This window comes from Micromonospora profundi (assembly GCF_011927785.1).
Lineage (GTDB): Bacteria > Actinomycetota > Actinomycetes > Mycobacteriales > Micromonosporaceae > Micromonospora > Micromonospora profundi.
This window is the reverse complement of record NZ_JAATJK010000001.1, coordinates 1,724,643-2,184,371: the sequence shown is the minus strand read 5'-3', so window position 1 is coordinate 2,184,371 and position 459,729 is coordinate 1,724,643. Positions and strand designations below refer to the sequence as shown.

The following is a 459,729-nucleotide window of genomic DNA, read 5'->3' as shown; positions in this document are numbered from 1 at the left end:
TCGTCAGCGGCCGTGACCGAAAGTGATCATTACGCTGAGGTGTGGTACGCCAGTACGCCTCGGTTGATGGCCGCTATTGCCTGCCGGGCGGTGGAACGCAGCTCCGGCGCCGCGCCACCAGAGTCAGCAAGTTGACCAAGTAGGTCGACGACCTGCCGCGCCCACCGGACGAAGTCACCGGCCGGCATCTCACCGTCGATCTCGTGGCCGCTGCCGAGCACCTTCGCCAACGCCTCGCCCCGCGCCCACCGGTACACCGGCCAGGCGAAGCCCAGATCCGGCTCCCTGGTGGCGGTCAACCCGCGCGCCGCCTCGTCGGCCTCGATCTCCCCCCACAGCTTCAGCGTCTCGTCCACGGCGTCGGCCACCGGCCCGCGCGGCAGCGACGCCCGTTCGTCGACGTCGCGGCGCGCCTCGAAGACCACCACCGACACCGCGGCGGCCAGTTCGGCCGGCGACAACCCGTTCCACACGCCCCGCCGCAGGCACTCGGCCACCAGCAGGTCCGCCTCGGTCCAGATTCGGCCGAGCATCCTGCCCGCGTCGGTGACAGCGCCGTCGCGGGCGAGGTAACCGCGCTCGGTCAACAGCGCCACGATCCGGTCGAAGGTCCGCGCGAGCGACCCGGTACGCCCGGACACCCGTTCGCGCAGCTCCTCGGTGTCCCGTTCCAGACGGCGGCGGCGCTCCGCCCAGCGGGCGTGCTCCTCCCGCTCCGGGCAGGCGTGGCAGGGGTGCCGGCGCAGCTCGGTCCGCAGTTGGGCGACCTGGTGGTCCTCGCCCGGCGTCTGCCGGGACCGGCCACCACGCCGACCGCCGTGCCGGTCCAGGCCGGTGCCACTGACCTCGGCGGCGAGATCACGCCGGGCCGCCGGCGAGCGGTGGTTGAAATGCTTGGGCACCCGGATCCGGGCCAGCACCTCGGCCGGGGTGGTGAAGTCGCCAGGGCTGACCCGCCCCGCCCAGCGGTCCTGGGTGAGCACCAGCGGACGCGGTTCGCCGAACCCGCCGGTCGCCGGGTCCAGCACCACGGCCAGGCCGGCCCGCCGGCCCGACGGCACCCGGATCACGTCGCCGATCCGCAGCCGCTCCAGCGACGCCACCGCCGCGGCCTTCCGCTGCGTCTGCCCCTGCCGGGCGATGGCCTTCTCCCGGTCGGCGATCGCCACGCGCAGCGCGAAGTACTCGTCGAAGTCGCCGTGGTGGCAGGCGGCCTCCGCGCCGTACGCCTCGATGGTCTCGGTGTTGCGCTGCACCTGCCGGGCCAGGCCGACCACCGACCGGTCGGCCTGGAACTGGGCGAACGACGACTCCAGCAGGGCGCGGGCCGGCTCCGCGCCGACAGTGCCGACCAGGTTCACCGCCATGTTGTACGAGGGCCGGAAGCTCGACCGCAGCGGATAGGTGCGGGTGGACGCGAGCCCGGCGACATGCCGCGGGTCGGTCTCCGGGGACCACACCACCACGGCGTGCCCCTCCACGTCGATGCCCCGTCTGCCGGCCCGCCCGGTGAGCTGCGTGTACTCCCCCGGGGTCAGGTCGACGTGCGCCTCACCGTTGTACTTGACGAGCCGCTCCAGGACGACGCAGCGGGCCGGCATGTTGATGCCCAGGGCGAGGGTCTCGGTGGCGAAGACCGCCTTGACCAGGCCCCTGACGAACAACTCCTCGACGATCTCCTTGAACACCGGCAGCATGCCGGCGTGGTGGGCCGCGAGGCCGCGCTCCAGGCCGTCGAGCCACTCCCAGTAGCCAAGCACCGTCAGGTCCTCGCCGGGAATGGCGGTGACGCGGGACTCGACCACCCGGCGGATCTCGGCCCGCTCGTCGGGCGAGGTGAGCCGCAGCCCGGCGGCGAGGCACTGCTGCACCGCGGCGGCGCACCCGGCGCGGCTGAAGATGAACAGGATCGCCGGCAGCAGGCCCTCACGGTCCAGCCTGTCGACGATGTCCGGGCGCATCGGGCCGCGCCACCGTGGCCCACGCCGACCGGCGCCCGGCCCGGCGCTGCGCCCCTCCCCCAACTCCAGGCGGCGCATCTGGTCGCGGGTGTAGCGCAGCAGCTCCGGGTGCACGTCGTGCTTGCGGGCGGCGTCGGCGTCGTGGAACAGGTCGAACATCCGCTTGCCGACAAGCATGTGCTGCCACAGCGGCACCGGCCGGTGCTCGCTGACCACCACCGCCGTCTCGCCGCGCACGGTGACCAGCCAGTCGGCGAACTCCTCGGCGTTGGACACCGTCGCCGACAGCGAGACCAGTGTCACCGAGGCGGGCAGGTGGATGATCACCTCTTCCCACACGCCACCGCGGAACCGGTCGGCGAGGTAGTGCACCTCGTCCATCACCACGTAGGCGAGTCCTTGAAGGGTGCTGGAGCCCGCGTAGAGCATGTTGCGCAGCACCTCGGTGGTCATCACCACCACCGGAGCGTCACCGTTGATGGCGTTGTCGCCGGTGAGCAGGCCAACCTGCTCGGCGCCGTAGCGGGCGACCAGGTCGTGGTACTTCTGGTTGGACAGCGCCTTGATGGGCGTCGTGTAGAAGCACTTGCGCCGCGCCGGTGGCGTCGTCGCGCCGTCGGCCGGCGCCGGGTCGTCGGGCCGCCCCCGCAACGCCAGGTGTACGGCGAACTCGCCGACCACCGTCTTGCCGGCGCCGGTGGGGGCGCACACCAGCACCCCGCTGCCCCGTTCGAGGGACTGACACGCCTCCCGCTGGAAGTCGTCGAGGTCGAACCCCAGGTCAAGGGCGAACTCGTCCAGCGCCGGGAACTGTGAGGCCTGCGCGGCCCGGCGGCGCGCCGCTGCGTACCGCTCGGCGGGGCTCGACATGGCACCAAGATTAGTGCGTGCCGGGACACGACACCCGACAAGGCCGTCCGGAGGGGCCGTCAGCGGGGGTCGGTAGGGTGCACGGCGTGCCGGACCATGCCGAACCGCCCCAGACCAGTCCGCAGGGCAGTGTCGACGACGCCGCCGCCCCCCGGGCCTCCCGACGGCCCGTCAAGGCGGTGCTCTTCGACTTCCACGGCACCCTGGCCCAGGTGGAGGAGCCCCGGCGGTGGGTACTGGAGGCCGCCGCCGCGTGCGGGGTCACCCTGGACCCGGTCCGGGCCACGTCCCTTGCCGATCGGCTCCTGACAGCCGGGCGCGCCGGCGGCCCGCTGCCGGCCCGGGTGCCGCCCCGGCTGGCCGAGTTGTGGGCCGACCGGGATCTCTACGAGCACGCGCACCGGGCGGCGTACACGGGGCTGGCCGAGACCGTCGACGCCGGCATCGAGGGCTTCGCCGAGGCGCTCTACGAGCGGCTGCTCGTCGCCGACGGCTGGCTGCCGTACCCGGACACCACGCCCACGCTGACCGCGCTGCGCGACGCCGGTGTGAAGGTGGCGGTGGTCAGCAACATCGGCTTCGACCTGCGACCGCACTTCGACACCTGGGGCCTGACCGACCTCGTCGACGCGTTCGTGCTGTCCTACGAGGTGGGGCGCTGCAAGCCCGACCCGGCGATCTTCTGGCGGGCCTGCGGGATGCTCGGCGTCGACCCGGAGCAGACGCTGATGGTCGGCGACACCCCGGCGGACGCGGGCGCGGTGGCCGCCGGCTGCGCGGTGCTGGTGCTCCCGGCCGCCGACCCGGGCCGGGAGAACGGGCTCGGCGCGGTGCTGGACCTGACCCTGCCGGCCTGACCCGCGCAGGGCCAGCCGCCGTGCGGTCAGCCCGGAACGCGGATCACCGGTAGCTCGCCGTCGCCGTAGCGGTCCTCGCCGGTCAGGATCGAGGCGTCGTGTTCGAGGACGGCCAGCGCGGTGGTCGCCAGGTCGGCGCGGCCCGTCAGCGTGCGCCAGTAGCTGAGTTCGTGCCAGGAGTGCCCGTCGGTGGCGAGCACCGCGCAGGCGTCCAGGGCCAGCAGCCGGTGCAGGGTCGCCCGGTCTTTCGGGTCGCTGACGACCGCCAGGGTCTCCGCTACGGTCACGGCGGTGACGCCGAACCTGTTGCGGTCCTGGATGACCTCGTGCAAGGGTTCGCCGACATGCACCGACCCCGCCAGGTACGCCAGCAGCGCCGACCGGTCCAGCACGAGCCGGACCGGCCGGTCATCCTCGCGGGTCACGCGGCCGGCTGCTCGACACCGCCCGCGGCGGTGTCGAGCAGATGCTGGCGTGCCCGCTCACGGAGTGCCTTGCGTCGCTCCGGCGACCACTCAGCCTCCACGGCGGCACGCCGGGCGCGTGCCTCGGCCACGCCCTGCTCGGTGATCTCGATGCCCTGATGGGCCAGCTCCGCGTCCAGGGCGTCCAGACGCATCCGGTCCCGCACGGCCTGCGTGATGTAGGCGCTGGCGTTGGACTCCTGTTCCAGGCGCTCCGCCACGTCGGGTGGCACGGAGATCGACAGTTTCCGCATCGCGCTGGTCATACCCGCGACGGTACGCCGGTAGTACCGCGTTGGCGAACGCTTGCGGCCGTGTCGGCGCGAGCGGCGGCCTCGGGAGCCGCCCGAGAACGGCCGATGCCGATCGCCTAGCGTCGTGCCGTGACGGACACCCTGCTGCCCACCCCGCGCGCGGCCGACGCGCCGCCCGAGCGCCGTGGCGGCGTCGTCGCCGTGGGCCTGGTGCTCGGCGGGGCGCTGTCGGTGCAGTTCGGCTCGGCCCTGGCCGCGCTGATCTTCCCGCGTACCGGGGTGGCCGGAGCGGTGACCCTGCGACTGACGATCTCGGCGGTGCTGCTGCTCGTCGTGTGCCGGCCGCGCCTGCGCGGACACGACCGCTCGGCCTGGCTCGCGGTAGGCGCGTTCGGGCTGGCGCTGGCCGGCATGAACTCGCTGTTCTACCAGGCCATCGAACGCATCCCGCTCGGCCCGACGGTGACCCTGGAGGTGCTCGGCCCGCTGGCGCTGTCGGTGTTCACCGCCCGACGGCTGGCCAGCTGGTGCTGGGCAGGGCTGGCGCTGGCCGGGGTGACGCTGCTCGGGCAGAGCGGCTTCGACAGGCTCAACCCGGCGGGTGTCGCCTTCGCGTTCGGCGCGGGCGCCATGTGGGCCGCGTACATCGTGCTCAGCGCGCGGGTCGGCGGTCGGTTCCCGGGCGCGGACGGGCTGGCGCTCGCACTGGCCCTCGCCGCGCTTGTCACACTGCCCCTCGGGATCGTCGACGGCGGCGCTGTCCTGCTCGACCCGACAGTGCTGGCGCTCGGCACGGCCCTCGCGGTGCTCGCCTCCGGGCTGCCGTACACCCTTGAGCTGCTGGCGCTGCGCCGGATGCCCACCGCCACGTTCGCGGTGCTCATGAGCCTCGGCCCGGCCATCGCCACACTCGCCGGCTGGCTGGTCCTGCGCCAGCAGTTGACCCTGCTGGAGTGCGCCGCCATCCTGCTGGTCATCGTGGCGAGCATCGGCGCGGTACGGGTCAGCGCAGCAGCCGCACCGCGCCCGGCACCGCACTGATCGTCACCGGCAGGGCCAGCGACCGCTCCCCGTCGGCGTACCCGACGATGCCCTCGGCCGCCACCTCCACCGTGCGGGCACGGTAGGTGGTCACCAGCGGATGGCTGACGTGGGTGCCCTGGTAGATGCGCGGCTTCACCCGGATCAGGGTCCGGCGGTCGGCCCGGCCGGCCACCACCACGTCGAGCAGCCCGTCGGTCGGGTCGGCGTCCGGGCAGATCCGCATCCCACCGCCGTACGTCGGGCAGTTGCCCACCGCCATGAGGACCGCGTCCAGCTCGTGCGGCACCCCGTCCAGGCGCAGCGTGTACCGGCGTGGTCGCAGCCGGGCCAGCTCGACCAGGATCGCCAGGTCGTACCGACGGGGGCCGCGCGGCCACCGCATCCGGTTTGCCCGCTCGTTGACGATCGCGTCGAACCCCGCCGCGAGGACCGCCCCGTACCAGCGTTCGACGCCCTCCGCGTTGACCATCCGGGCCAGGTCGACGGCGTGGGTCCGGCCGGCGCGCAGCGCCTCGACCATCACCGCCACCGCCGCGAGGGGGTCGGCCGGGAACCCGGTGTCGACCGCGAAGTCGTTACCGGTGCCCGCCGGCACCGGCCCGAACGGCACGTCGGTGCCGGCGACCGCCTGCAACGCCTGGTGGACCGTGCCGTCCCCGCCGATCGCCACGAGCGCGCCGACGCCGTCGGCGACCGCAGCACGGCAGGCCGCCTCCGCCTCGCCCGGACCGGACGCCGACAACAGTCGTACCGGCCGGTCGGCGGCAGCCAGCCCTTCCACAAGCTGGGGCAGCAACGCGCGGTGTCGTCCCCGTCCGGCCGTCGGGTTCGTCAGCACGGCGACGGGGCCACCGGCGAGCGCACCGGGCAGGTGATCGTCTGCGGTCACGGGCAGCACCGTACCGCCCGCACACCCGCCGGTCACCTGGCTGCCGCGGCGTCTTGATCAGCCCCGCTGCCGTTGCGGCGGGCGACGGCCGGTGAGGCGCTGGCCGGCGGTGGTGTGAGCGGCTGGACACGGCGACGCCGCCCCCGGCAGGCGGGGACGGCGTCGGCGGGACCAGGCGGCGCGCGGCCGTCAGGTCATGTCGTCGTAGCGACGCTCGATCGGCGCCGGCTTGGCGATCGGCTCGGGGGCACCGATCGGCGCTGTCGCGTCGACCCGCTGCCCGGCCACGACCGGATCCGCCTCGTGCTCCAGCGGCGAGACCTCGTCGTCGTCCAGACCGGCGTAGACCTCCTTGCCGCGCCCACGCCGCTTGTCGTTGATGAACGCCACCCCGACCGCTGCGAAGTACAGAGCGCACAGACAGATCGCCAGCGCGGTCATCCCGAACGGGTCAGGGGTGGGCGTCACCACTGCGGAGAACGCGAAGAACACGAACACCGCCACCCGCCACCAGCTGAGTAGCCGCTTAGCGCTTGCCATGCCCACGAAGTTGAGCATCAGCACGATCAGCGGGAACTCGAACGCCACACCGAACAGCAAAATCAGGTTGGTGACGAACGATATGTACCTGGTGACTTCCAGCGTGGTCGAGATGTCATCGCCGGACACGTTCATCAGGAACTCGAGGCCCTTGGCGGTGACGAAGTACGCCAGCACCGCACCGGCGGCGAAGAGCGGCGCCGCCAGAGCCGTGAAGGCGTAGGCATAGCGCCGCTCGTGCCGGTGCAGACCGGGCGCGATGAACGCCCAGAGCTGGTAGAGCCAGATCGGCGCCGCGATGATCAGACCCACCCACAGGCCGATCTTCAGGTTGAGCAGGAACAGGTCCGCGGGGCCGAGCTGGACGAACAGGCACTTGCCGGTGCTCGGGTCGACCGAGCCGGGCAGGTCGCAGTACGGCCGCGACAGCAACAACCGGACCGGCTCGGCCAGCCAGATGCCGAACCCGAAGCCGATCAGGATCGCCAGCGAGGCACGAAACAGGCGGTTGCGCAGCTCGCGGACGTGCTCGATGAGCGTCATCGAGCCGTCGGCGGCCCGCTCGAACGTGCTGGGGCCGCGCTTACGCAGGGCGAAGGCCACGATGGTGGGGCCTCTCGGTCAGTTGTCGCGGCCGCGGTGCACCGGGTCGACGACCGGCTGCTGCTGCGGCGCCTGCTGGTACGGCGCCTGCTGCGGCTGACCGGTGTACGGCGCCTGCTGCCCGGCGTGCGGCGGCAGCGGCTGGTAGCCGGCCTGCGCGTCGGCCTTCTCGGCGAGGTCGCGGTCGTCATCCTGCAGGCTCTTGGTCTCGGCCTTGATGATCCGCAGCGAGCGGCCCAGCGAGCGGGCGGCGTCGGGGAGCCGCTTCGCGCCGAACAGCAGGATCAGCACAACCACAAGAACGGCGATGTGCCACGGCTTGAGGGCACCCATGAGAAGCTCCAGTCGCTCTGTGTCCGGGGGTGGTACGCAGCCCATCGTACGTGCGGACGAGCGGAATGCCACCTGCCGGGGCGGTGATGATCAGGCCCGGCCGGGTGAAGTCTCGACCACCCACGATCATCCGTCAACCGTCGCCCCACAGGTCACCCGGGGTGTACGCCCGCCCTGGCCGGAGGGGCCGATGACGCCCGTCGATCAGCTGCGCTTGGCCTTGATGAGGGCGAGATGATGCTGGGCGGTGTCGAGTTGCTGTTGGATTCCCTCGGCGCGCTGCTGCAACGCCTCGGCGGTCTCCCGCAGCGCCTCGGCCTCGGCGGCCCGCCGCTGCAATGCCACCGAGGCGCGACGCAGGTGGGGCAGCCGGGACAACACCGGTCGTACGGCCAGCGCGAGCGCCACGAGCGGGAGCAGCACCACCGCGAGCACGATCCAGATCAGCACGACGGACAGCCTACTGGGTGCGCTCGGCCACTGCCGGACGAGCGTGCCGTATGCAGGAACAGGTGGCCATGCCGCGCCGCGGATGCCACTCGTTCCATCGTGAGCGGGCTGCCCCGGCCACCGTCGCCGATCGTGCGTCGGCCTGACCAGAGTCGGGCCTAGGACGCCGCTGAGCCGGACGTCGCGATGTCACGGGCCGCAGCCTCGGAGCCGGCGTCCGGGGCAGCGGCGGTGTCGGGCCCGGACCCTCCAGACCCGGCGGCGGGCGCGGGTACGGCATACGCATCGAGGGCGGCGGCTGCCGTGGCCCGGACCTGCTCGGCCAGCTCGACCGGGGCGACCACCGTGGCACCCGGGCCGAGCCCCAGCACGAACCGGCGGGCCCAGCTGAGGTCGGTCACCCGCAGCGAGACGAGCCACTGGTCGCCGTCGCCGGCCTCCACCCGCTCACACGGGTAGTACTCGGTGATCCACCGCTCGCTCCGCCCGATGCGCAGGGTGATCAACGGCAGGTCTGGCGAGGGGCGGAAGACTCCCCCGGCGAGATCGTGCGGGACGGCCTGCGGCGGAACGGTGGCCGGCTCGTCCAGCTCGGTGATCGCGTCGATCCGGTCGGCGCGGAACAGCCGGACCGCCTCCGCGCGCCGGCACCACGCCTCGACGTACGCCCGGCCGCCGACCATCAGCATCCGCAGCGGGTCGATGACGCGCTCGGTGGTCTCGTCCCGGGCGGCGGTGTAGTAGACGATCCGCAGCGCCCGGCCGCCCTCCACGGCGGCGCGCAGCGCCTCGACGCGCCGGGCGTCGCCAGGCAGCCGGACCGCCACCGGGGCGCCCACCAGGTCACCAGCGGCGTCCTCGATCTTGGCGAGGGCCCGTTCGATGGCCTCCCGGTTGGCCACCCCGGGCGTCTCGGCGAGCATCCGCAGCGCCACCACGAGCGCGAGCGCCTCGTCGGGGGTGAGCCGCAGCGGCCTGTCGATCCCCGCGTCGTAGGTGATTGTCACCCGGTCACCGTCGAACGCCATGTCGATCAGGTCGCCGGGACCGTAACCGGGCAGCCCGCACACCCAGAGCAGCTCCAGGTCCTCCCGGAGCTGGCGTTCGGTGACGCCCAGGTCGCCGGCCGCCTCGGCGATCTCGATGCCGGGCCGGGCAAGCAGGTAGGGCACCAGGTTGAGCAGCCGGGCCAGCCGGTCGGCGGAGGTTCGGGAGGCCGGCCGGGTCACCGGGCACCTCCCGTGACGGCCAGCTCGTCGTGCCGGGCGGCGATCTCCTTGAGTCGCTGGATGACCGCCTCGCGGACCTCCGGCGGGTCGAGCGCCCGCACGTCCGGGCCGTACCCGATGAGTTGCCCGGCCAGCCCGTCCGGGTCGGAGTACGGCAGGGTGAGCAGGTCGCCGTCCGGGCCGGCGGTCACCTCCACCGCCCAGCGGCGCAGGCCGGCGGCCCGGCCCGGCGCGGCAAGCACCGTGGCACGGCCGGTGTGCTCCACCGGGCCGGACCAGCGCGCGACGTGGCTGATCAGGTCCACCCCGGCGGGCGGCTCGTAGGCGCCGGGGGCGCCGGTCACCCGGACCGTGCCGACGACGCGGGACAGGCGGAAGCAGCGGGTGGCCTCGCGGTCCAGGTCATGGCCGACCACATACCACCGGCCACGCCAGCACACCACGCCCCAGGGCTGCAACCGTCGACGGCTGGGCGCGTCCCGGTCAGGTATGCGGTAGTCGAACCCCACCTCGCGGCGGTCCCGCGCGGCGCTGGTCAGCGGCGCGAACGCCGGGTCGACGGTGACCATCGGCTCCAGACCGAGGGTGGCCTGCGGGTCGACGTCCACGCCTGCGGCACGCAGCTTGGCCAGCCCGGACGACGCGGCGGCCGCCAGCCCGGCGTGCTGCCACAGACGGGCGGCGATGCCCACCGCGGCTGCCTCGTCCGGCTCGAGCGGGATGTCGGGCAACGCGTACTCGCGGTGGGCGATGCGGTAACCCGGCTCGGCGTCGAAGACGCTGGCCGTGCCGGTCTCCAGTGGGACACCCAGCTCGCGCAGCTCGGCCTTGTCCCGTTCGAATTTGCGCTGGAACGCCTCGTGGTCACGCGCGTCGTCCGGATCGTGCTCGTAACCGGGCACGGTCGCGGCGATCTGCGCGGCGGTCAGGAACCGTCGCGTGGACAGCAGGCAGATCACCAGGTTGACCAGGCGTTCGGTGCGGGTCCGCGACACGGGTAGACGCTAGCAGCCGACACGCCGCAGGCGTGCACCCGCGCGGGCGTGCCGCACACTTGTTCGGATCGGCGGTGTCCACTGCGTGTGTCCGACGCCGGCCATAGTGTGGCCCTCATGGCGGAAGCGGGGGCGAAGACCGAGAGCGAGAGCGTCGCAACGGTGGTCGTGGCCGGTGCCGCCAACCTCGCGATCGCCGTCGCGAAGCTGGTTGCCGGACTGATCTCCGGCTCGGCGGCGATGCTCTCCGAGGCGGCGCACTCGGTCGCCGACACCACCACCGAGGTGTTGCTCTTCCAGGCGCTACGCCGGGGCGCACGGCCGGCCGACCCCCAACACCCCTTCGGGTACGGCAAGGAAAGCTACGTCTGGGCGTTCTTCGCCGCCATGTTCACCTTCGTGGCCGGTGCCGGTTTCGCCGTCACCCACGGTGTCACCACCATCCTGGTGCACGAGCACAGCGGCGACTACCTGATCTCGTACGTCGTGCTTGCCGTCTCGTTCGTCATCGAGTCCATCTCGCTGGCGCGGGCCGTGCGGCAGGTCCGCCGCGAGTCCCGGCGGTGGCAGACCACACCCCGGCGGTTCCTGCGCCTGACCGCCGACACCACCGTCAAGGCGGTCTTCCTGGAAGACAGCGCGGCGCTGATCGGGCTGCTGATTGCCGCACTCGGCGTCGGTCTTTCCGAGGCCACCGGCGACGAGCTGTGGGACGGCATCGCCTCGATCCTGATCGGGCTGCTGCTGCTGACCGTCGCGGGCATCCTGGCCAGCAACAACCTGTCGCTGCTTGTCGGCCGGTCGGTCCCGGAGCGGCTGCGTCGCGAGATCGAGCACGACCTGGCCGGCCTGCCCGAGGTGGAGCGGATCGACACCCTGCTGACGATGCAGCTCGGCCCGGACGACGTCCTGGTCGCCGCGAAGGTCGACTTCCGCGACGACGCCACCGGCGCGGCCATCGAGGCCACCGCCGACGAGGCCGAACGGCGGCTCACCGGGCGGTATCCGGCGATCCGGTACGTCTTCCTCGACCCGACCCGGTCGCTGCCCGGTGCCGCCGGAACAGCCCGCGACACCCAGGCCCAACCGAGTGAGGACGCCGGCGGCGAACCCGACCCGAGCTGACCGCCCCAGCACCCGGGCGCGGGGCTGCGCGCACGCGCCGCTAGCGTTTCCCGTCATGGTGCGATGGCGGGCGGGGACGGTGGCGGCACTGCGACGGCAGTGGACCGGGGCGGTGGAACTCGACGTCGATCTGCCCGACGGCACACGGATGCGGGCGCTCGCGTACCCCGAACTGGTCGGCAACCCCGAGCCCGGCGACCGGGTGCTGCTCAACGCCGGCGCGCTGCTGATGGGGCTCGGCACCGGCGGGTACGCCCTCGTGGTGGCACTGCCGGACCGGCTGCCGCCGGACCCGCCGGACGTCGGCGACACCCGCGATGCCGGGCACCTCGTCAAGGCCCGCTACACCCCGCTGCAGCCGATCCTGCTCGGCGTCGACGAGGAGGCGTCGCCGTACCGGGATGTGCTGGCCGACGCCGACGACCTGGGCGGGATGCCAGTGGTCACCGCCGACCTGCACTCGGCGCTGCCGGCGATCCTGGCCGGCATCCGGGCCGACGCCCCGCACGCCCGGGTGGCGTACCTGCTGACCGACGGCGGAGCACTGCCGGCGTGGTTCTCCCGCACCCTCGCCGGGCTACGAGGCGAGCTAGCCGGCACGATCACCGTCGGGCAGTCGTTCGGCGGCGACCTGGAGGCCACCTCACTGCACGGCGGCCTGCTCGCCGCCCGCCACGTGCTCGACGCCGACGTGGCAATCGTGGCGCAGGGGCCCGGCAACCTGGGCACAGGCACCCGCTGGGGTTTCTCCGGAGTGGCAGTCGGCGAAGCCGTCAACGCGATCGCCACGCTCGGCGGCCACGCGGTCGGCTCGCTGCGGATCTCCGACGCCGACGCCCGTCCCCGGCACCGGGGCGTGTCGCACCACAGCCTCACCGCGTACGGCCGGGTGGCGCTCGCCCCGGCGGAACTGGTGGTGCCCGACGACCTGCCCCTGGCGCTGGCCGCCGAGGTCGACGCGGCGCTGGCGCCGCTGGCGGCCCGGCACCGGATCGTGCGGGTGCCCACCGCTGGCCTCGACGCCGCCCTGCGGGCCACCCCGGTGCCACTGTCCACGATGGGCCGCGGCCTCGACGCCGACCACGCCTACTTCCTGGCAGCAGCAGCCGCCGGCCGCCAAGCAGTAACCCACCTCCCCCGAGCCCCGGGAACCCCAACCCCGTAACCCGAACCCCAACCCCAACCCCAACCCCAACTTCGTCGATCATGGAGTTGTGGTGGTGGACGAAGGCGGCGAATCGTCAGAACTCAGGCACCACAACTCCATGATCGACGCGCAAGGCGGCGGGGACTACGCGAGGAAGATCAGGGCTAGCCAGCCGCCCACGATGAGGGCCAGGGCCAGGGCCAGCACCCACGTCGGCACTGTGTAGTCACCGCGCCGGTTGCGGTCGATCTCGGCGCGGATCTTCTCCCGCCGCCGCTCGACCCAGTTCTGCCGCGAGCCGCGCTCGGAGCCGTCGGAAGGTCCAGAAGTCGTCATGGCGCGCCCAGCCTACCGGGCCGGTCGGCCCCGCCGGCGGTGACCACCGACGGGACCGGCACGACCGTCACATGCTGGCGATCAACCGCTCCACCCGCTCGTCGTACGCGCGGAACGGGTCCTTGCAGAGCACTGTGCGCTGCGCCTGGTCGTTGAGCTTGAGGTGCACCCAGTCGACTGTGAAGTCCCGGCGCTTCTCCTGGGCGTGCCTGATGAACTCGCCGCGCAGCCGCGCCCGGGTGGTCTGCGGCGGGGTCTCCTTCGCCTCGAAGATCTCCGGGTCGGTGGTCACCCGGTCGACCTCGCCGCGACGCTCCAGCAGCCCGTAGAGGCCACGTCCGCGGCGTACGTCGTGGTAGGCCAGGTCCAGTTGGGCCACCCGGGGGTGTGACAGCGGCAGGTCGTGCTTGCGCTGGTAGCGCTCGATCAGCCGCAGCTTGCTGACCCAGTCGATCTCCCGGGAGACCGGCTCCAGGTCGCCGGTCTCGACCGCGTGCAGGACCCGGCCCCACAGCTCGACGACCCGTTTGGCGGCCTGGTCGCCGCCCCGGCGCTCGACGAACTCGGTGGCCTTGGCCAGGTATTCCTGCTGGATGTCCAGCGCGCTGACCTCCTTGCCGGAGGCCAACCGGACCTTGCGCCGGCCGGTGATGTCGTGTGACACCTCGCGGATCGCCCGGATCGGGTTCTCCAGCGACAGGTCGCGCATCACCACACCGGCCTCGATCATCCGCAGCACGATGTCGGCGGTGCCGACCTTGAGCAGCGTGGTGACCTCGTTCATGTTGGAGTCGCCGACGATGACGTGCAGCCGCCGGTAGCGCTCGGCGTCGGCGTGCGGCTCGTCGCGGGTGTTGATGATCGGGCGGCTGCGGGTGGTCGCCGAGGAGACGCCCTCCCAGATGTGCTCGGCCCGCTGCGACAGGCAGTAGACCGCGCCGCGCGGGGTCTGCAGCACCTTGCCGGCCCCGCAGATCAACTGCCGGGTGACAAGGAACGGGATGAGTACGTCGGCGAGCCGGCCGAACTCTCCGTGCCGGGACACCAGGTAGTTCTCGTGGCAGCCGTACGAGTTGCCGGCCGAGTCGGTGTTGTTCTTGAACAGGTAGATCTCACCTGCGATGCCCTCGTCGTGCAGTCGCTTCTCCGCGTCGACGAGCAGCCCTTCCAGGATCCGCTCGCCGGCCCGGTCGTGGGCGACCAGGTCGGTCACCGAGTCGCACTCCGGTGTGGCGTACTCCGGGTGCGACCCGACGTCCAGGTAGAGCCGGGCCCCATTGCGCAGGAACACGTTGCTCGACCGGCCCCAGGACACGACGCGACGGAACAGATACCGCGCGACCTCGTCCGGGGACAGCCGCCGCTGCCCGCGATAGGTGCAGGTGACGCCGTACTCGGTCTCGAGGCCGAAGATTCGCCGCTCCATGGTGTGACATTAGCCGCCCGGAGGCCCCGTTCGTCACTGTCACACCACAGGTGGTGTTTCGGGCGTGGTCACATACCGGTTGAGTGCGACATTCCGTCCGGCCCGAGGCTCGCCACGAACCGCCGGCAGTTGTCGTACTCCGGCAGCAGGCCGCTCTCGCGGGCCTGGGCGAGCGTCGGCGCCGCGTCGTCGCGCGCGGACAGCAGCGGTACGTCCGCAGGCCATTCGATGGCCAACTCCCCGTCCAGCGGGTGCACGGCGTGCTCACCTGTCGGGTTGTACGTGGCCGAGCAGAGGTAGCTCAACGTCGCGTCGTCGGTAAGGGCGCAGAAGCCGTGCCCGAGACCCTCGCTGAGGTAGACCGCCTGCCGGTCGGTGTCGTCCAGCCGGACGCCCTCCCACCGGCCGAAGGTCGGCGAGCCCACCCGCAGGTCCACGATCACGTCGAGGACGGCGCCGCGTACGCAGGTGACGTACTTGGCCTGGCCCGGAGGGACGTCGGCGAAGTGGATGCCGCGCACCACACCCCGCGCGGAGACCGACATGTTGGCCTGCGCCAGGCGCAGTGGGTGGCCGACCGCCTCGGCGAGCTTGTCGAAGCGGTACCACTCCATGAACATGCCGCGCGGGTCGCCGTGCTGCTGCGGGGTGATCTCCCAGGCGCCCTCGATGCCCAGCTCGCGGATCTTCATCGTTGCCCCTGCCGCTCGTGCTTCTCGGCCAGCAGGCCGAGCAGATAGTCGCCGTAGCCGCTCTTGGTCAACGGCTCGGCGAGGGCACGCAACTGGTCGTCGTCGATGAGGCCGGCCCGCCAGGCCACCTCCTCGATACAGCCGACCTTCAGGCCCTGCCGCTCCTCGATGACCCGGACGAACTCGCCGGCCTGCATCATCGAGTTGAACGTGCCGGTATCGAGCCAGGCGGTGCCCCGGTCGAGCAGGGTGACGGACAGCTCGCCGCGCTCCAGGTACGTCTCGTTGATCGCGGTGATCTCCAGCTCGCCCCGGGCGCTCGGGGTGAGCTTGCCGGCGATCTCGACGACCCGGTTGTCGTAGAAGTACAGGCCGGGCACCGCGTAGCGGGACTTCGGCCGGACCGGCTTCTCCTCGATCGAGAGCACCCGGCCGTCGGCGTCGAAGTCGACGACGCCGTACGCCTCGGGGTTGGCCACCGGGTAGGCGAACACCCGGCCGCCGACCAGGTCGCTGTGGGCGGCCAACTGCCGGCCCAGGCCGACGCCGTGGAAGATGTTGTCACCGAGGATCAGCGCGACCGATTCGTCGCCGATGAAGTCGGCGCCCAGCACGAACGCCTGCGCGATGCCCTCCGGGCGGGCCTGCGTGACGTACTCGAGCCGCAACCCGAACTGGCTTCCGTCGCCGAGCAGCCGGCGGAACTGGTCCTGGTCCTCCGGTGTGGTGATCACCAGGATCTCCCGAACCCCGGACATGACCAGGGTGGAGAGGGGATAGTAGATCATCGGCTTGTCGAAGACCGGCATCAGCTGCTTGGACACTGCCCGGGTGATCGGCCAGAGCCGGGAACCGGTGCCGCCGGCGAGTAGGATTCCGCGCACCGGGGGAGCTTAGCCGCAACCGGCCGCCGGCATGTCGGTGGTCGCCGCCCCCGACCGACCGTCCGTTTCGCGTACACTCCTGGACCCGTGAGGATCCTCGTCACCGGCGGTGCCGGCTTCATCGGTTCGGAATACGTCCGCATGCTGCTCGGCGTGCCTGGTGGCAGCGCCTCGGGCGTGCCCGCGGTCGATCCCACCGCCGTGACAGTGCTCGACAAGCTGACGTACTCGGGCAACCTGGCCAACCTGGAGCCGGTGCGCGCCGACCCCCGGTTGCGCTTCGTGCGGGGCGACATCTGCGACCCGGACACCGTCGACGAGGTGGTCGCCGGGCACGACGTGATCGTGCACTTCGCCGCCGAATCGCACGTCGACCGGTCGATCGCCGGTGCCGCGCCGTTCGTCACCACAAACGTGCTGGGCACCCAGACGCTGTTGGACGCCGCCCTGCGGCACGGCACCGCCCGGTTCGTGCACGTCTCCACCGACGAGGTGTACGGGTCGATCGACGAGGGTTCCTGGACCGAGACGTGGCCGCTGGCCCCGAACTCCCCGTACTCGGCGTCGAAGGCCGGCTCGGACCTGCTCGCGCTCGCCTACCACCGCACCCACGGCATGGACGTGGTGGTCACCCGCTGCTCCAACAACTACGGGCCGTACCAGTTCCCGGAGAAGGTCATCCCGCTGTTCGTCACCAACCTGCTCGACGGTGGCACCGTGCCGCTCTACGGCGACGGTGGCAACGTCCGCGACTGGCTGCACGTGCACGACCACTGCCGGGGCATCGGGCTGGTCCAGCAGAGGGGTCGCGCCGGTGAGGTCTACAACATCGGCGGCGGCACCGAGCTGACAAACAAGGAGCTCACCGGTCTGCTCCTGGACGCCTGCGGCGCCGGCTGGGACCGGGTCGTTCCGGTCGCCGACCGCAAGGGCCACGACCGCCGCTACTCGCTGGCCATCACCAAGATCAACGAAGAGCTGGGGTACGCCCCGAGCATCGACCTCGCCGACGGCCTGGCGCAGACCGTGCAGTGGTACCGCGACAACCGGGCCTGGTGGGAGCCGTTGAAGGTCGCACCGCCCGCATGACCCGCCTGCTCGTCACCGGCCCCGGCCGTACCATCTGGTCCGGCCTGGGCCGATCGGTGTCGGCGCCGCACGGCCCGGACTCCGCCCGGAACCGGCCGATTCGCGACGACCGGTCCCCCCGTTCCGCCCCCCGATCGGCGTACAGTCTGCTAGGGAACGGCCGTCGGGCCGCCACGCGTGTGCCACCCCCTGCGGGCTGGCTCACCACCCTGGCCGCCGCGTTCGCCTCCGCCGCTCCACCCGCCCCGTGGAAGGTCGCATGAAGCTCACCCTCGTCACCGGCTTGACCGGCCTGATACTGCTGGCCACGATCGTCGAGCTGCTGCGCCGCCGCCAGCTCCGCGAGAAGTACGGCATGCTCTGGCTCGGCGTCCTGGTGATCATCATCCCGCTGTCGCTCTTCCCCCGCCTGCTGGACAACGTGGCCGAACTGCTCGGCGTCGCCTCCGGCGTGAGCCTGGTGCTCTTCCTCGGCATCGTCTTCCTGCTGCTGGTCTGCGTGCACCTCAGCTGGGAGGTCAGCGCCCTGGAGGAAGAGACCCGCACCCTTGCAGAAGACTTCGCCCTGCTCCGCGCCGAGATCGAGGCGGACCGGGCGGCCCGAGACGAACTGGTGTCGCACGATGGTTAACGGCAAGCGGGTCCTGATCATCATTCCGGCGCTCAACGAGTCCGGCTCGATCGCCGACGTGGTCGGCGAGGTCCGTGGCGAGTTGCCGGGCGTCGACGTCCTCGTCGTCGACGACGGCTCCACCGACCGCACCGCCGCCGTGGCCGCCGCTGCCGGCGCCCGGGTCGCGAAACTCCCGTACAACCTGGGTGTCGGCGGGGCCATGCGGCTGGGCTACCGGTACGCGCGGGACCACGACTACGACGTGGCCATCCAGATCGACGCGGACGGCCAGCACGATCCCCGGTACGTGCCGAAGCTCGTCGACCTGCTCGACGAGACGGACCTGGTGATCGGTGCCCGGTTCGCCGGCGAGGGCGACTACAGCGTCCGCGGCCCCCGCCGCTGGGCGATGGTCATGCTCTCCGGCGTGCTGTCCCGGGTGGCCCGCACCAAGCTCACCGACACCACCTCCGGGTTCCGGGCCGCCAACCGGCGGGTGATCGACATGTTCGCCAGCTGGTATCCGGTGGAGTACCTGGGCGACACCGTCGAGACGCTCGTGCACACCGCCCGGCGCGGCTACACCATCCGTCAGGTGCCGGTGGCCATGCGCAAGCGGATGGCGGGCACCCCCAGCCACTCGCCGGCCAAGGCGATGATCTACCTCGGCCGCGCCTTCGCCGTACTCACGTTGGCGCTCATCCGCCGGTGATCCGGCGGATTCTGAGTCTGGTCCCACCGGGCACCCTCGCCGTCGGCGCGGGCCTGGCCCTGCTGGGGCTCGCCTCCTACGTCCACCTGGCTGTCGCCGGGCACAGCCTCACCAAGGCGGACTACTCGTCGCTGTCGGTGCTCTGGTCGATCGTCTTCACCCTGGGCATCGGCCTGTTCATGCCCGTCGAGCAGGAGGTCGCCCGGCTCGTGGCCGGGCGGCACAGCCAGGGCCTGTCGCCCGGACCGGTGCTGGCCCGCGGGGCTGCCCTGGCCCTCGGCCTGCTCGTGGCCATCGTCGCGCTGATCATCGCCGCCCGGGGCCCGCTCACCGACCGGTTCTTCGCCGGCGACAGCCGCATGGTCACCGTGCTGATCGGGTCGCTCGCCGCGCTCGCCGTCGCGCACACCACCCGCGGTGTGCTCTCCGGCCTGCAACTGTTCCCCTGGTACGGCACCCAGCTCGGCGTCGACGGCGGTCTGCGCATCGCCCTCGTCGCCGTGCTCGGCCTCACCGGGGTCACCTCCCCCGTGTGGTTCGGCGCGGTGCTGATCGTCGCCCCGCTTGTCGGTGTGGCACTCACCGCCCCGCCGGTGCTGCGGGCCATCGGCGGCGGCGTCCCGGTCGCCTGGGCATCGTTCCTGCGCGGCCTCGGCCTGCTCATCGTGTCCAGCCTGCTCTCCCAGGTCGTGGTCAACATCGGCGTGATCAACGTCAAGGTGCTGGACCCGTCCGACGTCGCCACCGCCGGCGCGCTGCTCTCCGCGCTCGTCCTGGTACGAATCCCGCTGTTCGTCTTCGCCTCGTTGCAGGCATCCCTGCTGCCCGGCCTCGCCACCACCGCCGCCACCGGCGACCGCGCCGGCTTCCACAGCCTTCTGCGCCGGGCACTGGGCGTGGTCACCGCACTCGCCCTGGCCGGCGGCGTGGTCGCCGTGCTGCTCGGCCCGTGGCTGGTGCAGACCCTCTTCGACGCGCCGGCCGTCCTGGGCCACGGTGACTTCGCCTGGCTCTCGGTCGCCACCCTCGCCTACCTGTGGGCGATGGTCCTCGGTCAAGGACTGCTCGCCCTCGACCGGCACCGGGCGCAGGCCGCCGCGTGGGCCGTGGGCGTGGCGGCGCTTGTCGTCGCCACCCTCGCCCCGGTCGCCACCACGCTGCGGGTCGAACTCGGTTACGCGATCGGCTCCGCCGTGGTCGCCGCCACGATGATCGTCCTGCTGCGCGCCCGCACCTCCGGTGTGGGTTCCGTACCGTCGCCCGAGGTACGGGAGGCTGTCACGCCGGGAGTGACCGGAGGGGCATGACCCCGGTGCCGTCCCGCCGGCGGCGACTGCCACCTGCGCGGTGGCGAACGCGGCCGGTGCCGTCCCGGCTCAGCGTGGTGGTCATGCTGGCCTACGGCGCCGACCCGTAGGTCGTCGACGCCGCCGCGCGGTGCTCGCCAGCGTGCCGCCGCGTCCTGAGTCCCGTGATCGACTCGCTTTCCTGCAAATCGGGGTGTCCCAGATCCTCCGATGCCCCGGCTTGCAGGAAGGCGAGTTGATCGTGGCTGGGCTGCGCCGAGTGCCGACGCGCGACAACGAGTACGACCTGTACATCAAGCACGGCTTCCCGAACCCCATACGGTGGGCGATTCGTCGGTTCGCCGACGCCGGGCCGGGGCAGCCCGACGCCGGGCCAGGGCCGCCGGAAGGTGGATCTGGGTGCGCCCGGATGGGGGCGGGTGACGCCCAGCACCGTCGCGGGCGGAACACATACCCCCGGGGGTATGTTGGATCCAGGCAGTAGGGTTTGGATATACCCCCCGGGGTATCCTGGCGAAGGAGGTGGGTGCGCATGGAGATGGGTCCGATCATGCTGAAGGACGCGCTGACCCGACTGAAGCGGGCGCAGGGGCAACTCGGCGCCGTGATCGCGATGATCGAGAACGGTGACGACTGCAAGCGGGTCCTCACCCAACTGGCCGCCGTTTCCAGCGCTGTCGACCGGGCAGGCTTCAAGATCATCGCCACCGGCATGCGGGAGTGCCAGGCTGCTCGCGGGCGCGGCGAGGAGCCGCCGATGAGCGAGGAAGAACTCGAAAAGCTGTTCCTGGCCCTCTCCTGACCTACGGAGACGGAGGACGACCGGTGCATTCCAGGTCACCCGGGGTATCCGCTGGCGGATGCCACCTGCGCGACAAGGGCTGAAAGAGCCGCGCCAGCACGGCGAGATGGGGCACAACGGCCAACCAACCCGCCGCTGGGTGAAACGCGCCGATCGACGCAGCCGCCCCTCGAGGTGCCCGTCCTGGCGACTGCGTGCCCTCGCGGCGGGCTGGTCGCCGTACACCCGCTGGGCTGACGACAGACCCCGGCGCCGGCTGGCCGATCGCCCCGCGGCCCGGCTCGCCCGCGGCCCGGCTCGGGCCGAGACCGGCCGCTTACCTACCTACCGCAACCGAACGAGGAGATAGAGCAGTGACGGACCTGAGTGTGGAGGTCGTGCAGACCTCGTCCCTGGGAGACCGCAGCTATCTTGCCCACGACGGCGAGGTGGCGATCGTCGTCGACCCGCAACGCGACATCGACCGTCTCCTGGCGCTGGCCGGCAGTCTCGGCGTACGCATCACACACGTCGCCGAGACCCACCTGCACAACGACTACGTCTCGGGAGGGCTCGCCCTCGCCCGGCTCACCGGCGCGACGTACCTGGTCGCGGCCGACGACGAGGTCGACTTCGAGCGGCGGCCGGTCACCGACGGTGACACGATCACGGTGTCGGAGCGGATGCGGCTGCGGGTCGTGGGCACCCCCGGGCACACCTTCCACCACCTGTCCTACGTCCTCGACGGCGACGACGGCCCGGTGGGTGTGTTCACCGGCGGCTCCCTGCTGTTCGGCACCACAGGCCGCACCGACCTGCTCGGCAAGCAGCACGCCCACACCCTCGCCGAGCGTCAGTACGCCTCCGCGCACCGGCTGGCCGACCTCCTGCCCGACGGCGCCCAGGTGTGGCCCACCCACGGCTTCGGCAGCTTCTGCTCCGCCACCCAGTCCGACGCCCCCGAGTCGACAATCGGCCGGGAACGCACCGCCAACCCGGCGCTGCGCCTGGAGGCCGACGACTTCGTCAAGCAGACCCTCGCCGGGTTGGACGCCTACCCGGCCTACTACGCGCACATGGGTGCCCGTAACACCGCGGGCGCCGACCTCGTCGACCTCACCCCGGTCGCCGTCGCCGACCCGGCCGCGCTGGCTCAGCGGATCGCCGACGGGGAGTGGGTGGTCGACCTGCGCGCCCGCAAGGCGTTCGCGCACCGGCACCTCACCGGCACCCTGAGCTTCGGCCTCGACGGCCCGATGTCGACCTGGCTGGGCTGGATGGCACCGTGGGGCGCACCGATCACCCTCCTCGGCGACAGCGAGCAGCAGGTCGCCGACGCGCAGCGGGAACTGGCCCGCATCGGGATCGACAGGCCCGCCGCCGCAGCCACCGGCAGCCCCGAGCAGTGGGCCGCCGACGACGACTCCCGACTGTCCACCCTCACCACGGCGTCCTTCGCCGACCTCGCCGCCGCCCGCGCCGGCAACTCCGGCCTGCCCGCCGCCGACGTGGTGCTCGACGTACGCATGACGAACGAATGGCGTACCGAGCACATCGACGGCGTGACCCACATCCCGCTGCCCGACCTGCCACACCGGCTCGACGACGTACCGGCCGGCACGGTGTGGGTGCACTGCGGCTCCGGCTACCGGGCAGCGATCGCCAGCAGCCTGCTGCAACGAGCCGGCCGCGAGGTCGTGCACATCGACGACTCCTACGCCGTCGCCGCTGACGCCGGCCTGCCCACCGTCCCCGGAAACTGACCCCTCCCCCGAAACCGAATAGGAGCAACAGCACCACATGACCACGCCCACAAGCATCCCGGCCAGCCTCGACGTCGCCGCCCTGCAGGACCTCATCGGCACCGGCCAGGCACCTCGACTGATCGACGTGCGTACCCCTGCCGAGTTCGAGAGCGCGCACATCCCCGGCGCCTACAACGTGCCGCTGGACCTGCTGCGCGAGCACCGCGACGAACTCCGCGCCCACCTCGACGAGCAGGTCGTGCTCGTCTGCCGCTCCGGGCAGCGCGCCGCCCAGGCCGAGCAGGCTCTCGCCACTGCCGGCCTGCCGAACGTACGGGTCCTCACCGGCGGCATCAACGCCTGGCAGGCCGCTCACGCACCGGTCACCACGGGCACACCCCGCTGGGATCTCGAACGGCAGGTCCGCCTCGTCGCCGGCAGCATCGTCCTGGTCGCTGTGCTCGTCAGCGCCCTTGTCGAGCCGGTCAAGTGGGTCGCCGCGTTCATCGGCGCCGGCCTCACCGTCGCCGCGCTCACCAACACCTGCGCCATGGGCATGATGCTGGCCAAACTCCCGTACAACCGTGGCCCCCGCACCACCGTCGACCAGGTCGTCAGGGCCCTCGCCACGGACCAGCGGTAGCGCCATGCGCTGTCGGTGCAGCAGCACACGTTCCCGGCCGACCGGCGCGGGTCGGCCGGGAGCAGGTGACGCATGATCGCCGCGATCGGGTTGGGTGCCCTCGTCGGCGTCCTGCTCGGCCTGCTCGGCGGGGGCGGTTCGATCCTGGCCGTCCCCGCCCTCGTCTACGGTGCCGGCCTCACGCTCGCCGCAGCGGTCCCCACGTCCCTGCTCGTGGTCGGCGTCTCGTCGGCCACCGCACTGCTCCCCCGGCTGCGAGCCGGCCTGGTGCGGTGGCGCCTGGCCGCCGTCATCGGCGGCACGGGCGCGGCGGCGACGTTCGCCGGCGCCGCCGTCAACCGGCTCCTCGACCCCCGCGTCGTCCTCGGCGGCTTCGCCGCCCTCATGGTCGTCGCCGGCCTACGGATGCTGCGCGACACCGACGACTCCGGCGGTGACTGCGCCCTGCCCGGCGGCGGCATCAACTGGCGTGGCTGCCTGCCCAAATCTGTCGCCGCCGGCCTCAGCGTCGGCTTCCTCACCGGCCTGTTCGGCGTCGGCGGCGGCTTCCTCATCATCCCCGCGCTGGTCCTGCTGCTCGGCCTGACCATGCCGACCGCCGTCGCCACCTCACTGGCCATCATCGTCATCAACTCCGCCGCCGGCTTCGCCGCCCACCTCGGCGACGTCGCCCTCGACTACGGCATCACAGTGGCGTTCACCGCAGCGGCCATCATCGGTTCGCTGGCCGCCGGCCGGCTCGCCACCCGGCTGCCCACCCACCGGCTGCAACGCGCCTTCGCCTGGCTCGTCTTCGCCGTCGCGGCGTTCGTCGCCACCCAGGCGCTCGTCAACCCCGCCCCGGCCTGACCGGCCGAAGTTCCCAGGCGGGGGTACGTGCCGCAGGACGTTCATCCTCGTCAGAGGGACGTCGGTGCCGTCCTGGGTAACAATCACCAGCGCAGGCGGCAGCGCTTACCAACGGCTGATGGCGGCAGCGCTGGCCGCCGGCAGGCGACGCCGCGCTGCCGCCACCGTGGGCAGCTCGCAGTGCTGGTGTTACTTGCCGTCGGCCGGCTTGTCCTCCAGATCGGCGGAGCCCGCCGACGTCGTCGGCTTGTGCGGCTCCGTTGTCGGCACCGCCGGCGTGTCCGGGCCGCCCGCCTCGGCCGGCTGGTCCGTGGCGGCGACGTCGCCGTCCAGCAGCGCCGTCAGGGCCGCGCCCGTGATGCGGCGGAACGTACGCCCCACCCGCTGGCGGTCCAGCACCGCCACCTCGAGCTGGTTGGCGGCGATCGTACGGGCCGCGCCGCCCTCCCCGCCGACGGCGCTCAACGCCTGCACCGCAACGCGGGCCGCCTCGGCGAGGGACATGTCCGGACGGTGCTGCGACTTCAGCACCCCGGTGATCGCCTCGGCCTGGCCACCCATCGCCATCCGCCCCGGCTCGTCGTTGACCGAGCCGTCATAGGTGAGCCGGTACAACTCGTCATCCTCGGCAGTCGCCCCGACCTCCGCCACGCAGATCTCCACCTCGAACGGCTTCGACTGCTCCGTGAAGATCGCACCGAGGGTCTGCGCGAAGGCGTTCGCCAGCGCGCGGCCTGTGACATCACGCCGGTCGTAGCTGAGCCCGTTCAGGTCGGCCATCCGCACACCGGCCCGGCGCAGATTCTCGAACTCGTTGTAGCGGCCGACCGCGGCGAAGCCGATCCGGTCGTAGATCTCGCTGACCTTGTGCAGGGCACTGGAGAGGTTCTCCGCGACGAAGAGCACGCCGCCGGAGTAGCTCAGGACCACCGCGCTGCGGCCCCGAGCGATGCCCTTGCGGGCCAGCTCGGAACGGTCGCGCATGATCTGTTCGGGCGAGGCGTAGAACTGCATGGCCACGGCGGCGGTTCTCCTTACGGCGCTGTGCTGACGACTGCTGACGGGTGGGGGTGGACGGGGCTCAGCCGCCCGGGTTCTCCATCCGGCCGCTGACCACACCTTCGGCGATAGCTGCCGTCTCGGGATCGGTCAGCCGACGGGTGCCCTCGGCGGTGGCGGTCATCACCACCGGATAGATCCGGCGGGTCAGGTCCGGTCCGCCGGTCGCGGTGTCGTCGTCGGCCGCGTCGTAGAGCGCCTCGACAGCGAGCCGGGTCGCGTCCTCGACGGACAGGCCGGCCCGGAAACGCTTCTTCAGAGCCGACTTCGCGAAGAGCGAACCGGAGCCGATCGCGTCGTAACCGGTCTCCTCGTACGGGCCGCCGGTCACGTCGAAGCTGAAGATCCGACCGGCCTTCGCCGGGTCGGCGGCGGCCAGGTCGAAGCCGGCGAACAGCGGCACCACCGCGAGACCCTGCATGGCAGCACCCAGGTTGCCCCGGATCATCGACGCCAGCCGGTTGGCCTTGCCGTCGAGCGAGAGCATCGCGCCCTCGATCTTCTCGTAGTGCTCCAACTCCACCTGGAACAGTCGCATCAGCTCGATGCCGATGCCCGCGGTGCCCGCGATGCCGACCAACGAGTACGCGTCGGCGGGGTGCACCTTCTCGATGTCACGCTGGGCGATCAGGTTGCCCATGGTGGCCCGTCGGTCGCCGGCCATCACCACGCCATCGGCGGCCGAGATGGCCACGATGGTTGTCGCGTGCGGCGCCAGGTCGGCGGCCATGCCCGGCGGCAGCGGCCGCCGTCCGGGCAGCATCTCGGGGGCCACCCGACTCAGGAACGTGGTGAAGGAGGACGTCCCCGCGTTGGTGAACACATCTGGTAGACGCCCGGATGGATCAAAGCCCGCTGCCACGTGGTTCCTCTCAGGTACGTGATCGCCCTGGCCAGCCTCATGGGACTGTCACGGAACTGGCCAAGACCACCGTTGCAGTTGAAGCAGAGTATCCCGCGCACCCATCCGGTGCGATGATCGTGGTCCAGATGTTCCGGATCGGGGCGGCCACAGACGGCGCAGACGCCGCCCTGCTCGGCGAGGAGTTCCTGAAACTCCTTCTCCCCGACGCCGTAACGCCGCCGCAGGTGGTATTCGCGCGTCCCGCCGTACAGCCGCTCTTTGGTCTCTCTGGTCCTGGTGTTGTGGCAGGGCTTGCAGTAGGTGGCATAGCCGGACGTGTCGGCCCGGTTGCGGGGAAAGGCATCGAACGGCTTGACCTCGCCGCAGGCCGGGCAGTGCTTGTGTCCCTCCGGCACGACGCGCCCTTGGCGCACCTCACGGTCGAATTTCGCCTTCACCCGACGCGCGTAGCTTGCCTTGGACCGCTCGTTGAAGCAGAGCTTGCAGTAGCTGCCCCGCCCCTCCGGTCTCTTCGAACTCGCACAGAACTGATCGAGCGCCTTCCATTCGCCACAATCTCGGCAGCGGCGAAGGCCGTCCCGATCATCGCTCGTTCTCGGCATGTCCGAATTGACCCTATATGCTCACTGACCTCCCTTTTGTACGTAACCCCTCACGAATTCCTCGGCGTTCTCTTCGAGGACGGAGTCGATCTCGTCGAGCAGGTCGTCGACGTCCTCGGTGATCTCGGCGTGCCGCTCGGCCACCTCGGGGTTGGCCTCGGTGGTGACGTCCTCGATCTCCTCGCCCTGCCGGGACTTGCCGGACTGCGACTGGCCGCCGCTGTCATGAGTGGCCATTGCTGCCTCCTCCACGATCGTCTGCGATGAACTTACCTCGCCTGGGCGACGAAAAGCCCGCCGCGCGCCGGGTTACGGCACACGACGGGCATCCGGACGCGGATTCAGCCTCCGGTCAACGTCTCCAGCAGGTCCTTGGCGCTGGCGCAGCGGTCGAACAGCGCACCGACGTGCGCGCGGGTGCCCCGCTCCGGCTCCATCATCGGCACCCGGACCAGCGACTCCCGGCCCACGTCGAAGATCACCGAGTCCCAGCTGGCGGCGACCACCTCGGAGGCGTACTGGGCGAGGCAGCGGCCACGGAAGTAGGCCCGGGTGTCCTCCGGCGGCTCGGTCATCGCGGTGCGGGTCTCGTCGTCGGTGAGCAGCGTCTTCATCGCCCCCCGCGAGACCAGCCGGTGGTAGAGGCCCTTCTCCGGCCGTACGTCGGAGTACTGGAGGTCGACGAGCTGAAGCTTGTGCGAGCCCCAGCCGAGCTTCTCCCGCTCGCGGTAGCCCTCCAGCAGCCGCAGCTTGGCCACCCAGTCCAGCTCGTCGGCGCACAGCATCGGGTCCCGGCCGAGCCGGTCCAGCACGCTCTCCCACCGGTCGAGCACGTCGGCGGTCTGCTCGTCGACGTCGGTGCCGTAGCGGTCGTCGACAAAGGACCGAACCCGCTCCAGGTACGCCCACTGCAGGTCAAGTGCGGTGAGCCGGCGACCGTCGCGCAGCCGCATCAGGTGCGACAGGGAGGGGTCGTGGCTGACCGCGCGCAACTCGCTGACCGGGTCGGCGATGCCCAGATCGGCGGTGAGCGCCTTCTCCTCGATCATCGTGAGGATCAGCGCGGTGGTGCCGACCTTGAGGTAGGTGGAGATCTCGGAGAGGTTGGCGTCGCCGATGATGACGTGCAGCCGGCGGTACTTGTCGGCGTCGGCGTGCGGCTCGTCGCGGGTGTTGATGATCGGCCGTTTGAGCGTGGTCTCCAGGCCCACCTCGACCTCGAAGAAGTCGGCACGCTGGGAGATCTGGAAGCCGCTCTGACCGCCGTCCTGCCCGATGCCGACCCGGCCCGCGCCGCAGACGATCTGCCGGGTGACGAAGAACGGCGTCAGGTACGCCACGATGTCGGCGAACGGCGTCTGCCGGCGCATCAGGTAGTTCTCGTGGGCGCCGTAGCTCGCGCCCTTGTTGTCGGTGTTGTTCTTGTAGAGGTGGATCGGCTGGGTGCCGGGGATGGTGGCGGCCCGGCGGGACGCCTCGGCCATCACCCGCTCGCCGGCCTTGTCCCAGCGCACGATGTCCCGGGGGGTGGTGACCTCGGGGGTGGAGTATTCGGGGTGGGCGTGGTCCACGTAGAGCCGAGCGCCGTTGGTGAGTATCACGTTGGCCAGGCCGAGGTCCTCGTCCGCGAGAGCCTCGGCGGGGTCGTACGCGGCCCCGGAGTAGGTGAAGCCGCGGGCGTCGCGCAGCGGCGACTCCTCCTCGTAGTCCCAGCGGGCGCGCCCGCCCCGGTTGAGCTCGGGCCGGGCCCCGTAGGCGTTTACCACCTGCGACGAGGTGACCATCGGGTTGGCTCCGGCCTGGCCGGGCACGGAGATGCCGTACTCGACCTCGGTGCCCATGATCCGTCTTACGCTCATCGACCTACCCGCTTCGCTCGCCCGACCCGGTCCCCCGTCATGTCGAGCGTAGTCCGACTGTTCGGGGAGGGGGGCGCGCCGGTGCAGCCGGGTTCCGGTGTCGCCCCCTCGCGGCGTCGCGTCGGCACTTGATGATCTTCGGTGCGACGGTGATCCGGTGCCACAGCTCGGGGTGCCCGGCTGGCGTGCCGACGGAGGCTGGTGGGGGCGGCACCACGGAGCCCGGGACGTTGCGCGTCCCGGGCTCCGTGGTGCTACCGGTGGTTCAGAGGTACTGGCCGGTGTTGCTTGCGGTCTCGATGGACCGGCCGGCCTCTGCGCCCTTGCCGCCGGAGACGAGCGTGCGGATGTAGACGATCCGCTCACCCTTCTTGCCGGAGATGCGGGCCCAGTCGTCGGGGTTGGTGGTGTTGGGGAGGTCCTCGTTCTCGCGGAACTCGTCGACGCAGGCGTCGAGCAGGTGCTGCAGGCGCAGCCCCTTGCGACCGGAGGTGAGGAACTCCTTGATGGCCATCTTCTTGCTCCGGTCGACGATGTTCTGGATCATCGCGCCGGAGTTGAAGTCCTTGAAGTAGAGGACTTCCTTGTCACCGTTGGCGTAGGTGACTTCGAGGAAGCGGTTCTCCTCGGTTTCGGAGTACATCCGCAGCACCACGGCGTCGATCATCGCCGCGACGGTGGCCTGGGGGTCGGCTCCGTGCTCGGCGAGGTCGTCCGGGTGCAGCGGCAGCCCGGAGAGGATGTACTTGGAGAAGATGTCCTTCGCCGCTTCGGCGTCCGGCCGCTCGATCTTGATCTTCACGTCAAGTCGACCGGGACGCAGGATCGCCGGGTCGATCATGTCTTCCCGGTTGGAGGCGCCGATGACGATGACGTTCTCCAGACCCTCCACGCCGTCGATCTCGCTGAGCAACTGCGGGACGATGGTGTTCTCCACGTCGGAGGAGACACCGGAGCCACGGGTCCGGAAGATCGAGTCCATCTCGTCGAAGAACACGATCACCGGCGTGCCCTCGCCGGCCTTCTCCCGAGCCCGCTGGAAGATCAGCCGGATGTGCCGCTCGGTCTCGCCGACGTACTTGTTGAGCAGCTCCGGACCCTTGATGTTGAGGAAGAAGCTTGTGTGCTTCTCCTTGCCCTGCCGCTCGGCGATCTTCTTGGCCAACGAGTTGGCCACCGCCTTGGCGATCAGCGTCTTGCCGCAGCCGGGCGGCCCGTAGAGCAGGATGCCCTTGGGCGGACGGAGCTGGTGCTCACGGAACAGGTCCGCGTGCAGGAACGGCAACTCCACCGCGTCGCGGATCTGCTCGATCTGCGACTGGAGGCCACCGATGTCGCTGTAGTCGACATCCGGCACCTCCTCCAGGACCAGCTCCTCGACCTCGCTCTTCGGGATCCGCTCGTACGCGTACGCCGAGCGGGGCTCGATCATGAGCGAGTCGCCGGCCCGGATCGCCGAGCCGATGAGCGTCTCGGCGAGGTGCACGATGCGCTCCTCGTCCGAGTGGGAGACCACAAGCGCCCGGTCACCCGGCCCGCCGCCTGGTCCCTCCAGGATCTCCTTGAGCATCACCACCTCGCCGACCCGCTCGTATCCGAACGCGTCGACGATGTTGAGCGCGTCGTTGAGCAGGACCTCCTGACCACGACGCAACTCGGCCGTGTCCAACGAGGGCGAGACCGCGACCCGCAGCTTGCGGCCGCCGGTGAACACGTCCACCGTCCCGTCCTCGTGCTTGGCCAGGAAGACGCCGTAGCCACTCGGCGGTTGCGCGAGGCGGTCGATCTCCTCCTTGAGCGTGACGATCTGCGTGCGAGCCTCCTTGAGGGTGCTCACCAGCCGGTCGTTGTTCTCGGTCAGCCGCGCCAACTGTGCCTGGGTGGCCGCCAGCCGCTCTTCGAGCTGCCGGACGTGTCGGGGGCTTTCGGTCAACTTACGCCGCACCAGAGCGAGTTCCTCCTGAAGGAACGCGACCTGCGTGGAGAGATCGTGGGCTTCCTTCTCCCACCGTGCGGCGCGCGAGTCCGCGTCGTCGCTGCGTGCTGCCACGTCCCACCTCCCCGGGGGGCTTGAACGTTCTGAGCTAACACTAGCCGCTATGAGCCCGATTCGGTCCCACGCAACACCCTCGTCACTGAACCTTGATCGCCAAGGGGTGGTCTGCCGGGCCGGTACGGGCGTTCGGGTACCGTCGGGTGGTGGCACGGGAGAACATGGGGGGTGCACCAATGGCCGAGGTCGCGACCGATCAGTTGCAGGTCTGGGTGGACCAGGATCTCTGCACGGGCGACGGGCTCTGCGTGCAGTACGCGCCGGAGGTCTTCGAGTTCGACATCGACGGGCTGGCGTACGTCAAGGGCGCCGACGGTGAACTGCGGATGGCGCCGGGCAGCCGGGTCGACGTACCCGAGCACCTGCGACTCGAAGTGATCGACTCCGCGAAGGAATGCCCGGGCGACTGCATCCACGTCGTCCGCGGTGACGGCGTCGAGGTGGCCGGCCCGGACGCCGAGGACGACTGAGCCGACCGCCGGCCGGGCCACGCGCGGCCCGGCCGGGGGTACGCCTCAGAGCAGGGGCCTGCCGACCACCGAGGCGACCAGCCGGGCGAACTCCTCCAGCCGGGCGATCTGCCCGGCCCCGCCGTCGTCCAGGGTCTTGCCGAAGCGCAGTGCGTCGTGTCGCGGCGTACCGGCCATGTCCTCGCTCGGCGGCGCCTCGTCCAGCGAGGACAGCAGCAGGTAGACGTCGATGCTGTCGACCCGGATCTCACCGCTCTCGGAACGGTTGAGGCGTCGCCGGCAGCCGACCTCGGTCACCGTGGACACCGGCACCACGCGCAACGACGAGGTCATCGATCCCGGCGGCCCCTCCCCCGGCGGCACGTCCTCGCCGTGCCACAGGATCAGCCGGCTGCCGTCGCAGACGACGACCTCCTGCCACACGCCGTTCACCTCGTTCACGAAGCGTTCCAGTGTGAAGCCGAGCACCGAGGCGCCGCGCAACACCCCGCCGAGCGCCTCCAGGGCGACGTCCGGGTCACGCAGGTAGGCCCGCGCCGCCGACTCCAGGTCCTGGTAGGGAGACCAGTCCGGAAACACCGCGGGCAGGTCGCCTCCGCCGTAGCCCGGTCGGCTCATGCCGCCGCCCTCCCCCGCCCGGTGAGGCCGGCGCCCAGGTCGATCCGCCTGGTCACGCCGGCGCCCAACTCGATGGTCACGGCCGTTCCATCTCCCCCGTCGCGTCGGGCTGCGCGCCGGCCGCCTGCGCGGCTGCGGCCTGTCGGGCGGCCTCGGCCTCCCGCAGGTCCTGGCGGCGCTGCGCGTACGCCTCGGTGCCCTTGCTGGGCTTGCGACGGCGCGGCGGCGCGGTGACGCCCGGGGCCAGCTTGCGCGCGGAGACGAGGAACGCGGTGTGCGCGATCATCCGGTGGTCCGGGCGGACGGCGAGGCCCTCGGCGTGCCAGTCGCGCACCAGCGACTCCCAGGCGCGCGGCTCGGTCCAGCCGCCGCGCTCGCGCAGCGCCTCGACGAGCTCGGAGAGCTGGGGCGTGGTGGCCACGTAGCCGATGAACACGCCGCCGGGCACCAGCGCCCGCTCGACCATGTCGAGGGTCTCCCAGGGGGTGAGCATGTCCAGGATGATCCGGTCGAAGCCGGTCTCCTGGCACTGCGCGACGTCGCCGACGTGCAGCTGCCACGCCGGGTGCGGCCCGTTGAAGAACGCCTCGACGTTGCGCTTGGCGATCTGGGCGAAGTCGTCGCGCAGCTCGAACGAGTGCAGCTCGCCCTCGGTGCCGACGGCCCGCAGCAGCGAGCAGCTGAGCGCGCCCGATCCGGCGCCGGCCTCGAGGACCTTCGCGCCGGGGAAGATGTCACCCATGGCGACGATCTGCGCCGAGTCCTTCGGGTAGATCACCTGGGCGCCGCGCGGCATGGACAGCACGTAGTCCGACAGCAGCGGGCGCAGCGCCAGGAAGGCGGTGCCGCCGCCGGAGGTGGTCACCACGCTGCCGTCGGGCAGCCCGATCAGCGCGTCGTGCGCCAGGATGCCGCGGTGGGTGTGGAACTCCTTGCCGGGCTCCAGCGTCACGGTGTGCATCCGCCCCTTGGGGTCGGTCAGCTGCACCCGGTCGCCGGGCCGGAACGGGCCGCGGTGCACGGGTGTCAGCGTCGGGGCGGCGGCCGGGACGGTGGAGGGAATTGCGGTCACGATGTCATCTTCCGGTTGGGTTCGAGGAGCTGCGCCAGATCCGCGATGTGCAGAACGCCGACGACATCTTCGCCTGCCGTCACGACGTACTGCGCGCCCGGGTGGGTCTGCACTGCCTCGATCACCCGCTCCCCGTCCAGCCCGACCGGAAGGGTGGGAAGTGTGCCCAGGGACCGGGCGACGGCGTCCACCGCCAACCAGGGTCGACGCTCGGCGGGTACGGCCGCGGCGGCGGCCGGGTCGACCAGCGCGACCGGGCGGCCTGTGGAGTCGGTGACCAGCAGCGCGGCGGCCGGCTGCCCGCCCTCGGCACGGCGGCGCTGCGCCTCGGACAGCGGCGTGCCGGTGGCCACCGGCCAGACCGGTCGCGCCAGCCGGGACAGGTCGATGAGCGGGAATCGGCGGCTCACCCGGGCGGACCGGATCGACTGCCCGGCACCCCGCCAGAGGGTGAGTGCGACGAGCAGCATCAGTGGGAGCGCCAGGGGCGCCAGGAAGTCGGCCAGGGTGAGCAGCAGGACCAGGCCGGCGGTGCCGACGGCGACCACACGCCCCGCCCAGCCGGCGACCTCGGTGCCGCGGTGACGGTCGCTTGTCAGGCCCCACACGGCGGCGCGCAACGCCCGGCCGCCGTCCAGCGGCAACCCGGGCAGGATGTTGAACAGCGCGACGATGACGTTGCTCAGCGCGAGCTGGAAGGCGAGCTGGTGGGCCACAGTGCCCTGGGGCAGTGCGAGGGTTGCGGCCACCGCGAGGACGCCGAGCACCGCGGAGACCGCCGGGCCGGCAAGCGAGACGAGCAGGTCGATCCGGGGCGTCGGGGCGTCGCGGTCCATCTCGGTGTACCCGCCGAGCAGCTCCAGGGTGATCCCGCGCACACCGATGCCGTAGCGCCGGGCGGTGAGCGCGTGGCCCAGCTCGTGCAGCAGCACCGAGCCGAGCAGTGACACCACGAACCCGAAGCCGATCAGGTAGCCGCTGATCTGCGACAGGTCCAGCTGCCGGCGGGCGAACTCGGCGTAGAGCACGGCGACCAGCACGGCGAGCAGGAGCATCGAGACGTTGAGGTGCAGCGGAACCCCGAACACCCGGCCCACGCTCAGGCCGGGACGCCGGTCGGACCGGTCGGGCCGGCGCGCCGGCCGAGATGTCTGCTCCATCGCCACGATGCTACGGACCTGCCGTACGCCGGGCGGGCGGCGGTCGGTGTCATACGGGTGCCCTACCCTTTGCGCACATGACGGCGGAACCGGTCACCAGCCCCAAGCCCACCTCCTCGGCACAGACGCCGCCGACGGTGCGGGCCTCGCTGTCCCCCTCGCGGGCGGCGGACTTCAAGACGTGCCCGTTGCTCTACCGTTTCCGCAGCATCGACCGTCTGCCTGAGCGGACGACCATCGAGCAGGCCCGCGGCACCCTCGTGCACGCCGTGCTGGAACGGTTGTTCGACCTGCCCGCGCAGGGCCGCACCCCGGCCGCGGCCGGCGACCTGGTGGCCCCCCAGTGGGACCGGCTGGTCACCGAGCAGCCGGAGCTGGCCGCGATCTTCGACGGCGCGGAGCCCGCCGGCCCTGTGGAGTTCCTACGCTCGGCGGCGGGGCTGCTGGAGGGTTACTTCGCGGTGGAGGACCCGACCCGGCTGGAGCCGGCCGAGCGGGAGAGCCTGATCTCGGCGGTTGTCGACGACGAGCTGCTGATCCGTGGCTACCTGGACCGCCTCGACGTCGCCCCGGACGGCGCGCTGCGGGTGGTCGACTACAAGACCGGTGGCGCCCCGCGGGAGGCGTTCGAGGCGCGGGCACTGTTCCAGCTGAAGTTCTATGCCCTGGTGCTGTGGCGCACCCGGGGGGTGGTGCCCAAGGTGCTGCGACTGCTCTACCTGCGCGACGCCGAGGTGTTGGATTACACGCCCGACGCCGACGAGCTGGTCCGCTTCGAGCGCACCGTGGTGGCGCTGTGGCGGGCCATCGAGCAGGCCACCGCCCGGCAGGATTTCCGGCCGCGGCCGAGCCGGCTCTGCGACTGGTGCAGCCACCAGGCCCTGTGCCCCAGCTTCGGGGGAACCCCGCCGCCGTTCCCGGTCGCGCTGGCCGCCCCCGATCCGCTACGCGACGCCCGGAGCGCTCCGGTGGCGCCCGGCGCCGACGAGTGACGGCCCGCGGGCGCCCACCACAGCTGGACGGCCGCGCGCCCGATTGAGACGGTGCCGGGCCGGTCGGGACACGGCGAGCGGCCTGTCTCTACGGTGGTCCGCGACGCACCGGTACGCGTCCGCGACGCACCGTTGCGTCAAACCGACGACCGGCGCGTCGAGACGATGCCGGTGCGTCGAGACGACGACCGGTGCATCGGGACGATGACAGGCGCGTCGGGACGAGGCGTCGGCGCGGAAACGGGAGGCGAGATGATCGATCGGGCAGCGTCCGGGCGGCCGGTGCGGGTCCTGCTCGCCGATGACCAGCCGCTGCTGCGTACCGGGTTCCGCATGGTGCTCGGCGCCGAGCACGACCTGGACGTGGTGGCCGAGGCCGGCGACGGTGTGGAGGCGGTGGAGCTGTCCCGTCGGCTGCTGCCCGACGTGGTGCTGATGGACGTCCGGATGCCCCGGATGGACGGGATCGCCGCGACCCGGGCCATCGTCGACACCCGGCTGCCCGTCCGGGTGCTGGTGCTGACGACGTTCGACCTGGACGAGTACGTGGTGGGCGCGGTGCGCGCCGGTGCCAGCGGGTTCCTGTCCAAGGACGTACCCGCGGAGGAGTTGATCGCGGCTATCCGCACGGTGGCCGGCGGGGACGCGGTGGTGGCGCCACGGATCCTGCGGCGGCTGCTGGAGCGCTTCGCCGACCTGCTGCCCGACCCGACGGCGACCCCGTCGTCGGCGCTCAGCGCGCTCACCGAGCGGGAGCGTGAGGTGCTCGTGCAGGTGGCGCGCGGGTTGTCCAACGCCGAGATCGCGGCGGCGCTGTCGGTGAGCGAGACGACGATCAAGACGCACGTCGGGCACGTGCTGACCAAGCTGGGTCTGCGCGACCGGGTGCAGGCGGTGGTGCTGGCGTACGAGTCGGGGTTGGTCCGACCCCGGGCGTAGGCGCCGTCCGGCGACTACCCCGCTCGGCGTACCAGAGGATCACACCGTGGGGGGACGGCCGGGTTGCCGCGGTCACATACCGTGACCGGAGACGGCCCGGCGCTGTTGACCCTCCTGTGACGTGAGGCGGAAGGCTCGACTGCGGCGGTGGGAATCCGCTCGACCGGCCGTCGTGTCAGGGGCAACCCTGACCCGGCATGGGGGTGCACCCGCAGCCGGAAATCCGCTCCGGGTCCGCCCATGGGCGGACAGGATCGGCGTGACCAGCGCCGAGAATGGAGCTGCCGCGCCGGACCATCGGGGGGCGGCGCGGTGTTGACAGACGGAACAGACGGAAGAGGTAGATGACGTGACCGCGACGGTAGGCCAGCACGCGCAGGCCGCGGCCCGGGCGAACGACGTGTGGAAGGTGTACGGCAGCGGCGAGGCTCAGGTCATCGCGCTGCGGGGGGTCAGCGCGGAGTTCGAACGGAGCCAGTTCACCGCGATCATGGGCCCGTCGGGTTCCGGCAAGTCGACGCTCATGCACTGCCTGGCGGGCCTGGACTCGGTGACCCGGGGGACTGTGGCGATCGGCGAGACCACCGTCACCGGCCTGGGCGACTCGGGGCTGACGAAGCTGCGCCGGGACAAGGTGGGGTTCATCTTCCAGCAGTTCAACCTGCTGCCCACGCTCACCGCCAAGGAGAACATCCTGCTGCCGCTGTCGATCGCCGGGCGTAAGCCCGACCCGGCCTGGTACGACACGGTGATCGACACTGTCGGCCTGCGGGACCGGCTGGATCACCGGCCGGCGCAGCTCTCCGGCGGCCAGCAGCAGCGTGTGGCATGCGCGCGGGCGCTCGTCTCCCGCCCTGAGGTGATCTTCGCCGACGAGCCGACCGGCAACCTGGACTCGCGCTCCGGCGCGGAGGTGCTGGCGTTCCTGCGCAACTCGGTCCGCGAGCACGGGCAGACCATCGTGATGGTCACCCACGACCCGACCGCCGCCGCGTACGCCGATCGGGTGGTCTTCCTCGCCGACGGGCAGATCGTCTCGGAGTTGATCGAGCCGACGGCTGAGACGGTGCTGGACACCATGAAGAAGCTGGACACTCCCGCTGAGGTGGGCAACTGATGTTCCGGGCGACACTGAAGAGTCTGCTGGCCCGCAAGGTCCGGCTGATCCTGTCCGGGCTGGCGGTGGTGCTCGGCGTGATGTTCGTCTCGGGTGCCTTCGTCCTCACCGACACGCTGGGCCGCTCCTTCGACTCGACCTTCGCCGACGCCTATTCGGACATCGACGTGAACGTGGCGGCGAAACCGAAGGTGGATGTCGACGAGTTCGAGGGCGAACAGACCGCCAATCCGCTGCCGGCCTCGGTGGTGGAGCAGGTCAAGCAGGTGCCGGGGGTGGCGTCGGCGACCGGCGTCGTCGCCGCCGACGGCGCCCGGATCATCGGCAGCAACGGCAAGGTGGTGAGCTCGTTCGGTCCGCCGCAGCTGGGCGAGAACTGGACCGGCGAGAGCGAGCTGCTGCGGCTGCGCGAGGGGCGCGCCCCGCAGGCCGACGACGAGATCGTCATCAACAAGGCGCTTGCCACAGCGGCCAAGGTGCAGGTCGGCCAGAAGGTCGGCGTGCTCACCGCGTTCGAGTCGAAGAAGCGGGACTTCACCCTGGTCGGCATCTTCGGTTACAGCGGTGACCGGGACTCGATCGGTGGCGCCAACGAGGTCTTCTTCACCACGCCTGTGGCGCAGCGGCTGATGCTCGGCGAGCCGGACGTGTTCAGCAGCGTCACCGTGCGCGCTGCCGGTGGGGTCTCCGACGAGAAGCTGCGCGACGACCTGGCCGGTGCCCTCGGCGCCAACTTCCAGGTGAAGACCGGCGAGCAGTTGGCCGCGGAGGCCGCGGACGGCCTGAAGGAGGGCCTGTCCTTCTTCAACAAGATCCTGCTCGGCTTCGCCGCGGTGGCGCTGCTGGTGGGCACCTTCCTGATCCTCAACACCTTCTCGATCATCGTCGCGCAGCGGACCCGGGAGTTGGCGCTGATGCGCGCCATCGGGGCCAGTGGCCGGCAGATCATCGGCTCGGTGGTGCTGGAGGCGATAGCCGTGGGGCTCATCGCCTCGGTGCTCGGCCTGGCCGCCGGCATCGGCGTGGGCGCGCTGCTGGCGTTCCTGTTCGGCAAGCTGGCCGGTGGCCTCGCCCTGGCCGGGGTCGGTGTGCCCGCGTCGGCGGTGATCGGTTCGTTCGCCGTCGGCCTGGTGATCACCGTGGTGGCGGCGCTGCTGCCGGCGCTGCGGGCGTCCCGGATTCCGCCGATCGCCGCCATGCAGGACGTGGCCACACCGGACCGGCCGCTGACCAAGGTCACCGTGGCCGGGTCGGTGGTCACCGGCATCGGCGCCGTGCTGCTCTTCCTCGGGCTCAGCGGCAACGCCGGCGGCCAGACCCTGACGACAATCCTGGGCGGGGTGCTGTTCGCCTTCATCGGGGTTGCGCTGCTGACCCCGCTGCTCAGCCGGCCGGTGGTGAGCCTGCTCGGGGCGATCTTCTCCTGGTCGGTGCCGGGCAAGCTGGGCCGGCTCAACTCCGGGCGCAACCCGCGCCGCACCGCGATCACGGCCGCCGCGCTGATGGTCGGCATCGCGCTTGTCACAGGCGTCACGGTGATCCTCGACTCTGCCAAGGGCAGCATCGGCGCGCTCGCCCAGGACAGCATCAAGGCCGAGCTGGTGATCGCCGGGAGCCAGGGCGGCCCGCGCCCGCCGAGTTTCGACCCGGCGGTGCTGGACCAGGCCAAGACTCTGCCCGGCGTGCAGATGGTCACCGGCGAGTACGGCGACATGGCGAAGCTCAACGGCGAGAGCACCTGGGTCGGGGCCAGCAGCGACATCGCGTCGCTGCGGCAGATCTTCAGCGCCAAGCCGACCGCCGGTGACATCGACCGGCTCGGGCCGACGCAGATGCTCGCCAGTTCCGACACTGCCGCCTCGCGTGGCTGGTCGGTGGGTTCGACTGTCGACGTGCAGTTGACCCGGGGCGAGGCGCGGACGTACACGGTCAGCGGCATCTACGAGTCCGGGCAGCTGTTGAACCCTGTGGTGCTTCCGGTGACGGCGGCGAAGGACTTCGCGATCCCGCAGCCCTTCCAGGGGTACATCCAGCTGGCGCCCGGCACCGCCGTTGCCGACGTACAGCCGCAGGTGGAGTCGTTGCTCGCGGACAGCCCCGAGGTGTCGGTGGCTGACCGGAACGCGTTCATCGAGCAGCAGACCAGTCAGCTCGACGGGCTGCTCACGATGATCCAGATCCTGCTGGCGCTTGCCATCGTGATCGCCGTGCTGGGCATCATCAACACCCTGGCGCTGTCGGTGCTGGAGCGGACCCGCGAGTTGGGCCTGCTGCGGGCCATCGGCCTGCGCCGTGGGCAGACCATGGCCATGATCACGGTCGAGGCGGTGGTGATCTCCGTGTTCGGCGCGCTGCTGGGCGTGGTGGTCGGCGCCGGTCTAGGCGCGGCCGTGGTCGAGGCGCTCAAGGACGACGGGATCACCGACCTGATCCTGCCGTGGGGGCAGATGGGTGTCTTCCTCGGTCTCGCCGCGATCATCGGGGTGGTGGCCGCGGTGCTGCCCGCCGTGCGTGCGGCCCGGATCAACGTCCTGGGCGCCATCGCCCACGACTGACCGGCAACAGCAGAGGCCCCCGATCGGATCGCGATCGGGGGCCTCTGCTGTTGCGGCCAGGGTTCTCCTGACGTCTGAATCAGCCGGTCGCGCCGGCTCGGTCGGCGAGCAGCCCGGCGAGCACGTCCAGGTCCACGCCGGTCAGGCTCTCCACCTGGTGTACGCCTGCCGTGTCGGGCAGAGGCGTCTCCGGTACGGCAAGCACCGCCGCGCCGGACGCGAGCGCGCTTGCCACACCGGTCGCCGAGTCCTCGATCGCCACGCACCGCTCGATCGGTACGTCGAGCAGTCGAGCCGCCGTCAGGTACGGCTCGGGGTGCGGCTTGGCGGCCACCACCTCGTCGCCGCAGACCACAGCGTCGAAGTTGTCCCGACCGAGGGTGTCCAGGGCGATCTCGACAAGCGCACGGCCGCTGGAGGTGACGAGCGCCGTGGGGATGCCCGCCGCGCGGACCGCGCCCAGCAGGGCGAACGCGCCCGGCTGCCAGCGCAGCCCGGTGCGGAACAGCTCCAGGATCCGGGCGTTGATCCACGCCGCGCTGATCTCCGCGTCCCGCTCGGGCTGGCCCAGGTCGTCGTGCAGGATGCGCATCGACTCGGCCATGCTGGTGCCGGTGATCGACCGCCGGCCGTCCTCGGAAAGCTCACCGCCGTACTCCCGGGCCAACTCCTGGAGCGCGACGTCCCACAGCTTCTCGCTGTCGACGAGCGTGCCGTCCATGTCGAAGAGCACTGCGGCGGGGTGATGGCTGCTCAGCGGGTCCTCCAGGGTCGTGGGCGACATCGGCGATCCTGCCAGGGTCGGTCACGACCGGTGCCGGCGACGGACGCCGAGGTGACCCGGTTAACGCCGCTTTGCCGGGCTGGACACCCGATCAACCGAGGTCGCAGGCCTTCAGCGAACGCTCGTATCCCCGGAAGAACGAGTCGGTGCGCTGCTCGGAGGTGCCGTGCGAGCCCTCGGCGAACCACGGCTGGTCGGGGTCGTCACCGACCGCCGCCACTCCTTCCCGGAACTCCTCCAGGTCGCCTTCGGCCAGGGTCAGCGCACCGGAGCGCACCGAGTCGCCGAGGTACGCGCCGGCCATGCAGTCGGCCTGCAACTCCTGCTGGATGGTGAAGCTGTAGTTGATCCCGAGCCGCACCTGGATGCCGTGCGCGTACTCGTGCCCGAGCAGGTAGAACACGAACGCGTCACCGACCTGGCGGAACGCCGCCACCGACCAGTTGACGTCGTACGCGATGAAGTCGCCCCGCGAGCAGTAGACGGCGTTGTTGCGGGGCAACGGCTGGCCGCCGCAGGACACCTCGCCCTCCCGCTGGTACGGGATGATCCGCCGGATCGGCTCGAACCGCTGCCCGGACGCCTTGAACTGGGCGGCCCAGTAGCGCTCGGCGACCGCCTGCGCGTCGGCGACGTCCTGCTCGAACTCGGCCACGCTCGTGGTGCTGTCGGCCCGGGTGGTGTCCGCCCCCGGCGACGCCGGGGACTGGCCCGGCGCGGGGCGCTCCGCCTGCGGCTCGGTCAACCCACCGCCGGCGCAGGCGAGCGACACCAGCGCGGCGACCACCAGAGCGGCCAACGCGCCTCGGGCGTCGCGTCCTGATCGTGCCCCCACTGCGCCTCCCCAGGTCGTCGGTGTCGCGCTGGGCAATACCCCGACGACACGACCGCCAAGCCCGTCACCAGTTACACGAGCGGCACGGGCAGACGGTTCACGACCCTGCGCACGCTGCATCCCACGGACGCCTGACGCCTGCCACCGGCAGGCACAATGGACCGCCTGTTCAGCCGCTGGAATCGCGGCCGCGCTGCCAGGTGTCGCCCTGGCCGCCGTGCCGCTCGGCCTCGTACCGCTGCTGCCGAGCCCGGGCGTCCCGCCCAGCCGCACGGTCGTCGTCCCCGATCCCACCGGCGTTACGCCCCCGCCAGACGACAACCCCGTACGCCGCGCCAGCGACAACCGCGAGAACCCCGACCACCACCCACACGGTCTCCACGAGGCCAACCTAATCCCCCCACGACCACCCCTGCGGTCCCCTGATCATGAGGTTGTCGGCATCTTCCCCGGCGTGTCGGAACGGCAACCGCATGGTCAACAAATCGGATGGGGCGAGCGTGTCCGGGGACCGGGTCTGAGGTTCGACGTTTCCTGTGACGGACGCCGGGCCCCCGCCCGGAACAGGAGGAGGCAAACACGATGAAGTACATGATTCTGCTCTACGGGTCGCAGCGGGACTACGACGTGCTGGCGGGTCGGGCCTCCGACCGGCCGGCGATGTCGGCCGAGCAGGTCGCGGCCATGCACAAGCACATGGAGACGTTCCATCAGACGCTCGCCGAGTCCGGGGAACTCGTCGACGCCCGAGGGCTCAGCGAGCCGGTGCACGCCCGCCGGGTGCAGGTGCGCGACGGCGCGCCGGTGGTCACCGACGGTCCGTACCCGGAGACGCAGGAGGTCCTCGCGGGCTACACGGTCGTGGAGTGCGCCAGCTTCGACCGGGCCACCGAGATCGCCGCCGGCCTTGTCGACCCCGGCACCCCCGGCGCGTACGTGGACGTGCGGCCGGTGCTCGACGGCGTCGAGGACCTGGGCGGCTGACCGGTGCCGGAAACACCCGTCGAGGACCTGCTGCGCAGCCTGGCGCCGCAGGTCCTCGGCGCGCTCGTCCGCCGCTTCGGGCACTTCGACACCGCCGAGGACGCGGTGCAGGAGGCGCTGATCGCGGCGGCGGACGGGTGGCCGCGCGACGGCGTACCGGAGAATCCGCGCGGCTGGCTCATCACCGTGGCGTCGCGGCGGCTTACCGACCTGTTGCGTCGTGACCAGGCCCGGATCCGGCGGGAGGACACGGTGGCGCGGTGGACACCGCCGGAGCGGTGGCTGGCGCCGCCCGCCGACCGGCCGCCGGAGGACGCCGACGACACGCTCATCCTGCTGTTCCTGTGCTGCCATCCGGCGCTCACACCTGCCTCGCAGATCGCGCTCACGCTGCGGGCCGTGGGTGGTCTGAGCACCGCCGAGGTGGCGCGCGCGTTCCTGGTGCCGGAGGCGACGATGACCCGGCGGATCAGCCGGGGCAAGCAGCGGATCCGCGACAGCGGGCTGCGCTTCGCACCGCCGATCGGCGCAGAGCGCGCCGACCGGCTCGCCGCCGTGCTGCACGTCCTCTATCTGATCTTCACCGAGGGGTACGCGCGCACCGCCGGCCCCGGTTTGCTGCGTGCCGACCTGACCGCCGAGGCGATCCGGCTGGCCCGTCTGGTGCACCGGCTGCTGCCCGACGACCCTGAGGTCCTGGGGCTGCTGGCGTTGATGCTGCTCACCGATGCCCGCGCACCCGCTCGCACCGGCCCGCACGGCGAGTTGGTGCCGATGGCGGAGCAGGACCGCAGCCGGTGGCGGGCCGATCAGATCGCCGAGGGGGTCGCCCTGATCACCGAGGCGCTACCGCGCGGGGTCGTCGGACCGTACCAGCTGCAGGCGGCCATCGCTGCGGTGCACGACGAGGCGCCGAACGCGGCAGCCACCGACTGGGCGCAGATCACCGCCCTGTACGAGGTGCTGCTCGGCCTCGCCGACAACCCGGTCGTGGCGCTCAACCACGCGGTGGCGGTGGCGATGAGCACTGGCGCGCGGGCCGGCCTGGCGCTCCTGGCCGGGTTGGCCGGCGACGCCCGGTTGGCCGACGATCCGCGGCTGCCTGCCGCCCGCGCGCACCTGTGGGAGTCCGAGGGTGATCGGGTCGCGGCGCGCGAGGCGTACCGGCTGGCGGCGGCGCTGTCGACGAACCTTGCCCAGCAGCGCTACCTGAACGCCCGCGCGGACCGCCTCGCCGACGATCCGCCGGCAGAGACGGACGGAGGGGTTCCTGGCTGAGCAACCGGGAACCCCTCCGTGAACGAGGCGGGATCAGGGGCTGGCGGCAAGGAAGACGAAGGCGGCCAGCAGCACCAGGTGCACGCCACCCTGCAACACGTTGGCCCGGCCCGGGACCACTGTCAGGACCGCTGTCACAGCGGTGAGCGCGAGCAGGACGAGTTGGGTGCCGCCGAGGCCGAGCAGCAGCGGCCCGTCCAGCCAGATCGAGGCGATCGCGATGGCCGGGATGGTCAGGCCGATGCTTGCCATCGCGGAGCCGAGCGCCAGGTTGAGGCTGATCTGGACGCGGTCGCGGCGGGCGGCGCGGCCGGCGGCCAGTGTCTCCGGCAGCAGCACCAGCAGCGCGATGATCACGCCGACGAACGCGTGCGGCAGGTTCGCCCCCGCCACGGCGGCCTCGATGGTCGGTGAGACGGTCTTGGCGTCGCCGACCACCGCTACCAGTGCCACAAGCAGCAGGCCGAGGCTGACCAGCGCCGCGCGGTTCGTGGGCGGCTTGGCGTGCTCCTCCGTCTCGATGACCTTGCCCCGGCTGTCGACCGGCAGGAAGTAGTCGCGGTGCCGGCCGGTCTGCACGAGCACGAACAGCCCGTACAGGGCCAGTGAGGCGACGGCGGCGAAGGCGAGCTGGGCCGGGCTGAACTCCGGGCCCGGCCGGGCCGTGGTGAAGGTCGGGATGACAAGGCTCAGGGTGGCCAGGGTGATCACGGTGGCCAGCGCCCCGCCGGTGCCCTCCGGGTTGAACACGGCCACCCGTCGGCGGAGTGCTCCGAGCAGCAGCGACAGGCCGAGTATGCCGTTACAGGTGATCATGACGGCGGCGAAGACGGTGTCCCGGGCGAGCGACTGCGTCTTCTCCGGCCCGCTGATCATCAACGTGACGATCAGTGCGACCTCGATGACGGTGACCGCGACGGCGAGCACCAGTGACCCGTACGGCTCTCCCACCCGGTGCGCGACCACCTCGGCGTGGTGCACGGCCGCGAGCACCGCACCGCCCAGCAGCGCCGCCACCACCACCACGATGGGGCCGGAAAGTTCTCGTCCCCAGGTCACGACCAGCATGAGCACCGCGAGCACAGGCACGGCGACAGTCCAGTCGGACATGCGGAATCGGAGCAGGGCTGCTGGCATACGTTCAAGAGTGCCAGGTCAGGTGATCATGTCGCCACCATCGACGGGAGCGACTGGGAGTGTTGGAAATCTCCACAGAAATTATGCGTAACCGATGGGTTACACTTTCCGGGTGGACGAGGTGGCCGCCGCGATCGCGGACCCGGTGCGGCGACGCATCCTGACCCTGCTGCGCGACGCGCCGCTGCCCGCGGGCGAGATCGCCACGCAGTTCGCCATCAGCCGACCCGCTATCAGCCGCCACCTGCGCGTGCTGCGCGAGTGCGGACTGGTCCGCGACGACCTTGTCGGCCGCAGGAGGATCTACCGGCTCGACACCGGCCCGCTCGCCGAACTGCTCGACTGGCTCGCCGATCTCGCCACGCCCGCGCCGTGGGAGCGGCACCTCGACGCGCTGGAGACCGAGGTCTATCGCACCCGCCGAGAGAGCCGCGCCCGCGGCCCGGCGGAGCACCGAAGGGAGCACACGGCATGACCCGCACACCAGGCGGACGCCTGTTCCGCACCGCCACCGGCCATGATCTCGTCCTCACCCGCACGTTCCGCGCACCGGTGGCGGACGTGTGGGCCAGCCTGACCGAGCCGCAACGCACCGCCCGCTGGTTCGGCCCCTGGGAGGGCGACGCCGCGCCGGGCCGGACCATCCGGGTCCAGATGGCGTACGAGGAGGAGCAGCCCTGGTGCGAGGTCCGCATCGAGGAGTGCGAACCACAGCGACACCTCGCCGTGTCGATGGTCGACAGCTACGGCGCCTGGCTGCTGGACATGGCGTTGGCCGAGACCGACGGCACCACCCAGCTGCGGTTCACCCAGCACCTCACCACCCTCGACGGCGTCGCCGAGACGGGTGCGGGATGGGAGTACTACCTCGACATGCTCGTCGCCTCCCGGGACGGCTCGCCCCGGCCGGCCTTCGACGACTACCACCCGGCCATGCGGTCCTACTACCAGGCGCTGGCCGCCGCCCCGGCCACACCCGCCACACCGGACCCGGTGCGCGCCGCTGATCAGGGCTTGACACCCTGATCCGATGCGATCCACCGACCACCTCGCCACCAGCCGCTACGCGCGGATGCGCTGGAACACGCCGCTGTCGGAGGAGCACGCGGCCCTGCTGCTGCGACGACTCGACGTCCGGCCCGGTGCGCGCGTACTCGATCTCGGGTGTGGTTGGGGTGAGCTGCTGCTCAGGGCCGTCGCCGCCGGTGGTGTGGCCGGCCCGGTCGCGACGAGGGGGGTCGGCGTCGACACCGACGAGGCCGCCCTCGCCCGGGGGCGCGCACTCGCCGCCGGTCGGTCGCTGAACCGGCACGTCGCCTTCGTGATGGGGGAAGCGGCCGCCTGGCACGAGCCGGCCGACCGGGTCCTGTGCATCGGCTCGGCGCACGCCTTCGGCGGCACCGGCGCTGCCCTCGACGCGTTGGCCAAGGTGGTCCGGCCGGGCGGTCGGCTGCTGTTCGGCACCGCCTACTGGCAACGCGACCCCACGGCGGCGGCCGAGCAGATCTTCGGCGCGGACATCACGGACCTCGCGGGCCTCGTCGAGACCGCCCGGGGGCGGGGCTGGCGGATGCTGCACGTGAGCACCGCCGATCAGCGGGAGTGGGACGACTTCGAGTCCACCTGGCTCGCGGGCCGGCAGGAGTGGCTGCTGACGTACCCGCAGGATCCCCGCGCGGCGCAGGTCCGCGCCGAACTCGACGACCGGCTACGCCAGTACGTCGGCGACTACCGCGGCGTCGTCGGCCTCGCGTACCTCGTCCTGGGTCACTGACCCTCTGTCGTTGACCCCGGTGGCTACGCTGCGCGGGGTGAGCGGCCGACCTCGCCTCGCCCTGCACTGGCGGGTCCTCGTCGTGTTCACCGGCGCGGTGCTGGTGTGGCTGTTCCTCCATCACGACGCCCTGCTCGGCCGTGACTACAGCCGCACGACCCACGTCGTCCGGGCCGTCCTCACGACGGCGCTCGTCGTACCCCTTGTGGTGGCCGCCCGGCGTCTGCTGGACCGGCGTCCGTGGGCCGGGCTCGGGCTGCCCTCGCTGCGGGCCGGCTGGCGACGCCTGCTGCTCGGTATGGCCTGCTGGCTCGTCCCGGCCGCCGTCGGGCTCGCGCTCTGCCTCGGCCTCGGCTGGGTCGAGATCAGCCTACGGACGTCACTGGGCGACGCCGTGCGCGTGGCGGCCCTGCTTGTCGTGCTCGTCTTCCTGTACGAGGCGCTGCCGGAGGAACTGGTCTTCCGTGGCTACCTGCAACACTCCCTCGCCACCCGGTTGCCGGCCTGGCAGGCGGCTGTCGGGCAGGCCGCGCTGTTCACCGCGTTCGGGTTCCTCGTCGGAGCCGCCCGGTCGCCCGACCGGCTGCTGCTCTTCTTCGTCTTCGCGCTGCTGCTGGGTGGCTTCCGCGCCGCGACCGGCGACATCTGGGCGGGCATCGGCTTCCACGTCGCCTTCCAGACCGTCGCCCAACTGTTCGGGGACGTGGGCGGCGTCTTCGACGTGCGGGGCGCCGACGTCCTGGGCGGCGTCGCGATGGGGGCCATACCGTTCGCTGTCGGGTGGACCGTCGTACGGCACCTCTACCGGGACCGCCTGGACTGGCGTGCCGTCCGCCCGGAGGCCGATTCCTGACGCTTCTCGTTCGCTGTCGGATTCCAACCCGTGGACGCCGCCAGGCGAGCGCTTGACGACGCTCATACATCAGAGGTTTACTGCCTCAGCGACGACAATCGATATACTGTGAACGCTCACAATGGTCGCTCGGAGCCGTCGGCTGGCTCCACGCGCGCCATTCGGGCACCACCACACCACCTCGGCCGAGCATCGGCGGCTTGGCTTCCGCACCACCGCCACCCTGGCCCTGGCGTGCCCGCGGGCACATCCGGGGTCGCCGCTCAGCAGAGGAGCACAAGCATGCGTTCCCGTCCCCGTGTGTTGGCACTCATCACCGGCCTGGCCGTGATGCTGGCCAGCCTCGTCGCCCTTCCGGCCCCGGCCTCGGCCGCACCCCTGACAAAGGTCCTGGTGTTCAGCAAGACCGCCGGGTTCCGCCACTCGTCCATCCCCACCGGCATCGCGGCCATCCAGCAGCTCGGCGCGGGCAACGGGTTCACAGTGACCTCCACCGAGGACGCCGGCCAGTTCACCACCTCCAACCTGGCCCAGTACCAGGCGGTGGTCTTCCTGTCGACGACCGGTGACGTCCTCAACGCCAGCCAGCAGTCGGCGTTCGAGGCGTACATCGCCGCCGGCGGCGGATACGTCGGTGTGCACGCCGCCGCCGACACCGAATACAGCTGGCCCTGGTACGGCGGGCTGGTCGGGGCGTACTTCGACTCCCACCCGGCGATCCAGACCGCGACGGTACGGATCGAGGACCGGACGAACCCGTCGACCGCCCACCTCGGCGACACCTGGGTCCGCTCCGACGAGTGGTACAACTACCGCACCAACCCCCGGTCGAGCGTGCGGGTCCTCGCCAGCCTCGACGAGTCGTCCTACAGCGGCGGCAACATGAGCGGCGACCACCCGATCACCTGGTGCAAGGCGTACGGCGGCGGACGGGCCTGGTACACGGGTCTCGGCCACACCGAGGCGTCCTACAGCGACCCGAACTTCACCCAGATGCTGCTCGGCGGCCTGCGCGTCGCCGCGGGCGCGGTCACGGCGGACTGCTCGCCGCGCACCACCACTCCGCCGCCTCCGCCCAGCGGATCGAGCCTGCGGGCACGGGCCAACAACCAGTACGTCAGCGCGCCGAACTCCACCACCGCGCTGATCGCCAACCGCAGCGCCATCGGCACCAGCGAGCGGTTCGACCTGGTCGACCTGGGCAACGGCAACGTCGCGCTGCGCGCCAAGAGCAACGGGCAGTTCGTGGCCGCCGAGAACGCCGGCGCCGCCGCGCTGATCGCCAACCGGGCCAGCGCCGGTGCGTGGGAGACGTTCCAGCTCGTGCGCAACTCCGACGGCACTGTGAGCCTGCGGGCCACCGTCAACAACAGGTACGTCGCCGCCGAGAACGCGGGCGCGTCCGCGCTTATCGCCAACCGGACCTCGATCGGCCAGTGGGAGAAGTTCGACCTCGTCACCGGCTGACCCCACCCCCGGTTCGCCTCTCACCACCCCCACCCGGCCGTGGTGCGCCCCCGCACGCCCGGCCCTGGTCGTCGAGGAAGGACGATCATGCTCTCGTACCCCCGGCGCTGGCCCCGGGCCCTCGTCGCGGCGTTCACCGCCGCCGCGGGCGTGCTCCTGGCCGTTGCCGCACCAACCCCCGCCCAGGCGGTGGTGATCCCCGCCTCCGACTACCAGCAGGTCAAGCTCGCCACCGGCTCGGCGGAGCTCGGTGAGGCCATGTCCCTGGCCGTCCTGCCCAACCGCTCGGTGCTGCACACCGCCCGCAACGGCGTCCTGCGGGTGACCGACGTGGCAGGCAACACAAAGGTCTCCGGGACGCTGTCGGTCTACACCCACGACGAGGAGGGGTTGCAGGGCGTCGCCGTCGACCCCAACTTCGCCACCAACCGGTGGATCTACCTCTACTACTCCCCCACGTTGAGCACGCCGTCCGGGGACGCCCCCACCACCGGCTCGCAGTCGGACTGGGACAGGTGGAAGGGGCACCTGCGGTTGTCCCGGTTCACCCTCAACACCGACGACACGCTCAACATGGGCAGCGAGAGGATCGTGCTCCAGGTCGCCAACGACCGTGGGCAGTGCTGCCACGTCGGTGGTGACCTGGACTTCGACGCCGCCGGCAACCTGTATCTGACCACCGGCGACGACACCAACCCGTTCGAGTCGTCCGGCTACGCGCCGCTTGACGAGCGGACCAACCGCAACCCGCAGTTCGACGCCCAGCGCACGGCGGCCAACACCAACGACCTGCGGGGCAAGCTGCTGCGGATCAAACCGCAGGCCGACGGCACGTACACGATCCCGTCGGGCAACCTGTTCGCGCCCGGGACTGCCAACACCCGCCCCGAGATCTACGCGATGGGCCTGCGCAACCCGTTCCGGATGAGCGTCGACAAGGCCACCGGCGTCGTCTACCTCGGCGACTACGGCCCGGACGCCGGGTCCACGAACTCCAGCCGGGGCCCCCAGGGTCAGGTCGAGTTCAACCGGATCACGGCGCCCGGCAACTACGGCTGGCCGTACTGCACGGGCACCAACACGAGCACGGAAACATACAACGAATACACGTTCCCGTCCGGGCCGTCGCAGTCCAAGTACAACTGCACGGGCGGGCCGACGAACAACTCGTTCCGCAACACCGGCCTCACCACGCTGCCCGCGGCGAAGCCGGCCTGGATCAAGTACGCCGGAGACTCCGGGTCACCGTCGGAGTTCGGCAGCGGCTCGGAGTCCCCGATGGGCGGGCCGGTCTACCGGTACGACGCGTCGCTCAACTCCAGCATCAAGTTCCCCGCGTCGCTGAACGGGCAGTTCTTCGCCGGCGAGTACGGCCGCCGCTGGATCAAGGCCATCGCCGTCAACTCCGACGGCTCCCGTGGCGAAATCTCCAACTTCCCGTGGAGCGGCACGCAGGTCATGGACATGGCCTTCGGCCCGGACGGCGCCCTGTACGTGCTGGACTACGGCACCGGCTCGAACAACCAGGCGCTGTTCCGGATCGAGTACATCGGCGGCGGCAACCGCAACCCGATCGCTGTCGCCTCGGCGAACCCGACCTCCGGGCCGAGCCCTCTGACAATCAACTTCTCGTCGGCGGGTAGCTCCGACCCCGAGGGTGGGGCGCTGAGCTACCTGTGGACCTTCGGCGACGGCACCACGTCGACGGCGGCGAACCCTACGAAGACGTACACCACTAACGGCACGTACAGCCCCACACTGAAGGTCACCGACCCGACCGGTCTGTCCGGCACGGCGAGCCTTGTCGTCACGGTGGGCAACACCGCTCCGACGGTGTCGCTGACTCTGCCCGCCGACGGGCAGCTGTTCAGCTTCGGTGACACGGTGCCGTACCAGATCTCGGTGAGCGACCCGCAGGACGGGACGATCGACTGCGCCCGGGTGAGCCTCACCTACGCGCTGGGCCACGACAGCCACGCCCACCAGATCACCTCGAAGAACGGGTGCAGCGGCACGATCACCGTACCCACGGACGGTGAGCACGACGCGGCGGCAAACATCTACGGCGTCTTCGACGCCGCCTACACCGACAACGGCGCGCTCACCACGCACAGCATCAAGACCCTGCAGCCGAAACACCGCCAGGGTGAGCACTTCGGCGCCCAGTCGGGTGTCCAGGTCACCGAGCACACGAGCGCCGAGGGTGGCCGCACCGCCGGGTTCATCGAGAACAACGACTGGATCTCGTACCAGCCGTACAACCTGTCCAATGCGACGCGCTTCACCGTGCGGGCGTCGTCGGCGGGTGCCGGCGGCACCATCGAGGTCCGTGCCGGATCGGCGACCGGCACACTGCTGGGCACCGTCACGGTGCCGGTGACCGGCAACTGGGAGACCTTCACCGAGGTGTCCGGCGCCATCACCAACCCGCCCGCCTCGACGACCACGTTGTACCTGGTCTTCAAGGGTGGGTCCGGCTACCTGTTCGACGTCGACGCGTTCACCTTCACCACGGGCACCACTGGCGGCACCGCCGGGATCAGCCTGCGGGCGCAGGTCAACAACCAGTACGTGTCGGCGGTCGGCACCACCGCGCTGATCGCCAACAAGGCCACAGTCGGGTCGACCGAGCAATTCGACAGGGTGGACGCCGGCAACGGCACCATCGCCCTGCGGTCCCGCGCGAGCGGCCTGTACGTCTGCGCCGAGAACGCGGGCACCGAACCACTTGTCGCCAACCGCACGACGATCGGCGCGTGGGAGACGTTCCAGCTCATCACCAACACCGACGGGACTGTCAGCCTTCGCGCCACCGTCAACAACCAGATCGTGGCCGCCGAGAACGCCGGAGCGGGCTCGTTGATCGCCAACCGCGCGTCGGTCGGCTCCTGGGAGAGGTTCATCCTGACCGGCTAGGAGCGCGTGGGTCCGGCCTGGACACTGTCCAGGCCGGACCCACGCCGCGGCGCTCAGCTCTGCTGCGGAATGTCAGTCGTGTACGCCAGCTCGCGACCCGCCTCGACGTCGGCGGTCAGCGAGTCGATCCGGGCCCTGGCCAGAGAGTAGGAATCCGAACCGAGCAGCTGGTGCAACGGCGCCTCACCCGAGGCAGCCACCTCGATGATGGCTGTCGCGGCCCGCACCGGGTCACCGAGCTGGGTGCCGGGCATCGCCAGGTGCGCCTCGGTCATCTCCCGGATCGACTCGTAGCCGGCCACCGTCCCCGACGGCAGGCCGAGCGACTCCGTACGCAGGAAGTCGGTCCGCATGTAGCCCGGCTCCACGAGGTTGACCCGCACACCGAACCCGCCGACCTCCGCGGCCAGCGACTCGGTGAGCCCCTCCACTGCGTACTTTCCGGCGCAGTAGAGGCCCCAGCCCGGAAACGAGGTCAGGCCGAGGATCGAGGAGACGTTGATGATGTGTCCGCTGCTTTGCTCGCGCAGGTGCGGCAGCACGGCACGGAGGACGTTCCAGAGTCCGAAGATCTGCACGTCGAACATCTGTCGGGCGTCGGCGTCGGTGACCTCCTCGACGGCGGCGAGATAGCCGTAGCCGGCGTTGTTCACGACGACGTCGATCGCGCCGAACCGCTCGACGGTCGAGCCGATCGCCGCCGCGACCGCCGACTCGTCGGTGAGGCTCACCTCGATCGGCAGCAGCCGGGACCGGTCCACGGAGGCCAGGGCCGCGTCGAGACGCTCGGCCGACCTTGTCGTCGCCGCGACGTTGTCGCCCCGCTCGAGGAGCTGCTTGACCAACTCCAGGCCGAGCCCACGGGAGGTGCCCGTGACGAACCAGGTGGCGGGTCGGGTGGTGGGGTAGGCCATCGAAGTTCTCCTTGTGACTGGTGTGGCAGCTTGTGAAGCGCTGAGCACTGCGGGAACGCATTTCATGCTGCTGCGGGGCGGGGGGCTCGGACACCCCTGGCCGGGCCCAGCCGTACCGGGGAATGCCGTGCCCACCCAGCACCTGGGCGTTCGCCGCGACGCGCGCGATGATTGACGGCATGGTGCGACGGACAGAGCTGGGAGACTTCCTGCGGAAGTGCCGCGCCGACACGACGCCGGAGGCGGCGGGATTCGTCGAGCAGTCCGGCAGGCGCGTCCGCGGCCTGCGCCGGGAGGAGGTGGCGCAGCTCGCCGGGGTGAGCGTCGACTACTACACCCGCCTCGAACAGGGCCGGCACACGAGCCCCTCGGAGGCGGTCCTCGACGCGTTGGGGCGGGTGTTCCGGCTTGAGGCCGCCGCCCGGGCCCACCTCGCCGACCTGGCCCGGCCGGCCCGGCACCGCACCGGGGACGTGCCGGGGCAGCGGGTACGGCCCGCCATGCACCAGCTGATCGCCTCGATGGTCGACCACCCGGCGTTCATCGTCGGCCGCCGCACCGACGTCCTCGCGTCGAACCTGCTGGCGCGCACCCTGCTCACCGACTGGCCCCGACTGCCGCCCCGCGAACGCAACTACACCCGGTGGGTCCTCCTCGACCCCGCCGCCCGCGAGGTCTACACCGACTGGGCGACAGTGGCGGCCGACGTCGTGGGCACCCTGCGCCTCTACGCCGGCCGCTTCCCCGACGACCCTCAGCTCAACGAACTCGTCGGCGAGCTGACAATCAAGAGCCCGCAGTTCCGCACCTGGTGGGACAACCACCGGGTGCACGAGCGGACCCACGGCACCAAACACATGATCCACCCCGCCGTGGGACCCATCACCATCCGGTACGAGGCGCTGACGCTGCCGGGCGACGACGACCAGACCCTCTTCGTCTACAACACCGATCCCGGCAGCAGCTCACACGACAACATGCGCCTGCTCGCGCTCTGGACGACGCAGAACACGGCGGCGGACGAGGAGCGGAACCAGCGCCTCCACCGGTAACCGACCGCAGCGACCACGATGACTGCTTGACAACCACCCGTATCCAGAGTGGACGATGCATCGTGCGGATTCTCGTGGTGGGTGGCAGCGGTCTGATCGGCGCGCATGTCGTGGAGGTCCTGCGCGAGCGGGGCCACGCCGCGACCACTGTGGCGCGTACCGCCCGCCCGGGTGTCGACCACCTTGTCGACGTGGACGCCGCCTCGGTCGACGACCTGCGCCCGCTGCTCGCCGACCACGACGGCGTCGTCTACGCCACCCGCACCGACGAGCAACGACCGCTGCCGAAGCCGATCTATCCGCAGTTCCGCCACGACAACGTCGAGCCGGTCGTGCGCCTGTTCACCGCCGCGCGCCTGGAGGGCCTCACCCGAGGGGTCGTCATGGGCTCGTACTACACCTGTTTCGACAGGTTGCATCCGCAGTGGCGGCTCGCCGAGCGGCACACGTACATCCGGTGCCGGGTGGAACAGGCCCGGGAAGGACGGGAAGCCGCGGGCACCGATCTGCCGGTCGCCGTCCTCGAACTGCCGTTCGTCTTCGGCCGCGCCGGTGACCGGCTGCCCAACTGGGCCGGGCCGCTGGACCGGTGGGCGCGCTCGCGTACACCTCTGGTCGCCCCCACCGGCGGAACCGCCGCAGCCTCGGCGCGCAGCGTCGCCGAGGTCACGGTGGATGCCCTGGAGGCGGCCAGCGGCGACGACATCCCGGTGGCCGACGAGAACCTGACCTGGGACGACATGCTCGGCCGCATCGCCGCGGCGGTGGGTCGACCTCGTCGGGTTTCGCGGATGCCGTCCGGCGCGGCGAAGGCCGCCCTGCGCCTCGGCGGCGCGCTCCAGGCCCTCGGTCGCAAGGAGTCGGGCATCAACCCGACCTACCTCGCCGACCTCCTGCTCGCCGAGTTGTTCATCGAGCCGACGACCGGCCGACCGCTGGGTCGGGCCCTGCGCGAGACATTCGGCGAGGGTGCCGCCTAGCCTGGCGGCGCGCCCTCAGGCAGCGGCGTCCCGCTCCAGGTGCTGGTAGGCGGTGCGGATAACCGAGTCCAGCCGTTCCCGGGCCTCGGCGAGGTCGCTCAATTGGCGGTCGATGCGGTTCCGCTCGGCCGTGAGCCTGGCGATCATGTCGGGCGTGGCGCTGCCGGTGTAGACGCACGGGAGCAGTTCGAGGATGTCCCGGCTCGACAGGCCGGCGGCGTAGAGCTGCTGGATGAGGTTCACCCGCTCCACCGCTGCCGCGCCGTAGTGTCGCTGCCCGCTCGCGCTGCGCTCGGCCTGCAACAGGCCCTGCTCCTCGTAGTACCGCAGGGCGCGCACGCTGACCCCGGATCGCTCCGCCACCTCGCCGATGCGCACAATCACCCCTTTCGGTACGTCCCACCGCGCCGGTTCCTGCCTCTGACGTCACCGTCAGCAACGACAGTAGCGCCGGCCCACCCCCGCCGACGTGTGACCCGGACCACTCGATGTTGCCTCTGACGTCAACGTCAGCAAATAGCGTCGCCAGTCGTCAACACACATGAAGGAGAGCGACGATGAGCCGCGCATTTGGCTACCACGCATTCGGTGGCCCCGAGGTCCAGCAGTACTTCGATCGACCCGACCCGAAGCCCGCCGACAACGAGATCCTCATCCGGGTCCGGGCAGCCGGGGTGGCACGCCTCGACCACCTGCTCCGCGACGGCGCCGTCCCGGCGCTCAACGGGCACGTACCGTTCCCGCAGGTGATGGGGATGGAGGCCGCCGGCGACGTTCTCGCGGTCGGGGCCGGCGTCACCGATCTCAAGGTGGGCGACGCGGTGTTCGGGTTCGCGCTCAGCGGCGCCGGCACGTACGCCGAGACGACAGTCCTGCCGGCGGAGAACGCGGCCCGCAAGCCGGAGTCGTTGCCCTACGAGTGGGCGGCGACAGTACCGGTTTCCGGCACGACAGCCCTCGACGGGCTCGACCGGCTCGACCTGCCGGCAGGCTCGACACTGCTGATCAACGGTGTCGGTGGCAGCACCGGCCTCGCCACCGCGCAGCTTGCCCGAGCACGGGGACTGACTGTCATCGGAACGGGCAGCGACAGCAAGCGGGCGGTGGCCGAGGCGCTCGGCGTCACCTTCGCCAGCTACACCGCCGGCGACATTCCGGGACAGGTGCGGGCGCTCGCGCCGTCCGGTGTCGACGGGCTGTTCGACCTCGTCGGCGGCGACTCGCTGCGCTCGGTCGCCGGGCTGGTGAAGGATGCCAAGTACCTGCTGTCGGCCGCGGACTACACGGTGAGTGAGCTGGGTGGCGAGTTCGTGGACCGTCGGCTCGGCAGAACGTCGCTTGAGGCTGTCGCCGCGCTGATGGTGGACGGCACCATCGATCCGCACATCACACGGACGTTCACCTTCGACCAGAGCGCGGAGGCGGTGGCGGCCGTGGAGACCGGCCACACCACCGGCAAGCTGGTCATCGCCCTCGGGTGAGATCCCCGACGGTCACCGGCGGGGTGGCACGGACGACGCGCGCCGCCCCGCCGACGGTCGTCGCCTGGGACTACGCCGCCCGCCACCGCTTCTTGGAGTCCGTCGCGGTGGTCGTACACACCATCGGCTTACCGGTCTTCGTCACCCCACGCGCTCCCTGCTTGGAGCAGAACGACCCGGGATGCACTGTTGCCACCGATGGCGGTTTCGGTTTCGCCGTCGTGGGCTTCGGCTTCGGCGCTGCCGTCGTCGCCTTCGGCTTGGGTGCTGCCGTCGTCGTCTTCGGCTTGGGCTTGGTGGTCGTCGGCTTCACGATCGGCCGAGGTGTCGGCTCACCACTGGTGTCCTGCGGGCCCGGTGTCGGGCTCGACGCGGCAGGCTCTGGGATCGTCGACGGCGGCGCGTCCGGGGTGGCGCTCGCGTCCTCCGCGAGACGGTCGCTGGCCGTCGGAGCGGTCTGTGTGGCCGCCGCAGTGGGCTTCTTGTCACTGTCGTCGGTGGTGAGCGCCCCGATGGTGCCGACGCCGCAGCACAGTAAGACCGAGATCGCGGCGGCGATACCAACGGCACCGAGATTGCCGATCTTCTTTTTCGCCGGGTAAGTGGTCACCTCCGGGAGTGTGCTGGGCGAGGTGAGCCGGCGGCACCGCTGATCGGGGGCAGTTGAACTCCAACGACCCACAGCCGGGCCACAGCAGGAGCACAGCAGAGGAGCCGGTCGTCGATATGTGCCGGCTGGCCGTCCACCTTGGAACATCGATGCGGGTGGTCACCGATGGACGTACCGACGCGCACCCGACCGAACGGACGGGCGAACCGACACGACAAGATCAACCGTTCGGGGGGATCGAGACTTTCTCGCGTCCCCTACCGTCGCTATCTATGACCTACCCGTACCAGGTGCCCCCGCCACCACCCAAGCGACGGACGCTGCGGACCGTGCTGATCGTCGTAGGCGTGGTCGTCGTGCTGTGCTGCGCCGGCGTCGGCACCGGCGGCTTCTTTCTGTTCAAGGGCCTCAAAGCCGCAACCGATCCGGCTCGACAGGCCGCCGAGTCGTTCGTGAGCGACCTGGAGGCCGGCGACGCGGCGGCGGCGTACGAGCTGTTGTGCACCGACACGCGCAGAAGCTTCACGAAGGACGCATTCGTCCGGGGCGTCGCCAGACAGCCACAGATCCAGAGCCACAAGGTCAACGGCGTCAACGTGTCGACAGTCAACGGGCGCACCTCGGGGACCGTGAGCATGGCCCTGAAGCTTGACAGCGGCTTCACCGACCGGCGCGCGATCCCGCTGGTGAAGGAGGACGGTGCCTGGAAGGTCTGCGGCCAACCGTACTGACCAGCAGGTGCATGGCTGCCAACTCACCTTCGTCACGACTATTCGCATGTACAGGTCCCCACCACCGTGCGGCGGTTCGCCGCTCAGCCTGCCGGTCGGACGTCGGTCGACGGCACGTGGCGGCGGGGCAACGCGGACGCCGTGAGTGCGAGCAGCGCCGCGCCCGCCCCCACCACGAATAGTGGCGCCAGAGCTGGTTGCCCGAGCCACTCCCACATGGGGTGCCAGGACGGGTGCGGCTCGTCCGTGTGATGCCTCAGCGTGGACGGGCCAGCAAGGAGGATCGGTGCCCACCACGTGACGGCGGCAAGTCCGAACAGAACAGCGGTGAGCACGCGCAGCGTCCGGCCGCGATTCTCGGTGCGGCGGCTGGCCCACCCGAACATCAACCAGGCCACCACCATCCCGAGCAGGAAGCCTGCGACGCCGAAGGGCTTGACCGCTCCCGGGGCCGCCCGCGTCAACTCGGCGTAGACGTATGTCTCGTCACTGTGGTCGGTCACCCCCGGCTTCGGCGGAGGCGACAGGGAACTGCCAAGCGATATGTCGAGATTCAGTACGTCGTCCCCCCGCCACGCGGCGAAGACCGCGCTCCTGGGCAGCTTCGATTCGTCGCAGCTGGTGCACTCCACCCTGTTGCGGGTGATCACGTCCGAGACACGCCATCCGTTGTCGCGTAGCCACGCTCGGCTGGACTCGACAAGGGCCTGGGGGGCCACCCGCGACGGGCCGCTCAGGCCCACCATGGCGCGACCCTGCTGGTACTCACCGGCGTCGGGCGAGAACAGGACGTGCAGGTTGTCGGAGCCGAGCGGCTGCCCGTAGATGACGAACAACGCCGGGTCCACTCCGACGCGACCAGTCGTGTCCTGACCCAGTACGCCACTGAACAGCTCCGTCGCCTCGGCCGCGCTGGGTAACGGACGGGCGGTCTCCCACCCGAGGCGGCTGGCGAAGGCACCACCGAACAGTCCCCACACGATCGCGGTCAAGGCGGCCCACACCACCACGCTGCGGCTGTTCGGTCGCCCCAGTCGGCACCGCATTCCGTGGCGGAACAGGTTGGCGGTCTCGCGGATTGTCGGTCGGGTCCGACCCGGCGGGGCGAGATCGAGGAATGTCGCAACGATCTCCTCACCGCGGGCCCGTCGAAACTGGCGTGGATAGCCCAGCAGCAGCCTGCGATAGCGGCGCGCGAGCCTTCCCCGTGTGCGCGACATGGAGTCTCCTTGGTGACGTCGACTTACGCCGGGCGCGGGCGGGCGATGCGCAGTTTGCGCTCCGCCGCCGTGGCGAGTGACCGCAGACGGGCGGTCTCCGCGTCGAGCACAGCCAGCCCGTCCGAGGTCAACCGGTAGTACCGGCGGAGACGCCCATCGGCGATCTCTTCTCGGTCTCGTACGACAAGGCCCTGCGAAGCCAGACGGTCCAACGCGGTGTAGAGCGTCCCCGGGAGCAACGTCACCCGGTTCGCCGACAGCACCGCCACCTCCTGAATGATCCCGTAGCCGTGTCGTGGCTGGTCGGCCAGTGCGGTCAGGACCAGGAAGCTCGGCTCTCGCATCTCGCTCACGCCGACAACATATATCGATGATCAATGCATGACAAGCGCGTCGTACGCGATCAGGCGGCGTGGCATTGGTTCAGCCGAGTGACTTTGGCGTCCGGTGCTTCCTCCAACGGCGGGAACCCACGACGATCATTCCTCCACCCACTGCGCCCAGGATCGCCTCGTTGAAGGGCCCGCCGCCCCGACAAGCGATGCGTCGATCAACCCGCCAGCTGAACATCGCCGTACGGAAGCGAGACGCCCAAGGCCCGCCAGAGGTCGTGGAGCACTCGCCCGAGTCTTTCGCTGTCGTCACTCGACAACTGCGCGACAGGCATGCCGGCGGCCTGGTGCTCACCGAGGTTGTAGATCAGGTCCGCGAGCGACGTGGCTGTCGGTCGATCGAGGCGAAGAACAACTTCCTCAGGCATGTCCCGCACCCTACGGCTACCTGACGGCCAGCTACGTCCGACGGCCGTTCACGGCCCGGAGTGTCGGCTCGGCGGCTCAGGCCGGGCTGAACTGGATGAGGACCGACGCGGTCGGCAGCTCGTCCGGAGCGGGTGGCGCCTCGGTGCGCCAGGCCAGCCGTACGCTCCATTGGCGGCCCGGCGGAAGGCGGTAGGCGTCGGCGATGCCTCCGGCCGTGCCGCTGGAGAATCCGAGGATGCCCGACTCGAAGACCACCTCGAGCACGTGGCTGCGGTCCCAGTCGGCCGGATCGAAGTCGGCCGGCCCGTCCCAGGTCTCCAGCCGGGTGTCGCTACCCAGCACCACGGAGTCGTCGATGTTCTCGACGAGCACGTAGCCCGGCGTCGAGCTGACCCATTGATCGAGCTCGTGCGGTGAGGGCGGAACGTCGCGCCGGTCGTTGCTGTCGTCGATCATCGCGAACAGTCGATAGTCGACATCGACGTACAGCTCGGTGTGCTCGACCAGCGCCGCCATGCTGACCCCTCCCCGCTCGGTCGACTACGAGGGTAGCGATCTCCCACCGACCGTGAGTGTCCGCATACTTACTCATCCTTGCATCGACCGGCATCGTTGACTGAACTACTCCCACATCACCTATCCACGGGGGAGTTGCGCTGATGCGACGATGGTTCCTGCCTGTCACAATCCTGGCGTCGATGCTCGTGGGCCTGATCCCGGGTTCTCCGGCCCACGCCGAGCCGAGCCCGGACCAGACGACCCGCAAGCTCGTTGCGTACGTCATCTCCGACCCTGATCTCATCGAGCATCCCGAGCGGGTGAGCGAGGAGTTCCGCAAGAACCTGAACCTCGATAACCTCGGCGTCAAGCCGGCGACCGCCGACGGGCCCTCGGAGTCGACCAGGGCGCGGCCGCGAGCCGCGGCCGCCGGTCCCGAGAGCTACGTGGTGGACTCCGGGCGTTTCCCGCGCGGGTCGCTGCCGGACGACGTGTACGACTACGCGACGCGCGAGCAGTGCGAGGAGCACAGCGACGAGGCCAAGCGCGAGCAGGGCTGGATCAAGAACCGGTATTCCTACTGCCAGAGCCACATGGTGTACATCGGGGCGGTCGAGTGCGGGCTGTTCCCGCCGTCGTGCCGGTTGAGCGGGGAGTACCTCTCGCAGAACATGCTGCGCGGCGAGGGCAAGCAGGGCGGCCACATCAACGACCCGAGCAAACTGCGGTGGGCAAGCTTCACTCTCGAGGTCGAGGTGCTGTGGGCCCGGGGGGTGTTCTCGGCGCCGACGGCGAAAATGAAAGCCGCCATCGAGTGCGACGGCGGCTATCGCGACCCCGTCTTCGACGTCGACGACGACTACGCGTGCTTCCCGGGGCCGGACGACGACACCGAGAAGACGATCCCGGGCTGGCGGGCCAACAACTACGCCTTCTTCGAGCTGATGTCCGATGCCCGTGAGCCGGCCGCGGCGAACGGCGAGCAGATCGCGACGGGCGTGTTCCACATCGAGTACGACTTCGACCTGCCGGGCTGGTACTTCCAGTTCGTCGACACGGAAAGCGAAGAAGGTGGGATGCGCTTCGACAGCGCGTGGTATCTGAGCAGCGCCCGTGCCCGACAGCTCGGATCGGTCTTCGACCGCGCCGTCCCGGGCATCTTCCTCAGCACGACCGACCCGGCTGTCAAGGGCGCCGCCGTGCACATCGAGGAGGCCCGCGCGAACCCGCCGGCCAGTTGGCCGCCCAACCCGAACAAGGTCCTGCCTGGGGCGACCGCGAGCGACCCGCTGCACCGGATCCCGCGCGCCAAGAGCGCCGAGCACCGGTTCCGCGCGGACCGCAACCGGACCGTCTCCACCAACACCTGCGCCCGCACTTCGATGCCGCCACCGCCGGACGACCCGACCGTTCCCAACTGGGACTGCGACGAGTACCCGATCGCGGCCACGTACGAGGGCTCGGCCGGACCGGAGTTCCACGACGAGGACCTCGAGCGCGGTCGGCCGGTGCAGCTGCCGGACAACTACTCCGTCCGGTTCGTCGCCCGCGCCGAGAACCAGGAGGCCGGCGGCCGCATCGGCATCTGGATGGAGAACGACAGGCTCCTGGACTACGACAACTTGTTCATCCCGGTCGGCGACGGCAACGTCAGCAATCCCCCGCCCGACAACCCCGACGTTGACGACTCGCCGGTGGTCAGCGCCGGTCCCGACCGCCGCGGCAACGAGGGCAGCCCGGTCGGCTTGAACGGCTCCGCCCGCGACGACGGCGGCGCCCCGAGCACCCGGTGGTCGTACACCGCCGGCTCCGACGTGGACGCGGGCGCTACCTGCGCCTTCGAGGACGCCGGCACGCCGGTCACGACGATCAGCTGCACCGACGACGGCACCTTCACCGTCACGCTCACCGCCGACGACGGCGTCAACGGAGCGGTCAGCGACAGCGCGACGGTCACGCTGAGCAACGTCGCTCCGTCGCTGCGGGAGACCCCCGCGCCGAGCCCGCTGCGCGCGGCCGCCGCGGCCGTCGCCCCCACCCAGTGGCCAGTACACCGGGCCCGTACGGCGTTCGAGCTGAAGGTCCCGTTCAACGATCCCGGCACCAACGACACCCACACCTGCACCGTTGTCTGGGATGACGGCCGTACAGAATCAGTGACTGCCACCAACAACGTCTGCCAGGCCACGCACACCTTCACCGACGCCGGCATGTACACCATCGACGTCACCGTCCGCGACGACGACGCCGCCGCCGACACGTCCGGCAGCATGATCGTGGTCTACGACCCCGACGCCGGCACCGCCAACATCGACGGCTCCACCGCCACCCCGGCCGGCGCCCTGGTCAGCGAGCCGAACGCGGCCGGCCAGACATGGCTGCACAACACCGCCCAGTACCAGAGCAGCAGTGCCACCACCCCGGTCGGCCAGGGCAAGGCGTGGACGGACGGGACGAGCTTCCGGCTCGAACCCAGCTCCATGGAATGGCTCGTGCTCACCAAGGACGGCAAGGTCGCCTCCCGTGGTACGGGAACCCTCAACGGCCGGTCCGGCTACACCTGGGTGATCTACGGCTGGGACGCCTGTTCGTCGGGCCGCACCGACTGCGTGGGCATCCCCACCGACCGGGCCCGCCTGGTCGTCTTCGAAACCGCCACCGGGACGGTCGTCTACGACCACAGCCCCGGCAGCACCGAGTTCGACGTCGACCGGATCGCCCCGCGCGATCTGACCTCCGGCGCCGTCCAACTGCACCGCACCGGAACACGCTGAACCGGCATCCGGCGCCGGCCGATCACGGCCGGCGCCGGGGCCCGGAGCTACTTAGCGCTGTGCCCGTTACTTGGCGTTGAAGTAGCTGGCCTCCGGGTGGTGGACCACGATGGCGTCGGTGGCCTGCTCCGGCATCAACTGGAACTCCTCGGACAACTCCACACCGATCCGGTCCGCCCCGAGCAGGTCCACGATCTTCGCCCGGTCCTCCAGATCCGGGCAGGCCGGGTAGCCGAACGCGTACCGGCAGCCCCGGTAGTCGTTGCGCAGCAGGCCGGCCAGGTCCGTCGGGTCGTCGTGGCCGAGCGGGCGACCGTCGGGCAGGGTCATCTCGGCACGGATGCGCCGGTGCCAGTACTCGGCGAGCGCCTCGGTCAGCTGCACGGACAGCCCGTGTACCTCCAGGTAGTCGCGGTACTCGTTGCGGGCGAACAGCTTCGCCGCGTACTCGCTGACGGGCTGGCCGACAGTGACCAGTTGCAGCGCGACCACATCGAGCTGGTCGCCCTTGGGCTTGAAGAAGTCGGCCAGGCACAGGCGGCGTTCCTGGCGCTGCCGGGGGAAGGAGAACCGGGCGCGCTCGGCGTGCCCGTTCTCGTCCAGGACGACCAGGTCGTTGCCTTCGGAGTACGCCGGGAAGTAGCCGTAGACGACTGCCGCCTCCAGCACCTGGTCGGAGATCAGCCGGTCCAGCCAGTAGCGCAGCCGGGGGCGCCCCTCGGTCTCCACAAGCTCCTCATAGGACGGGCCGCTGCCGCCCCGCGCGCCACGCAGCCCCCACTGCCCGAGGAACGTGGCCCGCTCGTCGAGCAGAGCCGCGTAGTCCGACATCGGCACGCCCTTGACGACGCGGGTGCCCAGAAACGGCGGGGTGGGCACCGGCACGTCGGCGGCCACGTCGGAGCGGACCGACGAGTCGTGCAGCTCGGGCAGCGACTCGCTGACGACCGAGCGCTGCCGCTCTCGGCGTGCCCGCCGGGTCGCCAGGGCCGCCTCCCGCTCCGGGTCGATCACGGGGGCGCCGCCCCGCTTGGCGGTCATCACCCGGTCCATGAGGGACAGGCCTTCGAAGGCGTCCCGCGCGTAGTGCACCTGCCCGGGGTACATCGACCGCAGGTCGTCCTCGACGTACGAGCGGGTCAGCGCCGCCCCACCGAGCAGGACGGGCCAGCGCTCCGCGACCCCGCGCGTGGCCATTTCGGCGAGGTTTTCCTTCATGATGACAGTGCTCTTGACCAGCAGACCTGACATGCCGATCGCGTCGGCGCGGTGCTGCTCGGCGGCGTCGAGGATGGCGTTGATCGGCTGCTTGATGCCGATGTTCACCACCTCGTAGCCGTTGTTGGACAGGATGATGTCGACCAGGTTCTTGCCGATGTCGTGCACGTCGCCGCGCACGGTCGCGAGGACGATGCGGCCCTTGCCGCCGTCGTCGGTTGCCTCCATGTGCGGTTCCAGGTACGCCACAGCGGTCTTCATCACCTCGGCCGACTGGAGCACGAACGGCAGCTGCATCTGCCCCGAGCCGAACAGCTCACCGACCACCTTCATCCCGTCCAGCAGGATGTCGTTGATGATCGACAGTGGGGCCCGGCCGCCGGCCATCGCCTCGTCCAGGTCGGCCTCAAGGCCGTTGCGCTCGCCGTCGACGATCCGCCGCTTGAGCCGCTCGTCAAGCGGCAGCGCCGCCAACTCCTGCGCCCGGCTGGCCCGCGCGCTCGTCACGTCGACGCCCTCGAACAGCTCAAGGAACCGCTGCACCGGGTCGTACCCCTCGCGGCGCCTGTCGTAGACCAGATCCAGGGCGACCTCGCGCTGCTCCTCGGGGATCTTCGACATCGGCAGGATCTTGCTGGCGTGCACGATCGCCGAGGTCAGACCGGCCTGCACGCACTCGTGCAGGAACACCGAGTTGAGCACCTGCCGGGCCGCCGGGTTGAGGCCGAACGAGATGTTCGAGATGCCCAGCGTGAAGTTGACCCCCGGATACCGGCGGGCGATCTCCCTGATCGCCTCGATCGTCTCGATGCCGTCGCGGCGGGTCTCCTCCTGCCCGGTGGCGATCGGGAACGTCAGCGCGTCGATGAGGATGTCCGACCGGTCCATGCCCCACCGGCCGGTCAGGTCGTCGATGAGCCGGGCCGCGACCCGGACCTTCCACTCCTGGGTACGCGCCTGCCCCTCCTCGTCGATGAGCAGCGCCACCACTGCGGCACCGTGCTCGCGCACGATCGGCATCACCCGCGCGTACCGGGAGTCGGGGCCGTCGCCGTCCTCGAAGTTCACCGAGTTGACCACGCATCGGCCACCGAGCATCTCCAAACCGGCCTCGACAACGGCGGGCTCGGTGGAGTCCAGCATGATCGGCAACGTGGACGCGGTGGCGAAACGGCCTGCCAACTCCCGCATGTCCTCGGTGCCGTCGCGGCCGACGTAGTCCACGCACAGGTCGAGCAGGTGCGAGCCGTCCCGCGCCTGACTGCGGGCGATCTCCACGCAGGCCCGCCAGTCGGCGGCCAGCATCGCCTCCCGGAACGCCTTGGAACCGTTGGCGTTGGTCCGCTCCCCCACCATCAGCACCGAGGCGTCCTGCGCGAACGGCACCGGGTGGTAGACCGACGAGACACCCGCCTCGTGCTGCGGCTCGCGCGCCGGGGCGGTGACACCGTGCAACCGCTCGGACAGCACCCGGATGTGCTCCGGGGTGGTGCCGCAGCAGCCGCCGACGAACCCCACGCCGTACTCGGTGACGAACCGCTCCAGGGCGTCGGCCATCTCCACAGGAGTCAGCGGGAAGTACGCGCCGTCGGCGGTCAGCACCGGCAGGCCGGCGTTCGGCATCACCGACAGCGGGATGCGGGAGTGCTGCGACAGGTAGCGCAGATGCTCGCTCATCTCGGCCGGGCCCGTCGAGCAGTTGAGCCCGATCAGGTCAACGCCGAGCGGCTCGATCGCCGCCAGGGCCGCGCCGATCTCGCTGCCCACAAGCATCGTGCCGGTCGTCTCCACGGCCACGTGACAGATGATCGGCACCGACCGGCCCAGCTCGGCCATTGCCCGCTTCGACCCGACCACCGCGGCCTTGACCTGGAGCAGGTCCTGACACGTCTCGATGATCAGCGCGTCGGAGCCGCCGAGGATCAGCCCGGCGGCATTCTCCTGGTACGCGTCGCGCAGCGTGGCGTACCCGGCGTGCCCGAGGGTGGGCAGCTTGGTGCCCGGCCCGATCGAGCCCAGCACGAACCGGGGCCGCTCCGCGGTGCTCGCCGCGTCGGCGGCCTCCCGGGCGATCCGGGCTCCCGCCTCGGACAGCTCCCGGATGCGGTGTGGGATGTCGTACTCGGCCAGATTGGCCAGGTTGGCGCCGAACGTGTTGGTCTCCACGCAGTCCGCGCCGGCGGCCAGGTAGGCGTCGTGCACCCCCCGCACCACGTCCGGTCGGGTCACGTTGAGGATCTCGTTGCAGCCCTCCAGCCCGTCGAAGTCGTCGAGCGTGAGGTCAGCGGCCTGCAGCATCGTGCCCATCGCCCCGTCGGCGATGAGGATCCGATCGGCCAGTACATCCATCAACGAAGTCCGCACCCGTTCAGGTTAATGCGGACCCCGCCCTACCCGGCTGCCCTCAGAGTGCGATCCCATATTGTGTCAGCCGAATCACGCTGTCCGGTTCGCCACCGTATGACTGGCCCCTGCCGAGGCCGGACCGGCGCGGCCGATGGGCCGCATCCCTGCCCGGCACGTAGGCTGACGGACGTGAAGGACAACAGGGACGCCGCCGTGCACCACGGCCCGACCATCGGGCGCGGTCCCGGTGTCGGCCGCGACGAGCAGGGTGAGGTGACGGCGTGACCGAGTTCGACGGACTGCCGGTGCTGCGGTCCCCGGTGGCGATTGCCGCATTCGAGGGCTGGAACGACGCCGCCGACGCGTCCACCGCGGCCGTCGAACACCTGGAACAGGTCTGGAACGCGCGGCAGCTCGCCGAACTGGACCCGGAGGACTTCTACGACTTCCAGGTCAGCCGGCCCACCATCACCATGGCCGACGGGGAGACCCGCCGGGTGGAGTGGCCGACGACCCGATTCATGGTGGCCAGCCCCGAGGGCACCGACCGTGACGTGGTGCTGATCCGAGGCATCGAGCCGAGCATGCGGTGGCGGACGTTCTGCGAGCAGGTGCTGGAGATCTGCCACAGCCTTGAAGTGGAACGGGTGGTGCTGCTGGGCGCCCTGCTGGCCGACGTGCCGTACACCCGGCCGCTGCCGATCAGCGGCAGCGCCTCCGACGCGCAGGCCGCCGAGCGCTACCAGCTCACCCCCACCCGCTACGACGGGCCCACCGGCATCGTCGGGGTGCTGCACGACGCCTGCACCCGCGCCGAGGTCGACGCCGTCTCGTTCTGGGTGCACGTGCCGCACTACGCCAACAACCCGCCCTGCCCCAAGGCCACCCTCGCCCTGCTGCACCGCGTCGAGGAGGTCGTCGACCTGCCGGTGCCGATGGCCGACCTGGCCGAAGAGTCCGCCGAGTGGGAGCAGCGGGTACGCAGCGCCGCCGAGCAGGACGCCGAACTCGGCGAGTACGTCCGCGAGCTGGAGGAACGGGTCGGCGACGAGGGCATCACCCCGCTGACCGGTGACGAGATCGCTCAGGAGTTCGAGAAGTACCTACGGCGCCGGGGCGGCTCGGCCGGCCCCACCGCCGGCTCCTGGTAGCTGCCTCTCCCCCGTTCGACGCGGGCCTCGGACTTCGTTGTCCGGGGCCCGCTTTTGTTGTTCTCCGGTTCGTGTGCGCAGTCAGATCGTTGTGCGTGTCCGGGGTGGCGCCGTCACACCCTCTAAGGCATCCTAGGAACCTAGCTATGGTTGAGGAGGCGGCGATGCAGATCAATCCCGGGGCAGCCGAGTTCCCGCACCGCCAGATCGCCGCGCAGCTCAAGGCCCAGGTGCGCCGCGGTGACTGGGGTCCCGGCGAACGACTGCCGTCCATCCCGGCCATCGCCGAGATGTTCGGCGTCGCCAAGCAGACCGTGCAGCGCGCCGTCGACCAGCTGCGGGTCGAGGGCATCCTGATCACCAAACCCGGCTCCGGTACGTACGTCCGCGGCACCCGACGTCGACTCAACCGGCTCTCCCGAGGCCGGTACGGCGGCTTTCGCGGATACCACACCGACCTCGCCGCCCGGTACCGTCAGCAACTCATCTCGGTCGGTCGCGCCCCCGCCCCCGCCGAGGTAGCCGACGCGTTCGGGGTCCCCGACGGCACCGACCTGCTCTGCCGCCGCCACCTCGTCCGCACCGACGACTCCCCCGTCGAGGTGGGCGCCTCCTGGTTCCTGCCCAGAGACACCGCCGGGACCTCGCTGGAGCGCGCCGAGGCGTTCGGGCGCCCCCTCTACCAGGAGGCCGAAGAGGCAACCGGGCGCCGCTACGTCTCGGCCACCGACACGATCAGCGCCCGGCAGCCCAGCCGCGAGGAGGCCGAGACGCTGCAGATCCGGCCCGACACCCCGGTGCTGCACCTGCTGCACGTGGCGTACGACGGCCACCGCAAGCCGATCGAGGTAGCCCAGGCCACCTGGCCCGGCCCCATGACCACCCTCACCGAGGAGTACAAGATCCCCGCCCCAACCCCAGACCCGGAGCCCGACCCCGGCCTGGTCCTGGGCTGACTTCGCCCACTCCAGCCGCCCAAAACCAGCACCCCGCCGCGCCCGCAACGACCCCGCTTTGGCACGCCCCGCGCCCCGCGCCCCGCGCCCGCTCGCTGCCCCCCGTGCCCCGTGCCCCGTGCCCCGCGCGCTGCTTCCCGCTTCCCGTGCCCCGCTCGCCGTGCCCCGCTTCCCGCTTCCCGCTTCCCGCTCCCGCTCCCGCTCCCGCGTCGATCATGGAGTTGTGGTGGCCGGTATGGGCCGTTGTGCACCTTTCGCGGGGCACCACAAGTCCATGATCGGCGGGAGTTCCGAGCCCTGGCGGCCCACTTCCCCGCGATCTTGTGCCTTCTGTCTTCACGGTCGGGACAGATCAGGCCATATCGGCGACCAGAGGGCAAGATCGGCTTCTGAGGGGCGCAACAAGAAACAGCGCGGCGCGGCACAGCGCGGGCGCCCCCTTGATCGACTCGGGCTCCTTGTAATCGGGGTGTCCGGCTGCGGTGGATGCCGCAGTTTCAAGGAACGCGAGTCGATCAACGCTCGGATGGCCGGTCTAGTCGGCGTCTGAGGGCAGCGCTTGGGCTTTTGAGAGCCTTCGGGCGTGACCGACGGCATCTTCAGGCCGGAATCGTGGCGACGGCTGTGCCCGCCCGTGCCGCCGCGTGAATCGGCGCGCGCACGCCGCCGTCAAGCGCAACCTACGCCGCCGGGCCTACGGGTCAGAGGCGGATGCCTAGTAGGGCGTCCATTGTCTTGGCGAAGAGGGCGGGCGCTTCCGGATCTTCTGTCGCTCCGGCCAGCGTCGCGTCGGCCCAGCGGTCGGCTACCGCCAGCGCCCCGGGGGTGTCGAGGTCGTCGGCGAGGCGCTGGCGTACCCCGGCAAGGAGCTCGGCCCCGGACGGCCCGGCGGGCGCTGCGGCGGCCTGCCGCCAGCGGGCCAGGCGCTCCTGGGCGACGGTGAGCACGTCGTCGGTCCAGGTGCGGTTGCTGCGGTAGTGCCCGGAGATCAGCGCCAGGCGGATCGCCATCGGGTCGACCTTGTCGGCGCGCAGCCGCGACACTAAGACCAGGTTGCCGCGGGACTTCGACATCTTCTCGCCGTCCAGGCCGATCATGCCGGCGTGCACGTAGTGCTGGGCGAACGGCGCCTGGCCGGTGAGCCGCTCGGCGTGCGCGGCGGACGCCTCGTGGTGCGGGAACAGCAGGTCGTTGCCGCCGCCCTGCACGTCGATCCGGTCGCCGAGCAGGTTCAACGCGATGACGGCACACTCGATGTGCCAGCCCGGGCGGCCCGGCCCCAGCTCGCCGCCGGGCCAGGACGGCTCGCCCTCGCGTGCGCCGCGCCACAGCAGCGGGTCGAGCGGGTCGCGCTTGCCGGCCCGGTCCGGGTCGCCGCCGTTCTCGGGGAAGATCTCCAGCATCTGCTCACGGGTCAGGTTCGACTCGTAGCCGAACCGGCCGGTGGCGGAGATGTCGAAGTAGATGTCGCCGGTGCCGTCGTCGAGCCGGTACGCGGCACCGTCCTTGACGAGCACCTCGACCTTGTCGGCGATGTCCGGGATCGACTCGACAGCGCCCACGTAGTGCTCCGGCGGGATGATCCGCAGCGCCTCCATGTCCTCCCGGAACAGCGCCGTCTCGCGCATGGCGAGGACCACCCAGTCCTCGCCGTCGCGCTCGGCCCGCTCCAGCAGCGGATCGTCGATGTCGGTGACGTTCTGCACGTAGTGCACCGCACGGCCGGCGTCGCGCCACATCCGCTGCACCAGATCGAACGTGATCATGGTGGCGGCGTGGCCGAGGTGTGTGGCGTCGTACGGCGTGATGCCGCAGACGTACATGCTTCCCGCGCCAACCGGCTCGCTCGGGTGGATACCCTGCCGCGCCGAGTCGTACAACGCCAGCGGCTCGCCCCTGCCCGGCAGCCGTGGCACCTCGTGTCCCGCCCAAGACTCCATGGGCCTCAGCCTAGCCAGCCCTCGGGCCCGCCCGAGTCGCCCCCACCGGTGATCAAAATGACAGCGGCTCACATGGGCGGCCAGGGCACCGCCGGCCAGTCCTCGGGTGGCTGCGGGAAGCGGCCGGTGTCCCGCAGTCGGTCGATGCGGGCGGCCAGCTCCGCGACCTCGCTGATGGTCAGGTGGTCGGCCAGCTCCGCGCCCAGCGGCCCGGCGACCTGCCCGGCAAGCGCGCCCAGCATCTCCACCGCGTCCGGCGGCAGCTGCCGGCCGGCCCACCCCCACAGCACAGTGCGCAGCTTCGACTCGACATGGAAGCTCACCCCGTGGTCGACGCCGTAGATCCGGTCGTCCGCGCCGACAAGCACGTGACCGCCCTTGCGGTCCGCATTGTTGATCACCGCGTCGAGGACGGCGAGGCGGGCCAGTCGCGGGTCGTCGGCGTGGGCGAGGGCGTACGCCGCGCCGTCGTCGTCGCGGGCCGCCGCGATCGGAAACCACCGCGGTGGCAACGCCTCGGCGGGCACGAAGCCGACGAGCGGTTCGGCGTCCTCCGGCTCGTCGATCCAGAGCTGGCAGGAACCCGGGCCGAACGGGCCGTCGCGCAGCACCGTCGGCGGCACCAGATCCCAGCCGGTGGCCTGGGAGACCAGGTACGCGGACACCTCCCGGCCGGCCAGCGTGCCGTCGGGAAAGTCCCACAGCGGACGCTCGCCACGGACCGGCTTGTAGACGCAGCGGGCCGTCGCGCCGTCGAGTGTCAGGATGCCGCGCAGTGTCGTGTTCGACGCGTCGACGAGCCGCCCCTCCAGGTCGAGCGTGCCGTCGCGCAACAGGCGCAGCGCGGCGTCGCCGTCCTGGCGAGGCTGCAAACCGGACGAGGTCACCGGTGGTAACCGTTGTGCCGCGGGCACAGGTGCCCGGCGGGATCCAACGGTTGGCCGCACAGCGGGCACGGCGGCCGGCCCGCGTTCACCACGCGCCGGGCCCGCTCGATGAACTGGCGGGTGGCCTGCGGGGTGAGCCGGACCCGGAGCCGATCCAGGTCCTCGTCCGGCTCGTCGTCGTCATCGTCGTCGTCGGAGTCGTCGTCATCGTCGCCCAGCTCGACCTCGGGCTCCACCTCTCCAGCGGCGATCGCCTCGATCACCACCGTCGCGGTGTCCACGTCGAAGGCCAGCCCGAGCGTCCCGACCCGGAACTCCTCGTCGACAGGCGTGTCCAGTGGCTCGTTGTCGCCGACCACCGGCGCCAGCTCGGGCAGGTCCACCCCGAAGCGACGCTGCGCCTCGGTGAGCAGTTCCTCCAGCTTTTCGGCGAGCAGGGACACCTGGACCTTTTCCAGCGCGACGCTGACCAGCCTGCCGCCGCCTCGGGCCTGTAGGAAGAACGTGCGCTCCCCCGGCGGCCCGACAGTCCCGGCGACGAACCGCTCCGGCGGTTCGAAGGCGTGCACCTGGTGGGTCATACCCACGACCCTATCCGGCCCGTCATCGCGTTGCGCACCCCACCGACCCGAATCGCCGCACGGGCGGCACGCCCGGCGTTCGAGGGGTTGCCACCGGGCGTGGCGGCCGCGCGGACGCCCCGCGGCGAGCTCGCCGCCGCCCGTGGGACACGCGGCCCAGAGGCGCGCTGAGGGCTCGTGGCGCGGCCCACCGCCGCCCGTGGGACACGCGGCCCAGAGGCGCGCTGAGGGCTCGTGGCGCGGCCCACCGCCGCCCGTGGGACACGCGGCCCAGAGGCGCGCTGAGGGCTCGTGGCGCGGCCCACCGCCGCCCGTGGGACACGCGGCCCAGAGGCGCGCTGAGGGCTCGTGGCGCGGCCCACCGCCGCCCGTGGGACACGCGGCCCAGAGGCGCGCTGAGGGCTCGTGGCGCGGCTCACTCGGCCGCACCGGCCCCGCCGCCGACGGCGGCGTCGGAGTCGGTCGCGCGGGTCGCCCGCCTACGCCGCTTGCGCGGCGGCGGCACCAGCGTGGCCAGGTCGCCGCCGGTGTCGTTGAGGCGCAGGAGGAACGGCCGCAACGACGTGAACCGGATCGCGGTCACCGAGGCCGGGTCAGCCACGATCCGCTGAAAAAGATCAAGGTGTACGCCGAGAGCGTCCGCCACGATCGCCTTGATCACGTCTCCGTGGCTGCATGCCAGCCAGACCGCCTCGGGCCCGTGCTCGGCGGTGACCCGGGCGTCCCAGGCCCGTACGGCCGCCACGGCACGCGCCGCCATAGCCGCCATCGCCTCGCCGTCGGGAAAGACCGCCGCGCTCGGGTGCTGCTGGACGACGGGCCAGATCGGCTCCTTGGCGAGCTTCTTGAGCGGCTGTCCCTCCCAGCTGCCGTAGTCGCACTCGATCAGCCCCTCCTCCACGGTGGGCGTGGCCTGCGGTAGCGCCAGCTCCAGGGTCTGCCGGCAGCGGATCAGCGGACTGGTCACCACCGCCGCGAGCGGCACGGCCCGCAGTCGTTCGCCGACCGCGCTCGCCTGGGCGCGGCCCGTGTCGTCCAGTTCGACGGGCTGGCGGCCGGCCAGGCCGCCGTCGGCGTTCGCGGTGGTCCGGCCGTGTCGCAGAAGCAGAAGGGTCGCCACGAGGATCACCCTATGACCTGCCGCGGGCCGGTACGCGGCGCGGTGCGGCAACGCCGGCCCGGGTGCCGGGTCAGCGGACGTCCGTGGCGGGCTGGACATCCTGCACGAAGCTGTCCGACCGGTCGGCGCCGTACCCGCCGAGGACGTTCAGCACGGCCGGCACGGCGTCGCGCTCCACCACTACCTCGACGCGGGCACGGTCCAGCAGGTCCTGGTCCAGCCAGTAGCCGCGGGGCAGCGCGCGGGCGGCCGGCTGGGCTGTCGAGACCGTGGCGTCGGAGACGACGATGGAGGTGGCGCCCGCGTCGAGCAGGGCTTCCCGCAGCTCCCGGGTGGTCGGCAGTCGCGCCGGGTCGACAGTCGCGGTGACAAGCCGCACCTGCCGTACCGGCTGACCAGGCTGGACTGGCTGACCGGCCTGACCCGGCTGGGCGGCCTGACCCGGCTGGGCGGTCTGACCCGGCTGGGCGGTCTGACCCGGCTGGGCGGTCTGACCCGGCTGGGCGGTGCGGCCGGGCCGGGCTGTGGGACGGTTTCGCCCCGTCCGGCGGCGCTCGGGCGCGCCGGTGCCGTTGAGCCCGGCGACGCCGCCCAGGTGGTACGCGTCGGTGCCCTGCTGCGCGTGGTCGAGGTTGTCCTGCGTGTCGGTCGGGGCGCGCAGCCCGATGACCGCCTGCACTCCGGCGGCGATCAGCCAGCTGAGCACGAACGAGAAGATCACCACGCAGATCACGCCGACGATCTGGTGCCAGAGCAGGGATCCGCCTCCGCCGAAGAAGATGCCGTCCTTGCCGAGCGGGTTGGTGCCGCTGTTGCCGAAGAAGCCGACAAGCAGCGAGCCGAGCATGCCGCCGACGAAGTGGACAGCGAGGACGTCGAGGGCGTCGTCGAGCCGCAGCAGGTACTTCAACCGCAGCGCTGTGTGGCAGACGAGGCCGGCGATCGCGCCGATGGCGATGGCGGACAGCGTGTTGACGTACCCGGCGGCGGGTGTGATGGTCGCGAGGCCCGCGACGGCCCCGGAGACGCCGCCCACGACGGTGCTGTGGCCGTCCTTGGCGCGTTCGGCGACGAGCCAGACGAGCATGCCGGCGGCCGCCGCGAGGTGGGTGTTGATGAGCGCCTGGGCTGCCAAACCGTTGGCCTGGAGTCCGTCGCCGCCGTTGAAGCCGAACCATCCGAACCAGAGGATGCCCGCTCCGAGGATGGTCAGCGGAATGGAGTTGGGCGGGGCGGCGGTGTGTGGCCAGCCGCGACGGCGTCCGACGACCATCAAGGTGGCCAGGACGGCGGCGCCCGCCGAGGCGTGCACCACCATTCCGCCGGCCCAGTCCTGGGTTCCGAACCGGGCCAGCAGGCCGTCGGGGTGCCAGAGCCAGTGGGCGATCGGCGCGTAGACCACGATGGACCAGATGGCGATGAACACCACCCAGCCGATGAACTTCAACCGGCCGGCCGTGGCGCCGGTGACGAGCGCGGGCGTGATCACCGCGAACATCATCTGGTACGCCACGAACGCCAGTGTGGGGATGGTGACCTGACCGGCGACCACGTGCAGGTGAGGCGCGGGCGGGACCCCCAGGTCGGTGAGCCCGAACAACTCGAAGTTGCCGAGAAGGCCGCTGCCGGCGTCGTCGCCGAAGGCGATCGTGTATCCCACGAGCACCCAGGTCAGGCTGACGACGCCCAGGGCGATCATGTTCTGCTGGAGCATGGCGAGCACGTTGCGGGTGCGGACCATCCCGCCGTAGAAGACGGCCAGGCCGGGGGTCATGAACAACACCAGGCCGGTGCAGACGAGCACCCAGGCGGTGTCGCCCGAGTTCACCGCTTCCTGAGCGAGCATGGGAGCTCACCTTTCCTCTCGGTACGTCAGACGGTGTGTCGCACCGCGCTGACGACGGACTCCTTGACTCGTTCGTGGTTGGGCACCGGCGCGAAGTGCCGCCGGGGCAGCAACAGCAGCCAGGTGGCGATGTTGAACGGTCCGGTCAGCACCGGGATGCCCAGCGGGGTGAGGACTGTGGCCAGGGCTAGTTGGACGAAGAGGGTGAGCGCGATTCCGAAGAGCGTGTAGACAGTCACGAGCGCGCCGGGGCGGTGCAGCACCGCGCCCACGGCGATCGCCGTCAGGACCGCGTTGAAGCCGAACAGACCCTTGTCGAGGGAGGCCGCGTCGGCGCCGAACCAGAGCGCCAGCAGCGTCGCGCCGACGGCGCCGACCACCGCGAAGAGCGCCGACCAGCGGGAGTTGATCAGCAGCGCGACCAGGATGATCAGCCCGGTGACCCAGCTGTTGATCAGGAAGACCTGGGACACCCCGCGCAGGAAGGTGGGGATCAGGTCCCAGTCGAAGCGACCACCGGTCAGCTGCCCCTCGCCGGGGAACATCGGCTTCAGGTTGGTGAGCACTGTGAACCTGTCGAACTGGTACGCGGCCATCAGCAGCACCCAGGTGGTCAGCACGAACGGCATGGTGAAAGCGGTCAGCCCCCACGTCTTGAAGATCGTGTTCAGGGCCAGGGTGACCACTGTCGTGGCGATCGCGCCGAGCACCAGGTAGAGCCACATGAGCGGCCGGTCGTCCAGGAACGTCGGGACGGCGATGCCGGTCAGAAACGGGCTGAAGCCGAACAGCCCTTTGCGCAGCGAGGCGTTGTCGGCCCGCAGGACGACGGCCGTGGCGGTGCCGACGAGCAGGCCGACGACCCCTCCCCCGAAGATCCGTGGCTGCCCGTTCTCGACGGCGCCCCAGGCGACAGCCACGAGGATCAGCAGGCCGGTCAGGGGGTTGTTCTGGAAGACGACCTGCGCCGGCCCGCGCAGGCAGGCGTCGACGAACCCGACAAACGGGTTGCGGTCGGCGAGCCTGTCCCACCCGTGCACCACTGCGGTCACGACATTCTTCCTCTCGGTCAACGCCAGCTGAACGCCGGCGGGAAGGTCCGGCCGGTCACCTCTTCGCGGGCGGCCACGCAGAAGGCGCGTACCGCCGCGCGTACCGGCTCGGTCTCCTGGCCCAGGACCTTGAAGATGAGACCCGCGTCGTTGGGCAGCCGGGTGACGGCGCTTGCCAGTGGGGTCTGCTCGTCCCAGACCGGCGTCGAGGTCCGGTGCAGGACCCGTGCCGCCCGCTCGGGGTCGGTGAGCAGCACGACGTTGCCGAAGATGTGGAAGCGGCCCATGACCCCGACCCGCGCCACGTCGAACTGCCCGGGGGCCACCACGAACTTCTCCACGAACAACTGCCGGCCGTCGGGACGCTCCGCGCGCAGCGCGCTCGAGAAGAGGTCGTACGCGAAGAGTTCGCCGTCGCGGTAGTACTTCCGGCCGGGTTGCAGGATCTCGCCGTACAGCATCGTGGCGCTTCCCGCGAGGCGTACCCGGGTGTCGGTGGCGAACCGGCTGGCCCGGTACGGGATCACCGGCTCCGGCAGGTATTCGAGGTAGGTGTCCTCGGCCAGGGTGAACGTCTGGATCTGGGTGCCGTAGTTGGCGTCCATCTCCTGGATCTTGGTGGCGGACTGGGTCACCAGGTGCGCCTGGCTGCCGGGGGCGAGAGCGACGTCCATGTGCAGGCGGTCGCCCTGGAGCACGCCACCGGACGTGGTGAGGATCATGACGCACGGCAGGTCCGGCATCTCCTCGTCCCAGTAGAGCGCCCGCTGCACGAGCAGCGGCGACTGCCGGAAGAGGTCGCGCAGGATCGTGCGGTCTCCACGCCGCTCGAACCCCAGGCGCAGGATGCCGACCTTGCCGTTGGACGCTGCGGGTAGCTGGGCCGGTTGGTCCTGGTACGGCTCCAGCTCCCGCGCGCTGTCCAGTGTGATCATGCGACCACTTCTGCGTCGAAGAGCGCGTTGCGACGGATCAGCGAGACCAGCTCGTCGATTCCCTCGCCCGTCTTGCAGTTGGTGAACACGACGGGCTTGCCGTTGCGCATCATGTCCGCGTCCCGGGCCATGACACCGAGGTCGGCGTCCACGTAGGGCGCCAGGTCGGTTTTGTTGATGACGAGGATGTCGGACTTGGAGATGCCTGGGCCGTTCTTGCGCGGGATCTTGTCGCCGGCCGCGACGTCGATGACGTAGATGAAGTAGTCGACGAGGGCCGGGCTGAAGGTCAGTGTGAGGTTGTCGCCGCCGCTCTCGATGAGCACGACGTCGCTGTCCGGGAACTTGGACTCCATGTCCTCCACGGCGGCGAGGTTCATGCTCGGGTCCTCCCGCACTGCCGTGTGCGGGCAGGCGCCGGTCTCCACCCCGATGATCCGCTCCTCGACCAGGACCCCGGTCAGCGCCCGCCGGACGTGCTTGGCGTCCTCCGTGGTGACCACGTCGTTCGTGATCACCAGTATCCGCAGCCCGTTCTCCACGAGCCGCGGCACGACTGCCTCGATGATCGCGGTCTTGCCGCTGCCCACCGGGCCGCCGACACCGATACGACTTGCCGACTTCATGTTGTGACCTGTCCTTCTGGGTACGGTTGGGTACGGTTCGGTTCGGGAAATGCGGGTTCAGCTCATGAACATCCGCACGTGGATGTGCTGGTGTGCGGCGGCCAGGACGTCGAGGTGCGGCCCGAAGGTCTGCATGTCCTCCAGCCCCGCGGTGCGCACGTCGCGGTAGTCGTCGCTGACCTTCTCGTTGACAGCGAAGAGGATCGACTGCGCGTCGAGGTGGTCGACACGCATCAACCGGATGGCGGCGCTGAGCACCGTCGACGCCGCGCCGTACTGGTGGGCCGCGAACGCGTCCTCCTCGGGCACCCCGAGGTCGGCGAAGACCACCCCGAGCGCGACCGGATAGGTGACAGGCGTTCCGGCCGCCGACTCGTTGAGCCGCTTCTTGAGCAGCGTCTCTCCGACGATCCGGGTCGCGGCCTCGGCCAGCTTGCGCCCCATCCGCACGGACATGGTCCGCATCTCTTCGTTGATCTTGCGCTGGTGGACGGCGTCGTCCGCGGACCTGATCCGGTCGAGGTCCCCGGTCAGGGCGGCCCGGTGCGCGGCGAGCAGTGCCACGCCGTCTCCGGTGGCGGCGAGCCGGGTGACAGTCCGGACGTAGTCCTGAAGGGTCGTCCGGTCGTGCACGACGCCGTGCTCGACGGCCATCTCCAGGCCGCTGGAGAAGGAGAACGCGCCGACCGGGAAGACCGAGTCGCCGAATTGGAGCAGCTTCAGGGTCTCGGCCATGGTTCGCACCGTCCGGCCCCGCTCAGTTGAGGTCGGCGGGGAGGTGGGAGTGCGGCGTCGAGTCGGCGCCGCCGAACAGTCGCCGCGACTCGTGCGGCGCCAGGTACGCGATGATCTCGGTGCCGGGCACGAACTCGTGCGTGATCCCGGTGAAGGCGTGGGTGCGCATCACCGAGTCCATGACCTTGCGGTCCACAGTGAGCGGAACGTACATCCTGGTGTCCTTGACGACGGCCGGCCAGTGCTGGTTGCCGATCGCGTGGCCGAGCTCGACTGCCGAGCGGATGAGCAGCTCGGCGGACTCGCCGCGCAACTTGTCGAGGTGGACCACCATCACCTCGCCCAACTGCACCCGGGCCACCACCGCGGTGGCGGTCAGGTCGTCCCAGGCGAGGACGTCGCCGTCGCGCAGCCGGACGCCGCGGGCCAGCGCGACGGACAACTCCGCCCCGGAACTGGTCATCTTGCGGATCCGGCTCTTCTGGGCGTCCCACTGGTCGAGGACCAGGTCGTCGATGCGCGCCTCCTTGAGCCGCAGCATCCAGTCCGGCTCGTTCATGTTGCCCAGCACCGTCTCGACGAGCACGGGCGTCTCCTTTCGGTAGGTGCGCCGCAGCCGCGCACGGCGGCGCAGGCGTGCGGGGGATGTCAGCTGAAGAAGTAGAGCTGGCCCAGGGGCAGCGTCCGGGCCGGCGGCACTGTCGCGTGCACGCCGTCCATCGTCACCGCGAAGGTCTCCGGGTCGACCTCCAGCTTGGGGGTACGGTCGTTGCGGACCATGTCCCTCTTGGTGAGACCTCGGGTCCGGTACACGGGAATGACCTGCCGTTGCAGGCCGAGCTGCTCGGCGACGCCGGCCTCGTGTGCGGCACGGGACACGAAGGTCACGCAGGTCTTGGCGATCTGGTTGCCGAACGCGCCGTACATGGGCCGGTAGTAGACCGGTTGCGGTGTCGGCAGCGAGGCGTTCGGGTCGCCCATGATCGACCAGGCGATCATGCCGCCCTTGAGGACCATCTTCGGCTTGGTACCGAAGAAGGCGGGCTCCCAGAGCACCAGGTCGGCCATCTTGCCCGGCGTCACGGATCCCAGCACGTGCGAGATGCCCTGGGTGATGGCCGGGTTGATGGTCATCTTGGCGACGTACCGCAGCACCCGGAAGTTGTCGTTGGCGCTGGAGTCCTCGGCGAGCTTGCCGCGCACGGTCTTCATCTGCCCGGCGAGCTGGATGGTCCGCAGCCAGGTCTCACCGACGCGCCCCATGGCCTGCGAGTCGCTCTGCATCATCGAGATGACGCCCTCGTCGAGCAGGACGTCCTCGGCGGCGATCGTCTCGGTCCGGATACGGCTCTCGACGAATGCGACGTCGGAGGGGACCTTGGGGTTGAAGTTGTGGCAGACCATGATCATGTCGTAGAGCTCGGACTGACTGTTGATGCCGTACGGCACCGTCGGCGTTGTCGAGCTCGGCAACACGTTCATCTGGCTGGCGATCTTGATGACGTCCGGCGCATGGCCACCGCCGGCGCCCTCGGTGTGGAAGGTGTGGATCGTGCGGCCCTCGAACGCCGCGACGGAGTCCTCCAGGTAGCCGCTCTCGTTGAGGGTGTCCGTGTGGATGCTGACCTGCACGTCGAACTCGTCGGCGACGTCCAGGCAGGCGCGGATCACCGCGGGCGGCGCACCCCAGTCCTCGTGGATCTTGAAGCTCGGCGCGCCGGCCATGATCTGCTCGACCAGCGGGGCGCGGCCGGTGCTGTTGCCCTTCGCCATCAGACCGATGTTGATCGGGATGTTCTCGAAGGCCCGCATCATCGCATGGATGTTCCAGGGCCCGGGGGTGATGGTGACGCCGTTGCTGCTGTCCGACGGACCGGTGCCGCCGCCCCACAGGGTGGTGACGCCGTTGCTGAGGGCGGCGTACGCCTGCTGCGGCGCGACAAGGTGCACGTGCGCGTCGATGCCGCCCGCGGTCAGGATGAGGTGCTCGCCGGAGATGGCGTCGGTGCCCGGCCCGGTCACCAGTTCGGGCGTGACACCCTGCATGATGTTGGGGTTTCCGGCCTTGCCGATGCCGGCGATCTTGCCGTTCTTGATCCCGACGTCGGCCTTGACCACGCCGAGGGTCGCGTCGACGATCGTCACGTTGGTGATGACCAGATCCAGGCCACCCTCGGCGTTCGTGTACTGGTTCTGCACGCCCATGCCGTCGCGCAGCGTCTTGCCCCCGCCGTACATCACCTCGTCGCCGAGGACCCGCAGGTCCTTCTCGATCTCGATGTACAGGTCGGTGTCGCCCAGCCTGATCTGGTCGCCCGTCGTCGGGCCGAACATTCCCGAATACTCTTGCCGAGATATCTGGCTCATCGAATCATCTCTCCTGCCCGCGGCTGCCAGCCCTGCGGGATAGTGGATCTACTTTTTCTTGCCCTTGGAGTCGTCCTGCTGCTCCGGGCCGAACTTGAAGCCGCGCGTCCTGGCGTTGTGGATCGCCTCGGTCCGGTCCGGCCGGTAACTCGGGGCCGACTGGCTGCCGGTCCACCCCTGCACGAGCCCGTTGAACCCGTAGACCCGCTGCACCCCGGCGAAGGGGATCAGCTCCACCGTCTTCTTGTCGCCGGGCTCGAAGCGGATGGACGTCGTCGCCGGGATGTTCAGCCGCTTGCCGAAGGCCGCCTCGCGGTCGAACGCGAGCATGCGGTTGACCTCGAAGAAGTGAAAGTGCGAGCCGACCTGAATGGGCCGGTCACCGGTGTTCTGGACGACGACTTCCGTCACCGGCCGACCCTCGTTCAACTCCAGCGGCTGGTCGCTCAGGATGTAGCCGCCGATGGGTCGCAGATGCTTCGAGTTGGGCCCGGGATGCTGCTTGGTCATTTCTGCTCCGCCTTCCTGGAGACCGCGTCTGCGCTGGTGCGCCTACTGGATCGGTGAGTGCACAGTGATCAGTCGGGAGCCGTCGGTGAACACCGCCTCGACCTGGAGCATGGGAACCATGTCCGCCACGCCCGGCATCACGTCGTCGACGCCCAGCACCGTGCGGGAGTCGTTCATGACCTCTTCGACGGTCTTGCCCTCACGGGCGCCCTCCAGCGCCGCCGCGCAGATCACCGCGACGGCCTCCGGGTGGTTCAGCTTGATCCCCCGGGCCTTGCGGGCATTGGCGACCATTGCCATCGAGAGAATCGTCAGCTTGTCGAATTCCTTCGGCGTCAGATGCACTGTCCTGGTCCTTCGTGACTGTTCGATCGGGAACACCAGCCGGCGGACCCACCTCTGGGACTCGCGCCCGGTATGTCCTCTAGCCTGCGCTATGTAGGCATAGGTCGGTTTTATGCCTTATGAGCCGACCGTACGCCTCACCACTGCGCACCGAGTCAGAAACCCGGAACCAGAACGAGTTGTGCGATCCAGGCCATCCGGCTGTCACCGGGAGCGGTGCGGATGGCGGGCGCTGGCGTCGGATCGCCACATCTGCTGGATCTGTTCGAGGGTCTTGCCCTTCGTCTCCGGCAGGTAGCGCCACACGAACAGGAAGCCGAGCACACAGGTGCCGGCGAAGAGCGCGAACACCCCCGACCGCCCCAGGGCGCTGAGCATGGTCAGGAAGAACTGGGTGATGAGGTACTCCGAGCCCCAGTGCGTGGCCGAGGCGATCGCCACGCACCTGCCCCTGATGCGCCCCGGGAAGATCTCGTTGATGACCGTCCAGGCGGTCGGGCCGATCGACATCGCGTAGAACGCCACGAACATGACCACGCCGATGAGCAGGAAGATGCCCGCGTCGGTGGGATGGTGCCCGGTCGCCCCGGCCGCCTGCGCCGCCGGGTCCATCTTCGCGAAGCTGACGCTCACCACGACGAGCGAGACCGCCATGCCCAGCAACCCGACCAGCAGCAGCGGACGGCGGCCCAGCCGGTCCAGGAAGGCCACCGCCACAAGCGTGAAGAGTGAATCGACAGCGCCGATCGCCCAGGTGGTCGCGGCCAACTGCTCCTGTGGGGTGTGGAAACCGGCGGCCGAGAAGATCGGATCGGCGTAGTAGATGATCCCGTTGATGCCGGTCAACTGCTGGAACAGGGCAAGGCCCACACCCAACGCCAGCGGGCGCCGCCACTGTCGCGAGAGCACCTCCCGCCAGCCCGCCTTGCCGGCCGCGAGGCTCTCCTCGATGGCGTGCAGCCGCTCGGGCACCTTCCGCTCCGGCACCGTCGCCGTCAGCGACGCCTGTGCCCTGCGTTTGTCGCCCCGCCCGACGTACCAGACGGCCGAGTCGGGGATCACCGTGGTTACCAGGGCGAGGGCCGCCCCCAGCAGGACCGCCGCCGCGAGCAGGTAACGCCAGGAGTTGCCCGCCTCGAACAGTTCGTCGGCCAGGTAGCCGATGAAGATCGCGAACGTGGTGGAGAACTGGTAGACCGCGAGCAGGCTGCCCCGGATCCGTTCCGGCGCGGCCTCCGCCGCGTACATCGGGCCGGCGACCGAGGCCACCCCGATGCCCAGACCCAGGATCAGCCGCGCACCGAACATGACCCCGATCACCGGGGCGAACGCCTGCGCGATGGTGCCCACCCCGAACGCGACGGCGGCCACCCACAGCGCCCTCCGGCGGCCGACGCGGTCGGCGAGGTGACCACCGAGCAGCGCGCCCACCAGGGCCCCGGGCGTCACCCAACTCGCCGCCACCTCGACGGCGAAGGTGTCCGCGTCGAAGGTCTGCCGGATGTCGCGCAACGCCCCGCTGATGACGCCCTGGTCATAGCCGAACAGCGCGCCGGAGAGCACCACGATCGAGAGGACCGCGACGAGGTTGCGGCGTGGTGGTCTCCCCCGCCCGCGCTTCGCGCCGCTGGCGGCCACGGTCGCCCCTCTCCCGCGAGCTGACGGCGCGTCCCGTTCGAGACGTCACCCCCGACAGGGAAAGAGTAGGTGCGCCCTGAGCTACTTATCCGAAATGCGCAGAATGCGCGGCCGGCACCGCCCCAGACGCACACCGGCCCCCGAACCCCACTGCGGGGTCGGAGGCCGGCGGAGCGCGGAGCCGATCAGGTGGCGCTGATCGTGCCCGTCAACAGCAGCGCGAGGACCAGGGTGCCCAGCGCCACCCGGTACAGCACGAAGACGTACAGGGTGTGGTGGGCCACGTAGCGCAGCAGCCAGGCGATGGCCGCGTACCCGATGCCGAAGGCGAGCACCGTCGCCACGATCATCTGCGCCACCGAGGGCGCCGACGTGCCCGGAGCGGACGGCTCGAAGACGTCCCCGAGGCTGAACACGCCGGACATCACCACCGCCGGGATGGCCAGCAGGAACGAGTACCGCGCCGCCGCCTCCCGGGTCAGGTTGAGCAGCAGACCGGCGGTGAGCGTGCCGCCGGAGCGGGACACCCCGGGGATCAACGCCATGGCCTGGGCGAAACCCATCACCACGCCGTCCTTCATCCGGAAGTTCTCCAGGGTGCGGGTCTGCCGACCCCAGTACTCGGCGAACGCCAGCACGAACGCGAACACGATGAGGGTTGTCGCCACCACCCACAGGTTGCGCCCGACCGTCTTGATCTGGTCCTTGAAGAGGAAACCGAACAGCCCGATCGGGATCGAGCCGACGATCACGTACCAGCCCATCCGGTAGTCGAGGCTGGAACGGACGGACTTGTCCCTGATCCCGACAAGCCACGTCCGGGTGATCCGCCAGATGTCCTTGGCGAAGTAGATCAGCACGGCCGCCTCGGTGCCGAGCTGGGTGACAGCTGTGAACGACGCCCCGGCGTCACGGTCGAAGAAGATCGCCGAGGTGATCCGCAGATGCCCCGACGAACTGACCGGAAGGAACTCCGTCAGCCCCTGGACGATGCCCAGGACGATGGCCTCGACCCAGGTCACTCCCCAACTCCCGAAAGATCGAACGCCTCGGCGACGGTACGCAGGGTCTGCACGCCGGAGTCCCGGTCGGCCACGAACAGGCTCACCGACAGCGTCGTCACCCCGGCCGCGGCGTACTCCCGCATCCGGTCGGCGATGCGCTCCTTCGGCCCGAGCAGCGAGGTGCGGTCGATGAACTCCATCGGCACCGCGGCGGCCGCGTCGCGCTGCCGCTTGGCCAGGTACAGATCCTGCACCTCGCGGGCGGCGTCGCCGTAGCCCATCCGCGTCGCGAGCTGGTTGTAGAAGTTCTGCTTGCGGCTGCCCATCCCGCCGACGTAGAGCGCGGCGTACCAGCGCACCAGCTCGGCACAGGACGCCACATCGTCGCCGACCACCACGGGCACCGACGGCACCACGTCGAAGCCGGCCAGCTCCTTGCCGACCTTGGCCCGCCCGGCGGCGACCGCCGCGAGGTGCTCGTCGGCGTACTCCGGGGCGTAGAACACGGCAAGCCAGCCGTCGGCGATCTCGCCGGCCAGCTCCAGGTTCTTCGGACCGACGGCGGCCAGGTAGATCGGGATGTGCTCGCGGGGCGGATGGAAGCTCAACCGCAACGCCTTGCCGGGGCCGTCCGGCAGCGGCAGCGTGTAGTGCTCGCCGTCGTACGCCACCTCCTTGCGGGCGATGGCCAGCTTGACGATGTCGACGAACTCGCGGGTCCGCGCCAGCGGCTTGGCGAACCGCACCCCGTGCCAGCCCTCGGACACCTGCGGGCCGGACACGCCGAGACCGAGCCGGAACCGGCCGCCGGACAGCGCGTCGATCGTGGCGGCGGTCATCGCGGTGGCCGCCGGCGTACGCGCGGGGATCTGCATCACCGCCGCGCCCACGTCGATCCGTTCGGTCTGGCCGGCCATCCAGGCGAGCATGCTTGGCGAGTCGGAGCCGTAGGCCTCCGCGGCCCACACCACCGAGAAGCCGAGCCGGTCCGCTTCCTGGGCCAGTGCCAGGTGATCGGCCGGTGTGCTCCATGCTGTCTGGTATCCGAGGCTTAGCCCGAGTCGCACTGGTCCTCCCCCATCCGTGGCACAGGTCGCACCAGGTTACGCAATGCCGCAATCGGGCCTCGTCACCGGCTCACCGCCAATGATCCCCGGCCCGTCGAGGTACCTGAGGCAGGCGGAACCGGCAGAACCGGCAGAGTTGACGGGAGCGAGGATATCCGTGGCGGCAGGTTCGAAATAAGGTTCACCCATGCAACAGCGACCGCTCGGCCGAAGCGGGCTGGCGGTTTCGCGGCTCGCGCTCGGCACCATGACCTGGGGTCGGGACACCGACTCCGACGACGCGGCCGCCCAGCTGAAGAGTTACCTGGACGCGGGCGGCAACCTGATCGACACCGCCGACGTGTACGGCGACGGCGACGCCGAGTCGGTGATCGGGTCGCTGCTGGGCACCCTCGTACCCCGCGACGAGCTGTTGATCGCCACCAAGGCCGGGTTACGCCCCGGCACCAATCGCCGCCGCGACGGCTCCCGTGGCCACCTGCTGCGCACCCTGGACGCGTCACTGCGCCGGCTCGGCACCGACCACGTCGACCTGTTCCAGGTGCACGGATACGACCCGGACACCCCCCTCGAAGAGACCCTTGCCGCTTTGGACCACGCGGTGGCCAGCGGCAAGGTCCGCTACGTCGGGGTGTCGAACTTCTCCGGCTGGCAGACCGCACGGGCCGCCGCCTGGCAGACCGCCTGGCCGGGCCGCGCGCCGGTGGTCGCCGCCCAGGTGGAGTACTCCCTGCTGGAGCGGGGCGTGGAGCGGGAGGTGCTGCCCGCGTGCGGCGCGCTCGGCCTCGGCGTGCTGCCCTGGTCGCCGCTGGGCCGGGGCGTGCTCACCGGCAAGTACCGGCACGGCCGTCCGGCGGACTCCCGGGCCGCCTCGCCGCACTTCGAGCGGTTCGTGTCGACGTACCTGGAGCCTCGCTGCTCCAGCATCGTCGAGGCGGTGGCGACCGCGGCCGGCGGGCTGGGCGTCTCGCCGCTGGAGGTGGCGCTGGCCTGGATCCGGGACCGGCCCGGGGTGACAGCGCCGATCCTCGGCGCCCGCACCGTCGGGCAGCTGCTCGGCGCGCTCCAGGTGGAACGGATCACCCTGCCCGAGGAGATCACCACGGCGCTCGACGACGTCTCCGGCGTGCCGGTTGGCTACCCGGAGCGCGACGGCTGACCCCGGCGAAGCGTCCTTCAGGTCGAGATGCGGGCGTCGGCGCCCCGACGCGTCGTCGGTCACCCCGTAAGGGGGTGGCGAACGGCCGCTGGGCTGGGCAGCATGGGTGGCATGGACTACGAATACGCGCCGCTGCGGCTGCCGCCGAACGTCGACCGGTTGACCGCCGCGGCGCAGCTGGCGATCCAGGCGGAGTTCTCCGGATGGGAGTTGGCCCGGGTACGGCTGTTCCGCGACGGGACCCGGCAGGTGGTGCTGCGCCGCCGACGGGTCAACCAGCCGCAGCCCGGCCTGTCGTACTGACGAGGGCCGGCCACCCGGAACGGACGACGACGCGCCCGGTGCCCCACCGCGTAGGTGGGGTGCCGGGCGCGTCGCGTCGTCTAGTGCTGGTGGCCTGCGTGATCGTGGTCGTCGTCGAGCTCCAGGAACGGGTGCTCGTCGAGCCGACCGACCAGCCGGTCGTCGGCAGCGGGCTGGAACGGGCCGACAGCGTCCTCGTCGTCGAACGACTCCAGGTCGACAGGGGTGCCCACCTCGCTGACCATCACCACCCCGTCCAGAGGCTCCAGCTCGGGCACGTCCAGCGCGCCGAGCGAACCGTCGCCGCTCTGCAGCAGCTCAAGGACCGCCTCGCCGACACCCTCCACCGGCGCCGGCTCGTCGTCCTCCGGGGTGCCCTCGCGGCGGGCCGCCTCGGCCGCCCGCAGCAGCGCGGACACACTCGGCACCCGGTAGTCGCGGCGCTGACGTACCGAGATCACCCGGGGGTGCGGGTCGCTGGCCTCGCCGCCGTCTGCGCCGCCGAAGCGCTCGTCGGCCTCGTCCGGGTCGATCGAGTCGACGTCCCACGGCGTCACCTCGCCGAACGCGTCGAGCAACTGCTCGTCGTACGCGAAGGACGCGTTGTTCAACGCCACGTACGCCTGCCAGACGTCGTCGTCGTCGACGCGGCCCTGCGCGGCGCGTACGGCGGCCAGGTGGCGGCGGGCCGCTTCGATGACGCGCTCGAGAGCGGCGTCCAGCTCACCGTGCTGGTCGGTCATGTGGGGCAGTCCCTTCACGATGGGGAGGTAACGCGCGGGGTGCGGTTACCGGACACGGCTAGCAGGTGCGCAGGAACCGGTCGAGAACCCGCACGCCGAACTGTAGTCCGTCGACCGGAACCCGCTCGTCGATGCCATGGAACAGCGCGGAGAAGTTCAGGTCGGCGGGCAGCCGCAGCGGGGCGAACCCGAAGCAGCGGATACCGAGCTGGGAGAACGCCTTGGCGTCGGTGCCGCCGGACAGCATGTACGGTACGGGCCGCGCGCCCGGGTCCTCGGCGCGCAGCGCCGCCGACATGGCCTCGACCAGGTCGCCGTCGAAGGTGGTCTCCAGCGCCGGCTGCCGCTGGATGTACTCGATGGCGATGTCCGGGCCGATCAGCTCGCGCAGCTGCCGTTCCAGCAGCTCGGACTGGCCGGGCAGGCTACGGCAGTCGATGGTGGCGGTGGCCCGGCCGGGAATGACGTTGTCCTTGTAGCCGGCGTCCAACCGGGTCGGGTTCGCCGTGTTGCGGATCGTCGCGCCGATGATGTTGGCGATCGGGCCGAGCTTGGCGATGGCCGTCTCCGGGTCCTCCGGGTCGAGTTCGACGCCGAGCAGGTCGGAGACCTCCTCCAGGAACGCCCGCACGGTGTCGGTGACCACCACCGGGAAGCGGTGCTGGCCGATCCGGGCCACCGCTTCGGCAAGCGCGGTGACGGCGTTGTCGTCGTGCATCATCGAGCCGTGCCCGGGGCGACCCTTGGCGTGCAGCCGCAGCCAGTCGATGCCCTTCTCGGCGGTCTCGATGAGATAGAGCCGCTGGCTGTCGTTCACCGAGTAGGAGAAGCCGCCGACCTCGCCGATCGCCTCGGTGCAGCCGTCGAAGAGGTCCCGGTGATCGTCGACAAGGAAACGCGCGCCGTAGTCGCTGCCGGCCTCCTCGTCGGCGGTGTACGCCAGCACGATGTCGCGCGGGGGTCGTACGCCGGTGCGCTGCCAGTGCCGCACCACGGCGAGCACCATGGCGTCGAAGTCCTTCATGTCGATGGCGCCCCGCCCCCACAGGTAGCCGTCGCGCAGCTCGCCGGAGAACGGGTGCACCGACCACTCGTCGGCGTCGGCGGGTACGACGTCCAGGTGTCCGTGCACGAGCAGCGCGCCCCGGCTCGGGTCGGTGCCGGGGATGCGGGCCACCACGTTGGCCCGCCCGGGCGCGGACTCGTGCAGTACCGACTCGACGCCCACCTCGGCGAGCTTCTCCGCCACGTACTCGGCCGCGCGGCGCTCGCCGACGCTCGTCGCGTTGTCCCCCGTGTTCGTGGTGTCGATGCGCAGCAGGTCGCGGCAGAGGTCAACGACCTCGGCGGTGGGGTCCGGTCGGGCAGGGGCGGCGTCGCTCGTCATCGCCCCTTCATACCAGCCCGGGCCGCCCGGCGGGTCGTCGCACCGGCGCGATGCGACCGGGCACGCAGGTCGGCGCGTCGACGCCGTACCGACCGCCATCCAGGTCGACGGATCAACGCAGGCAGGAGGGCATCCAGGGCCGCGGATCGACGCGAGCGGTCCGGGCATCCAGGGCGGCGGATCCGCCCGACGGTTTCGCGGCGACCGGGTACGGGTACCGCCGCCCACGACCGCACGTCCCCTGCCGGAGCTTCCGCCCGCCAGTCGAGGAGGGCACCATGTCCGCCGTCTCCCTGCCACCGTTGCCGCCGGCACCCGACGAGGGTTACCGGCCCGGTGGCCGCAGCATCGCCGACATCGTGGACCGCGAGCACCGGCAGCTGCTGGCGCTGCTGGACCAGCTGGCCGCCTCGGCCGGCTCGGCAGGCGCTCAGCGCGACGGGCTGGCGGTGCTCACCGCCGCACTGTCGCGGCACCTGTCGGCCGAGGAGCAGTACCTGCTCCCGGCGGTACGGGCGGCGCTGCCGGAGCACGCCGGGCGCGTGGACGAGGAGATCGACGGCGACGCCGGCCTGCTGGCGGCGTTGAAGGGGCTTACCGACGAGACGCTCACCGAGGTCGCCGAGCGGGTCCGCCGGCACGTCGACGGGGTCGGCGGGCTCGTCGCCGAGCTGCGCGCGGTGGCCACCCAGGAGGAGCTGATCCGGCTGGGCAACCGGCTGGAGATCGCCGAGGAGGCGGCGCCGACGCGGCCACATCCGGGCACCCCGGGGACGCCGCCGTGGAACCGGATCGTCGAGCCGGCGGTGGGTGTGGTGGACAAGGTTCGTGACGCGGTGACCCGTCGCCCGACGTACCTGGCGGACCTGCCGGAGCCGCCGCGCGACTGACCTCGGCAGTGCATTCAATCTCACCGATCCGCTTGGCCTCTTCCGCAGGCTGCGGCGTGGTCCTACCGTCACCGTATGAACCTGGAGCTGCGACACCTGCGGGTGGTCTGTGCGATCGCGGAGACAGGGAGCGTGACCAAGGCGGCGTCGGCGCTGGGGCTCGCCCAGCCAGCGCTCACCGCCCAGCTCCAGCGGATCGAACGGACCCTGGGCGGGCCGTTGTTCGACAGGGACCGGCGCGGGGCACGACCCACCGCGCTCGGTGAGCTGGTGCTCGCCCGCGCCCGGGTGCTGCTACCGGCGATGAAGGGCCTACAGGACGAGGCGGCCCGGCTTGCCGGCGCCAACACGGCACCCCGCGGTTACCGCCTGGGTGGGGTGAACAGCCCGATCCTGGGCAGGTTGGTGCACCGCCTGGCCGCCGAGCAGCCGCCGGCCCAGATCACCACGTACGCCTCCTGGTCGGTGGACGAGCTGGCGCAGTTGGTGGCAGGTGGGCGGTTGGACTTCGCGCTCGCCGGCGTGTGCGGTGACGCCACCCCGTCGGCCGAGTTCGGGTTGAGCTGGCGCGAGGTGGCCGTCGACCCGGTGCTGGTGCTGCTTCCCGAGACCCACCCGCTCGCCGAGCGCGACGAGGTGCGGCTGGCCGACCTGCGCCACGAGCAGTGGGTGGCCGCGCCCGGCGACGGCTGTTTCAGCGACTGCTTCGCGACCGCCTGCGCCCGCGCCGGCTTCACACCCCGCAAGGTGTACGAGACCGACATCCGCGGCTGCGTGGACCTGGTGGACGCCGGTGTGGCGGTGGCTCTCTGCCAGGCGACGTTCCGGCCGGTGGCCGGCCTGGTGACCCGCCGGCTGGCCGGTGTGCCGTTGCGGTGGCGGTTGCTGCTGGGGTGGCACCCCGACTCGCTGGCGGCACGCGACGCCGAGTTGCTGTTGGCCACTGCCAAGGCGGCGTACACCGACTCGCTGGCGCCGCACCCCACCTACCTGGACTGGCTGGTGCGCAATCCCGGGTTCGGCGTCCGGCAGCCCAGCGAGGTCTGACCCCGCGCCGGCCCGGTACTGGCCGGCCCGCGGCGGTGCGAACGGCCGCTGTCCGGGTATCTGGCGGACATGACCGATCTCTACCCGCCCGCCGACGACCGGGAGCTGCTTCGCCAGGCGGCCGCCGCGCACACCGCCGCCACCCGCGAGGTGGAGGCGTTCCTGCGCCGGTTGCCGGCGGTGCCCGACCCGGCCGACGTCACCGAGTACGCCAACCTGCTCACCCGGGAGGACCAGACCCGTGGCGACCGGGACGCCGCCGCCGACGCGGCCGGGTTGACCATCGCCAGCCTGGAGTCCGACAAGGGCCAGTAGCCGGACGCGGAAACGGTGCCGTCCCCGCCGGGGACGGCACCGTCGCGCGTGGACCGCGCTCAGCGTTCGACGAGTGGATCGTGGCCCAGGTCGAGCAGGGAGTGCCGCCAGCTGTCGTCGGCGTTGCCGCGGGGCGGCTTGGCGTCCATCAGCTCGCGGATCCGCTCGACGGCCTCCCGCATCACCTCGATGTCGTCCGGGGTGAGGTCGACCTTGCGCTTGTTGAGCACCTTGAGGATCTCCCGGCCGGGCTGGGGCAGGTCGAGGTCCGGGTTGGACCCGAACGCCTCCTCGCCGGAGCCCCGGGTCAGCAGCCAACTGCGCAGCTTCTCCGACGGGACGTTCACCTCGGCGTGGAAGTCCTCCCAGAGCACTTCCACCTCGGGGTCGAGCCGCGTTTCGCGTACCATCAGGTCTCCTCTCGCCGCGGCGGCCCGGCCGTCTCCGGGTCGTCGTCCTGGTCGGTCTTCGGGTGCAGACCCTCGGCCGGCACCCGCGTACGGCGAGGGTTCGCGGTCGGCGAGGCCAGGATCGGGTCGGGATGCTCGTCGTCGTCCGGCGGGTCGGCGGGCCGGTGCGCCCTGTCGTCCTCCGGTTGTCGTTCCGCCGGGGTCATCGTGGATGCGAGGTCGTGGCGGCGGTGTAGCCCCGCTCCCCCGCGCGCACGTCGAAGGCGAGCTGCCCGTCGCGGGCGTCCACGACGACCTTCTGCCCGGGCGAGATCGCCGACTCCAGCAGCATCCGGGACAGGTGGTTGTCCACCTCCCGCTGGATCACCCGGCGCAGTGGGCGGGCGCCGAACTCCGGCTGGTAGCCGTGCTCGGCGAGCCAGTCCTTGGCGGCGGTGGTGAACTCCACCTGGATGTCCTGCGCGTGCAGCCTGCGGCGGGTCTCCTCCAGCAGCAGTCCGGTGATCTGGCGCAGCTGCTCGGCCTCCAGCCGCCGGAAGATGATGGTCTCGTCGATGCGGTTGAGGAACTCCGGACGGAAGTTCTCCTGGAGGCGGCGCATCAGCCGCTCCCGCAGCTCGTTGCTCTCCTGTTCACTGCCCGGCGCACCGGTGCCGAACCCGACGCTGCGCTGACTGCCCGTGATCAGCTCGGAGCCGAGGTTGCTTGTCATGATCAGTACGGTGTTCTTGAAATTCACCGTCCGGCCCTGACTGTCGGTGAGCCGCCCGTCGTCGAGCACCTGGAGCAGGATGTTGAACACGTCCGGGTGGGCCTTCTCGATCTCGTCGAGCAGCACGACCGCGTACGGGCGACGGCGTACCGCCTCGGTGAGCTGGCCAGCCTCCTCGTAGCCGACGTACCCGGGTGGGGCGCCGACGAGTCGGCTGACAGTGTGCCGCTCCTGGAACTCGCTCATGTCCACCCGGACCATCCGGTCGGCCTCACCGAACAGCGCCTCGGCCAGGGCGCGGGCCAACTCGGTCTTGCCGACGCCTGTGGGGCCGAGGAACAGGAAGCTGCCCATCGGGCGGTCCGGGTCGGCAAGCCCGGCGCGGGAGCGGCGGACCGCCTCGGCGACGGCGGTGACCGCGTCGTCCTGGCCGACCACCTTCTCGTGCAGGTGCCCCTCCAGGCGCAGCAGCCGGTCCCGCTCCTCCTCGGTGAGCTGGCTGACCGGGATGCCGGTGGCCCGGGAGACCACCTCGGCGATCTCCCGGGGACCCACCTCGGGCACCTGCGAGGAGTTGCCGTCGTCACCGTTCGCGCGGCGGATCTCCTCCTCCAGCTCACCGATCCGGTCGCGAAGCGCCGAGGCCCGCTCGTACTGCTCGTCGCTGACTGCCTGTTCCTTGTCCCGGCGTACCTCGTCGAGCTCGCGTTCCAGATCCCGCACGTCGGAGGCGGGCGTGCGGGTGCGCAGCCGGACCCGGGCACCGGCCTGGTCGATCAGGTCGATGGCCTTGTCCGGCAGGAACCGGTCGGTGACGTACCGGTCGGACAGTTCGGCGGCGGCGACGAGCGCCTCGTCGGTGAACCGCACCTGGTGGTGGGCCTCGTACCTGTCGCGCAGGCCGCGCAGGATGGCGATCGTGTCGTCGACGTCGGGCTCGGGCACCAGCACCGGCTGGAACCGGCGGGCCAGCGCGGCGTCCTTCTCGATGCTCTTGCGGTACTCGTCGAGCGTTGTCGCGCCGATCACCCGCAGCTCGCCCCGGGCCAGCGCGGGCTTGAGCATGTTGGAGGCGTCCATGCCGCCCTCGCTGCCAGCCCCGCCGGCACCGACCAGGGTGTGGATCTCGTCCAGGAAGATGATCAGTTCGTCGCGGTGCGCCCGGATTTCGTCGATCACCTTCTTGAGCCGCTCCTCGAAGTCGCCCCGGTAGCGGGTGCCGGCCACGAGGCCGGCCAGGTCCAGCTGGACCACCCGCTTGCCGAGCAGGGTCTGCGGCACGTCACCGTCGCAGATCCGCTCGGCGAGACCCTCGACGATCGCGGTCTTGCCGACGCCTGCCTCACCGATCAGGACCGGGTTGTTCTTGGTCCGCCGCGACAGGATCTCCACCGCCTGCTCGATCTCGTCGGCCCGCCCGATCACCGGGTCGATCTGGTCGGCGCGGGCCAGATCGGTGAGGTCCTGCCCGTACTGGTCCAGGGTGGGGGTGCCGCGGTCGGGCTTCGGCCCGTTCATCGGCCCGCGCTCGGCGTTGGCGGCCTGCAACGACTCGGGCTGGATCCGGCCGGCGGCAAGCATCCGGCCGGCCGGCGACTCCGGGTTGAGCGGCAGCGCCATCAGGATGTGCTCGGGGCCGATGTAGTTGGCGCCCATCGCCCGGGACAGCTGGTGGGCGTCGAGCAGCGCCCGCTTGGCGGCGGGGGTCAACGACAGGTTGGGCGGCACCTCCCCGCGCGGCGCGCTGTCACCCTTCCCGCCGAGCGCGTTGAGCAGGGTGTCCGGGTCGGCGCCGGCCCGGCTCACCAGATCCCGCAGGGGTTCGCGTTGCAGCGCCGCCCAGAGCAGGTGGTCGGTGTCCAGGTCGTTGCTCTGCCGTTGTGCGGCACGCCGGGCCGCGTCGGCAAGCATCTCCCGCGCGTCGGCGGTCATGAGTCGGGTGATGTCCACCCGGTGTGGCGGCCGGCGTCCTCCCTCACCCCGGCCGAAGTACCGGGCCAGGAACTCGTCCCACGGGTCGGAGCCAGCGTCACCGGGTCCCATCATGTCTGTCCTCCGCAATCGGGCGCGGCATGGTCGGCAGGGGCTACCCGGCACCCGGCGCGACAAACGCCCCGGCGGCGACACCCCGGCGTTGTGGAGTGGCGACGGCCCGACGCCGGCCGGTGGTGGCAGGCTTGCGGGATGGATGAGAACCCGCTGCTGATCGTGGACGGCGCCAACGTGGTGGGCTCCCGCCCGAACGGGTGGTGGCGGGACCGGGCCGGGGCCGCCGCCCGGCTGCGTGACTCCCTCGCGCCGGTGGCCGCGACCGGCCTGGCCGCCCGGCTGGACGCACCGGTCGAGGTGGTGCTCGTGGTCGAGGGCGCCGCGCGGGACGTGCCCGGCATCGACGACGTCCGGGTGGTCTCCGCCCCCGGTTCGGGCGACGACGCGGTGGTCGAGTTGGTGCAGGCCGCGCCGCGCCGCCGCAGGCTCGTGGTCACCGCCGACAGGGAGTTGCGCGAGCGGGTCACTGCGCTGGGCGCCGAGGTGTACGGACCCCGGTGGCTGCGCGAGACCCCCGCCAACAGGTGAGAAGTTCTCGGACTGGGACTCCCACAGAACGGACTCCCGGCACTTCAGGGCGGCAACCGGACACCCGGGCAGGAACACCACCAGGGCGGAGGTTTTCCCACGATCGCCGATAGGCTCTAATGGAGGCCTCCCCGCCCCCAGGAGGTTGCACCGTGGCGAGCGTCGCCGAGCTGAAGGCTGCCATCGATGTCGCCCTCCAACAGATCGGTGACGGGCAGACAGCCGTGCAGGCCGCCGGGGAGAAACTGTCCGAGGCCCAGCAGACACTCGCGGGCGCGCTTGAGGGCAGCGGCCACGAGACGGTGGAGGCGGCCCAGGCGTCGCTGAGCCAGGCCAGCCAGGAGCTGGAGGAGTGTCTCGCCGCGACACTTGTCGCTGTCGAGCAGGCGCAGCTCTACGTCGCCACCCTGTAGGCGGCCGTGTCCATCATCGAGGACGTCGGCGGGCAGGTCCGCGCCGCCAGCGAGGAGTTCCCGGTGGGGCTGCTCGGGCAGGCGCTGGAGAAGTTCGGCCTGGCCGCGGAACGGCTGCGCTGGGTCCGCCAGGAGTCGGCCAACCCCATGGGAGTGCCCGAGCTGTCCGCAGCCACCGAGCACGCCGAGAGCGCCAACTACGCGCTGCGGGTCGCGCAGGAGCAGCTCTCGGCGTACCTGGCCGCGATCGGGCTGGCCGCCGACGGCGCCCCGCCGCCCCGTCCGGAACGCCGCGACCCGCGCCACGACGCGCCGCCGTCGGCGGAGCCGACCACAGTGACGCCGGAGACCTCTGAGCAGGTCCGGATGCGCCGCTGGTGGGCGGTGCGGGTGGCGGAGCTGACCGGCGGCAGCGACGGCGGCGCCGACGAGCCCGACGAACGGCTCGACGACTCCCAGGAGCTGCTGCGCCGGGTCGTACGCGGGGTGCGCGCCGGTGACCGGGACCGGCTGCGCACCGAGCTGCGCCGGGCGTCGGCGGACGTGGGCCTGGGCATGGCCGCGCTGGCCCCACCGCTGCTGCGCGAGCTGGCCGGTGAGCTGCTGGGGCATCCGCCGCGCGCCGCCGACCTGGGGCGGCTGCGCGGTGAGCTGGACGGGCGGGTCCGCGACCTGCTTCCCGGCCTGCCACCGCCGGTGCTGGAGACGCTGCTGACCCGTGTGTGCCGGATGCCGCCGCCGCGATCCTCCGGCGAGCCGCCGCACGCCGCCGACTCCGCGGTCACCGCAGGCGTGGCGACCGGGCTGTTGCTCGCCCGGCTGGGCCGGGACCTGTCCACCGGTGGGCAGCCACCCTCCACCGGCCCGCAAACCGCTACCGGCGCGCAGCGCACCGCCAGCCCGCACAACACCGCCAGCCCGCAACCCGCCGCCGACGCGCCGCGCACCGCGAGCCCGCAGCCGGCGGGTGGACACCGGGCCAGCGGCGCCCGGCAGCGTCCGGGCGCCTCCCCCGGCGGTGGGGAGCGGCAGCACTCCGCCGGCCTGCCGCGTACCGGCAGTCCGTGGCGGGACGCGCCGGCACGCCGGGGCTCCGATGGCTGACCGGCGCGGCCAGTTCGCCGCCCGGGTCCGGGACACGCTCGCCGAGGCGCTGGGCGCCACCCGTACCCGGCTGTCCGCCGCCCAGGCCGACCTGACCACCGGGCGGGAGCTGTTGACCCGGGTCCGCCGTGCCGCCGCCGCCGTGCCGGAGCGGGTGGGCGCCCAGCGGGACCGCCGTCTCGCCGAGATCGACAGCCGGTACGCCTCTCGGATCGCCGAACTGGCCCGCCTCGCCGCCGACGCCGCCCGCCGCGAGGCGCCCGGCTGTGCCGGTGCCGACTGGCCGGGCTGGCAACCCACACCCACCCGACGGGCCGAGCCGCCCGGCGCGCTGCGGATCGGCACGGTCCGGATCGACGACGTCGACCCGGTGCCCGCGCTGGTGCCGCTGCTCGACGCCGGGCACGTCCAGCTCACCGGCGACGACCGCGCCGGCTGCGACGCCGTCGTGTCCGCGCTGCTGCTGCGGGCCGCCGGCCGCGCCGAACCGGGTGCCATCCGACTGATCGGGTACGACCCGGAGCATCTCGGCGGCGGCCTGGCCGGGTTCGCCCCTCTGGGCACCGCGGGGCTGCTCACCTTCGTCGGCCCCGGCGGGTTGGGCCCGCTGCTCGACGACCTGGTCGAGCAGGTCCGCCGGATCAACGAGACGGTGCTGGCCGGTGAGCACGGCTCGCTGCGCGACCTGGCCGCGGCGACCGGCCGGCGTCCCGAGCCGTGGCGGGTGGCGGTGCTGCTCGGCGGCGACGAACTCAACCGGCACGAACGCGGGCAACTCGACAGGGTGGTCCGCACCGGAGCCGCCTGCGGGGTGCACCTCGTGGTCCGGGGCGTACCGCTGCCGGACGACCCGACGGTCACCCGCGTGGTGGCCGACACGTCAGGCACCCGGATCGGCGGCCCGTCCGGCCTGCCGGTACGCCTGGACCCTCCGCCACCGGCGACGCTTGTCACCGAGACCTGCCGGGCGGTCGCCGCCCAGGTGAACGCCGGGCCACCGCCGACCCCCTTCGACGACCTGCTGCCACCGCCCGAACTGATGTGGCGGGAGGACTCGGCCGGCGGCCTGACCGCGCCGATCGGTTCGGGGCCGCACGGCCGGCCCGTACGGCTGACGCTCGGCGACTATCCGCCGCACGCCCTCATCGGTGGGCCGTCCGGCACCGGCAAGACCAATCTGATCTTCGCCTGGATCGGCGCCCTCGCGGCCCGCTACTCCCCCGCCGAGCTGGAGTTCTATCTGCTGGACTTCAAGGAGGGGGTGTCCTTCGCCCGGTTCGCCCAGGGCCGGCGTGACCCGAGCTGGCTGCCGCACATGCGGCTGGTCGGCATCAACGTCAACACCGATCGGGAGTTCGGGCTGGCGCTGCTGCGCTTCCTCACCGAGGAGCTGCGCAGGCGGGCCGACGCCGCCAAGAAGCACGAGGTCACCAAGCTGGCCGAACTGCGCGCTGTCGACCCGACGGGGCACTGGCCACGGATCGTCGCGGTGGTCGACGAGTTCCAGATGCTGCTGGCCGGCCGGGACGTGGTCGCCCGGGAGGCCGCCGACCTGCTGGAGGACCTGGCCCGGCGGGGTCGCTCGCAGGGCATCCACCTGGTGCTCGCCTCCCAGGACGTACGGGGCATCGAGGCGCTGTGGGGCCGTCCGGCGCTTGTGGCCCAGTTCGCGTTGCGCATCGCGCTGCCCAAGGCGCTACGGATCCTCGCCGAACGCAACGACGCGGCGCAGTCGCTGCCGCGCTGGCACGCGGTGGTCAACGCCGAGTCGGGCATGGTGGAGGGCAACGAGATCGCCCAGATCCCGGCGGCCAGCGACTGGGAGACGTGGAGCACCCTTCAGCACCGACTGTGGCGGATGCGCCCCTCCGACGCGGCGCCGGCCCGGCTCTTCGACGGCGACGCGGTCCCCCGGCTGGCCGAGGCGCCGGACTTCCGGGCGCTCGACGTGCCGCCGGACGGGCGTACGCCCCGCAACCCAGTGGCCCTGCTCGGCGAAATCATCGACGTGCAGGCCCGGTCGGCGGCGCTGCGGCTGCCCCGCGCACCGGGCCGCAACCTCGCGGTACTGGGCACCCGTGTCGACGAGGCGTGCGCGGTGCTGGACGCGGCGGCCCGGTCACTGGCCCGCCAGCACCCGCCGGGCACCGCCCGTTTCTCCATCGCCTGCCTGGACCCGGACGCCGACCCGATCGCCCGCGCGCTCTACGACGACCTTGCCGACGACGCCGCCTGGTACGACGAGGAGACCGTCGGCGAGCTGATGGCCGAGACCGCCGACGGGCTCACCGGCCCCGGCAGCCCGCACTATCTGCTGCTGTTCGCCGTCGACGCGGCCGCCGGGGCGCTGGCGGCGCGGGCCGGACGGCGTACCGGCCTGGAGCAGTTGCGCCGGATCCTGCACGACGGGCCGGAGCGGCGGACCCACGTGCTGGCCTGGTGGCGGGGCGTGGCCCGGATGCGCGCCGACCTGGGTGGCCCGGCCGCCCGCACCGACCAGATCGGCGCCTGGGTGGCGCTCGACACGCACGGCGGCGAGCTGGGCGCGTCGCTCTATCCGGGCACCGGCGGCCCGGACTGGTATCCCCGCCCGTGGCGAGGGCTCTTCTTCGACCGGGCGGTGCACCGCACCGGACAGGTGATCATCCCCTATGGACCGGCCCGATGAACCAACCGGTGACAAGTGAGACGTACGCGGCGCAGCTGCGGCGACTGGCCGAGTTGACAGCGCGGGTACGCGAACAGCGCGCCGAGGCGCACACCTGGTACGAGCGGCAGTGCGCGGCTGCCGAGCGGGCCGTCGCCGACGCCACCGAGCAGGTGCGGCTCGCCGAGGAGGAGTTGATCGCCGCCCGCGAGGAGCAGGAGCGCGTCGACGCCGAGGTGGCGCACCTGTGGCAGCAGGTACGGACGCGGCTGGGCGTCCGGCGGCTCGCCGGGCCACCCGTGCCGGCCAACGGCAGCGGGGCGACCGACCCGCAGCTGCTGCTCGGCCGGGCGCGGGACCTGCTCAACCGGGCGGGGCAGCCCGGTGAGCTGCCCGGCTCGGTCAACCCGTTGCTGGCGCTGTGCGGCGTGGCCGGCGCGGTGCTGGCGTACGCGCTGGGTGTGGGCGCGCGGGCGCTCGGCGTCGGGTACGGCGGCGATCTGGCGGTCGGGTTGCCGGTGTTGGCGCTTGTGGTGACGCTGTGCGGGCCGCTTGTCGGTCTGGTGCCGGCACGAGTGCTGGCCGACCGCCGGCACGCGGTGCTCAGTCCGCGCCCGATCCTGGTGGTGCTCGGCGCCGGCCTGCTGACGACCGCGCTGCTGCTGGTGCTCGGCCGCTGACGGTCGGCCACCGCAGCCGGGTCTGTCCACATCAGGCTGTCGCATAGCCGACCGCCGCGAAGGCCAGTCGGGGCCGGTACTCCGGATACGGTACGCGCGATGGTCAGCTTCTTCCTCAGCTATCACCGCGACGACAGTTTCGTGGCGCGGCTCATCGACGACGCGCTGACCGTCCGATTCGGGCACGAGGGCGTCATTCGCGCCGGTTCGGACGACGACGAGGCCGAGTTCGGGCGTTGGGTCGACCGGCTGGATGTGGCGGCAGTGATCGTCGTGATCGGATCGGGGTGGCGCAGCGGCGCGGACCGTTCGGTGAGGGCCCCAGACGTCGTCGGTCGGCAGATCGCGAGGGCGTTCGCGTGGGGCGGCCCGGTCGTTGGCGTGCTGGTGGACGACACGGAGCAGCCGGCCGAGGAAGAGCTGCACCCGTCGCTCCGACCGCTCGCCGATCTGCGGTTCTGGCGGATCCGCCTGCCGAGCGCCTATTCGGACAACCGTCGCCTCGTCGACGCCCTCGCCGTCACGTTCGACACAGACACAGACACCGACGGGCCCGACGTGCCGGTGCTGCGCGACGAGGCGCCGGTGCGGCCGGCCATGCCGCCCCCCTCACCCACGGCAGCCGTCGTCTACTCGACCCGTGCGGGTGATCTGAAGGTCGTCGAGCCGGGCACGCCGGGCCGGTCGTCATTCAGCGACCCCACCACGTATTCCGCGCGGTACGAGGTGGACACAGACGGGCACCAGGCCCTACTCCACGTCCTGCTGCCGTCGAAGGACTTCGGGCGCGACTTCCGGGCGTCGATCGCCGTCGAATTCCGGGTGACCGACCCGGCGCAGGTCGTCCGATGCGCGGTGTCGGACGCGGTGCCCCCGCTGCGCGCCTTCCTTGTGGACACCTGCCGACCGGTCACCCGGCGGTTCGACGTCGACGAGATCGGCGACGCCGAGACCGCCGTCCGGGAGTTGCTGGGTCCCCACCTGCTCGCACCGGGCGGATTCACCCTCCAGGCGGTACGCACCCGGCTGAGCATCGAGCGCGAGATCGATCCCTTCCAGACTTCGCCTCGGCGGATAACACCCGCCGCGAAACGTCCACGGCTGCGCCCGCTCAGCCGCAGGGTCCGCCGTCATCGTCGGCCAGCGGGCAACACCCGGTTCACGGGGCGCGTGACCGGTCCGGGTGCGGTCTTCGGGGTCGCCGTCGAGGAGCCTCAGCGGCTGCTGGTGGCACGCGCGCCCGCCCAGGTGCCCGTGAGTCAGGACCTGAGCGTCGACGTCCGGTTCGTCACCGAGGGCCAGCCGGTGCACCCGGACGCCGCAACCGCCCGGCTGAAGAGCCTCGTCGTCCTCGACGCCGGCACCCCCGTCACCGTCACCGTGCACGCACCCGCCGGCCTGCACGCCGAGGGGCCGCTCCAACAGACGGTGCTGATCCGGCCGGGTGAGGACCCGCCGCCGCTCCGGTTCGGCTTCGGCGCGCGTACCCCCGGATTGCATCGCGTCGACGTGACGGCCTGGGCCGGCGGCACCTTCCTCGCCGAGGTGTCCGTCGACGTGTCGGTGGCGACCGGCGGACCGTTTAGGGACGGGCAGCCGAGGGGGGCGTCGTTGCCGGCCCCGCACGCGCGGCCGGGCGAGGTCACCATGGAGGTCCGGTTCGACGGCACCCGGTACACGTTCCAGCTGCGCTCCGACCACGGTGTGCTGTTCGCACCTGTCGTCGAGTCGGTCACCAACACGCCCACGGCGGCCGTGGAGAACGCCATCCGGGAGCTCCAGCAGGTGGCCCGGGGCGGCTCCCGGGACAGCCCGGCAATGACCCGCCAGGTCATCCGGTCCGCCGGCATCGGGCTGTGGTCGGAGCTGGTGCCCCGCGAGATCCAGGACCAGTTCTGGCAGGTCCGGGGCAGCATGAGCGCCTTCACGATCGCCACGGACTACGACGTGGTGCCGTGGGAGTTGCTCCATCCGCTCAGCGCCCAGCAGGACGCCGGTTTTCTCGTCGAGCAGGTCCCGGTGGTACGCCGCACCTACGGGCAGCACGCGACCACGGCGATCGGCCTGGACAACCCGCGTTTCGTGCTCCCAGCCAAGGCGCCCACCGGAGCACGCGAGGAGGTCGCGGCCATCCGGGCGATCCTCGGCGCGGACGACGGCGAGCCGATCACCCGGGCGGACGAGCTGCTCGACCTGATCAACTCCGGGTCGCTCGGGGCCCTCCACTTCGCCTGCCATAACACGTTCTCGGCGGACGGCTCGTTCATCGACCTGGACGGCGGCCGGATCCGGCCGGCCCTGCTGACCGAGGCGAGCATCCGCAGACCGCTGCAGGACTCCGTACCGCTGGTCTTCATCAACGCGTGCCGCAGCGCGGGCGTGGCCCCGACGTACACCCGGATGCTCGGGTGGGCGCAGCAGTTCATGGCCTCCGGGGCCGGCGCGTTCGTGGGCACGCTGTGGGCGGTGCGCTCGGAGAGCTCGGCCCGCTTCGCGACGGCGTTCTACCAGGCGCTGGCCGAGGGCGAGACGCTCGGCGCGGCGGCCCTCGCGGCGCGCACCGGGCAGCAGGACGACCCCCTCGACCCGACCTGGCTGGCCTACACCGTCTACGGCGACCCGTTCGCCACCGCCGCCTGACCGGGCATGCGGTCCCACCCACGCAGAAGAGCAGGTGCGGCAATGGACGTGACCGACGACAGCGTGCCCGTCGACGAACTGGTGTCGGCGGTGCAGAACGCGGTGAAGCGCGCGGGCATCTCCAGCACCGACGCGGACCGGGACCTGCGCGTCGCGTCGGTGCAGCTGACCCTCAGCGCCGTCGCCACCACGAAGCTGGGCGGTGGCCTGGACTTCCGGGTGCCGGTGATCGGTTGGAAGGTCAAGGTGGGCGTCAGCCACTCCCGGCAACGCACCCACACCATCGACATCACCCTCGTGCCTGAAGACCTCGTCGGCCAGCACGAGGTGCGCGACGCCGCCGTCGAGGAGACCCTCGTCGACGCGATCACCGCGATCCGCGCGGCAGTCGCCGCCGGCACCCGGGGCGACGACCCGCTGGTGCTCAAGGCTGGCACCGTGGAACTCGTCTTCGGCGTCACCGACGAGGGCACGATCTCGGTGGGCGCGGAGGGCGAGCTGACCGACGAGGTCACGAACACGCTCCGGATCGAGCTCGTCGCGGCGGGCTGAGCCGCCGGGGCCACGCCACGCTCAGGCCGGGACCGGCGCGCTCCGGCCAGGACCACGACCGCCGCGCGCGGGCCGGGGAACGGACGCCGCGCTCAGGCCGGGACCAGAACCGCTTCGCGCAGCAGTCGGCGGGCCAGGGTGACCCGGTCGGCGTCGTCGGGCAGGCCTGGCAGGTCGCCGACCCGGGTGACGGCTCCGGTGAGCAGCGCGCGGGCCGCCGGCTCGCAGGCGACCGGCAGGGTGATGGTGCGGTCGAACAGGCGCAGCGCCACGGTGTCCGGCCCGTGCGGCACGAGCTGCCAGCGCAGACCGGGGCGCGGGGCGAGCCGGGACTCCGCGTCCAGGGCGTCCAGCGCGGCGGCCTGGGCCAGCGGACGGATCGGCGCCGGACGGGCGGCCGACCAGGCGCGCTGGCGCAACCGGCCCGCGACAGCGCCCGGGTCGGCGCGCAGCAGCCAGTCGCGCAGCGCCTCCACCGTCTCGGTCAGCTCCGGCTCGATGGCCTCCGGGTCGGCGACGTCGGTGCCGAACGGCAGGCTCGCGCGCAGCCGCTGGTCCTCGGCGGCCAGAGCCAGCAGCTCCTCGACCAGGGCGTAGCGGGTCAACGCGCGCACGCCCACTGTCAGGTGCAGCGAGCTGGCCTCCTGCGCCTGGGCGCTGTGCAGCCAACCACGCGGCAGGTAGAGGGCGTCGCCGGGAGCGAGCACCACGTCCAGCGCGGCGGGGCCCTGCGCGGTGGCGCCCACCTCGTCGGCACGGCCGCCCCAGGGCTGCTTCTCCAGCGGGTCGGGCAGCACCGGAGGGTGGATCTGCCAGTGCTTGCGCCCGTCGACCTGGAGCACGAACACGTCGTGGGTGTCGTAGTGGGTGGCGAAGCCCTGGCTGCCCGCCGGCGTGAGGTAGGCGTTGACCTGTAACGGCTGGTTCAACGCGAGCCCGAGGTCACGGGCGAAGTCGACGACCGGCGGCCAGATCCGGTGCAGGCCCTGCAACACAAGTGTGGCGCCGGCGGCGTACTGCTCCAGTACCCGCTCGTCGAGCACCTGGTCGCCGATCTCGGCGCCGGCGCCGCCACCGCCTGTGAAGCGGGCCGCCGGCACGATCTGGCCGTCCTTGGCGACGCGCAGGAACGGGGTACGCAGACCGCGTCGGCTCAGCAGCTCGTCGGCGTCGGCGGGGCTGAGCAGGTCGGTGAAGCCCGCCGGGTCGGGCAGGTCGGCGGCGCGGGACAGCAGCGGCGTGTGGCCCCAGTACGCGGCGGCGAACTTGGCCGGCTCCACCGAGACGCAGCGGGCCAGCGCCGTCGTGGCGTCGGCGGACGGAACCGCCGGGCGGCTGTGGCCGCCCGGCGGGTCGAGATCTGTCACGACGGTGCCCTACCGGGCGCTGCCGTCAGCGCCACCGTCCTGCTGGCCGGGGGTCGCGCCACCATCGGCCGGCCCCTCCGCGCTGCCATCGGCACCACCGTCGTGCTGACCGGGCGTCGCGCCACCATCGGCCGGACCCTCCGCGCCGCCGTCCGCGCCACCGTCGTGCTGGCCGGGGGTCGCGCCACCATCGGCCGGACCCTCCGCGCTGCCATCGGCACCACCGTCGTGCTGACCGGGCGTCGCGCCACCATCGGCCGGACCTTCCACGCCACCGCCACCGGTGGTCTGCATGTCGTCATCGTTGAGTGCCATGGGAACTCCCTCGGATGTGCCGCCCCGCCATACGCCGGGGTTCGTCGTGCAGCGGGTGGTACCCCACACGCGATCTTCTCTAACCCACACCGTAGACGCCGAAACGGGGCGACACGGGCAGTTCACCGACGGCGGGTCCGGGTGCCAGGATGGGGTGGTGATCCTGGTGGGCACCTCCGGTTGGCAGTACCGGGACTGGCGCGGCCGCTTCTATCCGCAGCAACTGCCCCAGCGGCTCTGGCTGGAGCACTTCGCGGCCGGCTTCGCCACCGTCGAGGTCAACAACGCCTTCTACCGGCTGCCGGAGCGGGACACGTTCGCCGCGTGGCGGGCGCGAACCCCGGCGGACTTCTGCGTCGCAGTGAAGATGAGCCGCTACCTCACCCACATCAAACGGCTGCGCGAGCCGGCGGAGCCGGTGGCCCGCTTCCTCGGCAGGGCCACCGCGCTCGGTGACCGGCTCGGCCCGGTGCTGCTGCAACTGCCACCGAACCTCCGGGCCGACGTCGATGCGCTCGACGCGACACTGCGGCTGTTTCCCGCCGAGGTACGGGTGGCCGTCGAACCGCGGCACCCGTCGTGGTGGACCGACGCCACCCGTGCGGTGCTGGAGCGCCGGCGCGCGGCGCTGGTCTGGGCCGACCGGCTGGGCCGCCCGGTCGCCCCGCAGTGGCGCACCACGGACTTCGGCTATCTGCGGCTGCACGAGGGACGGGCGCGGCCGTGGCCCCGCTACGGCCGCGCGGCGCTCGGCTCATGGGTGCGCCGGCTCACCGACGCGTTCGGCGCGGACGAACCGGCGTACGTCTATTTCAACAACGACCCCGGTGGCGCGGCCATCGTGGACGCTGTCGCCTTCGCCGCGCTCGCCCGCAAGGCCGGTCACCCGGTGTCCCGGGTGCCGTCGCCCGCCTCCGACGACTGAGCCCGCCCGACGGTCGTCGGGCGGGCCTCCGGCCGCAGCGTGTCACGGCAGCATCGTGGCGAGATCCTTGGGCATTGTGTCCTTCACGTCCTGCCACTCGCCCTGGGTCACGTGCCGGCGCAGGGTGTCAAGCACCACCTGTGCCACCCGCTCGGGGCCGCCCTGCACGTCGTACGGGAACCCCTGGCGGACCTCGTAGAGGAAGTCGTCCCGGTTGAGCTTGATCGGGACGTCCGACGGGTTCCATCCGTCGAAGTAGATCCCCCGCACCAGGACCGGCAACTGCTGGGCGAACTCGACGCTCTCGTTCACCGGCAGCCGGTCACGCAGCAGGTGCAGGACGGTGCGCAGCGCCGCGTACGACTGGTTGCGCCGCTCCTTGGGCCACCCGTAGGCGGACTCGATGTCCTTGAGGATCAGGTTCGTCTTGTCCAACGAGGACTCGAACGCCGAGATCATCGTGTCAGCCATCGGTCGTCCCCCGTTCCGTGATGTCCCACCGTCTGTCGTCGGCGCGTCGCGGCGGTCCCGCCGGCCCACGACGGGCCCGTATCGGGCTGCCCTGCGGGGCGCGTCGGGCGTTGTCGGCAGTGCCGACCACGCGCAGGACGGCGCCACGCCGCCGATCGCTCACCACTCGAACCGTCATCGGTGTCACCTCCGTGTCGTCTCCGGCGCACGGTCGCCACCGGCGACCCCACGCACCCCTCCACCGTGCCGGTCGGACGGGTGAGCCGGCCCCACCCGGATCGGGTGAGCCGGCCGGTCAGGCGGTGTCGAGGAGCCCGGCGAGGGTCTTCGCGTTGGTCTGGGCGTAGTCCCGATAGCAGTTGTTCATGAGTACGTGGGTCTGCCCGGCCTCGTCGGCCAGTTCGCGCAGCTTCGGCGCCCAGTCCGCCAGCTCCCGTTTCGAGTAGTGGTAGCCGAACTTCTCGTGGATGTCCTTGCTTGTCCACTTGTCGCTGTGGCCGTGAAAGCGCATCACCGCGAGGTCTCCGGTGGCGGCCAGCACCGGGGGCACCGACGAGCGGTGACCCTGCGGCATGTCCACGCAGACGTACGACAGCCGGTGCTCGCGCAGGAAGGCGAGCGTCTCCTCGGCGTTGTCGCCGTCGAACCAGGAGGCGTGCCGGAACTCGTAGACCGGGCGCAGTGGCGAGCAGCGCTTGGCCACCTCCAGCAGGTACTCCTTGTTGGCCCGCTTGATGGTGAACCAGGGCGGGAACTGGAACAGCAGCGCGCCCAGCTTGCCCGCCTCGACAAGCGGGTCCAGTGCGGACAGGAAGCGCGTCCACACCTCCTCGTACGACTGCGCGGGCAGGTCGTCGGGGTAGACGTTCTTCTTGTCGGTGTCCGGCCGCAGGTCCTTGTACAGCGCGTTGACCCGGGTCGGATGCCCGGTGAGCATGCTGAATGCCTTGATGTTGAACGTGAAGCCCGCCGGGGTGCGCTCTGCCCACAGCCGCGCCGTCGCCTCGGCGGGCGGCGAGTAGTAGGTGGCGTCCACCTCGACCAGCGGGAACTGCCGGGCGTAGTAGGCCAGGCGTTTCTCCGGGTTGTCCGCCGTCTGCGGATACCAGCCGGAGTCCAGCAGGGTGCGGTCGGTCCACGACGCGGTGCCCACGAGAATGTCACCCATGTGTTGAGTCCATCGTGTCGCGGACCGACCGGCAACCGCTGGCGTCGCTCAGGCTGCCCGCCGCTCGCGGGTCTGCTTGCAGGTCACGCACGTGGTGGCGGCCGGGAAGATCTCCAGCCGTTCCACGGGGATCGCCGCCGAGCAGCCCTCACACCAGCCGTACGTGCCTTCGGCGAGCCGACCGAGCGCGTGCTCGTACTGGGCGCGCCGGTCCAGAATGGTCCGCAGCAACGACTGGGCGGTGTCCCTCTCGGCCGTCTTGGTGCCGCTGTCGGCCTGGTCGTCGCCGGCGGTATCACCGACCTCCACCAGGCGCAGCACCTGGCTCTGGAGAACCGTCTGCTCGTACTCCGCGGTCAGCTCGTCGTAGCGCGCCTGAAGGGAAAGCCGGATCTGGTCGATCTCCGTCTGGGAACGGCCCGTACCGACCGTGTCGTGGACGAGCATCGCTGCCTGCCTTTCCTGGGCCTGGTGGCTCAATGTGAACCGGGTGCCGGCGGCGGAAAGCCCCGGTCACGGTCGCATCCGGTACGCGGGCGGTCACCCGCGCTCTGTGAGCCGGGCGAGTACCCGCCGGAGGTGCCGGCCAAACCGGCGAAATTGTCGTCTCGTTTCAGCCATCGACGCCCGGTTCGACGAGCGCGGGATGTCGAGGGTCGTCGGCCCGTACCACCACGTCGGCGAAGCTTGCGGGGACGACCTCGTCGGCGTACCTGTCGAAGGCCGGAAGCGTCCACTCCTGGGACGGCCCGGTGCGTCGGCGCAACGCCGCAGACGACAGCTGAAGGTGGACTGTCACGTCGAAGGGCAGACCCCCGCCGAGCAGCAGCGCGCCGCTGACAAGGACCACACCACCGGGCGGCAGGTCGACGTACCGGGCCCGGCTGGCCCGGTCGGCGGTGGCGTCCCACAGCGACGGGAGCAGTCGGCCGTCGCCGCCGGGGCCGGCCGGGTCGAGCACCTCACGGCGTAGCCCCGGCTCGTCGACCCAGCCCTCGTAGTAGGAGTCCGGGTTGGTCCGGCCGAGTTCGAAGCGCAGCGAGGCGGGCCGCAGGAAGTCGGCGGCGCGGACGTGCAGCACCGGGCGTCCCCGGGCGCGCAGCGGGTCCACCAGAGCCTCGGCCAGCTCGTCCGGGCCGGCGGCGGGGGCGCCGTCGACGGCCACCCGCAACCGGGCGGGCTCGGCGTCGGTGGCGGCGTCGACGAGCCGGCCGGTCAGCTCCGCGACGAGCAGGTCGGGCGAGATGGGACGGATACGCACCGGACCATCCTGCCCCGCGTCGGACAGGCGGAGGGCGGCGGTCAGCCGGTGCGGTCGATGGTGACGCGGGCGTCGTCGGCCAGCCGGTAGCCCACGCCGTAGACGGTGGTGACAAGGGGGACGTCCACGCCGACCTTGCCCCGCAGCCGGCGGACGTGCACGTCGACGGTACGCACGCCGGCATGCTCGTAGCCCCACACGGCGTTGAGCAGTTGCAGCCGGGTGAACACCCGCCGGGGGTGGGCGACCAGGTGCAGCAGGAGGTCGAACTCAAGTCGGGTCAGCGGCAGCGGCTCGCCGTCGCGCAGCACCGACCGGGACGAGGCCAGGATGTGCAGGGCGGGGATGGTCGGGGTGAGCGCCCGGGCCGGCGACCTCGTGGCCGGTGGCGAATCGGGGCGGCGCTCGGCCGGGACCGCGTTGACGACGACGCCTTCACCCTGCTCCAGCATCTCGCGGGCCGCCTCGAGCAGCCGTCGGGCCGGTGCGGTCAGCGACTCCTCGCAGGCCAGCGGAATGGACAGCGTCACAGTGAGCATCGGCGCCACGGTGCTCGCCGGGCGGCGCTGACCGCCAGGGGGTCGACCGGGAACCGCGGGTTGGGACGTATGCCATCCGGCGCGCGACGAGGCGGGGCTGACCGACATGGTCCTCCTTGGGCTGGTCCGGGTATCTCCCCACGGCCCGGGACGCCGCTTCATCGATGCTTCCCGGCGCCTGAGCGAGGGTCAAGAGGCGGCTGCGTTGCATGAATGTGACAATTGACGAACACATCGCAGCCAGACGCTCGCTCTGCGTGCGACGTCAGATGATTACAGCAGAGCCACCGGGATGCCCCGATACGGGGGTCCCCGTCCTGTTCAGCGGTTTGTCGCGAGCCGCCTCCGCTCGGCCGCCCGCCCGCTGGTCAGCGCGTGTGGTCCACGCTGATCCGCGCCTCGTCGGCCAGCCGGTAGCCCACCCCGTGGACGGTGGTGACCACCTCCACGCCGTCCAGCTTCGCGCGCAGGCGACGTACGTGCACGTCCACGGTGCGGAGGACCGCGTGCTCGTAACCCCAGACGTTCGACAGCAACTGGAGGCGGGTGAAGACGCGGCGCGGGTGCTCGGCCAGGAACAACAGCAGGTCGTACTCGATGCGGGTCAGCGCCACCACCCGCTCACCGCGACGGACCGCCCGCGAGCCGGCCAGGATGCGCACGTGGTCGAAGTCGGCGGTGGCGGCGGGCGGCGGCTCCGGGACGACGGCGGCGGTGTCGGTCGCGCTCATCTGCCCCTCGCCCGACTCGGCAAGCTCGCCGAGCAGCTGCACCAATCGGGCAAGCCGAGGGCTCAACGGGCCGGGGGTGAGATCCAGCGTGATGGTCAGGGTCGGGCCGGTGCGCTGACGGTTGGGGCGGGCCACCGGGTGGGGACGCGCGGGGATGGCGACGACGGACATGGTGCCTCCTGAGATGGCGGTACGCCCGCCACGCCCGGTGCGGCGTGACGGTCAGCGGCGCGCCCAGCCGGCGGTGACCGGAGACGCGAGGGGGGACGCGTGGTGCAGCGGGGTCGGGCCGAGGGCCGGCAGGCCGGCGATCCGCCAGGCCGCGAAGCCACCGTCGACGTCGGTGGCCCGGTGCAGCCCGATGTCCTGCAACGCGGCGGCGGCGAGCGACGAGGTGTAGCCCTCCTGGCACAGGATCACCACCGGCACGTCGTAGTCGACGGCTTGCGGCAGGCGGGCCGGGCAACGCGGGTCGAAGCGCCACTCCAGCACGTTGCGTTCGACAACGAGGGAGCCCGGCACGACGCCGTGCGCGGCCCGTTGTGCGGCCGGCCGGATGTCGACAAGCAGGGCACCGGCCCGGTACGCCAGGTGCGCCCGCTCCGGGTCGAGCCGGTCGAGCCGGGCGCGGGCGGCGGCCAGGATCTCGTCGATGCCGCGGGAGCCCGGCGGCGGCACGGGAGCCGGACAGTGGTCGGCGATGACCTGCATTATCGGGTTCCTTCCGGTGACGGGGGTGATTCGATGCCGGCTGTCGTTCACCACGACCGGCCGGCCTCGGCGACCTCGGCGGCGCGCAGGCGACCGTCGACAAGCTCGTAGCGGGTCATCCGGCGCAGCGCCGGCCGGTAGACGTGCACGCTCACCGCCGGCGTCGCACCCCTGTTGGTGACGACGTGCACGTGCCGGCTGCCGAAGCGGCGACCGGAACCGGCGGGCAGCAGCCGGGGACGCAGTCGCCCTCCGCTGACCGTCTCCTCGGTGAGCGCTCCGGCGACCACCCGGAACGCGCCTGCGGAACCCCCGTGGTCGTGCAGGTCGGTGCCCTGGCCGGGCAGCCAGCTCAGCGCCCACACCTCGTGGTCGACGCCGGTGGCGAGCCGGGCGTACCAGCGCTGCACGCTGTCGAATCGCAGTGCGACCGGCCACCTGGTCGGGTCGGCCCATTCGGCGGCGACGGCCAGCAGGTCGGTGTCCGCGTGGTAGTGGATCATCGGTGTTTCCTCGCGGGTCGTTCGACGGGGTGCCTCCGTACTCTAGCCGTCAAACCCTATAGGTTTAGTAGGTAATTTCAGATGCCGGGACGCCTGACTCCAGAGCGCGGATTCAGCGCAGCACCGGCGGGTTCACCCGGTAGCCCGGCACCGACGGCCACCGCACTGTCAGCACCGTCGAGGCCAGCTCGGCGTACCAGGAGTGATCCACTCCCCGCGCCCACACCACGTAGTCACCGGGCGCGGACAACCGCACCGTCCGGTCCGGCAGCTCGACCCGAAAACACCCCTGCACGAGAACGAGCAGCGTGGTCCGACGTTCCCCGGTGGCCCACCGGGAACGCGCCTCCCCCGGCCGGTGCACACCCCACTTCACCTCGACGTCGGTGCTGTGCCGGATCTCCCCCGGCGGCGCGAAGTGCCCGAGCAGCCAGCCCGCGTTGCCGGCGCCATCGACACCCGCGTTGCCCACGTAGACCGTCTCACCCATCGGACCCCTCCCCCGCCTGCCCCTGGCCTGCGCGAACGCGGCCCATCGGCCGGGCCCCGACGCACCTGCCGGCCGAGCAACCTATCAGGACGCCGACGGCTAGCCTGGACCGGTGACCGACGACCTTGACGCCGAGACCCTCGCGTTCGCGCACCGGATGTTCGACCTGGCCCGCGCGGGCTCCACCGAGGAACTGGCCGCCCAGATCGACACCGGCCTGCCGGTCAACCTCACCAACGACAAGGGCGACACGCTGCTGATCCTGGCCGCCTACCACGCCCACCCGGACACGGTGGCCGCCCTGCTGGACCGCGGCGCCGACCACACCCGCACCAACGACCGGGGACAGACCGCGCTCGCCGCCGCCGTGTTCCGCAGCAGCGCCGACGCCGTCCGCGCGCTCCTCGCCGCCGGGGCCGATCCGGCGTACGGCAACCCGTCGGCGGCCGACACCGCACAGTTCTTCAACCTGCCGGACATGGCCGAGCTGCTCCGGGCCGGCTGACGCCGACACCGATCGACCGGTATACAGGGGCGATGGAAGGTCCCCTGCCCGAACAGATGCGCGCCGCCGGCACCTCGTTGCTGGCCGCGCTCGACCCCCCGACCCGCGCCGCGGCCGGCTACGCGTTCGACGACGAGGACGCCCGCCGCTGGCTGGAGTACCGGCCGCGCCCCCGCCCCGGCGTCAGCCTCGCCGACCTGGACACCGCCGGGCGCAAGGCCGCGCACCGGCTCCTGGCCACCGCGCTCAGCCCCTCGGCGTACGCCCAGGCGATGGCGATCATCGCGCTGGAGGAGGTCCTCGACCGGGCCGAGGGATGGCGACGCGGGCGACACAGCGGCGACTACTGGGTGGCAGTCTTCGGTGATCCGGCACGCGACGACCGGTGGGCGTGGCGGCTGGAAGGCCACCACCTGTCGGTGACAATGACCGTTGTGGACGACCAGGTCTCCCCCGCCCCGATCTTCTTCGGCGCGAACCCGGCCGCCGTCCGCTACGCCGGGCGCCCCGTCTCCCGACCGCTCGGAGTCGAGGAAGACCTCGCCCGCGCCCTCCTCGACGCGCTCGGACCGACCGAACGGGCCGCCGCGATCATCGCCGACGAGGCTCCGGCGGACATCATCAGCGCCACCCGCCCCCGCGTCGACGGCCCACTGGAACCACTCGGCGTACCTGCCGACCGGCTCGGCCCCACCGGACGCGCGCTGCTGCACCAGGTCGTCGCGCTCTACCTTGACCGGCTGCCGCCCGAACTGGCCGCCACGGAAGCGGCCCGCCTCGACGCCGGCCAACTGCACTTCGCCTGGGCCGGCCCGACCCGACCGGGCCAGCGCCATTACTACCGGGTGCAGGGCGACGACCTACTCATCGAGTACGACAACACGAGCGACGACGGCAACCACGCGCACACTGTGCTCCGCCGGCCCGCGAGTGACTTCGGCACCGACGTCCTGGCAACCCACCACAAGTCCCACCCCCACTAGCCCGTCCGCCAAGCCGAGCAGGCCAGGGCTGCCGCACCCCGCCCCGCCCCGTCAACCGCCCGTCCCACCCCGCCCCGCCCCGCCCCGCCCCCGTCGATCATGGAGTTGTGGTGGGCGGCGTGTCCTGGTGCGCCGCTTTTGTCAGGCACCACAACTCCATGATCGACGGTGTGGGGGTCAGGGGCGGGTCGCTTCGATGAGGAAACGTTCAGCGTGGGCCACGAAGGAGCCGTCGGTGGTGATGCGGCGATGCAGGGCCAGCAGCGCGGGACGGTGGGCCTGCACCGTGAAGCCGGGCACCGTCCAGATCACCTTGCGGAGAAACCAGACCACCGCGCCGATGTCGAAGAAGACCGTACGCAGCCTGGCCCGCCGCAGGTCGATCACCCGCAACCCGGCGGCCTCAGCGTCGGCCGCCGCCTGCTCGGGGTGCCGCGATGCCGGCGCTGGCAACGGGCCGAGGATCGCCTCGCTCAGCTCCCGCATGGTGCCCGGCCCGATCTGCTGCGACAGGTACGTCCCACCCGGGCGCAGCACCCGCGCCGTCTCCACCCAGTCGGTGCGTACCGGATGCCGGCTCACCACCAGGTCGAAGGAACCGTCACGAAACGGCAGCGCCGACTCCGGGGCGACGGCCACCACCGTCGCGCCGACCCGCCGCAGTGTCCGGCGGGCCACCCTGACGTTCGGCGGCCACGCCTCGGTGGCCACCAGCACCTTCGGGGGACGTGGCACCTCGGCGAGCACCTCACCTCCGCCGGTGTCCACGTCCAGCGCGGCGTCAGCTCGGGTCATGTGGTCGGCGACCAGCCGCGCGTACCGCCAGGGCGGCCGCTCCTCGGTGGCCCGGCCGGCCAGCCAGTCGAAACCCCAGCCGTCGACCGGCGCGGCGGCGGCTTCGGCGATCAGATCCTCGACCTCGCGGGCGTCGTTCATGGCGGTCAGCCTCGCCGGATGGCGTCCCGACCGGCAAGCCATTTGCCTCCGGCTGACCCGCCCCACCAACCTCACACCATCCAGCCGCACCGCACCCGCTGGTCCGAACCGAGCCTGACAGAGCCGGGCCCAGACGGGCAGGACCAGGCAGGACCGGGCCGAGCCTCACCAGACTGGGGGCGCACCGAACTAAGCCGAGGCGGGTCACCGGACCGATCCAGCCGGCCCTACCCGAGCTGACCGGAGCCAGCCCGGCCGGGCGAGCCGAACAGGGCCGGCCGGACCGGGCGAGCCGAACAGGGCCGGACCGAGCAGGCGACGGCGCTGTCGTGCCGGAGGCGGCCCGTCGGGTCGGGCCTGGTTGTGGTGGGGCGGTCAGGAGCGAGGGGGGACGATCTCCACGGTGGAACCGGCGAGCGCGTCGAAGCTGCCGGCCTCGGTCCGGCCCGCGTCGAACTGGCGCATGAGCCGCGCGCCCAGGTGCACACCGACCCCGCCGATGGCCAGGGCGACCAGTTCGGCGATCAGGATCGCGACCGACGCGCCGCGCTGCGGAGACTGTGCCCGGACCAGGCAGGCGACCAGGAACATGCCGGCCATCGCCGTGTTGGCCAGGTTGAAGGCGATAGCGGTACGACGGGTACGGTCGCCCGGCACGTCCCACAGGTCGATCATGCCGGCCACCACGGTGAGCGCGGCGGCGACAAGCGCGGCGACGCCGGTCCAGTAGCCGACCTCACCGAGGAACGCAGGCCCTCCGATGACGTCGGTGAAATCGAAGACGGCGGCGCTGACAAAGAGCCCCATCGGGAACGTCACAAGCATCGGTTGGATCGGATGCCCCTGCACCCGCAGCCGGCTCTGCATCGGTCCTCCCCAGGTTTGTGCAGCTCAGGAATTCAGAGTGCTACCCGGGTCATCCGATTGTGAAACGATTCCGCCCCGCTCACCACCGACCGGGACAACGGGCACACCACCCCACACATTGATCGACTCGGTTTCCTGGAAATCGGGGTGTCCGCATCGCAAGGACACCCCGATTTCATGGAACCCGAGTCGATCATGGGCGCGTGCGGCGGGCGCGGCAGGCGCTCAGCGAGCGCCCGCCTACGCGGCGGACGCTTGGCGGTCAGCTCTCGCGGGGACGGGAAACCGTGCGGACGAGACGTTCCGCCACCTGGCGCAGCGGGATGTCCAGCGACGAGGCGGCGGCACGCAACACACCGAGGGCCTCGGCCGGCGGGCAGCCGCGCTGCGTCATGATCACACCCACGGCCTGTCCCACCACCCCGTTAAGCAGAAGCTTGGCGTCCCGCTCGTCGGCGAGCACCTGCTGCCGACCCCGGTCGCGTACGGCGGCAAGCAGCAGGCCAGCGTGTTCGGCGAGCAGCATCGCTGTCAACTGGTGCTGCGGGGTGAGCACGTCCGGGGCGCCGGCGTACAGGTTGATGGCCCCGATCACCTGGTCGTCGATGTCGACAGGTGCGGAGATGACGCCGCGTACGCCGAGGTCACGGGCACGTGCGGTCCAGGCCGGCCAGCGCGCCTCGGCGGCCAGGTCGGCGGCGAGGATCATCTCGCGGCGCTGGATAGCGCTCATGGCCGGCGAGTCGGGCCCGTGTCGCAGGTCGTCGAGGCCGGCCATCCGCTCGTCGGAGGCGGCCACACCGGCCGGCTCGCCGGCCCGCAGCGCGGTGAACCCACACCAGCGGACCCCCGCCACCGCATCCCGCGTGACCCGGACCAGCGCCAGCAGGGCCTCATCGAAATCGGTCAGCGCGATGAGGCCGGCGGTCAGTTCCCGCAGCAGCGCGGCCGTCTCCAACACGCCGAGCCGTTCGACCACCGGTTCCCGCGTGTCCAGGTTCACCGGCGCACTGCCCTCGTGCGCCCTCGCGTGCGTCCCGCCGACGTCGTCACGTGTGCCATCGTCTGCTCTCTTCCGACTTGACCGACCCGCCCTACTACCCTCGCAAACCGGGATCGAAACGGCGAACCCGGGGCCTGCCCGGCACGCCGGACGTGCCGCGAAGACCTGAACGCGCAACGCACGAGCCGCAACCCCGAATCCCAAACAAAGGGCACGACAGTAACCCGGCGGCCGTCACGGCCACAACGCCGACCGCCCTGCGGGCGCACGACCGAAACCCGATGACGTACGGCCACAGCCTCGGACGCCAGGCAGACGCGCCGCGACGACCCGCAGCGGAACCCCGACCGGCACACGAAAGCGCGACCGGGGCCCCCTACGGGCGATGGGCGGGGAAGGCAGGCCGAGTCAGCGGGGGGCGCCGCTGAGCCGCCGTCCCACCGAGGCAATGAGCCGGTCCAGCTCGGAGCCGAACGGGTTGTCGTGCACCAGGTACGTCCAGGTGGCGGTCGGCCGGACCAGGGTGCTCTCCTCGGGCTCCCAGTCCTCGTCGAATTCGGTCTCCTCGAATGTGGCGAGGGTACGGGCTTCGATCTCCGGCACGAGGTTGTTGAACGCCGGTACGGCCGCCCGGTGGAACTCGTCGAGCGGGTCGAGCCGGCCCAGCGCGCGCAGGTGCACACCTTCGCGGACCTCGGACAGCTCGGCCAGGTGCTCGGCCCACAGCCGGTCCAGGTGGTAGAGCGCGATGGACCGGGCGGCGCGGGCGAGCAGGTCCTCGTCCATCTCGCTGGCCTTCTCGGGCATCTTGTCCAGCAGCATCAGCGCGGCCACGTCGCTGGTGAGCAGGCGCTCCCGGCGCTCGGCGAGGGCCTTGCGCTGCTGCTCGATCACCACGCTGTAGCGCCAGGTGTTGCGGTGGATCTCGTGGTTGACACCTTCGGCGACCCGCTGGGCGTGCTCGACGGCGTAGTCCACCTGCTCGTCGGTGACGAGCCCGTCCGCGTTCATCCGGGGCGAGGCCGGCACCGAGTCGGCGGCGTGCCGCACGACCAGGTCGTCCTCCAGGCTGACGAAGAAGACCGAGCCACCGGGGTCGCCCTGACGGCCGGCGCGGCCGCGCAGCTGGTCGTCGACCCGGCGGCTGTCGTGCCGGCCGCTGCCGATCACGTAGAGCCCACCGAGCTCGGCCACCCGCTCCTGGTCGGCCTGGTCGCTGCCGCCGAGCCGGATGTCGACGCCCCGACCGGCCATCTGGGTGGAGACGGTCACCGCGCCGTACGCGCCGGCCTCGGCGATGATCGCCGCTTCCTCGTCGTCGTTCTTGGCGTTGAGCACCACGCAGGGCACACCGGCGGCGTTGAGCCCGGCGGCCAACCCTTCGGACTCCTTGACGTCCAGCGTGCCGACAAGCACCGGCCGGCCCTTGGCGTGCCAGCGCTGGATCTCGTCGATCAGCGCCTCGTCCTTCTCGGCGCGGGTGGCGTAGATGCGGTCCGGCTCGTCCTCGCGGACACACGGGGTGTTCGGCGGGATGACCGCGACCTCAAGGCCGAAGAACTCCCGCAGCTGGTCGCCGACAAGCACCGCCGTGGCGGTCATGCCGCACACCTTGGGGTAGAGCGCGATGTACGCCTGCACGGCGATGGTGCCGAGCACCTCACCTTCGGCGGTTGCGTCCAGGCCCTCCTTGGCCTCGACGGCCGCCTGCAACCCGTCCGGCCAGCGGCGGCGCTGGGCCACCCGGCCGCGCATCTCGTCGATCAGCTCGACCGAGCCGTCCCGGACGATGTAGTCCACGTCGCGGTACAGCAGGGCGTGCGCGTGCAGCGCCACGTTGACCGCGGAGAGCTGCGCGACGTGCTCCTCGTCGTACAGGTCGATGCCGAGCTTGGCCTCGACGGCGGCCAGGCCGGTGGTGGTGAAGGCGACGTTGCGCCCGTCCTCCGCGACCGTGTAGTGCCGGTCCTTGCGCAGGCCGCGGACCAGCGCGGCGGCGGCGTGCACCGGGTCCTGCTCGCCGGGTACGGCGCCGGCGAGGACCATCGGCACCCGCGCCTCGTCGATGAGGATCGAGTCGGCCTCGTCCACGATCGCGGTGGTCAGTGCCGGCTGCACCCGGTCGGCCACGTCGGTGACCAACTGGTCGCGCAGGTAGTCGAAGCCCGCCTCGCTGACCGAGACGTACGTGACGTCGCACGAGTAGGCGTCGCGCCGCTCCTGCGGGGTGGACGCCTCGTTGACCCAGCCCACGGTGAGGCCGAGCAGTGTGTAGACGGGTTGCATCCACTGGGCGTCGCGGCGGGCCAGGTAGTCGTTGACGGTGAGCACGTGCACCGGCCCGTTGCCGAGCCGGACGTGCCCGTACGCGGCGATCGTGGCGGTCAGGGTCTTGCCCTCACCGGTGGCCATTTCGGCGACCTTGCCGGACAGCAGCGACATCGCGCCGAGCAGCTGCACGTCGTACGGCCGCTGGTCGAGGCCCCGGCGGGCGGCCTCGCGGCCGACGGCGCAGATCTCCTCGTACCCGGCGGCGACGCCGGCGGCCTCGGTCAGCTCGGCGTCGTCGAGCGCGACGAGGTCATCCTCGCGCGCCGCGATCGCCGGCAGCAGCTTCTCCAGCGGAGCAAGATCCACGGTGTGACCGGGGCGCTGCAGGAACCGCCGGAACTTGCTCTTGAACCGTTGCGACACACCCATGAGCGGCAACGGTACGCGATTCGAGCCGCCTTCTGCGGCCCGGCCGGTCGGTCATCTGCCGGCATGTCGGTACGGAACGCCCGCGGATCAGCCGACCAGCAGTTGGTGGGTGGCCAACTCCCTGTACAGAGGGTCGGTGGCGGTCAGTTCGGCGTGGGTGCCCACGGCGCTCACACGGCCGCCGTCGAGGACGACGATCTGGTCGGCGTCGACCACCGTGGCGAGCCGGTGCGCCACGATCAGCAGGGTCCGACGGACGGCCACCGCGTCGATGGCGCGGCGCAGGGCTGCCTCGTTGCGCGCGTCGAGGTTGCTCGTCGGCTCGTCCAGCAGCAGCACCGGGGGGCTCGCAAGCAGCGCTCGGCCGATGGCCAGCCGCTGCCGTTCGCCTCCGGAGAGCAGTACCCCGCCCTCCCCCACCTGCACGTCCAGGCCCTGCGGGGTGCGGTTCGCCAGGTGGCTCAGGTTGACCTCGTCGAGGACCTGGTGCAGCCGCTCGTCGGTGGCGTCCGGGGTGGTGATCAGCAGGTTCTCCCGGAGCGTGCCGGCGAGCACCGGCGCCTCCTGCTCGACATAGCCGAGCCGCGCCCGCAGCACGTCGCGGGCCAGTTCCCGCACGTCGGTGCCGTCGATGCGGACCGCGCCGGCGCTCACCTCGTAGAAGCGTTCGACGAGGGCGAGCAGCGTCGACTTGCCGGCGCCGGAGGGGCCGACAAGCGCGGTACGGGTGCCGGCGGGCACCGCGAAGCTGACGTCGTGCAGGACCTCCTGGCCCCCCGGGTAACCGAACCCCACCCGGTCGAACTCGATCATCGGGGCGGGCTGGCGCGGGGTCGCCGTGGCGCCTCCGGACGTCGGCCGGTCCGCCGCGCCCTCGGCGGGCACGGCGAGGATCTCCTCGATCCGTTGCAGCGCACCCAGGCCGCTCTGCAACTGGGTGTACGCGTTCAACACCTGGGCGAGCGGCAGGGCCAGGAAGAACAGGTACATGACGAAGGCGACCAGGTCGCCCACGGTGATCGCGCCGGCGGCCACCCGCGCCCCGCCGATGCCGAGCACCAGCAGGAAGGCCCCCTGCACGGTGATCGCGCCGATCGGGCCGACCACCGCCTGCACCCGGGCCACGCGCAGCCCCGCCGAGTACGCCTCCCGGGCGCTGCCGGCGACGGTCTCCGTCTCCCGGGCCTCGGCCCGGCTGGCACGGATGGTGCGGGCCGCCGAGATGGCCCGCTCGACCGCCGAGGTCATCTCGCCGACCCGCTCCTGGGCGGCGCGGGCCAGCGCCCGCACCCGGCGGGCGAAGGTGGCCGCGAAGCCCAGCCCCAGCCCGACCCCGAGCAGCGTGACGCCGAACAGCAGCGGGTCGAGAAGCACCATCGCGGTGCCGGCGCCGACCACCATCACCGCACCGGTGACCGTCTCGAAGAGCCCGGAGGTGACCACCGCCCGCAGCAGTGTGGTGTCCGAGCCCACCCGGGAGAGCAGGTCACCGGTGCGCCGGCTGTCGTACTCGGTGATGGGCAGTCGCAGCAGATGCGCGGCCAGCCGCCGGCGGGTGGTCAGCACCAACCCTTCGGCGGTGCGTTGCAGCAGGTAGTTGCGCAGCCCGCCGATGGCCGCGCCGAGCAGCACCAGCACGACAAGCACCGCTACCAGCCCTGACACGCCCTGGCCGTCGGTGACCCGGTCGAGCACCGACCGGGTGAGCAGCGGCTGGGTCAGCGACGCCCCGGCGCCGGCCAGCGACAACAGGCCCACCACGACGAGGGTGCCGCGGTGTTCCCGCAGGTACGGCAGCAGGGCGGTCAGACCGACGGGACGGTCCTTCGAGGTGCTGCCGTCCTTCGGGGTGCTCATTCCGGAAACGGTAGCCCGCCGACGCACCCGAACAGCGCGCCGCGGCGACGGGTCACACGGCCAGCACCACCTGCAACTCCTGGCGGCGGCGTTCGGCCAGGTCGGTGAGCAGGGTGGCCGCGTCGTCGAACGGCACCACCGCCGAGACCAGGTGCTTACCGATGGCGTCCCCGTACGCCCGCAGCAGGTCGATGGTCTCGGCCGACAGCCGCTCCCGGTCCCAGGTGGGCGCGAGGCCGCGCGGCACCCTGCCGATCTGGGCGCAGCGCAGCGCCAGCCCGTTGTGGTGGAACTCCTCGCCGAGACGGACTGCGTCCGCGCCGCCCTGGTAGAAGGCCAGGTCGATCACGGTGCCCTGGGGGCGCAGCAGCCGCAGCGCGAGCTGCAACGCCCACGCCTGGCCCCGGCACTGGAACACCACGTCGGCGCCCCGGTCACCGGCGGTGTGTGCCCACCGGGTCTTGAGGACCACCGCCGGGTCGTCGGCCTCCGGGTCGAGGGTTTCCAGTCCGAGTGCCTCGGCGACCTGTCGGCGCTGCTCGGTGGGGTCGAGGACCACCACGGAAGCGGCGCCGTGCCGCCGGGCCAGCAGGGCGGTGAGCAGCCCCACCACGCCGGCGCCGATCACGGCGACCCGCCGGCCGCGTACGCCGTCGCCGAGTGACCGCACGTCGGAGCCGTGCAGGTCGGCGGCGGCGTGCAGCAGGCCATTGGCGCAGATCGGGCCCATGTGGGCGACGTACACGCCGAGCAACGGGTCGAGGTCGTCGGGCAGCGCCACGAACCGTTCGGCGACCGGGTCGGCGAGCCAGCCGGTGCGGTGCCCGTACGTCATGGCGCCGACAGTGCCCACGGCGACCGCCGGGGTGGCGCTCTCCACCACGCGGCCGACCTGCATGTAGCCCAGGCGGGTCACCGGGTACGGGGTGCTCGCCTCGCCCGGCTGGAACAGGCCGAGGTCGGCGTTCCAGGTGACGTGCAGGTACGGGTTGGTGCCCTTGACATAGCTCAGCTCGGTACCGGCGGAGACTCCACTGAACAGGGTCTCGACGCGGAACGTGCCCGGGCGCAGCTCCGCCGCCTCCTGCTCGACGATCTCCACCCGGCCCGGCGCGCTGACCGTGACGACCCGCTCACGCATCGACCGTCACCCCCGTGGTGAGCAGCGGCGAATCGGCGGGCGCGGTGAGCCGTACCGTCGCTCCGGTCCGCGCCGAGTCGGCCACCGCGAGGGCCAGACGCTGGGTGCCAAGGGCCTCGGCGTACGGGACGCGGACGTCGTCGCCGATTCCGCGTACCGCGTCGACGAAGGCGCGGTCCACGGCCACCCGGGCGGCTTCCGGATCGGCGGGCAGGTGCCGTTCGCCGTCGGCGTCACGGATCGACAGGCCGTCCTCGGTGAGCGACAGGGCCAGCCCGTCGGCGAGGATCTCCAGCCCGGCCCGGTGCTTCCAGCCCAGCACGCAGGCCGCGCTGAGGGTGCCGACCGCGCCGTCGGCGAAGCGCAGCGCGGCGGTGGTCACCGAGTCGATGTCGGCGCCGTCGACGGGCGGGGGCGTGCCGTTGCCGTACGCCGTGACCTCGGTGACCTCGCCGGCCAGCACCCGGATGAGGTCCAGCACGTGCGCGGCCTGCTCGACGACCGGGCCGCCGGAGCGGTCCCGCACCGACCACCAGGCAACCGGCGGAACCTTGTCCAGCCAGGCGCCGCTGACCATCCGAACGGGACGCTCGGCGAGCAGCTCGCGGGCCTTGTCGACCACGCCCAGGTAACGCCAGTGGTGCCCGACGGCGGTACGCAGCCCACGTCGGGCGACGAGGTCGGCGATGCGCTCGGCGGTGACCAGGTCGACGGCGACGGGCTTCTCCACGAACATCGGCACGCCGGCGTCGATCACCGCCTCCTCGGCGGGGCCGTGCGCGAACGGCGGCACGCAGACGTACACCGCGTCCGGCGCGGCGGCCAGCAGCTCGGCGACGTCGCGGTGGACCCGCCCGCCGTGCTGCGCGGCCAGCGCCGACGCCGCATCCGGCAGCACGTCGGTCACCCCGATGAGTTCGACATCGTCGAACCCGGACAGCACGCGGGCATGGCGCTGTGCCACTCCGCCAGCGCCGATCAGACCCACCCGGCATTTCCGCATTCAACAACCTCTTTCGAGAACGTTTCTCCTTCGATGGGAGCAGTCCCCTGGGGTGTGCGCAATCAAACGTTCATGCACCGGGAACGCGACAATGTCACCACCGTGATCAAGCTGTTGCTCCGGAAACGGTTAGCGCGTGGTGGCGAGTGGGAAGAAGCACTGTCGCTATTCCACGCACGAACAAAGGGGGTGCCCGTGCGGGATACGACCGTGTCACCGGTGGTGGAGGCGTGGGCCACGTACCGGACGACCTCGGCAGCGGACTGGCCGGCGCGCCGGCTGCTGCGCGCCAAGGGGGAGAGCCGGGTCAGCGTGGTGCTGCCGGCGCGCAACGAGGAGGCCACGGTCGGAGCGATCGTGTCCACCATCCGCGAGCACCTGATGGACCGGGTCGCCCTGGTCGACGAACTGATCGTTGTGGATTCGCGGTCGACCGACCGCACCGCTCAGGTGGCCCGGGCCGCCGGCGCGGAGGTGGTCAGCCAGGACGTGATGACCCGCGGGCTGCCCCGGCTCACCGGCAAGGGCGACGCCCTCTGGGCCGGGCTCGCCGCCGCCGAAGGGGACGTGGTGGCGTTCATCGACGCCGACCTACGGGAGTTCCGACCGCACTTCGTGAGCGGGCTGCTCGGCCCGTTGCTCACCGACCCGTCGGTCGATTTCGTGAAGGGCTTCTACCACCGGCCCCTGGTGGGCACGGCAAGCGTGGAGCCCGACGGCGGGGGCCGGGTGACCGAGTTGATGGCCCGCCCGCTGCTCAACCTCTTCTGGCCCGAGCTGGCCGGCTTCGTGCAGCCGCTCGCCGGTGAGTACGCCGGCCGCCGCGACGTGCTGGCCCGGGTGCCGTTCGTCTCCGGGTACGGGGTGGAGACGGCCATGCTGATCGACCTGCTGGACCTTGTCGGCCTGGACGCGTTGGCGCAGGTCGACCTGGGCGAACGCAAGCACCGCCACCAGGACACGGCAGCCCTCGGCCGAATGTCCGCCCAGATCATGCTGACCGCCTGGTCGCGGTTGCAGCGGCGCGGCTGGGCGGCGCCCGACACGGTGCCGGAGGCCCTGTTGACGCAGTTCCGTCGGGGCGGATCGGACACCCTGCCGAACCTGGACCGCGAGATCGTGGTCAGCGACGTGTCCATCGAGGAGCGCCCGCCGCTGGCGGAGCTGCGTCACCGGGTGCCGCGTCGACGGGTGGCCGCCGCGTGAGCGCGAAAAGTGAGCCGATCTTGCGAGCCCCGCAGGCGCGAACCAACGGCACCGTGAGCACGACCGCGCGGCGTGGGAGCGCCGCCTTACCGAAGGGCGGAATCCGATGAGCCTCACCGTGCTGATGAACGCCGGCCCGTGGCTGTCGGTGCCCCCACCGGGCTACGGCGGCATCGAGAACGTGATCGCCACCCTGGTGCCCGAGCTGCGCCGACTCGGCGTACGCGTGGTCCTCGCCTCGGTGCAGAGCAGCACCCTGCCGGTGGACGAGAAGGTGTCGGTCTTCGCCGACGGGCAGTTCGCGTCGTTGCAACGGCCGTACAACCAGGTTTGCGGGATCGCCCAGGCGCACCTTGCCGGGGTGGTCCGGGAGCTGCACGCACGCGACGACATCGACCTGGTGCACGACCACGTGGAGGCGGTGGGGCTGGCCACCCTCGCGGCGATGGGGCCGTCCGGGCCGCCGACCCTGCACACACTGCACTGGGATCTCGCCAAGCACCCCGACCTGTACGGAAGCCTGGACGGCGGCGACCGGGTCCGGGTCAACGGCGTCTCCGCCTCCCAGCTGGCCCGCGCCCCACTGGCGCTGCGCGAGCACTCGGTGGGTCACGTGCACCTGTCCACCCCGCTGGCCGTGGACGCCGACCGCCGGCAGCGACCCGACAAGGGCGAGCACCTGCTCATCCTGGGCCGGATCAATCCGGGCAAGGGGCAGGACGTGGGCGCCCGGCTCGCGCAGCGGGTCGGTTTCCCGCTGGTGCTGGCGGGGCCGGTCGGCCCGTACCATCGCCCGGCCGATCTGGCGGCGGCCGGCGACGAGGCCCGACAGAACCCGGACGTGCGGTTCTTCCTCGACGAGGTGGCCCCGCACGTCGACGGTGATCTGGTCCGCTGGGTCGGCACGGTGGCCGGTCAGGAACGCGACGACCTGCTCGCCAGCGCCCGTGCGTCGCTGTTTCCGCTGCGCTGGGAGGAGCCGGGCGGTACGGCGGTGGTCGAGTCGCTCGCCCTGGGCACACCCGTGGTGGCGACCGCGCGGGGCTGCCTGCCGGAACTGATCGAGCACGGCCGCACCGGGCTGCTCACCGCCGACGAGGAGGAGTTGGCCGATCTCGTCCTGGCCGCCGACCTTCTCGACGCCGACGAGTGCCGCCGGGTTGCCGCGCAGCGGTTCACGCCTGCGGTGATGGCCCAGCGCTACGTCGAGCTGTACGAGCGGGTCCGGGAGCTGGCCAGCGCGCCGCGCCTGCAACCCGTCTGACCTGCCCGCACCAGTCGCTGCCGCCGAGGGCGTGTCCGCCGTCGGCGGCAGCGGCGCGTGGCGGGCCGGTTTGGTGCGGCTCGACGTCGGGTAGTTCGCAGATCCCGACACACCAGCCGAAGCGAGGTTCCATGTCCGACCGGATCGTCTGCGAGGTGCGTGACGCGGCGCCGGTGGCGGTGGTTCGGCTCAGCGGTCCGCTGGATCTGGGCACGATGCGCACCGTTCACCAGGCGCTGGGCGATGCGCTGGCCACCCAGCCGGAGGCGCTGGTGGTCGACCTCACCGACGTCGCCGTACGGGATCGGTTGGCGCTGTCGGTCTTCGCGGCGACGGCCCGGCGGGCCGAGGAGTGGCCTGCCGTGCCTGTGGTGCTCTGCGCTCCGCCGCCGGTCGCCGCCCGCTGGCTGGCGGAGTCGACGACGTGCCGTGTCGTGCCGGTGTCAGCGGACTGCGCGGAGGCCACCCGGATCGCGGGCGCGGCCACGCCGTTCCGGGTCCGGGCCCGGTTCGAGCCGGTGGCCGAGGCCTGCCGGCGGGCCCGGGAGCTGGTGGGCGACGCGTGCACCCGGTGGAACCTGCCGAACGCCGCCGGTCCGGCCGCCCTGGTGCTCAGCGAGTTTGTCGGCAACGTCGTGCGGCACGCGGGCACGCCCATGCAGGTGACGGTGACCCTGCGCCGGCAGTACCTGCATCTGGCAGTGGTGGACGGCAGCGGCGCGCCGGCCCGGCCCGCCGAGGCCAACCTGCGGGCCGAGGGTGGTCGTGGGCTGATGCTGGTCCGGGAGCTGGCGCAGCGGTGGGGCAGCGTGCCGGCGGGCCAGGGCAAGGCCGTCTGGGCGATGCTGCCCGCGACCTGACGGTTCGGGGTGCTTCCACCGGTACCGGCGATCTGACCGAAATTACCGCTCTCGCCTGGTTTTATGGTGGGAGGGTCGGGTAGGTACGCCCGTCCTTTCTGCCGTCACGACGGGGTGAGAATGCCATGCCCAAGCGGGTAACCACGGAACCCGGTCGAGATCGGGGCCCGGCGATCCTTGCACCGGCCCGCTTCGGGGGCTTCCCCGGAGCGGTACGGGCACCGGTCCCCGGCAACTCTCTGATCAGGTTTCTCGGCACCACCGACCACAAGCAGATCGGCATCCTGTACCTGCTGACCTCGTTTGCGTTCTTCCTGGTGGCCGGGCTGGAGGCGATGTTGATCCGGGCCGAGCTGGCCCGCCCGGGGATGCAGATCCTCTCGGCCGAGCAGTACAACCAGCTCTTCACCTCGCACGGCGCGGTGATGCTGCTGCTGTTCGCCACCCCGGCGGCCTTCGGGTTCGCCAACTACATCGTGCCGATCCAGATCGGCGCGCCCGACGTGTCGTTCCCCCGACTCAACGCGCTGGCGTACTGGTTGTACCTGTTCGGCGGCCTCATGGTCATCGGCGGGTTCCTCACGCCGCAGGGTTCGGCGGACTTCGGCTGGACGGCGTACACCCCGCTCAGCGACGCCTCGAACAGCCCCGGCGTGGGCGCGAACATGTGGGTCCTCGGCCTTGTCGTCTCCGGCCTGGGCACCATCCTCGGCGCGGTCAACCTGATCACCACGATCCTGACCCTGCGCGCGCCCGGGATGACGATGTTCCGGATGCCGATCTTCACCTGGAACATGCTGTTCACCAGCCTGCTGGTGATCCTGGTCTTCCCCCTGCTGGCCGCCGCGCTGCTGGGGCTATCGGCCGACCGGCTGCTCAACGCGCACGTCTACGACGCGGCCACCGGCGGCCCGATGCTCTGGCAACACCTGTTCTGGTTCTTCGGCCATCCCGAGGTGTACATCATCGCGTTGCCGTTCTTCGGCATCATCACCGAGATCATCCCGGTGTTCTCGCGCAAGCCGATCTTCGGCTACACCGGGCTGGTGCTGGCGACCGCCGCGATCACCGTGCTGTCCATGACGGTGTGGGCGCACCACATGTTCGCCACCGGCCAGGTGCTGCTGCCGTTCTTCAGCATCCTCAGTTATCTGATCGCGGTGCCCACCGGCGTGAAGTTCTTCAACTGGATCGGCACCATGTGGAAGGGCCAGCTCACCTTCGAGACACCGATGCTGTTCGCAGTCGGCTTCCTTGTCACGTTCCTGCTCGGCGGGCTCACCGGGGTGCTGCTGGCCAGCCCGCCTGCCGACTGGCACACCCACGACAGCTACTTCGTCGTGGCGCACTTCCACTACGTGCTCTTCGGCACCGTGGTGTTCGCCCTGTTCGGCGGCTACTACTTCTGGTGGCCGAAGATGACCGGCCGGCTGCTCGACGAGCGACTCGGCAAGGCGCACTTCTGGACGATGTTCATCGGCTTCCACGGCACCTTCCTGGTGCAACACTGGCTGGGCAACGAGGGGATGCCCCGCCGGTACGCCGACTACCTGCCCACCGACGGCTTCACCACGCTCAACACGATCTCCAGCATCTTCGCCTTCGTCCTCGGCCTGTCCACGCTGTTCTTCATCTACAACGCGTGGAAGTCCTGGCGCTACGGGGCGATGGTGACGGTTGACGACCCGTGGGGGTTCGGCAACTCCCTGGAATGGGCCACCACCTGCCCGCCGCCGCTGCGCAACTTCGACCGGATGCCCCGGATCCGCTCCGAGCGGCCGGCGTTCGACCTGAAGTACGGCCCGTTCGTCTCCGACCTGGGCCGCGACCTGCCCCAGCGCACCACCAAACCGCCGCAGCACCTGGCCGACGAGATGCACCTCGAACACCACGCGCCGGAGTCGCCCGCCTCCGAAGGCGCGCACGGTGCCGCCGAGGCAGCCGCGTACCAGCCGGCGCGGGAGTCGGGCGCCCGGCCGGTGGACGTCCCGGAGCCCGAGGACGTCCGCCGCCCGAGCTTCGAGAACAGCGACGCGCCGGAGGATCCCGACGCGGCGCCGAAGCCGCACGAGCGGTGGCGGCACCCGCACAGCGACGGCGAGACCGGGGAACGCTGACACAGGTACGCGAACGAGGGCCGACACCACGCTGGTGTCGGCCCTCGTCGTGTTGCATACGGTCGCGACCGCCGCCCGGTCAGTCCCGGGCGGGTGCCATACCGGCGGCGGTCAGCGAGCGGCGTACCGCCGGCTGCACCCGGGTCAGCCGCAGCGGCACGCCGGTGCGCTCCGCGGCGTCCCGCCCGGCCATCAGCGCGGCGATCCCGCCGGCGTCGAAGCCACCCGCGCCGACCAGGTCGACGACGACCTCGCTCGGCTGGCCGGTGACAGCCTCCAGCATCGCGCGGCGCAACTGGTCGGCGCCGTCCCGATCGATCTCGCCGCCGACCTCCACGACCACCCGGTCGCCGTTCTGTTTCACCGAGATGCGGGTCTTGCCCGGGTCCGGCTCGGCCACGCCGTTCTGCCAGGGCGGCGGCGCGTCGGCGAGCATCGCCTGCCGCAGCCAGGTCAGCGCCCGCGACAGCAGCCGGGAGACGTGCATCTGCGAGATGCCGAACCGGGCGGCGATCTCCGCCTGGGTCTGGTTGCCGTAGAAACGCATGGCCAGGATGCGGCGCTCCCGCCAGGGCAGCCGGTGCAGCAGCCCGCTGACGGTCACCCGGTCGTCGACCGATTCCAGCGCGTTGTCCGACTCGCCGACCAGGTCACCGAATTCAGCGGAGCTCTCCCCGCCCACCGGCGCGTTCAACGACGCCGGGCTGTAGCCGGCCGCCGACTCCAGCGCGGCGAGGATCTCCGCCTCCGGCGTCTCCAGCCGGGCCGACAGCTCGGCCACAGACGGCGCCCGGGACAGTTCGCTTGTCAGCGCCGCCGTCGCCTGCCCCACCTCCAGGATCAGGTCACGCAACCGCCGGGGTACGTGCACACCCCACGTGCGGTCCCGGAAGTGCCGCTTGATCTCCCCGACGATGGTGATCGCCGCGTACGCGGTGAACGAGCCCCGTTCCGGGTCATACCTGTCGACGGCGTTGACAAGCCCCAGGCGAGCCACCTGCTCCAGGTCCTCCAGCGGCTCTCCCCGCCCCCGGTACCGGCGGGCCAGCCGACCGGCGAACGGCAGCGCGAAGCGGACCAGGTCGTCCCGTGCCTCCTGCCGCCGCTCCGGCGGCAGCCCTTCGATCCGGGCCGCGTACGCCAGTGCCGCCGAGTCGAGGTCCTCCAGACCACGCTCGGTAGGCGGTGGTGTGGTCGTGGTGGTAGTGGTGCTGGTCGTGCCCGTGCTCGTCTGTCCGAACATCCGCGCCTCCCTCAGGAAGGTCCCCCGCCCGGATCGGGAAACCGGTCGTGCGCGTGGTCGAGCCACGCACCGGGCCGGAAAGTGGGTCAGTGACTGGGATGCCAGCGGGCGACAACGCCTCTGCGCAGCGCAATCAGGCCGTCGCAGTCAGCGATGTTCCCGCTCCGTAGGTACTCAATCACGGGACCCCGGGTTCGCGAGGAAGTTTCGGCGTGCTCCGCCTCAGGAGACCAGCAACCCCTGGTGGCCGCCGCAGTCGCGGAGCACGGAGAGCGCCTCAGCGGCCCCCAGCGGGGGCGGAACGGGCAGGTCGTACGGCTGGGCGCGCAGCACCTCTGTCGCCCGGCGGGTGGGCACCGAGGTCACCGGGTACCCCCGGGCGGCGGTCCGGTCCAGGGCACGACGCCGCCGGCCGAAGCCCGCCACCGCCAGCCACTGCGGCAGCCCGGCAAGGGCGGGTGAGCGGACCCCGGGCGGCTCGGGCAGCACGTCCACCGAGCTGAACGCCTCGCTGCCGGCCAACCACCACTCCGCCTCGTCCACGCTGCGCCGGGTGGCGTTCTCGCACCAGTACGGCACCAGCCCCGCCCGCACCACCTGCCACGGGTCGAGCAACCGGCCGCACTCCACCACAAGCCGGTCACCGGTCTTGCCGGCGCCGCGCAGCCACCGCCGGTACAGGTCGGCAACCGCCGCGCTCAGCGCCGCCGGTCGTGGCACCAGCACCCGGTGCAGCGGATGCTGGTGGCGGGCGGCCCAGTCCCTGCTGGCCAGCTCAAAACCCGAGTCCGTGCCGTGCTCGGCGTCACCGGACGGCACTGACACCTCCGGCGGCTCCCACCGGGCGGCATCCCCGCCCACGGACCGCAGCACCTGCCGCAGGGCGTGACTGTCCCTGTGGAAGTCCACCGGGTCCAGTCCGCTGGCCGGGCATCCGACCTGGAAGCTGTGGCCGGGACCGCGCTCCAGCACCGGCCAGCTCCGCGCGTCGCGGACCAGCACGACGGGGGCCCCCGCGCTCAACCGGTCGGTGAGGAACTGCGTGTACGCGGCCGGCAGCGTCCGCCAGCGCGCCGCCAGCGACACCGTCACCCCGCTCAACGATCCTCGGCTGGCCGGGCAGTGCACCTGGCGCAGGTGCAGGTCCGGGTTGCCGGCGTGCAGCCGGGCAGCGAGCGCCCCACCGTGCTCCAGTGCCTCGGCCGGGCGGTCCACGGCGCCGCCGGGCCACTGCGCTGTCATCTCGAAGCCCGTCGGCAGCCACGGCACACCGAGGGCCACCGCGAGATGCGCCGCAGCGCCGTGCGGGCCGCCGAGAAGCACGCCCGGGTACTGCCCCCTCGGGTACTGGTCGACGAACCAGCGCGCCACCCGCGCCCCGTCCACCTCGTCGACCTGGCCGTCGGTGAGCACGACCCGGCCGGCGGCCCGGGTGGCCACCGCGCGGCGTACCGGCTCGGGGGCGCCCGGGAAGCGGGACATCGGCCCGGCCTGCCCGAGATCCGCGCAGTCCGCGCCGCGCAGCGCCCGTGCGGTGGCGGCGACCAGGACCCGGGCGGCGCTGCCCACGGCCACCACCCGGTCGCCGGCCAGACCGGCACCATTGGCCGTGAGCCCCTTGCGCACCGTGTGCACCGGCTCCACCTTGCCTCGTTCGCTCACCACGCGGCCCGGCTTCCCGTCCCGATGGGGTTCAAACGGCACATCACCCACCCGGCGGCACGAATCCACAGGTCGGCGGGCTGCGCCGCTCATCGGTGGCGTTGCCCGACGATCACCCCCACGGCGGCAGCGCGGGCTTGCGAGGGCCATCGGGTCCCGGGCCGCCGCACCGGTTTCGACGCGGCCGGGGCGGGCACTTCCGGGCCCATGAGCACCGACGACGCCAGCGAGTTGCCCGCCGCCACGATCACCCCGTACCAGGACGGACCGCTGCTGGTCCGTGGCGACTTCGCGCTCGTCACCCCGGACGGCGAGCGGATCGACGCCCGCCGGGGCACTGTGGCGCTGTGCCGGTGCGGCAAGTCGGCGCTCAAGCCGTTCTGCGACGGCACCCACAAGATGATCAACTTCCGTGCCGGCACCGCCCGCGAGAGCTGACCGTCGAGGGTCGCGTCCCGCCGCCGGAGCGCCGGGAGGAAGGTGATGTCCGCAGGGAGGTGCCGGGACGGCCCGCGACACCGGCTGGGCGCTGTCAGGCGACGACGGGCTCGGCCGGCAGTGCCCGCGCACCGGAGACCGCCCCGGCGAGCGAGATGGACGCCGGCGCGGCCAGGGCGGCAGGCGGCGGGGCGGGTGAGCGCAGCGAACTGCGGCCGGCAGCCCAACTGTCGAGCAGGTGCCCGGCGAACAGCCGGTCCACCGCGAGGGCCGCCGCCGCTCCGAAGAGCACATCGCCGGACAGCGCCGGCTCCGCCCGGACGAGACCGCCGCACAGGTCGTGCGCGGCGATCTGCTCGTGCACCGCGTCGGCCTCCACGTGCTCGTCGTAGAAGCGGGTGGCCACCTCGTCCAGACCGAGGCGGCGCAGCCCGTTGCCGTACCGGCGGTTGGGCAGCGACGACGTCATCTCGAAGGCCGCGAGGTGCCCGAGCAGCGCCCCCCGCAGCCGCCGGTGCAACCCGAACAGCGACATCAGGTTGTTCGTCGCCAGCGTCACGGCGGGCACCGCGTCCAGGTGGGCGCCGTAGTCGGTGTCCATTCCGAGCCGTCCCAGGGTGCGCCGGAACAACTCGGCGTGCATCCGCTCCAGCCGGCCGTTGCCGTACTCGTCGGTCTGGATCTCGACGAGGGCGGCCTTGGCCGGCCCTCCGAGGCGGGGCAGCGCCCAGCTGTGCGGGTCCGCCTCGCGCAGGTGGTACACCGAGCGGTGGGCGACGAACTCACGGAACTGGGCGAGGTCGGCGTGCCGTTGCAGGGTACGGGCCAACGGCGGCCCGTCGTCGGCCTCAACCAGCTCGGTCAGCCCTGCCGCCACCCCGCCGGGCGGCACCGGCGGTGAGCCCACCAGCCGGCGCAGCGCCGCCTCGAAGGGACGCTCGGCGCGGGCCCGCAGGGCCAACAGCGTCGGCTGCCACTCCCAGCCCTCGTCCACACCGCGCCAGCCGCGGTAATGCAGCTCGTAGCAGAGGAACAGCGTCAGTTGCAGGTCCTCGTCGGTGAGCGCGTCGGCCGGGTCCAGGTCGGCGCCCAGGGTGGGCGGCAGGTCGTGCGGCGTACTCCGCAGAGCGCCGGTCACCGCGGCGGACAGCGGGCCGCGCGGCTGCGGCAGAGACGCAGGACCGTAACGGCGGTCGGCGGGCTCCGACATGGGACCTCCAGCATCATCAGGGCCGCTACTGATGCCCTGGCCGGATGCGCCTAAACGACATCCTGCACGGCCACAGCCTGCTCCACCTGCTCGCGTATCCGCCGGGCCGGCTCCCCCTCGGCGTACAGGCCACGCAGGTCGGCGAAGGCCGGCTCCGGCGGGGCCAGCGCCACAGCGGGGTCGACCACCGCTTCGAGTACGCACGGACGGTCCGCGGCCAACGCCTCGTCCCAGGCCGCGCCGACCAACTCCGGTCGGTCCACCCGCACGCCGTGCAACCCCAACAGCCGGGCCCATCCGGCGTACGGCACGTCGGGGCGGCGGGTCGTCGTGTCGGGTGACGCCGGTCGACCACCGCCCATGCCTGACTGGTCACGGTTGTTGAGCACCAGCACCACAAGCCGTGGATCGGCCCACTTCTGCCAGTGGTGTGACACCGTGATCAGCTCGGCGAGGCCGTTGAGCTGCATGGCGCCGTCACCCACAAGCGCGATGACGGGCTTGTCGGGCGTGGCGAGTTTGGCGGCCACCGCGTACGGCAGGGCGCAGCCCATCGAGCCGAGCGTGCCGCACAACTGCGCGTTCACCCCCGGCGGCAGGACGAGGTGCCGGGCGTACCAGAACAGGACCGACCCGACGTCGACAGCGACCGACCCGACGTGCGGGATCCGGTTGGACAGCTCCTGGAGCACCAGTTGCGGATTGATCGGTTCGGCGGGCTGGGCGGCCCGGTCGGCGGCATCGGCCCGCCATCTGTCGACAGCGCTCTGCACCGTCGCTCGCCACTGCTGGTTCGGCTGGCCCTGTACCCGGGCCAGCAGCGCGCGCAACGTCTCGGCGGCGTCGCCGACCAGCGGCACATCCGCCGGATAGCGGCTGCCGATCCGGGTGCCGTCGATGTCGATCTGCACGGCGCGGACCTGGTCGGGCATCGGGAAGTAGTCGGTCCACGGGTCGTTCGTGCCGACGAGCAGCAGCGTGTCGCAGCCACCCATCAGCTCCGCCGCGGCCGGGGTGCCGACCTCACCGAGCACCCCGGCGTGGAAGGGCAGACGCTCGTCGAGGACCGGCTTGCCCAGCAGCGACGTGGCCACACCCGCGCCCAGCCGGTCGGCCAGCTCGATGATCTCCTCTGCCGCGCCCCGGCCACCCTGACCCACAAGGATCGCTGTGCGCTGACCGCTGCCCAGCACCTGCGCGGCGGCGTCCAGGTCCACCTCGTGCGGCAGCACCCGGGCCAGCGGCTCCCCCGGCGTCGCGGTGATCACGCCGGCGCCCAGCGACTGCAGCTTGGGCACCACCGCCTCCTGCAGATGCCGGGGCAGCACCACACAGGTGGGGCTGCGGGTCGCCGCCGCCGTACGGAACGCCTGGTCCAGCAGGGACGCCACAGCCTCCGGGCTGCGGGCGTACCGCACGAACTGGTTGCACACGTCACCGAACAGTCGACTCAACCCGATCTGCTGGTGCGCGCCGCCGAGCGGACCGGTGATGTCCTCACCGACGATCGCCACCACCGGCTTGCTGTCCAGCTTGGCGTCGTACAGGCCGTTGAGCAGCTGCACAGCGCTCGGCCCCTGGGTGGCCAGGCAGACCCCGATGCCGCCGGTGAACTTGGCGTGCCCGGTGGCCATGAACGAGGCCGTCTCCTCGTGCCGGGCCGGGACGAACGCCGGGTCGCCGCCGGAGTTGTCGAGCGCGTCGACGAGCGGGGCTATCGCCGCGCCGGGATAGCCGAACACCCGTGGCACCCGCCAGGCGCGCAGTCGCTCCACAAGGAGGTCGGCGACAAGGCGCTCAGCCATTGCCCCGCCCCGGCGTGCTCGCGTCGACGTACCGCAGGACCGCGCCGACGCCGTCGGTCAGGTCGGGCGCCTCGTCCGGGCCCAGCACGGTCAACGCCGCGTCGGTGCCGACAAGCGCCCGCACCAGCGCCGCGTCGGCGCGTACCCGCTGCGGGTCGTCCACGCTCATGGCGGCGAGCTGGCCCCTGTCGACGGCGATCTCGGTCGGCTCGGAGCCGATCCACAGCTCACCGTTTGCCGACGGGTCGTCCACGATGAGCATCGTGTCGACCTGGTTGCGTTGCAGGGCCGAGACGACGGCGTCGAGGCCGGCGCCGACGTCCTCCTGCACGCCGAACCGGTCCAGCGCGGCGGTGATCCGCTGGTCGGCGACCTCGGCGATGGTCTGCACCGTGAGGTCGTCCAGCAGCGTCTGGTCCGCCCCGCCGGCCCGCGAGCCGGCATCGGTACGCACCATCGCGTCCTGCCAGCGCTCAGGCATCTGGGCGGCGATCATCCCGGTGGCGCGGACGTCACCGGCGACGACCACCACCTCCGCGCCGACCTTCTCGGCGAGTTCGACTGTCGCCGCCGTGACGTCGCCAGCGTTGTGGTGCCACGCCTCCATGGCGGCCCTCTGGTGGTGCGACTGGGACCAGCCGCCAGGCTGCACGCGGCGCAGCGGGAAGCTGTCCCGCCCGGAGACGTGCGCCCGTCGGGGCACCCCTCCGGCGCTGATCGCTATCGCGTCGGCGCCGGTGCGATCGGCCAGGACCCGTACCCAGGCCACCTGCTCGCCGCGCTGCGCGAGCAGCGGCATCACGTGCGGCAACGGCCCGAAGTTCGCCAGGTCGCGCAGCGGCGGCGCGGAGAGGTACTCGGAGAGCACCACCCGGCCGTGGCTGGCGAAGACCGCGAGGCCGTAGTCCCCGACCATCGGGTCGTGACCCCGGATCACCCGGTCCAGCGCGGCGATGCTCGCCTCGTCGGCGCCCTGTTCGGCAAGGCTGCGTTCGAGAGCACGCCAGCGCAGGTCCAGCGCGGGATGGGCGTCCTCCGTGTCGGCGGAGGCGTCCAGGTACACCGAGCACCACGGCCCGGGTCGGTCGTAGAGCGGGCGCAGGAAGGACAGCTGCATGCTCGACCCCTTTCCAGCTCGACCCCCCGCTTACCCGGGTCGCCAGGGATGTCACCTCGCGGCCGTGACCCCGTGACCAGGTTTCATTCACGTCGTTCAACCGGCGAAATCGATACGATCAGTGAACACACGCGGACTCTCGGTGGTGGAAATGGACAGCGGCCTCGATACACGTCGGATCGTTCACCCGACGGAGCGCATCGTCACCGGGCGGCTGGTCCGCCTCCTGGAGGGCTACACCCGCGAGGTACGCATCGGTCAACCGGTGCTCGTCGCGGTGCTCACAGCCGCGGCGTTCGCCCGACTGCCCGCCCTGCTGCTGCGCGCGCTCTTCTCCTTCGGTGGTGGCGGCACCAGGCGCCGCTGGAAGGAGCTGAAGAAGGGCCCGGAATACCTCGTCACGCCGGTACGGCTGCGCAACACCGCAGGCCAGCTCTGCGAGGTGGAGCTACACGGTCATCTGCCGCAGAGCGCTCTGCACCCCGCCGACCACGTCCAGCTCACACTGCGCCCGCAACGCGACCCGGACCTGCCGCCCCGGATCGAGCGGATCGTCAACCTCACCACCGGGCAGTTGCTCACCCCGCGTACCGCCACGCTCTGGTCCCACCTCGGCCCGCCGCTGCTGTTGCAGGCCCTTGTGGGCGTACTCCTGCTCGCCGGTGTGACGGCCTGCTCCGCGCTGACCTGACCAGCCGGGCGGCGCGCTCGTGCCGGGCCCGCCGCCTGGGCCGGGCGCGGCTTGCGTGTGTACGGGCGGGTCAGCCGACCGGGGTGGGCTCGCGGGTGGATCGGTCGGCGCTGCCGAGCATGCCCCGGCGCTGCGCCCAGCGCTCGAAGACGATCGTCGCGAACGGCGGCACGGCGCAGGCAAGTGCCACGACGGTAGCCGGGATGCTCCACCGGTGCAGGCGGGCCATGGCGAGGACAAGCAGGCCGTACGCGACGAAGAGGCCGCCGTGGATCGGGCCGAAGATCTTCACGCCCAGCTCGTTGTCCGGCGGGCCGTACTTGACAGCCATACCGACCAGCAGGGCCAGCCAGGAACAGGCCTCGGCGATCGCCGCCGCGACGAACAGCCGGGTCACCTTTTTGCGCATCCGCACGCCACCACCTCTCGGGCGGCAATGGTAGCGGCGCCGGTAGGCCACATCCGCACGGACCACGCGAGCGCGACAGGGATCACCAGGCCCGTCAGTGGGTAGGAAAGGTGCGTCGGGTCTTCCCCCGCCCGTGCAGCCGTGCAAGGTTAGGGGAACCAGCGGTGACAGGGTGGTGACCATGGGCGAAGATGTCGGCGTACGCACCTTCAGTCGGGAGGACCGGGCCCGCTACCGCGAGAAGGTCCGCAACTGCCTCGACGTCTTCGCCGAGATGCTGCGCGAGTCGCGGTTCGACATCGACCGGCCCATGTCGGGGCTGGAGATCGAGCTGAACCTCGTCGACGAGGCCTCGGACCCGGCGATGCGCAACGCCGACGTGTTGGCGGCCATCGCCGACCCGCACTTCCAGACGGAGCTGGGCCAGTTCAACATCGAGATCAACGTGCCGCCGCGTCGGCTGACCGGCACCGGCACCGCCGGTTTCGAGGAGCACGTGCGGGCCAGCCTCAACGCCGCGGAGGAGAAGGCCCGGGCCATCGGCGCGCACATGGTCATGATCGGCATTCTGCCGACGTTGCGGCCCGAACACCTGACCGCCGACACCCTCTCGGCGAATCCTCGCTACAAGCTGCTCAACGAGCAGATCTTCGCCGCCCGTGGCGAGGACCTGCCCATCTCCATCAGCGGGGTGGAGCGGTTGTCGGTCACCGCCGACACGATCACCCCGGAGGCGGCCTGCACCAGCACACAGTTCCACCTCCAGGTCAGCCCGGCGCAGTTCGCCGACTACTGGAACGCCGCGCAGGCAATCGCCGGCATCCAGGTGGCGTTGGGCGCGAACTCGCCGCTGCTGTTCGGTCGGGAGCTGTGGCGCGAGACCCGCATCCCGCTGTTCCAGCAGGCCACCGACACACGGCCGGAGGAGATCAAAGCCCAGGGGGTACGACCCCGGGTCTGGTTCGGCGAACGCTGGATCACCACTGTCTTCGACCTGTTCGAGGAGAACGTGCGCTACTTCCCGGCGCTGCTGCCGGTCTGCGACGCTCAGGATCCGGCGCAGACCCTCGCGGCCGGCGAGGTGCCCAACCTGGCCGAGCTGCGGCTGCACAACGGCACGATCTACCGCTGGAACCGCCCCGTGTACGACGTGTCGCGTGGCCGCCCGCACCTGCGTGTGGAGAACCGGGTGCTGCCCGCCGGCCCCACAGTGCTGGACACGATCGCCAACGGCGCCTTCTACTTCGGACTGGTCCGCGCCCTGGCTGAATCGGACCGGCCGCTGTGGTCGCAGATGTCGTTCAGCGCCGCCGAGGAGAACTTCAACAGCTGCGCCCGGTACGGCATCGACGCCCAGGTCTTCTGGCCGGGCCTCGGCTACCTTCCGGTCACCGAACTGGTGCTGCGCCGACTGCTGCCGTTGGCGCACCACGGCCTGGACCGCTGGGGCCTCGACCCGGAAGAGCGCGACCGGCTGCTGAACATCATCGAGCAGCGCTGCCTCACCGGCCGCAACGGCGCGAGCTGGCAGGTGGAGACACTGCACCGACTGGAGTCCGCTGACCATCTGGACCGGCCGGAGGCGCTACGCGAGGTGGTCCGGCACTACGTGACGCTGATGCACAGCAACCGCCCGGTCCATGAGTGGCCAATCCCCTAACCCTCCGTCCCACGAACCCACCCACCACTCCCCCAGCCACTCCCCACCGCAGGGGCGGAGCGCGCGGCGCGGACAGCGCACGGCGCGGACAAGCGCACGGCGCGCGGCGCGGCGCGGCGCAGCACGACGAGCGGGCGACACGACACGACGGGCGACACGACGGGCGACGCTTCTCTCGACTGGAGGCGTCCGGGCACTGGTCAGACTTTGAGCAGCACCTTCGTACACTCGTCTTGCTTCTTTTGGAAGATCTTGTAGCCCTTCGGGGCGTCGCGCAGCGGCATGCGGTGGCTGACGACGAAGCTCGGATCGATCTCGCCTCGCTGGATGCGTTCCAGCAGCGGACGGGTGTAGCGCTGGACGTGGCACTGGCCGGTACGCATGGTCAGCGAGCGGTTCATGAACGCGCCCATCGGGAACTTGTCGACGACGCCACCGTAGGCGCCGATGACCGATACCACTCCGCCGGAGCGGCATGCGAGGATCGCCTCGCGCAGTGCGAACGGGCGTTCCGTCTCGGTACGGGTGGCCTGCTTGGCCCTGTCGTACGCGTAGATCGCGGCGTTTCCGTGGTGGCCTTCCAGTCCGACGGCGTCGATGCACGCATCGGGTCCCCGGCCGGCGGTCAGCTCGTTGAGGGTGTCGAGCACGTCGGTGTGCTCGTAGTTGATCGTTTCGGCGCCGGCGTGCTGTTCGGCGAGGCGCAGCCGGTACGGGAAGCGGTCGATGACGATCACTCGTTCGGCGCCGAGGAGGCGGGCGCTGGCCGCGGCGAGGAGTCCCACCGGCCCGGCGCCCCAGACGGCGATGACCTGCCCGGGTTTGATGTCGCACATCTCGGCGCCCATGTAGCCGGTCGGGAACACGTCGGCGAGCGTCACCGCCTGGTCGTCGGGGATCTCGTCGGGCACTTTGAGCGGGCCGATGTCGGCGAACGGCACCCGGGCGTACTCGGCCTGGCCGCCTGCGTACCCGCCGAGCAGGTGGGAATAGCCGAAGATGCCGGCCGGCGAGTGGCCCATGACCTTCTCGGCTATGCCGGCGTTGGGGTTGGAGTTCTCGCAGACCGAGTAGAGGCCACGTTGGCAGGACGAGCAGTGTCCGCAGGCGATGGGGAAGGGCACCACGACGCGGTCGCCCGGTTTGAGGTTGCGCACCTGCGGCCCGACCTCGACGACCTCGCCCATGAACTCGTGTCCGAGGATGTCGCCCTTGCGCATCGCCGGTATGTAGCCGTGGTAGAGGTGCAGGTCGGACCCGCAGATCGCGGTGGTACTGATCTTCACGATCGCGTCGCGGGCGTTCATCAACTTCGGGTCGGGTACGTCGATCACCTTGACGTGGTCGGTGCCCATCCAGGCGGTGGCCTTCATGCGGAATCCTCCGAAGCGTGTCGCGGTCAGCGGCGGGTGTCGGGCAGCGGTTGGGCCGGGCGCTGCATGACCTGTTGGCGCACGGAGATGCCGTTGGGGCTGCCGTCGGAGCGGACCACCTCGCCCGCCTCCAGCATCTGCTTGAACCGGCGTAGGTCGTCGCGGACCTGCTGCTCGGGTTCCTCGCCGAACAGCTTCGCCACGGCCCGACCCAGCGACCCGGCGGGAGGCGCGTAGGCGAGTTGCACGCGTACCTCGGTGCCCCTGTCGCCCGGCGCGGGCAGGAAGCGGACGCGACCGGCGTTGGGCACCTGGGCGCCGGGCAGCGACCGCCAGGCCACGGACCTGTTCGGCTGGTCGTCGATGATTTCGGCGTCCCACTCGATGTGCCGGCCGGCGGGCCCGCGGGCGATCCAGTGCGAGCGGCGCAGGTCGTCGGCCCGCACGGACTCGAGGTGGGCCATGAAGCGGGGCAGGTTCTCCAGGTCGCGCCAGAAGCGGTACGCGTCGGCGGGCGAGCGGTTGACGGTGACGCCGAGACTGATCCGGATCATGCGGTCGCGGGCGCGGCGGGCACGTGTCGCGGCGACGGCGACGGCGAGGTCGACGGCGGTGATGCCGGCGATCACGGCGGTGGTCAGCGCGAGCCGCCTGCGTCGCTCGCCGCGTCGGTGCGCCAGTGCCCGGCCGAGCAGCGTGAGGTCCATGGCGTCGCCGAGCACCCGGGTCCACACCCAGCCGCCGGGGTGGCGGCCGGCGACGAGGGCCGCGCCGTGCGAGAGTTCCCGCGCGCCGACGGCCCGGATGACCGCCACCGCCGCCGGGGAGTCGTCGACCCCGGTGAGGCGGGCAAGCGGCGTGGGTTCGGCCAGCGCGCCGACGCCGAGGGCGAGGCTCAGCCAGCCGAGGGTACGCGGCAGGGCATTCTTCGGTGGGGCCCCGTCCAGCTCCGGTAGGCGTACCCCGTCGACATGGTCCACGTCCGGTCCTCTCCGCTCGGCGTGCCCGCCGTCGGCGCGGCGGCGCGGCGGTGGTTCCGCCACCGTGACGCTATGCCGTAGTCCCACCTTCGGTGTCCGTTTCTGCCCAGAACGTCTCCCGGCATGGGCGTCTTGACGTCACCTTGGCGACACGACACGCACGTATCGGGGCTGGGTCGCTACGGTCGGGCTGCCGCCACGCTCCGGAAGGGACTCCGTCATGAGCCGTGCCTCGGTCCGTCTGATCGCCATCGCCTCCACCCTCGCCCTCCTCGCCGTCGAGGCCATCGCACCGCCCGGCGCCCACGCCGTTCCCCCGCTGCCGGCGGCGTCCGCCACAGCGGCCACGACGTCGAAAACCGCCGCGCTCGGCGGTGTACGGAGCGTGGTCCGGGACGCCCGCACCGGAGCGCCGGTCCCCCGGGCCTGTGCCGCACTCGTTCCCGTCGACCTGGTGGCGCTGACGTCGGTCATGCTCGACGAGGAACAGTCCGGCCGCCACGCCGGCTGCACCGACGAGCAGGGCAATCTGAGCGTCGACGGGGTGACGCCCGGCCGCTACCGCCTCCTGGTGCGGCCGTCCGACACCGCCCGGCACGGCTCGCAGTGGGTGGGGCGACACGGCGGCACCGGCGAGCGGGAGCGCGCCCAGGTGATCCGGGTGCGCGGAGGCGCGGTGACCAGGGCGCCAGAGGTACGCCTCGACCCGCCGGGCACGATCGTCGGCGTGGTGACCGACGCGGCCACCGGCCAGCCGATCCGCGGTGCCAGCGTGCTTGTGGTGCCATTTCTTCCGCACCCCAAGTACGGCGAGAACGGCGTCCTCACCGACGAGCAGGGCCGCTACACAATGACCGGTCTCGGGCCGTACCACTGGCCGTTGCAGTTCGCCGCGACCGGGCGGGCCATCCAGTGGTCCGGCGGCGTGGCCAACCGCCTGCAGGCCCGGCCGGTGCGGGTGCGCAGCGACCGGACGGTGACGGCGGATCAGGCGCTCACCGCCGGGACTGTGGTCAGCGGAGTCGTCCTGGTCGACGAGTTGGCCACCTACGCCCAGGTGGTGGCCTTCAACACGGTCACCGGTGACCTGGTCGGTGTGGCGGACGCCGGTAGCCCGTACATGCTGCGTCTGCTTCCGGGGCAGCGGGTGAAGCTGCGGTGCGACTGCTCGTACCGGCTGCCGGAGTGGCACCGCGACGCCGCCGGCTTCGACGCCGCGACCCCCGTGCGTGTCGGACGGGCACCCGTCGTGGTCGACTTCGACCTGGGCTGATCCGAAAGGTCCCGCGGCCGAGCGCGTCAACGTCGACCTGCCGACCGGCATGGAGATCCGCGTTCAGGTGGCCGTCCGGGCGGGGTGGCGGGACGCCCGAGGTTAGTGGGCGCGCACAGCGGGTAGCCGACGGGTGCTCCTACCAGCGCCCGCGGAGGTCGGATGTCGGCGACCAGTGCCTTCTTCGAACGCTTGGCGGCTACCGACCATGATCCACGGTTCGACAAGGTCCGGGGTAGCGTCCGGTTCGACATCCGCGACGGTGACCAGGTGCAGCGGTGGCTGCTGGCCATCGACCACGGCCGTCTGCGGGTGACGCGGGACGACGGCCCCGCCGGGACTGTCATCCGGGTGTCCGCGCAGGTGGCGGAGTCGATGGCGCTGGGCCAGATGAACGGCTTGGCGGCGATCACCCGTGGCGAGATCCTGGTCGACGGTGATCTGGCTCTGGCGTTGCGGGTCGGTCGGCTGTTTCCGTCGCAGACCGAGGTACGGCGAGGTGCCGCCGCCGAGCCGACGAGCGGAACCGGATGAGGGACATCCCGGGCACCGTGTCATGCCTCGACGGCAGCACCTTCATCGTCTCGGACGCCAGCGGTGACGTGGAGTCGTCGTCGAGCGCGCCGGTGGGGCTGTTCACCGCCGACACGCGCTTCCTGTCCCGCTGGGTGCTGACCGTCAATGGGGAACGCCTGAACGCGTTGTCGGTGGACGACAGCAAGTACTACGAGGCCACGTTCTTCGTGGTGCCGGGTGGGGCTGTCGACTACGTGCAGGCCGACGTGTCGGCGATCCGGCGGCGCTGGATCGGCCCGGACCTGATCGAGTCGCTGACGATCTTCAATTACGGCGATGAGGACCTCGACCTGGACGTACGACTTGAGGTGGCTGCCGACTTCGCCGACATCTTCGAGATCAAGTTCGACACGCACGACAAGGTCGGCAGTCACTACACCGAGATCGAGCCGACCGAGTTGCGGCTGGGCTACCGCCGTGGCACGTTCCGCCGCGAGGTTTCGGTGACGGCCAGTGAGCCGGCCACGTTCGACCCGCAGGGGCTGCGGTTCACGTCGCGGCTGCGGCCCGGGGAGCAGTGGTCGACCCGGTTGCAGGTGGTGATGCGGGCGCTCCGCCCGGACGGTGTCGATCTGCGGGACGCCGTGCGGGCGCTCCGACCTCACGAGTCCACACTGCCCGAGAGCGTGCGGGAGTGGGTTGCGCAGGCCCCGACACTGGACACCGACAACGTCCCGCTCCAACAGGTGTACGAGCGCAGCCTCGTGGACCTGGCGGCGCTGCGCTTCGCGCCGCTCTCGCTCAGCGGCGCCGCCGTACCCGCGGCCGGGTTGCCCTGGTTCATGACCCTGTTCGGGCGCGACAGCCTGCTGACCTGTCTTCAGACACTGGCCGTCACGCCGTCGTTGACCCCGCCGACGCTGCGGATCCTCGCCTCGCTACAGGGCGCCCGCACCGACGACGTCCTGGAGGAGGATCCCGGTCGGATCCTGCACGAGTTGCGCTACGGGGAGTCGGCGGCGTTCGAGGAGCAGCCGCACTCCCCCTACTACGGCACCGTGGACGCCTCACCGCTGTTCGTGGTTCTGCTCGACGAGTACGAGATGTGGAGCGGCGACCGGGCTCTGGTGATCGAGTTGGAGCAGGAGGCCCGCGCGGCTCTGGAGTGGATCGACACGTATGCGGACCTGAACGGGACCGGCTACATCTGGTACGAGCGGCGCAACCGTGCCACCGGTTTGGAGAACCAGTGCTGGAAGGACTCCTGGGACAGCATCTCCTTCGCCGACGGGAGGCTGCCGGGTTTCCCGAGGGCGACATGCGAAACCCAGGGGTACGCCTACGACGCCAAGATCCGCGGCGCGCGGCTGGCGCGTACCGTCTGGGGTGATCCTGACTTCGCCGACCGGTTGGAGCGCGAGGCGGCGGCCCTGTACGACCGCTTCAACAGGGACTTCTGGCTCGACGACCGGGGTTACTACGCGCTGGCGCTCGACGGTGACGGGACGCCGGTGGACAGCCTGTCGTCGAACATCGGGCATCTGCTGTGGAGTGGCATCGTGCCGCCGGAGCGCGCTCCGAAGGTGGTCGAGCACCTGATGGGTCCCGCGCTGTTCTCCGGCTGGGGCGTGCGCACCTTCGCCGAGGGGCAGGGCCGCTACAACCCGTTGGGCTACCACAACGGCACTGTGTGGCCGTTCGACAATTCGTTCATCGCGTGGGGCCTGCGCCGGTACGGGTTCCGCAGCGAGGCGGGGCGCATCGCCGAGGGGATCCTGTCGGCAGCGACCTACTTTCAGGGGCGGCTGCCGGAGGCGTTCAGCGGGTTCGACCGTTGCACCACCCGCTACCCGGTCCGGTACCCGACGGCCGGCAGCCCGCAGGCGTGGTCCAGTGGCGCGTCCATGCTGCTCATCCGAACGATGCTCGGCATCGAACCGCACGAGAACCATCTCGCCGTCGATCCGGCGCTGCCGTCGGCGTTCGGCCGGATCGCGCTGCTGGATATCCCGGGCCGTTGGGGCAGGGTGGACGCCTTCGCCCGCCAGCGTCCCGAACGGTCCAGCTGAGGGCGCGTGGTGCCTCTGGCGACGGGGACGCCGGCCAGCGTGGGCAGGTGCGCCACGCCGGCCGGCGTCAGAGCTGCGACTGGTCAGAGAACGAATGTGACGCCGGCGGCCTTGCACGCGGTGGTGATGTCCGTGCCGGCCTTCTCGAAGGCCGGGTTGTCGGCGGCGGTGGCCGGGTCCGCTGCCGCCGCGGCCTTTGCCGCCTCGGCGCCGAACGTCTTCAGGGCAGTGGCCAGCTTGCTGTCGCCGCCGGCCGTGGCCAGGCTGGTCACCCTCTCCTCCAGCCCCGCGAGGATCTTCTTGTAGTCGGCCGCCGACGGCTCACCGGCCGAGACGATCTTCAGCAGTTCCGCCTTCATCTCGTCGCTGGCCTTCTGCGCCGACTCGCAGATCTCCTTGTCGCTCATGGCGGGTGCGGCGGGCGAGGGGGCGGTGGAGGTAGCTGCCGCGCTCGGGGCTGCGGACGTGGGGGCGGTGGACGCGGCGTTCGTCGCCGCATCTCCGTCACCACAGGCGGCGAGAGCCGTTGCGGCGGCGAGGATCAACACGGCGGAGGCAAATCGAGAGGACTTCACGGACGGGCACGATAACCGATGTTCCGATGATGATCAATTTGGTTGCAGGGGCACCGCCCAATCACGACGGACGTGCCGTTCTCGTACGGCTGAGGATGGCGAGCGGCCCTCCTCTGTCGGTGCGCGGGTCTACGCTCCGGACCGAGGAGACCAACCGAGCGGGGGCAGGGCATGGGCCACATCCACATCGAGCTGTTCGCAACTCTCGACCTCGTCGGGCAGGCGCCCGGCGGCCCAGAGGAGGACCCGGAGGGGTTCCCGTTCGGCGGCTGGCAGGCGCCCCTGCTGGACGACGTCGCCGGTGCGCAGGTCTACGACGCGTACGAGGGCACCGACGCCCTCCTGCTCGGCCGACGCACGTACGACATCTTCGCCGCGTACTGGCCCCACCAGGAGGGTGGGCAGGACAACGCCATCGCCACGCTCTTCAACAGTGTCCCGAAATATGTGGCGTCCCGTGGCGAGCCGGATCTGTCCTGGGCGGGGTCCACGCAGCTGGGCCCGGACCTGGCCGGCGCGGTGCGCGAGATCCGGGACCGGCACGAGCACGTGAAGGTCGTCGGGAGCCTCAACCTGGTACAGACCCTCCTGCGCGAGAAGCTCTTCGACAGGCTCGACCTCTGGGTGCACCCGATCGTGCTGGGCGTCGGCAAGAAGGTGTTCGACGGTGGCGAGGTGCCCACAAACCTCACCCTCCTCGACCCGCCGGTGGCCAGCCCGACGGGCACCGTCTACCTGCGCTACGGGCTCGCCGAAGGCGCTCCCGGCACCGGCGACATGAGCGCACCCGACCGTGGTCGGAGCTGATCGCAGCCAGCGCTGAGCCGCGGTCAGCGCTGACGCCTGGTCAGCGCCGAGCCGCGGTCAGGACTGCAGGGACGGTCAGGACTGCAGGGACCAGTCGGCGTCGCCGTCGGTGACGGTGGCGTCGCTGAAGTGTCCCGGGGCGGCGTCCGGCCAGTTGCCGCCGGGGAAGGCGCTGGCGTCGATCGCTTCCCCGTGCAGCGCCACCATCTGGCTGGCCTGCGCGCCCAGCACCGCCGTCAGAGTGCTGACCGCCGCGATGATCATGCCGGTGTTGACTGCGGCTTCCTCGACGATGAGGGCGGCACCGGCCCAGGAGAAGACCACGCTGCCGAGGGCTGCCAGCGCGGCGATTGTCGCGATGATGAACTTGGTCAGGATTACGGCGAGCGCCACGTAGAAGGCAAGGCCCGCCACCGCGCAGGTGTTCAGGGCGGTGGCGGTCTTGTCGGCGATGACCCCGATCCGGGCTGCGGCGTCCGACTGGGGCTTGATCTGCTTGATGTAGGCGTCGGCGGCCTGGCCGTGCCACACGCGCGCCACGCCGAGTTGTTCCGGCTTGAGTTCGCCGGACACGTCGGTGGCAAGACCGCGCACACCCTGCCACTCCGATGCGGTGAAGAAGAACGTCACCGGGGCGGCAGCGCCCTTGAGCAGTTCAGCGATCTTGTCCAGGATCGCCGAGCCGAGTTCGAGGAGCTTGTTGCCCACCCAGATCAGGCGATCGGCGATGCCCTGGGTGATGAACCACCTATCGACGGCCCGGCGGACCGTCGGATCGACCTTGTCGAGCTTGTCCGAGAGGTCCGTCATCTTGGACGAGAGCTTGTCCATTGTGGCTTCGTACTGGGCAAGGGTGAATGACATCCGGATCGATCCCCAGGTCAGTAAAGGTTGTTGAGCTCGTGGGCGTTGCTGGCGTCTTCGGCGTCGTAGGTGTCGGCGACCTTGCGCAGCGTGGTGGCGATCTCGGTCATCCGCTGCCGGCCCTCCCGGCAACGGGAGGTGATTTGATCGGCCGCCTCGTCATACGGCTTCACGAGGAGCTGGAAGAGGCCCGCCTCCAGTGCGGTCATCCGCAGCCCTTCGGCCCTGCTGGTGATGGCAGCCATCGTGTCGCTGTGCCGCAGCCACATGCCCGCCTCGGTGCGCAGCGTGTCGGTGGCGACCTCGACGTCCTTCTTGCTGGGGGGCGGAGTCATGTCTGGTCCTTCGCGGATTGCGCCGATCGTTGCAGGTCATTGAGGGTTGCCAGGGTTTCGGCGAACAGCTGATCCAGCTCGCTGGAGCCGGCTGCCTGGCGGGTCGCGTCCGCCAGATCGGCGCGAGCAGCTGCGACGGCCTCGGTCAGCGCGGCGGTCAGGTCGGCGCCGCCCTGCGTTTCCAGCCAGTACGGCTCCGCCTCGCACGACAGCAGACCGGCCGCTGAGACGGTGACGACTATCTGGCCCGATGCGTCGGTGCCGGTGCCGGTGGCGGCGATCGGCGACAGGGCAGCGTACTCGTCGATGTTGTCGGCAGCACGCAGCACGTCCTCGACAAGTTCGTCGAGCGGGCGGGGCTGCGCGCGGTCCACCTGCGCCCGCATTGCGGCGGGCAGTGGATCGGCGGTCTCGGCAGGACGCTCCCCCGGTTGGTCGGCTCGTGGGTCTGCCGCGTCGTCGGGCAGCGCCTCGGAGACCGCGGCCATCCGCTCGACGGCAGCAGCCTCACAGGCCTCCAGCACCGCCGCCGTCAACTGCTCTGCGGCAAGTCGCCGCCGCCAGCCCGACTCCACGGCGATGGATTCCGGCGATCCGTCGGGGCCCAGCACCACCTGAACGGCGCCGGTGGCATCGGTTGCCACCACCTGCTCCGGCATGCTCGCCTGAGCTTCGCTCAGGATGCCCTGGAGGCCGAGGGCGTAGCTTCGCAGTTCCTGCAAAGACCGGACGATGTCGTCGGTCACGAACGATCCTCCCGTAGCTGCTCGAACCGCTCCCGCAACCGGTCACCGCCGGCGGTGGCGCGGACCCGGACCACCTGCCGGGCCACCGCCGCCATGGCCACCGCACCCACCACCAGGAGTACGCCCAGGAGAACGTCGGTGCTCGCCTCCGACGTTGCCAGGCAGCCGATCCCGAGCACGACGACGAGGAGCGCGAATGCGAGAAGCGGCCCGGCGATGGCCCACCGGCGACCGCGCGACCACTGCCGCGCCCCGTACCAGACGACCACCGACACCACCGCGCCGACCGCCGTCAGCGCCAGCGCGATGAGCAGCACCGTCACTGAGGCCGCCCGGCCGAACACCGCGTGTTCCGCCGCATCGGTCGACCCGAGCCACACGACGAGGGCGGGCGCGACGCAGAAGGCGGCGACGATCCCCCACACCGGACCCGTGTCCCGCCCGCGAGGGCCGGTCAGTCCTTCACTCATGGTCAGCGAGCGTATCGGCTCGCGTCGCAACCGTCAGGCCCAGCCAAGGTCACCGATGGACAACAAGTAGCCGCCGCAGGTGAAACACGGCCTTCGACAGCGCGTCCAGCCTGCAGGATCGACGGCGGACAAGCGGGATGCACGTCCTACGAGAGGGCGCCGCCGGCCAGCGCGAAGGTCACCAGGATCGCGGCGGCCAGTGGTATGGCCACCGCGACGGCGAGCGCCCGCTGACGATGGGACCGGCCGGTGAGCACGACGATCAGCACGCCCAGCGCGAGGTCGATGGCGACGTTCCACCAGGCGCCGGAGGAGTAGCCGGGGTCGGTCGCCTTGCCGGCGAACCGGGCCGCCTCCTCGAAGAAGACGGCTGCCGGCAGCGCGACACCGACGATCTGCCGCCAGCCCGTGCCCCGCGCCCAGGTGCCCGCGGTACCGAAGATCACCCCGGCGAGCACGCCGAAGAACATCCAGACCAGCGACGTCGGCGCCCAGAGCACCGCGAGGTCGTCGCCTTGCAGAAGGGCCGCCGCGAGGTAGTAGCTGGGTACGGCGACGACGAGCAGGACGGTGGCGCCGAGGGCGGCGCGGAGCCACCCGGACCGCACCCAGTAACCGAAGAGGAAGGCGGCAACCGCCCAGGTCGCTGTTGAGTTGCCGAGTTCGGCGATGGGGAACGGCAGCCACTTGATCCAGCAGAAGTCCAGGAAGCCGAGCAGCAGTCCGCCCACCACGGAGGCGAGCGCCACCGTCCGATCACCAGGTCGCATAGCGGCAGAGCATACCGAGTATGCCCGGACCGGTTCGGCGCCCCCTCACCCCGGCCGCCGGATCGTCAGCCGGTCCGGGCGCGGAGGCTCCGCGCCAGGGTGGGGATCATCACCGCCGCAGGGACGAGGTGCAGCGCGAGCAGGGCGGCGACGGTGGCGGCGTCGGCCCCGGAGAGCAGGGGCGGAACCATCGAGATAGCGGTCAGCGCCACCGTCGTCCACACGAACCGGTCGGCTGGGCGGGCGCTCCAGCGGAGAAACGCGACGGCGATGACGACGCCCACGACCGAGAAGACGCCGGTCACGAAGGCGAACCCGCCCAACGGGATCTTCTCGCCACCGTCGGGGATCTCGAAGTCGACACCGGCGGCCCGGGCGAGAGCGGCGGCGAGGGTGGTGGCGACCACCGCGACGAGCGCGGCAAGGAGGCCAACGCCGACCAGGCTGCGATATCGATGGGTACGCCCGATCCGGCCCGATGTCCGATCCGCGACGATCCCGGTGTCATTGGTGCTGCTCATGTCGTTCCTCCACTCGGTGTCGGGGCGTACGCCGGGACTACTGCGCGCTGTCCGCCGGCAGGCGCTCGGGCAGCCCGAGGCGGGGGAACTGGTCGTCGTGGAAGATGGTGATCTCGGTGATCTCGCCGCCGGTGACGCGCAGGACGTCGATCGTCAGGGGCAGGTACGCGTTCTCCTGCTGCTGCCAGTGGTAGAAGGCGACGGCGGGTTGCCGGTTCACTGTGGTGGGGATGCCGCGCAGGCCCGTCATGCCGTCGAAGCCGTCCTCGATCCAGCTGGCCACGACCGCGTCGCGTCCCACGTACACGCCGGGGGTTGGAGGCATCGAGGAGCGGACGTCGTCGCGCAGCATCGCGGCGAGCGCCGGCACGTCGGTGGCCACGCTGGCGTCGGTGAAGCGGCGTACCAGCTCGCGGGTCCGGGCGTCCTGCTGGTCGCCTGTCCAGTCCTGCCGCTCGGCGGGCAGGTGCTCCCGCATGCCGACGCGGGCGCGCTGCAAGGCGCTGTTGACCGAGTTGACGGAGTCCCCGAGCAGCTCCGCGACGTCCTTCGCCGGCCAGCCGAGGACGTCGCGCAGGATCAGCACGGCGCGCGGGCGCGGCGCGAGGTGCTGGACGGCGACCAGGTACGCCAGCTCGATCGTCTCCCGCGCGACGGCAATGGTTTCCGGCGCGTCCGCGTCGCCTGCCGGCAGTTCGTCGAGCAGCCGGTCCGGGTAGGGCTGCAACCACAGCACCTCACCGCCGGTGGCGGGCTTCGGGCGGCACTTGGCGAGCAGGTCCAGGCAGGCGTTGGTGGCGATGCGATACAGCCAGGCCCGGAACGTGGACCGCCCCTGGAAGGTCTCCCGCCGCCGCCAGGCGCGCAGGAACGTCTCCTGCACGGTGTCCTCGGCGTCCTCGAAGGACCCGAGCATCCGGTAGCAGTGCACGTGCAGCTCCCGCCGGTGCCGCTGCGCCAGCCCCGTGAACGTCGACTCGTCGACCTCGCTCAGATCGCCCACGCCCCGCTCCTTCAGCCGCGTGTCCGTACTCATCGCGTCATCCTTCCGCCTCGTCGTGTCCTGACATAGGTATGACGGGTGCGGGCGGGACAACTCATCACCGTGCCGGTCGGCCCGGGGTGGCGGACGCGGTCCTGCCGCGTCCGCTCGGGGGAGCGAGCGGACGCGGCAACCGGGGATCCGTGCTGTCAGGCGGCGGTCAGTTGCCGAAGCATCTCGGCCGAATCGTGCAGGGCCGTCATCTGGACGAACCGTCCGTCGCTGACCTTGTAGATGGCGTACTCGACGATCTCGAACGACTTGCCGGACGGCGGCACACCGAGCCACTCCTTCACCGGAGTGCCGGTGTTGATCGCGCGTACGGCGATGCGGTCGCGGTCGAACAGCAGTTCCTTGACCTCCCAGCGCAGGTCCGGGACGGCGTCGACGTCGTGCTTCTGTACGGCGAGGACGTCGTCCCGGGTGCCGGGCTCGCCGTTGAGCATCACCGTGTCGTTGATGAACTCGTCCATGCCGTCGAACTTGTGGGCGTTGAGGTCGGCGACGTAGCGCAGGTACCAGTCACGCAGGTTGTTGTCAGTCATCAGATTTTCTCCTGTTTCTCCGTGTCACCAGTTCAAGGGGCCGAACTCGTCGGTGAAGGTTCCGCTCGGGCCGTCGGGGCCGAGGGTGGCCAGGCGTACGACGGTCCTGGCGCTCTCCGCTGGCGGGCGTCCGATTCCGAGGGCGGCGGTCATGTCGGTGGCGGTGGGGCCGGGCTCGATCGCGTTGAACGTGATGCCCGGGTTGGCCTTGGCGTACTGGATCGTCAGCATGGTGGCCGCCGACTTGGACGCCGCGTAGAGCGCCGCCGGAAGGTTGTACTCGGGCCGTTCGGGGTTGGTGACCGCCCAGAAGGACCCCATGCTGCTGGAAACGGTGACCACCGTCGGGTTGGACGACTGTCGCAGCAGGGGCAGCGCCGCCTCGGTGACGCGGACGATCCCCACCGCGTTGGTGTCGAACACCCGCAGGGCTTTCGGACCGTCGATGGGACCGTCGCCGAGGATGCCCGCGTTGTTCACGAGGACGTCGAGCCGACCCTCCGCCGAGCCGATGGTCGCCAACGCGCTGTTCACCGACTCGTCGTCGGTGACGTCGAGTTGCACGAACCGTGCGCCCAACTCGGCTGCGGCCTTCTCGCCCCGCTCGACGTCCCGTGCGCCGATGTAGACGGTGTGGCCCAGGTCGAGAAGCTGTCTGGCGGTCTCGAACCCGATGCCCTTGTTGCCACCGGTGATGAGCGTGACGGTCATTCGAATCTCCTACGTGTCGTTGCCCCGGTTTTGTACCGCTCGGTTGCTGAGAACCATAACAGGGTTTTGTACTGATCGGTTGGTGACCCCGGTCACGATCTGTACCGAGCGGTAGACTGGTGCCATGACCACTGCGACACCGACGGGCGGACGTCCCCGGGGCTTCGACGAGGAGACCGTCCTCGACCGGGCGACCGAGGTCTTCTGGCGGCACGGCTACGAGGGCGCGTCGCTGAGCGACCTCACCAAGGCCATGGGCATCAACCGACCCAGCCTGTACGCCACGTTCGGCAACAAGGAGCAACTGTTCGAGCGCGCCTTCACCCGCTACCGCGACACCCAGGCGGCAAACGCCCGCGCCGCGCTCGACGAGCCCACCGCGTACGCCTCGATCGAAGCGTTCCTGCGCGCCAGCGCCGACGGCCTCACCGACCGTGACCACCCGGCGGGCTGCCTCTCCATCCAGGGCGGCCTGGCCTGCTCGCCGGAGAACGCCCGCATCTCCGAGCTCCTGGCCGCCGGCCGCGCCGCCACCGAAGCCGCGCTGCACGAGCGATTGGCTCGCGCCGCGAAGGAGGGAGACCTCCCCGACGGCGTGGACCCCCGCGCCCTGGCCCGGTTCGTGATGGCCCTCAGCGAAGGGCACGCCGTCCACGCCGCGGCCGGCGCGACCCGCGAGGACCTCCAGGCCTCGGTCGACATCGCCCTACGGGCCCTGGCGTTGCACCCCTGAGCCCCGCCCCGGCACGGTCTGCGCCTGAGCCCCGGCACGCTCCGCCCCCGGCACCAGCGCCGCGTATGCACGCCCGGTCACCCTCGGTCGACGCGCGCGTCGTTCGCCTAGCCGGGCGGCGGGCCGGTCCTCGGCTGGGCCAGGGCGCTCCGCTACTCGCCAAGATCCGAGCAAGTTCCCGGATGCTGCTGTCTCCGACGCCCAGGAGACAGCAGCATCCCTGATGCTGCGCGGATCATGGGACGACCATCCGGCCGATGGATCAGATCGGCGGGCGCTGCGCGCCGTCCAGCCGCGCCCTGAACCACCTGGCCGACCGGCGCGCCGAACGCGCCCGGCACGAAGGTCGGTGATGGCGCCTCGACGCCGGCCGACAGGCCCTGCTCGCCCTGGCCCAGCTTTGCAACGGTGACACCATCGCCCGTCTGGCCTGCGGCCTCGCCGTCAGCGACACGACGGCCTGGCAGGACGTCCTCCGGGAAGCGGTCGACCTGCTCGCGGCACACGCCGAGGACCTGAACGCGGCGATGCGGCGCATCGGCCGGCTTGCCTCGGCCAGCGGCTCCGGCCAGACGCCCAACCGGCCTCGGCGCGGACTCCGGAGCACTGTCACCCGTACGCCCCGTTCGGCGAGCACCGCCACCGCCTCGACCTCACAAGGCACCCGGGACGAGTCGCCGCCCCGGCCGGGAGACGAGCGTTTACCGCTTGTCGCGCCCCGGCCGGGACGGCGGGAGAGCTGATGTTCCGCGTCGGCGGCGAAGCCCTGCCGCGGTGCGCTAGCCGACTACGCGGGTCGGTCCGGCCGAGGGCACTCCCTCCCCGGCCACGTTCACCGAGCACACGGCCACGGTGTAGGAATGGCCGCTGACCAGGCCGGTCAGCCGGATCGAGCGGCCGGTGGTGGAGATCGACGAGACGACGGAGCCCGGCTGGGAGTTGTCCAGGTAGTACACGGTGTACGCGCGCACGGTGTCGCTGTACGGCCCGGTCGCGGCGTCCCAGCTCACGTCGATGTAGCCCGGCCCGGCCGTGGTGTTGACGTTCGGCGGGCCGGCCGCGGTCTGCAGGTTGGCGACCGTCACGGAGGCGATCGGTGATTCCGTGGGTGCGGTCGTGTTGCCGCGGATGGCCACGACTCGGAACTCGTAGCGGTGGCCCGGCACCACCCAGTTGACCTTCCACGAGTCGGCGGGGATCGGCAACGGCAGTCGTTGGAAGCCTTCACCGGCGGTCGCGTCACGTTGATAGAGCCAGTAGCCACTGGCGCCGAAGGAGTGCTGCCATTGCAGTTCGATGCCGTTGGCGGTGGCGGTGGCCCGCATCGAGGTGGGCGAGTAGGGCACCATCTGCGGGATGCTTTCGGAGGGGATGGTGTAAGCGGCACCGAGCTGGAACTGGTTCCACAGCACGTTGGCGAACCCCTTGGCGATCTTGTGTTCGCCCTGCGGGTTCGGGTGCAGACCGTCGTAGGCATCGGTGTACGCGTCGTAGCCGGCGGCGATGTCCACCAACCGCACCGGAGAGGTCGCCGTGTTCAACGCCTGCAGAGCGGGGCCCAGCTTGGCGTTGTACGCGCTGATCTTGCTGCCCAGATCCGGTTGCGCGTCCAGCGGTGTGCGTTGCGGGACTGTGGCGACCAGGATGCGGACGTCGGGCCTGCCGGCTCGGGCTTTGGCGATCAGGCTACGCATGTCGGCGATCAGCCCATCCGGGTTGGACACACCCCAGCCCAGGTCGTTGAAGCCCAGCTCGACGAGGAGGTATTTCGGCTGGTACTGGCTTACCCGAGCCTGGATGTCGTTTTTGGTTTGGTGGGCCTGGCGTCCCCATTGGGCGAAGTGGTCGCTATCGAAGGTGAGCCCGTTGCGGTAGACGCCGTTGAAGTAGGGCGGTGCCGACTCGTCCGGGAAGTTCGCCGGGAGGGTCGACGGCAGCCGGGTGGTCCCGCGGTAGGGCCCGACGAAGATGACGTCACGCCCGGCCGCCTTCAGGTGTTCGGCCAGCCGGTACCGCCAGGTGTAGTCGCCCTCAAGGCCCTGGCTGATTGAGTCGCCGACCACCATGATCGAATCGAGGACCGGTCCGAAACCCGTCGGTATGCTCACCGTGGCCCACAACTGAGCGTGATCGGAGTGCGACGACCAGATTCGTTGAACGCTGTGGACCGTCACCGACGGCGGCACGAACACGTAGTCGAGTTTGTCGCTGAAGACGGTGCCCAGCCGTTTATGGGTGGTATCGCCGCCCCGACAATAGGTGACCGGGTCGTCATCCGTTTCCGTTGTTTGCTTAATTTCGTTGCGACAGGGACTGAACGCCTCCTTGAACGTACCGTGTGCCGCATCGCTCCCCGCGGACCGGTAGTTCCGGTGGTAGAAGTTGCTGAGCACGGCGGAGCCCGGGACGTCGTTGAGGTCGCCGGCGAGAAACACGGTGGAGCCGGCGTAGTGGGCTGCGAGCACCCGCTTGACCTCTGCCGCCTCCCGCTTGCGCTGCTCGACGTTCTCCCCAGAATGGACGAGGTGCGCGGTGCAGACCACCAATACCTTGGCGAAGGATCGCAGGCACAGCATTTCGCGCTTCTCGAGGCCCTCCACCGCGGGCAGCTCGTGCGCCACCGGCTGCGGATCAGGCAGAACGCTCTGCTTGTAGATGATGGCGTTGCCGAACGGCGAGTCGTGCTTGCAGGTCGCGACGGCGCCGTCGCCGCCGCGGACCGCGTCGAAGTGCATCCGGTACGTGTCCGGCAGGAGCGCTTCCACCCGATCCAGCCAGTCCAGGCAGCCTTCGTTGATGGTCAGGAACGCGAGCCTGGGCATCCGGCTGTTGATGTCCGCGGCCAACGCGTCGGCGACCTCAAGGCCCTTGCGCCCGTGGGCGTCACTCCCACCGGCCATGTTGAATTGTCCGATGATGGGCTCGTCGGAGTCGGCCACCTGGACGGGCTGCCGCGTTATGGAAGACGGCGCCGGGGCGGAGGACGCTGCCGGGGCGGACGGCGGCGCCGCGGCTGCCGCCGAAGGGCCGACCAGGCATCCGGCCGCTGTGAGTATCGCGACGACCAACCGACTGAGTCTCATCGTTTCCCCCAAATGTGCAGGGGCGCACCTTACGACGTTTGCGCCCCCGTGCACGTCGTGTGGCTGATCATCTTCACCGAAGCGGAATTGGATGGCAATGGGCTGCCCGAATGTTCCGTCCTATGTGGTACGCCGCCAGGCGGGGAACGGCCGGTGCGGCGCGCGGTCGACGCCGCTGCCACCTAGCAGCATCCCTGATGCTGCGCGGATCATGGGACGACCATCCGGCCGATGGATCAGATCGGCGGGCGCTGCGCGCCGTCCAGCCGCGCCCTGAACCACCTGGCCGACCGGCGCCGAACGCGCCCGGCGCGAAGGTCGGTGATGGCGCCTCGACGCCGGCCGAAAGGCCCTGCTCGCGGCGCACGCCGAGGACCTGAACGCGGCGATGCGTCGCATCGGCCGGCTTGCCTACGCGATTCTCGACGCCGCCCTGGTCCCGATCGACCGGGCCCGACGGCAGAAGACCGTCAACCGCCATCACGCCAAGATCCGAGCCGTCGGCGAACGTGCCGTCGCCACCCTCAAGGGCCGGAAAGTCCCAGTCAAGCTTTCCTACTGCCCGCGACGCGTCACCGCGATCGTCCGGGCCATCCTCGTCCTACTTCACGTCCAGGCGCACGATGAATGGGCTCGTTGTTACGCGGACGGGTCCCAGGCGATGAGCTGGTCGAAGACGCGACGGTCCCCGTCCAGCTCCAGCTTCGGCGAATCCAGCTGTATGCGCCCGTAGAAGAACAGGACCAGGTCACTGGCCGTGCCCCGGGCGGAGGTGTGGGCCGTGTCCGGGTCCAGGTCCTCGCTGGCAGCCGGCGCGCCGAGGCGGGCGGCCCGTGCGCCGTCGCGGGACAGCCGAAGGCGCCAAGAGCGGCCCTCGGTGGCGTAGTAATCGACGACCGCGGGTTCGTGCGGCCAGGCGACATCCGTCGAGCAGAGGGTGAACTGGCAGTCGTCGAAACCGTCGAGGGCGACCTCGTCCGGCAGCGGCTCCGGGTCCCCCACGGCGAGCTGGGCATCGTAGGTGTGCACCGCGATCTCGGGCACCTGCCGCCGAGCCCACGCACCGGAGGTTTCCGATGACTGCGAGTCACCCCACCACGTCCAACAGCCGCGGTCCGGGCCCGCCTCACTCAGCCCGCTCGTCAGGCGCTCGACGGACTCGGTCCACCAGGCCAGGAGAGCGTCGCGTTCCCGAGGCGCACCCGCGCCGTCGTCCCAAGCGGACTTCTCCGGTGGAGCGTCGGCCGGCCCTGCGGCGACCCATGCCCAGGTGCTGCACAAGATCGAACAGCGTCCACCCCGGACAGCTCGGCACCGGCACGTCGAGACTGGGCGCCGCAGCGACCGCGGCACGGAAGGCTGTCGACCGTTCGTCGATCAGCCGCAGATGATCAGTGAACGTCAAAGTCTTGTGCACCCCGGCTTTCTACCAGTGCGCTCCGGCAACCGGATAGCGATTTTCGCCAGTCGCGCCACGCCGGGTGACAACGGGCAACCTCGGCGGTGGCGTGCGCCCCACCCTTGGTGCCGGTCTTCTCAGCAGTCGGTCCAGCTCGCTGGGCGCAGTCGAGAGTCGTTCGTGGAGCCCACGACGAGGCCGTTGTCGGCGATTGACCAGCCGAGGACGAGGCGGGCATCGGGGACAGCGCCGTACAGGGTCACGATGCGGTCGCCGTGGACGACGGTTTGGCCAGTGAGCACTGCGCCCCGGGCGTTGACGTCCTGCGGCGTTCTCCCCTCCAGGTTCACGGCGTTCGCCACGCCGGTCCGCAGGTCCCAGCGCACCCAGGTGCCGTCCTCGCGGTCGTCGCTGATGCCGATGCGGCCCACCGCCCACGTTCCCTGAGCCGCCCAGACCCCTGACCAGCGGGCGCCCGGAGCGGTGAGCCGGTCGGTCGTTCCGTCGGGATGGCGTACCCAGCCAAAGCCGCCCGCGGTGCCGACGATGGTGCCGTCGTCGAGGATCTCCTCCGCGCCGGTGACGGGCGGGCTGTCGATCACCTCGACGGTGCCCGGTCGATCGGCAGGCCAGAGCAGCGGGATGGTCGTCTCGGTCTCCTCGACAGCGCCGTAGCCGACGACGTCGCCGCGCGAGTTGATTGCCACCGCCCAGGTGCCGGAGACCGTCGTCGGGGCCGGCAACCACTCGAAGTGGCCGTTGCTGTAGCGCCAGGGGCGGTAAACGTTGTCGACGGAGGCGCTGCCGACGACTACTCCGTACCTGTTGATGCTACTGGGAATGTGGTCCACTGCCGTGGGGACGACGGTGAGTCGGGGTTCGTTCCACACTCCTGGCCTGGGGTGGAGCGGCGGCACGGTCCAGAGCAGCATCAGCGGCTGCCAGACGTCGCCGGTGATCCGGTAGCCGAGGCCGGCGACGAACCGGCCGGTCGGGTCGACCTCCACGGCTCGACCGACCATATCCGCCGGTAGAGGCAGCGGGTGCAGCGCGCAGACCGAGGCGGTCCGGTGCGTCGTCGCGGCCGCGGCGACGCCGGGCAGGCCCAGCGTCGCGGCAAGCGCCCCGACGGCGATACCAGCCAGAACTCTGCTCCGAACAGTCCGGGTCATCGCTGCTCCCAGTGGTGTGCGGTGGTGGTGAAACCGAAGCGTGCTGACGTTCCCATCGGAAGTGCCCTGCCGGTAGCTGCGCAGTGACGTTTTCCGTTATCGCACGACCGCCGTGTTGCGAGCCCGTTGCGCTGCAGCCGTTGAGCCGGCCAGTCGGCGAGAGGTTCGGCAGATGGACTTCAGTCTATGCACACTTGCCGGGTTCGGGTGGTACACCGTGGACTTCGCGACGTCGAGATGCTGGTCAAGGGGCTCGGGTTCAGCTGAGCGCGACGGTGAGCGAGCACGCCGCCAGGACCACGCATGTTGGTGTCATCACCAGGCGTTCGGCGCGGCTTCGCGAGATTGCGTTGAGCGCGATCCCGATTGCGAAGTACCCGAAGAGCACCCACGTCGTGATGCCGACGAACGGCCTGAAAGGCCCGAAGGTTTCGGCGCGCGCGAGCAGCACCCAGGCTATGACGGCGTAGACGACGACCGACACTGCGCTGCCGACTCGCAGTCGACGCGGCAGTGTTTCGTGCTGCCCACCCCATACCAGCCGCCCGTACGGCCGGCCGGCCGCGACGAGCACCTGGAGCACAGCGAGTGCGGTGAGTACAACAGTGGCCACGATGGCGGCGACGCTCATGCCGTCACCTCCTGCCCGGCGAGATAGCGTGCGGCGTTGGCGACAAGCGTGTCCAGCGCGCTCTGCAGCGCTTCGAGATCGATACCGTCCTCGATGCCGTCGTCGATCTCCGCGAGCCCTTTCCATGCCGCGTCGAGGAGTTCCCGACCCTTTCTCGTGACGGCGACGCGATTCGCGCGCTGGTCGGTGGCATCCGGAGCGACCTCGACGAGCCCGCGCGCGACGAGTTCGACCAGGCGCTGCGTCACCGCCGCTCTGGACACGTCGAGGGCTTGGGCGATCTTGCTCTGTCGCGCAGGGCCGATCGCGTGGATCGTCACCAGCGCGGCGAACATCGAAAGGGTCACGTCGTGCATGTTCCGCAGGTGCGCGTCAGCGACGCGGTCGACGAGCGTGGTGGCGCGGTGAAGCGTGAGCACGAGGCGTTGTGCCGAGAGCGTGGCGACATCCATAATGTTAAGGTCTTACCAAAAATGAGATGGGGCGTCAACCGGCGGCCAGCCGGGTGAACGGGTCACCGTCGCGCAGATGCGCCAACGCGAGGAGCGCTTGCTGGCCGGGGTTGAGGCGACGCCAGTGCGAACGGCGCTGGCGGCGGTGGCTGCGGATCAGGTCGGCGGGGTGAGTTGGAAGACGCTCAATGGTGGTCAGCGGGTGAGGCCGACCAGCGTCGCCAGTCGCGCCACGCCGGCCGGCGCCGGGTGCCCCCCGGGCGACTTCGGCGATGAGGGTACGCGCCAGAGGCCGGCACCGAACCTCGGCCGGCGCGACACTCGCGGCAGCCACCACCACCCGGGCCAACTCGACGGCGATCGGCCCGCAGCTGGTGCGATACGTGTCGTCGTACCCCCTCAGGCCGGCGGCGATCCCCGCGGCCCGGTCGGTCAGCTCGTCGGCGCGGTGGTGCTCTCCGCAGCCGGCGGCGGCAAGCGCAACCTGGACCAACAGCGTCCCACCACGGCCCACTCCCCCGCCGACCGCAGCCCCGCCCTCGGGCACCGCTAACGGACTGGACCTCAATTGCGGTTGAGGTTTTAGGGTGTGGGTCATGCCAAGTGCCGAGATGGGAACGCGTTTATCCATGGGTCGCGATACTTTCGGCCGTCAGGGATTCGGTGCGATGAGGTTGCGCGATGGAACCGGCGACGGCACCGACCGTGACCCGGTGGCGGTGGTCCACGCCGCCCTTGATGCGGGCGTCACGATGGTGGACACCGCAGATGCCTACCAGAATGAAGAGCTGGTCGGCAGGGCAATCCGAGGGCGCCGTGATGAGGTGCTGCTGGCCAGCAAGTTCGGGTTGGTATGGCGAGGTGAGCTCGCCGGCGGCTTCGATGTACGGGCTGACCGGTCGTACGTGCGGCAGGCGAGCGAGGCGAGCCTGCGACGGCTCGGTGTCGACGTGATCGACCTCTACTACCTGCACCATCGCAGTGAAAGGGTCCCGATCGAGGAAACCGTCGAAGCCATGGCCGAACTGGTCAACCAGGGGAAGGTACGCGCCCTTGGCCTGTCCAACGTGACGGCGGACGACCTACGCCGCGCACACGCCGTTCACCCGATCGCGGCGCTACAGGAGCAGTGGTCACTGGTGCAGAGCGACATCGAGCAGGAGCTGCTGCCTACCGTGGCCGACCTCGGAGTGGTGATCGTGGCCCACTCCCCAAACGGTCATGGACTCCTCCACCAGCCTCCGAGCACAGCCGACGAGCAAGTAGCGAGCGGCCTACGCGCCGCACTGGGCGAGATCGCCAGTAGACACGACACTACGAGCGGGCAGGTCGCACTGGCCTGGGTGCACCATCGGCAGCAGGTACACGGTGTGCCGGTCATCCCGATCCCGGGGACCACCAGCGTCCGCCACCTGCGTTCCAACGTCGCCGCGGCCGACCTAAGCCTGTCCGACGACGACCTGCGCCGGCTCGATACCCTCCGAGCTGCGTCGTGACCCGCACACCGTGTCCGGTTACGGATCGTCTTACGGGACGGGTTGGACGGGCTTCATGGTCAACATCGCCAGGCTCCCAACTCCCCGGTGACCGAGCCGCGCTATCGCCCACGCTGCCCGGACTGGATGAGGATGCAGTCCAACTCAAGCTTTGCCAGGGGCTACCGGTCGCGGCATTGAGCGCGAAGCGGAATTCCTTCCCACTCAGGAAGGGCGCGGTCGTAGTCCTCGGTGAGGCTGTGCTTGCCCTCGATGCCGGCGTTGTTGACGACCCCGTCGATGTGCCCGGACGTCTCCATCGTCGTCCGGACATCGGCGACGACTTCCTCCCCCGGGAGACGTCGGCCGTGACGAGCAGGGCGGAGGTTCCGGGAGCAGCTTTCTGGATCTCGTCGCGGGTGTCGGTCAGGCCCTGTTCGTCGAGGTCGACCAGGGTCAGCTGCGTCCCCTCGGTGGCCAGGAGGACGGCGGTGGCGCGGCCGATTCCGACCCTGCGCCGGTGATGATGATGGTCTGGCCGGTGAAGTCACGCATCACGGCACTCTGCTGCCGCGCGCGGTGTCCCGCCGCTCATTTGGCGTCCAGCCCGGGCAGGTACCCGCCGGCGGTGCCGCGTACGGGCGATTCGGTGAGTTTTCTGATCTGGTCGGCGGAAACTATGGCGCCGGGGTTGGTGACGTGCCACCGGTAGGCCTCCTCCCGGTCGAGGCCCTTGGGTGCCTCTCCGGCGAAGTAGGGCTGAACGTAGACCGGGGTGTTGGGTTCGCTGCGCCAACTGTCGGCGAGGGTGCCGATGTCCACGGCGTCGTAGCCCAGGGTGTCGAGCAGCGCGGCCACCTCCGCCTTGGCGGCGATGTCGTCGCCGGCGATGGGCAGGGCGCTGCGGTCGGGGTCGCCCGCGGGCCGCGCCAGCTTGCCGAGGCTCAGGTAGGTGATGTTGTTGAACGCCTTGACCACGCGCGAGCCGGCCAGGTGCCGTTGCACGAGTTGGCTCGAGGTCAGCTCGTTGGAGTCCAGCTCCGGCATGCGGTCGTCGCGTTGCGGATAGTAGTTCAGCGTGTCGATCACGATCTTGCCGGCCAGTTCCGCCGCGGGGAGCCGACGGTAGGCGTTCAGGGGGATGGTGGCCACCACGAGGTCGCCTGCTCGCGCGGCGTCGGCGGGGGTGCCGGCGCGGGCGTGGTCGCCGAGGTCGGCGACGAGGTCGGCGAGGGTCTCGGGGCCGCGGGAGTTGCTCAGTACGACGTCCAGGCCGGCGGCCACGGCTAGGCGGGCCAGAGTGGAGCCGATCATGCCGGCGCCGATCATGCCGAGGGTGGGGGTCATGGCTTCCTCCAGTCGACGTTTCCCTACGACTGTAGGTTAACCTACAGTCGTAGGCAATGTAGGCTGGCTCACGTGTCCAGGACGGAAGGCGGCCCTGCCGCGGGCGATCGCCGGGTACGGCGTACCCATGCGGCATTGCGAAGTGCGCTGATCCGCCTGGCCGAGGACCGGGAGTTGTCGCAGATCAGCGTCGCCGACGTCGCCGGGCAGGCGGGCGTGAGCCGCTCGACCTTCTACGACCATTACCGGGACGTGCACGAGCTGGCCGAGGCCGCTTGCACGGGGATGATCGACGAGTTGGTCGACGTGATGACCGCCCTGGGCGGCGACCCGGCGACCGGGGACCCGCTCGGATCGCTGCAGACGTTCTTCGCTGCTCTCGCCGAGCACGCCAGCCTGTATCGCAGCTTGCTGGGACCGCAGGGAAGTGCCCGCGTCATCGACCACATCCGGCGCCGCATGGCGGCCGCCGCGTTGCAGAGGTCGACCGGCAAGAGCACGGCCACGCCCGACGATCCGCACAATGTGCCCGCCGCGTTCGTCGCGGGCGCGATCGTCGGGGTGGCCGCCGACTGGCTGCAGCGCGACTGCGCCCACACGCCGTCGGAGATGGCCAAGCTGACCTGGCCCATTCTCTCCGTGTGTCACTTCGACGCACACCCGTCAGCACCCCGGCCCCGACCGTGACGGTCGCGGGCCGCCGGGCCCGCGACGCTGGTCACGTGAGATCGACGAGCGCTCTACCGACCACGCCGTTCTCCGCGGCGAGGTGCGCCGCCGCAGTCTCGGCCAGGGGGGAAGCGCAGCAGCGGCAGCCCGTGCTCCTCGCCCACTCCCATCGCGCCGTCGCGCACCGCCGCGGCGACGTCGTCCGCCGCGGCCGCCAACCGCTCGGCGCCCCGGAAGAGGTAGAAGAACTGGAGGTCAACCGGGCACACGCGAAGATCCGCGCCCGCGGTGAGCGCGCGATCGCCACGCTCAAGACCTGGAAGATCCTGATCAAATTGCGCTGCCTCCCACGCCGAGGCACCGCGATCGTGCAGGCCATCCTCGTTCTGCACTATGGCGCGCGCTGCGCTCGACCGTCGACGTGGCGGCAAGGAGGCAACCCGTCAAATTCCGATACAAACGCTGCAAATGCTAGGCCGGCCCACAGGTAGGCGCCTGCGGACGAGGCTGCGATAGGGTGAATTGATCTTTAGGCCCGTACGCATGAGGGGTACCGGAGTGACGACCGATGTGACGCCGGAACTGACCGAGGCGATCCAGCGCGGCTACGACCAGCGCGACCGCGCGAACATGGCGCCGACGATCGCCTACTTCCAGGCGTTGCTCGCCGAACACCCTGACCACCCCGTCCTCGTATACGAGGTGGGTGGCGCCTACGACACCGCGGGCCAGGAGCAGACCGCCCGCGGCTACTACGAGCGGGCGCTCGCTCTCGGCCTCGACGGCGACGTCCTGCGCCGGTGTCTGTGCCAGTACGCCAGCACGCTGAAGTGGCTGGGCGAGCTGGACGAGTCGCTGGCGGTGCTCGACCGCGCCCGTAGGGAGTTCCCCGACTCCGACTCCGTGCGCGTCTTCCGCGCCCTGACCCTCAACGACGCCCAGCGGCCAGACGAGGCGGTGGCCGAGTTGCTCACCGTCGTCACCGGGCACGCGGAGGTCACCGACCTCGGGCGGTGGGCGGTCGGGCTGCGCGGCCTCGCCCAGTGGCTCGCCGACGGCCGCCCCGAATAGGAAGCATCTACCCTGCACAAGGCCAGCCCAGGGGGATTGACACGTGGTGACCTTGGCCGGTGGGCGCGACCGCGACCGGCATGCATTCGGCAGTGATCGACGGCGGAGCGGCTAGATATCCGCTTCTGCCGCGATCCGCGCGCTGCGAAGCGCGACCACCCAGCAGCCCGGAGTGTCCGGATATGCCGAGATGAGGGAGGCGTTCGTATGGTGAGTCACTACAGTGCTGCTGCGAGGTCGGCGGCGTTGTCGAACGCGGGTGCCGCCCTTTCGGATTCGTCTTCCGTGAGCGTGACGGACCGGGCGCGGGCCAGCATCTCGGCCGCAGTCTTTGGATCGCGCAGCACCACCGCGAGTTCGGCGCGGTAGACCAGGACCTCTACCTGCTCGGCCGGGTCGTCGTCGGCTTGCGGGCGGGCCAACGCGCTGTCGAGGATCCGAACGGCCTGTCCGACGCTTCCCCTGGAATCGGCCTGCACGACAGCATTCGCTAGGGCCTTGGCCAGCCGCCCGGCAGGCGTGGCGACCGGCATGGGCGCGGTGGCGGCGTCCCGAAAGACGCGGATCCAGTTGCCGCCCGGGTCGATGACGCTGAACCCGCCCAACCCGTCGGCGTTCTTCCGCGCCCTGGGCCGGGTCATCCGCGGCGTTCCGGACACCAGTACCTTGCCGTACGCGGCGCGCATGCCGGCTGCGAATGCCCGGTGTAGTCCCTCGATGTCCGCGGTGAGTACGAGACAGGAGCCATAGGACTGTTCCGGGTCAAACCCGGGGATCTCGAAGAACTGCAGATGCAGGTCTTCCCGCTGAACCCCCACACACGCGTTGGGCTTGCGTTGCTTGTACGTGGTGCGGAAGCCGAGAACTCCATAGAAGGTTTCGATGTCGTCAATGGATGCGCACGGCAGCAGGGGAACGGTCCGCTCGTTGGCCATGCCTCCTTCCTAAGCGTCGCAGGGTGTCCGTCGCACATGGAAATAGCCGATCATCGCCTTCGGCCATCCGATCGTCTGATGACCCAGAACCCAACGCTGCCCAGCCGAGCCATCGGCGGCGCACTCGTCCGTGAGGACAGCCGTACAGCGGGCCGTCATCAGGGGCATGGACTGCGAGCTTGAACGTTCTGCAGCCATGCCGGACGCACCCCCCAAGAGTCCGACGGCGTGCTGCCCCATTCGCACTCTGGTCCCGCAAGGCGATCGATCTCTAGAGGGGATTTGTCAGGATCAGCCGCGAACAGTTCCAGATCCTCGGCGTAGCGGACGAGCAGCTGCGTCCAGGACGGAGCCAGCACGTCCCACGTGGCGCATTCGACATCGACCCGAACCACCTGTCCGGGCGTTCCCCCCGGTGCCGGATCAAAGTCGAGCAGCCACCGCACGTCGCCATTCATGTCGCCCACGACCACTGCGCCCGGCGAACCGATGATCGGTCGCACCGGTCCGTTCAGCCAGAGATGTTCGCCTTGGTCCACCAGGTATGCCCAGACCTGAGGATCGTCCCATTCCGGCTCCGGGTGATAGTTGTCGCGCCACATCCGGGTCATCTCGATGATCTCGTTGGTGTCGTAGAGGTAATCCAGCGGCACCGGGCTGGGCTGGAGCTGACCCGAGTCGTACCTCCACTTGGTTCCGTTGTGGATGCGGAGGCTGGCGCGGAAATCCTGCGGCAGTGGCACGGCCAACGCGGCCTCCACCGCATCGATCGCCTGTACCGGGGCCGGGGCCTTGAGCTGCCGTAGGGATGCCGGCAGGACGCGACTCAGGCCAGCCTCGATCCGCCTCCACGCCTCGGTAACGCCCTTGTCGACGCCGGCTCCAGTGTCTGTCACGACGCAGACTCTAGACATCGCCACCGCAGGCGCACCTGCCTCATCTGCCGCGATCCGCGCGCTGCGAAGTGTGACCACCCAGCAGCCCTCGGAGTGTCCGGACATGCCGAGGAGCGGTCATGTGCTCAGTCCTCGTCCCGCCAGAGGCGGAAAACGGCTGGTCCGCCCGCCGTGTCGTAGAGTGCCCGTACACGGCGGCAGCTCAAGACCAGGGGGATTTCATGGCTGAGGTGTTGCTGTTCCACCACGCGCTGGGCCAGACTTCAGGATTCCTCGCGTTCGCCGACGACCTGCGGCGTGCCGGGCACACCATCCACACCCCGGACCTGTACGACGGCCGCACGTTCCACACCCTGAACGAGGGCATCGCCTACGCCGAGGAACTCGGCTTCGGCAACATCATCGAACGCGGCACGCGGATAGCCAACGAGCTGCCCAGCGATCTGACCTACGCCGGCTTCTCTCTGGGCGTGCTTCCGGCGCAGAAGCTGGCGCAGACCCGGCCCGGAGCACGGGGGGCGTTGCTGTTCTACTCCTGCGTGCCGGTGTCGGAGTTCGGCTCGTCATGGCCGGCCGACGTCCCAGTGCAGATCCACGGCATGGACGCCGACCCGATCTTCATGAACGAGGGCGACGTGGACGCCGCCCGTGAAATCGTCGCGTCCGCCCCGCAGGCCGAACTGTTCCTGTACCCGGGAGACCAGCACTACTTCGCCGATTCCAGCCTGCCGTCCTACGACCCCCAAGCCACGGCCCTGCTCAACAAGAGGGTGCTCGACTTCCTCGCCAGCCGCTAAACGCCTGCAGCCTCACGGAACCCTGTTGTTGTCCGGCCTCGGTTGTCGGGCCCCGCAGCGAGCCACACAGCGAAGACCTCAACACGGACACCAGGCCAGCGGCCCTGTCGAAGGAACCACAGCATCCGCTCATGCCGCGATCCGCGCGCTGCGAAGCGCGACCACCCAGCAGCCCTCGGAGTGTCCGGACATGCCGAGTTGAGGGCGTTTGACAGGTGCGTTGAACGGAACGGCGTTCACGGGTAGCTTCTCGATCGATGCATGCGGAACCCGGCAGCGGGAGCCGGGCCGGTGTGACCCGGCTCCCTTGCTGATCAGTACGGGCGGAGCGACGTGAAGAACTGCCTCAGTTCGTCGGCGAGCAGGTCCGGTTCCTCCAGCGGCATGAAGTGTCCTCCCCTACCTGGCTCGCTCCAGTGCCGGATGTCGGTGCAGGCGCGTTCGGCGATCTCGCGCGGGAAGTTGGCCTGCGACGGTTCGGTGCTCACCGTGAACGCGGCCGGCACGGTGATGTCAGGTCGTGGACTGTTGTGGTCGAAGTCGAAGTACTGCCGGAACGAGGAGCCGATCGCGCCGCTCGCCCAGTACAGAGTGATGGTCGTGAGCAGGGTATCCCGGTCGAACCGGCTTTCCAGGTCCCCGTGGTTGTCGCTCCAGTCTCGGTACTTGTCGACGAGCCAGGCGGCCAGTCCGGCCGGCGAGTCGACCAGCGCCGCGGCGATGGTGTCCGGCCGGGTGCCCATGATGGCGCTGTAGCCGCCATCGGTTTGGTCGTACGCCGCTTCGGCGTCGAGATACGCCTGCTCGGCGGGCGACAGCGGGTGGGAGTCGAAGCTGGCCGGGAACGGTGGGTGGATCATGTGAATGCCGGCCACCTGCTCGGGGTACAGAGCGCCCAGCCAACCGGTGACCACGCCGCCGACATCGCCACCGAAGGCGCCGTAACGCTGGTAGCCAAGGACGTCGGTCATCAACAGGTGCAGCGTCTGCGCCAGCGCAGCGCGGGTGAGCGGACCCTTCGGCAGCTCCGAGTACAGAAAGCCTGGCAGCGAGGGAACCACCACATCGAACGCGTCGGCGGGGTCGCCCCCGTGGCGAGCGGGGTTGGTCAGGCGATCGACCAGCGGCAGCATCTCGACGAAGCTGCTGGGCCAGCCGTGGCTCAGGATCAGCGGCAGCGGCGCGGGCGCGCCTGCCGGACGCACCCCGGGTACGCGAAGGAAGTGCATGCGCCGGCCGCCGATCTGGGCCTGGTAATGCGGCAGTGCGTTGAGTTCGACTTCCCGGGCACGCCAGTCGAACCCGTCGAGCCAGTAGGACAGCAGGTGCCGCAGGTAGTCGGGGTCCGTGCCGGCCTGCCACGGCTGGTCGCCGCTGCGGGCGGTGAAGCGGCTACGGGCCAGTCGGGCCCGCAGGTCGTCGAGTACCTCGTCGGATACATCGATACGGAACGGGGAGAAGGTCATTGTTCCTCCGGCTAGGAGGGCGCTCCCCGACGCGAGGTCAGCGGACAGAGATAGCCGGGTGGAGCGCCCAGACGTGACATTGGGTGTTCACCGGGCTCACCTCCCCTCATCGCTGACGCGGGTCATCCTACACATCCTCTTCTGCCGCGATCCGCTCGCTATTCGGTCATGGCAAGGCGGCGCCCTCAGCGCCCGGACATGCCGCCGATCGTGCGGGCCGTCAAGCGATGTGCCATCACGTGCCGTAGTTCCTCCCGACATCCTGTGGCACGCGGAGCCGATGAGCGGACCGGCAGCCGATGCGAGTCGGAGATGCGGTAGATGGTTGAACTTCAGGGCGTGACGTCTACCAGTACCTTGCCGACCGCGCCGGCCTCCACCGCTCGGTGAGCGTCGGCGGTGCGGTGCAGCGGGAAGCGGTGCAGTGGCAGGCCGTGTTCTTCGCCGACCGGCAGGGCGCCGTCGCGGATGGCGGCGGCGACGTCCTCGACGGCTGCGGCGCGCGCCTGCGGGCCAGCCGTATAGAGCACCAGGAACTGTAGGCGCGTGTTCAGCACCATGTTCTGCCCCACGTTCAGTTCGACCGCATGTCCGCCCTGGTTGGCGTACGTCGCGATCGTGCCGCGGGTACGCAGCACGGCCAGATCCAGTGCTAGGTTCGCGCCCAGCGCCACCTCGGCGACGATGTCGACGCCGTCCGGGGCGATCGCGCGGGTGGCGGCGGCCGGGTCGCCCTCGCGATAGTTGATGACGTGGTGGGCGCCAGCCGCGATGGCGAGCTTCGCCTTCTGCGGGCCGCTGACCGTGCCGATCACGGTGGCGCCGGCCCATCGGGCGAGCTGGATCACTGCGTGCCCGACCGCGCCGGCCCCGCCGGCGGCGAGCACCACCTTGCCGTCGAGTACGCCGGGGTGAAGGCGGCGTGGCCCGTCCTCGGCGACGGTGAGTGCGCGGTGTGCGGTGAGTGCGGGAACGCCGAGCGAGGCGCCGACGTCGAAGCTGGCCTCGTCTGGCAGCGGCACGGCCTGATCGGCGGGTACGACGGTGAACTCGGCGGCGGTGCCGGTGGGCCGCCCCGCGGCGGCCATGAACAGCCACACCCGCTGACCGACCCGGCTCGGGTCGACGCCGTCACCGACGGCGTCGATCACACCGGCACCGTCGAGGTGCGGGGTGATCTCGGAGAACATCTTGCGGTGGGCGACGCCGGAGCGGGCCTGCCAGTCGGCCGGGTTGACCCCGGACACGGCAACCCGGACGCGGACTTCGCCGGGTGCGGGCGTGGGCCCGTCACGCTCGACGAGTTGGAGAACGTCAGGACCGCCGTTGTCGCGGTAGATGATCGCCTTCATGATCCATCCAATGTTCGATCTGCATCGAACTGTTCGAGGCGCGTCGAACAGTACGATGGGAGTCGAACTTTTCGCAACTTCTGGCTAGGCTTCGTCTCGTGACCGAGGTGATCGAACCCGCCATCGAGACCGTGACGATCGACGTCGTGCTCAGCGCGCTTGCCGACCCGGTGCGGCTTACGCTCGTGCGCGCCCTCGACGCCGCTGGGGACTGGACCTGCGGCAGCGACGTCCTCAAGGACACTGGCGTCACCATCGGCAAGTCAACGCTGTCGCACCACATCAAGGTCCTGCGCGATGCCGGCCTGATCCGCACGCGCGTCAACGGCACACGCCGACTCGTCACGCTGCGCTACGCCGAGGTGGACCAACGCTTTCCCGGCCTGCTGACCATGCTCCGCGAACACGGCCCTACCCGTGGCGCCGCGAAGGCACCCTCCTCAACCGCATGACACGTGAACCGGGGAAGGTGAATGGCGGGTCCCGTCGCAAAGACCTGCACACCTCGGCCGACATCGCCGTGCGGGCCCTAGCGTGCACCCCTGCCCCTGTCGCAGCGGCGGTCAGCGGGTCAGACCGACCAAGGTCGCCAGTCGCGCCACACCGGCCGGCGCCGGCTGCGCGCGGGCAACATCGGCGATCACGGTACGCGCCAACGGCCGGCACCGAACCTCACCCGGCGCGACACTGTCCGCGTCCACCAGCGCCCGCGCCGCCCCGCGCACGTCACCCACCTGGAGGTACGCCCGCGCGGCGTCGACCAGGTACGCACCCCGATACTCGGCCGGCAACCGCCGCCACCCCTCCCGCCGCACCACTATCGCGTGCCGCCGCACCGCCTCGACGGCATCACCCCGCGAGGCCACCACCAGCACCCGAGCCAGCTCGACGGCGACCGGCCCGAAACTGGTGCGGTGCGTGTCGTCGTACCCCCGAAGGTTTGCGGCGACGCCCGCGGCCCGGTCGGTCAGCTCGTCGGCGCGGCGGTGCTCGCCGCAGCCGGCGGCGGCGAGGGCGGCCTGAACCAGCAACGTCCCAACCACCGCCCTCCCCCTGTGCTCGCCCTGACCTTGGTGATCAAGAATTTTGCGGGCAGTGCGATCGCCACTCTCTTGATCACCACAGTGGGACGACTGTGGGAGGACGCGGTTGGCGGCGGGAAGCAGCACGGCCAGGGCCAGGCGGTCGCGGTCCTGCGCACGGAGCGCCTGGCCCACCGAGATGGTCGCCGTCGCCGCGAGCAGCGGGCCGTCGCCGGCGGCGGACATCGCGCGGTCGGCGGCCAGCCAGGCGAGGTCGTCCTCGCCGAGCTTCACCAGCAGCGACGAGGTGATCCGGTACGCCTGCACCAGCAGCTCCGCCGGCCCCGCGCCCTGGGCGGCGTCGAGCAGACCCGGCAGCACCCGCAGCAACTGCCCGTAGTGCGCGTGCTGATAGGTCAACCACGCGTGCCCGACCTGCCTTCTCAACTCGTCTGTCCGTGGTGGAGCCTGCGGGGTGTCGTAGCGGGCGAGAGCGGCCCGGATGTCGTCCACCCCGTCCGGCGTGCTCGCCGGGGTGCCCTGCGGCTGGCCGAGCAGCACCTCCGGATCGACCCGCAGCACGTCGGCCAACTCCTGGATCACCGAGTACCGGTCCAGGGCGCGAGCGCCCCGCTCGATCTTGTCCACCCAGGACTTCGACCTGCGCAGCCGGTCGGCGAGCATCTGCTGCGTCATCTGTCGCCGTACCCGCCAGCGGGCCACCCGCCGGCCGATGGGGAGGTCATCGCTGGTCACGCCGCCACCGCCGGTCCGGGACCGCGCGGGTCGTGTCCTCCACGGGTACGCGCTCCGCCTCGGCCTGAGCGAGGAGGCGCTGTTTGGCGGCCTCCCGCTCGGCGGCCTCGTCATCGTTCTCCGGAGCGTTGTCGTCCTGACCGCTCATCCCCGCCTCCTCCGGTCGAGGCCGGGCGGCTCGCTATCGATCCCGCCGCGCCGGGCCAACGGGACGCGCTCGCATCCCAGACCGGACAGTAGGGCGAACAGGTAATGCGGTGATTACTGGCAGTTATGCGGCCAGGTTGATGCCGATGCGGCCGGCGAGCAGGCGCAAGTCGTCGGGGATGGCTCGGCGCTGGGCACGCTGGGCCAGGGTCACCACGGCATCGCGGGCGAGGGGGTTGATGGCGAACGGGATCGGTGCGGCTTGCTCGGCCTGGACGAATGCGGCTAGTGCCCCAACGTCACGGCGACCGCCGTCCGCTAGGGCGCGACCGAGGTCGAGCCAATAGGACTGTTGGCGGATCGATGCCATGAGTACCTGCGGTCGCACCGTTCGAGAAAGCTCAATGACCCGGCCGGACTCGCCCTGCTCAGCCGCGATGGACATCTCCCACAGCCCGACGTTGGTCGGTCCGAACCCACAGCCGTTGAAGCCAGCGCCGTCGGCCGGATCCCCGAGGGTCGCCGCCTCGCGAGCTGCCTCCGCGAGGTGGTCGCGGGTGACATCCAGACGACCGCTCACCGCCGAGGTCAGCGCAGCGGAGAGGTGGAGCTGGCCGAGCATTTGTCGTACTCGCTCGTCTGCGGCGTCGGCTTGAAGCTCGGCCAGGGACCGGTCCGCAGCACGGGCCGCGACGGGCGCGGACTCGATCGGCAAGCTCTGCGCGTAGGCGAAACGAGATGCTGCGATCCACGCTGGATCCTCAGCGTCCTCGGCGACCGTCCCGGAGAGCCGGGCAGCATTGAGAGCCAGATGCCGGTGTCCGAGGTTCCGCAGGCAGGTAGAGGCTTGATAGGCCACCTGGACGAGCGCGGTGCCGCCTACGGCTGCGGCTTCGAGCAGGAGGTTTGGAAGTAAACGAGCCATCGCCGGATAGTTGCAGGAGGTGCGGAGCTGTTCGGCGCGGGCGATCTCGGCGGTCAGCCGATCTGCTGCGTAGGTCGACTGGCGGCGCTCGCCGTCCTCGATCTCGATCAGGGCGGACCAGATGGCTGGCACGCACTCGGCGGCGCTCTCGCGGGCCGGGTCGCCGGGCTCGGTACCCTGGCCGAGCAGGTCGGCCACAGTGACCTGGAGTGCGGCAGCGAGTGCGACCAGGGTGGAGCGACGGTCGATCGTCTTCCGGCCCGACTCGACCTGTGACACGTAGGACTGGGTGACGCCAGCGAGTCCGGCGAGGACGGCCTGAGTCATCCCGCCACGGCGCATCCGCCAGTACCGGATCCTGGCCCCGATGGTGTCCGGCTTCTTCACCATGCCGTCGCCCACTCCCAGGTAGTTGACTGAGTTAGCGCCCACCGGCCCCTATCCCCGCACGCTTGGACGGTACACCTGCAGACCGTCCGCTGGACTACGTGGAGTGCCCGGACGCGTCGGCAGCGTTGCCACGCATCGCGTACCGCTGCGTCCATACTGGGATCGTCGTGGGCCAGGCAGATCGAGATGGCTCAGCCGCAGAGCAGCCAGAAGCTCATAGGGCAACGACACCGTCCGGTGCTCTGACTTGTCCAGGTCCACCCAGTTCAACCACCACGCAAACGTCTGCGAATCCTGCGGATGCGGTACCACCTCCGCAGGCCACCTGCGCACGTCGGACTCTCTTACGTCCCTACCGACCCTGCGGCGACGTGAACGCTAGGTAGCCGATCTTCTTCTGGGTATCCACGCAAGGTACTCTCGCCTCCTACTGCTGGCGAAGGGGGCCTGACGCTCGAATTGATCTCATGAAAGAGATTTGCTCTTCGCAGACAGAGGCGAGTTGCGGGTACCGATCCCGCAGCCAAGGGGCTAGTGCCTCGTCATGCGGCCTTGAACGGGTAATCGGGATGGCGGATCTTGGAGTTGATCGCGTATCCGGTTTTGGGTTGGGCGTGTTGGTTGCGCCAGCGGATGTAGGCGCCGATGGCGGTGTCTTGCTCGGCGTGGGTGCGGTGGTCGGTGCCGTTGAGGGCGAAGTAGCGTACGGCGGCGAATTCGGCCTCGATCCAGTTCAGCCAGGAGGCGTAGGTCGGTAGGAACACCAGGTCGATCTGGTTGGCGGTGCACCAGGCGCGGACCTCGGGGTGCTTGTGTGGGGAGAAGTTGTCCAGGATCAGGTAGAGCCGGTCATCGGGCCACCGGGCGCGCAGTGTCTTGAGGAAGCTGAGGAACTCCCGCCATCGTTTCCGGTCGCGGATGCGGTAGTGCAGCTTGCCGGTGGTCAGGTCCAGGGCGGCGATCATGTGTCGTACGCCCTGGTCGCGGGTGTAGGTGGCCCGCAGTCGCACCGGGTGTGCGACGGGCCGCCAGGCCCGTCCGGGTCGGGGTTGCAGGTTCAGCGGCCCGAACTCGTCGACGGACAACACCCGACCATCTGCTGGTGGGTGGTCGTAGAGGTCCAGGATCCGGCGCATCTTCGTGGTGAAGTCGGGGTCGGTGCTGGCCTTCCACGTCTTGGTGGCCTGCCACGTCACGCCGCGTTCGTGCAGGATCCGGCGGACGGTCTCGACGCTGATGGTCGTGACGTGGCCGGCGGCGATGAGGTAGTCGCGCAGCTTGGTCAGGGACCAGCAGGAGAAGGGTCGGCCGAGGAAACGGGGGTCGCACCGGGCGATGACGCAGATCCAGTCGCGGGTCTGCTCATCGATCCGTCTCGGTGCGCCCCCGCTCCATTTTGGGTCCAGGGCGTCGAACCCCCGATCGTTGAACGCGTGGATCACGTCGCGGACGTAGTCCTCGCTGGCCTTGAGCAGATGAGCGATGTCCGGGGCCGGCTGTCCCTGGGCGGACATCAGCACCACGATCGCCCGCCGCAGCTTCACCGGGTCCTTCGCCGTCCGAGTGATCCGCTGCAACCGTTGACCCTCGACCATCGACACCTGCCGGACGAACACCTCCGGGCGCCTACCCACGCCACCACCTCCCAGACCAGAAACGATGGGAGACAGCCTGCCCGACACATCCTCAGAACCAACGGATTACACGATCAACGTTCAAAGACGAGGCACTAGTTCAAGCATCCCGAGTCTTGGTACCTTTTTAAGCTGGTAGGGGCAGGTCGACGGCACCTCCTAATAACGATGCTTCTCACAGGTTGAACGGATAGCTGATCACACAATGACTCACGGATTCTCCGACGACAGCGCTCGGGCTGAGGCCATCCACTCCTTCCGACAAGCCCAGGAAGGAGCTGTGATTGAAGTTGCCGACCAAGGGCTCCTGACTCTAGCAAGCCTGGTCGCAGGTGGCGCCATTGACGTATCCCCCAACTTCCAACGGCGGGATCGGTGGGGCGCGGAGAAACAATCCCTTCTCATTGAATCATTTCTTACCAATATCCCAGTCCCGCCGGTCTACTTGGCAGAAGATAGCGATCTCCTCGGAAGCTACGCCGTCATCGACGGCAAGCAACGCCTTACATCAATAGCGGCCTTTTTCCAAAATCAGCTCACTCTTCGGGGCCTCGAGCGACTTCCGCTGATCAACGGCCTGCGATACGACCAACTTCCTCCAGAGATTCGCAATCCACTAGGAATGAAAGCGCTTCGTACCACTACTCTACTCCGTGCGTCCGACCCGAATCTGAAACACGAGGTGTTTCTCCGCCTCAATACTGGAGGGGAGATCCTTAACCCCCAGGAGATAAGGAACGTTGCCTATCGCGGGCCACTTAACGACCTCATCTATGCCCTTGCGGAGAACCCCTTCCTACGCAAGCAACTAAAGGTACTTCCCCCACTGTCGCCGAACTTCCGACAGATGCTTGATGCCGAGTATGTACTGCGCTTCCTGGCCTTAGCGAGCGAGTGGAAGACGTTCCGGGGGGACCTCAGAGGGGCGTTAGACTACTACATGCTCAAGCACCGGTTTGCAGAGCAAGGGGCACTATACAACTTGCATAGCGCCTTCGTCGCCAGCATGACGGCAGCTGAGGCCATTTGGGGTAATGAAGCATTCAAACGACCGGGACGAGACCAGGCGCTAGCTGGGATGTACGACGCACAGATGATCGCGCTTAATGAGATTGGTCACGGCAAGCACAACCAACTCATTAGACGCCGGGACGATATACGAAAGAGAACCGCCAAGCTATTTGATGACAAAGCGTTCGATGAAGCCGTTCGCATTGGAACAAACACGCCAGCACGCTTGAGGAAGCGCGTTGAGATGCTTCTCGAGGTGCTCCTAGCGAGTACTGGAGCTGGTGGTGACCAGTAAGGCCCGCGAGTCGTTTTTAACGGGCATTGAAGCCCTTCGCACTTCGATTGACACTCCCCTGGTCAGTGGCGGAGACACTGTCGGATCATTCCTGCGAAGAGGCCTTACAATTGTTGCATACAACCTTTTGGAAGCGTTCATGGTCGAACGCTTGGAGGAGACGGCAACCCACGTCAATGCCGGTATCGGCCACTTCTCTGATCTCCCCGAAAGACTAAAGAAGGCGGCGACGCAGGATCTGCTGAAAGTTGCTAATGCCCAGCTTCAATGGTCCACCGACGATCTCTCCTCCTTAGTAAGTTACACAAGGGAGTTAGGCGAGTGCCTCGCCGCCAGCTCAGGCGCCCTTCGACTTTCGCCGCTGATGTGGCAATGGTCGGGGAGCAACATGTCTGCTGATGACTACCACAAAACTCTCCGCCTGTTCCATGTGAAGGACCCTTGGGATACGATAAAGCATTTGGCCGGCCGAATTGGCGTCTCAATGCCGGATGCTCGAGCGACTATGGTCGCCTTATCAAGAGAGCGCAATAATTGTGCCCACCGATCGTCTTACTCGGTCTCAAATCTCTTCATCCGGGCTATTCCGAACCAGATCCTGACCCTTGGACTGGGAGCTGATATGAGCGTGTCTGTTGCTGCTCATCAAATCCGCCAGGCCGATCCTCAATTTCACAACGACGAGAAATGGTTCCATCCGGGCCGCATCACCTTCCGCTTCGTCCAACAGCGAAGTGGAACCTGGGCAGAAGTGGTGGAGGGGCGCACACGGGCCGTGCGACTCACCAGTGATCAGAACGCAGCGATTCGAGCCGCTCTTGGCGCCGCCTACGGAAAGTCACAACTGGTTGTTGTTCAGGACGGGGCACGCCGAATATTGGACTGGGCATACCCAGAGTTCTCTTAGCGGCTTGAATAGGTGTCCGAAGCACCGCTGAGCCTGCCAACTCGACGCCTATGTGGAAACCACGATCTTCGGCACCTTCCGGGGTGGAATGCAGCGCCGCCATTTGACAACAAGGTAGCGGCGCCGTGAGGGCTCGGGCATTTACGCCGAAGCGGGCTTGGGCTCGGCAAGGGTGAGCATTATTCAGGATGCCGGGTGACATGGCCCCATCCAGGAGCGATGGCTGTTGGCACGCTGGGCATGGTCGGGCCCGCTAGGCATGCGGCCACCCGAAGGTTGATGGCTATGGCCCCTCCGCAGCGCACCACCTGATGGGTGGCCACTAGCTGACGTCAACCTGCCGCTACCTGCGCCTTATTAGTGTCACGCAGGTCTGCCTTGGTGCTGGCGGCTAGGGCTGTCCGACGCTCGGAGCGGATGCCTCTCACGATATTCACTGTCCTCATCGCTTCACGTGCAATATTGAGAACCGCGACAGTCGCAGCAAGGTTTATTAACTGACTGAACCCGAAGAGTACGTCCCAAAGATAGAACCATGCCCCTAAGTTCTGATTGGGAACAGAGTATGCTGCGAGCGCGAATGGCGACGAAATAACTCCTCCGATCGCATATATAAGAGTTGTGCGAAGGATCGCCAGCATGAGATATGACTCGTATGAACTCGAGTCTTCAGCAAACTCTTTCGCACGCTGATATTGCCGCTCGGTGCGTTCATCGAGCCGCCTGCGCAGCTTAGAGTTGTAGCGGGCCGCGACCTTCGCAATTTGCGGTGTGAGTAGGTTCGTCGCAATGCCAACTGGCACTGCCAACAACAGTGCGAGCCACCAAGCGCTATCCACAGGAGCCTCCAGGGGTTATAGCCGGAACATACTGGATTTCGGTCCCGACCGGAAGCACTGGCACCCGTGTGCCATCCCGATGATTAGGAAGCTGAGGAGCGTGCCGGCGAACTCGACGCAAGCCGAGCTAGACGCCGCAAACGATGTAGAGCTTGAGGCAGCGGGGCACGCTGCACGCGGGTGGCCTTGAATGGTGGTGGGGAGGTAGGTCCCTGTTCGCCTCGCCGCAACGCATCCGGCAGAGGGTGATATTTGCACTGCGTTCGCCTCTTCGAATGAAGGCGGTAGCGCACCGTCTGGAGACCATGGGAGTGCTCCCTGCACCTCCAGTGCGGCAGAGAGAGGCTTCGCGGTGCACCCGGGCCGATCGTCTCTGAAGATGGCGGGCCGTCGCTATCAGTAGCCCCACCCGGCAATTGCGCTACTGGGCTGCCAGACCGCACTCGTGCGAGAGCCTCGTACAAGCATCGACGCCGGCCGCCGATGGGGCGGTGACTTGACGGGGTTGGGCGAGCCGGCCCACGCGGAGGAGCTGACGTATTCAGGTCGTGCAGGCATTTCGTGTACCCATCAGAGCGCCACGATCGCCGCAGTCTCCGCAGGCAGCTCGATCCGGTCCCGCATGACCGTGACGCCCTCCCCCGTAGCCAGCAGCACCCGCCGCGCCACCCCAGGCAACGACACCCCCTGCCCCCGCCCAGCCAGGTTGGCGACGACAAGCGTCTCCCCCCGCCGCATCAGCAGGAACTGGTCCCCGTGCTGCACCGACACCGCGTGCATCCGAGGATCAGACAGGTCCGGCACCGACCGACGCAACGCAATCAACCGCTGGTAAAACGCCAACATCGAGGCATGCTCAGGCTTGTCCAGCTCCGCCCAGTCCAACCGCGACCGCACGAACGTCTCCGGGTCCTGCGGGTCAGGCACGTCCCCCTCAGCCCACCCGTGCGACGCGAACTCCCGCCGCCGCCCCAGAGCCACCGCCGTAGCCAGCTCAGGTTCCGGATGCGAGGTGAAGAACTGCCACGGCGTGGAAGCCGCCCACTCCTCCCCCATGAACAGCATCGGAGTAAACGGCGCGGTCAGCAGCAAGACAGCGCCAACCCGCAGCAACGAGGGCGACAGCGACGCCGAGATCCGATCCCCGGTAGCCCGGTTCCCGATCTGATCGTGGTTCTGCAGGTAGGCGACCAGCCGATGACCAGGAACGCGGGAATCCAGAGGCCGCCCGTGGTGACGGTTGCGGAAGCTGGACCAGGTGCCGGCGTGGAAGAACCCGCCGGTCAGCACGTCTGACAGCGTCTCCAAAGATCCGAAGTCCCCGTAGTAGCCCTGCCGCTCCCCCGTCAGCAGCGTGTGCAGGGCGTGGTGGGCGTCGTCGTTCCACTGGGCGTGCAGCCCGAACCCGCCCGCCTCCCGGGGCGTGATCAGCCGCGGGTCGTTGAGGTCGGATTCGGCGATCAGCGACAACGGCCGACCCAGGTGCGTCGACAGCGATTCGACGGAAACCGCCAGCTCTTCCAAAAGCGGCACGGCCCGCGAGTCGGGCAGGGCGTGCACGGCGTCCAGGCGCAGCCCGTCGACGTGGTAGTCGCGCAGCCACATGAGCACGCTGTCGATGATGTAGCGGCGTACCTCGTCGGAGTGCGGGCCGTCCAAGTTGATCGAGCGGCCCCAACTGTTGCTCTGCTCGGCGAGGTAGGGCCCGAACCGTGGCGCGTAGGCCCCGGAGGGCCCGAAATGGTTGTAGACGACGTCGAGGATCACCCCCAACCCGCGAGCGTGTGCGGCGTCGACGAACCGTTTCAGCCTGTCGGGGCCGCCGTAGGGCTCGTGCGGGGCAAACCAGCAGACGCCGTCGTACCCCCAGTTGTGTTCGCCGTTGAAGGCGTTGACCGGGAGCAGCTCGATCAGGTCGACGCCGAGGTTCACCAGGTGGTCGAGGCGGCCGATGGCCGCGTCGAAGGTGCCTTCCGGGGTGAACGTGCCGATGTGCAGCTCGTAGAGGATGCTGCCGGGCAGTTGCCGGCCCGTCCAGGAGGAATCACTCCACTGGAACGCATGATGGTCGTAGCGGCGGCTCGGCCCGTGCACACCAGCAGGCTGCCACTGCGACCGGGGGTCGGGCAGCGGGGTTTCGTCGTCGTTCAGCAGAAAGGAGTAGTCGGGGCCGGCGTCGGGCACCTCCACCCGCCACCAGCCGTCGGCGGCGGCGCGCATCTCGTGGTCGACGTCGCCGGCCAGGCGCAGCCGGACCCGGCTGGCGTCCGGCGCCCACACGGAGAATTCGGTCATGAAGCAGCCTCCACGGAATCAGTGGGAGCCAGCAGAGCGACGGGATAGTCGGACAGAAGGTTGTCCAGCGGGGTCTCCCCGCCACTGTAGACCCGGCCGGTGAACAGGTCCTTCACCTCGTTAACACCAAGCGACAGAACTGTGTCACACCACCCACCGGCACGCGCCAGCCCGAGCGGCAGGCGGGTCGCCACGGCGATCGCGCCGCCCCTGTCGAAGGCCACCACGTGCCGCCCCTGCGGCCCGTGCGCCGGCACCGGCCGATAGGAGGTGAACAGCTCCGGGTGCACCCGCCGCAGGCGCAGGGTCCGCGACACGACGAGCAGCTTCGCCGCTCCGTCGGTGTCGACAGGGGGACGCCAGCCGCCGTCGAGGCGCGCCAGCATCTCCCGGCGTACGTCGAAGTCGACAGGCCGCCGATTGTCCGGGTCGACGAGGGAGTTGTCCCACAGCTCGGTGCCCTGGTACGTGTCCGGCACGCCGGGCATGGTGAGCTGGATGAGCTTCTGCCCGAGGGAGTTGCACCAGCCGGCCGGGGTGATGGCGGCGGCGAGTTCGGTCAGCTCGTCGTGCAGGCTCGGGTCGTCGTACATCATGTCGATCACCGCGTGCATGGCCTGCTCGAAGCCCGGGTCCGGGTCCGTCCAACTGGTCGAGGCCGCGGCCTCCCGGGCCGCCTTCTCGGCGTACGCGTGCAGCCGCTCACGCTCGATCGGCCACGCGCCCACGGCGGTCTGCCACAGCAGGTGGGCGAAGGCCGGGTCGGGCAGCGGCGCGTACTCCATCCAGCGTGTGACCTGCTCGGCCCAGCGGTCCGGCAGTTCGCTGAGCACGGCGAGCCGGGCGCGGACGTCCTCGCCGCGTTTCGTGTCGTGGGTGGAGACGGTGGTCATGCTGGCCGGCCAGCAGACCTGCCGGGCGGCGGCGAAGCGGTGGAATTCCGCCGGCGGCACCCCGAAGTGGGCAGGGCTGCCGCCGACCTCGTTGAGCGCCACGAACCGGGTCCAGCGGTAGAACGCGGTGTCCTCCACGCCCTTTGCCATCACCGCGCCGGTGAACTGCGGGAACCGGCGGGCCAACTCGTCGTCGCTGTCGCGCAGCCGGCGGGTGACCGCGTCCAGTGCTGTCGCCAGGTCGGGGCGGCGGCGGCCGGCCTCGGAGCGGGCGATGGCGAGATAGCGGGCGCCGTGCGGCGGGTAGCCCCGGTAGACCGGGAACGCGGCGGCCAGCTCGGCGAGCGCCGCCCGTGCCTGCTCGGCCGGCACGTCGGGGGCCAGCGCGGCCAGCCGGGTCAGCTCGGCGGCGAGCAGCCGGGTGGCGGCGGCAAGCTTGGTCTCGTGGGTCAGGTCCTCCCACGAGGTGTGCCGCCCGGTCAGTCGGGTGTCCAGCGCCGTGAAGTCGCCCTCGGTGTCGGTGTCCACGAAGAGCCCGTTGACGGCGGCGAGAGCGTCGTACCCCGTGGTGCCGTCGACCGGCCAGTCCGGCAGCTCCTCGCCGTACTCAAGGATCTTCTCCACCACCAGCCACGCCGCCGGCGCGGCCTCCCGCAGCCGGGCCAGGTAGCCGGCCGGGTCGCGCAGGCCGTCGGGGTGGTCGACGCGGATACCGTCGACCTCCCCCGCCGCCGCCCAGCGCAGGATCAGCTCGTGGGTGGCGTCGAACACCGCCGGGTCCTCCACCCGCAGCCCGGCCAGGCCCGAAACGGCGAAGAACCGGCGGTACGTCAGCTCCGCGTCACCACGCCGCCAGGAGATCAGCTCGTAGTGCTGCCTGTCGTGCACCTCCCGGGCACTGCCGTCGCCGGTTCCGTCGGCGATCGGGAAGCGGTGCTCGTGGTAGCGCAACTCCCCGTCGACAAGCTTGAGATCGTCCAGGGCGGCCGGGTCGTCGGCCAGCACCGGCAGCAGCAGCCGGCCCCGGTCCCAGTCGATGTCGAACCAGTCGGCGTACGTCGAGTCGCGCCCCCGGCGCAGCACGTCCCACCAGGCCGGGTTGGCCGGCGGCACGGCCACCCCTGCGTGGTTGGGCACGATGTCGACGACCAGGCCAAGATCGGCCTCACGCAGGGCGCGCAGCAGCCGCTGCCGGCCCGCCTCGCCGCCCACCTCCGGGTTGACGGCCCTGTGGTCGACCACGTCGTAGCCGTGCGCCGACCCGGGAGTGGCTGCCAGCAGGGGCGCGCTGTAGAGGTGAGTGACGCCCAGGTCGGCGAGGTAGTCGACGATGCCGGCGGTGGCGTCCAGGTCGAAGCCGGGACGGACCTGGACGCGGTAGGTGGCTTGTACGGTGGCCTTTGCAGGGGTGGCCGCCATGTCAGATCGTCCTCTCCAGCACCACGAGGGAACGGTCCGGCACCCGGATGGTGCCGCCCGCGCTGATCACCGTGGCGTCGCCGGGGTCGGGCTCGGCGGTGCTGATCACCCGTTCCCACTTCTGCCCGTACTCGCTGCCCGGCAGTGTGAAGTCCAACGCCGCGTCGTGGGCGTTGAAGCACAGCAGGAACGAGGCGTCGTGGTGGCGCTGGCCGTACTGGCCGCGCTCCCGGATGCCCTCACCGTTGACGAACAACGCCACCGCGCGGCCGAAGTCGTTGCCCCAGTCCTCGCCTGTCATCTCCCGCCCGTCCGGGGTGTACCAGGCCAGATCCGGCAGCGGCTCGTCGATGCCACGCCCACCCACCGGCAGGCCCGTGAAGAAGCGGCGGCGGCGGAACACCTGATGCCGTTTACGGAAGTCGGTGAGCGTGCGGACGAAGTCCAACAACTGCTCGTCGGCGTTGTCCCAGTCGATCCAGGCCAGCTCGCTGTCCTGGCAGTACACGTTGTTGTTGCCCCGCTGGGTGCGACCCAACTCGTCACCGTGGCCGATCATCGGCACGCCCTGCGACAGCATCAGCGTGGCCAGGAAGTTGCGCCGCTGCTTGGCCCGCAGCGCGAGCACCGCCTCGTCGTCGGTGTCGCCCTCCACACCGCAGTTCCACGACCGGTTGTGGCTCTCACCGTCCCGGTTGTCCTCACCGTTGGCCTCGTTGTGCTTGTCGTTGTACGACACCAGGTCGTTGAGCGTGAACCCGTCGTGGACGGTCACGAAGTTGATGCTGTGGAACGGGCGTCGACCGTCGTCCTGGTAGAGGTCGGCCGAGCCGGAGATCCGCGACGCGAACTCCGCGAGGGTGGCCGGCTCGCCGCGCCAGAAGTCCCGCACCGTGTCGCGGTACTTGCCGTTCCACTCCGTCCACAGCGGCGGGAAGTTGCCCACCTGGTAGCCGCCCGGGCCGACGTCCCACGGCTCGGCGATCAGCTTGACCTGGCTGACCACCGGGTCCTGCTGCACCACCTCGAAGAACGTCGACAGCCTGTCCACCTCGTAGAACTCCCGGGCCAGCGTGGCCGCCAGGTCGAACCGGAAGCCGTCGACGTGCATCTCGGTCACCCAGTACCGCAACGAATCCATGATCAGTTGCAGCGAGTGCGGGCTGCGTACGTTGAGGCTGTTGCCGGTGCCCGTGTAGTCGACGAAGTAGCGGCGGTCCTCCTCGCTCAGCCGGTAGTAGCTGGGCGCGTCCACACCCTTGAAACTCAGCGTCGGCCCCAGGTGGTTGCCCTCGGCCGTGTGGTTGTAGACCACGTCGAGGATGACCTCGATGCCGGCCGCGTGCAACGCCTTGACCATGCCCCGGAACTCCTGCACCTGCTGGCCGGTCCGGCCTAGCGCCGAATAGCCGTGGTGCGGGGCGAAGAAGCCGATCGTGTTGTAACCCCAGTAGTTGCGCAGCCCCAGATCCACCAGCCGGTGGTCGTGGATGAACTGGTGCACGGGCATCAACTCGATCGCCGTGACACCCAGCCGGGTCAGATAGTCGATCATCGGCGGGGAGGCGATCCCCGCGTACGTGCCGCGCAGCTCCTCCGGGATGTCCGGGTGGCGCATCGTCAGCCCGCGCACGTGCGCCTCGTAGATCACCGAATGGTGGTACGGGGTGCGCGGCGGCTTGTCGTTGCCCCAGTCGAAGTACGGGTTGACCACCACCGACTTCGGCATGAACGGCGCCGAGTCCGTCTCGTTCATCCGCTCCGGCTCGGCCATGTCGTAGTCGTAGACCGCCGGGTCCCACTCCACGTCACCGTCGATAGCCTTGGCGTACGGGTCGAGCAGCAGCTTGTGCGGGTTGCAGCGCAGCCCGTTCGCCGGGTCGTACGGGCCGTACACCCGGTAGCCGTAACGCTGCCCCGGCTCGATGCCCGGCAGGTACGCGTGCCACACGTAGGCGTCCACCTCGCGCAGCTCGACCCGGCGCTCCGCGCCGGTGTCCCACTCGTCGAAGAGGCACAACTCGATCCGCTCGGCCACCTCGGAGAAGATGGCGAAGTTGGTGCCCATCCCGTCGTAGGTGGCGCCCAGGGGATACCGCTCGCCCGGCCAGACCTGCATGTCGCTCCTTCAGACCCGTGGTCATGTGCGCACCGCGCCACGGCGCGCCGGCAGAGGTCGCCCGCGCGCACGCGGGTATTGCCCCCCACCCCGGCGCGCCAATCCATCCTTTCAGGCGGTGACCGGAATCGGTCTGTCTGATGCGCGCAACGCCCCTCAGGTGTCCTCCGTCACGAAGATGCCTTTCGAGATGCGGTATCGCTCTCGATGCCCTTTGCTTGTCGGGGGACATGCGCTCGCGCGTGGCCTCACTCGGCCCTGCGCCAATCTTCCACCTCTCGCTCCGCCGCCACCGACGTCGGCGCGTACCACCATGCATGGACGGAGATAGATGTGACGACCCTGCGGGTCGACCAACAGCTCGCCGCTACCGTGGACCGGGCACACCGGCCCACAGTGACCTCCCGGCCCCAGATCCCGGCCCAGACCGGCCTTCCCGCGCAGGCTGACATGTCCGCGCAGGCCGTCCTTTCCCCGCAGCCCGGCGCGATCGTGCCGGCGCAGCCCGGCCCGGGAGTCCCCCCGCAGACCCGCCGCATCCTCATGCTGTCCTGGGAGTACCCGCCGGTGCTCGTCGGCGGCCTCGGCCGGCACGTCCACGCGCTGTCGGTGGCGCTGGCCGCCGCCGGCCACGAGGTCACAGTCGTCACCCGCCACAGCGAGGGCGCACCCCTTGAGGAGTACGCCGACGGCGTGCGCATCCTGCGCGCCCCCGAGGACCCGGTGACGTTCCCCCTCGGCACCGGTAGCCTGCTCGCCTGGACCATGGCCTTCAACCACACCCTCACCCGCACCGCGCTGCGCGCCACCGAAGCCGGCACCTACGACGTCATCCACGCCCACGACTGGCTCGTCGCCCACACCGCGATGACGTTGCGGGACCACCTGGACATCCCTCTGGTGAGCACCATCCACGCCACCGAAGCCGGACGGCACCAGGGCTGGCTGCCCGAGGAGATGAACCGCACCATCCACGGCGTCGAGCACTGGCTCAGCAGCGAATCCGGCCGGGTCATCGTCTGCTCCGGCTACATGCGCGACGAGGTGAGCGCCCTGTTCGGCGTACCGACCGGCCGGGTCGACGTCGTCGCCAACGGCGTGGAGCCGCACCGCTGGAAGGTGCCCGCACGCGCCGTCGCCGCCGCCCGTACCCGCTTCGCCGGAGACGGCCCGCTCGTCACCTTCGCCGGCCGCCTCGTCTACGAGAAGGGCGTCCAGCACCTGATCGCCGGGCTGCCCCGACTGCGGCAACGGCACCCCGGGCTGCGTGCCGTGATCGCCGGCGACGGCCCGTACCGTGCCGAACTGGAGGCCGAGGTGCACCGCCGCGGCCTCGGCGGCATGGTCACCATGCCGGGCTTCCTCGGCGGCACCGACCTGCCGGCCCTGATGGCCGCCTCCGACTGCTTCGCGGTGCCCAGCATCTACGAGCCGTTCGGCATGGTGGCCCTGGAGGGCGCCGCCGCCGGGGCACCCCTGGCCGTCGCCGCCACCGGCGGCCTCGCCGAGATCGTCGAAACCGGCGTGACCGGAATGACCTTCCGCCCCCACGACCCTGACGGGCTCGCCGACGCCGTGGACGCGCTGCTGTCCGACCGCGACCGCTCCCGCGCCATGGCCCGCCGCGCCCGCCGGATGGTGAACGACCAGTACGGCTGGTCCGCCATCGCCCAGCGCACCGCCGCCAGCTACGCCGCAGCCATCACCACCGACGCCAAGTGCACCGCCGAACGCGCCGAGCAGCGCATGTCCCAGGGACGGGCGCTGCCGGCGCTACCCGAAGGCAACCTGCTCGCCGCCGCCGGACTGCGCTGACCGGCTCGACCCTCCCGGGCCGGCCTCGCGGGCCGGCCCGCCGGTGATCGGCCCGCCGGTGATCGGCCCGCCGGTGATCGGCCCGCCGGTGATCGGCCCGCCGGTGATCGGCCCGCCGGTGATCGGCCCGCTGGCGATCGATCGGCCCGGCGGAGACTGGCCCGGCGATGATCGGCCCGGCGGTTGATCCACTCGCTTTCCTTGAAACCGAGGTGTCCCAGTCTTGCGGACACCCCGGTTTCCTTGAAGCCGAGTGGATCAATGCCGCGCGCTTCGCAAGCGGTTGTTTGCGCAAGCGGTTGTTTGCGTTAGGGTCGGTGGCATGTCCACCTCACTCGCGGCGCCTGAGCCTGGCCTCGACCTAGCCTTCGCCGCCCTCGGCGACCCCGTCCGTCGCGCGCTTGTGACTCGCCTCGCCCAGAGCGACGCCACCGTGGGCGAGCTCGCCGAGCCGTTCGCCCTGACGCCGCAGGCCATCTCCCATCACATCGGCGTGCTGCGGCGGTGTGGTCTCGTCGAGCAGCGACGCGAGGGCACCAGACGTCCCTGTCGGCTGCGGGCCGACCAGTTGTCGGTACTCAGCGGGTGGATCGACGAGCAGCGCCGCGCCTGGGACGACAGGCTCGACGCGCTCGAGCGACACCTCGCCGACGGAGCGGACCGTTGACCGCCCGCGCGACACTGCGCGGCGACGAACTGATCGCCCGGCGCCACCTGTCGGCAAGCCCCGAACGTGTGTGGGCCGCCTTCACCTCCCCGGCGAGCATCGCGGCGTTCTGGGGCGGTTCACACGCCACCGTGCCCGGCGAGTCCGTGACCGTCGACCTCCGTCCCGGAGGAGAGTTCGCGCTCGACGCCCGCGCACCGGACGGCGCGACCCGCCGACTTCGGTTCGTCTACGTGAGCATCACCGCTCCGCACGAGCTCGTGTTCGACGAACCCGTCACCGGCCTGCGCACGACCGTCACCGTCCAGGCCGCTGACGGCGGCACGGACCTCACCGTGCACCAGCGTCGGCTTCCCCCCGAGTTGCGCAGCACCCAGGCCGTCGACGGGCTCGCCTCGATCCTCGATGCCCTCGCCGCACACCTACAGCAGGACCAGACGACACCGCCACGGAGGACTGCATGAACCAGAGCACCCAGCGCGACCTCGTCGCGGAATACTTCGCCGGCTTCCGGACCAGCGACCACCAGCGCATTCTCGCGACCCTCACCGATGACGTGGAGTGGGTCATCCACGGTCACCGGACGACCCGCGGCAAGGCGGAGTTCGACGGCGAGATCGAGAACCCGTCGTTCACCGGCAGCCCTCAACTCGACGTCCAGCGCGTCCACGAGGACGGCTCGGTCGTCGTCACCACCGGCGAAGGCAGCGGCGTCAGCGTCGAGCACGGGCCGTTCCGGTTCGCCTTCAACGACCTGTTCACGTTCCGCGACGGGCTGATCGCCCGCGTCGACTCCTACGTCGTACCCCTGCCCTAGAAACAACATGTTGGCTTCTGTCGCGTCGGCGGGCGCCCGCATAGCGCCGTGATCGCGTATCCGGAACACGGTCGCCCGCAACCCGCCGCCGTGGATCCGCCTGAGCGCCGATGTCGACTGCTCCTCGCGCCGACCCACCGCAAGTTGGCCGCCCATACCCATGCGGGCCCTGTCGAGCTGCCCCACCAATGGGCCGGGCGACCCCCTCCACCAGAGCGGCTACATGCCCCAGATTTGGGGCAGCTCGACAGGGCCCTACAACAGGTACCAAGGGGACGGCCACGGCGGCGTGGCAAGCACGATGGGGCGGGCAGGGAGGGCGGCAGGGCGGGCGGGGCGGGCGGGAAACGCGGCAGGGCGGGCGGGGCGGGCGGGAAACGCGGCAGGGCGGGCGGGGCGGGCGGGAAACGCGGCAGGGCGGGCGGGGCGGGCGGGAAACGCGGCAGGGCGGGCGGGGCGGGCGGGAAACGCGGCAGGGCGGGCGGGGCGGGCGGGAAACGCGGCAGGGCGGGCGGGGCGGGCGGGAAACGCGGCAGGGCGGGCGGGGCGGGCGGGAAACGCGGCAGGGCGGGCGGGGCGGGCGGGAAACGCGGCAGGGCGGGCGGGGCGGGCGGGAAACGCGGCAGGGCGGGCGGGGCGGGCGGGAAACGCGGCAGGGCGGGCGGGGCGGGCGGGAAACGCGGCAGGGCGGGCGGGGCGGGCGGGAAACGCGGCAGGGCGGGCGGGGCGGGCGGGAAACGCGGCAGGCCGCCGACCCGGGACCGGGTCGACGGCCTGCCGACGGTGCGAAGAGCGGAGGCGTCAGCGCTCGCTGAAGGGGACGTAGTCCCGCTCGGCGGAGCCGACGTAGACCTGCCGCGGACGGCCGATCTTGGTCTCCGGGTCGTTGATCATCTCGCGCCACTGGGCGATCCAGCCGGGGAGCCGGCCGAGCGCGAAGAGGACCGTGAACATCTTGGTCGGGAAGCCCATGGCCTTGTAGATCAGGCCCGTGTAGAAGTCCACGTTCGGGTAGAGCCGACGGGAGACGAAGAAGTCATCGTCGAGCGCGATCTCCTCCAACTCCATGGCGATGTCCAGCAGCGGGTCCGGCTTGGCCATCCGGCCCAGCACGTCCTGCGCGGCCTTCTTGACGATCGCCGCCCGCGGGTCGTAGTTCTTGTAGACCCGGTGGCCGAAGCCCATCAGCTTGACGCCGTCCTCCTTGTCCTTGACCTTGCGGACGAAGGACCGGACGTCGCCACCCTCAGCGTTGATCTTTTCGAGCATCTCCAGCACGGCCTGGTTGGCACCGCCGTGCAGCGGGCCGAACAGCGCGTTCACGCCGGCCGAGACCGAGGCGAACAGGTTGGCGTTGCTGGAGCCGACCAGCCGGACGGTCGACGTGGAGCAGTTCTGCTCGTGGTCGGCGTGCAGGACGAACAGCATGTCCAGCACCTTCGACATCACCGGGTCGACCTCGTACGGCTCCGCCGGCACGCCGAACGTCATCCGCAGCAGGTTGTCCACGTACCCCAGCGAGTTGTCGGGGTAGAGCAGCGGCTGCCCGATGGACTTCTTGTACGCGTACGAGGCGATGGTGGGGACCTTCGCCATCAGCCGGACCGTGGAGATCTCCACGTGCTCGGAGTCGAACGGGTCCAGGCTGTCCTGGTAGAAGGTCGACAGCGCGCTCACCGCGGACGAGAGCACCGCCATCGGGTGGGCGTCCCGGGGGAAGCCGTCGAAGAAGCGGCGCATCTCCTCGTGCAGCAGCGAGTGCCGCCGAATCCACTCGGTGAACTCGGTCAGCTGCTGCTCGGTCGGCAGCTCGCCGTAGATGAGCAGGTACGAGACCTCCAGGAAGGAGGACTTCTCGGCCAACTGCTCGATCGGGTACCCCCGGTAACGCAGGATGCCCGCGTCGCCGTCGATGTAGGTGATAGCGGATGAGGCGGCCGCGGTGTTCACGAAACCAGGGTCGTACGTCGTCATCCCGGTTTCTTTCAGCAGCTTGCTCACCCCGATGCCAGCGGGGCCCTCGACCGCAGGATGTACCGGCATCGACAGCTGCCCACCGGGGTGATCGAGCTTGACTTCCGTCATGTGGTTCCTCGCTTCGCCGGCAGATCTACGTTGAATTGCCTTCGCTTCTACCGTAATTGCGGCCCCGGGGACACTGCCCGCCGTGGTTCGACGGTGAGGTATGCGTCACCCGATTCCCGACTCACCAGCCGGGAAACCCTCCGTCCCGCTACCCGGGACGGCCCGAAGCGCCCCGAAGCGCCCGGAACGACCCCCAGAGCGGACCCGTGTGCCGCAGCCGCGACGACAGCGCTAGGACAGCCGTGGAACAGCGCTAGGACAGCGCCAGTCGGCGCAGTGTTCCGTCCCCCGTGACCTGGTAGACGTCAAGTGTGTTCGCCCCGGCCCGGAACAGCCGGTCGTCGGTGAGCAGCGCGGCGAAGCGGCGTCCTCCGGGGTCGGCCGGCACCACCGGGACCACCGCCCCGATCCGGCCGTTGACCGCCACCGCGAGTTGCGTGCCGTCCGGGACCGTCTCGGGCACGTCGCCCCAGACCAACGCCGGAAGGGTGCCGGTGTCCGGATCGGTCGCCTGGAAGGCGGCCAGGTCGGCCACGCGAGCACTGCCGGCGGCCGGGCCCGCCCGTACCTCGGTTCCGACGAGTGGGTGCGGTGCCGGCGGCGGCGGTGGGGTGGGCACCCCGCCGGGGAAGGTGATCGGCTCGCCGGGCCGGTCGTAGAAGTGTTTCGTGCTGTCCGTGCGGGGCGCCTGCCGGGCGGAGCGGCCGTCGACGCGGCGGGGCAGTCGGATGCCGGCCTCGTCGGCGACGGTCGGCAGCAGGTCGACGTGTTCCCAGTTGCGGTCGTCGACGCGGCCGGTCTGCTGGCGGGGTTCCTTGACGAACAGAGGCACCCAGGCGACCTCACCGGCGGCGGCCTTGATGGCGTCCATGCCGCGGCCCTGCGCGCCCGGCCGGAAGCTCACCCCGTGGTCGGCGGTGACCACGACGAGGGCCTGGTCGTAGAGGCCGCTGGCGCGCAGCGTCCGCAGTGTCTCGCCGATCAGCCGGTCGGTGTAGCCGAGCTGGGCGAGGTGCCGTTGCCGGGCCAGGTCGACCCAGCCCGCGCCGTCGTTGGGCAGGTCCTCCGGGGCGTCGTAGCGGGCACCGGACGGCAGGTACGCCCACGGTGAGTGCGGCATGAGCAGGTGCAGGAAGTGCAGGGTGGGCCGGGGCTCGGGTTTCAGCCCGGCGAGGAAGCTGGTGAACCGGGCGGGCTGGTTGTCGTCGAGGCTGTCCCAGCGGAACTTCGGGTCGTCCGGGACGGGTTCGGCGGAATCCAGGCCGGCCTCGGCCCGGGTCTGCTCCCGGTAGGAGTCCTCCGGGTCGACGGCGCTCTCCGTCGGCCCGGCGATCTGGCCGAGCAGTTTGCCGGTCTGCCGGACCAGCACGCCGAGCCCCTGCTCGGGGGTGATCGGCTGCTCGCAGCGGCTCGGTGGGCAGAGCCGGGTGATGCTCTCCTGCGCCTTGACGTCGTAGAGGCCGCCGAAGGCCGTGAAGATGTTGTCGGGGTACTGCGAGTAGTGCGGCGCCACGGACCGCGCCGGGTAGCGGCCGGTGAGCATTGCGGGCAGCGCGTTTGGCGTCCAGCCGCTGACGCCTGTTGCGTTGCGGTACCAGGTGGACCCGCCGGCCAGTTCGGCGAAGTGCGGGAACCGTTGCGCGTCGATCCGCCCGTCGACGCCGAGCAGGCTGACGAGCGGCAGCTCGTCGAGGATCAGCATGACCACCGGCGGGTGCACGGCCGCACCCTGCGCCGTACCGGCCGCGCCGCCGTCGCTGCGCGGCAGCACCACCGCCGAGGTGGGCGAGACGAGCAGGAACAGCGCCACGAAGGCCACCGGTCCGGCGGCGGCCAGTCGCAGCACGCGGCCCGGCGCCCGCCACCGCCGGTGCGCGGCCGCGCCGGCCGCACCGGCAAGAACCGCCACGAGCAGCAGGGGTACGCCCCGAAGTGGCGTCGCGTGCCGGCCCACCTGCACGGCGAGGGCGGCCAGCAGCAGCCCCACAAGCGCGGTGTGGGTGATCGCGCGGGCGGTGCGGCCTGCCAGTCGACTGACCGCGCCGAGCGCCACCAGGGGCAGCGTGGGCACGACCGCCACCAGGGCGACGAGCAGCAGGATCTGGCCGGGGTCGGCACGGTGGAACAGGAAGAAGTCAGGGCTGCGGCCGAGCACGTCCAGCAGCGGCTGGGTGACGACCAGCCCGACCAGCGCGGCGACCTCCAGCAGCCGACCCACCTCGCCGCGCCAGCCCTGGTCCCATCGGCGCTGCGCCGACGTACCCGTGTCCGGGGCCGCCGTTCCAGCGTCCGGCGCCGACGCTCCAGCGTCCGGGGCCGGCGTCCCAGCGTCCGGGGGCGACGTCCCAGCGTCCGGGGGCGACGTCCCAGCGTCCGGGGGCGACGTCCCAGCGTCCGGGGCAGGCGGCTGCGCCGGTGGGGTCGGGGCGGCCGGGTCAGCCACCCATCACCGTCCGGTAGAGCGTGCGGGTGCCCGAGGGCAGTTCCAGCCGTTCGGTGATGCGTCCCCGGGCCTCCAGGAGCCGTTCGAAGGTGTCCCGACGGTAGTCGGGGAACAGGCCGTCGGGCTTGTTGGCGAGCAGGCGCTGGGCCATCGGGTCCTCCGGGTGGACGAACTCGACCACAACGGTTCCCCCTGGGGCGGTCAGTCCGGCCAGCCAGTCGACGACCTCGGGCAGCGGCACGTTGCGCCCGATCGCCAGGTGGTGCACGAGTGCCAGGGCGAGCACGACACCCGCCGAGGCCCGTTCGGCGAAGCCCGCGCGTTCGACGCCCCGCCAGCCGCCGCCGGGCGACGGGTCGGCCAGGTCCACTACCAGCGGCAGGATCCGGCGTTGCCCCTCGGACCGCAGCGCCCGGTACAACTCGTCGACCACTGCGGGGTCCTGCTCCACGGCGACCACGTAGTCGGCGTGCCCGGCGGCCAGCCGGGCGTACCGGCCGTCGTTGGCGCCCAGGTCGAGCACGAGGCGTGGACGGTTGGCGGCCACCGCGGCGACCACGAACTGCTCCTTGGCGACCCGGTCTGGCGCGGAGTAGCCGCAGGTGCTCCGGTAGTCCGCCCAGTGGCTGCCCGACGGGCGGTGCTCCAGCCTGCGGACGAGCTTCTCGATGCCGCGTACGGTGGCGGTTTGCAGTTCGCGGCTGTAGCCGGCGGCCCGCAGCTGGGCGCGGACGTCGCTGGTGCTGGCGGCGGCGTTGCGCTGTTGCATGGCGCCGTGCAGGTGCACGTGGGTGAGGACGCCGGGGCGCAGCCGGCGGGTTCCGCCGAAGAGCGGGCGGATCTGGTCGGCCTCGATGCCGTCGACCTGGGCGCGCAGCCACGGTTGGAAGTCGACGCCGAGGTGGGCGGTGAGCAGCAGCGGGTAGAGCGCGGTCTGGCAGAACTGCCGGTAGCCGGCCCAGGGTTCGCCGTCGCGGACGGGCTCGAAGGAGCCGATGTCGATGAAGACCGGCTTGGCCCCACGCCACTGGAGGTTGTACGCGGAGCCGTCCTTGGTGGTGAAGCCACCGGCGAGGGCGGTACGCAGGATCTCCAGGTGCAGCAGCGCGGCGTCGCGCAGCATGCCGAACGACCACTCGTACGGGTGGGACACGAACGGGATCCGCTCGTGGCGCAGCACCGCCGCCCACGGTTTCCCGGCTGCGGCGGGCACGAGGGTCGGCGGGGCGTCCTCGGTGGCGCAGACCTTGCCGTCGGCCACGAGGGTGGGAAAGAACGGGCTGGCGGCGAGTGTCCGCCAGTGTTCGGCGGCCTGCGCGTCCAGCCCGCGCAGCACCTCGTCGCCGACGTGGAAGACCCGGTTGGCGGGGTCGCGGAAGGAGGCTGGCTCGGGGCGTACCCCGGCGGGTGCGGTTGTCATTGTTGCCCCGACCGGTGTCAGTGCTGATCGGTCGGTTGCCTGCGGAACCGGTCGACCAGCCGCCGCCAGTAGAGCTTGGCGGCGACCGCGACACCGGCCACCCCGCCCACGACAGCCTGCACGATCAGGCTGCCGGATCCCGCGTCCAGGTAGGCCAGATGGTTCACCGACCGCTCCTTCCCCTCGCCCGTCTCGACACCGGCGTCCCGGGCGTGCAGCAGTGAGGCTTTTTCACCCAGAAGGCCGGACTTGTCTGCCACCGTACGCCGATCATCGCTGCCGTACCGCCGCATCCGGTTACTGCCAGCAACATCACAGGAACAGAGCGAAGCTAAGCGTTCAGGTCCGCCGGTGGTGCATGCCCAGGCGCAGCAGCACGAAGCGCAGCACTGTGGCGGCGAGGTTCGCAGCCACCAGCACGACCAGTTCCACCGTCCGGGTGGGTGCGGCGACGGCCACGTGCAGCATCGCCAACGCGCCGCTTGTCAGCGCCAGGCCGAGCGCGAACGCCAGCAGTCCCTGCGCGTGGTGCCGACCGGCGTGCCGACGCCCGGTGATGCCGAACGTCAACCGCCGGTTCGCGGCGGTGTTCGCCACCGCCGTCACCAGCAACGCCAGCAGGTTCGCCGGCTGCGCGCCGAGCGTGCCCCGGGTGGCCACGAAGAGCAGCAGGTACGCCAGCGTGCTTGCCACTCCGACGGCCGCGAACCGCGCCAACTGGCGGGGCAACCCGACCGGCACCCGTGCCGGCGGTGCGGTCAGCGGAGCCCGGCCGAGCTGCGCGCGCAGCTCTGCCACCGGCAGCGCGCCGGTCAGGAGCGCCCGACCCAGCCGGCCCATCCCCCGCAGGTCCGCCAGAGCGGCGGCGACGATGTCGACGCGGCTGTCCGGGTCGTCGACCCAGTCCACAGGCACCTCGTGGATGCGCAGTCCGGTCCGCTGGGCGAGTACCAGCAACTCGGTGTCGAAGAACCATCCGGTGTCGCGCACGAGGGGCAGCAGCTCACCGGCGACGTCCGCGCGGATCGCCTTGAACCCGCACTGCGCGTCGGAGAACCGCGCGAACAGCGCCCCGCGCAGCAGCAGGTTGTACGCCCGCGAGATGATCTCCCGCTTGGTGCCGCGTACCACCCGGGAGGTTCGCGCCAGCCGGGTGCCGATCGCCAGGTCGGAGTGGCCGGAGATGAGCGGCGCGACCAGCGGCAGCAGCGCCGCCAGGTCGGTCGACAGGTCCACATCCATGTACGCGAGCACCGGCGCCGACGACGCCGTCCAGGCGGCGGAAAGCGCCCGGCCCCGCCCCTTGGCGTCCAGGTGCAGCACCTCGACGCCGGACAGCTCACCGGCGAGACCGTCGGCGACCTTCAATGTGTCGTCCACGCTCGCGTTGTCGGCGATGGTGATCTGGAACGGGTACGGGAAGTGCTCGCTCAGGTGTGCGTGCAACCTGCGTACGCACGGCCCGAGGTCGGTCTCCTCGTTGTAGACCGGGATCACCACGTCCAACACGGCGGCGGCGGTGCCCGGCCGGGCCTGGATGGCGGCACGGTGGCCGCTGGGCGCTGTCACGAGCCCGCCTTGGGAGTGCTCAGGTCGTAGACGGTGACACCGTCGACGGTCTGCGCCGTGAAGCTCTCCGCCACCCAGGCGGCGATCTCCTGCGACGCGGAGCTGCCGCCGTTGGCCCGGAAACCGCCACCACCCAGGAAGTAGTGGATCTTCCCGTCAGCGACGTACCGCTGGAACTGCGCGAGCGTCGGCGACGGGTCACTGCCGTTGAACCCGCCGATCGCCATCACCGGGTCGCCGGTGGCCAACTGGTAGCCGGAGGCGTTGTTGGAACCGATGGTGGCCGCCACCCAGGTGTACGACGCGCTGTCCCGTTCCAGCAGCTCACGCAGGGCGGCGCTGGGCTCGCGGGCATTGAGCAGCCCGCCCATCCCGCCACCGGCCGCAGGACCCTGCCCGCCGCCGGGGGGCACCTGACCGCCGTCGCGCCCACCGCCCGGGAAGCCGGGAGCCTGACCACCGGGATCCTGACCAGCGGGGGCACCGCCGCCCGGAAAGCTCGGCGCCTGGCCGTTGTTCTGGCCGCCCTCCGGGCGCTGGCCGCCGTCGGGACGCTGCCCACCGGGCATCTGGCCGCCGTCGGGGCGCTGGCCGCCGGGCATCTGGCCGCCGTCGGGGCGTTGCATGCCGCCCGGGGGTTGCCCGCCGGGGAAGCCGCCGCGGCCGAAGCCGCCCGCCACGGACGGGCCGGCAGTCGGGATCGAGCCGCCGTGCGGGGTCGCGGCGGTCTGGAGCGCGTACGCCGCCGGACCCGCCAGAGCCGCCGCCGCGCCGACACCCAGGACCACCGGCACCAGCCACCGGGGCAGCCGGGTGGCCAGCAGGATCCCGGCCGCGCCGGCCAGCCCGGCGACGAGTACGGCGGTGCGCAGCCACGGGTACCAGTCGGGACTGCGCCCGAGCAGCACCCACGCCCACCAGGCGGTGACCGCCAGCGTGCCGGCGAGCGTTGCCGTGGCGGCCAGCGGACGCCACCGCTGCCACATCGATCCGACCGCCGGTTTGTCGCCCGGCAGCGGGCCGACAGCGGGCTCCCCGCCGTTGGACGATGCGGGCAGCGGCCGGCGCTGCCGCCAGAGCACTGTGCCGCCGATGCCGACAAGCGCGCCGACGGCCGGGGCGAGCGCCACCGTGTAGTACGCGTGGAAGATCCCCGACATGAAGCTGAAGATCAGGCCGGTGACCAGCAGCCACCCGCCCCAGAGCAGCAGTCCGGCCCGGGTGCGGTCGGTACGCGCGGCCCGCCCGGTTGCCAGCAGCCCGGCGACCAGCAGGATCAGCGCGGCCGGCAGCAGCCAGGAAACCTGACCGCCGATCTCGCCGTCGAACATCCGCAGCAGACCGGTCTGACCCGAGAACGGGCCACCGCCGCCCATCCGGCCGCCGCCACCGACGCTGCCCACCTCGTCGCCGGTGAGCCGGCCGAGGCCGTTGTAGCCGAGGGTCAACTCCAGGATGCTGTTGCCCTGCGACCCGCCGATGTACGGCCGGGCGCTTGCCGGGGTCAGCTCCACGATGGCCACCCACCAGCCGGCGGCCACCACCACGGCGACGCCGGCCAGCAGCAGTTGACGCACCCGCCGCCACAGGCCGGTCGGCGCGGCCAGCAGGTACACCCCGGCGAAGACCGGCACCACCAGGAACGCCTGGAGCATCTTTGTGAGGAAGCCGAAGCCGACGAGCGCGCCGGCCAGCACGATCCACCGGGTGCTTGCCGTCTCCAGAGCACGGACGGTGGCGTACGCGCCGCCGACCAGCAGCAGGACGAGCAGTGCGTCGGGGTTGTTGAACCGGAACATCAGCGTCGCCACCGGGGTGAGCGCCAGGACCACGCCGGCGACGAGGCCGGCGACCGGCCCGTACCAGCGCTTCACGGTCGCGTGGAGAACGCCGACGGAGGCGACACCGCAGAGCGCCTGCGGGACGAGCATCGCCCAACTGTTCAAGCCGAAGATCCGTACGGACAGGGCCATCAACCACAGCGATGCCGGCGTCTTGTCCACGGTGATCGAGTTGGCGGCATCCGACGAGCCGTAGAAGAACGCCTTCCCGCTCACCGAGCCGGCCTGCACTGCCGCCGCGTAGAACGAGTTGGCCCAACCGGAGGCGCCCAGGCCCCAGATGTAGAGCAGGCCGGTGCCCAGGAGCAGGACCACCAGCGCGGCTCGGGTCCAGCCGGGCGTACGCGGCGGCGCGGGCTCCTCGGCGGGCGTGGCCGCCGACGGTGGATCCACCGCCGACGGATCCACCGCCGGCGGTGGATCCGTCGGCGCTGGCTCGGCGGGTGTGGTCGGCACGGTGTCGGTTCGGTCCATGAGCACCACCCTCGACCGCTGTCCTGTTCCGACCCCGTGCGCCGCCTATGCGCCAGCTGTGGGATTCGGCAGACGGACGGTGAACACGGTCCGGCCGGGTCGACTCTCGACCGCCACCGAGCCGTGGTGGGCCTCCACCACCGCCGCCACGATCGCCAGGCCGAGCCCGGTGCTGCCGTGCGCGCGGGACCGTGAGCTGTCGCCACGGGCGAACCGTTCGAACATCTCCGGTTGCAGCTCCGCAGGCACGCCCGGTCCGTCGTCGGCGACGGTGAGCACGGCATTGTCACCTTCGACGGTCAGCGTGGTGGTGACTGTCGTGCCGGGCGGGGTGTGCACGCGGGCGTTGGCCAGCAGGTTCGCCACCACCTGATGCAGGCGTGCCGCGTCGCCGGGGACCTGGATCTCCACCTCCGGCAGGTCGAGCTGCCAGTGGTGCTCCGGACCGGCCACATGGGCGTCGCTCACCGCGTCGACCACCAGGGCGGACAGGTCCACCGGTTCGGACGCGAGCGGCCGGCCGGTGTCGAGCCGGGCCAGCAGCAGCAGGTCGTCGACGAGGGTCGTCATGCGGGTGCTCTCCGACTCGACGCGCCGCAGCGCGTGCGCCACGTCGGGTGGTACCTCGTCGCGACCGCGTCGGGCCACCTCGGCGTACCCCCGGATCGCCGCGAGGGGGGTACGCAGCTCGTGGCTGGCGTCGGCGACGAACTGGCGTACCCGGGTCTCGCTGGCCTGACGTGCGGCGAGCGCGTCGGCGACGTGGCCCAGCATCCGGTTGAGCGCCGCGCCGACCTGCCCGACCTCGGTGCGCGGGTCGGTGTCGCCGGCCGGGACCCGGACAGCGAGCGCGACCTCACCCCGGTCCAGCGGCAGCTCGGTGACCCGGGTGGCGGTGGCGGCCACCCGGTTCAGGGGTCGCAGAGCGGCCCGCACGATCACGGCACCGGCGGCACCTGCGACGAGCAGCCCGGCGACGGCCACTCCGGCCTGCGCGGCGACCATCCACCAGACGGTCTCCTGGACGCCGGAGAGGGGGATGGCGACAGCGCGTACCCTGCCGTCGCGGAACTGCCGGGCCACGGCCCGGTAGTCGCCGCGCTCGCCCAGGTCGACGGTGCGTGGCGCGGCACCGACGGGCAGTTCGGCAAGCACGGCGACCTGGTCGACCTCGACGGCCTGCTCGTCGGGGAAGGGCTGCTCGCTGGACGGGCTGTTGGTGAGGGCCGAGGCGCTCGTCACGCGGCCGTCGGTGATCTCGGCGACCACAGTGCCGGCGGGCGAACCGGGCGGGACGGCCGGTCCACGGCCCGGAAAGGTCGGGCGGCCGGGTCGCTCGTCGCGCATGGCCGTGGCGGGGGCCAACTGGTCGTCGAGCCGTTCGATCAGGAAGTGCCGCAACGCGACAGTGGTCAGCCCGCCGGTGGCGACGCTGACCACCGCGAAGAGCAGGACCAGTGCGACAACCAGCCGGGTACGCAGCGACCGGCCGGCCAGCCAGCGGCGGGCGGCCCGGGGTGGGCGGCTGTCACTCGGCGGGTTTGAGGACATAGCCCGCGCCGCGCAACGTGTGGATCATCGGCGTACGGCCGGCGTCGATCTTCTTGCGCAGGTACGAGATGTACAGCTCCACCACGTTTGCCTGGCCACCGAAGTCGTAGTTCCACACGCGGTCGAGGATCTGCGCCTTGCTGAGCACCCGGCGGGGGTTGCGCATGAGGTAGCGCAGCAACTCGAACTCGGTGGCGGTGAGGGTGATCAGCTGGCCGCCGCGACGGACCTCGTGGCTGTCCTCGTCGAGGCTGAGGTCGCCGACGGTCAGCACGGCGTCCTCCCGGGCGGCGACCGCGAAGCCGGAGCGGCGCAGCAGCGCGCGCAGCCGGGCGATGACCTCCTCCAGGCTGAACGGTTTGGTCACGTAGTCGTCGCCGCCCACTGTCAGCCCGGCGATGCGCTCCTCGACGGCGTCCCGGGCGGTCAGGAACAGCACCGGCACTGTCGGGGCGTGCTCGCGCAGCCCGCGCAGCACCTGGAAGCCGTCCAGGTCGGGGAGCATCACGTCGAGCACCACGGCGTCGGGCTGGAACTGCCGGGCCGTGCTCAACGCCGCCATGCCGTTGCCGGCGGTACGCACCTGCCAGCCCTCATAGCGCAACGCCATCGACAGCAGGTCGGTGAGCGTCGCCTCGTCGTCGACCACCAGCACCCGCACGGGTTCGCCGTCGGGGCGGCGCAACTCGACACGGGTCGGCGCGCCCTGCCCATCCATGATCATGCCCCCATCGTGGGCGCGCGGGCTGTGCCGTGCCTCTGCCCCTGCTGTGTGCCGGCTGTGCGATGGGGGTGCGCCGACGCCACCGGTCACCCCCAGCACGGGGTCACTGGGAAACCCCGTAGGCGTCGGTACGCACGTACCGCATGCTCCAGCCGCCCAGGCCGTCCGGCTGGTCGCGCTCGTAGAGGTGGTCGGGGCCGGGCTGTGTCGGGCCGGCGCCGTCGGGGTGCCGCATGATCCACCGCTGGGGCGGAGCGCCGTCCGGGCCGGCGGGCAACTGCCGCAGCAGGCCGTCCCCGGGACCGCCGACGAAGCGTACGGTGACCTCGCCCATCACGACGCCCCTCGTGACCACGCCGGCACGCTCGGTGCGGCCAGCCCTGGCTCGCAAGCTACCGCACCCATCCGCCGCCCAGGGCGGGATCGGGCGACCCTGCGGTTTGCCCAGCTCGGAGCCCGGGTACCGAACCGGAGGCTCCCGCGGTGGGCGGGGCGAAGGTGAGGAGCGGTCGATGCGCACGCTGGACGGGCGGTACCGGCTCGAACAGCGCATCGGGGTGGGCGGGATGTCCGAGGTGTGGCGAGCCCACGACCGTGTGCTGGACCGGCCGGTCGCGGTGAAGCTGATCTCCCCCGGCCCGGACGGCCAGCACGACACCGTCGACCGGATCCGCACCGAGGCCCGCAACGCGGCCCGGCTGGTGCATCCGAACGTGGCGAGCGTGCACGACTTCGGCACCTCGCCGACGCTGCCCGGTCGCCAGCTGCCCTACATCGTCATGGAGTTGGCCGAGGGCGAGACGCTCGCCGCTCACCTGCGGTCCGGCCCGCTGGATTGGAGCATCGCGGTGCGCGTCTGCGCGGAGGTCGCGGCGGCCCTGGCCGCGGCGCACGCCAGCGGCATCGTTCACCGCGACGTGAAGCCTGCGAACGTCGTCCTCACCCCGGCCGGGGTGAAGGTGCTCGACTTCGGCATCGCCACGCCGGCAGGCACGTCGGATCCGTTGCCGGACGGGATGCTGCTGGGCACCCCGGCGTACCTGGCGCCCGAGCAGCTCGACGGCGCGGCGGCCACCCCGGCGGCCGACATGTACGCCCTCGGTGTGCTGCTCTACTACTGTCTCACCGGTTACCTGCCGTACCAGGCGAGCACCGCATGGGAGCTGTTGAGGGCGCGCCGGTCCCGGCCACCGGAGCCGCTGCCCGAGATCGACGGGCTCCCGCCGGAGGTGGGCGAGCTGTGCCGGTCGTTGCTGGCCGACGATCCGGCGCGGCGTCCGACGAGCCTTGTCGCCGCGCTGCTGCTGGCCGAGGCCGTCGACGCCCGGGTGTACGTGCCGATGGGGCTGCCCACGCCACGCCGGCCAGCCCCGACGTCGCCGTGGACCGAGCGGGCCGCCACCGAGGCCACCGAGGCGCTGTCGCTCGTCGACGGGTCGGCGCGGGCCGACTGACAGCGTGTCGCGCGGCGTTTCGCCAGCCCAGGGCCGGGTAGCCGGCGGGTGAGCGACGGGAGGAACGCGATGCCGGATCCGAGTCCCTGGCTTCAGGAGGCCACCGCGACCGCCGAGGGCGGTCACGTACGCACCGACGATGGTGGGCTCTCCACCGCGCTGGCGTCACCACTGGCGGCGCACTGCACCGGGTTGCGGCCGGAGCAGTTGCTGGCCGCCGCTTTCGCGTCCTGCCTGCACCACGCGGCGGTGGAGGCGGCCGGAGAGATCACCGACGAGGCGCACACGGTCCAGGTGCGGGCGGAGGCGAAGCTGGGGCGCGACGACGACGGCCTCTACCGGGCCGACGTGCACGCCTCGATCTCGTCAGCCGGCCTGAGCCGGAAGCAACTGGCCGACCTGGTCGAGTACGCCGACCGGCTCTGGCCGTTCTCCAGCGGCGACAACAGCCGGCACCGGCTGACCGTCACACCTGCGGAGAACGGCAGGCACTGACGTCGCACGGGCTGTCGGTCGATCGAACGGTGGGCACCCGCCGTTCGGTCACCCGATGGCCCCGACGAACGGGTGACCATGACAGGTGGACCGACGCCGGGGCGCGGGCGCGGCGCGCTGCCCGGCTCATCCCGTCGAATCGGGAATAACCGTCTCGCCTAATCCGCCCGGTTGGCGCTTTTGATGGCTTGATACCCTCTCTGCCCCACGCGATCGGGGCAAATTGTGGCGCATGCCACCGTACGGACCGATCGCATCGGGCCGCCGACTCTCTAGCCTCGGCGGGTGCACCCCGACGACCCCTCCGACCAGAAGCTGACCGAAGCGCGCTCGACCACCCGTACGAGCGACGCCACCTCAACCGAACGGACGATCGGCCGTCACCGGGCCCCCGAGCCGCCCCGCCGCGCCCTGCTCAGCTCGACCCCGGTGCGGGTCGCCCTGGCCACCGGCGTCACCTGCTGCCTCGGCCTGGCCGCAGTCGCCACCGTCCGTGCCACCGAGGACACCCCAGGACCCGTGCAGCCCCTGGCCGAGGCACTCAACGACCGCGCCGCCATCGCCGACGAACGCGCCTCCCGGTCGCTGGACCGCGACGTCGCGCCGGCGCGGGTCCTCCCCACCCCCTCGGCGTCACCGACACCCACCCCCACCGCCACCCGCAAGGCGCCCAAGAAGCCCGTCAAGCCCCGCCGACCCCGACCGGTCGCCGGGCTCGACCAGGCGCAGATGGACAACGCGAAGGTCATCGTGGACGTCGGGCGGGAGCTGAAGATGCCGCGCCGCGCCCTCGTCGTGGCGTTGGCGACAGCCATGCAGGAGAGCAACCTCTACAACCTGGCAAGCGACATGCTGCCGGAGTCCACGCGTTACCCGCACCAGGGCAGCGGCTCCGACCACGACTCGGTCGGGCTCTTCCAGCAGCGGCCCAGCAGCGGCTGGGGCACCGTTGCCGAGCTGATGCGCCCGTCGTACGCCGCCCGGGCCTTCTACACCGCGCTCAACGAGATCCCGGGCTGGCAGGACATGAGCGTCACCGGCGCCGCCCAGGCCGTGCAGATCTCCGCCTACCCCGACGCGTACGCCCGGCACGAGGACCGCGCCACCGTCGTGGCGGCGGCGCTCACCGCCTGAGCCCCGCGGCACACGAGCCTCAACGGGTCGTTCGGCCCCTCGGTGGCTCCGCGTCGCGCCCACCGGCCGCCACCCGGCTCGCCGGTACGCCCGTACCCGCCGCCGCCGTCGGGGTGTCGGCGGGCACCGGCTCGACGGTCACCCCGGCCAGAACCTCGTCCACGAGCGCCTCGCGGCGGCGCCGCGCGTACAGTGCCGCCTCGAAGTCGCGCCGGGCCTGCACGGCATCCGCGTACGCCTGTTCGCGGACCCGCCGGGCCTCCTCACGGGCCTCGTCCAGCTCGAAGCGGGCCTGGGCCAGGATCTCCGCCGCCTCCTGGCGCACCGCGTCACCGGCCCGACGGGTGGTCTCGGCGTCGTCCAGGGCCAGCCGCTGGAGCAGGCCGTTGAGCCACGCCACCTCCTGGCGGATCTCGTCCCACTCACGGGTCGCGCCGGCGGCGCCCTCCACGCGCGCCGCGAGCCGGGACAACCGGATCCCCAGCTCGTCCAGGCAGGAATCCACCTGCCGCTGGTCGTAGCCGATCTTTCCCACGGAGAACCTCATCGTCGCCCCCCAGGCAGCTGTCGGTACTTTCCCCCACCTGGATCCTCGGTCTCGCGGACAACGACCGAGGGTGTTCGGGGAAATTGTTCAGCATGCGAGGGACGGGGCGGTGCGGCGACGGCCGATCACACGGCGGGGGCGGTGCCGGACGGGTCAGACGCGCTTGGGCAGCACCACGACCCGGCCGAAGAACTCGTCGATGCGGCGCACCACATCGTTGAAGTCGTCCAGGTCGATGGGCTTGGTGACGTACGCGTTGGCCTGCAACGTGTAGCTCCCGACGATGTCGGTGTCGGCGTTGGAGGTGGTCAGCACCACGACCGGGATGGTCCGCAGATCCTCGTCCTGCTTGACCGCGCCGAGTACCTGACGCCCGTCCATGCGGGGCATGTTGAGGTCCAGCAGGATGACGTCCGGCCTGCGGGCACCGCTGTGCCGGCCTTCGGCCCGGAGGAACTCCATCGCCTCCTCGCCGTCGCTGACCACGTCGATGACCTTGTCAACGTCGGAGTCGGCCAACGCTTCCTCGATCATCAGTACGTCACCCGGGTCGTCGTCGACGACCAGGATGCGTACCGGCTGCGGGCTGTCGCCCATCACTACCTGCCTCGGGTCGGGAGGAACGGGACCGAAACGCTCATCGTGCCGGCGGGGAAATCTAGCCCATCAGGAAGCGCTGCGGGACGCCGGGTCGACGCTGTCGGGCTGATATCGCAGCACCTCTGCCAGACCCGTCACCCGCAGCACGCGGTCGACACGGCCGGTGGCGCCGGTGAGGCGCAGCCACCCGCCGTCGGCCGCGGCCCGGTTGTCACCACGAACGAACACAGCCATCCCCGTGGAGTCACAGAAGGTCAGGTCGGTGAGGTCGAGCAACATCCGGCGCTCGCCGTCGGCGGCCAGCCGGTCGATCGTCGCGGTCAGCTCGCCGGCGGTGCTCATGTCCAGCTCACCGGCGAGCCGCAGGTAGACGCCACCGCCCTCACGCCCGGCGTAGCTGACGCTGAACGTCACCGTGCTCCCCCTCGCTCCACCGCTGGGTGGGACGTTTGCAGTGCGGCAAGTATACGCAGAGGCACCGACGTCACCGAGGGCGCGGTGATCACCCGGAACGTCCCTGAGGCGTGCCGTCAACGCACGGCGCCCGGGCCGGCGGTGGGCAAGCCGGCGCGGCTCAGCCGCAGCGTGTGCGCCGCCCTCGGGAAGTCACGCAGCGCTGTGGCGTAGTGCGCAAGAGTCAGGTCCACCGCGTCGGCCGGCACGCCGCGACTGGTCAGGATCTCCACCAGCCACTGAACGAACTCGGTGAAGAGCGAGGCGTCGTCGACGTACAGGGCGGCGGCCAGGGAGTCCACGATGTGCCCCAGGTCGCTGATCGTCGAGTCGAGCTGCGCGGGCGTGTACGACAGCGCCGCCGGCATCCGGTCCCGCAGGTCGGTGAGCGCGCTGTCGATCAGCTCCCCCCGCCGGCGGACCAGGCTCGCGTACTCGTCGTCGGCCAGGTGCGACAGCTGCGCCGCGGGGACCCGCCGCAGCGCCCGCTCGTCGGCGATCAACTCCGATGCCGACGGCGCGTCCGGCGCCCAGGCCGCGCCGAGTCGGGCCGCCCACCGGCCGTCCGCGCCGAACCCACGCCCGCCAACCACCACCGGTACGTCCGAGCGCCGGCACGCCTCGATCATCCGGTGCGCGTGCGGCAGCCGCATCGGCAGCGCACAGGCAAGCGCGACCGCCTGCGCGTCGTGCCGGTGCAGATACGACACCAGGTGCGCCGCCGGCACGCTGGCGCCCAGGAACGTCACCTGCCAGCCGCGCAGTCGCAGCACCTCCGCCACCAGCCGGGGCGGCAACGCGTGCCACTCGCCGTCCATGCAGGCCACAACGACCCGCCCGCCGGTCGGCCGGGTGTTGGCATGCTGGGCCACCGCCGCCACGACCCGCTCGCTGATGTGCGTGGCCGCGTGCTCCTGGGCGACGCTCCACTCGTTGCGCGCCCACCGCTCGCCGACCTCGGACTGGGCCGGCGCCACCAGGTCGAGCAGCACCCGCTCGGGCGCGACACCCGCGTCGAGCAGGCCGAGCGCCACGTCGACAGCGCCGTGCTCGTCGGCGTCGGCGAGGCAGGTCAGGTAGCCCCGGTAGGCGTCGGTCGGATCGGTAGTGGTGGCGAGGGCGGTCACGCGGGGCTCTCCCTCTGCTCTTCGGGCCTGGCAGGCTCCTCGCCCGTGCCGGTGGGCGGCTCGGCGGGCCGGGTGGGCTGCTCGGCGGGCCGGGTGGGCTGCTCGGCGGGCCGGGTGGGCTGCTCGGCGGGCCTGGAGGGCCGCTCGGCGGGCTCGCTGGGCTCTTCGGGCGTCGGGACCGAGTGCAGGTGCCGTGCGGCGCGCGGACCCGCGCCGACAGCGCGCACCGCCAGGACCGCGATGTCGTCGTGGTCGCCGTGTGCCAGCCAGTCACACGTGACCTGCTCGATGCGCTCGGCCAGGGCGGGCGCCGGCATCCGGTGGCACCCGGTCACGGCGGCGGTCAACCGTTCCGTGCCGAACTGCTCGTCGCCGCGGCGGCCACCACGGGCCTCGGTCACACCGTCGCTGTAGAGAAGACACGTCTCGCCCGGTGCCAGCCGGACGGTCACCTCGCCGACGCGCGGGTCGGGCACGACACCGATCAACATGCCGCGCAGCGGCACCGACTCGATCTCGCCGGAGGCGCGCAGCACCAGCGGCGGCAGGTGACCACCACCGGCCATGGTCAGCGTGACGCTCCCGTCGCGCTGCGGCCGCGCCACCCCGAGCACGATTGTGGCGAAGCGGCCCTGGCCGTGCGCCTGGGTCGTCTCCAGGAGCGCGTCGTTGAGCAGCCGCAGCAGCCGCCCCGGATGCGACTCCACCCGGTGCAGCGCCTGGAGGCACTGGCGGAGCTGGCCAGTGAAGACGGCCGCCTCGACGCCCTTGCCGGAGACGTCGCCGAGGAAGAACACCGAACCGCCGTCGGCGAGCCGGTGCGACCCGTAGAAGTCGCCGCCGATCCGCAACCCCGCCTGCGCCGGCCGGTAGGCGGTGCCCCACTGCACGCCGGGAACCTCGGCGGGCTCCACGGGCAGCAGGCTGGCCTGCAAGGTGTCGGCCACCTCCGCCTGGTCGCGGTAGAGAAGCGCGGTGGTCAACGCCGCGCCGGCCCGCGCCGCAAAGGCACGCAGCAGGTGGACGTCGTCCTCGTCGTACCAGCGGCTGGCCCGGCGGGCGACAAGCAGCACACCGGCCGGAGCATCGCGGCCGGGCACCGGGACGACCCGGGCGGCGCTGTCGACGCCTGCCAGGCCGGGCAGCCATCCGGCGTCGACTGCCTGCTCCACGAGCCAGTCGACAGCGTGCGGCTCGACGCCGGTCAGCCCGTCGGCGATGGCTGTCGGTAGATCACTCTCGGACAACATGCCGCTGTCGACGATCGGCGCCTCGTCGTCGGCACGGGACGCCCGCCACCAGCGGGCACGCCCGGCGCGCGGCGCCAGCACCAGCACCGACACCTCGGCGAGGGTCGGCACGGCCAGCCGCACCACGGCGGCGGCGGCCCGGTCCGGGTGCAGCGGGTTGCCCAGCTTGTCGCCGACCACTGCCAGGAAAGCGGAGCGGGCGCGCTCGGCCAGCAGGGCGTCGGCGCGGCTGACGCTCTCGGTGACGTCCTCGACGTACCAGCAGCACCGGCCGGCGGACAGGGACACCTGCCGGGCGCTGAGCCGGCGACCACGGTGGGTGAAACCGCTCGGAGCAGTCTCGCCCAGCCCCGGCACACCGGCCGAGGCGAGCAGCTCGCCGGGCACCACCTCGGGCAGCAGGCGCTCGGCCACCGGGCTGACATGTCGGACGACGCCCTCGGCGTCACAGACCACGAGGCCCTCGCGGAAGTGCTCGACGACCTCGGACCAGGCTGGTGTGCCCTGGCCCCGGTCGGGGTCGAGGGCCGGCAGCGTGGAGGTGGACCAGGGCTGGACGTCGGCGGGCCACGCCGGGGTCTGTGTGGTGCTCGGCGTGGAGATCCATCCGTCGCCCGGGTCGAAGTCCCTGACGTCGGAAGCAGTCACCAGCTGAGCCTCACTCCTTGTCATCCACCCGAACCGCGCCCCGGCACCGGCGTCTGTGGTCAAATCTGTTCGACCCACCCTACGCCGATCCGCCCTGAGCGGCATCCCACGGCAGCTCGCGGGCCCCTCCGTCGCGTACCGGGCGCTGTCGGTCGAGCGTTGTTACGATCCCTTCGAACCGGCCGGGCCGGAGTCATCCGGAAGGGCGTGATCGTGCAATCCCCAGGGCTGCGACCCGACGCGGCACCGCTGCGCATGTCGATCGACCAGAGCGATCCGGACAGGCCCCTGATCCGGGTCGGTGGCGAGTTGGCGTACGCCACGTCGGCGCCGCTGCGCGTCGAGCTCGACCGATTGCTCGCCAACGCGCCGCAGGCCCTCGTGCTGGACTTCGCCGACCTGGACTTCATCGACAGCACCGGCCTCGCCGTGATCGTCCACGGCTGGCGGGTGGGGCAGCAGGTCGACACGACGCTGCTGCTGCGGGCGGTCCCCGGGTTCCTGGCGACGATCCTGGAGATCACCGGCGTCGCCGGGCTGCTCGGTCGACGACTGCCCGCGACCCCCCGGGCAGTCGCCGGGCCGGGTCACGCGCAGGCCACCGCCGGGTGACCCGACAGCGGCCGGCCGCTCACGCCCCCGGGTTGGCGTTGCGTACGGGGACTGGGAGCATGGTGGGATGTCCCAGCAGCTGTTGACCATCGAGGTGACCCGGGTCGACGCCGGGCACATCCGGTTGCGGCTGAGCGGGGAGCTGGACTACGACACCGCTCCCGAGCTGGTCAGCGTGGTGGCAGACCTGCCGGGCGAGAGCCACCAGCGGTTGACGGTCGACCTGAGCGCTGTCAGCCTCTGCGACTCCTCCGGTCTGAGCGCGCTGCTGATGGCGCACCGCGCCGCCGGGTCGATGGTGCTGATCGGGGTCAGCCCGCAGGTGCAGCAGATGCTCGACCGCACCGGCCTCACCGAACTGCTGGCAGTGCAGACCGGCGCCGCCGACGGCGACAACGTACGCGCCATCGGCTGAGCCGGCTGACGTCCGCGCGTCCAGGCTCGGAAAAGGGGGGTGGCCCCCGACCCTGGGACCTGGGGTCGGGGGCCTGAGGAAGGTCTAGGGCGCGGTCATCGGCTGGAGTCGAGGGCCGGTCTCGCGCAGGTCGCCGGCCGGGGCGGAGTCGACGTCCTCGGGCTCTCCCGAATCAGGCGTGTGATACAGATAGCGGACAAACTCCCCACCCATCTCGTTGTCGTCCCCGCCTGGCCACTGGCCGATGCAGTCCATGCCGACCACTTCCCGGCCGGTCCCGTCGGCCTCCTCCAGCAGCGCCCACAGGCTCACCGGATAGCAGCGGGTGGCGTCCGGCGTGAGCTGCCAACGCGCGTACCAGCCGGGTCGGGCGGGGACGATCTCGACGATCCGTTTCATGGCGACCTTCCTTCCGCGTGCCTCGGAAGAACTGCGGTCCTGAACCAGATGCTGGCCCACGCGCGGGTGAGCGCCCCTCACCCGCGCCGGATGAAGCCGTCCGAGCGCTGGTCCTACCCGGCCGGAAGGGTCCGTTTCGGCTCCCGGGCCGGCGGGAAGGCGACGGGCGCACGAGCAGATCCCCAGCGGAAGAGGTGTCACATGCGCAAGCAGATGGAGGGCGACAACCAGCGCCGCCGGACACTGGCTCGGCAGGCCCGCGAACAGGGCAGACAGCCCAGCGAGTTCGGGGCGAGCCTGAGCGCCTCGAAGCAGATCACGAGCCTCGAACAGAGCAGGCGGGACGGCCCGCCGCCGGCTGGCCGGCACAAGTCGGACACCACGCGCGGTGGACCAGCTCCGCCGCCCGTCGGCACGGCCGACAATCCACGCCCGCTGCCGCCTCTCAGCGACAGTTCGCCGGGGGTGACGAGCGTGGGTTACCACGATCTGGTCGACGATGTCCGGCGTCGCGCCGGGGTCGACTTCAAGACGGCAAAGGTGGGCGCCGAGGCGACGGTGCTGGTCCTGGCCTTCGCCCTGGAAGCCGCCGAGCGGCAACGACTGCTCGCGGCGGTGCCGAACTCGCTGCACGACGTCGTGCCCGTCGACGGCATCGAGCGGCACCAGGACCTGCCCGGCTTCCTGGCCGAGGTGGGCCGGATCAGCGGGCGTACGCCCGAGCAGGCCCGCTATCAGGCGGAGGCGACACTCGCCGCGCTCGCCGACCACGATGGTGACCTCGTCGAGTCGCTGCACGTACCCGACGGGTTGCGGGAACTGCTGAACCCGCCGGCCGCCGGCGGCGGCATCGTCGGCGCTTCCACGGCCACACCCACGCTCGACGACGCCCAACTGCGGGCGGCCCTGGACGACCTGCCCTACTGGGCGGGCGACAGCGACGGCCTGTACCGGGTGGTCGCGCTGCCCCCGGACAACCTGGACCGGGTGCTCGACCGGCTCGACCGGCTACGCCGGGAAACCGGGCGCGGCCCGAGCATCGGACGCCCCGGTGGCACGGCTGCCGTGCTGACCGTGCGCACCACCCAGGCCGACGGGGTGACAGCGCTCGACGTGGACCTCGCCCACTCGATCGACGACGCGATCGACGAGGTGGGCGCCGGGATGGCCAGCGGCTGACCGGCAACACCGACACACGTGAGGGCCGGCGACGCGGGGGACGCTCCCGCGCCGCCGGCCCGTCGGTGCGCGCTGACGGCGGCTCGGTAGCGTGCCCCTCATGAGCCGCGCTGCCGACCGGTTGGAGCTGGTCGTCGATCCGGTTCGCCGGACCGGGCGCACGCTGCTCGCCGCCGGTGTCGAGCAGTCATACGTGGACGTCGAGGATCCGCTGCACCTGCATTTCGAGTACGTCCGGCGAATCGCCTCGGCGGCGCAGGTGGCCGCACCGGCTGGCGTGCCACTGGACGTACTGCACCTGGGCGGCGGGGCGTTGACGCTGCCGCGCTGGCTCGCCGCCACCCGGCCGGGCTCCCGGCAACTGGTCGTCGAGCGCGACCGGACGGTCGTCGACCTCGTCGCCCGGGAACTGCCGCCGCTGCCACCGGAGGTGCGGGTCGAGGTCGCCGACGCCCGGGACGCGGTCACCGACGCCCCGTCCGACGGGTACGACCTGGTGATAGCCGACATCTACCGGGCAGCCCAGATGCCCCGACACGTACGCACAGTGGAGTTCGCCGCCGAGGTGGCCCGCACGCTGCGCCCCGGCGGGCTGTACCTGGTGAACGTCACCGACCTGCCGCCGCTGGTCGGCACCCGCGTGCAGGTGGCGACGCTGCGGGCGGTCTTCGGCGACGTGTGCGTGCTCGGCGACCGCCGGATGTTGCGGGGACGGCGCTACGGCAACCTGGTGCTCGCCGCGACGCACCGGCCGGGCGGGCTTCCTGTCGGCCGGCTGGCGGTGGCCGCGCTGCGGGACCCGGTGCCCGGCGGCCTGCTGCACGCCGACGCCCTCGACACGTTCATCGCCGGCGCCCAGCCGTACACCGACGCCGACTGACGGCCCTCGCGCCGACCGACGGCCCTCGGACACGTCGGTGGCATACGGGCGGCTCGACCCGCAAAGCACCCGTGCCGCCCGCAATGCCGGGTTTCCGACGCCGCGCGTGGGGAAGGCGCGGCCTGTGAGCAACGCCGACGATCGGGCGACCGCCCGCCGCGCCCTGATCGTGATCGGCCTGGTGCTGGCGACCGCACTCGCGCTGGTCTTCGTGTACGCGACACACCGTGTGCTGATCTGGGTCGTGGTGGCCGCCTTCTTCGCCATCGCGCTCAAGCCGGCAGTGGACCGGCTGCAACGCCGGTTCGTCAGGCGGCGGGCGGTGGCCACGCTGCTGGTGTTCCTCGGCGCGTTCGTGATCCTGGCCCTCGTCGCCACGCTCATCCTGGTGCCGCTGCTGGACGACGTGGGCCATTTCGCCGACCGGGCGCCCGAGATGGTGCGCGACGCACGCGCCGGGCGCGGCCCGCTGGGGCAGCTTCTGGAGCGCACCGGCGCCCGGCGCTACCTCAGCGACCACTCCGACGAGTTGCGCGACGTCGGCACCCAACTGCGTCAACCCGCGGTGGTCGTGCTGCGCGCCATCGTGGAGACGATCACAGGGCTGGTCACTGTCGTCGTGCTCGCGTACCTCATGGTGTTGGAAGCCCCGCGGATCACCGGCGGCGTGCTCACGGCGGCCGGGGACGGTCGGGGTGAGCGGCTGCGCCGGGTGGGCAGGCAGGTGTCGCGGACCATCACCGGCTACCTCACCGGGAACCTGCTGATCAGCGTGATCTGCGGAGCGTTGACGTTCGTGGTGCTGACGATCCTCGGCGTGCCGTTCGCCGGTGTGATCGCCCTGCTGGTGGCGGTCACGGACCTGATACCGCTCGTCGGCGCGACGCTCGGCGCGGTCATCGCCACCGGCGCCGGCTTCCTGCACTCCCCCACCGCCGGGGTGATCGTGCTCGTCTTCTTCGTGGTCTACCAGCAGGCGGAGAACCACCTGCTCCAGCCGCTCATCCTGTCCCGCGCGGTCCGACTCAATCCGCTGACCGTGCTGGTCAGTGTGCTGCTCGCTGTCGAGCTGGCCGGCCTGCTCGGCGCGCTGTTGGCCATCCCGGCCGCGGGCATCGTGCAGACGCTGCTCCGCGAGTACGGCCCGCGCCGGTTCCGCCCGGCGCCCGCCGCCGACGGCGTCGAGCCGGCAGATGAGGCCGAGTCCGACGGTGGCGCCGAGTCCGCGGCTGGCGCTGAGCCCGAGGGCGGCGCCGAGCCGCCCGGCGGCGCCCACTCGCCTCGCGGCTGAACACCGGCCGGGCCTGCGGAAGCTCAGCGGGCGCGGGCCGCGACCTCGGGCGAGGTGCTCTCCAGCGGTACGGCGTTCGCCGGCACCAGACCGAGCTGGACCGCCGGACGGGTCAGCGCGGCGTCCAACGCCCAGTCGGCCCCGACGCGCGTGCGGTTTCCCGGCATCGCCATCAGGTGGTACGCCCGGGTGACCGCCTTCGCCGGCAGCCCCGCCAGCGGCACCTGCAACGGGTTCGCCGCCGCGTCCTTGCCACCCAGGTCGACAACCCAACCCAGGTCGTGGTGCTTGTACGGCTTGCGCCGGCCGAAGCCGTACGACGCGGCGATGTTGTGGGCGGCCAGCTTGCCCTGCCGCTGGGCGTGCTGGGCCGTCATCGTGCAGACCTCGCCGGGCCGGGCCAGGTCGGGCACCGCTGAGGCGTCGCCGCAGGCGTACACCTCGGGATAGCCGGGGACGTTGAGGAACTCGTCGACGACCAGGCGCCCCCTCTCGGTGCGCAGACCCAACTCGCTGACGAACGGATCGGGTCGCACCCCGACGCACCAGACGAGCGAGCAGGTGGGCACGTACTCGCCGTCGGTGAGCTTCACCCCGTCGGCGGTCGCCTCGGCCACCGAGGTGCCCATCCGGACGTCCACGCCGCGCCTTTCGAGCACCCTGTGGGCCGTCCGCGACATCCGCTTGTCCAGCTCGGGCAGGACGCGGGGGGCGATGTCCAGCAGCATCCACCGGGGGCGGACGGTGAGCCGCGGCCGTTGCGCGTGCAGCCGATCGGTGAACAACTGCCCGTGCGCGGCGACCTCGGTGCCGGTGTAGCCCGCGCCGACCACCACGAACGTGGCGCGCGCCTGCTGCTCCGCCGGGTCCTCGGCCTGCTCGGCCAGCTCGATCTGTCGGACGATGTGATCGTGCAGGTAGACGGCCTCGGGCAGGCCGCGGAAGCCGTGCGCGTACTCGGTGACGCCCGGGATGGGCAGCAGCTTGTTGACGCTGCCCACGGCGAGAATCAGCCGGTCGTACGCCAACCGGTTCTTGTCCCCCTCGGCCTGGGTGAACCCGACCCAGCGGTTCTGCAGGTCGACGTGGTCCGCCTCCCCGATGACCACACGGACGCCCTTGAGGGTCCCGGTCAACGGCACCGCGATCCGTTTCGGCTCGACCACGCCGGCCGCCACCTCGGGCAGCAGCGGCAGATACAGGAAGTAGTCGGTGGAGTTCAGCACCACGATCTCAGCCCGGTCCCGGGCGATCCGGCTCAACGTCTTCGCCGCGTGGTAACCGGCGAACCCGGCCCCCACGATCACCACACGAGGTTTCGTCATTGCGGGCCGTTTCCCGTCGAAGCCCCGGACAAACGTGCGACCAGCGCGGCGAACCTGCACAACATCAACGCCGGACGATATGGACAGACACCCCCATCGATGGGCAGGATGCCGGAATGGGATCAGACCAGACCGGCGAGCAGCCCACGAGGCCCACCCGCCGCACGTTCCTGTCCGCCTCGGCCGCCGCCACCGCCGCGACCGCCGCCACCGTCGCGGTGCCCGCGCTCACCGCGCCCGCCGCCGCCAACCCGTCGCACCCCGCCGGCCCCGGACGCCCCGCCCGCCCCCAGCGCCCCGACCGTGAGCTGCGCGACCTGCTGCGCCAGGTCGACCCCCGACGGATCGAGGCGATCGTGCGCCGGCTTGCCGCGTTCGGCACCCGACACACCCTCTCCGACCAGGACGATCCCCAGCGGGGCATCGGCGCCGCCCGGGACTGGATCCACGCCCGCATGCAGGAGTACGCGGCCACGTCCGGCGGGCGCATGACAGTCCAACTCCAGTCGTACGTCCAGCAGCCCGCCTCCCGGATCCCCACCGCCACCCGGATCACCAACGTCGTGGCCACGCTGCGGGGCCAGAGCGCCCCGAACCGGACGTACGTGGTGACCGGCCACTACGACTCCCGGGTCACCGACGTGATGGACGCCGTGAGCGACGCGCCGGGCGCCGACGACGACGCCTCGGGGGTGGCCGTCGTCATGGAACTGGCCCGCCTGATGGCCACCCGTCCCACGGCGGCCACCATCGTGTTCGCCGCGGTCGCCGCCGAGGAGCAGGGCCTGTACGGCTCGGCGTACCTGGCCCAGCAGCTCAAGGCAGCCGGCGCGGACGTTCAGGGCATGTTCAGCGACGACATCGTGGGCAGCAGCACCGCCGACGACGGCACCCGCGACCCGTACTCGGTGCGCCTGTTCGCCGAGGGCGTCCCGACGGCGGAGACACCTGCGGAGGCCACCACCCGGCAGTCCGTCGGCGGCGAGAACGACTCGCCGTCGCGGCAACTCGCCCGGTTCGTCAGGGACGTGGCCGACAACGACGACACCGGCATGCGCGTACGGGTGATCTACCGACGGGACCGCTATCTGCGCGGTAGCGACCACATCTCGTTCCTGCGGGAGGGCTGGCCGGCGGCGCGATTCACCGAGCCCAACGAGGACTTCGCCCACCAGCACCAGGACGTCCGGGTGCAGGACGGCAAACAGTACGGCGACCTGCCCGAATTCTGCGACTACAAGTACATCGCCCGGGTGGCCCGGGTCAACGGCGCGGCGCTCTGGTCACTGGCCCAGGCGCCCGGCACACCCAAGGGCGCCATCATCGTCACCACCGACCTGACGAACAACACCACACTGCGCTGGCAGCGCGGCGACGAGCCGGACCTGACCGGGTACGAGGTGGTGTGGCGGGAGACCACCGCCGCCGAGTGGCAGCGGGTGATCCCGGTCGGCGACGTCACCGAGGTCAGCATCGACCTGTCAAAGGACAACGTGTTCTTCGGCATCCGCGCGGTCAACCACAACGGCCTACGCAGCCCGGTGGCCTTCCCCCGTCCCGGCAGCTGACCCCGCCCTCTTGCCCTGCTCAAGATCCGCGCAACGTCAGGGATCCTGCTGTCTCAGCTGTTGGTGAGGCAGCACTTTCCCTGATGTTGCGCAGATCTTGGCGGTTACGTGGGGGTCGGCGCGGTGATCGCCCACCGTTCGTGGTCCCGCCACGCGCCGTCGATGAACAGGTAGTCCGGGGAGAAGCCCTCCAGCCGGAAGCCCAACTTGCGGGCCACCCGCCGGGACGGCTCGTTGCCCGGCTGGATGTTCGCCTCCAACCGGTGCAGGCCGCCAGCGCTGAACGCGTGGTCGATGACCAGGGCGACGCCCGCCGAGGCGTGTCCGGTGCCGCTGTACGGCTGGAACGCCGCGTACCCCAGGTAGCCGCCGCGTAGCGCGCCCAGCACGATGCCGCTGATGGTGACGTAGCCGGCGATGTCACCGCTGGCCCGGTCGCAGATGAGGTAACCGGAGCTGTCGCGGCGGCGGACCTTGCGCAGATATCCGGCGTACTCCTCGGGGCTGCTCGGCGCGAGCAGCCACGGGTGGTGCAGGTCCCGACTGCGCCGCGCGGCCGCCACGAACTCGTCGACGTCGGTGGGGCGGGGCCGTCGGATCGCCGCGGGACCGCCGGTACGCAGGTATCTCACGGCGGACCACTCTGAACGACCGGCGCGGCCGTTGTCCAGCCGGTGCTCGTGCTCGTGCTCGAACCACGATCAAGTGGTTTCCCTGGGCTGCGTGACCACGAGATCCTGGATCGAGTGTTCGGCCGCCGCTCGGGTGGCGCTATCGGGGCGTCAGGACGCGGAACTCCGTGCCGTCGGGATCGGCGAGCGCCACCCGGCCGGCCACGTCATGGGCGGTGTCGAAGCGCGTCGCGCCGAGGGAGAGCAGACGGTCAACCTCCGCCTGGTGATCACCGTCGGCGACGAGCTCGTACCGCACCCGGTCCCGGCCACCGTTCGGCGCGGGCGGTGGCCCACCCCAGGTGATCTTCGCGCCGCCACGCGGCGACTGGATCGCGGTCTCCTCGTCCTGGTCCCAGACCAGCGGCCAGCCGAGCGCCTCGCTCCAGAAGTATCCGACAGCCTGCGACCCGTCACACGCCAGCGCCCCGACGAACCCGCAGCCCGCGAGGAAGTTGTTGCCCGCCTCGATGACACAGAACTCGTTGCCCTCGGGGTCGGCGAGCACCACATGACCCTCCTCCGGGAGCTGGCCGACGTCGATGTGGCGTGCGCCGAGTTCCAGCGCTCGTGCCACAGTCTGCTGCTGCTCCTCGGCGGACCCGCTCGTCAGGTCGAAGTGCATCCGGTTCTGCACGACCTTCGGATCGGCGGTCGCCGCGAAGCGGAGCCGGAACCCGACGTCGTCATCCGGCAGGACAACTGCCCCGTCGTGTGGATCGTCGACCATCTTCCGACCCAGGAGGTCGGCCCAGAACCGCGCGACACGCAGGGGTTGACTCGCGTCGAAGCAGACGGCAAACAGTTGGCTGGTCATCGCTCTGTTCGTCTCCGATCCGCGGACCGGGCGACTCCACCAGCCGGCCCGGTCTGCCCTTGGAGGCCGAAGCCTACGGCGGAGGCGCGCCGCGCGCAGCCGAGTATTCGCTGCGGAACGGTGATCAGGCAGGCAGGAGCGCGGCGATGTCACCCAGAACCCGGGCCGCCGGTGCCGGGTCGACAAGCCACTTCAGGTGGCTGCTGGTGAGCGTACGGACGTCGTAGGGGTTCTCCGGCGTCAGGGCGTCGCCCTCGCGGATCATCCGGTCCTGCATGGCGAGCGGCACGGAGGTGTCCTCGGTCAACCGCACGTACGTCCTGGGGATCCGCCCCCAACTGTCGGGCTGCGCCCGGTCATCGGGTGTGCCGACGTCGAGGTTCTCGTCGGGCTGGAAGGTGTTGAGGAAGACCATGAACTCCTCGTCCGTCCCGTCGGCGAGGAAAGCCGCCTTCAGGGCCGCGAGGACGTCAGGGTCGGCGGTACGGAAGTTGGAGCGCAACAGCCCGAGCTCGGCAGGGTTCCCGACCATGGCCGACGCCAGCCCTGTGGTGTCGACAGTGGCCATCTCGGGCTCGGCGTAGTAGGCGCCGACGTGGAGGTCGACGGGGCACCAGGCGGAGACATAGACGATGCGGTCGATCAGGTCGGGCCGCTGGTTGGCTGCGACCGTGGCCGTCATACCGCCGCGGCTGTGTGAGACGAGGATGACGGGCCCGTTCCGCTTGGCCCGCTCCAGTGTCCCGATGAGGTGCGCGGCGTTGTCGGCGAGCGTGACGGACCTGATGGCACCGGGCGCGGTGGCGAGCCCTCCGAGATCCTGCGGCGCCTGATAGGCCCGCGGGTACGTCGCGGCGAACCCGTGCCCCGGAAGATCGACGGCTACCGAACGGTGCCCGAGCAGGCCGAGTTCGGCCTGGAGTGGTGCGAACGAGAACGAGTTCGCGAAAGCTCCGTGCACCAGTACGAACGTCGGTGGCATCTGTCCACACTCACTTTCTGGTCCTCTGCGGCGTCGGCGGCGCACCATCCGATGATCCACACTACTCAGCCAAAGATCATCGAAAGACGTAGGTGTTGTCGGACCTGCCCGCTAGCGTCACCGCAACCGTCAACGGGGAGGGCGCAATGGGCCAAGGTGAGTACGCGACGTTCGTCGACAGAGACCTGCGAGGTGCACGGTTCCACAGGTCGACGCTGGCCGGGGCGGTGATGCGCGGCGTCGACGTCAACGGGCTCGACATCGACGCACCGTGGCTGGCCGATGGCACACTGCTGGTCAACGGTGTGGACGTCGTGCCGCTCGTCGAAGCGGAGCTGAATCGGCGGTTCCCGGGGCGCGAGTTGAGGCAGGCGACGCAACCCGATGCCCTGCGCACGGCGTGGGCGGCGACCGAGCGGGCCTGGGCGGCAGCGACCGAGCGGGCCACGGCGATGCCCGAGGGCGCCGTCCACGTCTCGGTCGACGGCGAATGGTCGTTCGCGCAGACGCTGCGGCATCTCGCCTTCGCCGCCGACGCATGGCTGGGCAAGACGATCCTTCGCCGGCCACAGCCATTCCACCCGTTCGGCCAGCCCCACACCGAGTACGCCACCGACGGCTTCGACATGTCGGTGTTCGCCACCGAGCAGCCGAGCTTCACGGAGGTGCTCCGGTTGCGCGCCGAGCGGCAGACAATGGTGCGCGGCTTCCTGGCCACCGTCACACCGGAGCTGCTCGCCGAGCCTCGGCCCACCCCGTGGTCACCCGACCACGAGGAGCCGGTCGTGCACTGCCTTCATGTGATCTTCGACGAGGAGTGGCAGCACCTCCGCTTCGCACTGCGTGACCTTGATACGCAGAGCCGCGAACCGAGCGCCGCCCACCCGTGATCGACAGGTGACGGCAACCATCGACTGATCGGCAGCCGCATTCGAGAACACCGCCGACGTCACCGCCGCCCTACCGCCGCCCCGTGGTGCGCCGACGCCGCTGCGGTGACGCCATCTGAGTGACACCTCCTCGCTGACCTCGGCGCTCTGTCACGTGCCGGCCCCGGCCGGTGTCTCATGCCGAGACCACCGACGAGGAGGAGCAATGACCGGCGACACAAGGATTCCCCCGGCCGAGATCACGGGCCTCTACGGCGCCGTACTGAAGAGGTTCAGCAGGAAGATGCTCGGCCGGGTGCCCGACGGGCTCGGTGTGCTGTGGCACCACCGGCAGGTGCTCAAGTTCAACTTCGGCCTCGGTCGACGGGCCGGTAAGTGGAACGAGTGCGACAAGGACCTGAAGTCGTACGCCCACATGGCCGTGGCGTCGTTGATCGGCTGCTCGTTCTGCCTGGACCTGGGCTACTTCCAGGCGCACAACGAGGGCCTGGACGTGACAAAGGCCCGCGAGGTGCCGCGCTGGCGCGAGTCGGACGTCTTCACGCCGTTGGAGCGCGACGTCCTGGAGTACGCCGAGGCGATGTCGCAGACGCCGCCCACCGTCACCGACGAGTTGTCCGCCCGGCTGGTCACGCAGCTCGGGGCACCGGCGGTGGTGGAGCTGACCGCCTGGGTGGCGTTGACCAACCAGTTCGCGCGGGTCAACGTCGCCCTCGGCATCGAGGCCGAGGGGCTCGCGGCGTCGTGCGGCCTGGCACCCCTGGCGCAACCGAGTGGCGCAGCCGCACACGCGTAACCGGCGCTCCGGTCACAGGGGGCCGGGGCGCGGCTGCTCCATCGGCATCGGGACCTGGAGGTAGGTGGTGCCGCGCAGGTCCAGCCAGGCCCGGTCGGGCCCGCGGACCAGTCGCAGCATCACCTCCTCGCAGGACGGGCAGCGGGCGACCATGCCCGGCGCGTTGGCGAAGACACGCAGGCTGGCCATCGAGCCGGTCGTCCCGCAGTTCTCACAGCGGCCCGTCGCGGTGCTCAGGTCGACGGCGAACAGCTCACGCAGCGGGCCGTCGAGCATGTTGCCGTCCAGGTACGACATCTCGGTCATCGGGTCTCCTCGACGAAGCGGGCGATGCGGGGCGGGGCGAGCGGGGCAGTGCGATGTGGTGCCGTCAGCCGGTCGGGCCGAAACGTTCGGTCTTGACCCGCCGCGACGGGTGGCCGAGCCCCACCAGCAGGTCGGCAACGGTTTCCACGAACCCGGTCGGGCCGCAGACGTAGGTGAGCGGTTCCAGATCCGGCGGCCAGCCATGTGTGTTCACGTCGGCCAAACCGATGCGGTGTGGTTCGCCGCGCCACCCCTCGGGCGCCTCACGGGTGTAGACGTACGCGACGTCCAGCCCGAAGTCGTCGCGGGCCCGGCGGCGCAACTCGTCGCCGTAGATCAGATCGGCGGGGGTGCGCACCGAGTAGAGCAGCCGGAACGGCACCTTACTGCCCGCCACCCGGCGGGCGCGGATCATCGCCATCAGCGGCACGACGCCCGAGCCGCCGCCGAGCAGCTGCACCGGCGCTGTCTGCTCCGGCCGCCAGATGAACCAGCCACCGAGCGGTCCGCGCACCTCCACCGGGTCGCCCACACCAAAAACATCGATGAGGTACGGCGACACCTCGCCGTCGGGGACCCGCTGCACTGTCACCTCGATGCGCGGCCCGGCGGGGCCGTCCACCACAGGCCCGGCGATCGAGTACGACCGGGCGGCCTGGTAGCCGTCCGGCGCTGTCAACCGCAGGTCGACGTGCTGCCCGGGCAGGTGCCCCGGCCAGTCCGGCACCTCCAGCACGAGGGTCTGCGCGGACCGCGTCTCCACCCGGCGCTCCACCAGCCGGCCCACCTGCCACCGGTTCGGCGCCGGGCGTTCGGTGCCCTCCGCGACAGCGCGCTCAGTCACCCTGGTACCGCTGTTCGCGCCACGGGTCGCCGTAGTCGTGGTAGCCGGCGGTCTCCCAGAAGCCGGGCTGGTCCATCGTCTTGAGCCGGATGCCGCGCACCCACTTGGCGGACTTCCAGAAGTACAGGTGTGGCACCAGCAGCCGCGCCGGCCCACCGTGCTCCGGTGCCAGCGGCTTGCCGTCGAAGGTGTGCGCCACCCAGGCCCGGCCGCCGCGCAGGTCGTCCAGTGGCACGTTTGTGGTGTACCCGCCGTACGAGTGCGCCAGCGCGTAGTGCGCGCCGGTGTCCACACCGTCGAGCAAGGTGTCCAGTGAGACGCCCTGCCACGTGGTGCCGAGCTTCGACCAGCGGGTGACGCAGTGGATGTCCACCGTCGGCGTCTCCTGCGGTAGTGCCATCAACTCCTGCCATGACCACCGGCGTTCGGTGCCGTTCTCGACGGAGATGACGAACTCCCAGGTGTCCAGCGACACGCGAGGTGTCGGGCCAGCGGAGAGCACCGGAAAGTCCTCGGTCAGGTACTGCCCAGGGGGCAGGGTCGGCTCCTGTGATCGGGGCCGACCCTGAAAGCCCGGTGAGACGATTCCCATTGCTCAGTCGTACCATTCGCGCCGGCCGGGGCGGGACCTTTCCCGCGTACCCCCTCGTCGTGCCGGCGTGCCGGCGTCAGTGCCGCTCGGAGACGACCTCGCGGCGGTCGGGTTGCTGCCCCCTGGTGGCGCGCAGGCTGGTCAGGGTGACCACCACGAGCACGCCGATGATCACGCCGAGCGAGGCCGGGGTGGGGATCTCCGGCACGCTGTCCCAGATGCCGTGCGCCCAGTGCAGACCCAGCTTGAGGCCGATGAACGCCAGGATGATGGCTAGGCCGTAGCTGAGGTGGACAAGCCGGCTCAACGCGGCGTGCAGGACGAAGTAGAGCGCCCGCAGGCCCAGCAGGGCGAAGGCGTTCGTGGCGAAGACCAGGTACGGGTCCTCGGTGATGCCGTAGACCGCAGGCACCGAGTCGACGGCGAAGACGATGTCGGTGGCCAGCACCGCAACCACCACCAGGGCGAACGGGGTCAGTGCCCGCTTCGCGCCCTGCCGGACGGTCATCTTGGTGCCGTGGTACTCATCGACCACCGGCATGATCTTGCGCAGCAGCCTCACCGACCGCATCTTGTTGATGTCGACTTCCTGCTGGTGCCCGGAGAGGGCGTCACGCAGCAGCTTCGCCGCCGTGGCGAGGAGGATGAGCGCGAAGATCAGGAACGCGAAGTCGAGGGTCTGTAGCGCCGCCGCGCCCAGGGCGATGAAGACACCTCGCAGCACCAGCGCGCCGGCGATGCCGTAGAGCAGCACCCGCTGGGCGAGCACGGACGGCACCGCGAACGCGGCCAGCAGCAGCATGAAGACGAAGAGGTTGTCGACCGAGAGGGACTTCTCGACCAGGTAACCGGTCAGGTATTCCACGCCCTGCTGGGAGCCGTAGCGGGCCCACACCCAGCCGCCGAACGCCAGCGGCAGCGCGATGTAGAACGCCGACCAGCCGACCGCTTCCCGCATGGACACCTCGTGCGGGCGGCGCGTCACCAGGAAGTCCAGGACGAGCAGCACCAGCACGCCGACGATCGTCACCGCCCAGAGGGTGGGCGTGCCCACCGACGTCAGCGAGCTTGCGGCGGACAGGGGCGACAATTCGGTCATCGGTTCTCCTCGAACACCAAGTCATGTTCGAGGTCTCCTTCACCCATCGGAGATGGGCAACCACCCGAGGCACGCCGGGCGCGCCGTACTGACCGGTATGGTTCGTGGGAAGTACTCCCCTCGCACGACCAGGTTAGGCCAGCCTGAATCGCCACGCCAAGCGGGACACCGATGGTTGCCCTGGCCAACCGCTGTACGTGCCGACTCTCACGCACGGCGCAACGTCGCGCCGGGAGCCATCGCCTGTTCCACCAGGTCGCGGTAGTCGCGCGGAAGCTGAGTGGCCACGTCGTCGAACTCCCCGCCGGTGATCGCCTCGCGCAGCGTGGTGAAGACCGCCCGGACGGCGTCACGGGCGGCAAGCTCGTCCACGCCGGCGCGCAACGCCACCCGCGCCACGAACTCGGCGGCACCGAACCGGTCGGCCTGCTCGGTGCTGGGGCTCGGCTTCAACACCAGTTGCAGTGGCTTCGGCAACTGCGCGGCCAGGTCCAGCACCTCGCCACCGGTCAACCGCTCGGCGAACGTCTCCAGCACCGCACGGGTTCGCTCCACCGCCTGCTCGGACGACGTCGCCGTGCGCTGGGAAACCTGGTCGACAAAGGTGTCGTAGTTCATGCGTACCCCCTCGGGCTTGTCGACGGCGCCTGCGGGTACCCGCGGCGGCGCGACGGAAACGGCGCCGGATTTCCTGCGCCGGCCCGGCGTGAGCAGGCGGCGGGCGGGTAACCGCCGCCCGTCGTGACCACATCGAGGCCCCGAGGAGCCGCTGTTATGGCGAGCTACGCCGACGTCCTGCAGTACCTGTCGAGCCTGGACTACCCGGCCGAGAAGGACGACGTGGTCCGCGAGGCCGAACGGGAAGGCGCCCCGCCGGACGTGTTGAAGGCGCTGCGCGCACTGCCGCCGGCAGTGGACTACGCCAACGGCAACGAGGTGGCCCGGTCCGCCGGCATCGACGCCGCGCCCGAGGTGGGCCCCGCGCAGCGTGCCGAGCAGGCGCGGGACAAGAAGCACAACCGGGTGTCGCAACACCTCCGCGGCATCTGACCCGACGGTGACAGATTCGGCCGGGCCACCCGGATGACCGGCAGGCGTCCTCTGCCAGGCCGCCCGGACGGACACACCTCCGCCTCGGCGCAGCTCGTCGTCGTGGCAGTGGTCGGGATCGTCGCCGGCGGCGCCTTCGCCATCACGGTGTCACCGCCGCTCGCCCCACTGGCCGGCTGGGACGCCGCCGCGCTCACCTGGCTGGTGTACGTGTGGCGCACGATCTGGCCACTGGACGCCACCCGGACCGCCCGGCTGGCCGTCTACGAGGACCCCAACCGGGCCATCCGTGACGTGCTCCTGCTGGTGGCGTGCATCGCCAGCCTGCTCGCCGTGGGACTTGTCGTCGCCAGCGCGCACGCGGCACCACCCGGACGGGTCCGCGACCTGTACGGCGGGTTGGGCGCGCTCAGCGTGCTGCTCTCCTGGCTGGTCGTGCACACCGTGTTCGCCGCACGGTACGCCCGGATCTACTACACCGGTCCGGACGGCGGCGTGAACTTCAACCAGCCCGAACCGCCCCGCTACACGGACTTCGCGTACGTCGCTTTCACCATCGGGACGACGTTCCAGGTCTCCGACACCAACCTCACGAGCAACGAGATGCGTCGGACCGTGCTGCGACATTCGCTGCTGTCGTACCTGTTCGGCGCGTTCATCATCGCCGTCACGGTGAACCTGCTGGCCGGCCTGGCCCACTGATAGGGCGCGCGTGTTTGGTGCCCTGCTGCGGCCGTCGGCGCTGGGAGTGTGAGGCGCTCTACCGATCGCGTTGACGCGGGTCAGGAGCGCCGGGACAGGCGGGCGCCCCGAGGCCACGAACCGCGACCAGGGGCGCCACGCAAACCTGCCCAGGCGATGAACCGCGCCCGAACCGGATCGCGGCCACCCAGCGGTGGATGCCCGCTCGAACCGAGCGGCCAGCACTGCCGGGTCCAACCATACGACACGACATCCTCCGTACGGTCATATTTTGCCAAACTGTGGGCCAGTGCACTTCAGAGGTGGTCGACCTCATCGTGTTGTCCGCTGTCTGCATGACGTCGCCGGTCGCGCGCCGCGCGTGGCCCGCAGCCACCTGTCGGACGGGTCATCCGTGCAGGCCACCGGTGCGGTCACGGGCCTTGAGGCGGGTGGTGGGCAGGGCCGGCGCTGGCAGCGGCGGCGCCGCGTCGTCGGCGACCACACCGAAACGCTCACCCCCGGCCATCCAGTCCTCCCGGGCGGCGACGACCTCCTCGTGCGAGCGACCGACGAAGTTCCACCACATCACCAGCGGTTCCTCGAACGGCGCGCCGCCCAGCAGCAACAACCGGGCCCCCGTCCCGCCGCGCACTGTCACCTCCGAACGACCCGTACCCAGGTAGAGCAGCGCCCCCGGCTCGAACCCGACCCCGGCGGCCTCCGCGGACCCGGACATCGCCAGCACGGCGTACTCGAAATCGGGCCGCAACGGCAGCGTCGCCGGCGCCTCACCACTCAGCTCCAGCTGCACGCCCACCAGCGGTGTGTGCACCACCGCCGGGGACCGCTGCCCGGCGAAGTCGCCGACAAGCAGGGTGAAGGTCACGTCGTCGTCGCGCCAGCGCGGCAGGTCGGCGTGGTGCGCGAAGCCGGCCGAACCCGCCCGAGCCGGGTCCGGCAGCGCCACCCACAGTTGCACGCCGTGCATCACCGGCGGATGCGCGGCCGGCGACCGCTCCGAATGGGAGATGCCGTGCCCGGACGTCATCACGTTGAGCTGACCGGGCCGGATCGGCTGGACGTTGCCGAGGCTGTCCCGGTGGATGATCTCGCCGTCGAGCAGCCAGGTCACCGTCTGCAGGCCGGTGTGCGGGTGCGGCGGCACCTCCATGCCGGGACGCTCCGCCACGTCGTCCGGGCCGAAATGGTCCACGAAACACCAGGCGCCCACCATCCGGCGCGGACGCTGCGGCAACAGCCGACGGACCGTCGTGTAACGCCCCAACGGCACGTCGTGGCCGGGCAGCAGCACACTGCCCGGATCCGCGTCGGCAACGCCAGGTGGTCGGGTCTGCGCCAGCATCGATTCGGTACGCTCCACCGCCCGACTGTACGCTCGCGCCCCGACACTTCCCCGGCATCTCCGCGCACCAGCGGATCACTGGACGGCGGTCACCGTGACCACGCCCGCGCCCGCCACCAGGTCGAGGAAGAGCCGATCCGTCGACCGGTCCCACCCCGGCGTACTCAACAACGAGCCCGCAGCCACCCCGGCCCAACGCTCGCCGGGCACCGCTACCGACCCGGCGCCCGCCACCACCCGAACCCGCACCGGCGGTGACCCCGGCACCCGGACGTCGAGCTGACTGGTCCCGCCCGTCAACCGCACAGTCGTCGTACCTCCACGCACCGGCGGAAGGATCACCTCGCTACGGGCCGAACCACCCACGAGCTCCACACCCAACAGCCGCGCCCGGGCCAGGTCGAGCACCTGCTCGCGTACGCCACCGACGAGCTGGAGACGCCAGGCGACCCGCTCGTTGAGCACCACCCGCGCCGCCCGCTCCCCGGTCTCGCCGCTGGCCACCACGCCCAGCCGGACGGTCTCACCTCGCACCGTCGGCCGCACTGTCACGCTCGACCCGGCGGGGCTGCTCATTCGGTACAGGTCGTCGCCCAGGTCGGCCACCCGCAGGTCGAACGAGGCAAGCCCGTCCGCGAGCACGAACGTAGCCTGCTCACGCCCCTCCAGCGGCGCCGTCACCGTATGCTCGGCAACCGCCGCCGCGCCCTCGCCGCCCTGCCTGGTGCCGTCTGGCCTGCTGCTGTCTTGCCTGCCTTGTGGCCTGTTGCTGTCGGGTGCGCTGGAGTAGGTCATGCCGAGGCGGTTCGGAGCGGCGATGATCACGACTACGGCTGCGGCACCCAGGACCAGCACGACGACGGCGGCAGCCAGCAACAGGCGAGCGCCAACGGACCATCTCGGGCGTCGCTGAGCGTCGGCCGGTGGCTCAGTCCCACGCGGCGGCTCGGCTCCACGTGGTGGCGCTGGCTCGTGTGATGGCTCGGCCCTGCGCGGTGGTTCCGGTTCGCGCGACGGCTCCGGCCCCGCCTGATGATGTTCTTCGTTCCCCACTGCGGTCATGTCTGCGTCCCTCCGCCGGTCCCCGCCAGTGGGTACGTACCCGTAGGCGAAACGGATCACTCCGCGCTGACCACGCCACTCCCCTCCGTCGCCGACCACCGCATCCCGGGCAATTCGGTTGGCCAACAGTCACCTGGCCGGGTGTCCGCTATAGGTGGGCCCGGGGCGCCTGCTCTCCGGGCGGGCATTCGGCTGCCGGTGCCCCAACCTCTGCCCGACCTGCGTATGCCGGCTTCCCGGCGCGAGACGCCCGGACATGCCGATGGCCAGCACCCGTTCGCGGTGCCGGCCATCAGTCGTTGTCATGCCAATGGCTTGCACCCCTGCGTTGAGGGGTGCCGGCCATCGGTCGTGGCTGCAATGCCGATGGCCGGCACCCCGTGTTCGGGGTGCCGGCCATCGGTGTGCTGGGGCCTGTGGTGGGTCAGCTGTTCCAGTACTGGGCGACCAGGTCAGCGGCCTGCTGCTCCCACTGGGCGTAGGCGTCCGGGTACGCCGACACCTGCACCGTCTGCGCGGCCACGGTCAACGGCATGTCCTGCCACCCGTCAACCTGCTTCAAACCCTTCAGGAACGCGGTGGTGGAGTAGTCGGGGTCGGTGATCTGCTCCGGCGTACCCCAACCCGAGCTCGGACGCTGCTGGAACAAGCCCTGCGAGTCATGATCGTTGCGGTCACCCAGGTGACCCAGGTTCTCCAACTTCGACTCCTGCAGACTCGTACCGATCGAGATCACCGCAGCCCGCTCAGGCATGCCAGCCTTCTTCGTCGCAGCGATGATCGCCTTCACATTCGCGGTCTGCTCGTCGTTGAGGGCGATCCGGGACTGCGCGCCCTGCGTACCGTGCGGGATCAACTTGCCGGTATCAGGCTTGTCGGCCTGCACCACCGCGACCGGCTTGACACCCACCGCCGCAGTGGCGGCGTTGTGGCCGGCGATCGGGCCGGCGAAAACACCACCGGCGAACGCGAGACCAGCAACGGACAGCATGCTCTTACGAATGATCGTGTTCATGGGGGTAGCTCCTTCGGGGGTAGGAAACACCCACACACCACCCGGGGGGACGGCGCACGGGTGTGAGCACCTCGTCCGGCGCTGCACAAAACAACAAAGGGGGGAAAGTCATCGACGGCGGCCGGGCGCGGGGGCGCCTCTAGCGGCCGGTCCATGTGTAACCACCCGGGGGCCGGGACCATTCCCGGGGCGGCCATCCATCGGCAGCCGCGTCGAGCCGGCGCCACGGTCGTTCGGAGGTCTACAACCACCGGGCCGGGCCAGGCATTCCACCCGCGCCGCCCAGTCACGCAACCCGGCGCGAGCGGGCCGAGCAGTTGCGCATCCCGGCGCCGAGCGGGCCAGGCGATGCATCCCCGCGAGGGGGTGGCCTGCGGCCGGTGGTACTGCGACCGTCAGGGTATGTAACCTGGCCGGGGCCGCCACGATTCCGGCCTGAGGATGCCACCGGCCACACCCAGAAACCCGCCACCAACGGACATACCACCCACACCACGCCTGCGGACGCCGGCCGAACCGGGCACCCAGGCGATGGTCGACTCGGGTTCCTTGAAACCGGGGCATCCACCCCAGCCGGACACACCGATTACAAGGAACCCGAGTCGATCAATCACTGCGGTCGCCTCCGGCCGCCGCGCCAAGCCCACCCCGCTGCACAAATGCCCCGAAAACCGCCCCCGGGGCCGCCCCGGAACCCCGGGGCGGCCCGGGGACCGCCCGGGGACCGCCCGGCACCGCGCTGGGACCGCGCCGGGACCGCCCAGCCCTACAACTCCGGTCACCTGCACCAGCCGGCAGGGCAGGCAGACACGCAGGCTCGGGCGGGCGTTAGGGCATTAGGCGGGCTTTGACCTTTGCCGCGCACAAGTCCAGCACCGTCTGCGCGTCCAGGCCCAGGCTCTCGATGGCCACCAGGGCCGTGAAGGCGACGTCGGCCAGTTCGGCGGCTACGTCCTCGCGGGTGTGGGTGACGCCTTTGCGGGGGTTCTGCCCGAGTAGGCCGATCCACGCCGCTGACGCCTCCCCCGCCTCCTCGGTGAGTTTGAGGATGCGACATGTCAGTTCCGTCTGGCCGGTGCCGTTGGCCGCGTCCAACCAGCTGCGCGAGGCGCGCGCCGCATCCCAGATCGACTCGTTCACGTCGACCAGTCAACCGGACCGCCCCGGCGGACCAGGCGACCGGGTCGCTCCCTGAGTGGCTGGTCAGTACCGCCATTGACAGTGTTCGACGGCGGTCCTAGGTTCAGGGCGCTACCGGCCGGTAGGCAACCGTCCCGCCTGCGTCCGTCCGATGGGGAGCATCGATGCTGTCCGTACCCGTTCGTACCCTGCGCCGCCTGCTCGCCGCCACCGCGACGCTGACCCTGGCGACCAGTCTCGCCGGTGCCGCGCCGGCCAGCGCCGCCACCCACGATCCGCGTGGCAGCCAGCCGCTGCCGGGCTACACGTTCGAGAATCCGCCGCTGGCGCCGCTGGTGGTGGCCGGCAAACCGACGACGGTACGCCAGGGCGTACACCGTCACGCCGCGTACATCATCGAGGTTCCGGCCCGGTGGAACGGTGACCTGGTGCTGTGGGCGCACGGCTACCGCGGCCAGGGCACGGTGCTCTCCCCGGAGCCGCCGGCCTTCGACCTGCGTCAGCGGGTGCTGGCCCAGGGGTACGCGTGGGCGTCGTCGTCGTACGACCGCAACGGCTTCGACATCCGCTCGGGGGTGCTGAGCACGAAGGACCTCGCCGACCACTTCGGACGGACGGTACGCACGCCCCACCGCACGTATCTCGCCGGGGTGTCGATGGGCGGGTACGTCATCGGTCGCTCGCTGGAGCAGTACCCCGGCTTCTACGACGGCGCGCTGCCCATGTGCGGGGTGCTCGGCGATCAGACGCTTCTCGACTTCTTCCTCGACTACAACCTTGTCGCGCAAGCGTTGGCCGGGGTGCCGGCCTATCCGACGCCGGCGGACTACCTGACAAACGCGGTGCCCCGCATCCAGGTGGCGCTGGGTCTGGCGGGGCTCACGCCCACCGGGCCGGACACCACCACCGAGCGCGGCAAGCAGTTGCGGGCCATCACGGTGAACCGGTCGGGCGGGCCGCGTCCCGGCGCCGATGCCGCCTTCGCGGTGTGGAAGGACTTCCTGTTTTCGATCGCGGTGACCGACGGCGGCACCTCCCCCGCCCAGCGGCCCGGTCAGATCTCCACGAACCTGCTCACCCGCTACAGCCCGAACAGCCCCGTGAACGTCAACGCGACAGTGCAGCGGGTCGCTCCGGAGAATCTCGCGCAGCGGCTCCTGCCGACGCTCACCGAGGTGCCGAAGATCGCCGGCCGTCCGAGCGCGCCCGTGGTGAGCCTGCACGGCCTGGGTGACCTGTTCGTGCCGTTCAGCATGGAGCAGGCGTACGCCACCGACGTGGCGCGGCACGGTCGTAGCCGGCTGGTGGCGCAGCGGGCGATCCGCACGGCACAGCACTGCGAGTTCAGCCCGGCCGAGGCCGGCGCCGGCTGGGATGACCTGGTGTCATGGGTACGCACCGGCAAGCGCCCGGCCGGCGACACGGTGACCGACCCGGCGGTGGTGGCGCGACCCGACTACGGCTGCCGGTTCAGTGATCGGGCAGCGTACGTCGCCGGCGTCGGCACCCGCCGCCTGTATCCGGCCTGCTGACGGTACGCGCACACGACGACGCCGGCCGGCCCCGTAACGGGTGCCGGCCGGCGCGTGTGTGCGGGTGTTACGAGAGCTGCTGGACGAGGTCCGCCGCCTGCTCCTCCCACTGCGCGTACGCGTACGGGTAGGCGGAGACCTGGACGGTCTGCGCCGCGGCGGTCAGCGGCATGTCCTGCCAGCCGCCCACGTTCTTCAGGGAGTTGAAGAACGCCGTGGCGGAGTACTCCGGGTCGGTGATCTGCTCGGGCGTGCCCCAACCCGACGACGGGCGCTGCTGGAACAGGCCCTGCGAGTCGTGGTCGTTGTACGCGCCCAGGTGGCCGAGGTTGTATAGCTTCGACTCCTGCAGCGAGGTGGCGATGCCGATCACCGCGCCACGGTCGCCGACGCCGGTCTTCTTGGCGACGTCGATGATCTCGCGGGCGTTCTCGATCTGCGCGTCGTCGAGCGGGATGCGCGACTGGGCGCCCTCGACGCCGTGCGGGATCAACTCGTCGCGGCTGGGCTTGCCGGCCGGCGGCTTGCTGGTCGGGGAGCCTGTGGTGAGGCCCGACTCGACGGGCTGGTCGTCCTGGCGGGCTTCCGTGGCGGCCTTGCCGGTGGCAAGGTCGATGGCGGCGACGGCACCCTCGTGCGGTCCGGAGGTGACCGGGGCGGCGACCGCGGTGGGGGCCAGCGCGAGTCCGCCGAGAGCGGCGATGCCCACCACGCTCAGCGCGGTCTTGCGGTGTTTGTCCTTAGCGATGGCCGGGAGCCATCGAGTGAAGTCGACCTTCACGATGGTTGCCCTTTCGATCGTGCGGAACGCTCCGGGGTGAACGCTCCTCGGGAGATGACCGCGGAGGGTGTTTGGCTCCGGCGGTTCAGGGGACACAACCGGGTTGCGGTGTCGGTCATTCCGGATATGCGCAGTGCTCGCCGAGATGGGGTTCCGGTCACTCGCGGGCATGGGACAGTGCGCCCAGCACGGCCGAAATAGGTGACGGCGCACACCGACGCTCAGCGCGTTGATCGACTCGTGTTCCTAGAACCGGGGTGTTCGAGCGCGTCGGATGCCCCGGTTTCCAGGAAGGCGAGTCGATCAACGACACCCGAACGCCCTGAGCGAGGACCAGGGGACGTCGGACGTAACAGCCGGTGACGGCTAACCCATGTCACGGTCGGTAACGGTGCGACGGTGAGCCCGGTCACCCGTCGCCGCTCAGGCGTCGCGTCCCGTTCCGAAGCCGTCCAACCCGGCCCGCTCCTCCGGCGTACGCAGCTCCTCGAAGACGGTGATCTGCAGGTCGGCGGGTGCCTCGAGGCGGGAGTTCAGAGACTGCCACGGGGTGAGGGTGGGCGGCGCGATCTCGGCCGCCCCGGCGGCGACAAGCCGGGCGGTGGTCGCCCTGGCGTCGTCCACCTCGAAGGCGACCCGGATGCGGGGCGCGACCTGCCGACCCACCTCGACCTCGTCGATCATGCGTTTCTGCGCCGGGTTGGAGATCTCCAGCGTGGCGCGGCCGGCGTCCAGGATCAGGACCCGGGCGTCCCCGTCGCCGCTGAACGCCGCCTCCTCGGGCAGCCCCAGGGCGTCGCGGAAGAACGCGACAGCGGCCTCGTAGTCCTCGGCCTCCACCACGAGGCGCAGCTGACGGACGACGGGCGCGGGCTGCTCTGCGGTCATGACCGCAGATCGTAACGTCGGTCGGCGACGGTAGATTCAGGCAGTCCGGAAGGGGTCGAGGATGGCCGACACAGACGAGGCGTACGTGCTGCGGCCGGTCGGCCGGGTCGTCTCGCCGCTGACCGACGCGGCGAGCGCACCCCGGCAGGGCGACGAGGGTACGCCGGCCGCCTGGCTGGTCTTCGACACGTCGGTCGAACGGGCTCTGCGTGACCTGTCGGTGGGCGCGGAACTGCTGGTGCTGACCTGGCTGGACCGCGCCCGCCGAGACGTGCTGGCGGTCCACCCGCGCGGCGACGAGAGCCGACCGGAGACCGGTGTGTTCAGCACCCGCTCCCCGCACCGCCCCAACCCGATCGGCCTGCACCGTGTCCGGGTGTTGGCCGTCGATGGGCTGCGGGTGCAGGTGGCCGACCTGGAAGCCCTCGACGGCACCCCCGTGCTCGACGTCAAGCCGGTGCTCGGCGCGGTGAACGAACGCTGACCGTCGACCGACGCGCCAGCCCACAGCGCGACCCGTCGACCGACGCGCCAGCCACCTCAGCGCGATCCGTCGACCGCGCGCCAGCCCGCCCACCGCAGCGCGTGTCGCAGCGCGCGCCGGCCGCTGCGGCGGCGTGCCGGAGGTCAGTGACCTCGGGCGATCCACTCTTGCAGGTGGGGGGCCTCCGCGCCGATGGTCGTGTCGTCACCGTGCCCGGTGTGCACGACGGTGTCCGCCGGCAGGGTGAGCAGACGGGTGCGGATCGACCCGACGATGGTGTCGAAGTCGCTGTACGAGCGACCGGTGGCACCCGGCCCGCCGGCGAAGAGCGTGTCGCCGGTGAACACCGCGCCCAGGTCCGGGGCGTAGAAGCTGCACGCGCCGGGGCTGTGCCCGGGAGTGTGCAACACCCGCAGCGTGGTGCCGGCCACCTCGATGTCCTGCCCGTCGTGCAGTTCGCCGTGCGGCGGCAGGTGGGGGTGGACCATGTCCCACAGGACCCGGTCGTCGGCGTGCAGCAGCACCGGAGCGCCGGTGGCCCGGGCCAGCTCCGGCGCGACCCGTACGTGGTCGTCGTGCGCGTGGGTGGCCAGGATCGCCCGGACGCGACGGTCACCGACGAGCGCGAGGATCGCCTCCACGTCGTGCGGCGCGTCGAGGATCACGCACTCGGTGTCGTCGCCGATCACCCAGACGTTGTTGTCGACGTCGAACGTCTGCCCGTCGAGGGAGAAGGTGCCGGCGGTGACCGCGTGGTCGACCCGGGCGGTCATCAGAACACCACCACCGAACGGAGCACGTCGCCGTGGTGCATCCGTTCGAACGCGTTCTCGACCTGGTCGAGGGCGATCTCCTCGGTGACGAAGGCGTCCAGGTCGAGGCGGCCCTGCAGGTACAGCTCGGTAAGCATCGGGAAGTCCCGGCTGGGCAGGCAGTCGCCGTACCAGCTGGACTTGAGGGCGCCGCCGCGACCGAAGACGTCCAGCAGCGGCAGCTCGACCTGCATCTGCGGGGTCGGCACGCCGACCAGGACGACGGTGCCGGCCAGGTCCCGGGCGTAGAACGCCTGCTTCCACGTCTCCGGTCGACCCACCGCGTCGATCACCACGTCGGCGCCGAAACCGCCGGTGGCAGCCTGGATCGCCTCGACCGGGTCGGTCTCGGAGGCGTTCACGGTGTGCGTGGCGCCGAACTTACGGGCCCACTCCAGCTTGCGGGTGTCGGTGTCCACGGCGACGATCGTCGTCGCGCCCGCGAGGAGCGCACCGGCCACCGCCGCGTCGCCGACGCCCCCGCAGCCGATCACCGCGACCGAGTCGCCACGGGTGACGTTGCCGGTGTTCATGGCCGCGCCAAGCCCGGCCATGACGCCGCAGCCGAGCAGGCCCACAGCGGCCGGCCGGGCGGCCGGGTCCACCTTCGTGCACTGGCCCGCGTGCACGAGGGTCTTCTCGGCGAACGCGCCGATGCCCAGCGCCGGGGTCAGCTCGGTGCCGTCGGTGAGGGTCATCCGCTGCTTGGCGTTGTGGGTGTTGAAGCAGTACCACGGCCGCCCCCGCCGACAGGCCCGGCAGTCCCCGCAGACGGCACGCCAGTTGAGCACCACGAAGTCGCCCGGGGCAACGTCGGTGACGCCGTCGCCCACCTGCTCGACGACGCCTGCCGCCTCGTGGCCGAGGAGGAACGGATAGTCGTCGTTGATGCCGCCCTCGCGGTAGTGCAGGTCGGTGTGGCAGACCCCGCAGGACTGGATCCGGACGATCGCCTCACCGGGCCCCGGGTCGGGCACCACGATCGTCGTGACCTCGACCGGTGCGCCCTTGCTGCGGGAGATGACTCCCCGGACTTGCTGGCTCACTTCGCCTCCTGCTGGTGGTGTGCGGCGGGGACCGGATGCCGGCAGGTGGTGAACCGGGCGCGGCGGTGGGCCCCTGCCGAACCTACCGCGACGACCACGGCCGTCCCAGCCGCCCCGGCGGCGGGTTATCGCGGGTCACGTGGGGTACGCGGGCCGCAGTTCCGACCACGGCCACCAGGAGTGATCATGAAACTCGCGCATCTGCCGCTGCGGGTCAGCATCGGCGCGTACTTTCTCAACTCGGGTTTGGGCAAGCGCAACCTGGAGGGTGAGGCGGCGGCAGGCATGCACGGGATGGCGGTGGCGGCCCTTCCGCAGCTCAAGCAGTTCGAGCCGGCGCGTTTCGCCAAGCTGCTGTCGCGCTCGGAAATAGCCTTGGGGGCTGCCCTGCTCACGCCGTTCGTCCCGACGCCCCTGGTGGGGTTGGGCCTCACCGCGTTCGGCGCTGGCCTGGTGCAGCTGTACCTGAAGACACCCGGGATGCGCGAGCCGGGCAGCATCCGCCCGACCCAGCAGGGCGCCGGGCTCGCCAAGGACGTGTGGCTGGTCGGCGCCGGGCTGACGATGGTGCTGGAAGGGCTGACCCACGGGCGCCGACGCCACTGACCCCGGCGGTGACCGGACCTCGTGCGGTACGACCGTTCTACCGGGCGATGCGGCCCCGCAGCCGCGACGAGCCGCATCGTGCGGCCACACCGCTGGAACTCCTCTTCGACCTCTGTTTCGTGGTGGCCGTGGCGCAGGCCGCGACCAACCTGCACCACGACGTCTCCGACGGTCACCTCCGCCATGCGGTGACCAGCTACGCGATGGTGTTCTTCGCGATCTGGTGGTCGTGGATGAACTTCACCTGGTTCGCCTCGGCCTACGACACCGACGACGACGTTTACCGGATCACCACCCTGGTGCAGATCTCCGGGGCGTTGATCCTCGCGGCCGGGGTGCCGCGGGCGTTCACCGACGGCGATTTCACGATCATCACCTACGGGTACGTGGTGATGCGGCTGGCGGCCGTCGTGCAGTGGAGCCGGGCCGCCGCCGGCGATCCCGCCCACCGCGCGGCGGCCCGCCGGTACGCCATCGGGGTGACAGTGGTGCAGCTCGGCTGGCTGCTGCGGCTGGCCCTGCCCGACGGGTGGGGCATGGCGACGTTCGTGGTGCTGGGCCTTGCCGACCTGCTGGTGCCCGCGGTGGCCGAGCGCCCCGGGATGACCCCGTGGCACCCCGGGCACATCGGCGAGCGGTACGGGCTGCTCACCCTGATCGTGCTCGGCGAGGCGGTCCTGGCGATCTCGGTGGCGATCCAGACCGGCGTCGACGCGGGCAACCACGGGCTCTGGTCACTCGCGGCGGCCGGCGCGGTAATCGTCTTCACGCTCTGGTGGCTCTACTTCGACAGGCCGACAGAGGCGCCGGACCGGCTGCCGTACTCGCTGGTCTGGGGTTACGGCCACTACCTGATCTTCGCGGCGATCGCGGCGGTCGGCGCCGGCCTGCCGGTGGTGGTCGACGAGCGGCACCTCGCCCACGTTTCCGGAACCACCGCCGGCTACGCGGTGGCCATCCCGATCGCCGTGTTCCTGCTGACCGTGTGGGTGCTGCACGTCCGCCGGCAGCAGCATGGCGCGGTGGTCGTGGCGTACCCGGTCGTCGCCGGGCTGGCGCTGCTCGCGCCGCTGGGGCCGGCCCGCGTGCAGGTGCTCGCGCTGCTGCTTGTCGCCCTGGTGGCGCTCACAGTGGTGCTGCGCCGACGCGACGACGGTGCCGCGCCGGCGCGGACCCGGCCTGACGTCACGACGCCGCACGCGAAGCCGGCCGGCGCGGACCCGACCTGACGTCACGACGCCACCCGCAAAGCCGGCCGGCGCGGACCAGTGCTGGCCTCCACGCGGGCGACACACGCACCCGGACCGAATATGCGGCCCGCCGTTCGGGCGCGGCGGCCCGGAAGTCGGCAGAATTGCGGCATGCTTCGCCGCCGATGGCTGTTGGCCGACCAACTCGGGCCACATTTCCTCGACGACCTCGACCAGCCGGTGCTGCTGGTCGAGGTCCGGGAGTTGTTCCGCCGTCGGCCGATGCACCGGCAGAAGGCACATCTCATCCTCTCGGCGCTGCGGCACCGCGCCGCCGAACTGGGCGACCGGGCGCTGCTGCTGCGGACGGACACGTTCCGGGAGGCCCTGGCGCAGGTCGCCGAACCGGTCGAGGTGTGCCATCCGCACTCCTGGGCGGCCCTGCGCTTCGCCCGCTCGGTGCCCGGGTTGACGGTGCTGCCGGCGCGGGGCTTCATCACCAGCCAGGACGACTTCGCCGTCTGGGCGGACCGCACCCGGCGCGGCCCTCTCCGGATGGCCGACCACTACCGCCACGTCCGCCGCCGGCACATCGTGCTGACCGGGCCGGCCGGCGGGGCCGGGCCGGCACGCCGCCCGCGCGCGGAGGGCCACGCCGTGCCGGCGACACCCCCGCCACCGCCGCCGATCGTCGAGGACGACATCGACGCGCAGGTCCGCCGCGACCTGGACCGGTGGGCGGCCGACGGCGTGCGGTTCGTCGGGAGGGACGGCCCTCGTCAGCACCCCGCCACCCACGCCGAGGCGCAGGCACGGCTGGAGCACTTCCTGACCCACCGGCTACCCGAGTACGGCCGCTGGGCCGACGTGATGAGCGCCGAGGACCCGCTGTTCGCGCACTCCGCGCTCTCGTCCTCGTTCAACCTCGGGCTGCTGCACCCGGAGCCGGCCGTACGCGCCGCCGAGCAGGCGTGGCGGGACGGCACCGCCCCGCGCACCGCTGTCGAGCCGTTCATCCGGGGGCTGCTCGGCTGGCGGGAGTTCCTGTGGCAGTTGTACTGGTACTTCGAGCCCCGGTTTCGGGGCTCGAACTGGCTGGCGGCCACCGAGCCGATCCCGGACTGGTTCGCCGAGCTGGACGCCGACGCTGTGGAGGCGCGCTGCCTCGCGGACGTGCTCGCCGCCGTCCGGGACCGTGCGTGGACGCATCAGACGCCCCGGCTGCTGGTGCTTGGCAACTACGCGTTACAGCGCGGCTGGCGTCCGACCGAGGTGGCGGACTGGTTCCGGCGGTGCTTCGTCGACGGCACCGACTGGGTGATGAACACGACGGTGATCGGCATGAGTCAGTACGCCGACCTGGCCAGGGTGGACACCCGCCCGTACGCGGTGGACGGCACCGACATCGACGAGATCAGCGACTACTGCGGCGGCTGCCGGTACGTGCCGGAGCGGGCGCTGGGCGACCTGGCCTGCCCGTACACCGGGGGTTTCGAGAGTTTCCTGCACCGCAACCGGGAGCGGCTGGTGGCCGACCCCCGGCTCGCCGCGGAGCTGGCGCGCCGCGACGAGCCGGAGCACCGCGAGGCGGTGGTGGCGCAGGAGGAGAAGCGAGGCGGCACCGCCCCGTGACGGGCCGCCCGGTCAGCGGTCGGACGCTCGCGTGAAGGTCATGATCCAGTTGGTCTCCCAGGTCTGCTCGCCGTCGGTGGAGAACGCCTGCTCCCAGCGGGCAGTGGTCGCGCCGATGTCCGACCAGATGAACCGACATCGGACCGGTCGCCCCTCGTGCTTGTCGTCGGCGTAGAAGCGGCCGACGCCGTCGACGAAGCGACCCACCATCGGCGGCTGCTCCAGCACGCCGCTGTCGCCGCTCATCCAGTAGATGGACCACTGCTGCCGTGCCGGGTCGAAGATCCTGATCGTGGCACCGGCGGAGCCCCTGGTCGGGAACGTGATCTCGTCGAAGTGGCCGCCGCCGTCGAAGAAGCCGTGGGCAACCGACACGCCGGGAAACTCCTCCCACTCGTCGGAGCCCACAAGCCGCTCGCGCAGCCGCCGGTTCACGACGTTCCAGGTGCCCACGAAGAAGTCGAAGTCGCCCATCAGCGGCCCACCGGCCCTTCGGCGCGCGTGTCGTTCAGGTAACCGGTCAGGTCAGGGCTCGCCGGCGCCAGCATGTGCCGGACCCAGGCGCCCCGCTCGTGCTCCAGCACCGCCAACTCCCACACGCAGCCCACGGCGGGGCGGCGCAGTGCGACGAAGTGTGCGGGGTCCAGGTCGGGGCACTCCAGCGCCGGCTGTCCCGCCACCGCGACGCGGATCTCCAACGCGTTGTCCCACACCCAGGTGTAGGCCAGCAGGTACGCGCCGGTGTCCGCGCCCCGGTGCAGCACCACCCACCCGGCGCCCGGGGTGCCGTCGCTCGGGACGTCCTTCAGCAATGTGGGCAGCAGGTCGTACGCGGCCTCCTCCACCTCCGGTTCGATGGGCCGTTCCGGCTGGTCGATGTGGTAGCGCTTGAGTTGCCGGCCGTCCACAGTGATCGGTGGAGGCGTTGTCAGATCCTTGTCGCGAAATGCCATGCCGGGACGGTACGGCCGGTCCCCTGACAGCTAGTGTCAGTGAAGTGCGGGCCAGTCGACTTCTCTCCCTCCTCCTGCTGCTCCAAGCGCACGGACGGCTGACGGCCGCGCAGCTCGCCGAGCGGCTGGCCGTGTCCCCCCGCACCATCTACCGGGACGTGGAGTCGCTGCACGCCGCAGGCATCCCGCTGTACGGGGAGGCCGGGCACGCCGGCGGCTACCAACTGGTCGACGGCTGGCGCACCCGGCTCACCGGCCTGACCGCCGAGGAAGCCGACCGGCTCTTCCTGGCCGGGCTGCCCGGCCCGGCCGACGAGCTGGGCTACGGCGACGTGGTGGCAGCGCTGCAACTCAAGCTGCACGCCGCGCTGCCACCGCCACTGCGCGACCGGGCCACCCAGCTCCAGCAGCGCTTCCACCTGGACACCCCCGGCTGGTACGCCGACGGCGACGCGTCCCCGGAACTGGCCCGCACCGCCGAGGCGGTCTGGCGTCAGCACCGCATCGAGGTGCGCTACCGCGGCTGGCGCGGTGAGGTGACCCGCGTGCTGGAGCCGTACGGCCTGGTGCTCAAGGGCGGCCGGTGGTACGTGGTGGCCACCCAACCCGGCCGGGCCGCACCGGCGACCTACCGGGTCAACCAGATCCTCGCCCTGACCCCGTTGGCGCAGGAGTTCGAGCGACCGGCCGACTTCGACCTGCCGGCCTGGTGGCGGGCGCACGTCGTGGGGTTCCGGGCCCGCCTGCACCGCGACGAGGCCACCGTCAGGCTCTCCCCCGCCGGCCGCGAGCGGCTACGGGAGGTCGGCAGCGATCCGGTGGTGGCCGCCGTGGACGCCAGCGCCGGGCCACCCGACGCGCGGGGTTGGGTGACCGCTGTGCTGCCCATCGAGTCGCTCACCCATGCCCACGGTGACCTGCTGCGCCTCGGCGCCGACGTGGAGGTGCTGACCCCCGTCGCTCTCCGCGAGCGCCTGGCCGCCACGGCGGCCGGGCTGGCGGCCCTCTACGCCCCCACCGGACAGCCGGCGCGATAGTCCGCTGCTTCCACAGTGGAAGCCGGCGGGACATCGACTGTCGGCATCGTGTGCCACTCTGGGGACCGTCACCCGCGGTCACCGGAGGTGAGGGCTACGTTACGGCTACGTGCACTGGTCGCCGTCCCCGGTACCGGGCCGGTGACCCTCGACGTCCCCGCCGGCACGACGACGGCGCTTGTGGGGCCACCTGCGGTCGGCACCGCGGTGGCCCGGGTGCTTGTCGGGCTCGCCGCACCGGTCACCGGGCGGATCATGGTCGGCGTCCGGGACGTGACGGCGCTGCCGCCGCCGCGTCGGCAGATCGGCTACGTGCCGGCCGGCGGCGCGCTGCTGCCGCAGCTCACCGTCCGCCGCAACATCGAGTACGGCCAGCGCAAACGCGAGCGGGTGCACGAGGTGGCCGACGACTGGACGTCCACTGTGGTCGACCGGCTGGAGCTTGCCCCGACGCTCGGACTGCTACCGCACCTGCTCTCCGACGCCCAACGGTTCCGGGTGGCGCTGGCCCGCGCGGCGGTGTGCCTGCCCGAGGTCCTCGTGGTCGACCTGCCCACCGAGCCGGCCGGCGGCAGCCGCCTCGGCGACCTGCTGCCACGACTGTCCCCGCCGGACGCGCCCGGAGTGGCGGTGCTGGTGTGCACGGCCGACCCGGCCGCCCTTGCCGAGATCCCCCGGCGGCACGAGCTGGTCACCGAGGCCGAAGGGGCGCCCCGGTGACGCCGGGCGGCCGGACCACCCGGCGTACCCTGCTGCGCGCCGCCACTGTCGGCGCGGCCGCTACCGTCGCCGGCTGCGCCGGAAGCACCCGTTCGGTGCAGGTGGCGGTGGTGTGGAGCGGCGGCGAACTGGACCGCTTCCGGCAGGTCGTGAAGGGCTACGGCCGTTCGGTACACGTGGTCAGCGCCGGCAATGACATCGACGCGTTCCTGCGCGCCCGGCATCTCGCCGGCACCGCACCGGACGTGGCGATCCTGCCGCGTCCCGGCCTGGTCACCGAGTACGCCGCCCGGGGCTGGCTGCGGCCCGTGCTCCCGTCCGACGAGTACGCGGTGCCCGCCGGGCTGAACGATCTGCTGAGGACCGGCGGACACCGCTACGGCGTGTGGGTGAAGGCGGCGCACAAGTCCCTCATCTGGCACCTGCCTTCGGTGCTGCCCGACCCGCCGACCAGTTGGGACGAGCTGGTCGCGCTGACCCGCCGGCTCGGCACGCTCGCCGTGCGGGGGGACGGCCCGGCGCCGCTGGCGATCGGCGCGGCCGACGGCTGGGTGCTCACCGACTGGTTCGAGAACGTGCTGGCCGACCTGGCGCCCGCCGCGTACGACGCCCTGGCCGGGCCGGACGCCGACTGGCGGGGCCGGCCGGTGCGCGACGCCCTGGACCGGCTCGCCGAGCTGTGGAGCATCGACGGCGCGTTCGTCGGGGGCGGCCGTCGCGCCCTGCTCACCCAGTACGAGGAGTCGGTGATCCAGGTGGTGCGCTCCCGCCGTGCGGTAATGGTCTTCGAGGCCGACTTCACGGCCGAGGTGGGCAGCAGGTTCCGCAGCGGCTCCGAGGAGGCGGCCGCCTTCCGGTTCCCCAGCGCCGAAAGCGGCGGCCCGCTGATCGTCGGCGGGGACGCGGCTGTCGTGTTCGCCGACGCCCGGGGCGGGGTCGAGCTGGTCGAGTGGCTGACCAGGGCCGACTCGTTCCACCCCTGGCTTCATGCCGGCGGCTACCTGTCACCGAACACCACGATCCCGCTGGCCGACTACACGAATCCGGTCCGCCGCCGGTTCGCCGCCGAGATGCGCGATCCGGGCACGCTGCGGTTCGACCTCTCCGACCAGCTGCGCGGGGCGTTCACCGGCTCCGACGGCGTGGGCATCTGGCGGATCATGCAGGACTTCTTCGCCGACGTCACAGGTGGCGTACGCGCCGCCGAGGCGGTCCGGCGTGCCACCGGGCAGCTCGCCGCGGCGGCCCGCAGCGCGGGAGGTGGCCGATGAGCGAGACCCAGGTGCTCGGCGAGTTCGCGGTGCTCGACGACGTCGGCCCACCGCGCCGTGGCCGCGTGTACCCGGCGGCCGGAGCGACGTCCGCGCTGCTGTTGCCGGCCGCGCTGCTGCTCGGCGGGCTGTTGCTGTGGCCGGTGCTGCGCACCCTGCACGCCAGTGTCACGACAGACGGCCGCTGGGTCGGCGCGGAGCACTTCCGCACCGCCCTCGCCGCGCCGGGCACCGGCGCCGTGGTCGGACGGACAGTGCTGTGGGCGGTGCTGGTGCCGGCGGTGGTGACGGCGCTTGGTTACCTGCTCGCCGTCGCATCACGTCGCTCCCAGGAGGGCGGGCTCGTCCGGCTGATCCTGCTCGTGCCGGTGGCGCTGCCGCTCGTCGTCACCGGCGTGACGTTCCGGCTGATGTACGACCCCGACCCGGGCCGTGGCCTGGCCACCCTGGTCGCGGCACGGCTGACCGGCCGGTCCGCCGAGGACGTCCCCCAACTGCTCGGGCCGCGCCTGGTCACTGTGGCGCTGATGTCGGCGTTCGTCTGGGCCTGGGTGGGGTTGGCGGTGCTGGTCTTCCGAGCCGCACTGGACCGGGTGCCGCCGAGCCTGGCCGACGCGGTACGCGCCTACGGCGGCGGTCGCCGGCACGTCCTGTGGGACGCGCAGTGGAGGCCGCTGCTGCTGCGTACCGTCGCTGTGGTTTTCGCGCTTGTGGCGCTCGGCACCAGCCGGACCTTCGACCTGATCCTGGTCATGACGCCCGGGTCGGTGCGCGACGACGCGGCGGTGCTGGCGCTGCGGGTCTGGCAGACCTCCGGTGGCACCACCACCGGGCCGGGCGCCGCGCTCGGCGTCGTCTGGCTGGTGGCGGTCGTCGCCGGCATGCTGGTGGCCGCTCTCTTCGTCCGTCAGGCGTGGCCGCCGCCGCGCGTCGAGGCCGGCTCGGAGCCCGCCGCGCTGGCACCGCCACGACGGCTGTTCCGGCTGCTCGCCGCGGCCGCCGCGGTGGTGTGGCTGATACCGCTCGTCGTGCTCGTCGCCACCTCGGCACACGGGCAGGTGGACGCGGCGGCGCGCGGCTGGTGGTCGACGCCACCCGGTGCGGGCTCCTATCACGCCCTGCTGACCAGCGGTGAGCTGTGGCGAACGCTGGGCTTCACGCTGCTGCTTGCCACAGTGGTGACCGCCACGGTGCTGGTCATCGCGCTGCTGGCCGCGTACCCGCTGGCCTGGCTGACCGGGCCTGCCGCGCAGGCGACCGGCCTGCTGCTGATGGCCGCGACCATCGTGCCGGTGCAGGTGATCGCCGGCCCGGTCAACGAGGTGCTGGGCGTTGTCCTGTCCTCGGGGACCGCCCGAGGGTTGGCTCTTGTGCACGTGGCGCTGGGCGTGCCGTTCGCGGTGCTGGTGCTGCGCAACGCGTTCGCCGACCTGCCCGCCGAGCAGGTGCGCGGCGCCCGGCTGGGCGGTCGACGGTGGTGGGGCGCGCTGCGCCGGCTGGGCCGGCACAACCTGCCCGCCGTTGTCGCCGTCTCCGTTCTGGAGTTCGTCCAGGTTTGGAACGACCTGGTGGTTGGGTTGCTCTTCAGCGGGCCGGAGGCCACGCCGCTGGGGTTGTTCCTGGCCGGGCAGACCCGAGGCTTCGTGTCCAACAGCGGCGTCTTGGCCGCCGGGTCGGTGCTCGCCTCGGTGCTCCCGGTGGTGCTGATGGTGCTCGCCCGGCGGCAACTCGTCGCCGGCCTGGTCTCCGGCGGTGTCCGGTGACCAGGCCCGGCGGCGCTGGTCGAGGGCCGCGCTGGCCGGTGCTCATCGCGGTCGGCACGCTTGTCAGCGGGGTGCTCGGCAACCTCGCCAGCAATCTGCTGTCCGAGCTGGCCGCCAGCGTGCTCGGCCCGGCGAGCATCGCGCTTGCCGTCAGCGGCGCGGCCGGCTTCGTGGTGTTCGAGATGCGCCGACGCCGGGCCGTGCGCGAGACCGGCCCGGAACCCACCGACGTCGTCACCGCACCCGTCACCGACGTGCCGACGCTGCCGTATCCGGCCGGGTTCACGGGCCGCGACGAGCACGTTCAGACGGTGCTCGGCCTGCTCGCCCACGAACACGCGGTGGCGGTGCTGGGCCGCCGGGCTGTGGGCACCTCCGCCTGCGCCGTCCAAGTGGCGAACCTGTGCCGGGACGACTACCCGGACGGCCAGTACCACCTCGACCTGCGTCGGGGCGGTCGGCCCCGCACCGCCCGCCAGGTGCTCACCGCGCTGGCGGGTGTCCTGGGCACCGCGCCGCCCGCCTCGGGCCGGCCGGACGCCCTCGCGGCCGCCGCCGCAGCGCTACGCCGCAGGCTCGACGGCCGCAAGATCCTGCTGGTGCTGGACAACGTCGACAGTCCCGAGCAGGTACGGCCGCTGCTGCCACCCACCGCCCGCACCTGCCGGCTGTTGTTCGCCGGTGGGCCCGCGCTCAGCGGGCTCAGCGGGGTGGTCGCACACTGGATCGCCGAGCCGGGCCCGGACGAGGCGGTCGAGCTGTTCGCGGCGGCCGGCAGTGCCGCGCCCGCCGCCCGGGCCCGCCGCGCCGACCCGCGCACCGATCCGGCGGTACGCGACATCGTCGACCTGTGCGGCAGGCAGCCCCGCACGATCCGCGCGCTGGGCTACCGCACCGCGCAGCACGGCTGGCGGCACTCGGACGTGCTCGACGCGCTGCGACGCGCGGTGCACACCCCGCCGCACCAGCGGGTCGCCGTGTCGCCGGCAGCCCAGCTGGTCACCGAACGCGACATCGCGTACCGGGCGTTGACCCGCGAGGCCCGCCGCCTGTACAGGCTGATGTCGCTGACCCCCGCCCCGGTGGACCGGCCGACCATCACCGCGCTGGCCGCCCGGCACCCCGACCGGGTGACCGCGCTGCTGGACCAGCTCGCGGCCGCCGCGTTCGTGGTCGGCGCACCCGGTGACCGGTACGAGATCCGGCCGCTGCTCGCCGCCAACGCCCGGCTGCACCTGCGCGCCGCCGAACCGTCCCGGACCCGTGTCGCCGCGCAGGCCCGGCTGACCCGGCACCTGGCCCGTCGGGCCGAACGGCACGCGGCCAACCTGGCAGTGCTCGGCTCCCCACCGGACCGGGAGTGGTCACTGCCGCTGGACGACGACCCGTACGGCTGGTTCGACCTGCACCAGGAGCTGCTGCTGGCGGTGGTACGGGTGCCGGCCGGCGCGGCCGAGACGCTGCCCCGTCGGGTACGCCGCTGGTGGTTCCGGCTGGCCGTGGCGCTGTGCGGATGGCTCGCGCACGTGGAACGGCTCGACGAGTGGGAGCAGGTCTGCCGCACCGTGCTGGCCACCCCGACCGCCGACGACCGGCCGGAGATCGCCGGATGGGCGCACAACGAGCTGGGCGTGCTGCGTCGACGCCGACACGACCCGCAGGGCGCCGCCGCCGCGCTCACCCTCGCGGTTGCCGAACGGGGTCGGCGCGGCACCGCCCAGGCCCGGATGAACCTCGGTCTGGCCCTGCTCGACCTGGGGCAGCTCGACGACGCGGTGGAGCACCTGGAGCTGTCCCGCCGGCACCGCTCCTCGGCGGACCGGGCCGGGCACGCCCTCACCGACCTGGGTCTCGGCGCGGCCCAGCTGGCGCGGGGCGAGCTGGACACCGCCCACCACCACCTCGTGCGTGCGGCCAACACGTTCCGGTCGGTGGGTGACGCGCGCGGCTACGCGGCGGCCCTGACCAACCTCGTGCTCGTGCACGCCACACTCGGCGAGCACCTGGACGCCGCGCAGGCGTGGCGGGCGGCGCTGCGCGAGTACGAGTCGGTGAACGATCCGACCAGCCGGGCAGCGGCATTGCTCAACGCCGGGGCGACGCTGTTGACAAGCGCACCGGGGCAGGCGCGGGCGGCATACGAGTTGCTTGCCGAGAGCCGGCGGCTGCGTGAGGCCGGCCGGCCGACCCCGGGGCTGGCCCGGACCCTGCTCTACCTGGGCGACGCCGCCGACTCGCTGGGTGACCGCGCGGAGGCGCGGCGGCACTGGGTGGACGCGGCATCGGTGGCCGAGGAGGTCCACGACGAGCCGGTGCTGGCCGCCGCCGACACCCGGCTGGACGACTCCGACGCCGTGCGGGACGCCTCCGACGCCGTGCCGGGTGACTCCGACGCCGTGTTCGGCGACACGTGACCGCCGCCGACGGGCGACTCACCGCCGACGGCACGGTCTGGGAGAGTGTGTGACCGTGGATGCGCTCACGGTACGGGGACTCAGTCGCAACTTCGGCAACCTGGTGGTGCTCGACGACGTGAGCTTCGCGCTGCCGGCGGGCCGGATCGCTGTGGTGCTGGGCCCCAACGGCAGCGGCAAGACCACCCTGCTGCGCTGCGTGGTGGGTGCCGACCGGCCGGACGCCGGTGAGGTGCTGGTGCAGGGCCGCCGGGCCGACGAGACCGATCCGCAGGTACGGGCGCTGGTGGCCGCCGCCCTGGACGACATCGACTTCTTTCCCGACCTGTCAGTGGTCGAGCACCTGGAACTTGTCGCGTACGCGCACGGGGGCAACGCCGAGCCGGTCGAGGAGGTGCTCGTCGAGCTGGGCCTGGAGCCGGCCCGCGACCAACTGCCGGTGACCCTGTCCAGCGGGCAGCGCCGCCGGCTGGCCCTGGCGTCCTGCTTCGTACGCCCCCGTCAGGTGCTGATCCTTGACGAGCCGGAGCAGCGGCTGGACGTGCGTGGCCGGCAGTGGCTGGCGCAGCGGCTGCGCCGGGAGAGGGACGCCGGCACCGCAGTGCTGCTGGCCTCGCACGACCCGGAGTTGATCGACGCGGTGGTCGACGAGCGGATCGAGATCGGCCGGTGACCGCACCACCTGCCACGATCGCCGACGCGCCGGTCGGGGTGCCCAGAGCCCGTCAGGTGCGTACGCGCCTGCGTCTGGCCCGCCGTCGTCACCACGAGCACTCGCTCGGCGACGTGCTTGGCGACGCGTACGTCATGGTGCTGTTCGTGGGCATGTACGGCTGGTTCGCGATCAGCGCCAGCCGCGACATGCTGGCCTCCCCCACCGTCGGCCGGGCCGATCCGGGGGTGCGGTGGTGGCTGGCGGTGGCGGCGCTGCTGGCCGGCGCTGGGCTGGCCTGGCGGGGTCTGCGGGCGCTCGGCCCGCTGCTTGTCACGCCGGCCACGCAGAGCTGGGTGACAAGCGCCCCTGTCGACCGGCGGGCCTGGCTGGCGCCCCGCCTCGGTGTCCTGCTGGTGGGCGCGGCGACCGGCACGGCGCTGCTCGGCGTGGCAGTGGCGGTGCTGGGCGGTGTCACCGAGCCGGGCGCCCTGGGCTGGGCGGCGGGCGCCGGCGCCGGGTGGGGCGCTGCCGCGCTGGCCCTGAGCGTCGTCGCCCAGGGTGACCGGGCGGGCCGGCGGTGGCCGACGCTCGTCGGCGTGGTGCCGATGGTGGCGGCTGGCGTCGTCACGGCCGTGGTGGTGCTCGCCGGTCGACTCGGCAACGGGCTGCCCCAGCCGGCGACGCTGCCGACGGCCGCGCTGGTCGCCGTGGGGGTGCCGCTCGCTGTCGCCGGCACGCTCTTCGCGGTCCGCGCGCTACCCCGGGTGGACAGGGCCACGCTGACCACCGGCGCGCAGTTCGCCAATGCCGCCGCCACGGCGACGATCCTGCTCGACCCGAGCATGCTCACCAGCCTGATGGAGAGCCGCCGGTGGCGTCGCATCGGCCGGGTGCGCAGCAGCCGGATCCGGCCCGGGCCGAGCTGGTGGGCGCTGTTGCAGGTCGACGTACGTCGGTTGCGCCGTCACCCCAGCGCCGTGCTGATCTGGGCTGCGCTCGTCGGCGTCCAGTACGCTGCCGCGCTCGCCCTGCCCGGGCTGGCCGGCGCGGCGCAGGTCGTGTTCGCCTACCTCGCCACCGACCGGCTCACCGGGGGCCTGCGGTCGATCAGCCGGTCGCCGGGGTTGCGCCGGGCGCTCGGCGGAAGCGACAACCTGCTGCGTGGAATCCACGTGGTGGTGCCGGCGATCGGTGCGGGCCTGTGGTGGCTGCTGACCCTGCCGACCGTCGAGGCCGGGCCGCCCTGGCTGGCGCCGACGTTGGCGCTCGGCGTGGTGGCCGCCGCCTGGCGGGCTGGCACCCGACCGCCGATCAACTACGGCGGCGCGACTGTCAACACGCCGTTCGGGATGGTCCCGGTGGACCTGCTGCGCCAGGGGTCACGTGGGCCGGCGTTGCTGGCCGTGCTGGTGCTCGTGCAACTGTTCCTGGGCTGACCAGCCCTGCCGACGTGCGGGCCGGTGTCGGCGTTTCAGCTGGTGGCGCGGGTCAGGTCGCGCAGCGCGGCGGCGACCTGCGTGACGCCGTTCTCGATCTCGGTAGTCGTGCGGGCCGCGTAACCGAGGACCAGACCCGGCCGGTACGGGCGCTGACAGTGCCAGGTCAGAGGTTGCACCTTCACGCCGCGCGCCAGCGTCGCCGCCGCCAGGTCGGTGTCCGCCAAGGCGCCCGGCACGGTGATCATCAGGTGCAGCCCGGCCGCGGCACCGTGCGCGGTGGCACCCGGCAGGTGCCGGGCGACGGCGGCGATCATCGCGTCCCGGCGGCGGATGTGCCGGCGGCGCAGCAGCCGCAGGTGCCGATCCAGCGCGCCGGAGGTCATCAGCTCCGCCAGCACCAGTTGCGGCAGCACCGCGTTGCCCAGGTCGGCGTTGCGTTTCGCGGCCACCACGGCCTCGCGCCAGCGGGACGGCACGAGCAGCCAGCCGACCCGCAGCGCCGGGGCGAGCAGTTTGGACACGCTGCCGGTGTAGCAGACCTGCTCGGGCATCAGCCCGTGCAGCGCCGGCACCGGTGGACGGTCGTAGCGGTGCTCGGCGTCGTAGTCGTCCTCGATGACCACACCGCCGGCCCGCGCCCACTCGACGAGCCGCCGGCGGCGGTCACCGTCGAGCACCACGCCGGTCGGGAACTGGTGCGCGGGGGTGAGCAGCACCGCCGGTACGCCGCTTGCGGCCAGTTCGTCGACGCGCAGTCCGGCGTCGTCCACGGCGATCGGCGGGGTGGCCATCCGCCAGTTGTTCAGATGCTGGCGTACTCCGAGTGAACCCGGGTCCTCGACGGCGATCCGGTCGATGCCGGCCGGGCCGAACGCCTGGGCGAGCAGCCCGAGCGACTGGGACACACCAGCCACGATGATCACGTCGGCGGGGTCGACGGCGATGCCGCGGCTGCGGGCCAGCCGGGCGGCCACAGCCTGCCGCAGCACGGGCGCGCCGCGCGGGTCGCCGTAGCCGAGGTCGGCCGCGGCCAGGCGACGCAGCACGGTCCGTTCGGCGCGCAGCCAGTCCGCGCGGGGAAAAGCCGTCAGGTCGGGTACGCCGGGTGTCAGGTCGATGGTCGCGCGGGCCGCGCGTACCGCGTCGAAGATGTCGCTGCCCGGAGCCGGCGGGAAGAGCGCCGCAGGTGCCGGCGCGGCGGTCGGGGCGGGTGCCGGCGGGGCCGGCGCGGCGGGACCGCCGACCACCACGGTGCCGGCCCGTCCCCGGCCGCTGAGGTGGCCCTCCTCGGTGAGCCGCTGGTACGCCTCGGTGACCACACCCCGGGAGACGCCGAGGTCGGCGGCGAGCACGCGGGTGGCGGGAAGCCTGTCGCCGACCGGAATCCGCCCCTCGGCGATGGCCTGCCGCAGCCGCGCGGCAAGCCAGTCGGCGAGGCCGCCGGGCGGCGCGTCGGCGATGGTCAGGTGCAGAAAATCCGACCCGGCCGATATGGACCCCTCGGACGCGTTCGGTTTGGCACTGCTCATCGGTCCATCGTGGCAGCAGAGTGGGCAGGAGACCGCCCGCCCACCGCGCCGGAGGACAACCGTGACAATCCCGTTCCTGATCACCACGCTTGTCGTGGTGGTGACCCCGGGCACCGGGGTGTTCTTCACCCTCTCCGCCGGGCTGTCGCGAGGCGCCCGAGCCGGGGTGCTGGCGGCGTTCGCCTGCACGCTGGGCGTCGTGCCGCACCTGCTGGCGGCGATGACAGGGCTTGCCGCGCTGATGCAGGCGAGCGCGACAGCGTTCGAGGTTGTCAGGTACCTCGGCGTCGGCTACCTGCTCTACCTGGCCTGGTCGACGGTGCGCGACCGCAGCGCCTTCAGGGCCGGCGGCGATCAACCGGCCCGCTCGGCGACCCGGGTGATCGTCTCCGGCGTCCTGGTGAACCTGCTCAACCCCAAGCCGACGCTGTTCTTCGTGGCGTTCCTCCCGCAGTTCGTGGACACCACCGCCCCGGGCTCGACCCGGGCGATGCTCGTCTGCGGCGCGGTGTTCATGCTGCTCACCTTCGCGGTGTTCAGCGGCTACGGCATCTTCGCGGCGCGCGTACGGGACCGGGTGCTGACCCGTCCCCGCGTCACCGACTGGCTGCGCCGGTCCGTCGCCGGCACGTTTGTCGCGCTCAGCGTGACGCTCGCCCTCACCGAACGATAGGAATCCCCGTGCAGTTCGAACACTCGGCGCACCTGCGCGCCGCACACCCCGACCTGGTGGCCGGCGTGGTGCAGGCGACCGGGATCACCGCCACCGCCGACGTGCGGCAGCGCGCCGCCGGCCACCTGGCCCGCGCCCGGGAGCGCCTGGCCTGCGGCCCGGAGAGCACATTCGGTGAGATCCAGGCGTGGCGGCGGGCGTACACCGCCATGGGGTTGCGACCCACGCAGTACCGGTGTGCCTCCGAGGCTCTGCTGCGACGGCTACGCCTGGACGGCGGTCTGCCCCGGCTGCACCCGCTTGTGGATCTCTGCAACGCCGTCTCGGCCGCGTACGCCATCCCGGTCGCCGTGCTGGACCTGGACCGGGTCGACGGCGACCTGACAGTCCGGCCCGCGCACGGCGACGAGGATTACCTCACCTTCGCCGGAGACATCGAACATCCCGACCCCGGCGAGGTGACCTATGTCGACGCCGCCGGACGGGCCCACGCGCGGCGGTGGGTCAACCGGCAGAGCGCCCTGTCCGCCGTACGGGCTGACACGTCGTCAGTGCTGATCGTGGCCGAAGCGCTGCACGCCGACGCCGAACGGGACGTGACAGGGCTGGTCGCCGCGCTGGTGGCGGACCTGACCGACGGCTGGGGCCCACCGGTGGCGTCGGCCGTGCTTACCGCCGCGACACCCCGGTTCACCGTACGGGCGGCAGGCGTCCCCGGTGAGGAGGTGGCGCCGGCGACGAGGTGACTGTGGTCGCCCCGACAGCGGGCACCCGGCGCGTTGGTCGTGAACCGGACAGCGAGCGGCAAAGCCGGCACGTATCCTCCGCATTCCGGTGATCGTGGCCACGACGGAGGAGGACCGGATGCCCGGGTGGGCTGACCGGGGCGGCCGGCAGCGACGCGCCTTCGTCGTCGGCGGAGTGCTGCTGACGGTCGCCGCCGTGATGCTGCTCGCCGCCTGGCGCAGCACCGGCTTCCTCAGCGACCTGCTGCTCAACCTCGGCTCCAGCGTGGTGCTCGCGGCCATCTCGTACGTCATCTTCGACCCGCTGTTCGAGGAGGCCCGCAGGGCGCGGGTGCAGGAGCATCTCAGCTTCGACCAACGCGCCTTCGTGACGCGGCTGCACCGCTCCGGCCGCCGGGTGCGGATCCTCGACACCTGGACGATCCTGCTGGAACGTACGCACCGGGACGAGACCCTGGGCGCGGTACGGACGGCGCTTGCCAACGGCGCGCAGGTGCAGTTGCTCCTGCTCGACCCGGACTGCACCGCCGCGCAGCAACGCTCCGAGGAGTTGGAGCGGCAGCGGGTGGACGTGCCACGCCAGATCCGCACCAACCTGCGCCACCTGGCGGCCTTCCAGAGCACCCTGGACCCCGCGCTGCGGCACCGGCTCCAGGTGCGGCTCTATGACGCGTCCCCGTCGATCCAGCTCTACCAGTGGGACGGGCGGGCGCTGATCTCGTTCTTCCCCATCGGGAAGCTCTCGTTCAACGTGCCCCAGCTGGAAGTCGACATGGACAGCCCGTGGGGTGGGTTCGTGCACGCCCGGTTCGAGGAACTGTGGGAGCACGAGCAGGCCACCGTGAACCTGGAGCGATACTGGTCGGTCACCGTCACCCTGCGCCACGACGGCTCCGACGTGGTCGAGGTGCCGGTGCCCTACGTGACTGTGGACGGGCAGCACTACGTCGACTGCGGGAGCTTCCGGGTGACCGGGCCTCTGACCGTGCGGGCTGTGCTGCCGCCCCGCGCCCCGGGCGCGGCCCCGGCGGTGTTCGGGCTGGCCGAGCCCGCCGACACCGACCGCACGCCGGCCGCGACGGTGAAGCGGCACTTCGACCAGAAGTACGGGCGCGGCGACGAGCAGCGGGCGATCCGTCGGCTGGTGCCACCGCCGGGCGGGCCGCGTACCCCGGTGCCCCGCTCCACGGCGGCCGGCGACGCGCACGGACGGTGACCCCCCGACCGGCCCGGTCGGGTGCCCCGCGAAACAATGGTGACCCCCGGCGCTCCCAGCGCCCGAGCACCCGGAGGCCGTCTCGTGCAGCCCGACCCCGCACCGCCGCCCGGGTCGGCGCAGTTGCGCGCCGACTGCGGACGTTGCTTCGGGTTGTGCTGCGTGGTGCCCGCCTTCGCCGCGTCGGCGGACTTCGCCATCGACAAGCCGGCCGGGCGACCCTGCCCCAATCTGCGGCCGGACCACCGCTGCGGCATCCACACGCAGTTGCGGGAGCGGGGGTTTCCAGGCTGCACGGTGTTCGACTGTTTCGGCGCCGGGCAGCAGGTCGCCCAGGTCACCTTCGGCGGACGGGACTGGCGTGACGCGCCGGACACCCTGCCGGCGATGGCCGAGGCGTTCACGGTGCTGCGACCCCTGCACGAGCTGCTCTGGTATCTCGCCGAGGCGCTGACGCTGCACCCGCCGGCCGGCCTGCGCGCCGAGTTGGAACGCGCCCGCGCCGACACCGCAGCACTCACCGCCGCCGACCTGGCCCGGCTACGCACCGTGGACGTCGCCGCGCACCGCGACCGCATCAATCCGCTGCTGTCCCGGGCCGGCGACGCTGCGCGTTCCCCGGGAGGCGCCGACCACCGGGGCGCCCCGCTGATCGGGGCGGACCTGCGCCGGGCGGACCTACGCCGGGCCAACCTGCGTGGAGCGCTGCTGATCGGCGCCGACCTGCGCGGCGTCGACCTCGGCCGGGCCGACGTCACCGGCGCGGACCTGCGAGGGGCCGACCTACGCGGCGCGGACCTGCGCGAGACGCTCTTCCTGCACCAAGCCCAACTGGACGCCGCCCGCGGCGACGCGCGCACCGGACTGCCGGCGACGCTGACCCGACCGGCGCACTGGACGGCTCTGCCCCTCACGCCGGTGCGCCGCGCCACGCCGGCCGTCACCTCGACGCGCCGCCGCCGACGCCGCTGAGCCGTCAGCACGCGCGCCCGGCGGAGTCGGCGGCGGGCAGGCGCCGAGCGGGTGAGGTTTCGGCACGATGACGCCGGGTAGCCACCGCCGACGCGCAACGGCACCGACGGGGGGCACGGCGTGGGTTTCCGAAAGCGTGACGGTGAGGAGCCGGCGGACCCGGCACATGCCGAGGACGAGGCCGGCCAGGTCCCGTTGGTGCAGGTCGAGGCGGACACCGAGGTTCCGCCACCGGACGACACCGACGTACGGCCGGACATCGTGACCGAGGACAACGGCTCGGGTATGACGGGCGGCTCGTCCGGAAGCAGCGGCGGCGGATCCAGCATGCCCGGCCATCCGGACGCGGCCCGCTGACACTCGGCGCGGCGCCGGCTCAGCGCGCGGCGCGTTTGTCGGCGGCGGGCTGGCGCGGCGCTGTGGTCAGCGGATGACCGGCGCGGCGCGATCGTCAGCGGCGGGCTGAGGCCGGCGCGACCGTCAGCGGCGGGCTGGGGCGGCGGTCCGGGCCTCGGTCATGCCCTTGTTTGCCAGTCCGTCGGCGCGCTCGTTCTCCGGGTGCCCGTTGTGCCCCTTGACCCACAGCCAGGTGACCTGGTGCCGCTCGCAGGCTGCCTCCAGCCGCTGCCACAGGTCGGCGTTCTTCACCGGCTGCTTCGCGGCGGTCAACCAGCCGTTGCGCTTCCACGACGCCAGCCAACTGGTGATGCCGTTGCGCACGTAGGTGCTGTCGGTGTGCAACTCCACGCTGACCGGGCGGTTCAGGCTCTCCAACGCCTGGATGGCGGCCATCAGCTCCATCCGGTTGTTCGTGGTCGGGGTGGCCTCGCCGCCGCACAGCTCCCGCTCGTGGTCGCCGTAGCGCAGCAGCGCACCCCAACCGCCCGGCCCGGGGTTGCCACTGCACGCCCCGTCGGTCCAGATCTGCACGCCCCTGCCGGCCGCCGCGTCCACCATGGCAGGCAACCTACCGGCGCTGACGTCGTACGCCCTGCTCGGGGGGCGGCCACGCCGGGCCGGGGACAGCGAAAATCGAGCGCGCCGGCCCGTCCCGGTCTGCCAGAGTCGATCCCATGAACGGGACCTGGGACGGCCTGCGGGCCGAGGTGCGGCAGACGATCGACGAGCTGATCAGCAACGGGCGCGAATCCGGCGTACAGGTCGCCGCCTATCTCGACGGTGAGCCGATCCTGGAGGTGCACGTCGGCAGCGCGGACCGGGCCACCGGTCGGCCGTTGACCGCCGACACACCGATCTGGAGCGTGTCGACCGGCAAGGTCCTCACCGCGACGGTGGTGCACGTGCTGGCCGAGCGCGGTGAGCTGGACTACGACCTGCCGATCGCCGAGGTGTGGCCGGAGTTCGCCCGGCACGGCAAGGACCGCGTCACCCTGCGGCACGCGCTCACCCACACCGCGGGCGTACCCGCCCTGCCGAAGGACGTCACGCCGGAGGACTTCACCGACTGGGACCGGATGTGCGCGCTCCTGGCCGACACCGAACCGATCGCGCCACCCGGCGAGTTGAAGGCGTACCACGCGTGGACGTTCGGCTGGTTGATCGGCGAGGTGGTTCGCCGGGTCACCGGCCGGCGCGTGTCGCAGGTGCTCGCCGAGGACGTGGCCGGGCCGCTCGGGGTCGCCGACGAGCTGTATCTCGCCGTACCGGCAGGCGACCTGGACCGGCTGGCCCGGGTCGAGGACCGCAACCTGTCGGCGCTGTTCGACTTCACGAGCGCCAACCTGCCGAACTTCGACCGGGTCGCCCCGGCCGGTGTCCGACCGGGCGCGGAGATCGGCGGTCGCGCCGACTTCCTCACCGCCGAGGTGCCGGCCACCGGCACCATGACCGCCCGCGCTGCGGCTCGGATGCTCGCCGCCCTGATCGGCGAGGTCGACGGCGTCCGGCTGATCTCGCCGGCCCGACTGCGCACCGCCACGACACCAGCCGGAGCCGGCCCGGAGTGGGTGTTCGGCCAGGAGACGACCTGGGGCCTCGGGTACGCCGTGGACGCCGACGGTTCGTTCGGTGCGGCAGGCAGCGGCGGCAGCCTCGCGTACGCGTACCCGGATCTGGGGTTGGCTGTGGCGGCGACGAAGACGTTGCTCGGGGCGGGTGACGGCGACCCGATGGAGGACCTGCGGGTGCTGGTCCGCGATGCGGTGGCAGCGAGGCGCTGAGCCGACCCGGGTCAGCCGGGCGGCGTGGCCGACCCCGGCCCGACGGCGTCCGGCTCGGCCTCGAGGTGAGCGCCCGACGCGGCGCCCACCACGGCGGCCGGGATGGGCGGCGCGGGCCGGGCGGGCCGCAGCCGGTCGCGGACGCGGTGCGCGGCGTCGCCAGCGGTCGCCGCGATCATCGGCACCAGCCGCGTGGAACTCATGATCGCGATCTCCTCGGCCGGGGTGGTCGCGCCGTCGAGGAAGCGCAGCACCCGCTCGGCGGGGTTGCGGTCGAAGAGTCGGTCGAAGAACTCGGGGCCGCCGACCCCACCCCGGTCCAGCGCGCGCAGGGCCACCGCGTCCATCCAGCGGTGCCGCCGGGGGTACGCCGCGTCGGGCACCGGCGGCCGGCCGGCGGCGAGTGCGCGGGCAACCTGGTCGGCCTGGCGGTACATGGCCGAGAACGTGAAGCCGGTGGAGGGGCGGGTGGCGCCACCGGCCGTGCCGAGGCGTACGACCCGAGGGGACGGGCGGGCCGTGAACGGGGCGTCGGTCATCGGGATCACCCCGTTCTCCACCTCGCGCACCCGCAGCCCGGTCAGATCGAGGCCGAGCAGGTCCCGGTAGCCGGCCAGCGCCGTGTCGTAGCCGGCGTCGGTGAGCAGGTCCGGCGAGAACTCGGTGTACTCGACAAGGGCGTAGCGGTCGCTGACCGGCAGCACGTAGCCGAAGGAGACGCCTCGGGTCGGCTGCGGGGCGCGGAAGTCCATGAGAACCGCCCGGCGCCTGTCGAACACCGGCCGGTCGGCCTCCAGCCACCAGCCGCGGAAGTGCTGCAACCAGGTGGTCCGCCCCGGTCGCGCCGGTGGGCGGGGGCGGGAGTCGAGCACCCAGCCGGCCCGGATGCTCCGCCCGTCACCGGCGCGCACCAGCACGCGGGTGCCGTCGTCGGTCACCGTCTCGGCGGGCGCGACGATCCTTGTGACGCCCAGGCGACGCTCGGCAGCGGCAGCGGCGTCGTAGACGGGGCCGGAGCGGAGCATCGCGTACCGCAGGGGGGCCAGGTCCAGGACGCGGCGGCGCGTCGGCGTGGCCACCTCGACCTGCTGCCAGCTCGCGCTGAGCAGCGGGTCGAGGTCGTTGTCAGGGTGGCCCCAGAACGCCCAGGTGCGGTCCTGGCCGCGTCGGCGCACCGGGTCGACGACGGCGATCCGCAGGTCGCGCACGCCGTGCCGGGCCAGCGCCGCGAGCAAGAGGGACGCGGCGCCGCCGCCGCCGAGCAGCGCGAGGTCGACGTCGAGGGGCGCGCGTTCGGTCACCGCCCCACGCTGCCACACGACCGGTCCGGACGCCGGTCGGGGCGACACGATTGACAGGCAACCGTGTGGTTGCCTAAGTTCATGAGCAACCGCACGGTTGCCTGTTGGAGGTCTGGTGGACGAGGCGTTCCGGGCACTTGCCGATCCGAGCCGTCGCCGGCTGCTCGACCGACTCAACGAACGCAACGGTCAGACCCTGCGGGAGTTGTGCGACGGGCTGGCCACCACCCGCCAGGCGGTCAGCAAACACCTCGCGGTGCTGGAGTCGGCCGACCTCGTCACAACAGTGCGGCGTGGCCGGGAAAAGCTGCACTACCTCAACGCCGCCCCGATCACCGCCATCGCCGACCGGTGGCTCAGCCGCTACGACCGTCAGCGGGCGGCGGCGCTCGCCGACCTGAGCAGAGCCCTGGAGCGTCAACCCATGGAGAGCCCCACGTTCGTCTACACGACGTACATCACCACCACGCCGCAGCAACTCTGGGCCGCGCTCATCGAGCCGGCCTTCACCCGACGCTACTGGGGTGGGGTGGCCCTGGTGTCGGACTGGCAGGTCGGCTCGCCGGTGCTCTGGCAGGACGCGCCGGACGCCGAACCGCGCGACCTCGGGCAACGCGTCCTCGTCGCCGAGCCGTACCGGCGCCTCTCCTACAGCTGGCACGGCTTCCAGCCCGAGCACGCCGAGCACTTCGGCTGGTCCGACGCCGAGCTCGCCGCACGTCTGGACGAGCGCCGGTCGACGGTGACCTTCGAGATCACGCCGCACGGGCCGTCGGCCGTACGGCTGACAGTCATCCACGACGGCTTCTCCCCCGACAGCGAGATGCACAAGGCGATCAGTGGCCAACTCGACGGCAGCGGCGGCTGGCCCGAGCTGCTGGCCAGTCTCAAGACGCTCGTGGAGACCGGTGAACCGATGCCCGAGCCGGTCCCGGCAGGCTGATCCGGGAATCAACGAGGCGGGCATTACCGCCCTCGACGGTCAGACCTCGTTATCTTCCCAGCGGTGACGGGCCGACTGGAGCAGACATCGACCGGAGCACCGGCACCCGCCGGCCCGTCCGGGCCTTTCCGCAGCTCTCCCCGCCTTCGGGTGGACACGTGACGGCAACGAAGATTTCTCATTTTCACCGGATCGAGGTCCCAACCCACCTAGGGTTGGGCACACCGGTGCTAGTCACGGAGTTGGCCACCCGAACGACGTCCCACGTAGTCAGCGGACGAAAAGTGAGGGAAGACGCGTATGAAGGTCTCAACAGCACTCTGCTCGGCGGCGCTCGGCGTGGGCCTCGGCACGCTCCTGCTGCCGGGCGCCGCACTGGCCGACACGGTCGTGTCACCCGCCACCACCCCGGTCGGGGGGACCGTCGCGCTCACCGCGACGACCTGCAACCCGAAGTCGGGTGACGCCATCTTCCGCGTCACCGGGCCCAACCGCGACCAGAACGTCCGATCCACCACGGCCGCCGCCGGAGGCGGACTGAGCGCCGAACTCTTCACCGCCGGATTCACACTGGGCACCTACACGGTGGCCGCGACCTGCGGCGACGGCAGCTCGGCCGGCACCGCCACGTTCACCGTCACCCCGATCGGCGGCGCGCCGGCCGGCTCCGGCGGCGACAGCCGCGACACCGGCGCCCTCGCCGCCGGAGGCACGCTGCTCGGCGCCGCCGCCGGAGGCGCGGCGCTCCTGTATCGCCGGCGCCGCCCGGTGTCCACCGTCGCCTGACCGGCGGCCCGCATCATCCCTGAGAACGGGTGCCCGTGCCGGTGACACCGGCACGGGCACCCCGACCATCCGGAGGTCAGCACGTGTGGTGGCGGCGGATCCTGCCGGCGGCGGTGACCCTGCTCGGCGTGACCGGCCTGGGCCTGGCCGCCGTCGGCCTCACCGCCGGCCCGGCCCGGCCACCACAGCCGCCGGCCGGCACTCCGACCCGGATCCACCACGCACCAGATCTGGCACCGCTGACCCGCGCCGCGCCGGTCCGGGTGCAGATCCCCGCCATCGACGTACGCGCCGAGATCATCCCCGTCGGCGCGGACGCCAGCGGGGTGCTGGAGGTGCCACCGCTGGACAGGCCCACCATTGCCGGCTGGTACCGGCACGGAGTCAGCCCCGGCGAGACCGGCAACGCCGTCCTGGTGGGGCACGTCGACTCCCCGGCCGGCCCTGCGGTCTTCTTCGACCTCGGTCGACTCCGCGCGGGCCAGGAGATCCAGGTCGTCCGCGCCGACGCACAGGTCGCCACGTTCACAGTGGACGGCGTGCACGCGTACCCCAAGGATCGCTTCCCCACCGACCTGGTCTACGGCCCCGCGGACGCAGCCGGCCTGCGCCTGATCACCTGCGGAGGCCGGTTCGACAGCACAACCGGCAACTACGAGGACAACATCGTCGTCCTGGCAACCCGCACGGCCTAACCGCCCCCGCTCCCCCTCCCCCGCGCCGCTTCCCGCTCCCCGCGATCTTGCACTTTGGGTCGCCGGTATGGGGGGTTTCTCACCTATGCGGGGGCAGGAAGTGCAAGATCGCGGGGAGGGGTGGGGGAGCGGGGAGGGGTGGGGCGGGATTCAGGACGCGGGTGGGGCAGGATTTGGGGCATGGGTTCTGCGCGGCGGCGGGCTGGGGCGACTGTGGGGCGGGTGTGCCCGTGCGGCTCTGGTCAGGCGTACGCGGACTGTTGCGCCCCCGCGCACGGCGGCGACAAGCCAGCGCCGACGGCGGAGACGTTGATGCGCTCCCGGTTCAGCGCCTTCGCCCTCGGCGACACCGACTACCTGCTGCGGAGCTGGCACTCGTCGACCCGGCCCACGTCCCTGGAGCTTGATCCGGGGCAGCGGTGGATCCGCCTGGAGATCGTCGAGACCGAGCGGGGCGGCCTGCTCGATGCCACCGGCACTGTGACGTTCCGCGCCCACTACCGGGACGCGGGTCGGACCGGCACGCTCACCGAAACCAGCCGCTTCGTCCGCGAGGACGGTCGGTGGGTCTACCTCGACGGTGACCAACTCTGACGGCTGTCCGGAGGTCAGCGTCCCGGTCCCGTCGACCGCGGAGACGAACCGAGGTGGGCAGGCGACCGACGCTGGGTGACCAACACGAGCGCCACCACGAGGTACACCCCGGCGGTCAGCGCGAACGCCACCGCGTTGCTCGCCACCGTGGCGAGCAGGCCGTAGCCGGCGTAGGTCACGATGATCAGCACGTCGGTGGCCATCCCGGCCAGGGACGTCACAGTGGCGCGGCTGGTGCCGGTGATCCGGGCCTGGAGCCGCGCGTCGGCCAACACCGTCGCCAGTTGCGCGGCACCGAAGGCCACAGCGATCAGCACGAAGCCGGCCGGATGCCCGATCAGTGCGCCGCCGGCCAGCGCGACCGCGACCAGGGCCAGCAGCGCCGCGTATCCCCGCGTGCCCAGCCGCTCCCCCGCCGGGGCGAGGAGCCCGCCGACTGTCACCCCGGCCCAGAGCAGCAGAAGCAGGAGGGGTACGGCCTTCGCCCCGACGCCGGTGTCCAGAGCGAGCAGCGGAGTGAACTCGTCGAGCGCGCCCCAGTCGGCGGCGACCACGGCGACCAGCAGCACGGCAGCCCGTACCGGCGGGTGGGTGCGGACCTGCGCCACCCCGGCCCGCATCGTCTCCCACCAACCCGGGTCGTCGGCATCGTCCTGATCGGATACCGGGGCATCCGACGCCACGGTCGACGTCCGACGATGCTCCGGGAAACGGGTGGCGACGGCGGCCGCCAGCAGACAGGCGAACACGGTGGCCACACCGACCGCCGGATATCCACCGAAGGCGAGCACCGGGCCGGCGAGCACACCGGTCACCACCACGCCCAGCACGCCGGCCGTCCGCGCCCGGCCGAGCACCCGGGCGTACCGGCCGGCGGCGCCGAGGCGGTCCAGTTCGGTGAAGACGAGCGCCTCCAGCGCACCGGAGACGAGCGCACCGCCGGCGCCCCAGAGCAGAAACCCGACAGCGAACGCGGGGTACGACGGAACAAGCACCCAGAGCGCGAAGCCGGCCCCGGTCACCAGCGGGGCGAGGCACAGCAGCAGCCGACGGGACACCACGTCGGCCCACACGCCCGACGGCACCTCGAACACGATGCCGGCGGCAGACCAGAAAACGAAGAGCGACGAAATCTGCCCCACCGACAACCCGGTGTCGGCGAAGAGCACCACGTACAGCGGGTAGAGCAGGACGAGGTCACTGAGGAACGCGTACCCGTAAAGGGTGACCGTCAGCCGGCGGACCGCCGGGTCGGGCGGGCGTGAGGCGAGGTGGGTCATGGGGCCTTCCCGTGGGAGTGGAAACGGACACCGGACGTGCGGTGCCCGTGGTGGCCCACGGGAACGGCCTGCGGCACTGGATCAATGTCGCCAGGTCATGTCGGCGATGCTAGACGCGCCGCGCGCCGCCGGCCAGCGGTTTCGGCCAGCGGTTTCGGCGTGCCGGACGGGAACGGGGCGGGATCCGCATGGATCCCGCCCCGACGTCCCTCTGCCGGTCAGCGCCTGTCGGCGCTGCTCGTGGTCAGCGCCGGTCCATCGGCGGGATGACAGTGGTGGCCTCGATGTCGTCGTTGGCACGCTGCCCGGGAACCGCACCACCGCCGACCACCTGCGTGGTGTCATCGGTCCGCCGAGGCGCCGCGGCGTCGGGCGTGCCGCCCGTGACCACCTGGGTGGTGTCGGAAGAGGTCGACGGGCGTACCACCTGCGTCGCGTCCGGGTCGCTCGGGCGGGTCACGATCTGGGTGGCCTCCGGGTCGCTCGGACGGGCTCCGAACTCGGTGGCCTCCGGGGCACTCGGACGGGTCACCACCTGGGTGGCCTCCGGGTCGGTGGCCGGGGTCTTCGACCTGGCCTGTTCGGCTTCGGCGTCACGGCGGCCGGCCTGGTACGCGCGGGCGTGCGCGGCGATCTGCTGCGACTCCTGCTCGGCGCGGGTCAGCCAGGACTCCCAGCGGTTCTGCATGGGCCGGATCAGTCCCCCGCCGACGCCGACGACGAGGATGCCGCCCACTGTCGCCAGCACAGCGATCAGCACCGGCGTGGTGACTGCTGTCGCCACACCGATCTGGTTCAGCGCGGCGATGACGCCCAGGCCGAGGATGAACACCGACGCGATGGTGGCCAGCACCCTGCCGTACGACAGGCCGCCGAGCGCGCCGCTGATGAGGTCCTTCACGGCGTTGGCGATGGCGGCGGCTACCACAACGATGACGATCGCGACGAACGCCCGCGGCAGCCAGGAGACGACGCCGGCGATCAGGTCGGAGACCGGGTTCGGCCCCCAGATGCCGAAGGCGATCTGGAGGGTGACAAGCAGCAGACCGTAGTAGACGAGCTTCGCGACGAGGTCGCTGGCGTCGTACCGGGAACGGCTCAGCGCCCGACGGATGCCGCCGCGCTCCACGGCGCGGTCGAAGCCCACCCGCTCCAGGACCTTGTCCACGATCTTCCGCGCGGCCTTGGCGATCAGCCATCCGGCCACCAGGATCGCCACGAAGGCGACGGCCTTGGGCAGGAAAAGCATCACCGAGCGAAGGGCGTCGCCCACCGCGTCGCTGACGTTGTCTCTCATCGGGTTTCCTCCACGCGTGGCTGCCGGGATGGTCGACCCCGACCTACCCCCGCCATCATGTCCGGAAACGCCGCCGCCCGAAACGTGATCAACTCGGACTCTAGCGCCCGGGCGAGTCCTGGCAATATCCTCCGGAGCGGAATGCGGTCACTGGAGTTAGTTTTCATCCCCCGCCACGGCCGCAGGAGGAGATGTCATGCACCTCGACCATTCCGAAGTGGACCGCCGGACGCTGCTGCGGGCCGGTCTCGGCGCCGCCACGGTCGCCGTGGTCGGGAGCGAACTCGCGTTCCCGGGCGCCGCGTACGCCGGCCCCGGCACCGACCTGGACTGGATCATCAGTTGCGACGAGTGGGACGCCCGGCCGCCAAAGGACCCGCTGGCGGTCAGCGCCATCGCCACCAACAAGATCATCGTGCACCACATGGCATTTCCGAACGTCACCGACTACTCCCGTGAGCAGGCCGTCAAGCTGGCCCACGACTGCCAGGACCTGCACATGGACGGCAACGGGTGGTCCGACACCGGCCAGCACTTCACGGTCAGCCGCGGCGGGTACGTCCTGGAGGGACGCCGGGGCAGCCTGGAACGCCTCGAAGCCGGCGACCGGCAGATGATCTCGGCGCACTGCCCGGGTGAGAACGGTCGGGCCATCGGGATCGAGAACGAGGGCACGTACGTCACCGAGACACCGCCTAAGGCTCTGACCGATTCCCTCGTCAAGCTCTGCGTCGCCGTCTGCCGACAGTACGGTCTGCACGCGCACGACATCTTCGGCCACTGGGACTTCCGCACCACCCAGTGCCCGGGCGCCGCCTTCTACCGGGAGTTCCCGGCGCTGCGCCGACGGGTGTTCGCCGCCCTCGGCACCAAGCTGGGCGACGTACCGGCCCGCCGCTGGCCGGACCTCTGGCGCTTCGTCAACTCGCCGTCGGTCCGCGTGGTGCAGCACCTGCTGGCGTTCCGCGGCTACGCGGTGACTGTCAGCGGCACGTTCGACGCCGCGACGGTGGCGGCCGTGCAGGACTGGCAGGCCCGCAACGGCATCGCCGTGGACGTCGACGCCACGCTCACCGCTCCCACCTGGGAAACCCTGGTGCCCGAACTGGACCAGCACGCCAGCGGCCCGCCGGTCACCGCCGTGCAGGAGATCCTCGCCACCAAGGGGTACGCGGTCACTGTCACCGGCGCGTACGACCACGCCACCCGACGCGCCGTGCAGGATCTCCAGGCGCTGCACGGGTTGCCCCGCAACGGCAAGCTCAGCACGAGCACGTGGTGCACTGTCGTCGGCGGTACGGTCCGCCAGTCCTTCCAGCACCGCTGACCGCACGCCCGCCACGCGCACAGGCACGCCGGGGGTGACGCGAGTTCACGTCGCCCCCGGCCTGAGCAGGGCAGGTGTCACCGCTGCGCCGGTTTGGCAAGGGTCGTGGGCGGAAAGAGTGCCGGACATGAAATGGGCCCGTCGAGCCGTACCCGCCGTTGCAGCCGCCGTCGCCGCGCTCGCCGCGCGGGACCTGATCCAGCGTGACCACGCGCTGCTGCGCAACTTCCCGGTGCTCGGCCGAGCCCGCTATCTGTTGGAGGCTCTCGGGCCGGAGCTGCGGCAGTACATCGTGGCGGGCAACGACGAGGAGCGGCCGTTCACCCGCGACCAGCGCCGCTGGGTGTACGCGTCGGCGAAACAGCAGAACAACTACTTCGGCTTCGGCACGGACAACGACATCGAGCACACCTCCGGCTACCCGATCATCAAGCACCGGACGTTCGGCCGGGCGGTGCCGCCGTCCACTCCGACGGCGGGGCACGACGTGCGGCTGCCCAGCGCGAAGGTGCTGGGTGCGGCCCGGGGGCGACCGCGCGCCTTCCGGCCGGAGTCGGTGGTCAACATCTCCGGGATGAGTTTCGGCTCGCTGTCCGGCAACGCCATCACCGCGCTCAACAAGGGCGCCGCGCTCGCCGGCTGCCTACAGAACACCGGCGAGGGCGGCCTGTCGCCGTACCACCGCAACGGTGGTGAGTTGGTCTTCCAACTCGGCACCGCGTACTTCGGCTGCCGCGACGAGCACGGCCGGTTCAGCCTGCCCCGGCTGAAGGACCTGGTAGCCGGCGCGCCGGTCAAGGCGTTGGAGATCAAGCTGAGCCAGGGCGCGAAGCCCAGCCTGGGCGGTCTGCTTCCCGGGGCGAAGGTGTCCGCCGAGATAGCCGCCACCCGAGGGATCCCCGCCGGGCAGGACTGCGTGAGCCCGTCCCGGCACGCCGAGTTCTCCGACTGCGACAGTCTGCTCGACTGGGTGGAGCTGCTGGCCGCCGAGACGGGCCTGCCTGTCGGCATCAAGTCGGCGGTCGGCGACATGGGCTTCTGGGAGGAACTGGCCACCCTGATGCGGGACACCGGCCGGGGCGTCGACTTCGTGACGGTCGACGGCGGCGAGGGCGGCACCGGCGCCGCACCGCTGATCTTCACCGACTCGGTGTCGTTGCCGTTCCAGCAGGGCTTCTCCCGGGTCTACAAGGTCTTCGCCGAGCGTGACCTGCACGAGCAGGTGGTGTTCGTCGGCGCGGGAAAGCTCGGCCTGCCGGACAACGCGATAGTGGCGTTCGCGCTCGGCTGTGACCTGGTCAACGTCGGCCGGGAGGCGATGCTGTCGATCGGCTGCATCCAGGCGCAGAAGTGCCACACCGACACCTGCCCCACGGGTGTGGCGACCCAGAACGCGTGGCTGGCGCGCGGGCTCGACCCGGCTCTCAAGTCGGTCCGGGCCGCCAACTACCTGCGGACGCTGCGCCGGGACCTCATGAAGGTCGCCGAGGCGTGCGGTGTGGAGCACCCCGGCCTGATCGGCACGGACGCCGTGGAGATCCTTAATGGCCGCACCGGCGCCACGCCACTGCACGAGGTGTACGGCTACCAGCCCGACTGGGGTATGCCCTCCCCCGCCGACCAGAAGGAGATAGTCCGGCTGATGATGCCGGAGGCGCCGCAGGGCGGCAGCGCCCCACCGTCGGCCACCGCCGTCGGCTGAGGTCCCGGCCGCCCTCCCCTGACGCAGCAGCCCTGGCCTGACGCTTGGGCCCAGGAGCCGAGGCCGTGGGCGTGGCTCTGGACATGGGTGTGGACGTGCCCTCGCCCCGCGCGTGACGAGGGCCTTGGCCGTAGACGAGGGCCTTGACCGTGGACGAGACGGAGGACGAAGGCGGGCCGGGGCGAAGGCGAGCCCCGGCGGCGGGCCGGGCAGAGGGCGGAGGCGAGCCCCGGCGGCGGGCCGGGCAGAGGGCGATGGCGGGGTTCCCGTGAGCTTGATACCTCAGAGTCATATTGATGACTCAGAGGTATCAGCCGTTTAACAGGTGCCTGCCCCGGCCGGGTCGGCTTCAGGTTGCCGCCCGGGTATCACGGCCGCGGACCACGGTGACGCGCGATAAACACATGGAGTTGCCGACACATGGCACCTATGGTGGCGCGGTGCTGATCAGACGCGAGACACCCGCCGACGTCGATGCCATTCGGGCGGTGCACTCCGCTGCCTTTGCCGCGGCGGGCGGCGGTGACGGCGTGCCAGTCGAGGCGACGCTTGTCGACGCGCTGCGCGGCGACGAGGGCTGGCTGGCCGCGTACTCCCTGGTGGCGACCGATTCGGACGGCCAGGTGGTGGGGCACGTGGTGGCCACCCGGGGTCGGGTGGCCGGCCAGCCGGTGGCGCTGGGCCTGGGGCCGGTCGGGGTGCTCCCCGACTGGCAGCGGCGCGGCGTGGGCAGCGCCTTGATGCACGCGGTGCTCGGCGCGGCCGACGCGCGCGACGAGCCGCTGGTGGTGCTGCTCGGGCACCCCGACTACTACCCGCGCTTCGGGTTCCGTCCCGCCGTCGAGTTGGGCATCACCCCGCCGCAGCCGTGGGGTCCCCAATACTTCCAGGCACGGCCGTTGAACGCCTGGCGCGAATCGATCCGCGGAGAGTTCCGCTATGCCCGACCGTTCGAAGACCTGTGACCCGGGCCGTCCGTCGCTAGGCCACGTCGCCCGGTGCCGCGACGCCTGGTGACCCCGGCGCGGCGCCGGCCATCGCCGCCAGGCGGTGGGCGAGCTGGGCGGCGGCCTGACGCAGCTCTGGAGGCTCCAACACCTGCACGTCGAGGCCCAGGCGTGCGATGTGCGCGGCGAGCCAGTCCAGGGTCTCGCCTCCGACGACCAGCAGGCACCACCCGTCGCCGTCGTCCTCGACCCGCCCGACCTGGGGCGGCACCAGCTCCCGCACCCGCTCGGACGGGGCGTGCACCCGCACCCGGGCGAGATACCGGTACGGCGCCCCGGTCACGGACCGCTGCACGAACGCGACAGGGTCCGGGTGCTCGCCCAGGCGGAAGCGCCAGGTAGTGGTGACCGCGTCGCGCATCCGGTCCAGGCGGAACGTGCGCCAGTCGTCGCGGTCGACGTCCCGCGCCATCAGATACCAGCGGCGGCCGGTCGTGACCATGCGGATCGGCTCGACAGTCCGTTCCCGGTCGGCACCGTCACGGCCGGCGTACCGGAACCGCACCCGCACCGCGTCGCGGCAGGCGCGGGCGAGCGTCACCAGCAGCTCCGCGTCGATCTCGACGACCGGTCCGATGAGGGTGTCGGTGGCGCCGTGCACGGCCCGCACCTCCGCGCGCAGCCGCGCCGGCATCACCTGGTCCAGCTTCGTCAGCGCCCGCAGCGCCGCCTCGCCCGCACCGGCGACCGTACCTCCGGACGCCAGCCGCAGGGAGACAGCTGTCGCGATCGCCTCCTCGTCGTCGAGCAGCAGCGGTGGCAGCCGGGTGCCCGCGCCGAGGCGGTAGCCACCGCCGACGCCCGACGTGCCGTGCACCGGGTAGCCGAGAGTGCGCAGGCGTTGCACGTCGCGGCGGACGCAACGTGCGGTGACGCCGAACTCGGCGGCGAGTTCGTCGGCGGTCCAGGACGACCGCCGCTGGAGCAGCGCCAGCATCCGCAGCACCCGCTCGGTCGTCGCCTCCACGGTCACCGGCCGATCGTTGCACAGATCGCGGAACGTTCCTGTCCGCCGGCTGCGGAAGGCTGGGACCATGACCGACCACACGAGAACCACTGGCGACATCCGGCAGAACCGACGGGAGGCGAGCTGACATGGCCCGCGAGGTGCAGATAACGTTCGACGCCGCCGACCCGGGCGCACTTGCCGCGTTCTGGGCCGACACCCTCGGCTACGAGGTGCAGGGCCCGCCGGGCGACTTCGAGTCCTGGGATCAGGCGCTGGAGGCGATGGGCGTGCCGCCGGAGAACCGCAACGACGCCTCGGCGGTCGTCGACCCCGCCGGGTCGGGGCCACGCCTGTTCTTCCAGCGGGTGCCCGAGGGCAAGCAGGCCAAGAACCGCGTACACCTCGACGTGCGGACCGCCCCCGGGCTGACCGGCGACGAACGGATGGCGGCGCTGGAGGCGGAGGCCGACCGGCTCGTCGGGCGCGGTGCCAGCCGGCTCGCGCGGCACGAGCCCGCTCCCCCGCTCAACGCCGGTCACCTCGTGCTGGCCGACCCCGAGGGCAACGAGTTCTGCCTCGACTGAGCTGGCCCCCGGGCCGCGTCGCGAGAGCCACGCGGGGGCCGACACGTCCGCGTTCACCCAGCTCACTGCCGTGATCGCACACGTCATGCGAACATATGTACGTGTCGCCCGGAGCCAGCATCCTGCACGCCGACCTGGACGCGTTCTACGCGTCGGTCGAGCAGCGTGACGACCCGCGTCTGCGCGGCCGGCCGGTGATCGTCGGCGGCGGCGTGGTGCTGGCTGCCAGCTACGAGGCGAAGGCGCGGGGCGTCCGCAGCGCGATGGGTGGGCAGCAGGCGCGGCGGCTGTGCCCGGACGCGATAGTGGTGCCGCCCCGGATGTCGGCCTACACGCGGGCAAGCCGGGCGGTGTTCGAGATCTTCCGGCAGACCACGCCACTGGTCGAAGGGCTCTCCATCGACGAGGCGTTCCTCGACGTTGGTGGCCTGCGGCGGCTGGCCGGTGCGCCTGTGGACATCGCCGACCGGCTGCGCCGGGAGGTCCGCGAGCAGATCGGCCTGCCGATCACGGTGGGTGTGGCGCGCACGAAGTTCCTGGCGAAGGTGGCCAGTGGGGTGGCGAAGCCGGACGGGTTGCTTGTCGTCGCGCCCGACGCCGAGGTGGCGTTCCTGCACCCGCTGCCAGTGGAGCGACTCTGGGGCGTCGGCCCGGTCACCGCCGCGAAGTTGCGGGAGCGCCGGATCCGTACCGTCGGCGAGGTCGCCCGGCTCGGCGAGGCGGCGTTGGTGTCCCTGCTCGGCGCGGGCACCGGCCGGCACCTGCACGCCCTGGCGCACAACCGTGACCCGCGGGCGGTGCAGGTCGGCCGGCGGCGCGGCTCGATTGGCGCGCAGCACGCGCTGAGCCGCACCCCGCACGCGGCCACGGAGCTGGACGCCATCCTGGCGGGCCTTGTCGACCGGGTCACCCGGCGGATGCGGGCGGCTGGCCGGTCCGGGCGCACGGTGCTGCTGCGGCTGCGCTTCGGCGACTACACCCGGGCAACCCGCTCGCACACAGTGCGCAAGGCGACCGCGGACACCACGCCCCTGCTCGCCGCCGCGCGGGCGCTGCTGCGTACGGCGCTGCCGGAGATCGACAGGCGGGGCGTCACGCTGATCGGGGTGTCGGTGGGCAACCTCGACGACAACCCTGTGCAACCGGAGTTGCCGTTCGACGCCGTCCCCGGGGCGGACCTGGACGCCGCCGTGGACGCGGTCCGGGACCGGTTCGGGTCGACGGCGTTGACCCGCGCGGTGCTGTTGGGCCGGGATTCGGGTGTCGAAATGCCTCTTCTGCCGGACTGATCCGCCTGGTGGCGGCGGATATCACAGCAGCTGGAGGGTTTAGCGACGGCATGATCGGAGACGTTGTGACGATCAGCCTTGAGGGGGGACCACCATGTCCGACGACAGCAGCAACCGCGCGAGCCGGCGTGCCGAGCGTCCGCACGACGTGACCGACCCGCTGCTGTGGCAGCTGGCGCTCGACGTGCTCGACGCCCACGAGCCGACCGAGGACGGCGTCTGCGGCAACCTGCTCTGCGCCGGGGAACCGTACCCATGCGCGGCGCGCGGGAACGCTGAACAGTCGCTGCGGCTCGCCCGAGGCGGGGCCGAGACACCGCCGACGGCCGCCCCGCAGTGGGACGGCCACGACGAGACACCGGACAACTGGTCCACCCAGGAGTCCTTCCACCCGCGGCGGACCCGGTCCGGCGAAGCGGTCTCGGCGTCGCGGGCTTCGGCCGCCTGACGCCTCCGCCACGACAGCGACACGCCAGCGGGCGCCCGACCGGAATCCGATCGGGCGCCCGCTGTGTCGTACGTCAGAGGCTGAGCCGCTGCCCGGGGAAGATCAGGCCCGGGTCGGCGCCGACGACCTGCCGGTTGCGCTCGTAGAGGGCCTGCCAGCCGCCGTCCTGCCGGTGGCTCTGCGCGATCTCCGACAGGGTGTCGCCCGACTTCACCACGTAGATGTCGCCGCTGGCCGCCGGGGCGGTGCGCTTGTTACTGCGGGTCGCCGGCTGCTCACCGCGCGACGACCGCTGGGCGGGCTTGTCGGCCTTCGGAGTGGACTTCGACTTGGCGGTCGACTTCGACTTCGTGGTGGGCTTCGTCGAGGACTTCGTGTCCGAGCCGCCCGACGCCCCGGCCTTCTTGCCGCAGGTCGGCCACGCGCCGATGCCCTGCCCCTTGAGCACCTTCTCGGCGATGGTGATCTGCTCGCTGCGGCTCGCCAGGTCGGCGCGGGCGGCGTACTTCTTGCCGCCGTAGCCGGCCCAGGTGCTCTGCGAGAACTGCAACCCGCCGTAGTAGCCGTTGCCGGTGTTGATCTTCCAGTTGCCACCGGACTCGCACTTGGCGATGGCGTCCCAGTTGACGGCGGCCTGGGCCGGGGCGGCCGGGCCGAAGAGCGCCACGGCACCGGTGACCGCGCCGACGGCCAGGGTGCCGACGGCGATACGGCGGGTGCTGACCCGTCGATGACGGGGGGTGTAGACAGACGTCATGAGTGTGCTTCCTCCACGCCGGCGAGGTGAGCTGTCGGGTTCGGGCCGAGGAGCCCGGCCGCGCGATGGCGGCTTCACCCCGAGGTGACGATGCACCGAGGAACGTTTGGGTCCCCCGCTCCTGCCCGGGTGACTGGGTTCCGACGACCGGGGGCAGGATTTGGCGTTACCGGTCGTGGCGTCCGCGATGGCGGACCCGACCGACGTTAGGCACGGCCGGCATCGATCGCCCAACCCCTGTGAAGTTCTTCACCGGGGCACGCTGAGCGGCGCGCTCAGCGGTTGCGGGCGGCGTTCAGCTGTGCAGCGACCATGATGGACCGCTTCCGATCAGGTCTGCCGCTCCCCGGCCGGTGGAGCCCGACAACGCGGGGCACCACCGGCCGGGGCACCTGCCTACAGGGTGCGGGCCAGCCGGTCGGCGAGCGTACGGGTGAAGCGGGCCGGGTCGGCCAGGTCGCCGCCCTCGGCGAGCACCGCCAGGCCGTACAGCAGCTCGGCGGTTTCGGTGAGGGTCTCGGCGGAATCGCCCTGCTCGTGGGCCTTGCGCAGCGCGGCTACCAGAGGATGACCGGGATTGATCTCCAGGATGCGCTTCGTCGACGGGATCTCGTGCCCCATCGCCCGGTACATCTTCTCCAGTGTCGGCGTGAGGTCGTGCGCGTCACCCACCACACAGGCCGGTGAGGTGGTGAGCCGCGACGACAGGCGGACCTCCCGGACGCTGTCGGCAAGGGTCGTGCCGAGCCAGTCCACGAGCGCCGCGAACTCCTGCCGCTGCTGCTCGCGCTCGGACTCGGCCTGCTGCTTCTCCTCGTCGGTGTCCAGGTCGACCTCGCCCTTGGCGATCGAGCGCAGCGGCCGGCCGTCGTACGTGCCGACCCGCTCCACCCACACCTCGTCGACAGGGTCGGTGAGCAGCAGCACCTCGTGGCCCTTGGCCCGGAACGCCTCCAGGTGCGGGGAGTTCTCGATGGTGGCCCGGGAGTCGCCGGTGGCGTACCAGATGTCGCTCTGGCCGTCCTTCATCCGGGAGACGTAGCCGGCCAGGTCGGTGAGCTCGGCCGGGTCGTGGGTGGAGGCCACCGACAGGATCTCCAGCAGGGTGTCGCGGTTGTCGGTGTCGTCGATGAGCCCTTCCTTGACGACAGTGCCGAACTCCTTCCAGAAGGTCTGGTAGCGCTCGGCGTGGTTGGCCTTGAGGTCCTTGACTGTGGCGAGGACCTTCTTGACCAGGCGGCGGCGGACGATCTGGATCTGGCGGTCCTGCTGGAGGATCTCCCGGGAGATGTTCAGCGACAGGTCGTGGGCGTCGACCACTCCCTTGACGAAGCGCAGGTAGGTGGGGACCAGCGCCTCGCAGTCGTCCATGATGAACACGCGCTTGACGTAGAGCTGGACGCCCCGGCGGCCCTGCGGGGAGAACAGGTCCAGTGGGGCGTGGCTGGGCAGGAAGAGCAGCGCCTCGTACTCGAAGGTGCCCTCGCCCTTCATGTGCACGACCTCGAGCGGGTCGGCCCAGTCGTGGCTGACGTGCTTGTAGAACTCGTTGTACTCGGCGGCGTCGACCTCATCGCGGGGTCGCGCCCAGAGCGCCTTCATCGAGTTGAGGGTCTGCACCTCGCTGGTGGGGTCCGCACCGTCGGTGCCGGGGCGTTCGACGGTCATCCGGATCGGCCAGGCGATGAAGTCGGAGTATCGCTTGACGATCTCGCGGATGGTCCACTCGGCGGTGTAGTCGTGCAGGTTGTCCTCGGTGTCGGCGGGCTTGAGGTGCAGGGTCACCGCCGTGCCCTGGGGTGCCTCGGCGACGGGCTCGATCGAGTACGTCCCCTCGCCTGTGGACTCCCAGCGGGTGCCGCCGGTCTCGCCGGCCTTGCGGGTCAGCAGGGTTACCCGGTCGGCGACCATGAACGCGGCGTAGAAGCCGACGCCGAACTGGCCGATCAGGTCCTGCGAGGCGCGGGCGTCGGCGGACTCCCGTAGTTGGCGCAGCAGCTCGGCGGTGCCGGACTTGGCGATCGTGCCGATCAGCCCGACCACCTCGTCGCGGGTCATGCCGATGCCGTTGTCCCGGACGGTCAGGGTGCGGGCGTCCCTGTCGACCTCGATGGCGACGTGCAGGTCGTCGGTGTCGGCGGCGAGGTCCTTGTCGACAAGCGTGGCCAGCCGCAGCTTGTCCAGCGCGTCGGACGCGTTCGAGATGAGTTCCCGCAGGAAGACGTCCTTGTTCGAATAGATCGAGTGGACCACCAACTGCAGGAGCTGACGCGCCTCAGCCTGGAACTCCAATGTCTCGGCCTGGTTGCTCACACCGTCTCCCTTCTCGGCTCGTGCGGAGGTTCGCCGAAAGGATACGAGCCGTCACGGGCGGGGCGGTGGCCGCATCCGAGTCGTATTCCCGATCGAGCCGGGCCGTCCCGTGACCTAGCTGACTTTGCTTAACGCAAGCCAGGCCCGATAGCGTGACGCCCATGAAGATTGCTGGAAGCACCGCCCTCGTCACCGGCGCCAACCGCGGCTTCGGCAGGCACCTGGCCGCCGAGTTACTCGCCCGCGGCGCGACCGTCTACGCCGCCGCCCGCAATCCGGACACCGTCGACCTGCCCGGCGTGACGCCGGTACGCCTCGACATCACCGACCCCGCCTCCGTGGCCGCCGCCGCCGAGCTGGCCGGAAATGTGAACATCCTGATCAACAACGCCGGCATCGACTCCCGCACCGACCTGCTCGACGGCGACCTGGACCTCGTTCGGCTCGAACTGGAGACCCACTACCTCGGCACCCTGTCGATGGTCCGGGCATTCGCTCCCGTCATCGCCGGCAACGGCGGCGGAACGATCCTCAACGTGCTCTCCGTGCTGTCCTGGCTGAACTTCCCCGCGGCCGGGGCGTACGGCGCCGCGAAGTCGGCCGAGTGGGCGATGACCAACGCGCTGCGCGTCCAGATCGCCGAGCGGGGCATCCGGGTCGCCAGCCTGCACGTCGGGTACATGGACACCGACATGGCCGCCACCGTCACCCAGCCGAAGTCCGACCCGGCGGTCATCGCCCGGATCGGCGTGGACGGCATCGAGTCCGACGCCTACGAGATTGTCGCCGACGACATCAGTCGGCAGGTCCAGGCCGGGCTCGCCGGCGGGGTGGGCGCGCTCTACCCGCAGCTCCCCTGACCTCTCGACGCGGCGGGCCGCCGCCGGGTGTTCCCGGCGGCGGCCCACTTCAACCGGTACGCGGTCAGCTCGCCTGCAACGTCACGTCGTCGATCACGAAGCTGGTCTGCAGGGACGAGTCCTCGGTGCCGGTGAACGTCAGCGTCACCGTCTGCCCGGCGTACGCGGCCACGTTGAGCGTGCGCTGGACGTAGCTGCTGGAGGCGTTCAGGTTCGAGTACGTCGCCAGCGTGGTCGAGCCCATCCGCACTGTCAGCTTGTCGTACGCCGTGGACGTGGTCGTCTCGGCGGTGTCGATGCGCGTCCAGAACGACAGCGTGTAGCTGGCGCAGCCGGCCGGCACCGTCACCGACTGGGACAGGGTCTCGGTGCGGGTGCTGCCGTACCCGTTGAGCCACGCCTTGTACGACCCGGTCCGGGCCGGCTTGCTGCTGGAGTTGGTGATCACGCCGGAGGACGCCGTCCACACCGTGGCGCCGCTCTCGAAGCCGCCGTTGCCGATCACCTGGGCGGCCGCGCAGCCGCCGGTGCCGGTCACCGTGAGGGTGAGGGTGGCGCTGCGGGTGACCGAGCCGGTGCCGGTGACCGTCACCGTGAAGGTGCCTGTCGCGGCGCTTGACGACGCGGTCAGGGTCATCGTCGACGAGCCACCGGAGGTCACCGACGACGGGCTGAACGAGACGCTCACCCCGCTTGGCGCGCCGGAGGCGGACAGACTCACCGACTGCGCCGACCCGGAGGTCGTCGCGGTGCTCACCGTGGCGGTGGTGCTGGCGCCCCGGGCCACGCTACGGGTCGTGGGGCTGACCGCCACTGAGAAGTCGTTGCTCGGGGTTCCTCCACCGACGGCCAGATCCCACAGCGCATACGCCACTCCGTCGGCCGCCCGGTTCAGCACCGTGGCGCTGACGTTCGCCGTGGTGTCGCAGGAACGGTGGTAGCAGGGGTCGTAGGCGGCGTTCGCGGTGCCGCCCCACTTGGCTGCCTGGGCGCTTGTCTTGCGGGCGCTGGCGCCCGCCGCGTAGCCCGAGGTGGGGATTCCGGCCTGCTGGAAGTAGTAGTCGTCGGAGCGGCCCTGGCCCTCGACGTTCTCCTCCGGCTGCAACCCGAGCGAGTCCCAGTACGCCTTCAGCGGGGCGGCCGTCGTGGACGTGACCCGGTTGATGAAGTAGCCGCCGTTTGTCGAGCCGACCATGTCGAAGTTGTAGTAGCCCTTGATGTAGCCCCGCTGGGTGCTGCTGAGCGAGTTGACGTAGAACCGGGAGCCGTTGAGCCCCTGCTCCTCGTCGGTCCACCAGGCGAACCGGACCTTCTTGGTCATCGTCGGGTTCTGCGCGGCCAGGACCAGGGCGTTCTCCAGCAGCGTGGACGAGCCGGTGGCGTTGTCGTTGATGCCCGGGCCGGCCGACACGCCGTCCAGGTGGGCGCCGAACATGACCACCTGGTCGGTCGGGCCGCCGGGCCACTCCGCGATCAGGTTGTTCGAGGGGTACGTGCAGCTGGAGCAGTACTGCTCGGCAACTGTGTAGCCCGCCGCCTGGAGCTTGCCCTTGACGTAGTTCAGCGAGGCCGTGTAGCCGGCCGAGCCGGCCCGCCGGTTGCCGCCGTTGCTGGTGGCGATGGAGTTGAACTGGGTCAGGTGCGCCTGGACGTTGCTGACGGAGATGTCCGGCGCTGCCAGGACGGCGGCTGACGCGGCGATCGGCCGGGCCGCAGCCGTTCCGGTGGTGGGTGACGCGGATGCCGGCTGGGCGGCCAGCGTCACCGTCCCGGCGAACACGGTGAGCGCGATTGCCGCGCTCAGCGTTCTGCCTCTCATGAGGGCTCCTCGGGGGTTGGAGAGATAGGGAGACACTTACAGATATCTATTCCGCAGGCATCGGTCGTTCGTCCCAACCCCACCGGCTCGACGCCGGACATACCACCGCACAGCCGTCCGCCGGTATCACCGACCGGCGCCTCCTCCACCGTGCCGGCCACCTCGCGATTCCGCACCCGCCCGGCAGTGGGACAGGCGGGTGCCGACGTCAGCACAGGTGAGGCGAAGTGTCAGGATGGGTACGTACCACCAGCAGGGGTCGTCGGGCCCGGAACGGGGGCTTGCGATGAGGCCGGGTCGAGCGTGAAACGACCCAGCACGGACCTGTTCACCGACGGTGGCCAGGCCGGCAGGCTGATGGCCGAGCTGGACTGGGCCGGCACCCCGCTGGGCCCGGTGGTGGGCTGGTCGCAGAGCCTGCGGTCCGCTGTCCGCATCGTGCTCTCGTCCCGATACCCGATGCTGCTGCTCTGGGGCCCGGACTTCACCCAGCTCTACAACGACGCGTACGCGGCGCTGATCGGCGACAAGCATCCCGCCGCGCTCGGCGACGACGTCCGGGTGACCCTGGCCGAGGGCTGGGACGTCCTGGGCCCGCTGATCCAGGAAGCCATGGCGACCGGGGTGGCCAGCTGGGTGCCCGCCCTGCGACTGCTGCTGGAACGCGCCGGCTACCGCGAGGAGGCGTACTTCAGCGTCTCGCACGCACCCGCCCGCGACGACGACGGCCGTACCGTCGGCGTGCTGACAGTGTGCAGCGAGGTCACCGAGCAGGTCGTCGGCGAACGGCGGCTGCGGCTGCTGCGTGACCTGTCCCTGCGCGGCGACGGCCGTACCGTCGACGTGGACGCCACCTGCGCCCGGCTGGTCGACGCGATCGGCGGCCACCCGCTGGACGTGCCGTTCGCCGCGATCTACCTGCGCGACGGCGAGGTGCTGCGACGCACCGCCTGCGTCGGCGGCCCGCCCGGTCAGACCACAGTGCTTGGGGCGCTGCCCGACGCCGTCGACCTGGCCGCTCCCGGCCCGGTCGCCCGCGCGTGGGGGCTACCGGACGCCGCCCGGGGTCGGCTCGTCGAGGTGACAGGTCTCGCGGAGCTCCTGCCCCTGCCCGCCGGCCCGTGGGACGACCCGGCCCTCGTCGCGCTGGCACTGCCGCTGCCCTCGGCGGCCGAGGACCAGCCGCCCGGCGTCCTGCTCGCCGGGGTCAGCCCCAACCGGCACCTGGACGAGGCGTACCGGTCCTTTTACCAACTGCTGGTCCAGCAGGTCGCTGTCGCGGTGGGCAACGCGCGCGAGTACGAGCAGGAGCGGCGTCGGGCCGAGGCGCTCGCCGAGCTGGACCGGGTGAAGACGAACTTCTTCACGAACGTCAGCCACGAGTTCCGTACCCCGTTGACCCTCATGCTCGGCCCACTGGCCGACGCCCTCACCGACGCCACCGCGCCCCTGGCCCCCGTGCAGCGGGAGCGGGTGGAGACCGCGTGGCGCAACGCCACCCGACTGTTGACGCTGGTCAACAGCCTTCTCACCTTCAGCAGCCTGGAGGCCGGGCGGGCCCGCAGCGACGCCCGCGCGGTCGACCTGTCCGCGCTCACCACCGAGCTGGCCGGCGTGTTCCGGGCCGCCGTCGAGCGGGCCGGACTGACCCTGGAGGTGGCCTGCCCACCGCTGCCACGGCCGGTCACCATCGACCCGGTCAACTGGGAACGCATCGTCACCAACCTGCTCTCCAACGCTCTGAAATATACGTTCATCGGCCGGATCCGGGTCACCCTGGACACCGACGACGAGGAGGTACGCCTCACCGTCGCCGACACCGGCATCGGCATCGGCGACCAGGACCTGCCGAAACTCTTCGAACGCTTCCACCGGGTGCGGGGGGCCCGCTCACGCAGCCACGAGGGCACCGGCATCGGCCTGGCCCTGGTGCACGAGTTGGCCCGCCTGGAGGGCGGCGAGGTCCGGGTGGCCAGCCGGGTGGGCGTCGGCAGCACCTTCACCGTGGCGCTTCCCTGGTCGGCGGGGCGCCGAACGGCGTTGACCGGCCCGCCGGTGAACGGGCGGGGCGACGCCGCCCGCGCCGCTGTCGAGGAGGCGATGGGTTGGCTCGCCGAACCGGACGGCAGTGTGACGGAGCCCGACCGTACGATCGGCCCAACGGTGGACGAGCTGGCCGGGTCCCGGATCCTGGTCGCCGACGACAACAGCGACATGCGGGCGTACCTCACCCGGCTGCTCACCGGGCAGGGCTGGCGGGTACGAGCCGTCACCGACGGCCGGCAGGCCCTCGACGAGATCCACCGAGAGCGGCCCGACCTGGTCCTGACCGACGTGATGATGCCAATGATGGACGGCTTCGACCTGCTGCGCCGGCTGCGCGCGGACCCGGCGACCCGGGCACTGCCGGTGCTGGTGCTCTCCGCCCGTGCCGGCGGTGAGGCCAGCGTGGAAGGCCTGAGCCTGGGCGCCGACGACTACCTGGTGAAGCCGTTCGCCGCGACCGAGCTGATCGCGCGGATCCGAGCGGCCATCCGGCGGGCCCGCGACCGCATCGCCGCCAACCCACCGACGGTCGACGCCGCATCGGCGACGACGCGACCAGACGAGGCCACCGCCACCGCACCGGCTTCGGCGGTCGAACCCGTCGGCGACACGTCCGTGGTGCCGGCGGTTCCGGCCGACCGGAACGGGCTGGGCGACGTCCTGGACGTCAGGTGGGCATATCCGTCCGCACCCACCTCGGCCGCGATGATGCGTCGGGACGTCCGGCGGACGCTGGGCGACCTCGACCTCGACCCGGACGTGCTGGAGGATCTGCTGCTCGCCGCGTCCGAGGCGATGAACAACGCGGTCGAGCACGCGCAGCGACCCAGCCGTCCGGAGGTGCGGGTGCGGGTCCAGGTCGGTGTCGGCCTGGTCCGGATCTCGGTGCGGGACTTCGGCACCTGGCGGGACCGGCGACCGGCGATGGACCGGGGACGCGGCGCGCTGCTGATGAACGCGTACGGCGACGTGCGGCTGGTCTCCACCCTCGAGGGGACGACGGTGACCATCGAGCGCCGGTTGGCCGACCCGGCCTGAGCGACCGTTGGCCGACCCGGCCTGAGCGACCAGCCGGCACGGTGTCAGAGTCGGCGGCCGTTGGCGTCGCGGGCGGTGATGCCGTCGAGCCGCTGCCCCGGGGCCAGTTCGGCCGGGTCGAACCAGAAGATCAGCACCTGCTTGTCCTCACTCCACCGGGCCAGTCGGGCATCGATCTGCCGGGCACCCGCCGTGCCGACGATGCGCTGGGCGGGGCCGACGAAATAGCCGAAGGTGGGCACCGGCACTGTCGACGAGCGCTCGTCGTAGCCGATCTGATGAAACCCCGGGCTGCGGTCAGCTCCGTCGACGTCGTTGACCAGGATGTCCGTGGTCAGCATGCCGTCCGGAGCGCGGCGACCGGCGGCCAGCCCGACGGACACCTTGGGCTCGCCGGGCACGGAAACCCCGACGAAGTAGTAGACCCGCTGGTCGGCGCCGTGTCGCACCTCGCTGTCGATCACCTGGCCCAGGGGCTTCGGGGGCGGGACGTCGCGGGCCACCGTCGGCGGCGGGGTGGGCTCCAACCAGGCCGACGCCGACGGTGAGGCACCGGCCGGTGGTGGAGCGACAGCGACCGGCGGCGGACGCTCGGGCGTCGGCGGGCCACCCGGCGACGTGCCGACCGCCACGACGACGACAGCGGCGGCCAAGCCGGCCGCGAGCGTCGCAGCACCGGCGCCGGCAACCCGCCGACGGATCCGCAACCGCCGCCCCTCGCGCATCACCGCGGCCAGATCGAGCGATGTGGCGGGGCGTTCGGTGTCCCGCATGGCCTGGCGGAGCCGTTCCAGCTCGCTCATCGGCGCGCCTCCTCGTCGGATGTCCGCGGCCCGGCGGTGCGCAGCTTCTCCAGGGCTCGTGAGCTGGTGCTCTTGACCGTGCCCACGGACACGGCGAGTTCCCGGGCCACCTGCGCCTCCGGAAGGTCGAAGTAGTAGCGCAGCACGACGATGGCCCGCTCCCGGGGGCTGAGCGCGCCGAGGATGGTGATCAGCCAGCGCCGGGTGGTCACCTCGTCGGCCACGTCGCCGCGCCGCTGCTCCGGCACCTCCTCGGTCGGGTACTCCCGCAGCGGCCGCCGCCACCCGTCGACCAGGTGGTTGACCAGGGTGCGGCGCGCGTACCCGTAGGCGTCGTCGTCGTGGATCCGGGACCACGAGGCATAGGTACGGGCCAGCGCGGTCTGCGCGGCGTCCTCGGCCTGGTGGTGGTCGCCGGTCATCAGGAAGGCGGCATGCACGAGTCGCGCGGACGCAGCCCTCGCGAACTCGACGAACTCCGCGTCACCCCGCGCCATCGTGAACCCTCCCCCGTGCCACACCGTTATGGACGGGTCAGGTCGGCAGAAGGTTGAGCGGTGGTCACATCAACTTTTCGCCAGGGTCGCCCGTCTTCTCCTCCGCGCCGCCGCCGAGCGACGCGCGAGGGGAGAGACATGTCGACGAAGGTTACCCACCGGTGGCGTACCGCCTCGGCGGCGTTGCCGGTGGTGGTGGCGCTGCTCACCGGATGCGGAGGGCCGGCTACCGGGCAACCCTCGACCGGTGCCGGCCCCGCCGGGCCGCCCACTGTGGCTGTCACCGGGCGACCGACCGGGGTCGCCGACGTGACGCCCAGTTCCGCGCCTGCCGTCCCGATCAGCTATCCCGCCGCCGGCAGCAACCGCTGGTCGACGGCGCCCGGCGAGACGGCACCCGGACGCCGGGGCGACGGCCGGTTGCTGCGGTACCGGGTCGTCGTGGAGCGGGACATCCGGGGGCTGCCGGTGGGCGACGTCGCCGCGGCGATCACCGCGGCGTTGAACGACCCACGCGGGTGGACGGCCGGCGGGGTGTGGCGGCTGCGCAGGGTGGGTGCCGGCGAAGCCACCGACTTCACCATCTATCTGGCCACCCCCGGCACCCGCGACACCCTCTGCCAGGACGTGCCGGACGGCTACACCTCGTGCCGCAACGGTGGCCGCGTGGTGCTCAACGTGGCGCGCTGGGTCAAGGGCGTGCCGGGCTACGGCGCGAGCCTGGCCACCTATCGGCAGTACATGGTCAACCACGAGGTGGGGCACAAGCTCGGGTTGGGACATGAGCGGTGTCCGGGGCGGGGCCGGCCGGCGCCGGTGATGCAGCAGCAGACGTTGGGCCGGCACGGCTGCACAGCGAACGCCTGGCCGTACCCGGAGGGTGAGGTCCGCTACAGCGGACCGGTCGGTGCCTACGACGACGAGATCCCGCGACGCGAGGGCGCCTACTCGGGGCAGTGAGGCCGATGGGCGCGCCTCATGAAGTGGGGCGGCCGCGCTCCTGTTCGAGTCGCTCGTCCAGCCGGCCCAGCTCGTAGATGGCGTTGAGGTTGGTCGGCAGGCGGCTCACATTGTCCGGCACCGGGCCGCAATCCAGATCCGGGGCATGGGCCGGGGCCGCTTCCGGTTCCGGTTCCGCGGCAAGGGCCGGGGTCGGAGTCGGCGCCGGGGCCGGGGCCGGGGCCGGGGCCGCGCCAGCCACCCGGGCTGCCCGGGGGCGGCGCAGGAGCAGCAGCGCCAACACCGCGAGCACACCCGCGAACAGCAGGTAGTACCCGGGGCCCAGCGGCCAGCCGCTGCGTTCCGGGGCGCCGAGCGCCGGCGAGTCGAGTGAGTCCGAGGCATCGCCGGACGGCCCGGGCACGACCGCGTCGCGGGCGACCCGCCCCGGACCGGCGGGGTTCAGCTGGCCCGGGGCCATACCTGGCGCGGACGCCGAGCCGGACGCGGAGGGTGGGGCGGCGGAGGCCCCCGGCGGAACGACCGCCGCTGGCGGGGTCGGTGCGGAGCCGTCGGTCGGAGTCGGGCTGGGCGCCACCGGCGAGCCGGAGGCGCTACCGCCACCGAGCAGTCCGTCGACGATCTGACCGACGCCACCGAGCAGGGAGCCGACCGGACCGGACGTCGTCGACGGCGTGGGCGTGGGCGTGGGTGTGGGAGCGGGCGTCAGCGCGAAAACCATGGTGAGCGCGACGATGGCAGGCATGTGTCCACCTCGGATGCGTCGATGTGCCAGGCACGGTACCGCAGACGGCGGTCCAGGTGAACAGACAGCGCCGGGTGGGGACGTGCTTCGCGCCCCCACCCGGCACATCGAGCACGATCAGACGGGCAGGCCGCCGACCTGGGTGGAGATCCAGGACCGGATGGACGGCAGGTCCACGTAGATGGACGGGCCGGTGGCGCAGGTGGAGTTGTTGTTGCCGGCACGACTGGTCGCGCCGATCAGGTTCCACACCCCGTTGACCCGACGCACCTGCGGGCCGCCCGAGTCGCCGTAGCAGGCGCCGGAGTTGCCGTTCGTGTTGTTGGTGCAGATCTCGTACGGGCCGTTGATGCCGGAGCACCGGCTGTCGGCCACGATGGACGTGTCCAGCTCGTTGGCCACGGTGGGGGCTGATCCGCAGCCACGGGGCGCGCACGTCTGACCCCAGCCGATGATCCGGGTGGCGGTGCCGACCGCGCCGGAGGTGCTCGGGATGGGCGCCGGGGCGTACGTCACCGAGCTGGCCAGTTGCAGCAGCTTGACGTCGACGCTCGGGTGGTTGACCGCGCGGGTCACCCGGACCACGGTTCCGCCGCTGGCGCGGTTGACGCTACCCACCCGCACCGATGTCGGCGTAGAGCAGTGCTTGGCGGTGACCGCCCAGTTGGCCTTGATCAGCGTGCCGGTGCAGCCGGAGACGTACACCATGAAGGGGTAACTCTCGCTTGCCGGCCGGCCGCCGACCACAAGCGGGCTGATGTCGCCGGCCTCGTCGGTCCAGGTGTACGTCGTGCCGGCGGTGGGCGCGGCGAGCGTGCCGGCGAACAGGGAGTTGACCCGGGACGCCTCGGTCGAGCTGGGGTTGGCGTTGCGGCAGGAGACCGGGGCGCTGCTGCCGGACATCAGGTCGGTGCAGAGGCCGGTGCGCCGGTCCGGCAGGCCGAGGATGTGGCCCAGCTCGTGTGCGGCGATCCGGTTGCGGTCGTACCCCTGGTTGACGGCGGTGCGGCCCATCCAGATCCGTCCCGAGCCGAGCCCTGTCGGTTGCGCCCGGGGCCAGCCGTCGTCGACGGTGATGGTGATGCTGGCCGGGGTGCCGGCCAGGAGCCGGACGTTGCTGACCCGGCTGTTCCAGATCTGCGCCGCCTGGTCGAAGTTGGTGCGGAACTCGCCGGTCCGGCTCGCGTCGTAGTAGATCGTCCGGACGGCGGCGGCCGGTGCGCCGGTGGCGAGCTGCATCCCGGCTGCCGCCAGGACCGCCACCAGCGCGACCTGCATCGCACGTCTCAGTTGTCGTCGGAACATCACGCACTCCCCTGATCGCCGGCGACCGCCGGTCGCCGATCATTGATGTACGTGAATGTTAAGTGACAGCGACCGTCCTCCGGCATAGCGGACGTGTCATACCGGCCGCTGTTACCCAGCGGTTACGCCGCAGCGAACTGCCAGTGCCACGGCAGGACGACGGTCAGCGCAGAGGGTCACCGGCACCATTGCCGCCACGTGGCCCCGAGCATCGGATGGAGGCACCACGATGAGGATCAGGAGCGCACTGACGGCGCTGGCGGTCGTCCTCGCCGGACTGGTAGCCGGCGCGGGCAGCAGCGCCACGGCGAGCACCACCACGGCGACCACGTCGCCGTACTGCGGGATCACCTGGGGCAGCGCGGAGAAGACAGCCGGCACGCTGAGCGACGCCCCACTTGTCGACGTACGCACCGGCCGACACGACTGCTACGACCGGGTGGTGTTCGAGTTCGCCGGCCCGGTGGACGGCTACTCGGTCGGCTACGGCGAGACGTGGACTGAGGGCGAGGGGCTGGCACTGTCGCCGTACACCGCCGGAGGCGCGCTGCTGCGGGTCTCGCTGCGGGCACCCGCCTACGACGCGGCCCACTCCGGCACGATCCCGTACGCGGTAGGCGAGCACACCGCGAACCTGCTGCGCTACCCGACGCTGCGCGACGTCGTCTTCGGCGGCAGCTTCGAGGGCTACAGCACGTTCGCGGTCGGCGTACGGGCCCGGTTGCCGTTCCGCGTGCTCGTGCTGGCCGGCCCCGGCACACACAGCCGGGTCGTGCTCGACGTGGCCCACCAGTGGCAGGAGTGACGGGCCCGGCGACGTCTCCGGCCGGACGGAACGCGACCGTCCGGCCGGGCGGGCCTCACCTGGGCGGGCTCTGCTCAGGTGCGTCCTCGGCCAGGTGCCAGACCTCCCGCATCGGCGCCCACCAGTCCCCCGACCCGGGTTCGGCGAGCGACTCCTGACACGGATCGGTCAGCTTCCACCACTCCTGCGTCTGCGGGTCCGCGGCGATGAGCTGCTGGTCGGCCTCGTAGTCGTCACCGACGTACTCGTAGTAGCCGAAGAGCAGGTCGTCGTGGAGGAAGATCGTGTAGTTGCGGAAGTTCGCCTCGCGCAGCGTCTGCTCGACGCTCGGCCAGACGTCGGCGTGTAGCCGCAGGTACGTTTCCCGCTGCTCCGGGCGGAGCCGAATCACACAGCCAAAACGTTGCACGTCGTGCCCTCTCGGGTGAGCTGACCGGGTCGGGAGCAAGGTAGTTCACCGACCCGCCACCGTGGCACCCCGCGAAGCCGGCCGGGCCGCCGACACCGACCGTTTCGCCAGGTCGCACGCCATGAAGGCGGGTCTACTCTCAGGTGATGGAGGGCCGCGTACTGGTGGTCGAGGACGACGCCTCCATCCGGGAGGTCACCGCCCTCGGTCTGCGCCGCGCCGGCTTCCGGGTCGACACCGCCGTCGACGGGCGGCAGGCCCTCGCGGCATGGCGAGCCCACCCGCTCGACCTGATAGTGCTCGACGTCATGCTGCCGGGCCTGGACGGCCTTGAGGTGTGCCGGGAGATCCGGCGGACCAGCCAGGTGCCGATCCTCATGCTGACGGCTCGCACCGACACGCTCGACGTGGTGGTCGGCCTGGAGTGCGGCGCTGACGACTACCTGCGTAAGCCCTTCGACCTGCCCGAGCTGGTGGCCCGGGTCCGCTCGGTGCTGCGCCGGGCCACCGCGCCGGCGGCGTCGAGCACCATCGAGGTCGGCGGGCTGGAGATCGACCCGGGCAGCTTCGTGGTGCGCCGGGACGGCCGGGAGGTCGCGCTTACCGCCACCGAGTTCCGCCTGCTGCTGGAGTTGGCCCGGCGCCCCGGCCAGGTCTTCACCCGGGATCTGCTGCTGGACCTGGTCTGGAACCACAGCTTCCTCGGCGACTCACGCCTGGTCGACGTGGCGGTCCAGCGGCTACGCGCCAAGATCGAGGACGACCCGGCGCACCCCCTGCTGATCCGCACCGTGCGCGGCGCCGGCTACAAGCTGTCCAGCGGCTGAGAAAGAGGGGCGGCGATGGCCGGACGCGCTGTGGCACCGGGCCGCCTGCGGCGCCGGCTGACGGTCGCCTTCGTGCTCGTCGCCGGAGTGTCGGCCGGGCTGCTCGCCGGCGGGACCGGGCTGCTCCTGCGGCAGTCCTGGATGGACGCCTCGCTCCAGGAGGCCGCCGCCGACGCCCGCTACCAACTCGTCCTCGCCGGACAGTTCCTGCCGCTTACCGAGCAGCGCAGCACCGAACTGCTCACCAGCTTCGAGAGCAGCGGCCGGCACGTGGTGCTCGTCGACGGACCAGCCCGCCCCTCGCACCCGGCGTACGCCCCGGCGCTGGGCACCCGGTTGCGGGCCACCGTCGCGGGCGGGCAGCTCGGCTACCAGCGCTCCGCCCCCGGGATGCGCCCTCGACTGCTTGTTGTCGGCGGACGCATACCCGGCTCGACCGCCGAGCTGTACGTGCTCACCGACGAGGACGGCATCGCCGCCGACGTGGTCCAACTGCGCAACGCGCTGCTGGCCGGATGGGTGGTCGTGGTGCTGCTCGCCGCCGGGGTGGGGCACGCGCTGGCCCGCCGCACACTGGAACCGGTCGGTAGGGCCAGCCGGGCCGCCCGAGCGCTCACCGAAGGGCTGCTCGCCACCCGGCTGCCGGTGCGCGGGCGCGACGAGTTCAGCGACTGGGCGGCGTCGTTCAACGAGATGGCCGAGGCTCTGGAGGCGAAGATCGCCGCGCTGTCGGCGGCGCAGGCCCGGGAGCGGCGGTTCACCGCCGACGTCGCGCACGAGCTGCGTACCCCGGTGACCGCCCTGGTGGCCGCGGCCTCGCTGCTGCGCGGGCACCTCGACCAGTTGCCCGACGACGCGCGGCCGGCGGCGCGGCTGCTGGTCGGCGACGTGGTTCGGCTGCGCCGGCTGGTGGAGGACCTGATGGAGATCTCCCGGCTGGACGCCGGGCGGGAGCGGCCGAGCGTCGAGCCGGTGGACGCGGCGGCCCTGCTGCACGGGATCGTCGCGGCGCGCGGCTGGTCCGCGCGGGTGCTGATAGGTGGCGAGCCGATCGTGCTGCGCACCGACCCGCGCCGGCTGGAGCGGGTGCTCGCCAACCTGGTGTCCAACGCTGTCGAGCACGGCGGCGGCGAGATCCGGGCCACGGTGGCCAGGGCGGGTCCGCTTGTCGTCGTCGAGGTCACCGACCAGGGGCCGGGCATCCCGGCCGAGCACCTGCCCCGCCTGTTCGACAGGTTCTACAAGGCCGATCCGTCCCGCTCCGCCCCGGGCAGTGGGCTGGGGCTGGCCATCGCCCGGGAACAGGCCACGCTGCTCGGCGGCGTGCTGAGCGTGCGCAGCGAGCCGGGCGCCGGCACGCGGTTCCGGCTGGAGCTGCCCGCGCACGGTCCCGGCGGCGTGCCACGCCCGGCGGGGCACCCCGATGCGGAAACCGCCAGCCCGAAGGGTGACGCGGGATGAGCCGGCGCACGCTGGGCGTTGCGGTACTCGTCGCAGTGCTTCTCGTCGGCGGCTGCGGCACCCCGCGCTCCGGTGCCCTCGGCCCGGCGCCGACCGCACCAACGTCGACCGGCGCGCCAACCGAACGACCACGTCCCACCTCCACCCCCACACCGCGGGCCACCCCGACGCCCACGCCGACACCGGCGGTCACCGGCACGCCGCCGCGTCCGCTGGCACCGGCGCCCACCGGTACGCGCCACCAGGCCACGGTGACCATCGAGCTGTGGTACGTGCGGTCCGGGCAGCTCGTCCCGACCCGGCGGACCCGACCGGCCACCGTGGCGACGTCCCGCCTGGCGCTGACCGAGTTGGCCGCCGGACCCACACCCGCCGAGGCCGCCACCGGGTTGACCACCCGGTTGCCGGCCGGCGTCGAGGTCACCCGGATCACCGACGGCGTGGCGACGCTGCGGATCCCACCCGCCGGCGATCCGGCAGAGCAGCGCCTCCGCGAGGCGCAGGTGGTGTGGACGCTCACCCAGTTCCCCAGCGTCCGGCAGGTCCGCTTCGGTGACGGCGACCCGGTCGGCAGGGCCGACTACACCAGCTTGCTGCCGCCGATCGTTGTCACCGGTCCCACCGTCGGCGAGCGGGTCACCGCCCCGCTCACCGTCACGGGCACCGCCGACGTGTTCGAGGCCACTGTGAGTGTCCGGGTGCGGGACGCCGCCGGCCGGGAGGTCGCCACCGGATTCGGCACCGCCAGCTGCGGCAGCGGCTGCCGGGGCGCGTACCGGGTGGTGGTCGGCTGGCGTACGACCCGCGAGCAGCACGGCACTGTCGAGGTGTACGAGGTGTCAGCCCAGGACGGCGCCCGGATCAACACGGTGGCCGTGCCGGTGATCCTCGCGCCCGCTTGAGGAGCGGGCTCACGTTTCGAGGTGGCAGCGATGGTTATACCGCCGCCGGGCGGGCTGTCCGGCCCGAAGGATGACCGCAGCACGGAGGCATCACCATGGCCGGAGCGACCTCGACCGCGCCCGGCGCACCTGGCGCCGGGGCGTCGACAGGCACGCCGTACCCGCGGCGCTGGCTCGCGCTGATGGTCATCGCCCTCGCGCAGCTGATGGTGGTCCTGGACGCCACAATCGTGAACATCGCGCTCCCCCAGGCCCAGGCGGACCTGGGCATCAACGACGCGAACCGGCAGTGGGTCGTCACCGCCTACACGCTCGCCTTCGGTGGCCTGCTGCTGCTCGGCGGCCGGATCGCCGACTACTGGGGGCGCAAGCGCACGTTCATCGTCGGCATGATCGGCTTCGCGCTGGCCTCCGCGCTGGGCGGTCTGGCGACCACCGGCGAGATGCTCTTCGCCGCCCGGGCCCTACAGGGGGCTTTCGGCGCGCTGCTCGCCCCGGCCGCGCTGGCCCTGCTCACCGTCCTGTTCACCGAGACGACCGAACGCGCCAAGGCGTTCGCCGTGTACGGCGCCATCGCCGGTGGTGGCTCGGCGGTCGGCCTGCTGCTCGGTGGGGTGCTCACCGAGTACGCGGACTGGCGCTGGTGCCTGCTGGTGAACATCCCGATCGCCGCCGTGGCGATCGCCCTCGCCCTGCCGCTGGTGCCGGAAAGCCGGGCGCACGGCAACACCCGCTACGACATACCGGGCGCTGTCGTCGTCACGGCGGGCCTGGTCTCCCTCGTGTACGGCTTCACGAAGGCCGCGGAGGACGGCTGGGACGCCGCCGCGACGCTCGGTTTCATCGCCGCCGGTGTGGTGCTGCTCGCCGTCTTCGTGGTGATCGAGCTGCGCTCCAACCATCCCCTGTTGCCGCTGCGGATCATCCTGGACCGCAACCGGGGCGCGGCGTACCTCGCCACGACGCTGATCGGCGCCGGCCTGTTCGGCGCGTTCCTCTTCCTGACCTTCTACTTCCAGGTGGTGCTTCGGTACACGCCGCTGGAGGCCGGCCTCGCGTCGCTGCCGGTCACCGGCGGTGTGCTGATCGCCGCCGCCGGCGCCAGCCAGCTGATGCCCCGGCTGGGCGCCAAACCGCTGATGGTCGGTGGCGCCGCGCTCGCCGCCATCGGCATGCTGGTGCTCACTCAGATCGACGTGGACACCTCGTTCCTCACCCATCTGCTCCCCGCCCAGTTCATCCTCGGCCTGGGCCTCGGTTTCACATTCGTGCCGCTGTCCAGCCTGGCGCTGTTCGGGGTGCCGGAGCACGACGCCGGCGCGGCCAGCGCGACGCTCAACGCCACCCAGCAGGTCGGCGGCTCGTTGGGCACCGCCCTGCTGAACACCATGTACACGAGCGCTGTCACCGCGTACCTGGTGTCCCGGGCACCGAGCCCGGCCACCCAGGTCAAGGCGCTGGTGCACGGCTACAGCGTGGCGTTCGCCTGGGGCGCGGCACTGATCGTGCTCGCCGGCCTGATCGCCCTGTTCCTGATCAAGGTACGCAAGGGGGACATCCGGACCAGCGGTCCCGCGCACATGGGTTGAGCGGACCGAGAGACGCCTGCCGGTCCACCTCGCTTGCGGGGTGGACCGGCAGGCGTCGGATAGCGTTTCGCGGACAGTCGACAAACCCGCTGAGGAGATACATGCCCACCCCTGCCGATGAGATCATCACCGCTCTCCGCGCCGGCCACGAGGAGTTGGCCGCGCTCGTGAGGGACCTCAAGGAGGACGAACTGATCCGACCGTCGGGTGCCAGCGAGTGGCAGGTGTCGCAGGTGCTCAGTCACCTGGGCAGCGGCGCCGAGATCGGCCTCGCCTCGCTTACCGCCGCCCGCACCGGCGCTCCCGCACCGGACGGCGACTTCAACCGCGGTGTCTGGCAGCGCTGGGACGCGATGTCCCCGGCCGAGCACGCCGCCGGGTTCCTGACCACGAACGAACGTCTCGTCGAGGCGTACGAGGCACTCGACGCCGACACCCGCGCCACGCTGCGCATCGACATGGGTTTCCTGCCCGAACCGGTGGACGTCGCCACCTCGGCCCGGTTCCGGCTCAGCGAGTTCGCCCTGCACCAGTGGGACGTCGAGGTGGCGTTCAACAGGTTCGCGGCGGTGACACCGCAGGCGGTGCCGCTGCTGCTCGACCACGTCGGCGGCATGCTGAGCTGGACGAGCCAGCCACAGGAGCTGGACGGCCGGGAAGCCACGCTGCTGCTGCGGCTGCACCAGCCGGAACGGACGTACGGGCTGCGGCTGGGCGAGAAGGTCGAGCTGGTCGACGCGCCCGAGCAGCCCGACGGCGAGCTGACCGCACCGGCCGAGGCATGGCTGCGACTCGCGGTGGGCCGGCTCGGCCCCGCGTACACCCCTGACGGCGTACAGGTGACCGGCCCGGTGACAGTGGACGACCTGCGCCGGGTCTTCGCCGGTTTCTGACGCGTACCGCGCGGGCCGCTCGTTGCCGGCCCGCGCGGCCCGTCACCCCTTGACGCAGACCACCTGCTTCAGGTGCGCCACCACCTCCACCAGGTCCTCCTGCTGCGCCATCACCTCGGTGATGTCCTTGTACGCGCCGGGGATCTCGTCGATCACCCCGGCGTCCTTGCGGCACTGGACACCGGCGGTCTGCGCGACCAGGTCGTCCCTGGTGAACGTCCGCTTGGCCTGCGCCCGCGACATCCGCCGGCCCGCACCGTGCGACGCCGAGCAGTAGGCGTCGGCGTTGCCCCGACCCCGCACGATGTACGACCCGGTGCCCATCGACCCGGGGATGATGCCCAGGTCGCCCTTCCCGGCCCGGATCGCGCCCTTGCGGGTGACGAGCACGTCCACCCCGTCGTAGCTCTCCTCGGCGACGTAGTTGTGGTGGCACGAGATCGGCTCGTCGTAGGACACCTGCGGGAACTGCTCCCGCACCACGCCGCACAGCAGGGCCACCATGACCGCCCGGTTGCGCCGCGCGTACTCCTGCGCCCACCACAGGTCCCGCCGGTACGCGTCCATTTCGGGAGTGCCCGCGAGGAACACGGCGAGGTCCCGGTCGGGCAGGTCGGCGTTGTGCGGCAGCCCCCGGGCCACCCCGATGTGCCGCTCGGCCAGCTCCTTGCCGATGTTGCGGGACCCGGAGTGCAGCATCAGCCACACCCGGCCCTCGTCGTCGCCGCCCTGTTCCAGGCAGACCTCGATGAAGTGGTTGCCGCCGCCGAGCGTTCCGAGCTGCCGCTGTGCCCGGGTCTCCAGCTGCGCCACCTTGCGGTCCAGCCCGGCGAACCGGCCCCAGAAGTCGTCCCAGCCGCCCTGCTCCAGGCCCCGGATCCGACGGGGGTCGACTGCCCGGTCCCGCTGCGCGAAGCCCACCGGGATGGTGGCCTCGATCGCGGAGCGCAGGCCGGCCAGGTCGTCCGGCAGGTCGGCGGCGGTCAGCGAGGTACGCACCGCTGACATGCCGCAGCCGATGTCCACGCCGACGGCGGCCGGCGAGACGGCCTGCCGCATGGCGATCACCGAGCCGACAGTGGCGCCCTTTCCGAAGTGCACGTCGGGCATCACGGCGACGCCCTGCACCCAGGGCAGCGCGCCGATGTTGCGCAGCTGCTTGGCCGCCTGCGGCTCGATGGCGTACGGGTCGGTCCAGACCCGGACGGGTGCCCGGGTGCCGGCGAGGGGCGTGAATCCCATCGTGGTCTCCTTGTGTGGGTCCCGGCACCATCGTCGCAGGGGGTGACCGGGAACGATCGCGGTCCGGGTCAACCGGAGCGCGGGAAGGTCAGCGGATACGAAAAAGCCGCCCGATCCTCAGGGGGTGGGCGGCGGCCGGACGCGCTCGCGTCAGCGGTGGAGCCGCCCAGGCAGCCGGCACTCGGCGCGACGGCCGAGACCCCGATACCACGCGCCGGATGGCAACGCGGCACCCGCGCCCGGCGTACGCCAGGTGGTGGTGCGGTGATCGCGTTGCGACACGGCGTGCTCCTCGGGATCTGATCGGTTGACCATGCGTCGAGAACGGTAGACGGGCCGGTGGGTGTCCGCAAAGGATTTCACACGTGAGAGCCGCCTGCACGGGGCGGAAAAGACCGGCGCCCCCACACCCGCGAGGGCTGGGGGCGCCGGATGGCCTGGCTAGGACGTGCCGCTGTCCTGAACCTCTGTCACAGGTCGTTCCAGAACTCCCGCAGGACGGCGGACAGCTCGTGCGGAGACTCCAGGGGCGTCAACCGGCCGGCACCGCTCACCTCCGACACGCGGCCCTTGGGCGCCTTGTCGGCGTAACCCTGGGCGACCGACCTGTCGAACACCGTGTCCCCGGTGGCCGTCACGAAGTTCGTCGGCACTGTGATGCGGCTCGGCAGATCGGTCCGGTCCGGCGTACGCCCGCAGGTACGCAGCGTCGCCACCACCATGTCCAGGCGGGTGTCCTGCATCATCTGGCGATAGCGGGCCAGGCTCTGCAGGCTCGCCCCGGACGCGACGATGTACTCGGCGAACCGCCGGTAGACGGCGTCGATGCCCTCGCGTACCGCGAGCTTGGCCATCTCGTCCCGGTACAGGCGGTACGCCGGGGTGTCGGGCGGCAGGTTGGGGCTGAGGAACGACATCGAGCGGACCAGCTCGGGGTACCGCTCCGCCACCAGCCCACCGACCACCGAGCTGAGGCTGAACCCCACCAGGTCGACGGGTTGCCCATTACCCAGCTCACGGGCCACGGCGGCCACGTCCTCGACGTACACGTCGAGGTCGAGGAGGTCGTCGGTGGTGATCGGGTCGGACAGGCCGAACCCGCGCAGGTCGAGCGACACGCACCGCCTGATGTCGGACAGGTCGGCGATCTGGTCGAGCCAGAACGTGCTGTCCAGGATGAAACCGGCCAGGAACAGGGCCGTCGGGCCGGAGCCGGACTCACGGAAGTGCAGGTTGGTCTTGTTGACGTGCAGGTGTGGCATCAGGAGGCTCCCGGAGTCTTGGATCAGTGGTCCTTCGGGACCGGCTGGTTGAGGATGTCGCGGAGCGCGTCTCCGAGGACGTAGAACGCCACGATGGTGGCGGTGAGGAACACACCGGGCACGATGGCCACCCACCAGGCGCCCTGCAGCTCGGTCTGTGCTCCGCCGAGCATCGAGCCCCACGAGAAATCGGGGACCTGCACGCCGAGACCGATGAAGGACAGCGCCGACTCGACCAGGATGAGACCGCCGACCGACGTCGTCCACAGCACGATGACGCTGCTGGAAACGCCGGGCAGGAGGTGCACACGCATGATCCGCGCGACGCTTGACCACTGGAGCCGGGAGGCTTGCACGTACTCCATCCGCTTGAGCTGCGAGACGGTGACGGCGATGGTGCGGGCGTAGGTCGCCCAGCCCCAGAACGACAGCAGGATGACCAGATTGCGCAGGCTCGGCCCGAACAGGGCGACAACGGCGATCGCGATGACGTAGAAGGGCAGCGAGAACTGAATGTCGGCGAACCGTAGGATCGTCGGCCCCACCCGCCGCTCGAAGTAGCCGGCGATCAGGCCCATCGTCGTGCCCAGCAGCATCGCGATGGTCGCCGAAACGGTGCCGACGAACAGCGAGATGCGTGCTCCGTAGATGATTCGCGAGAGCAGGTCCCGTCCGAACTCGTCGGTGCCGAACAGGTACGTCGTGTCGCCACCGTCCAGGAACGCCGGAGGCTGCCGGGACCTGGCGAGGTCCTGGACGACGGGGTCGTGCGGGGCGATCAGCGGTGCGAAGATCGCCGTGAGGGCGACAAGCAGCAGAAACCCCAGAGCGACCATCGCGCCGGGGCGGCGCGCGAGCCGCCCCAGCGGGCCGCGCGTGCGCGTCCGTACGTCGGCCTTCGGCACGGTCGGGCCCGCCTCGCCGCCCACACCGGGCTGGAGCGCTTGCTCCGTCATGACACACCCACCTTCGTCCGCAGGCCGGAGTCGATCAGTCGGTTCACGACGTCCGCCAGAAGGTTCACCAGCCCGACCATCAGCGTCACCACGAACACCCCGGCCATCACGATGGGAAAGTCCCTGCCGTGTACGGCGTTCACCAGGAGCGCGCCGATCCCGCGGTAGTTGAACAGGGGTTCGAGGACGACCAGCTGGCCCACGGAGAACGCGAACAGGATCCCCGAGTACGAGATGATCGGCGGGAGAGCCACCGGCAGGACATGCCGGAACATGAGCCGCCCCTGTGAGATCCCCTTCGAGCGGGCGACGAGGACGAACGGGCGGTGCAGCACGTCCGCGACCTCACCACGGGCCAGCCGGGCCAACGCGGCCGTGTGGCTGGCGGTCATCGCGATGATGGGGATGATCGCGTACTCGATGCCGCCAGACCCGGTCGCCGGCAGCACCTTCCACTGCAGGGCCAGGAACAGCACAAGCACGATCGCCAGCCAGAAGTACGGGACCGCCTGCAGCAGGAACGACCCGCCCATGAAGATCTGGCCGATCCGGAACTTCCCGGCCCGCGCCACCGCGCTGCCCAGCGCGATGCCGAGCAGCATGGTGAGCACCTGGGCCGGGAGGAGGATCAACATGCTCGCCCCGAGCCGGTCCGTCACCGCTGTCAGCGCGTCGCCGCCGAAGGTGAAGGACCGGCCCAGGTCGAGGACCGCCAGGTCACCCATGAACCGGAGGTACTGGCTCAGCAGGGAGCCTTCCAGCCCCAGCCGGGCCCTTGTCGCCTCGACGATCTCCGGCGTGGCGTCCGGTCCGGACAACACCTCCGCCGGGTCACCCGAGACGCGCAGGAGCACGAACAGCACTGTCATCACACCGGCGACGGTGAGGACCAGCTGGGCCAGGCGACTGATCAGATACGTCAGGTGAGCCACGTCTATCGACCCATCCGCGCGGTGCCGACCGTCATGACTTCGTCACTGTCGACGCGTCCACCCAGAACCCGGTGCTCGGGTCGTACCCGGAGACATCGGAGGTGCTGGCGACCACCCACTGCTGGCCGAACAGGAAGATGAACGGGAGCTCCTTGTGCAGGTGTGCCCCCATCTCCTGGAGGATCTTCTCGCGGGCGGCGGAGTCCATCTCGTTACGGGACTTCTCCAGCAGCTGGTCGTAGTGCGCGTCCACCCAGCCCTTGCGCCCCTCGGCACCGGCCGTGGGGTAGCGGTAGGACAGTTCGGCGTCGAACAGCGGCGAGTAGTTCATGCCCTTGACGAACAGCGGCCACTTGCTGCCGTTGTTGAAGCCGTCCACCCACACCGCGAAGTCCAGGACGGTGACCTTCACGGTGATGCCGATGGCGCCCAGCTGCCCGCTGATCGCCTCCATCAGCGGCTTGTTCACCGGCAGGCCGGCGATCTCGGTGGAGAAGGGTTTGACGCCCTCCCGAGCCAGGATGTCCTTGGCCTGCTGAAGGTCGAACGGGATGGCCTTGAGGTCCGGGTTGTGGCCGAAGCATCCCTTGGCGGTGAGCTGGCCGGGCAGGGGCTCGCCGGCGCCGTTCATCACCGCGCTGACGATGGACTCCACGTCGATCGCGAGGTTCAGCGCACGACGGACCTCCGGGTTGTTGAAGGGCGCGATCTTGGTGTCGAACTGCACGGCCAGCGGCGAACCGGTGGACACGACCTCCACCTTCATGTCCGAGCCCAGGTTCTTGAGGGCCTGCACCGGCAGGTTGTGGCCGATGTCGAGCTGCCCGGACTGCATCGCGGCAAGGAAGGCGCTCTGGTCGGAGTACTGCATGTACTCCACCCGCGAGTTGGCCGGCTTACCCTCCCAGGGGTCCTCCGCGGCTTCCAGCGTGATCTGCGAGTTGGGGACCACCTTGGTGATCCGGTACTGCCCACTGCCGACGGGCGCGAGGCCGAACGCCTCCGTGCCGGCAGCGGTGTACGCCTTCTCGGGCACGATGAAGAGCAGGGCGGTCCGCTTCTCCAGGATCGCGTCCGGCTTGGAGGTCCGGATGCGCACCGTCAGGTCGTCGACCACGTCGACAGAGCTGACGTTGGCGATCAGGGAGGCCAGGGCCAGGCCTTCCTTCTTCGTGATGTCGTAGGAGAACTTCACGTCCTTGGCGGTCAGCGGCGTGCCGTCGGAGAACTTCACCCCTTCGCGGAGCTTGAACTCCATCTCCGTCTCGGACAGCCGCGTCCACGAGGTGGCGAGCCCCGGCTCGATCTTCAGGGTCGACGGGTTCATCCGGGTCAACGCGTCGAAGGCGAGGTAGTTGGCGCTGTGTCCGAGGGACTTCAGCGGGTTGGCGTCCGGGTCCAGAACCGACGTGCCGATCCTGATCGGCCCGCCGGCGCCGGCGTCCTCGTCGTCGTCGGACCCGCAGGCGACAAGCGCCGGAGCGACTGCGAAGGCGGCGCCGACGAGCGCCGTGTAGCGGAGGAAGTCCCGACGCGATCGCACGGTCCGGGGGTTGACGGCGTCAGTCATGTGATGCTCCTGCACTGGGGATTGGCGAACTGGTGAGGGCTGTGGTGGTCGGTGCCGCGGTCGCGGCAGGTGGCCTGGGCCAGGTTTCGGGCTGAGGAATGCGGGCCGTGGCAGTTCCCGACAGCTCCAGCACTCCCGGCCTATGGCACGCCACCTGACGACCGCTGGGCGTGGCCTGCAACGGCGGGTACTCGGTCGCGCACTTGTCGACGGCGATCGGGCAACGCGAACGGAAGTGGCAGCCGGCCGGAGGGTTGATCGGGGACGGCACCGACTCGGCCTCGGACGGCGCGGCAGGGCCGCGCGACCGGGTGGACACCAGCAGGTGGGTGTAGGGGTGCAACGGCTGGCGCATCAGCTCCACCGTCGGCCCCGCCTCGACGATCCGTCCGAGATACATCACGGCGCACTCGTGGCTGAGGTGGTGGGCGAGCCCGAGGTCGTGCGTGATGAACAGCATTGCCAGGCTCAACCTGCCCTGAAGCTCCAGGAGGAGGTTGACGATCTGCGCCTGGCTGGTCAGGTCGAGAGATGCCGTCGGCTCGTCCGCCACGAGCAGCTTCGGGCTCAACGCGAGCGCCCGGGCGAGCCCGATGCGCTGCCGCTGCCCGCCGCTGAGCTGGCTGGGGCGTCGGGTCTCGACGGACGCCGGCAGGCCGACCATGTCGAGCACCTCCCGCACCCGGTCGGCGGGGCTTAGGCCGTCGGGCAGGCCGTGGATCTGCAACGGCTCCGCGATGGAGGCGCCGACGCTCATGCGCGGGCTCAACGAGGTGTACGGACTCTGGAAGACCATCTGCATCCGCTGGCGGATCGTGCGCAGGTCACGGTGCCGCAGGTGGGTGATGTCCTCGCCGTCGAAGCGGATCTGGCCGTCGGTGGGCTCGTCCATCCGGACCACGCACCGGCCGAGGGTGCTCTTGCCCGACCCGCTCTCGCCGACGAGCGCGAGGGTCCGCCCACTGTCGATGCGCAGGGAGACGCCGTCGACCGCCCTGAGCATGCGGCCACGGGAGAGCGCGAAGTGACGCCGGAGGCCGTCCACCTCAAGCAGGCTCGACGTGCCCGGGGTCGCCTGCGGAGTGTTGTTGGTGCTCATGACGCCGCCTCCTGAGAAGCTGACACGAGGCAGGCCGCGGACCGCTCGGGCGCCGTCGCCAGCGGCCGGAGGACTGGGGTCTCCACGCTGCACCGCTCCTGTCGGAACGGGCACCGGGGCGCGAAGCGGCAGCCGGGGATTTCGACGTCCGGCCGGGGCGGTGCCCCGTCGAGGATCGTCAGGGGGGTGAAGGGCTCGCGCTCACCGGAGTCCGGGTGGGCGTTGAGCAGCGACCACAGGTACGGGTGTTGAGGGGTGGCCAGGGTCGCGCGGGTCGGCCCGTGCTCGACGACCTGGCCCGCGTACATGACGACGATCCGGTCGGAGTAGTCGGCCGCGATCGCCATGTCGTGGGTGGTGAGGATGACGCCCGTTCCCATGTCGCTGGTCAGGGCGCGAATGAGGTCGAGCACCTGCGCCTGTGTGGTGACGTCGAGCGCGGTCGTCGGTTCGTCGCAGATCAGCAACGGCGGGTCGACAGCGAGCGCCATCGCGATCACGACCCGCTGGAGCATCCCGCCGGACAACTCGCGCGGGTAGGCGCTCAGGCACCGCTGCGGTTCGGCGATGCCGACCCGGCGGATCATCGCCAATGCCTGTTCGCGAGCCTCGGCGCGAGAGCACCGTTGGGCCGCTCGAATGGACTCGATGACCTGGAACCCGATGGTCAGCACAGGGTTCATCGCCGAGCCCGGGTCCTGGAAGATCATCCGAGCGGCGGAGGCGCGGAACTGCCGGAGTCGTCGGCTGTTCATCGTCGTGACGTTCTCGCCACGGAACTCGACGGTTCCGTTCGTCGCGAGCTCCGGTGGCAGCAGTCCCAGGACCGCGAGCGACGTCAGCGACTTTCCGGAGCCCGACTCCCCCACCACCGACACGATCTCGCCGGCGCGGACGTCCAGGGACACGCCTCGGACCAGAGGTATGTCGCCAACGCTGATGCGGAGGTCGCGGACGCGCAGCAGCGGCTCGTCCGCCGACTGCGTGACCGAGTCGGCAGACGTACCGGCCGTCATGGGGGACGTCACGACAGCGGCACCATGGTGGTAGCGAAACCCGAAACCAGATTCCGACTGACGGAACGCGGTTTCACCTCAAACGCTTGACACATCGGTATCGCTCCTCACTCCAGCACTGCGGGGTCCAGGTCCGCAGTACGGCTCTTCCGCTCTGCGAAACGCCGTTTCGCAGACGCTAAACTCTGCCTCGCCGTTGGTCAACGGTTCCGAACCGTTCACCTGGGTGGCCGTTCGGACGTCAAGTCGCACCCTTCGGCCACCCGGGCTCCGCCGGGCGCGCCAGTGCTCAGCGCGACGCGCGACGCCCGCCATCGACGGTGACCGCGGTACCGGTCACCCAGCCCGCGTCGGCCCCGACGAGGTAGGCAACGGCCCCTGCCACGTCGTCCGGTTCGCCGACCCGACCGAGGGGCACGTCGCGGGCGAGCGACGCCTCGTGGGAGGCCAGGACGGCTGCGGTGGCGGGCGTCCGGACCAGGCCCGGGACGACGGAGTTGACCCGGATGCCGTGCGATGCCCACTCGACGGCGAGGGTGCGCACCAACGACGCGCAGGCAGCCTTGGCGGCCCCGAAGTGCGCGAGGTCCGTCGCCGCCCCCTCGGCCAGGCTGGAGCCGACGTGCACGATGCTCAGCGGGCGCGACAGCCGGATCGACCGACGCGCCGCGGCGCGTGCGCACCTGAAGAAGCCTCCGACGTTGAGGTCCAGCACGGCACCGAACGTGGGATCGTCGATCTCCAGCGCGGCGCTGCGCAGCGCGCCACCCGCGCTGCACACCAGCACGTCGGGGCACTGCCCGTCGGCGAAGAACGCGTCGACGGCCTGGCTGTCCGTGACGTCGAGCTGGGCAGCACGACCGCCGACCTCGGCGGCCACCTCGCGCGCGGCGTCGAGGTCGACGTCGGCGACGACGACGTGCGTACTGTCGCGGGCCAACGTCCTGACGACCGCCGCTCCGATGCCCGACGCCCCACCGGTCACCACGGCGACGCGGGTCACCACGGCAGCGCGCGCCGCGCCGGGGCCGAACGGCACCCGCTCCCGTCGGCGAGCCAGTCGTCGGAACGTCGTTCTCTTTCACGCATCTGGAACATTGGCTCTACCCCTCACCTAGCGCCACGGGAAAAGAACCGACAAACGATCTTCCGCACTGCGGAACGCTGTTCCCACTTGTACGCTAAGCTCTGCCTCGCCGGCAGGTCAACGTCTCGGGCACCCTGAGCTGGATGACGATCTGGGCGCCGGCACGCTCCCCTCGGCCGCGGGGCGCTCAAGCCGGCCGAGGGGAGCGCTGGCCCCACGCACTCACCGGACCCGGCGCAGGTCGGGGTGCGCACGTCTGGGCGCCCGCTTGTCCGGGGCAGCCCACTTCTCCAGGGCAGCTGAACCTGTCCGGGCAGACCCGCCTGTCCGGTCAGCCCACCGACGAGCGCGCCACCGGGGCGGCGAAGAACGTGTCCGGGTACGGCTCGTCGCGGAACCTGTAGTGCCACCACTCGCGGTCGTAGTTGACGAACCCGGCGTCGGCCATCAGCCGCTTCAACAGTTGGCGGTTGGTACGCGCCGTCTCGCTGACGCGGCTGTCGGCCGTGTGCGCCCGCGTGTCGAAGCAGTCGAAACCGGTGCCCATGTCGACGCTGTTGTCGGCGAACCGTTGCCCGACCGGCGCTGTGCAGGCGACCTGCGGCTGCCCCGGCAGGAACGGAGGCTGGCTGGCCGGCGGCTCGTCGACAAGGGTCAGGTCCACGGTGCTGCCACGGCTGTGCGCCGTGGGCGCGCCGATGTAGCCGTCGGCGAAGAGCCGGTCCTTGTCCAGTCGCGGATAGAACTCGGCCTTGGTCTGCTGCTCACGCGGACTCTTCGACCAGGCCACGAAGTCGTCCACCGCCGGCTGCGGGCGGTAGCAGTCGTACACCTTGAGGCTGTGCCCACCGGCGAGCGCGGCGTCCTGTGCCCGGCGCAGCGCCTCGGCTGCCGGCCGGGTCAGCAGGCACAGCGGCTCCGGGTACGCGGCGATCGGCCGACCCACGAAGTTGTGGTCGGTGGCGTACCTGATGTCGCTGTGGATGCGCGGGTCGACGTCGCTCAGCACCACGAACCCCGGCAGCCGGTCCGTGGCGGACGGCCCGGCGCTCGCCGACGCCGGTCCCGGGCTTCCCGACGCCGGCGCGGGAGCCGCCGGCCCCGGGTCGGGGCGCGGGTGCGAGCAGCCGCCCAGTGCCGCGACGAGCGCGAGCACGGCGGCGCCGCCCACCCGGCCTGGCCTGCGCACCCGTTCTGTCTACCAGCCGCACCTCGGGCTCCAGGCCCGATCAACCGACTGCCGTCCGCGACGGATCAACCGGCGACGACCGGGGCCTCTCCCACTGCCTCGGCGTCGTCGACAAGGTGCCCGCGCAGGAACCGCAGCGCCGCCTCGTCGTCGTCGATCCCGCCGGCCTCGTGACCGTTGTACCGCCACACCGCCAGCTCGGTGGGCCCCGCGTGGGCGTTCACTGCGGCGTAGACCCCCGACGGCGGCACGATGTCGTCCATCAGCGCCACCGAGTACCGGGCCGGCCGCTGGCAGCGCCGCGCGAAGTTGACCCCGTCGACGTACGCCAGGGTCGTGAGGACCTGGTCCTCGGCGTCCCGGTGGATGGCCAGGTAGTCGCGGATCTCCCGGAACGGCCGCGCGTCGGTGACCACCACCGAGCGCGGGATGTCGCAGAGGAACGGCACGAGGGCGACCACCGCGCGGACGCCGGGCGCCAACGCGCCGGCCGCGAGGGCCAACGCGCCGCCCTGGCTCTGCCCGAACACCGCCACCCGGGTGGGGTCGACCATCGGCAGGGTACGGGCGGCGTCCACCGCCCGGACCGCGTCGGTGATCAGCCGCCGGTAGTAGTACGTGTGGGGATCGGCGATGCCGCGGGTCATCACACCGGGCACCTCCGGGCCGGCCACGCCCGGATCCCCGGTGACGCCTCGACTCCAGCCGGAACCCTGTCCCCGGGTGTCCATCTGCAGGTGGGCGAACCCCGCCGATGCCCACAGCAGGTTCTCCAGCGGGTGCCCCCGTCCGCCGCCGTAGCCGACGTACTGCACGAGGGTCGGCAGCGCCGCACCTGCCCCGCGAGGCATCCGCAGCCAGGCCCGTACGGGGTGACCGGCGAAGCCCGCGAACGTCACGTCGAACACGTCGATGCTGGTCAGGCCGGTCGACACCGGCTCGACCCGGACCGGCCATCCGGCGGCGCGGGCCTCGGCCAGGGTGCCGGCCCAGAAGTCGTCGAAGTCGCCCGGGTCGGTCACCACGCCACGGTGGTCGCGGAGTTGGGCCTCGGACAGGTCGGTGTACATGGCGTCCTCGGTCCGTCAGTCGACAGGGAACAGGCGGCGGCCGCCGGGCGGCGACGGCGGGTAGCACACCGGAAGGTGCCCGATAACTTACCGGTACCGTTCCGCAACTCCGCCGAACGCTAGAACCGACCTGCCATGTCGTCAACCCACGTCCGTGAGGCAAGATGGCGCGAAGGGGCGGGAACACCGTTCCGGGACAATGGTATGGCGACGGCTTGCGGTCGCTCTTCCGGACCGGTGAGGAGACGCGGGTGGGCGCGGACGACGGACGCAGGGTGACCATCACCGCGATCGCACGGGAGGCCGGTGTTTCGGTGCCGACCGTGTCGCGGGTGCTCAATGGACGGTCCGATGTGGCCCCGGACACCCGGGAACGGGTCGAGGAGCTGCTGCGCCACCACGGCTACCGGCGCCGCAGCAGCCGCAGCGTCCGCCGCGCCGGCCTCGTCGACCTGGTCTTCAACGACCTGGACAGCCCTTGGGCCGTGGAAATCATCCGCGGCGTGGAGGACGTCGGGCACGGCGCCGGCGTCGGCACCGTGGTCTCCGCGATCCACAGGCAGCCCACCGCCGCCCGGCAGTGGCTGCAGAACCTGCGGACCCGGGCCACCGACGGCGTCATCTTCGTGACGTCACACCTGAGCCCGCCCCTGCACGCCCAACTCCGTCGCCTCAACGTGCCGGTGGTCGTCGTCGACCCGGCAGGCGTGCCGGCCATGGACGTACCGACCATCGGCGCCACCAACTGGGCCGGCGGGCTCGCCGCGACCGAGCACCTGCTGGCCATCGGGCACCGACGGATCGGGTTCGTGGCCGGGCCCACGCACCTGCTGTGCAGCCGCGCCCGCCTCGACGGCTACCGGGCCGGCCTGGAGGCGGCAGGCGTGCCGGTGGACGACGCGCTGATCTACCCGGGCGACTTCTACCACGCCTCCGGCTTCTCCGGCGGCACGGCACTGCTCGACCTGGACGACCCGCCGACAGGCATCTTCGCCGCCAGCGACCAGATGGCCTTCGGTGTGTACGAGGCCATCCGGCGTCGCGGCCTGCGAGTACCCGACGACGTCAGCGTTGTGGGCTTCGACGACCTGCCCGAGGCCCGCTGGGCGTCACCGCCACTGACCACTGTGCGTCAACCGCTTGTCGAGATGGGCCGGCTGGCGGCCCGGACGGTGCTGCGACTGGCCCAGGGCGAGAGCATCGACTCACCCCGGGTGGAACTCGCCACCGAACTTGTCGTACGGGACAGCACCACCGCGCCGCCGACCGGGTCGCCGCACCTGTCATGACGGGCTGAATCGAGTCGGATCCTGGGTTCGCCAGTACCGGTCCGGCAGCCGAAATTTTCGGTCCGCCAGCCGTCGCTCGCACTGCTGACCTTCGCCCGGCTCGGCGACGACGGTCCCGCCCGCACGTGGCTGGGCGACTTCACCGACGATCCCGCTCTCACCTGGCTGCGCGACCTCACCACGACCCGGCCCCTGACGTACCGGCGCGGGGGCGACCCGAGTCGCCCACCGCGCCGTACGCCTCAGTGGTGGTGGTGGGAGCGGACGGCCCGCCGGATGTCGACAGGTAGCGCGGGCGCGCCGTCGACCGGTGCGGGATCCTCGGCCGTCGGCGCCACTCCCCCGGCGGCGATCCGGTCCAGGGTCGCCAGCCCGGCGGCGTCGACCTCGCCGAAGATCGTGTAGTTGGGGCGCAGCGCTGAGTCGGCGTACACCAGGAAGAACTGGCTGCCGTTGGTGTCCGGCCCCGCGTTGGCCATGGCCAGCACGCCCCGGGCGTAGAGCCGGCGGACACCGGTCGGGTCGGTCGGCGCCGGCGGCAGGTCGGTCGGCAGTTCATCGCGGTAGCGGTAGCCCGGGCCGCCCTCGCCCGTGCCCGACGGGTCGCCGCACTGCAGGACGCTCAGCGTGGGGTACGCGGTGAGCCGGTGGCACGAGGTGCGGTCGTAGAACCGCTTGCCGACCAGGTGCAGGAAGCTCTGCACGGTGCACGGCGCGGCCTCCCGGTCCAGGGTCAACCCGATCGGCCCGTGGTTGGTGGCCAGGGTCACCCGGACGGTACCCCGAGCGGGCGTACGGCGGGGATCGGGCGGCAGCGGCACAGGGCGGGCGGCCGGCTCGTCAGGCGTCTCGGTGTACGCGCAGGGGCCGTGCGTGGTGCGCGGCGGACGCTCGGCGGCCGGCGACACGGCGGACGCCGTCAGCGCGTCGCGGGCCGCGCTCGGCACGGTCAGGGCGTCGCGGGCCGCGCTCGGCGCGCCTGATTCCGTCAGCGCGTCGCGGGCCGCGCTCGGTGCCGCCACCGCTGCGGCGGAGGCGCCGGCGACCAGCGCCCCGGCGAGCGCCGCCACGCCCGCGAGGCGGGTGAGCGCGCGCACCGGCCGGCGGGGTACCGCCGCACCGGAGGTCGGTTCGAGTTCACTCGACACAGGGATCCTCCTGGACTCGTGGTGCCAGAACGACCGGAGTCTATGGATCCCAGAGCCGGTTGTCGATTCGTTCAGGGCAGCCGGCGGCGGCGCCACAGCAGCCCGCCCAGCAGCACCAGCACCCCCGCGCCACTCACGGCGGTCACCAACCACAGCCAGCCCGCGCCGGGGTGCGGGCCGCTGGCAGCGGCCGGCCGGGGCGCACCGGGTGCGGCCAACGCCGACGGCGCGGCAGACGGCGTGGCGGTCAGTTCGCCGGGCTCGACCAGCCGGCCCACGGCGGCATCACGGGGCAGCGAGAAGCCCCAGTCCAGCAGTGCTGCACCCTGCTCCCAGCCGCGCATCGGCGCCGGCTCGGCACCCAGCAGCGTCACCACGAGCCGTCGCCCGTCGCGCTCCGCAGCACCCACGTAGGTGTGCCGGGCCAGGTCGGTGAAGCCCGTCTTGCCGCCCAACGCGCCCGGGTACCGGTAGATCAGCTGGTTCTCGTTCTGGATCTGGAAACCCTTGGTGCGCTGCGCGGGCTGGGCCGGAATGGTCGTCTGCTCGGTGAGCGCGTACCGCCGGAAGGTCGGCTGGGCGAAACAGGCGCGGGCGATCAGCGCCAGGTCGTACGCGCTGGTGAACTGGCCCTTGCTGTCCAGGCCGGACGGGGTGACAGCGTGCGTCTGGAGCGCGCCGAGGCGGTACGCCTGCTCGTTCATGGCGCGGACGCCACCGGCCGCCCCGTCGGACCCGCCGCCCAACCGGGCCAGGGCGTTCGCCGCCTCGTTGCCGGAGTTGAGCAGCAACCCCAACCAGATCGTCTCGATCGTGTACCGGCCACCCGCGACCAGGCCCACTGCCGACGAACCGGGCTCGATGTTCATGTCCGCCGGGGTGACGGTGACCGTCTGCTTCGGGTCGAGCCGGGGCATCATGGTGGCCGCCAGCAGCAGCTTCTGCACGCTGGCCGGCGTGCCGTACTCGTGCGGGCCGCAGCCCCCGAGCACCTGCCCGGTGTCCAGGTCGGCGACCAACCACGACGTGGCGGTGATCGCCGGAGGAGCGCCCACGCCGGCCGGCACGACCAGGCCGCTGGTGGCCAGCCCGGCGCCGCCGACGGTCCGCTGCTCGGGAACGTCAGGCGGGGGCGTGGGCCGGGGCGGCCGGGACACCGCAGGCGCCGGCACGCGAGGGCACCGCACGGCCGGCGCGGCACCGGCCGGCGCGGCGGCAGTCCCTGACGCTCCAGCCTGTGGGGCGACGGCCTCTCTCGCGCCGACGGCGCTTGCTGCCCCAGCCTGTGTGGCGACGGCTCCTCTCGCGCCGACGGCCCTTGTTGTCCCTGCCTGCGTGGCGGCGGCTCCTCTCGCGCCGACGGCCCTTGTTGCCCCAGCCTGCGTGGCGGCGGTCCCCGTGCCGGGAGCCGCCGATGCAGGCGCGGTGGCCGGCGCCGGAGCGACCAGGGCGACGGTCGCCGTCACCGCCAACAGCGCAGCTCTCATGTGCCCGACCCTAGTCAACAAGATCGCCCGGCGGGACCGGATGCCGCCACGGATCGTCTCGGTCACGGGCGGGCCGCCTCTACGGGCACACCCGCCGACCTGGTGGCCACGGGCGGCACTGCCAAGCGACTACGCCAGCCAAACCCACAGGTCAGGCGACGTACCGTAGCCACCGCCGCTGCCAGGGCGTCTCCACCGCCTTCGGGTGATAGCCCGCCCGCACCCACGGCACCGCCCGCTCGACGGGCAGACCGTCGAGGATCGCCAACGCCGCCAACGCCGTACCCGTACGACCCACCCCGCCCTTGCACGCCACCTCGACGCGCTCACCGTCGTACGCCCGCCGCAGGGCGTCCCGCAAGGCGTCGAGCGCGTCCGCCCGGTCCAGCGGGACCCAGAAGTCGGGCCACCGGATCCGCCGATGAGGCCAGGGCGGCACCGGGCCGGGCGCCAACAGCAGGGCGAAGTCAGCCGGCGACGCGGTCGCGGTGACACGGCGTCCGCGCACCGTCGCCCCACCGGGCAGTACGAGCACACCCGACTGCTCGGACCAGGGCTGCGCGACAGTCACCGGAGCATTGTGCCGCGAATCAAGCACCTGTCGGGCACCCGAGCCGGAGACAGTGCCGCCCCCGACCGGGTGGGTCGGGGGCGGCACCGGTGTCGGTGTGCAGGTCGCCTCTCGGCGAGTGGCGCGACGCGGCTCCAGCCTGACGGTATTCCGCGACGGCGATATTAGGTGAGGCCCGGGGACACTGGATCACACCGACACTGTCCACAACCCGCCCCACCACAACCTTGTTCCCAACCCGCACCCGCACCTACTGTGCCCGTCGCGCGGCACCCGCACCTGCTGTGCCCGTCGCGCGGCACTCGCGCCCGTCGCGGGGCTGAATCTTGGACAGTTTCCGTCCGTGGCTAACGGAAACTGTCCAAGATTCAGCGACGGCGGGTATGCGGGCGGTGGACATGCCGCTGGCCGGCACCCCGGAGTGGGGTGCCGGCCAGCGGATCTTGCGGTGCTGTGAGGTGGGTCAGCTGTTCCAGTACTGGGCGACCAGATCAGCGGCCTGCTGCTCCCACTGGGCGTAGGCGTCCGGGTACGCCGACACCTGCACCGTCTGCGCGGCCACGGTCAACGGCATGTCCTGCCACCCGTCAACCTGCTTCAAACCCTTCAGAAAGGCGGTGGTGGAGTAGTCGGGGTCGGTGATCTGCTCCGGCGTACCCCAACCACTGGAGGGGCGCTGCTGGAACAAGCCCTGCGAGTCATGATCGTTGCGGTCACCCAGGTGACCCAGGTTCTCCAACTTCGACTCCTGCAGACTCGTACCGATCGAGATCACCGCAGCCCGCTCAGGCATGCCGGCCTTCTTCGTCGCGGCGATGATCGCCTTCACATTCGCGGTCTGCTCGTCGTTGAGGGCGATCCGGGACTGCGCGCCCTGCGTACCGTGCGGGATCAACTTGCCGGTGTCAGGCTTGCCGGCCTGCACCGCGACCGCGACGGGCTTGCCATCCACCGGGGTGGCGGCGTGAGCAGCGATGGGGCCGGCGAAAACACCACCGGCGAACGCGAGACCAGCAACCGACAACATGCTCTTACGAATGATCGTGTTCATGGGGGTAGCTCCTTCGGGGGTAGGAAACACCCACACACCACCGGGGGGCGGCGCACGGGTGTCAGCACCTCGTCCGGCGCTGCACAAACAACAAAGGGGGGAAAGTCATTCACGGCGGCCGGGCGCGGGGGCGCCTCTAGCGGCCGGTCCATGTGTAACCACCCGGGGGCCGGGGCCATTCCCGGGGTCGGCCATCGTTTCGCAAAGCCGATTGGACGAGCCCGTAGGTCAAGTCCGTGGGTCAGTCCCTGAGGTGCCGGCGAGTCGCTGGCGCGGGCTCTGCTCTCGAACGTCGGGCATCGCCCGCCGCTGGTGCGGTCGCTCAGCCAGTGTGTAACCACCGGGCCGGGCCGCGCATTCCGACCACGTCGAGCGGGCCGGGCAGCGCTTCCGGCCGAGCAGTGCATCCTCCCCGTGAGGGGTGGCCTGCGGTCGGCCGTACTGCGATCGTCAGGGTATGTAACCCGGCCGGGGCCGCCACGATTCCGGCCTGAGGATGCCACCGGTCACACCCCGAAACCCCCCACCAGTGGACTTACCACCCACACCACGCCTGCGGACGCCGACCGAACCGGGCACCCAGGCGATGATCGACTCGGTTCCTTGAAACCGGGGCATCCACCCCAGCCGGACACACCGACTACAAGGAACCCGAGTCGATCAAGGGCTGCGTGCGGTCAACCCGCGCTGAAAGGAGGGCGGAGGGCTGAGACGCTGACTCTAGGGACCACCCATACGGGGGCAAAGCGGGCCAGGACACCGCGCCGGCACCCAGCCGCGCCGTGCACCAGCCACACAGCGCACCCAGGCCGCGCAGCGAACCAGCTCACGCAGCACGCCAGCTCACGCAGCACGCCGATGCCGCGCAGCGCACCCGACCACACAGCGCATCCAACTCAGGCAACGCACCACGCCACACAGCGCGCCCACGCCACACAGCGCACCCTCACCCACAGCGCAGCCCGACCACGCAGCTACGCCCGGACCGGACAGCGCCCACCCGCGCACTCCCGCCCCGACCACGCAGCCACCCGGGCCCGGCCTGGCGCTGCCGTTACATCAGTGCTCGTGGGGGTTTTGTGAGCCGCTCCGGTAGAGCGTTCCGCGCCCACTCGGGTCGGGCACTCCCGGCGTCGGGGGGATCGGGTCGGGAGTGACCTCAACGACGGGCTCGGGGTTGCGGGCCGCGCGGCGGGCGCGCAGTACGCGGGACCCGACGAACCAGGCCACGCCGGCCACACAGACCACGATGACGACGTTCTGGAGGATGCCGACGTAGCCCTCGACGAGGTGCCAGTTGTCGCCGAGCAGGTAGCCGGCCAGCACGAAGGTGCTGTTCCAGATGAGGCTGCCGAGCGTGGTGTAGAGCAGGAAGATCCGTACCGGCATCCGTTCCACCCCGGCGGGGATGGAGATCAGGCTTCGGAAGATCGGAATCATCCGGCCGAAGAAGACGGCCTTCACGCCGTGCCGTAGGAACCACGCCTCGGTCCGGTCCACGTCGCTGAGCTTCACCAGCGGCAGCCGCTGCACGATGGCGCGCGTTCGGTCACGCCCCAGTGACGCGCCGATGTAGTACAGCGCCAGGGCACCGACCACCGATCCGAGCGTCGTCCAGAAGATCGCCCCGGCGAGGCTCATCCGGCCCTGCGCGGCCACGAACCCCGCGAGCGGGAGGATGATCTCGCTTGGGATCGGCGGGAACAGGTTCTCCAGTGCCACCGCCAGGCCAGCGCCCGGCCCACCGAGTCGTTCCACCAGGTCGGTGACGTAGCCGACGATGCCATCCTGTGGCGGTTCGGCCGCGGCGGCGGGGGTTCCGGTGGCGAGCACGGCGTGGGACGTTCGAATCATGCCCCCACGCTACGAAGTGTTCCTGAGAGTCGGCCACGCGGGCCACCGCCCGACCGAGCACGCCTCCCCTTCCGGAGGAGGCGTGCAGCACCGTACCCCACTGCGGCTCGCGGCGGCGCAACCTCCGTGCGCACCTCTGGATGTCGCGGAGAACGCGCGGGCGCACGCCGCCGCTGTCCGCGCGGCGCGCGCCCGGGTTGTCGTTTTTCCGGAGCTGTCTTTGACGGGGTACGAGTTGCAGGGGCCTGTCGTGTCGGTCGAGGATCCCCGGTTGGCGCCGCTGGTCGAGGCGTGCGCCGAGACGGGCACCCTCGCGCTGGCCGGCGCGCCGGTGGCCGGTGAGCACATCGCCACGCTGGCGGTGACCGGCGACGGCGTGACGATCGCGTACCGGAAGATGTGGCTGGGGGACGTGGAGGCCCGCCGGTTCCGGCCGGGCGACGCGCCGGCGGTGCTGGATGTGGACGGCTGGCGTGTCGGGCTGGCGATCTGCAAGGACACGGGCGTCGCCGCGCACGCGGCGGAGACGGCCGCGCTGGGGATCGACGTGTACGCGGCGGGCGTGCTGGAGTCGGCGTGCGACGCGGCGGTGACGGACGGGCGGGCGCGGCGGATCGCCACGACGCACGGGGTGTGGGTGGCGGTGGCGAGCTTCGCGGGGTCGACGGGTGGTGGCTATACCGAGGCGGCCGGCGGGTCGGCGATCTGGTCACCTGCGGGCGAGGTGCACGCACAGGCGGGCACCGAGCCCGGCTCGCTGGCCCGGGCCGACATCGGCTGACGGCACCGGGCCAGCCGGCGAAACGGAGTCCTCCGTCACCTCGCCTCGCCTCGCTAGTGGCGAGCCGTCACCTGCTTCGGCGGGCCAGGCTGGCGGCGGGCCGTCACGCGCTTTGGCGGGCAAGGCTCGCGGCGAGCTCGGCTGAACTGTGGTCGGGCTCGACTCCGTCGGCCAGGATCACGTCGCCAGCGATGTGCCGTGTCCGGAAGGGCTTGATCTCCTGGTAGTCGCTGGAGTCGTACCAGGCGCGGGCCGTGGGCAGGTCGGGAAACTCGATGATCACCAGATGGCCCGGCCAGGTACCCTCCAGGACCTCGACGTCGCCGCCGTGGACGAGGAACCGGCCGCCGAAGGGGGCAAGGGTGGCGTCGATGCGGCGCAGGTACTCCAGCACGTCGGCGTGGGTGGATGCGGTGCGCAGATGCGCAAGTCCGTACGCGGTCATGGGGAGATGGTCCCGAGGCTGCCGGTGCCCTGTCGATTACCTCGCAGGTAATGGTTCGTGCGCAGCCGCTGTCACTAGGGTCGAGGCGTGACGACCACGGCAGGGCCCGCGCGCGGCGTCGGGGAGTTGCTGCGCGACTGGCGCCGAACCCGCGGGATGAGTCAGCTCGACCTGTCGATCGAGGCGGGGGTGTCGGCCCGGCATCTGAGCTTCGTGGAGACCGGGCGGTCGCGCCCGAGTCCGGAGCTGATCCTACGGCTGGCCGAGCAGCTCGACCTGCCGTTGGCGGCCCGCAACACGGTCCTGCTCGCCGGTGGCTACGCGCCCGCGTACTCCACTCACGAGCTGACCGATCCGGAGTTGGACCCGGTGCGCGCTGCAGTGCGGCAGATCCTCGACGGTCACAGCCCGTACCCAGCGCTGCTCGTCGACAAGCACTGGCACCTTGTCGAGGCCAATCCGGCAGTGGCCCTGTTCACCGCTGGCGCGGACCCCCGCCTACTGAGCCCCCCGGTGAACGTGCTGCGGCTCAGCCTGCACCCCGACGGCATGGCTCCGCGCATCCTCAACCTGCCGCAGTGGCGCGCCCATCTGCTGAGCCGGCTGCGCCAGCAGGCAGTGACGAGCAACGACCCGATCCTGTACGACCTGCACGAGGAGCTTCGCGGCTACCCCGGCGACGACGCCCACGAGACGCCGATCAGCACGGCGGTGTCACGCATCGTCGTTCCGCTGCGCTACCGCCATGACGGCCGGGAGATGTCCTTCCTCAGCACCACCACCCTCTTCGGTACGCCGCTGGACGTCACAGTCGCCGGATTGGCCGTCGAGGCCTTCTTCCCGGCCGACCCTGCGACCACCGCGTCGCTTCAGGCCCTCGCCGGCCCGGGAGCCGCTCACCGTCCCTGACAGACGGTGGGTGCCGACTTGTCGTACGCCCCGGGCAGGATCAGTGTCATGGACGCACTTCCCTCCCGACTGTCGGTTGTCACAGTGGGCGCCCGCGACATGGGCCGGCTGCGGTCGTTCTACCGCTCGCTGGGCTGGCCCGAGTCGACGGGCAGCGACGACAGTTGGTCGGCGTTCCTGCTCGGCGGCGTTCTGTTCGCGCTCTTTCCGCTGCCGGAGTTGGCCGCCGAGGCGGCACCCGGCGTGCCCGGTCCGACCGGCGGCTGGTCCGGGGTGACCCTGGCCTGCAACGTCGACAGCCGGGCCGAGGTCGACACGGCTTTCGCCGCAGCGGTCGCGGCGGGTGCGACGGTGGTGGCCGAGCCTACCGACCGGCCCTGGGGTGGGCGCTCTGCCTACATCGCCGATCCCGAGGGCAACCGTTGGGAGGTCGCATGGGCGGGAACGGCCCGCTTCGACGAGCGCGGCGCCCTGGTCTCCTTCGGTTGAACACCGTCCCGGCCGGTGGCCTTAGGCTGCGGTCATGACGTCCCTTCCGGTGACCTTCGCCTCCGACGTGGTCGGCGCTTCCGCACATGAGCAGTTCGAGGCTTTCATCGACGAGCACCGCAACGCGCTCGACGGCTGTCTGGACGGGTTGACCGAGGAGCAGGCGCGCCTGTCGTTGGTGCCGTCCCGTACGACCCTGCTCGGCCTGGTGAAGCACGTCACGTTCGTCGAGAAGGTGTGGTTCGACGAGGCCGTAACGTGCCGGTCCCGCGCCGAGATCGGCTTACCGGAGTCGTCGGAGGATTCGTTCCTCCTCGACGCCGACGACACGATCGCCAGCGTGCGGCAAGCACACCGGGAGGCGTGTGCGGCGTCCCGCCGGGCGACGGCCGCCCTGGGTCTGGACGACGTGCTGCGCGGAAACCGGCGGGGGCCGCTGCCGCTGCGCTGGGTCTATCTGCACGTGCTGCGGGAGTTGGCGCAGCACTGCGGGCACGCGGAGATCCTCCGCGAGCAGATCCTCGCCGAGTAGCGCGTCAGTCGTCGGTGCGGCCGGTGGCGGCAGTGGTCGCCTGGGTGAGCAGGGCGTCGAGCTGGGCGCCCGTACGCGCCGACATCTCGCGCCGCTCGACCAGCTTGGCGATGCGTTCCCGCAGGTCGGCGATGTTGCGGGCGCGGTCGCGTGGCCGGCTGCCCAGGTCGGCGAGGTCGTCGCGCAGGTCCTCGGCGGTCCTGCGGTCGATGTCGCCGCGCGCCTGCGCCTGGGCAAGCACCGCTGTGAACTCGCCGGTCACCTGCCACAGGCTCACCGGCACCTGCTGGCCGAACGTCCGGGTCGGAGTCGGAGTCGGTGCGCTGGTGGTGGGCGGCGGCGCGGCCGGTGACGTCGGCCTCGGCGACTGTGTGGTGGGCGAGGGCGTCGGGGAGTTGGTGGCGGACGGGGCGGCGAGCTGCGAGGTATCGGGTGACTCAGGCGAGTCGGGGCCCTGGGTGAGCAGCGCGCCGAGCCCGACCACTGCCGCGAGCCCGGCGGCGGTCAGCACGGCGAGCGGCCGGCGGGACCGACGCCGACGGGGTGCGGTGCCCGCCGGTGCGGTAGCGGCCGGTGCGGTAGCCGCCAGCGGGGTGGCGGCCGGCGCGAGGACCGCTGGGGTCGCCGAGCGGTCGATGAGCGTGGGCGGGTGGACTGCTTGGGTCGACGACGGGACGTGCGCCATCTCCGTGGACCGGTTGCCCGTCGGAGCTGGCGACGGGAGACGCATCATCTCGGTGGGCGGATGGGCTGCCGCCGAGTGCGGAAAGCCCAGCATCTCCGGCTCGACAGGCTGCGCGGTGCCGAACCGGCGGGCGATCCGGGCGGCGCTCGGCCGGTGGGCCGGATCGGTGGCGAGGCAGGTGAGGGTCAGCTCGGCGATGTCGGCCGGCAGGCCGGGCACCCGCAGCGGCGGCACCGGCGTGCGCTGCCGGTGCACCCTGAGGGCGTCCTCCCAGCTCTGCACTGGCAGCGGCGCCTGGCCGGTGAGCAGGCGGTAGAGCAGCGCGCCGAGGGCGTACACGTCGCTGGCCGGGTCGGGTGGGCCAGCGGCGAGGCGCTCGGGGGCGAAGTAGGCGGGGGTGCCCATCAGCGGTTCGCCGGATCGGCTGTCGAGCCCGCCGAGCGCGGCGATGCCGAAGTCGAGCACCTTGGCACCAGTGTCGGTGAGCATGACGTTGCCCGGTTTGACGTCCCGGTGCACCACGCCGATGCGGTGCGCGGCGGCCAGCGCGGCGGCGATCTGCCCGGCCACCCGGACCGCCTCCGGCCAGGGCATCGGCCCGGACCGCAGGCGATCGGCGAGGTTGTGCCCGTCGACCAGCTCCATCACCAGGTATGGCACTACCACTCCGCCGGCCAGTGTCGCCTCGGCGTAGTCGTACACCTGGGTCACGTGCGGGTGGGTGAGCCGGGCGGCCGCGCGGGCCTCGCGCCGGATGGTGGCCATCAGGTGCGGGTCGGCGGCGAGCTGCCCGGCGAGCACCTTCACCGCGACGGGCCGGCCGAGCACTTCGTCGTCGGCCCGCCACACCTCGGACATGCCGCCGAGGCCGATCCGCTCGTGCAGCACGTAGCGGTCGTGGAGGCGGAGGGCAGGCGTGAACTGTGACATGGCCTCACCAGTCTGCCTGGCCCTTCCCCGCTCGACCACCCGCGCCGCCCGGTGCCGACCCGCCCGTTCCCCGCGTACCGAAATGGGGTGTTGCGCGGGTGGCACCGGGCCTGACGGGCAGGTCAGGAGCAGCGGGGGGTGGACGGCACCGGTCGCGGCTGGATCCGGTCGGCGAGCCGGTGCAGGACACCGGCGGCGGCCTGCCGGGTCGGCGCGAGCAGCGCCCGGCGGGGCCGCTCGACCTGGACGGGGGCGTCCGGTCGGGCCGAGTTGACGTGACGGTTCATGGCGTCGAGAGCGGTGACGTATCCGGTCGGGAATTCCATGGTCAACTCCTCGGGACAGGTCCGGTGGAGGACCGGACGATGAGCGCGGTGGGCAGCAGCACGTGACCGGCTGCGGGGTCCGTGGGTGGGTCGAGCAGCAGTTCGGCGGCGATCCGGCCCTTCTCCTCGGCCGGTTGCCGGACGGTGGTGAGGCCGGCGGTCGCGGCCTCGGGAATGTCGTCGAAGCCGGTCACCGAAACCGGCGGGTTGGTGTTACCCGGCCGCTGGGCCAGCGCGTCGAGCACGCCGAGGGCGAGCACGTCGGAGCCGGCCAGCACGGCTGTCGGCGGTGCGGGCCTGTCGAACAGCCCGGCGACGGCGGCGACTCCGGCGGCCCGGCTGTTGCCCGCAGCGCTGACCAGCGTCAACTCGCCCCAGTCGACGCCGACCTCGGCGAACGCGTCGGCGAAGCCGGCAAGCCGGTCGCGGGTGGTCGGATGCCACACCTCGTCCGCCCCGGCCAGGGTGACCGGGCCGGTCGACGCGTCGGGCAGCACGGCGTCGGCGAGCAGGGCGACCCGGCGGTGGCCGAGGCCGGCCACGTGCGCGGCGATGCGGTGGGCCGCCGCGCGCTCGTCGATGCCGACGAACCGGTCGTCGGGGCCGGCGTCCTCGCGGGCCGCAGTGGTGACGAACGGCAGGCCACGCTCCCGGATCACGTCCAGCGCCCATTCCTCGTCGGCGGCGCAGTAGACACAGAAGCCGTCGACTGCGGCGTTCTCCACCGCCCGCCGGGCGTCGGTCTGGGCCGGCGGCAGCGGCACCAGCAGCATGCTGGTGCCGTGCCGTTCGGCGGCGCCGCCGACCCCGGCGAGGAAGCGGACCGCGAAGGGGTCGGTGAAGGCGTACGACAGTTGCGAGGTGAACAGCACCCCGATCGAGCCGACGAAGCCGCGACGCAGGGAGCGGGCGGTGGGGTTGGGACCGGGGTAGCCGAGCTGCCGGGCTGCGTCGAGGATCCGCTCGCGCAGGGCGGCGGAGAGCTGGTCGGGGCGACTGTAGGCGTTGGACACGGTGCTGCGGGAAACGCCCACGGCCTCCGCGACGGCTTGCAGTGTTGGCCTCACCCGGCACCCCTCTGGATCGATTCAGAACTGTATCGATCCAGAGATTAGCGTGACACGTCGGCGTCGGTCAATAGCGAACCTTCAGGGCACTAGCACCAGACGCCCCCGCAGACCTCCGGCGGCCAGCCGCTCGTGCGCCGCCGCCACCTCAGCCAGCGGCAACCGATCGGCCAGTCGCAGGCTCAACTGCCGCTGTCGACAAGCGCTGACAACTCCGCCAACCGGGCGCCGTCGGCGCAGACCTCCTGAACGACGACCCGGGTGGCCCGCAACGGCGGCGGGGCGAACGGCGCCACCAGCGCCACGAACGTTCCCCCGCCCCGCATCGCCTCGTGAGCCGCGACGCCGACGACCGCGGCGTCGACCACCGCGTCCACCCCACCCGGAACCACTGCGCGCACCGCCGCGCCCAACCGGTCGGTACGCGGCACGAACCAGTCGGCGCCCAGCCCGCGTACCAACTCCTCGTCCCGGGGGTCTGCCACCGCTACGGTCCGCACACCGCGCAGCGCCGCCAGTTCGAGCAGCAGACCACCCACCCCGCCGGCCGCCCCGGTGATGCTCACCCAGACGCTGCGCAAACTGGAGCGCGAGGGCCTGGTGAGCCGGTCGGTGACCGCTGGCGTGCCGGCCCGGGTCGACTACCAGCTGACGCCGCTGGGCGAGAGCCTGCTGCCCGTGCAACGGGCCATCAAGGCGTGGGCAGAAACGCACATCGCCGAGGTGCACGAGGCCCGAGCCCGCTACGACGACGCGGACGTGCGTCAGTGCGGGTAGGCGTCCTTCAGCAACCGGGCGAGGATCTCCGGGGTGCGCTCCGGCGGTTCGGCCTCCACGCAGAGCCGCTCCATGGCCACTGCGTAGTACTCGAGGTCGTCGCGCTTGTCGAGGTAGAGAGCGCTGGTGAGCTGTTCGATGTAGACGATGTCGGGCAGCTCCTGATCACCGAAGCGCAGGATGGTGAAGGCGCCGCCGGCCGCCGCGTGGCCACCGGCCGCGAACGGGATGATCTGGAGTCGGATGTGGGGCGACCTGGTCGCCTCGATGAGCGCCTCGATCTGCCCGCGCATCACCTCGACGCCGCCGATCGGCCGGCGTAGCGCCGCCTCGTCCACCACGACCCAGAGCTGCGGCGGACGATCACGACGCAGGATTTCCTGGCGCTGCATCCGCAACGCCACCCGGCGATCGATCTCGGCCACGTCCGCCGCGCTGTGCCCGAGCAGGACGACCGCGCGGGCGTACTCCGGGGTCTGCAGGAGGCCGGGCACGAACTGCACCTCGTAGCTGCGGATCAGCGCCGCCGCGGCCTCCAGCCCCAGGTACGACTGGAACCAGCTGGGCAGGACGTCGCCGTAGCGGTGCCACCACCCCGGGCTGTTGGCGTCCCGGGCGAGCTTGAGCAGCGCCTCACGCTCCTGCCCGTCCGTGACGCCGTACAGGGTGAGCAGGTCGGCCACGTCGCGTTCCTTGAACCCGACGCGGCCCAGCTCCATCCGACTGATCTTGGACTCGGACGAGCGGATCTCCCAGCCGGCGCCTTCGCGGGTCACCCCGCTGGCCTCCCGCAGCCGGCGCAGTTGGGCACCGAGCAACATGCGCAGCACTGTCGGCCCCGTTGTCGGGCCGCCCTCGGCGGGAACCATCGTCACGTGCGGGCCTCCGGATACCGACCACTTGGTCGGGCATCCGGCCCGGCCGACGTGTAAGCATGCCATGGACCGTCGGTGAGATGAACTCCTCCGGAGCGGTGAATCAGTCCCGTTCCCGGGACGCGCCTGTCGGAGCGCTCAGTTGATCAGATGATCGAAGTCACCGTCACGGGCGCCGAGCACGAAGGCGGCGATCTCGTCCACTGTGTAGATCAGCGCCGGCCCTTCAGGATGCCGCGAGTTACGGACGGCGATGCCTGCTCCCCCGGGCAGTTCGGCGATTTCGACGCAGTTGCCGCTGGGGTTGCTGCGACGGCTCTTCAGCCAGCTCAGCGGAGGCAACTGATGGATCGGAACGCCATTGGGTGGCTGCTGCATGAGAGGCGTCTTTCTGCTCACGAGCCCGCCGGTGCCCGTGGGAGGAGCGGTTGACGGCGAGGGTGCGGTAATCGACATCGGACGTATGCACGTGCATCTGCTATTGCATCTGCACCGGACGGCGAGCATGATAACGCACGTGAACGGTGCTTATCCGTTCACTTTGAGTGACCCACCGTGGGCACCAATGGGGAGAAATGGGCCCGACGCGGCACCCGCGCCGCGTCGACCGACGGCTGGAGGCGGTCGCGGTGATGGGAGGTCTCGTGCCGGATCCGATGAGCGTCGCCTCCGGCATCTGTGCGGCGGGAGCGCTGCTGTCCTCCTGGCAACTGCGCCGACGGGCGCTACGCGCCGAGGCCGAGATCGAGCACCTCCAGGCCGAGCTCGCCGCCGAACGGCACGCCGCCAGCCACGACCCCCTCACCGGGCTGCCCAACCGGCGTGCCTTCTACCGCCTCGCGGCCGCACTCCTCACCGACGCCGGCGGCCAGCCACTGATCGCCATCGTGCTCGACCTCGACGACTTCAAGCAGATCAACGACCGGTACGGGCACGCCGCCGGCGACCAGGTGCTGATCAGCGTCGCCGACCGCCTGGCCGGCTTCGCCGGGGACAACCTCGTCGCCCGCCTCGGCGGTGACGAGTTCGCCGGCCTGCTCGCCAGCCCGATCGTCGACCGGCGCTGGATCGAGCACGCCACCCGCCGGCTCAGCGAAACCGTCGCCGCACCGATCCGGCTCAGCGGATGCAGCAGCGTCCGGGTGACCGCGTCCGTCGGGCTCGCCCCGGTGACCGGCCCCGCCCAACTCACCGAGGCGCTCAGCCGCGCCGACGCGGCCATGTACCAGGCGAAGAGCCTCTCCGCCGCCAGGCCGGCCCGCCAACTCACCGACAGCACCCGCCTCGTGGAGCGCTGATCCCCTGATCGGCTACGAGCGTCGGTGTCCACCACGCCATCGGCCAGGTGTAGCAGGTACTCAACGAGGTCCGCTTCACCTGCGCGCGCAGGCCGGCGGCCTCCACGCGGCCGGCGGGCTTCACCGGGGTACGGTCAGCGCCAGCCGTAGCCGGCGCGCAGCGCCTGCCCCACCCGGTCGAACCGGGGCCGGTCCAGCACGGCGCCCTCCCGGCGGATGCTGTCCTCGCGCATGGTGAGCACCCGGTCCAGCCGGACCCAGCTGGGCCGGTTGTCCCGGTCCCACTCGCCAGGGCCGAGCGCGAACCAGTGCCGCTGCCCGTCCCGGTCGCTCTGGCTGGACAACATCAGCCCGAACAGGGTCCTGCTGTGCCGCCCCACCACCAGCACCGGACGGTCCTTGCCCTGACGGGGGTCGTCCTCGTACGGCACCCAGGTCCAGACGATCTCCCCCGGGTCGGCGTGGCCGTCCCGCTCGGGGGCGTACGTCAACTCCCGCCGCTGCAACGCACTGACCTGCCGGGGACGGGCCACCCGTGCGGGTGCCGGCCCGGACCGTCGGGGCGACGGGATAGCCGCGCCGACCCGGGAGATGCGTTGCGCCACGTTCCTCAACAGACCAGCCACGGCGGGCAGCCTACCGGCCCCGGTCCGAGCGCCCGGAGCCGGCGCGGCGACAGGGCGCCGCGTGGCGCGGGGGCGGCGCAGTGCCGCGTGGCGCGCGGCGCGGCGGCAGAGCGCCCGATCGGAGCAGGCACGGCGGCAGAGTTCGGCCGGAGCCGGTGCTGCGGCAGACTGGCCCGATGAGCGAGCTGCCCGACGACCTGCCGGTGTGGGAGCGGCGCGCGGTGCGTGTGGTGGTCTGTGACGCCGACGACCGGGTGTTGCTGTTCCACACCCGCGACCCGGACCATCCCCGGCTCGGCACCTGGTGGGAGCTGCCCGGCGGCGGCATGGACCCCGGCGAGACGTACCGCGACACCGCCGTCCGGGAACTGCGCGAGGAGACCGGCATCGTGGTCACCGGCGACCAGGTGGGGGCGCCGAACTGGCGACGGCGGGCGAGTTTCCTGCACAGGCAGCTGCGCCACGTCCAGGACGAGGTGATCGTCGCGGTGCGGCTGGCCGGGCCGGGGCCGGACGTGGACGAGGCGCACCGGCTGGACTACGAGCGGGAGGACTACTTCGGCTTCCGATGGTGGCCGCTGCCGGAGGTGGTGGCCAGCACGGAGCGGTTCTACCCGGGCCGGCTCCCTGAGCTGATCACGCCGTTTCTGGCCGGCGAGAGCATCGACGAGCCGTTCGAGCTGTGGTCGTGACCCACCGCCGGTGAGGATGCCGGACCGGGCGACGGCGGGCAGAGTGGGGGCATGACGACCGACATGCACGGGCCGCTGTCCGCGTACGCCGAGCGGCTGCACGCCACGATCGGCGACCGGCACCACGTCGCCTCCCCGCTCGGCGCCTGGCTGCTGCTCGCCCTCAGCGCGGCAGCGGCGGACCCCGACCCGGCAGTTGACTCTGACCCGACCGCTGGCTCCGGCTCCACGGCCGGATCTGATCCGGCAGCCGATGCGCTGGCGGAGGCTCTGGGCACGGACCTGGGCAGCGCGGCGGAGGTCGCCCGCGCGCTGCTGAACGCGCCGCACCCGCTTGTCGCGTCCGCCACAGCGCTCTGGCACCGACCAGGTCAAGACCTCGACGGTACGACAGGATGGCGGGCGGCGTTGCCCGCGACGACCGAGGTGGGCGCGTTGCCCGAGCAGGCCGGGCTGGACGCGTGGGCACGCGAGCACACCGATGGGCTGATCGAGACGTTCCCGCTGAAGGTCAGCCCGGACGTGGTCTTCGCCCTCGCCAGCGCTCTCGCGACCCGGATCTCGTGGGCCGAGCCGTTCGAGGTCGCCGACGCCCGTACGCTCGGCCCCGGCAGCGCCTGGGCACGTGACCTGCGCCGCGTACTCCGCAGCCCGGGCCACGGCCACCAGTGCGCCATCGTGACGACCGCGCGAGCCGGTGACGTGATCATGCATGCCGCGCCGGCGCAGACAGCCGACGGGGCGGGGCTCGTGGTGCTCTCAGTTGCCGCCGCGCCGGAGGTGCCGCCGGCCGATGTGCTGGCCGCCGCGTACCACCTCAGCGCCGGCGTGGTCGACGGCGCCGAACCGGCCGGACGGCGGTCCCTGTTCGACCTTCCGCTCGGTGATGCTCCGCTGTGGACGGTTCGGGAGGAGCAGGTGCGGACCCGGGCCCGCGACGGCCGCGAGGAGCGGCACAGCGCGGTGCTTCCCTGCTGGTCGGCCCGCAGCGACCACGACCTGACCGCCGAGTCGCTGGGCTTCCCGGCGGCCACCGCCGCGCTGGCGCGAGCGCTGGGCCAGCCGGCGCAGGGCTTCGAGGCGCGGCAGGTGGCGATGGCGCGCTACGACCGGTACGGCTTCGAGGCCGCGGCGGTGACCGGCATGTTCGGAACGGTGAGCCTGCCGCCGGAGGGCGTGGCACGCATCGCCGAGCTGCGCTTCGGCCACCCCTACGCCGTGGTGGCCATAGCCACCGACACCCGAGCAGGCGGCGCCGGCCGGCAGGCGGACAGGGCGGACACCCGAACCGACGGAGTCGGCCGGCGGGCGGACGGGGCCGCCACCTGGGAGGACAGGGCCGACGGGCCGGCCGACGGCGCCGAGGGCTCGTCGTGGCACGGAGTGCCGGTCTTCTCCGCCTGGGTCGCCGAACCCGAGGAACTATCCGGCGCCTGACGCGCTCGCCGTCCACGACCGACTCGCCGAAGTCAGAGGTCGGGCAAAGCGGGCAAGCCGGGCGCGGCATCGCCGTCGCGGGGCAGTCGTGCCACCATTTCGCGGAACTCGCGTACGGTCACCGCCTCGCGCAGGGTCGCGAAGACCGCCCCGGTGCCGGCCCGTGCCGTAGCCGGGTCCACCCCGGCGCGCTGGCCCACCCGGCGGAGGAATTCCGCCGGCCCGGCGTCTGCCGGAGGCACGTCCGAAGGCAAGCCCGGCACATCCGAGGATGAGCCCTCCAGGTCCGGGGGCAGGCCGGGCAGATCTGACGGCGAGCCGGGCACGTCCGAGTGAGACGGCGGCGCGAAGTCGTTCAGATAGCCGTCCACCTGGTCCGGAAGGTGCCCGACCAGGTCGTCGGGCACGCCGCCGGTGACTCGTTCGGCCATCGTCTGGAGTACGGCGCGAGCGAGGGCGACGGCCTGCTCGGTCGGCAGGCCGGACCGTCGGGACACCGCGTCGATGAAGTGCGGAAACCCGCCGCCGCCCGCGCTGTCGGTCACGCCCGGCGGTTACCCACGCCCGGTGCCGGCAAACGGCGCTGCCAGCGCAGGCCACCGTCGCTGGGGCCGGCACGCTACCCGGCTCGGGGCTACTCCTCGTCGGCTAGCAGGTCGAGCACGAGCGCCGCGGTCCAGCCGAACGCCGCCGAGCCCAGACCGGCGCCGGTGTCCGGGTGGAAGTACTCGTGGCAGCCCGCCCCTGCGACCAGCCCGATCATCGACCGGCGCAGCCCGGCTGCCAGCTCCGGGTGGCCGTGCGCGAGCAGCCCGCGCCGTACCAGCCAGCCGATGTTCAGCCAGCTCGGCCCGCGCCAGTAGCGCAGCGGCTCGAAGTCGGGTGCGGTCCGATCGTGGCTGGGCAACGGGCGGTCCATCCGCGCGGCCACCCCGAAGCGCGCCGAGCGGGCCTCGACGACAAGCGTGTCGGCCTGCCGGGTGGGCAGGTCGGGCAGGATCAGCGGCGTCAGCCCGAGCACGGTACGCGCACCCAGCAGCCGCCCGGCGCGTACGTCGCGGGGCTGGAAGGTGCCGGTCGCCGGGTCGTACAGCCGACGTACCAATGCTTCGGTGATCTGGGCCGCACGGGCCCGGTGCGGCCCGGGGTCGGCGCCGATCAGCGCGGCGATCTCGGCGAGGGCGTGTTCGGCGGCCCCGAACGCCGCGTTGAACAGCGGGCACTCCACCAGGAACGGGTGGCGGTCGGCGAGGCCGCGGTCGTCGTAGCCGCGGTCGCGGTAGGCCGCGACGATCGCCAGGTAGCGCGCATAGTCGAGGTCCGTGGGGCGGTGCGCGGCGTCGGCGTGCGCGGTGTCGTGCCGACGGTACGAGCGCATCACCGACGCCTCGGCGGGTACGGCGGCCATCGGGTCGTCCCAGGCGGGGCTGTTGTCCAGCCCGGACTCCCACGGGTGAACGATGCAGACAAGCCCGTCGCCTGCCACGTCCCGCCGGTCGGCGAGGTAGCGCTGCTGGGCGACAAGCGCCGGATAGAGCTGGTGCAAAGCGGCCAGGCCGACCGGCTCGGGTGCCCGGCGGTACGCCAGCAGTGCGGCGAGCGCGTGCACCGGCGGCTGGACCAGGCCGGAGGTGTGTACGGCGGGCGCCCCCTGGGCGTCGGTGGAGCGCCACAGGTCCGGCCCGGGGAAGTACGCGCCGACGCGCAGCGCCGGGTTGAACACGATGTGCGGAACCCGCCCGTCGGCCCACTGCGCGCGGAACAGGCTTGCCAGCTCTTGCCAGGCGCGCTCGGGGCGGACGTGGGCCAGGCCGACCGCGATGAACGCCGAGTCCCAGCTCCACTGGTGTGGATAGAGGGTGCGCGACGGCACTGTGTGGTCGTCTTCCCAGTTGGCGTCGAGGATGGTGACCGCGAGGTGACGTAGCCCTGCGAGGTCACCCGGTCCGCCGGTGCGGGTCGGTGCGGCGGTCATGCCGCGGCCCGCCGGGGCAGCGCGTGCCGCAGCACAGTGGCGGCCTGTTGCAGGGCACGGACCGGGTCGCCGCGCAGCCGGCACTCCAACGCCAGCCACCCCCGGTAGTCAAGCTCCAGCAGGGTTCGTACGAGCGCCGGCCAGTCCAGGTGCCCGGCGCCCGGCTGGTAGCGGTTGGAGTCGCTTACCTGCACGTGCCCGAGGTACGGCGCGGCGGCACGCAGAGCCCGGTGTACGTCGTCCTCCTCGATGTTCATGTGGAACGTGTCGGCGACCACCCGGACCGAGGGCACGCCGACGGCCGCGCAGAGGGCGACCGCCTCGTCGAGACGGTTGACCATGTGGTCCTCGTACCTGTTGAGGGGTTCGAGAAAGAGTGTGACCCCCTCGGCCCGGGCGTGCTCGCCCAGCTCGCCGAGGGCGTCCAGGAGCACCAGCCGGTCGCCGGCCGGCGGGCGCGGCGGCTCGAACGGCGGCAGTCGCCGGGAGAACATCCCCCAGGACGCCGGGGTCATCACCCCGATGCCGCCCAGCTCGGCGATCACCGACAGTTGGGAGCGCAGGTTGCGGACGGCGTCGGCGGAGCGGGCGGGGTCGAAGTCGCCGATGAAGTGGTCCATCTCGACGCAGACGGTGGGCATCACCACACCGGCGGCGCGGGCGCGGCGCAGCTCGGGCAGTCGGCGGGCGAATGCGCCGTCGCCGCGCCCGCGCAGCTCGATGCCCTGGTAGCCGAGGGCGGCGGCGAGGGCGTACTTCTGGATCAGGTTGGTGCCCGGCAGGAGTTGTTCCTGGCAGGCGAGCGCGATGGTGGTCATCTAGAACCTCAACACCACTTGGAGGACGTCACCGGCGCCGCTGTCGAGCAGCGCGAGGGCGTCGGCGACCGCGCTGGCGTCGACGATGTGGCTGACCAGCGGCAGCGGGTCGACCCGATGCTCAGCCACCAACTCCATGAAGGTCTGCGCCACCCGGTCGCCTGTCCACCGGCCGGCCATGCTCGGCGCGGGGGTGGGGCCGGAGACCTGGGCGGCCACCAACTGGATGCGGTTGTGGTGGAACTCTTCGCCGAGGCCGAGCCCGTCGGCCTGGCCCTGGTAGAAGCCGGCGGCCACGACCCGACCGGCGTGTGCGGTGGATCGGATGGCCTCGTGCAGCGCCGGGTACGCCCCGGACAGCTCCAGGCAGACGTCCGCGCCCCGGCCGTCGGTGGCCTGCCGCAGCACTGTGGCGGCGGACGCGGCGCTGGCGTCCACGGTGGCCCGTGCGCCGTAGCGGGCGGCGTGCTGCAGGCGGCTGGGCACCCGGTCGACGGCGACGACCCGGGCGCCGGAGAGCACGGCGAGTCGGGTGGCGAGCAGGCCGATGACGCCCTGCCCGAAGACGCCCACCCAGTCGCCGAGGTGTAGGTCGGCGGCGAGCACCGAGGTCAGCGCGATGGCGCCGGGTCGGGCGAAGACAGCGGCCAGCGGGTCCAGGTCGGCCGGCAGCGGACGGACGGCGTCGGCGGCGAGCACGGCTTCGGCGCGGTGCCCCCAGATGCCCCACACGAGTTGCCCCGGTTGTCGGTCGGTGACCTCCGGCGCGACTTCGACGACCTCGCCGACCTCCTCGTAGCCGAACCCGATCAGCGGGTAGGGCACCGGTGTCTGCCGGGGGACGAACATCCGGGCGGCGTCGTCCCAGTCTTTGCTGAGCCGGGGGTTGCTGCCGCGGTAGAGGGTCAGCTCGGTGCCGGCCGAGATGCCCGAGTAGCAGGTGCGGACCCGGACCTGGCCGGGGCCGAGCGGATCTGGCGGGCAGGGCTCGAGGCTGATCTGCCGAGGCCCGGCGAGGGAGACGACCCAGTTGCCCATGTGTCACATCCCGGTAGCACTGGGCTCCAGGATAGCAAAAAATCGCTATATGTCTTGTCATTGATCAATCGAAGGGGTTGAATCCGGCATGTACCCTTCGAGAGGAGTGCCACCGATGTCAGCACCTCCGAGGCGGATACTCGCCACCACCCTGATCCTGGCACTGGCCGCGCCCACCCTGCTGGCTTGCGGAGACGACGGATCCGACAGCAACAGCAAAAAGATCACCGTTTGGAGTCTGGAAGACGTCGCCGACCGGGTCACCGCCACCAAGGCGATCATCGCGGACTTCACCGCCAAGACGGGGATCCAGGTCGACCTGGTCACCGTCAACGAGGACCAGTTCCCGTCCCTGATCGCCGCCAACGCCGCCGCGGGCGACCTGCCCGACGTCGTCGGTTCGGTATCCCTGGCCGGCATCCGTACGCTCGCGGGCAACGAGCTGCTGCACGCCTCGGCGAACGCGGAGGTCGTCGACAAGCTGGGCAGGCAGACGTTCTCCCCCCGGGCGCTGGAGCTGACCGCCGACGACGGCAAACAGCTCTCCGTGCCGAGCGACGGCTGGGGGCAGTTGCTCGTCTACCGCAAGGACCTGTTCGCCGCCGCCGGCCTGCCCGCCCCCGACACGTACGAGCGGATCACCGACGCCGCGGCGAAACTGAACACCGGGGGCGTCGCCGGGATCACCGCGGCGACAGCGCCCAGCGACGTGTTCACCCAGCAGACGTTCGAGCACCTGGCGCTGGCAAACGGCTGCCAGCTCACCGACGACTCCGGCGGGATCACCCTCGACTCGCCGCAGTGCGTCGAGGCGTTCCGCTTCTACGGCGACCTGATCCGCACCAGCTCGGTGAAGGGCGCGCAGGACGTCGACACCACGCGGGCCACCTACTTCGCGGGCAAGGCGGCGATGGTGATCTGGTCGCCGTTCATCCTCGACGAGCTGGCCGGGCTGCGCAGCGACGCCAAGCCGACCTGCCCGCAGTGCCAGGCCGATCCGGCGTTCCTCGCGAAGAACAGCGGGTTCGTCACCGCGATCAAGGGCCCGAACGGCACCGAACCGGCCCAGTACGGCGAAATCAGCTCCTGGGCCGTGCTGGACGGCGCGGCTGCCGATCCGGCGAAGTCCTTCGTGGAGTACATGCTCGGCGACGGCTACCCACGCTGGTTCGGCATGTCCCCCGAGGGCCGCTTCCCGGTCCGCAAGGGCACCCCGGCCGAGCCTGAGGCGTACCTGAACGCCTGGAACACCAGCCAGGCCGGCGTGGACGCCAAGAAGCCCCTCGCCGACGTGTACGGCGACGAGGTGCTCGCCACGCTGCGCCGCAGCCCGGACACCTTCGGGCGGTGGGGGCTCAGCCAGGGGCAGGGCAAGCTGGTCGGCGCGATGCTCGGCGAGCTGCCGGTGCCCAAGGTGCTGGGCGACCTCATCGGCGGCAAGTCCGACGCGGCGGCAACCGCCGGCCGGGCCAAGAAGGACGTCGAGGCGATCAAGGCGGGCGTCAATTGACCACCACCGCGCCCGACACCGGCCGCTCCCCCACCGGGGAGCGGCCGGCACCGCCGAAGCGCCGGCCGCTGACACTGCGCCGCCGCGAATCCCGGGCCGGGCTGGCGCTTGTCGCGCCGACGCTGCTCGTCACGATCGCTGTCATCGGCATCCCCATCGTCTGGACCGTGGTGCTCGCCTTCCAGCGGGTCCGGCTCGCCACGCTGCGCAAGACCGGGCTGTTCGGCGAGTTCACAATGGACAACATCGACCGGGTGCTGCACACCCCCGGCTTTGCCGAGACGCTGTGGGTGACGCTTCTCTACAGCATCGGCGGCACCGTCGGGTCGATAGCGCTCGGCCTGGTCGCCGCGCTCGTGGTCCGCCGGCCGTTCCGGGGTCGCACGCTGGTCCGGGCGTCCATGCTGCTGCCGTACGTGGCGCCGGTGGTCGCCGTGACATTCGTCTGGCAGGTGATGCTCGACCCGCAGCTCGGCATCGTCAACGACTGGGGTCAGCGCCTGCTGGGCTGGGACGCCCCGGTGCCGTTCCTCAGCCAGGAATCGACAGCACTGGCCACGGTGATCGTGTTCGAGGCGTGGCGGTACTTCCCGTTCGCGTTCCTGTTCCTGCTGGCCCGCCTCCAGGCCGTGCCCGGCGAGTTGGAGGAGGCCTCCCGGGTCGACGGGGCCACGCCCACCCAACGGTTCCGGCACATCCTGCTGCCGCAGTTGCTCCCGGTGATCGCCCTGCTGGGGGTGCTGCGCTTCATCATGACGTTCAACAAGTTCGACGACGTCTACCTGCTCACCGGCGGGGCCGCCGGCACCGAGGTGGTCAGTGTGCGGGTGTACGAGTTCCTCACCGCGCGTACCGACATCGGCGCCGCCGCCGCGCAGGCGGTAGTGCTGGCCGTGGTGCTCATCGTGTTCGTCCTGATCTACCTGCGCTTCTTCGGACGGAGGGTCAGCTGATGGACCGGGACGTCGTCGAGACGGTGAGCCTGCGCTGGCTGCGCCGCCTGGTGATCGCCGCGTTCCTGGTGGTCACCGTCTTCCCCTTCTACTACATGCTGGTGCTGTCGGTACGCCCCATCGAGCGTCTGCTGCTCGACCCCGGCGCGCTCGTGGTCGGCTTCGGTGAGCTGACCGTCGCCACGTACGCGGAGGTGCTCAAGGCCACCGACGACGGCGGCCAGGGTTTCCTCACCTTCATGCGCAACAGCGGCCTGGTGGCTGTCGCGGCGACACTGCTCACCCTCCTGGTCGCGATCCCCGGCGCGTACGCGGTGGCGCGGTTGCGGTTCTTCGGCCGACGGCAGGTCGACTTCCTGTTCCTCGCGGTCTACCTGTTTCCGTCGATCGTCATCGCGATCCCGTTGTTCGTGGTCTTCACCAGGGCCGGGCTGCGCGGTTCGCTGTTCGGGCTGGTGCTTGTCTACATCTCGCAGACGCTGCCGGTCTCGGTCTACATGTTGAAGAACTACTTCGAGACGATCCCGGTCAGTCTGGAGGAGTCCGCCGCCATCGACGGCGCCGGTCGGCTCGGCATCATCCGCCGGGTAAGCCTGCCGCTCGCCGCGCCGTCGATCATGGCGGTCGCGCTCTACGACTTCATGATCGCCTGGAACGAGTTCCTCTTCGCCCTGCTGTTCCTCGTCGACAAGCCCAACCGGTGGACGGTGTCGCTCGGGCTGTCCCTGCTCGCCGACGGCGTGGAGGTTCCCAAGACGGTGCTGATGGCCGGGTCGGTGGTGCTCACCCTGCCCATCGTGATCCTGTTCTTCGCCAGCGAGCGGCTGCTCACCGAAGGGCTGACCAGCGGCGCGGAGAAGGGCTGAGCGGCCACGGTGGCCGGGCCGACTGCTCCGGGTCGCCGGTGGCGACCCGGCCGGCCCGGCTACCGTGACCGTATGGCCAACCCGACCCGCTGGGCGACCGAAACCGGTCCGGAGCACTCGCAGTGGTACATCGACCGGTTCCGCAAACTCGCCGCCGAGGGGGCCGATCTGGCCGGCGAGGCCCGTCTGGTCGACACGCTTGTCGCGCCCGGATCGCGGATCCTCGACGCCGGCAGCGGCTCCGGCCGCGTGGGCGCCGCGCTCGCCGAGCGGGGGCACACGGTGGTCGGCGTGGACGCCGACCCGGCGCTGGTGGAGGCCGCCCAGGCCGACTACCCCGGCCCGCGGTGGCTCGTCGCCGACCTTGCCGAGCTGGACCTGCCGGCGCTCGGCGAGGTCGAGCCGTTCGACGCCGCCGTGCTCGCCGGCAACGTCCTCGCGTTCGTCGCCGTCGGCACCGAGCCGGAGGTGCTGCGCCGGATCGCGGGGCACCTGCGCCCGGACGGCGTGCTGGCGGTGGGCTTCGGCACCGAGCGCGGCTACCCGTTGACAGCGTTCGACGCCGACGCGGTCGCCGCCGGGCTGCGCCTGGAGCACCGCTTCGCCACCTGGGACCTGCGCCCGTGGCACGACGACGCGGACTTCGCCGTCAGCGTGCTACGCCGCCCGGCCAGCTGACGCCTCGGCCCGGCCCCGACGGCGACGGCGCGGTGCCGGACCGGTGCGACCACGCGCTCAGGCCGGAGCTGCCACCGCCCGTGCTGCGGCCGGGTCCAGGGTCGCGCCGGCGGGCACGAGGCTGACAAGGCCGGCGGGCAGTCGCGCCGGACGCACGTCCCGGTAGCCGAGCATCGCCAACACCTCCCGGTCGGCCAGGACGTACCGCCGGCCCAGGTCGGTGACCACTGACACCGCGCCGCCGGACGCGCCGGGCGCCGCAGCGGCCTCGACGACCGCGCCGCGACCCGGCTCCACCACCACGTGGTCGGCCAGCACGGCACCGCCGGCCGGCGCGGTACGCGGCACGGCGGCCAGGTCCGGCAGGTGTACGCCCCAGCGCACCTCGCCTGCGCCGCCGTCGTCACCGACGCGGGTGCAGACCGCCGGATCATCGGCGGCGGCGAGGCGAGGTGGCGCGGGCGGTGGGGCGGTCGGGCCGCTGGGTGCGAGGTCCGGCATCGTGGGCAGCGCGGCGAACCGGCCGAGTGTCATCGGCTCCGGCTCGCCCTGGCCGGTGCGGGCCAGCAGTAGCCCGGCCTGCAACTCGGTGATGCCGGCCAGACCGCCGTCGAGGGCCACCGCGTACTGCCGGCCGCCTCCGGAGTTGCGCACCAGGAAGACGTGGCCGACCCTCGCGCCGGGCACTCCCGTGGCCGGGCGGCCCACGCCGGGCAGCGCGAGCGGGGCCAGGTCGACGCCGGCGGGCAGCGAGTTGAGCAGGGCTGGCGCCACCGGCACCGCCCGGGCGCTGGTGGTGGCCAGCGCCGCCAGGACCCGGCTGGGATCGCGGACCAGGTAGCGGCGCTGATGCCACACCAGGTGCAGGCCGCCGTCCGGGTGGCGCAGCAGCAACGCGTCGTCGCCCAGCGGTCGGCCGCCAACGGGTTCGGTGCCGATCAGCAGCGCGGAGCGGGGCTCGTCGCCGTCCGGAATCGACGAGCAGACCGTCCAGGGCGAGGTCGCGAGCCGGCCCGGCGCCGGCAGTGAATCCGGTGCGTCGGCGATGCCCAACGGCAGTCCGCGCGGCACGCCGTCGATCGAGCGGCGGGACACCAGCACCGTCCTGGACTGGTCCGCGCCGACGATCAGCAGCGCCGAGGCGTAGTTGAGGACCGGGTGCAGCCGCTGGTCGCGGTAGACGAAGCGGGCGCCGGACTCCTTCTCCACGATCACCGCGCCCGGATCGCGCCAGCCCTTGCCACCGCCGGCGAACAGGCCGTACAACGCGAAGCCACCAAGCCCGATCGCCGCGACCAGGACGCTTGCCAGAGCCGCCCCCGCGAGCCGCCGAAACGGTGACTGCGCCGGGTCGGTCTCCCGCATGACAAGGGCGGCGACCGCCCGCTGGACGCTGAACTGGTAGGAGTGCAGCTGGTCCTGCCGCGACGGCATGAAGGTCCCTCCGCTGGATCGGCCGGCCACAGGATATGCGTTGCGTCGATGTCCCGTGGACCCTGCGTGGCCGAGGATCGCCCGAGCGGTAGCATCCGGGGACGAATCCGGCGGCGGGAAGGCATCCATGGGCGCGCGTTTCGAGGAGCTGGCCTGGCGGGAGACCCCGATCGGAGCGATCAGCCTGCGTCGCCGCCGGGACCCGGCACTTCAGGTCGAGGTGTACGAGGTCAAGCTCGACGACGAGTACCTGATGTCCAGCCTGTTCCCGGTCGCGGAGATCGAGCTGGCCCGGCTGGGGCTGGCCGAGCTGACCGGTGACACGCTCGACGTGGTGGTCGGCGGCCTCGGTCTGGGCTACACGGCGTGCGCCGCGCTGGACGACCCGAGGGTGCGGTCACTGCTGGTGGTGGAGGCCATCGAAGACGTGATCGACTGGCACCGTCGCGGGTTGCTGCCGTTCGCGGCGGGACTCGCCGAGGACCCGCGGACCCGTTTCGTACGCGCCGACTTCTTCGCCTCGGTGGCCGGCGGCACCGGATTCGACACGGCAGCGGATCAGCGGTTCGACGCCGTACTGCTCGACGTCGACCACTCACCACGCAACGTCCTGCACCCCAGCCACGCCCCGTTCTACGCACCGGACGGGCTGCGGCGGCTCGCCGCACTGCTGCGCCCGGAGGGCGTCTTCGCCCTCTGGTCGGACGACCCTCCGGACGCCGAGTTCACGGCCGCGCTCACCGAGGTGTTCGCCAGCGCGCAGGCGCACGTGGTGCCGTTCGCCAACCCGCTGACCGGCGGCCAGTCCGCCAACACCGTCTACGTCGCCCGCATGGCGGCCTGAGCCGACTTCTGCTCCCCGTTTGGCATATTGCCGCCCGGCCTGGGAAGAAGATCAGGAGTCGCCGCCGTAGGCGGGCCGGTCACGGGAGGTCGAGATGCGTGCCATGCTCTGGGTTGTCGCCGTGGTGGCCGGCGTGCTCATCCTGCTCGGGCTGCTCCTCGAAGCTGTCCGCTGGCTGGTCATCATCGGGCTGATCGCGCTCGTCGTGGTGGTCGTGTGGGGCGTTGTCAAGGGACGGCAGGCGATGCACCACGAGAGCCGTCGGCGTTGAGGCGGCTGCCGTTCAGAACCAGTCCGCGCGCATGTCGAGTGCCGTCCGGTCCCGGCTGTCCAGCAGGTCGAACTGGGGGCCGGTGCGGGGCAGCTCGACGCTGAAGAAGTAGCGGGCGGCCTGCCGCTTGCCGGCGTGGAACGCGTCCCCGGCCTCCTCGGGCGGCAGCGCCAGCCACTGCTCCAGCCACATCCACGCGATCACCACGTGCCCGACCGCCTCCAGGTAGGCGCTGGCGTTGGCCAGGGCGAGCACCGGGTCCCCGTCGGCCCACAGTCGACGGGTGACCGCAACGATCCGGTCCACCGCGCCGGCCAGCCGGTCGGCCAGCTCGGCGGTTTCCCCGCCGGCCTTGCGGCCCCGGGTGACGGTGTCCCCCATCGTCTCGGTCAGCAGGAGCAGACCCGCGCCGTCGTGCATGGTCATCTTGCGTCCCAGCAGGTCCAACGCCTGGATGCCGTGGGTGCCCTCGTGGATCGGGTTGAGCCTGTTGTCCCGGTAGTGCTGCTCCACGTCGTGATCGCGGGTGTAGCCGGCGCCGCCGAGCACCTGGATCGCCAGGTCGTTGGCGGCCAGGCACCACTGCGACGGCCAGCTCTTGGTGATCGGGGTGAGCACGTCCAGGAGCAGGTGCGCGCGCTCGCGGTCGACCTGCTCCGGCGCGGTCTGCTGCTCGTCGAGCAGCCGGGCGCAGTAGAGCACCAGGGCCATCGCGCCCTCCACGTAGCTCTTCTGTGCCAGCAGCATCCGCCGTACGTCCGGGTGATCGATGATCGGCACCTGCGGCGCGGTGGGATCCTTCGCGCCGACGGGCCGGCCCTGCGGCCGCTCCCGGGCGTACTGGAGGCTCTTGAGATAGCCGGTGTAGCCCAGCGCGGTGGCGCCGGCCCCCACGCCGATCCGGGCCTCGTTCATCATGTGGAACATCTGGGCGAGCCCCTCGTGTGGCGTGCCGACCAGGTGGCCGACAGCGCCGGGACGACCGCCCGGGGTGTGCCCGCCGTCGCCGAAGCTGAGCAGCGTGTTCGTGGTTCCCCGGAATCCCATCTTGTGGTTGAGACCCACAAGCACCACGTCGTTGCGGTCACCGAGCGAGCCGTCAGGCCCGACGAGCACCTTGGGCACGACGAACAGCGAGATGCCCTTCACCCCGGGCGGTCCGCCGGGGATCCGCGCCAACACCAGGTGGACGATGTTCTCGGCCAGCTCGTGATCACCGCCGGAGATCCACATCTTGGTGCCGAACAGCCGGTACGTGCCGTCCGGCTGCGGCTCCGCGCGGGTGGTGATGTCGGCGAGTGAGCTGCCCGCGTGCGGCTCGGACAGGCACATGGTGCCGAAGAACCGACCGTCCAACATGGGCCGCACGTAGGTGTCGACCTGCTCCGCGCTGCCGTGGGCCAGCAACAGGTTCGCGTTGCCCAGGGTCAGCATCGGGTACGCCGAGGTGGCCACGTTCGCCGCCTGGAACCAGGCGAAGCAGGCGGCGGCGACGGCGTGCGGCAGTTGGAGGCCACCGACCGAGGCGTCCAGTCCGGCGCTGAGCAGGCCGGTCTCGGCGAAGCTGTCCAACGCGGCGCGGACCTGCGGGATGAGCCGTACCCCCTGTCCGTCGAACGTCGGCTCGGCCAGGTCGGCGGCCCTGTTGTGCGTGGCGAACTGCTCGGTGGCGACCCGCTCGGCGAGGTCCAGCGCGTCGTCGAACGTCTCCCGGGAGTGCTCGGCGTAGCGGGGACGCTCGATGAGGTGGGACACCCGCAACCAGTCGTGCAGCAGGAAATCCAGGTCACGGCGTGAGAGCAGGGTGGACGGCACGGCACTCCTCGGTGGGCGCGGACGGCAGGCCGGTCGGTGGGCGGCTCCGGCCCCATCCTGGCGGATCCGGCGGGCGTGCACCACACCGCCGGAGCCGGCCGGCGCACATCGACGAGCGGGAATTGTCACACCTGCCGGCTAGCGTCACCGACCGTGACCGAACCCGGAGATGTCCCTCCCGACGTCCTCGACCGGCTGCGGCCGATCTGCCTCGGGCTGCCGGAGAGCTACGAGGAGCCGGCCTGGGTGGGCACCCGTTGGCGGATCCGCAAACGGACCTTCGCCCATGTGCTCACCGTCGACCCGGCCCGCCAGCCGGCCCACGCGCGCGCCGCCGCTGTGGATACGCCGGCTTGCCTGCTGATCTTCCGCTCGCCACCTGACGAGATCGCCGGGCTCGTGGCGAGTGGGCACCCGTTCTACAAACCCGATTGGGGCCCGACGGTGCTGGGCATGGTCGTGGACGACGACACGGCCTGGGACGAGGTGACCGAGTTGCTCACCGAGAGCTACTGCCTCCTGGCGCCGAAGCGGCTCGCGGCGCTGGTCGACGGTCCCGGTCCGCCGCCCGGTTGATCCCCGACAACGGACATGATCAACACGAGGTCGGGGTGTCTGCGCCATCGGGGCTCCGACAGTGGGTGTTTCAAGCGGAGCCAGCGGGCCTGTCGGGGAGCCGGGCGGCGTCTGTGGGGCGGGGGCCGGTTGTCGAGGGCGAGCAGCGCGGCGGCGACGGCGATAGGTTGCCTCAGTGCACCGAAGTCGCATGTACGCATTGTTGATCGACACACCACGGGCGGAGGCCGAGCAGGCCGCGCAGTTCTGGTCGGCCGCGCTGGGCGCGCCCACCCGTACGCATCCCGCCGAGCCGCAGTTCGTCGACCTGCACGGCGCCGTGCCAGGGCTGGTCACCGCCGTCCAGTCGGTGGACGACACGCCGCGCTTCCATATCGACATCGAAACCGACGACGTACCGGCCGAGACCTCCCGGCTCATCGGCCTGGGGGCCACCGAGGTGACCCAGTGGCAGGAGTGCCGCATCCTGCGGGCGCCCGGCGGGCACCTGCTCTGCGTACTGCCGGTGGAGAGTCCGGCGGAGGTCTTCGCGGCCGAGGCCCGTACCTGGCCGTGACGGGCTGAGGCGACGCCGCAGGCCCAGGCTGCGGAGGTCCGCGACGACCACGCGGGTTCGGGCGCCGACCGCGGCCCGGGCCCGCCAGGGCTACAGCCACGGGACGGCGGCTGCCGCAGGTCGGCGTTAGGGTCTCGGCCATGGCTGATTTCGTGCTGGTGGCGGGTGCGTGGCTGGGGTCATGGGCGTGGGACGAGGTGGTGGCGCCGCTGCGCGCGGCCGGCCACGGGGCCCATGCGCTTACCCTCTCCGGTCTCGCCGAGAAGCGGGGTCTGCCCGCCGGGCAGCAGACTCACGTCCAGGACATCGTCGGCGAGGTCGAGCGACGCGACCTGCATGACGTGGTGCTGGTCGGGCACAGCTACTCGGGGATCCCGGTGGGTCAGGCCGCCGAGCGGATCGGCGACCGGTTGACCCGGGTGGTCTTCGTCGACTCGGAGGTGCCTGTCGACGGTGAGTCGTTCGTGTCCACTTGGTGGCAGGGGCCTGCGGCGTTGGCCTCGCAGCTCGCCGACAACGACGGCTACTGGCCGCCGCTGGGCGCGGCCGACTTCGACGGTCAGGGGCTGACCGACACGCAGATCGCGCGTCTGGTCGAGGGTTCCACCCCGCACCCGGGCGCGACGCTGGCCGAGCCGGCCGAGCTGACCCGACCGCTGAGCGAGCTGCCGGCGACGTACGTCAAGTGCCTGCTCGACGGGCCCGAGCCCAACGCCACCGTGACTGAGCTGGTGGCCGGCGGCCACTGGCGACTGGTCACGATGGACACGGGCCATTGGCCGATGTTCTCGCAACCCGCCGAGCTGGCCCGGCTGCTGCTGGAGCAGACCAGCTGACCCCGGTCCACACAGCCACCAGCCGGGCCTCGGCCGGTCAGGCCACCGGGTCGTCGATGGTGGCGATGTGGCGTACCGGCGACGCGAGCAGCCAGAACACCGCGAGTGTCCCGCCCAGGCCGGCGACGACAAGTGTCGGCCGTAGCCCGATGGTGGTGCCCAGCGCGCCGCCGACAAGCGCGCCGAGCGGCCGGATGCCGTAGTTGACGGCGCTGTACGCACCGGCCCGGCGGCCCCGCGCGTCGTCGGGAGTGACGGCGGTGAGCAGGGCGTTGAGGTTGACGTCCATAAGCATCACACCGACGCTGGAGACCAGCTCGATGGCCGCCAGCATGGCCACCTTCGCCCAGGTCGGGCCGCTGATCAGCGCGGTCAGGGCCAGCGGCGCGGGAAACAGCACCACGCCGATCATCGCGGTGCGGCCGAGGCCGATGGCGCGCGAGACCCGGGGTGCCAGCGCCGCTCCGGCCAGCCCACCGAGCGCGCCGCCGCCGAACGCGATGCCGATGGCGCCAGCTGACAGGCCGAGGTCACGGCTGGCATACAGCACGAGCAGCGCGGCGGCGATGAAGGTGAAGAAGTTGACGGTGCTGGTGCAGCCGAGCGCGGCGCGCAGCACCGGGTGGCGAAAGACCAGCACGAGCCCTTCGCGGACGAGGGCGAGGGTGGAGGATCGGCGCGGCGGTGGGGGCGCCTCGGTGACCGGGATGCGGCCGAGCAGCAGGGCGGAGCCGAGGAAGGACACCGCGTCGACGACGATCGCGATCGGCGCGGTGAGAGCCTGGACCAGTCCCCCGCCGACGGCCGGCCCGGCGATGAACGACAGAGAGCGGCTCATACTCAGCTTGCTTGTCGCGTCCACATAGGCGGATCGCGGCACCAGCGCCACGAAGAATGCCTGGCGCGCCATCGCGAACAACACCGCCCCGGCGCCGGTGAGCAGCGCGACCAGGTAGAGCTGGGTGAGGGTCACCGCGTCGAACAGGTACGCCACCGGCAGGCTGAGCAGCACCGCCGCGCGGATCAGGTCGGCGGCGATCAGGAGTCGCCGCTTGTGGGTGCGCTGGTCCACCCACGCGCCGAGGAACAGGCCCAGCAGGTTGGGCAGCCAGATCAGTGCGGTGAGGACGCTTACCTGCGCGGGCGTGACCGCGAGGAGGGAGACGGCGATCAGCGGCAGCGCCAGCTCGCTGATCCGGTCACCGAACTGGGAGACCGTCTCGCCGATCCAGAAAGTGCGGAACCGCCGGTCGCGGTGCAGGGCCGGCGCGGGTGTGGCCTCGACGGCGGTCATGACGCCGCAGGCCCGCCGGGCTCGCCCTGCACCGCTGCCGGCTCGCCCTGCGCCACCTCCGGCTCGGACGGCAGCGTCTCCGGCTCGGACGGCAACGGCCCGGGCTCGGGCAGCAGGTAGCGCAGCATCCGGACGAGCTGCGCTCCGGCGGGCTGTGTGTCGTCGTCCTTGCGTCGCACGTACGGCGCGAGCAGCTCCTCGATCGCCTCTTCCAGGTGCCGCAGCTCCTCGACTGTGGCGACGAACTGAGTGTCGGCGAGGCCTGCCACCCCGCGCCACGCGTCGTCCAGGCGGGGCTCGTCGTGCAGCAGCCACTGTTGTGGCGCCTCGGCGGCGCGGGCGAACATCTCGCCGCGCAGTTGCCGGCCGGCGGCCTGGCCTTCGGCGTCGTCGGGCAGGGCGAAGCGGAAGCCCCGGGCGGCGGCCTGCCACCAGCGTTCCCGCTTGCTGGCGGCCCCCGGAACCGCCTGCGCGTCGGTGACGAGGCCGAACGTCGCGAGGTGCCGCAGATGCCAACTGACCACCGACGGAGTCGCGCCGACGTGCGGCGACAGCCCGGTGGCGGTTGCCGGGCCGTGCCGCTGGAGCCGGTCGAGGATGGCGAGCCGGACGGGATGCGCCAACGCCCGCAGCGCCTGCGGCTCGGTGATCTCGAAATCCCCGTACGGGTTCTTGAGAGACATGTTTCGAAAGTAGTCTCTCAGATTAGGTCAGGGCAAGCCCCGACCCGACACCGGTCAGCTCACCCCCAGCCGGGCCAGCGGCTCGACCAGCTCCCGCTCCTCGTAACTGAGGTGCGACAGCAGGGCGTCGGTCAGCAGGTTCACCGCGGCGCGCAGATCGGCCAACCCGTCCGGCGAGCCGACGTACGCGACGAGCGCCTTGTCGACGCCCTCCAGCACCTCGTGGATGACGTGGTGCTCCTGCTCCAGCCGGTCGACGACAGGCGCCAGCCGGGGGTCGGCGTGCCGCAGCCGCGGAAAGAGGGCCTGGTCCTCGATGGTGTGGTGGGTGGTGACGATCCGGCAGTAGGACTCGCAGTAGGCGCCAAGCGTCCACCGGTTCTGCCGCATCGTCATCGTGTTGATCTGCGAGCGGGCGGCGCCGGCGTCGATCTCGCCGGCCGCGACCTGCTCGATGAGGTCGTGGATCTGGGCCAGCTCCGCTCGCAGTCCGTCGTGGACCTGCACGAGGTGCTGGCCGTTGGCCTGCTCGTGCGGGGTGTAGGTGCGCGTCGGATCCGGCGTCGGGCCGGTCGGGCGGGCCGACTCGTCCCAGACCTGCCGGTCGCTGAGCCGCCGGCCGTCGTCGGGCGTCGGCACCACAGCGAACGCGCCGCCGGTCACCCGCGCACGGGCCGGCCGCGCCGACGGCGCGACCGCCACGGGCTTCGTGACCGGGGTACGCGCCGACGCGGCGTCCCGCTCAGCCGCGACCCGTTCCCGTACGGCTGGCACCACCTCACCGGCGAAGCGGCGCATGTCGTCCGGGTCGTCACTGGCGAGGATGAACGCGCTGATGCCGTCGTTCAGCGCGTACCCGGTCAGCTCGCGTACCCACTGCTCGACCGGCCCGTGCAGCGGACCGCGCTCGGCGGTCGCGAACTGGCCGGAGATGTTGAGCAGTCGGCGGACGGCCTGGGGCGACCGACCTGCCTGCTGTGCGGCGGCGTCGATCAGCTCGTTGCCCTTGGCCAGGTCACCGGGCTGGAGATAGGCGAGCGAGGGCAGCCAGCCGTCGGCCCGGCGGCCGGTCAGCTCCAACATCCTCGGCTTGTACGCGCCGAGCCAGATGGGCACGGCGTGGGCGGGAGCCGGCCCGCGCTTGGCGCCGAGCACGCGATGGAACTCGCCGTCGACGCGCACTCCCCCACGCGCGTCGGCGTCCCAGACCTGGCGGATGACGTCGATGGCCTCCTCCAGCGCGCGTACGCCCTGCCCGGGGGTCAGCCGTCGACCGCCCATCGCCTCGATGGCCTCCCAGAACGCGCCCGCACCGAGGCCGAGGTCGACCCGGCCGCCGCTGAGCAGGTCGAGGCTTGCCACGCTGCGGGCGAGCACCGCGGGCGGGCGCAACGGCAGGTTCGTGACGTTCGCCGACAGGTGCACCCGGCTGGTCCGCGCGGCGACGTAGCTCAGCAGCGTCCAGGTGTCCAGGAACTTCGGCTGGTAGGGGTGGTCCTGGAAGGTGACAAGGTCCAGCCCGACCTGCTCGGCCAGGACGGCGAGGCCGACAGTGCGCTCCGGGTCGTCGCTGCCGGGCGTGGTGAACGTTCCGAAGATCAGGTCGTGACCGTAGTCGCTCATCGGTGAGCCTCCCGTTTCCGCGACGCTGCGGGGTCGATGCGTCGCAACGTAGACCTTATGTCAGATAGAACATCTCCTGCCAACAAGATAGCGCGAGCCGCGCTATTGTCAGGGGCATGACGGGAGCCAGTGACGTACGCGACCGGCCCGATCCGCTCGACGACGACCTGGGCTGGATGCTGGGCATCGCTTTCCGGGGTTACGTGCGGGCAGCCGAGCACGCGCTCGCCGACTTTCCCGGCGGCCCACGTGGCTATCAGGTGCTCACCGCCGCGATCAACAGGCCCGGCCGCAACCAGGGTGCGATAGCCGAGGAGCTCGGCATCGACCGCACCGTGCTCACGTACCTGATCGACGACCTGGAAGAGCCCGGCTACGTTGCCCGCCGGGCGGACCCGGCGGACCGGCGCAGCCGGTTGGTGGACGTCACCGACGCCGGCCGCGCGGCCTGGGAGCAACGGCGGGGCGCGCTGCGCCGCGTCGAATCCCACCTGCTGGGGGCCCTCACGCCCGAGGAGTCGTCGACCCTGCGGGCGCTGCTCCAGCGGGTCGCCTGCTCGACCCAGGCCGTCGACCCGCTGCGGGACATGTGTGAGGTGGTGGCGCAGGTACGGCCCGAGCCGACCCCGGTGGGCGACCGGTCCGAACGGGACATCCGCATCCGTCCCGCCCGGTCTCGCCGCCGCGGCGACGGCTGACCGGCCGCCGCCGCGCCCGGACGACCGACGACGCGGTACGGCCCGCCGGCACCCCGACCGTCCTGAGTCGAGGTGTGCCGACGGGCCGCACCGCTGCGGCGCTGGGTCAGCGCACGTGCACGAACATCGGGTTGGAGTAGAACCAGAGGTCGTCCCACGGGCTCTCCAGCCCCGTTGAAGGGCGCGGCCAAGGGCTTTCCGCTACCGCGTGTTGTCACATCCGGGCGCGGGGCAGCCAGCCCAGGAACCGCAGCCGGGCACGGGGCAGGGGCAGGGTCGGCAGATCCTGGGCGGCGGCGACCAGGCAGGAGCCGAGGTAGACGGCGAGTGCGGCGCGCGCCCCGCCGAACTCGGCGAGCAGTTGGCTCTGCTTGGTGGCGCAGGGCCACTCCCTGCCGCATCCGGTGCAGGTCCAGCTTGGCGGGCTGGGCAGGTGCTCGGGCAGTTTCGGCCGCTGGTAGCGACCCACGACGCTGTTGTCCCGGCGTACGTCCCGCCGCCGGGTCTCCGGGCCGGCGTTGCGGCGCGCGGGCTGACGGGGTTCGGGCAGGTAGCGCCTGACCGTGCCGAGGAGCGCCCCGACGCGGATCAGGGCGTCCGGCCCGACGTGGTGCGCCAGCAACGCGGTGAGCAGGTGGTGCCCCAGCAGGTCGAGGGAGTCACGGTTCAGGCGCAGGTCGCGGCACAGGTCGACGAACTCGGGGGTGGCCAGCGGCACGCGGTCGTCGAGAGCGCGGCGCAGCACCTCGCGCAGCGCACCGCCGAGGCTCTCCAGCGCGTCGCCCTCGCCCAGCCCGAGGGTGTCCTCGTCGGCCACCCGCGCCAACGCCTCGGCGACCGCCAGTCGAACGACGCGGTCAGGATCGTTACTGTCCAACGTTCACCTCCGCCTGATGGCCGGACCCCGGCAGGTATCCGGACGCCCACGGGCATCCGGGGAGATCAGAAACAAGGTTTCGCCGCCGCCTCCGGGACGGCTAGCACCGCAGGCGCAGCATCGAGCGGCGCGATAGCCGGAAAGCGAAGTCGACTCACTGAATCACGGAAATCCATCCGGACGACGGTGAGCTGCCGTATGGTGGAAATCCCATCAATGCCAGTCCACATTGGTGGGATTACCTGAAGATCCACGGCCACTCCCCTGGCCGCTCCCCCGCCGAAGTAACCGGCGGGACTTGGTGCCACCGCCGTACCGCCGGGCTGCAACACGCCGCGAACACCCTGCCCTCTCGCGCCCAGACACGTCCCGAACACGCCGCCGGCGCTGGTCCACCCGGCGGCACCTCCCGGACGGAGCCAGCGAATGACCTCAACTATGCGGTTTCAACGATTCGAGAGCAGCGACCCGGCGGCCATCCACCGCTTTCTGGCCACCACGTACGACACCGACCTGCGCATCCATGACGGGAACGGCCCGTACCACCTCGCCCATCAGCGGTTCGACGCCGGTACGCTCGCCGTCTCCGCCCTCAATCAGACGTCGCGTCTCGACATCGAGGTGGACGGCCTGAACGCCCTGATCATCTGCCGCGCCCACAGCGCCCGTGTCGATCGCACCTGCGACGGGGCCACCCACCGGTTCGGCACCGGTGACGTCTTCCTCACTGCCCGACCCGACCGACCGTTCAACCTGCGCTGGCAGCCCGGCGCTGTGGAACTCTGCGTCCTGGACCGCGCGGTCCTGGCTCAGGTGGCCGCTGCCGCACCGGCACGGCGACCAGGCCAGATCCGCTTCACCGACTTCAGCGCCGCCAACGCCCTCCGCGCCCGGCAGTGGCGAAAGATCATCAGCTACGTCAGTGACGTGGTGCTGACCAATCCGGACGCCAGCACGCAGTCACTGGTGATCGGCAACGCCGCGCGGATGCTCGCCGCGGCGGCGCTCTCCATCTTTCCCAACACCGCATTCACCGACGAGACCATCGAGGACCGCCGCGACGCCAGCACGGCAACCATGCGCCGCGCCATCACCTTCATGGAGGAAAACGCCGACCGGGACATCAGCGTGCTGAACATCGCCGACGCCGCCGCCGTCTCCGTACGGGCGGTGCAACTCGCCTTCCGCCGTCACCTCGGCACCACCCCGATGGCGTACCTGCGCCGGATCCGCCTCGATCGGGCCCACCGCGACCTGCTGCGGGCCGACCCGAGCCGGGACACCGTGTCAGCGATCGCCAGCCGGTGGGGATTCGCCAGCCACAGCAGGTTCACGGCCCGGTACCACGCCAGCTACGGCGTACCGCCGCGCGAGACGCTGAACGCCTGAACCCGCCGCGCCGCCGAGGGTTACTGTCGATGCCATGCCCGAGGGTGGAGCTGATCAGCTACCGGTGACGGCCGGGCCGGCACCCCGGTCGCCCATCCCGGCCGTCCGCCGGTGCTGCCCTTGACGGCACGGTGGGCGATTCAACCCCGGGTGCGCTCGTGAGCGTCGCGTGCGGACTGCAACTCGGGCACCGCGCTCTCCAGAAGGTCGGCGAGACCCCGTAGTCGCTTGGCGACGCGGGCGCCGAGCGGGGTGAGCGAATACTCGACGCGCGGCGGAATCGTGGTGAGGACCTCCCGCGTCAGCATGCCGTCGCGTTCGAGAATCTGGAGGGTCTGGGAGAGCATCCGCTCGCTGACCCCGTCGACACGGCGGCGCAGCGCGTTGAACCGGTACCGGCCCTCGCCCAGCGCCAGCAGGACCAACGACGCCCACTTCGAGGTGACGTCCTCGAAGGCGGCGCGGGAGGTGCAGCCGCGCGCGAAGACATCGCTGACGAGTTCCCGGGTAGGCCCTGCGGGGTCAGGGGACGGCCTGTCGGTCACTCCACCAGCCTACCCCGTGCTTACTCGCGGACTAGTGCTATAGATTAGTAAGTGCTTCCGGATCGTCACCGCCCCATGGAGGATGCTGTGCCCACCTATGCCGTCACCGGCGCCACCGGCCGACTGGGCCGCCTGGTGATCGATCGTCTGCTCGACACCGGCGTACCCGCTGCCGAGATCGCCGCCGTCGTCCGCACCCCGGAAAAGGCCGCCGACCTGGCAGCACGCGGTGTGGAGATCCGCCAGGCCAACTACGACGATCCGGCCACGCTGCCCGGTGCCGTGGCCGGCGTACGCCGCCTCCTGCTGATCTCCGGCGACACTCCCGGCCGACGCGTCGCCCAACACACAGCGGTCGTCGACGCGGCCAAGCTCGCCGGCGTCGAGCGCCTGATCTACACAAGCATCCTGAAGGCCGACACCACGACGAACCCGCTGGCGCCCGAGCACCGGGCCACCGAGGAGGTTCTCGCCGCCTCGGGTCTGTCCCACACCGTGCTGCGCAACAGTTGGTACACGGAGAACTACACCGACCAACTGCCGCAGTACCTGCAGACCGGCACGATCCTCGGCGCCACCGGCGGCAGCACCGTCTCGGCCGCGACCCGCGCCGACTACGCGGCCGCCGCGGCGGCGGCGCTCACCCGCGACGAGCACGGCAACACCGTCTACGAGTTGGGCGGCACCGCGTTCACCTTCGACGAACTCGCTGCTGCCGTCAGCGAGGTCACCGGCACGACTGTCGTCCACCGGGACCTCTCCCCCGCCGACCTGGCCTCGACGCTGGAGACCGTCGGCCTCGACGCCGGCACCGCCGGGTTCGTCGCCGCCCTCGACCACTCCATCGCCATCGGCGAATTGACGACCGACAGCGACGACCTCAGCCGCTTGATCGGCCGGCCGAGCACCCCGCTGCGCGACGCCATCCGGGCCGCGCACGCGTAACCGGCGACCGCGGTCACGTCGGCGCGACGCGCCTTCCGGAAATCCGGGCTGGCGGGCGTCTACGCCCCGCGACGCAGCGGTCGGAAGAAGTCTCGCAGGTCGTCGGCGAGGAGGTCGGGTTCCTCCAGGGGCAGGAAGTGGCCTCCCCGGGTCGCGCCGCGCCATTGGCGCAGGTCACGGTAGACGCGCTCGGCGTACTCGCGGGGGTAGTCCCGGTCCTCCGGGGTGAGCCGGACTCCTGCTGGCACGTGGACAGCCCCAAGCGGCGGGGTCCGGGAGTCGTCGTAGTAGGGCCTGAAGGACGAGCCGATCGTCCCGGTCGCCCAGTAGAGAGTGGTGACGGTGAGCAGAAGGTCTTTGCTGAAACGGGATTCGAGGTCGCCGCGGCAGTCGCCCCAGGCCCGATACTTTTCCACGATCCAGGCGGCCAGGCCTGCGGGAGAGTCGAGCAGGGCCGCCGCGAGGGTGTCCGGGCGGGTGCTCTGGATGGCGGCGTAGCCGTCGTCGCCGCCATCGTGCTCGGTCGATCGCGCCTTCAGGTAGGCGTGCTCGGCCGCGGACAACGGCTGGGCGTCGTCGAGAACAGGGTGCAGGTTCGGATGGTGGGTGTGAATCCCGACAACCTGTTGCCGGTGCCGGGCCCCGAGAAAGCCTGTGACATGGGAGCCGATGTCACCGCCGTACGCGCCGAACGTCGAGTAGCCAAGGACATCCGTCATCAGCCGTGCCCACAGGTCAGCAACCACCGGCGGGGTCACCGGGCCGGCAGTCGGCAGATCCGAGAACACGAAGCCCGGTAGGGACGGCACGACGACGTCGAAGGCGTCGTCCTGCTCGCCGCCGTAGGCAACGGGATCGGCCAGCCGAGCCGCGAGCGGCAACATTTCCACGAAGCTGCTGGGCCAGCCGTGGGTGAGCACCAGCGGCAGCGGGGAGCGGGTGGCGCCGGAGGCCGCGGCGCGCAGGTGCACGAAGTGCACCCTCCGGCCGTCCAGGGTGGCGACGTAGTGCGGCACCGCGTTGAGGTCGCGTTCCCGCGCACGCCAGTCGAAGCCGCTGCGCCAGTAGGTCACCAACTCGCGAAGGTAGTCCGGGTCCGTGCCGGCACGCCACCCGCTCGCGGTGGGACGGGGGAAGCGAGTGCGCGCCAACCGCTCGGCCAGATCGGCGAGCAGGTCGTCGGGGACGTCGATGGTGAATGGCACCGCTTGTGGCAGGGACGACATGAGGGCCTCCGTGACCTGGGACGGATGAGATCCACATTCCCCAGGTCAGCTCGCCAGATCGGCTCGCCCGATGGCTGCAAGGGAAGCGACTCGCATGCTACCGGCCACGACACCGCCTGAGAAGTGCTCACTACGAGGGCGCTGGCGCGGCCCCGCTGCCCCCTGTGGATGTGGTGCCATCGCACGGGGCAGGCCGGCCCACGACTATTGATCTTGGCTTAGGCTTGTGGACATGCCCGGACGCCCCTCGCACCGCCTTCACAACGGTCACGGGTGCACCCGCCCCACGGCCTCCGACCACGCCACCGGGTCGGTTGGCTGGTGAGTGGAGCACCCGCGCCCGCGCAGCGGGGCACGCCGGCCTCGTCCCCGCACCGCCGACCCCGATGGGCCGACCGCTGCGACCGACTCGCCCGGTCGCGCCCCTTCGAGATCGTCATCGTCATCGTCATCCTCGCCAACGGGATCGTCCTCGGGTTGGAGACCTACGACGACCTGACCTCGGCGGACACCCTGCTGCACTCGCTGGAACTGGCCTTCCGCGCGGTCTTCGTCATCGAGATCGGCATCCGGCTGGCCGCCTACGGCCGCCGACCGCAGGACTTCTTCCGGCACGGCTGGAACGTCTTCGACTTCGTGGTGATCGCGGCGATCTTCATTCCGGGCCTGCACGGCGACTCGGCGCTGCTGCGCGTGGTGCGGGTCGCCCGGATGCTGCGGCTGGTGCGGTTCTCGCCGGGCCTTCGTACCATCGTCTCCGCCCTGTGGCGCAGCATCCCCGGCGTCGCCGGGTTCCTCGCCCTCGCCGTTGTGACGCTCTACGTGTACGGCATGGCCGGCTGGCTGATCTTCGGCAGCACCTATCCCGAGGAGTACGGCGACATCGGGCGGTCGCTGCTCACGCTGTTCGTGCTGCTGTCACTGGAGACCCTGCCGGACCTGATCGCGCAGGGCATGGCCCTCTCGCCGTGGACGCTCGTCTACTACGTCAGCTACGTGCTCATCACCGTCAACCTGCTGCTCAACATCCTCATCGCCGTCATCGTCAACTCCATGGAGGAGGCGCGCCGGTTGGAGATGACCGAGCGGTTGGCCCCCGACTACGACGAGGACGGCGACGGCGTGCCGGACGAGGTCGACCGCATCGCGCTCACCCAGCGGCTGGACGATCTGCGGGCGGTCATCGCCGAGTTGGAGCGGGAGCTACGCATCGACAGGGAGGACGGGCACGGTCGCCCGCACCGCGACGGCGCCCACACCAGACGGTGAACGCGCGCTGTCGCCCGCCGGCAGGGCTTTCCGTGGGCGGTTGGCAGTAGCGTGGCCGGATGGACAGGGATTCTCGGCGGTCCGCGCGGAGCTGCTGGCCTCGCGCGACGCGACTGAGGCTCAGGTGCATGCGCTCGACGACGACCTACGTGCCCTCTTCGAGGCGTCCCGCTCGTCGAACGCCGACGACGAGCACGACCCGGAGGGCAGCACCATCGCCTTCGAACGGGCACAACTCACAGCGGTCCTGACAGCGGCCCGCCGACGGCTGACCGAGCTGGACGTCGCTGTGCAACGCCTCGACGCCGGCACCTATGGCGTGTGCGAGCGGTGTTCCCTCCCGATTCCTGACGAGCGCCTCGCCGCGCGCCCTTCGGCGCGTACCTGCGTGGCCTGCGCCAGCCGCCGGTGACGGCGCGCGGCCGGCGTCGGCCACGCGCGGCTGGCGAGACCCTCGGTGCCCGCCGGGTCGGCGGGCACCGCGGGGCGTCAACTCGCGCAGCAGCCGCCAGCCTGGGCGTCGGCGGGTACGGCGTCGAGCGCGACCAGGTTGAGCGGGGTGCCCAGCAGTCCGCCGGAGATCCCGGTGGCCAGCCCGCGAGCGGGCGGCTCGACCGACGGCGTCGACCCGCAGCAGCCGTCGCCTGCGGCCGGGTCCACGGGATTGCTGTTGCAGACGCCGGTCTCGGGGAGGTCGAGCTGGACGTCCCGGGCCGCGGCCCAGTCACCGGCGAGGGCGGCCACGACGCTGCGGACCTGCTCGTAGCCGGTGGCCATGAGGAACGTCGGCGCCCGGCCGTAGGACTTCGCGCCGACAGCGTGGTAGCCGGGTTCCGGGTGGGTCAGCTCGTCGACGCCGTGCGGCGGGACGGTGCCGCAGGAATGCTCGTTCGGGTCGATCAGTGGGGCCAGCGTCCGGGTGGCGCCCATGATGGGGTCCAGGTCGAGGCGCAGCTCCGCGGTGATCGAGTGGTCGGGACGGAAGCCGGTGGCCGCGACGACGCGATCGGCCAGGACCGTCTCCTCGGTGCCGTCGGCACGCCTGACGACCACTGCGACACGTCCGTCGGCCGGGGTGAGCGTGTGCACGCTGACGCCGGTGAGCAGCCGGATCCGGCCGGCGTCGACGTGCTCACGCAGCCGCGATCCGAGGGCGCCGCGCGCCGGGAGGGCGTCGGCGCTCCCCCCGCCGTACGTCCGCGTCGGCGCGTCGGCACGGATTGCCCAGCTCACCTGCGTGCCCGGCTGCTGGGTGGCCAGGTCCGCGAGGACCAGCAGAGTGTTGGCCGCCGAGTGGCCGGCGCCCACCACAAGTGTGTGCCGTCCGGCGAACCGCTCCCGGTCGGTGCCGAGCACGTCCGGCAACGCGTGCTCCAGGTACGCGGCCACGTCGGCCTCGCCCCGGGCCGGCAGGCCGGACGCGCCGAGCACGTTGGGGGTACGCCAGGTGCCGGAGGCGTCGATGACGGCACGGGCGAGCAGTTCGTCGCCGGTGGCGAGGCGGATGAGGAACGGGGTGGTGTCGCGTCCGGCGCTGCGTAGCCGGTCCAGGCCGAGACGGCTGATGGCCTCGACCCGGGCGCCGTAGCGCAGGTGCGGCTTGAGCTGCGGCGACTGCGCGAGCGGCTGGAGGTAGTCGTCGACCAGTTCGGCCCCGGTGGGCAGGGCCTGCGGGTCGGGGGCGATCCATCCGGCCTCGTCCAGGATCAGGCGGGCGGCCGGGTCGATGTTGTAGCGCCACGGGGAGAACAGCCGTACGTGCCCCCACTCGCGTACTGCCGCACCGGCGGCGTGCCCCGCTTCCAGGACGACGAACGGGAGGCCGCGCTCGTGCAGGCGCGCGGCGGCGGCCAAGCCGACGGGGCCGGCGCCGATGACGGCGACGGGCAGGTTGTCCAGGGCGCTCATGTCAGGAACTCCTTCGCGGGAAACTGTCGGCCGGGCGGGTGGATGCTGGCGCGTCAGGTGACGGTGGGGCTGCGGCGTTCGAGCAGGACGACGTCCCGCCAGCGGTCGTGGTGGCGGCCGACTCGTTCGCGGACGCCGACGACGCGGAACCCGGCCCGCTCGTGCAGGCGCAGGCTGGCGACGTTCTCCGGAAAGATCCCGGACTGGATCGTCCAGATGCCGGCGGCCTCGGTCGAGGCGACGAGCGTGTCGAGCAGCAGTCGGGCGATCCCCTGCCCCTGGGCGGTCGGGTCGACGTAGACCGAGTGCTCGACCACGCCCGCGTAGACGGCGCGCGTCGACGTCGGCGAGACCGCGATCCAGCCGAGCACGGTGCCGGCGCGATCGACCGCCACGAAGCGGTGCGCGGCCAGTCGGGTGGTGTCGAACGCCGCCCAGGTCGGCGCGGTGACCTCGAAGCTGGCGTTGCCCGCGTCGAGCCCGGCCTGGTAGATCGCCAGGACGGGGCCCGCGTCGGCGGCGGCCATGGGTCGCACGCTGATATCGGCCATCGGCGGCCTCCGTTCGGGTCGACGGGGATCGGAACGCCTGTCTTGACGCCTGTCGAATCAGACACTTGCACGCTGATTAGATGCCTGTCAACCTAGAGCGATGTCACAACAGGCGGCTCCCCCCGCACCCGTCGACCCAGCCATGGACGCGCCGTGCTGCCCCTCCCTGACTCAGCACCGCGTGCCGGCCGAGACCGCTGTGGCACTCGCCCCCGCGTTCAAGGCCCTGGGCGATCCGGTACGGCTGCAACTCCTGTCGATGATCGCCTCCGCCGAAGGTGGCGAGATCTGCGTCTGCGATCTCACTCCCGCGTTCGACCTGACCGGCCCGACCATCTCGCACCACCTCCGAACGCTGCGCCAGGCGGGGCTCGTCGACGCCGAGCGTCGTGGCACCTGGGTCTACTACCGGGCCCGGCCGGCCGTCCTGCGGCAGCTCGCCGCCCTGCTCGCCACCGAACCGGCGCAGTCGTGACCGACGACCGCCACCTACCCGACGACCTCCGCGCCTCCGCCGACCACCGGGTGCGGTCATGAGCACCGACCTGCTGTCGCGCCCGCCCGGGAGCAACGTGGCCGGCAGGCTCTCCCGGCTCGACCGGTTCCTGCCGGTCTGGATCGGGCTGGCCATGCTCGCCGGGCTGCTCCTCGGCCGCTTGATTCCCGGCCTGGACACCGCCCTGAACGCGGTGACGATCGGCGGAATCTCGCTGCCGATCGCGGCCGGACTGCTGATCATGATGTACCCGGTGCTGGCCAAGGTTCGCTACGACCGGCTCGACACCGTCACCGGCGACCGCCACCTGTTGATCTCCTCGCTGGCCCTCAACTGGCTCGTCGGCCCCGCTGTGATGTTCGTCCTGGCCTGGGTCTTCCTTGCTGACCAGCCGGCGTACCGGAACGGTTTGATCATCGTCGGTCTGGCGCGCTGCATCGCCATGGTGATCATCTGGAACGACCTGGCCTGCGGCGACCGGGAGGCCGCCGCCGTCCTGGTGGCGCTCAACTCGGTGTTCCAGGTCCTCGCCTTCGGCCTGCTCGGCTGGTTCTACCTGTCCGTGCTTCCCGGCTGGCTGGGGTTGCCCGGCGCCGAACTGAGCATGTCGGGCTGGGACCTCGCCGGCAACGTCCTGGTCTTCCTCGGCATCCCACTGCTCGCCGGCTACCTCACCCGCCGCCTGGGCGAACGCGCCAGGGGCCGCGAGTGGTACGAGACACGTCTCCTGCCGAGGATCGGCCCCGCCGCCCTCTACGGGCTGCTGTTCACGATCGTGATCCTGTTCGCCCTCCAGGGTGACGCCATCACCAGCAGGCCTGTTGACGTCGCCCGCATCGCCCTCCCCCTGCTGGCGTACTTCGCAGTCATGTGGGCCGGCTCCTTCGCTCTCGGCCGCGCCATCGGTCTCGGCTACGAGCGGACCACGACGCTCGCGTTCACCGCCGCGGGCAACAACTTCGAACTCGCCATCGCCGTCGCGATCGGCACCTTCGGCGTCACCTCCGGCGAGGCGCTCGCCGGGGTCGTCGGTCCGCTGATCGAGGTGCCCGTCCTGGTCGGGCTCGTCTACGTCGCCCTGTGGGCGCGCCGATTCTTCACCACAAGCGCCGAGGCGCCACCGGCCGGAAGGACAACCCCGTGAGCGACAAGCCCAGCGTCCTGTTCGTCTGCGTGCACAACGCCGGCCGTTCGCAGATGGCCGCCGGTTGGCTGCGCCACCTTGCCGGCGACGCCGTCGAGGTGCGCTCCGCCGGATCGGCCCCGGCCGAGTCGGTCAACCCGGCGGTCGTGCAGGCCATGCGGGAGGTCGGCATCGACATCGCCGACCAGACCCCCAGGATCCTCGAGTACGCCACCGCCGAGTCGTCCGACATCATCGTGACAATGGGCTGCGGCGACGCCTGCCCGGTCTTCCCCGGCAAGCGGTACGAGGACTGGAAACTCGACGACCCGGCGGGCAGGGGCGTCGACGCCGTCCGCCCGATCCGCGACGAGATCCGCGACCGGGTTCAGCGGCTCATCGCCGACCTGCCCTCGACTGCCTGAGCGCTCGGAGTCGGCACCTAGCCGGAACGCCGAGGAATCTACAAAGATTTGATGTATGGAGTCAATGATCGTAACGAATGGCTCTCATAATCCGCAATTCATACGGGGTCAACAGCCATTCAGCGCCGTTGACGTCCGGATCGGCGCGTCCGTATACTCCTGTTGATCATCCGATCTTTTGCCGAATCGGGCGAGGAGCGCATGCCGCAGATCACCGCCGTCACCGTCGAGGACGTCCGCTTCCCCACCTCGCTGACAGCCGACGGGTCCGACGCCATGAACAAGGACGGCGACTACTCGGCGGCCTACGTCACACTGCACACCGACGGCATCGACAGCGCAGGCGTGCCACTGGCTGGCCACGGGCTGACCTTCACCATCGGCCGGGGCAACGACATCGTCGCCGCGGCGGCGGTGCACCAGGCCAACAGGCTGGTCGGCATGGACGTGGCAACGATGGCCGCCGACATGGGTGCGGTCTACCGTCACCTCACCTCCGACTCCCAGTTGCGCTGGCTCGGCCCGGAAAAGGGCGTCATCCACCTCTCGTTGGCGGCCGTGTTGAACGCGGCGTGGGACCTGGTCGCCCGGCTCGCCGACAAGCCACTGTGGAGGCTGCTCGTCGACATGTCCCCCGAGCAGCTCGTCGACATCGCCGACCTGCGCTATCTCTCCGACGCGCTGACCCGGGACGAGGCCCTGTCCATCCTCCGCGCCAAGGAGAGCACGAAGGCCGATCGGCTCGCCGAGCTCGCCCGCACCGGATACCCCGCGTACACGACGTCGGCAGGTTGGCTCGGCTACGGCGACGACAAGCTGCGCCGGCTCTGCCAGGAGGCTGTCGACTCGGGCTACGGCTACGTCAAGCTCAAGGTGGGCGCCGACCTCGACGACGACATCCGCCGCTGCGGGATCGCCCGGGACATCCTCGGCCCGCACCGCCACCTGATGATCGACGCCAACCAGGTGTGGGACGTCGGACAGGCCATCGAGTGGGTCACGGCACTCGCCCGCTTCGAACCACTGTGGATCGAGGAGCCGACAAGCCCCGACGACATCCTGGGGCACGCGGCAGTCCGCCGTGCCGTGGCACCCATCGGCGTCGCCACCGGGGAGCACTGCCACAACAGGGTGATGTTCAAGCAGTTGTTCCAGGCCGGGGCGATCGACTTCTGCCAGTTGGACACCGGCCGGCTGGCCAGCATCAACGAGATCGTCGCCGTGCTGCTGCTCGCCGCGAAGTTCGACGTCCCCGTGTGTCCGCACGCCGGCGGCGTCGGGCTGTGCGAGATGGTCCAGCACATCTCGGTCCTCGACTACGTCGCGATCTCCGGTGATCTCACCGGCCGGGTCACCGAGTTCGTCGACCACCTGCACGAGCACTTCACCGACCCGTGCGTCGTGCGGGACACCGGCTCGGGCAGCGGGTACGTCCTGCCCGTCATGCCCGGCTACTCCACGCGGATGCGCCCGGAATCGACAGCCCTCTACCGGTTCCCGGACGGGCACTACTGGGCGGCGGCGGATCCGGCTACCGTGTCATCTCCGGAGCCGTACGTCGTCGCGGGTGGGACGGCCACCCCGGCCGCCCGCTAGGAGGTGTCATGTCTCGCACCGACGAGGTCGTGAACGGCATCAAGCGGATGATCCTCGAAGGGTCGTTCAAGCCTGGGGACCGGCTGCCCATCGAGAAGGACCTCGCCGAGTCGCTCGGTGTCTCGCGCGGATCGTTGCGTGAGGGCATGTCGGCGCTGTCGATCCTCGGCATCGTCAACATCCGCCAGGGCGACGGCACGTACGTGACGAACCTCGACGCGCCGCAACTGCTGGCCCCGATGGGTTTCGTCGTCGACTTCCAGGGCCAGGGCGACCCTCGGCACATCCACACCGTCCGCCGCCTGCTGGAGTGCGAGGCGGCCCGCCTGGCGGCGACCAGGATGACCGACGAGGCCCTGGCCCAGGCCGAGGAACTGCTCGACGAGGCGGCACGGATCGTCGGTCAGTCGCCGCAGGACCACGAGCGGATCATCGAGATCGACATCGCGTTCCACCGGATCATCGCCGTGCACGCCGACAATCCGGTGCTCACCGGCCTGATCGAGGCGTTCGCCGGGCGTACCGTGCGGGGACGGCTCTGGCGGAGCCTGCACGAGGAGGGCGCCGACCGCCGCACCCACGACGAGCACGTGGCGATCTTGAAGGCGCTCGTGGCACGCGACCCGGAGCGGGCCCGCATTCGGATGGCCAACCATCTCATCGGGGTGGAGGAGTCGTTGCAGTGGCTGCCCGAGGAGTGAGGCGGTCGCCCGCCCCCTCCCCACTGCGGTCCTCACTGTTCGCCCCGCTCGACGCTCCCGCTCCCGGTCATCGCCGCGACCAGGTCGTCGGTGGTGACCTCGTCGGCGCGTAGCCGGGCCGCCCGCCGGCCCAGACGCAGCACCTCCACCCGGTCGGCGATCTCCAGGACCTGCGGCATGTTGTGGCTGACAAGCACCACGGACATGCCGGCGTCGCGGGCACGCCGGACGACGTCGAGCACCCGGGCGGTCTGGACGACGCCGAGCGCCGCTGTGGGCTCGTCGAGGATGACGACGTTCGTCGCCCAGATGATCGCCCGGGCGACTGCGACACACTGCCGTTGCCCGCCGGACAGCATCGCGATGGGTGTGGTGACCCGCGGGATCCGTACGCCGAGTTGGTCGAGGGCCTCGGCGGCCCCCTGCCGCATGGCGCGTTTGTCGAGCAGCCCGAGCCGGCCCAGCGGCCCGGAGCGCAGGATCTCCCGGCCGAGGTAGAGGTTGGCGGCGACGCTGAGATCGTCGGCGACCGCGAGGTCCTGGTAGACGGTTTCCACGCCGGCGCGGCGGGCGTCGACGGGTGTGGCGAACCGGACCGCAACGCCACCCACCCGGATCTCGCCCTCGTCGGGCGTGTGCACTCCGGACAACGTCTTGATCAGCGTGCTCTTGCCGGCGCCGTTGTCGCCGATGAGCGCCACGACCTCGCCCCTGCCGACGGTGAAGTCAGCGCCGCGCAGCGCCTCGACGTGGCCGAACCGCTTGACGATGCCACGGGCTTCGAGCACCGGCGGCTCGTCGGGGACGTGGCGCTGGTCGCCGTCGCTGACCGCCGAGGGACTGGTCGCCATCACTGCACCGGCGGGTTGGCGCAGCTTGGTTCGAGCACTGCCTTGATCTCGGCCGAGTCGATGTTGGCCTTGGTGACGAACGTGACGCCGGTGTCCGCCGACGCCAACGGCGTCTTGTCGCGCAGGTGCTTGACCATCTTGTCGACGCCGAAGTAGCCCATCTTGAACGGGTTCTGCACGACGAGCGCGGAGATCTGACCGCTGCGCAGCCCGGCGATCTCGTCGGGCGCGGCGTCCCAGCCGATGATGACGACCTTGCCGGACTTGTTCGCCGCCTGGATGGCCTGGGCGGCGCCGAGCACGCTCTGCTCGTTGGCCGCGAAGACCCCGGCGAGGTTCGGGTTGGCGGTCAGGATGTTCTCGGTCACCCGACGTGCCTCGTTGACGTCGCTGCGGCTGGGCTGCTGCCCGACGAGCTTCAGGTTGGGATATGCGGCCAGGCCGCTCTTGAAGCCCTCGACCCGCTCGGTGTTCGTCTGCGAGCCCGGCTGGAACTCGACGAGTGCCACCTCGTGGTTGCCGGGGCCCAGCTCGGTCGCGAGCAACTTCGCCGCCTCGCCGGCCGCGGCGCGGTTGTCAGTGGCGAACAGCGGCACCGTCGAGGGTTGTGGGCTGGTGCCGGAGTCGATCATCGCGACCGGGATGTCGGCGCCCAGCGCCTGCTCGGTGGCCGGTGCCAGCGCCCGCGAGTCGGTGGCCGCGTAGACGATGCCGTCGACCTTCCTGGTGACGAAGTTCTGGATCAGGTTGACCTGGCCCTCGACGTCCGTCTCGGTCGTCACGCCGTCCCACTGCACTGTGACGTCACCGGCGCGCTGGGCGGCACACTCGGCGCCGGCCTTCACAGTGTTCCAGTAGTCGGCGCCGACGGCCTTGGGCACGACGGCGAGCTTCAACGGACCGCTGGCGTCGGTCGACCCGCCGTCGCCGCCGTCGCGGACCTCGACCCCGCCGCAGGCGCCGAGCAGGGCGACGACAGCGGCGGCGGCGAGCAGGCCCGGCGCGCGCAGGCGCCGTCCTCGGGTCCGCCGGCTGGTGGTGGTGTGTGCCATGGTGTGCGTCCTTCCTCTGTCGGACTGCGGGAACGGCGGGTCAGCCCCGGGACTCCAGCCGCCGGCGGCGGTACTGGTCGAAGTAGACGGCGGCCCAGATGATCACGCCGACGATCACCTGCTGGTAGTGAATGCTGATGTCGAGCAGGACGGCGCCGTTGCGGACCAGCGCGATGAGGAAGGCGCCGATGATGGTCCCGACGATCCGGCCCTGGCCACCGAAGAGGCTGGCGCCGCCGATGACAGCGGCGGCGATGACGTCGAGTTCCAGCGAGATGCCGTAGTTCGGCTGGCCGGAGTTGACCCGGGAGGCGGCGATCATGCCGCCCAGCCCGACCAGGACGCCCGCCAGGACGTAGACGCCGGTCAGGTGGCGACCCACGCGGATGCCCGAGCGGCGGGCCGCCTCCAGGTTGGAGCCCATCGCGTACGTGTACTGGCCGAAGCGGGTCTGTGACAGCAGGAACGCGACCCCCACGGCGACCACGGCGGTGATCACCACGGCGAACGGGATGCCGACGATCTCACCGTTGCCGAGCAGTTGGAAGGACCGGGGCAGTCCGTACACTCCGACGGCTCCGGTGATGATGAAGACCAGGCCGCGACCGGCGGACATCGTCCCCAGAGTCGCGATGAACGGGGGAATCCGGGCCACTGTCACCAGCAGCCCGTTGACGAGCCCGGCCAGCGCGCCGACGCCGATCGCGACGGCTGTCGCCGCGAGGAGCGGGAAACCCAGGTCACGGACGACAATCGCCCCTGTCACACCGGCGAGGGCGGCGACCGATCCGACCGACAGGTCGATGCCCCCGGTGATGATGACCATCGTCTGCGCGGCGGCGATGATGGCGATCACCGCCGTCTGCGCGCCGATGTTGAACAGGTTGTCCGCCGTCAGGAAGTACGGGCTCGCGATGCTCAGCGCGATGAACAGGACGACGAGCGCGGTGGCGGCGGTGAACTCGGCGACGGCGTGCGAGACCCACTCACGGAGCCGGTCGGTGAACACGCCGTCCCGCGCTGCCGGGGTCGCCTCGACGGCGCTCATCGCCGGGACCGTCCTTTCCCGACCGACTCGCCGACGACGGGCACGGCGTCGCTGGTGAACCGAGTACCTGTCAGCAACCGGACCTCCTCAGGAAGTCACGCACGGCCCCACACCTACGCGATAGATCAGATGTTTCTGTTGATCAGGCGTTACCATGCCACGGATTCATCGACGTTGCCAAGGTGCTACGCCATGTTTTGCCGTCGCCGCTCGCGTTTCGGAGCGCATACGTCTGATCAAAATCGCTCAGCCCTGTCGGCGGGCAGCACGGGACGGCCGGACGCGCCGGTAGGTCCACGCCGGACGCACCGGTGCAGCAACTCCGGCAGCCCTGTTAGCGGTAACGCCGCTTGCCCCAAGCCGTCGCAAGGCAGCCGGCCCGGCGACTCCCAGTGCGCATGTTATCGATAACAGGCGATGTTCCGCCACAGCATGTCGTCCGCGCCCCCGCTCGATGCCCGACATTCCGGCGCGTCGCGGCCGTCGCACTCCCGGAGACGGCGGCAGTCGAGGGCTGACAGCGCCGATTTGCGGCTCGGTATTGACTACTAACCGGGGCGGCAACCATGCTCTGCTAAATCAGTTTAGCGGCCACTCGCCCGTCCCCCTCCCGGCGTCGAACGCCAGAGACGGGTGCCCGCTCGAGAAAGGACTCGCATGAGACTGCGAAGAGGACTGGTCCCACTTCTCGCCGCCCTCGTCCTGACCGTCGCCTCCGGCACCGCCTACGCCGCCACCGGCGGTGGCACCGGCCCGGCCCACGGCAGCGGAGACGGGATCCGCAGCATCACCCCCATCACCACGGTCTACACGTACGGCCAGAAGGTCTCCGCCGTGGCCATCGAGTACGGCGCGACGGTCAACCCCCGCACCCTCGACAACGCCACCTTCACGGTCGCCGACACCACCTACAACTTCCGCTTCAACCCGATCGAGGACCTGCCGAAGCTCGCCGACCGGACCATCACCCACACCTACACGAACGACGCGCCGAACACCCGGACGGACCAGCAGTCGGCACCCGGCCGGTACGTCATCGTGGAGCTGGACCCCGCCGACACCGGCGGCTGGACGGTCATCGTCTCCAAGTGCCCCACCTTCCTGTGCACAGTGAAGGTCAATCCCGAGCTGCCCACCCGCGTCGTGCAGCGCAAGGACGTGCACGCGCAGCCCGGTAAGGGCGCCGGCAAGGGGCCGGTGCTCGCCAGGGCCACACCGCGCGAGTCCCGCCCGGTCACCGAGAAGCCGGTCAACAAGCTTGTCGACGAGTTCACCTACGGCTCGTTCCTCAGCGGTGGAATGGTGCTGCCGTACCACTACCACCTGCCGAAGAACTACCAGCCCGGCCGCACGTACCCGCTGATGGTCGTCCTGCCCGGGCACGGCATGGGCTGGGACGGCGACAACCTCGGCGTCCAGCTCGCCGCCGACATCCCGGCGACGGCGTGGTTGCAGTCCAGCTGGACCGGCAGTTCCGAGGACGTGATCGTCCTGGCGCCGCAGCATCAGCGGGTCGGCGGGGCCGCCGAGGCCGACCTGCTGGTGAAGCTGCTCGACCAGTTCGTCCGTCAGTTCCCCGTGGACACCCGCCGGGTGTACGCGACCACCGTCTCGTACGGCTCCCAACTGCTGTGGGAGGCGTTCGCCAAGCGTCCGGGCCTGTTCGCGGGCGGGTTGGTGACCGGCGGGTTCCCCGTCAACGCCACGCAGGCAAACGCGATCGCGGCGGGCGAGGTGCCGGTCTGGATCACCCACGGTGAGCACGACCACCTGCTCAACGTCACGGGCGCGCGGAACTCCTCCACGCTGCTGCGGCAGGCGTACCAGGCCCGGGGCAAGAGCCCGGAGCAGGCCGCGAACCTTGTCCGCTACACCGAGTACGCCGACTCGGCGTTCTCGTTGCCGGACTACCACGCGGCGTTCGGGCCGACCTACGAGGACAGCAGCATCCTGCGCTGGCTGCTCGGCCAGACCAAGCCGGCCGGGGCTGGCGGCTGACACCCCGACAGGCGATGTGCGGCTCCCCGGGCGACGTCGTCCGGGGAGCCCCTGTCGTCGCGATCGGCTTGCGTCGTGCGTACAACGGTCGGTGGCTCGGATGGGCTCGGGCGCGAGTCACGGCGCCTGCGCGCTGATCGTCACCGGCAGCTCGGGCTCGGCGCGGTGGCCGCCTCGAAAGCCCAGGAGTCGATCTCGAAGAGTTCGACGCCGGCCGGACCGCTGAAGGTGAAGTAGACGTGGTGCACGCCGCTGACGCCCGTCAACTCCGCGCGTACCTCGGCCCACTGACCGGCCGGGCTGTCGACCGCGATCGTACCGACCACCGGACCGTCGACACCATCCAGCCTGACCTGGATCCGGGCGCCCGTGGCGAGGGCCCGCACCGTGGCCGTGACGCCGCGTGCACCGTCGTCGCCGAAGTCCACTGACGACAGCGCCGTCCAGTCGCCGTCGTGGATGTCACTGACCACCAGGTTCGGTGCCGCGGCGTCGAACTGCGCGGAGGGGCGGTCGGCCTTCGAGGTCGCGACACCCTTGCTCCAACCGAAGGTCTCGGCCTCGAAGACGCGGTACGGGTCGAAGTGGCGAACCTGCTCCACCCCGGCGTACGTGCCGACGACCTGCTCGATGGTGCCGTCCGGGCGGAAGGTCAACTCCTGGATGTGCGGGCTGCGGTAGCCCTGGGTGGTGTCGCCGTTGATGCGCTTGTTCAGCGTCGGGGCGTGGTAGGTGAAGTAGTACCGCCCCTCGAACTCGAACACCGACTGGTGGTTGTTGCCACCGGTGCCGGCGCCGAAGAACTGGGACTGGTTGGGGAAGAGGACGCCGGCGTAGGTCTCCTTCGGCCACGACATCGGGTCGTCGGAGATCAGGTAGCCGATCTGGCCGGCATCGGGGTAGCCGGGAATCGGCTGCTGGCTGCCACCGAAGTCGCTCCCGCCGAAGTGCGACGAGTACGTGAAGTAGTACCTGCCCCCGCGCGTGAACACGTGGCCCGCCTCGAAGGCGACGGGGGCGTCGACCACCGTGGCCGCCCCTTCGGTGGAGACCATGTCGTCGCCGAGTGCGATGACCCGGAGGTTCTTCGGGTTGTTGAAGCGTTCGGCCGGCGGCATGCCCGTCGAAGCGGGACCGCCGCCGAAGTAGAGGTAGGGCCGGGCGTCGTCGTCCACGAAGGGCGTCGGGTCGAACTTCCACGCGACGTCCTCGGCACCGGGTGTGCTGTCGTTGATCAACGTGCTCGTGCGCTCGCTGGTCCACGGGCCGAGCGGGGTGCTACCCGTGATCACGTTGGTGGAGTCGCCACTGTTGGCGTAGTAGAGGAAGAACCTCTCCTCGCCGTCGACCACCTTCCTGGCGATGCCGGGCGCCCACGAGTTGGCGGTGAAGCGTGCCACCCCGTCCGGGCCCGCGACCTGGATCTCGCCGTGGTCCGTCCAGTTCACGAGATCCTCCGAGGAGATCACCGTGATCTGGTTGATGTCGCCGTAGTTGATTGCCGGCGAGACACCGGTGACTGGATCCGGGGCGTAGCCCTGGGTGTCGTTGGTCAGGTACAGGTACACCCGGCCGTCGTGCACGAAGCCGAAGCCGTCGGCGCCGAACTTGTGCCCGATCAACGGGTTGTGCTCGCCCGGCAGTTTGCCGACGACCTCGATCGTCTTCGATCGGGGTGGTGGAAGCGCGGCACCCGCCACCGCCACGTCATCCAGTGTGAAGTCCATAGGTGCGGCTCCGGGTCGGTCGAGGGATGTTCGTCAACGGGGTCTCGCCGAACAGCCGCGCCGTGGGCGCGTTCTGCCCAGCCGGGATCGCGAACGTGAAGGCCATCGTGTTATCGCTCACATCGGCTGTCAAGGGGACCGATGACACATGCCCGAAGTGTCCCCGCAACACCCGCGCGCCATCGCGCCAGAGCCATAGCTGCCAATCTTTATGGACGAATGTCTATATTGGTGACGGCGTCACCGGGTGAGGATCTTGGCACCACCACCGCGATGCCTCTGGGAGGCGCCATGAACCGTCCCCTCCTGCGGGCAGCCCTCCGGCTGACCGCACTCGCCGCAGCGACCGCCGGCGTGCTGCTCGCCGCCGCCGCACCCGCCGCCGCCGCCGTACCCACCGGCCGCTACGTCGCGCTCGGCGACTCGTACACCTCCGGCCCGCTGGTCCCCACCCAGGTCGACCTGAACTGCCTGCGGTCCAGCCGCAACTATCCGTCGCTTGTCGCCGCCTCCGCGGGCTCGTCGTCGTTCGTGGACGTGAGCTGCTCCGGCGCCACCACCGACGACATCCTCTACGGCGGCAGCGGCCAACTGGGCATCGCGACCCCACCGCAGATCAACGCTGTCACCTCGAACACCGCCCTGGTGACAGTGCAGATCGGCGGCAACGACATCGGCTTCGCCGGCATCATCGGCGACTGCGCGCAGGCGAGCCTCAGCAGTCCACTCGGTTCGCCGTGCCGGGACCGCTACACGGCCGGGGGCACCGACCAGCTCCAGGCCAGGATCGCCGCCACGGCGCCGAAGGTGACGGCTGTGCTCCAGGCGGCCCGCCGGGCCGCTCCCGGCGCGCGGGTCGTGGTGCTCGGCTACCCGGCGATCGTGCCGGACAGCGGCTACGGCTGCTGGCCCGTCGTACCGGTCGCCTACCAGGACGTGCCGTACCTGCGGACCATCGAGAAGTCACTCAACTCCATGCTGGCCCGCACGGCCGCCGCGAACGGCGCCACCTACTCCGACGTCTACACCCCGTCGATCGGCCGGGACGCGTGCAAGGGCAGCGGCACCCGCTGGGTCGAAGGTCTCGTGCCGCAGAACGCGGCCGCCCCGTTCCATCCGAACGCCCGAGGCGAGCAGGGCATGGCCACCGCGCTGCTGGCCACGCTGAACAGCTGACCGCACGCACGTCCGCCACCGGCCCCGCCCACCCCAGGGCGGGGCCGGTGGCGTCGTGTCGACGCGCGGATCGGGTCAGGCCGGAAGGCAGGAGCGGACGGCGGCGGTCAGCCGGTTGGCGCGCTCGTCGCCCGCCCCGTACATCTGGTTGACCACGTAGCCAAAACCCACAGCGTGCCGCGCGTCGCCGAAGGCGAGGTTCCCACCGGCGCCGTCGTGACCGAAGCTGCTCGCGCCGAGCAGCGGCCGGGCCGGCGGCGAGTCCAGCAGGAAGCCGGTCCCCCACCGCTGACCGGTGTCCGGTGGGCCGTGCCGCTGCTGGCCGCGAGAGCGGACGACGACCGCGTCGTCCACGGACGCGGCACTCAGCAGCGGCCCGCCCCTGATGTCGGACACGCAGGCCGCGTAGAGGCGAGCGAGGCCCTCGGCGGTGCTCACCGCGCCCGCCCCCGGAATTCCGGCGGCCTGGATGGCGGGGTCGTTGAAGCTGACCAGGCCGTCGGCGTCGGCGGGAAAGGCGAAGGCACCGCCCATTGTGATGCCGCGCTCGGCCACGGGGTCGACGAACGGATCGGCCTCCGGCGGTGGGGCCAGGTTCCGGGCGACGGTGTCGCGTTCGGACGCGGGAAGCCCCAGCCAGGTACGCAGCGCCAGCGGCTCGGCGACGGCGTCGCGGAAGAACGCGCCGGGCAGTTGCCCCGTGACGCGGTGGATCACCTCGCCGACGAGCCAGCCGTACGTCATCGCGTGGTAGCTGTGTGCCGTGCCGGGCTGCCACAGCGGGGCCTGCGCCTCGATCGCCTTGATGACCGGATCCCACGCGAGGATCTCGTCGAGGGTCAGCGCACGGTCCAGGGCCGGCAGCCCGACCTGGTGGGTGAGCAGCCAGCGCACCGGAACGTGGTCCTTGCCGTGCTGGCCGAACTCCGGCCAGTAGCGCGTCACGGGCGCGTCGAGGTCCAGCCGCCCCTGCTGCGCCAGGAGGTAGGCGCAGATCGCCAGGATCCCCTTGGTGCAGGAGAACACGACGACGGGTGTGTCCGCCTCCCACTGCCGCCCGGTGCGGGTGTCGGCCAGCCCGCCGTACAGGTCGACGACCTTGCGTCCCCGCACGTAGAGCGTGACCGCGGCGCCCACCTCGCCCCGGGAGGCGAAGTTGTCGCGGAAGACGTCGGCGACGCGCCCGTAGCCGTCGTCGGCGTCGCCGTGGATCTGCGGCTGCGTGGCCACTGCCTATCCCTTCACTGAGCCCTGGATCAGGGCCTTGATGAACTGTCGCTGGAAGATCAGGAACACGATGAGGGTAGGGGTGAGGATGAGCAGCGAGCCAGCGCACAGCAGCACCAGGTCGGTGCCCCACTGGCCCTGGAACGCACCCAGAGCCCCGGCCATCGTGCGTTTCGTGGCGTCGTCGACGAGGACGATGGCGAGCAGGAACTGGTTCCACGTCCAGAGGAACATCAGGATCGTCAGCGAGGCGATTGCCGGCCGGGCGAGCGGCACCTGGACCCGCCAGAACAGCTGCCACGTGCTGGCGCCGTCCACCTTCGCCGCCTCGGACAACTCGACAGGCACGTTCGTGAAGTGCGCGCGCATCCAGAACACGGCGAACGGCATGTACAGGCCGATCAGCGGCAGGATGATCGCCCACCGGGTGTTGAGCAGACCGAGGTCCTGCATCTGGTAGTAGAGCGGGGTGACCACGGCCTCGAAGGGCAGTGTCAGACCGAGCAGGAACAGCCCGAAGACGAACCGGCCGCCGGGCACCCGCAGCTGGCCGAGCCCGAACCCGGCCATGGTGGCGATGAGCACCGACACCGGCACGACACCGGCCACGATGAGCAGGCTGGAGCGCAGCAGAGCGCCCATGTTGGCGGCGGTGAAGGCGTCGGCGAAGTTGCCCCACTGCGGGTCCGACGGCCATGCCAGGCCGCTGGGCACGGTGCCGCGCGGCTGCAACGCCGCCGACAGCATGCTCACGAACGGCAGCAGGGTGACCAGGACAAGGGCGATCAGGAACAGCCGGCCTGTCAGTTGTTCACGTCGGCTCAGGTTCACGGCTTCTCCCCCCGGGTCAGTCGCTGGATCGGCAGCACGAAGGCCAGCACCAGCACCATCAGCACGACCGCCAGCGCCGAGGCCAACCCGACCTGACGCTGCGAGAAGGCGAGGCGGTAGATCTCCAGACCGGGAACCGTGGTTTGCAGGCCGGGGCCACCGCTTGTGGAGATGTAGACGATGTCGAAGCTGGCGAGCGCGGCGATGATCGTCACGGTGAGGCAGACGCCGATCTCCTGCCGCAGGCTGGGCAGGGTCACCGCGAGGAACTCCCGTACCGGCCCGGCGCCGTCGAGGCGGGCTGCCTCGTAGAGCGCAGGATCGATCTTGCTCATGCCGGTCACAAGCAGGATGGTGCAGAGACCGAGCAGGACCCAGGCGCCGATCACGCCCACGGCCGGCAGCGCCGTGTCGAAGTCACCGAGCCAGGCGCGGGCGAGGCCGCCCAGACCGACCGCGCGCAGCACCTGGTTGATCAGGCCGTTCGACGACAGAAGCCAGCTCCACGCGATGCCTGCCGCCACGAGTGGGATGACCTGTGGCAGGAAGAGGATCGTCCGGACCACGGTCCCGAACGCTCCGGTGGTGATCCGGCGAACCACGCTCGCCACCAGCAGCCCGAGCGCCACCGGAATGAAACTGAAGAAGACGATCAGGATGATCGCGTTACCGATGATCTTCAGCAGGTCGCTGTCGGTGAACACCGTGAGGTAGTTGTCCAGACCCGCCCAGCGGGCCACGCCGATCCCGTTCCACTCGTACAGCGAGTACTGGACGGTCAGGGCGAGGGGGCGGAGGACGAATATCGCGTACATCACCAGGGCGGGCAGGACGTACAACCAGCCAGTCCCGGCCGCGCGGGCCCACCGACGTCGGTGGGCCCGCGTGGACGAGGGGTGGGCGGGACGATCCGGCGACGACACCGTGTCGTCCCGCCCGGTTGGTGCGCTGCCGAGGGCAGACGTCATCGGGACAGTTCCTTCTCGTACTCGGCCTGGACCGCCTTCACGTACCCCTCGGGCGTCTGCTGGCCGGCGATCAGCTTCTGCATCTCGGGGGTGATCGCGGCGGCGAAGATGCCGCCCGTCGCGTTCGCGGTGAAGTCGACAGCGCCGTTCTCGGCACCGAGCTGCTGGGACGCCTTGAGCGTCTCGGCCAGGACGGTGTTCGGGGCGGCGGCCGGCACCGGCAGGTCGCTCGGGCCGCCGGGGCTGGAACCGCCGACCGTCACCGCGATCTCGCGGGCCTTGGCGTTGGTGTGGGCCCAGTTCAGGAAGTACGCGGCGGCGTCAGCGTTCTTGGCCTTTGCGGAGACGCCGAAGGTGTTCGGGGCGGACATCGCCACGTGCTTGCCACCTGCGGATTCGGCGGGGAACAGGAAGAAGCCGACGTTGCCCGGCATCGCCTTGTCCAGGTTGGCCGACTCCCAGTCACCGTTGAACATGAACAGGCCGTTGCCCTTCTGGAACTCCCCCACCATCGCCGCGTAGTCCACGGCGTTGGCGTCCTTCGGGAAGTAGCCGGCCTGGGCCCACTTCTGGATGGTCTGGGTGGCCTTCAGCGCGGCCGGGGTGTCGAAGGTGGCCCCCGGCTTCTGGAAGATCCAGTCAGCGACCTGCGTCGGGTCGCCGAACTGGTTCTGCAGCGCCTGGTGCGGGAAGTTGATACCCGCGGTGTTCTTGTTGAACTGCATGATCGGCTGAACGCCGCCGGCCTTCGCCTTGGCCAGCAGCTCCTCGAACTCGGCAACGGTGGCCGGCGGTTGGGTCATGCCGACCTGCTGGGCCAGCTTCTTGTTGTAGAACACGCCGGTGACGCTGTAACCCAGCCCCATCCCGTACAGCGACCCGTTGCCCCGGATGTTCTCCCCGACGCGCAACTGCATCAGCTGCGATGCCGGGAACTTGTCCCAGCCGTACGCGGTGAAGTAGGGGTCCAGGTTCTTGAGCAGGTTGTCCTTCACCAGGTCGACCATCGTGGGCAGCCGGATGATGTCGGGCGAGTTGTCCGAGGCCATCACCCGCGGCGCGTTCTCCACGATCACAGTGAACTGGTCCTCGCGGATGTTGAACGTGACGTTCGGGTGCTGCTTGGAGAACTCGTCGGCGAGTGCCTTGGCCAGCGGGAAGCCGGTCTCCGCGTACATCTCCAGGGTGATCGGGTCGGCGCCCAGTTCCGTCTTGACGGCGGCGTCGGGCTCTGCGTTCGACGACCGGTCGGTGCCCGGCGCGCTACAGGCCGTCGCGGCCAGCCCGACGGCCAGCAGCGGCGCGAGGAGCAGCGCTCGACGTCGCGACAAATTTGTCAGCAATACTGCCATTTTATGACTCCTTGATTCCTCCGCGCGTCCCGCGACCATGGCTGCGGGACGGCTCCACCGGGACCGCCACAGCCGGAGCACCGACACGACGCGCACGTCGCGACCGGTCGCACCGCAGCAGCACGCGTACCGTCACCAATGACCCTCAGCGCGGCGACCAGAGCACGCAAAAGGTGGTCGCTAAACTGATTTAGCAGAGCATGCGCGTGAGGCGAGAAGCTGTCAAGGACCACCCTGCAACGGTCTGGAAACGTCGAGTTCACACCACTGCGGGCGGAACCGGGGCTGGCCCTCGGACGACGACGCATCATGATGGGCGGGAGCGGTGTCCGTGGCGCCGCGCCTGATTCGGAGGACTGATGGGCCGCAACAGAGCAACCCTGGCCGACGTCGCGCGGCGAGCAGGGCTGTCCAAGACCGCCGCGTCGATGGTGCTCAACGGCCGGGAGGGCACCCGGCTGTCGGCCGAGGCACACCAGCGGGTGTTCGCCGCCGCCGAGGAACTCGGCTACCGGCCCAACCTCGCCGCGCGCAGCCTGCGCACCCGCAAGACGGCCACCATCGCCTTCGTCTCCGACATCGTCGCCACCACCCGCTTCGCCGGTGGCCTCATCCGCGGCGCCCTGGACGCCGCCCGGGAGCGGGACCACGTACTGCTCATCACCGAGACGCAGGGCGACGCCACATTCGAGCAGTACGCCATCGAGGCCATGCTCGACCGGCAGGTCGACGGGGTGATCTACGCAGCGATGGCGACCCGACGACTCACGGTGCCGCAGGCCATCCTCGGCGGGCCGGTGGTGCTGCTCAACGCCACAAGCTCCGACACCCTGCCGAGCGTGCTTCCCGACGACGAGCGGGCTGGCCACGCCGTGGCCACCGCCCTGCTGGAGCACGGGCACCGCGACGCGATCGCACTCATCGGGCGCAACCGGCTCAAGGAGGGCGACCCCGAGGTGTCCCTCGCGGCCCGGGCGCGTCTGCGCGGCATCCACCAGGCGCTCGGCGACGCTGGCGTCACGCTGCTGGCCGAGTGCTTCTGCACCGACTGGCTGCCCGAGCACGGCTACGCCGCCATGCGCGGGCTCCTCAACAGGCAGCAGCGACCCAGCGCGGTGATCTGCATGAACGACCGGCTGGCGTTCGGCGCGTACCAGGCGCTCGGCGAGGCAGGGCTTACCGTTCCCGACGACATGTCGGTGATCTCGTTCGACGACGACCCGATCGCTGCCTGGCTGCGCCCCGGCCTCGCCACCACCGCACTGCCCCACGAGCAGATGGGGCGACGCGCGGTCGAGCTGCTGCTTGACGGCGGGGCCGCCGAGCCGACGCTGGTCCCGATGCCCCTGCGTCGCCGCAAGTCGCTCGCGCCTCCCGCCGGGTAGCTCCCGCCACGGCCGTCACGTCGGGTTACGGGCTGTTCCAGCTAAAACGGTTTAGTGCTAGGTTTCCGGCCATGCTTCGTCTAGCCGACCACTGGGTGTGGGACAGCTGGTACGCGCAGGACGACACCGGCCTCTGGCACATGTTCTTCCTGCGCGCGTCCCGCGCCCTGCACGACCCGCACCGCCGCCACCACCGCGCCACGATCGGCCACGCCGTTTCGACGGACCTGCGCTCCTGGCGCCTCGTCGCCGACGCCGTGGTGCCCGCCGACGCCCCCGCGTGGGACGACCTGGCGACGTGGACCGGGTGCACGGTCCGCGGCCCGGACGGGCGGTGGTATCTGTACTACACCGGCGTGAGTCGTGCTGAGAACGGCCTCGTCCAGCGCATCGGCCTTGCCGTCTCCGACGACCTGACCACCTGGCACCGGCACGGCACCGACCCGATCGTGCAGGCCCATCCGACCTGGTACGAACTGCTCGACCGGGACCTCTGGTACGAGCAGGCGTGGCGCGACCCGTGGGTGTTCCCCGATCCCGACGGCGAGGGCTGGCACATGCTCATCACGGCACGCGCCAACACCGGGGCGGCAGACGCCCGGGGAGTCGTCGGTCACGCTACCTCCCCCGACCTGGTCACCTGGACGGTCCAGCCACCACTGTCGGCTCCGGCCGGGTTCGGCCACCTGGAGGTCCCCCAGGTCGCGGTCGTGGACGGGCAGCCCCTGCTGCTCTTCTCCACCGACGCCACCTCCAGCGCCCGCAGCGACGACCACCGGATCTGGGTGGTCCCCGGCGCGAGCGTCAGCGGCCCGTGGGACGTCGCGTCCGCCCAGCCGTTCGCGCACCCACACCTGTACGCGCCCCGCCTGGTGCCCGGACCCGCTGGCACGTGGTCGCTCATCGGGTTCCTCGACCACGTCGACGGGACGTTCGTCGGTGAGATCACCGACCCTGTTCCGGTGCGCTACCGCGCGTCGACCGGACTGATCGGGGACCCGGTGGGAGCGGCAGCGACGGGCTGACGTCAGCGCCCTGTGTCGCCGGGCGGATCGGCAGGCCGGCTCCTGGTCGGCGCGACCGATCACGCACCGCACCGGAGCGTGATTCCGCTCTGGCGTCCTGATGCCAGAGCGGAATCACGCCCATGGAGGTACCCGGCCGCCTTCGCAGCGGCCCCCGAGCGGTGGCGCGGGGACGCCCGCGCCACTGCTCGGATCGGCGGATCACTCGTCTAGCGCTGGGTCCAGCGCTGGTTGGCCGCCCCCGTGCACGACCAGAGGATCACCGGGGTGCCGTTGGCGGTTGCGTTGTTGTTCACGTCGAGGCACAGGCCCGACTGAGCGCCGCTGATCGTGCCGTTGGCGTTGACGGTCCAGCGCTGGTTGGCGCCGCCGTTGCAGTCCCAGATCTGGACCTTCGCGCCCGCCGTGGCGTTCAGCGGCGCGTCCAGGCACTTGCCGAGCGACTGCAGGGTCTGGCCGTTCGCCGTCCAGCGTTGATTGGCCGCACCGTTGCAGTCCCAGATCACCGGCTGGGTGCCGTTCGCGGTGTTGCTGTTCGGGACGTCCAGGCACCGACCCGAGGCGGCGCTGGCGAACGCGCTCGACGTCGTCGGCGGCGGAGTCGTGGGCGGCGGAGTTGTGGTGCCACCGCCACTGACCCGGTACACAACGGTGCCGTGGGCCGGGACGCTCGCGGAGATGGTGCCGGTGCTGCTGCTTGTCGAGTTGCTCCAGGCGTCCACGAGCGTGAAGGAGCTGCCGGACTTGCCAATGGCGGCAGCCGTCGTGGAAATCGTCGTCGTCGAGCCGCCCTGGTTGAAGAGGGCGACCGCCACATCACCGTTTGCCAGCGGCTTGGCGAGCACCCGACGGGTGCCGTCGAACGAGACCTGCGTGGCCTGCAGGGCGAGCGAGTCCTGGTTGATGGCGATCAGGTTGCGGTTGGTCAGGATGGTCAGGGTCGCCGACGACATGGAGCGGACGTCGTTGCCGGCGATCAGCGGCGACGCCATGACCGCCCACATCGCGAAGTGGCTGCGCATCTCGGTGTCGTTCATGCCGCCCCGGCCGACCTCCATCATGTCCGGGTCGGTGAACCCGCCGGGCCGGGCGTACCGGGCCAGGGGAACGTTCACGTTGATGATGTTCTGGATCCCCATCGGGTAACCGTTGGTCTGGCCGGTGTCCCACGCGTTGGTGATGTCCTCGGTGGTCCGCCACATGTTTGACACGTCGCTCCAGTCGCGCAGCGGACCGGTCTTGGCGTGGATGCTGTTGGGGTTGATGCTGTAGACGATCGGCCGGCCGGTCGCGGCCAGCGCGTCGCGCATCTTCGCGAACGTGGCCACCTGCTCGTCGATGCTGCCGTTCGGCGAGCACCAGTCGTACTTGAGGAAGTCGACGCCCCAGGCGGCGAACTGCCGGGCGTCCTGGACCTCGTGGCCCCGGCTGCCCGTCGCTCCCGGGTAGGCGCCGAAGTACTGGGCGCAGGTCTTGTCGACAGGCACCTGGTAGAGGCCGAACTTCAGGCCACGGGCATGCAGGTAGTCACCGAGCGCCTTCATCCCGCTGGGGAAGCGCGTCGGGTCGCCCTGGATGTTGCCGGAGCTGTCGCGATTGGGGTTGAACCAGCAGTCGTCCACCACTACGTACTCGTAGCCGAGGTCGCGCATCCCGCTGCTGACGATGGCGTCGGCCGTCTGCCGGATCAGCGCCTCGTTGATGTTGCAGCCGAACGAGTTCCAGCTGTTCCAGCCCATCGGTGGGGTCCGGGCCACGCCGTTCTCCAGCGCCTGGGCCATCGGGACGCGGATGCCGACCAGGACGGCGGCGAGCAGCAGCGCGGCCGCCGCTGCCCGCCCCCATCGGCGGGGTGTGTTGATTCGCTTCATACGCAGGCCATCCTTTCGGTGATGTCGTCCACCACGGACGGATGCCGGGCGAGGTGAACGGCCGTGCTGTTAGCGTTAACAGAAGTCCAGGCCATGTTACGGAGACGTTTCGAGGAATTCAACTACTTCCATATGTTGCGAACCCGCCCTCGGTGGATGGCCGCCGACCAGGCTCGACCGCAGGACGCGGTCCTGGGCACGGCGAGACACACCGACTGACTCACTCCCTGGGGATTAGCGCTAACACCACTACCCACAATGGCGACCGTCGATCGAGCGGGACGGGACGGCACCGAGGGCGCTCGCCGTCGCGCGGTGCGCCCCGGCCGACCGTCGGCGACGGCCGGCCGGGGCGAGCCGGAATCAGCTCCGCAGCTGCCACTGCTGGTTCGTGCCGCCGTTGCACGACCAGAGGATGAGCTTGGTGCCGTTCGCCGTCGCGGCGCCGTTGGCGTCCAGGCAGAGGCCCGACTGCACGCCGGTGATCGTGCCGTTGGCGTTGATGGTCCACTGCTGGTTGGCCTGCCCGTTGCAGTCCCAGATCACCACGGCGGTCCCGTTGCTGGTCCCCTGGCCGGTGGCGTCGAGGCACTTGCTGCCGTACACCATCAGTTGCCGGCTCGCGGTGGCCGTCCACCGTTGGTTGGTGGCCCCGACGCAGTCCCACAGTTGGGCCTGCGTGCCGTTTGTGGTGCTGGACCCGCCGATCTCGGCGCACCGTCCGGACTGCACACCCACGATCTGCACGTTCTGCGGGTTGGTACCGCCGCCACTCTGGACGCCGGCATTGTTGATCACCGTCTGCGCCCCCGACGGCCAGTTGCCGCCGGAGACCGTGACGTTGCCGGAGACGACGTTGCCCCGATCACCGTTCGTCACGTTCGTGCTGTTGTTCGTCGCCCAGTTGTTGGTGACGGTGAAGTTGCCCATGTTCTCCGCGTACCAGTAGTTGGCGGTGGCCCAGGTACCGGTGGAGGAGAACACGTTGTTGCGGGCGGTGTAGTAGCGCGAGCCCTCATCGAAGTAGAGGCCGAACCAGCCATTGGTCCGCAGGCAGTAGTTCTCGTTGATGGTGCCGCCCTGGTTCGCCGAGAGCGTGTAGATGCACCCACCGTCGGTCATCTGCTGCATGACGTCGTGTACGTAGTTGCCGATGACCTGGTTGTTGGCGGCGGTGGTGGCCGTCGTGTACCGCGGCTGGTAGTTGTACAGGCCACGGTTGGCGTAGTGCTGGCTGCCGCCCGCGTCGTTGGCACCCCAGCCGTAACCGACCGACAGACCGGTGTACGGCATGTTGTAGACCTCGTTGTGCGAGATCAGCGCGGTGTTCACGTAGGTGGTCAGGATCGAGACCACGCCCCGGTACTCCAGGCCGAGGTCGTGCACCCGGTTGTTGCTGATGGTGATGTTGCGGTTGACCATCCGCTGGTCACCCGGGTGGTGGGCGTCGGCGCGTACGCCGCCGACCACGATGCCGCCTGCGGAGTTGCGGGCGATCTCGGAGCGGGTGACGGTGATGTTGCTGGCACCCAGGCCGACGCCGCTGGCGTGGGCGTTGGCGTCGTTGCCGATGCCGATGGCCGTCTGCCCCAGGTTGACGAACTGGGAGTCGCTGAAGGTGATCGTGTTCGCCGCCGAGACCTGTACGGCGGCGGGCATCTGGTTCCAGTTCGGCCGGGTGGCCTCGAACTGCGGGCAGCCGGCCTGGCAGGAGGTCAGCGCGTCCGACGGCCGAGCCCAGGTGCCGGTGATGTGCGCGCCGGTCTGCTGGTCGGCGAAGCCGTTGCTGCTGCTCGGGCCGAGCCAGCTGGTGCCGGTGAAGGTGATGCCGCTGAACGAGATGTGGTGCGCGGGCGCGTCGTAGGTGCCGCCGACGTTCACCAGGGACTGCAACTGCGGCAGCTCCACGGCGACGCTTGACATGTTCTGCCCCGCGAGAGGGATGTAGTTGAGCTGGCCGCTGCCCGGATTGAGATACCACTCGCCCGGGGAGTCGAGGAACTCGTACGCGTTGGCCAGGTAGAACGGACCGGCCCGGTGCGGGCTGGACAGGGTGTCGAAGCCGAACGTGTTGTTGTTCCAGGCGGGCTGCTGCATCGTCAGGACGTTGCCGCTGATGCTCTGCACCGGCGAGTAGCGGTCGGTGAACGAGCCGACGCTCTCCACCTCGACGCGGCTCTGGTTGCCGAGGTTGTTGAGGTAGCTCAACGCGCTGTTGCTGAACCGCATGCCGGTGGTGGTGAACGTGAAGTCGGCCCGGTTGACGGCGGTACGCGCGCGAGTGGCGACGGCGCCGTTGACGTAGAGCTGACGGCTGTCGAGCCCGGCGGGGACGCTGGCCCGCCAGATGTTGCGACCGGCGTCGACGAGCGACCAGCCGGTGACCGCCCGGGCGCCGCTGATCGTCGGGCGGGCCGCGGGTGCGGCACGCCAGATCACCTGGTAGCCGTTGGTGCCGGAGTCGGCGGCGGTGAGTCGCAACGGCGACGAGAGCCGGTAGATCCCGTCGGCCAGTTCCACGACGATGTCACCGGACATCGCGCTGACGCGGCTGCGTACCGCGGTCTGTGCGGCGGTCACCGAGCACGGTTGGGTGGCGGAGCAGGTGGTGCCGGTGCCGGTGGGGGATGCGTAGAGGGTGGTGGTGGCGGCGAGGGCCGGGGACGCCGAGGCGGCCACGGCGGCCACTGTGGCCAGCGCTGTAGCGGCGGCGCCAGCCAGGATTCGGCGCAGCGGCGGACTGGAGGAGAGGAGCACGGGACGGTCTCCTGACATGAGGGGGTATGGGGAGGTGTCGGATCGCCTCAACCGGGCGGGGTCGGGGTGCGGTGGGGGTCGCCGAGGATCGTCCGGAGATGGCGCAGGCCATCAGTGGCGAGACGGTCCTGGGATGGGGCCAACGGACGCCAGATCGAGGCGGCGGTGGCGATTGTCGCGTTCTGTGCCGTGAACGACTCGATGCAGACCGCGCCTCGGTAGCCGGTGGCCCGCAGGGTGGTGAAGAAGCGGGGCCAGTCGAAGTGGTCAGCGCCGGGGGCGCCGCGATCGGTGCCGCTGACCTGGACGTGTTTGACGTACGGGCCGGCGGCGGCGAGGGCGGCGTAGGGGTCCGCCTCCTCGATGTTCATGTGGTAGGTATCGATCATGATGCCGACGCTCGGGGGGAGGCCGTCGATCAGCTCGATGGTCTGCTCGACGGTGTTGACGACACTCGTCTCGTAGCGGTTCAACGCCTCCACCCCGATGCTCACCCCGGACTCGCCGGCCCGGTCGGCCACCGGCGCCAGGGCACGCCGGAACTGGGCGTAGCACTCCGTGCGGGCCGCCGGCGACATCCGCCACGTGCGGCCGACCGATGCGTACACCGGACCGCCGACGCACGGAGCGCCGACGGCAGCCGCGCTCGCCACACATCCCAGCAGGTACGCCACCGTCGACTCCACGACGGCCGGAGCGGCGTCCACCAGATCCCGGCCGGGCGGAGTGACCGCGCAGACACCGGCCGCCGCCAGGCCGTGCGCGGCAAGCAGATCCCGTGTACGGACCGGATCCCAGTCGCCGGGCTGCTCGATCGGCAGCTCCACCGCGTCGAACCCGAACGAGGCGATCCGCGGGATCAGCTCGGCAAGGGCCGCATCGTCGACCGGCGAGGCCCACACCCAGGGATTGACGCCGACGGCGTACATCGACTGCTACTTCCAGCGCTGCGGATAGCCGGGCAGGTCGGTGCAGCCGCACATGGCGTAGTGCAGCGGCGGCATGCTCGTGTCGAGGTACCGGTCGAGGTTGTCCTGCGTGATCGTCGGCTGCGGCAGCTTCCACGGGCTCGACACCTGCTTGCCGTCGAGGATGTTCAGCGCGGCGATGACCGGCGTACGCCACTGGTACGTCGGGTAGGTCGGCGCGATGGCCGTGAGGTTCTTGTCCTTCCACAGCTTCAGGAAGTCGAGCTGGTCCTCACCGTTCATCGGCGGTACGGGCTTGCCCGCGTCCTGGAACGCCTCGACCGCCGCGACGGCGACCGCACCGGCGTCCATCCAGACGCCGTCGATCGTGCCGTACCGCTGGATGTAGTCGTTGACGATCTTCTTGGTCTTGGCGGGGTCGCCGTCGGTGAACTCGACGCCCACGACGTCGACCTTCGCCTTGTCCAGGGCGATCTTCGCGGCGGACCAGCGGGTCTCCAGCACGTCGACACCGGGCAGGATGCGCAGGGCCAACAGCTTGCCGCCGGGCTTCATCTTCTGACTGACGAACTCGGCGCCGACGTGACCGAAGCCGTAGCCGCCCACCGGGTTGATGAAGGTCACCGGGCAGGTGGTGTTGACCCCGCGGTCGAAGACGATCACCGGCAGGCCGGCCTTGCAGGCGGCCTCGACGGCCGGCGTGAGCGTGGCGGTGGTGTTCGGCGAGACGATCAGCGCGTCGCACTTCTTGCCGAGCAGGTCGTTGATGTCCGCAATCTGCTTCTGGTCCTTGCCTTCGGCGTCCACGTGCACGAACTCGCTGATCCGGCTGCGCTGCGCGTCGACCTCGGCAAGCATGGTCTTGAAACCAACCTGCCGCCAGGGGTTGTTCAGCGCCGCGTTCGAGAAACAGATCTTGTGCGGGCCGTTCTTCTTGAACTTCGCGGTGTCCACCATCTTCGGGTTGAGCACCTGCTCCCACGGCTTGTCGGCCGGCCCGGTCGGGGCGACGTCGAGCAACGCCAACTCGTTGTCGTAGTCGGCCTGCACGAAGAACTTCGACTGCTCCCCCGTGCCCGCCCCCTCGGCGGCAGAGGCGGTGGCCGACGGGGACGCGGCCGGCTCGTCGGTGGCGCAGCCGGCAAGCACCAGCAGGCTCACCGCAGCAAGGGCGGTCATGGTACGTCTCATCGAGTCTCCTTTATCTGGAGGAAGAACGCAGGGCCGAGACCGCCACGGCAAGCAGGATGATCGCGCCCTGGACGGTTGATCTGAGGGCGCCGGAGACGCCTGTGAAGTTCATGAGCGCGAAGAGCGTCTCGAGGGTCAACGCGCCGAGCATGGCGCCGACGACCGAGCCGCGACCGCCGCCGAGCACGACCCCGCCGAGCACGACGGCCGTGATCGCCCCGAACTCCAGGCCGACGCCGGCCTGGAACGACACGCCGCTGTAGCCGCCGAGCAGGATCGCCGCGACCGCCGCCACGAGGCCACTGAGCATGAACGCGATCGTCTTGGTGCGCCCGACCCGTACACCGCTCAGCTCGGCGGTGCGCGGGTTGTCGCCGACGGCGACAAGCGTGCGGCCGAAGTCGGAGCGCATCAGCAGCACGGCGAGCACGGCCACGGCCACCAGGACGAGCAGGGCGTACGGGATCCGGCCCAGCAGCGGCACGTCCTCGATGGCCCGCCGGCCGAAGCGGCGGAACTCCTCGGAGAGACCGCCCTTGGGTGCGCCGTCGGACCACAGGTACACAGCGCCGACGAGGATCAGGAACATGCCGAGGGTGGTGATGAACGACGGCACTCGCAGCACGGTGGTGACCAGGCCGTTGACCAGCCCGACGAGCGCACCGCCGACGAGCAGCAGCACGACCACCGGCCAGGTACGGGACGGCTCGCTGTCGATGAGCCGGGCGGCGACGACTACCTGCGCCGTGACCAGGGACCCGACGGACAGGTCGAACTCCCCGCAGACGATCACGAAGTACTGACCGGCGGCCAGCAGGATGATCGGCGCCGACCGGCCGAGGAACGACATCAGTGACGGCGGCGCGAGGAAGTCGGGCTGCACCGCAGCGACGAGGATCAGCAGCACCGCGAGGATCGCGGAGATCGGCACGACCCCGTCGGTGCGGATCCGCAGTGGCAGTGCACGGCGCTCGGCGATCCGCACGGCTAGGACCCCGCCTTTCGGAGAGCACGTCGGGCGTAGACGGCGACCGCCGCGATGATGATGACGCCCCGGATCACCTGCTTGAAGAAGGCGTCGACCTCAAGTTGGTTGAAAATGGCGTCGATGCTGGCGAGCAGCAGCACACCGCCGACAGTGCCGAGGACACCGCCACGCCCGCCGGCCAGAGCCGTGCCGCCGAGCACCACGGCCGCGATCGACTCCAGGTCGTAGAGGCCCTCGGTGCCGACCCTCGGTGCGCCCGAGCCGAGCCGGCTCGCGAGGTAGATCCCTGCCAGGCCGGCGCACAGCGAACACAGCACATGGGCGGTGACGAGGACACGGTCGTTGCGGACACCGGACAGCCGGGCCACCTCCGGGTCGCCGCCCACGGCGACCAGGTGATGACCGAAGCGGGTACGCGTGAGCGCGAACCACACCGCCCCGGTCACGACGAGCAGGAGCAGGAACGACACCGGCACCGGCCCCACGCGCTGGTAACCGAGCGTTCGCACGAGCGCCGGCGCGGTCTCGCCCGCCGGCCCGTCGTAACCGTTGTCGAGGTAACCCTTGAGCAGCAACCCGACGCCGAGGGTCGCGATGAACGCGTTGATCCGCAGCTTCGTGACAAGCAGCCCGTTGAGCAGCCCGACAGCGGCGCTGACAGCGAGCGCCAGCCCGATCGCCGGAAGCACCGCGCCGTCGCTGCCGCTCATCGCCTCCGCACCGACGAGGGTGCTCAGGCTGATCACGTACGCCACCGAGAGGTCGAGCGAACCGCCGAGGATGACAAGGGTCTGGCCGACGGCGACAAGCCCCAGGCCGGCGGCGACGTGCAACAGGCTCACAGTGGTCGACGGATTGAAGAGCTGACCGCCGTCGGCAAGGACGACCAACCAGCCGATCACGAGGGTGAGGGCGAGCGCCACGAACACACCCGGAACGGGACGCCGAGCCGGCAGGAGCGAGAGGGCGCTCACTGGACCACCTCGGCTCGCGACTGCGGGGCTCGCAAACCCGGCTCACTCCTCGCGCTCACTGGACCACCTCGGCGACGGTGCCCACCGCGAGGGCCACGACGTCCTCCTCTGTCGCACCGGCGGGCAACTCGCCCGCTACGCGGCCGTCCCGCAGGACGATGATCCGGTCGCTCATGCCGAGCAGCTCGGGCAGCTCCGACGAGATCATCAGGACGGCGGCGCCGTCGCGGGCGAGACTGCGCACGAGGTCGTGGATGGCCGACTTCGCGCCGACGTCGATGCCCCGGGTCGGTTCGTCGAACAGCAGGATCCGGGGGTCGATCGCGAGCCAGCGGGCCAGGACGACCTTCTGCTGGTTGCCGCCGGAGAGGAACCTGATCTCCTGGTCGTCGCCGGCCGAGCGGACCTGGACGGCGGCGAGCAACTCACGGACCTTGATCGTCCGTGCGGCACGACCGGATCGGGTCGCGAAGACGGCCCGGCTGGCCAGCAACGCGTTGTCCAGCACCGACTGCCGGGCGACGATCCCCTCCCCCTTGCGGTCCTCGGTGACGTAGGCGATGCCCGCCCGCATCGCGGCGCGCGCCGAGCGCAGCCGGACCGGTCGGCCGTCGAGCGTGACCTCGCCGCTGGTGAACGGGGCCACCCCGAACAGCGCGCGGGCCAGCGCCGACCGCCCGGAGCCCTGCAATCCACCGACGCCGAGGACCTCGCCGGCACGCAGGTCGAGGGTCACGCCCCGCAGCTTCCGGTTTCCCGCGTCGCGGACGGTCAGCCGGACCTCGCCGACGTCCTCGGGGTCGGCCCGGGCCGGGTAGTAGCTGGACAGCTCCCGGCCGACCATGTGCCGCACCAGCTCGTCAGCGGTGGTGGCTGCGGTGTCCACAGTGGTGACGCGACGGCCGTCCTTGAGGACCGTGATCCGGCTGGACAGGTCGAAGACCTCGGTGAGCCGGTGCGAGACGTACAGCAGGCCGATGCCCCGCTCCTGGAGCCGGCGCACCAGCCCGTAGAGCAACTCGACCTCGTGGTCGGCCAGGGCCGCCGTCGGCTCGTCCATGATGAGCAGCCGCGCGTCCAGGGCGAGGGCCTTGGCGATCTCGACGACCTGCTGTTGGGCGACACCGAGCCGCCCCACAGGGGCGTCGGCCGGCAACGTGGTCTCCCCGATGGAGGCGAGCAGTCGCCTGGTGCGGTCGAGCATCTCGCGGCGATCGACAAGCCCACGGCGGGTCGGCTCGTGCCCGAGGTAGACGTTCTCGGCGACCGTCCGCTCCGGCAACAGGTTGAACTCCTGGTGGATGATGCCGACGCCGGCCCGCTGCGCGTCGCGCGGGCCACGGAAGGCGCGTGACTGGCCGTCGAACTCGACGGCGCCCTCGTCCGGGGCGTACGCGCCAGAGACGATCTTCATGAGGGTCGACTTGCCAGCGCCGTTCTCGCCGACGACGGCGTGCACCTCGCCGGGCGCGACATCGAGGTCGACACCGTCGAGGACGCGGACCCCGAGGAACGATTTGCCGATGCCTCGCAGCGCGAGCAGCGGCGCCGGCCGTGGGTCTGACATCCCGGGAGCCCTTTACAGATAGTAGTCATCGGCAGGATCGGAGGCCGTTCGGCGCACGAGCACGACGCACTTTCACAGCCCGCCGCGGTCCCTTACGTTTTTATGGTGCAAACATTTCCTTGACATCGACGAAACATCACACGTATGAAGATAGATGTTTGGATGCGACGGCGCAATCCTCGATCCACAGCCGCAGCCACCGCTCACCCCCCGAATCGCCAGCGACGTCGACACGTGGGCGTCGGACTCGCTCATCCCACCGTCCGACAAGATCGGATGTTCCCGATTTATTGACATATGTCGATGCTTAGCTCATCCTGACGTCGACACCCGCAGGACGACTACACCGCCCATCTCACGCTGTGTGACGTTCCGCGGACCTGACTGCCGTTTCGGCGGACGGCACGAAGACCGACCAGCACTCGTGCACACACGTGTCCAGACACAACCTGACGCGCTGTCCGGCACGTGGTCGCACACCCCGTTGCCCGCCCGACCTAGGAGACGGCATGCGTCGCAAGACATTGATCATGGGCATGATCGCCAGCCTGATGCTGGTGCTCGGCCTCGCCCCGCCAGCGTCGGCGGCCCCGGCCTTCCGCGCCCTGTTGTTCACAAAGACCGCCGGTTACCGGCACGACTCGATCCCCGCCGGGATCAGCATGTTCCAGCAGCAGGCGGCCGCCAACAACTTCGAACTGGTGCAGACCGAGGACGCGAGCGTCTTCACGCCCGCCAACCTGGCCACGTTCGACGTCGTCATCATGTTCCAGACCTCGGGGATGGTCTGGACCTCGGCCGCCCAACGCCAGGCCATCGAGGGCTACCTCGCCAGCGGCAAGGGCATCGTCGGCGTCCACAACGCCACCGACATGGGCATCGAGGCCGAGTACCCGTGGTGGGACCAGACCGTCAACGGCGGCGCCCACATGCCTGAGCACTCCCCCGGCGTGCTGCCCGGCACCGCCATCGTCGCCGACAAGCAGCACCCGTCGACGGTCGGCCTGCCGGATCGCTGGAACCGCAGCGAGGAGTGGTACAACTTCGACACCAACCCGCGCGGCAACGTGCACGTCCTGGTGACCGCCGACGAGCGCACGTACAACCCGGGTTCCCGCGCGATGGGCCCGGACCACCCGATCTCCTGGTGCCGCAACGCCGGCGGCGGGCGTGTGTGGGCCACCGCGATGGGCCACGCCAGCGAGTCCTACAGCGAGACGAACTTCCGCAACCACGTCCTCGGTGGCGTGAAGTGGGCCGCCGGCAACCTGCCCGGCGACTGCGGCGGAACCGTCTGGGGCAACTTCGAGAAGCGCACCCTCGACGACAACACCGTCGACCCCATGGCCATGGCCGTGGCACCGGACGGCCGCGTCATCTACGTCCAGCGCGGCGGTCAGGTGAAGATCTTCAAGCCGTCCACGAACAGCACAGTTACCGCGGGGACGCTGAGCGTCTACACCGGAGGCGAGGACGGGCTCACCGGCATGGCGTTGGACCCCAACTTCGCCAGCAACGGGTACGTGTACCTGTACCACTCACCGGCGAGCAGCAGCACAGACGTCAACCGCGTCTCCCGCTACACGCTCACCGGCGACACATTGAACCTGTCCAGTGAGGCGCGGATCATCGACATCCCCGCGTACCGGGACCGCACCTTCCCCGAACCCGGCCACACGGGTGGCTACATCGAGTTCGGTCCGGACGGCAACCTCTACATCGGCACCGGCGATGACACGCCGCCGAACCTGGACCCCAACTGGCAGGGCTACGCTCCGCTGGACTGGCGCTCGGGCAAGTCCAACCTCGACGCGGCCCGCACCGCCGGCAACACCAACGACCTGCGCGGCAAGCTGCTGCGTATCCGCCCGCAGGCCAGCGGCGGTTACACGATCCCCACTGGCAACCTCTACGCCCAGGGCACCGCGCAGACCAAGCCGGAAATCTACGCGATGGGCTTCCGCAACCCGTTCCGCTTCTCGATCGACGCGGCCACCGGCTGGGTCTACCTGGCCGACTACGGGCCGGACCGCAACCCGCCCACCACCAACCGCGGCCCCGAGGGCCTGGTCGAACTCAACGTGATCAAGGCGCCCGGCAACTACGGCTGGCCGTTCTGCCACGGCGACAACCAGCCGTACGCGCCGTTCAACCCGGACACCGGCGTGGTCGGCGCGAAGTTCAACTGCTCCGCGCCTGTGAACAACTCGCCGAACAACACCGGCCTGACCAGCCTACGGCCCGTCGTCGCCCCCAACCTCTGGTACGGCTACGGCACCTCGCCGACCTTCCCTGAGCTCGGCTCGGGCGGCTCCGCACCGATGGGCGGCCCGGTCTACCGCTACGACGCGGCGAACCCGTCCGCCACGAAGTTCCCGCCCTACTACGACGGCGTGCACTTCTTCTACGAGTGGTCGCGCAGCTACATCAAGGAGGTGCACTTCGACTCCGCCACGGCGGTGACGCGCACCAACCCGTTCCTGCCGACTGCCCGGTTCAACAAGCCGATGGACATGGAGTTCGGCAAGGACGGGTCGCTCTACCTGCTGGAGTGGGGCACCAACTTCGGCGGCGGCAACAGCGACTCCGGGCTCTACCGGATCGACTACATCCAGGGCGGCCGGTCGCCGATCGCCAAGGCCACCGGTACGCCCACAAGCGGTAGCGCGCCGCTCACCGTCCAGTTCAGCAGCGCCGGCACGGCCGACCCGGACCCGGGCAACACGCTCAGCTACCAGTGGACGTTCGGCGACGGCACCACGTCCACGGCGGCGAACCCGTCGAAGGTGTACACCTCCAACGGCAACTACACGGCGCAGTTGAAGGTCACCGACAACACAGGTAAGACGGGCTTCGCCAACGTCCAGATCACCGTCGGCAACAGCGCTCCGGTGGTCACCATCACCACCCCGCCCAACGGAGGCATGCTCACCTTCGGCGACAAGGTGTCGTACCAGATCACCGTCACCGATCCCGACGGCGGAACTGTCGACTGCTCGAAGGTGGTCCTCAACCCGGCGCTCGGTCACGACGACCACGCCCACGAGACCACCGAGTATCCGGGTTGTTCGGGCACCATCTCCACCGACCTGCTCGGTGGGCACCCCGATGGCGCCAACTTGTTCTACGTGCTGAACGCCAGGTACACCGACAACGGCGGCGCGGGAGGCGCGGCCCCGCTCACCGGCACCGCGCAGGTGATCCTGCAACCCAAGCACAAGCAGGCCGAGTACTACAGCAGCCAGTCCGGTGTCCGGGTCGTCGAGCAGTCCGCCGCGGAGAGCGGCAAGCGTGTCGGCGACATCTCCAACAACGACTGGATCGCGTTCAACCCGATGAGCCTGTCGGGTATCACGAACGTCAGCTACCGGCTGTCGTCGCCGTCCGGTGGCGGCACCATCGAGCTGCGCGCCGGCTCGCCCACCGGCACGCTGCTGGCCACGACGACGGTGCCCAGCACCGGCGGCTGGGACAACTACCAGTCCACGGCTCCGGTGAGCGTCGCCGCCCTCGGCGGCACACAGACGCTCTACATGGTGTTCAAGGGCAGCGGCAACAACTGGTTCGATCTCGACGCGTACACCTTCGGAGGTGCCGGTGTCGGCGTTCCCGGCAGCGGCACCGGCGTGGCGGGAAAGACCTGGACGCTCACCGCGCAGCACAGCGGCAAGCTGATGGACGTCAGCGGCGTCTCCACCGCCGACGGCGCTCAGATCACCCAGTGGGCGGCCACCGGTGGCAACAACCAGAAGTGGCAGGCCGTCGACGCCGGGAGCGGCGCCGTCTATCTGAAGGCGGTGCACAGCGGTAAGTGCCTCGACATCGTCGGCGGGTCCACCGCACAGGGCGCTTTCCTGCAACAGAGCACGTGCTCGAACGCCAATCAGCAGAAGTTCCTCGTCACGGCCACGGCCACCACAGGTGTCTACACGGTCAAGAGCGTGCCGAGCGGGCTCTGCGTCGACGTGAACGGCGCTTCCACTGCCGACGGGGCGCGGCTGCTCCAGTGGGGTTGCCACACCGCCGCCAACCAGCAGTGGCGGTTCACAGCGGTATAACGGCCGGCGCCGGCCACCCGATCCTCGGGTGGCCGGCGCACCGTCGTCAGCTAAGTGTCGACGTCCCGAGCAGCCCGGCCGCGCGCAACGCCGGCCAGAGCTCGTTCGGGACGTCGGCCTCGGACCGGCGCAGGGTCTCGGTCACCTGGGCCACGTCGCGCAGGCCGACGACGGTCGAGACGACGGCCTGGTGCTGGCGGACGTACGCCAGTGCCGCCTGCGGCAGGGTCACGCCGTAGGCCTCGCACACGTCGGCGATCTGCCGGGCACGCTCGATCAGCTCCGGCGGGGCCTGCTCATAGTTGTAGACAGCGTCGGCCGGCGGCCGGTCGCGGGCCAGCAGCCCCGAGTTGTAGACCCCGGCGATCACCACGCCGACCCCGCAGGCCTGCGCGGCGGGCAGGAGGTCGGCAAGCGCGCCCTGCTCCAGCAGTGTGTACCGGCCGGCGCACATCATGACGTCGACATCGGTCTCCTCGACGAACCGGGCAAGCATCGCCGACTGGTTCATGCCCGCGCCGATCGCGCCGATGACGCCCTCGTCGCGCAGCCGGACCAGCGCCGGAACGGCCTCGGTGACCGCCTGCTCCCAGTGCTCGTCGGGGTCGTGCAGGTAGACCACGTCGACCCGGTCCAGGCCGGTGCGCTCCAGGCTGGCCTCCAACGACCGGAGTACGCCGTCGCGGCTGAAGTCCCAGACCCGTCGGTGGTCGGCCGGCACGTCGAAGCCGTCGGCGTCCCGCTGGTGTGCGGTCTCCGGCGACGGGACGAGCAGCCGCCCCACCTTCGTCGACACCACGTACTCGTCGCGGGGGCGGGACCGCAGGGCAGCGCCGAGGCGCCGCTCGGACAGCCCGAGCCCGTAGTGCGGCGCGGTGTCGAAGTATCGGATGCCCGCCGCCCACGCAGCGTCCACGGCGGCGGCGAACTCGTCGTCGGAGGTCCCCCGGTACAGGTTGCCGCCCTGGGCGGCGCCGAAGCCGAGGGCGGTGAGGTGGACCGCCGGCCGGCGCGGCAGCGCCCGGGAGATCACGGCGCCCCCAGCCGGTAGGAGCGGCGGGCGGTGTCCCGCCAGATCGCCGCGCGCTCGGCGTCGCCGAGTGGTTCCAGTAGCTCGTCGAGCACCTCGACCCACCTGGTGTACGAGATGGCGAGCAGGCACACCGGCCAGTCGGAGCCGAACATGAGGCGGTCCGGGCCGAACAGGTCGAGGGCGTGCTCGACGGCGGGCCGCAGGTCCGCGGCCGACCAGGACGGCCCGTCCACCTCGGTCACGAGCCCGGAGAGCTTCGCCGTGACGTTCGGCTGGGCGGCCAGCGCCCGCAGGTCGTCGGGCCAGTCGCCGAGGCTCCGCTGCCCGAGCGCGGGTTTGCCGAGATGGTCGAGGACGAACGGCACCTCGGGCAGGTCGCGGACGAGCCGGATGGCCGCGGGCAGCTGGCGGTCGCGGACCAGCAGGTCGAAGGTGAGGTCGGCGGCGCCGACCGCCGCGATGCCCCGCCGGACGTCACGCCTGTCGAGGTACGCGGGGTCGGGCTCGGACTGGACCAGATCACGGATGCCGACCAGCCGCTGCCCGCCGCGTGCGGCACGGAGCCTGTCGATGCGCTCGTCGATGTCGTCGGCGCTGAGGTCGACCCAGCCGACGACACCGCCGATCAGGGGGTCGTCGGCAGCGACGCCCAGCAGGTGTTCGGTCTCGGCCACGGACGCGATGGACTGCACGACGACCGTTTCGGTGACTCCTGCGGCGCGTGCCACCGGGGCGAGGTCAGCCGCGGTGAAGTCGTTGTCGATAGCGGCCATCGTGTGCGGGTCGATCCACGGTTGCGGGTGCCGGGCGCGGATCCAGAGGTGGTGGTGTGCGTCGACGATGCCGGGTCGTCCGGCCAGCTGCGTCGCGATCATCGGCCGAGCCAGCCGCCGTCGACGGGCAGGACGGTGCCGTGCACGTAGTCCGAGGCCGGGGAGGCCAGGAAGACGACGGCGCCGGCCAGGTCGTCGGCCCGTCCCCACCGGCCGGCCGGGATCCGGCCCAGGATGGCCTCGTTGCGGTCGGGGTCGTCGCGCAGCGCCTGTGTGTTGTCGGTGGCGATGTAGCCGGGCGCGATGGCGTTGACGTTCACCCCACGACCCGCCCACTCGTTGGCAAGTGCCCTGGTCAGCCCGGCCAGGCCGGACTTCGCCGCGGTGTAGCTCGCCACGTTGATGCCGCCCTGGAAGCTGAGCAGCGAGGCGGTGAAAATGACCTTGCCGTGGCCCCTGTCGACCATCTGCCGACCGATCTCCCGGCTCAACACGAACTGACTGGACAGGTTCACCTGCACCACCCGATCCCACATCTCGTCGGGGTGATCCACCGCCGGCGCGCGGGCGATCGTCCCACCGTTGTTGACAAGGATGTCCACCGAGCCGAGCGCGGCGACGTCCTCGACCAGCCGGTAGACCGCCGCGCGGTCCCCCAGGTCCGTCCGGAAGCCGGTGAACCGGCGACCAGCGGCCCGGACCCGCTGCTCCACCGCACTGCCCTCGGACTCCAACTGCGCCGACACCCCGATGACGTCCGCACCGGCGAGCGCCAGGGCCTCCGCCATCGCCAGGCCGATGCCCCGCCGGGCGCCGGTCACCAGCGCGGTGCGTCCGGAAAGGTCGAACAACGCGCTCATCGGCCCTCCTCCCGCCAGTCCAGCAGCACCTTGAGGACGCCCCCGCCACCCTCCAGTGCCACGAACGCGTCGGTGACATCCTCGACCGGCAGCACCCGGGAGATCAGCTCCCGGGCCGGCACGACCCCCGCCGCGACGAGCCGGATCGCCTCGGCCACATCCGCACGCTGGTACAACCGCGCACCCACCAACTCCAACTCACGCCAGAAGAACCGGTGCAGATTCACCGGACGTGGCTGCGGGTGGATCGCCACCAGCACCAACCGGCCACGGGTCGTCAGCACGTCGACGGCAGTGCCGACCCCGCCGGCCGAGCCGGACACCTCGAACGCCACGTCCGCGCCCGCGCCGCCGGTCCGCTCGTTCACAAGCGCCACCACGTCGGTCGGCCCCGGATCGACGGCCTCGATCCCGATCCTGGCTGCCACCGACCGGCGGAAGCCGTCCGGCTCGACGAGCAGTACCTGCGCGCCACGGTCGCGGGCCACTGCGGCGATGAGCACTCCGACCGGCCCGCCACCCACCACCACTACCTGCTCGCCCGGCACGATCCGCCCACGGCCGACGTCGTGCACCGCCACCGCCACCGGCTCGACGAGTGCCGCGTGGTCAAGTGGAAGGTCGTCGGGGAGCGCAAGCACCAGATCCGCCGGGACCGTCCACGACGACTGCATGGCACCCGGCGAGTCGATGCCAAGGAAATCCATTGAATGACAGATGTGCGAGTCGCCCCGGCGGCACGCCGGGCAGCGCCCGCAGGCGCGCGTCGGCATCACAGTGACCGCCTGCCCGACCGACCAACCGGTCACACCCTCACCGATGGCGGCGATCCGGCCGGACATCTCGTGCCCGAGGACCGCCGAGGCGCCCACCCGCGCGTCCATGTCGCCGTGGAAGATGTGCAGGTCCGTGCCGCAGATCCCGGTGTACGCCACCTCGATCCGTACCTGCCCGGGACCTGGTGCCTGCGGGGCGTGATCCTCGATGGCGAGGTCCCGTGCCCCCCGGTAGACAACTGCCTTCACCGCTGCTCCGTCTCGACGTGGTGGGGTTCCGCCGCTGCGTACGGTCGGACGTCTGCTGTGTTGCCGCGCATCCGCGACCCGAGGATGCGGGCCCTGGTCGGGCTGGGTCGGTTCGGCCGGGTGGTCCCTGCCGGCGTGGTCAGCGGCCCGGTGCGGGCGCCAGCCGTCGGCCTGGCGGCGAGCGTCGTCGATGTCCGTCTGGAGGCTACGAGCGAGGATGACACTCGGGGTCCTTTCGGTGATGGCGGGTTCCGGGCCGGGCTGGCCCGGCGGGATCAACGCCGGACGGGTGCGGCGTCCTGGTGGGCCGCGACGGCGTCGGCGAGCAGGGACTCGACCCGCAGCGCCGGCGTGGCAGCGGCATCGTCGGCCTCCGCGAGCAGGCGTAGGCCGGCCCGCTCCGGGCGGACGTTCGGGCTGTCCGCGCTCGGGTTGCCCGGCCGGTGGCCGGCCGCCAGGATCGTCGCCTCGTCGACCCGGATGCCGAGGCCGGGCGCGTCGCCGAGGACGAAGGCGCCGTCGGCGATGTGCAGGTCGACGTCGAGGCCCACCGGCGGCCGCAGGTCCTGCAACTCGCTCACCAGGTGGTTGGGGATCGAGGTCGCGGCGTGCAGCAGACCGATCGGGCTGTTGCCGATGGGGCTCACCGGCAGGTCGTGGGCATGCGCCAGGGCTGCCACCCGCAGGAAGTGGGTGACGCCCCAGACGGCGGCCGACTGGACGATGTCGAGGGCGCCCGCGCCGATCAGCGGCCGGTACTGCTCCAGTCCGGTGAGGTTCTCGCCACTGGCGACCGCCGCGCGGACACCACGGCCGACGGCGGCCAGACCCTCGGCGTCCCACCGCCGCACCGGCTCCTCGATCCACACCAGATCGACTGTGCGCTCCAGTTCGCAGACGTGCCGGACGGCCTGCTTGCGCGACCACGCCTCGTTGACGTCGAGCATCAGGCCGGGTCGACGGCCGTGGCCCGCCTCGGTGAGCACGTCGCGCACCAGGGCGAGCCGCTGGCGGTCCCGTTCGATGTCGAGGCCGCCCTTGAGCTTGGCGGCACGCAGGCCGTACCCGGCGTAGACCTCGTACTCCGCGACGAGTTCGTCGTCGCTCAGGCCGATGTCCAGACCGGAGGCGTACGCCGGAACGTGTCGGTCCCGGCCACCGAGCAGCCGCCAGAGCGGCTCGCCGGCCACCTGCGCCTTGATGTCCCACAGGGCGGTGTCGAGCGCGCCGACGGTCCCGAACACCGGGCCCCCGTGGCCGGCCTTGAAGGTCTGCCGGAGCATCCGGTCGTACAGTGTGGTCACCGCGCGGGGATCCTCCCCCTCGATGGCCGCGAAGATCGCCTCGATCTCCACGGCCGGCCCCAGGCCGACGCCGCTGATTCCCTCATCGGTCTCGACGATGACGATCGGCACAGTGGTGACGCCGTGGGGAAGGATGCCGTTGGCGTCGCCGACGGGCCGACCCCACTGCTGGACGGTCGTCAGGGTTCGATACCCGGTGATGCGCATATCAGCCTTTCGTGGAACCAGCGGCGACGCCGTCGGCGATCTGGCGCTGAAGGAACAGGTAGATCGCCAGGACGGGAATCGCGGCGATGAGCACCCCGGAGGCGAACGTCGGGATGTCCTCGGAGTACTGCCCGCGTAGCGAGGTCACCCCGACCATCAGGGTGCGATGGTCGGCCGACGGCATCATCAGCAGCGCGATGAGCACGTCGTTCCAGCAGAACAGGGTGTTGAGGATGCCTACCGACAGCAGCGCCGGAGCGCCCAGCGGCAGCATGATCCGGCCGTAGACGCCGTACACGCTGTTGCCGTCGATCCGCGCCGCGTCGACGATCTCCGCCGGGATGGTCTTGTAGTAGCTGGCCATCAGGAAGATCGTGAACGGCAGGAACTGCGCGACGTAGGCGAGGATCAGCCCCGGATACGTGTCGACGAGACCGGTGTCCGCCATGATCCGTGCCAGCGGCACCATGATCACTTGGAAGGGTACGAAGAGCGCCGCGAGGCAGCCGATGAACAACGCCGACGAGCCACGGAACCGCAGTTGGCTCAACGCGAAACCGGCCATCGAGCCGAACAGCAGCAGCAGGAACACCGAGCAGGCCACCACGAGCACCGAGTTCGCGGCGTACCGGGCCATCCCGACGCTGCTCCACGCCGTGGTGATGTTCTCCAGGCGCAGGGAGTCGGCCAGGGAGAAACGGTCGAGGATGTACTCCCGCCGGGTCTTCATCGCGACGTTGGCGGTGAACAACAGCGGGTAGATCGTCGCGAGGGCGAGCAACCCCATCGGGATGACGAGCAGCCAGCGGCCCAGTCGGACGCGGGACATCAGTCCACCTTCCCGGATCGTCGGAGCAGTTTGAGTTGCAGCAGCCCGACGACGAGCATGATGACGAAGAGGACCGTCGACGCGGCCGACGCGAGCGCCGGACGGTTCATCTGGCCCTGCTGGATCCAGATGTAGTACTCCGGCAGGTACGTCGAACCCTCGGGACCGCCGGTGGTCATGACGTAGAGCAGGCCGAACATCGAGGTCAGCATCCCGATCATCGTGGTCACGAAGACGAACTGGATGGTGCGGGTGAGGCTGGGGATGATGACGTGTCGGATGACCTGGCCCAGTGACGCGCCGTCGACCCGGGCGGCGTCAAGCAGCGTGCCGTCCAGGGTCGCGAAGCCGGCCAGGAACACCACGAGCGCCATCCCGAAGGTCGCCCAGATGTGGACGCCGACGACTGCGAACATGGCGACGTCCGGGTCGCCGAGCCAGTCCACGGGGCCGATGCCGACCGCGCCGAGCACGGAGTTGACAGGGCCGTCGAAGGACAGCAGGAGGTTGAAGATCGCGCCGACGATGACCGGGGACAGCACGGCGGGGAAGAAGTAGACGCTGCGGTAGAACCGGTGACCCGGCACGCGCAGGTAGATGAACGTGGCGATGATGCCCGGGATCGCCACCGCCACCGGCAGGAGCAGCACCAGCAACCCGACGTTGCGCAGCGCGCCCCGGAACAGTGGGTCGTGGAACAGGTCGACGTAGTTGTCGAAGCCGACGGCCGCGCCGTCGCGCTCGCCGTCGCCGGTGAAGGAGAAGTTGACACCGAGCAGCAGCGGCCACAGCCGCAGCAGCACGAGGATCAGGACGGCCGGGGCGACGAGCACGAACGGCGCGAGGAGTTCGGCGCGGCGGCCACCGGCGGCACGCCGGGCGGCGCCGCGAACGCGGGGCTCCGGGGGCGGTGTGGGCTGCACCCCGCCGGCCCGCCCGGTCGAGACCGGACGGACCGACGGGAGCGACTTTCCGATCGGCACGAGATCAGCCCGCCGCGTCGGAAGCGGCCATCTGCTTCACGACCTCGTCGACGGTGACCGAACCGCTCAGCAACTGCTGGGAGAGCCTGCCCATCAGGTCGATCGACTTGGAGGAGAGCGCCACGTGCGGCGCGGGCTTGCCGGTCTTGATCTCCGAGACGATCGTGGTCACGGCAGGACCGCCCTGCGACACGTCGATCGTCGTGTCGGCGGTGATCGCGCCGGCGTTGGCGTAGAACGCCTGGAGCGCGTCGGTGGAGGTCAGCGACCGCACCAGGTCGGCGGCCACCTTCGGGTCCTTTGTCCACTTGGCGACCGCGTAGCCGATGCCACCGTCGTACGGCAGGCTCGGCGTGGTGCCGGCGGTCACCACCGGGGCCGTCATGACGCCGAGCTTCTCGGGCGTGACGAACTCGTTGAAGTCCTTCCAGTGCCCGATGTCGGACATCAGGCCGATGATGTGCGCGGCCTTCGCGGACTGGAAGACGGCGAACGCGTCGTTGAACATCGCCGTGGAGTTCGCCCCGTCGTTGTTCAACCCCGCGGTGCCGGTCTCCTTCCACAGCTGGAAGATCCGCTTGACGTTCGGCGAGTTCCAGTCCCGCTTGCCGGCGATCCAGTCGTCGTACTCCTGGCCGGTGAGGACGCCCGACGCCAGGGCGGACAGGAAGAACTGGATGCCGATGCCCTCCTTGTTACCGACGGCGAAGCACTTGGCACCTGTCGCCTTGGTGATGGTGCCGCAGTTGGCGAGGAACTCCGTCCACGTCGTGGCCGGCTTCGCCGGGTCGAGGCCTGCCTTCTCGTAGAGCGCCTTGTTGTAGTAGATCGGGTGCCCCTGGAGGGTCACCGGCGCGGCGTAGGTCTTGCCGTCCTTGGCGAACGCCTCCCAGCCGGCCAGTCGCTGCCGGTCGTCGGCCACGTGCTCGTCCAGCGGCAGGAGGGAGCCGACCCGGTCACGGATCTGGCCCCCGCCGTTGAAGAGGATGACGTCCGGCCCCTTACCGGCCTGGATCGCCGCGCCCAGCAGCGTGTAGTACTGGTCGAACGGCTGGGCGACGAACTCGACTTTGACGTCCTTGTGCTTCTTGGCGAAGTCGGCCTTGGCCTTCTCCACGTACGCGGCGGAGCTGGCCTCGCCGGACTTCCAGTCCCAGACGATCAGCTTGTCGGCCGAGCCCGAAGACGACGAACCCGTTCCGGTGGCGCTTCCACAGCCCGTCAGGGCCAGCCCCGCAACGAGGACTGCGGCCCACACTGCTCGTTGCTTCATCGTTGCTCACCTTCGTATGGAGAGTGGCCGCAGAACCGGCCGTCGATGCAAGAATGACCGAGAACGTAACTCGTATGACGTATCACGTCAACGTTTACCCGTACACTGGGGCGAAATCGTGGCTTGGGGCAGCCACACGGAGGTGGACATGACGGCATCGAACGAGACGACCGTGAATGGTTCAGCGGCACCCACCTGGGCTCGCCGTCCGGCCAACCTGGCACGAGCCATCACCGCCGAGTTGGTGAACCGGATCGTCCAGGGAGTTCACCCGCCGGGCACCCCGCTGCCCCCCGAACCGGTGCTCTGCGAGACCTTCTCGGTGAGCCGGACCGTCATCCGGGAGGCGGTGAAGATCCTCCAGGAGAAGGGCCTCGTGCAGGTCCGCCAGGGCAGCGGCACGCTTGTCACCCCGCCGTCGGCGTGGGACATGCTCGACGAACTCGTCCTCGCCGCGACCATCGCCGAGGACGACAGCCTGGCGATCCTCGACGACCTGGTGGTCACCCGGCGGGTGCTGGAGTCCGACATGGCCAATGTGGCCGCCCGACTCGCCGACCAGGACACCATCGACCGGCTGCGCGCCCTCGTCGACCGGATGGACGAACTCGTCGACGACCACCTCACCTACCAGGAGCACGACCGCGCCTTCCACGACACCGTCATGCAGGCATCCGGAAACCGGATCGCGCGAGGTGTCGTCCGGTCGCTGGAGAGCCAGGTCGTCAACACCGCGCGGTACATGGGCCGCCCTGAGCGCGCCATGTGCGTGGCCTCCAACCAGGGCCACCGGCGCATCTACGAGCGGATCGCCGCCCACGACCCGGACGGCGCCACCCAGGCGATGTTCACCCACATCACCGAGGCCTGGCTCGTCCGTCGCAGCGGACCGGGCAGCCCGACGCGGCTGCAGCGCTGACAACCGGGCGGCTCGGGTCGCCACGGCCGTGACCGGAGCGGTGCACTGCCGGGTTGGTCGAGATTCAGAGTCGTCCATGGCTTGTGAATGTTAGCGATAACAGACTACGCTCGGGCCGCAGAGGCGCAGGGCACGCTTCACCGCTCCACCCGACCCCTCCGGGCCGGTGGAGCCACGCACGAGCAACGCCCCGCTGGCGGGTGTCCGGGCCTCTCCACAGGACGTTGAGCACCGCCGGCCCGCCCCTGCGGGAGCCTGCGGCCGTCCCACACAACCTCCGTGTCGTTCCACGACACCGCCACGCGCCGAGTCGAGCACCGTCGGTGACGACAGACCTCCGTGCGGTGCCGATGCCGCCTGCCCTGCGGCCTGTCCCACTCTTCGATCCGTCAGGTGAGCGTCCCATCCCTGGGAGGTACCGATGACATCCACACCCACACCGCCGACGAGGACCCGGCTCAGGCGCGCGGGCGCCTGGCTGGTGAGCCTGCTGCTCGTCTCGACACTGCTGCCGGCCACCGCGGCGCACGCGGACAACCCCATCGTCCAGCACATCTACACCGCCGACCCCGCCCCGCTTGTGCACGACGGACGCGTCTACCTCTACACCGGCCACGACGAGGACGGCTCCACCTACTTCACGATGAAGGAATGGCGTGTGTGGTCCTCCGCCGACATGGTCAACTGGACCGACCACGGCTCCCCGCTGAACGTCAGCACCTTCAGCTGGGCCAGCGCCAACGCCTGGGCCGGCCAGGTCATCGCCCGCAACGGAAAGTTCTACTGGTACGTCCCGGTGACCGCGCGGGCGACCAACTCGATGGCCATCGGCGTCGCGGTGTCCGACAGTCCCACCGGGCCGTTCCGGGACGCCATCGGACGGCCACTAGTGGGCAACGGCGAGATCGACCCCACCGTTTTCATCGACGACGACGGCCAGGCGTACCTGTACTGGGGAAACCCCAACCTGTGGTACGTGAAGCTGAACGCGGACATGATCTCGTACAGCGGTAGCGCCACCAAGATCCCGCTCACCACCGCCGGCTTCGGCGCCCGGTCCGGCAACACGAGCAGGCCCACGCTGTACGAGGAAGGCCCGTGGGTCTACAAGCGCAACGGCGTCTACTACAACGTGTTCGCGGCGGAGTGCTGCTCGGAGTTCATCGGCTACTCGACGGCGACCGGCCCCACCGGACCCTGGACGTACCGGGGGACGATCATGCCCCGGCAGGGCGCCAGCTTCACCAACCACGCCGGGGTCATCGACTTCAACGGCGGCTCGTACTTCTTCTACCACAACGGCGCGCTGCCCGGCGGCAGCGGTTACACCCGCTCGGTGGCAGTGGAGAAGTTCACCTACAACACCAACGGCACCATCCCGACGATCAACATGACCACGACCGGCGCACCGCAGATCGGGACGCTGAATCCGTATGTACGGCAGGAGGCCGAGACCATCGCCTGGGGCTCCGGCATCGAGACGGAGCCGGCCAGTGAGGGCGGGATGAACGTCGGCTTCATCGAGAACGGCGACTACATCAAGGTCAAGGGAGTGGGCTTCGGCGCGGGCGCGACGTCGTTCAGCGCCCGGGTGGCGTCGGCGACCTCCGGCGGCAGCATCGAGCTGCGCCTCGGCAGCCCCACCGGCACCCGGGTGGGCAGCTGCTCCGTACCCGGCACCGGCGGATGGCAGAGCTGGCAGACTGTCTCCTGCGCGGTCAGCGGCGCCACCGGCAACCAGGATCTGTACCTGCGGTTCACCGGGGGCAGCGGCAACCTGTTCAACGTCAACTGGTGGCAGTTCCAGAGCGGCGGCAACCCGACGCCCACGCCGACCCCCACAGCGATCCCCACGCCCACCCCGATCCCGACCCCCACGCCGATTCCCACGCCCACGCCCACGCCGACCAGCCCTGCTGGGCAGTCCTGCGCGGCCACCCACACGGTGGTCAACAGCTGGCAGGGCGGGTTCGAGGGGCGGGTGACTGTCACCAACGCCGGGGCCAGCACGATCAACGGCTGGCGGGTCACGTTCACCCTGGCCAGCGGGCAGACGGTGGCGCAGAGCTGGAACGGCAGCTTCAGCCAGCAGGGCAACCAGGTGACCCTGGCCAACGCCGGCTACAACGGTCAACTCGCGGCGGGAGCGTCGACAACTGTGGGCTACCTCAGCGCGAGCACCGGGAGCAACGAGCCGCCGGGAAACCTGACCTGCGCACCGGCCTGACGGCACCGGCCCGTCTCGTCGGGGCAACGACGAGACGGGCCCGCCCCCGTCGGCCACCCAGGCCCACAAGCATCATATCTTTTCCATTCAGATTGCTCTATGGTTTCGTCATTGTGTCGGATGCATGACCGGTCTACACCAGCGCAGACACCCGATGCGGAGATGCTCAACCGCGACGAGCGCCGCCCGAGGAGGCCCCGAGATGTCAGATGTAACGCGCCGGCAGGCGCTCAAAATCGGCGCAGCGGGCGCTACCGGCGCGCTGCTGCCGCTCTCCCAACTCGGCGACGGCCCGGCGCCCGCCTCGGCCGAGGCGCAGGCCGCGAACGACCTGGTGCTGTGGTATGACGAATCCGCTGGCACCGACTGGTTGCGGGCACTGCCGATCGGCAACGGTCGCCTCGGCGCCATGGTCTTCGGCAACGTCGACCGGGAAACCCTCCAGCTCAACGAGGACACCGTCTGGGCCGGTGGTCCGCACGATCCCAGCAACACGCGCGGTGCCGGATCGATAGCGGAGATCCGTCGGCGGGTCTTCGCCAACCAGTGGACGCAGGCGCAGGATCTGATCAACCAGACGATGCTCGGCAACCCGGTCGGGCAGCTGGCGTACCAGCCGGTGGGAAACCTGCGCCTGACCTTCGGCACCTCGACGAGCGCCTCGCAGTACGCCCGGCGGCTCGACCTCACCACGGCGACCACCTCTGTGGCGTACGTGCTCAACGGCGTACGCCACGAGCGGGAGGTCTTCGCCAGCGCGCCGGACCAGGTCATCGTGGTACGCCTGAGCGTCGACCGGGCGGCCTCGCTCACGTTCACCGCGACGTTCGACAGCCCGCAGCGTACGACGGTGTCCAGCCCGGACGGTGCCACGATCGCCCTGGACGGCACGTCCGGCAGCCAGGAGGGCGTCACCGGCGCGGTCCGCTTCCAGGCCCTGACCCACGCCACGGTCACCGGTGGCACCGTCACCAGCTCCGGCGGCACGCTGCGGGTCTCCGGCGCCACGAGCGCCACACTGCTGATCTCGATCGGCTCCAGCTATGTCACCTACCGCAACGTCGGTGGCGACTACCAGGGCATCGCCCGGCGGAACCTCACCGCCGCCCGGGCTCGTAGCTTCGACGAGCTGCGCAGCCGGCACATCGCCGACTACCAGGCGCTGTTCGGACGGGTGAGCCTCGATCTGGGTCGCACCGCCGCCGCCGACCGGACGACCGACGAGCGTATCGCGCAGCACAGCTCATCAACCGACCCGCAGTTCTCGGCGCTGCTGTTCCAGTACGGCCGGTACCTGTTGATCTCGTCCTCGCGCCCCGGCAGCCAGCCGGCGAACCTCCAGGGCATCTGGAACGACCAGATGACCCCCTCGTGGGACTCGAAGTACACGATCAACGTCAACCTGCCGATGAACTACTGGCCGGCCAACTCCACGAACCTGCCCGAGTGCCACCGACCGGTCTTCGAGATGATCAAGGATCTGGCGGTGGCCGGCGCGCGAACCGCCCAGGTGCAGTACGGCGCGGGCGGATGGGTCACCCACCACAACACCGATGCATGGCGGGCCACCTCGGTCGTCGACGGCGCGTTCTGGGGGATGTGGCAGACCGGCGGCGCCTGGCTGAGCACCCTCATCTGGGACCACTACCTGTTCACCGGCGACGTCGAGTTCCTGCGGGCGCACTACCCGGCCATGAAGGGCGCCGCGCAGTTCTTCCTGGACACCCTCCAGACGGAGCCGACCCTGGGCTGGCTCGTCACCAACCCGTCGAACTCGCCGGAGCTTTCCCACCACGCCAACGCCAGTGTCTGCGCCGGGCCCACGATGGACAACCAGATCCTTCGCGACCTGTTCGACGGATGCGCCCGGGCCAGCGAGATCCTCGACGTGGACCCCACGTTCCGGGCGCAGGTCCGCGCTACCCGCGACCGGCTCCCTCCGACCCGGGTCGGCTCGCGCGGCAACGTGATGGAGTGGCTGTACGACTGGGTGGAGACCGAGCCCAACCACCGGCACGTCTCCCACCTGTACGGCCTGCACCCCAGCAACCAGATCACCCGCCGGGGCACCCCGCAGCTGTACGAGGCGGCGCGGCGGACCCTTGAATTGCGCGGTGACGACGGGACGGGCTGGTCGCTGGCCTGGAAAATCAACTTCTGGGCGCGGCTGGAGGACGGCGCGCGGGCACACCGGATCCTGCGCGGCCTGGTCACCACTGCCAGGTTGGCGCCGAACATGTTCGACCTGCACCCGCCGTTCCAGATCGACGGCAACTTCGGCGCCACCGCGGGCATCGCAGAGATGCTGCTGCACAGCCACAACGGCGAACTGCACATCCTTCCGGCGCTGCCGAGCGCCTGGCCGCAGGGCCGGGTGAGCGGCCTGCGCGGGCGAGGTGGCTACACCGTGGCAATCGCGTGGAGCGCCGGCCAGCCCCAGGAGATCCTGGTCGGCGCCGACCGGGGCGGCACGGTCCGGCTGCGCTCGCGACTGTTCACCGCGACCCACTCGGTCGTCGACGCGGTCACCGGCGCCCCGGCCCGCACCACGAGGATCGAGTCCGACGTCATCGAACTCACGGTGCAGGCGGGACAGTCCTACCGGGCGTACCCCGGGGTCGCGCCGAGCCCGACGGCGACGGCGATTCCGACGCCGACGCCGATCCCGACGCCCACCCCGACCTCCACTCCCACGCCGACCTCCACTCCCCCGCCGTCCGGGTCGGCGACTGCCGCCTACGCCATCGACAACTCGTGGGCGGGCGGCTTCCAGGCAACCGTCACCGTCACCGCCGGCTCCACGCCGATAAACGGGTGGACCGTGTCCTGGACCTTCCCCAACGGACAGACCATCGGCCAGCTCTGGAGCGGCACCCACACCCAGAGCGGATCGGCGGTACGGGTGACGAACGTCGCCTACAACGGCGCGCTCGCCGCCGGCGCCTCGACCACCTTCGGGTTCACCGGCTCCTGGAACGGCACCAACAACCCACCGACCAGCCTCACCTGCACCACGAGCTGAGTCGTCAGGCTCCCGCGCGGGAGCTGGGCTCGGCCACCCGCCTACCGGGCGGCGGGTGGCCGAGCCCTCCGCACGACCACCGACTAGAAGTCGTCGTCGAAGGCGACCGAACCCGTCACCCCCACCTGGTACGCCGACACCCGCCGCTCGAAGAAGTTGGACAACTCCTGCACGTCCTGCAACTCCATGAAGGCGAACGGATTGGTCGACCCGTAGTGCGGCGCGATGCCGAGCTGGGCGAGGCGGCGATCGGCGACGTGCTGGAGGTACTCCCGCATGTCGGCAAGGGTCAGGCCCGGCACACCGTGGCCCAGCAGGTCCTCGGCGAACTGCACCTCGCACTCGACGGCCTCGGTGATCATCTGACGGACCTGATCGGCGAGGTCGTCGTCGAACAGGTCCGGCTCCTCGGCACGGACGGTGTCGACCACGTCGAACGCGAACGCCATGTGCATGGACTCGTCGCGGAACACCCAGTTGGTGCCGGAGGCCAGGCCGTGCAGCAGACCCCGCGAGCGCAGGAAGTAGACGTAGGCGAACGCGCCGTAGAAGAACAGCCCCTCGATGCAGGCGGCGAAGCAGATCAGGTTGAGCAGGAACGTGCGCCGATCCTCGCGGGTCCGCAGCTGCCGCAGGTCGTTCAGGGAGTCGATCCAGCGGAAGCAGAACTCGGCCTTGCGGCGGATCGAGGGGATGTTCTCGATGGCGGCGAAGGCGGCGAACCGCTCGGTCTCGTCGGGCACGTACGTGTCGAGCAGGTTGAGATAGAACTGGACGTGCACGGCCTCCTCGAACAGCTGCCGGGACAGGTAGAGCCGGCCCTCCGGGCTGTTGACGTGCTGGTAGAGGTTGAGCACGAGGTTGTTGGCGACGATCGTGTCGCCGGTGGCGAAGAACGCCACGAGGCGGCTGACCAGGTGCCGCTCGGCGGGCGACAGCTTGTCCAGGTCGGTGAGGTCGGCGTGCAGGTCGACCTCCTCGACGGTCCAGGTGTTGCGGATGGCGTCGCGGAACCTGTCGAAGAAGTGCGGGTAGCGCATCGGGCGCAGGGTGAGGTCCATCCCGGGGTCGAGCAGCATGTGCGTGGTCCTCGTGTCGGCGGGGTCGGTAGTGGTGTCGGCGGCGGTCACTGGCAGGCCTCGCACGACTCGGGGTTCTCCAGCGAGCAGGCCAGCGCCTCGGCGTCGGTAGTGGACGGCGCGACGAGAGCCACTGTGGCCTGCTGGATGCGGGTGGCGGGGCGCGACCGGAGATAGTAGGTGGTCTTCAGCCCTGCCTTCCAGGCGTACAGGTACATCGAGGAGAGCTTGCCGATTGTGGGCGAGGCCAGGAACAGGTTCAGCGACTGGGACTGGTCGATGAACGGGGCACGGGCGGCGGCCAGGTCGATGAGCGCCCGCTGCGGCAACTCCCACGCGGTGCGGAACAACTCCCGCACGTCGGCCGGCAGCGCCGCGATGCCCTGCACCGACCCCTCGGCACGACGGATCGCCGACCGGATCTCGTCGCTCCACAGGCCACGGGCCTTCAGCTCGCGTACCAGAGCGGTGTTGACCTGGAGGAACTCCCCGGACAGGGTCTCGCGCTTGAACAGGTTGGACACCTGCGGCTCGACGCACTCGTAGCAGCCCGCGATCGAGGCGATTGTCGCCGTCGGCGCGACGGCCACGAGCAGCGAGTTACGCAGCCCGTACGCCGCGACCCGCTCGCGCAGCGCCGCCCAGCGCGCGGTCTGCGTACCCTCGACACCCCACAGGTCCGGTTGCAGGTCGCCCCGCGCGGCCCGGGTCTGCCCGAACGCCGGGTGTGCGCCGGCGTGGCGGGCCAGGTCGGCGGAGGTCTCCAGCGCGGTCAGGTACAGCTCCTCGCTGATCCGGGTGGACAGCTCCCGCGCGGCAGCCGAGTCGAACGGCAGCCGCAGCGCGAAGAACACGTCCTGGAGACCCATCAGCCCGAGCCCGACCGGCCGCCAGCGCGGGTTGCTCGCCGCCGCCTGCGCTGTCGGGTAGTAGTTGATGTCGATGACCCGGTCGAGGAACGTCACAGCCGTCCGGACCGTCTCGCGCAGCCGATGCCAGTCGATGCCGTCGCCGGTCAGATGCGCGGCGACGTTCACCGAACCCAGGTTGCACACGGCCGTCTCGGCGTCGCTGGACACCTCGATGATCTCGGTGCACAGGTTCGACAGGTGCACGACGTTGCCCGGGTCGGCGGTCTGGTTGCACAGCCGGTTGGCGGCGTCCTTGAACGTCATCCACCCGTTGCCGGTCTGGGCCAGGGTGCGCATCATCTTGCCGTACAGCTCCCGCGCCGGGACCTGCCGCACGTAGCGGCCCTGCGCCTCGGCCTCCCGGTACGCGGCGTCGAACCGCTCCCCCCACAGGTCGGGCAGCTCCGGCACCTCGTTCGGGTCGAACAGCGACCACATCTCGTCGGCCTCGACCCGGCGCATGAACTCGTCAGGGATCCAGTTGGCCAGGTTCAGGTTGTGGGTACGCCTGGCGTCCTCGCCGGTGTTGTCCCGCAACTGCAGGAACTCCTCGATGTCCGGGTGCCACGGCTCCAGGTAGACGCAGGCAGCGCCCTTGCGCCGGCCGCCCTGGTTGACGGCGGCCACGCTCGCGTCAAGGGTGCGCAGCCACGGCACGATCCCGTTGGACTGCCCGTTGGTGCCCCGGATCAGCGCGCCCCGGGAACGGACCCGGGAGTACGCGATGCCGATGCCGCCCGCGAACTTCGACAGGTTGGCGACCTGCGCGTACCGCTGGTAGATCGAGTCCAGCTCGTCGCGCGGCGAGTCGACAAGGTAGCAGGAGGACATCTGGGTGTGCCGGGTGCCGGAGTTGAACAGGGTCGGCGAGCTGGGCAGGTAGGCCAGGCTGGACATCAGCCGGTAGAAGTCCACCGCCTCGTCCGGCGTACGGGACAGGCCGCAGGCCACCCGCAGCAGCCAGAACTGCGGCGTCTCCAGCACCAGCCGACCGGTGGGGTGACGCAGCAGGTACCTGTCGTAGACGGTACGCAGGCCGAAGTACTCGAACCTCCGGTCGCCGTCCGGGTCGATGGCGTCATCGAGCGTTGCCGCGTACGCGGCGACGAACGCGGCGGTCTCGTCGCCGATGAGCCCCTCGGCGTGACCGAGCCGGATCGCCGCGCTGAAGGAGGTGACGCCCTGACGGCGTACCTCCTTGTCGATGTAGGTGGCCAGCAGCCGGGCGGCCAGGCGCGAGTACTGCGGTTCCTCGCCGATCATCTCGGCCGCCGTCTGGATGGAGAGCCTGTCCAACTCGGCTGTCGTCGCGCCGTCGTACAGGCCGCTGATCGTGCGGGTGGCAACCCGCAACGGGTCGACGTCGGTAAGGTCGTCGGCCCACCGCTCCACCGCCCGGACGATCTTGTTGACGTCCACGGGCTCGGTGGCGCCGTCGCGCTTGCGGACCTGCATGGGCGTCCGTCGCACGGCTGTCGCGCCGCTGACCGGGGCTACCTCGGTGACTGTCACCACTCACTCCTCGCGAGTTCGAGACCAGATGGCCCTCGGACACGAGGAGACTGCACACCGACGGACGCCACGCCCTCGGGGCGTGGATCAGATGGCGTCAGCCGTCCCACGCGGCCTCGGACCGCCGCCCACCCGGGTGCGGGTGAACGGCGCGCTGGCAGGTCTTCGGACTCGCGGGCACGACCGGGCTCACCGGTCTCCTACTGGCCGTCGCTTCCCAGGCCGTGTCGGCCCAGTGCTGATGTCGGCTGTCGTTCCCACTCACCGCTGCGGGACAGTCCCGGAATTCCACCGGGTTCCCTCTTGCCTCGGCCACTCTGGATGAGCGGCCGAACCAGCTGCGATCGACACCATATATAGGGGCGGCAGCGTTTGTCACACCCCACATGTCGGCGTCGGCGTGTCGCCGGCGCCGACGCCCACCACCATCGATCGACGGGTCATCCCGCGAGGGCGACCGGCTGCGCGGCCCGCGTCCGTCGCTCGGTCGCGTAGCTGAACACCGCAAGACCCAGGCCGAGAATCGCGAGGACGACACCCACCCAGGCCGGCGCGAGATAGCCGAAGCCCGCGGCGATGACGACGCTACCCAGCGCGGCGCCGAGGCTGTTGGCGACGTTCATGGCGGACTGGCTCATCGCCGCACCCATCAACTGCGCTCCCGGCGCGACGGTGATCAGGCGCGCCTGTACGACCGGCCCCAGGTAGAGGCTCGTCGCACCCACCAGGAACGCGCCCACGAACAGGCCGACCGGGTTCGACGCGACGAGGCCGAAGACGGCGATGCTGACGATCATGGCGACGAAGCCGACGAACATGCTCCGGTGCAGGTCCCGGTCCGCGAGCCAACCGCCCAAAGCGTTGCCGACCGTCATGCCCAGGCCCACAGCGACGAGCACCCACGGCACCGTCGCGGCCGACAGGCCGGCGACATCGGTGGTGACCGGCGCGAGGTAGGTGTTGACAGCGAACAGCCCGGCGAGGCCCACCGCCCCGGTGGCCGCCACGAGCCACACCTGAGAGGTCCGCAGGGACCGCAACTCGGCGGCCGGCGAGGCGTCGACAGCCGCCACGACCTCCGGAACGACAGCCAGGACCGCCAGCAGCGTGAGCACGAACACACCGGCGATGACCAGGTACGCGGCCCGCCAGCCGACCGCCTGCCCGAGCCGCGTGACCGCCGGCACGCCCACCAGGTTGCTGACGGTCAGACCCCCGAGCACGGCGGCGAAACCCCGGGCCTCGTTGCCGGGGCCGAGCAGTGCCGCCGCGAGCAGACCCGCCGCGCCGAAGTACGCGCCGTGCGGCAGCGCCGCGACGAACCGGGCCACCAGCACAAGGTCGAACGTCGGCGCGATCGCCGAGGCGACGGTGCCGACGATGAAGAGGACGAGCAGACCGAGAACCAGTTTCTTACGCGGCATTCGGGCGGTCAGCGCGGCGATCAGCGGCGCGCCCGCCACCACGCCGAGCGCGTAGGCGGTGATCGTCCAACCCGCGCGGGCCACCGCGTCCGACGACGACACGGCGTACTGCTGTGGGAGCAGGCCGCGTGCGATGTCGGGCAGCAGGCCCATCGCCGCGAACTCGGTGAGGCCGACCGCCACACCGCCCAGCGCCAACGCGAGAACCGCCAGCAGGCGTCGATTTCTGCTCAGTGCATGCACCGAGCGAATTTAGCAACAGCGTTGCGTAATAGGGTGGTGAGATGACGCGCACCACAGCCGACGTCACCTTCCTGCGCGGCTACAACCAGGCACTGGTCATGGCGCTGGGACGTACCGTGCGGACGTTCGAGCGGTCGACAGTTGTCGACGCCACAGGCCTGACGCCGCAAGCCGTCTCCAAGGTCCTCGCCCGGCTGAGCGCCGACGGCCTGATCCGCACCGCCGGCGTCCGCCGCCCCGGCATCGGCAAGCCCGCAGTCGTCTACGAGATCGTGCCCGACAGCCGGTACGCCATCGGCGCCCACGTCGCCCGCCGTACGCTGCGGCTGGTCCTTGTCGACCTTGCCGGCACGGTGCACCACTGCGCGGTCAGCCCGCTTCCCGACGACTTCACCCCGGAGCAGCTCCTCGACGCGCTCAGTTCCGGCATCGACGCGCTGCCTGGCGGCGCCGACCTGCGGGGCCGGCTGACCGGCGTGGGCATCGGCATGATCGGCCCACTGGACCACGCGCGGGGCCTGGTCCGGGACGCCCACGGTCTGCGGCACTGGCACGACGTCCCGCTGCGCGACCTCGCCGAGGCCCACCTGGGCCTGCCCGTGCACCTCGACAAGGACGTCACGGCGGGGATCACGGCCGAGGCGTGGCGGCACGGCGGGACCTTCGGCGACGCCGTCCTCATCATGGTCGAGTCCGGCATCGGCGGAGGCTTCTGGCTGGGCGGCACCGCCCACCGGGGCGCGCACACGAACGCCGGGGAGTTCGGCCACACAGTTGTCGCCCTGGACGGGCCGCCGTGCGTCTGTGGGCGCCACGGATGCCTGGAGATCGTGCACAACCACGCCGCCGAGGCCGGCGACATCGCTCGGGCGGCCCGCGTCCTTGCCGTCGGCGTGGTCAACCTGCTCCAGACCCTCGACCTCTCCCGCGTGGTGCTGGCCGGCGCCGACCTTCTGCGGCACGCGCAGACCTACCTGGCGGCAGTCGAGGAGGCAGTGCACACCGACGTGCCCCGCGCGGACTGGCTCACCACTGACGTGACGCTGTCCAGCCTCGGCCCGGACGTGATCGCCGCCGGTGCCGCCATGCAGGTCCTCGACAAGCACTACGGCGTTCCCGATCTCGCCCCGCTCTAGCAGCGCCGGCGGACGAGGCCGGCGACCGGTCAGCCCTCTCGGGTGTGCACCAGGGCGGCGGCCCGAACCAGGGCCGCCTTCTCTGTGGCGGAGAGCGCGGGGTCGACCCGGCGCAGGCCCAGCGCCCGCCGGAGCTGGCCGGCCCGGGGTGGCTCCGCCCGTCGCTGAAAGGCGTCGAGCCCCGCGTGGGCGAAACCGGCGAGTTGCGGGTCCGGGCCGACCGCCACCTCGGCGAGGATCAGGGCGGTCATTGCCACGTCCAGGTCGGGCGGCCCTTCGGCGGCGTTGCGCCAATCGATCACGACCGGCCCACGCGAGGTCACCATGACGTTCTGTGGGTGCAGGTCGAGGTGCAGGACGCGGGCGGCCGGGTCGGCGCTGAACCGGGGCGGCAGGGCATGCAGACGGTTGTGCAGGTCCACGAGCAGGTCGGCGGCCGTGTCGACGTCGGTGCGCTCGGCGAGCATCGAGGCCAGGAGCGTCTCGCCGTCGAGTCGTTCCAGCACCAGGTCGGGGCCGTCCGAAGCGTGGACGGCCGGGATCGGGTAGCCGGATGTGCGGAGGTGGCGCATCAACGCTGCCTCCGACGCCGTGTCCCCGCCCTGGCGGTAGCGGCGCAGCACCCTCAGCTCGTCAAGCGCGAAGACATCGGCGTCGCGCCCGGACGCGAGCAGTGGAAGATCGGCCATGGCAGTGGACGCTAGCCCGCGCCGCTCTGCTCTGTCCGCCCCGCGGTGGGCGGGCCGTGGTCACGGCCCGCCCACCGCGGCTGCGCTACCGCCTACTCACTTCGCGCCGGTGACGGTGAACGGCCGGGACACCGTCGTCGCCGACTTGGCGCCGGTAAGCGTGACGCTTGTCGCGCCCGCTTTCGCCGCACCCGGGACGACGACTGTCGCGCCGGAGATCACCCCGTCGCCGTTAGCCCGCACGGATTTGACCGCGAGGCGGTCGCCGAAGGCGATGGTGACCTCCTCGTTCGGTACGAACCCGGAACCGTCAACGGTGATCGACGTACCGCGCGGCCCCTCCGTGGTCATCAGCGCCACCCGAGGCTGATAGCTCGGCGCCTGCGCCCGCCCGGTCACCTGGACGGTGGCAGTGGCAGGCGTACGGGTGGACGCACCCGTCGCGGTGACGGCGTACCGGCCGGGCTGCGCGTCACCGGAGGTCGGGACCGAGGCCCGTACCGTTCCCCTCGCGGAGGCCGCGACAGTCGTGGACCGGGACGGGTCGGTGCCGACGACGACTGTCACCTGCTCGCCTGCGGCGAACCCGCTGCCGTCGACGGTGATCGCGTCACCGGTCGTGACGGCGCCGGCTCCCGGCAGTGCGATCGCCGGCTGCGATCCACCACGGGCGACGGTCACGGTGAAGGCCGTGGTGCTGCTCGCCAGCGTGTCCCACGCCGTGACGTGCACCGTGTAGGTGCCCTCCCGCGCGTAGGTGTGCTGCCCGCTCAACGCACCGGACGCGCCGATAGTGACGTCCTCCGGAGCCGTCCCGTCGCCCCACTGGACGCGGGCGCGGTAGCCCGTCGTACCGGGGACGCCGCCGCTCACCGAACCGAGGTTCGCCGCGAGGGACTGCCCGGCGGTGGCCTTCTGGTCGGCCGGGGCGGTGGTCGCCAGCGCGGGGGCCGGCGTGCCGTCGTCGGCCACGGCGAACACGTGGATCCGGCCCGCCGAGCGGGGGTCGCCGGTCTGCGTCGGCAGGGTCACCGACACGAGCGTCTTGCCCGCCGGGATCTGGTACGGCGCGGTGGCGAACAGGAACGGCTGGGCGCCGTCCCGGCTGGTGCCACTCAACCGGTACGCGGACTTCGCGACAACGACGTTGCCGTACGACGGGGTGCCGTTGGCGTTGCCGCCGAGCGTCCAGTCACTCATCTGGATCGGGATGCTGGCGGTGCTGCCGTCAGAGAACGTCGCAGTGCCCATGGTGCTCTGGTTGCCCTGCGTGCCGGCACCGATGAACGAGATGCTCCGGGCGTCGGCCGGCAGGTGCAGGTCGATCGTCGCGCCGTTGCCCGTGGCGTTGTCCGGCTGCCCCGCCGGGATCACCGGGAGGGTGAAGGCCAACGCCGTTCCGGGCACCTCGTGCCGCTGACCGGGGGTGACACCGGCCGCCGCCAGGGCGGCCCTCGAGTACGCCCACGACTTGGCGTCGCAGTCCGCCGCGAGGGTGCCCTCGTCACCGATGCAGACGGTGTCGAACGCCGCGGTGAGGCCGCCTCCCGGCGCGTACGCGACGTCGACGCCGACAGTCGCCGACGCCTGGCTGGTGCCGTCGGTGACCGTGACGTTCGCCTGGTGGTAGCCGGGCGTGGTGTAGGTGTGCTCGCCGCTGACCCGGTAGACGGCCCGCGAGCTCAGCGTCAGGGTGCCGTCGGTGGCAGGTGAGCCGTCACCCCAGTCGATGGTGGCCCGGTAGCTGTCGGCGGCGCCTCCGGTGACAGTGGCAAGTGGCACCGACACCGGTGCTCCCGACCTGGCGTGCACGCCGTCCGTGGCGGTCACCGTGATGTCGCCGCCGCCCAGGTCCAGGTCGCCTCCGGCGAGCAGTTCGATCTCGGCGAGGGTCGGTTGTGCCGCACCGGCGGTCTTGGTGACGACGAGACGGAACTGGGTGTAACGGCCCGGCTTGTCGATCTGGAATGGACGGGTCTGGTTGCGCCAGCGGAACACCTCGCCCACGCGGGAGTCGAGGGTGCTCCAGGTGATGCCGTCGTTGGAGCCCTGGAGCCGCCAGTCCGCCGCGTCTCCCGCGCCCGCACCGGAGGTGAGGGTGTAGTAGCTCGGCTTCTGCCGGCTGCCCCGGGCCACCCAGCTGACCTGCGGCGTGGCGGAGCCGAGGGTCAGTTGCGTGGTCGACGAGTCGTCGAACAGCTTCGCGGCGTCCTGACCGCCGGTCGCCGTGGCGGTGCCCAGGCCGGGACCCGTGATGTCCTGCAACGGCTTCGGCGCCTTGTCGCCCTTGGTCAACGACGGCGGTACGTCGTTCTTGCCGGTCCCCCAGGACGACGGGTTGGGACCCATCTGGAAGTCGATGGTGCCGCCCTTGACGAGCGCGGCCACGTCGATCGACACCCCACGCTGCTTCTTGCCGTTGACCTTCACATCCTGCACGTACACGTTGCGCGTGCTGTTGTTCGGCGCGTTGACCACGATGTCGCCGCTGGTGCGGCGGACGGTCATCCTGATGAACTGCGGCGAGCCGATGGCCCAGTGGGTCGACCCGGCCTGCAGCGGATAGATGCCCAGCGAGCTGAGGACGTACCACGCCGACATCTCGCCGTTGTCCTCGTCGCCCAGGTAGCCCTGGCCGATCTCGCTGCCGACGTAGAGGCGCCGCATGATCTCGCGTACCGCCGCCTGGGTCTTGGCCGGTGCGCCGGCGACGTCGTACATGTACGGGATGTGGTGCGACGGCTGGTTGCTCATGCCGAGCTGGCCCATCCGCACCGCCCGCGCCTCGAGCATCTCGTGGATGATGCCGCCGTACCCGCCGGGGCGGTCGGCGTTCTCCGGGGTCGCGAAGAACTCGTCGAGCTTGTCCCGCAGCGCCTTGCGCCCGCCGTACAGGTTGGCCAGGCCCTGGCCGTCCTGCTGCGCGGTGAACGCGAAGTTCCACCCGTTGGTCTCGGTGTAGACGCCACCCCAGTCCAGCGGGTCACCGGCGAGGAACGCGCCGGAGGCGTCGCGGCCCTGGAAGAGCTTCGTCTTCGGGTCGAAGAGGTGCACGTAGTTGCGGGCGCGTTCCAGGAAGTACCGGGACTCCTCCTTGAGGCGTTCACGCTGCGACTTCGGGGTGGCCGGGTCCTTGGCGAGGGCCGCGGCCATGTTGCCGATGCCGTAGTCGTTGATGAAGCCCTCCAGCGCCCACGACACCGACTCCCCCGTGGAGGTCGGGGTGTAGCCGAGGAACAGCGAGGTCTCGATGCCCTTGCGGCCGACCTCGCTGCGTCCGGACGCGACAGTCGCGTCCTTGACCGCCGCGTCGTACGCCGCCAGCGGGTCGGGCAGCTTGACCCCGCTGAGGTACGCCTGGGCCAGCGCCACGTTCGCGCTGGTGCCGGTCATCAGGTCGGCGTAGCCGGGTGACGACCAGCGGGCGATCCAGCCGCCGTCGCGGTAGTGCTGGACAAAGCCGTCGGAGATCTTCGCGGCGACGTCCGGGTACAGCAGCGCGTACGCGGGCCACACGGTGCGGTAGGTGTCCCAGAAGCCGTTGTTGACGTAGATCTGCCCGTCGACGACCTTCGCGCCGGTACGGGTGGCTGTCGACGTGCCGGTCGGCGCCGACACCGGGCTCGCGTACTGCCAGCGCGGCTTGGCGGCGGTGCCGGTGTTCTCCGACTGCGAGTTCGGGTAGAGGTTGAGCCGGTACAGGTTGGAGTACATGGTCACGAGTTGCGCCTCGGTCGCGCCGCGCAACTCGACGCGGCCGAGCCGGTCCTTCCACGCCGCGGTGGCGGCGGCGCGGATCTGGTCGAAGCTGCGCCCGGTCGCCTCCAGGTCGAGGTTGCGGCGGGCCTGGTCGACCGAGAGGAACGACGTCGCGAGCCGCATCGTCACCTGGCGGTTCGCCGAGACGTCGAAGGTCGCCGACGTCGCCGACGACGCCGTGGGCGCGCGGTCGAAGGCACCGGACACGAACATGCGGCTCCGTCCGGCCGACAGGCCACTTCCGTTGTCGACCCAGCCGGTGATCGTGCCGTCCGTACCGATGGTGAAGGTGCCGTTGTAGAAGACGAGGCTTCCGGTCGGCGACCCGGACGGGAAGGTGAACCGCATGATGCCGGCGTGGTCGGTGGGCGACATCTCGGCGACCAGGCCGTTCTGAAGCGTGACCCGGTAGAGGTCGGGCTGTGCCGTCTCGTCGGCGTGCCGGAAGGCGACCGCCCGGCTGGCCGGCGTCCCGGTCAGCGAACCGTCGCCGGCCACCGGCATCACCGACATCTGGTTGCGGTCACCCATCCACGGGCTGGGCTCGTGGGAGATCGCGAGGCCCTGGAGCGTGGGCAGGTTGGCCGCGTTGTTCGTCCGGTGGTAGTGGTACTCCCAGGAGTCGGACGTCGCGTCGGTCACCGGCGTGAAGAAGTTGAAGCCGTTGGGTACCGCCGTGATCGGCAGGTTGTTGCCGCGCGAGAATCCGCTTGTCGAGTTGGTTCCCCGCCGGGTGTCGACGTAGTTGGTCAGTCGGGAGCCGTCGATCGGCGTCGGCGTGCCCGTCACCTCGATGTCGTCCAGCCAGCCGGTGAACCGGGTGTCAGCGGTTGCCCGCGGGTTGTCGTAGGCGAGCAGGATGCGGTCGATGGTCTTGCCCCGGGCGACAGCGCCGATGTCGGCCTGCACGGCGTTCCACTGGTCGGCGAAGAGCGCCTTCGAGGTGCCCTGCCCGGCAGCGGTCAGCGGGTTGCCGTGCTGGTCGACGACAGCCCGTCCACTGAGGTAGCTGCCGTCGGTGAAGTGCAGGTCGATGGCCGCGAAGGTGGACGGGTACTGGGTGTCGCCGCCGGTGAACTCGGGAAAGATCTTGTAGGACAGCCGGGTGTGCGGGCCGACCGGGATGTCGACGTCGAACAGCTTGTTCGTCGCGTACGACCGGCCGTCGCTCTCGGCGCCACCCGCGTAGCGCAGGGCGGCGAGCCCTGTGAAGCCGACGCCCGGCTTCGTGGTGTACCCGCCGGTCGGGCCGGCGCCCACAGCGGTGCTCATGGGCGCGGCCGGGGGCAGGACGTCCGAGCCGTCGCTGATGTCCCAGGTGGCGAGCTGCACGATGGACGCGCCGGAGTTCGCGGAGATGACCAGCCGGTAGTACCCGTAGGCGGTCGTGTTGGTGAAGCTGTAGGTGTTGCGGGCGAACCGCTTGGCGAAGCTCTGCCCCGTCCGCCGGTCGAGATCGGTCCAGGTGTTGCCGTCGGTGGAGCCCTGGAGCGTGAAGTCCTTGGGGTCGCGGGTCGGCTCGTCGTCGGCGGCGGTCAGCGCGTACCGCACCACCGCCGTCGGCTTGGTGAGCTGGTACGTCACCGAGCCGGTCCGGTCGAAGGCCAGCCACTTGGTCGACGGCTCGCCGTCGGCGAGCTTGGCAGCCGTCTCGTTCGGCGGGTTCTCGGCGCTGGCGGTGACCGCCGCGACCTGGCCGAGCAGGGTGCCGGGCAGCACCCGGCGGGTCGACCCGGTCAGGTTCGCCTGGACCGGCTTGCCCTTCGCGTCGACCTCGACGGCGCTGGCGGCGGGCTGAGGGTCGGCCGACTCGAACGAGCTGCTGAAGGCGCCGGGCGGCGCGGCGTTGGGGGCGGCGCTGGCCAGGGGCGCGGCTACGACCAGCCCCACCGGCAGCAGGGCGGCGGTGGTCGCTGCCACCAGCCGGAGGGACAGGGTGCGCGCACGGGGGAGATACGGCATAGGGGCGGGGCCTTTCGACTCGAACCGGTCGAGTACGTCGAACGTCCGGGCTGTCGTGATGGTTGTCGTGAGTGATTTGTCGTACGTGGCCGGTCGGCCTGACATCGTTGTCATCGGGTTCGAAGACAAGCGCCGGCGTATCCGGTGGATGGTGGCAGATATTTCCCGCAGACCTTTGCCGTGTCAATGGGTTGACTGGAAGGAAACCGGCCTGAAAACTTTTCGACGCCCCTACCGGCCGTCTGCGGCCAGCTCGGCGAGCATCCCCTCGCAACTGCGGACTTCGCGCGCGCCGCTCTTTCCCGAGCAGGCGCGGATCGTCGAGCTGTGTCACCATCCAGTGTCGGTGGCCGAGGTCGCGGCCGAGTTGGATCTACCTCTCGGGACGGTCCGGGTCCTCCTCGGTGACCTGCTCGCGGCAGGGCTTGTCGAGACGCACGAGCCGCCGACGCTGTCGGAGCTGCCGTCACAGGAGTTGCTGGAGTCGATACTCGTCGGGCTGCGCGCCCTGTGACCGGTCGGGTGCCACCCGCGAGCGGTCGCGGGCGGACGTCCGATGACGAAGTGAAGGGGAGACAGGCAGTGCCGGCACCACCGCCTCGGCCACGGCGAACTGTGGCGATCATCCTGCTGGACCGGATCGTGGCCGCCGCCACTGCCGTACGGCAGGTGTTCACCGGTCGTGGCGACGTCTCGCGGGCGACCTGGGTGGCCGTGATCGCGGCGCTGGGGGTGCTGGTCGCGACGGTGGTCTCCGTCGTCGGCGTGCTGCGGTCGCCTGAAGAGTTGGCGCCGGTGACCCTCGACCCGCCACCGTCGGTCGGCCAGGTGGGCACACCCGCGGTCGGTACGCCCCAGGGGCAGGCGCAGCCGGCCCAGGCCAGTCCGACGGCGTCCGTACCGTCGACTGTCACGGCGGCGCCGCCGTCGGCCGGGTCGCCGTCCAAGACTCCCCCGTCTCATGCGTCGACGGCCCCGCCGACGCCGGCGGCCCTCGCCGCCGAGTTCGCCGTCGAGGACAACGCGCTGCTCAGCTACGGCGCCGCCGTGACGATAAGCAATCCCGGTTCGGTGCCGTCGGAGCGGTGGACGCTTACCGTCACGCTGCCGAGGGAGTCACTGCGGGTGAGCTCGGTGCAGGGCGCGCAGGTCAGTCACGACGGTGCGGTGTGGACCTTCGTCCCGGACGGCAGCTCCGGCCAGGTGCCCGGCAGCGCGTCGGTCCGCGTGACGTTCCGGGTGAACGGCTCGACGGTCGGCGCCACCCCCACGGCGTGCACGATCGACGGCGTCGCGTGTGGCGGGCTGGGCTGATCGGTAGTGGTACACCGGACGTTCCGACGGCAGCCACACTCGATTGATCACTGGTTCGGGTGCGCTTCCTAGCGTGGCGGCCATGACTGTCCCACCCGCATCATCGTCGCCCGGCCGCGCGTCGCGGCTCGCCGCCGTGCGCGCCAGGACCGCCGCGGCCGTGGCCGCCCTCGCCGTCACCGGTGCTGCCGCCGTCGCGGTGACAGTGACGACCGCGCCGCCCGCCGCCGCCGAGCCGGGCACCGTTGTCGTCTCGGAGAGCTTCTCCTCCGGGTCGCTGCCCGCCGGATGGAACGCTGTCGACGGCACCTGGAAGGTCCAGAACGGCCGGCTGTACGGCACCTCGGCAAACTCCGGCGAGAACAACAAGATCACCTTCGGGCGGCACCTGAACGACTTCCGGCTCGAAGCGACGATGCGGTTCGAGTCGGTCTCGGCGGCCACCCGCTGGGCGTCGCTCGGCATCGACGTGCCGGCCAGCGGCGCGACCCCGTGGTGGATCGCCACAATGCGCAGCGGCACCACCGCCGCCAACGGTCTCGAATTCGCCCAGCGGACCACCGGCAACGCCTGGGTCGTGACGAACACCGCCTCCGCGCCGTACGCCGCCGGCACCGGTCGGGACGTGCGCGTCGCCGTGGAGGTACACGGCAACCAGGCCCGCTGGATCTTCGACGGGCGGGAGGCGATGCGCACCAGCAGCCTGCAACGCTCGGCAAACGGCGTGCAGGCGCTCTTCGTCAACGACGCCACCGTCTCGTACGACGACGTCACCGTCACCGAGCTGCCGCCGAACGGCTACATCCGCCCGGCGGGCAGCCCGTTCACTGTCATCGCGCACCGTGGCGCGTCCGCCGCCGCGCCGGAGAACACCCTCGTCGCGCAGGAGATCGCGCGCCGGGGCGGCGCCGACTGGATCGAGAACGACGTCCAGCCGAGCAGGGACGGCGTCCCGTTCGTCCTGCACGACGGCACCGTCGACCGGACCACCGACGGTACGGGCAACATCCGCAACCTGACCGCCGCGCAGCTCAAGGCGCTCGACGCCGGCTCCTGGTTCGGCCCGCACTACGTCGGCGAGCGGGTGCCCACCCTTGCCGAGCAGCTCGCCGACCTGCGGACCCGGGGCGGCAACCTGCTCCTGGAGATCAAGGGCAGGCACACGCGCGACGAGGTCGCGACGATCGTCAAGGTGATCCGGGACCAGCAGATGACGGGCCGGGTCTTCATCCAGAGCTTCGAGGTCGACGCCCTGAAGTACAGCTACGAGATCGCCCCCGAACTCCCGCTCGGCCTGCTCCGCGGCAGCCTCGACGCCGACCCGGTGGCGATCTCGAAGGAGCTGCACCTGACCGCGTACAACCCGGACGGCAACGCGCTGCTGGCCAGGCCCGAGATCGTGGCGCCGCTGCACGCCGCCGGTGTCGCGGTGATGGCCTGGACGATCGACTCCGCCGGCCTGTGGCAGCGGTTGGAGCGGATCGGCGTCGACGGTGTCATCACCAACCGCCCGGCCGAGCTGGTGGGGTGGAACGCGGCGCTTCTCCAGCGGCCCGACACGTCGCCGACAGTGGCGATCACCTCGCCGGTCGACGGCGCGCGCCTGGACCGGGCGCAGTCCCCGGTGCTCGCGGTCGCGGCCACGAACGCCGACACCGTCACCGTCACGCTCGACGGCACGACGACGACGGTCGGGCGTGAGCTGGACTTGACCACGCTGGCCGCCGGCCGGCACACCATCACGGCCGAGGTCACCGGGCCCGCCGGTACGGCGACCACCACCAGCACATTCACGGTGACGGCGAGCCAGGCGAGCCTCGGCTACCTGATCCTCACCTCCGGCGCCAAGCCCGGAGCCCTCACCGCGATGAGCACTCACGTGGCCCACGGCCAGTACGCCCAGCTGGCCACGTACGTCGAGCGGCAGGCAGGCAAGCTCGTACCGGCTGATGTCGCGCGCGTCATCGCCGCCGACGCGCGGACCCTCGCCCGCCCGTAGCCCGCCGTGGCACCGGAGTCCCCGCCGTCGGCCCGGACGGCGGGGACTCACACCCTCCCGGTTGCGAGCGTCGCTCATGATTGGGGGGTGATTCGCTTCGTGCTCAACGTGCTGTGGCTCATCTTCGGTGGCGGCATCGTGCTGGCGTTCGGCTACGGCCTCGCCGCGCTGATCTGCTTCGTCCTCGTCGTCACCATCCCGTTCGGTGTGGCGTCGCTGCGCCTGGCCGTCTACTCGCTGTGGCCGTTCGGCCGCACCCTGGTGCCCAAGCCGGGCGTGGGTGTCGGCTCCGGACTGGCGAACGTCCTGTGGGTGGTGCTGGCGGGCTGGTGGCTCGCCCTGTTCCACATCACCGCCGGCATCGCCCTCTGCGTTTCGATCATCGGAATCCCGTTCGGCATCGCCAACTTCAAGCTCGTTCCGGCCGCGTTCTGGCCGCTGGGTCGGGAGGTCGTCGACGTACCGTGATCGCCTGGTCGCTGGTGCAGCGGCGACCCAATGTCGATGGCGGGCCGGTCCGCACCGGCGCGGTCGGTAGTGGACAATCCGTGAAGCGACCCCGATCCACGGCGGTGGCGGACGCGCCACCAATAGACCCCTCGATAGGAGCCTGGCATGGCCGGCCCGGACGCCGAACTCACCGCGAAGCTTCAGCCCGACGTGCCGCACGCGGCGCGGATCTGGAACTACTGGATGGGTGGCAAGGACAACTTCCAGTCCGACCGGGCGGCCGGTGACGCCGTGGCCGAGGTCTATCCGGAGATCGTCCTGATGGCCCAGCAGTCCCGTGGGTTCCTGGTGCGCACGGTGCGCTACCTGGCCGCCGAGGCGGGCATCCGGCAGTTCCTGGACATCGGCACCGGCCTGCCCACCATGCAGAACACCCACGCGGTCGCCCAGGGCATCGCGCCAGATTCGCGGATCGTCTACGTCGACAACGACCCGATGGTTCTCGTGCACGCCCGGGCGCTGCTGGCCAGCACGACGACGCAGGGCGTCACCACGTACGTGCCCGCCGACTACCACGACCCGGAGAAGATCCTCGCCGAGGCCGCGCAGACGCTGGACTTCGACGAGCCGATCGCCGTGATGTACATGGGCGTCCTCGGCTACGAACCGGACCTGGACGTGGTGCGTTCGATCATCGGGCGGACGATGGACGCGACCGCGTCCGGCAGCCACCTTGTCTTCTGGGACGGCACCAACACCAGCCCGGCGGTGGTCGACGGCGCGCAGCGGCTCGCCGAGAGCGGCGGCGTCCCCTACATCCTGCGCAGCCCGGAGGACCTCGCCAGCTGCTTCGCGGGGCTGACCCTTGTGGAGCCCGGCCTGGTGCCGATCCCGCTGTGGCGGCCGGACGACGCCGACGCCACCAGAATCGACGCCTACGGCGCGGTGGGCCGCAAGCCCTGACCACCTGCGGCGCGTTGCGCCCGCAAGCCCGGGGGCCGGCGCCGGTGGCGCGCTGGCGCCGGCCCCCGGGCGGCCCGGCGGTCACCGACCGCAGGTCAGCGTCAACTCCGCCGGTGCGGTGCTCGTCGCCACGAGCATGCCGAACGTCGTCACAGCGTCCGGCGCGAGCGTTCCGTTATAGGAGGCGTTTCCGACGGTGACGTCGGCGCCTTCCGTGTCGGCCAGCCCGCCCCAGATCGCCTGGATGCGCTCGTCACCGGCCCACCGCCACGAGACGTGCCACCGGTCCAGCGGCTCCACACCTGTGTTGCGGACGGTGACGGTGGCGACGTAGCCGCCGCCCCAGCGGGAGTCGACGGTGGCCGTCGCCCGGCACGCCGCCAGCGGCAGGGTCCGGGCCGCTCCGCCGATCACGTACGGGTCGGGCAGGTCGTTTTCGTCGCTGAACCGGTACCAGTATTCGGTGTCGGGTGTCAGCCGCTCGATGGTGACGGTGCCGTTGCGCTCCGGCCCGGAGGTGGCCTCGGCCACCGGGTTCTGCCACCGCAGGGCGTCGTCACGGCCGGCGAAGAGGGTGACGGTTACCGGCGGGTCGAAGCCGCAGGGCGGGCTGAGCACTATCGCGTAGGTGATGGTCAGGCTGGTGGCGGTCGCACCTGTCACCCGGCCACTGATCGGCAGCGCCGGAGGGCACGTCGGTGCGGGTGTCGGCACAGGTGTCGGCGTGGCCACGGCGATGGGCGTCGGAGCCGCCACGGCGGTGGGCGTCGGAGCCGCCACGGCGGTGGGCGGCGAGAGTGTCGGAGCCGCCGCGGCGACGCCGGTGGTCGCGGCCCAGCCGGCCAGGACGACGGTCGTCACCGTCAGGAGCTTGCGCAGCATCGGTACCTCCGGAAAGACACGTCGCCGTCGCGGCGGATGACCGGCCGTGCGGGTGCGGACGTGCGCGACGGCCGCCCGACGGCGATCAGCATGCGGCCGTTGGCGAGGACGTGCCCGGCACGGGATGGCGTGGCCACCTCGTGCGTCCTCTGGTCCGTCGAAAGAGGGGCGCGCTGGCTCCCGAGCGCGACCGGACCACAGCATCCCATTCGACGCACATCAATACAACAACCGGTTGTCGCGCCCGACGCGGAGCGGTGGCGCCGTGGCTGTCCACCGCACACCGCGCGGCGCTGTCCCTTCGGAGCCACGGCGCATAGCCTCCTGGAATGCGGCACACCTTCACCCCCGGCGACGAGACGCTGCACGGTCACTTCCGCGCGGACGCCCCGCCGGTGCTCACCGTCGACCCCGGCGACACCGTCACCTACCGCACCCTGGACTGCTGGTGGTCCGCCGGTCCGTACCCCGGCGGGCGCAACCGGGACCGGCCCCGCGTCCCGCAGCACCGGCCCGACCACGGGCACGCGCTGATCGGCCCGGTCGCGGTCCGCGGCGCTCGCGCCGGTCAGACCCTCGCGGTACGCCTCGACGCGATAGTTCCCGGCGCCTGGGGAACGACTGTGGCCGGCGGCTGGGCGAGCGGTTTCAACGAGCGCTACGGCGTCGAGGAAGAGGGAGTGGTGCACGCCTGGGAGCTGGACGCGGCGACGATGACGGGCCGCAACCAGCACGGTCACACCGTGGCGCTGCGCCCGTTCATGGGGGTGCTCGGCATGCCACCTGCCGAGCCGGGACGCCACTCGACCATCCCGCCGCGGGCCTGCGGCGGCAACCTGGACTGCAAGGACCTGACCGTCGGCAGCACACTGCTGCTGCCCATCTCGGTCGACGGTGCGCTGTTCTCGGTCGGGGACGGGCACGCCGCGCAGGGCGACGGTGAGGTGGGCGGCACCGCGATCGAGTGCCCGATGGACGAGGTGACGGTGACCCTCGACGTCCGCGACGACTTCCCGCTGACCGGCCCGGTGGCCCGCGTCGCGGACGCCTGGCTGACCCTGGGTGTCGGCGCGTCCCTGGACGACGCCACGTTCATGGCCCTGGACTCGATGCTGACCCTTATGCAACGGCTGCACGGGCTGAGCCGCCCGGACGCTGTGGCGCTGGCAAGTGTCCTGATCGACGTACGGGTGACGCAGATCGTCAACGAGACCGTCGGCGCGCACGCGGTGCTGCGCGACGACGCCTGGCGCTGAACCAGCGCGACGACGCCTGGCGCTGGTTCAGCGCGGCGAGGGCCGCACGCCGGGATCACCGCAGGGGACCCGCGCCGGGTCAGCGGAGTTGGCGCGCGGCGAACCGGGCCGGCGGGACAGCGATGGCGTCCTGCGTGGCGATCAACTGGATCTCCCGGGTGCCCGCCGCGAGGGTCGCTTCGAGGACCGTGTAGACCGAGGCGATGGTGTGCTCCAGCGCCGTCGCCGGTGAGCCGGTGGTCCACAGGTGCGCGAGGTAGAGCGCCGCTGTGACGTCGCCCCCGCCGTTCGGGTTGATCGGCAGCAGCGGGGTGGTCACCGCCCAGGCGCCCTCGTCGGAGACGGCCACCACCTCCAGGGAACCCTCCGGCAGATCGCCGTGCAGGACACTTGTGACGAGCACGTGCCGTGGCCCGGTCGCGCGGACGTCGTCGACCGCCGCCAGCACCTCCGCCAGCGAGGTCGTCGTGCGGCCGGCGAGGAAGTCCAGCTCGAAGTGGTTCGGCGTGATGATGTCCGCGCGCGGCACGACTGTGTCACGCAGGTACTCGGGGATGCCCGGCCGGACGAACATCCCCCGCCCGGCGTCGCCCATCACCGGGTCGCAGCAGTAGACCGCAGCCGGGTTTGCGGCCTTGACCCGGTCCACCGTCGCCAGGATCACCTCACCCACCGCCGGGTCGCCCTGGTAGCCCGACAGCACGGCGTCGGCGGTGCCGAGGACACCCCGGTCGGCGATGCCCTCGATCACCTCGGCCACGTCCGCCGCCGCGAGGGTCGGGCCGCGCCACGCGCCGTACCCGGTGTGGTTGGAGAAGTGGACCGTCAGGACCGGCCAGACCTCGTGCCCGAGCCGCTGGAGGGGGAAGACGGCCGCGGAGTTGCCGACGTAGCCGTAGGCGACCGACGACTGGATGGAGAGGATCTGCACCGCCCCATCATTGCTGCTGCGGCCGGCGCGGCGCGTCCGGCCCGCCGGTTCTGTCGGCTGACCCACTCCCGGTGCCGGCCGCGCTCGAACAGGAGCGCGCCGCGCCGCACCAGCCGGGATGGGTCCCGGTCAGGCGAGCGGCTTCGACGGTGCCACGAGATCGGCGCTGCTCCAGGACCGCCAGAGCTGGCTGTACCCTCCGCCGGCCTCCAGCAACTCGTCGTGGGTGCCCTCTTCGGTGACGCGCCCGTGCTCCAGCACGACGACGCGGTCGGCGGTGGCGGCCTGGGTGAGTCGATGAGCGACGACAAGCGTGGTCCGGCCCTCGGTGGCCGCCACTGCGGCACGGTCGAGGTCCCGCGCGCCCGCGCTGCCCGCCTCCGCGGTGGCCTCGTCGAGGATCGCCACTGTGGGGTCGGCGAGGACGAGGCGGGCGAGGGCGAGTTGCTGAGCCTGGCCGGCGGTGAGCTGCCGCCCGCCCTCCCCCACGCCGGTGTCGAGGCCGTCCGGCAACGTCCGCAGCCAGGAGGTGGCGCCGACGAGGTCCAGCGCGGCGGTCATCTCGGCGTCGGTGGCGTCCGGGTCGGCGAGGCGCAGGTCGTCGCGCAGCAGCCCGGCGAAGACGTGCACCTCCTGGCTGATCAGGGCGATCTCCCGACGGACCCGGTGCTCCCCCAGGTGCGACAGGGGTACGCCACGCAGGCGTACCGATCCGTCGGCGGGCGCGATGATGCCGGCGGCGATGCTGGCGAGGGTGCTCTTGCCGGCACCGCTGGCACCGACCAGGGCGACCCGCTCGCCGGGCGCGAGTCGCAGCTGCACGTCCCGCAACACGACAGGTCCGTCGTCATAGCAGTGCTGGGCGACGACCACCTCCAGCGCCGCGGGCTCCGCCTCGCCCTTCGTGGCCGACGGCTGCGACGGTACGGACGCCGGGCCGTCGGCTCCGGGCAGTGACGTGACACCGACGAGCCGGGCGAGGCTCGCACCGGCCTGGAGCACGGCGTCGGACTGGAGCAGCAGCAGGCCGATCGGGTTGAACAGGCGGTGGAAGTAGAGCGCCGCGCTGGTGGCTGCGCCCACTGTCGACAGGCCGTTGCGGACCAGCAGGAAGCCGGCGAGCAGCACGGCGGCGAGCCCCACGAACTCCGATCGGTTGATCCGCAGCCCGAATCGGGTGTGCAGGCCGAAGATCTCCAGCGACAGGTCGCGGGCGGTGGCGGAGCGGTCGGCGATGCGGGCGACGTGGGCGTCCTCCATCCGGTACGCGCGCACTGTCGCGGCGCCGCGAAGTGCCCCGGCCATCGCCTGTGACCGTTCGCCGGTCGCCACCCGCTCGCGGGCGTAGTACGGGACCGACCACTTGAGGTACCACCGCAGCGCCAGCGCGTACATCGGGGCAGCGGTCAGCCCGGCCAGGCCCAGCCGCCAGTCGAGGGCGAAGAGCCCCACAGCGGTCAGGACTGTGGACAGCAGCGCGCCGACGAAGGCAGGCCCGCTCGTGGTGATCACGTTCGTCACGACTGCCACGTCGTCGCCGGCCCGGGCGATCAGGTCCCCCGTCCCGGCCCGTTCCAGGGTGGCCGACGGTAGGTGCAGGGCGCGGTCGAGGACCCGTTCGCGCAGGCGCGCGAGCACGGTCTCGCCGAGGCGGGCGGCGATCGCCGCACCGGCCGCGGTGAGCAGGCCGGCGAGGACGGCAGCGCCCGCGATCACACCTGCCCAGGCGACGATCCGTGCCGTGCCGGAGCCTGCGATGACGTCGTCGACGAGCCGACCGAGCACCCATGGGGCGACGAGCCCTGTCGCGGACGCGGCGACCAGCAGCGTGACGGCGGCGGCACTGAGGCCGGGCAGGCGGGCGAACTCGGCCCGCAGGGCTGCCCAGGTCTGTGCGGCGGTGGCAGTCGGCAGCAGCCGCCGAGGTTCGGCGCCGGTCGTGGTCGGCTCGTCGGTCACCGCAGGACCTCCTCCCGGTAGCGGGCGTCGCTGGCGAGCAGCTCCTCGTGCGGGCCCTCGGCGATGACCCGTCCACGGTCGAGCACTGCCACCCGGTGGGTGACCCGCAGCAGGGCCGGACTGTTGGTGACGAGCACTGTGCCCCGACCGGCCACCGTACGGGCGCCGGCGAGCCCTTCGGCGATCAGCGCCTCGGTGACCGCGTCGACGGCAGTGGTGGGGTTGTGCAGCACCAGCACGGGCGGGTCGGCGGCGAGTGCCCGGGCGAGCCCGATCCGCTGTCGCTGCCCGCCGGACAGGTTCGCCCCCCGCTCGGTGAGTACGCGGTCGATGCCGTGCGGGTGCGCCTCCAGCACGTCCTGGGCGGCGGCGGCCCGTACGGCGGCGTGCAGGACGGTGTCGTCGACGGTGGCGCCGGCTGCCAGGTTGGCGCGTAGCGTCCCCTCGAACAACGCCACGTCGTGCTGCTCGACGAGGACAGTGCTGCGTACGGCGTCGATGTCCAGGTCCTCGGCGGGTACCCCGTCGACGTACACGGTGCCGCGGTAGTCCTCCCGGGGCACCTGGCCGGCCAGCAGCGCGACGAGCGCCTCGGCCTCGCTCGGGTCGTACGCGAGCACGCCGACCACCTCACCGGCGTCGACGCGCACGCACACGTCGTCGAGCCCGGCGTACCCGACCTTGTCGAGGGCGAGGCGCGCGGGGCTCGGCGCGGGCTGCCCGCCGGTGCCCGGCTGGATCAGCGGGGCGGCGCCGAGGATCCGGGCGACCCGTCCCGCCGACGCGCGTGCCATCGCGAACAGCTGCACGGAGTACCCGAGCGTCTGCACCGGTTCGGCGACGAACTGGGCCAGCCCCACGACGGCGACCAGCTCGCCGATGGTGAGCCGGCCCTGGAGCGCGAGCCAGCCGGCGACGCCGGCGACCGCCGCGAGGAACAGGCCGTTGACAGTTGTGGTGAGGCCGAGGTGCAGGCCCTTGGTGGTGGCGGCCCGCAGTGTGACGTCGAGGGCGTGGCCGCTTGCCGCCGCGTACTGGCGCGCGGCGTGGTGCTGTGCGCCGATGCCGCGCAGCACCCGTAGGCCGGTGACGAGGTCGACGGCGAGGGCGGTCGTGGCGGCCAGCGCCTCCTGCTGGGAGGCGCTGCGCCGGGTGAGCAGCGGCGCCATCCGTTGCAGCAGGATGACCACGACGGGTACGCCGAGGAGCACCCCGAGGCCGAGCGGGACGTCGACGACGAGCAGCGCGACGGCCGCCACGACGATGGCGGTGACCGCCGCGGCGCAGAGCCCGGCGACCCGTACGACGAGCGCGGACAACTCGGCGTCGGAGGCGGTGACGGCAAGCAGGTCCCCGTCACGCATACCGGAGCGGTGTCCGCGCGGATCCAGGGCGCTGGTGGCGATCTCGACCCGTACGGCGTGCGCCTCGGTCTCCACGGCGGCGTAGTTCAGGCGCGCGCCGAACCGGTAGGCGTAGGCGAGGACCGTGAACAGGACGGCGAGGCCGGCGAGCGAGAGCAGCAGGGCGGGCACGTCCCCGGTGGCGACCGCCTGGTCGATGATCACGCCGATGGCCACCGGTACGAGCGCCTCGGCGGCCTGATGGGTGCAGAGCAGCGCGGTGCCGGCCAGCACCTTGCCACGCTGGCGGCGCAGGGCGCGCCGCAGCACCGCGCCGCCGCTGGTGAGGTCGTCCGCCATCGACGTCAGGCCCCGGCGAGCGGGGAGAGAGCACCGGCGGACGGGACGACGTGATGGCGGCCGATGGGCAACATGAGGGGCTTCTCCGACGTCGGATCGATGATGACCTGGCTTTCGAGGCCGAACACGGCACGGACGCACTCTCGCGTCAGGACCTGCGCCGGCTCACCCGCAGCGTGCAGCGTACCGGCGGCCAACGCGATGAGATGATCCGCGTACCGGGCCGCGAGGTTGAGGTCGTGCAGCACCATCACGATCGTCGTCCCGCGGGTCAGGTTGAGGTCGGTGAGCAGGTCGAGCACTTCGATCTGGTGGCTGACGTCGAGGAACGTCGTCGGCTCGTCGAGGAGCAGCAGGTCCGTCTGCTGGGCCAGGGCCATGGCGATCCAGACCCGCTGCCGCTGGCCGCCGGAGAGCTCGTCGACCGAACGGTCGGCGAGGTCGGCGGTGTGCGTCGCGTCAAGGGCCGCCGCCACGGCGGCGTCGTCCTGCCTGCTCCAGCGCGAGAGCACCCGCTGGTGGGGGTTGCGCCCGCGCCCGACCAGGTCGGCCACCGTGATGCCCTCGGGCGCGGTCGGTGACTGGGGAAGCAGCCCGAGGGTACGGGCCAGTTGCTTGGCCGGCAGCCGGTGCACGGCCTTGCCGTCGAGCAGGACGTGGCCGGCGCGGGGCGCGAGCAGGCGCGACATGGAGCGCAGCAGAGTCGACTTGCCGCACGCGTTCGCGCCGACGATCGCCGTGATCTTTCCGGGCGGCACGACGAGGTCGAGCGAGGAGATGACGACGCGGTCCTTGTAGCCGAGCATGAGACTCTCGACCGCGAGCGTGTGGGTGGTGGTCACAGCGAGCCTCCCGCGCGGTTGGTCCGGATGAGCAGGTAGATGAGGTACGGGGCGCCGAGCACACCGGTGACGACACCCACCGGGTAGCGGGTGTCGAAGACGAACTGGCCGACGAAGTCCGCGACAAGCACCAGCAGCGACCCGACCAGGGCCGACGGCAGCAGCAGCGACCCGACCGGGCCGACGAGCCGGGCGGCGATCGGCCCGGACAGGAACGCCACGAAGGCGATCGGTCCGGTGGCCGCGGTGGCGAAGGAGATCAGGCCGACGGCCGCGACGATGACCAGGATCCGGGTGCGTTCGAGGCGGACACCGAGCGCCGCCGCGGTGTCGTCACCCAACTGCATCATGGACAGGTTGCGGGCCTGACCCAGCAGCACCGGTGCCAGGACGACCATGGCGACGGCCACCGGCGTGACCTGCTTCCAGGTGACGCCGTTGAGGCTGCCGGTGAGCCAGCGCAACGCCTCCTGCAGATCCCACTCGGCGGCCTGGCTCAGGACGTACGCGGTGAGGCTGTCGAGCATGGCGGCCATGCCGATGCCGATGAGCACGAGTCGGATGCCGGCGACGCCGTCCTTGAAGGACAGCAGGTAGATGACGAGCGCCACCGCCAACCCGACGACGATCGCGAAGGCGGACACGCCCGCCTCGCCGAGGTTCAGCATCACGATCGCGAAGGCGGCGGCGGCGCTCGCGCCGGAGCTGATGCCGATCATGTCGGGGCTGGCGAGCGGGTTGCGCAGCATCGTCTGGAAGGTGACGCCGCCGAGCCCGAAGCAGGCGCCGGCCAGGACCGCGAGAACGGCGCGCGGCAGGCGGAGCGTACCGACGGTGAAGGACGCGCCGGGGACGTCCTCCCCGGAGAGCACGGCCAGGACGTCGGCGGGCGGATAGAAGGTGCGTCCCGCCATCAGCGAGACGGCGAACGCCGCGACGACGAGGGTCGCGAGGACGGCGAGGACGACCCGCCGTCGACGCGTACGGCGGACCCGGCCGTGGGTGACGGCCGTCAGAGTCGCAGTGCTCACAGCTCGCGTACCTTCTGCCGCCGGACGATGTAGATGAAGAACGGTGCGCCGATCAGCGCCGTCACGATGCCCACGTCGATCTCCGCGGGGCGTGCCACCACCCGGCCGACGACGTCGGCGGCGGTCAGCAACGACGCGCCGAGCAGCGCGGAGAACGGCAGCAGCCACCTGTGGTCGAGCCCGATGAGCAGCCGGCACACGTGCGGTACGACGAGGCCGACGAAGCCGATGGGTCCGGCGACCGCCGTGGCGGCGCCGCACAGCAGTACCGAGCCGGCGCCCGCGACACCTCGCACCACGGCGACCCGCTCGCCCAGCCCGGCGGCGAGGTCGTCACCGAGGGCGAGCGAGTTCAGTGCCCGGCCGGACAGGAGACAGACCACCAGACCCACCGCGAGAAACGGCAGTGCCTGCCGGATGCTGTCGTAGGTGGCGCCGCCGACGCCGCCGATCTGCCACGAGCGGAAGTTGCCGGCCACGTCGTTGCGGGGCAGCACGAAGGCGCTGATCAGCGAGGCGAGCGCGGCGGAGGTGGCGGCGCCGGCGAGCGCGAGCTTGAGCGGCGTCGCGCCACCGCGTCCGAGGGAGCCGATGGCGTACACGAAGACGGCCGCGAGGGCGGCGCCGAGGATCGCGACCCAGAGGTAGCTGGTCGGCGAGGAGAGGCCGAACATCACCATGCCGGTGACCACGGCGAGCGACGCCCCCATGTTCACGCCCAGGATCCCGGGGTCGGCCAGCGGGTTACGGGTCACGCCCTGCATCACGGCCCCGGCCAGGCCGAGCGCCGCTCCGACGGTGACGGCGAGCAGGGTGCGGGGGATCCGTTTGGTGACGGCGGCCTGTTCCATCGTGTCGTCCACGCCCTGGAACGCGGCGAGGATGTCGGACCACCCGACGCTGCGGGAGCCCAGCGCCACCGATGCCGCCATGAGCGACAGCAGCACCGCGATCGCGACGACGAACCACAGCAGTCGGACCGGCACCGGACGCCGCACCACTGCGGCGTCCGGCACGGTACGCGGGTCGAGCGTGGTCATGACACCTTGTCGGCTGCCTTGGCGAGCATCGCGACGTAGTCGTTCAGCACGAATCCGATGGCCAGCGGGGTGGGGTTCGCGGCGGTGCCCAGCGGCGTGGCGCCGGAGAGCATGACCACCGAACCGCGCTTGATAGCGGGGATCTTCGACAGCAGCGGGTCGGCCTGCGCGGCGGCGAGGAGCTTGTCGTCACCGTAGGCGACGATGACGTCCACGTCGTTGAAGACCTGGATCTGCTCGGCGCTCTGGCTGAGGCTGAACTTGTCGGTGCCTGCGGAGAGGGTGGCGATGCTTGCCGGGACCTTCAGGCCGAGGTCGCCGAAGAACTGCGCCCGGGTGTCGTGCGTCGTGTAGAAGCCGATCTTGCTCAGGTCGGTGGGGTCGATGTGCGTCATGAACATCGCCGACTTCCCGGCCAACTGCGGGTACTTCGCTGCGGCGTCGGTCATCTGCTTCTCGATGTCGGCGATCAGCGCGTCGCCCTCCTTGGCGAGGCCGAGGGCCTGGCTCTCCAGCTTGATGGTGTCGCGCCACGCGGTGGCCCAGGGTGCCTCGGGGTAGGCGACGACCGGGGCGATCTTGCTGAGGGTGTCGTACTCCTGCTGGGTCAGGCCCGAGTACGCGGCCAGGATGACGTCCGGCTTGGTGTCGGCGACGGCCTCGAAGTTGATGCCGTCGTTCTCGTCGAACAGCACGGGGGCGGTGCCGCCGAGCGTCTTGAGCTTCTCGGCGACCCACGGCAGGACGCCGTCGCCGTCGTCGTCGCCGAAGTTGGCCTTCGCCATGCCGACGGGGACGATGCCGAGGGCGAGGGGCACCTCGTGGTTGGCCCAGGCCACCGTCGCGACCCGCTCGGGCTTCTCGTTGATCGTCGTGGTGCCGAGCGCGTGCTTGATCGTGACCGGGAAGGTGGCGGAACCGCCGGCGGCGGAGGCCTCCTCCGGCTCGGTCGAGTCGCCACAGGCGGCCAGCGCCAATGTCGCGGCCAGGGCCACGAACCCGGCCAGGAAACGGTGTGAGCGCATGCCTCTAAACTCCATCGCTTGGTTAGGGGAGGCTAACCTAACATAACGATGTGAGTCGTTCTCGCAACCCGGGGTCACCGGCCGATCTTGCCGGAGGAGCCGGTAGGCGGGGCACGCGCCGGCGGGCGGCCCGGACAGTCGTCCGGGCCGCCCGTGGGACCAGCGTCGAGGGGGCCGCTGACCCGTCGATCAGGTCACTGTCGCGCTCAGCCGCCGAGGCTCGCCGCGGCGGAGGCGATCGACGAGGCGAAGTAGCTCACCTGGGTGTAGACACCGGGATAGTTGGGCCGGGCGCAGCCCTGGCCCCAGCTGACGATGCCGACCTGGATCCAGGCGTTGGCGGCGTCCCGGCGGAACATCGGGCCACCCGAGTCACCCTGGCAGGTGTCCACCCCGCCGCTGGCGTAGCCGGCGCAGATCTCCTGGGCGGCGATGACGTCGCCGCCGTAGTAGGCGTTGCAGGTGGAGTCGCTGACGAACGGGACCGTCGCCTTGAGCAGGTACCGCTGCTGACTGCCGCCCTCCCGCGCCGCCCCCCAGCCGGCGACGGTGAAGGTGCCGCTGTCGTACGCGGTGGTGGTGGCGATCTTCAGAGTGCTCAGCCCGGTGACGGGGGTGGCCAGCCGGATCAACGCCCAGTCCCTGCCGCTGCCGTTGTAGCCGGGCGCCCGGTAGACGTAGTTCGACCGGACGGTGATCCGGCTCGACGACTGGAGGTCGACCGCGCCGAGGGTGGCGGTGATGCTGGTGTTGGTGCCGGTGGCGCCCACACAGTGCGCGGCCGTGAGCACCAGTCGGGAGCTGTAGAGGGCGCCGCCGCAGCCCATCGAGAGCCGCACCATGAACGGGAACTCGCCCTGGGCGGCGCGGCTGCCGCCGACGACGTTCGGCGTGATCGGACTGTCGGCCGCGGCCGGGGCCGCGAGGGTGAGGCTGGCCGCGGCCAGCGCGGCGGCCACCAGGCCGGTGAGGGTACGCCAGCGAACCATGCATTCCTCCGCATCATGGCGGTACGCCTCGTGAGCGCACCTCATTCGAGATAGCCGCCATCATATTGAGAATCATGAATTGAATGGCTCATCTTCCCTGGGTCGTACCTCGGCGGTATGCCCACCCCCCGGGCGGTGCCGGCGCGGTGCCAGGTCGTGCGGTGTCAGGTCGTGTCGGCGTCATGTCGGCGCGGTGTCAGGCGACCCGCGCAGGCTGTGCCACATGACAAACGACCTGGTGATCGAGGCCGACGGCCTCGTCAAGACCTTCGGGAAGACGAGGGCGCTGCGGGGCGTGGACCTCGCCGTGCCCCGGGGCACGGTGCTCGGGGTGCTCGGCCCCAACGGTGCCGGCAAGACCACAGCCGTGCGCATCCTCTCCACCCTCCTGGCTCCGGACAGCGGCACCGCCCGGATCGGCGGCTTCGACGTGGTCCGCGACGCCGAGCGGGTCCGGCAGAGCATCGGCCTCACCGGCCAGTACGCCTCCGTCGACGAGGACCTGACCGGGCGGCAGAACCTGGAGTTGTTCGGCACGCTGCTGGAGTTGGGGCGCGCCGGCGCCCGGCGGCGGGCCGCCGAACTGCTCGACTGGTTCGACCTGACCGACGCCGCGAACCGGCCGGCCAAGACGTACTCCGGAGGCATGCGGCGGCGGCTGGACCTGGCCGCCAGCCTCGTCGGCTCCCCTGACGTGATCTTCCTGGACGAGCCGACGACCGGCCTCGACCCGGCCAAGCGCGAGGACATGTGGGGCGTGGTCCGGTCGCTGGTGTCGAACGGCTCGACAGTGCTGCTCACCACGCAGTACCTGGAGGAGGCCGACGCGCTCGCCGACGCGATCACGGTGATCGACCACGGGCGGGTCATCGCACACGACACACCCGACGGGCTCAAACGGGTGGTGGGCGGGCAGACCCTTGAGGTCCGGCCGAGCGACCCCACGCAGCTACCCCGGATCGGGGCGATCCTGTCCGAGGTCGGCTCCGGCACGCGGGCCGACGAGATCCGCAAGGGCGTCCTCGCGGTTCCGGTCACCGACGACAAGGCCCTCACCGAGAGCGTCGCGCGCTTCGCCGCCGCAGGGATCTCGGTCACCGAACTCTCCCTGCATCTGCCGAGCCTCGACGAGGTGTTCCTCACCCTCACCGGGCGTACGGCATCCGACGACGACACCACAGACCGCACGGAGGTCGCGGCATGAGCACCCTGATCGGCACCACGGGGCCGGCGCGCCCGACGGCCGTCGGCCAACCCCGCCCGTTCCGGCTCGTCCGGCACTCCTTGGCGCTGACCAAGCGGAGCCTCATCAAGACCTGGCGTACGCCCGAGGCGCTCGTCGACGTCACGTTGCAGCCGGTGCTGTTCCTCGTCATCTTCGTGTACATCTTCGGCGGCGCGGTAGCCGGCTCGACCCACGACTACCTGCAGTTCCTGCTGCCCGGCATCCTGGCGCAGACCATCGCCACCGGGGCCATCGCCATCGGCGTCAACCTCAACACCGACATCGCCAAGGGCATCTTCGACCGGTTCCGGTCGCTGCCGATCCCCCGCTCCGCACCACTGGTCGGCGCGGTTCTCGGCGACGTCGTCCGGTACGTCATCGTCACGGTCTCGACCCTCGCGATCGGCTACCTCATGGGCTTCCGGATCGAGACCGGCCCGGTGCGGGCCATCGCCGGGTGCCTGCTCGCTGTGCTGTTCGCCCTGTGCCTCAGTTGGCTGCCGGTCTACGTGTCGATGAAGGTGCGCACCCCGGGTGCCGTACAGGGCCTGATGTTCGCGCTGATCATGCCGTTGAGCTTCGCGTCGAACGTGTTCGTCAGCGCCGACACCCTGCCGGGCTGGATGCGGACGTTCGTGGACGTCAACCCGATGACCCACCTGGTCGCATCGGTACGTGGGCTGTTCCTCGGCACCCCACTCGGCTCCCACGTGTGGTGGACCCTCGCGTGGTGCGCCGTCTTCGTGGCGCTGTTCATGCCGCTGGCGCTGCGGGCGTACCGCAGGAAGATCTGACCTCAGGCGAGCAGGTCGCCCATCAGGTCGCGGATCCGGGCGGTGGCCATGGCCACCGGCCGCTCCCGCCACGCGGCCAGCAACGGCTCACGCTGCTCCTCGTCCCCGAGGGTGGCGATGAGCCGTTCGCCGTACCCGGGCGGGAAGAACGACTCGACGTGGCTGCCGATCCGCGTGGCGAGCGCGGCCAGTTCGCGGGCGACGCCCACGTCACCCCGGTACGCCGCGAGTTCGGCGCCGCCCAGCGCCCACGCCCCGATCACCGGCAGATCGCGCGAGGCCAGCGCGTCGTCGCGGGCGAGCGTCAGCAGGGCGACCGTCCGGGAGTCGACGTCACCGGCCGACGCCGGCCGCGCCTCGGCGATCCGCAGGTGTAGACCGGCCAACCCGACCCGGAGCATGACACGCGGCTGCGGCGGCGGCCCGACCCACTCGGCCAGTGTCCGGCTCACCTCGTCGGCGTGCGCGAGCGCCTCGTCGTATCGGGCCTGCTGCCAGGCGAGATGCGCCAGACCGAGGCGCGCCTGGGCGACGTCGGCCTGATCGGCCTGGCCCGATGTCGCCGTCTCGCGCAACCGTCGCGCGGCCTCCGGATCCCCGCCGAGGGCAAGGTGCATGTCCAGCCGCACCCGGATCGACCGCGCGTCCTGCGTGGCACCGACGAGTTCCATGTGCCGGACGCTGCGCGCCAGCCATTCGGCCGAGCGGGCCTCACCGGCCGGGATCAGGAACTGCCCGACGGCCCCGGCCGACATCGCCATGCCCCAGTGGTCACCGACGGCCTCGAAGCGCAGGTACGCCTGCTCGGCGTCGACCATCGACGCCTGCGGCATACCGCCGTTCTCCCGTACCGCCGCGCGGGCGAACAGGCCGAGCCCCTGCACGTACGGGTCCGGATGCGCGACCAGCCCTGTCGCGCTCGTCAGGCTCTTCTCCAGATCGGCCCCGTCGAAGCCGGGCAACGCCGTCGCGAGCGCGGTCATCCGGGATGACATCTCGGACGACCGCTCGGCAAGGAGCCGCCGCAGGGCCCGGCGGGCCAGCGCGGCGAGGCGCAGTTCGCCACTGATGCCGGCGTTCAGGCCGATCACGAGGCACATCCAGGCGAGCCGGTCGGCGTGGGGCAGTGGTCGGCCGGCGGCCCGGCCCGACTGGATCGCCGAGTGTCGCCGCCGCCGCGGATCGTCGACGTGCAGCAGACCCCGCGCCCACCCGACGACCTCCAGGTGCAGGCCGCGCACCGTCCAGAGGTGGAGCAACGCGGTGGCGACGTCGACCGCCGCCGGCTCGTCGTCGTGCCCGAGCGCCCAGCGCAGGCCCGCCATCAGGTTGTCCTGCTCGGTGGCACAGCCGTCGAGCGCCTCGATCTGGCCGGGGCCGATGAACCGCTCGCCGAGGGCGACGGCCCGCTCCCGGGCCCAGTCGACAAGGCCGGCCATGGCCCGGTCCCGCTCGCCGGCCGCGTCGAGGCGGGCTTCGCCGTACTCGCGGACCGTTTCGAGCATCCGGTAGCGGGGCGGGCTCTCGCCCTCGACAAGGGTCAGCAGGGACTGTTCGACGAGCGTCGCCAGGCCGCGTCGGACGTCGGCGCTCTGGGCGACGACGGCGGCGAGGTCAGCTGTGAACGGCGCGGGGATGACAGCTAGCCGCTGGAGCAGCGCCTGGTCGTCGGGGGCGAGCAGTTCGCGGCTCCAGTCGACCATCGCCCACAGGCTCGCGTGGCGCTCCGGCAGGCCCCGCAGGGCGTCGTCGAGCAGCGCGAACCGGTCGGTCAGCCCCGCGAGCACATCGTCGATCGGCATGTGGCGCAGTCGCGCCGCGGCCAGTTCGAGCGCCAGCGGCAGGTTGTCGAGCCGATGGCACAGCGCGAGCGCCCGCTCGGTGTCCCAGGTCGGCACGGCGCCGCCGGCCCGCGCCCGGGACTCGATCAGCCCGAGCGCGTCGGAGTCCGGCAGGACGGGCAGCCGGTGCACCGTCTCGCCGGCCAGGCCCAGCGGTGCCCGGCTCGTCGCGAGCACGGCGACCTCCGGCGAGGTGACGGCCAGCAGGTCCGCGACGACGGTGGCCGCCGCGCCGAGGACGTGCTCGCAGTTGTCCAGAACGACAAGCCCGTCGACGTCCGGCGCCACGGCCCGCAGCCGCTCCTCCGGGCTGAGCACCCGCCGTTCGAGACCCAGGTTGCCGCCGGTGGTCGAGGTGTCCGCGCCACCGAGCACCGCGAGCACCGTGGGCAGCACCTCGTCGGGTGAGCGGAGGCCGGCGAGTTCGACCACCCGGACCGGCTGCCCGGCCTCGACCGCGCGCCGCGCCACCTCGGCGGCGAGCCGGGTCTTGCCGGCGCCACCGGTTGCCACGACCGTCACCAGGGCCGCCTGGGTGAGGGCGTCCCGCACGGCCTCGACGTCCCGCTCCCGGCCGACGAGGGCGGTCATCGGCCGGCGCCACCCGGCGGGCAACCCCGGCTGGCGGGGCGTCGTCGTCGCGGCCTCCGGTGCGGTGAGCTCGCCACGAAGCAGGGCCAGGTGGACCTGCGTGATCACCGGCGCCGGGTCGGTGCCGTACCGGTCGGCCAGTTCCTCGCGGAGCCGCTCGACCACCTCCAGCGCCTCGGCCTCGCGGCCCTGGGCGGCGAGCACCCGCACGAGCAGGGCTGCCGACGGCTCGTGCGGCGGCGTACGCGCGGCGAGCCGACGCAGGTCGGCCTCGTCGACCGGGCCCGCACCGGCGAGCGCCGTCTGGGCGCGCAGCGCGGCGACGTCCGCGAACAGGTTCGCGTCCTCGGCGGTGTCGAGGGCCGGGACAGCGCCGAACAGGGCACGGGCCTGATCGGCGGTGTCGCGGGCGGCGCGAAGGTCGCCGGACCGCATCGCGGCGCGCGCCCTGTCGACGAGGGCACGTGCCTCGACCGCGTCGACGGTCACCTCGTCGGCGGGCAGTCGGTAGCCGCCCGGCGCCGCGACCACGGGCAGCCCGAGCCGACGCGCCCGCGACACCAACGCCTGGACGGCGCCCGTGGCGTCGTCGGGCGGGCTGCCGTCCCAGACGGCGTCGACGAGCAGGCTGGTGGAGACCGCCCGCCCGCGCGCGTCGACGAGCGCGCGGACCACTGCGGCGAGCCGTTCACCCCGGATCGGCTGTCCGTCGACAGCGAGCGGGCCGAGGATCGTGATCTGCACGGACCCAGCATCCCTCACCCTTTCGGGGGGCGGTGGCCTGCCCGGAAGCGGGAACGGCTTGACAGCTCATCATCAAGTTAGGTAAGCCTTTCCTCATGCCAGGCACCCTGACCCAGACCCTGCCCGTCGCACCGTGGCGTTCGTTCGCCGTCACCGTGCGCGCGGTCGAGCGGCTCAGCCCCTCCTTCACGCGTGTGACGTTCACGGGGGCGGACCTCGACCGTTTCGCCGACAACGGCTACGACCAGCGGATCAAGCTGGCGTTGCCGCTGCCCGGACGGCGCGGGGTGGACCTGCCGCAGGGGCCGGACTGGTACGCCGCGTGGCGGGCCCTGCCCGAGCACCGGCGCAACCCGATTCGCACCTACACGGTGCGCGCGGTCCGTCCGCACCTGGCCGAGGTCGACGTCGACCTGGTGCTGCACGGCGACAGCGGACCGGCGACGCGCTGGGCCCGGCGGGCGAGCGTCGGTGACGAGGTCGCCCTCGTCGGCCCGGACGCCGGCTACGACGGGGACCACGGCGGCATCGAGTTCCAGCCGCCGACGGCGGGCTGCCTGCTGCTTGCCGGCGACGAGACAGCAGTACCGGCCATCAGCGGCATCTGCGAGCGGCTCCCCCAGGACACGCGGGGCATCGTCGTGCTGGAGGTGCCCGAAGCCGGCGACGTGCTGCCGCTGGCGGCACCGCACGGCGTCGAGGTCCGCTGGGTGCCCCGGGGCACGGGCGGGCACGGCAGCCAGCTGGTACCCGCCGTCGCCGCCGCGGCGGAGGAACTGCTCACCCACCCGTGCGGCACGACCCAGTCGATCTCGGACGTGGACGTGGACACCGAGATCCTGTGGGAGGTCCCCGACGAGGTGCCCGCGACGCCGCTGTACGCGTGGCTGGCCGGAGAGGCCGGCGCGATCCGCACCCTGCGGCGGCACCTCGTCGCCGAACGGGGTCTGGACCGGCGGGCTGTGGCGTTCATGGGCTACTGGCGACTCGGCCGCGCTGCCTGAAGCCGTCACCGCTCCGGGCGGGGCACGGAGCGCGGGATGCGTTCGACGCCGTACGGTGCGTACAGTTTCGGGTCGGACTTGAGGTGGGCCGGCTCATCCGGCACCGGGAACGGGACGAGACACAGACGCATGACGGCGGACACACACCCGAAGAACGCCCAGCACGCGATCGACCGTGCGCAGCTGGAGACCTGTCTCAGCGTCTTCGCGGCATTGGAGGAGCTGCCTCCGGACCACCCCGACGTGCTGCGGGTGCAGCGGGCCACCGCGCGCCTCTACAAGGTGATCAAGCAGCGTCGGCGCGAGGAGCGGCGTGACGCCATCCTGGCCGCCGACCGGGCGGTGACGGAGGCCACCGCCACCGGCGCCCCCGGTCGGATCGACGACGAGACCCAGGGCATCCCGCTCGCGTCGCCCACCGTCGGCGCCACGGCGGGCGTCCTGCACAACCCGCGCGGCTGCTACGTCTGCAAGCAGCGCTACCGCGAGGTGGACGCCTTCTACCACCAGCTCTGCCCGTCCTGCGCCGCGCTAAACAGGCAGCGTCGGGACGCCCGCACCGACCTGACCGGCCGCCGCGCGCTGCTCACCGGAGGCCGGGCCAAGATCGGCATGTACATCGCGCTGCGGCTGCTGCGCGACGGCGCGCACACGACGGTGACCACGCGGTTCCCGCACGACGCGGTCCGTCGGTTCGCGGCGATGCCGGACAGCGCGGACTGGCTGCACCGCCTGCGCATCGTCGGCATCGACCTGCGCGACCCCGCGCAGGTGATCGCCCTGGCGGACTCGGTCAGCAGCCAGGGTCCCCTCGACATCCTCATCAACAACGCGGCGCAGACCGTGCGTCGCTCCCCCGGGGCGTACGCGCAGCTCGTCGCCGCGGAGGCCGCGGCCCTGCCGGACGGTCCGCTGCCGGAGCTGATCACGTTCGCCAAGCCGGGCGGTGGCCCGGCCGGGAGCCTGACCGCCGCCGCGGAGTCGACAGCGCTCACCCCGCACGCGCTCACCGCGCTGGCGTTGACGAGTGGCTCCGCCTCACCGGAGCGGATCGCCGCGTCCACCGCCATCGACGCGGGCGGCCTGGTGCCGGACCTCGATTCGGTGAACAGCTGGGTGCAGCGGGTGCACGAGGTCGACCCGGTCGAGCTGCTAGAGGTGCAGTTGTGCAACGTGACGGCGCCGTTCGTGCTGGTCAGCAGACTGCGACCGGCGATGGCAGCGGCGACGGCCCGGCGCAAGTACATAGTGAACGTGTCGGCCATGGAGGGCCAGTTCGGGCGCGGCTACAAGGGCCCCGGACACCCGCACACCAACATGGCCAAGGCAGCGCTGAACATGCTGACCCGCACCAGCGCCGAGGAGATGCTTACCGACGGCATCCTGATGACGAGCGTCGACACCGGGTGGATCACCGACGAGCGGCCCCACCCGACGAAGATGCGGCTGGCCGACGAGGGTTTCCACGCCCCGCTGGACCTTGTCGACGGCGCCGCCCGGGTGTACGACCCGATCGTGCGCGGCGAGCAGGGTGAGGACCTGTACGGCTGCTTCCTGAAGGACTACGCGCCCTGCGCCTGGTGATCCACGTTCCGACCCGTACGACGAGGAGTAGACAGATGACATCCGACCAGGACGTGTGGCCCACGCTTGACGAGCTGGTGCGCGAGGAGGCGGAGCTGGAGCTGGCCGGCCTGTCGGAGATCGACGCGTACGAGTTGGGCATGCGTGCCGTCGCAGCCGCGAGTGAACGGGAACTCCCTGTCGCGGTCGGTGTGTGGCGTGCCGGGCGTCAGCTGTTCCACTGCGGCCTGCCCGGCTCGACGCGGGACAACGACGCGTGGCTGCGCCGCAAGGGACGCGTGGTGATGCGCTTCGAGCGCTCGTCGCTGTACATGGCCCGCCTCTGCCGGGACAAGGACGTGACGTTGACGCAGAAGTACGGTCTGCCCGCCGCCCGGTACGCGGCAGCCGGCGGCGCGGTGCCGTTGCGGGTGCGGGGCACCGGCGTCGTCGGCTGGATGGGGGTGTCCGGGCTTCCGCAGCTGGACGACCACCGCTTCGTCGTCAACGTCCTCCGCGAGACCCCGCGCTAGCCGACGACGACGGCCGCCCCGCCGCCGTCCACGGTCAGCGTGCGCGCCGGTTCGCGCGTATCGCCCCCAGGATCACACCAGGCGTGGCGAGCGAGAGCGGGTGCTCCTGCATGGAGACGACGTCGTTGAACCGCCGCGCGGTCTCCACGTCCGTGATGGTCGCCGCGATGATCTGCCGGCTGACCCAGCTGGAGATGCGGTAGCCGCGCGGGTACGGCCCGTCGAAGTGCGGCAGCGCCAGGTCGGCCGAGGTCGACGTCGACCAGGCGGCGTCGACCACCACCTTCTGTAGGGCGAGGAAGTGGCGGGCGGGGGTGGTCAGGTCGGGGTCGGACCGCAGGTACGCCGACAGGCAGACCGCATGCAGTGCCGCCGCCGTCATGCCCTGCCCGTAGACCGGGTTGAACGAGGCGACGGCGTCACCGACGCTGACGAGCCGCGCCGGACAGCGCCGCAGCGCGTGGAAATCCCGACGCCTGCTGTCGGCGTGGTGGTAGGTCTGCACGTCGCCGAGCATCTCGTTGGCGGTGACCTCGCCGAACTCCGGCGGGAACTGCTCCCGCAGCCGACGGACGAAGTCCTCGGCGGTGCTCCCCGGGCGGTCGTCGCCGTAGCCGGCCATCATTGCCATCCACCGGCCGTCCTCGATGGCGAAGAATGCCGCGCCCGCCACGTCAGTCATTGTCGCCGGGGTGTGCAGCGCCAGGACGACCTTCGCCGGTGGGTCCTGCTCGGGCCGCCGGAAAAGGGCTGTCGCATAGTTCAGGTGCACGGGCATCCGCCGCGTCGCGGGCCGCTCCCAGCCGGCGCGCTCCAACCAGTCGGAGAGACGGCTCGACCGCCCCATGGCGTCCACCACCAGGTCACCACCCTCGACACCGGGCACCCCGCCGACGTCGCAGCGGACACCGGTGACCGCCTCACCCTCGATAACGAGACCCGTGGCGCGGGCGGTGAAGGTCTTGACATTGGGCAGGCGCAGCACGTGCTGGCGGATCAGCCCCTCCAACAGGGGTCGGCTGCCCGCCAGGCTGTCGGCGTCGTCGGGGACGACCACCTTGAGGCGGCCGTCGAGGTAGCTGCGCCGGGTGGCCGGGGGCGCCTCGATAGCGCCCTGGGCGATCGCCTGCTTCCGGAAGCCGGGAAACAGTCGCTCGAGCTGGAACAGGCCGCCGGGCAGCAGCGCGTGCAACTGCGTCCCCTGTGGCACGCCGGGCCGCGCGCCGCTGATCTGCGGGTCGTCCCGGTCGATGATGAGCACGCTCTCCGCGTAATCGGACAGGACCCGGGCGGTCAGCAGACCGGCGACGCTGCCGCCAAGCACCACTGCCTTACCCAGGACCGGGGAGGGCTGGTCGGGGGGTCGCACTGCGTTCAGCGCGGCGAAGGCCCGGACGGCGGAGCGGGACATCGTGCTCTCCAAAAGGGGTACGAAGGGCGTGGCCCTCCCCCGTATCTGCCAGCGAACGGGGCGCGGGCAGAGCGGTGGACGGGTCGCTGGCGTGACTCCCGTCGATCGTCGCACAACAGGCGTACGCCCACTGACCGTGTCCACCTGGTGACAACCGGGACGCCCGGCCGGGTGCCCGTTGTCGACGTTCGGGTGGGCCGATTGAAATGCGCCCTGACCTGCTGTCAGGATCTCGGGCATGCCCGTGGCTCGTCGTACTCTGCTCGGGGCCGGACTGGCCGCCGCAACCTCCGCCCTGGCCGGCTGCGGCGACAAGGGCTCGTCGGCGCCCGGTCTTGCCGGATCCGGCGACGCGGTGACCGCTACCGACGCGGCCGGAAACCGGGTGGGCTTCGGCTCGGCGGCGGCGCCGTCCGGCTCGCCGAGCGCCACCGCCTCCCCCAGCGGCGGTGCCGCGCAGGCTGGTCAGGCCCGGTACGCGCAGGACGTGACGGCGCTGCTCCGCAAGCAGCTGCCCGCCACCGGTCAGACCGTCCAGCACAAGGGATTCCCCGGTGCCGTCGCGGTCGTCCTCGTGGACGGGAAGACGACGGTCCACACCGCTGTCGGGGAGGCGCTGCGCTACGGCGCTGGACCGAAGCTCCTCCCGCCGGGCCAGCGCGTCGCGATGCGTCCCGACTCCATCTTCGATCTCGCCTCGGTCACGAAGGTGTACACGGCGATCCTGCTGCTCCAGCAGGTCGACAAGGGACGTGTCGCCCTGGACGCCCCGGTCCGCGACTACCTGCCCGCCTTCGCCGGGACGGGCAAGGAGCGGATCACCGTCGGGATGCTGCTCACCCACACCAGCGGTCTGCCGGTCGGCGCGAAGGTCACCGGTCTGCCCGACAACGCGGCCCGGTGGAACGCCGTGCTCACCACGGGGTTGGTCTCCGGTGCCGTGCCCGGCGACACGTTCCGCTATTCGAGCGTCGGGCTCATGGTCGCCGGCAGGATCGTCGAGAAGGTCACCGGTCAGCGGCTCGACCAGGCGCTCAAGAGCAACCTCACCGGCCCGCTCGGCCTGCGGGACACCGGCTTCAACCCCAACACCTGGCTGTCGGGCAGTGCGCGGGCCAGCCGGCTGGTCGCCACCGACGCCCGCTCGTCGCGAGGGCTGCTGCGGGGCACCGTCCACGACGACGTCGCCAACCACCTCGGCGGCGTCGCCGGTCACGCGGGCATCTTCGCCAGCGCCACCGACCTCGCGGTCATCGGTCAGATGCTCCTGAACGGGGGCACCTACCAGGGCAGGCGGATCCTCGCCGCGGCGACGGTGCGCCGGATGCTCAGCAACCAGAACGCAGGGAAGCCCGCCGTCGACCCCGAGCGTCCCAACCGGACCGCCGCGCACGGCCTCGGTGTCGTCCTCGACCAGCGCTGGTTCATGGGCCGGCTCGCCGCACCCCGGACCTTCGGCCACACCGGCTTCGCCGGCCCGTCGCTCCTTGTCGACCCCCGCCGGCGGCTCGTGCTGGCCCTGCTCACCAACCGCGCGCACCCCAACTGGAGTTGGGCGAACCCCGATCCGGTCCGAGCCGCAGTGGGCGACCTGCTCGCCAGAGAGGTCAACTGATCGCCTCCACCGCGACCGGCGCCCGCCCGGAAGGTGTGGACCGTCGCGCCACACCCTGACACGATACTTGCGCTAGCAGTGCAAATACTTCGTCCGTCAGGTGGAGGATCCATGCACACACCCCACCGGAGAATGCTCTCCGTGGTGGCCGGGCTCGCGCTCGCTGTCAGCCTGTCCATCGTCCCCGCCCCGCGTGCCGCCGAAGCCGCCGCCCCACCGACGTACCGGCCGGTGATCTTCGTGCACGGTAGCGCCGGATCGGCCACGCAGTTCCAGTCCCAGGCCAAACGCCTCGCCAGCAACGGCTACCCCATCGACATCATCGAGGCCCACGAGTACGACTCGCCCAACATCGCGACGATCCTGCCCCAGGTGTACGCGGGACTGGACGCACGGATCTCCCGTCTCCTGACCGCGAGTGGCGCGGACAAGGTCGACCTGATCGCGCACTCCCTCGGCACCTTCGTCACACAGGGCTACCTCGCCAGTTCCCCCGCGCGGGCCGCCCGGGTCGCGCACTACGTCAACCTGGACGGGCGCACCGCGGCCTCCCCGCCGGGCGGGGTGCCCACCCTCGCCATCTGGGGTGAAGGCGACCCGGCCCGTACCGTCGTCGGCGCGGCGAACGTCCACTTCCCCGACCAGTCCCACACGCAGACCGTGTCGTCGACGGAGTCGTTCGGCGAGATCTTCCGGTTCCTGCGCGGTCGCGAGCCCCACACGACCCGGATCGTGCCCCAGATCCTCGGCACCGCCCGGGTCTCCGGGCGCGCGGTGCTCTTTCCGAGCAACATCGGCGTCACCGGGGCGACAGTCGAGGTCTACCCGGTCAGCTACCTCACCGGCGGCCGGTTGTCGTCCCGGCCGACGCATCGGGTTCCGCTTACCGGCGACGGCTCGTTCGGGCCGTTCCCGGTGCTCGCCACGGCCCGCTACGAGCTCGCGATCGTCCGCTCCGGCGCCCCGACGCACCACTTCTACTTCCAGCCGTTCCTCCGCTCGGACTCGTTCGTGCGCCTGGCCACAAGCGTGCCGGGCGAGGGTCTCGGCGCGCTTGTCGACACCAGCGACAGGCACACGGCGCTCACGATCCAACGCCAGAAGGAGTGGTGGGGCGACCAGGGCGACGCTGGCGACAAGCTCTGGATCAACGGCAGGGACGTCCTCAACCCCGCGAACACGCCGCGTCTCAAGAGGACGATCGCCCTGTTCGCCTTCGACGACGACAGCGACGGGGTGACCGACCTGACCGCCCCGCTGCCGGAGTTCTTCAGTCAGACCTTCATCACCGGCATGGACGTGTTCATCCCGGCGACCCCGGCGAACCTCGGCGTCGTACGAGTCACAGTGGGTCAGCGCGGCGGCGGGTACGACGTAATCAACGTGCCCAACTGGAAGTCGAGCGCCCATCGGGTGACGATCAACGTCGACGACTTCTGACCGCTCGTCGGAGGGCCCGGCCATCTCAGCTCGTGACGGTGGCCGGGCCCTTCTGCGTGACCGCCCCAGCCGCGCTGCCGACGCGGCACGCCTGGCCAGGCGCGTGCGGATAGCGATACCGGCAATCCGGTATCCGCGCTAAGTGGATTGCACGCCGGCCGTTCCGCCTCCCGTGTCGCCTGATCAGCCCTGCGCGCTGCCCGAACCGCCGAAAGTGCGCCGCCTCGCCGCCCAAATGTTCGTCCATCGAAATCGATCTAGCGTATGACGAACATTTCAGTTACGTTTCGCGGCATCGCCTGCCGCCCGGGACGGTGGCGCGAATCTGCCCGACACCCTCGCCCGAGGGCTCCGCGAATCAACGGCAACGGCAACGGATAGGGGCGTGAGCATGAGACGTGTGACAAGTGTGGCCACAGCGCTACTCCTGATAGCCGGGGTGGCCATCAACCCACCGGCAGCATCGGCACAAACCCAGGGCACGACCACGAACGTGGCGGTGTCGACGACGATCAACACGCTGGCCCGGGATGTCGAACGGGTCGAGTCCCTGCGCGAGGTCAAGGACGTCCAACGCGCGTACACCCACCTGGCCCAGTTCGGGCGGTGGTCGGAGATGGCCGAACTGTTCGCCACCGACGGCACGTTGCAGTGGGGGGATCAGACGACGGCCGGTCGTTCGGCGATCGCGGCGTGGCTCGAAGCAGACGCCGGCGGCATGGACGGCATCCGGCCAGGCTCGCTGCACACAGTTGTCATCGACCAGCCTCTGGTGAACCTCTCGGCCGACGGCACCACCGCCAAGGGCCGCTGGTCGGGCCTGCGTTTCCTGGGTGACGGCGAGGGTCAGGCGCGGATCGAGGGCGGAATCTACGAGAACGAGTACGTCCTCAGGGACGGCCGCTGGCAGATCGAGCTTCTCCGCTACTACCCGCAGTACGCCGGCGCGTACGCCACCGGCTGGCGCAACGTCGGCGGCGCGCTGCCGATCGTTCCCTACCACTTCACCCCCGACGAGGCAGGCGTACCGATCCCGCCGCCGACGGGCGCGGCGCCGGCCACGACTGCCACCGTCGGCGAGTTGGCGGCCCGGATCAGCCGGCTCAACGACGAGGACGCGGTCCGCAACCTCCAGCACGCCTACGGCTACTACGTCGACCGTCGCATGTGGTCCGACGTCGTCGACCTCTTCACCTCCGACGGCACTGTCCGGATCGACGGCGTCGGCGCCTACCAGGGCAGCAGTGGCGTCCGTCAGGCCATGGAGCGGATGGGGCCGGAAAACCTCTCCCAGGGCATCCTCAACGAGCGGCCGCTGTTCGACACGATCGTCGAGGTGAGCCCCAACGGGCAGGAGGCCATCGCCCGGGGCATCGAGTTCGCAATGGTCGGTGACGCGAACACCCGCGCCGCCTCGTGGGAGTTCTCCGTTTTCCGCAACTCGTTCGTCAAGGACGGCGGGCTGTGGAAGCTCAAGGACATGGCGATCACCCCGCTGATCGTCGCCACCTACGCCGACGGTTGGGGCAACGGTGGCGTCGCCGCGCCAGCAACTGTCGTACCGGCGTTCCTCGACGTCGCCGGGCGCAGCGCGAAGCCGGCGGGGACCGCGCCGCCGAACACGGACCTCGCCGACCTCAAGCGTCGGCTGGACCGGTCGCAGGCGTTCGACGGCGCCGAGAACGTCTCGATGGCCTACACCGCCTATCTGGACGATCTGCGGATCCTGGAGATGTCGCAGATCCACGCGGCCAACGGTCACAAGCTCTCGCCGTTCGCCGGCTACTTCATCGGGCCGGAACGCATCGCGCAGGCCGGTCGCACCGTCTACGGAAACAACCCGTCGACGATGCGTAACAGCCTGTCCCTGCACTGGCGTCCGCAGCCCGTGGTGATCGTGTCGGAGGACGGCCGGTCGGCGACCCTGCGGGCGCGGCTGCTTCAGCCCCGTACGTCGATCAACAACCCGGGCACCTTCAACGGCGCCATGTACAACGACGAGTTCGTGCTGGAGAACGGCATCTGGCGGGTGTGGAGCCTGACCATCGACGAGTTCTACTGGCAGTCGGTCAACTGGGCCGGCGGCTGGGCGGCGGCGAACCCGCGCAACCCGGACCTGCCCGACCCGGCGCCGAGCACCCTGGTGACCAGGTACCGCCCGGACGTCCTGCTCAGCGAGATGGGCGTACGCGGGGAGGGCTTCCAGGGCGGCACCGGCAGGTTCATCGCCTGGCCGGCGATCGTGCCCATGTGGTTCCACTACCGCAACCCGGTGACCGGGCGGGAGCCGGCGCACTACTGGCCCGACTGTGCTCCGTGCGAGGTACGCCCCGACTGGCGGATGACGGCCCACGGCTACCAGAAGCCGCCGACCGGGCCGCAGATCGACGGATGGGACCTGGACGCGCCGGCGCTCAACAAGGTCGCGCCAGGCATCAACGGCTCCGCACTGTGGGAGCAGCGCCTCACCGCCACGCCGGGCACCTGGAACGTCGACGGACTGTCGTTCGCGTACCAGTGGCTGCGCGACGGGGAACCGATCAGCGGAGCTACCGGGCAGCACTACACGGTGCAGCACGCCGACGTCGGGCACGAGCTGCGGGTGAAGGTCACCGCGACCGGCGCCGGACGTCCACCGGCGACCGCCACCAGCGGTCCGGTGACAGCCGCCTACCCGACGTGGGACGCCGGCACCGTCTACACCGGCGGTGACTACGTCAGCCACGGTGGCGCCGCACACGTGGCGCAGTGGTGGACGCAGAACCAGGCGCCGGGTTCCTCGCCGTGGGGTTCGTGGATGCAGGTCGGCGCGTCGACGGCGTGCGCGACAGGCACCCACCTGAGCTGGACCTCGTCGTGGGTCTACACCGGTGGCGAGACCGTCGTGCACGGCGGCAAGCTCTGGAAGGCCCAGTGGTGGACGCGTAACCAACTGCCCGGCACGCCGAACGGGCCGTGGCAGCAGGTCGGCACCTGCTGATCTGACTCCCCCGGGACGACACCGCACCGGGTTGGCTGGAACTTCAGCTGACCCGGTGCGGTTCGTCGTTGTGCCGTCAGGCGGTGAGGGCTATGTACTTCTCCTCGAGGAACTCCAGGATCCCCTCGGAGCCGCCCTCCCGGCCGAGGCCGCTCTGCTTGACACCGCCGAACGGTGCGGACGGATCGCTCACGACACCTCTGTTGACAGCCACCATCCCGGCCTCGAGCCGGCGGGCCACGGCGATGGCCTCGCGCTCCTCGCCGAAGACGTACGCCATGAGGCCGTAGATGGTGTCGTTCGCCATCCGGACCGCCTCGTCGACGTCGTCGAAGCGGACCACCGCGGTCACCGGCCCGAAGATCTCGGTGGTGGTGATCGTCGAGCCGTGGGCAACGTCGGTGAGCAACGTCGCGTCGTAGAAGGCACCGTCGGCCGACGACTGCCCCCCGCGCACAAGCGTCGCGCCCTCCGACACGGCGGTCCGCACGAGGCTGGCCACCTTGTCCCGCTCGTGCACGGAGACCAACGCCCCGAGGTCGTTGCTGCGGTCCAGCCCTCGACCCACCGAGACGGCGGCGAGCGCGGCGTCCATCCGCGCGACGAACTCGTCGTGCACGGAGCTGTGCACGTAGAAGCGATTGGCAGCGGTGCAGGCCGAGCCCCCGTTGCGCATCTTCGCCAGCAGGGCGCCCGCGACTGTGGTCTCCAGGTCGGCACCGGGCAGCACGACGACCGGCGCGTTCCCGCCCAGCTCCATCGAGGCGCTCACCACGCTGTCGGCACAGGCGTGCAGCAGCTCGCGGCCCACCTCGGTCGAGCCGGTGAACGACAGCTTCCGGACCTCGGGACGATCGATCATCCGCCGTACGAGTGGGCCGGTCGGGACCGGTGTGACAAGGTTGACGACGCCGCGTGGAACCCCGGCACGGCGCAGAACCTCGACGACGTACGCCGCCGTGAGAGGTGTCTCCCGGGCGGGCTTGAGGATCGTCGTGCACCCCGCGGCGAGCGCGGGGCCGAGCTTGCGGGTCGCCATGGCTGCCGGGAAGTTCCACGGGGTGATGAGCAGCGAGACACCGATCGGCTGCCGGTCCACGATGATCCGCTTGTCGCCTGCGGGCGAGAGCCGGTAGTCGCCCGGCACACGCACTGCCTCCTCGGCGAACCAGCGGAAGAACTCCTTCGCGTAGGTGGCCTCCCCGATCGCGTCCGCCCAGGACTTGCCGTTCTCGCGGACCATGAGTTCGGCGAAGACCTCGACCTCGGCGGTGAGGATCTCGTAGGCGGCGCGGAGCAGCTCGCCGCGCTCGCGCGGAGCGGTCGCCGCCCAGCCGTCCTGCGCGGCGGCCGCAGCGTCGACGGCGTCCATGCAGTCCTGCTCCGAGGCGACGGCGAAGCGGGCGATTGTCGACAGGTCGGCGGGGTCGACGACGTCAAAACGCTCACCGTCCGAGCCGGCCCGCCACTGCCCGTCGATGAACAGGTCCGCGTGCAGGGTCATTTGGCACTCCGATCCGCCAGGGCTCCCGCGTGGGCGCGTTCGAGGATGTCTAGCAGCAGCTCCCGCGACGGCGCGACAGGGGCTATCGCGATCAGGCGTGTCGAACCGAGTGCCAGGTCGGCCAGCCGCGGCAGGTGCGCGCGCTCGACGCCGATGTCGGCGAGGCTCGCGGGCACGCCGATCTCGCTGTTGATCCGCGCGATCCGGGCGACGGTCCGCTCGGCGGAGGCCTCACCGGGCGGGATCCCCTCGATCGCGGCGCCGAGCGTCGCGGTCCGCTCGGCGACGTCGGCATCGACGCGCAGAGCGTCGAGGACGTACGGGAGCATCAGGCCCGTGCCGAGCCCGTGGGGGGTCCTGGTGAGCGCGCCGATCGGGTATTGCAGGGCGTGACACAGGTGGGTGCCGGTCGAGCCGAACGCGATCCCCCCGAGCAGCGCGCCCATGGCGACCTCCTGGCGCGCACGCCGATCGGTGGGCTCCCGCACGGCCAGCGGCAGCCACGGGCCGAGGTGCCCCGCGGCGCGCAGCGCGATGCCGTCGACGAGGGCGTTGCGACCTGTGAACACCGGCAGGCGAGCGGACCAGTCGAGGTCGAAGGGCCGTGCCGTGTACGACTCGACAGCGTGCACGAGCGCGTCGATGCCGGCGTACGCGGTCACCGTCGCGGGCGACCCGATGGTGAGCTCCGGGTCGACGATGGCCGCTACCGGCACCAGGAACGGGCTGGAGATGCCCACCTTGAGGTCCCGCGTCGGGTCCGACACGACGGCCACGGGTGTCACCTCCGAGCCGGTGCCGGCCGTCGTCGGCACCGCCACGATCGGGACCACCGGGCCGGGCACGAGGTTCTCGCCGTAGTACCGGCTGAGCGGGCCGCCGTGGGCGCAGAGCAGCGCGATCAGTTTGGCCGCGTCGAGCGCGCTTCCGCCGCCGATCGCGAGGATGACGTCGGCGCCGTACGCCCGGGCCGTCGCGGCGGCGGTGTCCAGGGTGTCGACGGGCAACTCCGGTGTGATGTCGGAGTAGACGCGCACGTCGAGCCCGGCCGCGGTGAGCGCGCCGACGGTGTCGTCGAGGAACGGGGTCCGCACGAGGAACGGGTCGACGACGGCGAGCACCCGCCGGCCGTGGACACCGACGGCCTCCGGCAGTTGCGCCCGCGCGCCGTACCCGAAGTGCACCTGCGCGGGGAGCCGGAGGGTCCCGACGGTGCAGTTTCCCGGGTCAGGCACTGAAACCGCCGTCGACGGGCAGCACGACGCCGCTGAGGTGACTGGCCCGGTCGCTGAGCAGGAATGCCGCCGTGGCACCGACCTCGGTTCCGGTTCCCACCTTGCGCAGCGGCGTGGCGGCGACCCGCGCCTCCACACCGCCGGGGATGGCCAGCCGGGTCTTGGCGAGCATGGGGGTCTCGGTGGGGCCGGGCGCGATGACGTTCACCCTGATGCCGAGCGGGCCGAAATCGTGGGCGGCGGTGCGGGTCAAGCCGATGACGGCGTGCTTGGTGGCCTGGTAGGCGCCCATGCCGGAGCTGCCGCGCATCCCGCCGATGCTGCTCACGTTGACGATGGAACCCGCACCCTGTCGCCGCATGACCCGCACCTCCTCGCGGATGCACAGCCACGTGCCCTTCACGTTGACCGCCATGATCCGGTCGAAGTCCGGTTCGGAGACCTCGTCGAGGCGGCCGGCCTGCGTCATCGCCGCGTTGTTGAACGCGCCGTCGAGCCGGCCGAACCGCTCGACGGTGGCGTCCACGAACCGGGCGACGTCCCGGGCGTCCGACACGTCGCCGGTCGCATACGCGACGTCGTGCCCCGCCGAGGTCAGCTCGGTGGCGAACGCGGCGAGCGGTCCCTCGGTGCGCGCCACGAGCATCAGCGCCGCGCCGTCGGCGGCCAGGACGCGCGCCGTGTCGGCGCCGATCCCCGCGCTCGCTCCGACGACGAGCACGACCTTGCCGCTCAGCGGCGCAGCGTTCGTCTGTGCGTCAGTCATGGACCCTCCAACTCGTACGTCACGGTCCTGGCCGCGTCGACGGCCGCCTTCGCGGCGGCGCCGAACAAACTCGCGTCATTGCTCATGGTCGTGAACCGGAATCCCGCGTCCACTGCCGCACGGACGGCCTCCACCGTGGAACCGCCCGCGTTGCCTACCGGAACGCCGGCCGCGCGCGCCTGCTCGATGGTCACCGCTATCAGGGCGGCGATGGCCGGGTCGGATTCGGTCCGACCCTCGCTCACCGAGAGGTCCGCGGCGCCGACGAGCAACGCGTCGACACCATCGACGGCGGCGATCGCTCCCGCGTTGCGCACGGCGACGGCGCTCTCGATCTGCGCGATGAGGACGACCTCCTGCTGGCCGTAGCGGAGGTAGTCCGCCCGTGGGAGGGCACCCCACGCGCCGGCTCGACTCGTCGCGCCGACGCCCCGCGATCCCAGCGGCGGGAACCGCACGAGCGACACCGCCGCCCGCGCCTGCTCCACGGTGTCGACGTGCGGCATCATGATGCCCTCGGCGCCCGCGTCGAGCATCCGCTGCACCACACCCGCGTCGGTGCCCGGCACGCGGACCAGGGGCGCGACACCGAGATAGAGCGCGGTACCGATGAGCTGGTACGCCGATTCCAGCGTGATCGGCGAGTGTTCCAGGTCGATGACGGCGAAGTCGAAGCCGGCAAGCGCGACCAGCTCCATGATCTCCATCGCCGGGATCTTCACCCACGTGCCGAGGGCCGGCGCGTGGACGTCGGCGAGGGACTCGCGGAATCGGCTCGACTGCCCCGGCAGGCCGGTCACCGCATCGGGTAGTCGTCGGCGTTCAACACCCACCCCGAGGCGGAGAAATCCTCGCGCGGCGGGGAGAAGATGTCGATGAGCTGCTGGTGTGGGCCGACCCCCTGGGTCGTGTGGACTGTGGGCGGCGGGATGACACAGATCGACGGGGTGGCGATCTCACGGCTCTCGTCGGGCCGCCAGCGCGTCGAGTCCGGGCCCCACGGGTAGCGGATGTGGTGCATGAAACGGCCCTTGACGGCCAGTGAGACCTGCTCGAAGTCGTCGTGGTGGTGCGGCGACAACTTGCGGACGTCGCGGGGCTTCGGCTCCTCGGCGAGGAAATTGACCATGAGGTTGGTGGTGCGGAAGATGCGACCGAACCGGCCCTCGGCGATCGGTGTGTCCGCCAACCGGTAGACGCGCAGCGCGAACCCGCCGACCGGGTCGGGCCAGGGCGCAAGTGGAGCCACCCGCTCGTCGGGTTCGGCGTACGCCGCGGCGTTGACAGCACTCGCGCACAGGTCCTCGGCCCGGTTGGAGAACAGCCGGATGAGTGTGCCGTCGCCGTCGACGCGGATCTCGCTGTCGCCCGGCGGTACGACGACGAACGCCTCCTCGGACACCGACTCCGTACGGCCGGCGGTGGACACCGTGACGGGGGCGCTGGACGAGTACATGAGGACCGCGTACTCGTCCGGTTGCGCGGCGCGGGCGAACACGTCGCCCGCCCTGGCCTCGGTGTAGGCGATCACCAGGTTGGCGGCGCGGGCGATCCAGGTCCTGCTGCCGTTCGGCCCGACCACCGTCGGGGTGAAGGAGTGGAACTCGATCCACTGCGCGGGCCTGATGGGCGTGGACACGTCCACCGCCCGGGTGGGGGTCGAGGTCGTCAGGCGCGACCGGATGTCGTCTGCGGCATACGTACTCATGCGCGTGGGCTCCCTTCGGCGGTTTCGATGCCGCGCAGCGCGAGCAGCGCGCGGGCATCGGCTGGCGTGGCGATCTCCTTGCCGAGGTCCTCGATCACATCGCGGATCTTGCGGACCTGCTGCGCGTTGCTCTCGGCGAGCCGCCCCTTGCCGATCCAGAGGCTGTCTTCCAGGCCCACCCGCACGTGCCCGCCGAGCCAGGCGCTGTGCGTGCCGAACTGCATCTGGTCCCGCCCCGCTGCGAACGCGGAGAACGAGTAGTCGTCGCCGAACAGCTTGTCGGCGATGCGCACCATGTGTTCGAGGTTCTCGTGGTCGGCGCCGATGCCGCCCAGGATGCCGAAGACACCTTGGATCAGCAGCGGCGGCGTGGCCAGGCCCCGGTCGACGAAGTGGGCGAGCGAGTACAGGTGACCGATGTCGTAGCACTCGTACTCGAACCGGGTTCCGTTCGCGCCGAGCGTGCGCAGCGTGTGCTCGATGCGGTCGAACGTGTTGACGAACGGCTGGGAGTAGGTGTTGAGCACGTAGGGCTTCTCCCACGCGTACCGCCACTCGGTCACCCTGTCGGCGATCCCGGAGTACACGAAGTTCATCGACCCCATGTTCATGGAGGCGAGTTCGGGGCGGAACCGGACTGCCGCCGCGAGCCGCTGCTCCATCGTCATCGCCGACGAACCGCCGGTGGTGATGTTGATGACGGCGTCGGTGCGTTCGGTGATGCGCGGGATGATCTGCTCGAAGATCTCGGGTTCGAAGGCGGGCCGCCCGTCCGGATGCCGGGCGTGGATGTGCACGATTGCCGAGCCGGCCTCCACCGCCTCGACTGCGGCCTGCGCCACGTCCGCCGCCGACAGCGGCAGGTGAGGGCTCTGCGAGGGAACGTTCACCGAGCCTGTCACCGCCGTGGTGATGATGACCTTCTCAGCCGTACGCATCAGTTGGTCTCCTCGAGACCGAGCAGGTAGGCGGTGTTGCGGCAGATCATCTGGCGGATGGCGGCGGCGGAGATGCCGTGGTCGAGCAACTGCTGGACGATCAGGATGTACGCGTCGACAGGGAGCGGGTTGCCCTGCTGACCGAGGTCCGAGTCGAGCACTGTGCGCTCCGGGCCGATCTTGTTGATCCAGTCGACGAGTCGCTCGATGGGCCAGCGGGGTGCGGGCACCTGTGGGTGGTACATCGAGAGCTCGTGCTCGACGAACGCGCCGTAGCCGAGCATCGTCTCGATGTCGGGTTCGGAGACGTCGACGATGAAGTCGGGGTGGTGCAGCAGGATGCGCTTGACCCCGTTCGCGCTTGCCGTCTTGAAGTAGGCGGACATCGACTCGCCGTCAAGGTGGCCCCCGGTCAGCAGGATTCCGGCGTCGGCGACCAGGCGGGTGACGAGGTCCGCCTCCTCGGACACGTCACCGGCGGCGTTGAAGATCGACACCTCGGATTCGTAGAGGTTGCCTGTGGCGCTCGGGAAACCGTCGTCGTGGCTGTGGGCGCGGATGTGCTGACCCGCCGACACGGTCGGCCCCCACACGCAGCGGCCACCCATGTTGATCGCCACCGCGACCGCCGACGGGTTGACGCCGCCGACCTCGGAGTTGAGGGCCACCCCGCCGTACATGGGCGTCGGCGCGTTCGCCAGCTGCGTTCGCATGGCGAGCAGATCCATCACGGTGTTGTGGTGGTGCGACTTGCACAGGATGGCGCGCATGTTGATCCGGGCCGCGTCGTACGACGCTTCCACGTGGTCGAAGCGGCGGGGGAAAGGGCTCGGACCGGAGTGGCAATGGAGGTCGACGGCGCCGTCCAGCACCTTGAGCAGCCCGGGCGTCGGCGTGCGCGTCTCCTCGGCGACGGACATGCGAGTACCTCCTTGAGTCGGTGGTGCGTGTTCGGGATGCGTAATGAAAGTTCAATATACGGATCACGCTCATGTGTGTCCACAGCCCCGAGCGCACTCCAGACCACCCGGAGGCACCGACGGCTGTTCACAATACGAAGTTGAGGGTTGCCCTATGAACTTTCGACTGCTCTACTTGCGACACAGCACGGACACATGCACGACACATGCCCGACGTGACTCCCGGAGGCGGTGTGAGATGAGCGGCGAGCGTCACGGCCATCGCGCACGCCGCACCGGCAGGCAGGACCTCCCCGCCGGTCCGTCCCGGACGGCCACCATCCAGTCGATCGATCGCGCCGCGAGCGTGCTCGCGCTCCTCGACCAGGACACCGGCAGCCTCACGCCGGCGCTCGTGTCAGACAGGCTCGGCCTGAACCGGACGACAGCGCACCGGTATCTCCAGTCGTTGCAGCGTGCCGGGTTCCTCAACACCGCATTCGGACCGGGACCACTGCTCGACCAGCTCTCCGCGCTGGTGTCGGTGCGCCAGCAGATCCTCACCCTCGCGCCCGCGGTCATGCGTCAGCTCTCGGACGGGACCGGGCTCACCTCGGTGCTGAGTTTCCTCGGGCGGTCAGGCGCTGTGGTGACGCTCGTCGAGGAGGCCAACCAGGCAACAATCGTGCTCACCGTGCGCGTCGGCACCGTGCTCGAACACAGGGCGGCGCAGACCCGCGTCCTCCTGGCATTCCAGTCCGACCCGGCCGCTGTGGCCCGCGCACACGAGCGGCTCACCCCGACCGAGGCCGCAGTGGAGCGGCACGCGCTTGTCGACGTACGGCGCCACCGGGTCGCCTGGGCCGACCTCGACCGGGAGGGCTTCGTGTCGGTGGCGGTACCCGTCTTCGCCACCCGCAACGTCCAGGCCGCGATGGCGCTTCTCGGCACGACAGCGATGTTGCGCCCCGCGGACCAGTCGACCGAGCGCGTCCACGCGCTCGAGCAGGCGGCGCAGACCCTTGGCTCGCTGGTTGCGAGCTGACCCATGCAGGACACACGAGCCCGGGATGACGGGCGGAAGGCGGACGTGAAGATGCCAGGTCCCGCGAGGCGGCGCACCCCGAGCCCGCAGTGGCTCCTGCTCGTGCCGGCGTTCGCACTGATCACCGTGATCCTGCTCGTCCCACTCGGCCAGAGCCTCGTCCGCAGCGCCGGAAGTCCGGACTGGACGATCCAGCACTACCAGACGCTGTTCACCGACGGGGTGACGCTGCGGGTGCTCGCCCGCACCGCGATGACGGCGGCAATGGTCACCGTCATCGCCTTCCTGCTCGGCTACCCGTACGCGTACCTCATGACCCGGGTCGGACCGCGACTGCGCGGCGTCCTCCTGGTGATCGTCCTGATCCCGTTCTGGACGTCGGTGATGGCCCGCAACTTCGCGTGGATCATCATCTTGCAGCGCAACGGTCCGGTGCACTCGTTCCTGGAGCAGTTCGGCCTGGACATCGTCCTGTACGGGACGGTCGGCGGGGTGACGATCGCCATGAGCCAGGTACTGCTCCCGTTCATGGTGCTGCCCCTGTTCAGTGCGCTCAGCGGCATCGACAGGCGACTGCTGCTGGCCGCGCGCGGGCTCGGCTCGCATCCCCTCAGGGCCTTCTGGAAGGTGTACTGGCCGCTGTCGCGCGGCGGCGTCGTGGCCGGGCTGATCCTCGTCTTCACCCTGAGCCTCGGCTTCTACGTCACGCCGGCCCTGCTCGGCTCGCCGCAGCAGTCGCTCGTCGCCCAACTGCTCGGCCAGCGCACGACCCAGCTCCTCGACTTCGCCGGTGCCAGCGCGCTGGGGATGCTCGTGCTCGTCGTCACCCTCGTGCTCGTCGCCTGGGCGAACCGCCTCGGAGGCACCATCTCGGCTATCGGCGTCGTCGCCGCCACTCGTACGAAGGATCAGCCATGACCCGCGCGTTGCGTGACATCCAGACGGAGGCGGGCGAGACGACGGCGCCCCGCCCGCGCCGCACCCGCCGACGCGCACGGGGGGTGGACCCGATCCCGTGGTGGCTGACCGCCATCGTGATCCTCGTCGGGCTGTACTTCATCCTCCCCACCCTCATCGTCATCCCGATGAGCTTCAGCTCCGCGTCGACGTTCCAGTTCCCGCCGAAGGGTTTCTCGCTCAAGCTGTACGAGAACTTCTTCACCAACCCGGTGTGGCTGACCTCGCTGCGCAACTCGGTGCTTGTGGCAGTGCTCTCGGCAACGCTCGCGACAGTGGTGGGGACAGCCGCCGCGCTGGGCCTGCACAACCTGACCGGGCGGCTGGCGCGTTTCGCGCGGACCGTACTGATGATCTCGATCGTCACGCCGGCGATCGTCATCGCGGTGGCTGTCTACATCTCCTTCCTGAAGTGGCAGCTCGTCGGGACCATCACCGGCTACGTGCTCGCGCACGCCGCGATAGCCGTGCCGTTCGTGCTGGTGTCGGTCACGAGCGCGCTCGGCGGGTTCGACCCGAAGCTGCTGCGCGCGTCGGCGTCACTTGGCGCCCCACCGCACCGCACCTTACTGCGCGTGACGATGCCGCTGATCAGCAGGGGCATCATCACGGGCGCCATCTTCGCGTTCGTGACGTCGTTCGACGAGGTCGTCATCGCCCTCTTCCTGCGCTCTCCGCTGTTCCAGACGCTGCCCGTGCAGATGTACAACAGCGTCACCGTCGAGATCGACCCGACGATCGCCGCGTCATCCAGCCTCGTGGTCACCGCGGTCACCATCATCTGCCTCGTCCTGCAGTTCGTGGGTAGCCGAGGAAAGACCCGTTAGGAGTACGCATGCCTGCAACGCCGTCCCCCACTGTCGCGCCCGCGCCCGAATCCGTTGCGCCGCGGGCCGGTACGCAGATCCGCCTCAACGGTGTGACAAAGGACTACGGCCTGGCGGTTCCCGCCGTCGCGGACGTCTCGCTCACCATCGAACCTGGCGAGTTCATGACGCTGCTCGGGCCCAGTGGCTCCGGCAAGACGACGACGCTCAACCTGATAGCGGGGTTCGAGACGCTCACCGCGGGGACGATCTCGTTCAACGGGGCCGATGTCAGCGCGCTTCCCCCGCACAAGCGCAACCTGGGGATGCTCTTCCAGAACTACGCGCTCTTTCCGCACATGACTGTCGCGCAGAACGTCGCCTATCCGCTGCGCGAACGCCGGGTGTCCAGGGCCGAGACGGCGCGCAAGGTCGCCGAGGTGCTCGAACTGGTCCAGCTGACCGGCCGGGACGACAACTATCCCGCCCAGCTGTCCGGCGGCCAGCAGCAGCGGGTCGCGCTCGCCCGCGCCATCGTCTTCGGCCCGACAGCGCTGCTCCTCGACGAGCCGCTGGGGGCGCTGGATCGCAACCTGCGGTCCTCGTTGCAGCTGGAGATCCAACGGATCCACCGCGAGGTGGGGTCGACGTTCGTGTTCGTCACCCACGACCAGGAGGAGGCGATGAACCTGTCGGACCGCATCGCGCTCTTCAACGAAGGCCGCATCGAGCAGGTGGGCACGCCGGAATCACTCTACGAGGCACCGGAGACCCTCTTCACCGCGCGTTTCCTCGGCGACTCGAACGTCTTCCAACTGTCCGGCAGCGCCGACGACACCGTGGTGTGGGAGGACAACGTCTGGGCTCTCGACTCCCGCACCGTGTCGTCCCGGGCGAGCGCCGGCGGGCAGGTCGCCCTTGTGGTGCGGCCGGAGGACGTCCACATCGTCACCGACGGTGGCGCGGCGCCGGCCGGGGCGAACTCGGTGGCCGCGACCATCCGGGACATCGGCTACATGGGTTCCTACCGCACGGCCGCGCTTTCGCTGGGCCGCGGCGGGACGGTGGGGCGCGCGAGGTTCGACGCCATGCAGACGGACCTGAGCGTCGGCCAGCCGATCGTCGCCTGGTGGCGGATCGAGAAGCAACGTGTCGTAGCCGTCTGATCGTTCACTACGTGAACAAGAGTCGACGTATTCCAAACATCGTGCCTGAACGGCCCTTGCACAGCCACGTCACCCTCGCTTAGCGTTCATATTACGAAGTCATGAACCGCACTTTGAACAATCAGGCTCGCGTACGGACCTATACCGAAGGAAGTGACGATGGTGACCAGAACTAGTCGCGGTCTCGCGACCATCAGCGCGATCACCGCCGTGGCCCTGCTGGCCGCCTGTGGCGGCGAGACGGCCTCTGCGACAGACCCGGACGGCCCGGTCAAACTGACGTTCGTCGCGTACGGCGGGGTCGGCCAGGAGGCGATGATCCAGCACTACCAGAAGCCCTACACGGCCGCGAACCCCAACGTCACATTCGTCAATTCCTCACCGCCGGACGTCGCCCAGGTGAAGGCCCAGGTGCAGAGCAACTCCGTGCTGTGGGACGTGGTGGCGGTCGCCCCGGCGGCCGCCACCCAGAACTGCGGGACCCTCTTCGAGAAGCTCGACTTCTCCGCTGTCGACAAGAAGGACCTCGTCGAGGGCACCATCGGCGAGTGCTACATCGGCAACTTCATCAACGCGTCACCGTTCGCCTATCGCACCGAGGCGTTCCCGGACGCCAGCAAGGCGCCGAAGACGATCGCTGACTTCTTCGACATCCAGAAGTTCCCCGGCCGGCGCGGCATCCTCACCAACATCCAGAACGGCATCCTTGAATATCCGCTGCTGGCCGACGGCGTGGCCCCGAAGGACCTCTACCCGCTAGACGTCGACCGCTCGCTCAAGAAGCTCGACAGCATCCGCGACGTCACGACGTTCGCCCCGAACGTCGGCGCGCTGCAACAGGCGGTCGGATCGAAGCAGGTCGACATGTTTCTCCTTGCGGACTCGCGACTCGTACCGCTGATGGACGAGGGCACCGACGTCACGGTCGTCTGGGACGTGACGGTCGCCTCCATCAACGCCTTCGCGGTCCCGAAGGGCTCGGCGAACGTCCAGGCCGCACAACGGTTCCTGCCGACGGTGGTGAGCCCCGAAGCCGTCGCCGGCATCTCCGAGGCCCTCGGCACCGCGCCGGTGAACCTCGCCGCCAAGTCGAACCTCTCGCAGAACGCCAAGAAGGTAGAGGTCTACGGCCCCGCCAATACCGGCGAAACGGTCCTTCAGGACGTCGGCTGGTACGCCACCAACTTCAACGAGGTGACGACGAAGCTCACCAATTGGTTGGCCGGATGACGCCACTCCCCCACGGGTCACACTGAAACCTGAACGTTCCCTCTGTGAACTACGATTCAGCGATGGCGAACTTTGACCCGACCGAGGCTTCGAGCTCCGACATCCGGGCCGTTGCGCGCGTCGGCCAGATCCTAGCGCTGTTCGGCCCTCGGGTCCTCGAGCTCACAGCGGCGGACGTTGCCGAACGCACCGGCCTGAACCGCACAACGGCCTACCGGTACTGCGCATCGATGGTGGCCGCAGGCATCCTCGAACGAGGCACCCGTCGGGGAACGTTCGCGCTCGGCGGACTGATGCTGGAGCTGGGCATCCAGGCCCTGGGACGCCAACGCATCGTCGAGATCGCCGGCCCCCACCTGCGGAAGCTGCGCACCGCCGTCCGCATGACGGCGGTGCTCAGCATCCGCGGCGCCACGGAGCCGGTGGTCGCCCTCGTCGAGGAGGACACGAGTCGAATGGTCGTAGTGACCGTGCACGCCGGCTCGAAGCTCGACATGACCGCGGCCCAGACCCACTTGTTCCTCGCGTACGCCGATCCGTCAGCGCTTGACGCCGCCACGGAGGGAATGTCGGCGGTTGACAAGGCCCGGCTGGAGTCCGAGATCTACTCCGCCCGCCGGCAGGGGTTCAGCATCGCCCGGCACAGCGGCGGCCTGTTCGCCATGGCGGCGCCGGTCTTCGACGAGCAGGGAATGTGCGCCACCGTGGCGATCCTCGGCGCCGGGGAACTCGACCTTGCCACCGCACTCGACCAACTCCTGGCAACCGCCACCGCGCTCAGCGACGAACTGAAGGCTCCAGGTGAAGGGCCACATGCCGACCTATGACGAACTCTCCTCCGCGGACCCGCCCCACTCGAGCTGGGACGTCTTCGGCCGCGACGACGAACTGGGCACCATCAACCTCCTGACGCCCGAGCGGGTGGCGGCGGCCGCGCGACTCGTCCGCAGCGGCCGCAGGTTCAACCTCGACTACCCCGTCAACGCCTTCGACCCGTACCCGACCGGCACCCGCCCGGCCACGGCGCACCACGTGTTCGCCAACAACGAGTTCCACCGCGACGACTGGCTCGACTCGTTCTATCTCCAGTCCACGTCGCAGCTGGACGCGCTGCGCCACATCGGCCATCCGCGACACGGTTTCTACAACGGGCTCGCGGCCTCCGACAACACGAGCGACTCGATGCGGTTGGGCATCCACAACTGGGCCGAGTCGGGCATCGCGGGCCGGGGCGTGCTGCTGGACGTAGCTCGCTTCTTCGCGACGCACGGCCGCGAGTACGACTGCGAGACGACAGTGGTCCTCGACGCGCCGACGCTTGACGCCATAGCCGCCGACCAGGGCGTCCAGTGGCGGGGCGGCGACATCCTGCTGCTGCGCACCGGCTGGGCCGAGAACTACGTGTCGAAGTCACGCCCGGAGCGCATCGAGTTCAACACCCGCAACCGGTCCCCCGGGCTGGCCCAACGCGAGCAGACACTGCGGTGGCTGTGGGACCACGAGATCGCGCTCGTCGCCAGTGACACACCCGCCGTCGAGGCCGACCCCGTCATCGACTCGGACTTCCGGGTGACAGGCGAACGCGCGCCCGAGCGCGGCGTGAACCACAGCGGCATGCTGCACCGACCGCTGATCGCCCTGCTCGGCATGGCAATGGGCGAGCTGTGGAGGCTCGACCAGCTCGCCGCGAGCTGCGCGCAGGACGGCCGCTACGACTTCTTCCTGACCTGCAAACCACTGAACATCCCGGGTGGGGTCGGCTCCCCGCCCAACGCGCTCGCCATCAAGTGAGCGCCCACCGCTTCTGAGGCCACGTCGGCGACGAGCGCCGGGCCGGACGCCTGCTGACGTCCGGCCCGGCGTTACGGTGCCGGCTACCTACAGCCGGGCGGCGCCCGCCGCGCTGGCTGCCCGCTCGGCCGAGGTACGGCGAACCTCAGCCCGCTGCTCGCCGGCCTCCTCCCGATCCGGGCCGGCCACCCGGGCGGCCCGGTTGGCGGTCGCGTCCGCCTGGTCACCCGTCACGCCGCCGCGGATCCGGTTGTTCTCGGCCACCTGGGCGGCCGGGTCGTTCGACGTCACCGTCAACTGGCCGTTGATGATGTTGTCGTCCACGGTGACGCCACCTGTGGTGCTGGTGATGCTGACGTCCGCACCCCAGTAGCCGCCGGAGGCGCAGCTGTCGAGGACCCCGTTCGGGCCGAGCTGCACCCCGCCCAGATTGCCGGCGAAGGTGGCCCGGCCCCGGACCGCACTGCCGCACACCACGCTGCCCGTGGAGCTGTTCAGCACCGACAGGGTGCCGTCGACGAACGAGTCGTGCACATCGGTGTAGTAGGTGCCGGTGCTGCTCAGGTTGCGCTGCACCTGGGTTCCACTGTCGAGCCGGACCTCACCGGCGCTCGCGTTGACGTGCCCGACGATCGTCGACTCCTCCACGAACAGGAAGCTGTCGATGGTCGCGGTGCCCTTCGGCCGCACCGTCACGGTGCCGGTCTGGGCGGCCTTGAGGAAGACGCCGTACCCTCCGGCGGCCAGCACCACCTGGCCGTCGACGCTCGTGTCGGTGGCGTCGAGGTAGCCGTCCGCGGCGACGCGTACCTCACCGCTGATGCGACCACCGGTGACCACCAGGTTGCCGCCGGCCGCGACTGTGACATTGCCGGTGATCGTGGTGCCGGTCAGCGAGCAGGACTTGCCGGCCGGCACGAGTAGGTCGTTGGGGACGGTCACCGCGCCGCCGGTGCCGATGCAGTGGGTGACCAGGTCGGCGTGTGCGGAGGGCGCCACCGCCAGCACCGAGGCGGCGACGACGGCGCTCACGGTGGCCAGCTTGACGACGGTACGTCCGGGCATCGTTGTACTCCCTGTCGGTGAGATTCGAGGACTCATGCGCCGACGTCCGATCGGGCCGCGGCCCGGACGATGGCGCCCTGCTGCCGCCGGTCGAGCGTGCCGGCGGTCACGAGCGCGGTGGTGACCGCCTCGACGTGCCTGACGAACTCGGCGTGGCCGGGGTGGTCGGCGTGTTCGTCGATCAGATCGTTGATGGTGCAGCCGTCGCCGGTGTCGACGTTTGCCACACCTGTGTCGTCGCCGTCGATGATCACCGTGGGCCGGGTGTCGGACTCGGGGCAGGCGTCGGTGCCGTCGGCCACCACCGTGAACGTCGTCGACTGCTCCGTGGAGGTGTTTCCGGCGGTGTCGGTCGCCCGGTACCGCACTGTGTGCGCGCCGACGGCACGGACGGTGACCGGCCCGGAGTACGTGGTCCAGGCTCCGGTGTCGAGCGCGTACTCGACCTTCGCCACGCCCGATTCGTCGTCGGTGGCGGTGACTGTGACCGTCGCACCTCCGACGTACGCGCCGTCGTCGTTGCGGTCACCGGCCACCGTGGCGGAGACCGTGGGTGGGGTGATGTCCTCGGCCGGCGGTGCGACGACTGTGAAGTGCGCCATCTGCTCGGCCGACGTGTTTCCGGCGACGTCCGTCGCCCGGTAGTGCAGCATGTGCATCCCCACCGTGTTCACGACGACCGGATTCGCGTACGCGGTGAAGGCGCCCCCGTCGAGGGAGTACTCGATGGTGGCGACACCGGACCCCTCGTCGGTGGCGGTGAGCGTGGCGGTGGCCGTACCGACGTAGTTGCCGTCGCCGTCGCGGTCGCCGGTCAGCGCGGCCGTCACCACCGGCGGGGTGGTGTCCTCCTGGGTCGGTTCGACGATCCGGAACGACACCGAGCCGACAGCGCTGGTGTTGCCGGCCTGGTCGGTGGCGCGGAACTGCACCGAGTGGTCGCCGATCGCCGTGACGCGCACCGGCTGCGTGTACGGCTGGAAGCTCGTGTCGTCGACCTGGTATTCGACGGTGTCCACGCCGGAGCCCGCGTCGGTGGCCGTCACTGTCACCGTTGCGGCGGCGACGTAGTTGCCGTCCTGGTCGCGGTCACCCGACACGGCGCCGGTCACCGTCGGCGGTGTGGTGTCGTCGCCGCCACCGCCGTCGGTGACCACCAGTTCGCCGACCATCTGGCTGTGGCCGGGGATGGTGCAGAAGTAGCGGTAGCGGCCCGGGGTCAGCGTCACTGTCGCCTCGTGGCGCCCGTTGTTGACGTCGAACGGGTTGGCAAGGATGTTCAGCGTGACGTCGTGGTTGTAGCCCTCGGTGCTGGTGTCGAAGGTCAGTGTGTGCGGCATCCCTGTGGTGTTTCCGGTGGCCGCGCTGTTCTCCCAGATGATCGTTGTCGCACCGGCCACCGCCTGGGTGGGAGCGGACTTGTAGCGGGTGATGTCGTCGTCGGCGGTCCAGGTCAGCACCTGGTCCGCGGCGCGTGGGGCGGCGGAGGCGGGCGTCGCTGCCCACGGGGTCACCGTGAGCAGGAGCGCCGCCAGCGCTGCCGTCAGTCGTCGGGGCATCGTCTCTCCTAGAGTTCCCGCACGCGGATGTTGCGGAACTCGGTCAGGTCGTTGTCACCGTGGTTCTGCAGGCCGATGAAGCCGCGCAGGAACTGCCGCAGGTCCGTCGGTGGGTCGCCGGCGCGGGAGGACTGTTTGCCCGGCGTGTTGTCGAACTCGTTGATCACCACACCGTTGCGGATCATGGTGTAGTGCTGGCCGACCACGCGGATCTCGTAGTCGTTCCACTGGTTCTTCGGGGTGACGCCGGCCTGGGCCAGCGGCACGGGGTCGAAGTTGTAGACCGAGCCGGTCTTCTGCGGCTCACCGGTCTCACCGTCGTAGATCTGGATCTCGTGTCCGCAGTAGATGGCCATCCACGCCTGCGAGGTCCGGGCCGATCCGACGGTGCCGCAGCTGCCCGGCGGGCGTTGCTCCAGCGGGGTCCGCAGGTCGGGGAACCTGATGAAGACGCCGGTGTTGGCCCGATTGTCGCCGGGCGCGATGTCGCGGAACTGCACCCTCAGGGAGAAGTCCCCGAGTTCCTTTGTGTGCCAGAGCATTCCCAGACCACCGCTGGACCGCAACGACCCGTCCGGCTGGATCGCGAACGACCCGGTCGGCGCCTGCTGCCAGCCGCGAAGCGACTCGGCGGTGCCGTCGAAGAGCGGCTCGTAGCCGGTGCGTCCGTCCCGACCGATCTCCGACGCGGCGGCCAGACGGGTGAGCGTGCCGGCCTCACGGGCGTTGAGCAGGTCGTCGTCCCGCAACGCGTCGGTCACCGCTGTCACGTGCCGCACGAAGCTGTTGTGGTCGGGCCAGGCGCTCTCGTCGTCGAGCAGGTCGTTGATGGTGCACCCCTGCCCCACAGTGCGGTTCGGCACCGTGCTGTCCGTGTCATCGAGCCACACGGTCTGCCGGGCATCGGGCACCGCACAGCCCACAGTGACAGTGGACTGCACCGTCGCCGTCTCACCGTCGGCGTACGTGACTGTCAGCTTCGCCGTGTAGGTGCCGACAGTGGCGTACGTGTGCCGGGGGTTCGCCTCGGTCGACGTGGCGCCATCGCCGAACTCCCAGCGGTGGCTGACGCCGCCGGAGCGGGAACCGTCGAAGGCGATGGTCAGCGGCTTGTTCTGCACGGCCACCGAGTTCGCCGACGGTACGGGAGTGGGCGCCCCGCCGGTGTAGGTGATCCGGATCAGCTTCTGGTTGGGGTGCAGGCTGAAGAAACCGCCTCCGTAGTCCAGCAGGTAGAGCGCGCCGTCCGGGCCGAACTTGGCGTCCATCCAGCTCTGCAGCCGGGTGTCGCCGTTGCCGCTGGGGATGATGGCCCGCAGCGTCTCGGCGTACACCGGCGGGGTTGCCTGCGGCACGCCGGCCGGGTCGACGGTGACGGCGACACGGTTGTTGGCGTTCGACTGGTCGCCGATGAACCACTTCTCGTCCCAGTACGCCGGCCAGGCCACGCCGCTGTCGGTGTCGACGCGGTCGCGGTGGTAGGTCGGACCGGACATGACGGCCTGTCCGCCGCCGCGCAGGTAGGGCTGGGTGTATGTGGCGTCGGCCGCGACGTACGTCGGCAGGCCACTGCCGTCGGTGCGCTTCGGGAAGACCGGTCCCCCGCCGTCGGGCGAATACCAGATCATGTTGTCCCGGGCCGCCGGGATGTCCACCAGACCGGTGTTGCGAGGTGAGGTGTTCTTCAGGTTGTCGCAGTCGTACCAGCCGGTCAGCACGCTCGCGTCGGTGTTGCTGCGGTCCCGGTACGGCTGCCGGTTGCCCATGCAGTACGGCCAACCGTGGTTGCCGGCCTCGGTGATGATCGTGGCGGTCTCGTACTTGGCCGGACCGAGGGTGGGGCTGGGCGACGAGGCGTCCGGACCGACCCAGCCGGCGGTCAGCCACTGGTGCTCCGGGTCGACCTGGAGTCGGGCGATGTTGCGCACGCCCATCACGTAGATCTCCGGACGGGTCTTCTCGGTGCCCGGTGGGAACAGGTTGCCCTCCGGGATGGTGTACGTGCCGTCCGCCTCCGGGTGGATTCGGATGATCTTTCCGGCGAGGTCGTTCGTGTTACCCGACGTACGGCGGGCGTCCTGGAACGAGATCCCCTGGTACTCCTGGGTCCAGTTGTTGCCGGAGTAGCCCTGCGACCCCTCGGAGGAGTTGTTGTCGCCGGAGCCGACGTACAGGTTGCCCTTGGCGTCGAACGCCATGCCGCCACCGGCGTGGCAGCAGCTGTGGATCTGCACCGGGAACTCCAGCAGATCCTTGCGGGTGGCCTGGTCGATCCTCTGCGCCTCGCGGTCGTAGGTGAACCGCGAGATGGTCCGCTGCCCGACCCGCTTCACCCTGTCGATCGACTCGTGCGGCATCCAGTAGACGTAGAGCCACCCGTTCTCGGCGAACTTCGGGTCGGGCACGATGCCGAGCAGGCCCTCCTCGTTCTTCACCAGCTCCGAGCCGCTGCCCCGGTTGCCCATCACCTCGAGGGTGGTGAGCAGCTTTGCCTGTTTGGTACGCGGGTCCCACGAGTGGATGGTGCCGCAGCCCTTACCGACGTTCGGGTCGTTCCAGTCCGCGATCGGGCCGGTCGGGCAGGCCGCCTTGCCGACGTAGAAGACGGTGCCGTCGGGGGCGATGGTCAGCCCGTGCGGCTCGCCGATCTGGTCCAGCTGACCGGTCTGGTTGGCAGCGGTGAGTCGCTCCACCTTGTAGTTGGACGCGATAGTGGCCTGGCAGTCGCCGCGGACGCGACCGGTGGTCCAGTTGAGGGCGCCGGCCAGGTGCGTGCGGAACGCCTCCTCGCCGTAGCTGCCCTCGGTGTGGCCCATGCCCGTGTAGAACGACCGGCCGCCGTCGTAGTCCCGGCACCAGGACACCGGGTGGAACGGCCCGTTGGCGCCCGGCCCGGGGTTGTAGTGCCGCTCCTCGACCTGGGCGAGGGTGTGCACGGTGCCGATCGGGTTCGGGTCCCAGTTGTCCCAGCGGTCCGACCGCGTGATCGTCATCGGCAGGGACTCGGTGGCCGGGTGGTGGCGGTCCAGGATGTTGACCACCGCCCGGTTCACCGGTGGGATCTGCGGCGCGCTTGTGTCGCCGGTGAACAGCCGCAGGTCGGCGAGCTGGATCAGAGGCTCCCCGCTGTTCGCTGTGATGTTCAGCCGGAAGTGCGTGAACTCCCGCGGGGTGGTGATGTCGAAGCGGCGGGTTTGGAAGCGCTCGGGGAAGACCTGACCGGTGCGCCGGTCAAGGTCGGTCCAGCTCTGGCCGTCCGCCGAGCCCTGGAGCGTCCAGTCCTTCGGATCGCGGCCGGTGAAGTCGTTCGCCGACGTCAGCGCGTACCCGGTGACCTGCTTCGGCGCGCTCAGTTCGTAGGCGACCCAGCCGGTTGCGGTGCGGACCAGCCACTTGGTGTTGGCGTCGCCATCGGTGAGCTTCTCCTTGGTCTCGTCCGGCGGGTTCTCGCCGCTGGCGGTCACCCGGGCGACCGGCTCGGCCACCGGGATGGCGCCCGCCGGGCGGGCGCCGATCAGGCCTGTGAACCAGGCGGAGTCGACCTGCGCGCGGGCGGCGTCGGCGATGCCGACGAAGCCGCCGCCGGCCTTCATGTAGTTCTGCAGCGCCGACTCCTGGTCGCGGTTGAGCGCGGCGCCCGTCGCGGAGAGAAAGACCACGCTGCGGTACGCGGACAGCCCGGACGCTGTGAACACGCTGGGGTCACTGGTGGTGATGACATCGATGTCATGACCGGCGCCAAGTTGCCGGATGGTGTCCGCGGCGCGCGCCACCGGGTCCTGCTGCTCGGCCACCGGGCCGTGGAACACCAGGACCGCCGTCTTCTGCGGCTGCGCCGCCTGTGGTGCCGCTGCCGGTCGCGGCGCGGCTGCCGCCGACGTCGCCGGGATGAGTGTCGCGAGAGCCGCTATCGCGGCGAGTGCTCGTCGTACGTTTCTGGTCATGCCCGTCCCCACTCTCGGTTTCGGTCAGCTGCCATGCGTGTGGGTGTGGCCCTGGAACCTGTGGACCGCTTCCTCGGCGCCCGGCGGCATGCTGCCGTCGGCGTTGCGGACCAGGAAGATGCCGGCCATGCCACCGTCGGAGTGGAACTGCACGTGGCAGTGGTACATCCAGGCGCCGGGTCCGACGCCCTCTCCGGCGAGGACCTGGAAGCCGAAGGAGCTGCCCGGGTTGAGGTCCTTGTTGTCGATCACGAGGCTCGGGTCGGCCGGGCCCTCCAGCATGCCGGTGCGGTTGTCCGCCCAGCGGTGTGCGTGCAGGTGGAAGGTGTGGAAGGTGCCGCCGTGCCCGATGGCGATCCACTCCACCCGCTCGCCGAGGTTCGCCTCGAACATCGGGGTGTCCGGGGCCATCTTGTTGTTGATCATCATGTCGTTGAACACGACTGTGAACTGCTTGTCCGGCAGGATGTCCCCGCGCCGTCGGACGATCAGCGCCCCGTACAGGCCCTTGGCTATCCCGCCGGTGCCGTGGTCGGTGCCCATGGCGTGATCGTGGTAGTGCCAGTAGCCGGCGCTGCCCGGCATGTACCGCCGGCCCGAGGCGGCGAACATCTCCCGCGAGCGCCAGACGTACGTGCGCGTCTCACCGGGATTGTTGAACGAGGCGTTGAGCGGGCTGCCGTCGGAGTCGGTGCTGTAGTCCACCCCGTGCGGATGGATCGACAGCCGCTGGTT

The 459,729-nt window shown here is 71.1% G+C and carries 424 protein-coding genes, 6 pseudogenes and 2 riboswitches (1 of these 432 cut by a window edge); of the genes and pseudogenes, 182 read left to right on the top strand and 248 right to left on the bottom strand.

The annotated features are described in order from the left end of the window. Window positions 1-29: 29 nt before the first annotated feature. Window positions 30-2,831, bottom strand: coding sequence for a DEAD/DEAH box helicase (locus tag F4558_RS09560; RefSeq protein WP_053661293.1), 2,802 nt, complete (start codon window positions 2,829-2,831; stop codon window positions 30-32). Window positions 2,832-2,917: 86 nt separating this feature from the next. Here F4558_RS09560 and F4558_RS09555 point away from each other — a divergent pair, with 86 nt between their 5' ends. Next, window positions 2,918-3,688, top strand: coding sequence for an HAD family hydrolase (locus tag F4558_RS09555; RefSeq protein WP_376767509.1), 771 nt, complete (start codon window positions 2,918-2,920; stop codon window positions 3,686-3,688). A gap of 26 nt (window positions 3,689-3,714) precedes the next feature. On the opposite strand, the gene F4558_RS09550 is transcribed toward F4558_RS09555, so the two are convergent. Both F4558_RS09550 and F4558_RS09545 read right to left on the bottom strand, forming a co-directional pair. Beyond that, window positions 3,715-4,113: a PIN domain-containing protein gene (locus tag F4558_RS09550; protein ID WP_053661295.1), complete on the bottom strand. Its 399-nt coding sequence runs from the start codon at window positions 4,111-4,113 to the stop codon at window positions 3,715-3,717. Further along, entirely contained in the window at window positions 4,110-4,418 is a 309-nt protein-coding gene (locus tag F4558_RS09545) for a hypothetical protein (RefSeq protein WP_053661298.1), read from the bottom strand. The genes F4558_RS09550 and F4558_RS09545 overlap by 4 nt, the downstream gene beginning before the upstream one ends. A 117-nt stretch (window positions 4,419-4,535) precedes the next feature. On the opposite strand from F4558_RS09545, the gene F4558_RS09540 reads away from it, so the two are divergent. Then, on the top strand, window positions 4,536-5,447 hold the full coding sequence (locus F4558_RS09540; RefSeq protein WP_053661299.1) for an EamA family transporter: 912 nt from the start codon (window positions 4,536-4,538) through the stop codon (window positions 5,445-5,447). Here the strand turns inward: F4558_RS09540 and F4558_RS09535 are convergent. The 6 genes from F4558_RS09535 to F4558_RS09510 form a co-directional block, all read right to left on the bottom strand. Then, entirely contained in the window at window positions 5,410-6,348 is a 939-nt protein-coding gene (locus tag F4558_RS09535) for a diacylglycerol kinase (RefSeq protein WP_167943811.1), read from the bottom strand. The genes F4558_RS09540 and F4558_RS09535 overlap by 38 nt on opposite strands. 180 nt (window positions 6,349-6,528) lie before the next feature. Continuing rightward, on the bottom strand, window positions 6,529-7,482 hold the full coding sequence (gene tatC, locus F4558_RS09530) for a twin-arginine translocase subunit TatC (protein WP_167943810.1): 954 nt from the start codon (window positions 7,480-7,482) through the stop codon (window positions 6,529-6,531). Window positions 7,483-7,500: 18 nt separating this feature from the next. Then, the gene (gene tatA / locus F4558_RS09525) at window positions 7,501-7,815 is read right to left on the bottom strand and encodes a Sec-independent protein translocase subunit TatA (protein WP_053661303.1); all 315 of its coding nucleotides are present in this window, start codon (window positions 7,813-7,815) and stop codon (window positions 7,501-7,503) included. Between the two features lie 204 nt (window positions 7,816-8,019). Further along, complete coding sequence (locus tag F4558_RS09520) at window positions 8,020-8,265, bottom strand: hypothetical protein (protein ID WP_167943809.1); 246 nt, start codon at window positions 8,263-8,265, stop codon at window positions 8,020-8,022. 158 nt (window positions 8,266-8,423) lie between these two features. Continuing rightward, complete coding sequence (locus F4558_RS09515; RefSeq protein ID WP_053661307.1) at window positions 8,424-9,494, bottom strand: helix-turn-helix transcriptional regulator; 1,071 nt, start codon at window positions 9,492-9,494, stop codon at window positions 8,424-8,426. After that, complete coding sequence (locus tag F4558_RS09510) at window positions 9,491-10,489, bottom strand: helix-turn-helix transcriptional regulator (RefSeq protein ID WP_053661309.1); 999 nt, start codon at window positions 10,487-10,489, stop codon at window positions 9,491-9,493. Before F4558_RS09510 ends, F4558_RS09515 begins: the two co-directional genes overlap by 4 nt. Window positions 10,490-10,606: 117 nt before the next feature. On the opposite strand from F4558_RS09510, the gene F4558_RS09505 reads away from it, so the two are divergent. Further along, entirely contained in the window at window positions 10,607-11,614 is a 1,008-nt protein-coding gene (locus tag F4558_RS09505; protein WP_167943808.1) for a cation diffusion facilitator family transporter, read from the top strand. Between the two features lie 55 nt (window positions 11,615-11,669). After that, on the top strand, window positions 11,670-12,779 hold the full coding sequence (locus F4558_RS09500; RefSeq protein ID WP_167943807.1) for a DUF3866 family protein: 1,110 nt from the start codon (window positions 11,670-11,672) through the stop codon (window positions 12,777-12,779). Between the two features lie 126 nt (window positions 12,780-12,905). Here F4558_RS09500 and F4558_RS09495 read toward each other — a convergent pair whose 3' ends face one another. The 4 genes from F4558_RS09495 to rfbA form a co-directional block, all read right to left on the bottom strand. Continuing rightward, window positions 12,906-13,097, bottom strand: coding sequence for a hypothetical protein (locus tag F4558_RS09495; protein WP_053661315.1), 192 nt, complete (start codon window positions 13,095-13,097; stop codon window positions 12,906-12,908). 67 nt (window positions 13,098-13,164) lie between these two features. Then, complete coding sequence (gene pafA, locus F4558_RS09490; protein ID WP_053661316.1) at window positions 13,165-14,523, bottom strand: Pup--protein ligase; 1,359 nt, start codon at window positions 14,521-14,523, stop codon at window positions 13,165-13,167. 68 nt (window positions 14,524-14,591) lie between these two features. After that, the gene (rfbC, locus tag F4558_RS09485; protein ID WP_053661318.1) at window positions 14,592-15,215 is read right to left on the bottom strand and encodes a dTDP-4-dehydrorhamnose 3,5-epimerase; all 624 of its coding nucleotides are present in this window, start codon (window positions 15,213-15,215) and stop codon (window positions 14,592-14,594) included. Further along, window positions 15,212-16,099, bottom strand: a complete 888-nt coding sequence (rfbA, locus tag F4558_RS09480; RefSeq protein ID WP_053661320.1) for a glucose-1-phosphate thymidylyltransferase RfbA — start codon at window positions 16,097-16,099, stop codon at window positions 15,212-15,214. Before rfbA ends, rfbC begins: the two co-directional genes overlap by 4 nt. A gap of 87 nt (window positions 16,100-16,186) precedes the next feature. On the opposite strand from rfbA, the gene rfbB reads away from it, so the two are divergent. The 8 genes from rfbB (at window position 16,187) to F4558_RS09440 (ending at window position 23,838) form a co-directional block, all read left to right on the top strand. Beyond that, the gene (rfbB, locus tag F4558_RS09475) at window positions 16,187-17,188 is read left to right on the top strand and encodes a dTDP-glucose 4,6-dehydratase (protein WP_053661322.1); all 1,002 of its coding nucleotides are present in this window, start codon (window positions 16,187-16,189) and stop codon (window positions 17,186-17,188) included. 259 nt (window positions 17,189-17,447) lie between these two features. After that, window positions 17,448-17,819 (top strand): DUF2304 domain-containing protein, encoded by a 372-nt coding sequence (locus F4558_RS09470; RefSeq protein WP_053661327.1) that lies wholly within the window; start codon window positions 17,448-17,450, stop codon window positions 17,817-17,819. After that, a complete protein-coding gene (locus tag F4558_RS09465) occupies window positions 17,812-18,513 on the top strand; it encodes a glycosyltransferase family 2 protein (protein ID WP_053661329.1) in 702 nt (233 codons plus the stop codon). The genes F4558_RS09470 and F4558_RS09465 overlap by 8 nt, the downstream gene beginning before the upstream one ends. Beyond that, window positions 18,510-19,820, top strand: coding sequence for a polysaccharide biosynthesis protein (locus F4558_RS09460; protein ID WP_167943806.1), 1,311 nt, complete (start codon window positions 18,510-18,512; stop codon window positions 19,818-19,820). The genes F4558_RS09465 and F4558_RS09460 overlap by 4 nt, the downstream gene beginning before the upstream one ends. A 550-nt stretch (window positions 19,821-20,370) precedes the next feature. Next, window positions 20,371-20,622, top strand: a complete 252-nt coding sequence (locus F4558_RS09455) for a metal-sensitive transcriptional regulator (RefSeq protein WP_369814859.1) — start codon at window positions 20,371-20,373, stop codon at window positions 20,620-20,622. A 353-nt stretch (window positions 20,623-20,975) separates the two neighbouring features. Next, on the top strand, window positions 20,976-22,364 hold the full coding sequence (locus F4558_RS09450; protein WP_053661336.1) for an MBL fold metallo-hydrolase: 1,389 nt from the start codon (window positions 20,976-20,978) through the stop codon (window positions 22,362-22,364). A gap of 37 nt (window positions 22,365-22,401) precedes the next feature. Then, the gene (locus F4558_RS09445; protein WP_167943805.1) at window positions 22,402-22,989 is read left to right on the top strand and encodes a rhodanese-like domain-containing protein; all 588 of its coding nucleotides are present in this window, start codon (window positions 22,402-22,404) and stop codon (window positions 22,987-22,989) included. Between the two features lie 72 nt (window positions 22,990-23,061). Then, window positions 23,062-23,838: a sulfite exporter TauE/SafE family protein gene (locus F4558_RS09440; RefSeq protein WP_053661340.1), complete on the top strand. Its 777-nt coding sequence runs from the start codon at window positions 23,062-23,064 to the stop codon at window positions 23,836-23,838. 189 nt (window positions 23,839-24,027) lie between these two features. Here the strand turns inward: F4558_RS09440 and prcA are convergent, their stop codons facing one another. The 6 genes from prcA to arc all read right to left on the bottom strand — a co-directional run bounded on the left by prcA (window position 24,028) and on the right by arc (window position 30,273). Continuing rightward, a complete protein-coding gene (prcA, locus tag F4558_RS09435) occupies window positions 24,028-24,858 on the bottom strand; it encodes a proteasome subunit alpha (protein ID WP_167943804.1) in 831 nt (276 codons plus the stop codon). Between the two features lie 61 nt (window positions 24,859-24,919). After that, the gene (gene prcB, locus F4558_RS09430) at window positions 24,920-25,759 is read right to left on the bottom strand and encodes a proteasome subunit beta (protein WP_197281689.1); all 840 of its coding nucleotides are present in this window, start codon (window positions 25,757-25,759) and stop codon (window positions 24,920-24,922) included. Next, entirely contained in the window at window positions 25,678-26,199 is a 522-nt protein-coding gene (locus tag F4558_RS09425) for an endonuclease VII domain-containing protein (RefSeq protein WP_231640254.1), read from the bottom strand. The genes prcB and F4558_RS09425 overlap by 82 nt, the downstream gene beginning before the upstream one ends. Before the next feature lie 186 nt (window positions 26,200-26,385). Then, complete coding sequence (locus F4558_RS09420; RefSeq protein ID WP_030332902.1) at window positions 26,386-26,601, bottom strand: ubiquitin-like protein Pup; 216 nt, start codon at window positions 26,599-26,601, stop codon at window positions 26,386-26,388. 104 nt (window positions 26,602-26,705) lie between these two features. Next, the gene (gene dop, locus F4558_RS09415; protein ID WP_053661345.1) at window positions 26,706-28,223 is read right to left on the bottom strand and encodes a depupylase/deamidase Dop; all 1,518 of its coding nucleotides are present in this window, start codon (window positions 28,221-28,223) and stop codon (window positions 26,706-26,708) included. 265 nt (window positions 28,224-28,488) lie between these two features. Further along, window positions 28,489-30,273, bottom strand: a complete 1,785-nt coding sequence (gene arc / locus F4558_RS09410) for a proteasome ATPase (RefSeq protein WP_053661348.1) — start codon at window positions 30,271-30,273, stop codon at window positions 28,489-28,491. A gap of 179 nt (window positions 30,274-30,452) precedes the next feature. Here arc and F4558_RS09405 point away from each other — a divergent pair, with 179 nt between their 5' ends. Continuing rightward, a complete protein-coding gene (locus tag F4558_RS09405; protein ID WP_053661350.1) occupies window positions 30,453-30,746 on the top strand; it encodes a ferredoxin in 294 nt (97 codons plus the stop codon). A 45-nt stretch (window positions 30,747-30,791) separates the two neighbouring features. On the opposite strand, the gene F4558_RS09400 is transcribed toward F4558_RS09405, so the two are convergent. The 3 genes from F4558_RS09400 to F4558_RS09390 all read right to left on the bottom strand — a co-directional run bounded on the left by F4558_RS09400 (window position 30,792) and on the right by F4558_RS09390 (window position 33,524). Next, window positions 30,792-31,364, bottom strand: coding sequence for a hypothetical protein (locus F4558_RS09400; RefSeq protein ID WP_053661352.1), 573 nt, complete (start codon window positions 31,362-31,364; stop codon window positions 30,792-30,794). A 76-nt stretch (window positions 31,365-31,440) separates the two neighbouring features. Further along, window positions 31,441-32,436, bottom strand: a complete 996-nt coding sequence (locus tag F4558_RS09395) for a tRNA (adenine-N1)-methyltransferase (RefSeq protein WP_053661354.1) — start codon at window positions 32,434-32,436, stop codon at window positions 31,441-31,443. Beyond that, window positions 32,433-33,524 carry a M50 family metallopeptidase gene (locus tag F4558_RS09390; protein WP_053661447.1) on the bottom strand — a complete coding sequence of 364 codons (1,092 nt, stop codon included), beginning with the start codon at window positions 33,522-33,524 and terminating at the stop codon, window positions 32,433-32,435. Before F4558_RS09390 ends, F4558_RS09395 begins: the two co-directional genes overlap by 4 nt. A 149-nt stretch (window positions 33,525-33,673) precedes the next feature. Here F4558_RS09390 and F4558_RS09385 point away from each other — a divergent pair, with 149 nt between their 5' ends. From F4558_RS09385 to F4558_RS09370, 4 genes are all read left to right on the top strand, one after another. After that, window positions 33,674-34,588 (top strand): RecB family exonuclease, encoded by a 915-nt coding sequence (locus F4558_RS09385; RefSeq protein ID WP_167943802.1) that lies wholly within the window; start codon window positions 33,674-33,676, stop codon window positions 34,586-34,588. Between the two features lie 252 nt (window positions 34,589-34,840). Further along, window positions 34,841-35,527: a response regulator gene (locus F4558_RS09380; RefSeq protein WP_167943801.1), complete on the top strand. Its 687-nt coding sequence runs from the start codon at window positions 34,841-34,843 to the stop codon at window positions 35,525-35,527. Window positions 35,528-35,876: 349 nt separating this feature from the next. After that, on the top strand, window positions 35,877-36,644 hold the full coding sequence (locus F4558_RS09375; protein ID WP_053661358.1) for an ABC transporter ATP-binding protein: 768 nt from the start codon (window positions 35,877-35,879) through the stop codon (window positions 36,642-36,644). Further along, a complete protein-coding gene (locus F4558_RS09370) occupies window positions 36,644-39,199 on the top strand; it encodes an ABC transporter permease (RefSeq protein WP_167943800.1) in 2,556 nt (851 codons plus the stop codon). Before F4558_RS09375 ends, F4558_RS09370 begins: the two co-directional genes overlap by 1 nt. A gap of 79 nt (window positions 39,200-39,278) precedes the next feature. Here the strand turns inward: F4558_RS09370 and F4558_RS09365 are convergent, their stop codons facing one another. The 3 genes from F4558_RS09365 to F4558_RS09355 all read right to left on the bottom strand — a co-directional run bounded on the left by F4558_RS09365 (window position 39,279) and on the right by F4558_RS09355 (window position 41,200). Further along, a complete protein-coding gene (locus tag F4558_RS09365) occupies window positions 39,279-39,932 on the bottom strand; it encodes an HAD family hydrolase (protein ID WP_053661450.1) in 654 nt (217 codons plus the stop codon). 142 nt (window positions 39,933-40,074) lie between these two features. Continuing rightward, entirely contained in the window at window positions 40,075-40,818 is a 744-nt protein-coding gene (locus F4558_RS09360) for a neutral zinc metallopeptidase (RefSeq protein WP_053661362.1), read from the bottom strand. A 169-nt stretch (window positions 40,819-40,987) separates the two neighbouring features. Beyond that, window positions 40,988-41,200, bottom strand: coding sequence for a hypothetical protein (locus F4558_RS09355; protein WP_167943799.1), 213 nt, complete (start codon window positions 41,198-41,200; stop codon window positions 40,988-40,990). A gap of 200 nt (window positions 41,201-41,400) precedes the next feature. Between F4558_RS09355 and F4558_RS09350 the strand changes: the two genes are divergently transcribed. Together F4558_RS09350 and F4558_RS09345 are read left to right on the top strand one after the other, a co-directional pair. Further along, complete coding sequence (locus F4558_RS09350) at window positions 41,401-41,802, top strand: YciI family protein (protein WP_053661364.1); 402 nt, start codon at window positions 41,401-41,403, stop codon at window positions 41,800-41,802. A 3-nt stretch (window positions 41,803-41,805) separates the two neighbouring features. Then, a complete protein-coding gene (locus F4558_RS09345) occupies window positions 41,806-43,080 on the top strand; it encodes an RNA polymerase sigma factor (RefSeq protein ID WP_053661366.1) in 1,275 nt (424 codons plus the stop codon). Window positions 43,081-43,113: 33 nt separating this feature from the next. On the opposite strand, the gene F4558_RS09340 is transcribed toward F4558_RS09345, so the two are convergent. Beyond that, window positions 43,114-44,217 (bottom strand): calcium:cation antiporter, encoded by a 1,104-nt coding sequence (locus tag F4558_RS09340; RefSeq protein ID WP_197281690.1) that lies wholly within the window; start codon window positions 44,215-44,217, stop codon window positions 43,114-43,116. A gap of 94 nt (window positions 44,218-44,311) precedes the next feature. On the opposite strand from F4558_RS09340, the gene F4558_RS09335 reads away from it, so the two are divergent. From F4558_RS09335 to F4558_RS09310, 6 genes are all read left to right on the top strand, one after another. Further along, the gene (locus F4558_RS09335) at window positions 44,312-44,692 is read left to right on the top strand and encodes a metalloregulator ArsR/SmtB family transcription factor (protein WP_053661368.1); all 381 of its coding nucleotides are present in this window, start codon (window positions 44,312-44,314) and stop codon (window positions 44,690-44,692) included. Next, the gene (locus F4558_RS09330) at window positions 44,689-45,243 is read left to right on the top strand and encodes an SRPBCC family protein (RefSeq protein ID WP_053661370.1); all 555 of its coding nucleotides are present in this window, start codon (window positions 44,689-44,691) and stop codon (window positions 45,241-45,243) included. Before F4558_RS09335 ends, F4558_RS09330 begins: the two co-directional genes overlap by 4 nt. 4 nt (window positions 45,244-45,247) lie before the next feature. Then, on the top strand, window positions 45,248-45,991 hold the full coding sequence (locus F4558_RS09325) for an SAM-dependent methyltransferase (protein ID WP_053661372.1): 744 nt from the start codon (window positions 45,248-45,250) through the stop codon (window positions 45,989-45,991). Window positions 45,992-46,028: 37 nt separating this feature from the next. Continuing rightward, window positions 46,029-46,844, top strand: a complete 816-nt coding sequence (locus F4558_RS09320) for a CPBP family intramembrane glutamic endopeptidase (protein WP_053661374.1) — start codon at window positions 46,029-46,031, stop codon at window positions 46,842-46,844. A 282-nt stretch (window positions 46,845-47,126) separates the two neighbouring features. Continuing rightward, the gene (locus F4558_RS09315) at window positions 47,127-48,311 is read left to right on the top strand and encodes a ThuA domain-containing protein (protein WP_053661376.1); all 1,185 of its coding nucleotides are present in this window, start codon (window positions 47,127-47,129) and stop codon (window positions 48,309-48,311) included. Between the two features lie 87 nt (window positions 48,312-48,398). Next, complete coding sequence (locus F4558_RS09310) at window positions 48,399-51,227, top strand: PQQ-dependent sugar dehydrogenase (RefSeq protein WP_053661378.1); 2,829 nt, start codon at window positions 48,399-48,401, stop codon at window positions 51,225-51,227. A gap of 53 nt (window positions 51,228-51,280) precedes the next feature. Here F4558_RS09310 and F4558_RS09305 read toward each other — a convergent pair whose 3' ends face one another. Then, a complete protein-coding gene (locus F4558_RS09305; protein WP_053661380.1) occupies window positions 51,281-52,141 on the bottom strand; it encodes an SDR family NAD(P)-dependent oxidoreductase in 861 nt (286 codons plus the stop codon). 179 nt (window positions 52,142-52,320) lie between these two features. On the opposite strand from F4558_RS09305, the gene F4558_RS09300 reads away from it, so the two are divergent. Further along, complete coding sequence (locus F4558_RS09300) at window positions 52,321-53,193, top strand: helix-turn-helix transcriptional regulator (protein ID WP_053661382.1); 873 nt, start codon at window positions 52,321-52,323, stop codon at window positions 53,191-53,193. A gap of 26 nt (window positions 53,194-53,219) precedes the next feature. Then, entirely contained in the window at window positions 53,220-54,173 is a 954-nt protein-coding gene (locus tag F4558_RS09295) for an NAD-dependent epimerase/dehydratase family protein (protein ID WP_209273236.1), read from the top strand. Window positions 54,174-54,188: 15 nt separating this feature from the next. Here F4558_RS09295 and F4558_RS09290 read toward each other — a convergent pair whose 3' ends face one another. Beyond that, a complete protein-coding gene (locus tag F4558_RS09290; protein WP_053661386.1) occupies window positions 54,189-54,551 on the bottom strand; it encodes a MerR family transcriptional regulator in 363 nt (120 codons plus the stop codon). Between the two features lie 179 nt (window positions 54,552-54,730). Between F4558_RS09290 and F4558_RS09285 the strand changes: the two genes are divergently transcribed. The 3 genes from F4558_RS09285 (at window position 54,731) to F4558_RS32410 (ending at window position 56,995) form a co-directional block, all read left to right on the top strand. Then, window positions 54,731-55,654 carry an NADP-dependent oxidoreductase gene (locus tag F4558_RS09285; protein WP_053661388.1) on the top strand — a complete coding sequence of 308 codons (924 nt, stop codon included), beginning with the start codon at window positions 54,731-54,733 and terminating at the stop codon, window positions 55,652-55,654. Then, a complete protein-coding gene (locus tag F4558_RS09280; RefSeq protein WP_157553095.1) occupies window positions 55,651-56,256 on the top strand; it encodes a hypothetical protein in 606 nt (201 codons plus the stop codon). Before F4558_RS09285 ends, F4558_RS09280 begins: the two co-directional genes overlap by 4 nt. Before the next feature lie 124 nt (window positions 56,257-56,380). Further along, window positions 56,381-56,995: an Rv0361 family membrane protein gene (locus tag F4558_RS32410; protein ID WP_082377754.1), complete on the top strand. Its 615-nt coding sequence runs from the start codon at window positions 56,381-56,383 to the stop codon at window positions 56,993-56,995. Between the two features lie 83 nt (window positions 56,996-57,078). On the opposite strand, the gene F4558_RS09270 is transcribed toward F4558_RS32410, so the two are convergent. From F4558_RS09270 to F4558_RS09255, 4 genes are all read right to left on the bottom strand, one after another. Further along, window positions 57,079-58,215, bottom strand: coding sequence for a hypothetical protein (locus tag F4558_RS09270; RefSeq protein WP_167943797.1), 1,137 nt, complete (start codon window positions 58,213-58,215; stop codon window positions 57,079-57,081). A 23-nt stretch (window positions 58,216-58,238) separates the two neighbouring features. Further along, window positions 58,239-58,559: a PadR family transcriptional regulator gene (locus F4558_RS09265; RefSeq protein ID WP_053661454.1), complete on the bottom strand. Its 321-nt coding sequence runs from the start codon at window positions 58,557-58,559 to the stop codon at window positions 58,239-58,241. A gap of 206 nt (window positions 58,560-58,765) precedes the next feature. Next, on the bottom strand, window positions 58,766-58,975 hold the full coding sequence (locus F4558_RS09260; RefSeq protein WP_167943796.1) for a hypothetical protein: 210 nt from the start codon (window positions 58,973-58,975) through the stop codon (window positions 58,766-58,768). A 76-nt stretch (window positions 58,976-59,051) separates the two neighbouring features. After that, window positions 59,052-59,492, bottom strand: coding sequence for a hypothetical protein (locus F4558_RS09255; protein ID WP_053661396.1), 441 nt, complete (start codon window positions 59,490-59,492; stop codon window positions 59,052-59,054). A gap of 143 nt (window positions 59,493-59,635) precedes the next feature. On the opposite strand from F4558_RS09255, the gene F4558_RS09250 reads away from it, so the two are divergent. Beyond that, window positions 59,636-62,248 carry a PKD domain-containing protein gene (locus F4558_RS09250; RefSeq protein ID WP_167943795.1) on the top strand — a complete coding sequence of 871 codons (2,613 nt, stop codon included), beginning with the start codon at window positions 59,636-59,638 and terminating at the stop codon, window positions 62,246-62,248. A gap of 66 nt (window positions 62,249-62,314) precedes the next feature. Here F4558_RS09250 and metH read toward each other — a convergent pair whose 3' ends face one another. Next, window positions 62,315-65,815 carry a methionine synthase gene (metH, locus tag F4558_RS09245; protein ID WP_209274004.1) on the bottom strand — a complete coding sequence of 1,167 codons (3,501 nt, stop codon included), beginning with the start codon at window positions 65,813-65,815 and terminating at the stop codon, window positions 62,315-62,317. Between the two features lie 278 nt (window positions 65,816-66,093). On the opposite strand from metH, the gene F4558_RS09240 reads away from it, so the two are divergent. Together F4558_RS09240 and F4558_RS09235 are read left to right on the top strand one after the other, a co-directional pair. Further along, a complete protein-coding gene (locus F4558_RS09240; RefSeq protein ID WP_053655841.1) occupies window positions 66,094-66,963 on the top strand; it encodes a PAC2 family protein in 870 nt (289 codons plus the stop codon). 164 nt (window positions 66,964-67,127) lie between these two features. Continuing rightward, window positions 67,128-67,919: a GntR family transcriptional regulator gene (locus F4558_RS09235; RefSeq protein WP_053655862.1), complete on the top strand. Its 792-nt coding sequence runs from the start codon at window positions 67,128-67,130 to the stop codon at window positions 67,917-67,919. A 701-nt stretch (window positions 67,920-68,620) separates the two neighbouring features. Here F4558_RS09235 and mshC read toward each other — a convergent pair. From mshC to F4558_RS09155, 16 genes are all read right to left on the bottom strand, one after another. Continuing rightward, entirely contained in the window at window positions 68,621-69,859 is a 1,239-nt protein-coding gene (gene mshC / locus F4558_RS09230) for a cysteine--1-D-myo-inosityl 2-amino-2-deoxy-alpha-D-glucopyranoside ligase (RefSeq protein WP_053655840.1), read from the bottom strand. Window positions 69,860-69,927: 68 nt separating this feature from the next. Next, window positions 69,928-70,746, bottom strand: coding sequence for an Rv2133c family protein (locus tag F4558_RS09225; protein WP_053655838.1), 819 nt, complete (start codon window positions 70,744-70,746; stop codon window positions 69,928-69,930). After that, window positions 70,743-71,327, bottom strand: a complete 585-nt coding sequence (locus tag F4558_RS09220) for an Rv2134c family protein (RefSeq protein WP_053655837.1) — start codon at window positions 71,325-71,327, stop codon at window positions 70,743-70,745. Before F4558_RS09220 ends, F4558_RS09225 begins: the two co-directional genes overlap by 4 nt. Window positions 71,328-71,742: 415 nt before the next feature. Continuing rightward, a complete protein-coding gene (locus tag F4558_RS09215; RefSeq protein WP_053655836.1) occupies window positions 71,743-72,456 on the bottom strand; it encodes an Rv2135c family putative phosphatase in 714 nt (237 codons plus the stop codon). A gap of 61 nt (window positions 72,457-72,517) precedes the next feature. After that, entirely contained in the window at window positions 72,518-74,293 is a 1,776-nt protein-coding gene (gene amt, locus F4558_RS09210) for an ammonium transporter (protein ID WP_245241297.1), read from the bottom strand. A 26-nt stretch (window positions 74,294-74,319) separates the two neighbouring features. Then, window positions 74,320-75,345 (bottom strand): urea transporter, encoded by a 1,026-nt coding sequence (gene yut / locus F4558_RS09205; protein WP_167943794.1) that lies wholly within the window; start codon window positions 75,343-75,345, stop codon window positions 74,320-74,322. A gap of 17 nt (window positions 75,346-75,362) precedes the next feature. After that, window positions 75,363-76,280, bottom strand: coding sequence for an urease accessory protein UreD (locus F4558_RS09200; RefSeq protein WP_167943793.1), 918 nt, complete (start codon window positions 76,278-76,280; stop codon window positions 75,363-75,365). Further along, the gene (gene ureG / locus F4558_RS09195) at window positions 76,277-76,906 is read right to left on the bottom strand and encodes an urease accessory protein UreG (protein WP_053655830.1); all 630 of its coding nucleotides are present in this window, start codon (window positions 76,904-76,906) and stop codon (window positions 76,277-76,279) included. The genes F4558_RS09200 and ureG overlap by 4 nt, the downstream gene beginning before the upstream one ends. Before the next feature lie 57 nt (window positions 76,907-76,963). Then, entirely contained in the window at window positions 76,964-77,641 is a 678-nt protein-coding gene (locus tag F4558_RS09190; protein ID WP_209273235.1) for an urease accessory protein UreF, read from the bottom strand. A gap of 22 nt (window positions 77,642-77,663) precedes the next feature. Further along, the gene (locus tag F4558_RS09185) at window positions 77,664-78,227 is read right to left on the bottom strand and encodes an urease accessory protein UreE (RefSeq protein WP_053655825.1); all 564 of its coding nucleotides are present in this window, start codon (window positions 78,225-78,227) and stop codon (window positions 77,664-77,666) included. A 62-nt stretch (window positions 78,228-78,289) separates the two neighbouring features. Further along, on the bottom strand, window positions 78,290-80,008 hold the full coding sequence (locus F4558_RS09180; protein WP_053655821.1) for an urease subunit alpha: 1,719 nt from the start codon (window positions 80,006-80,008) through the stop codon (window positions 78,290-78,292). A gap of 48 nt (window positions 80,009-80,056) precedes the next feature. Further along, window positions 80,057-80,518 carry an urease subunit beta gene (locus F4558_RS31910; protein ID WP_053655818.1) on the bottom strand — a complete coding sequence of 154 codons (462 nt, stop codon included), beginning with the start codon at window positions 80,516-80,518 and terminating at the stop codon, window positions 80,057-80,059. 42 nt (window positions 80,519-80,560) lie between these two features. Beyond that, window positions 80,561-80,863 (bottom strand): urease subunit gamma, encoded by a 303-nt coding sequence (locus F4558_RS09170; protein WP_053655816.1) that lies wholly within the window; start codon window positions 80,861-80,863, stop codon window positions 80,561-80,563. Between the two features lie 204 nt (window positions 80,864-81,067). After that, window positions 81,068-82,501: a sugar porter family MFS transporter gene (locus tag F4558_RS09165; protein WP_167943792.1), complete on the bottom strand. Its 1,434-nt coding sequence runs from the start codon at window positions 82,499-82,501 to the stop codon at window positions 81,068-81,070. 185 nt (window positions 82,502-82,686) lie between these two features. Further along, window positions 82,687-83,523: an undecaprenyl-diphosphate phosphatase gene (locus tag F4558_RS09160; protein ID WP_167943791.1), complete on the bottom strand. Its 837-nt coding sequence runs from the start codon at window positions 83,521-83,523 to the stop codon at window positions 82,687-82,689. Then, entirely contained in the window at window positions 83,520-84,572 is a 1,053-nt protein-coding gene (locus tag F4558_RS09155; RefSeq protein ID WP_053655809.1) for an LLM class F420-dependent oxidoreductase, read from the bottom strand. The genes F4558_RS09160 and F4558_RS09155 overlap by 4 nt, the downstream gene beginning before the upstream one ends. Before the next feature lie 187 nt (window positions 84,573-84,759). Between F4558_RS09155 and F4558_RS09150 the strand changes: the two genes are divergently transcribed. Together F4558_RS09150 and F4558_RS09145 are read left to right on the top strand one after the other, a co-directional pair. After that, window positions 84,760-85,731: an aldo/keto reductase gene (locus tag F4558_RS09150; protein ID WP_167943790.1), complete on the top strand. Its 972-nt coding sequence runs from the start codon at window positions 84,760-84,762 to the stop codon at window positions 85,729-85,731. Window positions 85,732-85,842: 111 nt separating this feature from the next. Further along, window positions 85,843-86,034 carry a DUF5703 family protein gene (locus F4558_RS09145; protein ID WP_053655860.1) on the top strand — a complete coding sequence of 64 codons (192 nt, stop codon included), beginning with the start codon at window positions 85,843-85,845 and terminating at the stop codon, window positions 86,032-86,034. Window positions 86,035-86,114: 80 nt separating this feature from the next. Here F4558_RS09145 and F4558_RS09140 read toward each other — a convergent pair whose 3' ends face one another. Both F4558_RS09140 and F4558_RS09135 read right to left on the bottom strand, forming a co-directional pair. After that, window positions 86,115-86,777 carry a hypothetical protein gene (locus tag F4558_RS09140; protein WP_167943789.1) on the bottom strand — a complete coding sequence of 221 codons (663 nt, stop codon included), beginning with the start codon at window positions 86,775-86,777 and terminating at the stop codon, window positions 86,115-86,117. A gap of 58 nt (window positions 86,778-86,835) precedes the next feature. Then, complete coding sequence (locus F4558_RS09135) at window positions 86,836-88,164, bottom strand: M20/M25/M40 family metallo-hydrolase (RefSeq protein ID WP_053655803.1); 1,329 nt, start codon at window positions 88,162-88,164, stop codon at window positions 86,836-86,838. 278 nt (window positions 88,165-88,442) lie between these two features. Between F4558_RS09135 and F4558_RS09130 the strand changes: the two genes are divergently transcribed. The 3 genes from F4558_RS09130 (at window position 88,443) to F4558_RS09120 (ending at window position 90,416) form a co-directional block, all read left to right on the top strand. After that, window positions 88,443-89,054 (top strand): hemerythrin domain-containing protein, encoded by a 612-nt coding sequence (locus F4558_RS09130; protein WP_167943788.1) that lies wholly within the window; start codon window positions 88,443-88,445, stop codon window positions 89,052-89,054. Between the two features lie 75 nt (window positions 89,055-89,129). After that, window positions 89,130-90,101, top strand: coding sequence for a LysR family transcriptional regulator (locus tag F4558_RS09125; protein WP_167943787.1), 972 nt, complete (start codon window positions 89,130-89,132; stop codon window positions 90,099-90,101). Between the two features lie 69 nt (window positions 90,102-90,170). Next, window positions 90,171-90,416 carry a hypothetical protein gene (locus F4558_RS09120; RefSeq protein WP_053655798.1) on the top strand — a complete coding sequence of 82 codons (246 nt, stop codon included), beginning with the start codon at window positions 90,171-90,173 and terminating at the stop codon, window positions 90,414-90,416. Between the two features lie 59 nt (window positions 90,417-90,475). On the opposite strand, the gene F4558_RS09115 is transcribed toward F4558_RS09120, so the two are convergent. Genes F4558_RS09115 through F4558_RS09105 form a run of 3 tightly spaced genes read right to left on the bottom strand, consistent with a single transcriptional unit; the run spans window position 90,476 to window position 93,584 of the window. Continuing rightward, a complete protein-coding gene (locus F4558_RS09115; protein WP_053655796.1) occupies window positions 90,476-90,826 on the bottom strand; it encodes a DUF3140 domain-containing protein in 351 nt (116 codons plus the stop codon). Next, window positions 90,826-91,032 (bottom strand): hypothetical protein, encoded by a 207-nt coding sequence (locus F4558_RS09110; protein WP_053655795.1) that lies wholly within the window; start codon window positions 91,030-91,032, stop codon window positions 90,826-90,828. Before F4558_RS09110 ends, F4558_RS09115 begins: the two co-directional genes overlap by 1 nt. Then, on the bottom strand, window positions 91,029-93,584 hold the full coding sequence (locus F4558_RS09105; protein WP_053655793.1) for an ATP-dependent Clp protease ATP-binding subunit: 2,556 nt from the start codon (window positions 93,582-93,584) through the stop codon (window positions 91,029-91,031). The genes F4558_RS09110 and F4558_RS09105 overlap by 4 nt, the downstream gene beginning before the upstream one ends. A 138-nt stretch (window positions 93,585-93,722) precedes the next feature. Between F4558_RS09105 and F4558_RS09100 the strand changes: the two genes are divergently transcribed. The 7 genes from F4558_RS09100 (at window position 93,723) to F4558_RS09070 (ending at window position 102,151) form a co-directional block, all read left to right on the top strand. Beyond that, window positions 93,723-94,115, top strand: a complete 393-nt coding sequence (locus F4558_RS09100; RefSeq protein ID WP_053655791.1) for a PIN domain-containing protein — start codon at window positions 93,723-93,725, stop codon at window positions 94,113-94,115. A gap of 152 nt (window positions 94,116-94,267) precedes the next feature. Next, window positions 94,268-94,528 (top strand): hypothetical protein, encoded by a 261-nt coding sequence (locus tag F4558_RS09095; protein WP_053655789.1) that lies wholly within the window; start codon window positions 94,268-94,270, stop codon window positions 94,526-94,528. A gap of 6 nt (window positions 94,529-94,534) precedes the next feature. Further along, window positions 94,535-95,632, top strand: coding sequence for a serine/threonine-protein kinase (locus F4558_RS09090; protein ID WP_053655787.1), 1,098 nt, complete (start codon window positions 94,535-94,537; stop codon window positions 95,630-95,632). Beyond that, window positions 95,625-98,300 carry an FtsK/SpoIIIE domain-containing protein gene (locus tag F4558_RS09085; protein ID WP_167943786.1) on the top strand — a complete coding sequence of 892 codons (2,676 nt, stop codon included), beginning with the start codon at window positions 95,625-95,627 and terminating at the stop codon, window positions 98,298-98,300. Before F4558_RS09090 ends, F4558_RS09085 begins: the two co-directional genes overlap by 8 nt. Continuing rightward, complete coding sequence (locus F4558_RS09080) at window positions 98,297-98,959, top strand: hypothetical protein (protein WP_167943785.1); 663 nt, start codon at window positions 98,297-98,299, stop codon at window positions 98,957-98,959. Before F4558_RS09085 ends, F4558_RS09080 begins: the two co-directional genes overlap by 4 nt. 99 nt (window positions 98,960-99,058) lie before the next feature. Beyond that, on the top strand, window positions 99,059-101,599 hold the full coding sequence (locus F4558_RS09075) for a CHAT domain-containing protein (RefSeq protein WP_167943784.1): 2,541 nt from the start codon (window positions 99,059-99,061) through the stop codon (window positions 101,597-101,599). Between the two features lie 42 nt (window positions 101,600-101,641). Further along, a complete protein-coding gene (locus F4558_RS09070; protein ID WP_167943783.1) occupies window positions 101,642-102,151 on the top strand; it encodes a trypco2 family protein in 510 nt (169 codons plus the stop codon). 92 nt (window positions 102,152-102,243) lie between these two features. Here the strand turns inward: F4558_RS09070 and F4558_RS09065 are convergent, their stop codons facing one another. Further along, window positions 102,244-103,518 (bottom strand): cupin domain-containing protein, encoded by a 1,275-nt coding sequence (locus F4558_RS09065; RefSeq protein WP_053655781.1) that lies wholly within the window; start codon window positions 103,516-103,518, stop codon window positions 102,244-102,246. Window positions 103,519-103,527: 9 nt separating this feature from the next. Continuing rightward, window positions 103,528-103,833, bottom strand: coding sequence for a hypothetical protein (locus F4558_RS09060; RefSeq protein WP_053655780.1), 306 nt, complete (start codon window positions 103,831-103,833; stop codon window positions 103,528-103,530). A 157-nt stretch (window positions 103,834-103,990) separates the two neighbouring features. On the opposite strand from F4558_RS09060, the gene F4558_RS09055 reads away from it, so the two are divergent. Next, on the top strand, window positions 103,991-104,758 hold the full coding sequence (locus F4558_RS09055) for a DUF72 domain-containing protein (RefSeq protein WP_197281527.1): 768 nt from the start codon (window positions 103,991-103,993) through the stop codon (window positions 104,756-104,758). Window positions 104,759-104,800: 42 nt separating this feature from the next. Here the strand turns inward: F4558_RS09055 and F4558_RS09050 are convergent, their stop codons facing one another. The 9 genes from F4558_RS09050 to F4558_RS09005 form a co-directional block, all read right to left on the bottom strand. Next, entirely contained in the window at window positions 104,801-105,229 is a 429-nt protein-coding gene (locus F4558_RS09050; protein WP_053655778.1) for a DUF2267 domain-containing protein, read from the bottom strand. Window positions 105,230-105,524: 295 nt separating this feature from the next. After that, window positions 105,525-106,397, bottom strand: a complete 873-nt coding sequence (locus tag F4558_RS09040; protein WP_053655777.1) for a DUF72 domain-containing protein — start codon at window positions 106,395-106,397, stop codon at window positions 105,525-105,527. Window positions 106,398-106,445: 48 nt separating this feature from the next. Further along, window positions 106,446-106,844, bottom strand: a complete 399-nt coding sequence (locus tag F4558_RS09035; RefSeq protein ID WP_053655776.1) for a TraR/DksA family transcriptional regulator — start codon at window positions 106,842-106,844, stop codon at window positions 106,446-106,448. Window positions 106,845-107,010: 166 nt separating this feature from the next. Beyond that, a complete protein-coding gene (locus tag F4558_RS09030; RefSeq protein ID WP_053655774.1) occupies window positions 107,011-107,658 on the bottom strand; it encodes a nucleoside/nucleotide kinase family protein in 648 nt (215 codons plus the stop codon). A 41-nt stretch (window positions 107,659-107,699) separates the two neighbouring features. Further along, on the bottom strand, window positions 107,700-108,305 hold the full coding sequence (locus F4558_RS09025) for a winged helix-turn-helix domain-containing protein (RefSeq protein WP_053655773.1): 606 nt from the start codon (window positions 108,303-108,305) through the stop codon (window positions 107,700-107,702). 260 nt (window positions 108,306-108,565) lie between these two features. Further along, window positions 108,566-109,099: a winged helix-turn-helix domain-containing protein gene (locus tag F4558_RS31905; protein WP_053655772.1), complete on the bottom strand. Its 534-nt coding sequence runs from the start codon at window positions 109,097-109,099 to the stop codon at window positions 108,566-108,568. 51 nt (window positions 109,100-109,150) lie between these two features. Further along, window positions 109,151-109,639 (bottom strand): rhodanese-like domain-containing protein, encoded by a 489-nt coding sequence (locus F4558_RS09015; protein WP_053655771.1) that lies wholly within the window; start codon window positions 109,637-109,639, stop codon window positions 109,151-109,153. Between the two features lie 47 nt (window positions 109,640-109,686). Next, window positions 109,687-110,142, bottom strand: coding sequence for a cysteine dioxygenase (locus F4558_RS09010; RefSeq protein WP_167943782.1), 456 nt, complete (start codon window positions 110,140-110,142; stop codon window positions 109,687-109,689). Window positions 110,143-110,254: 112 nt separating this feature from the next. Next, entirely contained in the window at window positions 110,255-110,632 is a 378-nt protein-coding gene (locus F4558_RS09005; RefSeq protein ID WP_167943781.1) for a signal peptidase I, read from the bottom strand. A gap of 112 nt (window positions 110,633-110,744) precedes the next feature. On the opposite strand from F4558_RS09005, the gene F4558_RS09000 reads away from it, so the two are divergent. Both F4558_RS09000 and F4558_RS08995 read left to right on the top strand, forming a co-directional pair. Then, window positions 110,745-111,137, top strand: a complete 393-nt coding sequence (locus F4558_RS09000) for an ankyrin repeat domain-containing protein (RefSeq protein ID WP_167943780.1) — start codon at window positions 110,745-110,747, stop codon at window positions 111,135-111,137. A gap of 32 nt (window positions 111,138-111,169) precedes the next feature. After that, window positions 111,170-112,120, top strand: a complete 951-nt coding sequence (locus F4558_RS08995) for a DUF3500 domain-containing protein (RefSeq protein WP_053655766.1) — start codon at window positions 111,170-111,172, stop codon at window positions 112,118-112,120. A 177-nt stretch (window positions 112,121-112,297) separates the two neighbouring features. Here the strand turns inward: F4558_RS08995 and F4558_RS08990 are convergent, their stop codons facing one another. From F4558_RS08990 to F4558_RS08960, 7 genes are all read right to left on the bottom strand, one after another. Beyond that, a complete protein-coding gene (locus F4558_RS08990) occupies window positions 112,298-113,056 on the bottom strand; it encodes a class I SAM-dependent methyltransferase (protein WP_167943779.1) in 759 nt (252 codons plus the stop codon). Between the two features lie 375 nt (window positions 113,057-113,431). Next, on the bottom strand, window positions 113,432-113,923 hold the full coding sequence (locus F4558_RS08985) for a DUF2231 domain-containing protein (RefSeq protein WP_053655763.1): 492 nt from the start codon (window positions 113,921-113,923) through the stop codon (window positions 113,432-113,434). A 262-nt stretch (window positions 113,924-114,185) separates the two neighbouring features. After that, a complete protein-coding gene (locus tag F4558_RS08980) occupies window positions 114,186-114,926 on the bottom strand; it encodes a GAF and ANTAR domain-containing protein (RefSeq protein ID WP_053655762.1) in 741 nt (246 codons plus the stop codon). 408 nt (window positions 114,927-115,334) lie between these two features. Continuing rightward, window positions 115,335-117,626, bottom strand: a complete 2,292-nt coding sequence (gene secA2, locus F4558_RS08975) for an accessory Sec system translocase SecA2 (RefSeq protein WP_053655761.1) — start codon at window positions 117,624-117,626, stop codon at window positions 115,335-115,337. Between the two features lie 87 nt (window positions 117,627-117,713). Further along, window positions 117,714-119,483: an ABC transporter ATP-binding protein gene (locus F4558_RS08970; protein WP_053655759.1), complete on the bottom strand. Its 1,770-nt coding sequence runs from the start codon at window positions 119,481-119,483 to the stop codon at window positions 117,714-117,716. Between the two features lie 52 nt (window positions 119,484-119,535). Next, window positions 119,536-120,624, bottom strand: coding sequence for a zinc-dependent alcohol dehydrogenase (locus F4558_RS08965; protein ID WP_053655758.1), 1,089 nt, complete (start codon window positions 120,622-120,624; stop codon window positions 119,536-119,538). Beyond that, window positions 120,617-121,627 carry a Gfo/Idh/MocA family protein gene (locus F4558_RS08960; RefSeq protein WP_053655757.1) on the bottom strand — a complete coding sequence of 337 codons (1,011 nt, stop codon included), beginning with the start codon at window positions 121,625-121,627 and terminating at the stop codon, window positions 120,617-120,619. Before F4558_RS08960 ends, F4558_RS08965 begins: the two co-directional genes overlap by 8 nt. A gap of 222 nt (window positions 121,628-121,849) precedes the next feature. Between F4558_RS08960 and F4558_RS08955 the strand changes: the two genes are divergently transcribed. From F4558_RS08955 to ctaD, 4 genes are all read left to right on the top strand, one after another. Continuing rightward, complete coding sequence (locus F4558_RS08955; RefSeq protein WP_231640044.1) at window positions 121,850-122,833, top strand: glucosyl-3-phosphoglycerate synthase; 984 nt, start codon at window positions 121,850-121,852, stop codon at window positions 122,831-122,833. 106 nt (window positions 122,834-122,939) lie between these two features. Then, window positions 122,940-124,097 (top strand): glycosyltransferase, encoded by a 1,158-nt coding sequence (locus F4558_RS08950; RefSeq protein WP_053655754.1) that lies wholly within the window; start codon window positions 122,940-122,942, stop codon window positions 124,095-124,097. Between the two features lie 131 nt (window positions 124,098-124,228). Then, window positions 124,229-124,957, top strand: coding sequence for an ATP-binding protein (locus F4558_RS08945; RefSeq protein WP_167943778.1), 729 nt, complete (start codon window positions 124,229-124,231; stop codon window positions 124,955-124,957). Between the two features lie 125 nt (window positions 124,958-125,082). Beyond that, the gene (ctaD, locus tag F4558_RS08940; RefSeq protein ID WP_053655752.1) at window positions 125,083-127,074 is read left to right on the top strand and encodes an aa3-type cytochrome oxidase subunit I; all 1,992 of its coding nucleotides are present in this window, start codon (window positions 125,083-125,085) and stop codon (window positions 127,072-127,074) included. A gap of 79 nt (window positions 127,075-127,153) precedes the next feature. On the opposite strand, the gene F4558_RS08935 is transcribed toward ctaD, so the two are convergent. Both F4558_RS08935 and F4558_RS08930 read right to left on the bottom strand, forming a co-directional pair. Beyond that, entirely contained in the window at window positions 127,154-128,317 is a 1,164-nt protein-coding gene (locus F4558_RS08935) for a SigB/SigF/SigG family RNA polymerase sigma factor (RefSeq protein WP_053655750.1), read from the bottom strand. Window positions 128,318-128,539: 222 nt separating this feature from the next. Then, entirely contained in the window at window positions 128,540-129,943 is a 1,404-nt protein-coding gene (locus tag F4558_RS08930) for a hypothetical protein (protein ID WP_053655856.1), read from the bottom strand. 243 nt (window positions 129,944-130,186) lie between these two features. Here F4558_RS08930 and F4558_RS08925 point away from each other — a divergent pair, with 243 nt between their 5' ends. Continuing rightward, window positions 130,187-130,417, top strand: coding sequence for a CDGSH iron-sulfur domain-containing protein (locus F4558_RS08925; protein ID WP_053655748.1), 231 nt, complete (start codon window positions 130,187-130,189; stop codon window positions 130,415-130,417). Window positions 130,418-130,511: 94 nt separating this feature from the next. On the opposite strand, the gene F4558_RS08920 is transcribed toward F4558_RS08925, so the two are convergent. Genes F4558_RS08920 through F4558_RS08910 form a run of 3 tightly spaced genes read right to left on the bottom strand, consistent with a single transcriptional unit; the run spans window position 130,512 to window position 134,549 of the window. After that, the gene (locus F4558_RS08920) at window positions 130,512-131,627 is read right to left on the bottom strand and encodes an iron-containing redox enzyme family protein (protein WP_053655745.1); all 1,116 of its coding nucleotides are present in this window, start codon (window positions 131,625-131,627) and stop codon (window positions 130,512-130,514) included. A 50-nt stretch (window positions 131,628-131,677) separates the two neighbouring features. Further along, window positions 131,678-133,432 (bottom strand): thiamine pyrophosphate-binding protein, encoded by a 1,755-nt coding sequence (locus tag F4558_RS08915; protein WP_053655743.1) that lies wholly within the window; start codon window positions 133,430-133,432, stop codon window positions 131,678-131,680. Then, window positions 133,425-134,549 (bottom strand): baeRF2 domain-containing protein, encoded by a 1,125-nt coding sequence (locus F4558_RS08910; protein ID WP_053655741.1) that lies wholly within the window; start codon window positions 134,547-134,549, stop codon window positions 133,425-133,427. The genes F4558_RS08915 and F4558_RS08910 overlap by 8 nt, the downstream gene beginning before the upstream one ends. A gap of 142 nt (window positions 134,550-134,691) precedes the next feature. Here F4558_RS08910 and F4558_RS08905 point away from each other — a divergent pair, with 142 nt between their 5' ends. Further along, entirely contained in the window at window positions 134,692-135,240 is a 549-nt protein-coding gene (locus F4558_RS08905) for a hypothetical protein (protein WP_197281529.1), read from the top strand. Between the two features lie 70 nt (window positions 135,241-135,310). Here the strand turns inward: F4558_RS08905 and F4558_RS08900 are convergent, their stop codons facing one another. Then, the gene (locus F4558_RS08900) at window positions 135,311-135,649 is read right to left on the bottom strand and encodes a DUF3817 domain-containing protein (RefSeq protein ID WP_053655739.1); all 339 of its coding nucleotides are present in this window, start codon (window positions 135,647-135,649) and stop codon (window positions 135,311-135,313) included. 181 nt (window positions 135,650-135,830) lie between these two features. Here F4558_RS08900 and F4558_RS08895 point away from each other — a divergent pair, with 181 nt between their 5' ends. Next, window positions 135,831-137,309 carry a glutamate-cysteine ligase family protein gene (locus F4558_RS08895; protein WP_053655852.1) on the top strand — a complete coding sequence of 493 codons (1,479 nt, stop codon included), beginning with the start codon at window positions 135,831-135,833 and terminating at the stop codon, window positions 137,307-137,309. A 200-nt stretch (window positions 137,310-137,509) separates the two neighbouring features. Here F4558_RS08895 and F4558_RS08890 read toward each other — a convergent pair whose 3' ends face one another. Both F4558_RS08890 and F4558_RS08885 read right to left on the bottom strand, forming a co-directional pair. Beyond that, entirely contained in the window at window positions 137,510-138,682 is a 1,173-nt protein-coding gene (locus F4558_RS08890) for a zinc-dependent alcohol dehydrogenase (RefSeq protein ID WP_053655737.1), read from the bottom strand. A 26-nt stretch (window positions 138,683-138,708) separates the two neighbouring features. Continuing rightward, complete coding sequence (locus tag F4558_RS08885; protein WP_231640041.1) at window positions 138,709-139,725, bottom strand: SRPBCC family protein; 1,017 nt, start codon at window positions 139,723-139,725, stop codon at window positions 138,709-138,711. A 157-nt stretch (window positions 139,726-139,882) separates the two neighbouring features. On the opposite strand from F4558_RS08885, the gene F4558_RS08880 reads away from it, so the two are divergent. The 3 genes from F4558_RS08880 to F4558_RS08870 all read left to right on the top strand — a co-directional run bounded on the left by F4558_RS08880 (window position 139,883) and on the right by F4558_RS08870 (window position 143,520). Next, window positions 139,883-140,935, top strand: coding sequence for an MSCRAMM family protein (locus tag F4558_RS08880; RefSeq protein ID WP_053655735.1), 1,053 nt, complete (start codon window positions 139,883-139,885; stop codon window positions 140,933-140,935). 162 nt (window positions 140,936-141,097) lie between these two features. After that, window positions 141,098-141,469, top strand: coding sequence for an SCP2 sterol-binding domain-containing protein (locus tag F4558_RS08875; RefSeq protein ID WP_053655734.1), 372 nt, complete (start codon window positions 141,098-141,100; stop codon window positions 141,467-141,469). Window positions 141,470-141,474: 5 nt separating this feature from the next. After that, window positions 141,475-143,520, top strand: coding sequence for an amylo-alpha-1,6-glucosidase (locus tag F4558_RS08870; RefSeq protein WP_053655847.1), 2,046 nt, complete (start codon window positions 141,475-141,477; stop codon window positions 143,518-143,520). An 83-nt stretch (window positions 143,521-143,603) separates the two neighbouring features. Here F4558_RS08870 and F4558_RS08865 read toward each other — a convergent pair whose 3' ends face one another. After that, window positions 143,604-144,095 carry a hypothetical protein gene (locus F4558_RS08865; protein ID WP_053655732.1) on the bottom strand — a complete coding sequence of 164 codons (492 nt, stop codon included), beginning with the start codon at window positions 144,093-144,095 and terminating at the stop codon, window positions 143,604-143,606. A 171-nt stretch (window positions 144,096-144,266) separates the two neighbouring features. On the opposite strand from F4558_RS08865, the gene F4558_RS08860 reads away from it, so the two are divergent. Beyond that, complete coding sequence (locus F4558_RS08860; RefSeq protein ID WP_053655730.1) at window positions 144,267-144,902, top strand: dihydrofolate reductase family protein; 636 nt, start codon at window positions 144,267-144,269, stop codon at window positions 144,900-144,902. Between the two features lie 75 nt (window positions 144,903-144,977). Here F4558_RS08860 and F4558_RS08855 read toward each other — a convergent pair whose 3' ends face one another. From F4558_RS08855 to F4558_RS08815, 9 genes are all read right to left on the bottom strand, one after another. Then, window positions 144,978-145,766, bottom strand: coding sequence for a hypothetical protein (locus tag F4558_RS08855; protein ID WP_053655728.1), 789 nt, complete (start codon window positions 145,764-145,766; stop codon window positions 144,978-144,980). 17 nt (window positions 145,767-145,783) lie between these two features. Next, entirely contained in the window at window positions 145,784-146,101 is a 318-nt protein-coding gene (locus F4558_RS08850) for a type VII secretion target (RefSeq protein WP_167943777.1), read from the bottom strand. Continuing rightward, entirely contained in the window at window positions 146,098-146,847 is a 750-nt protein-coding gene (locus tag F4558_RS08845; protein ID WP_167943776.1) for a hypothetical protein, read from the bottom strand. Before F4558_RS08845 ends, F4558_RS08850 begins: the two co-directional genes overlap by 4 nt. Then, the gene (locus F4558_RS08840; protein ID WP_167943775.1) at window positions 146,844-147,317 is read right to left on the bottom strand and encodes a hypothetical protein; all 474 of its coding nucleotides are present in this window, start codon (window positions 147,315-147,317) and stop codon (window positions 146,844-146,846) included. The genes F4558_RS08845 and F4558_RS08840 overlap by 4 nt, the downstream gene beginning before the upstream one ends. 146 nt (window positions 147,318-147,463) lie before the next feature. Then, a complete protein-coding gene (locus F4558_RS08835) occupies window positions 147,464-148,087 on the bottom strand; it encodes a DUF6518 family protein (RefSeq protein WP_167943774.1) in 624 nt (207 codons plus the stop codon). A 65-nt stretch (window positions 148,088-148,152) separates the two neighbouring features. Beyond that, the gene (locus F4558_RS08830; RefSeq protein ID WP_167943773.1) at window positions 148,153-148,608 is read right to left on the bottom strand and encodes a DUF6069 family protein; all 456 of its coding nucleotides are present in this window, start codon (window positions 148,606-148,608) and stop codon (window positions 148,153-148,155) included. Between the two features lie 37 nt (window positions 148,609-148,645). Continuing rightward, window positions 148,646-149,644, bottom strand: a complete 999-nt coding sequence (locus F4558_RS08825; RefSeq protein WP_167943772.1) for an RNA polymerase subunit sigma-70 — start codon at window positions 149,642-149,644, stop codon at window positions 148,646-148,648. 155 nt (window positions 149,645-149,799) lie between these two features. Next, window positions 149,800-150,195, bottom strand: a complete 396-nt coding sequence (locus tag F4558_RS08820) for an ester cyclase (RefSeq protein WP_167943771.1) — start codon at window positions 150,193-150,195, stop codon at window positions 149,800-149,802. 24 nt (window positions 150,196-150,219) lie between these two features. After that, a complete protein-coding gene (locus F4558_RS08815) occupies window positions 150,220-150,906 on the bottom strand; it encodes an SDR family NAD(P)-dependent oxidoreductase (protein WP_053655715.1) in 687 nt (228 codons plus the stop codon). A 124-nt stretch (window positions 150,907-151,030) separates the two neighbouring features. Here F4558_RS08815 and F4558_RS08810 point away from each other — a divergent pair, with 124 nt between their 5' ends. Further along, window positions 151,031-151,639, top strand: a complete 609-nt coding sequence (locus F4558_RS08810; protein ID WP_053655714.1) for a TetR/AcrR family transcriptional regulator — start codon at window positions 151,031-151,033, stop codon at window positions 151,637-151,639. A 257-nt stretch (window positions 151,640-151,896) separates the two neighbouring features. Continuing rightward, window positions 151,897-152,190, top strand: a pseudogene (locus F4558_RS31485) (hypothetical protein); the annotation flags it as partial. Between the two features lie 228 nt (window positions 152,191-152,418). Here the strand turns inward: F4558_RS31485 and F4558_RS08800 are convergent. After that, complete coding sequence (locus tag F4558_RS08800; protein WP_167943769.1) at window positions 152,419-154,578, bottom strand: GDSL-type esterase/lipase family protein; 2,160 nt, start codon at window positions 154,576-154,578, stop codon at window positions 152,419-152,421. A gap of 595 nt (window positions 154,579-155,173) precedes the next feature. Between F4558_RS08800 and F4558_RS32405 the strand changes: the two are divergent. Then, window positions 155,174-155,344, top strand: a pseudogene (locus tag F4558_RS32405) (IS5/IS1182 family transposase); the annotation flags it as partial. 17 nt (window positions 155,345-155,361) lie between these two features. Here F4558_RS32405 and F4558_RS31480 read toward each other — a convergent pair. From F4558_RS31480 to F4558_RS08770, 6 genes and pseudogenes are all read right to left on the bottom strand, one after another. After that, the gene (locus tag F4558_RS31480; RefSeq protein WP_312877429.1) at window positions 155,362-155,766 is read right to left on the bottom strand and encodes a hypothetical protein; all 405 of its coding nucleotides are present in this window, start codon (window positions 155,764-155,766) and stop codon (window positions 155,362-155,364) included. 24 nt (window positions 155,767-155,790) lie between these two features. After that, window positions 155,791-156,139: pseudogene (locus tag F4558_RS31475) on the bottom strand (maleylpyruvate isomerase N-terminal domain-containing protein); the annotation flags it as partial. A 119-nt stretch (window positions 156,140-156,258) separates the two neighbouring features. Next, entirely contained in the window at window positions 156,259-157,293 is a 1,035-nt protein-coding gene (locus tag F4558_RS08785; RefSeq protein ID WP_167943768.1) for a hypothetical protein, read from the bottom strand. Window positions 157,294-157,552: 259 nt separating this feature from the next. After that, window positions 157,553-157,924 (bottom strand): hypothetical protein, encoded by a 372-nt coding sequence (locus F4558_RS08780; protein WP_053655709.1) that lies wholly within the window; start codon window positions 157,922-157,924, stop codon window positions 157,553-157,555. Beyond that, complete coding sequence (locus F4558_RS08775; RefSeq protein WP_167943767.1) at window positions 157,921-158,376, bottom strand: MarR family winged helix-turn-helix transcriptional regulator; 456 nt, start codon at window positions 158,374-158,376, stop codon at window positions 157,921-157,923. Before F4558_RS08775 ends, F4558_RS08780 begins: the two co-directional genes overlap by 4 nt. Window positions 158,377-158,413: 37 nt before the next feature. Next, window positions 158,414-158,536 (bottom strand): annotated as a pseudogene (locus F4558_RS08770) (IS5/IS1182 family transposase); the annotation flags it as partial. A gap of 436 nt (window positions 158,537-158,972) precedes the next feature. Between F4558_RS08770 and F4558_RS08760 the strand changes: the two are divergent. After that, complete coding sequence (locus tag F4558_RS08760; protein WP_245241295.1) at window positions 158,973-159,872, top strand: aldo/keto reductase; 900 nt, start codon at window positions 158,973-158,975, stop codon at window positions 159,870-159,872. A gap of 161 nt (window positions 159,873-160,033) precedes the next feature. On the opposite strand, the gene F4558_RS08755 is transcribed toward F4558_RS08760, so the two are convergent. Both F4558_RS08755 and F4558_RS08750 read right to left on the bottom strand, forming a co-directional pair. Next, window positions 160,034-160,171 (bottom strand): hypothetical protein, encoded by a 138-nt coding sequence (locus F4558_RS08755; RefSeq protein WP_167943766.1) that lies wholly within the window; start codon window positions 160,169-160,171, stop codon window positions 160,034-160,036. A 271-nt stretch (window positions 160,172-160,442) separates the two neighbouring features. Continuing rightward, entirely contained in the window at window positions 160,443-161,198 is a 756-nt protein-coding gene (locus F4558_RS08750; RefSeq protein ID WP_167943765.1) for an NADPH-dependent F420 reductase, read from the bottom strand. Window positions 161,199-161,270: 72 nt separating this feature from the next. Here F4558_RS08750 and F4558_RS08745 point away from each other — a divergent pair, with 72 nt between their 5' ends. Further along, window positions 161,271-161,885, top strand: a complete 615-nt coding sequence (locus tag F4558_RS08745) for a TetR/AcrR family transcriptional regulator (RefSeq protein ID WP_167943764.1) — start codon at window positions 161,271-161,273, stop codon at window positions 161,883-161,885. Window positions 161,886-161,938: 53 nt separating this feature from the next. Here the strand turns inward: F4558_RS08745 and F4558_RS08740 are convergent, their stop codons facing one another. Next, window positions 161,939-162,136, bottom strand: a complete 198-nt coding sequence (locus F4558_RS08740; protein WP_209274932.1) for a hypothetical protein — start codon at window positions 162,134-162,136, stop codon at window positions 161,939-161,941. Between F4558_RS08740 and F4558_RS08735 the strand changes: the two are divergent. Both F4558_RS08735 and F4558_RS08730 read left to right on the top strand, forming a co-directional pair. After that, window positions 162,122-162,262 (top strand): annotated as a pseudogene (locus tag F4558_RS08735) (IS5/IS1182 family transposase); the annotation flags it as partial. The gene F4558_RS08740 and the pseudogene F4558_RS08735 overlap by 15 nt on opposite strands. 163 nt (window positions 162,263-162,425) lie before the next feature. Next, entirely contained in the window at window positions 162,426-162,938 is a 513-nt protein-coding gene (locus F4558_RS08730; RefSeq protein ID WP_209273232.1) for a tetratricopeptide repeat protein, read from the top strand. A gap of 218 nt (window positions 162,939-163,156) precedes the next feature. On the opposite strand, the gene F4558_RS08725 is transcribed toward F4558_RS08730, so the two are convergent. Beyond that, window positions 163,157-163,873, bottom strand: a complete 717-nt coding sequence (locus F4558_RS08725; protein ID WP_167943762.1) for a DUF8817 family protein — start codon at window positions 163,871-163,873, stop codon at window positions 163,157-163,159. A 158-nt stretch (window positions 163,874-164,031) separates the two neighbouring features. Beyond that, window positions 164,032-164,769 (bottom strand): SMI1/KNR4 family protein, encoded by a 738-nt coding sequence (locus F4558_RS08720; protein WP_167943761.1) that lies wholly within the window; start codon window positions 164,767-164,769, stop codon window positions 164,032-164,034. Between the two features lie 221 nt (window positions 164,770-164,990). On the opposite strand from F4558_RS08720, the gene F4558_RS08715 reads away from it, so the two are divergent. Beyond that, window positions 164,991-165,566, top strand: coding sequence for a dienelactone hydrolase family protein (locus F4558_RS08715; RefSeq protein WP_167943760.1), 576 nt, complete (start codon window positions 164,991-164,993; stop codon window positions 165,564-165,566). Between the two features lie 314 nt (window positions 165,567-165,880). Here F4558_RS08715 and F4558_RS08710 read toward each other — a convergent pair whose 3' ends face one another. Together F4558_RS08710 and F4558_RS08705 are read right to left on the bottom strand one after the other, a co-directional pair. Then, window positions 165,881-167,032: an epoxide hydrolase family protein gene (locus tag F4558_RS08710; RefSeq protein ID WP_167943759.1), complete on the bottom strand. Its 1,152-nt coding sequence runs from the start codon at window positions 167,030-167,032 to the stop codon at window positions 165,881-165,883. A gap of 332 nt (window positions 167,033-167,364) precedes the next feature. Then, window positions 167,365-168,384: an NADPH:quinone reductase gene (locus F4558_RS08705; RefSeq protein ID WP_167943758.1), complete on the bottom strand. Its 1,020-nt coding sequence runs from the start codon at window positions 168,382-168,384 to the stop codon at window positions 167,365-167,367. A gap of 98 nt (window positions 168,385-168,482) precedes the next feature. Here F4558_RS08705 and F4558_RS08700 point away from each other — a divergent pair, with 98 nt between their 5' ends. Next, the gene (locus F4558_RS08700) at window positions 168,483-168,836 is read left to right on the top strand and encodes an ArsR/SmtB family transcription factor (RefSeq protein WP_312877295.1); all 354 of its coding nucleotides are present in this window, start codon (window positions 168,483-168,485) and stop codon (window positions 168,834-168,836) included. A gap of 111 nt (window positions 168,837-168,947) precedes the next feature. On the opposite strand, the gene F4558_RS08695 is transcribed toward F4558_RS08700, so the two are convergent. The 4 genes from F4558_RS08695 to F4558_RS08685 form a co-directional block, all read right to left on the bottom strand. Then, on the bottom strand, window positions 168,948-170,162 hold the full coding sequence (locus tag F4558_RS08695; protein ID WP_312877294.1) for a helix-turn-helix domain-containing protein: 1,215 nt from the start codon (window positions 170,160-170,162) through the stop codon (window positions 168,948-168,950). Beyond that, window positions 170,149-170,310: a hypothetical protein gene (locus tag F4558_RS31470; RefSeq protein WP_245241294.1), complete on the bottom strand. Its 162-nt coding sequence runs from the start codon at window positions 170,308-170,310 to the stop codon at window positions 170,149-170,151. The genes F4558_RS08695 and F4558_RS31470 overlap by 14 nt, the downstream gene beginning before the upstream one ends. Window positions 170,311-170,433: 123 nt before the next feature. Then, window positions 170,434-171,624 (bottom strand): helix-turn-helix domain-containing protein, encoded by a 1,191-nt coding sequence (locus F4558_RS08690; RefSeq protein WP_167947328.1) that lies wholly within the window; start codon window positions 171,622-171,624, stop codon window positions 170,434-170,436. 542 nt (window positions 171,625-172,166) lie between these two features. Continuing rightward, complete coding sequence (locus tag F4558_RS08685; RefSeq protein WP_312877276.1) at window positions 172,167-173,258, bottom strand: IS630 family transposase; 1,092 nt, start codon at window positions 173,256-173,258, stop codon at window positions 172,167-172,169. Window positions 173,259-173,463: 205 nt separating this feature from the next. Here F4558_RS08685 and F4558_RS08680 point away from each other — a divergent pair, with 205 nt between their 5' ends. Then, window positions 173,464-174,564, top strand: coding sequence for a DUF262 domain-containing protein (locus tag F4558_RS08680; protein ID WP_167943756.1), 1,101 nt, complete (start codon window positions 173,464-173,466; stop codon window positions 174,562-174,564). Beyond that, on the top strand, window positions 174,554-175,471 hold the full coding sequence (locus F4558_RS08675) for a hypothetical protein (protein ID WP_167943755.1): 918 nt from the start codon (window positions 174,554-174,556) through the stop codon (window positions 175,469-175,471). The genes F4558_RS08680 and F4558_RS08675 overlap by 11 nt, the downstream gene beginning before the upstream one ends. Before the next feature lie 332 nt (window positions 175,472-175,803). On the opposite strand, the gene F4558_RS08670 is transcribed toward F4558_RS08675, so the two are convergent. The 4 genes from F4558_RS08670 to glgX form a co-directional block, all read right to left on the bottom strand. After that, window positions 175,804-176,274: a hypothetical protein gene (locus tag F4558_RS08670; RefSeq protein ID WP_167943754.1), complete on the bottom strand. Its 471-nt coding sequence runs from the start codon at window positions 176,272-176,274 to the stop codon at window positions 175,804-175,806. Between the two features lie 606 nt (window positions 176,275-176,880). Beyond that, window positions 176,881-178,605 carry a malto-oligosyltrehalose trehalohydrolase gene (gene treZ / locus F4558_RS08665; RefSeq protein ID WP_167943753.1) on the bottom strand — a complete coding sequence of 575 codons (1,725 nt, stop codon included), beginning with the start codon at window positions 178,603-178,605 and terminating at the stop codon, window positions 176,881-176,883. Then, entirely contained in the window at window positions 178,602-180,917 is a 2,316-nt protein-coding gene (treY, locus tag F4558_RS08660; RefSeq protein ID WP_167943752.1) for a malto-oligosyltrehalose synthase, read from the bottom strand. Before treY ends, treZ begins: the two co-directional genes overlap by 4 nt. Before the next feature lies 1 nt (window position 180,918). Then, on the bottom strand, window positions 180,919-183,036 hold the full coding sequence (gene glgX / locus F4558_RS08655) for a glycogen debranching protein GlgX (RefSeq protein WP_053655688.1): 2,118 nt from the start codon (window positions 183,034-183,036) through the stop codon (window positions 180,919-180,921). Window positions 183,037-183,369: 333 nt separating this feature from the next. Between glgX and F4558_RS08650 the strand changes: the two genes are divergently transcribed. Further along, window positions 183,370-184,851: a glycosyltransferase family 4 protein gene (locus tag F4558_RS08650; RefSeq protein WP_167943751.1), complete on the top strand. Its 1,482-nt coding sequence runs from the start codon at window positions 183,370-183,372 to the stop codon at window positions 184,849-184,851. On the opposite strand, the gene F4558_RS31225 is transcribed toward F4558_RS08650, so the two are convergent. Then, complete coding sequence (locus F4558_RS31225; RefSeq protein WP_157552503.1) at window positions 184,810-185,043, bottom strand: hypothetical protein; 234 nt, start codon at window positions 185,041-185,043, stop codon at window positions 184,810-184,812. The two genes, F4558_RS08650 and F4558_RS31225, sit on opposite strands and share 42 nt — an antisense overlap. 130 nt (window positions 185,044-185,173) lie before the next feature. On the opposite strand from F4558_RS31225, the gene F4558_RS08640 reads away from it, so the two are divergent. From F4558_RS08640 to F4558_RS08630, 3 genes are read left to right on the top strand one after another with little or no spacing between them, the layout of a single operon-like run. Further along, window positions 185,174-185,518, top strand: a complete 345-nt coding sequence (locus F4558_RS08640; protein ID WP_053655684.1) for an ArsR/SmtB family transcription factor — start codon at window positions 185,174-185,176, stop codon at window positions 185,516-185,518. After that, window positions 185,515-185,982 (top strand): SRPBCC family protein, encoded by a 468-nt coding sequence (locus tag F4558_RS08635; RefSeq protein WP_157552501.1) that lies wholly within the window; start codon window positions 185,515-185,517, stop codon window positions 185,980-185,982. Before F4558_RS08640 ends, F4558_RS08635 begins: the two co-directional genes overlap by 4 nt. After that, the gene (locus F4558_RS08630) at window positions 185,979-186,335 is read left to right on the top strand and encodes a nuclear transport factor 2 family protein (RefSeq protein WP_053655682.1); all 357 of its coding nucleotides are present in this window, start codon (window positions 185,979-185,981) and stop codon (window positions 186,333-186,335) included. Before F4558_RS08635 ends, F4558_RS08630 begins: the two co-directional genes overlap by 4 nt. Window positions 186,336-187,136: 801 nt before the next feature. Here F4558_RS08630 and F4558_RS08625 read toward each other — a convergent pair. The 9 genes and pseudogenes from F4558_RS08625 to F4558_RS08585 form a co-directional block, all read right to left on the bottom strand. Then, complete coding sequence (locus F4558_RS08625) at window positions 187,137-188,420, bottom strand: citrate synthase (protein WP_053659603.1); 1,284 nt, start codon at window positions 188,418-188,420, stop codon at window positions 187,137-187,139. Window positions 188,421-188,673: 253 nt separating this feature from the next. Continuing rightward, window positions 188,674-190,755, bottom strand: a pseudogene (locus F4558_RS08620) (sulfatase-like hydrolase/transferase); the annotation flags it as partial. 100 nt (window positions 190,756-190,855) lie between these two features. After that, entirely contained in the window at window positions 190,856-192,283 is a 1,428-nt protein-coding gene (locus F4558_RS08615) for a class I SAM-dependent methyltransferase (protein WP_167943749.1), read from the bottom strand. Between the two features lie 17 nt (window positions 192,284-192,300). After that, entirely contained in the window at window positions 192,301-192,450 is a 150-nt protein-coding gene (locus F4558_RS08610; RefSeq protein ID WP_245242525.1) for a hypothetical protein, read from the bottom strand. Window positions 192,451-192,622: 172 nt separating this feature from the next. Beyond that, the gene (locus F4558_RS08605; RefSeq protein WP_167943748.1) at window positions 192,623-193,852 is read right to left on the bottom strand and encodes a bifunctional glycosyltransferase family 2/GtrA family protein; all 1,230 of its coding nucleotides are present in this window, start codon (window positions 193,850-193,852) and stop codon (window positions 192,623-192,625) included. Next, a complete protein-coding gene (locus F4558_RS08600; RefSeq protein WP_167943747.1) occupies window positions 193,849-196,167 on the bottom strand; it encodes a glycosyltransferase family 39 protein in 2,319 nt (772 codons plus the stop codon). The genes F4558_RS08605 and F4558_RS08600 overlap by 4 nt, the downstream gene beginning before the upstream one ends. A 45-nt stretch (window positions 196,168-196,212) precedes the next feature. After that, on the bottom strand, window positions 196,213-197,718 hold the full coding sequence (locus tag F4558_RS08595; RefSeq protein ID WP_167943746.1) for a sensor histidine kinase: 1,506 nt from the start codon (window positions 197,716-197,718) through the stop codon (window positions 196,213-196,215). Further along, window positions 197,696-198,442: a response regulator transcription factor gene (locus tag F4558_RS08590; RefSeq protein ID WP_053657790.1), complete on the bottom strand. Its 747-nt coding sequence runs from the start codon at window positions 198,440-198,442 to the stop codon at window positions 197,696-197,698. Before F4558_RS08590 ends, F4558_RS08595 begins: the two co-directional genes overlap by 23 nt. A gap of 103 nt (window positions 198,443-198,545) precedes the next feature. Continuing rightward, entirely contained in the window at window positions 198,546-198,797 is a 252-nt protein-coding gene (locus F4558_RS08585; protein WP_312877293.1) for a DUF8847 domain-containing protein, read from the bottom strand. 157 nt (window positions 198,798-198,954) lie between these two features. Here F4558_RS08585 and F4558_RS08580 point away from each other — a divergent pair, with 157 nt between their 5' ends. From F4558_RS08580 to F4558_RS08570, 3 genes are all read left to right on the top strand, one after another. Then, complete coding sequence (locus tag F4558_RS08580; protein ID WP_167943745.1) at window positions 198,955-199,896, top strand: serine/threonine-protein kinase; 942 nt, start codon at window positions 198,955-198,957, stop codon at window positions 199,894-199,896. 69 nt (window positions 199,897-199,965) lie between these two features. Further along, on the top strand, window positions 199,966-200,391 hold the full coding sequence (locus tag F4558_RS08575) for an OsmC family protein (protein ID WP_053657797.1): 426 nt from the start codon (window positions 199,966-199,968) through the stop codon (window positions 200,389-200,391). 285 nt (window positions 200,392-200,676) lie between these two features. Further along, window positions 200,677-201,525, top strand: coding sequence for a hypothetical protein (locus F4558_RS08570; RefSeq protein ID WP_167943744.1), 849 nt, complete (start codon window positions 200,677-200,679; stop codon window positions 201,523-201,525). 19 nt (window positions 201,526-201,544) lie between these two features. Here F4558_RS08570 and F4558_RS08565 read toward each other — a convergent pair whose 3' ends face one another. The 5 genes from F4558_RS08565 to F4558_RS08545 all read right to left on the bottom strand — a co-directional run bounded on the left by F4558_RS08565 (window position 201,545) and on the right by F4558_RS08545 (window position 206,150). Then, a complete protein-coding gene (locus F4558_RS08565; RefSeq protein ID WP_167943743.1) occupies window positions 201,545-202,072 on the bottom strand; it encodes an ATPase in 528 nt (175 codons plus the stop codon). A 153-nt stretch (window positions 202,073-202,225) separates the two neighbouring features. Then, window positions 202,226-202,669: a response regulator gene (locus F4558_RS08560; RefSeq protein ID WP_053657802.1), complete on the bottom strand. Its 444-nt coding sequence runs from the start codon at window positions 202,667-202,669 to the stop codon at window positions 202,226-202,228. 69 nt (window positions 202,670-202,738) lie between these two features. Then, a complete protein-coding gene (locus tag F4558_RS08555; RefSeq protein ID WP_053657804.1) occupies window positions 202,739-203,086 on the bottom strand; it encodes an STAS domain-containing protein in 348 nt (115 codons plus the stop codon). Between the two features lie 116 nt (window positions 203,087-203,202). Next, window positions 203,203-204,252: a cobalamin B12-binding domain-containing protein gene (locus F4558_RS08550; RefSeq protein WP_167943742.1), complete on the bottom strand. Its 1,050-nt coding sequence runs from the start codon at window positions 204,250-204,252 to the stop codon at window positions 203,203-203,205. After that, window positions 204,249-206,150, bottom strand: a complete 1,902-nt coding sequence (locus F4558_RS08545; protein WP_167943741.1) for a PP2C family protein-serine/threonine phosphatase — start codon at window positions 206,148-206,150, stop codon at window positions 204,249-204,251. Before F4558_RS08545 ends, F4558_RS08550 begins: the two co-directional genes overlap by 4 nt. A gap of 207 nt (window positions 206,151-206,357) precedes the next feature. Between F4558_RS08545 and F4558_RS08540 the strand changes: the two genes are divergently transcribed. After that, window positions 206,358-206,762 (top strand): STAS domain-containing protein, encoded by a 405-nt coding sequence (locus tag F4558_RS08540; RefSeq protein WP_053657808.1) that lies wholly within the window; start codon window positions 206,358-206,360, stop codon window positions 206,760-206,762. A 67-nt stretch (window positions 206,763-206,829) separates the two neighbouring features. Next, window positions 206,830-207,177, top strand: a complete 348-nt coding sequence (locus tag F4558_RS08535) for an STAS domain-containing protein (protein ID WP_053657810.1) — start codon at window positions 206,830-206,832, stop codon at window positions 207,175-207,177. 84 nt (window positions 207,178-207,261) lie between these two features. Here F4558_RS08535 and F4558_RS08530 read toward each other — a convergent pair whose 3' ends face one another. Beyond that, the gene (locus F4558_RS08530; protein ID WP_053657812.1) at window positions 207,262-207,576 is read right to left on the bottom strand and encodes a hypothetical protein; all 315 of its coding nucleotides are present in this window, start codon (window positions 207,574-207,576) and stop codon (window positions 207,262-207,264) included. A gap of 201 nt (window positions 207,577-207,777) precedes the next feature. Between F4558_RS08530 and F4558_RS08525 the strand changes: the two genes are divergently transcribed. The 3 genes from F4558_RS08525 to F4558_RS08515 all read left to right on the top strand — a co-directional run bounded on the left by F4558_RS08525 (window position 207,778) and on the right by F4558_RS08515 (window position 210,926). Continuing rightward, on the top strand, window positions 207,778-208,755 hold the full coding sequence (locus F4558_RS08525) for a DUF2267 domain-containing protein (RefSeq protein WP_053657814.1): 978 nt from the start codon (window positions 207,778-207,780) through the stop codon (window positions 208,753-208,755). Window positions 208,756-208,855: 100 nt separating this feature from the next. Next, window positions 208,856-209,635 carry a spermidine synthase gene (locus F4558_RS08520; RefSeq protein WP_167943740.1) on the top strand — a complete coding sequence of 260 codons (780 nt, stop codon included), beginning with the start codon at window positions 208,856-208,858 and terminating at the stop codon, window positions 209,633-209,635. 124 nt (window positions 209,636-209,759) lie between these two features. Continuing rightward, on the top strand, window positions 209,760-210,926 hold the full coding sequence (locus F4558_RS08515; protein WP_167943739.1) for an AI-2E family transporter: 1,167 nt from the start codon (window positions 209,760-209,762) through the stop codon (window positions 210,924-210,926). Window positions 210,927-210,949: 23 nt separating this feature from the next. Here F4558_RS08515 and F4558_RS08510 read toward each other — a convergent pair whose 3' ends face one another. Next, the gene (locus F4558_RS08510) at window positions 210,950-212,251 is read right to left on the bottom strand and encodes an NAD(P)/FAD-dependent oxidoreductase (RefSeq protein WP_053657820.1); all 1,302 of its coding nucleotides are present in this window, start codon (window positions 212,249-212,251) and stop codon (window positions 210,950-210,952) included. Between the two features lie 116 nt (window positions 212,252-212,367). Between F4558_RS08510 and F4558_RS08505 the strand changes: the two genes are divergently transcribed. Beyond that, a complete protein-coding gene (locus tag F4558_RS08505; protein ID WP_167943738.1) occupies window positions 212,368-213,819 on the top strand; it encodes a M28 family metallopeptidase in 1,452 nt (483 codons plus the stop codon). 104 nt (window positions 213,820-213,923) lie between these two features. On the opposite strand, the gene F4558_RS08500 is transcribed toward F4558_RS08505, so the two are convergent. The 3 genes from F4558_RS08500 to F4558_RS08490 all read right to left on the bottom strand — a co-directional run bounded on the left by F4558_RS08500 (window position 213,924) and on the right by F4558_RS08490 (window position 216,289). Continuing rightward, window positions 213,924-214,451 (bottom strand): GNAT family N-acetyltransferase, encoded by a 528-nt coding sequence (locus F4558_RS08500; RefSeq protein WP_053657853.1) that lies wholly within the window; start codon window positions 214,449-214,451, stop codon window positions 213,924-213,926. Window positions 214,452-214,590: 139 nt separating this feature from the next. Continuing rightward, the gene (locus tag F4558_RS08495; protein WP_167943737.1) at window positions 214,591-215,307 is read right to left on the bottom strand and encodes a VOC family protein; all 717 of its coding nucleotides are present in this window, start codon (window positions 215,305-215,307) and stop codon (window positions 214,591-214,593) included. A gap of 124 nt (window positions 215,308-215,431) precedes the next feature. Next, a complete protein-coding gene (locus F4558_RS08490; protein ID WP_167943736.1) occupies window positions 215,432-216,289 on the bottom strand; it encodes an alpha/beta hydrolase in 858 nt (285 codons plus the stop codon). 146 nt (window positions 216,290-216,435) lie between these two features. Here F4558_RS08490 and F4558_RS08485 point away from each other — a divergent pair, with 146 nt between their 5' ends. Next, window positions 216,436-217,179: a DinB family protein gene (locus tag F4558_RS08485; RefSeq protein ID WP_053657828.1), complete on the top strand. Its 744-nt coding sequence runs from the start codon at window positions 216,436-216,438 to the stop codon at window positions 217,177-217,179. Window positions 217,180-217,384: 205 nt separating this feature from the next. Next, on the top strand, window positions 217,385-217,975 hold the full coding sequence (locus F4558_RS08480; RefSeq protein WP_053657829.1) for a carboxymuconolactone decarboxylase family protein: 591 nt from the start codon (window positions 217,385-217,387) through the stop codon (window positions 217,973-217,975). A 12-nt stretch (window positions 217,976-217,987) separates the two neighbouring features. Here the strand turns inward: F4558_RS08480 and F4558_RS08475 are convergent, their stop codons facing one another. From F4558_RS08475 to F4558_RS08455, 5 genes are all read right to left on the bottom strand, one after another. Then, window positions 217,988-218,281 (bottom strand): DUF6510 family protein, encoded by a 294-nt coding sequence (locus F4558_RS08475; protein ID WP_053657831.1) that lies wholly within the window; start codon window positions 218,279-218,281, stop codon window positions 217,988-217,990. Between the two features lie 64 nt (window positions 218,282-218,345). Beyond that, window positions 218,346-219,125 (bottom strand): ferredoxin reductase, encoded by a 780-nt coding sequence (locus tag F4558_RS08470; protein ID WP_167943735.1) that lies wholly within the window; start codon window positions 219,123-219,125, stop codon window positions 218,346-218,348. Beyond that, window positions 219,118-219,717, bottom strand: a complete 600-nt coding sequence (locus tag F4558_RS08465) for a sulfite oxidase-like oxidoreductase (protein WP_053657836.1) — start codon at window positions 219,715-219,717, stop codon at window positions 219,118-219,120. The genes F4558_RS08470 and F4558_RS08465 overlap by 8 nt, the downstream gene beginning before the upstream one ends. A gap of 76 nt (window positions 219,718-219,793) precedes the next feature. Beyond that, window positions 219,794-220,816 (bottom strand): TerC/Alx family metal homeostasis membrane protein, encoded by a 1,023-nt coding sequence (locus F4558_RS08460; protein ID WP_053657838.1) that lies wholly within the window; start codon window positions 220,814-220,816, stop codon window positions 219,794-219,796. 207 nt (window positions 220,817-221,023) lie between these two features. Beyond that, entirely contained in the window at window positions 221,024-221,434 is a 411-nt protein-coding gene (locus F4558_RS08455; RefSeq protein ID WP_053657841.1) for a DUF2267 domain-containing protein, read from the bottom strand. 156 nt (window positions 221,435-221,590) lie between these two features. Here F4558_RS08455 and F4558_RS08450 point away from each other — a divergent pair, with 156 nt between their 5' ends. Both F4558_RS08450 and F4558_RS08445 read left to right on the top strand, forming a co-directional pair. Beyond that, on the top strand, window positions 221,591-221,866 hold the full coding sequence (locus F4558_RS08450) for a DUF2795 domain-containing protein (protein ID WP_053657843.1): 276 nt from the start codon (window positions 221,591-221,593) through the stop codon (window positions 221,864-221,866). 33 nt (window positions 221,867-221,899) lie between these two features. After that, window positions 221,900-222,568: a DUF1345 domain-containing protein gene (locus F4558_RS08445; protein ID WP_167943734.1), complete on the top strand. Its 669-nt coding sequence runs from the start codon at window positions 221,900-221,902 to the stop codon at window positions 222,566-222,568. Between the two features lie 388 nt (window positions 222,569-222,956). On the opposite strand, the gene F4558_RS08440 is transcribed toward F4558_RS08445, so the two are convergent. The 4 genes from F4558_RS08440 to F4558_RS08425 all read right to left on the bottom strand — a co-directional run bounded on the left by F4558_RS08440 (window position 222,957) and on the right by F4558_RS08425 (window position 227,130). Beyond that, a complete protein-coding gene (locus tag F4558_RS08440; RefSeq protein ID WP_167943733.1) occupies window positions 222,957-223,931 on the bottom strand; it encodes a pirin family protein in 975 nt (324 codons plus the stop codon). A 57-nt stretch (window positions 223,932-223,988) separates the two neighbouring features. After that, window positions 223,989-224,789: a cell wall-active antibiotics response protein gene (locus F4558_RS08435; RefSeq protein WP_245241293.1), complete on the bottom strand. Its 801-nt coding sequence runs from the start codon at window positions 224,787-224,789 to the stop codon at window positions 223,989-223,991. Window positions 224,790-225,399: 610 nt separating this feature from the next. Continuing rightward, window positions 225,400-225,990, bottom strand: coding sequence for a hypothetical protein (locus tag F4558_RS08430; RefSeq protein ID WP_167943732.1), 591 nt, complete (start codon window positions 225,988-225,990; stop codon window positions 225,400-225,402). A gap of 828 nt (window positions 225,991-226,818) precedes the next feature. Beyond that, complete coding sequence (locus F4558_RS08425) at window positions 226,819-227,130, bottom strand: MazG-like family protein (RefSeq protein ID WP_053656161.1); 312 nt, start codon at window positions 227,128-227,130, stop codon at window positions 226,819-226,821. 164 nt (window positions 227,131-227,294) lie between these two features. On the opposite strand from F4558_RS08425, the gene F4558_RS08420 reads away from it, so the two are divergent. Beyond that, window positions 227,295-228,662, top strand: coding sequence for an alpha/beta hydrolase family protein (locus F4558_RS08420; RefSeq protein ID WP_167943731.1), 1,368 nt, complete (start codon window positions 227,295-227,297; stop codon window positions 228,660-228,662). A gap of 67 nt (window positions 228,663-228,729) precedes the next feature. On the opposite strand, the gene F4558_RS08415 is transcribed toward F4558_RS08420, so the two are convergent. Then, window positions 228,730-229,443, bottom strand: coding sequence for a hypothetical protein (locus tag F4558_RS08415; RefSeq protein WP_167943730.1), 714 nt, complete (start codon window positions 229,441-229,443; stop codon window positions 228,730-228,732). 423 nt (window positions 229,444-229,866) lie between these two features. Next, window positions 229,867-230,331, bottom strand: a complete 465-nt coding sequence (locus tag F4558_RS08410; protein ID WP_167943729.1) for a VOC family protein — start codon at window positions 230,329-230,331, stop codon at window positions 229,867-229,869. A gap of 61 nt (window positions 230,332-230,392) precedes the next feature. Here F4558_RS08410 and tsaA point away from each other — a divergent pair, with 61 nt between their 5' ends. Continuing rightward, window positions 230,393-230,815, top strand: coding sequence for a tRNA (N6-threonylcarbamoyladenosine(37)-N6)-methyltransferase TrmO (gene tsaA / locus F4558_RS08405; RefSeq protein ID WP_167943728.1), 423 nt, complete (start codon window positions 230,393-230,395; stop codon window positions 230,813-230,815). Between the two features lie 143 nt (window positions 230,816-230,958). Here tsaA and F4558_RS08400 read toward each other — a convergent pair whose 3' ends face one another. Both F4558_RS08400 and F4558_RS08395 read right to left on the bottom strand, forming a co-directional pair. Beyond that, complete coding sequence (locus F4558_RS08400) at window positions 230,959-231,588, bottom strand: MBL fold metallo-hydrolase (RefSeq protein ID WP_167943727.1); 630 nt, start codon at window positions 231,586-231,588, stop codon at window positions 230,959-230,961. After that, complete coding sequence (locus F4558_RS08395; protein WP_167943726.1) at window positions 231,588-232,673, bottom strand: S-(hydroxymethyl)mycothiol dehydrogenase; 1,086 nt, start codon at window positions 232,671-232,673, stop codon at window positions 231,588-231,590. Before F4558_RS08395 ends, F4558_RS08400 begins: the two co-directional genes overlap by 1 nt. Window positions 232,674-232,859: 186 nt before the next feature. Here F4558_RS08395 and F4558_RS08390 point away from each other — a divergent pair, with 186 nt between their 5' ends. The 3 genes from F4558_RS08390 to F4558_RS08380 all read left to right on the top strand — a co-directional run bounded on the left by F4558_RS08390 (window position 232,860) and on the right by F4558_RS08380 (window position 236,101). Beyond that, a complete protein-coding gene (locus F4558_RS08390) occupies window positions 232,860-233,279 on the top strand; it encodes a hypothetical protein (protein ID WP_053656275.1) in 420 nt (139 codons plus the stop codon). 8 nt (window positions 233,280-233,287) lie between these two features. Then, window positions 233,288-234,508: a low temperature requirement protein A gene (locus F4558_RS08385; protein WP_312877292.1), complete on the top strand. Its 1,221-nt coding sequence runs from the start codon at window positions 233,288-233,290 to the stop codon at window positions 234,506-234,508. A gap of 132 nt (window positions 234,509-234,640) precedes the next feature. After that, window positions 234,641-236,101, top strand: coding sequence for a cryptochrome/photolyase family protein (locus tag F4558_RS08380; protein WP_167943725.1), 1,461 nt, complete (start codon window positions 234,641-234,643; stop codon window positions 236,099-236,101). A 12-nt stretch (window positions 236,102-236,113) separates the two neighbouring features. Here the strand turns inward: F4558_RS08380 and F4558_RS08375 are convergent, their stop codons facing one another. Both F4558_RS08375 and F4558_RS08370 read right to left on the bottom strand, forming a co-directional pair. After that, window positions 236,114-236,575 (bottom strand): hypothetical protein, encoded by a 462-nt coding sequence (locus F4558_RS08375; RefSeq protein WP_053656177.1) that lies wholly within the window; start codon window positions 236,573-236,575, stop codon window positions 236,114-236,116. Beyond that, window positions 236,575-237,054, bottom strand: a complete 480-nt coding sequence (locus F4558_RS08370) for a hypothetical protein (RefSeq protein WP_167943724.1) — start codon at window positions 237,052-237,054, stop codon at window positions 236,575-236,577. Before F4558_RS08370 ends, F4558_RS08375 begins: the two co-directional genes overlap by 1 nt. 44 nt (window positions 237,055-237,098) lie before the next feature. Between F4558_RS08370 and F4558_RS08365 the strand changes: the two genes are divergently transcribed. From F4558_RS08365 to F4558_RS08335, 7 genes are all read left to right on the top strand, one after another. After that, window positions 237,099-238,091, top strand: a complete 993-nt coding sequence (locus F4558_RS08365) for a helix-turn-helix transcriptional regulator (RefSeq protein ID WP_167943723.1) — start codon at window positions 237,099-237,101, stop codon at window positions 238,089-238,091. 141 nt (window positions 238,092-238,232) lie between these two features. Next, window positions 238,233-238,811: an ATP-binding cassette domain-containing protein gene (locus F4558_RS08360; protein ID WP_167943722.1), complete on the top strand. Its 579-nt coding sequence runs from the start codon at window positions 238,233-238,235 to the stop codon at window positions 238,809-238,811. Next, window positions 238,808-240,082, top strand: coding sequence for an ABC transporter substrate-binding protein (locus F4558_RS08355; RefSeq protein WP_167943721.1), 1,275 nt, complete (start codon window positions 238,808-238,810; stop codon window positions 240,080-240,082). The genes F4558_RS08360 and F4558_RS08355 overlap by 4 nt, the downstream gene beginning before the upstream one ends. Further along, window positions 240,079-241,845, top strand: coding sequence for an ABC transporter permease (locus tag F4558_RS08350; protein WP_082377482.1), 1,767 nt, complete (start codon window positions 240,079-240,081; stop codon window positions 241,843-241,845). Before F4558_RS08355 ends, F4558_RS08350 begins: the two co-directional genes overlap by 4 nt. After that, the gene (locus tag F4558_RS08345; RefSeq protein WP_157552548.1) at window positions 241,842-244,259 is read left to right on the top strand and encodes a tetratricopeptide repeat protein; all 2,418 of its coding nucleotides are present in this window, start codon (window positions 241,842-241,844) and stop codon (window positions 244,257-244,259) included. The genes F4558_RS08350 and F4558_RS08345 overlap by 4 nt, the downstream gene beginning before the upstream one ends. 49 nt (window positions 244,260-244,308) lie before the next feature. Next, window positions 244,309-244,932: an ABC transporter ATP-binding protein gene (locus tag F4558_RS08340; RefSeq protein WP_167943720.1), complete on the top strand. Its 624-nt coding sequence runs from the start codon at window positions 244,309-244,311 to the stop codon at window positions 244,930-244,932. After that, window positions 244,929-246,350: a DUF6297 family protein gene (locus F4558_RS08335; protein ID WP_167943719.1), complete on the top strand. Its 1,422-nt coding sequence runs from the start codon at window positions 244,929-244,931 to the stop codon at window positions 246,348-246,350. Before F4558_RS08340 ends, F4558_RS08335 begins: the two co-directional genes overlap by 4 nt. 35 nt (window positions 246,351-246,385) lie before the next feature. Here F4558_RS08335 and pdxR read toward each other — a convergent pair whose 3' ends face one another. Beyond that, window positions 246,386-247,882: a MocR-like pyridoxine biosynthesis transcription factor PdxR gene (gene pdxR / locus F4558_RS08330; RefSeq protein ID WP_167943718.1), complete on the bottom strand. Its 1,497-nt coding sequence runs from the start codon at window positions 247,880-247,882 to the stop codon at window positions 246,386-246,388. A gap of 61 nt (window positions 247,883-247,943) precedes the next feature. Between pdxR and F4558_RS08325 the strand changes: the two genes are divergently transcribed. From F4558_RS08325 to F4558_RS08305, 5 genes are all read left to right on the top strand, one after another. Then, window positions 247,944-248,555 carry a LysE family translocator gene (locus tag F4558_RS08325; protein ID WP_167943717.1) on the top strand — a complete coding sequence of 204 codons (612 nt, stop codon included), beginning with the start codon at window positions 247,944-247,946 and terminating at the stop codon, window positions 248,553-248,555. Between the two features lie 8 nt (window positions 248,556-248,563). After that, complete coding sequence (locus F4558_RS08320) at window positions 248,564-249,301, top strand: B3/B4 domain-containing protein (RefSeq protein WP_167943716.1); 738 nt, start codon at window positions 248,564-248,566, stop codon at window positions 249,299-249,301. A 118-nt stretch (window positions 249,302-249,419) separates the two neighbouring features. Further along, the gene (locus tag F4558_RS08315) at window positions 249,420-250,517 is read left to right on the top strand and encodes a DUF5919 domain-containing protein (protein ID WP_167943715.1); all 1,098 of its coding nucleotides are present in this window, start codon (window positions 249,420-249,422) and stop codon (window positions 250,515-250,517) included. Window positions 250,518-250,601: 84 nt separating this feature from the next. Beyond that, a complete protein-coding gene (locus F4558_RS08310; RefSeq protein WP_306271196.1) occupies window positions 250,602-251,489 on the top strand; it encodes a pentapeptide repeat-containing protein in 888 nt (295 codons plus the stop codon). A gap of 120 nt (window positions 251,490-251,609) precedes the next feature. Next, window positions 251,610-251,846 carry a hypothetical protein gene (locus F4558_RS08305; protein ID WP_053656205.1) on the top strand — a complete coding sequence of 79 codons (237 nt, stop codon included), beginning with the start codon at window positions 251,610-251,612 and terminating at the stop codon, window positions 251,844-251,846. A 123-nt stretch (window positions 251,847-251,969) separates the two neighbouring features. On the opposite strand, the gene rnhA is transcribed toward F4558_RS08305, so the two are convergent. Further along, on the bottom strand, window positions 251,970-252,446 hold the full coding sequence (gene rnhA / locus F4558_RS08300; protein WP_167943713.1) for a ribonuclease HI: 477 nt from the start codon (window positions 252,444-252,446) through the stop codon (window positions 251,970-251,972). A gap of 116 nt (window positions 252,447-252,562) precedes the next feature. On the opposite strand from rnhA, the gene F4558_RS08295 reads away from it, so the two are divergent. Continuing rightward, window positions 252,563-253,669: a serine hydrolase domain-containing protein gene (locus tag F4558_RS08295; protein WP_167943712.1), complete on the top strand. Its 1,107-nt coding sequence runs from the start codon at window positions 252,563-252,565 to the stop codon at window positions 253,667-253,669. Window positions 253,670-253,680: 11 nt separating this feature from the next. Here F4558_RS08295 and F4558_RS08290 read toward each other — a convergent pair whose 3' ends face one another. Then, window positions 253,681-254,988 carry a lycopene cyclase family protein gene (locus F4558_RS08290; RefSeq protein ID WP_167947322.1) on the bottom strand — a complete coding sequence of 436 codons (1,308 nt, stop codon included), beginning with the start codon at window positions 254,986-254,988 and terminating at the stop codon, window positions 253,681-253,683. A gap of 97 nt (window positions 254,989-255,085) precedes the next feature. On the opposite strand from F4558_RS08290, the gene F4558_RS08285 reads away from it, so the two are divergent. From F4558_RS08285 to F4558_RS08270, 4 genes are all read left to right on the top strand, one after another. After that, window positions 255,086-255,913: an ArsR/SmtB family transcription factor gene (locus tag F4558_RS08285; protein ID WP_167943711.1), complete on the top strand. Its 828-nt coding sequence runs from the start codon at window positions 255,086-255,088 to the stop codon at window positions 255,911-255,913. A gap of 300 nt (window positions 255,914-256,213) precedes the next feature. Beyond that, a complete protein-coding gene (locus tag F4558_RS08280) occupies window positions 256,214-256,699 on the top strand; it encodes a hypothetical protein (protein ID WP_167943710.1) in 486 nt (161 codons plus the stop codon). Between the two features lie 83 nt (window positions 256,700-256,782). Next, entirely contained in the window at window positions 256,783-257,394 is a 612-nt protein-coding gene (locus tag F4558_RS08275; protein ID WP_167943709.1) for a class F sortase, read from the top strand. A gap of 180 nt (window positions 257,395-257,574) precedes the next feature. After that, window positions 257,575-257,988, top strand: a complete 414-nt coding sequence (locus F4558_RS08270; RefSeq protein WP_167943708.1) for a YchJ family protein — start codon at window positions 257,575-257,577, stop codon at window positions 257,986-257,988. Window positions 257,989-258,002: 14 nt separating this feature from the next. Here the strand turns inward: F4558_RS08270 and F4558_RS08265 are convergent, their stop codons facing one another. Together F4558_RS08265 and F4558_RS08260 are read right to left on the bottom strand one after the other, a co-directional pair. Then, window positions 258,003-259,268, bottom strand: a complete 1,266-nt coding sequence (locus tag F4558_RS08265) for an MFS transporter (RefSeq protein WP_167943707.1) — start codon at window positions 259,266-259,268, stop codon at window positions 258,003-258,005. Window positions 259,269-259,512: 244 nt separating this feature from the next. Continuing rightward, window positions 259,513-260,565, bottom strand: coding sequence for a mechanosensitive ion channel family protein (locus F4558_RS08260; RefSeq protein WP_053656222.1), 1,053 nt, complete (start codon window positions 260,563-260,565; stop codon window positions 259,513-259,515). A gap of 196 nt (window positions 260,566-260,761) precedes the next feature. Here F4558_RS08260 and F4558_RS08255 point away from each other — a divergent pair, with 196 nt between their 5' ends. From F4558_RS08255 to F4558_RS08245, 3 genes are all read left to right on the top strand, one after another. Further along, a complete protein-coding gene (locus tag F4558_RS08255) occupies window positions 260,762-261,892 on the top strand; it encodes a peptidoglycan recognition protein family protein (protein ID WP_167943706.1) in 1,131 nt (376 codons plus the stop codon). 127 nt (window positions 261,893-262,019) lie between these two features. Beyond that, entirely contained in the window at window positions 262,020-263,594 is a 1,575-nt protein-coding gene (locus F4558_RS08250; protein WP_167943705.1) for an FMN-binding glutamate synthase family protein, read from the top strand. A gap of 440 nt (window positions 263,595-264,034) precedes the next feature. After that, on the top strand, window positions 264,035-264,559 hold the full coding sequence (locus tag F4558_RS08245) for a GNAT family N-acetyltransferase (RefSeq protein ID WP_167943704.1): 525 nt from the start codon (window positions 264,035-264,037) through the stop codon (window positions 264,557-264,559). A gap of 16 nt (window positions 264,560-264,575) precedes the next feature. On the opposite strand, the gene F4558_RS08240 is transcribed toward F4558_RS08245, so the two are convergent. After that, window positions 264,576-265,574, bottom strand: coding sequence for a helix-turn-helix transcriptional regulator (locus F4558_RS08240; protein WP_312877290.1), 999 nt, complete (start codon window positions 265,572-265,574; stop codon window positions 264,576-264,578). Window positions 265,575-265,696: 122 nt separating this feature from the next. On the opposite strand from F4558_RS08240, the gene F4558_RS08235 reads away from it, so the two are divergent. The 3 genes from F4558_RS08235 to F4558_RS08225 all read left to right on the top strand — a co-directional run bounded on the left by F4558_RS08235 (window position 265,697) and on the right by F4558_RS08225 (window position 267,871). Beyond that, window positions 265,697-266,134: a VOC family protein gene (locus F4558_RS08235; protein ID WP_167943703.1), complete on the top strand. Its 438-nt coding sequence runs from the start codon at window positions 265,697-265,699 to the stop codon at window positions 266,132-266,134. Window positions 266,135-266,235: 101 nt separating this feature from the next. After that, entirely contained in the window at window positions 266,236-267,423 is a 1,188-nt protein-coding gene (gene dinB, locus F4558_RS08230; protein WP_167943702.1) for a DNA polymerase IV, read from the top strand. 94 nt (window positions 267,424-267,517) lie between these two features. Then, on the top strand, window positions 267,518-267,871 hold the full coding sequence (locus F4558_RS08225) for a hypothetical protein (RefSeq protein ID WP_053656230.1): 354 nt from the start codon (window positions 267,518-267,520) through the stop codon (window positions 267,869-267,871). 73 nt (window positions 267,872-267,944) lie between these two features. Here F4558_RS08225 and F4558_RS08220 read toward each other — a convergent pair whose 3' ends face one another. Beyond that, window positions 267,945-268,628 (bottom strand): LysM peptidoglycan-binding domain-containing protein, encoded by a 684-nt coding sequence (locus F4558_RS08220; protein WP_167943701.1) that lies wholly within the window; start codon window positions 268,626-268,628, stop codon window positions 267,945-267,947. Between the two features lie 2 nt (window positions 268,629-268,630). Further along, a riboswitch (cyclic di-AMP (ydaO/yuaA leader) is annotated at window positions 268,631-268,804 on the bottom strand. A 220-nt stretch (window positions 268,805-269,024) separates the two neighbouring features. After that, the gene (htpG, locus tag F4558_RS08215) at window positions 269,025-270,941 is read right to left on the bottom strand and encodes a molecular chaperone HtpG (protein WP_167943700.1); all 1,917 of its coding nucleotides are present in this window, start codon (window positions 270,939-270,941) and stop codon (window positions 269,025-269,027) included. 161 nt (window positions 270,942-271,102) lie between these two features. Here htpG and F4558_RS08210 point away from each other — a divergent pair, with 161 nt between their 5' ends. Further along, the gene (locus F4558_RS08210) at window positions 271,103-271,801 is read left to right on the top strand and encodes an SDR family oxidoreductase (RefSeq protein WP_167943699.1); all 699 of its coding nucleotides are present in this window, start codon (window positions 271,103-271,105) and stop codon (window positions 271,799-271,801) included. A 64-nt stretch (window positions 271,802-271,865) separates the two neighbouring features. Here the strand turns inward: F4558_RS08210 and F4558_RS08205 are convergent, their stop codons facing one another. Beyond that, the gene (locus F4558_RS08205; protein ID WP_167943698.1) at window positions 271,866-273,620 is read right to left on the bottom strand and encodes a M28 family peptidase; all 1,755 of its coding nucleotides are present in this window, start codon (window positions 273,618-273,620) and stop codon (window positions 271,866-271,868) included. Window positions 273,621-273,923: 303 nt separating this feature from the next. On the opposite strand from F4558_RS08205, the gene F4558_RS08200 reads away from it, so the two are divergent. Further along, window positions 273,924-276,704 carry an ATP-binding protein gene (locus F4558_RS08200; RefSeq protein WP_312877289.1) on the top strand — a complete coding sequence of 927 codons (2,781 nt, stop codon included), beginning with the start codon at window positions 273,924-273,926 and terminating at the stop codon, window positions 276,702-276,704. Between the two features lie 44 nt (window positions 276,705-276,748). Here F4558_RS08200 and F4558_RS08195 read toward each other — a convergent pair whose 3' ends face one another. After that, window positions 276,749-277,507: a hypothetical protein gene (locus tag F4558_RS08195; protein ID WP_167943697.1), complete on the bottom strand. Its 759-nt coding sequence runs from the start codon at window positions 277,505-277,507 to the stop codon at window positions 276,749-276,751. Beyond that, window positions 277,504-278,004: a SigE family RNA polymerase sigma factor gene (locus F4558_RS08190; protein ID WP_099852839.1), complete on the bottom strand. Its 501-nt coding sequence runs from the start codon at window positions 278,002-278,004 to the stop codon at window positions 277,504-277,506. The genes F4558_RS08195 and F4558_RS08190 overlap by 4 nt, the downstream gene beginning before the upstream one ends. A 138-nt stretch (window positions 278,005-278,142) precedes the next feature. Between F4558_RS08190 and F4558_RS08185 the strand changes: the two genes are divergently transcribed. Next, window positions 278,143-278,964, top strand: coding sequence for a DUF3152 domain-containing protein (locus F4558_RS08185; protein ID WP_167943696.1), 822 nt, complete (start codon window positions 278,143-278,145; stop codon window positions 278,962-278,964). 16 nt (window positions 278,965-278,980) lie between these two features. On the opposite strand, the gene F4558_RS08180 is transcribed toward F4558_RS08185, so the two are convergent. Together F4558_RS08180 and F4558_RS08175 are read right to left on the bottom strand one after the other, a co-directional pair. Continuing rightward, entirely contained in the window at window positions 278,981-279,709 is a 729-nt protein-coding gene (locus F4558_RS08180; protein ID WP_167943695.1) for a hypothetical protein, read from the bottom strand. A gap of 117 nt (window positions 279,710-279,826) precedes the next feature. After that, window positions 279,827-281,014, bottom strand: a complete 1,188-nt coding sequence (locus tag F4558_RS08175; protein ID WP_167943694.1) for a snapalysin family zinc-dependent metalloprotease — start codon at window positions 281,012-281,014, stop codon at window positions 279,827-279,829. Window positions 281,015-281,243: 229 nt separating this feature from the next. Here F4558_RS08175 and F4558_RS08170 point away from each other — a divergent pair, with 229 nt between their 5' ends. Next, on the top strand, window positions 281,244-281,819 hold the full coding sequence (locus F4558_RS08170) for an AMIN-like domain-containing (lipo)protein (protein WP_167943693.1): 576 nt from the start codon (window positions 281,244-281,246) through the stop codon (window positions 281,817-281,819). 55 nt (window positions 281,820-281,874) lie between these two features. On the opposite strand, the gene F4558_RS08165 is transcribed toward F4558_RS08170, so the two are convergent. After that, window positions 281,875-282,210 carry an L-rhamnose mutarotase gene (locus F4558_RS08165; protein WP_231640061.1) on the bottom strand — a complete coding sequence of 112 codons (336 nt, stop codon included), beginning with the start codon at window positions 282,208-282,210 and terminating at the stop codon, window positions 281,875-281,877. Between the two features lie 164 nt (window positions 282,211-282,374). Between F4558_RS08165 and F4558_RS08160 the strand changes: the two genes are divergently transcribed. The 5 genes from F4558_RS08160 (at window position 282,375) to F4558_RS08135 (ending at window position 287,900) form a co-directional block, all read left to right on the top strand. Beyond that, window positions 282,375-283,055 (top strand): response regulator, encoded by a 681-nt coding sequence (locus F4558_RS08160; RefSeq protein WP_167943692.1) that lies wholly within the window; start codon window positions 282,375-282,377, stop codon window positions 283,053-283,055. A gap of 15 nt (window positions 283,056-283,070) precedes the next feature. Beyond that, window positions 283,071-284,516, top strand: coding sequence for a sensor histidine kinase (locus tag F4558_RS08155; RefSeq protein ID WP_167943691.1), 1,446 nt, complete (start codon window positions 283,071-283,073; stop codon window positions 284,514-284,516). Next, entirely contained in the window at window positions 284,513-285,418 is a 906-nt protein-coding gene (locus F4558_RS08145; protein ID WP_245241292.1) for a Gmad2 immunoglobulin-like domain-containing protein, read from the top strand. Before F4558_RS08155 ends, F4558_RS08145 begins: the two co-directional genes overlap by 4 nt. Before the next feature lie 95 nt (window positions 285,419-285,513). Then, on the top strand, window positions 285,514-287,007 hold the full coding sequence (locus tag F4558_RS08140; protein ID WP_167943690.1) for an MFS transporter: 1,494 nt from the start codon (window positions 285,514-285,516) through the stop codon (window positions 287,005-287,007). A 101-nt stretch (window positions 287,008-287,108) separates the two neighbouring features. Continuing rightward, complete coding sequence (locus tag F4558_RS08135; protein ID WP_167943689.1) at window positions 287,109-287,900, top strand: maleylpyruvate isomerase family mycothiol-dependent enzyme; 792 nt, start codon at window positions 287,109-287,111, stop codon at window positions 287,898-287,900. A 42-nt stretch (window positions 287,901-287,942) separates the two neighbouring features. Here the strand turns inward: F4558_RS08135 and F4558_RS08130 are convergent, their stop codons facing one another. From F4558_RS08130 to F4558_RS08085, 10 genes are all read right to left on the bottom strand, one after another. After that, window positions 287,943-289,142 (bottom strand): RtcB family protein, encoded by a 1,200-nt coding sequence (locus tag F4558_RS08130; RefSeq protein ID WP_053656256.1) that lies wholly within the window; start codon window positions 289,140-289,142, stop codon window positions 287,943-287,945. Between the two features lie 470 nt (window positions 289,143-289,612). Next, complete coding sequence (locus F4558_RS08125; RefSeq protein ID WP_053656258.1) at window positions 289,613-290,404, bottom strand: alpha/beta fold hydrolase; 792 nt, start codon at window positions 290,402-290,404, stop codon at window positions 289,613-289,615. 23 nt (window positions 290,405-290,427) lie between these two features. Further along, a complete protein-coding gene (locus F4558_RS08120; RefSeq protein WP_167943688.1) occupies window positions 290,428-291,360 on the bottom strand; it encodes an ABC transporter permease in 933 nt (310 codons plus the stop codon). Beyond that, the gene (locus F4558_RS08115) at window positions 291,357-292,292 is read right to left on the bottom strand and encodes an ABC transporter permease (RefSeq protein ID WP_053656262.1); all 936 of its coding nucleotides are present in this window, start codon (window positions 292,290-292,292) and stop codon (window positions 291,357-291,359) included. Before F4558_RS08115 ends, F4558_RS08120 begins: the two co-directional genes overlap by 4 nt. Before the next feature lie 31 nt (window positions 292,293-292,323). Then, window positions 292,324-293,862: an ABC transporter substrate-binding protein gene (locus F4558_RS08110; RefSeq protein WP_157552557.1), complete on the bottom strand. Its 1,539-nt coding sequence runs from the start codon at window positions 293,860-293,862 to the stop codon at window positions 292,324-292,326. Next, window positions 293,855-294,961 carry an ABC transporter ATP-binding protein gene (locus tag F4558_RS08105; protein WP_082377486.1) on the bottom strand — a complete coding sequence of 369 codons (1,107 nt, stop codon included), beginning with the start codon at window positions 294,959-294,961 and terminating at the stop codon, window positions 293,855-293,857. The genes F4558_RS08110 and F4558_RS08105 overlap by 8 nt, the downstream gene beginning before the upstream one ends. Beyond that, the gene (locus F4558_RS08100) at window positions 294,958-295,989 is read right to left on the bottom strand and encodes an ABC transporter ATP-binding protein (protein WP_157552560.1); all 1,032 of its coding nucleotides are present in this window, start codon (window positions 295,987-295,989) and stop codon (window positions 294,958-294,960) included. Before F4558_RS08100 ends, F4558_RS08105 begins: the two co-directional genes overlap by 4 nt. 277 nt (window positions 295,990-296,266) lie before the next feature. Then, entirely contained in the window at window positions 296,267-297,016 is a 750-nt protein-coding gene (locus F4558_RS08095) for an SDR family NAD(P)-dependent oxidoreductase (protein ID WP_167943687.1), read from the bottom strand. 379 nt (window positions 297,017-297,395) lie between these two features. Then, a complete protein-coding gene (locus F4558_RS08090; protein ID WP_376767501.1) occupies window positions 297,396-298,253 on the bottom strand; it encodes a M15 family metallopeptidase in 858 nt (285 codons plus the stop codon). A gap of 65 nt (window positions 298,254-298,318) precedes the next feature. Next, the gene (locus tag F4558_RS08085; RefSeq protein WP_167943686.1) at window positions 298,319-299,323 is read right to left on the bottom strand and encodes an acetylxylan esterase; all 1,005 of its coding nucleotides are present in this window, start codon (window positions 299,321-299,323) and stop codon (window positions 298,319-298,321) included. A 251-nt stretch (window positions 299,324-299,574) separates the two neighbouring features. Between F4558_RS08085 and F4558_RS08080 the strand changes: the two genes are divergently transcribed. After that, a complete protein-coding gene (locus tag F4558_RS08080; RefSeq protein ID WP_053656290.1) occupies window positions 299,575-300,612 on the top strand; it encodes a LacI family DNA-binding transcriptional regulator in 1,038 nt (345 codons plus the stop codon). A 242-nt stretch (window positions 300,613-300,854) separates the two neighbouring features. Here F4558_RS08080 and F4558_RS08075 read toward each other — a convergent pair whose 3' ends face one another. The 5 genes from F4558_RS08075 to F4558_RS08055 all read right to left on the bottom strand — a co-directional run bounded on the left by F4558_RS08075 (window position 300,855) and on the right by F4558_RS08055 (window position 306,723). Next, window positions 300,855-301,760, bottom strand: coding sequence for a peptidylprolyl isomerase (locus F4558_RS08075; protein ID WP_231640063.1), 906 nt, complete (start codon window positions 301,758-301,760; stop codon window positions 300,855-300,857). Window positions 301,761-301,831: 71 nt separating this feature from the next. Then, window positions 301,832-302,932: a D-alanyl-D-alanine carboxypeptidase family protein gene (locus tag F4558_RS08070; RefSeq protein ID WP_369814801.1), complete on the bottom strand. Its 1,101-nt coding sequence runs from the start codon at window positions 302,930-302,932 to the stop codon at window positions 301,832-301,834. A gap of 466 nt (window positions 302,933-303,398) precedes the next feature. After that, window positions 303,399-303,818 carry a protein-tyrosine phosphatase family protein gene (locus F4558_RS08065; protein WP_053656273.1) on the bottom strand — a complete coding sequence of 140 codons (420 nt, stop codon included), beginning with the start codon at window positions 303,816-303,818 and terminating at the stop codon, window positions 303,399-303,401. 463 nt (window positions 303,819-304,281) lie between these two features. Beyond that, on the bottom strand, window positions 304,282-304,869 hold the full coding sequence (locus tag F4558_RS08060) for a hypothetical protein (RefSeq protein WP_167943685.1): 588 nt from the start codon (window positions 304,867-304,869) through the stop codon (window positions 304,282-304,284). A 1,059-nt stretch (window positions 304,870-305,928) separates the two neighbouring features. Next, the gene (locus F4558_RS08055; protein WP_053656885.1) at window positions 305,929-306,723 is read right to left on the bottom strand and encodes a DedA family protein; all 795 of its coding nucleotides are present in this window, start codon (window positions 306,721-306,723) and stop codon (window positions 305,929-305,931) included. A gap of 82 nt (window positions 306,724-306,805) precedes the next feature. Between F4558_RS08055 and F4558_RS08050 the strand changes: the two genes are divergently transcribed. Beyond that, entirely contained in the window at window positions 306,806-307,504 is a 699-nt protein-coding gene (locus F4558_RS08050) for a carbon-nitrogen hydrolase family protein (RefSeq protein ID WP_053656883.1), read from the top strand. Window positions 307,505-307,607: 103 nt separating this feature from the next. On the opposite strand, the gene F4558_RS08045 is transcribed toward F4558_RS08050, so the two are convergent. Next, window positions 307,608-307,949 (bottom strand): DUF1330 domain-containing protein, encoded by a 342-nt coding sequence (locus tag F4558_RS08045; RefSeq protein WP_167943684.1) that lies wholly within the window; start codon window positions 307,947-307,949, stop codon window positions 307,608-307,610. Between the two features lie 87 nt (window positions 307,950-308,036). Here F4558_RS08045 and F4558_RS08040 point away from each other — a divergent pair, with 87 nt between their 5' ends. From F4558_RS08040 to F4558_RS08030, 3 genes are read left to right on the top strand one after another with little or no spacing between them, the layout of a single operon-like run. Next, a complete protein-coding gene (locus tag F4558_RS08040; RefSeq protein WP_167943683.1) occupies window positions 308,037-308,858 on the top strand; it encodes a helix-turn-helix domain-containing protein in 822 nt (273 codons plus the stop codon). 48 nt (window positions 308,859-308,906) lie between these two features. Continuing rightward, window positions 308,907-309,347, top strand: coding sequence for a VOC family protein (locus tag F4558_RS08035; protein WP_053656976.1), 441 nt, complete (start codon window positions 308,907-308,909; stop codon window positions 309,345-309,347). A 34-nt stretch (window positions 309,348-309,381) separates the two neighbouring features. Beyond that, the gene (locus F4558_RS08030) at window positions 309,382-309,879 is read left to right on the top strand and encodes a DinB family protein (protein WP_053656876.1); all 498 of its coding nucleotides are present in this window, start codon (window positions 309,382-309,384) and stop codon (window positions 309,877-309,879) included. Window positions 309,880-309,883: 4 nt separating this feature from the next. Here the strand turns inward: F4558_RS08030 and F4558_RS08025 are convergent, their stop codons facing one another. The 4 genes from F4558_RS08025 to F4558_RS08010 form a co-directional block, all read right to left on the bottom strand. Beyond that, window positions 309,884-311,494 (bottom strand): serine/threonine-protein kinase, encoded by a 1,611-nt coding sequence (locus tag F4558_RS08025; protein WP_167943682.1) that lies wholly within the window; start codon window positions 311,492-311,494, stop codon window positions 309,884-309,886. 122 nt (window positions 311,495-311,616) lie between these two features. After that, window positions 311,617-311,820, bottom strand: coding sequence for a hypothetical protein (locus F4558_RS08020; protein ID WP_053656872.1), 204 nt, complete (start codon window positions 311,818-311,820; stop codon window positions 311,617-311,619). A 2-nt stretch (window positions 311,821-311,822) separates the two neighbouring features. Continuing rightward, window positions 311,823-312,887 (bottom strand): LacI family DNA-binding transcriptional regulator, encoded by a 1,065-nt coding sequence (locus F4558_RS08015; RefSeq protein WP_167943681.1) that lies wholly within the window; start codon window positions 312,885-312,887, stop codon window positions 311,823-311,825. Window positions 312,888-313,069: 182 nt separating this feature from the next. Next, complete coding sequence (locus tag F4558_RS08010; RefSeq protein WP_209273223.1) at window positions 313,070-313,453, bottom strand: zinc-binding dehydrogenase; 384 nt, start codon at window positions 313,451-313,453, stop codon at window positions 313,070-313,072. Here F4558_RS08010 and F4558_RS08005 point away from each other — a divergent pair. Further along, a complete protein-coding gene (locus tag F4558_RS08005) occupies window positions 313,446-313,664 on the top strand; it encodes a winged helix-turn-helix transcriptional regulator (protein ID WP_209273898.1) in 219 nt (72 codons plus the stop codon). The genes F4558_RS08010 and F4558_RS08005 overlap by 8 nt on opposite strands. Here the strand turns inward: F4558_RS08005 and F4558_RS08000 are convergent. Continuing rightward, window positions 313,652-314,539, bottom strand: coding sequence for a Sco1979 family transcriptional regulator (locus F4558_RS08000; protein ID WP_167943680.1), 888 nt, complete (start codon window positions 314,537-314,539; stop codon window positions 313,652-313,654). The two genes, F4558_RS08005 and F4558_RS08000, sit on opposite strands and share 13 nt — an antisense overlap. A gap of 138 nt (window positions 314,540-314,677) precedes the next feature. Further along, window positions 314,678-314,917 (bottom strand): DUF397 domain-containing protein, encoded by a 240-nt coding sequence (locus F4558_RS07995; protein WP_053656862.1) that lies wholly within the window; start codon window positions 314,915-314,917, stop codon window positions 314,678-314,680. Window positions 314,918-315,183: 266 nt separating this feature from the next. Here F4558_RS07995 and F4558_RS07990 point away from each other — a divergent pair, with 266 nt between their 5' ends. Next, entirely contained in the window at window positions 315,184-315,837 is a 654-nt protein-coding gene (locus F4558_RS07990) for a GGDEF domain-containing protein (RefSeq protein WP_167943679.1), read from the top strand. Window positions 315,838-315,971: 134 nt separating this feature from the next. Here F4558_RS07990 and F4558_RS07985 read toward each other — a convergent pair whose 3' ends face one another. Beyond that, window positions 315,972-316,463: a type II toxin-antitoxin system PemK/MazF family toxin gene (locus F4558_RS07985; protein ID WP_167943678.1), complete on the bottom strand. Its 492-nt coding sequence runs from the start codon at window positions 316,461-316,463 to the stop codon at window positions 315,972-315,974. Between the two features lie 176 nt (window positions 316,464-316,639). Here F4558_RS07985 and F4558_RS07980 point away from each other — a divergent pair, with 176 nt between their 5' ends. Continuing rightward, complete coding sequence (locus tag F4558_RS07980; RefSeq protein ID WP_167943677.1) at window positions 316,640-317,155, top strand: NUDIX hydrolase; 516 nt, start codon at window positions 316,640-316,642, stop codon at window positions 317,153-317,155. A 51-nt stretch (window positions 317,156-317,206) separates the two neighbouring features. Further along, entirely contained in the window at window positions 317,207-318,592 is a 1,386-nt protein-coding gene (locus F4558_RS07975; RefSeq protein WP_209273222.1) for a serpin family protein, read from the top strand. A 32-nt stretch (window positions 318,593-318,624) separates the two neighbouring features. On the opposite strand, the gene F4558_RS07970 is transcribed toward F4558_RS07975, so the two are convergent. From F4558_RS07970 to F4558_RS07955, 4 genes are all read right to left on the bottom strand, one after another. Next, window positions 318,625-319,137: a DUF2267 domain-containing protein gene (locus tag F4558_RS07970; RefSeq protein ID WP_167943676.1), complete on the bottom strand. Its 513-nt coding sequence runs from the start codon at window positions 319,135-319,137 to the stop codon at window positions 318,625-318,627. Window positions 319,138-319,226: 89 nt separating this feature from the next. Continuing rightward, window positions 319,227-320,567, bottom strand: coding sequence for an MGH1-like glycoside hydrolase domain-containing protein (locus tag F4558_RS07965; RefSeq protein ID WP_167943675.1), 1,341 nt, complete (start codon window positions 320,565-320,567; stop codon window positions 319,227-319,229). Continuing rightward, window positions 320,564-321,385 (bottom strand): sugar phosphate isomerase/epimerase family protein, encoded by an 822-nt coding sequence (locus F4558_RS07960; RefSeq protein WP_167943674.1) that lies wholly within the window; start codon window positions 321,383-321,385, stop codon window positions 320,564-320,566. Before F4558_RS07960 ends, F4558_RS07965 begins: the two co-directional genes overlap by 4 nt. Further along, window positions 321,386-322,423: a zinc-dependent alcohol dehydrogenase gene (locus F4558_RS07955; protein WP_167943673.1), complete on the bottom strand. Its 1,038-nt coding sequence runs from the start codon at window positions 322,421-322,423 to the stop codon at window positions 321,386-321,388. Between the two features lie 115 nt (window positions 322,424-322,538). Here F4558_RS07955 and F4558_RS07950 point away from each other — a divergent pair, with 115 nt between their 5' ends. The 4 genes from F4558_RS07950 (at window position 322,539) to F4558_RS07935 (ending at window position 326,430) form a co-directional block, all read left to right on the top strand. Further along, window positions 322,539-323,933, top strand: a complete 1,395-nt coding sequence (locus F4558_RS07950; RefSeq protein ID WP_167943672.1) for an ABC transporter substrate-binding protein — start codon at window positions 322,539-322,541, stop codon at window positions 323,931-323,933. Next, complete coding sequence (locus F4558_RS07945; protein ID WP_167943671.1) at window positions 323,930-324,886, top strand: carbohydrate ABC transporter permease; 957 nt, start codon at window positions 323,930-323,932, stop codon at window positions 324,884-324,886. The genes F4558_RS07950 and F4558_RS07945 overlap by 4 nt, the downstream gene beginning before the upstream one ends. After that, entirely contained in the window at window positions 324,886-325,752 is an 867-nt protein-coding gene (locus F4558_RS07940) for a carbohydrate ABC transporter permease (RefSeq protein WP_167943670.1), read from the top strand. Before F4558_RS07945 ends, F4558_RS07940 begins: the two co-directional genes overlap by 1 nt. Window positions 325,753-325,824: 72 nt before the next feature. After that, the gene (locus F4558_RS07935; protein ID WP_167943669.1) at window positions 325,825-326,430 is read left to right on the top strand and encodes a class I SAM-dependent methyltransferase; all 606 of its coding nucleotides are present in this window, start codon (window positions 325,825-325,827) and stop codon (window positions 326,428-326,430) included. A 57-nt stretch (window positions 326,431-326,487) separates the two neighbouring features. Here F4558_RS07935 and eccB read toward each other — a convergent pair whose 3' ends face one another. After that, a complete protein-coding gene (eccB, locus tag F4558_RS07930; RefSeq protein WP_167943668.1) occupies window positions 326,488-327,864 on the bottom strand; it encodes a type VII secretion protein EccB in 1,377 nt (458 codons plus the stop codon). Between the two features lie 127 nt (window positions 327,865-327,991). Here eccB and F4558_RS07925 point away from each other — a divergent pair, with 127 nt between their 5' ends. Then, a complete protein-coding gene (locus F4558_RS07925; protein ID WP_167943667.1) occupies window positions 327,992-328,708 on the top strand; it encodes a polyamine aminopropyltransferase in 717 nt (238 codons plus the stop codon). 94 nt (window positions 328,709-328,802) lie between these two features. Continuing rightward, the gene (locus tag F4558_RS07920; protein WP_167943666.1) at window positions 328,803-328,979 is read left to right on the top strand and encodes a hypothetical protein; all 177 of its coding nucleotides are present in this window, start codon (window positions 328,803-328,805) and stop codon (window positions 328,977-328,979) included. Window positions 328,980-328,991: 12 nt separating this feature from the next. Here F4558_RS07920 and F4558_RS07915 read toward each other — a convergent pair whose 3' ends face one another. After that, entirely contained in the window at window positions 328,992-330,794 is a 1,803-nt protein-coding gene (locus F4558_RS07915) for an acyl-CoA dehydrogenase (RefSeq protein ID WP_167943665.1), read from the bottom strand. A gap of 153 nt (window positions 330,795-330,947) precedes the next feature. On the opposite strand from F4558_RS07915, the gene F4558_RS07910 reads away from it, so the two are divergent. The 3 genes from F4558_RS07910 (at window position 330,948) to F4558_RS07900 (ending at window position 332,762) form a co-directional block, all read left to right on the top strand. Then, entirely contained in the window at window positions 330,948-331,370 is a 423-nt protein-coding gene (locus tag F4558_RS07910; protein ID WP_167943664.1) for an MmcQ/YjbR family DNA-binding protein, read from the top strand. Window positions 331,371-331,560: 190 nt separating this feature from the next. Beyond that, entirely contained in the window at window positions 331,561-331,926 is a 366-nt protein-coding gene (locus F4558_RS07905) for a VOC family protein (RefSeq protein WP_209273221.1), read from the top strand. A 140-nt stretch (window positions 331,927-332,066) separates the two neighbouring features. Continuing rightward, window positions 332,067-332,762, top strand: coding sequence for an alpha/beta fold hydrolase (locus F4558_RS07900; RefSeq protein WP_167943662.1), 696 nt, complete (start codon window positions 332,067-332,069; stop codon window positions 332,760-332,762). 37 nt (window positions 332,763-332,799) lie between these two features. Here F4558_RS07900 and F4558_RS07895 read toward each other — a convergent pair whose 3' ends face one another. Genes F4558_RS07895 through F4558_RS07885 form a run of 3 tightly spaced genes read right to left on the bottom strand, consistent with a single transcriptional unit; the run spans window position 332,800 to window position 336,362 of the window. Continuing rightward, window positions 332,800-334,056: an MFS transporter gene (locus tag F4558_RS07895; RefSeq protein ID WP_167943661.1), complete on the bottom strand. Its 1,257-nt coding sequence runs from the start codon at window positions 334,054-334,056 to the stop codon at window positions 332,800-332,802. Further along, entirely contained in the window at window positions 334,053-334,739 is a 687-nt protein-coding gene (locus F4558_RS07890) for an ArsR/SmtB family transcription factor (protein ID WP_245241290.1), read from the bottom strand. Before F4558_RS07890 ends, F4558_RS07895 begins: the two co-directional genes overlap by 4 nt. A 54-nt stretch (window positions 334,740-334,793) precedes the next feature. Further along, window positions 334,794-336,362 carry an LLM class flavin-dependent oxidoreductase gene (locus F4558_RS07885; protein ID WP_167943660.1) on the bottom strand — a complete coding sequence of 523 codons (1,569 nt, stop codon included), beginning with the start codon at window positions 336,360-336,362 and terminating at the stop codon, window positions 334,794-334,796. Between the two features lie 116 nt (window positions 336,363-336,478). Between F4558_RS07885 and F4558_RS07880 the strand changes: the two genes are divergently transcribed. Continuing rightward, window positions 336,479-337,060 (top strand): MarR family winged helix-turn-helix transcriptional regulator, encoded by a 582-nt coding sequence (locus tag F4558_RS07880; protein WP_053656824.1) that lies wholly within the window; start codon window positions 336,479-336,481, stop codon window positions 337,058-337,060. Between the two features lie 214 nt (window positions 337,061-337,274). Here F4558_RS07880 and F4558_RS31465 read toward each other — a convergent pair whose 3' ends face one another. Then, complete coding sequence (locus F4558_RS31465) at window positions 337,275-337,937, bottom strand: hypothetical protein (RefSeq protein WP_245241289.1); 663 nt, start codon at window positions 337,935-337,937, stop codon at window positions 337,275-337,277. Between the two features lie 438 nt (window positions 337,938-338,375). Between F4558_RS31465 and F4558_RS07870 the strand changes: the two genes are divergently transcribed. Beyond that, window positions 338,376-339,326 (top strand): helix-turn-helix transcriptional regulator, encoded by a 951-nt coding sequence (locus tag F4558_RS07870; RefSeq protein WP_167943659.1) that lies wholly within the window; start codon window positions 338,376-338,378, stop codon window positions 339,324-339,326. Window positions 339,327-339,466: 140 nt separating this feature from the next. On the opposite strand, the gene F4558_RS07865 is transcribed toward F4558_RS07870, so the two are convergent. After that, window positions 339,467-339,871, bottom strand: coding sequence for a winged helix-turn-helix transcriptional regulator (locus F4558_RS07865; protein WP_053656820.1), 405 nt, complete (start codon window positions 339,869-339,871; stop codon window positions 339,467-339,469). A gap of 87 nt (window positions 339,872-339,958) precedes the next feature. On the opposite strand from F4558_RS07865, the gene F4558_RS07860 reads away from it, so the two are divergent. Next, the gene (locus F4558_RS07860) at window positions 339,959-340,816 is read left to right on the top strand and encodes an SDR family oxidoreductase (protein ID WP_167943658.1); all 858 of its coding nucleotides are present in this window, start codon (window positions 339,959-339,961) and stop codon (window positions 340,814-340,816) included. Window positions 340,817-340,875: 59 nt separating this feature from the next. On the opposite strand, the gene F4558_RS07855 is transcribed toward F4558_RS07860, so the two are convergent. Continuing rightward, complete coding sequence (locus tag F4558_RS07855; protein ID WP_167943657.1) at window positions 340,876-342,042, bottom strand: epoxide hydrolase family protein; 1,167 nt, start codon at window positions 342,040-342,042, stop codon at window positions 340,876-340,878. A 321-nt stretch (window positions 342,043-342,363) separates the two neighbouring features. On the opposite strand from F4558_RS07855, the gene F4558_RS07850 reads away from it, so the two are divergent. After that, window positions 342,364-343,311 (top strand): ion transporter, encoded by a 948-nt coding sequence (locus tag F4558_RS07850; protein WP_167943656.1) that lies wholly within the window; start codon window positions 342,364-342,366, stop codon window positions 343,309-343,311. A gap of 40 nt (window positions 343,312-343,351) precedes the next feature. Beyond that, window positions 343,352-343,723 (top strand): TraR/DksA family transcriptional regulator, encoded by a 372-nt coding sequence (locus F4558_RS07845; RefSeq protein ID WP_376767499.1) that lies wholly within the window; start codon window positions 343,352-343,354, stop codon window positions 343,721-343,723. A gap of 77 nt (window positions 343,724-343,800) precedes the next feature. Here the strand turns inward: F4558_RS07845 and F4558_RS07840 are convergent, their stop codons facing one another. Continuing rightward, the gene (locus F4558_RS07840) at window positions 343,801-345,219 is read right to left on the bottom strand and encodes an NAD(P)-binding domain-containing protein (RefSeq protein WP_167943655.1); all 1,419 of its coding nucleotides are present in this window, start codon (window positions 345,217-345,219) and stop codon (window positions 343,801-343,803) included. A 53-nt stretch (window positions 345,220-345,272) separates the two neighbouring features. Then, entirely contained in the window at window positions 345,273-345,770 is a 498-nt protein-coding gene (locus F4558_RS07835; protein ID WP_053656810.1) for a GNAT family N-acetyltransferase, read from the bottom strand. A gap of 100 nt (window positions 345,771-345,870) precedes the next feature. Between F4558_RS07835 and F4558_RS07830 the strand changes: the two genes are divergently transcribed. From F4558_RS07830 to F4558_RS07810, 5 genes are all read left to right on the top strand, one after another. Next, window positions 345,871-346,245, top strand: coding sequence for an ArsR/SmtB family transcription factor (locus F4558_RS07830; RefSeq protein WP_053656808.1), 375 nt, complete (start codon window positions 345,871-345,873; stop codon window positions 346,243-346,245). A gap of 58 nt (window positions 346,246-346,303) precedes the next feature. Beyond that, on the top strand, window positions 346,304-347,410 hold the full coding sequence (gene arsB, locus F4558_RS07825) for an ACR3 family arsenite efflux transporter (protein WP_053656805.1): 1,107 nt from the start codon (window positions 346,304-346,306) through the stop codon (window positions 347,408-347,410). Then, on the top strand, window positions 347,407-347,814 hold the full coding sequence (locus tag F4558_RS07820) for an arsenate reductase ArsC (protein WP_167943654.1): 408 nt from the start codon (window positions 347,407-347,409) through the stop codon (window positions 347,812-347,814). Before arsB ends, F4558_RS07820 begins: the two co-directional genes overlap by 4 nt. Window positions 347,815-348,015: 201 nt before the next feature. Beyond that, the gene (locus tag F4558_RS07815; RefSeq protein ID WP_167943653.1) at window positions 348,016-349,410 is read left to right on the top strand and encodes an enolase C-terminal domain-like protein; all 1,395 of its coding nucleotides are present in this window, start codon (window positions 348,016-348,018) and stop codon (window positions 349,408-349,410) included. 8 nt (window positions 349,411-349,418) lie between these two features. Further along, window positions 349,419-350,111 (top strand): FadR/GntR family transcriptional regulator, encoded by a 693-nt coding sequence (locus F4558_RS07810; protein WP_053656800.1) that lies wholly within the window; start codon window positions 349,419-349,421, stop codon window positions 350,109-350,111. Between the two features lie 32 nt (window positions 350,112-350,143). On the opposite strand, the gene F4558_RS07805 is transcribed toward F4558_RS07810, so the two are convergent. From F4558_RS07805 to F4558_RS07795, 3 genes are read right to left on the bottom strand one after another with little or no spacing between them, the layout of a single operon-like run. Further along, a complete protein-coding gene (locus tag F4558_RS07805) occupies window positions 350,144-350,962 on the bottom strand; it encodes an ATP-binding cassette domain-containing protein (RefSeq protein WP_167943652.1) in 819 nt (272 codons plus the stop codon). Beyond that, window positions 350,962-352,014 (bottom strand): ABC transporter substrate-binding protein, encoded by a 1,053-nt coding sequence (locus F4558_RS07800; RefSeq protein WP_053656797.1) that lies wholly within the window; start codon window positions 352,012-352,014, stop codon window positions 350,962-350,964. The genes F4558_RS07805 and F4558_RS07800 overlap by 1 nt, the downstream gene beginning before the upstream one ends. Before the next feature lie 40 nt (window positions 352,015-352,054). Continuing rightward, on the bottom strand, window positions 352,055-353,062 hold the full coding sequence (locus F4558_RS07795; protein WP_209273219.1) for an ABC transporter permease: 1,008 nt from the start codon (window positions 353,060-353,062) through the stop codon (window positions 352,055-352,057). Window positions 353,063-353,719: 657 nt separating this feature from the next. Here F4558_RS07795 and F4558_RS07790 point away from each other — a divergent pair. Next, complete coding sequence (locus F4558_RS07790) at window positions 353,720-355,060, top strand: alpha/beta hydrolase family protein (RefSeq protein ID WP_053656793.1); 1,341 nt, start codon at window positions 353,720-353,722, stop codon at window positions 355,058-355,060. A gap of 140 nt (window positions 355,061-355,200) precedes the next feature. Here the strand turns inward: F4558_RS07790 and F4558_RS07785 are convergent, their stop codons facing one another. Beyond that, the gene (locus F4558_RS07785) at window positions 355,201-356,787 is read right to left on the bottom strand and encodes a glycoside hydrolase family 43 protein (protein WP_245241288.1); all 1,587 of its coding nucleotides are present in this window, start codon (window positions 356,785-356,787) and stop codon (window positions 355,201-355,203) included. A gap of 291 nt (window positions 356,788-357,078) precedes the next feature. Here F4558_RS07785 and F4558_RS07780 point away from each other — a divergent pair, with 291 nt between their 5' ends. After that, the gene (locus F4558_RS07780) at window positions 357,079-357,963 is read left to right on the top strand and encodes an SGNH/GDSL hydrolase family protein (protein ID WP_167943651.1); all 885 of its coding nucleotides are present in this window, start codon (window positions 357,079-357,081) and stop codon (window positions 357,961-357,963) included. 75 nt (window positions 357,964-358,038) lie between these two features. Here the strand turns inward: F4558_RS07780 and F4558_RS07775 are convergent, their stop codons facing one another. The 4 genes from F4558_RS07775 to F4558_RS07760 are packed head-to-tail and all read right to left on the bottom strand — an operon-like array spanning window position 358,039 to window position 362,341. Further along, complete coding sequence (locus F4558_RS07775) at window positions 358,039-359,193, bottom strand: serine hydrolase domain-containing protein (protein ID WP_167943650.1); 1,155 nt, start codon at window positions 359,191-359,193, stop codon at window positions 358,039-358,041. 3 nt (window positions 359,194-359,196) lie between these two features. Next, complete coding sequence (locus F4558_RS07770) at window positions 359,197-360,021, bottom strand: carbohydrate ABC transporter permease (RefSeq protein WP_053656785.1); 825 nt, start codon at window positions 360,019-360,021, stop codon at window positions 359,197-359,199. Beyond that, window positions 360,018-360,989 (bottom strand): carbohydrate ABC transporter permease, encoded by a 972-nt coding sequence (locus F4558_RS07765; RefSeq protein ID WP_053656783.1) that lies wholly within the window; start codon window positions 360,987-360,989, stop codon window positions 360,018-360,020. Before F4558_RS07765 ends, F4558_RS07770 begins: the two co-directional genes overlap by 4 nt. Continuing rightward, complete coding sequence (locus F4558_RS07760; protein ID WP_209273218.1) at window positions 360,986-362,341, bottom strand: ABC transporter substrate-binding protein; 1,356 nt, start codon at window positions 362,339-362,341, stop codon at window positions 360,986-360,988. Before F4558_RS07760 ends, F4558_RS07765 begins: the two co-directional genes overlap by 4 nt. A 359-nt stretch (window positions 362,342-362,700) precedes the next feature. Here F4558_RS07760 and F4558_RS07755 point away from each other — a divergent pair, with 359 nt between their 5' ends. Together F4558_RS07755 and F4558_RS07750 are read left to right on the top strand one after the other, a co-directional pair. After that, a complete protein-coding gene (locus F4558_RS07755; protein WP_167943649.1) occupies window positions 362,701-363,726 on the top strand; it encodes a LacI family DNA-binding transcriptional regulator in 1,026 nt (341 codons plus the stop codon). Window positions 363,727-363,758: 32 nt separating this feature from the next. Next, window positions 363,759-364,751 (top strand): family 43 glycosylhydrolase, encoded by a 993-nt coding sequence (locus tag F4558_RS07750; protein ID WP_280845717.1) that lies wholly within the window; start codon window positions 363,759-363,761, stop codon window positions 364,749-364,751. Window positions 364,752-364,960: 209 nt separating this feature from the next. Here the strand turns inward: F4558_RS07750 and F4558_RS07745 are convergent, their stop codons facing one another. The 7 genes from F4558_RS07745 to F4558_RS07715 form a co-directional block, all read right to left on the bottom strand. Next, window positions 364,961-366,622: a glycoside hydrolase family 27 protein gene (locus F4558_RS07745; RefSeq protein ID WP_167943647.1), complete on the bottom strand. Its 1,662-nt coding sequence runs from the start codon at window positions 366,620-366,622 to the stop codon at window positions 364,961-364,963. Between the two features lie 363 nt (window positions 366,623-366,985). Next, a complete protein-coding gene (locus F4558_RS07740) occupies window positions 366,986-369,379 on the bottom strand; it encodes a ricin-type beta-trefoil lectin domain protein (protein ID WP_312877288.1) in 2,394 nt (797 codons plus the stop codon). Window positions 369,380-369,426: 47 nt separating this feature from the next. Further along, the gene (locus F4558_RS07735; RefSeq protein WP_167943645.1) at window positions 369,427-370,308 is read right to left on the bottom strand and encodes a sugar phosphate isomerase/epimerase family protein; all 882 of its coding nucleotides are present in this window, start codon (window positions 370,306-370,308) and stop codon (window positions 369,427-369,429) included. A gap of 6 nt (window positions 370,309-370,314) precedes the next feature. Next, window positions 370,315-371,499, bottom strand: coding sequence for a substrate-binding domain-containing protein (locus tag F4558_RS07730; protein WP_245241287.1), 1,185 nt, complete (start codon window positions 371,497-371,499; stop codon window positions 370,315-370,317). A 10-nt stretch (window positions 371,500-371,509) separates the two neighbouring features. Next, on the bottom strand, window positions 371,510-372,484 hold the full coding sequence (locus F4558_RS07725) for an ABC transporter permease (RefSeq protein ID WP_312877287.1): 975 nt from the start codon (window positions 372,482-372,484) through the stop codon (window positions 371,510-371,512). A gap of 2 nt (window positions 372,485-372,486) precedes the next feature. After that, entirely contained in the window at window positions 372,487-373,461 is a 975-nt protein-coding gene (locus tag F4558_RS07720) for an ABC transporter permease (protein WP_167943644.1), read from the bottom strand. 55 nt (window positions 373,462-373,516) lie between these two features. Continuing rightward, window positions 373,517-375,028: a sugar ABC transporter ATP-binding protein gene (locus F4558_RS07715; RefSeq protein ID WP_167943643.1), complete on the bottom strand. Its 1,512-nt coding sequence runs from the start codon at window positions 375,026-375,028 to the stop codon at window positions 373,517-373,519. Window positions 375,029-375,537: 509 nt separating this feature from the next. Here F4558_RS07715 and F4558_RS07710 point away from each other — a divergent pair. Continuing rightward, window positions 375,538-379,086 (top strand): ThuA domain-containing protein, encoded by a 3,549-nt coding sequence (locus tag F4558_RS07710; protein ID WP_167943642.1) that lies wholly within the window; start codon window positions 375,538-375,540, stop codon window positions 379,084-379,086. A gap of 46 nt (window positions 379,087-379,132) precedes the next feature. Here the strand turns inward: F4558_RS07710 and F4558_RS07705 are convergent, their stop codons facing one another. The 8 genes from F4558_RS07705 to F4558_RS07670 form a co-directional block, all read right to left on the bottom strand. Further along, window positions 379,133-380,119: an aldo/keto reductase gene (locus tag F4558_RS07705; RefSeq protein WP_053656765.1), complete on the bottom strand. Its 987-nt coding sequence runs from the start codon at window positions 380,117-380,119 to the stop codon at window positions 379,133-379,135. Further along, window positions 380,116-380,994 carry an amidohydrolase family protein gene (locus F4558_RS07700; RefSeq protein ID WP_167943641.1) on the bottom strand — a complete coding sequence of 293 codons (879 nt, stop codon included), beginning with the start codon at window positions 380,992-380,994 and terminating at the stop codon, window positions 380,116-380,118. Before F4558_RS07700 ends, F4558_RS07705 begins: the two co-directional genes overlap by 4 nt. Continuing rightward, window positions 380,991-381,752: an SDR family oxidoreductase gene (locus F4558_RS07695; protein ID WP_167943640.1), complete on the bottom strand. Its 762-nt coding sequence runs from the start codon at window positions 381,750-381,752 to the stop codon at window positions 380,991-380,993. The genes F4558_RS07700 and F4558_RS07695 overlap by 4 nt, the downstream gene beginning before the upstream one ends. After that, window positions 381,749-382,777 carry a zinc-dependent alcohol dehydrogenase gene (locus F4558_RS07690; RefSeq protein WP_167943639.1) on the bottom strand — a complete coding sequence of 343 codons (1,029 nt, stop codon included), beginning with the start codon at window positions 382,775-382,777 and terminating at the stop codon, window positions 381,749-381,751. Before F4558_RS07690 ends, F4558_RS07695 begins: the two co-directional genes overlap by 4 nt. A gap of 275 nt (window positions 382,778-383,052) precedes the next feature. After that, window positions 383,053-384,288, bottom strand: coding sequence for a mandelate racemase/muconate lactonizing enzyme family protein (locus F4558_RS07685; RefSeq protein ID WP_167943638.1), 1,236 nt, complete (start codon window positions 384,286-384,288; stop codon window positions 383,053-383,055). A 1-nt stretch (window position 384,289) separates the two neighbouring features. Then, on the bottom strand, window positions 384,290-385,117 hold the full coding sequence (locus F4558_RS07680) for a carbohydrate ABC transporter permease (RefSeq protein WP_053656755.1): 828 nt from the start codon (window positions 385,115-385,117) through the stop codon (window positions 384,290-384,292). After that, a complete protein-coding gene (locus tag F4558_RS07675) occupies window positions 385,117-386,100 on the bottom strand; it encodes a carbohydrate ABC transporter permease (RefSeq protein WP_306271074.1) in 984 nt (327 codons plus the stop codon). The genes F4558_RS07680 and F4558_RS07675 overlap by 1 nt, the downstream gene beginning before the upstream one ends. Before the next feature lie 4 nt (window positions 386,101-386,104). After that, the gene (locus tag F4558_RS07670; protein ID WP_053656753.1) at window positions 386,105-387,373 is read right to left on the bottom strand and encodes an ABC transporter substrate-binding protein; all 1,269 of its coding nucleotides are present in this window, start codon (window positions 387,371-387,373) and stop codon (window positions 386,105-386,107) included. A 148-nt stretch (window positions 387,374-387,521) separates the two neighbouring features. Between F4558_RS07670 and F4558_RS07665 the strand changes: the two genes are divergently transcribed. From F4558_RS07665 to F4558_RS07655, 3 genes are all read left to right on the top strand, one after another. After that, window positions 387,522-388,292, top strand: coding sequence for a FadR/GntR family transcriptional regulator (locus tag F4558_RS07665; RefSeq protein ID WP_167943637.1), 771 nt, complete (start codon window positions 387,522-387,524; stop codon window positions 388,290-388,292). A gap of 421 nt (window positions 388,293-388,713) precedes the next feature. After that, entirely contained in the window at window positions 388,714-390,519 is a 1,806-nt protein-coding gene (locus F4558_RS07660) for a family 43 glycosylhydrolase (RefSeq protein ID WP_167943636.1), read from the top strand. Between the two features lie 202 nt (window positions 390,520-390,721). Then, window positions 390,722-393,541, top strand: a complete 2,820-nt coding sequence (locus tag F4558_RS07655) for a glycosyl hydrolase family 95 catalytic domain-containing protein (RefSeq protein WP_167943635.1) — start codon at window positions 390,722-390,724, stop codon at window positions 393,539-393,541. 83 nt (window positions 393,542-393,624) lie between these two features. Here F4558_RS07655 and F4558_RS07650 read toward each other — a convergent pair whose 3' ends face one another. From F4558_RS07650 to F4558_RS07640, 3 genes are all read right to left on the bottom strand, one after another. Next, the gene (locus F4558_RS07650) at window positions 393,625-394,620 is read right to left on the bottom strand and encodes a ribonucleotide-diphosphate reductase subunit beta (protein WP_167947300.1); all 996 of its coding nucleotides are present in this window, start codon (window positions 394,618-394,620) and stop codon (window positions 393,625-393,627) included. Between the two features lie 47 nt (window positions 394,621-394,667). Continuing rightward, entirely contained in the window at window positions 394,668-396,986 is a 2,319-nt protein-coding gene (locus tag F4558_RS07645) for a ribonucleoside-diphosphate reductase subunit alpha (protein ID WP_209273859.1), read from the bottom strand. Window positions 396,987-397,182: 196 nt separating this feature from the next. Further along, window positions 397,183-397,397: riboswitch (cobalamin riboswitch) on the bottom strand. An 86-nt stretch (window positions 397,398-397,483) separates the two neighbouring features. Next, on the bottom strand, window positions 397,484-398,710 hold the full coding sequence (locus F4558_RS07640) for an MFS transporter (protein WP_167943633.1): 1,227 nt from the start codon (window positions 398,708-398,710) through the stop codon (window positions 397,484-397,486). Between the two features lie 41 nt (window positions 398,711-398,751). Between F4558_RS07640 and F4558_RS07635 the strand changes: the two genes are divergently transcribed. Beyond that, complete coding sequence (locus tag F4558_RS07635; RefSeq protein ID WP_167943632.1) at window positions 398,752-399,846, top strand: ROK family transcriptional regulator; 1,095 nt, start codon at window positions 398,752-398,754, stop codon at window positions 399,844-399,846. A 29-nt stretch (window positions 399,847-399,875) separates the two neighbouring features. Here the strand turns inward: F4558_RS07635 and F4558_RS07630 are convergent, their stop codons facing one another. Continuing rightward, entirely contained in the window at window positions 399,876-400,535 is a 660-nt protein-coding gene (locus F4558_RS07630; protein ID WP_167943631.1) for a phosphotransferase, read from the bottom strand. Window positions 400,536-400,631: 96 nt separating this feature from the next. Beyond that, window positions 400,632-406,256, bottom strand: coding sequence for a GH92 family glycosyl hydrolase (locus F4558_RS07625; protein WP_167943630.1), 5,625 nt, complete (start codon window positions 406,254-406,256; stop codon window positions 400,632-400,634). Window positions 406,257-406,314: 58 nt separating this feature from the next. On the opposite strand from F4558_RS07625, the gene F4558_RS07620 reads away from it, so the two are divergent. The 5 genes from F4558_RS07620 to F4558_RS07600 all read left to right on the top strand — a co-directional run bounded on the left by F4558_RS07620 (window position 406,315) and on the right by F4558_RS07600 (window position 410,982). Beyond that, window positions 406,315-406,770 carry a DUF742 domain-containing protein gene (locus F4558_RS07620; protein ID WP_312877285.1) on the top strand — a complete coding sequence of 152 codons (456 nt, stop codon included), beginning with the start codon at window positions 406,315-406,317 and terminating at the stop codon, window positions 406,768-406,770. Window positions 406,771-406,838: 68 nt separating this feature from the next. Further along, window positions 406,839-407,570: a cellulose binding domain-containing protein gene (locus tag F4558_RS07615; RefSeq protein WP_209273217.1), complete on the top strand. Its 732-nt coding sequence runs from the start codon at window positions 406,839-406,841 to the stop codon at window positions 407,568-407,570. A gap of 82 nt (window positions 407,571-407,652) precedes the next feature. Further along, on the top strand, window positions 407,653-409,569 hold the full coding sequence (locus F4558_RS07610) for a glycerophosphodiester phosphodiesterase (protein ID WP_167943628.1): 1,917 nt from the start codon (window positions 407,653-407,655) through the stop codon (window positions 409,567-409,569). A gap of 87 nt (window positions 409,570-409,656) precedes the next feature. Beyond that, the gene (locus tag F4558_RS07605; protein ID WP_053656734.1) at window positions 409,657-410,037 is read left to right on the top strand and encodes a YccF domain-containing protein; all 381 of its coding nucleotides are present in this window, start codon (window positions 409,657-409,659) and stop codon (window positions 410,035-410,037) included. A gap of 147 nt (window positions 410,038-410,184) precedes the next feature. Beyond that, window positions 410,185-410,982: an SAM-dependent methyltransferase gene (locus tag F4558_RS07600; RefSeq protein ID WP_167943627.1), complete on the top strand. Its 798-nt coding sequence runs from the start codon at window positions 410,185-410,187 to the stop codon at window positions 410,980-410,982. Window positions 410,983-411,063: 81 nt separating this feature from the next. Here the strand turns inward: F4558_RS07600 and F4558_RS07595 are convergent, their stop codons facing one another. Then, window positions 411,064-411,864, bottom strand: a complete 801-nt coding sequence (locus F4558_RS07595; protein WP_167943626.1) for a cellulose binding domain-containing protein — start codon at window positions 411,862-411,864, stop codon at window positions 411,064-411,066. A gap of 329 nt (window positions 411,865-412,193) precedes the next feature. On the opposite strand from F4558_RS07595, the gene F4558_RS07590 reads away from it, so the two are divergent. Further along, window positions 412,194-413,120, top strand: coding sequence for an acetamidase/formamidase family protein (locus F4558_RS07590; protein ID WP_167943625.1), 927 nt, complete (start codon window positions 412,194-412,196; stop codon window positions 413,118-413,120). A 79-nt stretch (window positions 413,121-413,199) separates the two neighbouring features. On the opposite strand, the gene pdxY is transcribed toward F4558_RS07590, so the two are convergent. The 8 genes from pdxY to F4558_RS07550 form a co-directional block, all read right to left on the bottom strand. Continuing rightward, a complete protein-coding gene (pdxY, locus tag F4558_RS07585) occupies window positions 413,200-414,051 on the bottom strand; it encodes a pyridoxal kinase PdxY (RefSeq protein ID WP_167943624.1) in 852 nt (283 codons plus the stop codon). A gap of 129 nt (window positions 414,052-414,180) precedes the next feature. Beyond that, a complete protein-coding gene (locus F4558_RS07580; RefSeq protein ID WP_167943623.1) occupies window positions 414,181-416,010 on the bottom strand; it encodes an ABC transporter ATP-binding protein in 1,830 nt (609 codons plus the stop codon). Then, window positions 416,007-417,713 (bottom strand): ABC transporter transmembrane domain-containing protein, encoded by a 1,707-nt coding sequence (locus F4558_RS07575; protein ID WP_053656723.1) that lies wholly within the window; start codon window positions 417,711-417,713, stop codon window positions 416,007-416,009. Before F4558_RS07575 ends, F4558_RS07580 begins: the two co-directional genes overlap by 4 nt. Window positions 417,714-417,718: 5 nt before the next feature. Further along, window positions 417,719-418,555, bottom strand: coding sequence for an ABC transporter ATP-binding protein (locus F4558_RS07570; protein WP_053656721.1), 837 nt, complete (start codon window positions 418,553-418,555; stop codon window positions 417,719-417,721). Beyond that, the gene (locus F4558_RS07565) at window positions 418,552-419,586 is read right to left on the bottom strand and encodes a FecCD family ABC transporter permease (protein WP_167943622.1); all 1,035 of its coding nucleotides are present in this window, start codon (window positions 419,584-419,586) and stop codon (window positions 418,552-418,554) included. Before F4558_RS07565 ends, F4558_RS07570 begins: the two co-directional genes overlap by 4 nt. Continuing rightward, complete coding sequence (locus F4558_RS07560; RefSeq protein ID WP_167943621.1) at window positions 419,583-420,626, bottom strand: FecCD family ABC transporter permease; 1,044 nt, start codon at window positions 420,624-420,626, stop codon at window positions 419,583-419,585. The genes F4558_RS07565 and F4558_RS07560 overlap by 4 nt, the downstream gene beginning before the upstream one ends. Then, window positions 420,623-421,651, bottom strand: a complete 1,029-nt coding sequence (locus tag F4558_RS07555; protein ID WP_209273216.1) for an iron-siderophore ABC transporter substrate-binding protein — start codon at window positions 421,649-421,651, stop codon at window positions 420,623-420,625. The genes F4558_RS07560 and F4558_RS07555 overlap by 4 nt, the downstream gene beginning before the upstream one ends. Window positions 421,652-421,857: 206 nt before the next feature. Continuing rightward, window positions 421,858-422,640: a S1 family peptidase gene (locus F4558_RS07550; protein ID WP_053656713.1), complete on the bottom strand. Its 783-nt coding sequence runs from the start codon at window positions 422,638-422,640 to the stop codon at window positions 421,858-421,860. A gap of 223 nt (window positions 422,641-422,863) precedes the next feature. On the opposite strand from F4558_RS07550, the gene F4558_RS07545 reads away from it, so the two are divergent. Together F4558_RS07545 and F4558_RS07540 are read left to right on the top strand one after the other, a co-directional pair. Further along, complete coding sequence (locus F4558_RS07545; protein WP_167943619.1) at window positions 422,864-423,844, top strand: ATP-binding cassette domain-containing protein; 981 nt, start codon at window positions 422,864-422,866, stop codon at window positions 423,842-423,844. Continuing rightward, a complete protein-coding gene (locus tag F4558_RS07540) occupies window positions 423,841-424,659 on the top strand; it encodes an ABC transporter permease (RefSeq protein ID WP_053656709.1) in 819 nt (272 codons plus the stop codon). Before F4558_RS07545 ends, F4558_RS07540 begins: the two co-directional genes overlap by 4 nt. Window positions 424,660-424,661: 2 nt before the next feature. Here F4558_RS07540 and F4558_RS07535 read toward each other — a convergent pair whose 3' ends face one another. Next, a complete protein-coding gene (locus F4558_RS07535) occupies window positions 424,662-427,835 on the bottom strand; it encodes an ATP-binding protein (protein ID WP_053656707.1) in 3,174 nt (1,057 codons plus the stop codon). Between the two features lie 107 nt (window positions 427,836-427,942). On the opposite strand from F4558_RS07535, the gene F4558_RS07530 reads away from it, so the two are divergent. From F4558_RS07530 to F4558_RS07520, 3 genes are all read left to right on the top strand, one after another. Then, entirely contained in the window at window positions 427,943-428,839 is an 897-nt protein-coding gene (locus F4558_RS07530; protein ID WP_053656950.1) for a siderophore-interacting protein, read from the top strand. 129 nt (window positions 428,840-428,968) lie between these two features. Next, window positions 428,969-430,423 carry an SDR family NAD(P)-dependent oxidoreductase gene (locus F4558_RS07525; RefSeq protein WP_053656705.1) on the top strand — a complete coding sequence of 485 codons (1,455 nt, stop codon included), beginning with the start codon at window positions 428,969-428,971 and terminating at the stop codon, window positions 430,421-430,423. A 35-nt stretch (window positions 430,424-430,458) separates the two neighbouring features. After that, window positions 430,459-430,935, top strand: coding sequence for a heme-degrading domain-containing protein (locus tag F4558_RS07520; RefSeq protein WP_053656702.1), 477 nt, complete (start codon window positions 430,459-430,461; stop codon window positions 430,933-430,935). Window positions 430,936-430,969: 34 nt separating this feature from the next. Here the strand turns inward: F4558_RS07520 and F4558_RS07515 are convergent, their stop codons facing one another. Then, entirely contained in the window at window positions 430,970-432,346 is a 1,377-nt protein-coding gene (locus F4558_RS07515; protein ID WP_082377535.1) for an FAD-dependent oxidoreductase, read from the bottom strand. A 238-nt stretch (window positions 432,347-432,584) separates the two neighbouring features. On the opposite strand from F4558_RS07515, the gene F4558_RS07510 reads away from it, so the two are divergent. From F4558_RS07510 to F4558_RS07500, 3 genes are all read left to right on the top strand, one after another. Further along, window positions 432,585-433,961, top strand: coding sequence for a serine hydrolase domain-containing protein (locus F4558_RS07510; RefSeq protein WP_053656701.1), 1,377 nt, complete (start codon window positions 432,585-432,587; stop codon window positions 433,959-433,961). 111 nt (window positions 433,962-434,072) lie between these two features. Further along, a complete protein-coding gene (locus F4558_RS07505) occupies window positions 434,073-435,401 on the top strand; it encodes an alpha/beta hydrolase (protein WP_053656698.1) in 1,329 nt (442 codons plus the stop codon). A gap of 391 nt (window positions 435,402-435,792) precedes the next feature. Beyond that, window positions 435,793-438,381 carry a nuclear transport factor 2 family protein gene (locus F4558_RS07500; protein ID WP_231640087.1) on the top strand — a complete coding sequence of 863 codons (2,589 nt, stop codon included), beginning with the start codon at window positions 435,793-435,795 and terminating at the stop codon, window positions 438,379-438,381. A gap of 76 nt (window positions 438,382-438,457) precedes the next feature. Here the strand turns inward: F4558_RS07500 and F4558_RS07495 are convergent, their stop codons facing one another. From F4558_RS07495 to F4558_RS07465, 7 genes are read right to left on the bottom strand one after another with little or no spacing between them, the layout of a single operon-like run. After that, window positions 438,458-439,885, bottom strand: coding sequence for an NAD-dependent succinate-semialdehyde dehydrogenase (locus F4558_RS07495; RefSeq protein WP_053656693.1), 1,428 nt, complete (start codon window positions 439,883-439,885; stop codon window positions 438,458-438,460). Then, on the bottom strand, window positions 439,882-441,120 hold the full coding sequence (locus tag F4558_RS07490) for an iron-containing alcohol dehydrogenase (protein ID WP_167943618.1): 1,239 nt from the start codon (window positions 441,118-441,120) through the stop codon (window positions 439,882-439,884). Before F4558_RS07490 ends, F4558_RS07495 begins: the two co-directional genes overlap by 4 nt. Then, window positions 441,113-441,886, bottom strand: coding sequence for an SDR family NAD(P)-dependent oxidoreductase (locus F4558_RS07485; protein ID WP_053656689.1), 774 nt, complete (start codon window positions 441,884-441,886; stop codon window positions 441,113-441,115). The genes F4558_RS07490 and F4558_RS07485 overlap by 8 nt, the downstream gene beginning before the upstream one ends. Further along, window positions 441,883-442,686, bottom strand: coding sequence for an HpcH/HpaI aldolase family protein (locus F4558_RS07480; protein ID WP_209273215.1), 804 nt, complete (start codon window positions 442,684-442,686; stop codon window positions 441,883-441,885). Before F4558_RS07480 ends, F4558_RS07485 begins: the two co-directional genes overlap by 4 nt. Next, complete coding sequence (locus tag F4558_RS07475) at window positions 442,683-443,594, bottom strand: cupin domain-containing protein (RefSeq protein ID WP_167943617.1); 912 nt, start codon at window positions 443,592-443,594, stop codon at window positions 442,683-442,685. Before F4558_RS07475 ends, F4558_RS07480 begins: the two co-directional genes overlap by 4 nt. After that, window positions 443,591-444,532: a 3,5-dioxohexanoate:acetyl-CoA acetone transferase gene (gene kce / locus F4558_RS07470; protein ID WP_053656685.1), complete on the bottom strand. Its 942-nt coding sequence runs from the start codon at window positions 444,530-444,532 to the stop codon at window positions 443,591-443,593. The genes F4558_RS07475 and kce overlap by 4 nt, the downstream gene beginning before the upstream one ends. Next, window positions 444,532-445,452: a DUF6282 family protein gene (locus tag F4558_RS07465; RefSeq protein WP_053656683.1), complete on the bottom strand. Its 921-nt coding sequence runs from the start codon at window positions 445,450-445,452 to the stop codon at window positions 444,532-444,534. The genes kce and F4558_RS07465 overlap by 1 nt, the downstream gene beginning before the upstream one ends. A gap of 238 nt (window positions 445,453-445,690) precedes the next feature. Here F4558_RS07465 and F4558_RS07460 point away from each other — a divergent pair, with 238 nt between their 5' ends. The 7 genes from F4558_RS07460 to F4558_RS07430 all read left to right on the top strand — a co-directional run bounded on the left by F4558_RS07460 (window position 445,691) and on the right by F4558_RS07430 (window position 452,426). After that, window positions 445,691-446,476: an IclR family transcriptional regulator gene (locus F4558_RS07460; RefSeq protein WP_053656681.1), complete on the top strand. Its 786-nt coding sequence runs from the start codon at window positions 445,691-445,693 to the stop codon at window positions 446,474-446,476. A gap of 51 nt (window positions 446,477-446,527) precedes the next feature. Beyond that, window positions 446,528-447,394 carry an ABC transporter permease gene (locus tag F4558_RS07455; protein ID WP_053656944.1) on the top strand — a complete coding sequence of 289 codons (867 nt, stop codon included), beginning with the start codon at window positions 446,528-446,530 and terminating at the stop codon, window positions 447,392-447,394. Further along, window positions 447,391-448,260, top strand: a complete 870-nt coding sequence (locus F4558_RS07450) for an ABC transporter permease (RefSeq protein ID WP_167943616.1) — start codon at window positions 447,391-447,393, stop codon at window positions 448,258-448,260. The genes F4558_RS07455 and F4558_RS07450 overlap by 4 nt, the downstream gene beginning before the upstream one ends. An 8-nt stretch (window positions 448,261-448,268) precedes the next feature. Continuing rightward, complete coding sequence (locus tag F4558_RS07445) at window positions 448,269-449,405, top strand: ABC transporter ATP-binding protein (protein WP_167943615.1); 1,137 nt, start codon at window positions 448,269-448,271, stop codon at window positions 449,403-449,405. Window positions 449,406-449,564: 159 nt separating this feature from the next. Next, window positions 449,565-450,635 (top strand): extracellular solute-binding protein, encoded by a 1,071-nt coding sequence (locus F4558_RS07440; protein ID WP_167943614.1) that lies wholly within the window; start codon window positions 449,565-449,567, stop codon window positions 450,633-450,635. A gap of 62 nt (window positions 450,636-450,697) precedes the next feature. Further along, window positions 450,698-451,462 (top strand): IclR family transcriptional regulator, encoded by a 765-nt coding sequence (locus tag F4558_RS07435; protein WP_053656676.1) that lies wholly within the window; start codon window positions 450,698-450,700, stop codon window positions 451,460-451,462. Then, complete coding sequence (locus F4558_RS07430; protein ID WP_053656674.1) at window positions 451,449-452,426, top strand: cyclase family protein; 978 nt, start codon at window positions 451,449-451,451, stop codon at window positions 452,424-452,426. Before F4558_RS07435 ends, F4558_RS07430 begins: the two co-directional genes overlap by 14 nt. A gap of 87 nt (window positions 452,427-452,513) precedes the next feature. Here F4558_RS07430 and F4558_RS07425 read toward each other — a convergent pair whose 3' ends face one another. The 4 genes in view from F4558_RS07425 to F4558_RS07410 are tightly spaced (at most 32 nt apart) and all read right to left on the bottom strand, a layout consistent with a single transcriptional unit that may run on beyond the window. After that, a complete protein-coding gene (locus F4558_RS07425; RefSeq protein WP_053656672.1) occupies window positions 452,514-453,491 on the bottom strand; it encodes a hypothetical protein in 978 nt (325 codons plus the stop codon). A 32-nt stretch (window positions 453,492-453,523) separates the two neighbouring features. After that, the gene (locus F4558_RS07420; RefSeq protein ID WP_167943613.1) at window positions 453,524-455,050 is read right to left on the bottom strand and encodes an OmpL47-type beta-barrel domain-containing protein; all 1,527 of its coding nucleotides are present in this window, start codon (window positions 455,048-455,050) and stop codon (window positions 453,524-453,526) included. An 8-nt stretch (window positions 455,051-455,058) separates the two neighbouring features. Further along, a complete protein-coding gene (locus tag F4558_RS07415; RefSeq protein ID WP_167943612.1) occupies window positions 455,059-458,994 on the bottom strand; it encodes a ThuA domain-containing protein in 3,936 nt (1,311 codons plus the stop codon). 24 nt (window positions 458,995-459,018) lie between these two features. Then, on the bottom strand, window positions 459,019-459,729 hold the 3' portion of the coding sequence (locus tag F4558_RS07410; protein ID WP_167943611.1) for a multicopper oxidase domain-containing protein. The gene runs 294 nt beyond the window's last position; the window shows 711 of its 1,005 coding nt (coding positions 295-1,005); its start codon lies off the right edge, out of view — the gene reads right to left on this strand; its stop codon occupies window positions 459,019-459,021.

Coding starts and splice junctions, on each gene's coding strand:
- F4558_RS07890 (WP_245241290.1), bottom strand. CDS start 334,739: ATGTCTCTCAAGAACCCGTACGGGGATTTCGAGATCACCGAGCCGCAG.
- F4558_RS08810 (WP_053655714.1), top strand. CDS start 151,031: ATGACCACTGCGACACCGACGGGCGGACGTCCCCGGGGCTTCGACGAG.
- F4558_RS08420 (WP_167943731.1), top strand. CDS start 227,295: ATGCTGTCCGTACCCGTTCGTACCCTGCGCCGCCTGCTCGCCGCCACC.
- F4558_RS09405 (WP_053661350.1), top strand. CDS start 30,453: ATGGCCGAGGTCGCGACCGATCAGTTGCAGGTCTGGGTGGACCAGGAT.
- F4558_RS08180 (WP_167943695.1), bottom strand. CDS start 279,709: ATGCCTGCCATCGTCGCGCTCACCATGGTTTTCGCGCTGACGCCCGCT.
- F4558_RS08530 (WP_053657812.1), bottom strand. CDS start 207,576: ATGAAACGGATCGTCGAGATCGTCCCCGCCCGACCCGGCTGGTACGCG.
- F4558_RS09265 (WP_053661454.1), bottom strand. CDS start 58,559: ATGCGAGAGCCGAGCTTCCTGGTCCTGACCGCACTGGCCGACCAGCCA.
- F4558_RS09455 (WP_369814859.1), top strand. CDS start 20,371: ATGCTGAAGGACGCGCTGACCCGACTGAAGCGGGCGCAGGGGCAACTC.
- F4558_RS07610 (WP_167943628.1), top strand. CDS start 407,653: ATGACTGTCCCACCCGCATCATCGTCGCCCGGCCGCGCGTCGCGGCTC.
- F4558_RS08130 (WP_053656256.1), bottom strand. CDS start 289,142: ATGGGATTCACGCCCCTCGCCGGCACCCGGGCACCCGTCCGGGTCTGG.
- F4558_RS09420 (WP_030332902.1), bottom strand. CDS start 26,601: ATGGCCACTCATGACAGCGGCGGCCAGTCGCAGTCCGGCAAGTCCCGG.
- F4558_RS08270 (WP_167943708.1), top strand. CDS start 257,575: ATGGGTTCTGCGCGGCGGCGGGCTGGGGCGACTGTGGGGCGGGTGTGC.
- F4558_RS09130 (WP_167943788.1), top strand. CDS start 88,443: ATGTCCGCCGTCTCCCTGCCACCGTTGCCGCCGGCACCCGACGAGGGT.
- eccB (WP_167943668.1), bottom strand. CDS start 327,864: ATGCCGTCGCGGCAGGACCAGCTGCACTCCTACCAGTTCAGCGTCCAG.
- F4558_RS07935 (WP_167943669.1), top strand. CDS start 325,825: ATGGCCAACCCGACCCGCTGGGCGACCGAAACCGGTCCGGAGCACTCG.
- F4558_RS08750 (WP_167943765.1), bottom strand. CDS start 161,198: ATGACCCCCACCCTCGGCATGATCGGCGCCGGCATGATCGGCTCCACT.
- F4558_RS09370 (WP_167943800.1), top strand. CDS start 36,644: ATGTTCCGGGCGACACTGAAGAGTCTGCTGGCCCGCAAGGTCCGGCTG.
- F4558_RS08035 (WP_053656976.1), top strand. CDS start 308,907: ATGGACGCACTTCCCTCCCGACTGTCGGTTGTCACAGTGGGCGCCCGC.
- F4558_RS07955 (WP_167943673.1), bottom strand. CDS start 322,423: ATGGGCAACTGGGTCGTCTCCCTCGCCGGGCCTCGGCAGATCAGCCTC.
- kce (WP_053656685.1), bottom strand. CDS start 444,532: ATGCGTACGGCTGAGAAGGTCATCATCACCACGGCGGTGACAGGCTCG.
- F4558_RS09335 (WP_053661368.1), top strand. CDS start 44,312: ATGGGTTACACTTTCCGGGTGGACGAGGTGGCCGCCGCGATCGCGGAC.
- F4558_RS07660 (WP_167943636.1), top strand. CDS start 388,714: ATGACATCCACACCCACACCGCCGACGAGGACCCGGCTCAGGCGCGCG.
- F4558_RS07650 (WP_167947300.1), bottom strand. CDS start 394,620: ATGCTGCTCGACCCCGGGATGGACCTCACCCTGCGCCCGATGCGCTAC.
- mshC (WP_053655840.1), bottom strand. CDS start 69,859: ATGGAGTCTTGGGCGGGACACGAGGTGCCACGGCTGCCGGGCAGGGGC.
- F4558_RS07425 (WP_053656672.1), bottom strand. CDS start 453,491: ATGCCCGGACGTACCGTCGTCAAGCTGGCCACCGTGAGCGCCGTCGTC.
- F4558_RS08760 (WP_245241295.1), top strand. CDS start 158,973: ATGCCAAGTGCCGAGATGGGAACGCGTTTATCCATGGGTCGCGATACT.
- F4558_RS08460 (WP_053657838.1), bottom strand. CDS start 220,816: ATGACCGAATTGTCGCCCCTGTCCGCCGCAAGCTCGCTGACGTCGGTG.
- ureG (WP_053655830.1), bottom strand. CDS start 76,906: ATGAAGTCGGCAAGTCGTATCGGTGTCGGCGGCCCGGTGGGCAGCGGC.
- F4558_RS09300 (WP_053661382.1), top strand. CDS start 52,321: ATGGTGCGACGGACAGAGCTGGGAGACTTCCTGCGGAAGTGCCGCGCC.
- F4558_RS09470 (WP_053661327.1), top strand. CDS start 17,448: ATGAAGCTCACCCTCGTCACCGGCTTGACCGGCCTGATACTGCTGGCC.
- F4558_RS08430 (WP_167943732.1), bottom strand. CDS start 225,990: ATGAACACGATCATTCGTAAGAGCATGCTGTCCGTTGCTGGTCTCGCG.
- F4558_RS07735 (WP_167943645.1), bottom strand. CDS start 370,308: ATGTACGCCGTCGGCGTCAATCCCTGGGTGTGGGCCTCGCCGGTCGAC.
- F4558_RS09315 (WP_053661376.1), top strand. CDS start 47,127: ATGCGTTCCCGTCCCCGTGTGTTGGCACTCATCACCGGCCTGGCCGTG.
- F4558_RS07465 (WP_053656683.1), bottom strand. CDS start 445,452: ATGTCCGTCGCCGAGGAGACGCGCACGCCGACGCCCGGGCTGCTCAAG.
- F4558_RS08265 (WP_167943707.1), bottom strand. CDS start 259,268: ATGACCCACCTCGCCTCACGCCCGCCCGACCCGGCGGTCCGCCGGCTG.
- F4558_RS08410 (WP_167943729.1), bottom strand. CDS start 230,331: ATGACCGCAGAGCAGCCCGCGCCCGTCGTCCGTCAGCTGCGCCTCGTG.
- F4558_RS07415 (WP_167943612.1), bottom strand. CDS start 458,994: ATGACCAGAAACGTACGACGAGCACTCGCCGCGATAGCGGCTCTCGCG.
- F4558_RS08445 (WP_167943734.1), top strand. CDS start 221,900: ATGACCGGCAGGCGTCCTCTGCCAGGCCGCCCGGACGGACACACCTCC.
- F4558_RS08315 (WP_167943715.1), top strand. CDS start 249,420: ATGCCCGGGTGGGCTGACCGGGGCGGCCGGCAGCGACGCGCCTTCGTC.
- F4558_RS07430 (WP_053656674.1), top strand. CDS start 451,449: ATGCCGACCTATGACGAACTCTCCTCCGCGGACCCGCCCCACTCGAGC.
- dop (WP_053661345.1), bottom strand. CDS start 28,223: ATGAGCGTAAGACGGATCATGGGCACCGAGGTCGAGTACGGCATCTCC.
- F4558_RS08155 (WP_167943691.1), top strand. CDS start 283,071: ATGGCCGGACGCGCTGTGGCACCGGGCCGCCTGCGGCGCCGGCTGACG.
- glgX (WP_053655688.1), bottom strand. CDS start 183,036: ATGCAGGTCTGGCCGGGCGAGCGGTATCCCCTGGGCGCCACCTACGAC.
- F4558_RS08020 (WP_053656872.1), bottom strand. CDS start 311,820: ATGGAATTCCCGACCGGATACGTCACCGCTCTCGACGCCATGAACCGT.
- F4558_RS09340 (WP_197281690.1), bottom strand. CDS start 44,217: ATGCCAGCAGCCCTGCTCCGATTCCGCATGTCCGACTGGACTGTCGCC.
- F4558_RS08855 (WP_053655728.1), bottom strand. CDS start 145,766: ATGTCATTCACCCTTGCCCAGTACGAAGCCACAATGGACAAGCTCTCG.
- F4558_RS07545 (WP_167943619.1), top strand. CDS start 422,864: ATGACAAACGACCTGGTGATCGAGGCCGACGGCCTCGTCAAGACCTTC.
- F4558_RS08600 (WP_167943747.1), bottom strand. CDS start 196,167: ATGGACCGAACCGACACCGTGCCGACCACACCCGCCGAGCCAGCGCCG.
- F4558_RS07525 (WP_053656705.1), top strand. CDS start 428,969: ATGACGGCGGACACACACCCGAAGAACGCCCAGCACGCGATCGACCGT.
- F4558_RS07755 (WP_167943649.1), top strand. CDS start 362,701: ATGGGCCGCAACAGAGCAACCCTGGCCGACGTCGCGCGGCGAGCAGGG.
- F4558_RS07515 (WP_082377535.1), bottom strand. CDS start 432,346: ATGTCCCGCTCCGCCGTCCGGGCCTTCGCCGCGCTGAACGCAGTGCGA.
- F4558_RS08835 (WP_167943774.1), bottom strand. CDS start 148,087: ATGCGACCTGGTGATCGGACGGTGGCGCTCGCCTCCGTGGTGGGCGGA.
- F4558_RS09075 (WP_167943784.1), top strand. CDS start 99,059: ATGGTCAGCTTCTTCCTCAGCTATCACCGCGACGACAGTTTCGTGGCG.
- F4558_RS07590 (WP_167943625.1), top strand. CDS start 412,194: ATGCGGCACACCTTCACCCCCGGCGACGAGACGCTGCACGGTCACTTC.
- F4558_RS08840 (WP_167943775.1), bottom strand. CDS start 147,317: ATGAGTGAAGGACTGACCGGCCCTCGCGGGCGGGACACGGGTCCGGTG.
- F4558_RS07460 (WP_053656681.1), top strand. CDS start 445,691: ATGAGCGGCGAGCGTCACGGCCATCGCGCACGCCGCACCGGCAGGCAG.
- F4558_RS07630 (WP_167943631.1), bottom strand. CDS start 400,535: ATGGCCGATCTTCCACTGCTCGCGTCCGGGCGCGACGCCGATGTCTTC.
- pafA (WP_053661316.1), bottom strand. CDS start 14,523: ATGGAGCGGCGAATCTTCGGCCTCGAGACCGAGTACGGCGTCACCTGC.
- F4558_RS08520 (WP_167943740.1), top strand. CDS start 208,856: ATGAGCCGCGCTGCCGACCGGTTGGAGCTGGTCGTCGATCCGGTTCGC.
- F4558_RS08030 (WP_053656876.1), top strand. CDS start 309,382: ATGACGTCCCTTCCGGTGACCTTCGCCTCCGACGTGGTCGGCGCTTCC.
- F4558_RS08960 (WP_053655757.1), bottom strand. CDS start 121,627: ATGCGGAAATGCCGGGTGGGTCTGATCGGCGCTGGCGGAGTGGCACAG.
- F4558_RS07790 (WP_053656793.1), top strand. CDS start 353,720: ATGAGACTGCGAAGAGGACTGGTCCCACTTCTCGCCGCCCTCGTCCTG.
- F4558_RS08195 (WP_167943697.1), bottom strand. CDS start 277,507: ATGAGCGAGCTGGAACGGCTCCGCCAGGCCATGCGGGACACCGAACGC.
- F4558_RS07920 (WP_167943666.1), top strand. CDS start 328,803: ATGCGTGCCATGCTCTGGGTTGTCGCCGTGGTGGCCGGCGTGCTCATC.
- F4558_RS09545 (WP_053661298.1), bottom strand. CDS start 4,418: ATGACCAGCGCGATGCGGAAACTGTCGATCTCCGTGCCACCCGACGTG.
- F4558_RS09135 (WP_053655803.1), bottom strand. CDS start 88,164: ATGACGAGCGACGCCGCCCCTGCCCGACCGGACCCCACCGCCGAGGTC.
- F4558_RS09140 (WP_167943789.1), bottom strand. CDS start 86,777: ATGACCGACCAGCACGGTGAGCTGGACGCCGCTCTCGAGCGCGTCATC.
- F4558_RS09465 (WP_053661329.1), top strand. CDS start 17,812: ATGGTTAACGGCAAGCGGGTCCTGATCATCATTCCGGCGCTCAACGAG.
- F4558_RS08535 (WP_053657810.1), top strand. CDS start 206,830: ATGTCCCAGCAGCTGTTGACCATCGAGGTGACCCGGGTCGACGCCGGG.
- F4558_RS07685 (WP_167943638.1), bottom strand. CDS start 384,288: ATGCGCATCACCGGGTATCGAACCCTGACGACCGTCCAGCAGTGGGGT.
- F4558_RS07560 (WP_167943621.1), bottom strand. CDS start 420,626: ATGACCACGCTCGACCCGCGTACCGTGCCGGACGCCGCAGTGGTGCGG.
- F4558_RS08525 (WP_053657814.1), top strand. CDS start 207,778: ATGCGCAAGCAGATGGAGGGCGACAACCAGCGCCGCCGGACACTGGCT.
- F4558_RS07840 (WP_167943655.1), bottom strand. CDS start 345,219: ATGAGCGCCCTGGACAACCTGCCCGTCGCCGTCATCGGCGCCGGCCCC.
- F4558_RS07895 (WP_167943661.1), bottom strand. CDS start 334,056: ATGACCGCCGTCGAGGCCACACCCGCGCCGGCCCTGCACCGCGACCGG.
- F4558_RS08390 (WP_053656275.1), top strand. CDS start 232,860: ATGAAACTCGCGCATCTGCCGCTGCGGGTCAGCATCGGCGCGTACTTT.
- F4558_RS08640 (WP_053655684.1), top strand. CDS start 185,174: ATGTCCACCTCACTCGCGGCGCCTGAGCCTGGCCTCGACCTAGCCTTC.
- F4558_RS07575 (WP_053656723.1), bottom strand. CDS start 417,713: ATGGCGGACGACCTCACCAGCGGCGGCGCGGTGCTGCGGCGCGCCCTG.
- F4558_RS09125 (WP_167943787.1), top strand. CDS start 89,130: ATGAACCTGGAGCTGCGACACCTGCGGGTGGTCTGTGCGATCGCGGAG.
- F4558_RS07975 (WP_209273222.1), top strand. CDS start 317,207: ATGACGACCGACATGCACGGGCCGCTGTCCGCGTACGCCGAGCGGCTG.
- F4558_RS09110 (WP_053655795.1), bottom strand. CDS start 91,032: ATGACCCCGGCGGAACGACAACCGGAGGACGACAGGGCGCACCGGCCC.
- F4558_RS07680 (WP_053656755.1), bottom strand. CDS start 385,117: ATGTCCCGCGTCCGACTGGGCCGCTGGCTGCTCGTCATCCCGATGGGG.
- F4558_RS07830 (WP_053656808.1), top strand. CDS start 345,871: ATGTCACAACAGGCGGCTCCCCCCGCACCCGTCGACCCAGCCATGGAC.
- F4558_RS09040 (WP_053655777.1), bottom strand. CDS start 106,397: ATGGGTGACATTCTCGTGGGCACCGCGTCGTGGACCGACCGCACCCTG.
- F4558_RS08895 (WP_053655852.1), top strand. CDS start 135,831: ATGGGCGAAGATGTCGGCGTACGCACCTTCAGTCGGGAGGACCGGGCC.
- F4558_RS08560 (WP_053657802.1), bottom strand. CDS start 202,669: ATGGGCGACAGCCCGCAGCCGGTACGCATCCTGGTCGTCGACGACGAC.
- F4558_RS09235 (WP_053655862.1), top strand. CDS start 67,128: ATGCAGATCAATCCCGGGGCAGCCGAGTTCCCGCACCGCCAGATCGCC.
- F4558_RS07800 (WP_053656797.1), bottom strand. CDS start 352,014: ATGGCACACACCACCACCAGCCGGCGGACCCGAGGACGGCGCCTGCGC.
- rnhA (WP_167943713.1), bottom strand. CDS start 252,446: ATGGTGGACGCGGCGGCCGGCAGGGGCGTGCAGATCTGGACCGACGGG.
- F4558_RS08025 (WP_167943682.1), bottom strand. CDS start 311,494: ATGTCACAGTTCACGCCTGCCCTCCGCCTCCACGACCGCTACGTGCTG.
- F4558_RS08715 (WP_167943760.1), top strand. CDS start 164,991: ATGGCTGAGGTGTTGCTGTTCCACCACGCGCTGGGCCAGACTTCAGGA.
- F4558_RS07925 (WP_167943667.1), top strand. CDS start 327,992: ATGGGCGCGCGTTTCGAGGAGCTGGCCTGGCGGGAGACCCCGATCGGA.
- F4558_RS07500 (WP_231640087.1), top strand. CDS start 435,793: ATGAGACGTGTGACAAGTGTGGCCACAGCGCTACTCCTGATAGCCGGG.
- F4558_RS07745 (WP_167943647.1), bottom strand. CDS start 366,622: ATGAAGCGAATCAACACACCCCGCCGATGGGGGCGGGCAGCGGCGGCC.
- F4558_RS08140 (WP_167943690.1), top strand. CDS start 285,514: ATGGCCGGAGCGACCTCGACCGCGCCCGGCGCACCTGGCGCCGGGGCG.
- F4558_RS08225 (WP_053656230.1), top strand. CDS start 267,518: ATGTCCGACGACAGCAGCAACCGCGCGAGCCGGCGTGCCGAGCGTCCG.
- F4558_RS09260 (WP_167943796.1), bottom strand. CDS start 58,975: ATGCCTGAGGAAGTTGTTCTTCGCCTCGATCGACCGACAGCCACGTCG.
- F4558_RS08005 (WP_209273898.1), top strand. CDS start 313,446: ATGCTCACCCAGACGCTGCGCAAACTGGAGCGCGAGGGCCTGGTGAGC.
- F4558_RS07635 (WP_167943632.1), top strand. CDS start 398,752: ATGACGCGCACCACAGCCGACGTCACCTTCCTGCGCGGCTACAACCAG.
- F4558_RS08985 (WP_053655763.1), bottom strand. CDS start 113,923: ATGCAGAGCCGGCTGCGGGTGCAGGGGCATCCGATCCAACCGATGCTT.
- F4558_RS09070 (WP_167943783.1), top strand. CDS start 101,642: ATGGACGTGACCGACGACAGCGTGCCCGTCGACGAACTGGTGTCGGCG.
- F4558_RS07700 (WP_167943641.1), bottom strand. CDS start 380,994: ATGATCGCGACGCAGCTGGCCGGACGACCCGGCATCGTCGACGCACAC.
- F4558_RS08375 (WP_053656177.1), bottom strand. CDS start 236,575: ATGGGCGACTTCGACTTCTTCGTGGGCACCTGGAACGTCGTGAACCGG.
- F4558_RS09015 (WP_053655771.1), bottom strand. CDS start 109,639: ATGCAGGTCATCGCCGACCACTGTCCGGCTCCCGTGCCGCCGCCGGGC.
- F4558_RS08370 (WP_167943724.1), bottom strand. CDS start 237,054: ATGGCATTTCGCGACAAGGATCTGACAACGCCTCCACCGATCACTGTG.
- F4558_RS08160 (WP_167943692.1), top strand. CDS start 282,375: ATGGAGGGCCGCGTACTGGTGGTCGAGGACGACGCCTCCATCCGGGAG.
- metH (WP_209274004.1), bottom strand. CDS start 65,815: ATGGATGTACTGGCCGATCGGATCCTCATCGCCGACGGGGCGATGGGC.
- F4558_RS08125 (WP_053656258.1), bottom strand. CDS start 290,404: ATGCCACACCTGCACGTCAACAAGACCAACCTGCACTTCCGTGAGTCC.
- F4558_RS08465 (WP_053657836.1), bottom strand. CDS start 219,717: ATGGGAATCGTCTCACCGGGCTTTCAGGGTCGGCCCCGATCACAGGAG.
- F4558_RS08210 (WP_167943699.1), top strand. CDS start 271,103: ATGAAGATTGCTGGAAGCACCGCCCTCGTCACCGGCGCCAACCGCGGC.
- F4558_RS08860 (WP_053655730.1), top strand. CDS start 144,267: ATGGGCCACATCCACATCGAGCTGTTCGCAACTCTCGACCTCGTCGGG.
- F4558_RS09150 (WP_167943790.1), top strand. CDS start 84,760: ATGCAACAGCGACCGCTCGGCCGAAGCGGGCTGGCGGTTTCGCGGCTC.
- treZ (WP_167943753.1), bottom strand. CDS start 178,605: ATGACCGAATTCTCCGTGTGGGCGCCGGACGCCAGCCGGGTCCGGCTG.
- F4558_RS09505 (WP_167943808.1), top strand. CDS start 10,607: ATGGCGGAAGCGGGGGCGAAGACCGAGAGCGAGAGCGTCGCAACGGTG.
- F4558_RS08580 (WP_167943745.1), top strand. CDS start 198,955: ATGCGCACGCTGGACGGGCGGTACCGGCTCGAACAGCGCATCGGGGTG.
- F4558_RS09495 (WP_053661315.1), bottom strand. CDS start 13,097: ATGACGACTTCTGGACCTTCCGACGGCTCCGAGCGCGGCTCGCGGCAG.
- F4558_RS07765 (WP_053656783.1), bottom strand. CDS start 360,989: ATGACGTCTGCCCTCGGCAGCGCACCAACCGGGCGGGACGACACGGTG.
- F4558_RS08850 (WP_167943777.1), bottom strand. CDS start 146,101: ATGACTCCGCCCCCCAGCAAGAAGGACGTCGAGGTCGCCACCGACACG.
- F4558_RS08950 (WP_053655754.1), top strand. CDS start 122,940: ATGAGCCTCACCGTGCTGATGAACGCCGGCCCGTGGCTGTCGGTGCCC.
- F4558_RS09440 (WP_053661340.1), top strand. CDS start 23,062: ATGATCGCCGCGATCGGGTTGGGTGCCCTCGTCGGCGTCCTGCTCGGC.
- F4558_RS08350 (WP_082377482.1), top strand. CDS start 240,079: ATGAGCGAGACCCAGGTGCTCGGCGAGTTCGCGGTGCTCGACGACGTC.
- F4558_RS08475 (WP_053657831.1), bottom strand. CDS start 218,281: ATGACCGAGATGTCGTACCTGGACGGCAACATGCTCGACGGCCCGCTG.
- F4558_RS07475 (WP_167943617.1), bottom strand. CDS start 443,594: ATGAGTACGTATGCCGCAGACGACATCCGGTCGCGCCTGACGACCTCG.
- F4558_RS09350 (WP_053661364.1), top strand. CDS start 41,401: ATGAAGTACATGATTCTGCTCTACGGGTCGCAGCGGGACTACGACGTG.
- F4558_RS07445 (WP_167943615.1), top strand. CDS start 448,269: ATGCCTGCAACGCCGTCCCCCACTGTCGCGCCCGCGCCCGAATCCGTT.
- F4558_RS07440 (WP_167943614.1), top strand. CDS start 449,565: ATGGTGACCAGAACTAGTCGCGGTCTCGCGACCATCAGCGCGATCACC.
- F4558_RS07905 (WP_209273221.1), top strand. CDS start 331,561: ATGTACGCATTGTTGATCGACACACCACGGGCGGAGGCCGAGCAGGCC.
- F4558_RS07665 (WP_167943637.1), top strand. CDS start 387,522: ATGACGGCATCGAACGAGACGACCGTGAATGGTTCAGCGGCACCCACC.
- F4558_RS07855 (WP_167943657.1), bottom strand. CDS start 342,042: ATGTCGTCCCTGCCACAAGCGGTGCCATTCACCATCGACGTCCCCGAC.
- F4558_RS08575 (WP_053657797.1), top strand. CDS start 199,966: ATGCCGGATCCGAGTCCCTGGCTTCAGGAGGCCACCGCGACCGCCGAG.
- F4558_RS07900 (WP_167943662.1), top strand. CDS start 332,067: ATGGCTGATTTCGTGCTGGTGGCGGGTGCGTGGCTGGGGTCATGGGCG.
- F4558_RS07520 (WP_053656702.1), top strand. CDS start 430,459: ATGACATCCGACCAGGACGTGTGGCCCACGCTTGACGAGCTGGTGCGC.
- secA2 (WP_053655761.1), bottom strand. CDS start 117,626: ATGGGTGTGTCGCAACGGTTCAAGAGCAAGTTCCGGCGGTTCCTGCAG.
- arsB (WP_053656805.1), top strand. CDS start 346,304: ATGAGCACCGACCTGCTGTCGCGCCCGCCCGGGAGCAACGTGGCCGGC.
- F4558_RS08915 (WP_053655743.1), bottom strand. CDS start 133,432: ATGGCTGAGCGCCTTGTCGCCGACCTCCTTGTGGAGCGACTGCGCGCC.
- F4558_RS31470 (WP_245241294.1), bottom strand. CDS start 170,310: ATGAGCGGTCAGGACGACAACGCTCCGGAGAACGATGACGAGGCCGCC.
- F4558_RS08450 (WP_053657843.1), top strand. CDS start 221,591: ATGGCGAGCTACGCCGACGTCCTGCAGTACCTGTCGAGCCTGGACTAC.
- F4558_RS07510 (WP_053656701.1), top strand. CDS start 432,585: ATGCCCGTGGCTCGTCGTACTCTGCTCGGGGCCGGACTGGCCGCCGCA.
- F4558_RS07540 (WP_053656709.1), top strand. CDS start 423,841: ATGAGCACCCTGATCGGCACCACGGGGCCGGCGCGCCCGACGGCCGTC.
- F4558_RS09385 (WP_167943802.1), top strand. CDS start 33,674: ATGACGGCGGAACCGGTCACCAGCCCCAAGCCCACCTCCTCGGCACAG.
- F4558_RS08680 (WP_167943756.1), top strand. CDS start 173,464: ATGACTCACGGATTCTCCGACGACAGCGCTCGGGCTGAGGCCATCCAC.
- F4558_RS08990 (WP_167943779.1), bottom strand. CDS start 113,056: ATGAACGACGCCCGCGAGGTCGAGGATCTGATCGCCGAAGCCGCCGCC.
- F4558_RS07965 (WP_167943675.1), bottom strand. CDS start 320,567: ATGACCGCCGCACCGACCCGCACCGGCGGACCGGGTGACCTCGCAGGG.
- F4558_RS08590 (WP_053657790.1), bottom strand. CDS start 198,442: ATGATCATGGATGGGCAGGGCGCGCCGACCCGTGTCGAGTTGCGCCGC.
- F4558_RS09060 (WP_053655780.1), bottom strand. CDS start 103,833: ATGGCACTCAACGATGACGACATGCAGACCACCGGTGGCGGTGGCGTG.
- F4558_RS07950 (WP_167943672.1), top strand. CDS start 322,539: ATGTCAGCACCTCCGAGGCGGATACTCGCCACCACCCTGATCCTGGCA.
- F4558_RS07620 (WP_312877285.1), top strand. CDS start 406,315: ATGGTTGTCGTGAGTGATTTGTCGTACGTGGCCGGTCGGCCTGACATC.
- F4558_RS09105 (WP_053655793.1), bottom strand. CDS start 93,584: ATGATGGGACCCGGTGACGCTGGCTCCGACCCGTGGGACGAGTTCCTG.
- F4558_RS08250 (WP_167943705.1), top strand. CDS start 262,020: ATGAAATGGGCCCGTCGAGCCGTACCCGCCGTTGCAGCCGCCGTCGCC.
- amt (WP_245241297.1), bottom strand. CDS start 74,293: ATGCTCGCTCAGGAAGCGGTGAACTCGGGCGACACCGCCTGGGTGCTC.
- tatA (WP_053661303.1), bottom strand. CDS start 7,815: ATGGGTGCCCTCAAGCCGTGGCACATCGCCGTTCTTGTGGTTGTGCTG.
- F4558_RS08255 (WP_167943706.1), top strand. CDS start 260,762: ATGCACCTCGACCATTCCGAAGTGGACCGCCGGACGCTGCTGCGGGCC.
- F4558_RS07435 (WP_053656676.1), top strand. CDS start 450,698: ATGGCGAACTTTGACCCGACCGAGGCTTCGAGCTCCGACATCCGGGCC.
- F4558_RS08890 (WP_053655737.1), bottom strand. CDS start 138,682: ATGAAGGCCACCGCCTGGATGGGCACCGACCACGTCAAGGTGATCGAC.
- F4558_RS07595 (WP_167943626.1), bottom strand. CDS start 411,864: ATGCTGCGCAAGCTCCTGACGGTGACGACCGTCGTCCTGGCCGGCTGG.
- F4558_RS08060 (WP_167943685.1), bottom strand. CDS start 304,869: ATGAACACGATCATTCGTAAGAGCATGTTGTCGGTTGCTGGTCTCGCG.
- F4558_RS08630 (WP_053655682.1), top strand. CDS start 185,979: ATGAACCAGAGCACCCAGCGCGACCTCGTCGCGGAATACTTCGCCGGC.
- F4558_RS09270 (WP_167943797.1), bottom strand. CDS start 58,215: ATGTCGCGCACACGGGGAAGGCTCGCGCGCCGCTATCGCAGGCTGCTG.
- F4558_RS08710 (WP_167943759.1), bottom strand. CDS start 167,032: ATGACCTTCTCCCCGTTCCGTATCGATGTATCCGACGAGGTACTCGAC.
- F4558_RS08780 (WP_053655709.1), bottom strand. CDS start 157,924: ATGAGCGTCGCCGCCATCGTGGCCACTGTTGTACTCACCGCACTCGCT.
- F4558_RS08920 (WP_053655745.1), bottom strand. CDS start 131,627: ATGTCGGAGCCCGCCGACCGCCGTTACGGTCCTGCGTCTCTGCCGCAG.
- F4558_RS08380 (WP_167943725.1), top strand. CDS start 234,641: ATGCTTCGCCGCCGATGGCTGTTGGCCGACCAACTCGGGCCACATTTC.
- F4558_RS07980 (WP_167943677.1), top strand. CDS start 316,640: ATGAGCGAGCTGCCCGACGACCTGCCGGTGTGGGAGCGGCGCGCGGTG.
- F4558_RS08085 (WP_167943686.1), bottom strand. CDS start 299,323: ATGTACACCGACCTGTCCGAGGCCCAACTCCGCGACCACCGTGGCGTG.
- F4558_RS07695 (WP_167943640.1), bottom strand. CDS start 381,752: ATGAGCGCGTTGTTCGACCTTTCCGGACGCACCGCGCTGGTGACCGGC.
- F4558_RS08485 (WP_053657828.1), top strand. CDS start 216,436: ATGGGCCAAGGTGAGTACGCGACGTTCGTCGACAGAGACCTGCGAGGT.
- F4558_RS08455 (WP_053657841.1), bottom strand. CDS start 221,434: ATGAACTACGACACCTTTGTCGACCAGGTTTCCCAGCGCACGGCGACG.
- F4558_RS09310 (WP_053661378.1), top strand. CDS start 48,399: ATGCTCTCGTACCCCCGGCGCTGGCCCCGGGCCCTCGTCGCGGCGTTC.
- F4558_RS07645 (WP_209273859.1), bottom strand. CDS start 396,986: ATGCAGGTCCGCAAGCGCGACGGCGCCACCGAGCCCGTGGACGTCAAC.
- F4558_RS07600 (WP_167943627.1), top strand. CDS start 410,185: ATGGCCGGCCCGGACGCCGAACTCACCGCGAAGCTTCAGCCCGACGTG.
- F4558_RS07670 (WP_053656753.1), bottom strand. CDS start 387,373: ATGAAGCAACGAGCAGTGTGGGCCGCAGTCCTCGTTGCGGGGCTGGCC.
- F4558_RS09085 (WP_167943786.1), top strand. CDS start 95,625: ATGGCTGACCGGCGCGGCCAGTTCGCCGCCCGGGTCCGGGACACGCTC.
- F4558_RS07505 (WP_053656698.1), top strand. CDS start 434,073: ATGCACACACCCCACCGGAGAATGCTCTCCGTGGTGGCCGGGCTCGCG.
- F4558_RS07880 (WP_053656824.1), top strand. CDS start 336,479: ATGACGGGAGCCAGTGACGTACGCGACCGGCCCGATCCGCTCGACGAC.
- F4558_RS07710 (WP_167943642.1), top strand. CDS start 375,538: ATGCGTCGCAAGACATTGATCATGGGCATGATCGCCAGCCTGATGCTG.
- F4558_RS09305 (WP_053661380.1), bottom strand. CDS start 52,141: ATGGCCTACCCCACCACCCGACCCGCCACCTGGTTCGTCACGGGCACC.
- F4558_RS09400 (WP_053661352.1), bottom strand. CDS start 31,364: ATGAGCCGACCGGGCTACGGCGGAGGCGACCTGCCCGCGGTGTTTCCG.
- F4558_RS07870 (WP_167943659.1), top strand. CDS start 338,376: ATGCGGTTTCAACGATTCGAGAGCAGCGACCCGGCGGCCATCCACCGC.
- F4558_RS07450 (WP_167943616.1), top strand. CDS start 447,391: ATGACCCGCGCGTTGCGTGACATCCAGACGGAGGCGGGCGAGACGACG.
- F4558_RS08880 (WP_053655735.1), top strand. CDS start 139,883: ATGAGCCGTGCCTCGGTCCGTCTGATCGCCATCGCCTCCACCCTCGCC.
- F4558_RS09010 (WP_167943782.1), bottom strand. CDS start 110,142: ATGATCCACTACCACGCGGACACCGACCTGCTGGCCGTCGCCGCCGAA.
- F4558_RS09005 (WP_167943781.1), bottom strand. CDS start 110,632: ATGGGTGAGACGGTCTACGTGGGCAACGCGGGTGTCGATGGCGCCGGC.
- F4558_RS09145 (WP_053655860.1), top strand. CDS start 85,843: ATGGACTACGAATACGCGCCGCTGCGGCTGCCGCCGAACGTCGACCGG.
- F4558_RS08825 (WP_167943772.1), bottom strand. CDS start 149,644: ATGAGTACGGACACGCGGCTGAAGGAGCGGGGCGTGGGCGATCTGAGC.
- F4558_RS07760 (WP_209273218.1), bottom strand. CDS start 362,341: ATGGCAGTATTGCTGACAAATTTGTCGCGACGTCGAGCGCTGCTCCTC.
- F4558_RS08925 (WP_053655748.1), top strand. CDS start 130,187: ATGAGCACCGACGACGCCAGCGAGTTGCCCGCCGCCACGATCACCCCG.
- F4558_RS08185 (WP_167943696.1), top strand. CDS start 278,143: ATGTCGACGAAGGTTACCCACCGGTGGCGTACCGCCTCGGCGGCGTTG.
- F4558_RS09115 (WP_053655796.1), bottom strand. CDS start 90,826: ATGGTACGCGAAACGCGGCTCGACCCCGAGGTGGAAGTGCTCTGGGAG.
- F4558_RS08260 (WP_053656222.1), bottom strand. CDS start 260,565: ATGAGAGACAACGTCAGCGACGCGGTGGGCGACGCCCTTCGCTCGGTG.
- F4558_RS07485 (WP_053656689.1), bottom strand. CDS start 441,886: ATGACTGACGCACAGACGAACGCTGCGCCGCTGAGCGGCAAGGTCGTG.
- F4558_RS09560 (WP_053661293.1), bottom strand. CDS start 2,831: ATGTCGAGCCCCGCCGAGCGGTACGCAGCGGCGCGCCGCCGGGCCGCG.
- treY (WP_167943752.1), bottom strand. CDS start 180,917: ATGGCGGCCACCCCTGCAAAGGCCACCGTACAAGCCACCTACCGCGTC.
- F4558_RS07780 (WP_167943651.1), top strand. CDS start 357,079: ATGAACCGTCCCCTCCTGCGGGCAGCCCTCCGGCTGACCGCACTCGCC.
- F4558_RS07555 (WP_209273216.1), bottom strand. CDS start 421,651: ATGCGCTCACACCGTTTCCTGGCCGGGTTCGTGGCCCTGGCCGCGACA.
- F4558_RS08690 (WP_167947328.1), bottom strand. CDS start 171,624: ATGGTGAAGAAGCCGGACACCATCGGGGCCAGGATCCGGTACTGGCGG.
- F4558_RS08045 (WP_167943684.1), bottom strand. CDS start 307,949: ATGACCGCGTACGGACTTGCGCATCTGCGCACCGCATCCACCCACGCC.
- F4558_RS07940 (WP_167943670.1), top strand. CDS start 324,886: ATGGACCGGGACGTCGTCGAGACGGTGAGCCTGCGCTGGCTGCGCCGC.
- rfbC (WP_053661318.1), bottom strand. CDS start 15,215: ATGAAGATCCGCGAGCTGGGCATCGAGGGCGCCTGGGAGATCACCCCG.
- F4558_RS08280 (WP_167943710.1), top strand. CDS start 256,214: ATGAAGGTCTCAACAGCACTCTGCTCGGCGGCGCTCGGCGTGGGCCTC.
- F4558_RS07885 (WP_167943660.1), bottom strand. CDS start 336,362: ATGAGCGACTACGGTCACGACCTGATCTTCGGAACGTTCACCACGCCC.
- F4558_RS08965 (WP_053655758.1), bottom strand. CDS start 120,624: ATGCGTGAGCGGGTCGTCACGGTCAGCGCGCCGGGCCGGGTGGAGATC.
- F4558_RS32410 (WP_082377754.1), top strand. CDS start 56,381: ATGTGCCGGCTGGCCGTCCACCTTGGAACATCGATGCGGGTGGTCACC.
- F4558_RS09025 (WP_053655773.1), bottom strand. CDS start 108,305: ATGTCGGTCAGCCCCGCCTCGTCGCGCGCCGGATGGCATACGTCCCAA.
- F4558_RS09325 (WP_053661372.1), top strand. CDS start 45,248: ATGCGATCCACCGACCACCTCGCCACCAGCCGCTACGCGCGGATGCGC.
- F4558_RS09080 (WP_167943785.1), top strand. CDS start 98,297: ATGAACCAACCGGTGACAAGTGAGACGTACGCGGCGCAGCTGCGGCGA.
- F4558_RS07960 (WP_167943674.1), bottom strand. CDS start 321,385: ATGACCACCATCGCGCTCGCCTGCCAGGAACAACTCCTGCCGGGCACC.
- F4558_RS08235 (WP_167943703.1), top strand. CDS start 265,697: ATGGCCCGCGAGGTGCAGATAACGTTCGACGCCGCCGACCCGGGCGCA.
- F4558_RS07810 (WP_053656800.1), top strand. CDS start 349,419: ATGTCTCGCACCGACGAGGTCGTGAACGGCATCAAGCGGATGATCCTC.
- F4558_RS08145 (WP_245241292.1), top strand. CDS start 284,513: ATGAGCCGGCGCACGCTGGGCGTTGCGGTACTCGTCGCAGTGCTTCTC.
- F4558_RS09380 (WP_167943801.1), top strand. CDS start 34,841: ATGATCGATCGGGCAGCGTCCGGGCGGCCGGTGCGGGTCCTGCTCGCC.
- F4558_RS07835 (WP_053656810.1), bottom strand. CDS start 345,770: ATGGCCGATATCAGCGTGCGACCCATGGCCGCCGCCGACGCGGGCCCC.
- F4558_RS08785 (WP_167943768.1), bottom strand. CDS start 157,293: ATGACCCGGACTGTTCGGAGCAGAGTTCTGGCTGGTATCGCCGTCGGG.
- ctaD (WP_053655752.1), top strand. CDS start 125,083: ATGCCCAAGCGGGTAACCACGGAACCCGGTCGAGATCGGGGCCCGGCG.
- F4558_RS08175 (WP_167943694.1), bottom strand. CDS start 281,014: ATGTTCCGACGACAACTGAGACGTGCGATGCAGGTCGCGCTGGTGGCG.
- F4558_RS09190 (WP_209273235.1), bottom strand. CDS start 77,641: ATGGCCGAGACCCTGAAGCTGCTCCAATTCGGCGACTCGGTCTTCCCG.
- F4558_RS08055 (WP_053656885.1), bottom strand. CDS start 306,723: ATGATTCGAACGTCCCACGCCGTGCTCGCCACCGGAACCCCCGCCGCC.
- F4558_RS09445 (WP_167943805.1), top strand. CDS start 22,402: ATGACCACGCCCACAAGCATCCCGGCCAGCCTCGACGTCGCCGCCCTG.
- F4558_RS07815 (WP_167943653.1), top strand. CDS start 348,016: ATGCCGCAGATCACCGCCGTCACCGTCGAGGACGTCCGCTTCCCCACC.
- F4558_RS08970 (WP_053655759.1), bottom strand. CDS start 119,483: ATGAGCACCCCGAAGGACGGCAGCACCTCGAAGGACCGTCCCGTCGGT.
- F4558_RS08205 (WP_167943698.1), bottom strand. CDS start 273,620: ATGAGAGGCAGAACGCTGAGCGCGGCAATCGCGCTCACCGTGTTCGCC.
- F4558_RS08400 (WP_167943727.1), bottom strand. CDS start 231,588: ATGACCGCCCGGGTCGACCACGCGGTCACCGCCGGCACCTTCTCCCTC.
- F4558_RS08995 (WP_053655766.1), top strand. CDS start 111,170: ATGGAAGGTCCCCTGCCCGAACAGATGCGCGCCGCCGGCACCTCGTTG.
- F4558_RS08595 (WP_167943746.1), bottom strand. CDS start 197,718: ATGTCCTCAAACCCGCCGAGTGACAGCCGCCCACCCCGGGCCGCCCGC.
- F4558_RS31905 (WP_053655772.1), bottom strand. CDS start 109,099: ATGTCCGTCGTCGCCATCCCCGCGCGTCCCCACCCGGTGGCCCGCCCC.
- tsaA (WP_167943728.1), top strand. CDS start 230,393: ATGGCCGACACAGACGAGGCGTACGTGCTGCGGCCGGTCGGCCGGGTC.
- F4558_RS07495 (WP_053656693.1), bottom strand. CDS start 439,885: ATGACCCTGCACGCGGACCTGTTCATCGACGGGCAGTGGCGGGCCGGC.
- F4558_RS08480 (WP_053657829.1), top strand. CDS start 217,385: ATGACCGGCGACACAAGGATTCCCCCGGCCGAGATCACGGGCCTCTAC.
- F4558_RS08490 (WP_167943736.1), bottom strand. CDS start 216,289: ATGCCACCGACGTTCGTACTGGTGCACGGAGCTTTCGCGAACTCGTTC.
- F4558_RS07995 (WP_053656862.1), bottom strand. CDS start 314,917: ATGCAGCAGCCACCCAATGGCGTTCCGATCCATCAGTTGCCTCCGCTG.
- F4558_RS07785 (WP_245241288.1), bottom strand. CDS start 356,787: ATGGACTTCACACTGGATGACGTGGCGGTGGCGGGTGCCGCGCTTCCA.
- F4558_RS08815 (WP_053655715.1), bottom strand. CDS start 150,906: ATGACCGTCACGCTCATCACCGGTGGCAACAAGGGCATCGGGTTCGAG.
- pdxR (WP_167943718.1), bottom strand. CDS start 247,882: ATGAGCAGTGCCAAACCGAACGCGTCCGAGGGGTCCATATCGGCCGGG.
- F4558_RS08495 (WP_167943737.1), bottom strand. CDS start 215,307: ATGACCAGCCAACTGTTTGCCGTCTGCTTCGACGCGAGTCAACCCCTG.
- F4558_RS09120 (WP_053655798.1), top strand. CDS start 90,171: ATGACCGATCTCTACCCGCCCGCCGACGACCGGGAGCTGCTTCGCCAG.
- F4558_RS08820 (WP_167943771.1), bottom strand. CDS start 150,195: ATGACTGACAACAACCTGCGTGACTGGTACCTGCGCTACGTCGCCGAC.
- F4558_RS08900 (WP_053655739.1), bottom strand. CDS start 135,649: ATGCGCAAAAAGGTGACCCGGCTGTTCGTCGCGGCGGCGATCGCCGAG.
- F4558_RS09050 (WP_053655778.1), bottom strand. CDS start 105,229: ATGGCTGACACGATGATCTCGGCGTTCGAGTCCTCGTTGGACAAGACG.
- F4558_RS07550 (WP_053656713.1), bottom strand. CDS start 422,640: ATGGTTCGCTGGCGTACCCTCACCGGCCTGGTGGCCGCCGCGCTGGCC.
- F4558_RS08705 (WP_167943758.1), bottom strand. CDS start 168,384: ATGAAGGCGATCATCTACCGCGACAACGGCGGTCCTGACGTTCTCCAA.
- F4558_RS09500 (WP_167943807.1), top strand. CDS start 11,670: ATGGTGCGATGGCGGGCGGGGACGGTGGCGGCACTGCGACGGCAGTGG.
- F4558_RS09200 (WP_167943793.1), bottom strand. CDS start 76,280: ATGATCACACTGGACAGCGCGCGGGAGCTGGAGCCGTACCAGGACCAA.
- F4558_RS07455 (WP_053656944.1), top strand. CDS start 446,528: ATGCCAGGTCCCGCGAGGCGGCGCACCCCGAGCCCGCAGTGGCTCCTG.
- F4558_RS08505 (WP_167943738.1), top strand. CDS start 212,368: ATGGGATCAGACCAGACCGGCGAGCAGCCCACGAGGCCCACCCGCCGC.
- F4558_RS08105 (WP_082377486.1), bottom strand. CDS start 294,961: ATGAGCACCAACAACACTCCGCAGGCGACCCCGGGCACGTCGAGCCTG.
- F4558_RS08120 (WP_167943688.1), bottom strand. CDS start 291,360: ATGACGGAGCAAGCGCTCCAGCCCGGTGTGGGCGGCGAGGCGGGCCCG.
- F4558_RS09285 (WP_053661388.1), top strand. CDS start 54,731: ATGAGCCGCGCATTTGGCTACCACGCATTCGGTGGCCCCGAGGTCCAG.
- F4558_RS09330 (WP_053661370.1), top strand. CDS start 44,689: ATGACCCGCACACCAGGCGGACGCCTGTTCCGCACCGCCACCGGCCAT.
- F4558_RS09035 (WP_053655776.1), bottom strand. CDS start 106,844: ATGCTCGTCCACGACACGGTCGGTACGGGCCGTTCCCAGACGGAGATC.
- F4558_RS07795 (WP_209273219.1), bottom strand. CDS start 353,062: ATGAGCGCCGTCGAGGCGACCCCGGCAGCGCGGGACGGCGTGTTCACC.
- F4558_RS07715 (WP_167943643.1), bottom strand. CDS start 375,028: ATGTCAGACCCACGGCCGGCGCCGCTGCTCGCGCTGCGAGGCATCGGC.
- F4558_RS08755 (WP_167943766.1), bottom strand. CDS start 160,171: ATGGAGACGTCCGGGCACATCGACGGGGTCGTCAACAACGCCGGCATC.
- F4558_RS31910 (WP_053655818.1), bottom strand. CDS start 80,518: ATGACCAAGCAGCATCCCGGGCCCAACTCGAAGCATCTGCGACCCATC.
- F4558_RS07805 (WP_167943652.1), bottom strand. CDS start 350,962: ATGGCGACCAGTCCCTCGGCGGTCAGCGACGGCGACCAGCGCCACGTC.
- F4558_RS07420 (WP_167943613.1), bottom strand. CDS start 455,050: ATGCCCCGACGACTGACGGCAGCGCTGGCGGCGCTCCTGCTCACGGTG.
- F4558_RS08910 (WP_053655741.1), bottom strand. CDS start 134,549: ATGCAGCTGTCCTTCCTGCGCCCGCTCTACGACCGACCCGGGCCGTGG.
- F4558_RS08615 (WP_167943749.1), bottom strand. CDS start 192,283: ATGACAACCGCACCCGCCGGGGTACGCCCCGAGCCAGCCTCCTTCCGC.
- F4558_RS08875 (WP_053655734.1), top strand. CDS start 141,098: ATGTCGGCGACCAGTGCCTTCTTCGAACGCTTGGCGGCTACCGACCAT.
- F4558_RS07730 (WP_245241287.1), bottom strand. CDS start 371,499: ATGAGACGTACCATGACCGCCCTTGCTGCGGTGAGCCTGCTGGTGCTT.
- F4558_RS08170 (WP_167943693.1), top strand. CDS start 281,244: ATGAGGATCAGGAGCGCACTGACGGCGCTGGCGGTCGTCCTCGCCGGA.
- F4558_RS09255 (WP_053661396.1), bottom strand. CDS start 59,492: ATGGCGGCGCTGGTCGAGCACACCGAGCTGTACGTCGATGTCGACTAT.
- F4558_RS08135 (WP_167943689.1), top strand. CDS start 287,109: ATGCCCACCCCTGCCGATGAGATCATCACCGCTCTCCGCGCCGGCCAC.
- F4558_RS08830 (WP_167943773.1), bottom strand. CDS start 148,608: ATGAGCAGCACCAATGACACCGGGATCGTCGCGGATCGGACATCGGGC.
- F4558_RS08565 (WP_167943743.1), bottom strand. CDS start 202,072: ATGAGGTTCTCCGTGGGAAAGATCGGCTACGACCAGCGGCAGGTGGAT.
- F4558_RS08295 (WP_167943712.1), top strand. CDS start 252,563: ATGAACGGGACCTGGGACGGCCTGCGGGCCGAGGTGCGGCAGACGATC.
- F4558_RS08725 (WP_167943762.1), bottom strand. CDS start 163,873: ATGGCCAACGAGCGGACCGTTCCCCTGCTGCCGTGCGCATCCATTGAC.
- F4558_RS08510 (WP_053657820.1), bottom strand. CDS start 212,251: ATGACGAAACCTCGTGTGGTGATCGTGGGGGCCGGGTTCGCCGGTTAC.
- F4558_RS09100 (WP_053655791.1), top strand. CDS start 93,723: ATGGATGAGAACCCGCTGCTGATCGTGGACGGCGCCAACGTGGTGGGC.
- F4558_RS08190 (WP_099852839.1), bottom strand. CDS start 278,004: ATGGCGCGGGGTGACGCGGAGTTCGTCGAGTTCGCGAGGGCTGCGTCC.
- F4558_RS08110 (WP_157552557.1), bottom strand. CDS start 293,862: ATGACTGACGCCGTCAACCCCCGGACCGTGCGATCGCGTCGGGACTTC.
- F4558_RS09250 (WP_167943795.1), top strand. CDS start 59,636: ATGCGACGATGGTTCCTGCCTGTCACAATCCTGGCGTCGATGCTCGTG.
- F4558_RS07625 (WP_167943630.1), bottom strand. CDS start 406,256: ATGCCGTATCTCCCCCGTGCGCGCACCCTGTCCCTCCGGCTGGTGGCA.
- F4558_RS08935 (WP_053655750.1), bottom strand. CDS start 128,317: ATGTTCGGACAGACGAGCACGGGCACGACCAGCACCACTACCACCACG.
- F4558_RS08625 (WP_053659603.1), bottom strand. CDS start 188,420: ATGACGGAAGTCAAGCTCGATCACCCCGGTGGGCAGCTGTCGATGCCG.
- F4558_RS09180 (WP_053655821.1), bottom strand. CDS start 80,008: ATGAGCCAGATATCTCGGCAAGAGTATTCGGGAATGTTCGGCCCGACG.
- F4558_RS08945 (WP_167943778.1), top strand. CDS start 124,229: ATGTCCGACCGGATCGTCTGCGAGGTGCGTGACGCGGCGCCGGTGGCG.
- F4558_RS08220 (WP_167943701.1), bottom strand. CDS start 268,628: ATGACGTCTGTCTACACCCCCCGTCATCGACGGGTCAGCACCCGCCGT.
- F4558_RS09220 (WP_053655837.1), bottom strand. CDS start 71,327: ATGACCCACCAGGTGCACGCCTTCGAACCGCCGGAGCGGTTCGTCGCC.
- F4558_RS08775 (WP_167943767.1), bottom strand. CDS start 158,376: ATGGATGTCGCCACGCTCTCGGCACAACGCCTCGTGCTCACGCTTCAC.
- F4558_RS07655 (WP_167943635.1), top strand. CDS start 390,722: ATGTCAGATGTAACGCGCCGGCAGGCGCTCAAAATCGGCGCAGCGGGC.